Here is a 447,703-nt window from a genome sequence, read left to right as displayed (position 1 = left end):
CAAGGTCTCCGTGGTCGCCTCGACCGACGTGTGGGGCAGCGTGGTCAGCGCGGTCGGCGGTGACCGCGTCGAGGTGAAGTCGCTGATCGACGCCGCGGCCGGAGACCCGCACTCGTATGAGGCCACCGCCGAGGACGTCGCCGACGTCCAGTCCGCCGATCTGGTGCTCTACAACGGCGGTGGTTACGACGACTTCTTCAGCAAGCTCGCCGAGCAGGCCTCCGGCGTGCCCGCCATCGTCGCGGTCGAGGCGGCGGGGCACGAGGCCGCCGGGGAAGGCGGGCATGCCGAGGAGCCCGCCCACGCTGAGGAGTCCCACGCTGAGGAGTCGCACACCGAGGAGGGCCACGCCGAGGAGGGCCACGCCGAGGAGTCCCATGCCGAGGAGGACCCGCACGGGCACGGGCACGGCGGAGCCAACGAGCACATCTGGTACGACCTGCCCGCCGTGGCCGAGGTCGCCGAGGCGGTCGCCGATCGGCTCGGCGAGCTGGATTCCGGCGGCGCGCAGCAGTTCACGGCCAACGCCGAGGACTTCACGCAACGGATCGACGACCTCAGGGCCGAGGTGGAGCGGATCGGTACCGAGCACCCGGGCGCACAGGTGATCGCTACCGAGCCGGTCGCGCACTACCTGATGGAGGCGGCTGGGCTGGAGGACGTGACTCCGCCCGAGTTCTCGGAGGCCATCGAGGAGGAGACCGACGTGCCGGTCGCCGCGCAGGACGCCGTGCGCAGGCTGGTGGAGGGCGGTCAGCTCGCCGCGGTGATCAACAACGAGCAGACCGCGACGCCGGTCACCGAGAACCTCGTCACGACCGCGCGCGACGCCGGCGTGCCGGTGGTGAACGTGACCGAGACGCTTCCCGAGGGCGAGACCAGCTACATTGCGTGGATGACCGGCCAGGTGAACGCGCTTTCGGAAGCAGTGGGCAGCTAGATGGGCGATGCGGCAGTCGAGATCGAGGACGCCGGGCTCCGGTTCGGTGACCGCACCCTGTGGTCGGGCCTCGATCTCCAGGTCGCTCCCGGCGAGTTCCTGGCCGTGCTCGGTCCCAACGGCTCCGGCAAGACCAGCCTGCTGCGGGTGCTGCTCGGGTTGCAGCAGCTCAGCGCGGGCTCGGTACGCGTGGCAGGCAACCCGCCTGGCCGGGAGAACCGCAAGGTCGGCTACATCCCGCAGCAGCGCGCGCTCGACGAGTCGCTGACCCTGCGCGGCGTCGACCTGGTCGGCCTCGGCCTGGACGGCCACCGCTGGGGGCTGGGGGTGTCTGGCCTGCGCGAGCGCAGGCGGCGGATCGCGCGCGCGATCTCCTCGGTCGGCGCCGAGTCCTACGCGAGGTCGCCGGTCGGCAGGCTCTCCGGCGGGGAGCAGCAACGGCTGCGGGTCGCGCAGGCGCTGATCGGTGACCCCGACGTCCTGCTGTGCGACGAGCCGCTGGCGTCGCTCGATCTCACCCATCAGCGGGTGGTCAGCGAGCTCATCGACGAGCGGCGGCGCACCGCGGGCACCGCCGTGCTCTTCGTGACGCACGAGATCAACCCGATCCTGGAGTACGTGGACCGGGTGCTGTACCTGGTCAACGGCCACTTCGAGATCGGCGCGCCCGACGAGGTGATGAACTCCAGGGTGCTCTCCGAGCTGTACGGCACCCACGTGGAGGTGCTGCGGATCGGCGGCCAGATCCACGTCGCCGGCGCGCAGAGCGCGCTCTGCGAGGACGAGGTGCATCACCACGTGGACCAGCACGTTTCGTGAGTTCGCCGCGAGAAGGCAGGGCATGGAGAAGCTGTTCGATTTCGACCTGACCGCGCGGTTGCTCGCGCTCGACGTGGTGCAGACCGCGTTGCTGGCGGCGGCGGTGCTCGGTCTGGTGGCCGGCCTGCTCGGCCCGTTCATCGTGATGCGGCGGATGTCCTTCGCCGTGCACGGCACCGCCGAACTGGCGTTCACCGGTGCGGCCGCCGCGTTGTTGCTGGGCGTCGGGGTGGGGATCGGCGCGCTCGCCGGTGCCGTCGTGGCCGCCCTGCTGCTGGGCCTGCTCAGCAGGCGGGAGTCCGAGCGGGACTCGGTGATCGGGGTGATCCTCTCCTTCGGGCTCGGCCTCGGGGTGCTGCTGCTGTGGTTCTACCCCGGGCGCGCCTCGCAGAAGTTCGGCATCCTCGTCGGCCAGATCGTCGCGGTGGACAGCACCGACCTGACCGCGCTCCTCGTGTCCGCGGTGGTGGTGCTGGCGGTGCTCGCGGTGATCTACCGGCCGCTGCTGTTCTCCAGCGTGGATCCCGCCGTGGCGGTGGCGCGAGGGGTGCCGGTGCACGTGCTCGGACCGTTGTTCGCGGTACTGGTCGGCATCGCCACGGCGCTCGGCGTACAGATCGTCGGCGCGTTGCTCGTCGTGGCGCTCATGGTCACCCCGGCCGCGGCGGCGGCGCGGATCACCGCCAGTCCCTGGCGGGCGACCGTGCTCGCGATCGTGTTCGCCGAGGTCGCGGCCGTCGGCGGGATCGTGCTGTCGCTCGCGCCCGGCGCGCCGGTGAGTTTCTTCGTCACCGCGATCTCGTTCGCCATCTACGTCGGCTGCCGCGTGGTGGCCTTCGTGCGGGGCCGCAGCGCCCGGTCGCTCACCGAACCGGCCGCTCCGCCAGCGCCCGTCCCACCTGGTCGATGAAGTCTCCCTCGAGGAACGGCAGGTTGCCCGCCGCGACCGACCGTTCCACCACCTCCAGCACGATCACGTCGGACTTCACGAACGCGGCGATGGTGGCGTCCGGGTTGTCGCCCATCGAGGGGTAGGCGAGCATCGTCAGGTCGCTGAACCCCGCGGGCAGGTAGCGGGACGAGGCGAGGGTGAACGAGTCGCCGAACACCAGCGTCGGTTCGTTCACCGTGGACTCCAGCGGGGGCGCCACCCGCCGCTGTGGTGTCGTGAGCTTGTCCGGAGGCGGACTGGTGCGGTCGGTCTCGCCGTCCGGTCGCAACGCGAACCGCATGCTGGTCTTCTCCCCGCCGCGGCCGATCATCGGCGGCAGGTCGGCCGGGTTCGAGTACTCACCGAGCGGTTCCGTGCGCCACGACCAGGTGATCCCCGGCCGCACCGCCTCGGCCAGCGCCCGGGTCAGCACGACGGAGCCCGCGTCGGTCCAGTGGGTGTCCTGCGCCGGGTACATCGCCGTGCCGAGTCGCCGCGCCCCGTCCACCAGCTGCTGCCGCAGGTCGATCGCACCCGCCTGGCCGGGAACCAGCCGCCAGAACTCGGCGGTGGCCGCGCGGGCGCAGTCCCGGTCCGGGTAGTCGGCGGGCAGGTGTTCCGGCACCATCGTCGTCTTGTCCGGGGCCACGACGAACACGAACCGCCTGCCGGAGGCCTCCACCGCCCTGCGCAGCTCGTTGATGCCGGTGAGGGTCTCGGCCAGCGGGCGCTGCGGCGAGCACTTCGCGTAGTTGTCGTAGCCGTAGTAGAGCCAGCCGTTCTCGCCCTCGATGACCCGGCGGTAGCCGCTCTCGTTCGTCGACGGCGCCTCCGCGCGCTGGTCCGGTGCGGGCCCGGTGCCCGGCAGCGGTCCGGTGCGGGGCGAGCTGCCCTGGTCGAACGGGGGCGGCTCGCCGAAGAGGCCGCGGCTGATCGCGTCGGCGGCCTGGATGGCGCCGGGCCGGAATGCCAGCTGGTCGGTGGCCCACTGGGGCATCCCGGTGAAGAAGCCCCAGCCGTCGCCGACGCTCGGGAAGCCCGCCAGCTCGTGGTTCTCGATCTTCCCCGGCCGGACCCCGACCGTCCAGAGCAGGGTGGGCGTCGCGAAGAACACGAGCGCGCTGATCAGCGCCAGCAGCTGCCTGCCGCCGTGGCGCGGCCGGTGGAGCGGGTGCTCCCTCGGCAGCCACGCCTCGTGCACGGAAGGCAGCTGGGTCGGCTGATCGGTCACGCGCCAACGGTAGCGAGCGTGGCGGCACGGGATGTCCGGAAGCCCGGAAACTGTCAGTGCAGCATGAGCAGGACCTGCAGTTCGCCGACGATGCCGCCGATGATCCCGCCGACCACGATGAGCTTCCACTCGTCCTGGCGGAACGCGGGCCGCAGCAGCCCCTCGTACTCGATCGGCGTCAGCTGGAGCATCCGTTTCTCGACCATGTTCGCCACGTCCATCGCCTCGGTGAGGTACCCCTCGGCGTGCCGGACCGTGTCCGGCAACCTGCGCATGGCCCGCTGCGCCGCCGCCCGTTTCAGCTCGGCCAGGCGCGCCTCGCCGATGGTCACGCGGACGAACGGCCGGGTGGCGCCGGACTGCTCGTCGACGGCGGACGCGACCAGGCGCTGGATCATCGCCATCAGCCGGTCGGACCTCGGGCCGCGCAGGATCGACTCCATGAGGTTGGGCACGGTGAGCACGTCGTGCGCGATCAGCTCGCCGTACTGGCGGGCGACCTCGGCCCGCCTGCGCTGGAACTTGCCCTGCAGGGTGAACCGGTGGAACAGCCGGATCGGCTCCCTCGGCACGAAGATCAGCTTGATGGCGAGCCAGTCGGTGAAGAACCCGATGGACGCGCCGAAGATCGGCATGATCAGGGGCTCCTTGGTGAGCGCCCACACGATCGACTGGATCACCCCGAGGACGAAGCCGAAGTAGATCCCGGAGCGGGCGATGAACGCCATCTCCGGCCGGGAGGTCTCGCGGATGAGCCGGACCAGCAGCGCCCGGTCGCGGGTGAGGTTCTGCACGGTCATGTGCTTGACGTCGAGGACCTCGTCGAGGTTCTCGCGCAGGTCGTCGACGAACTGGCGCACCAGCCGCGGCGTCGAGGCCTGCACCTGTTTGATGACGAGTTCCTGCGCCATCGCGGGGAGCATCTCCCACATGCGGGGGTGGTACTCGGCGAGCACGTCCCTGGCGATGTCGTCGACCGCGCGCAGCAGCGGCTGCTCGATCTCCCTGGTGATCCGGTCAGGGTCGATCCGGGCGAAGACCTCCTTGAGGTCCAGCAGGTTGGCGGTGAGCAGGTCGGTGGCGATCGCCGCCATCCGGCCACCGTGCCTCGGCACCACGCCCTGCCAGCCGATCCACGTGCCCTTGATGCCGACGAACTCGAGCGGGCGGAACATCATCTCGATGGCCACCCGCTTGGTCACATAGCCGATCAGGGCCGCGACAAACGGGATCGCGGCGTAGAGCGCCCAGTTGCGGGCGAGGTCGTCGAGGACCGCGTCCACTACGGACCTCCCTCCCGCTCGTGGTTGGTACGGTAACTCGCGCTCGGTGCAGTGGTAGCAGCACCCGCGACTCGTCGCCGCTGGAGCTTCGCCCACGCCGCGGGCGCGGCACCGGCGCCCGCTCGTTCCCCTCCCGGGGCCTTCGGAGGCCGGTGGCCATCGCCCCGGAAGACCGTATCCGTCGGTCGTCGAATGCGACCGTTTGGAGGTATGGGATTGGGCGGGTTGACTCATTAAGGTTGCCGGATGGCAGAAGCCGAAGAATCTCCGAACCCCACCAGGAACACGCAGTTCGCGACCGCTTTCCGTGGTTACGACCAGATCCAGGTCGACGAGCACGTGAAGAAGCTCGCCGACGACCTCGCCAAGGCCGCGAGGCACCGTGACGAGGCCACCGCGTCCGTCGCCGAGCTCACCAAGGCGCTGAGTTACGCGCAGAAGGAGCTGGCGGACGCGAAGGCCGCGCTCACCCGCATGGTCGAGGACCCGGCCGGTCCCGCGGCGATGACCGAACGCGTCAAGACCATGATGCAGCTCGCCGAGGAGGAGATCGCCGAGCTGCGGGAGAAGGCCGAACAGGACGCCGACTCGACGCGGCAGGCGGCCGACTCCTACGCCGACAAGACCAGGAAGAAGGCCGAGGCCGAGGCCGAACGGCTGGCCAAGGAGGCCGAGGACCGCCGTGACCAGCTCGACCGCGAGGCCGACGAGCGGCGCACCGCGGCGGAGAAGAAGACCGAGGAGGAGATCGCCGCCAAGCGCGCCGAGGCGGAGCGCAAGGTCGCCGAGCTGGAGTCCAGCGCCAAGGAGCGGACCGACGCGATGATCGCCGACGCCGAGGCTCGGCTCGCCGAGGCCAAGGCGGCGCGTACGGAGGCCCTCGAGCTGCGCAAGACCGTCGCCGAGCGTCTCGCGGCCAGCCACACCGCCCTGCAGCAGGCGATCGAGCAGCTCGGCTCGGCCCCCGACGCCGAGGCCGAGCCGAAAGCCGCCGCGGCGAAGAACGCGAAAGCCGAGCCCGCGAAGCAGCCGGCCTGAGCCGGCTGCGCCCGCCACGCCAGCGCGACGGCGTACCGCGTGCCGTCGGTCCATTCCCGTTCGTGGAGCCGGGTGCGGAACCGGAGGTAGGACGTGACCAGCGCGTCCGCTCCGGTCCCCCATCCGGCTCCACCAGAGCGCGGTCGCTCCTGGTGCGTGGCCGGTCTCCGCGTCCGCGGCGCCCGCGGGCCGAGCCGCCGTGGCCGGCCGGGCGCCGCCGCTCGCCGAATGCGCCGTTTCCCGCCGTGCCACGCGCCCCGGCCCGGCACCCGTTCGTCCTCGGCGCCGGACACGCGCCCGTTCGACTCGTGCCGCGCTCGCCGCCGGGGAGTCTTACGATCGGGGTGATGAGGGGTACCAGGCCTCGCTGACCGCGGCACGCGAACTCTGGAGCCGGTGAATGCTGTTGGCGGAACAACGGTCGGCCGTCTGCGCCTACGCGCGCCGGATGGTCGCCGACGGGCTGGTCGTGGGGACGTCGGGCAACGTCTCGGCGCGGGAGGGCGACCTGGTCGCCGTGACCCCGACCGGTGTGGCATACGAGTCGCTGACCGCGGAGGACGTTCCCGTCGTGGATCTCCAGGGCTCCGTTGTGGACGGCGAACTGAGGCCGACGAGCGAGCTGCCGATGCACCTCAGCGTCTACCGGGAGGCGCGGGACCCGGACGACGTTCCGATCGGCGCCGTGGTGCACACGCACTCGGTGCATGCGACGGCGGTGTCCACAGTGGCCGAGGAGGTGCCGCCGATCCACTACATCATGGCGACCATCGGCCCGTCCGTGCGAGTGGCCACCTACGCCACCTACGGCACCACCGAGCTGGCCGAGGCGATGCTGACCGCGTTGGAGGGCAGGCGTGGCTGCCTGCTGGCCAACCACGGCACCGTGACCTACGGCGCGGATCTCGCGGGGGCCTACGACCGTGCCCAGCAACTGGAGTGGGCGTGCCAGCTCTGGTTGCTCGCGCGGTCGGCGGGCAACCCGAGGCTGCTGCCGCCCGCGGAGATCGAGCACGTCGTCGACAAACTGCGCGGCTACGGCCAGCGCCCACGCTCGTGAGTGAAAAACGTGGTTAGAACAACGGAACGCACTCACGACGCGTCCACTCCGGACTGTGCTTGCCGATATCACCCTCCGTCGCGAAATACTTCGGCTTGATAACGCTCGAGCTGCCACACGGTGGTTCGCGGTGCAGTATTTGTGCCATGAACCCAGCGACGGAACAGGTGTCGCCGCCGGTGGACTTCGCGGTCTACGGGCTCGACCGGACGTTCCAGGGCCCGCGGTGGCTCGACTTCTTCGAAAGCCCGCCAGGGGAACCGGCGTGGGCGCTGTGGCTCGGTCACCGGCTGCGGGACACCGAGCACGGCGTACGTGTCGGTACGTTCCCGCGGAAGCGGTACGAGCAGGCGATGTGCCCCAACGGCGGCGACCCGCTCGCCAAGGTCGCGTTCAGTGGCGCGTTCGGCCTGGTCAACCTCACGCTGCCGGACAGCTCGGTGCCCCGCCCTGACGGCCTGATCCTCGCGCTGGTCGAGCACGCCGAGAACCAGGCGAGCCGGCACGCCGAGTGGCGGCCGAAGATGTGGGAGGCGGACGGCGAACCGGTGCCGGCGAAGGTGCTGTACTTCGCGGGCGCGTGGGCCGGGTTCACCGACGCGCTCGACGAGGTCTACGTCGTCGCCATCGGGATCGGGATCCCGCCGGAGGGCCTGCGCCTGACCCGGGTCACCGACGGCACGCCGTACGGCGCCGACCTCACCGCCCCGCTCAGCCTCGCCGAGCTGGGCCGGAAGAAGAGCCTCCGCCCGGAGGCCTGGCTGCCGCCGCCGCGGCGGGACGCCTTCCACCCCGATCAACTCGCCCTGGCCCCCACCGAAGCCTGACGGCGAGTCCCCCGCTCAAGCCCGCGAGTGCTGCGTTCAGGCCCGCGAGTTCCGCACTCGGAGGCCTCCCCGTCAGAGCAAAGGGGAGGCCCCCGCGCGCCGGCCGATTCAGTTGCCGAAGTTGTCGCACGACGCGGTGGCGAACGGCCCGCTCGCGGTGCTGGTCTTGGCCTCCTGACCGTCGACCACGACGGCGCACGTCACCTCGCCGCCCTCGGGTCCGGCCGTCACGGTCAGCGAGCCGCCCTTGACGAGTCCCTTCGTCTGCAACTCCTTCTGCCAGGGCAGGCTGGTCACCTGCTCCTGGTTGGTCGTGCTGTTCTCGTCCCCGAACGTCGAGTAGGTGACGGTGACGTCGCTGGCGTCGCCCGTCACCTCGTACCGCACGGTGACGGCGCGGTTGGCCTCCTCGTGGAGGTCGCTGGCCGCCTTACCGAGCACGCTGACCCACGCGATGCAGATGAGCAGGCCGATCGCAGACAGGGCGATGCCGGCGATCGCGAGACCGCGGTTGCTCGCCTGTCCCTTGCGGACACGCAGGAACCCGAGGATGCCGAAGATCAGCCCGAGAATGACCAGGGGCCATGCGATCACGCCGACGATCGGGATCAGCGCGAAGACGGCACCGACCAGGCCGAGTACGAAGCCGGCGGTACCGAGCCCGTTGCGCATGGCCGGGGACTGCTGCGCGGGCGGTGCCGGTGGCTGCGGGACCTGGGACGGGTTGGGGCTGGACATTCAGCTGGTTCCTCTCGTCTGTTCGAACACGGGGGCACGGTCGCCGGTTGCCCGGCGCACTCGGACCCGTCCCTGTGTGTCGTTGCCCGGCGTCTCGGTGCTAGCCGCCGACGTCGTGCCGCCGCAAGATCGTGACTGCGTTGTGACAGTGAGGGGCAAAGTGTCAACGACTGTGCCGGTCGAGCCGGGCGGTCATCGCCCACCCGCTTGCCGGTGTAGCCGATCAGCGAAGGCCAGCAGCCGGTCGGCCGGCTCGCGCGGGTCGCCGTGCGGCGCGGACCACGGCGTGGCCTCGACCTCGTGCGGGAGGTGATCGTCGGCGACGGTTGCCGGTCCATACCCAGCGGGGCGGCAACGCACCATCCTCAACAGCATTGCCAGCTCGACACCACCAACGGGCCTGATTGTTCTCGGAGGTCAATCAGGACATGCCGATGCTGCTGCGTAAGCCGGTCGTGAGATCAGCGACATGTCCGGTGACAGCGGCATTACCGGCGAGAAGATTGTCGCCGGCGGCGACTTCACCGGCATTCGCTGTCTTCGACTGGTCGGCCCCGGTGGTGACGTTGTAGGCGACCAGCACGGCGAGCGCGAAGCAGACGACCAGCAGCCCGACGATCAGCCAGTCGGCGCGGCTGCGGCGGCGCATCACCGCGGAACCTCCCGCCTCGTCGTCGCCGTGACGACCTGCCCGTCGAGGGCATCGAGCTCGTCGGCTCGCGCGACGAGCTCGTGGCCGAGCGCGGTGAGGTGTTCGCCGAGTGCGCGGCATCCGTCGGCGGGTAGCTCGCCGCCGTCCTGGCAAGCCATCAGCGCGAGCACCACGTCCCCGAGGTGCTGGTTCACGTGGCGAAGCCGGGCGAGTAGCGCACGGTCGCGAGCGATCATGTGACGGATGGTAGGAACCACAGCGCGCGCGAAGGATCAAAGCAGGAACAATCCTGCTGGGTACGCTGGACAGTGGACGCGCCCCAGGAGCAGGGAGCCCACCATGACCACCGACGATGACGCGCGCGAGGGTATCGGCGGCCACGTTCGCGCCGCACGGATGCTGGCCGGCCTGACGCAACGGCAGCTCGCCGAGCGAGCACACGTGTCCCTGAGCCTGGTCAAGCAGGTCGAGCAGGGCCGCGTGCCCGCGTCCCCGGCGTTCGTCGCCGCGGTCGCCCGTGCGCTCGGCGTGGCCGCGCCCGAGCTGATGGGCCAGCCGTACCAGCCGAGGACGGTCGACGACCAGCGTGTGCACGCGATCATCCCCGCGCTACGCCGCGAGCTGGCCGCCTACCGCCTACCACCCGCCGTGAGCGCCCCGCCGCGCCCGCTGAACGCGCTGGCCGCCGCCGTCGCCCACGCCTCCCGGCTCCGGCACTCGGCGACGCTGGACACGCTCGGCGCTGAGCTGCCGGGCCTGCTCGCCGAGCTACGCGCCGCGGCCCACGCCCACAACGGGCACGACCGGGAACGCGTGTACGGCCTGCTTGCCGAGGCCTACGCGGCGGCCGGGCAGGTGTGCTGGAAGCTTGGACACTCCGATCTGTCGTCGCTGTGCACCGATCGCATCGAGTGGGCCGCCGGGCAGTCGAACGACCCGCTCGCGATGGCCGCCGGGGACTTCTACCGGGCGGGAGAGCTGATCGCCGCCGCCGAGTGGACCGGCGCCTTGACCTTCCTGGAACAGGCGCGAGGGCGGATTACCGGCTTGCTGCGTCGCGTCGACGAGGCCGCCGTCGCGATGCACGGCGTGCTGCACCTCAAGTCCGGGCTCGCCGCCGCCCGCGCGGGCGATGCCCCCGCCAGCGATGCGCACCTCGCCGAGGCCGCCGACGCCGCCCGGCACGTCACCCCCGGCAGCGACCACTACCGGCTCGCGTTCGACGCCGATTCGGTGCGTATCTGGTCGGTCGGGCTGGCCGTCGAGCGTCGCGACGGGACCGAGGCCGTCAAGCGGGCCGCCGACTTCACGCCGGGCCGGACCACGCCGCGCGAACGCGCCGGACACCACTGGATCGACCTCGCCCGCGGCTTCCAACTGCACGGCCAGCGAGACAAGGCGTTGCACTCGCTGCTGCTCGCGCGCCAGACCTCACCCCAGCAGACCCGCTACCACCCGCAGGTGCGCGAGACCGTGGTCACGCTCGCTGAGCAGGAACGGCGCCGCTCCGACACCATCGCCGGGTTCGCCCGGTGGGCAGGCATCCGCGTGTAGGCCAGTCCTCGCGGACTCGTCGGACGACAGCGGGCCGGCCGGTGCTGCGATCACCGTGCCCGGGGCCGTCTCATGTGCACGATGAAGATCACCTCTCGGCCCGTACTGGGGCCGTACGAGGGTGTAATCAGTTGGAAACCGTTGAGACGGCTTATTGCCTGGCCAGGCCGTAGATTCGTGCTCGCGCGCAGGTCGTCGTTTCGCGGAGATCAGAACTGGTAGTACAGGAACGGGCTGAAGGTGCCGGTGGCGACGAGGATCGCGGCGTAGGCGAGGCCCACCGTCATGACGCCGACCCGCAGTACCGTCGCCGACCGGCTGCGCGCCGACTCGAGCAGCGGGCCAGCCACCGGGTGGGCCGGGAGGAAGAAGATGACGAGGGCGGCCAGCAGGATGACCAGCCGCTGGTTGGTCAGCGCCGCCTCGACCACGTTGGTCAGCCCGGCGAAGTCGGGCAGCAGCATGTGGCCGATCATGTTGAGCGCCTGGCCGAGGTCGGCCGCGCGGAAGAACACCCAGCCGAACACCGCGAGCGCCAGCGTCAGCGCGCGCCGCGCCACGCGGGGCCCGGTCGCCTCGGGGGCCCGGTCCCAGCCGAACGCCCGCTCGATGATGAGCAACGCCCCGTGGTACAGACCCCAGACGACGAACGTCCACGCGGCCCCGTGCCAGAACCCGGTCAGCACGAACACGATGGACAGGTTCCGGTAGGTCTTGCCCACGCCGTGCCGGTTGCCGCCGAGTGGGATGTAGACGTAGTCCCGGAACCAGCGGGACAGCGACATGTGCCAGCGGCGCCAGAACTCCGTGATCGTCACCGACGCGTACGGCCGCGCGAAGTTCTCCGGCAGCCGGAAGCCCAGCATCCGGCCGAGCCCGATCGCCATGTCCGAGTAGCCGGAGAAGTCGAAGTACAGCTGCAGCGTGTATCCGATCGCGCCGAGCCAGGCGATCGCGAACGTCATCTGGTCCGACGGCGTCGAGAAGCAGGCGTCGACCATCGGCGCCAGCGAGTCCGCGACGATCGCCTTCTTGCACAGCCCCAGGGCGAAGCGAGGGAAGCCGGCCGCGATGTCGTCGAGCCGGTGCGAACGCAGTTGCGGCAGCTGGTCGGCGATCTCCCGGTACCGCACGATCGGACCCGCCGCGAGCTGCGGGAACATCGAGATGTACGTCGCGAACGACACCGGGTCGCGCAGTGCCTTGCGTTCGCCCCGGTAGATGTCCACGACGTAGGAGATGTGGTGGAACGTAAAGAAGGAGATCCCGATCGGCAGCGCCAGCTGCACGATGGGGAAGTCACCGCCGAGCAGCTGCGTGAACGCGGCGACCTGTTCCGTCGCGAACCCGGCGTACTTCCAGATCACCAGGATCGACAGGTCGAACGCCACCACGCTGATGAGCAGCCTGCGCCGCCACGTCGGCGGCCGCATGTCCCATTCGTCCGGTTCGAGGGAGGGTCCGGCGGCGAAGTTGACCACCATGCACGCCAGCAGCAGCAGTGTGAACGAGCCCGCGCCGGTGGCGTAGAAGACCAGGCTGCCGATCGCGACGATGCCGTTGCGCCAGCTCCGCGGGCACACCAGCACGGCGAGCAGCACCGCCGGCATGAAGTACCACAGGAACAGTGGCGAGACGAACGACATCCGGCGATCCCCCTGGTCACGACTGGCATCGTGACCCTAGCCGAGCGCTCGCCGTGGTGGGGCGGGAACCGTCCGCGTCGGACCTAGGTGCGGCCCGTGATCCTCCTCAGCCGGGCGACCTCGGCCAGCAGCACCGACGCGGCCACCGAGGCGTTCAGCGACTCCACGCCCGCCGCCATCGGGATCGAGACGGTCACGTCACACGTCTCACGGACCAGCCGGGACAGCCCTCGGCCCTCGGAGCCGACCACCACGACCAGCGGCTCGACGGCGAGATCCATCGAGTCGATGTCCACCGAGCCGTCCGCGTCGAGGCCGACCACCATCAGCCCTTCCTCGGCGTACGACCGCAGCTGCCGGGTCAGGTTCGTCGCCATCGCCACCGGCAGGCGCGCCGCGGCGCCCGCGCTGGTCCGCCACGCCACCGCCGTCATCCCCGCGCTCCGCCTGCTCGGCAGCAGCACGCCGTGGGCGCCGAACGCGGCCGCTGACCGGATCACCGCGCCCAGGTTCCTCGGGTCGGTCACGCCGTCCAGCGCGACGAGCAGCGGCGCGTCACCCGAGTTCCGCGCCGTCGTCAGCAGATCGTCCGGATGCGCGTACTCGAACTGGGGGACCTGCAGACCGAGCCCCTGGTGCAGGGCACCACCCGTCCTGCGGTCCAGCTCCTCGCGCGGCACCTCGAGGATCGAGATCCCGCGGTCGGCGGCCATCCGCACCGCCTCGGTCACCCGGTCGTCGGCGTCCACGTTCAGCGCCACGTACATCGCCGTGGCCGGCACCTCGGCCCGCAGCGCCTCCACCACCGGGTTGCGCCCGGCGATGACCTCGGGACCGCCTTCCGGCTTCCTCGTCCGGCTCTTCTCCGCCTTCGCGGCCGCGGCGGCACGGCGCTGCTTGGGGTGCCCCGGCCGCATCTCGGCGGGCGGCGTGGGGCCCTTGCCCTGCAGGCTCTTGCGACGCTGGCCGCCGGAACCGACGACCTGGCCCTTCTTCGTGCCGGTCTTGCGCACGGCGCCGCGGCGCCGGGAATTGCCTGCCATCGATCAGTCTCTCACTGTCCACATGGGACCACTAGGGGTGTCTTCCACCGCGATCCCCGCCTGGGTCAGCTGGTCACGGATGGTGTCGGCGGTCGCGAAGTCCCGCTCCGCGCGGGCGCGCTGCCGCGCGGCGAGCAGTTCGTGCACGAGCTCGCCCAGCGCCTGCGCCTCGGCGCCACCGTGCTCGGCCCACCGCGCGGACAGCGGGTCGACCCCGAGCACGTCGGTCATCGCCCGCACGCTCTCCGCGAGGGCGATCGCCTGGGCGGAGTCGCCCGCGTCCAGTGCCGCATTGCCGTCGCGAACGGTGTTGTGCAGCACGGCGAAGGCCTGCGGCGTGCCCAGATCGTCGTCGAGCGCCTCGGCGAACTCCATGGGCACCTTGCCGGTCCGCACCTCGCCCGCGCTGCCCGCCACCCGCCGGAGGAACTGCTCGATCCGCCGGTAGCCCTGCGCCGCCTCGGACAGCGCGGCGTCGGAGTACTCGATGGTGGACCGGTAGTGCGGCTGGATGAGGTAGTAGCGCAGCTCCACCGCGCGATGGCGGCGCAGCATCTCCGGGATGGAGACGACGTTGCCCAGCGACTTCGACATCTTCTCGCCGGAAAGCGTCACCCACGCGTTGTGCAGCCAGAACCGGGCGAATCCGTCACCGGCGGCCCGCGACTGTGCGCGCTCGTTCTCGTGGTGCGGGAAGACCAGGTCGACCCCGCCGCCGTGGATGTCGAACTCCGAACCGAGGTAGGTGGTCGCCATCGCCGAGCACTCCAGATGCCAGCCCGGCCTGCCCGGCCCCCACGGGGTCGGCCACGACGGCTCGCCGGGCTTGCTGCGCTTCCAGAGCGTGAAGTCACGCGGGTCGCGCTTGCCCTCGGACTGCGTCTCCCCCTGCTGCATCTCGTCCAGCCGCTGCCCGGACAGCCTGCCGTAGTCGGGGAACGACGTCACGGAGAAGTAGACGTTCCCCTCGGCCGCGTACGCGTGGCCGGAGTCGATCAGCCGCCGCATCAGCTCGATCATCTGCGTGACGTGCCCGGTGGCGCGGGGCGCGATCGACGGCGGCAGGCACCCGAGCGCGGTGTAGGCGTCCTCGAAGGCGCGCTCGTGCGTGGCCGCCCACTCCCACCACGGCCTGCCCGCGTCGGCGGCCTTGGTGAGGATCTTGTCGTCGATGTCGGTGACGTTGCGCACCATCAGCACGTCGAGTCCACTGTGGACGAGCCAGCGGCGCAGCACGTCGTAGTTCAGGGCGCCGCGGACGTGACCGATGTGCGGAATGCCCTGTACCGTGGCCCCGCACACGTACATGGACGCCGTTCCACTGCGTGCGGGGGCGAACTCCCGCACTTCCCGGGTCGCGGTGTCGTAAAGGTGTAGGGCCACGCCCGAAATGGTACGGGTCAGAGCACGGAGTGCTCGCGCAGGGCGGTCAGCAGCCCGTCGGTGCGCTCGGCCGTCGGCAGCGGTTCCACCAGTGCGAACGCGCAGCCCAGAGCGCGGGCGCCGCCGTCGGCCTCCTCGCTGTCGCCCACCATGAGCGCGTGCTCCGGGGCCACGTCGAGCCGGTCCAGCAGTACCCGGAAGAGTGCCGGGTCCGGCTTGATCGCGCCCTCCTCGAAGGAGAGCACGAAATCGTCCACGTACGCGTCCAGGCCGCGCTCGGTGAAGGCGGGCCGGATGTCGAAGGCGATGTTGCTGAGCACGCCGACCCGCAGGCCCTTGCCCGCGGCGGCCTTCAGGACGGCCTCCGTGTCCGGGTACGGCGTCCACTCGGCGGGGTCGACCAGCCGGCTGTACAGCGCCTTGGCCTGCTCCGCGCGCGGCACGCCCGACCGCCGGAGTACCTCGAGGTAGACCTTGCTGTGCAGGGCCGGGTCGAGGTCACGGTGCTCCCAGGCGTGCCGGTGCTCCTCGTCGAGGTCGACCAGGAGCGTGGTGGGGGCCGTCATCCGGCGCATGAGCTCGGCCTGCGCCTCGATGTCCAGCGGGTCGCCGCCGTGGTCGGTCAGGTCGGCCAGCCAGGTGTCGTCCTGTTCGAGCCGGAAGAGGGTGCCGGAGAAGTCGAACATCACCGCCTGAATCGTCACAGAACCAGGCTACCGGCTCTCGGCGGGAAGCAGGAGGGCACTGGCGATGGCGGCGATGCCCTCGCCGCGGCCGGTCAGGCCAAGACCGTCGGTGGTGGTGCCGGACACGTTGACCGGCGCGCCGAGCGCCTCCCCGAGTACGCGCTGCGCCTCCTCCCGGCGCTTGCCGATGCGGGGCGCGTTGCCGATCACCTGCACGGCCGCGTTGCCCACGCGCAGGCCCTCGGCCTCGATCCGCCTGCGCGCCTCAGCCAGCAGTTCCGCCCCGTGCGCGCCGGCCCAGCGCGGGTCGCCGGTGCCGAACACCGCGCCCAGGTCGCCGAGGCCCGCGGCGGAGAGCACCGCGTCACACAGCGCGTGCGCGGCGACGTCGCCGTCGGAATGCCCCGCGCAGCCGTCCACACCCTCCCAGCGCAGCCCCGCGATCCAGCAGTCCCGGCCGGCCTCGACGGGATGGACGTCGACGCCCTGCCCGATCCTCACGTGGTCCCCTCGCCGGTCAGCAGAGCCTCCATCACGGTCACGTCGAACGGGGTGGCGAGCCGCCTGCCCAGCGGGTCCCCCTCCACGAGGCGGACCTCGTGGCGGAGTTCGGTGAGCGGGTCGGTCCCGGCCGCCTCGAGCAGCACGTCGGCCCGGAAACCGCGCGGGCTCTGCGCCGATCTGAGCCGGGAGCGGTCGCGGGTGCCCTGGACCACGTCGTCGGACCCGATCACCTTGATGGTGTCGGTGACCGGTTCGACGGGAATCGCGGCGGGTGCGCCCGCGCGGATCGCCTCCACCACGGCGGCGATGGTGGAGGCCGGAGTGAACGGCCGCTCCGGATCGTGCACGAGCACGACATCGGACGGCCCGATCTCACCGGTGAGCGCCGACCGCACGGTTCCGGTGCGGTCGGCACCCGCGGTGATGATCTTCATGCGCGCGTCGTCCACCGGTTCGAGCGCGGTGGTGCACGCGTCGAGTTGCGCAGGCGGCACGGCCACGATCACCTGATCGACGCAACCCGCCCGCAGCAGACCACGCACGGCATGCCGCACCAGGGGCTCGTCTCGAGCCAGGAGCAGTGCCCCCGGTGAATTCGCGTCCCCGGCGTCGAGCGGGACCAGTGCGACGACGTTCAGAGTGATCGCAGACCGTATCCGTCGGAGCGCCGCTAGACCACCGCGGTCTCGAGGACCTCGTCGAGCAGGACCTCGGCCTTGCCCTCGTCCGTCCCCTCGGCCAGGGCCAGCTCGCTCACCAGGATCTGTCGCGCCTTCGCCAGCATGCGCTTCTCGCCCGCGGACAGGCCGCGGTCCTTCTCACGCCGCCAGAGGTCGCGCACCACTTCGGCCACCTTGTTCACATCGCCCGAGGCGAGCTTCTCGAGGTTGGCCTTGTACCGCCGAGACCAGTTCGTCGGCTCGTCGGTGTGGGGAGCACGCAGCACGTCGAAGACGCGGTTGAGCCCGTCCTGTCCCACGACGTCACGCACGCCGACGATCTCGGCGTTGTCTGCGGGTACGCGAACGGTCAGATCCCCCTGCGCGACCTTGAGGACGAGGTACTGCTTCTCCTCGCCCTTGATCACTCGGGTCTCGATCGCTTCGATGAGTGCGGCACCGTGGTGCGGGTAGACGACGGTCTCTCCGACCTTGAAAACCATGTGTCCTCTGCCCCTTTCGCTGTGTCCATCCTAGCACGGAGGCTCGGCGGGGAACCAGCCACCCGAGATCGTCCTCGCAGGTCAATGGCCTGATCACGGCGCGGACGGGGGTTGACAAACCGGCGTTGGGCATACTCACGCAGGTGGGCGGGACGGGCTCCGCATGATCCACGAATTTCCATTGTGGACAATTGATCTTGGGTCGCGGGGGTGGCCCCGAGGTGGCGGCCGCCACTGATCCGCTACCACGTGACGCCGCTCGCCAAGGCGCCGGATAGTCTGCGCCCAGGGTCGGACCCAGCTAGGAGGGACTCGCAGAGATGACACAGCGCCGGAGGGTGGGTGCCGCCGCGTTCGGCTGCGCTGCCGCCGTGGTCCTCGCGGGGTGCAGTGCCGGGCAGATCACCCAGACCGACACCATGGAGGCGGCGGTCAACGGCGCGATGGCCACCGCCGACAGCATCACGGTCCGGGACGCTGAGCTGCTGTACCCCGAGGACGCCAGCCAGGAGGGTGCCTCCTACTACCCGGCGGGCTCCGACGCCGAGGCCGAGATGGTGATCACCAACCAGGGGCTGACCGACGACCAGCTGGTGTCGGCCAGGTCGCAGTTCGCGCAGCAGGTCGTGATCGACGGCGAGCGCACCATCCCCGGCCAGGGCGCGCTGACGATCAGCCCCGTCGAGACCGAGCTGGACAGCCACCTGCACGCCGAGATGACGCTGCAGGGGCTGACCTACGGCCTGCGGCCCGGCGAGACCATCCAGGTCACCCTCGTCTTCCGCGAGGCGGGGTCCGTCACGCTCGACATGCCGATCGCCGCGCCGGCGCACCCCCGCGAGGAAGAGCACGGCGGCGGGGCGGAGGAGCACTGACTGTCGGCCCCTGCCGATAACGTCGGGCCGTGGCGAAGAAAGCGATCAGCTACCGCTGTGCGGAGTGCGGCCTCGAGGTCGCGAAGTGGGTCGGCCGCTGCCCGGAGTGCCACGCCTGGGGCACCATCGAGGAACGCGGGGACACCCGTCCGGCCATCGCCCGCGTGGCGGCCGGCGCGCCGAGCGCGCCCGCGCGGCCCATCGGCGAGGTGGACGTCGAGGCGTCTCGCGCCCGGCCCACCGGGGTGTCCGAACTCGACCGCGTGCTCGGCGGCGGGCTCGTGCCCGGCGCGGTGGTGCTGCTCGCCGGTGAGCCCGGAGTCGGCAAGTCGACCCTCCTGCTCGAGGTGGCCTACCGCTGGGCGGCGGGGGAGACCGCGGGCCCGGCGCTCTACGTCACGGGTGAGGAGTCGGCGGGCCAGGTGCGGCTCCGCGCGGAGCGCACCGGCAACGTCCACGACCGCATGTACCTGGCCGCGGAGAGCGACCTGTCCGCGCTGCTCGGGCACGTCGACGACGTCAAGCCCGGCGTGCTGATCGTCGACTCGGTGCAGACCATGGCCTCCCCGCAGGCCGAGGGCGCTCCCGGCGGGGTCACGCAGGTGCGTGCGGTGGCGGCGGGACTGGTGGCGCTGGCCAAGGAACGCGGGCTGCCCGTCGTGCTGGTCGGGCACGTCACGAAGGAGGGCTCGGTCGCCGGCCCGCGCCTGCTGGAACACCTCGTCGACGTCGTACTGCACTTCGAGGGCGACCGGCACTCGACCCTGCGGATGGTGCGCGGAGTGAAGAACCGCTTCGGCGCCGCCGACGAGATCGGCTGCTTCGAACTGCGCGACGACGGCATCGTCGGCGTGCCCGATCCGTCGGGGCTGTTCCTCAACCGGCACGCCGAGGCCGTGCCCGGCACCGCCGTCACCGTCACCGTCGAGGGCAAGCGCCCACTGCTCGGCGAGGTGCAGGCCCTCGTCGCGGACACCACGCTCGCGCAGCCGCGGCGAGCGGTGAGTGGCCTGGACTCCGCGCGGGTGGGCATGGTGCTCGCGGTGCTCGACAAACGCGGCGGCATGGTCTTCGGGAAGAAGGACGTCTACACCGCGACGGTCGGCGGCATGAAGGTCACCGAACCCGCCGTCGACCTCGCGATCGCGCTCGCGCTGTGGTCGGGCTTCCGGGACGAGGCCCTGTCGCCTCGGCTGGTCGCCATCGGCGAGGTCGGGCTGGCCGGGGAGGTGCGCCGGGTCACCGGCGTGGGCAGGAGACTCGCGGAGGCCGTGCGGCTGGGCTTCACGCACGCGCTCGTCCCGCCCGATCCGGGGCCGCTGCCCGACGGCATCCGGGTGCTGGAGGTCGGCGACGTCGGCAGCGCGCTGAACGCGGTCCGGCACGTGCCGGTGCGATGAGGGGCCGGGCCGCCCCCCGACGAGCGACCCGGCCCTCACCTGGTATTTCCCTCGCCGTGGCCCGCATCACGGCTTGTCACCCAGTTGGCCTACCACCGCGTACCGGACGGTGCTCTCGGCGACGACGGTGCCCGCGCGCACCAGGTGCCCGTCCGCGGCTGAGCGCGCGTCGACCAGCTGGACCAGCCTGCTGCCGATCGGCAACCCCGTCTCCGGGCCGACCAGCAGCACACGCCGGTGCAGTGGGCGTTCGTCGATACGGACCCCGACGGCGGGGCGGCCGTCGGCCGTCCTCGCGCCGCGCTCGACCGTGACGTCCGGCAGGTAGCCGAGTGCCCCGTACAGCGCCCGGCGCAGGTCGGCGGGCACGGCTTCGGCGAGCAGCCCGGTGATCTTGTGGAAGGCCTCGGCCTGCGCGTCCACGCGCGGCCACTGGTCGGCCGCCAGCTGCCGGTAAAGCGCTCGCGCGTCGCGCGGCAGCCCGGCGGCGAACGCGGCGTCCGGGTGCCGCCAGCCCACGTTCTTCGTATCGAACCGCCCACCAGGACCGCGCACGGTGCCGTCCCCGGTCGTGCGCTGCCACGTGCCGGAACGGTCGGCGGGGATCCACGTCCGGGTCACCTCGTCGCGGTGAAGTCCCGTCGTCCGCTCCTCGATGTACAGGTAGTCGCCGGGTGGCACCGGCAGGTCCGAGATGTCCGTGCCGAGCGTCCCGGCCTCGTTGCGCGGGGTGTCGGAAAGGGGCGGCAGTGGGCGGGCGTGCGGTGGGGCCTCGGCGGTGCCCGGCGGGCTCGCGGGCGGTGCGGTCGCCGGTGCGCCGGACAGCGCCACCACCCCGGCGGCCAGGACGGCGATCGAGGCCGCGGTGGCCACCGGCAGCAGGCGCCGCCGGGCGCGGCGGGGCGCCCGCTCGCTCGCCATCGCGTCGAGCAGGCGTTCGCGGCCCGAGGCGAACGCCCGCTCGGACATGGCCGGGCCGCCGGAGCGGAGTCGCCGGATCAGCTCGTCGACGTCAGTCACGGTCGGCCTCCTCGGTCATCAGCCGGTTCCGGAGCCTGGTGCGGGCCCGGTGCAGCCTGGTGCGGGCCGTCCGGGGCGGGATGCCGAGGGCGTCGGCCGCCTCCGCCGGGGTGAGCTCGGCCCAGGCCACGAGCAGCAGCACGTCCCGTTCCTCGCGGCGCAGCCCGGCGAGCGTGCCCGCGACGGTGCCGAGCACCTCCTCGGCGTCGACCCTGCTGGCCGCGGCCGTGTCGAGCGGTTCGGTGATCGCCGCCCTCCCGTTCGCCCGCGCCAGCGCGCGCAGGCCGCGCACCTCCTGGCGGGCGTGCCTGCGGAGCAGGTTCGTGGCGATGCCGTACAGCCACGCCCGCGCGGTACCCCGAGCCGGGTCGTAGTCGGCGCGGCCCGCCCATGCGGCGAGGAAGGTCTCCGCCACCAGGTCGTCCGCCGTGGCCGGAGCCAGCCTGCGGGACAGGTACCGGTGCAGGCCCCTGGCGTGCGCGTCGTACAGCCCGGCCAGTAACTCGGCGGCGTCGGCACCCCCGAGATCGGGCCGTTCGAGCGCGGGCTGGCCGGTCGTCGGCACGGTCGTCACGCCCCAGTCTTGCCCTCGGGGCGCTCGGGCGTTCCGGAATGTCGGTGCCCGGGCGTACGGTGCGTTGTGACTCTGCTCACAAGCGCTCACCAGGGGAGACGATGATGGAGACGCTGCTGGCGATCGGCACCCGCAAGGGGCTCTGGCTCGCGCGGAGCCGCGACAGACGTACGTGGGACCTGAGCGGTCCGCTGTTCCCGGTGGCGGACGTGAAGGCGATCGGTATCGACCTGCGGCGGGGCACGCCGCGGCTGTCCGCGGGGGTGCTCAACAGTCACTTCGGACCCACGGTCGTGACGAGCGACGACCTCGGGGCCACGTGGAGCGAGCCCGACGACGCGCCGGTGGCGTTCCCGGCCGACACCGGCGCCGCGCTGGAGGGCGTGTGGCAGTTCGCGTACGGCCCGGAGCCGGACGTCGTCCACGTGGGAGTGGAGCCCTCGGCGCTGTTCCGGTCCGAGGACGGTGGCCGCTCGTACCAGCTCGTGCGCGCGCTGTGGGAGCACCCGCACCGGGAGCGCTGGGAGCCGGGCGGCGCCGGAAAGGTCCTGCACACGATCCTGCCGCACCCGTCCGACCCACGGCGGATGAGCGTGGCGATGTCCACCGGCGGCGTGTACCGCACCGAGGACGGCGGCCACACCTGGCACCCGTCCAACAGCGGGATCAAGGCGGACTTCATGCCGGAGGACCAGCAGTACCCGGAATACGGGCAGTGCGTGCACAAGGTCGCCGTCGACGCCACCGACCCCGACCGGCAGTACCTGCAGAACCACGGCGGTGTCTACCGCAGCGACGACGGCGGGGCGTCGTGGCGGTCGATCGCGGGCGGGTTGCCGGTGGACTTCGGATTCCCGATCGTCGCGCACCCGCACCGGCCCGAGGTCGTGTACAACTTCCCGATCGACTCCTCGATGATGCGGTTCCCGCCGGACGGCCGGTGCCGCGTGTACCGCAGCGAGGACGCGGGGGCCACGTGGACCGGCCTGGCGAAGGGGCTGCCGGAGGCCGGTTTCTGGTCGGCGGTGATGCGGGACGCCATGTGCGCGGACGACGCCGACCCGGCTGGCATCTACTTCGGCTCCCGGTCGGGCGAGGTGTGGGGAAGCCCGGACGAAGGCGAGACGTGGAGCCTCGTCGCGGCGCACCTGCCCGATGTGTTCTGCGTGCGGGCCGCGGTGATCTGAGTGGACGCCGCCGTTTCGACCGTCTCGGTGGGCCTGCCGTCGGTGCTGCGCGGGCTCGCGGAGGGGAAGGCGAGGGTCGAGGTCACCGCCGCGACGCTGGGGGAGGCGCTCGACGCCCTCGCGCGCCGGTACCCCGGGCTGGAGCGCCGGTTGCGGGACGAGCGGGGCACCCTGCGCCGGTACGTGAACTTCTACGTCGACGGCGAGGAGTGCCGCCGCCTCGACGGCCCGGCCACCCACCTGCGCCCCGGCACCGAGATCGTCATCATCCCCTCCGTAGCCGGCGGCTAACCCCCTGTTGTCCCCGGGCAGTGAATGGCACATTCCTTGCGTTGAGCGCAGGCAATGTGCCATTCACTGCCCGGCTGAACTATCCACAGGGTGAGGGTTGTCCACAGGTTGGCGAAGCCGGGATTCTGCGAGTACCCCTGTCGGCCGAGTATTCGGTGCGTGAAAAGGGGAAGATGGGCCGACCGGCCGGAAACTCTCGTGGAACGAAGCTGGCTTGGCGTTATCAGGGCAGCCGAGCTCGAGGCGATGGGCATGTCGAGCAGCACCGTGTATCGGAGGTGCCTGCCGGACGGGCCTTGGCAGCGGCTGTTGCCCGGCGTCGTCGTGTTACAGAAGTCCTCGCCCACCGCGGACCAGAAGGCTGTCGCAGCGATGTTGTATTGCGGTTCGCGTGGGGTACTCACCGGAGCCGAGGCATGTCGTCGCCATGGCTTGCGGGCGGCCAGGCTACCGCTCGACGGCCGAGTTCACGTACTCCTGCCACAGAGATACAAGGCCATCAGCAGCGAGTTCCTCACCGTCGAGCGAACGTGGCGAATGCCGGCCCCGGTGTTCCGGGCCGATCTCCCCCTGGCACCACTCATACGGTCGGTCACCGACGCCGCCCGACAGTTGAGAGCGTTCGAACCGGTGGTGACGCTCCTTGTCGAAGCCGTGCAGCGTGGACGATGCGCACCGCGTGCATTGTCATACGAACTCGACCGCGGAACCAAGCGGGGGACGGCCATTCCGCGGCGAGTGCTCGCGGAGATCAACCATGTCCGATCCGTCGCAGAGTTCCATGCGCGCCGTGTCGCCGCCGGTTTGGAAGTTCAGCCGACGCATTGGAACCGGGACATCTTCGATCGGAGCGGCCGGTACATCGCCTGCCCTGACGCGTGGTGGGACGACGTCGGCCTCGGCTGGGAGATCGATTCTGTGGAGTTCCACTTCTACGGCGCGGACTATGCCAGAACTCTCGCGCGGAACACGCGCTACGCGGAGGCTGGTGTCAGCGTCGTGCAAACCCTGCCTTCGCGGCTGTTGAACGACACCGCAGCGGTGCTTCGCGAGTTGCGAACCGCATATCGCGCTGCGTCAGCCCGGCCGCGCCCACCCGTCAGACTGGGCGATGCGGCGTGAAACTACAGCAGTGAATGGCACATTGCCTGCCTTCAACGCAGGCAATGTGCCATTCACTGCCAACAGGGTTACTGGGACAGGAGGCGGGCGCAGCGGATCAGGCCGATGTGCGAGTAGGCCTGCGGGTGGTTGCCCAGCGACCGCTCCGCGATCGGGTCGTACTGCTCCGGCAGCAGGCCCGTCGGCCCGGCCGCGTCCACCAGCTGCTCGAACAGTTCCTCCGCCTCGGTGCGCCTGCCCGTCAGCAGGTACGCCTCGATCATCCAGGCCGCGCACAGGTGGAAGCCGCCCTCGTCGCCGGGCAGCCCGTCGTCCCGCCGGTAGCGGTACACCGTCGACCCGCTGCGCAACTCCGCCTCGATCGCGGTCACCGTGGACTGGAAGCGCTCGTCCTGCGGGTCGAGCAGCCCGGCGAGACCGACGAACAGCGAGGCCGCGTCGAGGTCGGTGCCGTCGTAGGCGGTGGTGTACGCCCGCACCTCGTCGTTCCACCCGTTGGTGAGGACGTCGTGCGCGATCTCGTCACGCAGCTCGGGCCAGCCTGCCGGGACCTCCCGGTGGTAGACCTCGGCAAGCTTGATGGCGCGGTCGATCGTCACCCAGCACATGACCCGCGAGTACACCCGGTGCCGCGGGATGTGCCGCTCCTCCCAGATGCCGTGGTCGGGCTCCGCCCAGCGCCGCTTCACCGCCTCGGCCATCGCGCGCACCATCTGCCAGTCCTCGTCCCGCAGCTCGCCCCGTGCCTCGGCCAGCGTCACCACGAGCTCCACCACCGGGCCGAACACGTCGAGCTGCACCTGGTGGTTGGCCAGGTTGCCGACGCGCACCGGCCGGGAGCCCTTGTAACCCGGCAGCGAGTCGATCACGGCCTCGGCGCCGAGCTGCGTCCCGGAGAGCGTGTACAGCGGGTGCAGCCGCTCGGGCCCGGCGAGCGTGGACAGCACCCCGTGCAGCCAGCGCAGGAAACCCTCGGCCTCCTCGATCGAGCCGAGCTCGACCAGCTCGCGCGCGGTCATCGCGCCGTCGCGGACCCAGCAGTACCGGTAATCCCAGTTGCGGACGCCGCCGATCTCCTCCGGCAGCGACGTGGTGGCCGCGGCCATGATGCCGCCGGTCTCCGCGTCGACCAGCCCGCGCAGGGTCAGCGCCGAGCGCGTCACCAGCTCCGGCTCCACGCTGGGGAGCTTCAAGGAGGTCGCCCACTTGCTCCAGTGCGCGCCCGCCCTGGCCCGCCGGTCCAGCTCGGGCAGCTCGTGCGGGCCGAGGTCGGTGGTGCCGCAGCGCAGCTCGAGCACCACCGGAGCGTCCGGGGTGGGCTGCACCAGCGCGGTCGCCGTGTCGTGCAGCCCGTCGCTCGTGATCTCCCACTGCACGCCGGGTGCCCGCAGGACGAACGGCTCGGACGTGCCCAGCACACGCAGGCCGTCTTCCTCCTGCAGCAACCGGACGGGCACACCGCCGAACTCCGGCCTCGGCGCGAACACGACCGAAGCCGTGGCCTCGCCGGAGATGACGCGCACGAGGTCGGTGCGGTGCGGCGGGCTCTCCGGCTCCAGGTAGTCGGTGACCAGCAGCCGCGACCACCGCGTCTCCACGGTCATCGTGTTCGGCAGGTAGCGCTGCCCCAGCGGGAGCCCGTTGCGGTGCGGGTTGATCGTGAAGTGCCCCGCCGCGGGCCCGCCGAGCAGGTCGGCGAACACCGCGGGCGCGTCCGGGCCGGGGTGGCACAGCCACGTCAGCTTGGCGTCGGGCGTCAGCAGGGCCACCGAGCGCTCGCACGCCAGCATCGTGAGCCGCTCGATGGGTGGCGACTGCTCGCCGTACAGCCAGTTCCGCCGCTCCTCGAGCAGGAAGGCGAGGATCGTCGCCACGTCGACCGTGTCGGCGACGCGGTACTGCGCCAGGCTCTCCCCGTCGCCGACCTTCACGCCGAGGTCCGGCCCGGTCAGCCGCGCGAACGCCTTCTCGTCGGTGACGTCGTCGCCGAGGAACATCGCCGCGGTGGCGCCGACCTGGTGACGGAGGGTGTCCAGTGCGTTGCCCTTGTCGGTCTGCACGACCGAGAGCTCCACGACCTCCTTGCCGTCGGTCGTCGAGACGCCCTCCCACGTGGACGGACCATTGTGGACTTCCTGGAGGATCCGGTGCGCGGCGTCCCGTTCCGCCCTGCGGACGTGCACCGCGATGCTGGCTGGCTTGGCCTCAAGCGACGCTCCGGGCACCCCCTCGGTGATCCGCTCCAGCTCCTGCTCGAGTCTGCGGTGCAGCCGCCGCGCCTCGGGGTCGAGCTCGTGCACGAAGCCGATGTCGAACTCGGAGCCGTGGCTGCCGACGAGGTGGACCTCGGCGGGCAGGCGGGACAGCGTGGCGAGGTCACGCAGGGCACGGCCCGAGATCACCGCGGTGGTGGTCTCGTGCAGTCCGGCGAGCGATCGCAGCGCGAACACCGATTCCGGCCGGGGACGGGCCTCGTCGGGGTTGGCCGTGATCGGAGCCAGCGTGCCGTCGTAGTCGCAGGCGACCAGCAGGCGCGGCGTGCGGGCGATCTGCACGATCGCACGCCGCAGCTCAGCGGGCAGGGCCTCGGCGGTCAACACTCCTCCTCGGGAGCTTCCAGGGTGGTCGAAGCGGGGTCAGGCGGCCGGCTCGGACCCGAGAGCTTCGAGGAACGAACGCGCCCACCTGTCGACGTCGTGCGTGAGGACCTGACGACGCAAGGCGCGCATCCTACGCCGACCCTCAGCGGGGTCGAGCGTAATAGCCGCCTCCAGGGCGTTCTTCACCCCGTCAAGGTCGTGCGGGTTCACCAGAAAAGCGCTGCTCAGCTCCGCCGCCGCGCCGGCGAACTCGGACAAGACGAGCGAACCGCCCAGGTCGTGCCTGCATGCGACGTACTCCTTGCACACGAGGTTCATCCCATCGCGCAGCGGGGTGACCACCATGACGTCGGCGGCGGAGAAGAACGCGGCGAGCTCCGTCCGGTTCACCGACTGGTGCAGGTAGTGCACGACCGGGTGACCGACACGGGCGAACTCGCCATTGATGCGCCCGACCATCTGCTCGATCTCGCCGCGCATGCGCTGGTAGTGCTCCACCCGCTCCCGGCTCGGCGTGGCCAGCTGGACGAACGTGACCTCGTCCGGCTTGATCCGGCCCTCCTGCAGGAGCTCGTGCATGGCCTGCAGGCGCAGGTCGATGCCCTTGGTGTAGTCGAGCCGGTCGACGCCGAGCAGGACCTTCTTCGGGTCGCCGAGGTCGGCGCGGATCTGCGCGGCGCGCTCACCGACGGCCTTGGTCCGGGACAGCGAGTCGAGACCGGCCGCGTCGATGGAAATCGGGAACGCGCCCACGCGGACCGTCCGGTCACCGACCTGCACCATGCCGGGCCTGGACCGCACGCCGACGGCACCCCGGCTGGGCTCGAGGCCGATGAGCTGGCGGGCCAGCCACAGGAAGTTCTGCGCACCGCCGGGCCGGTGGAAGCCCACCAGGTCGGCGCCGATCAGGCCGCGCACGATCTCGGCCCGCCACGGCAGCTGCATGAACAGCTCCACCGGCGGGAACGGGATGTGCAGGAAGAAGCCGATGCGCAGGTCGGGCCGCAGCTCCCGGAGCATGGTGGGGACCAGCTGCAGCTGGTAGTCCTGCACCCACACCGTGGCCCGCTCGCCCGCGACCGCCGCCGCGGCCTCGGCGAAGCGGCGGTTGACGCGGACGTAGCTCTCCCACCAGCTCCGGTCGAAGATCGGCCTGGCCACGACGTCGTGATAGAGCGGCCACAGCGTGGCGTTGGAGAACCCCTCGTAGTAGTCGCGTACTTCGGCGGAGCTCAGGGAGACCGGGTGGAGCACCAGCCCTTCGTCGGTGAACTCGTCCACGTCCACGTCGGGCACACCGGGCCAGCCGACCCAGGCGCCCTTGCGGGACCGGAGGAAGGGCTCGAGCGCCGAGACGAGTCCGCCGGGGCTCTGCGTCCAGCGTTGGGTGCCGTCCGCGGAGCGCTCCAGGTCGACGGGTAGCCGGTTGGCGACTACCACGAACTCGGCCCGTGCGTGCGAATGCTCCGTCGTTTCCGCTGCTGGCATACCTAGAACACTATCGCGATCCGGTCAGTCGAGACGCCGTCCAGGATCCAGCGGACCGGCCATGCGGGGGCCGGCGAGCTTGCGTTCCAGGCGGCCCAGACCGGTGCGCAACGGCTGCGCGAGGAACTCGCCGAGAACCACTCCCGCGGCCAGTGCCAGCCCAATCGCGACCGCCGACATCAACGTCACCAGACTGCCGCCACTGGCGAGCTGCGACAGGCCGCTGTAGGTGGAGAAGCCGGGAAGCAGCGGGGTGATACCGGACACAGCGACGACCAGCGGCGTGACCCGCAGCCTGCGGGACATCACGCCGCCGCCGAGACCGACGAGGGTGGCGGCCACGCCGGACGCGGTGATCTGGTCGACCTCGAACACCCGCAGGATGCCGAAGGTGGCGGCGCCCACGGCCCCCGCCACGCCGGCGACCAGCAGCGGACGCAACCGGGAGTAGGACGCGAGCGCGAAGCAGGCGGCGGCGCCCGAGCCCGCCAGCATCACGACGTAGACGTCGGGTGGGTCGAGCACCGACGTCGAGGGCGGTGGCGTGCGCTCGGCGCCGAGCGAGGACGCCAGCTCGAGGCCGAACGCGACACCGGTGATGAGTCCGGCACTCATCAGCATCACTTCGAGGCTGCGTCCCGCGGCCGTCACGTAGTAGCCGGTGATGGCGTCCTGCACCGCGGACACCGTGGACAGCCCGGACAGCAGCACCGTCAGGGCCGCACCGACGACCAGGGTCGGTCTCTCCAGCGGGACCAGCTCGACGTTGACGACGAGGATGGCCGTCAGCGTGGCGGCCAGGCCGCCGATGACCTGCTGGAAGAAGAACGGCAGCCGGGTCTTGTTGACCAGCCTGCCGACGCGGTCGACGAGCGCGCTGATACCGAACGCGATGAGCGCCGTCCAATGGTCACCGCCCAGCAGGATCGCGATGCAGGCGGCCATGCCACCCCACGCCAGCGTGGACACCCAGCGCGGGTAGGGATGCTTGGCGTCCGTGATGTAGTGCAGTTCGGTGTAGGCGTCCTCGGGGCTGATCTGCCGCCGGATGAGCCGCTGGACGAGGCGCTCGGTGTTCGAGAGGCGGGTGTAGTCGAGGCTGCGGGAACGCACCACGCGCAGGGCGGTGACCGGAGGCAGGTCGCTGCCGCGGTGGCAGCTGACCGTGATCGAGGTGAAGATGACGTCCACCTCGCAGTGCGGCAGGCCGAGCGCGCCGGTGATGGCGAGGATCGTGGCGGTCGCGTCGGAGGCGCCCGCACCGTTGGCCATCTGCACCTCGCCGATGCGGAGCGCCAGGTCGAGGACGAAGTGCACGGTGGCCTCGTCGACCACCTCCGGGCCCATGGCCGTGGTGGTCTCGACGGCGGGCAGCTCGCCGGTGGGAGCCTCGAGGATGTGCCAGGCGCGCTCGCGCGTCTCACGCCCGCGCCGACGGCGGGCGCTCTGCTTGTCGTGGTGGTCCTCGGCCGGTGCCTCCAGGATCTGCCACGCGTGCCGGCGGTTGGCCGCCGCCCGCCCGCGCGAGCCGATCTTCATTCCCTACCTCCTCGCAGTTCCCGGGAGACCATCGACCAGCCCACCCCGCCCGTTGCAGATTCAGCGGAGTGGCGTTCACCACGTTCGATCTTCACCGGGGCCGCCGCCAATGTAGCTCGCTGCCAGGGCGTTCGGCATCGCCGAGTGGCGCGGTCTATATAGTGGGCGCGGGCCCGTCGGACCGCGGGCCAGGCCGGCATAGCTCAGTTGGTAGAGCAACTGTCTTGTAAACAGTAGGTCAGGGGTTCGAGTCCCCTTGCCGGCTCGCCTGTGACCTGGGGATTCTCTGAGCTCCCGCGGCCGGGGCGACGGCCCGTGGCCAACCAGTAGCGCGGAGTCAGCCGGTGGTCGGCCTCGCGGCTCGTCGGCTGCCACAGCCGTGCCTCGGCTCAGCGGACCCAGCGTGTCGCGGTGGGGATTCCGTCGGCCACTTCCGTCAGCCGAAGGGATGGCCAAGAACGGCACCCGGCCGGTTGCCGGGATTTCGGCGCTCCGGCCCGCGGATTCATCTCATCGAAGGTGCTCGACGCCTGGTGATGCTCGACTACCGTTTCTCGGTCCGGGCCCAGCCGTCCAGCAGGATGTCGACGTCCCGGCGGATTCGCTTGTGCAGGCTGCCCTTCGGCTGAAGTGCCCAGTCGACCTGAGCGCCGTGCACGAGCGCGGCCAGCATGGCGCCGGCCTGCCGGGGAGGGGGCGCCGACGGTAGCCCGGCGGTCGCCACCAACTCGGTCAGCACCGTCCGGATGACCTGCCGATGTGCGGCCAGTCGGCGTCGCAGGTCGGGGTCGGCGAGGTCCGCACCCAGCTGTGCGAGGTGGTTCGCCGTGGTGGCGGGGTCGTCGATGCCGTCGGATGTCGCCAGGACGGCGGCTTTCACCGCATCGACCGGGTTCGCCGCCTTCTCGCCCGCGGCACGCATCCGCTGCCCCAGCGTCGCGGTCTCCGTCTCCATGAGCGTGACGAGCAGCTGGTGCTTGGAGCCGAAGCGCCCGACGACGGTCCCGACGGAGACGTCGGCGGCGGCAGCGACGTGCGCCAGCGTGAATCCGGGCCCGTGCAGGCCGATCGCGCTCGCGCAGGCGGCGAGCAGCTCGGCGTCGGAGACCTTCCGCGGGCGTGCCATGGAGTCAGTGAACCAGCCGTCGGCGGCGTGTTCGAGCGCAGGGGCGCGGAGCACTGTGGACAGCGCAACGGGAGATATTGAGTCTCGATTCAGTACAGGTTGAATTGCTGAGTGGCAATACGGAAACCGAGGGGGCCGGGGATGGTCGCCACGGCGGGGTGGACGCGTGCCGGTGTGGTGCTGTTGTCGTTGCTGTGTGCTGCTCAGTTCGTCCTGCCGGGACTGGCGCTGCTCGCATTGGCAACGGGCTGTTTTACGCCCCCACCTGCTCGCTGGCCACGGCCGTGCCCGAAAGCGACCACGGCCGCGCAACCGGCCTGGTCAACACCGCCCAGGAACTCGGGTCGGCCACCGGACTCGCCGTTCTGGCCACGGTCGCCACCACCCTTACCCTCGGCCAACTCGGCACCTTCTCCGCCGGCTACCTCGCCGCCGCGGCCACTGCGGCCACCGCCTGCCTCGCAGCCGCCGCCGCACCCCGGCATCGCAGCGGGCTCAGCGGTAGGAGCTGACATCGATTTCCGAGGGATCGGTACCCGTGGCCACGACCTCACGCATCCACCGCGGCCAGTCCGGCCGCGAACCGTCGACATCGGTGAGGTCGTAGCAGTCAGCCAGGGCGTGTGACGTGACGACCTGGCCGTTCCAGCGGGAACGGTCCGGGTCCGCGGCCAGCGCGGTGACTCCCCGGCCGAGGTAACGTGGCGTCTCCGACAGGACGAAATGCGGATCGGTCCGGATCGCGTCGCGCCAGCCGTTCTCGGCGACCCCGAAGTGGTCGAGCATGGCTTCGGAACGCAGGAAACCCGGTGTCACGGCGACCGACGTGGCCGCGTGGGCCGGAAGCTGCTCCGCCAGTCCGCTGGCGAGCCTGCGCACGCCACACTTGACCTGGTCATAGACCAGCGATCCCGAGTTGCCGTCCGCGACGCCGTCGGTGACCTCGACCAGGAGGCCGCCCGCGCGGGAGACCAGCAGCGGCAGCAACGTGTGCACGGTGCGCAGATGGGTCTCGAGACCGTTGCGCCACACGTGCACGGCGCGTTCGAGGTCCTGCTCCCAGAACGGTCCGTCCCATTCGATGAGGGGGTCACCGCCCCAGACGTCGTCGACCAGCACGTCCAGGTGTCCACCGGTCCGCGCAGCGACCTCGTCACGCAGCGCGGTGATGTCTTCCTGTCGGAGAAAATCGCACCGGACTGGGATACCTCGACCGCCGGCGGAACTGACGCGTTCGGCGGTCCCCTCGATCGTCTCCGGCCTGTCCAGCGCGCTGCGCCGCTCCCGTGTGGAGCGTCCTGCCGCGAACACGGTGGCACCGAGAGCGCCCAGCTCCACGGCGATGGCACGGCCACAGCCGCGGGTCGCTCCGGCGACAACGGCGACGTGGTCTCGGAGTGGGAGGTCCATGGTTCCCGCCTCTCCTCGTCGGGGCCTCGCCCTGTTATTGAATCATAACTCAAAAACTGGATCCGTCGGCCAGTGACGTTCTCCGTCTCCGCGCACCAATGTGCGGGCCCTGACCGGGCAGGTACTCGTCGTGGACGGTGGGCTGAGTGCCTGAGGGATGGCCCGGGCGACGGCGCCCGGGCCATCCGTCAACGCTCCGCGTGGAAGTTGCCGAACCGCTCGCCCACTTGGCCCCAGTGGATACGGCTGATCATCCCGCCGTCCACCACCAGGTCAGCTCCCGTGACGAACTCCGCGTCGGGTCCCGCGAGGAAGGCGACCGCCCCGGCGATGTCTCCCGGGTCGCCGAGCCGGCCCACCGGGATGTTGCCGAGCGTGGCGTCCCGGATTGTCTGCTGCGACAGCGTGTCCCGGTTGAGTCCGGTCCGCACGACTCCCGGGCTGACCGAGTTGATCCGGATCCGGTCGGGCGCCAGTTCGCCGGCAAGCTGGCGAGTCATCGCGAGCACTCCGCCCTTCGCCGCCGTGTACGACGGGTACCCGTAGCCGATGTGGCCTGCGATCGATGCGATCTGCACGATCGACCCGCCACCACTGTCCCGCATCGGGGGGACGACGTGGCGGAGCAGGATGAAGTAGCCCGTGAGGTTGACGTCGACCACCCTGCGCCATTCCGCCACGCTCGTGCCCAGCAGGTCCTTGCGCACACCCATACCCGCGCAGTTGACCAGCACGCGGGGCGGTCCGAACGCGGCCACGGTGTCGCGGACAGCGCCCGCGACGGCATCGTCGTCGGTGACGTCGAGCGCGAACGCCAGCCCCGCGCCGCCGTCCTTCTCGATCTCCGCGAGCGTCTCGCCGCCCGTGTCGCCGTCCTGGTCGAGGACGGCGACCGGCAGGCAGGATCCGGCGAGGCGCAGCGCGCAGGCTCGGCCGATGCCCGAACCGCCTCCGGTGACGACCACGCAGCCCTGGTCGTTCATCGGACGTTCCCTTCTACGGACCGCAGCCGTGCCGTGGCATCGGCGTCGATACGTACACCTTCCGGGTCGGTTTCGGGATCGCCGGTCACGACCACCCCGTAGTGGTGTGCGGCACCCTCGATGGTGACGTAGCCGTCCCGGACGTCGCGGCGGACGGCCTCCGGATCCCGTTCGCGGGGATCACCCCAGCCGCCGCCTCCGTTGGTGAGGTAACGGAAGATCGCGCCTGGCTCGGTGCGCCAGTGCGGCGTGCTGGCGAAGTAGAAGTACCGGCCGTGTTCGAGATCGCGCACATGTGTTTCCGGGTCGAGCACGCCGGCCACCGGTACGGCGTTCGCGTAGACGGCGTCCTCGGTGCCGAGGAGCCTGCCCTCGCCTCCCACATCACAGGCGTCCTTGCCGAACAGCCAGACCGCACCGGCCGCTCCGGACCGTCCACCGTGCACTCCGAAACCACTGGACCGCTTGGTGTGCAGCGGACTCGACCAGTGCTCGGCCGGGGCCAGCCACAACGTGTCCTTCAGCACCGCCGCACCACCGCGGTGGGTGCCGGCGCCCGCGGTGTCCGCCGTGTACTCCTTGCGCAGCACCACGACCGGCACGTCGGACTCGATCGCCTCCGTCGCGGGGTCGAGGTTGTTCGCGAGGTAGGGGACCGAGTAGTTGTCCGCGTCACCGTGCCTGGTGGCTCCCCACGGCCCGTGCTCGCCGCCGCACTGTGCGGTGGTGACCCAGGGCATCCCGTTGGGCAGCATTCCGTTGGCGTTGTGAATGGACAGCGAGCCGAAGTCGCCCGCGACCGCGCGCTCCCCCAGTGCGCTCGCCAGCGCACGGAAGATCGCCAGCAGCACCGGGCCCGACCCCTCCCAGAACAGGAACACCGCGCCGTCGGGTGGCACCGCGCTCGCCACGGTTCCCGGTGGCAGCACGATGTCCACCGGCCGGTAGGTGCCGGACGTGAACGGTGTCGACGGGTCGAGCAGGAGTTTCAAGGCCATGCCCACGGCGGTCTTGGTGTCGAGGACGCTGGCGTTGATACTGGTCCGTGCCTGCGGGGAGGTGCCGCTGAGGTCGATCTCGATGTCGCGGCCGACCTTGCTGATCCGGACCTGCACCCGGTACTCGACGCTATCGTCGGCGCCGTCGCAGTCGATGTGCTCCTCGCCTTCGTAAACGCCGTCGGGGACGGTGCCGAGCGCATCGGCCATCGACTCGGCCGAGACGTCGCACCGGTACCGGATCGCACCGAGAAAGGCGGGCAACCCGTACCGTTCGATGCTCTCGGTGATGAGCCGTTCGCCCAGCTTGAGGTTCTGGTGGATCGTCTTGATGTCGGGCAGCAGCAGCGCGCCGAAGCGGGCGTTGTCGAAGATCAGGTTGAATGTCGAGCGCACCGGCTTGTCGTTGCGGTAGAGCAGTTGGGGCGCGAGCACCAGTCCGGTCTCGTAGACGTCACGCTTGGTGGCGCTGAACCCGGCCGGCACCACTCCGCCCATGTCCAGCTGGTGTGCGCGCAGGGAGACGAACGCCGCCAGCCTGCCCTCGTGGAACACCGGCCGGATGAAGAGCACGTCGTTGACGTGGGTGCCCGTGCGGTAGGGATCGTTGCAGATGAGCAGGTCGCCGGGGGCCAGCTCGTCCGGTCCGAACTCCTCGACGGTGTTGCGCAGGCCGTCGGCCATTGTGCCGAAGAACACCGCGAGGCTGTTGCTCACCGAGCTCATCGGGTAGCCCTCTCCTGGTGGTCCGGACACGGTCGCGGCGAAGTCGTACCAGTCGCGCAGGATGAGGGAGAAGGCGTTGGTGAGCAGGCCGCTGCACATGTGTTCGACCACGTACTGCAGCCGGTTCGCCAGTACGGAGACGGTGAAGCGGTCGGCGCCGTAGCGCAGTCCGAAGGCCTCGTCGTCCAGGTCACGGAGCCGCTGCACCGCGGCCACGTCGTCGGTCATGGGTGGAACTCCTCTCAGGCCTTGGTGATGTGCAGCTCGCCGTACCGGCCGACCTCGGCGGTCTGGCCGGGGAGTACGAACGTCGTCGACGTCGGTTCGCGGACGACCGCGGGCCCGGGGAGCCGGTCGCCCGCACGTAGCGCCTCCCGGTCGTACTCCGCCGCGGGCACCTCGTCGTCGAACAGGTGACGCAGCACGACCTTGCCGGTCGGCTGCGGGGCCCTGCCGCTCGTCACCGGCGCTTCCGGGTAGGACACCTTCGGCGAGGGCACGACCGCGTGCACCCGGTAGGTCACGCCCTGGACGGGCAGTGCCTCGAACGCGTGTCCCCAGCGTTCGGCGTAGGACTTGTGGAAGTTCGCGATCATCGAGTCGACCGAGTCCGGGGTGATGCGCCCGGCCGGTACCTCGACGAACGGGGTCTCCCAGGTCTGGCCGTGCAACCTGCCGTCGAAAGTCCGCACGAAGACCGCGCGTTCGCGGTCGGCAGGGGCGAGCCGGTCGCGCACCGCCTCCTCCATCTGCCGGTAAACTGTGTCGATGCTCGCTGCGGTGTCGCTGGTGAGCATCTGGTATGCGCTGCGGCTGTCGGAGTAGACGCGGTCGGAGCTGACCAGCCCCAGTGCGGAGAACAGGCCCGGATAGGGCGGGATGATCAGCTCGCGTGCCCGCATTTGCTCGAGGACGGCGGGCAGCAGCATGGGGCCCGCGGCGCCGTAGGCGATGAGGCTGTAGTCGCGCGGGTCGATGCCGCGTTTGATGGCCACGTTGAACAGCCCTTCGGCGATGTTGTGCACGCCGATGTCAAACGCGTAGCGGACCCGCTGCGCCAGCGTCAGTCCACAGTCGAGGGACTCGAACGCCGCCCTGGCGCCATCCGGGTCCAGCCGCATGCGCCCACCCGCGAACCCGCCGGGGTCGAGGATGCCGGCGAGCAAGCACGCGTCGGTGATGGTGGGCTGTGTCCCGCCGAGCCCATAGCACGCCGGACCGGGTTCCGCACCCGCGCTGCCGGGACCGACCCGCAGCTCGCCGACGGAGTCGATGCGGACGAGGCTGCCGCCACCCGCTCCGATGCTGGACACATCGTTGGACAGCGTGTTCACCACCAGGTCGTGTTCCAGCTCGAAGGTGGTGTCGACGAAAGGCTCGCCGTCCGTGACCAGGCTGATGTCGCACGACGTGCCGCCGACGTCGCAACACAGCAGGTTGCGGGCGCCGACCACACGCCCGAAGTGCGCGCTGGACATCGTCCCGGCCGCTGGCCCGGCGAACACGATCCGGAACGGGTGTTCCATGGCGATCTCGGCTGGGATCAGGCGGGCCGCGCAGTCGGCGAAGTTGAGCGAACCGGCGAAGCCGAGCCGGCGCAGCCCCTCGTCGAGCCGCTTCGTGTACTCGCCGTAGATGATCTTCATGAGGACGTCGACGACAGTCGTCGATGCCCGCGCGAACTCCTTGGCCAGCGGGGACACCTCACTCGACACCGAGACCGGGATGTCACCGAGCTCCGCGCGGACCAGTTCGCGCAACCGCAGCTCGTGCCTGCCGTCCACATAGGAATTGAGCAGGCAGATCGCCACTCCCTCCACCGCGCATCTCCGCAGCACGGCCAGCTGTTCCCTGGCGTGTTCCTCGTCCAACGGGATCAGCTCCTCGCCGGTGGCCGTCAGGCGTTCCCGCACGCCCCGGCGCAGGTACCGGGGAACCAGCGGCCTGGCCGCGTCACCGAACGAGCGGCGCCACCCGGGATTCGTCAGCCCCTCCGGCGGGCGCCATGTCCGGCCCATGTCCAGGATGTCGCGGTGCCCGAGGGTGGTCAGGAACGCGACCTTCGGCAGTTGCCGGGTGATCACCGCGTTGAGACCGTGCGTGCTCGCGTGGTTGAACACCGATGCGTCGCCCACGCCGATCTCGTCGGCTCCACGGAGCACACCGCGGGCCGTGTCGTGCAGGTCGGTCGGCACCTTCGCCGTCCGGATCGCACCGTCGTTCACGGCCACGACGTCCGTGAACGTGCCTCCTACGTCAACACCAAACACTGGATGTCCTCGCTTTCTCGCTGGTCGGCGGCTGGGGCGGGATGATCACTCGAGTTCGAGCCCGGTCGAGGTGAGCTGGACCGGGCCGAGCAACGCCCACGGCGTCCGCCGCACGGACATCAGGCACCGGTCGCACTTCACGGCCTGGAACCAGCCGCCTTCGCTGAGTACCGGATAGGCGCGGAGCTCGTGGGCTCCGCAGCGGGGACAGGCGCCTTCCACCTGCTCTCGGTGGACGGCGGGTGCCGGCGAGTCGATGGCGCCGGAAATCTCGGCCATGACGACCTCCTTGTCGCGTGGCGATGTTCGGTAGTCGATCGACTAGTCGGTCGATCGAGATGAGACGGCAGTTTAAGGATGACCGTCACTGCCGGCAAGCTCTTACCAGCAAATACTCTACGTCGAAGCAGCAGCGCTCACTGCGGTCGGTTGACTCCACCCTGTCGCCTGTGTCATTGTCTCGACCGACCGGTCGGGCGGCTTACCCGACGTGCCGGATGGTCCCCGTCTTCAGGGCGAAAGGAATCGGCGTGGATTTCTCTGTCCCGGACGAACTCTCCCTGTTCGTCGAATCAGTGCGGCGGTTCCGCGAGAAGGAACTGATGCCGCTCGAGCAGGACTTCCTGCGGGCAGGCCGGCTGGATCCGGTCGTGCGGACGGCGCTGGAGGAGACCGCGCGGAAGCAGGGGTTCTGGGCGCTCGAGGTACCCGAGGAGCACGGCGGGCAGGGACTGGGCGCGCTGGCCGCATGCCTGGTGGCCGAGGAGTTGTTCAAGCACCCGGCCATGTTCGAGTTCGGCGGCAGTCCGGAGCCGGTGCTCTACCACGCCGGACCGGAGCAGCGGGAGCGCTACCTGCAACCGATCGTCGAGGGCGCGAAGCGTTGCTGTTACGCGTTCACCGAGCCCGGTGGCGGATCCGATCTGGCGGCTATCCGTACGACGGCGACCCGTGACGGGAACAGCTGGGTGATCAACGGTACGAAAACGTTCATCTCCGGCGCCGAGCGTGCCGATTTCGTGATCGTGTTCGCGACGACCGATCGGGAACTGGGAGCTCGCGGCGTCACGTGCTTTCTCGTGGACAAGGGCACACCGGGCTTCCAGCTGTCCAGGCCCATTCCGACCATGGGAGACGACTGGGAACCCTACGAGCTGTCGTTCGAGCACTGCGTGGTACCCGATGGTCAGCGCCTCGGCGACGTCGGCAAGGGCTGGTCGCTGGCCGAGGACCAGCTCACCCACGGCCGGTTGAAGATCGCCGCGTACCAATTGGGCATCGCGCAGCGCTGTATCGACATCGCAGTCGAGTGGGCCAAGAACCGGGTCACCTGGGGTAAGCCGCTGGCGACGCGGCAGGCCGTGCAGTGGATGCTCGCCGATTCGGTGACCGAGCTCGAGGCCGCGCGCATGATGGTCTATCGCGCCGCGTGGCTCTACGACGAACGCGGCTCGGTGGGCCGGGAGGCGTTCATGGCCAAGCTGTTCGCCACGGAGATGGCCCAGCGGGTCACCGACCGATGCCTCCAGATCCTCGGGGGCCTCGGCTACAGCAGGGAGTTGCCGATCCAGAGCTTCTACCGGCAGGTCCGGTTGTGGCGAATCGGGCACGGCACGGCGGAGATTCATCGCTGGATGATCGCTCGCGACCTTCTCGGCGTCTCCGCGCGGGATTGAGCGGAAGGACAACGACATGGACATCGTGGGACACCGCAGTCTGCGCGACCTGCTCCTCGAACGGGAGGCCCGGTGCGCTGACAAGACGTTCCTGACCTTCGTCGCAGCCGACGGCACGCACATCAGCCTCAGCTATGCGGAGTTCGGCGCCGGGGTGCGGGGCGTGGCGGCCGGGTTGGCTCGCCTTGGGGTGGGCAAGGGTGACAAGGTGGTGGTGCATCTCGGGAATTGCCCGGAGTTCCTGCTCTGCTGGTTCGGCGTCGCCTGGCTGGGAGCCGTCCTCGTACCCTCGAACACCGCCAACACCGAGCGAGAGCTGCGGCACGTGGCTGAGCACGCGGAGGCGGTCGCGGTGGTCACCGCGGCCGGATACCGCGAACTGGTGGAGCGGGCACTGCCGCCGGAGGCGTGCCATCGGATCCTCGTTGGCGGTCAGCACCCGGGATGGGTGGACTTCGCCGAACTGACCACCGCCACCGATCCGCCCATGCCGCCACTCGCCTCTGCGGACCTCGCCGAGCTGCTGTTCACCTCGGGAACGACAGCCGCGCCGAAGGCGACCATGCTGACGCACGCCAACTGTCTGTTCGCCGGAGAGCGGGAATGGCGCACGATCGGCATCGACAGCTCCGACCGTTCGCTGACCGCGTTGCCGGTATTCCACGTCAACGCGCAGACGGTCACGATCCTGTCGGCGCTCACCGCGGGCGCGACGGTGGTCCTGCTGGAGGAGTACAGCGCGAGCCGGTTCTGGGAACAGGTGCGGGACACTGGTGCCACGGTCCTGGCGCTCGTGGCCATGCAACTGCGGACCCTGCTCGCGCAGCCGCCCGCACCCACTGACCGCGAACACGGTGTCCGCAGGGTGATGTACGCGCTCAACGTTCCGGAGCGGGAGAAAACCGAGTTCGAGCGTCGTTTCGGGGTCGAGCTGATCAACGGGTACGGGCTGTCGGAGGCGATGACGATCGTGACGGCCGCTCCGGTACACGGAGAGAAGCGGTGGCCCTCGATCGGGTTGCCCGCGATCGACCGACGGGTACGCGTGGTCCTGCCGGACGGGACCGACGCGGCGCCGGGTGAGGTCGGCGAGATCGTCGTCGGTGGCGAACCGGGCCGAAACCTCATGCTCGGCTACTACCGCGATCCCGCGGCGACAGAGGCGGTGTTGCGCGAAGGTTGGCTGTACACAGGGGACAACGGCTACCTCGACGAGCACGGATACCTCTACTTCTTCGACCGGCGCAAGGACGTCATCAAGGTGGCGGGCGAGAACGTCTCCGCCACCGAGGTCGAGCAGGTGCTCTGCACTCATCCGGCTGTCGCCGAGGCCGCGGTGATCGGCGTGCCGGATTCCGTTCGCGACGAGGCCGTCAAGGCCTTCGTTGTCCCGAAACCGGACTGCCGCCTCACCGAAGAGTCCGTTGTGGAGCACTGCGCGGAGAGGCTGGCCCGGTTCAAGGTGCCGACGCTGGTGGAGATCAGGGAGAACCTGCCCAAGACCTCGATCGGCAAGATCGAAAAGAAGCTCCTGCGTGCGGAGCAGGCGGCGGAGGCGGTCCGATGACGAGCCCGATTCGCCAGTGCTACGACGCCGTGCGGGAAACCATCGGCCAGGAACGCGCGGAGCGGCTCGGCCGGATCGATTCGCGCGACGTGCGGCGGTTCACCGTGGCCGTGCGCGGCGAGGAACCACGGCCGGAAGACCCCGTCCACCCGCTCTTCCTGACCTCGATCCTGCACTGGGGTACCGGTCCTGGCGGTAGCGGGCTACGTCCCGACGGGCTCGGTCCCGACGACACACACGGCCTTCCGGTGGACGAGGTCCGGGTGATGGGCGCGGGGCAGGAGATCGTCGTGCACCGGCGGCCGGAGCCCGGCACCGTTGTCACCATCCACACCAGCGTGACCGACGCGGATTACCGGCACGGCCGCACCGGCGAGTTGCTGATCGTCCGGGTGCGGCGGCGCTTCGGCGACGACTCCGGCGCCGACCTGGTCACCTGCCATGAAACCTTCCTCGCCCGGTGAGCCCCGATGACCACGAACATCACTCCCGACCCGGCGGCGATCGTGCCCGGAACCGTGCTGCCGGAATGGCGTGTTCGCCCCACGAACCTGCAGCTCTTCCGGTTCAGCGCGGTCACGTGGAACGCCCATCGGATCCACTACGACCAGGAGTACGCGCGCGTCGAGGGCTACCCCAACGTGCTCGTGCAATCCCATCTGCACGGCGCGTTTCTCGCCGAGGCACTCGTCGCCTGGCTCGGCCAGGACCTTCTGTTCCGCGAACTCTCCTGGCGCAACAAGCACTACGCCGTGCCGGGCGACGAGCTGACCGTCTCGGGCACGGTCGTCGCTGTCGAGCGGGAAGCCGGTGAGCACGTGTTCGAGATCGACCTCGCCGAACACAACCAGGGCGGCACGCTGTGCGCACCTGGCCGAGCCGTTGTCGTGACCGGAGGTGCGCGGCGATGACCCGCACTTCCAGCCATCCCCGTCCGGCCCCGGCCGATGACCTCGGCGTCGATCTGTACCGGACGATGGCCCGCATCCGGCACTTCGAAACCGCTGCATCGCGGTTGCTCGCCAGCGGGGAGCTGCCCGGGTTCCTGCACCTCTCGATCGGTCAGGAAGCCGTCGCCGCGGGGGTGTGCCGCGCGCTCACCGACGACGACTACCTGACCACCACGCACCGGGGGCACGGGCACTGCATAGCCAAGGGCGCCCGGATCGATCTGATGCTCGCCGAGCTGTTCGGCCGTGCGCCGGGGTACTGCGGCGGACGCTCCGGCTCGATGCACCTGGCCGACCCCGGTCTGGGAATCCTGGGGGCCAACGCGATCGTGGCCGCCGGTGTTCCGATCGCCGTGGGCGGAGGGCTGGCCGCTGCCACCCGCGGGCGGGGACAGGTCGCCGTGGCGTTCTTCGGCGACGGTGCCGTTGCCGAAGGCGTGGTCCACGAGTCGCTGAACCTCGCCGCGCTGTGGCGGCTGCCGGTGTTGTTCGTCTGTGAGGACAACCAGTACGCGGAGATGACACCCACCGAGACGCACCTGAACAATCGCGACATCACCGCGTACGCGTCGGCGCACCAGGTCCCGGCTGAGACCGTCGACGGGAACGACGCGCTCGCCGTGTTCAGTGCCGCGGAGCGCATGGTGCGCCGTGCGCGCGACGGTGACGGGCCGTCCTTCCTGCACTGTCGTACCTACCGTTGGCACGGACATTTCGAGGGGGACGCGCAGAACTACCGGGAGGCTGCGGAGGTCGAGGCTTGGCGTGGCCGCGATCCACTCCGGGTGCTGCGGCTGCGGATGGCTGATGAGTCCGTACCGACCGCCATAGACGCCGAGTGCGAACGTGAGATCGCTCTGGCCGTGGAGTGGGCGCGCGCACAGCCGTCCCCCGATCCGGGTTCCGTCACAGCCCACGTCTACCAGCCGGACGGTGCGTCATGCGGAAGCTGAAGTATTGGCAGGCCATCAATTCCGGCCTCGCCGAGGAGCTGCGGCGGGATCCGGCCGTCATGCTCCTCGGCGAGGATGTCGGCAGGCCGGGTGGCGCCTTCGGTGCCACCCAGGGTCTCCACGCCGAGTTCGGCGAGCACCGGGTGCGCGACACCCCGATCAGCGAGGCGGCGCTCACCGGCACCGCGGTCGGCGCCGCGCTCGCGGGACTGCGGCCCGTCGTGGAGATCATGTTCTTCGACTTCGTCACCCTCGCCATGGACCAGTTGGTCAACCAGGCGGCCAAGATGGGTTACCTGTCCATGGGCCGGTTTCCCGTGCCGCTCACCGTGCGGACGATGTGCGGGGCAGGGCTCGGTTCGGGGCCCCAACACGCGCAGGGTCTCGAAGGCTGGCTCGCTGCGGTACCCGGGCTGAAGGTGGTGTGGTCGAGCACGCCGGCGGACGCCAAGGCCCTGCTCAAGGCCGCGATCCGGGACCCTGATCCGGTCGTGGTGATTGAAAGTGCCGCCCTGTGGTCCGTCCGGGGAGAGGTGCCCGACGATCCCGAAGCGACCGTGTCGATCGGCCGTGCGGTGATCCGCCGGTCCGGCCGGGACGCCACACTCGTCGCCTGGGGCGCGGCTGTCACCCGCTGCCTGACGGCGGCCGACATCCTCGCCGCAGAGGGCATCGACGCGGAGGTTCTCGACCTGAGGACGCTGAGCCCACTGGACACCGAGGAGGTACTGGCTTCGCTCCACCGGACCGGCCGGCTGGTCGTGGTGCAGGACGCGACCGGGCCGTGCAGCGTCGGCGCCGAGGTCATCCGGCTCGCCGCAACGGAGGGGTTCGCGGCCCTGCGTGCTCCCGCCGAGCTGGTGAGCGCGCCGTTCGCCCCCGTGCCGTTTCCACCCGGGCTGGAACGGGCCTACTTCCCGCAGGACGACGACGTGGTCGCGGCCGTGCGCCGCAGCGTCGGCAAGGAGATGTGATGAGCGAGATCGTGGCCCCGAAATGGGGCCTGACGACCGAAGAGATGGTGCTGCTCGAATGGCTCAAGCAGCCGGGGGACACCGTGCGGGTGGACGAGGCGGTGGCCGAGGTCGAAACGGACAAGACGACCGCGGAAGTGCTCAGCACGGTGGCCGGCACCATCACCGAGTTGCTTGTGTCGGAGGGTGACGAGATCAAGACGGGACAGCCGATCGCCCGGGTGACGCCGTGACGACTATCGTGGCTCGCAGTAGCACGCAGGGGACCCGGGAGTGGCGATGACCAGCCAGAACGTCGACGAACGACGGGCGCAGATCGTGCGTACCGCCGCCCAGCTGTTCGAGCGGAAGGGCTACCACAACACGAACGTCGGCGACATCGCGGAAGCCGTCGGGCTGCGTAAACCGACGCTCTACCACTACGTGCGCAGCAAGGCGCAGATTCTGGTCTGGATTCACGACGACACCACCGGCCCGTTGCTGGAGCGGCTCGAGAAGGATGTCGCCAACGGCATCGAGCCACGGGAAGGCCTGCGGCACGTCGTCGCCGACATCCTCGAACTCATGGAGACCAAGCCCGGGTACCTGCGTGTCTACTTCGAACACCACCGCGAGATTCCCGAAGAGCTGCAGGCCGAGGCGAGAAAGAAGCGGGACCGCTATCTCCGCCTCGTCGAGATGCTCATCGAGGACGGCGTCGACAAGGGCATGTTCCGGCCCGACCTCGACGTCCGCCTCACCGCGTTGTCCCTGTTCGGGATGACCAACTGGTCCTACCAGTGGTACATACCGGGCGGGAAGCTCAGCTATCACCGGGTTGCCGACGAGCTGCTCGGCATCTTCTTCAGGGGGGTCGAGCCTCGCTGACCGGCGGCGCGGGAGGTTCCGGGGAGATGCGGAACACCGGAATCCGGGACGCGATCCGCTCGAAGTCCGCCACCGCCGCCGTGGTGTGCACCGGCAGGCGTGGCCGGGTGCCCGGTGCGACAGCCAGGTAGCGGTGCAGGATGGGCGCGCGGTCGTCGGCCTCCACCTCCGTGAGGAACACGTCCTCTCGGTCTCCGTGCCGGAGCGCGACCCGGCCTGCGAAATCACGGCCCGTCCTGCACCATCGGGGTAGGCGAACCGTGCTCCGGGCGTGTCCGGCGTCCGGGCCGAGAGGGTGAGCGCGATGGCACGGATCACGACGCACCAGCACGTCCAGGCCCCGCTCGAGCAGGTGTTCGAGTACTTCGTCGACTTCGAGCGGTACCCCGAGTTCATGAAGGGCATCCGGTGGGCACGCCGGGACGAGAGCCACGAGGGCGCGGTCCGGTTCCGGTACGGCCTTGTCGGCATCGAGCGCGAGTGTTCCGTCGTCGCCGAGGTCGACCGGGAACGGCACAGCGTCAGCTGGTACGGCGTCGAAGGCCCGCGGCACACGGGTACCGCGGTGTGGCGCGAGGTCCACGCGAACCGCTGCGCGGTGGCGCTCGACGTGCAGGTCCATCCCAGCGACCTGGTCGGGGTGACCGGCTCCGTGCTGGGCCTGCTCCGCACCCGCATCGAGCACGACCTGCACCGCTTCGCCAGCTACGTCGAGCGCGAGACCGGCAACCGGCCACCCGAGGGCGCCGACTACCGGGCTCCCTCCGAGCGGCTGTTCGAGAAGGTCTTCCCCATCGACGACACCCAGCGGCACTCCTGACCCGCGGGCCCGAGCGCCCCGGGGACGGCGTTCAGCCCGGATGCGGGGAGTGGGTCTTCGCCACCCGTCCATGACGGGAGTGCGGACCCAGCCTGGGCCCGCACTCCCGCCACCCGCGGCGAACGCGAGACCGGCGACTAGCCTGCCGCGGGATGGATGACGATGTCGTCGAGGCGCGTGCGGGCGTAGACCTCGACCTCGTCGTCGAACCCGCCCGGGCCGTCCTGCGCGGGCAGGGAGTCGCGCACCCGCCCCTTGGTGCTCTCGGCGTCCACCCGGGCAGCGGTGCCCTCGCTGATGCCGATCTCGATACCCCCGGAAGCGTTCGCCAGGTCCGCCTTGCCGCGCGACATCCGGCCGACCCGGATGGGACAGGCGCCCGCCTTGGCGGTGACGCTGCCGTCGGCGCGGTCGATGTCGAAACCGCCGCTTGCGCCGCCGAGATCGACGTCGGACCAGGCGTGGCCGATCCAGACCTTTCCGGTCGAGCCCGTGTACCTGACGATGCCCTCGGCCTCGCCGATCCGCACCCCGGCCGCGCCGCCGTCGATCCTGGCGCTGCCGGCGAGGCGCCCGACCGTGACCTCACCGGCCCTGAGACGTCCCCGCAGCGCGGTGACGTGGTCGAGCCGGACCTGTCCCGATGCCATGTCCAGCGCACAGTCGCCGAACCGGCCCTCGGCGTGCACCTCCGTCCAGGCCGTGTTGAGGACCAGCCCGGACCCAGCGGGCAGTTCGATGGTGATGGCGACAGAACCGTTCCTGTCACCCGGCTTGTTCGTCTTGATCGACAGTTCGCCTGCCGAGAAGCCGACCTCGGTCTTCTCGGCGACCTTCGAGTCGGTTCTGTTCGCGCTGTCGATGGGCTCGACCAGCACCACCGTGTCGGGCCGTTCGCTCGCGGCGATCCGCACCCGCGCACCCGCGGTGACCAGCGTGACCCGGATCGGCTCTGGCGTGGTGAAAGTAGGCATGTGGAGTCTCCCCTTGTGGTGTGCGTGGTGGGCGGCGGGCTAGGCGTGCGCCGCCCAGGTCCACCACGTCGCGGATCGCCTGGACGACGGCATCCGCGTGGTCGCTGATGAGGAAGGTGTGACCGGCGTCGGAGAGGATGCGCTGCTCCCCGTGCGAGACCCGGCTCACCACGGTCGCGTCCAGCCGCACCCTGCCCGCACGCGCCTTGCGCACCAGCTCGAGGTGCTCCGTCAACATGGCCTCGTCGGCGGCATCGACGCCACCCGCGGTGAGCGCGATCAGCGGGACGTCGGGAAGGTCCGGTCCGGCCCGCAGCTCATCGGCGAGCATCGCCATGTTGCCGCGTTCGACGAAGCCGACCCGGATCCATTCGTCACTCACGTGGGCATCGACCAGCGCCTGCCGCACGTGCCCGGGGTGCTCCGCGAACAACTTCTCGCCCATCTCGCGCAGGGCCGGGCGCAGCTGCCGGATCTGCTCCAGCTCGGGTGCCATCTGCTCGCCCGCGGCCAGGCTCAGCTCGGAAGGCAGGAACTCGTCCCAGTCGCGGTGGAAGGCGTCCACCCAGACCAGACCGGCCACCTCCCGCGGGTACAGCTGGGCGAACCGGTGCGCGTAGGCGCCGCCGAGGGAGTGCGCCACCAGGACGTACGGGGCGGCGATGTCCTGGGCGTGCAGCAGGTCGTGCAGTTCCGTGGCGACCGCGGCGGCGCTGCGCGGCAGCGGGAGCGGGTCGCTGTAGCCGGTGCCGCCGCGGTCGTAGACCACGGCGGTGGTGGACCGCGCGACCTGCTGCTGGAGGTGGAAGTAGTCCAGGCCGACCGCGCTGGCGCCCGGCAGGAAGACGACGGCGGGCCCGCCGCTGCCCGACCGGTGCACGAAGAGACGGCGGCCGTCGATCTCCTGGAACTCGCCGACCGGCGGAGTGAGCCGGCCCGGGGGTGTGGTGTCGTTTGTCATGTGACCACCCTCGGCGCCCGGCCTGCCACGCCGCTGACACGAGCCTGACACGACCGCTGACGTGGCCCGGTTCGCGGCCGGGCCGGACCTCAGGCCGGGACGCTCATGGCCAGCAGTGCCACATCGTCGGTGGGTGCCGGGTCGAATCCCGCGATGAGGTCGGTGAGGTCGTCGACCAGCTGCTGCGCGCCCCCGTGCCCGCGGCTGTCGAGGAAGGCGGTGAGCCCGTCCTCGCCGAAGAACGTGCCGCCGGGCCGCGCCTCGGTGAGCCCGTCGGTGTAGAGCAGCAGGGACTCGCCCGGCTCCAGGCGCGTCTGGCAGGCGGCGAACCGGGCGTCGGGCAGGGCGCCGACCAGCATCCCGCCCTCGGGATGCACCTCCCGTACGGCGCCGTCGCCGAGGCGCAGCGCGGGCGGGTGCCCGCCACTGGCGAGGGTGACGTCGAAGCCGCCGTCGCGGCCGGGGGTGAGGACGCCGAACAACACCGTGCAGAACTCGGAGACGTGCCGGTCCATCAGCAGCGCGGTGTTGAGCTCGGCGAGCCCGGCCGTCGGGTCCGGGTGATGCAGGGCCGCGGCCCGCAGCGTGTACCGCGTGAGCGAGGTGACCGCCGCGGCCGCGGCCCCGTGCCCGGTGACATCCCCGACGAAAACGCCCCACCTGCCGTCGCCGAGGGCGAACACGTCGTAGAAGTCGCCGGTCACGTGCCGTGCCGAGGCGGCGTGGTAGTGGCACGCCAGCTCAAGGCCGGGCACGTCCGGCAGCCGGGGCGGCAGCAGCGTGCTCCGCAGCGTCGTGGCGAACGACTCGATCGTCTCGGCGTCCCGCTGGGCCCGTTCCCGCAGCCGCCGCTCCTCGCGCAGGGTGGTCAGCGCGGACAGGCGCAGCTCCAGCTCGTCCATGACCACCGCGGCCAGGTCCCGCAGGATGGCCGCGCCCGCCGGGTCCAGCTCACGCGGGCGCGTGTCGAGCACGTTCACGGTGCCCAGCCGGTGCCCTTCCGAGGTGACGATTGGCGCGGCCGCGTAGAACCGGATCCCCAGCTCGCCGCGGACCAGCGGGTTCCGCATGGTGCGCGGGTCGGTCAGGGCGTCGGCCACCACATACGGCGCGTCCTGCAGTACCGCCGAGGCGCACAGCCCCGGATCGCGCCCGACCTGGGTGACCCCGCTGAGCCCGTGGGTGGCCTTGAACCAGATCCGGTCGCTGTCGACGATGCTGACCGTGGCGATCGGGGCGTCGAGCAGGCGAGCCGCCATCGCGGCAATGCGGTCGAACGCTCCGTCGGGTGGCGTGTCGAGAATGTCGTAGCGGTCGACCGCGGCCAGTCTCGCCCGCTCCACTGTTTCGGCACTGGCCGTGGTGGTCGTCATGCTGCTCCCGTCGCTCCGCCGAGGTTCCGAGTGAAGGCTGACGGCTCAACCACGGTTCACTGTAGTCGTGCGGGTCAGCGGGCGCCGTGCGGCTTTCCCTTGCGCCGCGCGTAGTGCGCGCGGGCCTTCGCCCGGTTGCCGCAGCGGGCCATCGAGCACCACTGCCGGCTGCGTTTGGGGGACGCGTCGACGAACCGGAGACCGCAGTCGTCGGCGGCGCAGATCCGGATCTCCGGCTCGGCCGTGACCAGTTCGATCGCGTCCACGGCCAGTGCGGCGAGCAGCGGGGTCGCCAGCACCCGCCGGGGACGGCCGTGCCGGCCGACCTCCAGCCGGGGCGGTGGGGCCGCGGCGGCCTCGGTGTTGAGCAACTCGACGTCGGCGGCGTCGGGTGCCGTGCCGGCCGTGACGGCGCGCGTGACGCGGTCGATCGCCTCGCGCAACCGGATGGCCCTGTCCGGATCCGGTTCGCCGGGACCGCTGTGCCCGGCCAGCCTGGCCCACTCGGCCAGCGCGGCGGGCGAGGTGAGCAGTTCCCGGCCGCCACGATGCCGGTCGCGGCAGGTGTTGACGAAGTCGACGCACAGCCTGCCCGCGTCGAACACCCAGTCCGACTCTGTCATATAACCATCTTATACGGTTAGAATCAGGTCATGGAATCGGGAATGAAGACCGTGAACGGCATCCGCATGCACTACCGGATCGCGGGAGACGGCCCGCCGCTCGTGCTGTTGCACGGGTGGCCGCAGACGGGGTACTGCTGGCGCAAGCTGATCGAGCCACTCGCGCGCGAGCACACGGTGGTCGTTCCCGATCTGCGCGGTTACGGCCTTTCCGACAAGCCACGCACCGGCTACGACAAGCGCACGATGGCCGCCGACGTCGCCGAACTGGTGTCCACCCTGGGTTTCGAGCGGGCCGGCGTGGTGGGCCACGACCGGGGCGGCCGGGTCGCCCACCGCTGGGCGCTGGACCGGCCCCGCCAGGTCGAGCGGCTCGCCGTGCTCGACATCCTGCCGACCAGGGAGATGTGGCGGCGGCTCGACGCGGAGCTCGGCCGCGGCTACTGGCACTGGCTGTTCCACCTGCAGCCCGACCTGCCGGAACGGCTCGCGGGCCAGGACGTCGAGGGTTACCTGGGGTACTTCTTCGAACGCTGGACGTACCAGCGTGCCGGCCTGGAACCAGAGGCGGTGGCCGAGTACGTGCGCGCGTTCTCCGCGCCGGGCGCGCTGCGCGCCGGCTTCGACGACTACCGCGCATCCTTCCCGGACGATGCCGAACACGACGAAGCGGACTTCGCCGCCGGGCGGCGGCTGGCGATGCCGGTGCTCGCGCTGTGGGGCGAGCAGGGTCTCCTCGGTACCCTGCCCGCCCTCGACATCTGGCGGGAGTACGCCCACGATGTCACCGGTGCCGCGATACCCGAGTGTGGCCACTTCCTGCCCGAGGAGCGGCCGGAGGCGGTGCTGTCGCGGTTGCGCGCGTTTCTCTCGTGAGGCGGGCGCTCAGCGCTCGTAGCGGAGCAGCACCACCTTGTCGTCGAACGTCCTCGACTCGGCGAGACGCAGGTCGAACCTGGCTGCCGGGGTGAGGAACGTCGGCCTGCCACCGCCGAGCACGACGGGGTGCACGAAAACCTGGTACTCGTCGATCAGTCCGTGCTCGGTGAGGGACGCCGCGAGGTCGGAACCTCCGAACAGGACCATGTCGTTGCCCGGCTGTTCCTTCAGTTTCCCCAGTTCCTCCGGGCCGGGTACCACCGTGGTGTTCCAGTCGGCGCGCTCCAGCGTCCGCGACACCACGAACTTGCGCTTCTCCCGCCAGCGGGGCGCGAACTTCAAGTCGTGCTCGTCTGTGGAGATCTCCTCGGCCTTCGGCCAGTAGCTCGCCATGAAGCTCCACACCACGCGCCCGTAGAGGAACGCGTCGACCTCGTCGCTCAGCCCCCGTGAGTACGTCCCCAGCTCCGATCCCATCATCGGCCAGTCGAACTCGCCGTTCGGGCCCTCGATGAAGCCGTCGACGGACTGGTGCACGAAGTGGATGATCTTGCTCATGGTGCTCGCCTCTCCCTTGTCGATCCGATCGACTGCACAGACCAGCGTCGTCGCGAAAACTCATCGCGCGGCTACGCTGCGGTTGCCCAGCCCACACCGATCCGGCCGAGAGGACTCGCGATGCTCGACCTGCTCCTGCGTGACGTACGCGCCCTGACGATGACCGAGGAGCGGCCCCGCGCCCGCACTGTCGGGGTGCTGCACGGGCACATCGTGGGGGTGGACGAGCAGGTCGAGGATCTGCCCGCGCGCACGGTGGTCGACGGGGACGGTGCGGTGCTGACCCCCGGCTTCACCGACGCGCACAACCACATGGTCTGGTACGGCCTCTCCCTGGCCGAGATCGACCTCTCCGCGTGCCGGACGCTGGACGAGGTCTACGACGCGGTCGCCGAGCGCGCCGCCGCGCTGCCGTCGGACGCCTGGGTGGTCGGATCCGGCTACGACGACTACGTGCTGGGCGGCCACCCCGAGCGGGCCGCGATCGACCGGGCCGGCGGCGGCCGCCCGGTCTGGCTGAAGCACCGCTCGGCGCACATGTGCGTGGTCAGCAGCGCGATCCTGGCCAAGGCCGGGGTGCTGGACGGCTCGGCCACGGTGCCCGAGGGCGGGGTCGTGGGCCGGGACGCCGAGGGGGAGGCCACCGGCCTGCTCGCCGAGCAGGCACAGCAGCTGGCGGACGCGCTGGTCAAGCCGTACCCGGTGGAGGAACTGGCCGCCGCCATCGCGCGGGCGGCCCGCGTGTACGTGGCCGAGGGGCTCACCCACGTCACCGAGGCGGGCATCGGCGGCGGGTGGATCGGCCACAGCCCGGCCGAGGCCGCCGCGTACCAGCTCGCCCGGCAGCGCGGTGACCTGCCGTTACGAGTGGAGCTGATGCCCGCGGCCGAGGTGCTGCACCCGTTGCCGGGCGAACCCGCGTGCCTCGACCTCGGCCTGCGCACCGGGTTCGGCGACGACTTCCTGCGCATCGGACCGATGAAGATCTTCACCGACGGCGCGCTCAGCAGCCGCACGGCCGCGCTGACCGAGCCGTACAGCGGCGAGGGCGGGCTCGGCGTGCTCGGCGACGACCCGGACGTGCTGCGCGATCGCATGCTCGCCGCGCACCGAGGTGGCTGGCGGATCGCCGCGCACGCCATCGGTGACCGTGCGGTCGACCTCACCCTCGACGCGCTGGAGCGGGCCCAGCGCGAGTTGCCGAGGCCGGGAGTACGGCACCGGATCGAGCACGCCGGGATGGTCCGGCCGGACCAACTGTCCAGGATGGCCGCTCTCGGCGTGGTTCCGGTGCCGCAGGCACGGTTCCTGTACGAGATCGGCGACACCATGGCCGCCGCGGTCGGGCCGGACCGGGTGCCGTGGCTGTACCGGCACAGGTCCTTTTTGGACGCCGGGCTGCGGGTGCCCGCGAGTTCCGACCGGCCGTGTGTCGGTACCGGCGCCCCGCTCGCCGGGATGCGCTCGATGGTGGAGCGCACCAGCAAGGCGGGCGTCGTGCTGAGCCCGGACGAGCGCGTCGACGCCACCGAGGCCCTGCGGGCGTACACCGCACACGCCGCGTACGCGGCCTACCAGGAGGACCGGCGCGGCCGCATCGCGGAGGGCATGGTGGCGGACCTGGTGCTGCTCGACGACGATCCGACGACGGTGCCCAGCTCGGCAATCGCGGACATCGGGGTGCTCGCCACCTACGTCGCGGGGCGGGCCGTGCACGGCGGGCAGCGCTGACCCGTACGCCGTGTCCGCCGCCTGTGCACGCGTGTCCGCCACCTGCGCACGCGTGTCCGCGGCGCCCGGCGCGAACACCTGTGCACAGGTCGCGGACACGGCCGCGGCGGCTTGACGCGGGGGGCCGGAGCGCGCAAGCTCAGCGCTGATCGTCTCCGCGGGGGAGGGTGCATGACACGGCATCGCGACCACGGTCTCACCAGGGTCCTCGGCAGGCTCGACGTCATCGCGATCGCCTTCGGGGCCATGATCGGTTTCGGGTGGATCGTCCTGACCGGCGGGTTCCTCGAGGACGCGGGCAGCGGCGGTGCCGCGCTCGCGTTCGTCATCGGCGGCATCGTCGTCGGGCTGGTCGGCCTGACGTACGCCGAGCTGGTGTCCGCGATGCCCGCCGCGGGTGGCGAGCACAACTACACGCTGCGCGCGCTCGGCGCACGGCCCGCGTTCGTCACGTCTTGGACGCTCGTGCTCGGCTACGTCTCCGTGGTCGCGTTCGAGGCGGTCGCCCTCCCGCAGACCCTGCTCTACCTGGTGCCCGACCTGCCGGCGGGCAGGCTGTGGTCGGTCGCGGGCTACGACGTGTACGCCAGCTGGGCCGCCGTCGGCATCGCGGGCGCGGTCGTCGTCACGGCGCTGAACTACGTCGGTGTGCGGCCCGCGGCGGTGTTCCAGACCATCGCCGTGTTGTTCCTGCTCGTCGTCGGCGTGCTGCTGACGGCGGGCGCGGTCGTCGGCGGCTCGGGGGAGAACCTGGAACCGCTGTTCTCCGGCGGCACGTCCGGCATCCTCCTCGTCCTGGTCGCCACGCCGTTCCTGTTCGTCGGGTTCGACGTGATCCCGCAGTCGGCGGGTGAGATCAACCTGCCGCCGCGCCGGATCGGCACGCTGTTGCTCATCTCGGTGGGCCTGGCGGTCACCTGGTACGTGATGATCATGCTGACGGTCGGTTCCGGGCTGGCCCACGACCAGCGCACCGACTCCGAACTGCCCACGGCGGAGGCGATGTCGGCGCTGTGGGGCAGCTCGGCGATGGGCACCGTCCTCGTCGTCGGCGGCATCGCGGGCATCCTCACCAGCTGGAACGGCTTCCTGCTCGGCGCGAGCAGGCTCGTGTTCGCGATGGCGTCGTCCGGGATGCTGCCGCGCTGGTTCGCCCGCGTCCATCCACGGTTCGGCACGCCGGGCAACGCGATCCTGTTCATCGGCGCGCTGTCGGTCGTCGCGCCGCTGTTCGGCAGGCAGATGCTCGTCTGGCTCGTCGACGCGGGCAGCCTGAGCATCATCGTCGCGTACCTGATGGTCGCGCTGAGTTTCCTCGTGCTGCGGCGCAGGGAGCCGGAGATGCCCCGCCCGTTCCGGCTGCCGCTCGGCCGGACGGTGGGTGTGCTCGCGGTGCTGCTGAGCTTCGGCACCGCCGTGCTCTTCCTGCCGGGCATGCCGGCCGAGCTGATCTGGCCGGCCGAATGGATCATCGTCGGTGCCTGGTGGCTGGCGGGGATCGTGCTCGTCCTGCGCCTGCCCCGGGTCCGGCCGAGTGTGGACGCCGAGGAGCGGCTGCTGCGGGCCGTCCGCCGCTGAAGCCCCCCGAGGTGGCACCGGGGGACTTCAGCGGCGGTGGTCAGGCGGGGTCGAACACGCCCAGCGCGTCGTAGGCGTGCCAGGAGCCCTCACCCTTGTGCAGGGTGAGCACGTTCCGCCCGGTCACCAGCGCGGACGCCGGGACCGGCAGCTCCACGACCGACGGCTTCAGTGGCGAGCCGGGGGCGGTCGCGTCGCCCTCCAGCGAGCCCCTTGTCGCGCCGTTCTCCAGCGCCACGTCGGCGATCGCGGTGCCGTTGCAGGAGATCTCCACCCTGCCTGGGATGCTGGCGTGGGTGTCGATCAGCCACATCGCGAGGACCAGGTCCGCTTCCGGCGCCGACGGCAGGTCGAACCGGAACCGGAACGTGTGTGCCCTGCTGCCCGCCCACCGGTCGGCCGGGCCGGGGTGCAGGTACGGCCAGTCGGCACCGGGCGTGCTCACCCCGTGCAGGTAGTCGGCGCCGTCCGGGAACCGCGCCGGGTACTGGGCGTACCCGTTCGGGGACAGTGCCAGCTCGAGGCCCTTCCGGTCGAACTCGCCGACCACCGCCACCGGCCTGCCCGACACGGTCACCGACTCCGCCGACGAGGCCCGCAGCGGGCCCGCGGGCCTGCTCCACCGGCCCGCCGCGTCGACGGTCACCACGCGGTAGTACCACGTCCGGCGCTCCGGGCCGAGCCCTTCGTGCCGCAGGCGCGTGTCGATCGTCTTGCCGATCAGGGTCTCCGGCGAAGGCCGGAAACGCGGGTCGGGGGAGCCGTACACGGCGAAGTGGTCGACCAGCGGCCGGTACGGGCGCCGTGCCCGCCAGCGGATGTCGATCCGCCCGATGCCGCCCTCGAACGTGAGGTCGCCGACCTCGGGGACGATGCCGCTCATCACGCCTCCCGCTTCAGTCCCGGCCGGCCGGCCTCGGTGACGAATCTGGCCACTGTGGACACTGGTGCCGCGTCGTCGCGCTGCACGTAGTCGACGATCTTGAACTCGGAGGTCAGCCGCTCCGGCGTCATGGTGCCGAGCACGTATCCCCTGCGGCCGTCGTAGAACTTCACGTGCGGGTTGGCGAGCCACAGCTCGGTGTAGCGGTCGGTCGGCGCACCGTCGCCGTCCGACCCGACGGACGTGGTGACCAGCTCGGTGCCGATCGTCGCCGAGTCCGGGTCGTCGAAGTCGGCCTTCAGCTCCGCCGCGACGTGCCGGTGGATGTCGCCGGTGAGCGCCACGAGATTGCCGATTCCGTACCGCCGGACCGCCGCGAACAGCCGGTCGCGGTTGGCGGTGAACCCGTCCCACTGGTCCATGCTGAACGTCCGGCCCGGACCGGTGTCCCGGTCGATCTGCGCCAGCACGACCTGCTGCGCGAGCACGTTCCAGGTCGCCCTGGAGTGCCGCAGCCCCTGGTCCAGCCAGCGTTCCTGCCGTTCGCCGAGGATCGACCGGCCGGGATCGGTGTGCTCGCCGCCCGCCGTGGAGTCGGTGGGGAAGTCGTCGCGGTACTGCCGGGTGTCGAGCACGTGCACGTCCGCCAGTGACCCCCAGCTCAACCTCCGGTACAGGCGCATGTCGGGACCGTCCGGAAGGGACGACCGGCGCAGCGGCATGTTCTCGTAGTAGGCCCGGTAGGCGACAGCGCGCTGCCGTTCGAAGTCCTCGATCGAGATGCCGTACTGGGAGTGCGCGTCGGCGTAGTTGTTCTGCACCTCGTGGTCGTCCCACGTGCCCACCCACGGCACCCTGGCGTGCACCCGTTGCAGGTGCGGGTCGGTCTTGAACAGCGCGTACCGCAGCCGGTACTGCTCCAGCGTGCGCACCGTGGCGTCGTGCGCCGGACCGACGCTCACCCCCTGCCGCCAGAGGTTGCCGGAGTTGATCGCGTACTCGTAGACGTAGTCGCCGAGGAAGAAGACCAGGTCCACGTCCTCCTCGGCGAGGTGCCGGTAGGCGGTGAAGTGGCCGTGGTACCAGGCCTGGCACGAGGCCATCGCGAACGACAGCCTGCCCACCCCGCTGCCCGGCGCGGGCGCGGTGCGGGTCCGGCCGACCGGGCTGATCTCCCCGCCCGCCCGGAAGCGGTAGAAGTACTCGCGGCCGGGCCGCAGGCCCTCCACCTCGGGGTGCACCGAGTGCGCCAGCTCGGGTGACGCCACGGCCCGGCCACGCCGCACGACGCGGGCGAACCGCTCGTCCTCGGCCACCTCGTAGTGCACGTCGACCGGATGCGCGGGCATCCCGCCGTGGCCGTCCTCGGCCAGCGGGTCCGGCGCCAGGCGGGTCCACAGCACGACACTGGTGGGTTCCGGGTCGCCCGAAGCGACACCGAGCCGGAACGGGTCTGCGGGCACCCGGTCCCCGCCCGGCGTCGCGCCGGCCGGTGCCCCGCTGCCGAGGGCGACGGCCGTGGCGCTCAGCCCGGCGAGGGCGAGGAAGTCACGTCTGTTCGGTGTCCATTGGCTGGGTTCGTTCACGCGCGTGCTCCGATCTTCGTGGTCATTTGAGACCCCCCGACGTGAGTCCGGCGACGATGCGCCGCTGGAACAACAGGACGGCGATCACCAGCGGGATCGTCGCCACCACACCCGCGGCCATCCGGGTGCCGAACGGGCTGTCGTGCGCGGCGACGCCCACGAACTGCGAGATCCGCACCGTGACCGTCTGCATCGCGGGCTCGTTCACCATCGTCAGCGCGATGATGAACTCGTTCCACGCCACGACGAACACGATGATCGCCGTGGTGAACACCCCGGGGACGGCGAGCGGCAGGATCACCTTCCGGAACGCCTGCCCCGGTGTGCAACCGTCCACTCTGGCCGCTTCCTCCAGCTCGAACGGCAGCTGGCGGAAGAACATCGTGAGGTACCAGATCGCCAGCGGTAGCGCGAAGGACAGGTTCGGGACGATCATCGACTGGTAAGTGTTGATCCAGCCGATGTCCGTGAACAGCTTCAGCAGCGGTACGAGCAGTGAAATCCCGGGAAACATCGAGGTCGCGATCACCACCGCGAGCACCGCGTTCTTGAACCGGAAGTCCAGCCGGGCCAGTGCGAACCCGGCCAGTGTGGCGATCACCACCGTGGCCGCTGTGGTCACGCCGGCCACGACGAGGCTGTTCACCAGCGCGCGGCCGAAGTCGTTGCTCCCGCTGAACACCGCACGATAGTTCTCCAGCGACCACGGCGACGGCAGCGCCGACAGGTCGAAGATGTCACTGCTGCGCCGGAAGCTCGACACCACCATCCAGTAGAAGGGCGCCAGGCAGTACAGGACGATGACGGCGATGCCGAGGTTCGGGCCCCATCGGCGGACGAGCGCGCTCATGCCCGAGCCCCCGCCCGCCGGGCCCTGCGGTCACCGAGCAGATCGGCACCGAGCAGCCGGACGAACACGAACGCCACCACCGCCACGTAGAGGAACAGGAGCACCGCGTACGCGGCGGCCGGGCCGTACCGCACCTGGTTGGCCTCGTCCCACGCGAGCATGGACAGCGTCTCCACCGCCCCCTTCTGCGCGCCGACCAGGACGAACGGCAGGTCGAACATGCGCAGGGCGTCCAGCAGGCGGAACAGCACCGCCACGAGCAGGGCGGGTTTCACCAGCGGCAGCGTGACCCGCCAGAACTGCTGCCAGGCGCCCGCGCCGTCGAGCCGGGCGGCCTCGTGGACGTCCTGCGGGATCAGCTGCAGCCCGGCGAGCACCAGCAACCCGACGAACGGGGCCGTCTTCCAGGTATCGGCGATGATCACCGCCAGCTTCGCGGGCCACCCGTCCGCCGTCCACAGCAGTTCCGTGCCCAGCAGGGAGTTCGCCACCCCGTCGGCCTGGAAGATCCACCGCCACAGCAGGCCTGCCACGGCCGTCGGGATCGCCCACGGCACCAGGATCGAGGCCCTGACCAGGCCACGACCGCGCATGGCGCGATGCATCACCACCGCCATCGCCGTGCCGATCACCACCTCGGCGGCCACGGTGGTGACGGTGAACAGCGTCGTGTTGGCGAACGCGTTCCAGAACCGCGCGCTCGCCTCGCCGAACACGGCCGTGTAGTTGTCCAGGCCGACGAACCGCTCTCCGGTGACGATGAAACCGGATTCGTCGAGCTCGTCACCGCCGCGGAACAGCGACTCCCGCAGTGCGGCGAGCAGCGGATAGCCGACCACCAGCGCGAGCACGAGGAACGTCGGGGACAGCAGCAGGGCCGCCTTCCGGCCCGGCCGGTCGGCACGCCCGCGGCGTGCCCGGTCCGGCCCCCGCGTGGGGGTGGTCCGTTCCGTGAGCAGCACTCAGGACCCCTCGGCGATCTCGCTCAGCGCGCGCTGCATCTCGGCCAGTGCCGCGTCCACGGTCCGTTCGCCCTTCAGCGCGGCGTAGACGCTCTCCTGGATGGCGGTGCTGGCGTCGCCGTAGCGCACGATCGAGGGGCGCGGGCGAGCCTGCTCGATGCCGTCCTTCAGCACCGGCAGGTACGGATACTGCTCGCGCAGCCCGGGGTCGGTGTACACCTCGGTCCTCGTCATGGGGTACGCCGAGCCCTTCGCGTGCTCCAGCTGGGTGTCGAGGCTGGTCAGGTACGCGATGAAGTCCCTGGCCGTGGCCTGCTTGGTGGAGAACGCCGACACCGCGAGGTTGTTGCCGCCCAGCGACGACACGCCGGGGCCGTCCGCGCCGGGGATCACGGTCACGCCGAACTTGCCCGCGACCTCGGACGAGCCGTCGTCGGCGTTGGCGAGCGCGTAGATGTAGGCCCAGTTCCGGTGGAACACCAGGTCACCCTGCTGGAAGGCGCGCCTGCCCTCCTCTTCCTTGTAGGTGATGGCCTCGGCGGGGATCATGCCGTCGCGGAAACCGTCCACAAGGAACTCGAGGCCCGCCTTGGCCTCCGGGGTGTCGAGGTGCGGATTGCCCTGCTCGTCGATGACCTCCCCGCCCGCGGAGCCGACCGCCTCGAGGAAGTTGACCGTGAGCCCCTCGTACTTGTCGTGCTGCCCCGCGTAGCAGGACATACCCTCGGCCGCGGGCAGCGCGAGCACCTTGGCGCAGGCCGCTCGCAGCTCGGTCCATGTCGACGGTGGCTCGACGCCTGCCCTGTCCAGCAGGTCCTCGCGGTAGTACAGCATCGCCGAGCCGGTGAAGTGCGGGATCGAGTAGAGCTTGCCCCGGTACTCGGAGCCGCGCAGCGGCGCGTCGAAGAAACCGTCCACGGCGAACTGTTCTCGCGGCAGCTCGGTGATCCAGCGGCGGGCGGCGAACTCGGCGTTCCACGGGATGTCGATCGTGATGACGTCGTACACATCGGACTTGGTCTGGGCCTGCTGGACCAGCTTCTGCCGCTGGCCGTCCGCTCCCTCCGGAAGTTCGACGATCGTGACCTTCTCGTCGGGGTGGTCGGCGTTCCACCGCTGTACGAGCTCGGGCACGGTGCCCGTGCCGTCCTTGAGCGTCGCGAACGTGATGGGACCGCGCCCGTCCGCGTCGCCGGGCGTGCGGCTCCCGGTGTCCGAACCGCATCCCACCGCGGCGAGCGCGCTCGCCATGAGCACCGCGATCGCTGCCTTCCTCATCGTGTTACCTCCGTGTTCGGTGCCGCCGCTTCGCGCAGGCTGACGACTTCTCCGGTGCGGCGCGCACGCTCCGCCGCCCAGACCAGCTGGTGTGTCGCGAGACTTTCGTTGCCGTTGCTGAGGATCAGGCTGTCGTTCCCGGAGGCGATCGCCGCGACGAACGCGTCCACGAGACCCTGGTCGCCTCCGCCGTGCCCGTCTCCTGCCGTGGCGCCGTCCCCCGTGCCGACATCGATCACCTCGGTGCCGTGCAGGAAGTCGTGCACGGTGATCGTGTCGCCGTCCCCCTCGATCGACCCGCGCGTGCCGAAGATCCGGGTCCTGCGGTGGCCGACCGGTGCGAACGCGGTCATGGTGAAGGACGCGGTGACGCCGTCGGTGTACTCGATGTCCACCACCTGGTGGTCCACGACGTCGTTGTCGCAGGCGTAGACGCAGCGCCCGTACGGGCCCTCGCGCAGTGCCGTCCACAGTGCCTCTTCGGTGCGGTCCTCGGTGACCACCGAAAGCGGCCATTCGCGCTCCGGCTGGTCGAGCAGCGGCACGTAGATCCGCGGCGCCGAGTACGGGCAGGACGGTTCGACCGCGCAGTCGACGCAGCGGTCGGCGGCGCCCGCGGGCCTGCGCTCGGGCCGGAACTCGTAGAGGCCACCGAACGAGGACACCCGCACGGCCTGCCTGCCGATGACGTGGGCGAGCCAGTCGAGATCGTGGCACGACTTGGCCATCAGCATGAACGTCGACTCGTCCTCGCGCCGCCAGTTGCCGCGGACGTAGGAGTGGGCGTGGTGCCACCAGCCGACCGGTTCGAGGTGTTCGACGCTGACGATGTCGCCGATGCGGCCGTCGTCGACGAGCCGTTTGAGCGTGCGGGTGTAGGGCGTGTAGCGGAGCACGTGGCAGACGGCGAGCCGCACGCCGGAGTCGGCGACGGCGCGCACGATCCGCTCGCAGTCCGCCTCGGTCGTGGCCATCGGCTTCTCGAGCAGCAGGTGGTAGCCGCGCCGGGCCAGTTCGACCGCGGGTTCGGCGTGCTCCCGGTCCTGGGTGGCGATCACCGCGACGTCGGCGAGGCGGGGACGGGCGAGCAGCTCGCGCCAGTCCGCGAACGTCGTGTCGGCGGGTATGCCGTGCTCGTCGGCGAGCGCCTGGCGAGCGCGTGGTCGCGGTTCGGCGACCGCGACCACGCGCGCCCGGCCCGTCCGGGCGGCGCACGCGGCGTAGGCCCGTCCCCGGGCGCCTGCCCCGACGATGGCGATGGTGACCGGCTTCGGCAAGCGTCCTCCCGGTGACGGTTTGTTATTAATGAAACTTCCTTTAATTAATGAGGCATGGTCTATCATTCGGCGGGTCGCCGGTCAAGGGAGAGTCGTTGTCCAGTTCACGTCCGGAGGGCGGCGGGCAGTCGCTGCTGCGGTTGATCAACTCGGTGGCGGTGCTGTCCGCGCTGCGGGAGTCGAGTCCCGCCACCCTCAGCAACCTGGCGAGTCGCACGGGGCTGTCCCGGCCGACGGTCGAGGCCGCCATGGACGACCTCGTGGAGCAGGGGTGGGCGACCGAGCAGCGGGCGGGCGCGGAGGGGCGGGTGGGCCGGCCGGCCCGGCGGTACGCCTTCCGCGCCGACAGCGGCTACGTGCTCGGGTTCGACGTCGGCGCGCACCGCGTGCTCGGCGTGCTCGCCGATCTCAACGGCCGCACCGTGCACACCTCGGAGACGCAGGTGGACCCGCAGCTGGACGCCGACAGCAGGGTCGCGGTGCTCCGCACCGTCGCCGGCCGCTGCCTCGCCGGTGGTGGCGTCGAACGCGCGCGGCTGATGGCGGTGGCGATCGGCTGCCCCGGCATCATCGCCCCGGACGGCACCGTCACGGTGTCCACGGTGATCCCGGGCTGGGTGGACCTGCCGCTCGCGCGGCGGCTGTCCCGCTCGTTCGCCTGCCCGGTGCTGGTCGACAACGACGCGAACCTGGCCGCGCTCGCCGAGCGGTCGCACGGCGTGGCGCGCGACGTCGACGAGCTGATCTACCTGCTGATCGGGCGGCGAATCGGCGCGGGGCTCATCCTCGGCGGGAACGTGCACCGCGGTTTCGGCGGCGCCGCGGGCGAGATCGGCCTGCTGGACCCACCGAGGTGGGAACGCGTCCGGGAGCTGCTCCTCGGCCCGGCCACCACGGAGTCCATTTCGGATCGTGATCACCAGGTCACCCAGGATCTGCTCGAGGGAGCCAGGGCGGGCGAAAGCGAAGCGCTGTCTATAGTGGACGACTTCTGTGCGGTGCTCGCCCGGCACGCGGTCGCGATGACGTTGACCGTGGATCCGGAGATGATCGTCATCGGCGGTGGCCTCGCCAGTGCGGGCGACCTGCTGCTGCCCCGGCTGCGGGAGCACGTCGACCGCGTGTGCATCCGGCCGCCCCGGCTGGCCACGTCGACGGTTGGCGAGGAGGCCGTGGTGCTCGGTGCGGTTCAGCTGGCACTGCGCGCGGCCGACGAGTCACTGCGGCACGGGGTCGCCACCCGAGCCTGACACCGTGTCCGCGAACTGTGCACGCGTGCCCGCGTCGTGCGGCGCGATCACGCGTGCACAGGTGGCGGACACGGCATCAGGCGAAGCGGGTGACGAACCGGCGCTGCCACGGGGTCTCCACGGCTCCCCGCGTGTAGTGCTCCCGGACATAGCCGACCGCGTCGCGGCGGGGCATGCCGTCCAGGACGGCGAGACACGCCAGCGCGGTGCCGGTGCGGCCGCGGCCGCCCCCGCAGGCGACCTCCACACGCTCGGTGCGCGCCCGTTCCCAGGCTTCCCGCAGCGCTGCCCGCGCGGCCTCGCGATCGGCGGGGAGCCGGAAGTCCGGCCAGCGCAGCCACCGCGACTCCCACGGCATCGCGGGTGGTTCGTGACCGAGGAGGTACAGCCCGAACTCGGGCTCCGGCCCCTCCGGCAGGGGACGCCGGAGGCCGCGTCCCCGGACCAGCCTGCCCGAGGGGAGCCGCAACACCCCTGCCGCCGACGGGGCCCAGGTATCCGTCACGAGCGCGAGTGTATCCCGGTCGCGATTCGGTAGATTCGGGTTCATGACCGGCGAAGGTCCTCCCGATGCCCTGGACGGCGCGCTCGACCGGCCCAGTGCCGCGCGGGTCTACGACTACCTGCTTGGCGGCGACCACAACTACGCCATCGACCGGGAGTTCGCCGAGCGGCAGCTACGCCTCGCGCCGGAGATCAGGGAGCTCGCCAGGGCCAACCGCGCGTTCCTGCGTCGCGCGGTCACCTACGCGGTTCGGCAGGGCGTCCACCAGTTCGTCGACATCGGCAGCGGGCTGCCCACGCAGGGCAACGTCCACGAGGTCGCCGATCGGCACGCACCGGGCCGGTCGCGGGTGGTCTACGTCGACAACGACCCGATCTGCCGCGCGCACTCCGCGATCCTGCTCGCCGACACCGCGGATCCCGAGCGGCACTTCGCGCTCTGCGCGGACTTCCACGACGGCGCCGAGCTGTGGAGCCGGATACTGGAGACCACACCGATCGATCCCGGCGAACCCATCGCGCTGCTGTTCGTCACGACGCTGCACTTCCTCGCGCGGCCGGAGCCCACGCTCTCCTACTACCGCGACCGGCTGCCGCCGGGCAGCCTGCTCGTCCTCAGCCACGGTGCCACGGGCGACGACGTCGAGGCAGGACTGCGGGAGGTCACCGAGAACTACAACCGGCAGACGACCAACCAGGTGCACGTCCGGACGCGCACCCAGATCGAGCGGCTGTTCGGGGACTTCCGGCTGGCCGACCCCGGGCTCGTGCCCGTGCAGCACTGGCGGCCCGAAGGCGCACCGGACGCACTCGGTGCCGGTGACGGCCAGGTGCTCGGAGGGGTGGCCCACAAGGCCTGATCGATCGTGTCCGCCTCCCAGGCACACGTGCCCGCGCCGTACGACGCGGGCACGTGTGCGGGGAGCGCGGACACGTTGTCAGCTCTCGGTGGAGTCCGTCCCTCCGGAGACCGGCTCGGTGCGCCGGTCCGCCGGGTAGCGGAGGTTCTCCACCATCTCTTCCAGGTGCTTCGGCGGTGGTGTCGTCAGCTTTGACACGATGATCGCGACGATGAAGTTGACCGCCGCGCCGATGACGCCGATCGCCTCCGGGCTGATGTCCAGGATCGGCTCGTTCTCCGAGGTCCCGAACACCTCCAGGGTGTAGATCATGTACGTGATCGTCACCGCGAGACCGGCGATCATGCCCGCCGCGGCGCCCTTGTCGTTACACCGTTTCCAGAAGATCCCCATCACGATCGCGGGGAAGAAGCTGGACGCGGCGAGTCCGAACGCGAACGCCACCACCTGTGCCACGAACGCGGGCGGGTTGATGCCCGCGATCACGGCCACGATCACCGCACCGGCCATCGCGACCCGGCCGACGAGCAGCCGCTCGCGGTCGTCGGCGTGCTTGCGGAACCGGCGGAAGTAGAAGTCGTGCGACACCGACGACGAGATGACCAGCAGCAGGCCGGCCGCCGTCGACATCGCCGCCGCCATGCCGCCCGCCGCGACGAGCCCGACGATCGGTGCGGGCAGCCCCGCGATCTCCGGGGACGCGAGCACCAGGATGTCGTTGTTGACGGTGAGGTCGGCACCGGCGTCGGCGCTGTTGCTCACCGACTCGATCGTGGTGGCGTTGGGGTCGACCGAGACAAGCCCGGTCGCCCGCCAGTTCTCGATCCACTGTGGAAGCTGGTCCACCGACCTGCCCTGCACGCCCTCCAGGAGGTTGAACTTGGTGAAGGCGCCCACCGCCGGAGCGGTCGTGTACAGCAGGGCGATGAACAGCAGCGCCCAGAACGCCGAATACCGCGAGCCACGCACGGTCTTCGTGGTGTAGAACCGGATGATCACGTGCGGCAGGCCGGCCGTACCGACCATCAGGGTCAGCGTCACCAGGAAGATGTCGATCATCGGCCGGGCGGTGAACGCCTCGGTGTACCGGTCGAGCCCGAACTCGGCGCTCAACGCGTTGAGCTCGTTCAGGATCTGCCCGAAGGACACCTGCGGGATCGGGATGCCCGTGATCGCCTGCGCCACCGCGAACGCCGGGATCAGGTACGCGATGATCAGCACCGTGTACTGGGCCACCTGGGTCCAGGTGATGCCCTTCATGCCACCGAGGACGGCGTAGGTGAAGATGATCGCCGCCGCGATGAGCACGCCGCCGTTGATGTTGATGTTCAGGAAGCGGCTGAACACGATGCCGCCGCCGTTCATCTGCCCCACCACGTAGGTGAACGAGATGATGATCGCCGCACCGGCGGCGACCGTGCGCACGAGCTCCGAGTACCGGTCCCCGACGAACTCAGGGACGGTGAACTTGCCCCACTTGCGCAGGTACGGCGCGATCAGCATGGCCAGCAGCACGTAACCGCCGGTCCAGCCCATCAGGTAGATGGAACCGTCCGAGCCGAGGAAGGCGATGAGGCCGGCCATCGAGATGAACGACGCCGCCGACATCCAGTCGGCCGCGATGGCCGCACCGTTGGCGACCGTGGGGATGCCCTGCCCCGCGACGTAGAAGCCCTTGGTCTCCGCGACCCGGCTCCGCCACGCGATGGTGATGTAGACGCCGAACGACAGGATGATGAAGACCAGCGTCCAGATCTGGATGTTGCTCATTGCCGCCGGCCCTCCCCGTCACGCTCGCTGACGCCGAACTTGTCGTCGAGGCGGTCCATGCGCACCGCGTAGATGAGGATGAGCAGCAGGAACGTGTAGATCGATCCCTGCTGGGCGATCCAGAACCCCAGCGGATACCCGCCGAAGCTGACCTGGTTCAGCTGCTCGACGAACAGGATGCCGCCGCAGAACGGCACGATGAACCAGACGCTCAGCAGCGTGAGCATCAGCCGGAGATTGCGCCGCCAGTATTCTCGACGCCAGTCGCCCTGTGACGGCGACTGGCTTTCTTCTCCTGTGTGAGCCACCGTTGGCTCCCTTCGGTCCTAAACCGCGTTACGGGTGCGGAAAGGATCGACGGGGCGAATCGGACCGGGCAACAACTCGTCCCCCAGCGTCGTGAACCGGGCCGTGAACGGTCCCGGGTCCCGCCTCGACGTGCGCCCGGCGGCGCACGCGACCGTTCGGGCACGTGATCCGGCCGTTCGACCCGGTCCGGTGACCTCTCACGGACGCGCGACTTGGTGACGTGGGTCACGACCCGCCTAGACTCCTCGGCATGTCCTCGGTGACCAGCACGGGTGGAGCGACGGGTCGTCGCCGCATCATGCACGTTGGCAGTGTCGGCATGATCTTCGGCGGGCTGCTGATCCTCGTCGGTTCGCTCCTGCCGTGGGTGTCGACCCCGGTGGGGCATCTCTCCGGGGTAGCCGGTGCCGGGCTGTGGACACTGTGCGCGGGCACCATCGCCGTGGCGGGCGCGCTGCTGCCGTACCGGCGCGTCGCTTTCGCGCATGCCTTGTTGCCGGGCATCGCCGTTGCGGTGTTGGTGGCGTGGCAGCTGCTCCGGATCGCGCAACTGAGCGCGAGCACCGACAGCTGGGGCAGCCTGCTGCCCGGCATCGGCCTCGTCGTCGCGGGTGGCGGCGCGTTCGTCCTGGTGCGAACGGCACTGCGGATCCGCGCCGCCGAGTAGCGCATGGTGACACCCTTCCGGGTGGCGGCGCGGGCGAGCCGCCTGCCTCACCGCAGGCGGCTGCCGCCGCTGCCGGAACACCCGGTTCTCGTGGCCCCACCTGCGCAGTAGGGTGCGCGATGTGGCTTCGTCCGGTGCGGATACGCCCTGGACCGACCCCGACGAAGGGGATCGGCGGGTCCCCGACGTCGGGGACGAGTACGACATGCCCGCCGACGTCGACGCGGCGTTCCGGACGGTGCGCCGGGTGGCGGTGGGTCACTTCGTGGTGTTCCTCGGCGTGGTCGTCGCGGTCCCGATCCTCACGCTGACGGTCGACTGGTGGTCGGAAGGCCGCCTGATCGGGGGCATGACGCCCAGCTTCGTGATGGCGGCGGTCGGGCTCTACGTCTTCTTCTTCCTCATCGCGGCCGGTGCCGCCACGCTGTCGAACGCGGTCGAGGACCGCATGCTCGGCTCCCCGGAGCAGGAGCCGCCCGATCGGGACGGTGCGGAACCGTGATCGCGGCGAGCCTCGCGGTGCTGGCCGGTCTGCTCGTGGCGGTGCTGGTCGCCGGGCTGGTGCTGCGCCCCCGCGGCGCCTCCACGCTGGAGTTCTACCTCGCGGGCAGGCGGGTCGGCGTCGTCACCAACGCCTGCGCGATCTGCGGCGACTACTTCTCGGCCGCGTCCTTCCTCGGCGTGGCCGCTGCCGTCTACGTGTCCGGGCTCGACGGCGTCTGGTACGCGACCGGCTTCGCCGCGGGCTTCGTGCCCGTGCTGCTCTTCGTGGCCGCGCCGCTGCGCCGCTTCGGCGAGTTCTCCATCCCGGACTTCCTCGGCCGCAGGCTGGGGTCCGAGGGCGTGCGGCTGGCCGCGGTCACCGTCGTCCAGCTCGTCATCCTGTCCTACCTCGTGCCGCAGGCCGTCGGCAGCGGGCTCACCTGGGAACTGCTGGTCGGCGAGGGCGTTGCGGGCCTCTCGCCGTACGCCACCGGGGTCGTGGTGTCCACAGTGGCCATCGCGGCACTGGTCGTCGTCGGCGGGATGCGCGGTACCACGTGGACGCAGGCGGTGCAGTTCCTGCTGCTGCTCGCCGTGTTCATCTGGTTGGCCATCGTCGTGCTCGGCTCCGGGTTCAGCTACCCGGACGCGGTCGCCCGGCTGACGGAGAACCCGCTCACCAACCCGGCCGAGGTGAACGGAAACTGGCAGCTGGAGGTGGAGGAGAACCGGCTGGACAGCGGCGAGCCCGCGTTCTTCGGCCACCCGGGTGGCCGGTACGGCCCGCTCGGGCAGATCACGCTCGTCGTCACGCTGGTGCTCGGCACGGCGGGTCTGCCGCATGTCATGAACCGCTACTTCACCAGCCCGACGGGCACCGCCGCCCGGATGACCACGGTGTGGGTGCTCGGCTTCGCCGGGGTCTTCTACGCGCTGGCCGTGCTGCTCGGCACCGCGGCGCGGTCGCTCGTCTCGGAGGCGGTGGCCGACCGGCCGTGGCTGGCGGACCTCACCGTCGACGGCGTGCTGCGCGTGCCCGAGCACGCCCCGCTCGTGCTCGGCCGGATCTACGGCGGCGAGGCCGGGCTGGCCGTGGTGGCGATCGGCGCGCTGGTCGCGGTGCTGTCCACCATCGCCGGGCTCCTGCTGGCCTCGGCCGCCTCGTGGGGACACGACGTGTACGAGCGGCACATCAACCCGGGCGCGAGCCAGCGGCAGGCGGTGTGGGCGGGCCGCTCCGCCGTCCTCGTGGTCGCGGCGCTGTCGGCCACGCTGGCGCTCCTGCTGCGGCCGCAGACGCTGACCGCCCTGTTCCCCTCGATCGTGGCGACGATGGTGACCTGGGCGTTCGCCCTCGCGGGGTCGGCGCTCGCCCCGGTGTTCGTCCTCGCCATCTGGTGGCGGCGGACGACCGCGCCGGGGGCGGTGGCGGGCATGGTGACCGGTGCCCTGACGGCGATCGGCCTGGTGGCCCTCGCCCCTTCGGTCGGGGACCGAGGCATCGGGGAGATCCTGCTCGCGCCCACGATCGTCGCCGCGCCCCTGGCTACGGTGGTCACGGTGCTCGTCTCGCTGCGCACGACGCCGCCCGCCGACGTCGAGCGGTTGTGGCTGAAACTGCACGGGACCGCCGCCGACCGGCGGGCCGTGCGGCTGGCGCGGCTGACGATCGCGGGAGTCGACGGGAAGAAGCGATGAGGAACGGCAGCCTGCCACTGGCGTTCGCGGTGGTGCTCACCTGGGGTTTCGTGTACCTGGTCACGCAGATCTTCCCGGACCCGCCGCTGGAGGTGGAGGCCACCGTGCTGATCGGCGTCGGGATCACGCTGGTGCTCACCGTCGGCTACCCGTCGGCCCTGCGCGGTCCTCGCCAGGCGGGGCCGGTGCGGCGCTCGCCGGGGCGCCAGGGCCGCACGATCGCCGCGGTCGGCAGGTCCATGCCGCTGCGGTCGGGGTTGACGACCGAGGCCGCGCACCGTGCCGTGCGGCTGCTGCACCCCGTGCTCGGCGGTGACTCCGTGGCCATCACCGACCGCGAACAGGTGCTCGCGTTCCTCGGTCCCGGCTCCGACCATCACACCGTGGGCGACCGCCCGCAGACGGAGTCCTCGGCCAGGGTGCTCGCCAAGGGGAAGACGGTCGTGGTGCGCGACCGGAGCAAGCTCGGCTGCCCGGATCCGGACTGCCCGCTGCACAGTGCCGTGATCGCCCCGCTGGCCATCGGCAAGCGGGTGGTCGGGACGCTCAAGGTGTACCGGGTGGACGAGATCCCGCCGCCGAGGGACGTTGTCGAGGGCCTGGCCGGGATCATGTCGCTGCACCTGGAGCTCGCCGAACTGGACCACGAGCGGAAGCTGGCCGTCGACGCCAAGCTCGACGCCCTGCGCGCCCAGATCAACCCGCACTTCCTGTTCAACACGCTCAACACCATCGCGTCGAAGGCGCGCACCGACCCGGAGGAGGCCCGCAGGCTGCTGCTGCGGCTTTCCGACTTCTTCCGGTACGCCGTCCGGCAGGACGGGCACCTTGTCGAGTTCGGACAGGAGTACTTCTTCGTCCGCACCTACCTCTCCCTGGAGCAGGCCCGCTACGGCGACCGGCTGCGCGTGCGTTACGACGTCGATCCGCAGGTGCTGACCGCGCACGTGCCGGTGCTGACCATTCAGCCGCTCGTCGAGAACGCGGTGAAGCACGGCCTTTCCGACAAGGTCGACGGCGGCACGGTGACCCTGAAGGCCCGCGTCGACCCGCTGACGAGGACCACCTCGATCCGCGTCACCGACGACGGGATCGGCATGTCGGCGGAGCTGCTGGAGCAGCTGACGTCCGGTGACGGCGCCGCGGACGGCGGTGTGGGCCTGCGCAACATCTCGCAGCGGCTGCAGGCCCTGTACGGCGAGCGTTATCGTCTCGACATCCAGTCCGACTACGGTAACGGCACCGTCGTCGACCTGCGCATTCCCTTGGGGTGATCGGCATGCGAGCTCGTTGCCTCATCGTCGACGATGAGGCGCCCGCTCGGGAGGAGCTGCGGTACCTGCTGGGGACGTTCGACCACGTCCAGGTGGTGGGCGAGGCGACCAACGCCGAGGAGGCGCTGGTGCTGCTGCGCTCGCTCGATTACGACCTGGTGCTGCTGGACATCAAGATGCCGGGCGGCACGGGGCTCGAGGTGGCCGAGGCCGTCCGCGACGCGCCGCACGCGCCCAAGGTCATCTTCACCACCGCCTACCCGGGCTACGCGGTGGACGCGTTCGACGTCGACGCCGTCGACTACCTGGTGAAACCGTTCGACGCCGAGCGGCTCGGCCGGGCACTCGACCGGGCGCTGTCGGGTGGCGCGGCCGACGAGGCCGAGCCGCCACCGGCCCCGCGCGGCCCCGCGCCCGACCCGCTCGGGCGCATCCCGGTGCAGCAGGGTGACCGCACCGTGCTCGTCGACGAGTCGGCGATCCTGTACGCCAGCGCCGCGCGCGGCTACTCGTACCTGCAGCTCGCCGGGGAGCGGGTCCTGGTCAGCCTGTCGCTGAACGAGCTGGAGCGCAGGCTCGGCGGCCACTTCTTCCGCACGCACCGTTCGTACCTGGTGAACCTGAACCACGTCCGGGAACTGCGCCCCGACTTCAACGGCGCACTCGTGCTGGTGATGGACGACCACCGGCGCAGCCGGGTCGAGGTGTCCCGCAGGCACGCTCGTGAGCTGCGCCGCCTGCTCGGCCTGTGACCCGCTCTCAGCGCAGGGTGCCGACCACGACTTCCGCGGCCCTGGCCACCAGCGCGTCGTCGTGGCTCGCATCGGGACTGTCGCGATCGGACAGCACGGCGAGCACGATCGGGTCGCGACCTGGCGGCCAGACGACCGCGATGTCGTTGCGCGTGCCGTAGCCGCCCGCGCCCGTCTTGTCCCCGACCGGCCAGCCCGCGGGCACGCCCGCGCGGATCAGCGTGTCACCGGTGGTGTTGGTGCGCAGCAGTTCCGTGAGGAACGCACGTTCGCCCGGAGGCAGCGCGTCGCCGAGCACGAAGACACGCAGGCTGGTCGCCATGGCCCTCGGGGTGCTGGTGTCACGGACGTCGCCGGGTACGGCGGTGTTGAGCTCCGTCTCGTAGCGGTCCGAGCGCGTGGTGTCGTCACCGATCTCGCGCAGGGCCGCGGTCAGTGCCTCCGGTCCGCCCAGGTCGTCGAGGAGGACGTTCGCCGCGGTGTTGTCGCTGTAGCGCACCGCGGCGTCGAGCAGGGCCCGCACCGGCATGCCCGCACCGGCGTGCCGCTCGGTCACCGGCGAGTGGCTGACCAGGTCGTCCGCGGTGTAGGTGAGCACCTCGCCGAGCCCGCCGAGGGAACGCTGCCGCAGCACGGCGCCCGCCAGGAGCGCCTTGATCGTGGAGGCGAACGCGAACCGCTCGCCGGCGCGGTGGGTGACCTCCCGCCCGCTGCCGGTGTCGACGGCGTACACCCCGAGCCGCGCGGAGAACTCGCGCTCCAGCTCCGCGAACTCCTCGTGCGGCACGGATGCGGTGCTGGGGAGCGGAGGGCCGGTCTTGACGGGGGTGACGGGGGCCTGCGCCGCCCCGCAGCCCGCGAGGGCGACGAGGGTGGCGGCGGCGACCGCGCGGGTCAGGGATCGAGCGAGACGCACCCGTCAAGGATGCATGACCGCGCCCTTGAGGATCTTGTCGACCGCGTTGCGGGCACCGTGGACGGCGATCCCGGCCAGGTCGAGCCGGTCGCCGGGCACGGCACGCACGGCCGCGCGGTTGTCCTCGTCGTTGCCGGTGCCGAACAGCTCCGTGGTGAACACCGACAGGTCCACCTCCCGAATGACGGCCCGCCGGTGGGCGGCCGTCAGCACCTCGGCCGGTCCGGCGAACACCAGCACGGGCTGGCCGAACATGGGCAGGTACGGGGTGCCGTCGGCATCGGCGTACGGCTCGCCGACCAGCTCCGTGCGGGTCGCCGCGATCCCGCTGACCAGGAAGGCGGTGGCGTTGAGCCGCTGCCAGGCCGGCAGGTCGTCCCGCAACAGCACGGCGATCTTGGTGGGAAAGCGCACGGGGCGATCGTGCCGCCGCCGAGTGCCCTCGGGCTTGTACGTTCTTGGCATGGGCAGGCCACCGGAGATCCGCGCGTGGCGACCGCCCGTGCCCGGGATCCGCGAGGTGCTCCACGCCCGGTTCACCGAGCACGCCTACCCGTCGCACACCCACGACTCGTGGACGTTGCTGATCATCGACGACGGCGCCGTGCGCTACGGCCTGCACCGGCACGAGCACGACGCGCTGCGCTCGCAGGTGACGCTGCTGCCGCCCGGCGTGGCCCACGACGGCAGGTCGGTGCGCCCCGAGGGGTTCCGCAAGCGGGTGCTCTACCTCGACGGCGAGCTGCTGGCCGAGGACCTGGTCGGCGCCGCCGTCGACACCCCGGCGTTGCGGGACGGCGTGCTGCGGCTGCGGGTGCACCAGCTGCACGAGGCACTGGCCGCACGGACCGAGGAGTTCGAGGCGCAGAGCAGGCTCACGCTGATCCGGGAGCGGTTGCGGCAGCACCTGGGTTCCGCGGTCCACCCGCCGCGGCCGGTGCGGGATCCGCGGCTCGCCCGCGACCTGCGGGACCTGCTCGACGCGCGGGTGCGTGCGGGGGTGACCCTGGCGGAGGCCGCCCGGCTGCTGCACGCGCACCCCACGCATCTCGTGCGGGCGTTCGGCAGGGAGTTCGGGTTGCCGCCGCACCGCTACCTGACGGGGCGGCGGCTCGACCTCGCCCGGCGACACCTGCTGGCGGGCTGCCCGCCCGCACGGGCCGCGGTGCTCGCGGGCTTCTACGACCAGGCGCACCTGACCCGGCACTTCACCCGGCTGCTCGGCACCACGCCCGCCGCCTACGCCCGCGCCGGGCAGTGAATGGCACATCGCCCGCGTCCAGCGCAGGCACTGTGCCATTCACTGCCCGTCACTGGAGGGTGTCCAGGAACCGCTTCGTGACGGCGAGGGCCTGGGCCACGTCGTTGCCGCCGTCCTCGACGAACGTGGCGAACGCGATGTCGCCCTGCCATCCGGTGAACCAGCTGTGGCTGCGTGGCGGCTGCTCGGTGCCGTACTCGGCGGTGCCGGTCTTACCGTGCACCGGCCCGCCCGCGACCGACGCGAGCTCGCGTCCCGAGCCGTGGGTGACGACCTCGCGCATGGCCGTGCGCAGCGCGCCCACCGCGGCCTGGTCGAGTTTCGGCCCCTCGGCGGCGGGGGAGGTGGGCGCGGGCTCGGTGACGAGGGACGGCTGCTGCCACTGCCCCCGCGCGATGCCCGCGGTCGCGGCGGCGATCGCGATGGGGCTGACCGTGGTGCGGCCCTGGCCGAACGCGGCCGCGGCCTGCTCGACCGGGTCCGCCCCGGTCGCGACCGACCCGGTGTAGGCGGTGGCGCCGAGGTCCCACTGTTTCCCGATGCCCAGCCGCCCGGCCGCCTCGGCCAGCCCTTCGGCGCCGAGCTTCGGTGCGAGCAGCGCGAACGCGGTGTTGCAGGACTCGGCGAACGCCTCGCGGAACGTGGCGTCGGGGATACCGCCGTCCCAGGCGTTCTTGAAGCTGCGGCCGCCGACCGTCATCGTGGGCGGGCACTGGACCGGGGAGTCGAGGGTCACGGCGCCGGACTCCAGCAGGCCCAGCGCGGTCACGGCCTTGAACGTGGAGCCCGGCGGCACCTTCGCGGTGAGGGCGAGGTTGTGCGCGCCCGGTGAGTTGGCCACGGCGAGCACGGCGCCGTCGGAGACGCGGACGGCCACGACGGCGGCGTTCTTCTCACCCGCGGCGACCGCCGCGTCGGCGGCGTTCTGCACCTCGCGGTCCAGCGTGGTCCGCACGGCCGCGCCGCTCTCGGCTTCCTTCTGGAACAGCACCCGGCTGGCGCCGCTCGGACGCTCGACGGTCACCTTGACCCCGGGGGTGCCGCGCAGCCGGTCGTCGTACTGTTCCTGCAGGCCACCGTGCCCGACCTGGTCACCGATCGCGAACCGGCCCGGCTGTGCCGCCATGTCCTCCTTGGTGACCGGGCCGACGGAGCCCAGCAGCGCGCGGGCGAAGTCGCGGGTGGGCGCCAGCACGCGGGACTCCTCGCGGAACACCGTGCCGGGCAGGTCGTAGATCACCGGCTTGAGCTGGAGATACCGTTCCTTGCGCAACGTCACGACCGGGACGAACGCGTCGGGATCCGCCTCGCGGATGCGGTCGGGCAGGTCGCCGGTGTCAACGCCCTCGGGCGTGAGCGCGCGGCCGAGCGCGGTGGCCAGCTTCTCCGCCGACTCCACCCGGCTCGGCTGGACGCCGACCGTCACGACGGAGCGCTCCCGGGTGATCGGCTCGCCCGCACCGTCGAGGATCGGGCCCCGGCTGTCGCCGCCCCGGTCCAGCGTCAGCCGCTCGCCGTCGCGCAGGCTGGGCTCGACCGTGGCCGGTGACCAGTCCACGCGCCAGGCGTCCCCGTCCTTGGCGAGCGCCACCGTCGTCTCGTACTCCCAGCGCACGTCGGGCGCGAGGGTCCAGCCGACCCGCACCGGCGCGGTCGCGCGGTCTCCGTCGACCTCCACCTCCCCGGGCTCCAGCTCCGGGGTGCGGTCGCCGAGCCCCGAGGTCACCTCCTGGTACTCCTTCTCGTGGCCGGGCACGGAGCCTCGCTCCCACGCGGTGACGAACGACTCGAGCGACCGGGTCGCGGCCTCCTCCGCACCGGAGCAGGCGGTGACCAGGGCACCCGCGGTGAGCACGGTGAGCCCCACCAGCACGGCTTTTCGCATGCGGCCGAACCTATCAAGGTCACCGGGCGCGCCCGGCTCGTTTCGGTCAGAAGTCAGGGGCCGCAGAGCCAGTCGAGTACGACGGCGGCGGTCCAGGACTGGCGGGTGCTGCCGAGCGGCTCGCCGGTGAACGGCTCGTAGTACTCGCCGAACGAACCATCGGAGACCAGCCGCAGCCCCTGCTCACGCAACCCGGCCGCCCGCTGGGACCAGCCCCGCCGTTCGAACGCCCAGCCGAGGAGCCACGCCAGCACCGGCCACTGCGGTCCCCGCCAGTAGCGGCGCGCGTCGAAGTCCGGCGAGTGCGGCGACACGGAGGGCGGCACGGCGGCGAGCAGGGCCGGATGGCCCGCCCAGCGCGGCCCGTCGAGCAGGTCCAGCAGGCGTGCCTCCACCCGGGTCCCGGCCCCGCCGCAGAGCAGGGGCGCGAATCCGGCCAGGGTCTCCGCGTCGAGCCACCGGTCTGCCCGCACGTCGCGGTCGCGCGCCAGCCCCGTGCCGGGCCGGCAGCTGGCCGCCACGGCCGCGCGGGCGCGGGCCGACCAGGCCCGCAGCGCGGCGATCTCCGCCCGGTTCTGCCCGAGGTCGTCGCCGAGCTTGGCCAGCACGTCGCAGGCCAGCGCGAACAGTGCGGTGCCGAACACGTCGCCGACCAGGAAGTCCGACGTGCGCACCACCTCGTCCGGCCGGTATCCGGCGCGGCGCATCTGCTCGACCAGCCACAGGTAGCGGTCGTACTCGTCGTCGCTCGGCCGCTCGCCGGGATGGCCGACGCCGGCGAGGTCGAGGCGGACGTACGGTGGCAGGTCGGGACCCGGCCGCACCGCCGCGTAGGGCAGGTCCCACCGCGGCGAGTTGTCCATTCCGGACTCCCAGCCGTGCACGATGGTGACCAGCCCGCTCGGGTCGGGCAAGCGGTGCCGGACGAGCCAGCGGTGCCACCGGTACAGCCCCGGCCACGCCCGCTCCGCGAACCGTCTGGCCAGCTCGGCGTCGGCGGCGGAGGTACGGCGGGCCACGTTGACGATCCGGTGCACCGCGATCGCATGCACGGCGGGCTGGCAGATGCCCGACGTCCGCACGTGCCGCGGCCGTTGCGGTGCGGCGTCGGTGCCCCACCGGTCCGGGCCGGGGAAGTAGTCGGTGGCCCCGGTGAAGACGATGTGCGGGATCATCCCGTCCCGCCACTGGGCGTCCAGCAGCGTGTCGAGCTCGGCGACGGCCCTGCCGACGTCGAGGTGGGCCAGGCCGACCGCGATGAACGCCGCGTCCCAGCTCCACATGTGCGGGTACAGCCGGGGCGACGCGGTGACCAGCGTTCCGGTGTCGTTGTCGCGCAGCACGACGGCGGCGCGTGCGGCGAGTCCGGTGGACGAGATCCGGGGCGGGGTTCGGGCGGCGGTCACCGGACTTCCAGCAGCAGGCTCGTCTCCGGGTCGTACCACCGGCACTGATCCACCGGAAGGCGCAGGGCGAGCCGCCTGCCCGGCTCGGCGCGGAACGTCGCCGGCGCCTGCACCTTGATCGTCTGCCCGCAGACGTCCGTGGTGAGCAGTGCCGAGGCGCCGAGTGGCTCCAGCACCTGAAGCTCACCCCGGAGGCCTCCGCCGTCACCGAGCTGGATGGCTTCCGGGCGGATACCGAGCCGCAGCCGCTTGCCGTGGTAGCTGGACAGCGCGGCGGGCACCGGCACCGACTGGCCACCGAAGTCCACGCGGGGCCGTCCCTCGTCGGTGCACACGGTGCCGGTGAGGAAGTTCATCGGCGGGCTGCCGAGAAAGCCGCCGACGAACTCGTCGGCCGGTTCGTCGTACACCGCGCCCGGCGGGCCGCACTGGACCAGCACGCCGTCGCGGAGCACGGCGACGCGGTCGCCGAGGGACAATGCCTCGACCTGGTCGTGCGTCACGTACAGCGTCGTGGTGCCCAGCTCCGCGACCAGCTTCTTCAGTTCCGCGCGGAAGTTCAGCCGCAGCAGGGCATCCAGGTTGGACAGCGGCTCGTCCATCAGCAGGATGTCGGCGTCCATCACGATCGCCCTGGCGACCGCGACCCGCTGCCGTTGACCACCGGAGAGCCTGCTCGGGTAGCGGTCGAGGTACGGGCGCAGTTGCAGCAGGTCGGCCGCCCACTCGACCTTGCGCCGCACCCCGTCGGCGGGTACGCCGCGCATGCGCAGCCCGAAGCCGATGTTGTCGGCGACCTTCTTGTTCGGGAAGACCGCGTAGGACTGGAAGACCATGGACAGGTTGCGGCGGCGCGGTTCGAGGTAGGTGACGTCCTTCCCGCCGATCACGATCTGCCCGGCGTCCGGCAGCTCCAGCCCGGCGACCATCCGGAGCAGTGTCGTCTTGCCGCAGCCGGAAGGGCCGAGCAGGACCATGAACTCGCCGTCGGCGACGTCGAGTGACACGTCGTCGGTCGCCCTGGTGGACGCGCCGGGGTAGGTCTTGGCGAGGTCGCGCAGGATCAGCTCAGCCACGGTCGGCCTCCTTCGTCCGCACCGGTCGGTTCCAGCGGTTCATCGCAGCGTCGTCCCCCACAGGTTCAGCAGGTACCTGCGCATCACGAAGATGAACAGCAGCGCGGGCAGGATCAGTGCGAACCCGCCCGCGAAGCGGTAGGCCACCGAGGCTTCGGCCAGCGACGTGAGGACCTGTGCGGGCAACGTGCGGTGGCCGAGGGTGACGACCGTGGCGCCGAGCAGTTCGTTCCAGGACAGGACGAACGTGAAGATCGACGAGGCGGCGAGGCCGGGTAGCGCGAGTGGCACGACCACGCGGCGCGCTGCCTGCCAGCGGGTGCAGCCGAACACCTGGGCCGCCTCCTCCAGGTCCGCGGGCACGGACACGAAGATGCTGGCGGTGATCAGGACGGTCGTCGGCAGGGCGAGCGCGGTGTGCACGAGCGTCACCGCGAGGACGGTGTCGTAGACGTCCAGCCGCAGGAACATCGTCGCGAGCGGTACCGACAGCACCACGATCGGCAGGGCGCGCACCAGGAGGATGAACATCTGGTAGGCATCCTTGCCGCGAAAGGCGTGCCGGGCCAGTGCGTATCCGGCAGGCGCGCCGACCACCAGCGACCAGAACACGGCATAGAGACCGGCCAGTACCGAGTTGCCGAGCGCGGGTAGCGTGCCGGTCGCCCGGAGGAACGACAGCAGGCTGTCCAGGGCGAACTCGCTGGGCACGAGCGGCTTCGGGAACTCGGCGAGCGCGGCGCGGGAGGACACCGCGGCGAGTCCGATGAGGACGATCGGCAGCGCCATGAACAGGCTCACGGCCACGCAGGCGGCCTGGACTCCGGTGGCCCTCAGCCGGGCGCGGCGCAGCGGAGCGACGTCGACCGGTGGCAGCATCGGGGCCGGGCGGACCGGGTCGCGCACGTCGATGGTCATCGGGCTCCCTCCGGCTGGCGAACGGTGCGCAGGTACAGCAGCGCCGTGCCGAGCGAGAGGGCGAGCACGACGAGGGCGACGGCGCTGGAGACCGCGGGGTTGCGCAGGTTGACGTACCACTCGTAGGTCTCGCCGACCAGCAGCGGGAAGTCGCGGCCGGTCAGCGCCTGTGCCACGGCGAAGGCCTGCAGTGCGAGGATCGTGCGCAGGATCAGGGCGACCTGCAGGCTGGGCATCAGCAGCGGGAGCGTGACATGCCGCAGCCGCTGGCCGAGGCTCGCGCCGAACACCTGCGCGGCCTCGTCGTAGTCGCGCGGGATGACCTGCATCCCGGCGACGACGATGACGAACACGAGCGAGGTGGCCCGCCAGATCTCCGCGATCACGACCGTGAGCAGCATCGTGGTCGTGTTCTCGTAGCTCAGCCACTGCACACCGTTCTCGGACAGCCCCAGCGACACGAGCAGCGAGTTGAGGTAACCGCGGTTGTCGAACACGGACAACCAGACCAGGCCCGCGGCGAGCTCCGAGATCGCCAGCGGAACGCACCACAGGTAGAAGTGCCCGCCGATGAACCGGGGCCTGGCCTGGACGAGTAGTGCCATCCCGATCGCCAGCGCCAGTTGCACCGGTAGGACGATGACGATGAGCAGGACCGTGTTGCGCAGCGCGGGGAGGAAGTACGGGTCGGTGAGCAGCCGCTGCCAGTGCGCGAGCGTGAACCCGCCCTCGTCGCGGAACGCGGCGAGCACCGCCTGTACGAGCGGCCAGCCGAACAGCGCGGCCATGAGGACCAGGGACGGCAGCAGGAGCAGCCAGGGGGAGCGCGACCGCATCGTCACGACACCTCACAACGTCCGGCGGGTGGGTCGGGTGCCCAGCAGGGGACCCGCAACTCGTCGAGGATGCCCTGCAGCACACGGGCCTGGCCGTCCAGTGTGGACCGGATCGGCGCGCCGTCGAGCACGATCGACCGGAAGGTGTCCTGGAAGACCTTGCTCACCTCCCCTTCGCGTTCGCCGAGCCCGACCGGCGGCAGCGAGAGGATCGCGTCCTCGGCGTCCTGCTGGCGGCGCACGGCTTGGGCCTCCATCGCGATCGCCGGGGAGAGGTCGTCCGGCAGGTCGGCGGCGACGGCGGGGAAGAAGCTGTTGGAACGCAGCAGCTCCACCTGGGTGCGCGGCAGGCTGAGCGCCTCGATGGTGCGCCGGGCGAGCTCCGGGTCGGTGCTGCCCTTCGGAATCGCCATACCGGCGAGCACGGCCATGTACCCGAGCCCACGCGGGCCCCGTGGGCTGGGCAGCATCCGCCAGCTGTCCGGTCGCTGCCGCGGTGCCGAGACGAGCCGGACGACGTGGTCCCAGGCCAGCCGGACCTCCCCGCTCTCCATGGGTTCCTGCATGAAGTCGTACGTCGTGCTCGACGGGACGCAGTTCGCCCACAGCTCCCGCAGGTACTCCCACGCGGTGACGGCCTCGGCGGAGCGGAACGTGGTGATCTGTCCTCCGGTGAAGGAGGGCAGCAGGTAGCCCTGCGTGAAGCGGTGCAGCAATCCCTTGGGCCCCGCGGGGAGGCCGAGCACCGGGCGGCCCTCGGCGCGCCGCGCGGCGACGGCCCAGTCGAGAAGATCGTCGTAGCTCAGTGCGGCCGGGTCCACTCCGGACGGCAGGTTTTCCAGCGCGTCCTGGTGCGCCGCGAGGATGTAGCTCGCCGTGGCCCACGGGACGTACCACGTGCGGTCGGAGCCCGCCCTCGCCAGTTCCAGGTAGTCGGCGGGCCAGCGGTGGTCGCCGAGCCGAGCCAGCACGTCGGTGACGTCCTCGAGGTAGCCGTCCGCGAGCGGCGCGAGATCGCCGTGCAGCCCACCGAGCAGCCCGATCCGCGTGGCGCCCGCGTCGACCTGACTGCGTACCTGGCCTGCGAACGGGCCCTCCTCGATCGTCACGTAGCTGACCCCGGAGATCGTGCGGGCGAGCAGGTCGCGGAAGCGCTGCGCCTCGTCGACCGGGCGGAACTGCGTGGAGAGGAACACCATGCCGCCGCCACCCGTCGTGGCGAAACCCGTGCAACCCGCGGCCAGCGCGGCGGCGCCGAGCCCGGCCGTGCGCAGCACCGCCCTGCGGGAGACGGTGATTCGCGGCATCCGGACCCCCATTGTGGTGAATTCACTTCTGTCAAGGCGCTTAACGTAAGTGGAGGTGCGGCATCCTGTCAACATGCCCGACCCAGGTCCGTCGTCTGCCGGACACGTGCTCGCGGTCCTCCGCGCCGAGGGCCCGCTGACCCGGCACGAGTTGCAGGAGCGCGTCGGGCTCTCCCGCGTGACGCTCGTGGAGCGGCTCGACGCCCTGCGCAGGGCGGGACTGCTGAGCCAGGCCGGGTACCGGGAATCGAGCGGCGGGCGGCGCGCCGAGGTGCTGGCGGTCAACGACAGCGGCCGCACCGCGCTCGTCGCCGACCTCGGCCAGAGCCACGCGACGCTCGCGGTCGTGGATCTGCGTGGCACCGTGTTCGCCCGGCGGGACCTGCGGCTGCCCGCGCGGCACGAGCCCGCCGAGGTCGTGCCGCTGCTGATCGGGACAGGCCGCGACCTGCTGGCCGAGGTGGGACGTGCCGGATCACTGTGCGCGATCGCGTTCTCCGTGCCCGGGCAGATCGATCACGTGCGCGGGGTCACCGTCGCGCCACCGACGATGCCCGGCTGGAACGGCAGCCCGTTGCGGGACCCGTTCACCGAGGAGTTCGGGGTGCCGGTCCTGCTGGAGAACGACGCCAACGCCCTCGCGCTCGGTGACTACTACGCGATGGGCAGACCGGCCGCGACGCTCGTCGGGGTGAAGGTGGGCACGGGCATCGGGTCGGGCGTGGTGATCGGGGGGCGGGTGCACCGAGGCGAGACCGGAGCCGCGGGCGAGATCGGGCATATGCGCATCGAGGGCAGCGAGCAGCGCTGCACGTGCGGGCGACGGGGCTGCGTCGCGGCGAGCGCGAGCGGCCAGGCACTGGTCCGGCAGCTGAGGGAGACCGGGGTGCGCTCCGTCGACGACGTGGTCCGCAGGGTCGGCCAGGGCAGGCCCGAGGCGGTGCGGGCGGTGCGGTCGGCGGGCCGCCTGGTCGGTGTCGTGCTGGCGACCCTGGTGACCATCGTCAACCCGAAGTACGTACGCCTCGGCGGCGCCGTCGGGGTGCTCCCGCCGTTCCTCGACAGCCTGCGCCGGACCGTGGAGACGCACGCGCAGGAGAGTGCGCTGCGCAAGCTGGACATCGCCGCCTCCGGACTCGGGGAGAACGGGGTCATCGTGGGGCTGGCGGGACTGGTCGCCGACGAGATGCTCGCCGCCGCCACCGTGGACGCCCTTGTCAGCGGGCAGCGTTCCTGACGCCCGCCCGCCACCCCGGCCGGGAGGCGCGCTCCGCGCCGCGGCGTTGTCCGCTCACGAGTCGGCGAGGGTCACGGTGCGGCAGGCGAGGTGCAGGGCGAGCCGCTCGTCGCGGTGCCGGAGGTCGACCCCGAGCTCCCGCTCGACCCGTTCGATGCGCGCGGCCACCGTGTTCCGGTGCACGCCGAGCACCGCGGCCGTCTCGGTGATCGACGACTCGGCGTCGAGGTAGGTCGCCAGCGTGCGGACCAGGTCGCCGGGCTGCCCGCGCAGCGGCGCGAGCAGTGCCCGCGCGGCGGGCTCGAACGTGTCCGTGCGCGTCCACTCCAGCAGCAGCTGCGCCATGCCGAGCTGGTCGACGTGCAGGAACGTGCCGGACTCCGGCCGGGTCGCGGCCAGCCGGGCCGCGTCGCTCGCCTCCGCCACGGTCGCCGCGAGCCCGTCCGGCCCGGCATGCGGCCTGCCGACGCCCATGTGCGCGCCCATCGTCGCGCGCAGCTCGTGGTGCGCGGCGCGCAAACGCTTGCCCAGTGCCCGGACCCGCGTCGCGGTGGGCTCCTCGTCCACCGTGATCCAGGCGGTCCAGCCGTCCCCGTGCTCGACCACGATCGCGTCGATGTCCACCGCGCGCAGCGCCCGCGTCACCTCGGCGCCCCTGGCCACGTTGTCCACGGCGGACGTGGTGCCGATGCGGATGCCCACGTGCCAGCCGCCGAGCCGCCAGCCCGCGTCGGCCGCCCGGCGGCGCAGGTCGTCACCGGGCTCGCCGTCGATCCGCAGCAGGTCCCCGAGCAGCGCCGACCGGGCCCGCGCGTCGCGCTCCAGCTCCAGCCGGTGGGTCAGCAGCCAGCGTTGCGCCGCGCCTGCCGCGACGGCGAGCGCCTGCGGCACCGACTCGGCCCGTTCCGCGGCGGCGCCGCGCAGCTCGGTGGCCAGCCACAGGGCGGGGCGCGGGGCCGAGGGCAGCGGGACGGGATGGGCGAGCAGCACGCCGTCGTCGAGTGCGACGCGTTGCGGCACCGGTTCGGCGACCCGCACCAGGCCGGGGTCGCGGAGCTCACCCGCCACCGGTGTGCCGCCGTCGTCGAGCAGTGCCACCGGGGCCCGCAGCACCGTCGCCAGCGCGGTCACCACCTCCTCCGGCGGGCGCGGGCGCTCGCCGAGCGCCCGGTGCGTGGCCAGCACGAGCTCCGCCCGGTCCAGCTCCGGCTCCGCCAGCAGCAGCCGCGCGGCCACGAGCAGGTCGAGCGGTTCGCTCGTCGCGGTGAGCAGCGGCACGGCGAGCCGGTCGGCGAGGCGGCGGGTGCCCTCCAGCAAGGCGGTGGCGGGCAGGAGAACGCCCGCGCCCGCCGCGTCGGCCACCCGACGCAGCAGCGCGTCGATCCGCCAGTCGCCCTGCGGCATCGGGCCGGTGGCCACGACCAGTTCGCCCGCGCCGACGGTGTGCTCGGGGGAGAGGTCGCTCACCGGCCGGGGCAGCGCCACCGTCCGGTCCAGCCCCTCGGCACCCGCCATCACGCGCACGGTCCCGGCCCATTCGGGCAGCGCGAGCAGCCTGCGCACCGGGACGCTCATCGCAGCAGCACCGGGTCGGAGTCGATGCCGTAGGCGCGGGGCCGCAGGGCGGGCGCGTGCCGCGGGTCGGTCCAGAACCCGGCGGCGGGCAGCTGGAGCACCGCCACCTCGGTCCCGTGGCGCAGCACCTCGGTGGAGATCGGCACGCACGTCCTGCGGTCCAGCACCGCGAGCACGTCCGGAGTGGACGCCACGACCTCGCCGTCCCGCAGGGCGAGCAGGTACTCGTTCTCCATCTCCAGGCGCAGCAGCGAGCGGGTGGCGTGGTCGGTCACCGTGACGCTGCCCCGGCCGAACCCGGGCCTGCCGTGCTCGCCCGGCCCCATCCGGTGCGCCACCTCCAGCACCCGGCCCAGCGTCAGCACCCGGCCGCCGGTGGCGGCGGCCAGCCGGTCCGCGCCGGGACTCTCCCCCGCCGCGAGCACCCGGCGGCCCAGGTCCAGCGCCCCGCTCGTCGTGCCCAGCACCGAGCAGCCGGGCAGGTCCCCGGCCAGGATCGGGGCGAGCGCCAGCACCGCCCAGCCGCCGGAGCCGGTGAGGAACGACCGCACCGTGCGCTCGATCTCGGCGGGAGTGCCGTCGGCGAGCACCAGCACCTGCCCGCCCGGCTCGGCGAGCGCCACCGGGGCCAGTCCCCGCCCCGCGGCCGCCACCGAGAGCTGGTCGAGCCGGGGCAGCCCCCGCCCCGACAGGTCGGCATCCACATAGGACAAGCGGAGGTCGGCGGCCGCGGCGAGCGGGAGCACCCCGTTCAGCCCGCCCACCTCGATGGACATCAGCGCGTCCGCCCGTTCGCCCGTCCAGCGCTCGATCGCGGCGACGGCCGCCCGGAACTCGCCCCCGCCGGGCAGCTTCTCGGTGAACACGGCCGTCGCCCCCACCAGACCGAGCGGCACCACCCGCGTGCCCGGCGGCAGGTCTCTCGCGGCGGTGAGCCGGACCGCGCCGCCCGCCGCGTCCGCCAGCCATCGGCGCAGCAGTGCGGCCGCGGTCACGGTGTCCCCGCCGCCGCCCGAGCCGAGCAGCGAGACCCCCCGTTCGAGGGCGGGCACGTCGGCGAGGTCGATGCGCATGCGGACAGTCTGCCCAGCTCAGCCGTCCGGCGGGAAGTCCGCGAGGTACTCGACCGGGCGGAACTCGTACGGCAGGCCGAACGCGCCGGGCCCGAACACGGCCAGCGCCTCCGGGGTGCGCATCAGGCCGGGGGTCGAGATCCCGACCACGGTGACCCGCTGGCCGTAGCGCAGGGTCTCGGTGGTGATGGGCTCCGCGCGCTCGGCGTCGAGGACGCACACCAGGTCGGGCACCACGCAGCGCGGCTCGCCATCGACGAGCGCCACCAGGTTCTCGTTCTGGAACTCCAGCTCCAGCTTGTGCTCCCCGGTGAACGACGTCGCCGCCGCCCGGCCCCGGGCGAACCCGGCCTCGGTGCGCCGTTCCACGTCGGTCAGCTTGCCCCGGAACAGCACCCTGAGGTGGGGGTAGAGGGTGCCGCCCAGCGCCGAGGCGAGGTGGGCGATCGGGTCCGCGGCCCGCTCGCGGGCCTCCCGGATGGCCCGGCCGACGGTGAGCGCCAGCGTCAGGGTGCGCGGGATCGCGGTGCGCCGCACGTCGCTGCCGCGCATCGCGTACTCGGCGATGTGCGCCACCCCGCCCAGCCGGATGGTCACGCCCCTGGCCAGCCACTCCATGTGCCGGTTGTCCGGCCCCGTGTCGATCACCGTGGTCTCGCCACGCTCCCCGGCCACCGCCATCGGCGAGCCCGGCACGCCGTACACGCCGAACGTCTCCATCTGCAGCTCGGGAAACGCGCGGCCCATGCCGTCGGCGTCCACCACGGGCAGGCCCGTCCGCGCGGCCACGACGAGCGGGATCATCGAGTTGATGCCGCCGCACTCGATCGGCATGGTGGCCGTGGCCCTGCGGCCGAGGTGCGTCTCCAGCGCGTGCAGGGCCGCCACCGCCTCGGTACCGCGCGGCAGCTTCTCGAACACCACCGTCGGCGCGCCCATCTGCGCGGTCGGGATCACCAGCGCGTCGTCGGCCAGCTCGTCCGGGTCGAGCACCGTCACCGGGCCGTACTCGCGGATCGCCTCCCGGACGAGGAGCCTGCCGACGTAGGGGTCGCCGCCACCGCCGGTGCCCAGCACGGCGGCTCCCCGTGCGAGGTCGGTGAGGTGCGCCTCGGTTAGCAGCCAGCTCATCGGGCGACCTCGTACCCGAAGTACGCGGGGCCGGCGAGCGCCAGCCCTTCCGGCGAGTGCCAGCGCGGGTCGGCCGGTGCGGCGATCACGGTGAGCCGCTGGCCGTACCGCAGGCTCTCGGTGGTGACCGCCTCGCCGGACTCGCGGTCGAGCGTGCAGACGAGGTCCGGCACGGCCGCGACGGTCGTGCCGTCGCGCTCGGCGACCAGGTGCTCGTTCTGGAACCGCAGCACCAGCTCGGCACCGGTGTCGCCGTCCATCCCGGCCAGCGTCGCCTCGCCGCGTGCGAAGCCGGTGACGGTGCGGCGCACCACGTCGGTGACCTTGCCGGTGAACAGCCGCCTGCCGCCGAGCCGGGCGACCACCGCGTCCACCGGGTCGCGGAACCCGGCTCGGGCGGACCGGACGAGCGCCCCCAGTTCGGCGCACAGGGACAGCGTGCCGGGGACGAGCGAGTCGCGGGCCTGCGCACCCGTCATGGCGTAGGTGCTGATCATCGCCGAGCAGCCCATGTCGATCGTGGCGCTGCGGGCCAGCCGTTCCGCCCAGTGGTTGTCCACCGTGTCGAGGACGCCGCGGTTGCCTTTCTCGTCGGCGATCGCCATCGGCGTGGCCCGGATGCCGTACAGCGTGGGCAGCACCATCTGGATCTCGGGGAACGCGCGGCCCATGCCGTCGGCGTCCACGAGCGGGAGGCCCAGCTGCGCCGCCGCGGCCACCGGGATCAGCGAGTTGACGCCCCCGGCCTCCGCGCAGGCGACGTGGGTGAGCTCGCGGCCGAGGTAGGTGGCCAGGGTGGTGGCGGCGAGGCCGATCTGGTCGACCGAGGGCAGCTTCTCCACCATGACCGTCGGCGCGCCCATCATCGCGACCGGTAGCACCGCGGCGCCGGGCTCCAGCTCGCCGAGGTCCACCAGCGGGACCGGGCCGTGCTCGCGCAGCGCGGCGGTGGCGAGCAGCCGTCCGATGTAGGGGTCGCCTCCGCCACCCGTGCCCAGTATCGCCGCGCCCCGGCTGATGTCGTCCAGATCGGACAGTGTGATCTCGCGTGTCGTGCCCATCTTCAGCCCCCCAGCTGCAGGTCGCCGACGGCCTTGACCCTGATCCGGGTGGCGTTGCCCGGCAGGTAGGGAATCGGTACCTCGTCGAAGTCGACGATCTCCACAGTGGACGGGCTCGCTCCCGCGGCGACGGCGCGGTCGACGGCCTCCTGCTTCGCCTCGTCCACCACCGAGTCGCGGTGCCCCGGCTCGATCGCGTACACGCGGTCGACCTCGCCGCCGATCTGCGCGATGGCGGCGCCGATCGCGTTCGCCACCGCGTAGTGCTCGGGACGGTGCACCTCGCCGGTCCCGGCCAGCTCGTCGGGCAGCAGGATCGACCCGCCGCCCACCGCGACCACCGGCAGCGGCTCGGCGGACGTGCGCATCCGGTCCACGGCGTCGGCCGCGTCGGCGGCAATGCGGCCGAGCGCGGCCCGCACCAGGTCCGGGTCGAGGTGCGCGACCCGCTCCGGATCCCCGATCGCGACGCGCCCCGCGGCCACGGCGATGTCGGTCGCGGTGAGGGTGTCGCCGCCGAACACGAGCGCCTTCGCCGTCAGCTCGTAACCCACCGACCGCGGGCCGACGGCGACATCGGCGGGCTCGCCGGTGACCAGGCTGCCACCGCCGATGCCGATGGAGAGCACGTCGGGCATCCGGAAGTTGGTGCGGATACCGGCGACGCTGACGTCGGTCGTCGCCTCCCTCGGGAACCCGCCCGCGAGCACGCCGATGTCGCTCGTGGTCCCCCCGACGTCCACCACCGCGCACGTGTCCAGTCCGGACAGCACGGCGGCACCGCGCATCGAGTTGGTCGGTCCCGAGGCGAACGTGGCGACGGGGTAGCGGCGGGCGAAGTCGACGTCCATCAGGGTGCCGTCGTTCTGGCTGAGGTAGAGCGGCGCGGTGATGCCCGCGCCGCTCACCGAGGACGCCAGCCCGTCGACGATGTGGGCCGCCAGCTCGCGCAGCGCGGCGTTGACGACGGTCGCGTTCTCCCGTTCGAGCAACCCGATGCGGCCGATCTCGTGGGACAGCGAGATCGCGACGCCGGGCAGCTCGGCGGCGACGATCTCCGCAGCCCTGGTCTCGAACTCGGCGTTGACCGGCGAGAACACCGAGCTGATGGCCACGCTGCGCACTCCGGCCCTGCCCATGTCCTCGGCGGCCTTGCGCAACTCGCCCTCGTCCAGCTCGGCGATGTGCCTTCCGTCGAACTCGTGCCCGCCGTGGCAGAGGTAGGCGCGTCCGGAGATCGCGTCGACGAGGCGCCGCGGCCAGTCCACCATCGGGGGCAGCGAGGCCCCGGCGGGCAGGCTCAGCCGCAGGGCCGCCGTCGGGGCGAGCCTGCGTGCCTCGACGAGGGCGTTGATGAAGTGGGTGGTGCCGATCATCACGGCCCGCACCGCGGCCGGGTCGAACGCGTGCTGCCGCTGCAGCTCGCCGATCGCGGTCACGATGCCGGACGTGACGTCCTCGGTGGTGCTCGTCTTGACCGCCGCGAGCACACGGCGGCCGTCGAGCAGGACCGCGTCGGTGTTCGTGCCGCCGACGTCAATGCCGATACGCACTGGAATCCAATCTCCTTCACCGCTCGTGAGTGTTCCGCGTGGTTCTAACCACGTTTTTCACTCACGAGTGTTGACCTGCGGGAACGGGTTCGGCGTCGGAGGTACGCCTGGTACCGACCCCGCGGACGAGACCGAGCTTGCCCGCGACGACGTAGAGCGCGAACGCGACGACGAGCGAGTTGACGCTCGGCAGGCCCCATTCCACGAACCTGCCGACGAGCGCGGCCGCCAGCCAGATCGCGATGGTGGCCGGGACCCAGTTCGGCGCGGACTCCGGGACCGTGCCCGCCGCCCGTGCCGAGTCCAGCGCGTCCCGCCAGCGGCGCACGACGAAGTACTCCGCGACCATGATCCCGGCGATCGGCGGGAACGCCACGCCGAGCAGGATCAGGAAGTCGGTGAACCTGTCGAGGATGCCCACGGCGGCCAGCACGCTGCCCACCACACCGATGACGGCGGTCGCGACGCCGCGATGGACGTGCTTGCCGAACACCGTGCCCACGAAGTTGACCACGCCGAGGCCCGACGAGTAGAGGTTCCAGTCGTTGATCTTCACGGTGCCCGCGATGATCACGAGGATGCCGACCCAGCCGACCGAGGACGTGACGATCGTCGTGATGTCGGCGGTGCGTACCGCGTGCGCCAGCAGGACGCCGGAGAGGCCGATGACGTACTCGCCGACCGTGATGCCCACCAGGGTTTGCTTGACCACGTCGCCGACCGAGCGGTTGAAGCGGGTCATGTCGGGCGTGATGACGGCGCCGACGATGAACCCGCCGGCGACGAGGGTCGTCCCCTGCAGCAGCGACAGCTGTGGCCCGGCCGGCGCCGACGACACCAGGCCGCCGAGGTCGTGCCTGGCCAGCTCGGACGTGATCGACCAGCCGACGAGGATCAGGAACGCGGGCACGGTGACGTAGGCCGTCCAGGCCATCGAATGGAAGCCGCGCAGCACGATCGCGGTGACGATCAGGCCGAACACGAGCGCCCACGCCCACTCGGGCAGCCCGCCGACGAGCGCGACCAGGCCCTGCGCGGACACCGCGGACTGGATGCCGAACCAGCCGATCAGGCTGATGCCGATGACCAGCCCGATGAGCGCCGAGCCGGCGCGCCCGAAGCCGGTCCAGCGGGCGAGCATCGACGTGGACAGGCCCTCGCGCACGCCGATCACGCCGACGAAGATGGCGACGATCTCGAGGATCACGGCGCCGAGCGTGAGGGCGAGGAAGGCGTCCCAGAAGTCCATGCCGAAGCCCAGCGTGGCGCCGAGCAGGAACTGGCTGAGTGCGGAGACCTGCCCGAACCGCTGCACGGCCACCGACCACCAGGAGTACCTGGCGGTGGCGGGAACGCGGGTGAGGGCGTAGTCGTCGACACCGACGGACGAGGCCATACCGACCTCCTTTGCGACGGGGCGGAAAGGGTTAGCCGGTACCGTAAGCACCGGCCCCCCGCCCGTCAGTGTGCGAACCGCACAGTCGATGGCCGTCCGGAGTGCATCATGCCCGGTTGGCGGTCTCCCTCGGCGGCTCGGGCAGTGTCTCACCGGTCTCCAGCAGCGTCTTCAGGCCGGAGAGCAGGTGCGGCCAGCCCTCGCCGACCATCCCGCGCAGCGCGCTGTCCCCGCCGAACCCGTCGTGCACGACGGTGAGTTTGACCTGATCGCCGAGCGGTTCGAGCTCAAAGGTCACGCGCGACCTCGGTTCCGCCTGGAGCCGGGCGAGCAGGTCCGCGCTCACGCCCGCGCCCTCGGCCCACTCGGGGGTGAACGTGTGCCAGGTGTAGGAGAGGCGACGCGGCGGGTCGGACTCGAGCACGACCTGTTCCGGGTCGGTGATCCGGTGACCGTTCTCCTCCCACGTCATCGGGGATCCGGCCGCCCACCCGCTCTCGAAGGACACACCCCAGTAGCGGCGGGTGAACGCGGGATCGGTCAGTGCCTGCCAGAGCCGCTCCGGGCCGGTCCTGATGTAGGTCGTGTAGACGAAGGCGTCGTCGTTCATGGCTGTGTTCTCCAATGCCAGCTTCAGGTCGGCGAGCGCACTGGCCCGCTCGCGGTCGTACCGGCCGATCCAGCGTTCGGCGATGGCGTTGATCGGTCCGGCGTCGAGGTAGTGCAGCTTCTCCCGCCCCCGCTTGCGGGTCGTGACGAGTCCCGCGGCCTCCAGTACCGCCAGGTGCTTGCTGACGGACTGCCGGGCCATGTCCAGTCCCGCACAGAGCTCACGCAGGCTCTGGCCGTTGCGCTCGTTCAGCCGGTCCAGCAGCTTGCGCCTGCTGGTGTCGGCCAGCGCCTTGAACACCGCGTCCATCTCGCCATCCAAACATGCAGCCGTTTGGCTGCGTTTCAAGATAGGCAGCCAGACGGCTGCATGTCAACGGGACCTCAGAGCTCGATCGGCTCCGCCGCGCCGTGCGTGAGCACCCGCGTGCCGTGCTCGGTCACGACGAACGTCTGGCTGAGTCCCACCCCCGACCGGCCGAACACGCGGAACGACGCGGGCACGTGGAACACCATGCCCGCGCGCAGCGGCTCGTCGTTGCCCTCCGCCAGGTGGAACGGGGCGCCATCCATCCAGTGCGGCTTGTGCGCGAGCCCGACCGGATAGCCGAACAGGTGGTGGAACACGACGTCTCCGGGCAACTCGCCGAGTGCGCGTTCCGCCGTGGCGGCGACCTCCGAGCAGCGGACCCCGGCGCGTGCGGTGTCCAGCACGGCCGCCAGTGCCGTCCGGGCGAGGTCGGCGAGCAGGCGTTCGCGGGCACCGGGGCGGCCCCGGCAGAGCGTGCGCATGACCGGGGCGTGGTAGCGGTGACACGTGCCCGCGAACTCGAGGAACGTCGTGCCGGCGAGCGGGTGCCCGGCCCAGGTGGAGTGCGGGATGCCACCGCGGCGGCCGGTGGCGACCACGGGGCCCCAGGCCGAGGCGGAGTCGGCCGCGCCGTACAGCGCGCAGGCGATCGCCGCGGCCACCGACGAGTCCGTGGCCCCCGGCTCGCGCGCGGCCGTGACCGCCGCGTCGACGCCCGCCCGCGTGTGCTCGGCCGCTCGCTCGACACAGGCGAGCTCGGCGTCCGAGAGCACCAGCCGCTGTCGTTCCACCAGGTGCTCGGTGTCGACGGGTTCCGCGCCGGACTCGCGCAGCAGCCGGACCGCGACCGGTGGGGTCGAGGCGTGCCGGAGTTCGAGCCCGACCCGGGCGCCACCGCGGAGCCCGCGCACGGCGTGCGTCAGCCAGGCACCAAGGCCGCGCAACGCGTCGGTATATCCACAGTAGACGATCTGGTTGACGCGGGAACTGGCCAGCGCCCGGCCCAGTTCGAGGTCGGGAACGTAGAGCGTGGTGTCCGAACCGGTCACCAGCAACGGTTGGGGAGTGGTTTCCGCCGTGTGGTAACCGCACAGGTACTCGATGCTCGACGGCCGGAACACGAACAGGGCGTCCACGCCCGCCTCCGCCATCCGGTCGCGCACACCGCGAAGACGACGCTCGTACTCGGCGTCGGCGAACGGGCGTTGCTCAGCCGCCGCGACGGCCGCGGCGGCGTCCTCGGTCAGCCAGCGGGGGCCGGGCCCGTCCCCGAGCCCGGCGATGGTCGGCACATCCACGGCGTTCAACGCGGGCAATGTCCCATCGTCCGCGTGCCGGGCGCAAGGCGGGCCGGGACCCGCTAGTCGTGGCGTTCGGTCGGCTCCGCGGTCGCGCCGGCGCAGGCCAGCCGGAAGCCGAGCGCCATCCGGGACGTGGTGCCGTAGCGGCGATGCAACTGTGACACCACCGTGCGCACGGTCCGGCTGCTCACGCCGATGCGGTCCGCCACCTGGTGGTCGGTGGCCCCCTGCAGCAGAAGGCGAATCACGTCGAGCTGCCTTCCGGACAGCGCGTCGCCGACGGCCGGCTCGACCGTGACCGGGCGGGCCGCCGACCACTTGAGGTCGAACAGCTCGCCACACGGTCCGGCCAGCGGTGCCCGCAGCAGCAACGCTCCCGCACTCCAGTCCGCCTGGTCGAGCGAGAGCACCGCATACCGGTCGTCGAAGACCAGCATCGGCCGGACCGGCCCCGGGCAGATCCGGACTTCCAGCTGCCGCGCGATCGCCGTGCTCGCCAGCGACTCGGGGTCGGTCAGCTGCGGCCCGATGAGCACGCGGCGGTGCTTGCCGGCATCGGCGAGCAGATCGAGCATCGACAGATCGACGTGGTTGCGGGGGCCGCCGCGACCCGAGAGTGCCCCGCCGACCGAGGTCACCGTGCAGGCGATCTGCTGGACCCGGCGCAGGACCGCGGAATGGTCGGGAAGCAGGCCGACGAATTCCTTGTTCGGCGCGAAACCGGTCTTTCCGGATGAGGGGTTCAACAAGTTGAATTCGCCTCGCATCTTCTCGTGGTCCCATGGAAGGTTCCCCCGCGACTTTTCTAACATTGCGCTGGCGGGGGACCTAGGTCCATCCAGGCGAAATTTCCCTTTGGCAACTTGCCAGTTTCACTGGGTCGAGAGCCGGTTCCGGGTGAGTCTTCTACATTGTCCGGCGAATTGTGGGCAAGTTCGCCGAGTACCAAACCGCGATAATGTGAACTGCTTTCCAATAGTGTCTCGTGGCTGCCCTCGGCCACCACTTCGCCCGCGTCGAGTACCACGATTCTGTCCGCCTGGCACACGGTCGAGATCCGGTGTGCGATCACCAGCAAAGCGCATTCCTCCGAGATCCGGTCGATCGCGCGGACGAGCGCCGCCTCGTTGACCGTGTCCAGATGCGCCGTGGGCTCGTCGAGCAGCAGCAGCGAAGGCCGGCCGAGCAGGGCACGCGCGATCGCGATGCGCTGGCACTCACCGCCGGAGAGCCGGTTTCCCCTTTCCCCGACGGGGGAGTCGAGGCCGGACGGCAGCCGGTCGACCAGCTCCGTGAGGTTGACCAGTCGCACGACCCGCTCCAGATCCGCCTCCTCGGCGTGCGGGGCGGTGTAGCAGAGGTTCTCGCGCAGTGAGCCGTGCAGCACCGGGGTGTTCTGGTCGACGAGCGCGATCCGCGAGCGGTAGTCCGTCCTGCCGAGCTCGCGGATGTCCTCGCCCCGGAACAGGATCGTGCCGGAGCCGGGTTCGTAGAAACGCTCCACGAGGGAGAACACGGTGGACTTCCCGGCGCCGGACCTGCCGACCAGCGCCACGTGCGCACGCGGCGGCACGGTCAGCGAGACACCCCGCAACACGGGCCGGTCCCCGTACCCGAACCGGACGTCGCGCAGCTCCAGCACCGGGGCGCCGTTGCCGGCGGGCGCCGGCCGTGCCCTGCCGTCGGCGTCCTCCACCGGCAGCGCACCTGCCTCCTGCACCCGTTGCAGCGCGCCCATTCCGCGCTGCACCGATCCGATTCCCTGCAGTACCGAGGCCAGCGGCACGACCAGGTACGTCGCGTACAGCAGGAAGGCGGTCAGCTCGCCGAGCGACGTGGCGTCGCGGGCGACCCGGGTGCCGCCGATCAGCAGCACCAGCAACAGCGAACCGCGCAGGGCCAGCTCCACCGCCGGGCTCATCACCGAGGTGATGCGGGCGGCCTGAACTCCCGCGGCGTAGGCGGCCCGGGCACGCGAACCGACGTGCTGGGCCTCGCGTTCCTCGGCGCGGCTGGCCCGGACCGTCCGGATGGCACCGAGCGCACGCTCCAGGTCGGCGGTCATCGCACCGACGCTGTGCTGGGCGCGCTCGCTCGCCGCGCGCAGCCTGCCGAGCAGGCTGCCCACGACGGCGGCCGCCACCGCGACGGTGCTGATCACGACGAGGAACAGGAATGGGTCGAGCCACACCATCAGCACGACGGTGCCGATTCCGGTGAGGGCACCGGTGATGAGCTGCACCGAGGCCTGCGTGGTCACCTCGCGCAGGACGGTCGTGTCCGCGCTGACGCGCGAGATCAGGTCGCCGATCCGGTGCTCGTCGTACACCCGCATCCGCAGCCGCAGCAGCCGGGCGATGAGCCTGCGGCGCAGCCCCAGCACCACTCCCTCTCCGGTGCGTTCCAGCAGGAACAGGCCCACCGCGTCCGCGAGTGCCTGCGCGGCGAACAGCACCACCAGCCCGGTCAGGAGATGCCAGGGCAGGGAGCTGTGCCCCGCGGAGTCGATCGCCTGCCGCACCAGCAGTGGCTGGAGCATGCCGAGGGCGGAGGCCACCAGCGTCAGCAGGATCGCCAGTGACAGCACACCCCGGTGACCGGAGGCGAGCCGTGCCAGGTCGCGCATGCGCGCTCGGCCCGGCGGCCTCATCGGGACGATTGCCCACGGGCGCCGACGGTGAGCAGCGGCCGGAAGTACCCGTCGGGCACGCCCTCGTCGACCAGGTGGCCATCGGCCTCGACCCAGGCGTGCGCGCCGAACGGTGGCAGCGTCCGCACCCCCGCGCACCAGGTGGGCCAGGTTCCGCCCGCCCGGCACAGCAGGACGACGGCGAGCGACCGGGGCAGGCAGCCCTTCGGGCCGAGGCAGGCGAGGCTGACCGAGAGCACCGCGTCGCGTGCCCGCTTCGCCTCCGCGTAGCTCGCGGGACGGGCGCCGCGGCTGAGCACGGTGAGCACCGACCGCAGGCGGCGCGGCGGCAGCGGGGTGAGCGAGCGCGCGAGCGCCACGGCCACCCTGGCGGCGAGCCTGCGGCGCGCCGGAACGGCGGGACGGTTCAGTGCGCTCGGCGTGGTCACGAGCTCACCAGCCCGGCCGAGCGCAGGCCGTCGAGCAGGACGTCCACGTCCTGCCTCGCCTGGCTCTCGGCGATGTCGTACTCGGCGGTCAGCGCTGTCGCCGCCTGCTCGGGATCGTCGCCCGCCATGAGGGCGCGCACCACGAGGACCCCCGTCGGGTTGAGCTGCCAGTACCGGCCGCTGCGCTCGTCGAGCAGGACCGCGCCGTACTCGGTGTCGGCGAGTGAGACGTCGTCACGAAACCGCAGGTACATCGGTGCTCCCCAAGAAGTCGCGGAGTGGGTCGGGAGTTCTTTCGAGCGTGCGCAGCCAGATCTCGCATCCGATCGTGGAGTAGAGGATCGCGTTGGCGAGTGCCGGTGTGGCCGGCCGCAGGGCCAGTTCCCGCAGCCTGCCGGGATCGACGAGGCCGAGGTCGGCCAGTCGCGAGTCCTCCCACAGCGCGAGGAGGTCGCCGCGGTGCGCGCGCAGGCCGCTCGCCGCGTCCAGTGCCGCCTGTGCCTTGCTGGTGCGGGAAAGGCACTCGTCGGGCACCGTGCCGCGCATCGCCTCCGTCAGCACCGGTTTGTAGCGCCACGGCGTCACACGTTCCTCCGGCCGCACCGAGAGGAAGGCCTCGATCACCCGGTCGTCGAAGTACGGCGACTGCACGGGGAGACCGGCACGCGTGCTCATGTGCTCCCACTGCCGGATGATCCTCGTGCAGGACAGGATCTGTTCCAGGTCGGCGTGCTCGCCGCGGGTGCGGCCGAGCGGTTCCGCGGTGGTGGCGGCCTCGCGCAACGCGTCCCCGGCCGCCCGCGCCGCGTCCTCGGTGATCCAGTCGAACAGCCGGGGCGGGGCGCTCCACCCGAGCGCCGCGGTGACCGGAGGCGCGGCCGGACGGCGGAGGTGGTGCGCGGTCGCGGCGAGCCACTCCGGGTAGGAACGGGCATCCGCCAGCGCCCGGACCAGCGCGCCGAGCGGCCAGTGGAAGAGCGCGCGGAAGCCGCGGAGCCTGGGCAGCGCCTGCCACGGGCGGGTGCGCAGCAGTGTGTGGTAGTGCGCCTCGGAACACCAGGCCACGTGGTCGCCGCCGATGCCGGTCAGCCGGACCCGGCAGCCCTTGGCGATGAGCGGAGCCAGGTCGCTCAGCAGCCGCGCGCGGTCCAGCATGCCGATGGTCGGTTCGTCCAGCGGGTCGTCGATCCGCAGCAGATCGGCGTAGACCAGCGGGGACCGCTCCGCGGGCCACACGGCGTGCTCGACGCCCGGCAGGTGGGCGATGGCCCTGCGCGCCCATTCGAGGTCGTCGTCCGCCGGGTCGAGACCGGGCCACGTGCTCGCGACGACCTTCGCCGGCCCGCGCGCGGCGAGGAAACACACCGAGGTCGAGTCGAGCCCGCCCGACAGGTCACAGCCGACCACCCCGCCGGGTGCGGTCCGCGCGGCGACGGCGTCGGCCAGTGCGGAGTGGACGTCCGCGGTCGCCTCGGCGAGCCGCCGGTCCGGCACCGGTGGCGACCACCAGCGCGAGATCCCGCTGCCGCGGCCGTCCCGGTGCAGCAGGAGTGCGTGACCAGCGGGGACCCCGTGCACTTCTCGCCACACCGGCCGGTCGGGCAGCGGGTGCGGAACCGGGAACAGGAGGCGGGTGGCAAGAGCCCGCTCGTCGATGCCGGATCCGGTCAGCGCCGCGAGGACGTCGGCCCGGTCAGCGGCCACCGGAACACCGTCCACTGTGGTGTGGAAGACCAGGCGAAGCCCGGACGCGGTCCCCTGTACCCGGCAGCGGCCGTCGACGGAGGCGACGAGGTGACTGCTGCCCCGCAACCGGTGCGCGAAGTCGTCGATCCGGGACGGCTCGCGCAACCGTGCCGCCGCACCGGCCAGTTCGGACGGTCCGGCCGGGCAGCAACCCAGCACGGCGAGCCGGTCGGTGCCCGCCGTGGCGACCTTGAGTTCGTGGTCTCGCCAGCGGCCCACCAGCCAGGGGCGGCCCGAGGCGTGGTGCAGAACTCGCGTGTTCCCGCGCAGCCGCGAGGCCACGGCGAGGGCGTCCGGATGGTCGGGCAGGACCACGAAGAACGCCTCGCCGCGGCCCGCGGTGCCCACTGAGTCAGTCATCGACTTCAGTCGGATACGCGGATTCTCAGTTCTTGCTGAGGATCAGGCGGTCGTTGCCGTTGCGGGCCAGCAGCCCGGTGATCTCGCGGAACGTGCCGAGCTCGACGAGCATCGGTGCCTCGTAGACCTTCATCGTGAAATCCTTTCTTCCGAGATGACCGTGATTCGTGCGCGCACGCAACCGAACGTAACAAGGTCATCACGCCACCGGCAGGGACGGAGGACTGCCGGAAGCGGAAGATTCGTTGGTGTGCCGACGTTTTCAGCGGCCGTGGGGGACAGGGGCCAGCTGCCGGCCGAGCACGACGGTCGCGTGTTCCTCGGCCGAGCTCAGCACGGCCGGGACGAGGCCGACGGCGGCGAGTGCCTCGGCCGCTCGGGATGCCTGGCGCTCGCTCGTCTCGAACAGCAGGTGCCCGCCGGGCGCGAGCCAGCGGGGTGCCTCGGCGGCGACCCGCCGCAGCACGCCGAGCCCGTCGGAGCCACCGTCGAGCGCCACCCGCGGCTCGTGCAGCCGGGCCTCCGCGGGCAACAGCGGCAGCTCGCCGGTCGGGACGTAGGGGACGTTGGCGAGCAGCAGGTCGATCCGGCCGCACAGGCTCGCGGGCAGGGGCTCGAACAGGTCGCCCTCGTACACCCGGGCTCCGGCGGGCACGTTGCGGCGGGCGCAGCGCACCGCGGCCGGGTCGACGTCGGCCGCGTGCAGCTCGATGTCACCGAGCGCGGCCGCCACGGCGCGGCCCAGCGCCGCCGAGCCGCAGCACAGGTCGAGCACGACGGCCCCGGGATTGGCGAGCGCGGCGGCACGCCGGACGAGGAACTCGGTGCGGCGGCGGGGTACGAAGACACCCGGTTCGACGGCGATCCGCGACCCGGCGAACTCGGCCCAGCCCAGCACCTGTTCGAGCGGGACACCGGAAGCCCGGCGCCGGACCATGGCGGCGAGGTCGGCGTCGTCCGCGGCGGTTGAGATCAGCAGGTCCGCCTCGTCCTCGGCGAAGACGCAGCCCGCGGCGCGCAGGGCCGCGACGATCGCGGTCGGCGAGGTGGGCGTGGACGACGTGGACATGATCCCTTCCCCGGCGCGGTGGGGGCCGCCCGGCGGGGAAACGGTACCAGCGCGGCGGGTGCTCACCGGTGGCGGCGAACGGGACCCGCACGCAGCTCCGGGTCCGGCGCCGGATGGTGCCGCCGCACCGGGATCCGCACCCCGGACCGCTGTTCGCCGGGTTCAGTGCGGCGTGCGGCGCGCAGCGTCCGGTAGGCGTCGACGACGGCGGTCAGGCGCTCGCGTTCACCGGGGCCGACGTCCGGGTGGAGTTCCCGGACCAGCCTCCGGTAGGCCTCGGTGATCTCCTTCTCAGTCGCATGTGGATCGACGCCGAGGACGGCGTACGGGTCCGGTTCGCCCGCGGCGACATGCCGGTCGCGCACTGCTCGCCACCTCCTTCCGTGGACGGGCGTGTCGCCACGGGCACGGTTGTCCGGTCAGGTGCTGATCTTCTTCGGCTCGGAGCCTCCGGTGACGGCGATCTTCCGGGGCTTCGCCTGCTCGGCCACGGGGATCCGCAGCGTGAGGACCCCGGCCTCGTAGCTGGCCGCGATGTTCTCGGTGTCGAGGGTCTCGCCGAGGAACAGCTGCCTGCTGAACACCCCGCGCGGGCGCTCGGCGACGTGGAGATCGGTGTCCTCCCCGTACTCCGGCTTCCGCTCCGCCTGCACCGTCAGCACATTGCGCTCCACGCCGAGATCGATCGACTCGGGCGAGACGCCGGGCAGGTCGAAGTGCACGACGTACTCCTCACCGGAGCGGTAGGCGTCCATCGGCATGACGGCGGGCCGCGTGCGGGTGCCGTTGGCGCCGAGGAGCTGCTGGCTGAGCCGGTCGAGCTCGCGGAACGGATCCGTGCGCATCAGCATCGCCACTACCTCCTTTCTGCTCGCGGTCACCTCGGGTGGCGAAGGGTGCGTGGCGCAGGAGGGGGCGGGGACCGCTGCCGCGGCCAGTGATCGCCTGCCGCGGCGGTGCGGACCCCGCCGGTGGCGCGCGGTCCCGGCCCGGCTCGGCCGGAGCGGGGAGCGCGGACGGTCGCGGTGCCCGCTCCGGGAAGCGGCACGTGCTCGTGTGCCGCACCCCACGCGAAGTTGGCGGTGACGATCGCGTCGAACTCGGCACGCACCCACTCGTCGTCCGCGCAGAGCAGGTCGACGAAGCGTTCGTCCGTGCGTTCGGCGTCGTTGCGCATCCGCGATCACCCCGGCATGGGATCCGGTAACACCAGGTATTCACGGCTACATATTTCTTATATCCACGACTGCAGGAATCTGTCAAGTACCAGGTCAGGTCCTGTCGTTCCGCCCGCAGCGAACCGCGCCCCCGGCACGCCGCCCCGGCCGTAGGTTGCCGGTATGGACACCGTCGAGGTGGCGCCCGGCCTGCACCAGGTCCGGCTCGGCACCAGCACCCACCTGCTCAACGCCTACCTCGCGCTCGAAGACGACGGCGTGACCGTGATCGACACCGGCGCCGTCGGCAGCGCCGCGGACATCCGGGCCGCGCTGCGGCGGCTCGGCCGCGCGCCCGGCGACGTGCGCCGGATCGTGCTGACCCACTTTCACGCCGACCACGCGGGGTCCGCGGCGGAGATCGCCGGGTGGGCGGACGCGGTCGTCGTCGCCGGGGAGGCCGACGCGCCGTACGTCCGCGGTGAGCGGCCGGGGCCCGGCCCCGTGTTCACCGAGGCGGAGCGGCGGCTGCACGAGGTGGTCGCGGCGGGCCTGCCGCCCGCGCCGCCGTGCCGGGTCGACCAGCCGGTGTCCGAGGGCGACGTGCTCGACTTCGCGGGTGGTGCCGAGGTGCTGTCCGTGCCAGGGCACACGCCGGGCAGCATCGCGCTGTGGCTGCCCCGGCACCGCGTGCTGGTCACGGGGGACACCGTCGCCGAGAGCGAGGGCGGTCTCGTCCTCGGCCCGTTCAACACCGACCGCGAGCTGGCGTGGCACTCGCTGCGCCGGCTGTCCGCCTACGACGCCGAGATCGCCTGCGTCGGGCACGGCAACCCCGTGCTGCGCGAGGCGGCTGCCGCACTCCGTGCGGCCACCGACCCGTTCGGCTGAGGCCCTTCACCGCCCGAGGTGGAAGCGGCGGTACAGGGCGCGGACCTCCCCGGCCAGCTCCGGTAACGGCCCGTCCACCACGGCCGAGGGCACCACCTCCCGGATGGGGAAGGCGCGGACCGGGGGCGCCGGGAGACCGAGCTCACCGCGCCACGCGGCGAACTGCTCGGACGAGGCCACGTACACGATCCGGCCCAGCCCGACCCAGCCGTGCGCGGCCGCGCACATGGGGCAGTGCTCGCCCGAGGTGTAGACGGTCGCCGCGGCCCGCTCGTCCGGAGTGAGGTGGGTGGCCGCCCAGCGGGCGATCGCGAACTCCGGATGCCGGGTCTGGTCGCCGCCCGAAACGCGGTTGTGATCCTCCAGCAGCACGGTCCCCTCCGCGGACACGAGCACCGAGCCGAACGGCTCGTCGCCCGCGTCGAGCGCCTGCGCCGCCAGCTCGACACAGCGCCGCAGATACGGAAGCTCTTCCTTGTCGACCATGCCGACCCCTTCCTGACCGGACCAACCGCGGGCAGTGAATGGCACAGTACCCGCGCTGGGCGCAGGCGATGTGCCATTCACTGCCGCGCGGGGGCGGGGCCGGTGGAGTCGCGGATCACCAGGTGCGACGGCAGCACCACCTGGGAGGCGGACCGGGAGCGGCGGTGGCCGTCCCGGCTGCCCAGCAGCAGGTCCACGGCGAGCCGCCCGGCCTCCTCGAACTGCCCGGCGAGTGTGGTCAGCGGGGGCGAGCAGAAGTCGGCGCCGAAGATGTCGTCGTAGCCCACGACGCTGATGTCGTCGGGCACCCGCAGGCCCCGCGCGGCGAACCGGCGCAGCATGCCGATGGCGAGCAGGTCGTTGTGGGCGATCGCGGCGGTCGCGCCGTGCCCGAACGCGGCGTCGGCTGCCGCGGCGCCGCCCCGCACCGCGGGCGGGAACGGGCCGAGCCGCGTCGCGCTCATGCCGAACTGGCGGGCGGTCGTCCGGATCACCTGCCAGCGCTTGGCCGCCAGCCAGGACCGTCGCGGACCGGCGAGGTAGACCACCGAGGTGTGCCCGAGCGAGGCCAGGTGCTCGATGATCTGCCGCGTGCCGTCCTCGTGGTCGACGATCGCGCTCGGCACCCCCTCCACCTGGCGGCTGATCAGCGTCAGCCGGTGCCTGCCCGCGAGCTCCCGGATCTCCCGGTCCGACATCCGGCTCGCCGCGATCACGAACCCGTCGACCGAGCCGCTCAGCCGCTCGACGTTCCCGGACTCGAGATCGGGTGACTCCTCCGTGTCACCGAGGATCAGCGTGCAGCCCGCAGCCCTGGTCTGCTGCTCCGCGCCCCGGATGATGCCGAAGAAGTGCGGGTTGGTCACGTCGGACACGAACAGCGCGACGGTCTGCGTGCGCCCGGACGGCAACGCCCGCGCGAGCGGGTTCGTCCGGTACCCGAGCCGCTTCGCCACTTCGAGCACGTGTTCCCGCGTCCGCGCGTTGACCCGGTCCGGTTTCGCCAGCGCCCGGGACACCGTGGACGTCGCGACACCCGCCTCGCGCGCGACGTCGTAAATGGTCGGTCGCTTCCCGTGATCGCCGTTCACGGTGGCAACGCTAGCCGGTTGTGGCAACTTTTGGCAACCGCTTGTCATCCGTTTCGCCACCCGCTTATGGTCGGCCGCCAGAAACGCTCAGCGGCGAGAGGGAACCGATCGATGAGGGCAATCGTCCTGACCGGACCCCACCGGGTGGAGGTCGTCCACGACTGGCCGGAACCGCGGCCTGCCGAGGGCGAAGTCCTCGTGGGGATCCGTTCGGTCGGCCTCTGCGGGTCCGACCTCGGTGTCCACGAAGGACACCGGGTGACACCGCGGCTGCCGTGGGTGATGGGGCACGAGGGCGGCGGCGAGATCGTCGCCGTCGGTGCGGGCGTCACCGGCCGCCACGTCGGTCAGCGGGTGGTCGTCGAGCCGAACTACAGCTGCTTCGCCTGCCGTCCCTGCCGCGACGGTCTCACCTCGGCGTGCACCGGCCGCGGGATCGTGGGCATGAACATTCCAGGCCTGCTGGCCGAGCGGGTCGCCGTCCCCGCGCGGTTCGCCTGGCCGGTCCCGGACACCGTTTCCGACGAGACCCTGGCGTGCATCGAACCGCTCGCGGTGGCCAGGGCGGCCGTTCGCAGGGCCGGCGTCCGCGCCGGTGACGAGTGCCTCGTGGTGGGCGCGGGATCGCAGGGCCTGTTCGTGTGCCAGGCGCTGCTGGCGCTCGGCGCGCGACCGTACGTGGTGGAGCCCATCCCCGGCAGGCTGTCTCTCGCCGAACGCATCGGCGCCAAGCGGGCGGACGCGGGCACCGGGGACTTCCGCCTCGTGTTCGACACGGCGGGCACTCCTGCCACGTGGGACATCTCGCTGCGGTCCGCCGCCGCGGCCGGTGTCGTCGTGATGATCGGTATGGGCGACGAGCCGGTCCAGCTGTCCACTATGGAGCTGGCAAGGCGGCAGCTCGTGCTCCGCGGGTCGTTGATCTACGACCACCCGCACGACTTCGCCGAGACGGTGGCCGCGGTCGTCGACGGTGCCGTGCGGCCGGCCCAGGTGCTGCACGCCGGAGCTGCGCCCGCCGCCGCGGCCGACGCCTTCGCGCGGGCCAGGTCCGCGCCGGGCAAGTCCTGGATCGACCTCTCCGGCTGGCAGGAGGACCGCGATGCGTGAACCCGGCGAGTCCGGTGCCCCGGACCACGAGCGTCCCGGTGCGACCACCGGGGAGCGGTCACCGTCCCGCCGCGAGCCCACCCCGCTGCGCTGGCTTTCCCGCGCCGAGGCGGTCGTCGGCGGACTGCTGCTCGCCACGATCCTCGGGCTGATGCTGCTGCAGGCGGCGCAACGGTACCTGCCCGCGAGCGGCTGGGTGTGGACCGGCGAGCTCGCCCGGTTCAGCCTCGTCTGGCTGACCTTCGCGATGTCGGGCTATCTCCTCGGCCGGGACGGGCACGTGACGCTCAAGCTCGTCGACCAGGTCACCGGAGGGGTGGTTCGCCGCCTGGTCCACATCTTCGCCGACGGCATGGTCGCCGTCGTCTGCCTGAACCTCGCGTACGAGGCGTTCGAGCTGGTCGCCTCGCCGTCGCGGCAGACCACGCCCGCGCTCGGCATGCCCGTCGGCTACTTCTACGTCATCCCCCTCGCCGGGCTGGTCCTGACCACGGTGCGCTCGGTCGTCGCCGTGTTCCGGCCCCGGCCGGTCTCCGGAGAGGAACGGTCCGCATGAACATGGTCCTCCTGGCCGCCGGGATCATCGCCCTGCTCGCGCTGCGCGTGCCCGTCGCCTTCGCGCTGCTGGGTCCGTGCATCGCCTACGTGACCCTGAACGGGCAGTCGCTGGGGCTGTCCATGCGCGAGGTCACCGGCGCGATCGACAGCTTCCCGCTGCTGGCCGTGCCGCTGTTCATCCTCGTCGGCGTCATCGCCAACCACGCGGGTATCGCGGACCGGCTGTTCGACTTCGCGCTGTCGGTCATCGGCCGGATCAGGGGCAGTCTCGGGTACGTCAACATCGGCGTCAGCCTCGGCTTCTCGTGGATGAGCGGATCCGCGCTCGCCGATGCCGCGGGCCTGGGCAAGGTCGAGGTGCCCGCGATGGTCCGCAAGGGCTACTCCAGGCGGTTCTCGGTGGGCATCACCGCCGCGTCCAGCCTCATCGGCCCGGTCATGCCGCCGAGCATCCCCGCGGTGATCTACGCGTCGATCGCGGCGGTATCCACCGGCGCACTGTTCGCCGCCTCCGTGGTGCCCGCGTTCCTGATGGCCGCCGGGCTGGCGGTGGCGGTGTTCCTCTGGGTCCGCCGCCAGGCCGACCTGCAGGCGCAGCCGTTCGACTGGGGCCGCCTGCGCGCGGCGACCGTGCGCGTGCTCGGCCCGCTGCTCACCCCGGTGATCATCCTCGGCGGCATTCTCGGCGGGTTCTTCACGCCGACGGAGGCCGCCGCCGTCGGCGCCGCGTACGTGCTGCTGCTCGGGTTCTGCTACCGCAAGGTCCGGATCCGCGACCTCGGTGGGATCCTGCGCGACACGGCGGCCACGACCGCGTCGATCACGCTCATCCTCGGCGCCTCCGGCCTGCTGGGCTGGATCCTCGCCCGGGAACAGGTGCCCGCCGCGGTGGCCGAGCTGATGCTCGGCTTCACCGACAGCCAGGTCGTGTTCCTCCTGCTGGTCAACGCGTTGCTGATCTTCCTCGGCGCGGTGCTCGAGGGCACGTCGGTACTGGTGATCACGGTGCCGATCCTGTTGCCGATCGCCGTCCAGTTCGGCGTCGACCCGCTGCACCTCGGCGTCATCGCGATCATCAACCTGATGATCGGCCTGCTCACCCCGCCGATCGGTGCCGTGCTCTACGTGCTGAGCCCGGTCACCGGACTGCCCGTGCACGAGGTGTTCCGGGGCACCGCCCCGTTCCTGATCCCGCTGCTCGCGGTGCTGATGCTGGTGACGTTCGTTCCCGCGGTCGTCACGTTCCTGCCGTCGGTGCTCGGGCTCTAGACCCAACCACAACCCTTCGAGGAGGCAACGATGCCCACACCGAAGACGTACCGGATGCTCGCGCTGGTGCCCGCGGCCGCGCTGCTCGCCGCGGGCTGCACCGCGATGGGCGGCAACGACGACGGCGGGGGAGACGGCACGGTCACGCTCTCGTTCGCCAACAGCTACACGACCGGGCACCCGCACACCCGGTGCGGCATCCAGGCCGTGGCCGACACGATCAACGGGCAGGACCTGGGCGTGGAGATCGAGACCTTCCCGAACAGCCAGCTCGGCGGCGACACCGAGCGGTTCACCTCGCTCATGGCCGGTGACGTCGACATGGACGTGCAGGGCTCCTCGGCGCTCGCGTCGAGCTACGCCCCGATCGGCGTGCTCGACATGGCCTACGCCTTCGACGGTCCCGACCAGCTGTTCGAGTTCTTCGACAGCGACGCGGCCGAGCGGCTGCGGAACGAGTTCGCCAAGGAGACCGGCGCGCGCATCCTCGACGTCTGGTTCTTCGGCATGCGCCACTTCACCGCCAACAAGGCCATCCGCAAGCCCGCCGACCTCGAAGGCCTGCGGATGCGGTACCCCGACTCGCCGATCTATCTGGAGAACGCCAAGGCGGTCGGCGCCAGCGCCACGGCGGTCGCGTTCGAGGAGGTCTACCTCGCCCTGCAACAGGGCATCATCGACGGCCAGGAGAATCCGGTCCCGACCATCGCGGAGAAGAGCTTCGACGAGGTGCAGAGCCACGTCAGCCTCTCCGGGCACCAGACCGGTTCGCAGCTGATCGTGATCAACGAGGACAGCTGGCGCCAGCTCTCCGGCGAGCAGCAGGACGCCCTGCGGCAGGCCGTGCACGAGACCCGTGCCCAGAACCGGCAGTGCATCGAGGACGAGGAACGGAAGATCCTCGACGAGTGGCGGCGGAACGGGACGATGACGGTCGTCGAGGACGTCGACCGGCAGGCGTTCGCCCAGCGCGCCGAGGACTACTTCAAGCGCACGCTCTCCGGTGAGCAGCTCGAGCTGTACCGCAGCGTGCGCGGCTCGGCCGGGTGAGAGCGCGGTGCGGGTCCACGTGCTCAACGGCCCCAACCTCGGCAGGCTGGGGCGCAGGGAGCCGGCCAGGTACGGCAGCACCACCCACGCCGAGCTGGCCGGCTCGTGCCGGGCGCTGGGCGAGGAGCTCGGTCTCGCCGTGGACGTGCGGCAGACCGACGCCGAGCACGAGCTCCTGCGCTGGCTGCACGGGGCGGCCGACGACGGCGCCGCGGTGGTGCTGAACCCGGCGGCGTGGACGCACACGTCGGTGGCACTGCGGGACGCGTGCGCGATGCTCACCGCCCCGCTCGTCGAGGTGCACCTCACCAACGTGCACGCGCGGGAGCCGTTCCGGGTGCACTCCTTCGTCTCCCCGGTCGCGACGGCCTCGATCGTCGGCTGCGGGGTCGAAGGGTACGCGCTGGCGCTGCGCTGGCTGGCGATGCGGGGCGGCTCGTGAGCCGGGTGCGGATCGCGGTGGTGGGCGCGGGGCTCATCGGGCGCAGGCACGTCGAGCTGGTGCGCGCGCATCGCGGTTGCGAACTCGTGTCCGTTGTGGACCTCGATCCGGCGGCGCGGGCGGCCGTGGGAGTGCCGGGGCACGCGGAGCTCGGCGATGTGCTCGCCGGGCTCCGCCCCGACGGCGTCATCGTCGCCTCGCCGAACCGGCTCCACGCCGAGCACGGGCTGCGGTGCGTCGAGGCGGGCGTGCCGGTGCTGGTGGAGAAGCCGGTCGCGGACTCGGTCGCCGAGGCCGAGCCGATGGTCCTGGCGGCCGAGTCCGCGGGCGTGCCGCTGCTGGTCGGCCATCACCGCAGGCACAGCCCGCTGCTCGCGGCGGCGGGCGACATCGTGCGCGACGGCGTCCTCGGCAGGCTGGTGGCGGTGCAGGGCTGCGCACTGTTCCGCAAGCCGGACGACTACTTCACGGCCGCGCCGTGGCGCCGGGAGGCCGGTGGCGGGCCGATCCTCATCAACCTGATCCACGAGATCGACAGCCTGCGTGCGCTGTGCGGCGACATCGTGGGGGTGCAGGCGGTCGCGTCGAGCGAGGTCCGCGGCTTCCCGGTGGAGGACACGGCCGCGATCGCCCTGCGGTTCGCGGGCGGTGCGCTGGGCACCTTCCTGCTCTCGGACACCGCCGCCTCGGCGCGGAGCTGGGAACAGACGTCGCGGGAGAACCCCGGGTACCCGCACTACGCCGACGAGGACTGCTACGTGCTCGCGGGCACGGAAGGATCGCTGGCCGTGCCGACCATGCGGCTGCGGGTGTTCGCGGGCACACCGTCGTGGTGGGAGCCGTTTCGCACCTCGGTCGTGGCGGTGGACCGGCGGGATCCGCTGGCGCGGCAGCTGGAGCACTTCGTGGCGGTCGTCCGCGGCGAGGTCGCACCGCTGGTCGACGGCCGGGAGGGGCTGCGGAGCCTGCGCGTGACGGAGGCGGTCGCGGAGGCGGCGCGGACCGGCGTGCCGGTGGCCGTCGGCTGAGCCGGACGAGGAAGGAGTACGGATGCGCAGGACGATCGCGACGGTGTGCCTTTCCGGCACGCTGGCGGACAAGCTCGACGCGGCGGCGGCCGCGGGCTTCGCGGGTGTCGAGATCTTCGAGAACGATCTCATCGCCTCGCCGTGGTCACCGGAACGCGTGCGCGAGCGCTGCGCGGAGCTCGGCCTTTCCCTCGATCTCTACCAGCCGTTCCGCGACTTCGAAGCGGTCGGCCCCGACCAGCTGCGGCGCAACCTCAGGCGGGCCGAGCACAAGTTCGACCTGATGGAGCGGCTGGGCACCGACACGATCCTCGTCTGCTCCTCGGTGTCGGCCGACGCGGTCGACGACGACGAGCTCGCGGCCGCGCAACTGCGCGCGCTGGCGGAACGCGCGGAGCGGCGCGGCCTGCGTGTCGCCTACGAGGCGCTGGCCTGGGGTCGACATGTCGACACGTGGGAGCACGCGTGGGACATCGTGCGGCGCGGCGACCACCCGGCGCTCGGGCTGTGCCTGGACAGCTTCCACGTGCTGTCGCGCGCGGGTGACGGCTCGGGCGTGACCAGCATGTCCGGGATTTCCGGCATCGACGGCGACAAGCTGTTCTTCCTGCAGCTCGCCGACGCGCCGAGGCTGCACATGGACGTGCTGCAGTGGAGCAGGCACCACCGCCTCTTCCCCGGTCAGGGCGCGTTCGACCTCGTCACGTTCACCGGGCACGTGCTGGCCGCCGGATACCGGGGACCGCTGTCGCTCGAGGTGTTCAACGACGTGTTCCGGCAGTCCGAGCCGCGCCGTGCGGCGGTGGACGCGATGCGCTCGCTCGTCGCGCTGGAGGAGGCGGTCGGGCGGCGGAGCCCGCGGGCACGGGAACGGATCGAGCTGGCGGCTCCGCCGCCCGCCCCGGAACCGACCGGCTACGCGTTCACCGAGCTCGCGGTGGACGGCGAATCGGGTACCGAAGTGGCTCGCGCGCTGGCCGCCATGGGTTTCGCCCACGTCGGCCAGCACCGGTCGAAGCCCGTTCAGCTCTGGCAGCAGGGACAGGCCAGGGTGCTGCTCAACTCCGGTGACGCCACGGCCACGGCGGTGAGCGCGCTCGCGGTGGAGACGCCGGATCCGGTGACCTCGGCCCGGCGGGCGGAGGCACTGCTCGCGCCGCCGGTGCCGCGCACCAGGGGGCCCGCCGAGGCGGACCTGAACGCCGTCGCGGCGCCGGACGGGACCGCGGTGTTCTTCTGCCGCACCGGCGCGGACCGCGCCGGGTGGTGGGCCGACTTCATCCTCACCGGCAGCGCGCCCGACACCGGCACCGCGCTCACCGGCGTCGACCACGTCGCACTGGCGCAGCCGTTCGACCACTTCGACGAGGCCACCCTGTTCTACCGGGCGGTGCTCGGCCTCGACCCAAGGCACGACAGCGAGTTCGCGGCCCCGTTCGGACTCGTCCGCAACCGGGTGGTGAGCGACCCGCACGGGCGGGTCCGGATCGCACTGCACGGCACGGTGCTGCGCAGGGGAGAGTGGGCGCCCGGCGTTCCCGATCCCCAGCACATCGCCTTCGCCAGCACGGACATCTTCACCAGCGCACGCGTGATGCGGGACCGCGGCGCACCACTGCTGTCCATTCCGGACAACTACTACGACGATCTCGAAGCGCGGCTGGACCTCGACCCCACGCTGCTGGCCCGGCTGCGCGAGTGCCGCGTGCTCTACGACCGGGACGCCGACGGCGAGTTCTTCCATTTCCACACGGAGGTGCTCGGCTCGCGGGTGTTCTTCGAGGTCGTGCAGCGGATCGGCGGGTACGCCGGATACGGCGCCGCGAACGCCCCGGTCCGGATGGCCGCCCACCGCGAGGCCCGCCGCCACCCCTCGTGAGCGCGAAACGTTGTTTTCACGACGTTTCCCACTCACGAGCGGTGTTCGTCGCGTGGTTCCCGGGTTCCGGTCGCTCCGGCCAGGAGCCCTAGCGCGGCGAGGGCGAGCGCGGTAAGTGCTGCTGGCACGTCGTCGCCGTGGCGTACGGGCCAGTCCCAGGGTAGGCCGGTGTGGGCGGGGTCGCCGAGGGTGAGTGCGGTGAATGCCCATGCGGAGGGCAGCAGCCACGCCAGCCGTCCGGCGATGAGGCGTCCGGTGAGGAGCGTGACGCCGAGGAAGCCGGCCAGGTTGCGCAGGGCCGCCGTGCTGCCGAAGGGGCCGGTCAGGTCCGCGGTGATCAGGACGAGACCGGCGGCGGAGAGCACGGCCAGCGCGACGATCTGACCCAGGCGCCAGCAGGCCAGCGCGCGGGCCGAGGTGGCGTCGAGGTCGTGCATGGACGATCGGATCGAGAGGCCGATCGCGGCGGCGAGGACCAGCGGAAGCAGCATCAGCCAGGGGATCGAGCTTTCCGACGCTGTGTTGAGCTGATGCTGTGCCGGGCCGATCGTCGCGCCGAGCACGACGGCCGCCACGATGGCGCCCACGGTGGTGGCCAGCCGCCGGCTGCGGGCGTAGAGGATGAGGCCGCTCACGCGGTTCGCCCGCGGAAGTCGGCGGGGTCCAACTGGCAGGTGGCGAACCGCTGGAAGTGCTCGGCCAGCCAGGTTCGCTTCTCGGACTCCGAGAGGGTGCCGAACCAGTCGGCGCTGCGGGCGACAGCGGGGATTCCCAGGGCGCCGGTGCGGGTCTCGGTCAGCCAGGAGACCACCACCTGGTTGAGCTGGACGCTCGTCAGCCAGTCTCGTTTGGCGGCTTGCTCGTTGTCGCCGCCAGGCGGTGGTGACTGGCAGCGGGGACTCCGGGAGTCCAGTTGGTGACTCACGTAGCTGGTCAAGGCTCGGGTGACGTATCCCGCGCCCAGGTCATCGACGGCGAACACCCGCGCCTCGGACGGGAAGCGGGACAGCAGGCGATAGGGGCGTTGCTCGACCCGGTCGAACTCCAGCGGCGTACCTCGCGTCCGTCGGTCCAGCCGAGCGAAGGCCGCGGCCAACTCCGGCAACCCTGGCCGGAACACCGGATGCACGCAGACGGTCGGCTGTGCTGGTGTGCAGCGGTACTCTACGGGGGTTCGCTTGTCGATGAGCGCCCGGGTTTCGCTCCCGTAGACGCTGCTCGCTCCGGTCGCCGTCACCGCCACGGCGAGACCGCTGGCGGCGAGCAGGTGACCGCGGCCTCGCGCCGTGAGGCCAGCCGCCCAGAGCAGGACCAGGCTGGCGGCGAGGCCGACGTACCACGCGAGCTGACCGGCGAACAGCGCCGAGTTCAGGGTGTGAAACGCGTCGGCCGGGCGGGTGGTGACAGTCGACAGGAAGTAGTACCCCGCATTCGGCTGTCCCTGGATCGCCGTGGCCAGCAGGTAGGTGAGCACTGCGATCGCCGGCGCCACCCACACGCGCGGCCACAGGCGGCCAACCAGGTAGCCGAGCACCGCGTGCAGAGCGAGACCGCCGGCCCCGGTCGCCAACCACAGCAGGTGGGGACTTCCCCATCCGGAGTTCGACGCCGTGGTCACCAGTACAGCGGCGGTCACGATCGCGTACCCCACCAGTGCCCAGAGCACCACGGCTGTCAGTTCTGCCGCGGGACCGGCCGCGGGGTGCCGGGCGGAGAGAACGCGCAGATACTCCAGCTTGCGGCGCCGCTCACGGGTGGCGGTGAAGGCTCCGATTCCGGCCACGAGAGGACCGGACAGCAGCACTCCGATGTGGAGGGACGCCACGGCGTTGTTCCAGTCCGCGACCCCGGGAGTGAGGTTGTCGAACGCCGCGAACCCGTGGAGCAAGAGCAGCAGGGGCAAAGCAGGCAAGGCGGGGCTGTGCCGGAGCTCGACTCGTAGTCCGGTCAATCTGGCCCCGTCCCCGCTTCGGCCAGCACAGTGCTGTACCCCCGTTCGAGCAAGGTGTCCCCCGCGGCGTCCGCGGTGGCGCGGCTTTCCAGCTCTTGTGCGGTGCCGCGGAAGCGAATCCGGCCCGCGTCGAGAACGACGATCTCGTCGGCGATGACACGTGCGTCGTCGACCAGATGGGTGCTGACGACGACTGCGGCCTCGGTGGCCAGGTCCTGCAGCGTCCGGCGGAACCGCATCCGTTGTCCCGGGTCCAGACCGACCGACGGCTCATCGAGGACAACCAGTGCCGGTTGGTGGACGATTGCCTGCGCGATTCCGGCCCGGCGCAGCATTCCCCCCGACAACTTCTTCATCGGCTTGTCGGCCTGCTCGGTCAGCTCGACCCTGGCCAAGGCGCCCCGCGCCGCCTCGCGGATCCGGGCACCTGGCACCTTCTTCAACCAGGCGACGTACCGCACGAACTCGAATGCGGTGAAACCGCCGGGGTAGCCGAACTGCTGGGGAAGATAGCCGGTCCGTTGCCGAATCCGGGAGACGTCCCGCAGGCGGGTCGCGTCCAGCCCGAGGACCTTCAACGACCCGCCTGCGGGACGGCGGCGAGTCACGACCGTGTCCAGCAGGGTCGTCTTTCCGGCCCCGTTCGGCCCCAGGAGTACCGTCACCCCATTGGAGATCGAAACGTTCAGCTCGCGGAACACCCAATGGTTGCGATAGCGCTGACCTATGGCGGAGCCCTCGACGACGAACCGCATACGCTCCACAGATCCTCTCACCGCCGACGGATCTTCGGGAACGCTAACATACCGTCAACGTCCGGTGCCCTGAGTCCGCGTAGTCGGTGTGCCCGTTGAAGAAGCCCCGAACGTAGTAGGTACTCGTCCGCGGTCCCGCGTCGCAGGATTGCAGCGCGACGACGAACGTGTAGGGTCCGGGATCCGACCCGCTCGTCACAACGGGATCGGGGCGGAAGCTGAGGTCCTGTTTGATCTCCCCAGCGAGCACCTGCCCTGACGGGGTTTCGCAGTTGCCGTATGCCTGCCCCTGCAACTGTCCCGCGCTGTTGGTGCTGATCGAGCTCACCGACTTGCTGCAGCCAGCTGGGTCGGCATGTGCTGCGGTGGCCAGGGCAACACCGGCTGAAAGGCCCATCGCTGAACTCGCCAGCAAAACAACAGCTCTTCGCCTCAATGCCATTTGTGAACATCTCCATGATCGTCATTGCTGATTACACAAAGGTATCCGCACGGCGACCTCTATTGCGCAGGATCGTCGTGCTGGAACTCCCCTCAGTACGAGGGTCAACTGGCTGTCTATGATGGGTCAAGGGGCCGCTATCGCAGCTGTCGCCTTGCTGAGTCGGGCATGGCGTATCTACGGCGAAAGAACGCGGGATGATGGAAGCGTCGTATGCTGCAAATGGGTTACGCACAAGCCTCCCCGCAAGATCAAGGACCACGTTTTGTGTGTAGAGGCATCCAAACTGGTGACCGCAGTTGAATAGTTGCGTCAGTCGAGTATGCCGAGAACCGTTCGCCAAAGTAACGCGGCGTGACAGGCTCCGTGGTCTCGTATCGCACCATCCTCGATCCTGTGCACTAGCGCGAGCTTGGCGCACATCCTTGCCTTGTCTACGTCGACCACCTGACACATCCAGGCGGCCGGATGGTCAGGCATGTCCATCTCGGTCACGCAGACTTCTCCCTCGGTTGCCGTCGGCTCACTATCGCGATCGAATGTCCGCGAGGACGCCCGTTCACATTGCGAGCGCTAGTGCGTCAGGAGTAATGACGTGCGACAGAAAGTCGAGAATCAAACCACTGCGTTGATCGATGCTACTTCCGTGTTAGATGAGCACGTCAACTGTGAAGGCGGGGGCCTTACATCGCGGCTACCAGTCTCCTGGTCAAGAGGGCCGATTGGAAGGCTCCACTCGAATGTTGGAGTGTGGCCACCTTGACCCGGTGCCGTGGTAGCTGACTCTCTTGATCGAGTCGTTGCCTTGAAATCCGCGTTGAGGATTCATCATTTCGGGCGAGGATGACGTGACCTTGGATGCATCACATTTAATGCGGATATCCACGCGCTCGCCGCTGCCCGCCTGAGGTGACGACTACAGTTTCTGGGGATTGGGAAGAAGGACTAAGGATGAGATTTGTCAATCGCCAAGTCGGAGCCATTGGAAGCGTGGCCACGATGGTGATTGGGGCGCTGGCGGTCACGGCAGTCCCCTCATGGGCTGAGGCCGAGGAACTCGCACCGGCTGCGTGCTACGTACAAGGACACGGCGTGTTCCAACGCGGCGATTACGTTGAAGGAGGGGTTGGGCGGTACGACTGTGGTGAATACGTCACACTTACCGCTGAGATATTCAAGCACTTGCCAGCGTGGCCCGACCCACAAATCGCCTGGAACGAGAGACGGCTCCGTAACGGCGATGTGAACGCGCGGGGCCTGTGTGATGGTTCCGGGAACTACTATATTGCGGCGACGTCCTCAACAGGTCAGTACGACGAGTCAACACGGTATGATCTCTGCTAACCTGCCGCCAGTTTGGCTCCAGCGGGAGGAGCGGGCGTGGACATCCGGGTGGAGGACGTCAGTTACGCGTACGGGTCGCGGCAGGCCCTTTCGGGTTTGACCTGGCATGTGCGCCCGGGTATCACCGGCCTGCTGGGGCCGAACGGGGCTGGCAAGACGACCCTGCTGTCGTTGCTGGTGACGCTGAACCGGGTGCGCACGGGGACGGTGCTGGTGGGCGACCACGATGTCAGCGACCCGGCGGGGCGCCGGGCGGCGCGCCGGGTCATCGGTTATCTGCCCGAGCGGTTCTCGTTGGTCGCCGGTATGCGGGTGGGAGACGCGGTGGCCTACGCGGCCTGGCTCAACGGCGTGTCCTACGGCGAGTGCTTTCCTGCCGCGCGCCGTGCGCTCGCCCGCATCGGGCTCGCCGAACGGGAACGCTCGAGAGTGCGCGAGTTGTCCGGTGGCATGCGGCAGCGGCTCGGGATCGCGGCGGCGCTCGCGCACGATCCGGCGGTCGTCATCATGGACGAGCCGACGGTCGGTCTCGATCCGAGCCAGCGCCTCCGGCTGCGGGAGGTGATCCACGAGATCGGCCGTGACCGTACCGTCGTACTGTCGACGCATCTGGTCGAGGACGTGGCGCACCTGTGCGACGAGGTGGCGATCATCGACGAAGGACGGATGCGGTTCTCCGGTCCGGCGCACGCGTTGACGGCGATGATCGACGACGCTTCCGGTGGCGGCGGTCGCGGGTCGAAGCTGGAACGTGCCTACGACCACTTCCTCCGGTACGGGTGGCCAGGAGGATGAAACCGAGCCGCGGAGTCACGGCGTGGCCGATGCCGCTGCTGAGCGTGGTGTTACCGGCGGCCGCGATCATGGCGGTGGTCGCGTCCGGACTGGTCGGCCTGTTCGACAGGCCTGTCGGGTGGCCACGTGTGTCGGCGGCGGTGCACGACCAGCTTCTCCTCGCCGGGCCGATCGCCACCATGGCGTCCTTTTTCTACTGCGCGAACCTGGCCGGACGCAGGGCGTTGCTGGCGCTGCCCACCGCGACCCGCGTGGGACACGTGTCGGTACTGCGCAGCTTCAGGCTCCTGTGGACCTGGATGCTCTCGGCGTACCTGCTGCCGTTCGTTCCGCTGTTCGGGTACCTGACGGCGAGAGCGACCTACGGAGGCATCGACGTCCTCGCCGCGCTCGCCGGCCCGGTGGGCATGGGGCTGGCGGTCGCGCTGGGTTGTGCCCTGGGAACGGCGCTGCCCAATCCGGTGCTGGCGCCGGCGGCGGCCGTGCTGGTGTTCCTGCTCTTCCAACTGCCGAACGTGGCCGAGCCCGCGGCCGCGGCGTTCGTGCCGACGCTCGGTCACAGCCCGGTGACGTTGGGGGAAGCGGAGAATCCGCTCTTCGTCGCGTACCGGCTGGTGGCCATGCTGGTACTCACCGCGTCCGCCCTTGGTGTCGCGGGTCTGGTGGCGCGCAGAGTGCCACCGCGTGAGTTCGTCAGCTGGCGCACCGCGGGTGCGCTGAGTGCTGTCGTGGTCCTGCTCGCGGTGCCGTTGACCAACCCACCTCGTGCCGTGATCGCCGAGGACGCCCCACCGCGAGCATGCCGGTCGGTGGAGGGCGTCGAAGTCTGCCTGCACGAAGGTCACCGGGGAATGCTGGATACCGCCGTGCCCGTGGTGCGCGCGCTCGTCGACGCCTACGGCGGACGTCCCGATCACCTGACCGCCGTTCACGGGACCGGTCTGAACACACCGGACCACGCGACGGTCGCGGAGTTCACGCCGTACACGACGGGTCCGCTGGAGAGCTCGATCGCGTTGAGTGTGTCGGTTCACCTCGCCGGGCTCGGTTCGTGCCATCGGGCGTTGCGGTCCGGCCGGATCAGCTATCCCCAGTACCAGGCGAGGTCCGCCGAGCGCTACCCGCTGGCGTCCTGGCTGCGCCGGCAGGCCGGCGTGTCCGGGGAACGGGTTCCGGCATCGGCCGGCGGGTTCCTCGACGGTGCGGAGGCCGCCCAGGTGCGGTCCTGGCTCGCCGCCCAGGAACGGCGACTCGCACACTGCGAGCCGCTGCCGGGGGTCGCGTAGTGGGCGGCTTGCGCCTCTTCCTCACGGCGCGGGCCGCGCTGCCGATCAGCACCCTGTGGGTGCCGGCGACCCTCGTCTCGCTGCTGTTCGCGCGGCACGCGATTCCCGTTGACTATGCCCGGTTCCACGAGGCTCGGGATATTCCGATCATCGAGTTCGTCCCCATCGTCACCGCGTGCGTCGTGGCGGGCCTGCTCCGGCCGCGCATGGCCGAATGGGAACGTCTGGCCGTCCGCCGGGTGGGCCTGCTGTGCGGGATGCTGACCGTGGCCACCACGGCCATGGCGGTGCTCCCCGTCCTCGTCGCCGCGACCCGGCTGCCCGATCACGTGTCCTGGGAGTTCGTGCCCGCCAACGTCATGACCGTCACGGCGGTCGCCTGCGCGCTCGCCGCGCTGCTGGGCGCCACCACGGGCGCGGTGCTCACGCTGCTGGTGTTCCTCGGCGCCTGCCTCGTTCAGAACCTCGCGCCCGCGGCCGCGCATGTCCTCGTCCCCCTTGGCCGGATCGAGGACCCCGATCCGCATTGGCTGGCCGCCGGTACGGCATGCCTGCTCAGCGTCGTCATCACGGCGCACACCCGGGGAGCCGGCGCGTGGTCGCGAAGCCGCTCGTGAGCGTGAAACGTTGTTCTCACGACGCTTCCCACTCACGAGGGCAGGAGGGTGCGGACGACCCGGGCGAGGGGGTCCGGGTCGGTGAAGTTCACCGCGTGCGGCGCGCCGGGCACCTCCACCAGTGCGCCGTGCGGCAGGCCCTCGGCGACCTCCCGCGCCCACCGGCGCGGCACGATCGGGTCGCGCGCGCCCCACACCACCACGGCGGGCCCGCGGACCTGGCCGAGCTTGTCCTCCACCGGGTCGGCCAGCAGGTGCCGCAGGGTGGCCAGCGCCCGCAGCGGACCCCCGCGCAGGTAATCCCAGGCCAGCACCGCCCACAGCGTGGGCCGTTCCCGGGGCGCGTCGGCGAGCAGCCTGCCGAGCTGGCGAGGCATCGTGCGCGCGCACCGGTCGATCGTGGGCCCGTTGAGCACGACCGGGCCGAGCAGGCCGGGCGCGTGGACGGCGAGGTCGACGATCACCTGGCAGCCCGCCGAGTTGCCCACCAGCACCGAGCCGCCCCGGCCGGTCGCGCGCAGCCACCCGGCCAGCGCGAGCGACATCCCGCGCACGTCGAGGGCGCTGCCCGGCCCCGGTGTCCCGCCGAAACCGGGCAGGTCGGGGGCGCTGACCCTGGCCGTGGTCGCGAGCCGCCGCATGAGGGGCCGGAAGTAGCGGTGCGAGCAGCCGAGCCCGTGCACGCACACCACGCCGGGGCCGTCCGGCGGACCCGCCACCTCGGCGTGCACACGGGTACCGCAGGCCCAGGTGTACTCGCTGCGCATGCCGCCATGGCTACCCGGACCCGGTCGCGGCCACGCCGCGGGGTTGAGGCGACCTCACGCGGGGTATGCGCCGGGACCACCACCAGAAAGTCGTCCCGGGAGGGAACGGTCGATGGACGCGATCGAGTTGCTGCGCAAGGATCATCAGCTGGTGCTCGGCCTGCTGGAACGCCTGGAGGACGGGCGGGCGCCCGCCGATCGGGGTAGCGAGGAGGCTCAGCGAGCACGCAAGGAACTGGTCACCGAACTGGTGGTCGCCGAGTCGCAGCACGAGGCCGTCGAGGAGCAGTTCTTCTGGCCCGCCGTGCGCGAGGACGTACCGGGCGGCGAGGACCTGGCCGCGCAGGCGCTGGAGCAGGAGGAAGGGGCGAAGCAACTGCTCGACGCGCTGGACAAGGCGCAGCCCGCGCAGGCCGACTTCGAGGACCTGCTCCAGCGGGTCATCCACGAAGGCCGCCAGCACATCGCCTACGAGCAGGATGTCGTGTGGCCCCGGGTGCAGGAGTCGCTGTCGAAGGACCAGCTCGCGGACATGGGCAACAAGATGGCGAAGGCGAAGAAGAACGCGCCGACCCGTCCGCATCCGGCGGCTCCGTCCACGCCCGCCGCGCAGAAGACGGCCGGACCGCTCGCGGCACTGCTGGACAAGGCGAGGGACGCGATGAGCGGGCGGCGCAAGCGCTGACGGTTTCCCGCCACTCCAGCCAGGTCGGTCACGTCGCCCGGTCGGCAGTGGACGTTCGCTATGCTCGCCCCAGGTAGCGACGCCGCGCACGCGGCGCGAGGCGCGACGGGGGTGCGCCGCGCCGCGGGCGATCATCCGAGGTCTGCGTGGAGGACTGGACGTGACCGCCCTGAACTCGGGGGACACTGCCTGGAAGGCGGAAACGCTGTTCGCCGGGCCCGGTGACACGCTCGCGCGGCTGCGGGCGTTCGACTGGGCCTCGTCCCCGCTCGGTCCGGTGGAGCGGTGGCCCGCGGAGCTGCGTGCCGCGGTGCGCACCGTGCTCCCTTCGCGGGTGCCCATGCTGCTGTGGTGGGGCCCACAGCTCACCCAGATCTTCAACGAGGCCTTCACACCGCTGCTCGGGGAGAAGTACCCCGATGCGATCGGGCAGCCCGCCGCGGAGTGCTGGGCCGAGGTCTGGCCCGAGGTGGGCCCGCTCGCCGAGCAGGTCCTGCGCGGCGACGGCGCCACCTACTCGGAGAACCTGCGGCTGTTCATGCGCAGGCACGGCTACCTCGAGGAGACGTACTGGACGTTCTCCTACAGCCCGATCCACGACGAGCGGGGCGAGGTCGCCGGTGTGTTCGTCGCCACCACCGACATGACGCCCCGGGTGGTCGGCGACCGCAGGCTGGACACGCTGCGCAGGCTCGGCAGCCTTTCCCTGGCCGGGCCGACCACGGGGGGCGGCGCCGCGGCCGCCTGCACCGAGGCGATCCGGGTGCTCGGTGACAACCGGGCGGACCTGCCGCTCGTCGCCGCGTATCTCTGGGGCGAGGGTGACGAGTCCGACGGACTCCGGCTGGTCGCCTCCGCCGGGATCACGGAGGGTGGCGGGCTTGGCGGCGACGGGCTCCGGTCCGTGTTGCGGCGGGTGGCACGTGGCGGTGCCGCCGAGCACGTCACGGACCTGGCGAACCGGTTGCCCGGTTCCGCGGAGGTGGACGAGGCGCTGGTGCTGCCGCTGCGCCCGGGCGGCCAGGAGCGGCCCGCGGGAGCGCTGCTCCTCGGTCTCAGCCCGTACCGGGAACTGGACGGCTCCTACCGCGGGTTCGCCGAGCTGGTGACCGACCGGGTGTCGACCGTGCTCGCGGACGCGGGCGTGCTCGCGTCCGAGGGGCGGAGGGTGGCCGCGCTCGCCGAGCTCGACGCGGCCAAGACGCGGTTCTTCCAGAACGTCAGCCACGAGTTCCGCACGCCGCTGACCCTGCTGCTGAGCCCGCTGCGGGAGCTGCTCGACGAGCACGCCGGGGTGTTGCCCGCCGCGCAGCGGGAGTCGATGGAGGCGGCGTACCGGGCCGCGCAGCGGCTACGCAGGCTGGTGGACACGCTGCTCGACGTGGCACGGGCCGAGTCGGCGCAGTTGCGGCCGCGGCCGAGCCCCACGGACGTCGCGGCACTGACGGCCGACTGCGCCGCGATGTTCCACTCCGTCGCCGAGGAGGCCGGGCTGGAACTGCGGGTGCACGTGCCCGCGACGGCAGGCGGCCTCGCACTCCTCGACCAGGACATGTGGGCACGGATCGTGTTCAACCTGCTGTCGAACGCGGTCAAGTTCACCCCGGCCGGTTCCGTGACCCTGACGCTGCGTGTCGAGGGCGACCGGATCGTGCTCTCGGTGGCGGACACCGGGACCGGGATCGCCCGGGAACAGCAGGAGCGGATCTTCGACCGGTTCCACCAGGTGCCGGAGGTGCGGAGTCGCAGCAGGGAGGGATCGGGCATCGGCCTCTCGCTGGTCGCCGACCTCGTCGGCGCGCTGGGCGGCGAGGTCGGGGTCGACAGCGAGCCGGGCCGGGGCAGCACCTTCACCGTCACTGTCCCGCTCGTGCCCGCGCACGGCCCGGACGGCGGCGACCCGTCCGGGCGGGCGACCGTCGAGGACGTGGCCCCCGGGTTCGTCAGCGAGTCCCGGCAGTGGGAACCCGCGGCCGGGGAGGACGGTGCCGGTTCCCCGGCGCGCCCGGACCGGACGATCCTTCTCGTCGAGGACAACGCGGACATGCGGCGCTATCTGGTCCGGTTGCTGCGGGAACAGCACTGGGCCGTGGAGGTGGCCGCGGACGCGGAGACGGCGCTGGCCCGCGCCGAAACCGCCAGCCCCGACCTCGTGCTCAGCGACGTGATGCTGCCCGGCGACGACGGCATCGCACTGCTCAAGGACATCCGCTCGCACCCGCGGCTGGCCAGGGTCCCGGTCGTGCTGCTGACCGCCCGCGCCGGTCCCGAGTCGGCGGCCGAGGGCCTGCGGCACGGGGCGGACGACTACGTGGTGAAGCCGTTCGAGCCCGGCGAGCTGGTCGGACGGGTCCGGGTGCACCTCGAGCTGTCCGCGTTCCGGGAGGAGCTGCTGGCGGCCAAGGAGAGCGAGGCCGACAACCTGCGCACCGCCCTCGACACCCGGACCGTCATCAGCCAGGCCATCGGGCTGGTGATGGCGTCCCGGGCGTGTCCCGCCGAGGAGGCGTTCCGCCACCTCAGGGAGCTGTCGCAGGAGCGCAACGTGAAGGTCCGCCAGGTGGCGCAGGAGATCATCGACGACTTCCTGGACGAGCTGGCGTCCGCCGACCTCGAACGCCGAGAACGCTGAGCGCCTAGCGAGGACGGGGGATGGGCCGGACGGCGTCGTCGACGGTCTCGAACGCGGGTAGCGCGTCGTCGAGGCCGCAGAGCCGGAGCAACCGGCGAATCTGCCGCTGACCGCCGACGACGACACGCAACGGCGTGCCGAGCTCCGCCGCGTCCCGGGCCGCGTCGGCGAGGACGTTGAGCCCCGCGGCCCCGAGGAAGGCGACCTGGGACAGGTCGACCACCAGGTACGCGGGTGGCGGTGCGAGCTGCTCGGCCAGGCGTGCGGCCAGCTGGGGCGCGGTGCCGAGATCGACCTCACCGTCGACGGAGACGACCGCGATCGAGGGGTGCGGCTGGTAGGTGTCCAGACGCAGCACCGAGTCCGGATTGGGCAGCGTTACGGCGGAAACTGCCATGACCTGCTCCTTCCTTCCTCTTGCGGGTGAGGAAGGGCGGTCCGGCGCTCCGGCCGCCCCTCACCCGTGTGTGAGGTGCGGCTGGCTGGCTGAACCGCGTGACTCCGATGTTACGTGATCGACGCGGATCCGTGGTACTCGGTCACTGCCCGTGCACCATCGGGTGAGCTTCAGCGGTCCGCGCCGACCGTGGCGAGCAGTTCGGGGCCCTGCCGGGCGAGCCGCCGCACGGCGAGTCCGCCCCACCACCATGCGAGCGCCGACCCGGTCGCCAGGCCGATCGGCACGGCGAGCCAGGTCAGCACCGGTGAACCGAGCAGGCCCCCCGCGACCAGCGCGGCGACCGCGGGCGCCGCGGCCAGCACCAGGAGCAGGGTCAGGGCGAGGATCAGCAGGATCCGGGCGCAGCCGGGCCTGCCGCCGGAGCTGAACGGGTTGGCGTGGTGCCGCGGGTCCGGCAGCGGGTAGGCGGCGAACACCGACTGCAGCAGCACGATGCCGGAACCGGCGCCCGCCACGGCGGGAACGAGCGCCAGCACCCTCGGATACGCCTCCGGATGGCCGGTGACACCGGGCAGCACCAGTGCGAACAGCAGGCTCGGCCCGCCCACGAGCAGTGCCCACGCCAGCTGGCGGCCACGCACGTCGGGCCGCTCGGCGCCGGGCACGAGCAGCGTGTGCCACAGCGCACTGCCGTCGAAGCCGTACAGGTTGCCCGTCTGCACGCAGGCCAGCGCGACCACGAACACCCCGAGGTAGGCCAGCACTGAGGACGCGTCGCCGCCCTCGCCGAGCGTGGGCACCACCGCGACCACGAGCCCGAGTACCGGCGTGGTCAACAGGGCCACCCGGCGCCGGGCATCCCGCCACCACGTGCGCAGCTCCTTGCCGACCACCGCGCCCACCGGCGTCGCGGGCAGCAGGGACCGGCCTGCCCGGCGTTCGCCCGCGCGCCGCCGGGCGGAGCCGCGGTAGCCGGTGGCCGTCACCTGCCGGGTGAGCAGCGCGCCCCACCCCAGCACCAGCGCGGCCAGCATCGCGACCATGGCCAGTGACAGCCCCGCCGCGAGTCCCCACTCGCCGGTGCCCGCGGCCCGGACCGCGACGGGTCCCCAGCCGGTGGGCAACGCGGTCATCACGGCCGCGAACTCGCCTGCCCGCCCTTCGACCAGCGTCGGAATGACCGTGCCGAGGGCGTAGTTCACCCCCACACCGGCCAGTCCGAGCACACCGACCAGCAGGATGCCGAGTTCCTTGCCCCTGCGGGAGCCGAGCAACCCGGCCAGCGCCGTCATCACGACGCGGTAGACCAGCACGACGAGCCCGAGCAGCGCCACCGCGAAGCCGAGGCCGAGCAGGGCCGGACCGGCGCCGAACCGCGCGCCGTAGAGCGGCAGTGAGCCGAACGCCACCAGGGTCACCACGGCGGGCACCCCGGCGAATCCGGCGACGAGCAGACCCGTGGCCAGCCGCGCGCGGCCGATCGGCAGCAGCGAGAAGTGCTCGGGGCGCAGCGTGTCGTCACCGCCGCCGGTGGCGATCGGGGCGAGCACCCAGCCCACCAGCCACGCGGCGTATCCGGTGGCCAGTATCTCGACCGAGGCTTCCGGGCGGTCGAAGGTGACGGTGCCGAGCAGCAGCGTGAGAAGCGCGAACAGCAGGCCGAGAACCCCGCCGCCCAGTACCGCCGCGAGCCGCGCGCCACGCAACGAGTTGCGCAGCACGCGCAGCTTCATCCGGACGAGGACGCCAACCACGACAACCCTTCCGCTCCGCCGGCCCGCCCGCCAACGATGTGCACGAACGCCTCCTCCAGCGACGTGCCGCCCCGGACCTCGGCCACCCGTCCCGCGGCGACGAGCCGTCCGTCGCTGAGCACCGCGACGTGGTCGCACAGCTGCTCGACGAGCGCCATCACGTGGCTGGACAGCACCACCGCACCGCCGGACTCGACGAACCGCCGCAGGATCGTGCGGATCGTCGCGGCGGACACCGGGTCGACGGCCTCGAACGGCTCGTCCAGCACGAGCAGCCGGGGCGCGTGCAGCAGCGCCATGGCGAGCCCGATCTTCTTGCGCATGCCCGCCGAGTAGTCGATGACCAGCGTTCGTTCGGCCTCGGTCAGCTCCAGCACGCCGAGCAGCTCGGCGGCCCGTTCGGTCACGGTGGCGGGATCGAGGCCACGCAACCGGCCCAGGTACGTCAGCAGCTCGCGCCCGGTCAGCCGTTCCGGGAACGACAGCCCGTCGGGGAGCACGCCGACGAGAGACTTCGCCCGCACCGGGTCGTGCCACACGTCGGACTCGAAGATGTGCGCGCTGCCGCCGTCCGGGCGCAACAGGCCTACCGCCATCGACAGCAATGTCGTCTTGCCCGCGCCGTTCGGGCCGACCAGCCCGAAAAAGGAACCCGCGGGCACGTCGAGGCTCACCCGATCGACCGCCACCGTGCTGCCGAAAGCCTTGCGCAGCGCGGACAACCGCATCGCGGGTGGCTCGCTCTCCCCAGTCTGTGCCATGACACCTCCGCGCCGCGATGGTAGGGGATCGTCCGGGTAGCATCCCCGGGCGACGTCGAGGGCAAGACGGTGATCCATGCGGCGACCGGTACGCCAGGCACGTTCCGCGGGTTCGCCGTGCCGGGTGGCGTTACCGTTCGTGGCCGCGCTGATCCTCGTCGGTCACCTCCTCGGGCCGCACCCGGCCGCGTTCGCGCCCTCGCCCGTCGCCTCCCACGGTCACCACGCGCCGCACGAACCGGGGGAGCCGCCCGGTCACCACGGCTCCGGGGGCGAGGACCACTGCGGCTACCTCTGTCCGCGCGGCGGCGACGACGGCACGGCCGGGTCCGCCACCGGCTGGGCCGAGGCCGTGCCCGTGCCGGGAGCGCCGGGCCTGCCGATCGTGGCCGCCCGCGCCAACGGGGCGCGGGCGCCGCCCGACCTCGTGCGCGAACTCCAGGTGATGCGGGTCTAGTCCACGCCGTGTTCCGGCGAGCGATACCCGTGTGACCAAAGGAGTTTCTACCTCATGCGACACCAGACCGACCTCCGGCTCGCCGCCGTCGTCGCGGCCCTCGCGTCGATGGGTGCGGCGTTCATCCATGCCGCCGTGATCCCCGACCACTGGCGCGAGTGGCCCGCGTCTGGCTTGTTCTTCGCCTGCCTGGCGCTGTTCCAGTTCGGCTGGGCGGTGGCGGTGCTGCGCACCTCGCACCGCGGCGTCCTGCTCGCCGGCCTCGCCGCGAACGTCGCGGCACTCGGCTTGTGGGCGCTGACGCGCACCAGCGGGCTGCCGTTCGGCCCGCACGCGGGGGAGCCCGAGAGCATCGGCACCGCGGGCCTGCTCACCGTGGTGCTGGAAGCCGTGGCGGTCCTGACGGCGGGCTGGGCGATGCTGCCGAGAGCGCACGCCGCGGAGTTCTCCCCGTGGCGGTACCGCTTCGCGCTGGCGGGAGCGGCGCTGCTCGTCGCGGCGGTGATGGGCCCCGGCGTGGTGGCCGGGCTCAGCCACTCGCACGGCGGTTCCGGCGGGCACGACCACACCGGTGAGCATGGTGAACCCGGCGGCACGGAACCCGCGCCACCGCCCGGCTCTGGCGCGGGCTCGCCGCCGCCCGACGGACCGGCGACCCCGGCGACCACGTCATCCCCGCACGGCACGGCTCCGCACGGGCACTCGGAAGGGCACTCGCACTGATCGGCTGACCCGAACCGGTCATCCGGGCCCTGTTCCCCTTGCCGCTCGGTACCCCTTGGGGGTATGTTCGGCACACGGTATACCCGATGGGGGTATATGAGTGATGAGGAGCCACGTGATGAACACGCAGGACGCCACGGTGGCCACGCACGAGGGGCACGCGCACCCCGGCAGCCACGGCGATCACGGCGGCCATGGGGGACACAGGGGACAGGGAGGACACGACAAGCACGCGGGGCACTCGCCCGCGATGTTCCGCGACCGGTTCTGGCTGTCCCTGGTGCTGACCCTGCCGGTGGTCGCCTACGCCGACATGATCCAGATGTGGCTGGGCTACACCGCGCCGCGGTTCCCCGGTGCGGAACTGATCGCCCCGGTGCTCGGCACCGTGATCTTCGCCTACGGCGGCAGGCCGTTCCTGGCCGGTGCGGTCACCGAGATCCGGGACCGCGCGCCCGGCATGATGCTGCTGATCGGCATGGCGATCTCGGTCGCCTACGTCGCCAGCCTGGCGGCGAGCCTCGGGTTCTTCGAGGTGGAGGTCTGGTGGGAGCTGTCCCTCCTGATCGTCATCATGCTGCTCGGCCACTGGATGGAGATGCGGGCGATCGGGCAGGCGCAGGGTGCCCTCGCGGCGCTGGCGGAACTGCTGCCGGACGACGCCGAACGGGTCCGCGCGGACGGCTCGGTCGAGACCGTCCGGATCGGCGACCTCGGGGTCGGGGACGTCGTGCTCGTCCGGCCGGGCGGCCGGGTGCCCGCCGACGGCACGATCGTGGAGGGCGCGGCGGACGTCGACGAGTCCATGCTGACCGGCGAATCCAACCCGGTGCCCCGCGGTGCGGGTGAGCGGGTGATCGCGGCGAGCGTCGCCACCGACGGATCGCTGCGCGTGCGCGTCGACGCGGTGGGCGACGACACCGCACTCGCCGGGATCCAGCGGCTGGTCGCGCAGGCGCAGGAGTCGCGGTCGCGGACCCAGCTGCTGGCGGACCGGGCGGCCGCACTGCTGTTCTACGTCGCGATGGCGGTGGCGGCGGTGACCGTGCTGGTGTGGGTCGTGCTCGGTGACCCCGACGCGGCGCTCGTGCGATCGGTGACCGTGCTGATCATCGCCTGCCCGCACGCCCTCGGGCTGGCGATTCCCCTGGTGACGTCCATCTCGACGGCCAAGTCGGCACGCAGCGGCATCCTCGTGAAGGACCGGCTGGCGCTGGAGCGGATGCGGGAGGTCGACGCCGTCCTGTTCGACAAGACGGGCACCCTCACCAGGGGCGAGCACGTGGTGACCGGGGTGGCGGCCGCCGAGGAGGGCGCCGAGGACCGCGTGCTGGCGCTGGCCGCCGCCGTCGAGTCCGACAGCGAGCACCCGCTCGCGAGGGCGATCGTCGCGGCGGCGCGGGACCGCGCGGTGCCCGCGTTCCCGGCCACCGGTTTCCGCTCGATGACCGGGCGCGGTGTCGAGGCCACAGTGGACGGTACTCCGATCGCGGTGGGTGGTCCCGCGCTGCTGCGCGAGCGGGAGGCGGAGGTCCCCGGCGCGCTGCGGGAGCCGATCGCACGCTGGACGTCCCGTGGCTCGGCGGTGCTCCACGTGCTCAGCGGCTCCACCGTGCTCGGCGCGCTCGCGCTGGCGGACCAGGTGCGGCCGGAGTCCAGGGCCGCCGTGGCCGCGCTGCATCGGCTCGGGATCACGGTCGCCATGATCACCGGCGACGCCCGGCAGGTGGCCGAGGCCGTGGCGGCCGACCTCGGCATCGACGAGGTGTTCGCCGAGGTGCTGCCGGAGGACAAGGACCAGGCCGTGGCGGACCTGCGGCGGCGCGGCCACACCGTCGCGATGGTCGGGGACGGGGTCAATGACGCCCCGGCGCTGGCCAGGGCGGACGTCGGCATCGCGATCGGCGCGGGCACCGACGTCGCGATCGAGTCGGCGGGCATCGTGCTGGCGTCCGACGACCCGAGGGCGGTGGTCGCCGCACGGACGCTGTCGGCGGCGAGCTACCGCAAGATGGTGCAGAACCTGTGGTGGGCGGCCGGGTACAACCTCGCGGCGATCCCGCTGGCCGCCGGGGTGCTCGCGTGGGCAGGGTTCGTCCTGCCGATGGCCGTCGGTGCGGTGCTGATGAGCCTGTCCACGGTGGTGGTCGCGCTCAACGCGCAACTGCTGCGGCGCGTGGACCTCAAGCCGCGGGCCGTGGCCGAGTGACGTGGGGTCGTGAGTGGCAACCGTGGTTAGAACAACGGTTGCCACTCACGACCCCGATGACTTCCGGCTCCCTCGCCGGTCTGTACCGCTAGACGGAGGGAGTGTCATGACGAGGTCTGCGGGGCTGGACCTGCTCGAACGCGCGATCAGCTACGCCCTCGGCAGCCTGCGCCTCGTCCCGGCCGGGGCGCTGGAGTGGCCCACCCCGTGCCGGGACTGGGATCTCGGGTCGTTGCTCGGCCACCTCGACGACTCCCTGCTCGCGCTCACCGAGGCGGTGGACCTCGGCCGGGTGCCGCTCGCCCGCGCGCCCGAGGAGCCCGCGGGCCCGGCACACCCGGTGGTGGTGGTGCGCAGGCGGGCGCGGTCGTTGCTCGGCGCGTGGGCCGGTGCCGCCGGGCCGGATCCCGTGGAGATCGGTGGTACCCGGCTGGCGGCGGCCGTCGTCTCGGCCGCCGGGGCGGTCGAGATCGCCGTGCACGGCTGGGACGTGGCCACGGCCTGTGGCGAGGACCGCTCGCTGCCGCCCGCGCTCGCCGCCGACCTGCTCGGCTTCGCCCGTCTGCTCGTCAGCGAGGACGACCGGCCGGTCCGCTTCGCGGCGCCGGTGGACCCTCCGCCGCGCGCGAGTCCGGCCGACCTGCTGCTGGCCTACCTCGGCCGCGACCCCCGCCGCCCGGTCGCCGGGCCGGCGGGAGGTGGGCGGCCACGCGGTCGCGGAGCGGGCGGCGGCGCAGGGCCTCGAGGGTCTCGTCGACGAGCCTGCTGAGCGGGTACGGCAGTTCCGCCTCGAGCTCCTCGGCCGCCGCCGCCGTCGCGGTCCACTCCGCCCGCAGCGCCGGCAGCAGCTCCTCCGCCTTCGGGGTGAGCCGCACGATCCGCTGCCGAGCGTCCGCCCCGGGCTCCAGTGTCACCAGCCCTTCCCTGACCAGCTGCGCGACGGTCTGGCTGGCGGCGGAGTGGGTGACGCCGATCCCGCGGGCCACGTCGCCGATGGACGCGGGCCCCGACGTGGCCAGCCGGACGATGACCGGGACGAACCGGGGGCGGAACCCGGCCAGGCCCAGGCCGGCGTAGACGGCCGCGATCTCCCCGTCCAGCAGGTCGAGCAGGTGCCGCAGGCGCGTCCCCAGCAGGGCTGGGCCGAACTCGGTGGCGTCTCCAGATGTCACAGCGCTAATATAACAGTGCTGTCATAAATTGCTGCCCAGGGAGCCGCACCCATGGACGTTCTGTACCCGCCGATCGAGCCCTACGACCACGGCCTGCTGGACGTGGGCGAAGGCAACCACGTGTACTGGGAGGTCAGCGGCAACCCGAGGGGCAAACCCGCGCTGATCGTGCACGGCGGGCCCGGCGCGCCGAACTGGCTCGCCGCGCCGCGGTACTTCGACCCGGCGCGGTACCGGATCGTCCACTTCCACCAGCGCGGCTGCGGTCGCAGCACCCCGCACGCGGGCGACCACCGCACCGGCCTCGCCGCCAACACCACCCACCACCTCCTCGCCGACATGGAACGGCTGCGCACCCATCTCGGCATCGAGCGCTGGCTGCTGATCGGCGGCTCGTGGGGCTCCACGCTCGCCCTCGCCTACGCCGAGCGGCACCCCGAGCGCGTGACCGAACTCGTGCTCGTCGCGGTGACGAGCACCCGCCGCAGCGAGATCGACTGGCTCTACCGGGGCGCGGGCCGGTTCTTCCCCGCCGAGTGGGACCGCTTCCGCGCCGGAGTGCCCGAGGCCGACCGCGACGGCGACCTGGTGGCCGCCTACGCGCGGCTGATCGAGGACCCGGACCCCGCCGTCCGCGAGCGCGCGATCCTGAACTGGTGCGCGTGGGAGGACGCCGTCGTCTCCCTGGAGGAGAACGCGCCCGCCACCGCCATGAGCTCGCTGCCGCCCGCCGAGCGCACCGCGCTGGTGCGCATCTGCGCGCACTACTTCGCTCACGGCGCCTGGCTGGCGGAGGACCAGCTCATCAGGGAGGCGCACCGGCTCGCGGGCATCCCCGGCGTGCTGGTGCACGGCCGTCTCGACCTCGGCGCGCCGCTCCGCACCGCGTGGGAGCTGTCCAGAGCGTGGCCGGACGCGGAGCTGGTGGTGATCGGCGACTCCGGGCACAAGGGCAACGACGCCATGCGCGCGCGGCTGCGGCGCACGATGGACGAATTCGCCGCGAACGGGGAGGAAAACGTCGCGCCGAGGGGCTAGTTTCGTCCCATGGCCAACGATGCGGCGGTCGAGCTGGAGGTCGGGGAACGGACCGTGCGCCTGTCCAACCCCGATCGGGTGTACTTCCCGGCCCGGGGCGAGACGAAGCTGGACCTCGCCAACTACTACCTGTCGGTCGGCGACGGCATCGTGCGGGCGCTGCGGGAACGGCCGTGCATGATGCACCGCTTCCCGTCCGGAGTGGCCGGTGAGAAGGTGCACCAGAAACGGGTGCCGCGCGGCGCGCCGCCGTGGCTGCAGACCGTGCGCGTGCACTTCCCGCGTTACGACCGGTACGCCGACGAGCTCTGCGTCACCGAACTGGCCAGCGTCATCTGGGCGGTGCAGATGTCCACCGTGGAATTCCACCCGTGGAACTCGCGGCGGGCCGACACCGAGCGCCCCGACGAGTGGCGCATCGACCTCGACCCGATGCCGCGCTGCGGCTTCGACCGGGTCCGCCGGGTCGCCGGGGTGGCGCACGAGGTGCTGGACGAACTCGGCGTCACCGGCTGGCCGAAGACCTCCGGGGGCAACGGGCTGCACATCTACGTGCGGATCGAGCCGAACTGGGGCTTCGCCGACGTGCGCCGGGCCGCGCTCGCGTTCGCCAGGGAGGTCGAGCGGAGGGCGCCGGAGGACGCGACCACGGTGTGGTGGCGCAAGGATCGCGATCCCGCCAAGTGCTTCGTCGACTTCAACCAGAACGCCAGGGACCACACCATCGCCAGCGCGTACTCGGTGCGGGGCGTCCCCGAGGCGACGGTGTCCACCCCGATCACCTGGCCGGAACTCGCCGACGTCGACCCCAGGGAGTGCACGATCGCCACCGTGCCGGCCCGGTTCGCCGCGCACGGCGATCTGCACGCGGGCATCGACGACGTCGCCTTCTCCCTCGAACCGCTGCTCGAGTGGGCCGACCGCGACGGTCTGGAGGTGAACCGGTGAGCGCGGAGGAGGAGCGGGCCGGGGTCCGGCTCACCAACCTCGACCAGCCGCTGTTCGCGGACGCCGGGGCCACCAAGCGGGACCTGGTGGACTACCTCGACGCCGTGCGGGACCGGATCCTGCCCGGCCTGCGGGACCGGCCGCTCTCGGTCGTGCGGGTGCTGCGCGGGCAGCGGCCGTTCATGCAGAAGAACGTCCCGAAGTACACCCCGGACTGGGTGCCCACCGTGCGGATGTGGGCGGAGAGCTCGCAGCGGGAGGTGTCCTACGCCGTCTGCGGGGACCGGCGCACGCTGCTCTGGTTCGCCAACCAGCGCGCCGTCGAGTACCACCCCGCCCTGCTGCGCGTCGGCGCGCCGCCGGTGCCGACGCATCTCGTCCTCGACCTCGACCCGCCCGAGGGTGGTGACTTCCGGATCGTCGTCGCGGCGGCCCTGCTGGTGCGGCAGGCGCTCACCGACGCGGGGCTGGCTGGCGTGGTCAAGACCAGCGGGGCGAAGGGCGTGCACGTGTTCGTGCCGATCGAGGAGAGCACCCCGATCGACGACGCGGCCGCCGCCACCCGCGCGCTGGCCGCGCGGGCGGAACGGCTGGACCCGGCGCTCGCCACCACCGCCTACCTCCGCGAGGACCGGGGCGGCAAGGTCTTCCTCGACTCGACCAGGGCCGCGGGAGCGACGGTCGTGGCCGCCTACAGCCCGCGGATCCGGCCGGGCGCGCCGGTGTCGTTCCCGGTGGACTGGACGGAGCTGGACCGCGTGTCCCCTGCGGACTTCACGCTGCGGACGGCCGCCGGGCTGGTCGCGGGGCGGGATCCGTGGGCGGAGGCGATGCCCGCACCGCAGCGGCTGCCCGGTGACCTGCTGGCGGAGGGCAGGGCGATCCCGGTCGCCAGGGTGGCCGCCATGCACGAGGGCAAGCGGCGTGCCCGTGCCCGCCGGGACGCGGCGGGCTAGCCTGCCGGCTCCCGCGTCAACGGCAGGCCGAACAGCTCGAACGCGGAGTCGCCCATGAAGTTGGCGACGTGGCTGATGCCCGCGCTGGTGAGCGTCAGCACCTGCACCGTGAACGCGCGGTACCGGCCGTCGGCCGGATCGCGCAGGTACATCGCGAACCCGTGCTGGCCGTTGGCCGACACGGGCACCATGCGGACCCCGCCCGGCCGCGCGGGGCAGCGGTTGGCCAGGTGCCACGCCACGTCCCGCGTGCCCTGGTACCACTCGGCGTACGGCGGCATCTCCCACACGACCTCGTCGGTGAACAGTCGCACGAGCGCGTCGACGTCCTTGCGCTCGAACGCGTCGACGTAGCGTTCGAGCAGCTCTCGCTGCTCGGCCCCGGTCGGTTCGCCGACGTCCTCCTGCCGGGGCGCCACCCGCTCCAGCTGCGCCCGCGCGCGCTGCAGGGTGCTGTTGACGGCGGCGGTCGAGATGCCCACCGCCTCGGCGACCTCGGCCGCCTTCCACCTGAGCACGTCGCGCAGGATCAGCACGGCCCGCTGGCGGGGCGGCAGGTGCTGCAGGGCGGCCACGAACGCCAGCCGCACGCTTTCCTTCGTGGTGACGACGGAAGCCGGGTCGTCGTCGGCGGTCTCCGGCGCGGTACCGGGCAGCGGCTGCAGCCACGGGACCTCGGCCTGGTGGGTCAGCTCGTCGGAGGGGTCGGACATGGGGCCGCCGAGCCCGGTGGGCATCGGCCGCCGGTTGCGGCTCTCCAGCGCCGTCAGGCAGGCCGTGGTGGCGATGCGGTGCAGCCACGTCCGCAGCGAAGAGCGGCCCTCGAACCTGTCGTAGGCACGCCACGCCCGCAGGTACGTCTCCTGCACCAGGTCCTCGGCCTCGTGCGGTGAGCCGAGCATGCGGTAGCAGTGCGCCAGCAGCTCCCGCCGGTACGGATCGGCCTGGCGCAGGAAGTCCTCGTCGCCCGGGCTCTCCGCCAGTCCCGGTGTCCCTGCCTGTGTCATGCGGCGCCTCCCAGTCCTCCCCGTGGTCCGACCCTATGTCATCGCGTGCGGTCACGGGAGCCTCCGCCAGTACAGACCGCCGCCCCCAGCGAAACTCATCGCCCCAGTTCACATGGCGCACAAGTGGGGGCGACTGCTCAGAGGATCTCCAGGGGGACGGGCGCTGATGGTGGGGGGAACTCGGCGTCGAGCTCGGCGAGGTCGTCCGGCGTCAGCTCGAGGTCGAGGGCCGCGGCGTTCTCCGCCACGTGCGCCGGGTTCGCGGCCTTCGGGATGGCGCACACGCCCGGCTGGTGCAGCACCCACGCCACCGCGAGCTGCGCCGGGGTCACACCGTGCCGCCCGGCGACCCGGCTGAGCACCGCGCTGCCCAGCAGCCTGCCCTGCTCGATCGGGGAGTACGCCATGACGGGGACGCCGTGCTCCCGGCACCACGGCAGCAGGTCGAACTCCGGGCCGCGCCGCGACAGGTTGTACAGCACCTGGTCGGTGCCGATCTCGTCGCCGCCGTCCTGTGCCCAGAACTCGGCCAGGTCGCCCGCGTCGAGGTTGCTGACGCCGAAGTCGCGGATCTTGCCCTCGGCCCGCAACCGCGTGAAGGCCTCCAGTGTCTCGGCGAACGGGACGTTCCCGCGCCAGTGCAGCAGGTACAGGTCGATCCGGTCGGTGCCCAGCCGGGACAGGCTGCGCTCGCACGCCGCGATCGCGTCCCGTTCGCCCGCGTTGTGCGGAAAGACCTTGCTGACCAGGAAGACCTCGTCGCGGCGACCCTCGATCGCGGCGCCGATCACTTCCTCGGCACCTCCGTCGCCGTACATCTCGGCCGTGTCGATCAGCCCGAGCCCGAGGTCGAGCCCGTGCCGGAGGGCGGCGATCTCGGTGTCCCGCTCGGCCCGTCGCTCGCCCATGCCCCACGTGCCCTGGCCCAGCACCGGAATCCGGTTTCCCGACCGCATCGTCAGCTCCCGCATCGCACCAGCTCCATCGTCTACAGAAGACTCACCGGGTCCGCGAGACGTCACGAGAGATGGACGTCCACCAGTGAGGCCAGGCCGGACAGCTCGATGACCCGCTGGATCGGGGAACCCGCGGGGGCGCTCAGCCTGCACCGTGTCTGGAGCAGGCGGAGCCGGTCGGCGAGCGCGAACAGGATGCGCAGGCCCGCGCTGTCGATGTAGGTCAGTTTGGAGAGATCGATGTGCACCGCCACGAGATGGTTGGTGATCGCCGCGAAGATGTCGTCCTGCACGGACTCCGCGTTGGACAGGTCGATCTCACCGCTGACGACGATGTCGATCTCGCCGTCGTGTGCCGCTACCTCTACGTTCGCCGTCGTCATGGGACTTCATCGCCTGTGAGGCGCCTGCGGATGCGTACGCTCGTTCCCTCCGCGCCGTGATCGATTCGTACGTCGTCACTCAGGTGTCGCATGAGACGGGTACCCCGGCCCCGATGCTGGCCTCGCGGGTGTCGCCAGTTTCCCCTGTCGGTGATCGTGGCGTGCACCTCCCGTTCATCGGCCTCGAGCCGTATCTCGACGGTACCGCCGAGTGGCCCGTAAGCGTGCTCGATCGCGTTCGCGCTGGCTTCGCCAACTGTTACCAGTAGATCGGCGAGGTCGTCATCCGAGGCCCCCACCGCGGGCAGCCACCGGCGGAGGGCCGCCCGGATCTCGGCGAGCGACTCGGGCTCGGCCGGGAACTCCAGGTGCATGCTGCGAAGCTCGTCCGGGTGCTGTCTGCGCATCGCGAGCACCGCGATGTCGTCTCCCGTCGCGCCCGCGTCGATGAGCGAGGCCATCACGGCGGCGCACACGGCCTCGGGGGACTCCGTCCGCACGGTTTCCCGCAGTAGTTCGAGGCCGACCTCGATCGGGCGGTGCCTGCGTTCGACGAGGCCGTCGGTGTAGAAGAGCACCACCGAGTCCGGCGGCACCTCGATCGTGCTGGTCTTGCGCGGCACGGGGGCCGAGCTGGCGCCGATGGGCGGATCCACCGGCGTGTCGGCGATCGCCGGCTCCGCGTCGGGCGTGGCGACGACCGGAGCGAGGTGCCCGGCGAGCGAGAGGTGCATGCGGTCGAGCGCCGGTTCCCACATGCCGTAGGCGATGGTGGCCATGCTGTCCGGCTCGAAATGCCGGATGTGCCGGTCGAGTTTGCTCAGCACCTCACCCGGGTCGTTCGAATCGAGCGCGTACGCCCGGGTCGCCGTGCGCATGCGGCTCATCACCGTCGCGGCACCGAGGCCGCGGCCGACGACGTCGCCGATCGCGACACACAGCCAGCCCGACGGCAGCGTGAAGACGTCGTACCAGTCGCCGCTGACCCCCGCCTCCTCGGCGGGCACGTAGCGCGAGGCCAGTTCCATGCCCGTGACGTGGGGCAGCCGGGACGGCAGCAGGTCTCGCTGGAGCGCCTCGGCGGCCGTGCGCTCGGCGCGCGACTGCCGGGTGCGTGTGGCGAGTGCGACGCGCTCGCCCGCCAGCTCGAGCAAGTGGAGGTCCTGCTCGCCGAACGTCCTCGGGTGCAGCGACCCGACGTGGAGCACGCCGAGCAGTTCACCTCCAGCCAGCAGGGGGACTCCGGCGAGTGAGCAGATCCCCTTGCGCCACAGCAGTGGGTTCCGCACCGTGTCCGGGCCGACACGGTCGATCACCAGCGGTTGTTGTCGCGCCGCGATCTGCCCGGCGAAGCCCTCGCCCACCGGGATGCGCACCCCCTGCCGCACCTCTTCCTCGAGGCCGGAGGACGCCGTGGCGACGAGGTGGTGACCGCCCTTGGCCAGCAGAAGGACCGTGGCCGTGTCGACGCCGAGGATCTCGCGGATGCGGCGGAGCAGTTCACGCAACAGTTGCTCGACACCCAGGTGGGCCAGCGTGGTGTCGGTGACCGCTTCGATCCGGCGGAGGCGAGCTTCGGCGTTTTCGGACGAGTGGACCGTCGCCATATCCCGCAGCATAACCGCCATGGCCGATTGGCTCAGTGTGTGTCTTCGCGGCTTGCCCTGCAGGCGGAGTAGGGCCAAGCCCATATTCACCCGTCCTTCTCAATCGCGGCCCCGAAGATGTTGCCATCTGCACATTGCATCCCCAGCGTGTCCGCGCTCTGTGCACAGATGTCCGCGTCGTGCGGCGCGGACACGTGTTCCTGGATGGCGGACACGGCTCAGAGGCGGGGGCGGTGCCCGGCGAGCAGGGGTTCCAGCAGGTCACCGTGTTCCTCGAGGCGGTCGAGCACGTCGTCGGCGGTGTAGACTAGGTCTCCGGGGCGGCGGCACGCGGCCACCTCGTCCCAGGTCACCGGCGTCGATACGGTGGGCGCGGGCCGGGCCCGCAGGGAGTACGGCGCCACGGTGGTCTTCTTGGGATTGTTCTGGCTCCAGTCGATGAGCACCTTGCCCGGCCGCAGGCGTTTCGCCATCCGCGACACGACCAGCTCGGGGAGTTCGCGCTCCAGCCGTTCGGCGAGCCGCTTCGCGTACTCGCTCGTTCGCTCGGACGAACGAGTGCGCACCGGCGAGTACAGTTGCAGTCCCTTGGACCCGCTGGTCTTCGGGTAGGCGGCGTACCCGTCCTCCGCCAGCACGTCGCGCAGCCGTAGCGCCACCCGGCAGCACTCGACGATCGTCGCGGGAGAGCCGGGGTCGAGGTCGAACACCAGCAGGTCGGGTGCCCGCTCGCCCCCGCGTGGACCCACCGTCCACTGTGGTACGTGCAGCTCCAGGCTCGCCAGGTTGGCCGCCCACACCAACGTCGGCAGATCCTGCACCAGCGCGAAATCCGCCTTCTCCGCGCCACGCGAACTCCCCGGCGTCTCGATGCACACCGTGCGCACCCAGTCGGGCGCGTGCCGTGACACGTCCTTCTCGAAGAAGGAGTTGCCTTCGACGCCGTTCGGGTAGCGCTTGAGCGTCAATGGCCGGTCCCGCACATGTGGCAGGAGGACGGGCGCCACGCGCACGTAGTAGTCGATCACCTCCCCCTTGGTGAAGCCGTCCTCCGGGTACAACACCTTGTCCAGGTTGGACACGCGGAGCCTGCGCCCCTCGACTTCGACGAGTTGCCCCTCAGCCACGGTCCAGCTCCTCCGGATCGAGATCGGGCCGCAGCCCGCGCCACGCGGGCGCGCGCAGCCGCCCGTCGGGCGTCCAGTCCTTGAACACGACCTCACCGACGAGCTTCGGGCTCACCCACCTGGCGCCCCGTGCCCTGTCCCTCGGCACCTCCGTCGTGAACGGCGATGTCCTGCGCTCCAGCCTGCGCAGCTTGGCGAGCAGCGTGCGCAGCATGTCCTCGGTGAATCCGGTACCGACCTGCCCGATGTACCGCAGCCCGCCGTCCTCGGGCAGGCCGAGCATGAGCGAGCCGAACGTGTTCGCGCGCCTGCCCTCGCCGGGCCGCCAGCCGCCGATCACCGCGTCGAGCGTGTGCAGGTCCGTGATCTTGAGCCAGTCGGGGCTGCGCCGTCCCGGCGAGTACGGTGAGTCCAGGCGCTTGGCGATCACGCCTTCGAGCCGCTGCTCGGCGGCCGCCTCGACCACCGCGGCCCCCTCCCCGGCGAAGCTGGGGGACAGCTGCCAGTGTGGGCCGCCCAGGTCCAGGCCCTCCAGCAGGCTCCGGCGCTGCGCGTAGGGCACCGAGAGGCACGGCCTGCCGTCCAGGTGCAGCAGGTCGAACACGAGGTAGGTGACCGGCTGGTGCCTGGCGAGCTGCCGGGCCCGCTGCTCGCCCGCGTGCATCCGGGTCTGCAGCGCCTTGAAGCTGGGCCTGCCCTCGCGCAGGGCCACGATCTCCCCGTCCAGCCACGCCTGGGTGAGCCCCAGTTGCTCGCCGATTCCGCGCAGCTCGGGATAGGTGGCCGTGATGTCGTTTCCCTTGCGGGAGAACAGCGTCGCCCGGCCACCCTCCACTCTGGCCAGCGCGCGCACCCCGTCCCACTTGAACTCGTACGCCCACTCGTCGTCCTCGGCGACCGGCGGCAGTGTCCCGGCCGTGGCGAGCATGGGTTCGAGCACCTCGGGCAGGGAGACCCAGTTCTCGTCCTGCGGCGGGTCCGAGCGGATCACCTGCCAGTCCTCACCGGCGCGGAAGAACACGTACTTGCCCCGCACCCGCTCGCCGTGCAGGACGATCGCGACCTCCCGGTCGGTCCACTTCAGCGTGTCGTACCGGCCGCGGTCCCAGATCGTCATGCGGCCCGCGCCGTACTCGCCCTCGGGGATCTCGCCCTCGAAGGTGGCGTACTCCAGCGGGTGGTCCTCGGTGTGCACGGCGAGCCGCAGCGTGCCGGGCTCGGGTGGCAGGCCCTTCGGCACCGCCCAGGACACGAGCACCCCACCGCGTTCCAGCCGGACGTCCCAGTGCAGCCGCCGTGCGTGGTGTTCCTGGATGACGAAGGTGTCGTCGTCGCCACGCGGGGTGGCGTCACCCTCGGGCACCGGCTCCGGGGTGCGATCCGCGTGCCGCTTGCGGCGGTACTCGGCGAGCTTCGACGTGGCCATGGCACCGGTCTACCCCAATCCGGGGGATCATGTACGCATGGACGCGCACAGCCGGCGGCTGCTGGCCGAGGCCCGCCGCTCGGGAAGGCCCACCGTGCCCGTGCTGGTGCTCGCCGGACCGGAGGTGATCGGCGAGCTCAGGGCACTCGGCGGGCGGATCGGCTCGGCCGATCGGCGGACCGGGCACGTCCGCGCGGACGTGCCCGTCGCCGCGGTCGACCGCATCCCCGACCTGCCCGGCGTGTCGGCCGTGCAGGTGCTGGAGGACGTCGAACGCGACGACCCCGCGCCCTGAGCGCGGGGATCCTGATCACGAGTGACCCGTTACTGGCGAAAATGCCAGTAACGGGTCACTCATGACATTCCGTGGACCGGATCAGCCGGTGACCGACTCGACGATCACCGTGCCGCTGCCGATCCGCTGGTTCTCCGCCGTGCGCACGGTGACGAGCCCGCGCAGCACGCGACCGTCACCCGGCTGGGCCTGCGCCGTGACGGTGCCCGGCACCGTCCAGGTCGCGCCCTCCGGGCGTACCTGGTCGGCGTCGTCCACCGCGATCGTGCCGAGGCCGGGCGCGGCGAACAGGTCCAGGTAGTCGAACTCCGTGCTGCCCGAGGGCACCGCGTAGCCGTCGATCACGATCCGCCACTCGCCCGCCGCCGGGTCCGGCACGGTCACCGACTCCTCGGAGTCGCCGTCCGCGTCGTAGTCCGCCAGCGCGCACGACCCGCTCGTGCAGTCGTAGACGAGCAGGTCGAGGTCCGCGCCGACGTCGGAGGTGTTGCCGATCGTCGCCGTCAGCGCGGTCGAGCCCGCGGGCACCGGGACGGTGAACTCCGTGGTCCCGCCGTCGGCGATGGTCGGCCGCTCGATGCGCGCGCTGTCGAGCGGGCCGCCGGTGAGCCTGCCGGTGAACTCGCCGAGCTCGTTGGTGACCGTGTACTCACGGTCCACCGGCTCGCCGAGCGGGGCCTCGGCGATCACGTCCGGGTCCGGGCTGACCGTCGTGCCCTGCACCGACGCCGTGATCGACCACGGCGCCACCGGCACGTCCGAGGTCCGGCGTGCCTCGATCACGATCTCCCACACGCCGGGCATCGGGTCGGTGACCACCCTGCTCGTCGGGGTGCCACCGGCGCAGCCGCCGCCCGCGTCCGGGTTGAAGCAGTTCAGCGACGAGTTCGAGTCGATCGGCACGCCGGTCGGGTCGTACCGGAGGAACCGCACCTGGCCCTCGCCCGGCGGGCCGCCCGCCGCCATCTCGACCTTCAGCGAGCTGGCGTCCTCGGGAACGCGGACGAACACGCTGGTCGCCTGGTTGCGGCCGATCTCGCCGGAGGCCCGCACGCGGAACTTGTTGTCCGAACCGAACTCCATCGGGGCGAACACCGAGTTCATCGTCTGCACGTCCACGCCGACCGTGCGCGGGTCGTCGAGACGCAGCAGCGCCGAGTGCGTGCCCGCCGCCTTCGGGTGCACCCGCACGTCGAAGGTCACCGGCTGGTTCAGTGGCAGCCGCACGGACCTGGCGCTGGAGAACGTGCCGTCGTTGCCCACCCAGCGCGCCAGGTAGGTCACCGGACGGTCGGAGCCGCTGGTCCGCGTGAGCGTGTAGGTGCGGGTGTACGCCTTGCCGACCGTGACGCCCTCCCGGTCGTGGATGCCGACGCCCGTGTTCGGCGGCTCCAGCTGGTCGGACAGCACCGTGTGCACCGGTACCGATGTCGTCACGGCCGCCCGCTCGCCGCGGTTGACCTGCAACGCCAGCAACGCGGTGAACGTGTTGATCAGGCCGGCGCCCTGCGCGTTGGCCTCGATGCCGTCCACGAAGCGCGCCGTGGAGGCCAGCGCGTTGCGCAGCGCGGTCACCTTGGGCCGTTCGCCGCGGTGGGTGGCCTTGAACGCGCTCACCAGCAGCGCCGCCGCGCCGGTGGCCTGCGGTGCGGCCATCGACGTGCCGTTGAACATGGCGTAGCCCGGCGGCAGCTCGTACGTGCCGGGCACCGGGCCGCCCGCCTGCCACGGCGGGATCGTGGAGATCGCGGCACCGGGGGCGACGAGCGTCGGCTTGAAGCCGCCGTCCTCGCGCGGGCCCCGCGACGAGAACGGGTGCAGGGACTCGGCGACCGGCGACTCCGATCCGTAGTTCGACAGCCAGGTGTCGTCGGTGATGTAGGAGCCGACGCTGACCGAGTCGGTCGCCACCGAGGGGTCGCCGACGGAGTTGGCGCCCGCGCCGCTGTTGCCGGCGGAGATGAACAGCTGCACGTTGTAGGTGTCGATGATCCGGTTGTACAGCTCGGCCCTGGCGTTGTTGCCGTCGTTGAGCGCGGGCAGGCCGCCGATCGAGATGTTGACGACGTCCGCGCCGTGCGTGGCCGCGTACACCACGCCGTCGATGAGGCCGCTGGCCGTGCAGGACGGCGTGGAAAGGCACGCCTTCACCGACATCAGCTTCGCCCCGGGTGCCGCGCCGTCCATCCGGCCGCCGAACAGGTCGTTGCCCGCGGCGATGCCCGCCACGTGCGACCCGTGCGCGCCGCCGGCGAGGCCGAGGTTGACGAAGCCCTCGCGGTCGGTCTGCACGACGAACGCCATCCGCTCGGCGATCGCGGTGTCCGGGTCGTCCGTGCCGAAGTGGCCGACGTCCTGGTTCACCCGGTAGTCGATCATGGCCTGCTCGTCGGTGAAGTCACCGTTGCCGTTCAGGTCGACGCGCACCTGCTTGGACGCGGTGTCCTGGAGGACGCCCCACGTGTCGGTGCGGTCGCCGTCCCGGTTGACGTCGCCGCCGGTCTCGCTGGCGGCCGAGCCGAGGTCGCCCGCGGTCTCGGCGAACATGCCGAAGACGAACTCGCCCTCGCCGGGGGCGGTCCACTCGCGGCCCGCCGCGGTGAACGTGCCGGAGTAGGTCTCGCCGGACATCGGGACCCACGTGCCGTCGCCCGAGTTCGGGGCGTTCGCGGTGTACCAGTCGACGATCTTGCGCTCACCGGTGCTGGTCTTCGCCAGCGCGGGGTGATCGAGGTCGACGCCGGTGTCGAGGATGGCGATGGTGGTCCCCCGGCCGTCCCAGAACGGGAACACGCCGCCGAACTGCGCCGCCTTCGTGTCGCCCGTGGGCAGGTACGGGTTGACGCGCGGGGTGTCCGCGCCGGGGGCGGGCTGCGGCAGCGGGTCGATCGCGCCGACCGGTGCCGGTTCGTCCCGCTTCACCAGGCCGTCGATGTCCACGGCGTCCACCGAGCGGAGCTTCGGCGCCCGCTCGGCCTGGTCGATCGGCACGGTGACCTTGAGGTAGTCCAGCTTCTTGTCCGTGGACTGCACCTCACCGCCAATCGACCGGAGCTCGCCGGCCGCGGCCGCGGCGCGCCCTCGCTGCGCCGCGACGAGCAGGGTGACCTCGCGCTTGCCCTGGTTCTCCGCCTGGGTGAGGCGGGCCCGGTCCTCCTGGTCGAGCTGGCGCTCGTCACCGGGTTGCGGTGGCGGTTCCTCCTGGGCCGCCGCGTGGGGCGCGGCGAACCCGAGTACTCCGACCGTTCCGGCGAGTGCCGCCGCACCCGCTCGTCTCAGCCATCGTGTTCGTTGCTCTGTCACTACTTTCGACCTCCCGGTTGGGTGCAGGGAGCATCTCAAGAGACTTCACAGATGTTTCACTTTCGGGTGAAACCCCAGGAAATTCCCTACTTTCGTAGGGGCCCGGCGGGCGCTGTGCCTTCGCCACGCACCCAATGCCACATTCGGCGCCCGGGCGCGCCCGATGTGGCGTTCGGTGCGCCCGCCCGTCTCCCGCCGCCCGGCCGGAGGCGCTGGGCGGCGCTGTGCCTCCTCCACGCACCCAATGCGGCGTCCGGTGCACTGAACGCACCCAATGCCACATTGGGTGCACTGGGCGCACCCAATGCCACATTGGGGAGCCCCCGGCGCGTCGTTGATGATCTTGAGCGTGGGTCGGGGAGACTGCGGCGCATGATGGGTCGCACGCACGCGCTCACCGGCTGGTGCGCCGGGCTGGCGCTCGCCCCCGCGGTCGGCATCGCCTCGCTCTCCCAGGCGGTCGTGTTCGCGGCGACCACCGCGGGTTTCGCGCTGCTGCCGGATCTGGACCATCCGGGCGCCCGGGCGTCGAAGCTGCTCGGGCCGGTCACGGGAGCGCTGTCGTGGCTGCTGCGGAAGGCGTCGTCCGGCTTGTACGCCGTGACGAAGGGGCCGCGGGACGAGCGGCACTCGGGCACCCACCGGCACCTGTCCCATACCGTGCTGTTCGCGGCCGCGCTCGGCGGGGCCACCGCCGCCGGGACCGCGGCCGGTGGTCCGTGGGCGGTCGCCGCGGTCGTGCTGTTCGGCCTGCTGCTCGCGGAGGACGCGCTCGGCGACTGGCTGCTGCCCCTCGGCGGCGCCGCGGTGGTGTGGTGGGTCTACCAGAACAGTCCCGGTGCGCTGGCGGAACTCGACGCCGTCTCGGGGCTGCTCGGCATCGCGGTCGCGGCGGGCTGCGTGACGCACTGCCTCGGCGACGCGCTCACCGAGTCCGGCTGCCCGTTCCTGTTCCCGCTGCCGATCGCGGGCGAGACGTGGTACGAGCTGCGCCCGCCCTCGTGGCTGCGGTTCCGCACCGGCAAGGGGGTCGAGAACGGGCTCGTCTTCCCCGTCTTCACCGTCCTCGGGGTGGTGCTGGTGCCCGGCGTGTGGCCCGCGCTGGTGGCCCTGGCCGAGACCGTGGCGGGCACGCCCGCCCCGCAGGCCGGGGACTGAGCCGGAATCAGCGCAGCCGGGCGAGGACGTCCGGGGCCTGGTTGTACAGCCGGAGGACCCCGCCGACGGTGAACTCGGTGAGCAGGTCGATGAGCGCGTCCCGGTCGGCCGGATCGCCGGTCCGGTGCAGGTCGACCAGCGCCTCGGTCATGGCGAAGTACAGGGTCACCAGCGCGGTGTCGGCGCGCCCCGGTTCGACGCCGTGTGCGGCCCACCGCTCGCGGCTGGCCGCCGTGTAGACCTCGGCCAGCCGCGAGCGCAGCCGGGTGAGCGCGGGGATGCCCGTCCGTTCGGCCTCCTGGAGCACGGGCAGCGCGTCCGGGTGCGCGGCGACGAAGTCGAACATCGTCGCGTAGTTGCGGTGTGCCCAGGACCTCAGGTCGAGGTCGGCGTCGCCGGACGCGCGGGCCGCGATCGTGCGGTACGCCTGCTCCTCGACGTCGGCGACCGCCTCGCGGAACAGTGCGGCCTTGTCGCCGAACTGCTCGTAGACGGACTGCCGGGTGAGCCCGGCCCGGCGGGCGACGTGCTCGATCGTGGCGCCCTGGACGCCCTGCTCGGCGAACAGCGCACGCGCGGCGCGCAGCACGAGCGCCCGCTGCTCGGCCACGGGCAGCCTGCGGGGCCGTCCCGGACCCCGCGATCGGAGGGTTGACATGTGTGTCGCCTCACCTCGATTCTTTTTCCGACAATGATGTCGGAAATATGCGGAGCGGATATGCGTCTGGCGCGCCGGCGGCTCACGGCCGTGCTCACGTCGATCCTCGGTCTCGTCGCACTCACGGTCGGCGCGGCACCCGCCGGTGCGGCTGACTTCTACGATCCGCCGTCACCGCTGCCGCCCGGCGACGACGGCGCCATCATCCGGCACGAGCCCGCCCGGTTCTTCCTCGACCCGGTCAGGCTCGTCCCGGCACCTGCCCGCGTGCAGCGGATCATGTACCGCAGCACCGACACCCACGGCGAGCCGGTCGCCGTGACCGGCACCGTGCTCACCCCGCACACGCCCTGGAGCGGACCCGGCGAGCGCCCGGTCATCGGCTACGCCCCGGGCACGCAGGGCCTCGGCGACCAGTGCGCGCCGTCGAAGGCGATGGCGATGGGCACCGAGTACGAGGGCCCGTTCCTCGCCGGGCTGCTCACCCGCGGCTACGGGGTCGTGGTCACCGACTACGAGGGCCTCGGAACGCCGGGCGTGCACACCTACGTCAACCGCCGGGCCCAGGCCCACGCCCTGCTCGACGGGGTGCGGGCCGCCCAGCGGCTGCCCGAGGCGGACCTGCCCGACGCGGGCCCGGTCGCCCTCGCGGGGTACTCGCAGGGCGGCGGCGCGTCGGCCGCGGCGGCGGAGCTGCAGCCCGCCTACGCACCCGAACTCGACCTGGTGGGCGCCTACGCGGGTGCCCCGCCCGCCGACCTTGCGGCCGTCGCCGCCGCCCTCGACGGGCAGTACGCCGTCGGGTTCCTCATGTTCGCGGTGGCGAGCATGAACTACGCCTACCCGGAGCTGGACATCCCGGCCGTGCTCAACGACAAGGGGACCCGGGTGCGCGAGCAGGTGGAGCGGGAGTGCACAGCGGACGCGCTGCTCCACCACGCCTTCACCCGCACCGCGGACCTCACCCGGGACGGCAGGCCGATCACCGCCTACCTCGATGCGGAGCCGTTCGCGCCGGTGGTCGAGGAGCAGCGGATCGGCACCACCGCCCCTGGGGTGCCGGTGCTGGTCACGCACAGCGCGACCGACGACATCGTGCCCTACGCCCAGGGCCGCGCGATGGCCCGCGCGTGGTGCGCCGACGGCGGGACCGTCCGGTTCCGGACCCTTTTGACGCCCACCCACGTCGGTGGGTACGTCGCGTCGATGCCGCTGGCGTTCGCGTGGCTGGAGGGGCGCCTGCACGGCAGGCCGGCCCCGGACAACTGCGGAGCCTTCTGACGCCTCGTGAGTGAGAAACGTCGTTCTCACCACGTTTCTCACTCACGAGGTGAAGTGGTGCTCCGGGTGCGGGTGGCTGAGGAAGTCGTGGTGCGAGATCTCCCAGCCGTACGCACCGGCGTAGCGGAACTCCAGCAGGTCACCAGGGCGCACCCGGGGCACCACCACGTCGCGGGCGAGCACGTCCTTGGGGGTGCACAGCTCGCCGACCACCGTGACCGGCTCGTCCGCGAGCTCCGGCCGGGGACCGGGCAGGTCCCATTCCGCCCGCGGCAGCACCCGGAACGGGTGGCTGTGCCGCCACGAAGCGGGCAGCCTGAAATGGTGGGTGCCGCCGCGCACCAGCACGAACGCCGTGCCGCGGGTGCGTTTCACGTCGAGCACCTCGGTGAAGTACGAGCCGCACGCGGCGACGAGGAACCGCCCGCACTCGAAGTCGATCTCGCCCCAGTGCGCCGGAAACGTCGCCAGGAGCCCGGCGAGCCCGCGCGTGAACCCGGTCCAGTCGAACTGCGCGCCGAGATCGGCGTAGTTCACACCGATGCCGCCGCCGACGTTGACGACCTCGCAGCGCAGGCCGTACTCCGCCTCCCAGGCCAGCACCCGGTCCCGGTACAGCTCCAGCATCGCCAGGTGGGCCGGAGGAGACAGGTTGTTCGACAGCGAGTGCAGGTGGAACCCGGCGAGGCGGAGCCCCGGCAGCTCGGTGGCCGCGCGCACCGCCTCGGGCAGGGCCTCCTCGTCGATGCCGAACTGCGTGGGCGCTCCCGCCATCGCGATCGTCGCCTCGGGGAACGGGCCCGCGAGGTTCACCCGCAGCAGGACGTCCGCCGTCCGGCCGAGCCGCCGCGCCACGGCGGAGACCCGACGCAGTTCCAGCACGCTCTCCACGTGCAGCCGGGTGACGTCCGCCCGCAACGCGGCGGCGATCTCGCTCTCGGTCTTGGCCGGTCCCCCGAACAGCACGGACACGTCCGCGCCGACCGCCCTCGCCTTCGCCAGCTCGCCGCCCGAGGCGACCTCGAACCCGGCGACGTGCGGCGCCAGCGTGCGCAGGATCGGGGCCGCGCTGTTGGCCTTCATCGCGTAGTACATCCGGCACCGCCCGGGCAGCGCGGCGACCACCGCGGCCGCGTGCGCGGCCAGGCCGTCGAGGTCGTAGACGTACCGGCAGACCGGTTCACGCATGGCAGGACAGCGGGTTCGGCACGGAGTGCAGCCGCAGCTCGGTGTCCGGCAGCAGCCTGCGTGTCGTCAGCTTCTCCACGGCGACCGTCGGCTTGCCGATGTCGAACACGGGCTCGGGAATCCGCCGCAGGTGGCGCCGGATCGGCTCCCGCACCACCGCCCAGAAGTCCCGTTCGGGAAAGCCGTAGTGATCGGCGAGGCTGTTGCCCAGCTCGCCGACGTTGACGAAGAACAGGGCGTCGAGGAGGAAGTCGGTCACCAGTTCGGGGTCGTCGGTCTCGACGAACGAGTTCCGGTTGCCGTGCCGCGCCGGGGTGGCCCGCAGCGGCGGGCAGCGGTCCGGGTCCGCGAGGTGCGCCCGGGAGAACCGCACCCCGTCGTGGAAGTCCCGCAACGCCACCCGTGCCGGCATACCGCCGCGGTGCACGAGCACCACGTTCTGGGCGTGCGCCTCCAGCGCGATCCCGTGCGCGCACAGCAGGTGCACCAGCGGCACGAGCGTCGCCTCGGTGAGCGCCCGCAGCCACGGCACGATCCCGTGCGCCCGCAGCCAGTCGTCGATCAGCGGCGTGCCGTCCGGCCGGACCGAGGTGAGCCCGGTGAACGGCATCGCGCGCTCGTCCCGGCCCAGCCGGGGCGGCAGGCTCTCCCGCCAGATGCACGCGAGGGTGCCGTAGGTGTCCTCGTGCAGCAGGTCCGTTCCGGAAGGGGGCACCACCGCGGTGCCGAGTACCTCGGTGAGCAGGAGCACGCGGTGCTCGTCGCGCAGCACCGGATCCTCAGCCACGACGGCGCGCAGCCAGTCGGAGATGAGCGGTGCGTTGTGGACGGTGTGCGGTGCGAGCACCCGGCTGGTCGAGGTGTTCACCATGGACAGTGCGAGTTTGAGGTAGGGCCGGGCCGGGTCGTCCGCGCACGACAGGGTGCGAACCGACTGCTGCGCCCGGAACGTGTGCCGGTCCTCGCCGAGCACCCGCAGGCTGCCGTCGTGCAGCTCACCGGCGAACGCGCGGGCGACGTGCTCGCGCCACTGCCACGGGTGGACCGGTACGGGGGTGAACCCCTCGGGCACGGGGCCGCACTGGTCGCGCAGGAACGCGGCCTCGTCGATCGAGCCGGAGGCGGTGACCTCGGCGATGTCCCGGCGCACGGCGAGCCACAGCGGCCGCACGGGCCGGGCGAACTCGGGGCCGAACGCGAGGTGGTCGGCGAGGTCGAAGCCGATCCGCGACTTGTACGCCGGGTGGTAGCGGTGCCCCTCGGTGATCGCGCTCTCCAGCTCGTCGTAGTCCGCGTCGGCGGCCGTGCGGGTACGGCCGTGCTCGGCCACCGCGTCCTTGACGACCGTCTCCTCGAGCTCCCTGGCGAACCGGGCGAGCAGAGCGGGCTCGGCGTCGAGCCGGTCGCGCACCTCCTCCAGGAACCGCGTGACCGACGTGGCCGCGACGCCGTCGCGCAGGACGGGTTCCGGCCCGAGCGCCACCCGGTCGAAGCCGTACCTTCGGCTTGCGGTGAAGGTGTACCGAACCCCGCCCGATCCGTCTACTGTGTACTCTCCGGATCCGGTGGCGCGGGCCCGCAGCGATCCCTCGTACAGCAGGGACTCCACCAGCTGGCGGAACACCCGGTGGCGTACCCGGGACAGGCCGGGCGAGGTGAGCGCGCGCTGGACGAGATCGTGGTTCATGGGCGCTCCCGCAGCGGGTTGGGGACATCGACGTAGCATGGCGTCTCGCCGCGCTCGGTGAACCTGCTCACCAGGTTGGCCTTCGCGGGCAGCACGGAGTAGGCGAGCAGGCCGGCGGCGGCAGGGCAGTCCGCGAGCGTGTCCCGCGCCACCGCCCACAGCCGCCGCTCACCGGCCCCCGTGTGGTCGCCGAGCACGTGCACGAGGTGCCCGAGGTGGTTGGTCACCGCGTGGTAGCGCAGCCGTTGCCACGCCTCGGCCTCCTCGTACAGCGCCGGGCTGTCCGGCGGCACGACGTGGTGGCGCAGCCGCTTCCGGCTGACCGCCGCGCCCTCCAGATCCCGCACCCAGAACCGCACCGGCCAGCCGTCCTCGGTGCACAGCAGGGAGTTCTGCACGTGTGCCTCGAACGCGAAGCCGTCGGTGGCGAACACCGACAGCAGCGGAACGAGGGAGATGCGCAGGTACCGGCGCAGCCACTCGGCGACGTCACCCGCGCGCCGCACCAGTCGGCCCAGCCGGTCCGGGTGCTCCAGCAGGCTCGCCAGCACTTCCGGCGCCTGCCCGTTGTGCGCGAACGGGTTCTCCCGGTACAGCACGGCGAAGTCCGCGGCGAGCCCGGCGCCGACCCGGTCCGGGTCGAGCGTGCGGAACCCGGTCTCCCGCAGGACCCCGAAGCCGGGATGGCGGGGGAGCAGCTCCGCCAGCCGGGCGGCGTCCGTGGCCCGGCGCACCTGCTCGACCGGGTTGTTCCGGACGAAGTTCGTGATGCGCACGCCCAGCGGGAGCTTCCAGCACGTGGGGAAGGCCGGGTCGCACACGGTGCGGACCGACGAGGTGGGGTGCACCGGGCCGCCGAGCGGGCCGAGTGGCCGCAGCGTCCCGGAACGCACGAGGTCCGCCACGCCGGGCCGGGCGAGCAGGTGCCGCGCCTGCCACGGGTGCGCGGGCAGCGGCAGGAAGCCCGGCGGCACGCGGGCCGCGACATCGTCCGGCACCCACGGGCCCGGTGCCACCCGCACGTCGAGCAGCAACTCGGGGGCCACCGCGAAGTAGTGGAGCACGAACTCGGCCCCCAGTTCCGGGGCGTACCGGGCGAGATCGTCCGGCGTGAAGCCCTCGCTGCTCTTCGGGGTGGGGTGGAACGGGTGTCCGAACAGGACGGACTGCTCGGCGTGCCTGGTCCGGGCGTGCGGGTCCGCGGGCGCCCGCGCGGGGCGGCAGGCCAGGTAACGCGCGGTGTGCGCGATGCTGCTCGCCACCGCGCCGGCGAGCCGTTGCGCGCCTGGGAAGCCGGTCAGCGCCTCGACCTCGGCGAGCAGGGCGGTGACGAACCCGGTGTGGCCCGGCTCGGTGTCCTCCGCGTACTCGTGATGGCCGAACGCGCAACGGTGCCGCACCTCGACGGTGAGCGCACGGCCCGTGCACGGCAGGGTGAGCCGCCAGCGGCCCTCCGGCACGTCGTGGACGCCGGTCTCCCGCAGGTAGGCGTTGAGCAGCCGCTGCCTGGCGGCGCGCCGGGCGGTGCGCAGCGCGCCGGTCATACCGCGCGCAGCGGGTTGGGCACCCGGCCGGTGGCCGCGGGCATGCTGACCCCCGCCGAAGGGCCCTGCCGCAGCAGCGGGCCGAGCACGTCGCGACCAGGCCACTCCGGTTCCCGCAGCAGCAGCCGTTCCACGTCCGGCGGTAGCGGGATCCGGCCGAGGTTCGTCCGCAGGGCCTCGCGCAGCCGCTGCCAGAACACCCGCTCGGCGAGGCCATGGTGGCGGGCCAGCGCGTCGGCGACACCGTGCAGGTTCACCTGGAGGCCGAGCGTCTGCAGGTAGCCGACCAGCTCGGTGCCGGAGTCGAGGGACAGCGACTGCGGTGCGCCCGGCCGGACCCGGTAGCCGGGGTCGGGCACGCCGGCCGAAGCCATCCACCGTGGACAGAGGCGCACGGTGTCGTGGTCCCGCAGCACGAACCGGACGGGCGCGCCGTCGCGCAGGGTCACCAGCACGTTCTGGCCGTGCAGCTCGGGCAGCACCCCGTGCCGCAGGAAGCCCAGGGCCATGGCCGTGAAGCCGAGGGCGAGGTCGTGGAAGAACGCCAGCGGCCCGCGTGGCGCCAGTACCCCGAGGCTGTCCCACTCGTGCGCGGCCAGCGCCGCCATCGGGACGGTCACGGTGCCCGGCGGGGTGCGGGGGTAGCCGCGCAGCTGCGCGGCCAGCTGCCCTGGCCGGTCGGCGAACTCGTCGCCGTCGATGGCGCACCATGAGCGCTCGTCGCAGATGGCGACCAGCTCGCGCAGCGGCCGGTCGCGGTCGAGCAGGCCGCGCAGCAGGTGTTCGGCGCGCTCGCCGTTGCCGAGGTAGCGGGGCGGCAGCAGACGCGCGGAGCCGAGCGTGGCGATGCCGAGCGGAAGCTTCACGTGCCTGGCCGGATCCGGGGTGGCGAGCGTGCGCAGCGACGCGGTCGGCGTGCACGAGCCCGCCGCCTCGGGAAGCGGTGTGACGATCCCCGCGTCCAGCTCCGCGGCGAACTCACCGGGCAGCACGTGCTCGAACTGCCACGGGTGCACCGGGATCAGCACGCGGCCATCCGGGGCGGCGGGACGTTCGCCGCGGAGCAGGACGTCCGCGAGCCGTCGCGAGTCGGCGCCACCACCGAAGCGCACGTGCGCCGGGTCGACGGCGACCCAGCGCAGCGGCAGGGGTTCCCGGCGCAGCGGCCCGTACTCGGCCAGGTCGGCACGCGTCCAGCCCGCGGCCGCCCGCGCGGTGGGGTGGAACGGCCGGTTCCGGGTGGCGGCGAGCCGTTCACCCGCGAGCAGCCCGACCGGCGTGAGGCCGTGCCGGGCATCCAGCACGACCTTGGCGTGCTCGACGGCCGTGCGGACATCGGCGGCGACCCGCTCCACGTGCGGTTCGCCCGCGGCGACGAGCCGGAGCAGCTCGTCCGGTGCGACCTCCCGGTCGCCGTACCACACGGGACCGCCCGCGTACCGGACCGGCTGCAGCCCGTCGCCCTCGCGGACCCGGAAGGCGACCTGGCCGACCCGGTAGCCTTCCCCGGCCCGCACCCCGTCGGCGAACCCGAACAGCCGCTCCCGGACCAGCGTGTCCACCAGGTCCCGCATCACCAGCTCCGAGGGGCAGTGAAGGCCACCTTCACTGCGTTCAACGCACTGAAGGTGGCCTTCACTGCTGAGGCCGCTGCCCACCACTAGTAGAGGTCCAGCCAGGTGCCGACGTGGTGCAGGCGGGCGCGGCGGTAGACCTCCCCGGCGCACGCGATGTCCTCCACCGCCATGCCCATCGGGTTCAGCAGCACGATCTCGTCGTCGGTCTCCCTGCCGGGCCTGGTGCCCGCCAGTACCTCGCCCAGCTCGGCGTGCAGTTGCTCGCGGGAGAACCGCCCCTCCAGCACGAGCTGGTTGATGACCTTCTTCTCCCGGTTGCTCTGCTCCCAGTCGTCGACGAGCACCTTGTCCGCGCGCAGGAACACGTCCTTGTGAACGTCCATGATGGACACGTTCGCGAGAAAGGCACCCGGCTTGAGCCAGTCGAACTCCAGGTAGGGCCGGTCGGTCACCGTGCACGGCACCACGACGTCACCGGAGCGCACCGCGTCCTCGGCGCTCCCGGCGACGCGGGCGGTCACCCGTTCGCCGAACCGGTCGGCGAGGGTGGCGGCCGCCTCGGGCCGGGTGTCGAAGAGGTGGACGGTGGTGATGGCGGGGAACTGTTCCAGCAGGGCCGCGAGCTGGGTGCCGCCGATGAGCCCGCAGCCGATCAGCGCCACGTCGGTGAACCCGTCCCGCGCGAGGTGCCGCGCGGCCAGGCAGGTGACGCCCGCGGTGCGCCACGCGCTGATCAGCGCGCCCTCCATGATGGCGACCGGGTAGTTCGTCTCCGGGTCGTTGAGCACGATCACCGCGCTGGCCCGTTCCCGCCCGGACGCCGGGTTGTCGTGCTTGCTGCCGATCCACTTCAGACCGGAGATGCCGGGCTCGCCGACGTGCGCCGGCATCGCGATGATCCGGTCGGCGATGTGCCCTTCCTTGCCGCGCGTGCGCAGGTACGGCTTCAGCGGCTGCACGGTGGCGCCCTCGGCGTGCGCGACCAGCGCGTCACGCAGTGCCGTGACGTACAGCTCGGAGTGGGCACCGCCGACCGCGGTGATGTCGCCGCGCGTCAGGTAGAGCAGTCGGGGATTGTCGGAGGCCACGGCCGGTTCAGTCTCCTCGGTGTTCGGTGCGGCGCGCCCGCGCGGCGGCCAGCCAGTCGTCGTCGTACACGAGATCCAGGTAGCGGTCGCCGCGATCGGGCAGGATCGCCACGACGCGGCAGGGTTTCGGCAGCCGGGGCAGCGTCCGCGCGACGGCGGCGACCACCGACCCGGACGAGCCGCCCGCGAAGATGCCCTCCGTCGCGAGCAGCTCGCGGCAGCCGAGGGCGGCGTCGACGTCGTCGACGTGCACCACCTCGTCCACCTCGTCGGGACGGCACAGCTCGGGCACGCGGCTGGAGCCGATCCCGGGCAGTTCGCGGTGTCCCGGGGCGCCGCCGAACACCACCGATCCCGCGGCGTCGACCGCGACCACGCGCAGCCCGGGAAAGCGTTCCCGCAGGCGGCGCGCGCAGCCGAGGATGCTGCCGGTGGTGCTCACCGCCGCGAAGAGGTAGCCGGGTGGGTGCGCCAGCTGCTCGGCCAGCTCGGCGCCGGTGCCGTGGTAGTAGGCCTGCCAGTTGCGGTCGTTGGCGTACTGGTTCACCCACACCGAGCCGGGCACGGCCGCCAGCAGCTCCCGCACCCGGCGCAGCCGGGTCCCGAGATATCCGCCCGACTCGTCCGGTTCGGACACGGTCTCGACGTCCGCGCCGAGGCGGCGCAGGATCGCGACGTTGGCCTTCGTGGTCTTCGGGTCGACGACGCAGGTGAACTCCAGGCCGTGCACCCTGGCCGCCATCGCCAGCGCGATGCCGAAGTTGCCCGAGCTGCTCTCGACGAGCCGGCAGCCGGGCGGGATGGTGCCGTCCCGCAGCCCGCTCTCCACGATGTAGCGCGCCGAGCGGTCCTTCATGCTCCCGCCCGGGTTCATCAGCTCCAGCTTGGCGAGGACCTCGACATCCGGTCCGGGGAACAGCCTGCGCAGTGCGACGACGGGGGTTCCACCGACGCAGTCGAGCACGGACTCGCCGACGGACTCGGCCACGGTCGAAGCGGCAGTCACGGGTCTCCTCGGTCCGACAGGCGGCAAGCAGGTGAGGCAAGTCTTACCTTACTCACGCCTTCACTGTCGATGAAAGAGGCGACACGCCCCGTGACATTCGCCCTTACGGGGCGCGCACGCGGATCCCGTCGAAGGCGATCTTGACCACGGCGTCGGCGATGTCCGTTCCGGCCGACCGGCGCGGCCGGTACCACTCGATGAGGGAGTTGACCATGCCGAACAGGAGGCGGGAGGTGACGGCGGGGTCGACGTCCGGCCGGATGTCGCCGTCCTGCTCGGCCTGCGCCACGAGATCGGCGACGATCCGGTCGAACTCCCGCCTGCGGGTGAGCGCGGCCCGCTCCACCTTCGTGTTGCCCCGCACCCGCAGCAGCAGCGTGACGAACGGCAGCCGGTCGACCAGCACCCCGACACTGCCGCGCACCAGGTACTCCAGGCGCTCGACGGCGGGTCCCGGCACCGCCTCGGCCTCGGCGACGATGCCGAACAGGCCGTCGAGCGCCCGGTCCACGGCGAGCCGCAGCAGCTCCTCCTTGCTGGAGACGTGGTGGTAGATCGCCGACTTGGTGATGCCGAGCTTGCGGGAGAGGTCCTCCATGCTGGTGCCGTCGTAGCCGCGCTCGTTGAACAGCTCGACCGCGACCAGCAGCAGCGACTCCAGGTCGTATCCCGGCCTGCCCCGGCGGCGTGGGTGGACCTGCGGTTCCGCGGTCATGGGGCGCAGTATCTCAACCGGCGCGCTCGTCGATCACCCGGCGCATCTTGCCCATCGACCGCTCCAGCGTGTCGGGATCCACGACGGCGACGTCCACGGTGACGCCGATGCCGTCCTTGACCCGCGTGACGATCTCCTGCGCGGCGCTCTCCCTGCGCTCGGCTGGCGTGTCCGCGGTGGCCTCCACCCGCACGGTGAGATGGTCGAGGTGCCCCTGCTTCGAGAGCACGAGCTGGAAGTGCGGGGAAAGCCCGTCGGTGCGCAGGACGATCTCCTCGATCTGTGTCGGGAAGAGGTTGACGCCCCGCAGGATGATCATGTCGTCACTGCGGCCGGTCACCTTCTCCATCCGCCGGAACGCGGGCCGCGCCGTGCCGGGCAGCAGGCGCGTCAGGTCCCTCGTCCGGTAGCGGATGATCGGCAGCGCCTCCTTGGTGAGCGAGGTGAACAGCAGTTCGCCGTGCTCGCCCTCGCCCAGCACGTGCTCGTCGACCGGGTCGATCACCTCGGGGTAGAAGTGGTCCTCCCAGACGTGCAGGCCGTCCTTGGTCTCCACGCACTCCTGCGCCACCCCGGGGCCCATCACCTCGGACAACCCGTAGATGTCCACGGCGTCGATGCCCGCGCGCTCCTCGATCTCGGCGCGCATCCGCTCGGTCCACGGCTCGGCGCCGAAGATGCCCACCCGCAGGGAACTGCCGCGCGCGTCGATGCCCTGGCGCTCGAACTCGTCGAGCAGCGTGAGCATGTACGACGGCGTGACCATGATGATCTCGGGCCGGAAGTCGTTGATCAGCTGCACCTGCCGCGCCGTCATTCCGCCGGACGCCGGGATCACCGTGCAGCCCAGCCGCTCGGCGCCGTAGTGCGCGCCGAGGCCGCCGGTGAACAGGCCGTAGCCGTACGCGACGTGCACCTTGTGCCCCGGCCGCCCGCCCGCGGCGCGGATCGAGCGCGCCATCACGTCCGCCCAGTGGCCGAGGTCGTTCTCCGTGTAGCCCACGACCGTCGGCTTGCCGGTGGTGCCGCTGGAGGCGTGGATCCGGCGCACCTTCTCCTGCGGTACCGCGAACATGCCGAACGGGTAGGCCTCGCGCAGGTCCTGCTTCGTGGTGAAGGGGAACCGGGCGAGATCGGCGAGCGACCGGCAGTCCTCGGGGTGGACCCCGGCGTCGTCGAACTTCTTCCGGTAGAGCGGAACGTTGGCGTAGGCGTGCCTCAGTGTCCACTGCAGACGCTCCAGCTGCAGTGCGCGCAGCTCCTCGGTGTGGAGCCGCTCGGTGGGGTCGAGATCGGTCACGTGACTCCCTTGTCCGTGTTTCCGGCGTTTCCGGTTCCGCCGATCACGCGGCTGCGGCCGCGGAACTCGGCGATCACCGTGCGCCCGGCCGCGTCCGCACGGTGCACGGTGACGTCGTAGATGCCGTTGCGCCCGTAGCGGGTGCGTTCCTCGGCCGTCGCGACCAGCCGGTCGCCGAGGCGGGCCGAGGTCACGAACGAGATCTCGGCTCCCGAGGCGACGGTGACGGGGCCGTGGCTGTTGCATGCGCAGGCGAACGTGGTGTCGGCGAGGAGGAAGACGTAACCGCCGTGCACGATGTCGTGGCCGTTGACCATCGTCGCGGTGACCGTCATCGCGCACACCGCGCGCCCCTCGCCCGCGTCGACGAGCTCGATGCCCAGCGCGCGCGAAGCCTCGTCGACGGCGAACATGTCGTAAGCGGCGTTGCCCACGAGTCGTGACCTCCACGAGCCGACCTTGCCTCTGTGGGCTCGAACTGTATCATGAATTACCGAACGAATGGTTGGTTATTCCGGCTCGACGAGGAGGTCGGCCCTGATGGGTTCGCTGCGCAGTTTCGTCTCGGGCGCCTGGCGCGCACCGGCGGACGAGGGCACCCCGCTGCACGACGCCGCGACGGGGGAGGAGGTCGCGCGGATCTCCGCGAAGGGCCTCGACCTGGGCGCGGCGCTCGCCTACGGCCGCGAGGTGGGCGGGCCCGCCCTCCGCGAGCTGACGTTCCACCAGCGTGCCGCCCTGCTCAAGGCGCTGGCCTCCCACCTGCGGGAGCACCGCGAGGAGCTGTACCGGCTCTCGGCGCGCACCGGCGCCACCCTCGGCGACTCGAAGTTCGACATCGACGGCGGCATCGGCGTGCTGTTCGCCTACTCGAGCAAGGGCCGCAGGGAGCTGCCGAACGACACCTACCTCGTCGAGGGGCCGCCCGAGCCGCTCGGCAAGGGTGGCACGTTCACCGGGCAGCACGTGTGCACGCCGCTGCGGGGCGTCGCGGTGCAGATCAACGCCTTCAACTTCCCGGTGTGGGGGCCGCTGGAGAAGTTCGCTCCCGCGTTCCTCGCCGGGGTGCCGAGCCTGGTCAAGCCCGCGAGCCAGACCGCGTACCTCACCCACCGCCTGGTCGAGCTGATCGTGGCGTCCGGGCTGCTGCCCGAGGGCTCACTGCAGCTGGTCTGCGGCGGCGCGGGCGACCTGCTCGACCACGTGACAGCGCAGGACCTGGTGTCGTTCACCGGGTCGGCCAGCACCGCGCAGCGGCTGCGGGCGCATCCGGCGATCGTGCGGAACTCCGTGCGGTTCAACGCCGAGGCCGACTCGCTGAACTGCTCGATCCTCGGCCCGGACGCCACGCCGGGCACCGCGGAGTTCGACCTGTTCGTCAAGCAGCTGGTCACCGAGATGACCGTCAAGGCGGGGCAGAAGTGCACCGCCATCCGGCGCGCGCTGGTGCCCGCCGAGCTGATGGACGACGTCGCGGCGGCCGCGACCGAGCGGCTCGGGAAGGTCACCGTCGGCAACCCCGCGAACGAGAACGTGCGCATGGGCGCGCTGGCGAGCCTGGAGCAGCGCGAGGAGGTGCGCCGCTCGCTGAAGGCGCTGCTGGACGCGAGCTCGATCGTGTTCGGCGACCCGGAGCGGGTCGACGCGGTCGACGCCGACCCCGAGCGTGGTGCGTTCGTCTCGCCGGTGCTGCTGCGCTGCGACGACCCCGAACGCGCCGAACCGCACGAGGTGGAGGCGTTCGGGCCGGTGTCCACGCTCATCCCCTACCGGTCCACCGACCACGCGATCCAGCTCGCCGCGCGCGGTCTCGGCAGCCTCGCCGGCTCGGTCGTCACCGGGGACGCCGGGTTCGCGCGGGACGTGGTGCTCGGCGCGGCGCCGTGGCACGGCAGGCTGCTCGTCCTCGACGCCGACAACGCCAAGGAATCCACCGGGCACGGCTCCCCGCTGCCGAACCTGGTCCACGGCGGCCCCGGCCGCGCGGGCGGCGGCGAGGAGCTCGGCGGCATCCGCGCCGTGCTGCACCACATGCAGCGCACGGCCGTGCAGGCCAGCCCCAAGGTGCTGACCGCCGTCACCGGCCGCTGGGTGCCCGGCGCCCCGCGCAACACCGAGGACGTGCACCCGTTCCGCAAGTCGCTGGCCGAGCTGCGGGTCGGGGACAGCGTGGTGGCCGGGCCGCGCCGGGTCACCGAGGAGGACGTCGCCCACTTCGCCGAGTTCACCGGCGACACCTTCTACGCCCACACCGACGAGGCGGCGGCGCGGGAGAATCCGCTGTTCGGCGGCATCGTGGCGCACGGCTACCTGGTGGTGTCGTTCGCCGCGGGGCTGTTCGTCTCGCCCGAGCCGGGACCGGTGCTGGCCAACTACGGGCTGGAGAACCTGCGCTTCCTCACCCCGGTGAAGCCGGGCGACGAGCTGACCGTGACGTTGACGTGCAAGCAGATCACCCCGAGGGAGAACGCCGACTACGGCGAGGTGCGCTGGGACACCGACGTCACCAACGCCGATGGTGAGTCGGTGGCGAAGTACGACGTGCTGACGCTCGTCGCGAAGGAGGACACCCGATGACCGCCACGTTGTCCGAGCCCGACCTGGAGCGGCACTTCGAGGGCACGATCGCCCGCGATGCGCGGATCGAGCCGAGGGACTGGGTGCCGGAGGGCTACCGGAAGACGATGATCCGGCAGATCGCGCAGCACGCGCACTCGGAGATCATCGGCATGCAGCCGGAGGGCAACTGGATCACCCGGGCGCCTTCGTTGCGGCGCAAGGCGATCCTGCTGGCGAAGGTGCAGGACGAGGCCGGGCACGGGCTCTACCTGTACTCCGCGGCCGAGACGCTGGGCGCCGACCGCGCCGAGTTGACCGAGAAGCTCGTCACCGGCAGGCAGAAGTACTCGTCGATCTTCAACTACCCGACACTGAACTTCGCGGACGTCGGCGTGATCGGGTGGCTGGTCGACGGCGCCGCGATCTGCAACCAGGTCCCGCTGTGCCGTTCCAGCTACGGGCCGTACGCGCGGGCCATGATCCGGATCTGCAAGGAGGAATCCTTCCACCAGCGGCAGGGCTACGAGCTGCTGATGACGATGATGAAGGGCACCGAACAGCAGCGGCGGATGGTGCAGGACGCCACGGACCGCTGGTGGTGGCCTTCATTGATGATGTTCGGGCCGCCGGACGCCGACTCGCCCAACACCGCGCAGTCAATGGCGTGGAAGATCAAGCGGCACACCAACGACGAGCTGCGGCAGCGGTTCGTCGACATGACGGTGCCGCAAGCCGAGGCGCTCGGTGTCACGCTGCCCGACCCCGAGCTGAGGTGGAACCCGGAGCGCGGGCACTACGACTTCGGCGAGATCGACTGGACCGAGTTCAAGCGGGTGCTCTCCGGCGCGGGCCCGTGCAACGCGGAACGCGTCGCCCACCGCCGCGCCGCGCACGAGAACGGCGCCTGGGTGCGCGAGGCGGCGGCCGCGCATGCCGCGAAGTCCCGCCGGGGCAGGGAGAAGGCGGCATGAGCAGCGAGTGGCCGCTGTACGAGGTGTTCGTGCGGGGCAAGCGGGGGCTCAACCACGTGCACGTCGGCTCACTGCACGCCGCCGACGACGAGATGGCGCTGCACCACGCGCGTGACCTCTACACCCGGCGTAACGAGGGCGTCAGCATCTGGGTGGTGAAGGCCGCCGACATCACGGCGTCCAGCCCGGACGAGAAGGACCCGTTCTTCGCGCCCAGCGGCGACAAGGTGTACCGGCACCCCACCTTCTACGACATCCCCGACGATGTCCCCCACATGTGAAAGGGGGTCCTGCTGTGTCTTTTGACAACGCCTACGAGGCGATCACCGAGGAGAACAGCTCCCGGTGGGCGTTCGGCACGGGTTTCGAGGACCCGCTGTCCGGAGTGGACACCACGATCCCGGACGGGGTGGACGCCGCGGAGCTGGCCGCGTACTGCCTGATGCTGGGCGACGACGCGCTGGTGTTCTCGCACCGGCTGCAGCAGTGGTGCACGAACGCGCCGGAGCTGGAGGACGAGGTCGCGCTCGCCAATATCGGACTCGACCTGCTCGGCCAGGCGCGGCTGCTGCTGGCCCGCGCGGGCCGGGCCGAGGGTGGTGAGCACGGCGAGGACTACTACGCGTTCTTCCGCGACGAGCACGAGTTCCGCAACGTCCGGCTCGCCGAGCTGGAGCGCGGCGACTTCGGCGAGCTGACCGCCAGGCTGCTCGTGCTGTCCACGTGGCGGCTGGCGCTGCTGCACCGGTTGACCGGCTCCCGCGACCCGGTGCTGTCCGCGATCGCGGCGAAGGGCGTCAAGGAGGTCACCTATCACCGCGACTACGCGGCACAGTGGACGGTGCGACTCGGGGACGGGACCGACTACTCGCACGAGCGCATGACCGAGGGGCTGGCGACCGTGTGGCCCTATGTGGACGAGCTGTTCACCCCGCACCCGGTGGAGCTGAGCCTGGCGCGGGCCGGAGTGGGCGTCGACCCCTCGCGCACTCGCGGTGAGTTCGACGACGTCATCGGGCAGGTGCTCGGTGCGGCCACGCTGACCCTGCCCGAGGTGCCGAGCGTGCCGGGCGTGTCCGGCCGGGCAGGCCGCGACGGTGTGCACACCGAGGCGATGGGCTACCTGCTGGCCGAACTGCAGAGCGTGGCCAGGGCACATCCGGAGGCGACGTGGTGACGGCACTGCGGGACGCGCGGGCGGTCGCCGAGACGGTGACCGACCCCGAGCTGCCCATGCTGACGCTGGCCGACCTCGGCGTGCTCCGCGACGTGTCCGAAATCGACGGCAAGGTCGTCGTCTCCATCACGCCGACCTACACCGGGTGCCCCGCGATGGACACCATGCGCGACGACCTGGTGCACGAGCTCCAGCGCGCGGGATACCCCGACGTCGAGGTCCGCACGGTGCTGCACCCGCCGTGGAGCACCGACTGGATCTCCGAGGAGGGGCGCCGCAAGCTCGCCGAGGCCGGTATCGCCCCGCCCGGTGCCGCGCCGCGCGCGGGCACCGGCCCGGTGCCGCTGACCCTCGGCCCCACCGTCCGCGCGGTGCGCTGCCCCCGATGCGGCTCCGCGGACACCGAGGAGGTGTCCCGGTTCAGCGCCACGGCCTGCAAGGCGCTGCGCCGCTGCCGGGCGTGCGCGGAGCCGTTCGAGCACGTCAAGGAGATCTAGTGTCCGCACCCGCCAAGCCACGCGCGCGCACGGCGTTCCACACCCTGACCGTCGCCGAGGTGACCCGCCTGTGCGACGACGCCGTCGCGGTGACGTTCGACGTGCCGCCCGAGCTCGCCGCCGAGTACGACTTCGCGCCAGGCCAGTCGCTGACCCTGCGGCGCACGATCGACGGCCAGGAACAGCGCCGGAACTACTCGATCTGCGCTCCGGCCGGGGCGAAGCCGCGCATCGGCGTACGGGAGGTGCCGGGCGGCCTGTTCTCCGGCTGGCTGGTGCACGAGGTGCGGCCCGGTGACCGGATCGAGGTGGGCACACCGACGGGCGGCTTCACGCCCGACGTCGACGTGCCCGCGCACCACGTGCTGATCGCCGCGGGTTCCGGCATCACGCCGGTGCTGTCCATCGCGGCGTCGGTGCTGCGCAACCCGGCGACCACGGTCACCCTGCTGTACGGCAACCGGCGCACCGACACCGTGATGTTCGCCGACGAGCTGGCCGACCTGAAGGACCGCTATCCCGCGCGGCTGGAGCTGGTGCACGTGCTCTCCCGCGAACCGCGCGAGGCCGAGCTGTTCACCGGCCGGCTCGACGCGGAGAAGCTGACCTCGCTGCTGCGGTTGCTGCCCGAACCGCACCGCGTCGGCCACTGGTGGCTGTGCGGACCGTACGGCATGGTCACCGACGCGCAGGACGTGCTGGAGGCGCACGGGGTGCCGGGCGAGCGGGTGCACCAGGAGCTGTTCTTCGTGGACGACCTGCCGCCAGAGCCGGTGCGCCACGAGGAGGCGGCGCTCACCGGGGAGACGGCCGAGCTGACCGTGCAGCTCGACGGGCGGCTCACCACGGTCGTGGTCGCCAAGGACACCCCGGTGCTGGACGGTGCGCAACGGTCGCGGCCCGACCTGCCGTTCGCCTGCAAGGGCGGGGTGTGCGGGACCTGCCGCGCGCGGGTGACCGAGGGCGAGGTGGCGATGCGCCGGAACTTCGCGCTGGAGAAGGACGAGGTCGCCGCCGGGTTCGTGCTGACCTGCCAGTCGCTGCCGGTCACCGACCAGGTGATGGTCGACTACGACGCCTGAGCCCCGGCCCCTCGTGAGTGAGAAACGTGGTAAGAACAACGTTTCTCACTCACGAGCGCTCGTGGGCGCCTGGCTACCAGCCTGGGGTCCCGCGCCGGAGCCGGCCTCTCAGCTCCCCAGCGCTGCCGCCTGGTCCGTGAAGTGCGCCCGCTGCGCCGGGTAGTAGTCGGCGAAGTCGGGCGGCGGCGTGCCCGTCCTGGCGGCGACGAGCCGGTCGAGGTAGTACTCCCAGCCCGGCCCGCTTTCGCCGACGCCGTCCGTGCTGTCGAGGTGCTGGACCAGCCGCAGCTCGGTGGTGCCGTCGCGGGCGGTGAGCAGCAGTTCCAGGTGCCAGGTCCCGGCTTCGTCGGTCATCGACACCGCGAGGCGGTGGGGTGGCTCGCAGGCCTCGACCCGCATGTCGCACCATGGTGTGCCCTCCTCGGCCGCCATCTGCACCTTGATGGTCCGGCCGGGTGCGGCGTCACCCTGCCACGGCCCGAACCACCGTGCGGTGCGGTCGGATTCGGTGACGCTCGCCCAGACGTCGTCGGCCGGGGCGCGGAACGTCCTGCTGAACACGAGGTCGTAGCCGCCCGTCGTGCGGAGCAGCCTGCCGGTGGGAGTCATGCCGTGTTCTCCTCGCTGTCGTCACGCCGCTCGGGGCGACGCTGCCGGGCGCGGTCGCGCCGGGCGCGGTGGACCTCGGTCTCCAGTGCGTCGAGTCGCTGGTCCCAGGTGTTCGAGGACTCGAACTGGGCCAGCCAGGCCGCGAGCTCGCGGAGCGGGCCGGGGTCGAGCGTGTAGACCCGCTGCCGCCCGGTCAGTTCGGCGTGCACCAGCCCGCTTTCCCGGAGCACCCGCAGGTGCCTGCTGATCGCGGGCCTGCTGACCGGAAAGCGCTCGGCGATCTCGCCCGCCGCGCGGGGTCCCTCGCGCAGCAGGACCAGGATGTCCCTCCGGACGGGATCGGCGACGGCAGCGGCGGCTCGCATGGAAGAAGCGTAACCGATGTGTTACGCATTTGGCCAGCGCCGTCCGCGTCGCGGCTCCGCGGTTCCGTCAGGAGGGTTCGCGGCCGTTCACCGCGCGCAAAACGCGCATCGCCTCGGCGAGGCTCTCCGACGCGGCGGGACCCAGCGGTTCCAGCACAGCGCGCCGCAGGATCTCGGCACACGCCTTGCGGGCCTCCTCGGCGACCTGCCTGCCGTGCTCGGTCAGGCAGGCGTAGGTGACCCGCCTGTCCTCGGGGCTGGGCAGCCGCTGGATCAGGTCGGCGGCGGCGAGCCGGTCGGCGACCTTGGTGAACCCGCCGCTGGACAGGGCGGCCTCCCTGGCGAGCCGGGTCATCGGCATCCGGTGGCCGGGCGAGCGGATGAGCCGGACCAGGATGTCGAACGACGCGGGCGCCAGTCCGAACCGCTCGGCGATCTCGCCCATCAGCCGGTCCTGGGTGGCGACGTAGCCCTCGATCACCAGCCCCCACCACGTGACGATCTCGTCGTCGTCAGGTTCCTTCGGCACGCGGGCGAGTGTAGCGCAGTCCTCTCGCGGGAATATATCTTGCGAGGAAGAGGTTTGCGGATTAGCGTGAACACATCCGCTCCGAAGGAGAGAGCCATGCCGTTCCAGACCAGCGGGCTGCACCACGTCACCGCCATCGGCGGGGACCCGCAGCGCAACGCGGACTTCTACCTGCGCACACTCGGGCTGCGGCTGGTGAAGACCACCGTGAACTTCGACGACCCGGGCACGTACCACCTCTACTACGGCGACACGTCCGGCAGGCCGGGCACGCTGATGACGTTCTTCCCGTGGCGCGACGTGCCGGGCGGCCGGATCGGCACCGGGCAGGCGACCACCACGTCCTTCTCCGTGCCGGAGCACTCGATCGGCTGGTGGCGGGACCACCTCGAGGCGCAGGGCGTGGCGACCGGCAGGGTCACCAACCGCGACGAGGAGGACGTGCTGACCTTCCGCGACCCGGACGGGCTCCAGCTCGCCCTGGTGGCCCACCCGCAGGGCGACCCCCGCGACCCGTGGGACACCCCGCTGGTCCCCGGTGAGCACGCCATCCGTGGTCTGCACTCGGTGACGCTGTCGGTGCACCGGGAGGACGCCACCGCGGGCATGCTGACCGAGGGCCTCGGCCTCACCCTCGCCGGCGAGGACGGCAACCGCTTCCGGTTCCAGGCGGGCGATGGCGGCCCCGGCGCGCTGGTCGACGTGCTGGTGACCCCGGACGCCCCGCGCGGTCTGGTCGCGGGCGGCACCGTGCACCACGTCGCCTGGCGCGCCCCGGACGAGGAGACGCAGGCGGCCTGGCGAGAGGAGCTGGTCGGCCGGGGCGTCGGCGTCACGTCGATCATGGACCGGCAGTACTTCCGCTCCATCTACTTCCGGGAGCCGGGTGGCACCCTCCTGGAGATCGCCACCGACGCGCCGGGCTTCTCGATCGACGAGCCGCTGCTGGAGCTGGGCCGAGCGCTCAAGCTGCCGCCGTGGCTGGAGCCCAACCGCGCGCAGATCGAGGCCGCGCTGCCGGAGCTGGACCTGCCTGCCGAGAACAACCCGGTGCGCGCGTGAGCACCATGGACACACTTCCGCTGGAGCACACGTTCCACGAGGGCGACCAGGACGCGCCGGTGCTGTTGCTGCTGCACGGTACCGGCGGCGGTCCGGACGATCTGGTGGACCTCGGCAAGGAGCTCAGCCCGGGCTCGCCGTTGCTCGCCCCCGCGGGGCCGGTGTCCGAGCACGGGGCCAGGCGGTGGTTTCGCCGCCTGGCCGAGGGCGTGTTCGACTACGCCGACGTCGTCGTGCGGGCGGGCCAGCTCGCCGACTTCGTCGTCGCGGCCCGGGAACACTACGGGCTGGCCGGGCGGCGGCTGGTCGCCGTCGGCTTCTCGAACGGGGCCAACATCGCGGGCGCGGTGACGTTGCTGCGGCCGGACGTGCTGCGGGAGGCCGCGCTGTTCGCGGCGATGCTGCCGGCGCCGGATCCGCCCGCGCACTACCTGAGCGGCACGCGGGTTTTCCTGGCCAACGGTGAACGGGATCCCATGGCCCCCCTCGATTCGACCGAACAGTTCATCGCGCTGCTCCGAAAGCGTTCCGCCGAGGTGACAACCCACCGCCATTCGGGTGGTCACCAGATCACCGTCGACGGTTTCGCGGCCGCGAAGGCCTGGCTGCGGGGCTGAGCCGCCCCTGGTCACGAATTCGCCGTGGATGCGGAAAATCGTCCGCCGAAATGCCAGAATGAGCGCGGTCGGTTCGATGTTCGGCGTTCTCGGTGGGGCTGGGGAGTGTGGCGATGAACTTCGGCGACATGGTGGACTGCCCGAGATGCCATGGCTCGGGGCTCGCACCCAACCGGAAGGACCCCTGTGGCAACTGCGGAGGGCTCGGCCAGGTCCCCAAGCGATGACTGCTCGCTGTGCGCGGGCACCGGAACCCTGTCCTGGCAGCAACCGCAGGGCCCGAACACCCTGCGCACCATCGAGATGCCCTGCCCGAACGGCTGTTCCGGGCACTGGAAGCACCCGCACGCGGAGCGCGACCGGGTGGTGACGGAACCCGACGACGCGCCCAGCCGGGTGAAGGGCAACGCCGACGAGGCCAACAGCATCGGTGCGGAGTTCATCCGTGGTGCGCTGGAGAAGTGGGGATTCCTCGACGACGAGCGCGACGGCGGGCGATAGATACCCGCGGGTAGCATCAGCGCGGTACGTCGAGGAGGAAGCCGTGGATTCCGAGGACCTGGTGCGGCGGGCGGGCAGGGTCGCGGGCTGGGCGGCCCGTACGGGGCGCACGCTGGGCAGGCGGCTGCCCGGTGCGGACACCGCCGAACGCGGACTCCGGTCGCTGGAGAAGGCGGCGCTGGCCGAGCTGCGCAGGCGGCTCGATGCCGCCGACGACCCGTACCTCGTCGCGCTCGGACAGGCCGCGGCGGCGAACGTGCCCGGAGCGCCGCACCCGGCCAACGCCCAGGTCGGCGCGGAGGGTGTCCTCGCGGTGACGCCGCGTGGGCGGCCGGAGCCGCTGCGTTCCGCGATGGCGGAGCTGCTCAACCGCTCGGTCGAGTTCGATCGCGCGCAGGCCCGCGACTATCTCTACGCGCTCATCCTCCGGCAGCTCACCCCCGACGAAGCGCGGATCGTGTCGGCGCTCGCGGACGGCGCGCCGTTCCCGTTGCTGCACGTGGCGGAGCGCACCAGTCTGGGCGGCGCGGGCCGGATCGTGCTCCGCAACGCCTCGACGGTCGGCAAGGTCGCCGGGGTCTCGCTGCCGGACCACGTGCCCGCCTACGTCACCCGGCTGCTCGCGCTCGGGCTGGCCGACGCGGACGAGGAGCTGCCCGCCCTGGACACCCAGTACGAGATCCTCATGACCGACGAGGTCGTGCGCGCGGCCGAGCAGCTCGTGCGACGGCCCAAGCACATCAGGGCGACCGTCCGCGTCTCTCCGCTCGGCGTCGGCTTCTGGCAGGCCTGCGACCCCACCCGATAACGCCGCTAGCTGGGCAAATGCCGCAGCAAGCAGGTGCGTGAGCCGCCCCGCCGTGTGATCATGTCACCCCTCGGTGTGGCCCCCTACAGGACGACGGGTGGTGGCGGATGGGCGAGTACCTGCGTGCCGTCGTGGCCGACTTCGCCCGGTTCTGGCCGGTCTACTGCGCCATTCCGGTGGCCGCCGCGCTGATCGGCTACGTGACGAAGCTGGTCGCCATCCGCATGATGTTCCGGCCGCTGGAGTTCGTCGGCGTCAAGCCGTTCCTCGGCTGGCAGGGCATCGTGCCGAAGCGCGCGGCACGCATGGCCGGGATCGCGTGCGACACCATGACCCGCCAGCTCGTCCGGCCCCGCGACGTGGTGAACCGGCTCGACCCGGAGCGCATCGCCAAGGAGATCGAGAAGCCGCTGCTCGCCGCCACCGAGGAGATCGTGCGCGAGACCGCCGCGCGCTATCAGCCGGGGCTGTGGGAGTCACTGCCGGGCAGGGTCCAGCGGCTGATCGTGCACCGGGTCCAGGCGGAGGCCCCGCGGATGGTGGCCACGGTGCTGGACGCCATCAAGCGCGACGTGGACAGCGTGTTCGACCTCAAGGACATGGTCGTCACCAGCCTGGTCAAGGACAAGGAACTGCTCAACCGGATCTTCCTGGAGGCGGGCCGCAAGGAGTTCCGGTTCATCTCCAGGTCGGGTCTGTACTTCGGCGCGGTGATCGGCGTTGTGCAGATGGTCGTCTGGGTGCTGTTCAAGATCCCGATCATCATGCCGCTGTTCGGCCTGTTCATCGGCTGGTTCACCGACTGGCTCGCGCTGAAGATGATCTTCCATCCGAAGCGGCCGGTGCGGTACCTCGGGCTGTTCGAGTGGCAGGGCCTCTTTCTCCGACGGCGGGCCGAGGTGTCCGAGGCCTACGCCGAGCTCATCGCCAGGGAGATCATCACCCCCCGCAACGTGATCGAGGCGGTGCTGCGCGGGCCGCTGTCCGACAAGGTCGTCGCACTCATCCAGCGGCAGGTCGACGCCGAGCTGGCCAAGCAGACGAGCATCGCCAAGCCGCTCGTGGTGCTGGCGGTCGGCAGCAGGCGGTACCAGGAGATGAAGGTCCGCATCACCGAGCAGATCATGGCGCGGCTGCCCGACACGATGCGCTACATCGAGGACTACGCCGAGGACGCGATGGACATCCGCAACGTCCTCGTCACGAAGATGCGGGAGCTCGACGACGAGGAGTTCGAGGGGCTGCTGCGGCCGGCGTTCCAGCAGGACGAGTGGATCCTCATCGCCACCGGTGCGCTGCTTGGGGCGCTGTTCGGCGAGCTGCAGGTGCAGCTGGTGCTACTGCTGACCTGACCCCGGCCTCGTGCGTGGGAAACGTGGTTCTCACGACGTTTCCCACTCACGAGCGTGCGCGGTCGGGTAGGCCGGTCCAGTAGCCGTGCAGCAGGTCGGCCAGCTCGACCGGCCGGGCGAGCGCGGGCAGGTGCCCGCAGTCCAGCTCGTCGGGGACGATCCCCAGCCGTTCGGCCACGACGCGGCGCTGGAACGCGGCGGGGAAGAACCGGTCGGCACGGCAGAGCACGAACCGGGTGGGGACCGAAGGCCACGCGTCGAGCGGCCACGGTCGCTCGAACGGCGTGCCCGACTGGTCCCGCACGTGCGCGCCGCTCTCGGCGAGCACGTCCTCGGGGACGTCGTGCAGGAATGTGACGAACGGGTCGAACGGCGCGTCCGGGTCGCGGCCCTGCCGCTCGGCGAGCTCCCGCTCGGCCTGCGGCTGTCCGGTGTTGGCCCACCATTCGCCCGGCGCCTCGCCCGGCGCGGGGACCATGGCCGCCACGAGGACGATCAGCTCCACCGGCACGCGGTGCGCCACCAGCGGCGCGGTGAACCCCGCCATGGACTGCGCCACGAGCACGACGTCCTTGCGGTCGCCGATGGCGTCCACCACGACGTCGGTGTACTCGGCGAGGCCGGCGGAGTCGTCGTCGCAGGGCAGGTCGGGGGCCACCACGTCGTGTCCGCGCGAGCGCAGCTCGGGCAGCACGCGGTGCCAGTACCAGGAGTCGGAGCCGGCTCCGTGCAGCAGGACGAACGTGGCCATGGGGACCTCCTCACGTCACCAGGTCGGTCCTAAATTAACACCAGTTGCTCTATATTCGAAAGTATGCGTACGTACGACGATCCGTGCGGGCTCGCGCGGGCGCTCGACCTCGTCGGTGAGCGGTGGGCACTGCTGGTGGTCCGCGAGCTGCTGCTCGGCCCGAAACGGTTCGCCGACCTGCGCCGCGGGCTGCCCGGACTGAGCCAGAACGTGCTCTCCCAGCGCCTGCGGGAGCTGGGGGACGCGGGTGTGGTCCGCCGGGCCGGGCTCGGCCCGCCGTCCGGTGCGCAGGTGTACGAGCTGACCGAACGCGGTCGCGGCCTCCAACCGGTTCTGGTGGAGCTCGCCCGCTGGGGCAGCAGGACCGAGCTCCGGTCGTCCGCCGAGCTCAGCACCGACGCCCTGCTGCTCGCGTTGCGCACCACCTTCGACCCGGCGGCCGCGGCGGGACGGCGCGCGGTCGTCGAGTTGCGGCTCGACGGCGACGCCTACCGCGCCGAGGTCGCCGACGGCGATTTCGCCGTGCGGCGGGAGGCGGCCGGAGATCCCGCTGCCGTCGTGGACACCGACGCGCCGACGTTGCGCTCCCTGGTCTTCGGCCGCCGCCGGCCTGCCGACGCCGAGCGGGACGGGACCGTGCGGGTGCGCGGGGACCGCGACACGGCGATCTGGTTCCTCACCCTTTTCCCTCGCCCTCGTGAGTGAGAAACGTGGTTCTAACAACGTTTCCCACTCACGAGCGCACGCGGTCGGGTAGCCCGTCGCGCCGGTGGGTAGGCCTGCGAACGGAGGCAGTCGACACGCGGAAGGAGTCGCGCGATGAGCCACCGCGAGCAGGTGATCAACTGGCTGAACGACGCCTACGCCATGGAGCAGGCGCTCGAGGAGACCCTCCAGCGGCACGCCCAGGACGCGCAGGGTGAGAACGAGGAGGTCCAGACCCGCATCGAGCGGCACATCGAGGAGACCAGGGGCCAGGCGCAGATCGTGCGCGAGTGCATCGAGGCGCTCGGCGGCCAGGTCTCCGGGGTCAAGAGCGCGTTCGCGACCATGTTCGGCGCGATGCAGGGCCAGGCGAGCCGTCCCGCGGGCGACACGATGGTGAAGAACGCCATCGCCGACTACGCGGCCGAGCACTTCGAGATCGCGACCTACCGCGCGCTGATCGACGCCGCCGAGCGGATCGGCGAGCGGGAGATCGCCGACCGGCTGCGCGGCATCCTCCAGCAGGAGGAGGAGATGGCGCGGTTTCTCGAGCAGAAGCTGCCCGGAGCCGTCGAGGAGAAGCTCGCGGCGTCCGCCCGCTGACGGGCCGTTTCCCGAACGTGGCATTCGGGCGAGCCGCCCGAATGCCGCCTTGGGGCCTTGGGGCCTTGGGGCGGCGGCCGTGGCGTCAGCCGCTCTTCTTCGCGGCCTTGGCGGCCTTCTTGAAGCTGCGCACCTCGTTCAGCGTCCGCTCGTCCACGACGTCGGCGATCGACCGGCGCGCGCCGTCCTCACCGTAGGCGCCCGCGGCCTCCCGCCAGCCCTCGGGCCGCACGCCGTACTGCTTGCCGAGCAGCGCGAGGAAGATCCTGGCCTTCTGGTCGCCGTAGCCGGGCAGGGCTTTCAGCCTGCGCAGCACCTCCCGCCCGTCCGGGTCGCCGTCGGTCCACAGCGCCGTGGCGTCACCGTCGTAGTGCTGGACGACGTACTCGCACAGCGCCTGGATCCGCCTGGCCATCGACCCGGGGAAGCGGTGCACGGCGGGCGGCGTGGCACAGAGCGCGGCGAACTTCTCCGGATCATGGGACGCGATGCGGTGCGCGTCGAAGCCGCCGAGCCGGTCGGCGATCTTCTTCGGCCCCGCGAAGGCGACCTCCATCGCCACCTGCTGGTCGAGCAGCATCCCCACGAGGAGGGCGAGGGGATCGTCGGACAGCAGCCGGTCGGCGTCCGGGTCGCCGGTGAGGTGCAGGGTTCGCGACATGAGGTCATCGTCGCACGTCCACCGGGGATTGCTCCCGGTCACAGAGCAGTTGCCTGACGATGCCCACGACCCAGACGAACGTGAAGGCGATGATCGTCGGGTTCTTCACGAACAGCAGGGCGCTCAGATAGGCGTCGCGAGCCGAGGCCGGCAGCAGCTTCAGCACCAGCTCTTCGGCCACGACGCCGAAGACCAGGTAGACCGCGCCGAGGAACGCGGTCTGGATGACGAGGCTCGGCCAGTGGGCCGTGACGAAGCGGTTGACGTTCGCCCAGGACGTCGGCACGCCGCGCAGTGCCCAGCGGGTGATCAGCGCGAGCAGGGCCAGCCGCACCACGACGACGAGGGCCTCCGACAGCCCCGCGGCCAGTGCCGGAACGTGCTCGCCGAAGCCGACCACGACCACCCGCTGCACGGACGCGACGAGGGACAACCCGGCGATGACCGGCAGGTGACGCCGGTAACACCGCCACGCCCATCTGGGTACCTCGGCCGCCACCCGGAGCTCTTCGCGCCAGCCGTATCGCCTCATCCCGGACACCCCCAGTCAGTTGATTTATTTCACTAAAATAAACTAAATCGCGAGGTGGGTAAAGTGCGCGGAGTGACGGGAGAGGGGCACCGGGGCGCGGAACTCGGCCGCGAGCTCAGTACCGCGGTCGTCATGTTCCACGAGGCGGTGGGAGCACGGCTCGGAGTCAGCGCGGGTGACCAGCGGGCGCTGGCTCTCCTCGACCGGCGCGGGCCGATGTCCGCGGGGGAGCTGGCGGAGGCGACGGGGCTCACCCCGGGCGCGATCACCGGCATGATCGACCGGCTGGAGCGGGCGGGCCTCGTGCGCCGGGAGACCGATCCGGCGGACCGCAGGCGGGTCCGTGTCTCCGGCACGGGCGACGGCGCGCGGTCCGAGGTGTTCCAGGGGCTCGCCGCGGCCATGGAAGCGGTCGTCTCGCGCTATGACGAAGCGGAGCAGCGGGTCATCGCCGACTACGTCGGCCGCGTCGTCGAGGTGCTGCGGGAGCAGACCCGGAAGCTGACCGCCACCCACACTCGGTGACGCTCCGTGTTCGCTCGCTCGCCCTCTTACGAAACCGGGCCGCTGCCACTACCTTGTGAAGTCCCTGCCGCCGTACAGTCGGCGGTCGTACCGTGCTGCGCGGGTAGCACATTCGTGTCGATGATCGGTACATTCGTGTAGGGATTGTCACAGGTGTTTCGTCGTCGTTGCAGGTAGGTCGCCTGCCGGCGCTGCGCGCGGGCTGAACCGGCCAAAATATTCTGTTAGGTTATGCAGATATGTCCGGAAAGCACACGGAGCGTGCCAACGGCGACAAACAGGCGGCCGGTGACGTGGTGATCGAAAGCCCGTCCAAGTCCGACGGCGCCGCTCTCTGGCGGATAGCGCGTGATTCACAAAAGCTTGATCTCAACTCGTCGTACGCGTACCTGTTGTGGTGTAACGATTTCGCGGACACTTCGGTCGTCGCGCGCGTCGACGGTGAGGTGGTCGGCTTCGTGCTCGGTTACCGCAGGCCGTCCCGGCCCGAGTCGGGTCTTGTGTGGCAGGTGGCGGTCGACGCTTCCCAGCGTGGTCGCGGACTCGCGGGTAAGCTGCTCGACGCCCTGTTCGCCCGCCTCGTCGAGGAGGGGGTGCGGTATCTGGACACCACCATCACGCCGGACAACGAAGCGTCGATCCGGCTGTTCGAGTCTTTCGCGAAGCGGTGGGACGCCACGCTCGAACGGTCGCGACTGTTCGCCGCCGGTGACTTTCCGGACGAGCACGAACCGGAGGACCTGTTCCGTATCGGCCCGCTCGTTCGTGCGCACGCGACAACCGAGAAAAGCACGTGACCACGGCGGCCGCACGAAGGCCGCCCGGGTGAAGGAACACACCGAGAATTCGCCCGCGATGCAGGAGACGGAGCAAGGGTGAGCATCTTCGAAAAGCTCGAATCCGAGGTGCGCAGCTACAGCCGGGGCTGGCCGGTCGTGTTCGACCGGGCTCAGGGCAGCTGGATCTACTCCGAGGACGGCAAGGCATACCTTGACTTCTTCGCCGGCGCCGGGGCGCTCAACTACGGGCACAACAACCCGGTCCTGAAGAAAGCGCTGATCGACTACATTTCCCGCGACGGGGTGACCCACGGGCTCGACATGTTCACCGTCGCGAAGCGTGAGTTCCTGGAGACCCTCAACGAGGTGATTCTCCAGCCGCGCGATCTCGACTACAAGGTGATCTTCCCGGGTCCCGGTGGCGCGAACGCGGTCGAGGCCGCGCTGAAGCTGGCGCGCAAGGTCACCGGCAAGGAGTCGGTGATCAACTTCACCAACGCGTTCCACGGCATGACGCTGGGGGCGCTGTCGGTCACCGGCAACTCGATGAAGCGAGGCGGCGCGGGCATTCCGCTCGTCCACGCCACCCCGATGCCGTACGACCGGTACTTCGACGGCACCTATCCCGACTTCCTCTACTTCGAGCGGCTGCTGGAGGACTCCGGCAGCGGGCTCAACGAGCCCGCCGCGGTGATCGTGGAGACCGTCCAGGGCGAGGGCGGCATCAACGCCGCGCGCCTGGAGTGGCTGCAGGGCCTGTCCGAGCTGTGCAAGCGGCACAACATCCTGCTGATCCTCGACGACGTCCAGATGGGCTGCGGCCGCACCGGCCCGTTCTTCAGCTTCGAGGAGGCCGGCATCGAGCCGGACATGGTGTGCCTCTCGAAGTCGATCGGCGGCTACGGGCTGCCGCTGGCCCTGACGCTGATCCGGCCGGAGCTGGACGTGTGGTCGCCGGGAGAGCACAACGGCACCTTCCGCGGCATCAACCCGGCCTTCGTCACGGCCACCGAGGCGCTGCGGACGTACTGGGCCGACGACGAGCTCGAGAAGTCCACCAAGGCCAAGGGCGAGCGCGTCGGCGCCGTGCTGGAGGAGATCGCGCGGGAGTACCCGGACGCGCAGCTGACCGCCAAGGGCCGCGGGCTCGCCAGGGGCCTGGAGTTCCCGAACGGGGAGCTGGCGGGCAAGGTCTGCGCGGCGGCGTTCGACCGCGGCCTGCTGATGGAGACCTCCGGCCCCGACGGCGAGGTGATGAAGCTGCTGCCCGCGCTGACGACGACCGACGCCGAGTTCACGCAGGGCCTTGAGATCATCACGGAGTCCGTCAAGGCCGTGCTGTCTCACTGAGCCCGGCCGCCGAAATACCGAAGGAGAGTGCTTTGATCGTCCGGACCCTCGACGAGATCACCGACACCGACGCCGACATCAAAACCCCGAACTGGCGTAGCAAGCGGATCATTCTCGCGAAGGAGAAGGCCGGGTTCTCGGTGCACGAGACGACGTTGTACGCCGGCACCGTGAACGATTTCTGGTACGCGAACCACATTGAAGCGGTGTTCGTCTACGAGGGTGAAGGCGAGATCACCAACAAGGAGACCGGCGAGACGTTCCAGCTGAAGCCGGGCTCCCTGTACCTGCTCGACAAGCACGACAAGCACCAGGTGCGGCCGAAGACGGACATGAAGACCGTCTGCGTGTTCAACCCGCCGGTGACCGGGCGAGAGGTCCACGACGAGAACGGTGTGTACCCCTTGATCAGGGAGGATGAGGACACGGCGGCGAGCTAGTAGCCGCACACCCGGCTGCGGAGAGCCGCAGCCGGGTGGTGAGTGGTTATCGGTCGTTAAAACGGGTAACCACTCACGACCCGGCTGAGTTCCCCACCACCACGACTGAATGGGGCGCTGGAAGAAAGAAAATCCAAGTACAAAGTGGCACTCATAGGAGGCGAGTAATTTGACTCTCACTGAGAGCCGTGTTGAGGACAGTTATCCGACCCGGATCGTCGCGACCGAGGGAGACCTTCTCGAGCGCACTGATCCCACTGTCTGGGGCAGTGAACACGACGGGCCGATCGACGCGGCCACCCTCGCTTCGCACGACGCGAAGGGGTACTCCATCGTCGAGGGACTCCTTTCCCCCGCCGAGGTCCAGGGCTACTGGCAGGAACTCGTGCGGCTCTCCTCGGACGAGCAGCTCAAGGCCGACGAGCGAGTGATCACCGAGAAGGCCTCGGGCGAGGTCCGTTCGATCTTCGAGGTCCACAAGGTCAGTGAGTTGATCAGCGAGCTGGCGCGGGATCCGCGGATCCTGGATCGCGCGCGCCAGATCCTCGGATCGGACGTCTACATCCACCAGAGCCGGGTGAACTACATGCCCGGGTTCAAGGGGTCCGGGTTCTACTGGCACTCGGACTTCGAGACCTGGCACGCCGAGGACGGCATGCCGCGCCCGCGCTGCGTGAGCTGCTCGATCGCGCTCACCGACAACTACCCGTTCAACGGTGGGCTCATGGTGATGCCGGGCTCGCAGCGGACGTTCGTGCAGTGCGTCGGCGAGACCCCGGAGGACTACTACAAGACCTCGCTCAAGGAGCAGAAGATCGGCGTGCCGAGCGAGGACAACATCACCCGGCTGGCCGCCGAGCACGGTATCGACCAGTTCACCGGGCCCGCGGGCTCCGCGCTGTTCTTCGACTCCAACATCATGCACGGGTCCGGCAACAACATCACGCCCTACCCGCGCTCGAACATTTTCCTGGTGTTCAACAGCGTCGAGAACGCGCTCGTGGAGCCGTTCGCGGCGGGCAAGCCGCGGCCGACGTTCATCGCCAGCCGCGAGTTCACCCCGGTGACCCGCTGACGTTCCGGTAACGAACTGATCGCAGGCCGTGTGGGGGTGCTTGTAGCCACCCCCACACGGCCTGTTAACGTGTCGCCACCTCATTGGCGCGACCAATGAGGTAGTCGTTGCCGGGCGGTCCGGGATCTTCCTTGCTCGGGGTGAACCCCGGGCCGCCGTCGGCAGCGATGACCGCTTCACCGAGTGCGGCCCCGTGCCATCAGATCGGGACTGATGGCACGGGGCCGCACTCGTTCGGGAGTCCGATCAGGACATCGATCAGGACACCGTCGCGTGGTCAGTCGAACAGGCTCGTCTCCGAGTGGATGTTCAGCAGCTCGTAGACGGGCCTGCCGCGCCTGCCGTCGATCGTGGTGGCCCGGACGACGCGGAGCCGGGCCGTGACCGGCCGGTCCAGGTTGACCTTGATCTCGTCGAGCAGGTCCGGCGCCACGGCGCCCTGGATGGTGCCGCCCGTGTCGCGCTCGAGGTAGAAGATCCGCCGCCGCGTCCGCACCCCGTCGAGCCGGCCGGTCACCGTCTCGTACCCGACGTCCTCCCTGGACTCCCGCAGGCTGCTGTGCAGCACCCGCGCCTGCTCGGTCGTCATGCTGCGGGTGAGCTCGTCCCCGGCGGTCGGGATGAGCGAAAGGCCGATGCCGGACGTCTTCATCACCGCGTTCACGATGTCGCTCACCGCGTTGCGCACGGTGTCGCGCTGCAACAGCACCGCGTCCAGCGCGCCGTCGTCGGAGCCGTTCGCGGGCAGGAAGTCGCACAGCTCCTTGACCGCCCGCTCCGACAGCGTCTCGATGCCGTCGTGGATCAGCGCGTCCGGCTCCGAGGTCTCCGGGAAGCCGAAGAACATGGCGTTGCCCGCCTGCCCGCGCTGGATCAGCGGCGCCTTCTCGCGATCCGCGGGCTGCACGTACGTGATCTCGCCCTGCGGGTTGCGCACGATGTGGCCGATCTTGGCCGTGGCGTCCTGCAGCGCCTTGCCGATGTCGGAGAACGTGTACGCGTCCAGCTGCGAGGTGCCGAGCACCGACACGCGCAGCAGCGGCGAGCGGCACGTGCGCTCGAACTTCGCGTGCGCCGCCATCGCGGACGCCCGTGCCAGGTCGTCGAGCCAGGTGCCGCCGGGGATGCCCTCGGCGATCTTTCGGAAGCTCACCACGTCATCTCCGCGAAGCCTTTGACCATGCCATCGATCGGACCGTACGGCCCCCGGACGGACGACCAGGCCTCGGCCCACGCCTCCTCGTCACCTGGGTGGCACAGGTAGCCGTCGAGCAGGCCGCCGACCGGTTGCACCTGCTCCAGGTACATCACGGGCTGCTCCGCGATCACCCCGCGCAGCGTCAGCAGCCCGTAGAGCGCGGCGCGCGCGGGGCCGCCGAGCCGCTTCAGGCTGCCCCAGTCGTCCGGGATCAGCACCACGTCGACATCCTGGGGCACGCCCTCCATCCGGGTGGTGATCCCGCCGCCGATCCAGGCGCGGCCCGAAGGGATCAGCCTGCCGACGACACCGAGGTAACCGCTCAGCGCGCTGAAGAGGATCTCCCGCTCGTTGCGGTGCGGGGCATCCCACACGAACCGCTCGTAGATGTCGGAGAGATCGGCGGGATGCCGGCCCGGTGGGAGAACGTTCTCCGAAGTCCAGTGCGGTAGCGGCATTCCCGTGAACTTATCAGCCGCCGCTCAGCCGCCCTGGCGCGGCTGCCACTGCCGCTCGGCCTCCGGGACGTCGTGCTCGTCGGGCCATTCGTTGCGGGCGTGCCATTCCTCGCGCCCGGGCAGGGTGCCCTCCCGGTGGCCGTGGTCGGGCGGTTCGGTGGGTTCGTCTTCGGGATAGCCCGCGGGCGACTCCGGGGGACCGGGCGGCGGGCTGATCGGGACCAGCAGCTCGGTCCGTTCCGTCGAGGCGCCGAACCCCTCGGCTTCGGCGAAGTCGGACTCACCGGCAGGCTCCCGGCTCAGCCTGCGCCGCCACGGGGCGAGCACCAGCACGGTGAGCGCCACGCCGAGCGCGAACGCGAGCAGCAGCCAGAGCCAGATCTGACCGAACAACCACAGCATGGCCCCTCCCTCGTCGCCGCCTCAGCGCACCGTGATCTCCACCCGCCGGTCGAGGTCCGTGGTGCCGCTCTCGGAACGCGGCCGGGTGTCGCCGTAGCCGACCGCACGCACGCGGTCCTCGGCGATGCCCGCCTCGACGAGCTTGTTCGCCACCACCCGCGCGCGCTCCTCCGACAGCGTGCGGGCCCCCTCGGGGTCGCCGCCGGGGACACGCGCGACGTGCCCGCCCACCTCGAAGGTCACGTTCGCCGGAGCGGCGGTGAGCATGTCGGCGACCCGGGAGACGGACCGGGTGCCCTGCACCGTCAGCTCGGCGGTGTCCGGCTGGAAGGTGATCGGCTCGGCGGCGAGCAGCTGATCGAGGCGGACCTGCAGGTCGCGCTTGACGTGACCGCCCGCCTCGGGCGCCTGCTCGGCGGGTTGCCCGGTCACCTCCGCCGTGCGCACGCCCGCGACGCCGAGGACGACGCTCCTGGCCCGGCCGCGCTGGTCCGCGGGCACGTTGCCGATGCTGGCGTCGCGGCCGTCGAACGCGACCGTCGCCGAGGGCAGCTCCGCCGCGACGAGGGCGTCCCTGGTGCGGGCGGTCAGGTCCGACTCGATGCGGTCGGCGCCGAGGAACGTCGCACCAGCCGCCAGGCCGCCCGTCACCACCAGTGCGAGCGGGATCAGCCACAACAGTCGGCGTGCGCCCGGCATGCGTCGACTGTAATCGGACAAACCCGTCCGTGCAGCTCAACGCATCCCCGGGCGCCGAAGGGCACCGCGGCAGGCACGCGGTGGTGCGGACGCAGTGAAGGCCACCTTCAGTGCGTTGGGCGCACGCAAGGTGGCCTTCACTGCACCAGGGCGCACCGGGGAGTCAGTCGCGGGCCTGCCCGCAGGCCGCGTCGAGCATGGCCTCCTGCTGGCTGGGCAGGAGCGGCGACAGCTGGGGCCGCTTCGGGGTGACCCCGTCGCCCATCGACTCGCCGCGGAGGTGGCGGCGGATCCACGGCAACAGGTGGGTCTTGGTCCATTCGAGGTCGGAGCGGCGCAGGGTGAGCCAGTTGGCGTGCTCGTCGGCCGCGGGCCACGGTTCGCGCCAGTCCTGCCCGGTTGGCACCCCCAGCACCTCCGCCGCCCGCAGTGCGATCCTGCGGTGCCCCTCCGGCGTGAAGTGCAGCCGGTCGTCGCTCCAGGCGCGGACGTCGTGCAGCACGTCCATCGCCCACAGGTCGACCACCCTGGCGCCGTGCCGCTCGGCGATGGCCCACAGGTGCGCGTTGTAGATACCGACCTTGCCGCGCAGGACGCTCATCACCGACATCTGCTTGGTGTCGGGACCGGTGAACATGAGCACCTCGATGCCCGCCCTGCGCAGCTCGGCGACGCCTTCCTCGAACCGCTCGGCCACCACGTCCACGTCGGCTCCGGGCACGATGATGTCGTTGCCGCCCGCGCACACCGTGACCAGACCGGGCTTGATGTCGAGCGCGATCGGCAGCTGCTCGTCCCAGATCTCGGCCAGCATCTTGCCGCGCACGGCGAGGTTGGCGTACCGGAATCCCGGCCTGCCCTCGGCGAGGATCTCCGCCAGCCGGTCCGCCCATCCCCGGAAGCTCCCGTCCGGGAGCGGGTCGTTCAGGCCTTCGGTGAAGCTGTCGCCGATCGCAACGTAGCTGTGAAAGCCGTCCACGGGTTCCTCCTCCGCCCAGCGCCCTGTGGTGATCGTTCCCCTCCGATCGACTCCCGAGGATGCACGGGTGATCCACACCTACGCCACCGTCGGTTGATCGGATGTCCTAGCTTCCTCCTCCATCGGATCCGGGCGCAGCCGTATTTCACGACGCTGTGGGCAACCTCTCCCCGGTAGCTGACCCGCGGTCCGTTTTCAGGCAGGCTAGACGGTGTGACCGACAGTTCCGCGACCGAATCCGCGTCCCGGCGCGAGTCGCTGGCAAGCCTCCTCGGCGGCAGGCGCGGGGCGATCGACGCGAGCCTGCCACCGGTGGCCTTCGTGGTGGGTTGGCTGCTCGCGGACCACTCGATCGGCTGGGGCGCTGCCGCCGCGATCGGCGGCAGCGTCCTCATCGGCGTGTTCCGGCTCGCGCGGGGACACCGGGTCCGCGCCGTGGTGGTCAGCCTGGCCGCCGTTGTGGCCGCCGCCCTCATCGCCCTCCACACGGGCCGCGCCCAGGACTTCTTCCTCATCCAGCTGCTGTCCAATGTGGCCAGCGCACTGATCTGGGCCGCCAGCGTCGTGGTGCGCTGGCCGCTGCTGGGCGTCGTGGTCGGGTTCGCCCTCGGTCAGCGCACCCGCTGGCGGCGCGACCCCGCCCTCCTGCGCGCGTACTCGCTCGCGAGCTGGGTGTGGGTGCTCCAGTACGTGCTGCGAGTGGTCGTGTTCGGACCGTTGTGGTGGGCCGGTGAGGTGGTCGCGCTCGGCGTGGCCCGCACGGTGCTGTCGTGGCCGCTGGTCGCGCTCGTCGTCGCCGTGAGTGGTGGGGTGCTCTACCGTGCGTTGCCGAAGGACCATCCCGGCCTGCGGCACCCGAGGCAACCGGATGTCTCCGAGCGGCCGGAGGCACGCGCGTAGGGCGACCCCCGGCGAGGGGGGAGGTCCGGGGGCCGCGCGACCTACGGTACTCCCGCGCCCGACCCCGCCACGGGTCGCGGCGCGTGCTCGCCGAACGCGTCGACGGCCGCCAGCCACGCGGCGCCGAGCACGCCGTCGCGGCTTTCCAGCACCTCCGGCCCGGCCAGGCTCTCCCGCACGAGTGTTCCGACGGGGCTGTCCCGCCCCAGCACGCTGCCCACGAGCACGACGGGGGTGCGCTCGCCCGGCTCCCGGGTGGCCATCGCCGTCTCGGTCAGCCACCGCGCCGCGGTCCGCACGATCTCCTGTGCGGCCGGGTCTCCCGCCACCGAGGCCGTGCTCACCAGCGGCGCGAACCGGGAAAGGCGCACCGGCGGCGCGGCGTTGGCGGCCGTGATCAGCCGGTAGGCGAGTTGCCGCCGGCCGGTGGTGTCCCCGGCGTTCTCGGTGCCCACTTCCCCGAGCGCTTCGACGAGCACCGCCCGTGCCAGCGCCCCGAGCGGGGCGTGACCGGCCAGCGCGTCGAGCGCCGACCGGACGGCCTCCCTGCCGATCCAGAAGCCCGAGCCCTCGTCGCCGAGCAGCCAGCCGTAGCCCCCCGCGGTGGAGACCATGCGTCGCGCGCGGATCCGGCCCGCGATCGAGCCCGTGCCCGCGATGAGCACGGTGCCGTCCGGAGCGGAGGTCGCGGACGCGAACGCCGCCTCCGCGTCGGAGGCCACCCGCGGCGGCGCGGGCAGGCCGAGGTCGTCCCACGCCCGCCGGAACAGGTCCGCGACGGCCGGGTCGGTGAGCTTGCTCGCTCCCGCCATGCCGATCACGCAGGCGCGGACGGCGGCCGCGTCGAGACCCGCGAGTGCGGCCGTCATCGCCTCGGCGATGGCCTCCGCCGCGTGCTCCGGCCGGTGCGAGTTCGGGTTGCCGCCCCCGGCGAGCCCGCTGCCGAGCACGGACCCGTCCGGACCGAGGGCCAGCGCCCGGGTGGCGGTACCGCCGGCGTCCACGCCGAGCACGATCCCGGTGCCCGAGGTCATCGGGTCCTCGTCACCTTCCGCAGCCCGCGCGGGCGGTCCGGATCGCCACCGCGGGCCAGCGCCAGCCCCAGCGCGATCCGCTGCACCGGCAGCACCTCGAGGATCGGCGCGACCTCCTCGGCCGTCTCCGGCAGGCCGATCCGCAGCGCGGCGGGCACCGACTCGGCCGCGGAGCCGATCGCGAGCACGTCCGCGCCCCGGTCGGCGACCGCCCCGAGCACGTCGTGCATCGCCCTTCCACCCTTGCCCGCGCTCGTCACCGCGAGCACGGCGGTGTCCTCGTCGACGGCGGCGACGGGGCCGTGCAGCAGGTCGGCGCCGCTGTAGGCGCGGGCGGCGAGGTAGCTGGTCTCGGCCAGCTTCAGCGACGCCTCCAGTGCCGTGGCGTAGGAGTAGCCGCGCCCGGAAGTGATGATCCGGTCAACGAAACGATAACGATCGATGGCGCGGGACACGTCGCCGTCGGACCGCTCCAGGGCCTGCTCGGCGAGCTTGCCGATGTCGTGCACGTGTTCGCCGGTGCCGCCGCGGATCGCGTCCACGAGCAGGTACAGCGTCAGCAGGGTGGCCGTGTAGGTCTTCGTCGCGGCGACGGCCTGCTCCGGCCCCGCGCCGATGTCGACGGCGAGTTCGGCCACGCCGTGCAGGGGCGAGTCCGCCGTGTTGCTGACGGCGACGGTGCGCGCGCCGCGCTCCCTCGCGGCGGCGGTGACCTCCACCAGATCGGGTGAACCGCCGCTCTGGCTCACCGAGACCAGCAGGACTTCCCGCAGGTCAGGCCGTGCCTCGTAGAGTGTGGTGGTGGATGGTGACACGAGTCCGGCCGGCAGTCCGAGCAGCACCTCGATGAGGTACTTCGCGTACAGCGCGGCGTGGTCGCTGGAACCGCGCGCGGCGAGCAACGCGAACCGGGGTGGCCGGTCGGCGATGGCGCGGGCGACCTCCACGACGCCGTCGCGGGCCTCGGCGATCCGGGCCAGCCTGCCGGGCTGCTCGGCGATCTCGGCGGCCATGTACTCGCCAGGGCCGGGCTTGCGCTCGCTCACGATGGTCCTCTCCGTCACCCATTGAGGTCTAGACCAATAGTAGCCGCGATGCAACGTACCCTCCGAAGGGTACTTTTCACAGTGAGGGATTCGCGCGCAGCAGTGGAGGAGTCGTCATGTTGGAGGCGGTTGCCGGTGGCTCGCCGGACTCGGTGTCCGGCACGCGGGGCCAGCGCGAACCGAAGTACTGGGCACTGAAGCAGCATCTGCTCGACCTGCTCGAGGCGATGCCGCCCGGCTCGCCCATCCCCACCGAGCGGGCGCTCGCGAGCGACTTCAACGTCTCCCGCACGACCGTCCGCCAGGCCCTGGCCGACCTGACCGCCGAGGGGCGCTTGCACCGGGTGCAGGGCAAGGGCACGTTCGCCGCCGAGCCGAAGGTGGCGCAGCGGCTGCAGCTGTCCTCGTACACGGAGGACATGCGGGCGCAGGGCCGCGAACCGTCCTCCCAGCTGCTCGAGGTCGAGGAACTGCACGCCGAGGGGGAGCTGCCGAAGCTGCTCGGGATCCGCACCGGGGCCAAGGTGCTGCGCCTGCACCGGCTGCGGCTCGCCGACGGTGAGCCGATGGCGCTCGAGACCACGCACCTGCCGCTGGCCCGGTTCCGCGGTCTGCGCAAGTACGTGTCGGAGGGCGGCTCCCTCTACGCCGTGTTGCGGGAGCGCTACGGGGTGGAGTTCGACCGCGCGGAGGAGACCATCGAGACCTCGCTGGCGGGCCCGCAGGAGGCGGAGCTGCTCGGCGCCGACGTCGGCATGCCGGTGCTCCTGCTCTCCCGGCACTCGTTCGCCACCGACGGCAAGCCGGTGGAGTACGTGCGCTCGATCTACCGCGGCGACCGGTACAAGTTCGTCACGACCCTGCGCCGCCCGTGAGGTGAGCACGCCCGGGGGAACCGTCACCTGGGGTAGCGCGGCCGCACGCGGCGTGCTGGCCACGACCATCCTCGGCTCGGGGATGGCCATGCTCGACAGCACGGTCGTCAACGTGGCGCTGCCCCGGATCGGCGCGGAGCTGGGCGCCTCGGTCTCCGGCCTGCAGTGGATCCTCGACGGCTACCTGCTCTCGCTGGCCTCGCTCATCCTCATCGCGGGCGCGCTCGCCGACCGCTACGGCAGGCGCAGGGTGTTCGTCGTCGGCGTCGTGTGGTTCGGGATGGCCTCCGTGTTGTGCGCCGCGGCGCCGACGCCTGGGCTGCTGATCGCCGCGCGGATCGTCCAGGGCATCGGCGGCGCGCTGCTCACCCCCGGCTCCCTGGCGATCCTGCAGGCGACGTTCGAGCGCTCGCAGCGGGCGCGGGCGATCGGCGTGTGGTCCGGGCTGGGCGGGATCGCGGCCGCGATCGGCCCGCTCGTGGGCGGGCTGCTGGTGCAGGCGTGGTCGTGGCGGCTCGCGTTTCTCGTCAACGTGCCCGTCGCCGTCGGCTGTGTCTGGCTCGCGCGCCGCTACGTGCCGGAATCACGCGACGAGCGGGGGCAGCGCAGGCCCGGCGTGCTGTCCTCGGTGCTCGCGGCGGCGGGACTCGCGGGCATCACCGCGGCGCTCGTCGAGGGCCCGGTGCGCGGCGCGGGTGACGTGCTCGTCGTCGGTGCGGCGGTCGCCGGGGTGCTGGCCTTCGGCGCCTTCGTCCACCGCCAGCTCCGCTCCCGGAATCCGCTCGTGCCGCCCGTGCTGTTCACCGAGCGCACGTTCGTGCTGGCCAACGGGCTGACGCTCGCCGTCTACGCGGGGCTCGGCGGCGTCCTGATGCTGCTGGTCCTGCAACTGCAGGTGTCGCTCGGGTACTCGCCGACGGCGGCGGGCGCGGCGGGGCTGCCGATCACCCTGCTGATGCTCGCCCTCTCCGGCCGGTCCGGGGCACTCGCCCAGCGGATCGGGCCGAAGGCGCAGCTGGTACTCGGCCCGCTGCTCATCGCGACCGGGATGCTCCTGCTGCGCAGGGTGGAGCCAGGTGCTTCCTACGTCGGCGCCGTGCTGCCCGCGGTCGCGGTGTTCGGCCTCGGCCTGGCCACGGTGGTGGCGCCCGTGACGTCCACCGTGCTCGCCGCAGCGCCCGACCGGTACGCGGGCGTGGCCTCCGGCGTCAACAACGCCATCGCCAGGACCGGGAGCCTGCTCGCGGTCGCCCTGCTGCCTGCCGTCGCCGGGCTCACCGGCACCGCGTACGCCGACCCGGAGGCCCTGACGGCGGGGTGGCGCACCGCGTTGCTCGCCGCCGCCGGGCTGGCCGTGCTGGGCGCGCTGCTCGCCACCGGAATTCGCAATGACGTCCTTTCCAGGCAATCCGCCGCGCCCCCGGCCGAACGCATGCACTGTGGCGTGGACGGTCCTCCGAACATTCCCCGGAACGCGGATTCCGATGTCAAGGGAAGCTGAAATTTCAGCGTCTATTGTGGACATAGTGTTCGTGCTCACTCCGTGGCAACATCGGGAGCGAAAACGGCGATACAACCGTTGAGGGTGGGGAACGACGGGGAGTGCGAGCAGATCGGAATCATGGCCGACCAGAACTCGAGAAAGCCGAGCACCGAGGAAGCAGCCGGCGCGCCGGACAAGACGGAGGCGGAATCCTCCGAATCGTCGGGGCGGTCGTCCGGTATCCGGCTGGCACAGGTGGCCGCGGCCGCCCTCGCGGCCATCCTGGCCGCCTTCCTCGCGTCGTCGCTCGGGGTGTACGGGACCGTGGTGGGCGCGGGCGTGCTCAGCGTGGTGACCACCGTCGGCAGCGAGCTGCTGCTGCGGTCGATGGAGCGCACCAAACACGCGGCGCGGCGAACCAAGGAGATGGCGCTGCGCGTGCTGCCCGCCGAGACCCAGCGTCAGGTGCCGGGACACCACACCTTCACCTACAAGCAGGTGCCGGGGACCCGGCGGACCCGCGCCTTCGAGCGAGCCGGAGCGCCGTGGGCCAGCACGGAGGCGACCCGGTACCTGCCGCTGCCGGGGCAGGACCCGCCCGGCTCCGACGAACCGACGGTGTTCCTGCCCAAGCCCGAGGACGCGGGGGAGGCGCCCGCCGGGCGCAACGGCGTCCTCGGCTGGCTGCGCCGGCGCTGGCCGCTGCTGCTTGCCACGAGCGCGCTGGCGTTCGTCATCGGGATGGGCGCGGTAACCGCCTTCGAGCAGGTCAGCGGGCGCGCCCTCGACGGAGGATCGGGCAGCACGGTGAGCAGGCTGGTCAGCGGCGGCGGCTCGGGCGGCTCCGGCGACTCGGGTGGCACGGAGCGGGCGCCCGGCGACGACCAGCGCCAGGAGCAGCCGGTCGCGCCGACCACCTCCGACAGCCCCACCGAGACGCAGGAGAGCGAGCCGACGGAGACCTCCGAGCCGACGGAGCCGAGCACGCCCGCGGAGGAGGAGCAGGAGCCGACCGGCGAGCCGGGCGAGCAGACCGCCACGGAGCCGCAGACCGAACCCTCGCCCTGAGCGGGAGAGCGAGGGAGCTTTACTGCCGTCTGACGGTAGTAAAGCTCCCTCGCTTCGCATCAGTGGGGCGGGAGAGGCGCGTGTGGGTGATGTTCCTGGTCACGTGGGCGGGGCGGTGAGGCCTGCCTTCAGCGCCGCGGCGGCGGCCCGGGGGTCGGCGGCCTCGGTGATGGCCCGCACCACCACCGCCCGGTCCGCGCCCGCGGCCAGTACCTCCGGCAGCCGCTGCCGGTCGATCCCGCCGATCGCGAACCACGGCCGGTCGGTGCCGACCCGCCCCACCACGTCCCTGACCAGACCGAGGCCGGGTGCGGTGCGGCCCTCCTTGGTGGGCGTCGGCCAGCACGGGCCCACGCAGAAGTAGTCGGCGCCGGGCTCCGCCGCGGCCGCCCGCGCCTGGTCGAGCGAGTGCGTCGAGCGGCCGATCACCGGCTCGTCGCCCAGGATCCGGCGAGCCAGCGGCACCGGGAGGTCGTCCTGGCCGAGATGCAGCACGTCCGCGCCGACGGCGAGCGCGATGTCCGCACGGTCGTTCACCGACAGCAGCGCTCCGTGCTCGGCGCACGCCTGCGCCAGCACCTCCAGCGCGGCCAGCTCCTGCTTCGCCTCCAGCGGGGCGCCGCCGGACTTGTCGCGCAACTGGACGATGTCGACGCCACCGGCGAGGGCGGCGCGGACGAACTCGGCGAGGTCGCCGCGCTCACGCCGGGCGTCGGTGCACAGGTACAACCTGGCACCGGCGAGTCGCTGCCTGATCTGGTCACCGTTGAGGCCGGGCATGGCGCCACAGTAGTACCGCCCTGTACCGTGGGAGGGGTCCGCACGGGAGCCCGAGGCACGGGCTGAGAGGGAGCCGCCGCTCCGACCGTGGAACCTGATCCGGGTCATGCCGGCGCAGGGAGCGTGATTTTCGATGAGTGACAAGACCAACCTCGCGATCGTCGGTGCCGGTGTGATCGGCCTCGCCGTGGCGTGGCGGGCCGTCGCCGCGGGACACCGGGTGACCGTGGTCGATCCCGCACCAGGCAGGGGCGCCTCGTGGGTCGCGGGCGGCATGCTTGCCCCCGTCACGGAGGCCTGGCCCGGCGAGGAGGCGGTGCTCGAACTCGGCGAGGAGTCCCTGCGCCGCTGGCCCGCCTTCGCCGAGGAGCTGAAGGCCGAGGGCGTCGACCCCGGCCTTTCGCTCGCCGGAACCGTCGTCGCCGCGTTCGACCGGGCCGACGCCGACCAGCTCGACGTGCTCGCGCGGTACCTGCGCGGCCTCGGCCGCGAGGTGACGTGGGTGAACGGCCGGGAACTGCGGCGTACCGAGCAGGGGCTCAGCGGCGCCGTCCGCGGCGGCCTGCTCGTGCCCGGTGACCTGGCCGTCGACAACCGCATGCTGCTCGACGCGCTGGCGGCGGCGGCGCGGCGGCACGGCGCGCGGTTCCTGGCCGAGCAGGCCGTCGGCGTTTCCGCCACCAGCGTGCGCACCCACGCCGCCGAGCACGCGTTCGACGTCGTGCTGCTCGCCGCGGGCGCGTGGAGCGCGCGGCTGCATCCGGAGCTCGCCGACCGGGTACGCCCGTTGAAGGGAGAGATCCTGCGGTTGCGTGCCCGCCGGGGCACCCTGCCCCCACCGCGGCGCACCGTCCGGGCGGTCGTCGAGGGCAGGCCGGTGTACCTCGTGCCGCGCGAGCACGGCGAGCTGGTGCTCGGTGCGACGCAGTACGAGTCCGGGTTCGACTCGACGGTGACCGCACGGGGCGCGCGCGAGCTGCTGGAGGGCGCCGAACGCGTCTTCCCCGCGATCGCCGAGTACGAGCTCGTCGAGACGGCGGCGGGGCTGCGCGCGGCCAGCGCCGACAACCTGCCGTACATCGGTGCGCTGGGGGACGGGGTCCTCGCGGCCACCGGGCACCACCGCAACGGGCTGCTGCTGGCGCCCGTCACCGCGGACGCCGTGCTCGCGCTGCTCGACGGCGGGCGGCCACCGGCCCCGGTGACGGCGGCGCGGCCCGATCGGGACGGAACCAGGGAGCGGGTGTGATGCGAGTACACGTCAACGGGGACGCCAGGGAGTTCCCCGAGGGCACCACGGTCGCCGACGTGCTGGAGGCGCTGGGAACCGCACGGCAGGGTGTCGCGGTCGCGCTCGACGGGCAGGTCGTGCGCCGGGGCGACTGGGCAGGTGCCGTGGTGCCGGACGGCGCCCGGCTGGAGATCCTCACCGCGGTGCAGGGAGGCTGACGATGACCGACGAAGTCCTGACCGACGGCGACCAGCTGGTGATCGGCGAGCACAAGCTGGGCTCGCGGCTCATCATCGGCACCGGCGGCGCGAGCAACCTGACCGTGCTGGAGCGTGCGCTCGTCGCCTCGGGCACGGAGCTCACCACGGTCGCGATGCGCCGAGCCGACACCGAGGGCGGGTCGGGTGTGCTGGAACTGCTGCGGCGGCTCGGCATCACGCTGCTGCCCAACACCGCGGGCTGCCGCAGCGCCGCCGAGGCGGTGCTCACGGCCAGGCTCGCGCGCGAGGCGCTCGACACCGACCTGGTGAAGCTGGAGGTGCACGCCGACGACCGCACCCTGCTGCCCGACCCGGTCGAGACGCTGGACGCGGCGGAGCAGCTCGTGGCCGACGGCTTCACCGTGCTCGTCTACACCAACGACGACCCGGTGCTCGCCCTGCGGCTGGAGGAGGCGGGCTGCGCCGCGGTGATGCCGCTCGGCGCGCCGATCGGGACCGGCCTCGGCATCCGCAACCCGCACAACATCGAGCTGATCGTGGCCCGCGCCGGGGTGCCGATCATCCTCGACGCCGGGATTGGCACCGCCTCCGACGCGACACTGGCGATGGAGCTCGGCTGCGACGCGGTGCTGCTGTCCACCGCGGTCACCAGGGCGCAGGACCCGGAGCGGATGGCGTACGCGATGCGGTCCGCGGTCACCGCGGGCAGGCTCGCCAGGGCAGCCGGGCGCGTCCCCCAGCGATTCTGGGCGCAGGCGTCCAGCCCACCTCGGTGAGGACGCCGCCGACGGCCACGTATGGTGTACGGCACTTCAGGCCGAGCGCGGACGGAGGAGCGCCCAGGTGACCACCTCGTCATCGCAGGACATCCCGAACAGGTTGTTCCTCGCCATCGGTCGGCTCTCCCGGTCGTTGCGGCAGGCCGGCACGCCGGGGCCGGGACACGGCGCGATCTCGGCGCTCGCCACGCTGTCCCGGTGCGGCCAGCTGCGGCTGGGTGACCTCGCCGCCAAGGAAGGGGTCGCTGCGGCGACGATGTCGCGCATCGTGGCGGCCCTCGTCGAGGCCGGTTACGTGCGCAGGGAGTCGGACCCGGTGGACCGCAGGGCCTGGCTGGCGACCGTCACCGAGGAGGGGGAGCGGCTGCTCTCGGGTGTGCGCTCCACACGCGTGCACGAGCTGGGCAAGCGGATCGAACGGCTCTCGCCCGAGCACCGGGAGGCGCTCACCGCCGCACTGCCCGCGCTGGAAGCCCTGCTCGACGACGAGTGACGCTTCAGCTCGGGTCGAGTTCGCGGTGGGCCCGCAGCTCGGCCACCTCGGCCCGCAGGGCCCGCAGCTCGGCCAGGATCTCCTGGTTCGCGGACTGCTGCAGCGCGGTCTGCTTGTCCTCCTCCTCCCGGATCTCGTCGCGCAGCTGGTCCTCCATCGCGCTGACGATCACCGCGATGAACAGGTTCAGCACCGCGAAGCTGGACACCAGGATGTAGACGACGAAGAAGATCCACGCCAGCGGCGCCTCCGCCATCACCGCGTCGGCGATGTCCGGCCACGACTCCCCGGTCATCACCTGGAACAGCGTGAACAGCGACGTGCCGAGGTCGCCGAAGTCGCCGGGCGCGATACCGCCGAACAGCTTGGTCGCCATGACCCCGGCGACGAAGATCACCAGGCCGAGCAGCGCGGCGATCGAGGCCATCCCGGGCACGGCCGCGAGCAGCCCGGCCACGACCTTCCGCATGGACGGCACCAACGACACCAGCCGCAGCACCCGGAGGATCCGCAGCGCCCGCAGCACGGCGAACGGTCCGGTGGCCGGTACGAGCGCGATCCCGACCACGACGAGGTCGAAGATGTTCCAGGCGTCGCGGAAGAACGCCCCGCGGTAGGCGTAGCAGCGGGCACTCAGCTCCGCGACGAAGATCCCGAGCGCGAGGTAGTCGAGCGTGTGCAGCAGTCCGCCGTGACTGTCCAGAATCGACGGGAATGTCTCCAGTGCGAGGGTCGCCGCGTTCGCGATGATCACCGCGATGATGAAGTTGCCGAACCTTCGGTCGTCGACGAGCCGCCGTACCCGTTCCCGCCACCTCACGCGGCGCATCGTAACGGGCTATTCCGGGGCGAGGCGCCAGAACGCGGAAACGGGGCCGACCTTCGCGCCCATCGGATAGGCGTGCTCGACGGCGTTGCCGACGTACCACTTCGCGAACCGGGCGGCCTCGGGCACCGGCATGCCCCGGGCGAGGCCCGCCGTGAGCGCCGATGCCATCGCGTCGCCCGCGCCGTGCGTGTGCGGGGTCGCCACCCGCGGCCCGGGCAGTTCGACAAAGGTCTCGCCGTCGTAGAGCACGTCGACGCACTCCGGGTCGGCGACCAGGTGCCCGCCCTTGACGAGCACGGTCCGCGGCCCGAGCGCGTGCAGGGCGACCGCGGCCTCCCGCAGTTGCTCGCGCCCGGTGACGCGGATCCCGGTGAGCAGCCGCACCTCGTCCAGGTTCGGGGTGAGCACGGTCGCCCTCGGCAGCAGCTCGTCCCGCAGGGCCGCCAGGCCCGCCTCGTCGAACAGCGGATGCCCGTGCATGGACGCGGCCACCGGGTCCACCACGAACGGCACCGTGCCGTCGCCGCCGATGCCGTTCTCCTCGCATGCGCGTGCCACCGCGCGGATGATGTCGGCGGACGCCAGCATCCCGGTCTTGGCCGCCTCCAGGCCCATGTCGCCGGCGACGGCGTCGATCTGCGCGGCGACGACGGGCGCGGGGATGTCGGCGCGGTCGTGCACCCCGAGCGTGTTCTGCACGGTGACCGCGGTGACGGCGACGAGGCCGTGCACCCCGCAGGTCAGGAACGTTCGCAGGTCGGCCTGCAGCCCCGCGGCACCGCCGGAGTCCGAGCCCGCGATCGTCAGCGCGGCCGGTGGGCGTGGTGTCTGGCTCATCCGCCCAGTGTGGCCGGTGGGTGCGCTCAGCCGCGGCAGAGGTGGTGCACCCGGCCGTCCCGGCGCACACACGGCACGTACCCGGCGTCCTGCAGCGCGGCGCGGGCGGTGCCGCTGCGCAGGTAGTCGATGAAGTAACGCAGCAGCGATCCGTTCTCCGGCACACCGAGGGTGTAGAGGTACTCGATCGTCCAGAACGGGTAGCCGTTGGGGATGTCGCTGACGTCCGGGTAGTTCTCGTCCAGCTCCACGACCGTGATCGGGAGTCCACCGGTGCGGGCCGCCCTCGCGGACGGCAGGTCGGCGTATCCGATCGCGCCCTCGGTGTCCGCGACCTCGGCGAGGACGTCGGCCTCGCTGCCACGCTCGCAGCGGATCACGGGCGCCGAGGCGCCACGGTCGCGCCGCTCGCACGAGTCGGACGAGAGGCCGCCCTCCGGGCCGTCGAGCACGGTCCGCTCGAACGTGCGCCGGGAACCGGACTCCTGGCCGCGTCCGACGATGCGGATGGGCAGCGAGGGGCCGCGGCGGATCTGGTTCCAATCCCGGTACCGGCCGGAGTGGATGCCCCTGACCTGTTCCAGGGTGAGCCGATCCACGCCCACCGAGTCGTTCACGACGACCGTGTACACGATCACCGCGACCGCCTGGGCAACGAGCTGCCGCCCCGGCTCGCCCGCCCGGCCGTCGGACAGCGCGGCCAGCGTGCCCCGCTCCGCCTGGTCGAGGTTCGCCAGCAGCCGGACGCCGTCGATGCTGCCGGTCGCCTCGGTGGTCACGTCGGCGCCGCACACGCGGGAGTACTCACCGGCGATGTCACTCACCGCGGGCGTGAACGCGCTGGAGCCGACGATGCGCAGGGTGCCGTCCGCGCATTGCAGTGTCGGGTCGGTGACCTGCCGGGAGGCGCTGGTCAGCACGGTGGCGAGCAACGCCCCGGTCAGCAGCACGCCGAACGTGGCCGTGACCACCGGCCAGGTGATCCGGCGCAGCTTGCGGTCGTCCTTGATCCGGCCGCCCGGCAGGTGCCCGGACCGCTCGACGACCTTCGTGATCTCGCCGTGCCGGTTGCCGTCGGGTTCCCGCAGGACCACGACGAGCTTGAACTTCTCCTTGCGTTCCAGGGACAACCGGCTCAGCCGGACCCCGTGCCACTGCGGTGGCGGAGCGGGTGGCGGCTCGCCGGAGGCGGAGTTGCCGAGCCACGCGGACAGTCGCTGGCCGAGCGAGGTCCGCACCTTCGTGAGCTTGCCCGTCTCGCCGGGATCACCGGCGTCACCGTCGACCGAGAAGAACTCGAGCGCGTCGGTCAGCTCACCGCGATGCTCCTCGACGGACGGCTCGGAGATGCGCGCGTCCCAGATCACCCTGCGGCCGAAGGTGAACTCCAGCGGCCTGCCGAAGTCCTTCGGCTCGATGTCGAAACTCCCGGTGTTGCGCACCCGGATGACCACGATGCTCATCCGGTCCAGCAACTCCGCGATGTGCAGCAGGCGCGGGTCGGCGTGGCGGGCCGCGCCATTGCCGTCGTGCAGGTCGACCGGGCTCAGCCCGATCTTCGAGTTGTACTGGACGCGGTAGTGCACGCGTTTGCGCCGGATGACGTAGCGGTCGACGATCGGCGAGGCGATGGCGAGCAGCGCCGCGACGCCCAGGACCACGCTGCCCTGTCCCGAGCCGAGTAGCTCGGCGAGTGCCTGCAGTGTCTGACCCGGCCCCATGCGCGCTCTCTCGTCGATCCCCGTGGATCGAACAGCCTACGAGCGCGGCCGCGCCTGATCACGGGGAAGCACCGTTCGTTCATCCCCGGTTCACGATCTCGACGTGGCGGGTGGCGCACGTCGATCGTCGTAGGCCGTCCGGTTGCTTCCGCTTCACCGGTGGGCAAACCGCGCCGACCATGATCGGCGACCGGGTGAGCGAAAGGGGCGGGCGGTGCGGTTGTTCTCGAGGGTTCTGGGCACGGCAACGGCGATCGTGCTGTTCGGCGGCACGGTGGTGGCGGCCGATCCGGTGCGGGTGTCGGGCACGACGACGGTCGGTGTGCACAACACCTACGAGCGTGGTGCGTACACCTACCTGGCGCAGGCGCTCGACGCGGGCGCGGCGCTGATCGAGCTGGACGTGTGGCCCAACATCATCACCAGGGAGTGGAAGGTCAGCCACGGCGACCCGCTCGGCAACGACAACAACTGCGTGGTCGCCGACTCGCCGGACGACCTGTACACCGGCACCCGGAACAAGAACCTCGAACACTGCCTCGACGACATCCGGGTGTGGCTCGACGCGCATCCCGGAAGCGGGCCGATCCTGCTGAAACTGGAGATGAAGACCGGTTTCGCGAACAACCGGGGACTGGGTCCCGACGAGCTGGACTCCGTGCTCCGCGACCGGCTCGGCGACGCCGTGTTCCGGCCGGCCGACCTGCTCGGTGGACACTCCACACTGGACGCCGCGGCCAGGGCGGACAACTGGCCGTCGCGGGAGTCCCTGCGGGGCAAGGTGATCGTCGAGGCCATTCCGGGCACCGTCGAGGAGCGGAACCCGACCGACACCCTGCGCACCGACGTCGAGATCGCGCAGCGCCTGCGGTCCCTGCACGCGGCGGGCAGGCTCGCCGAGGCGCAGGTGTTTCCCGCCGTGCACAACGCCGCGTCCGGCGACCCCCGCACGCGGTACGCCGACGCCGGGCTGCGGCCCTGGTTCGTCGTGTTCGACGGCGACGCCGCGACCTACGTCGAACACGTGGACACCGCCTGGTACGACGACAACCACTACCTGCTGGTGATGACCGACGCGCACGCCGTCGCCCCGGGGATCGACGCGCGGACGCCGACCGAGGCGGAGGCACTGCGGCGGGTCGCCGAACTCGCCGCGGCGCACGCGTCCGTGGTCACGTCCGACTGGACCGGCCTGCCGAATGTGCTCTCCCAGGTCCTCCCGCGCGGTTGAGCGCTGTTCAGTCGTCGTGGGCCAGGCGCCAGAACGGGGACACCGGCCCGACGCCGCCGCCGAGTGGGTACGACTCGGCGACGGACCGCTCGATGAACCGCTTGCCGGCCGCGACGGCGTCCGGCACGCCGAGACCCTTGGCCAGGGACGCCGTGATCGCCGCCGCCAGCGTGTCACCGCCGCCGTGGGTGTGCTCGGTGTCGTACCTGGTCCCGGACAGCTCGACGAACTGCACCCCGTCGGAGAGCAGGTCGACGCAGCGCGGGTCGCCGTGCATGTGCCCGCCCTTCACCAGCACCCACTGCGGGCCGAGATCGATCAGCGCCTTCGCCGCCTCCCGCTGGCTGCCGCCGTCGGTCACGGTGATCCCGGTGAGCAGCCGCACCTCGTCCAGGTTCGGTGTCACCAGCGTGGCGCGCGGGAACAGCTCGGAGCGGATGGCCTCGAGCGCCTCCTCTCTGAGCAACGCGTCCCCGTGCATCGAAGCCGCGACCGGATCCACGACGAGCGGCTTCTCCGCGTGCCGTCCGATGTGGACCTCCTCGAAGGTCTTCGCGACCTCCTCGATGATCTCGGCGGTGGCGAGCATCCCCGTCTTCGCCGCGTCGACGCCCATGTCGCCGGAGACGGCCTTGATCTGGGCGGTCACCGTGTCGACCGGGATCTCGGTGAATCCCTGCACGCCGAGGGAGTTCTGCACGGTCACCGCCGTGATCGCCGTCATCCCGTGCACACCGCACGCGAAGAACGTGCGCAGGTCGGCCTGGATCCCCGCACCACCGCCGGAGTCGGATCCGGCGATGGTGAGGGCGGTCCGTGGGGTCGGGCTCATGCCTTGTCGACCACCGGCAGGTACACCTGGTTGCCGTGGGCCTCGAATTCCTCGGCCTTCTCCCGCATGCCTGCCTCGATCGCCTCGACCGAGGTCAGACCGTGTTCCTCGGCGTACTTGCGGACATCCTGCGTGATCCGCATCGAGCAGAACTTCGGGCCGCACATCGAGCAGAAGTGCGCGGTCTTCGCCGGCTCGGCGGGCAGCGTCTCGTCGTGGAACGACCGCGCGGTGTCCGGGTCGAGCGCCAGGTTGAACTGGTCGTTCCAGCGGAACTCGAAGCGTGCCTTGGACAGCTCGTCGTCCCACTCCTGCGCGTACGGGTGCCCCTTGGCGAGGTCGGCGCTGTGCGCGGCGATCTTGTACGTGATCACGCCGGTCTTCACGTCGTCCCGGTTCGGCAGGCCGAGGTGCTCCTTCGGCGTGACGTAGCACAGCATCGCCGTGCCGTACCAGCCGATCTGCGCGGCTCCGATGGCCGAGGTGATGTGGTCGTACGCCGGGGCGATGTCCGTCGCCAGTGGACCGAGCGTGTAGAACGGCGCCTCGCCGCAGAGCTTCTCCTCCAGCTCCACGTTCTCCTTGATCTTGTGCATGGGCACGTGGCCGGGGCCCTCGATCATCACCTGCACATCGTGCTCCCGCGCGATGTGGGTCAGCTCGCCGAGCGTCTCCAGCTCGGCGAACTGCGCACGGTCGTTGGCGTCGGCGATCGAGCCGGGGCGCAGCCCGTCACCGAGGGAGAACGTGACGTCGTACGAGCGCAGGATCTCGCACAGCTCGGAGAAGTGCGTGTAGAGGAACGACTCCTGATGATGGGCGAGGCACCAGGCGGCCATGATGGAGCCGCCCCTGGAGACGATCCCGGTCGTCCGGTTGGCCGTCAGCGGCACGTACCGCAGCAGGACGCCCGCGTGCACGGTCATGTAGTCGACACCCTGCTCGCACTGCTCGATCACCGTGTCCCGGTAGATCTCCCAGCTGAGCTTCTCGGGCTCGCCGTCCACCTTCTCCAGTGCCTGGTAGATGGGCACGGTGCCCACCGGCACCGGTGAGTTGCGGATGATCCATTCCCGCGTCTCGTGGATCCGCTTGCCGGTGGAGAGGTCCATGATCGTGTCGGCGCCCCAGCGGGTCGCCCACACCATCTTCTCGACCTCTTCCTCGACCGAAGACCACACGGCGGAGTTGCCCATGTTGGCATTGACCTTCACCAGGAAGTTCTTCCCGATGATCATGGGTTCGGACTCGGGATGCCTGCGGTTGGCGGGGATCACCGCCCGCCCGCGCGCCACCTCGGCGCGCACGAACTCCGGGTCGACCCGCTCGCGGGCCGCGATGAACTCCATCTCCCTGGTGATGACGCCCGCCTTCGCCCAGCCGAGCTGGGTGTTGTGCTCGCGGCCGTCGGTCCAGCCCGCACGCAGCGGGTGAAGTCCCTTGTGGACGTCGATGCCGGCTTCCGGGTCCGTGTAGGGGCCCGAGGTGTCGTAGACGTCGAAGTGCTCGCCGTTGCTGAGGTCCACCCTGCGGGCCGGTACCCGCAGCCCGGACTCGGTCTGGTGGTAGACCTTGCGCGAACCGGTGATCGGTCCGGTGGTGACAGTGGGCTGAAAGTCGGTGCCGCGGTTTTCCAGGGTCGTCAAGAAGATCACTCCCTACGCCGGCATTACCCGGTCAGGTTCATGCGGTCGGCGGCACCGGGTTCGACGGAACACCAGCCGCCCTCTCAGCCCGCCAAGGCGCGAGCTCCCGCGAGGTGTGTGGTTGTCCTTCCGACCATGCCATGCGGCACCGCAGACCTCAACCCGCAAGTTCGGTCGGCTTCGCGAGCACGTCCACCATCGCCCCGTTGCGCAGCACCGTCACCGGCAGCGTCAGGCCGATGACCTCGCCGAAGAGCTGCCGCTGGATGCCCTGCGCGTCGGCGACCCGCTCGCGGCCGACGGTCAGCACGAGGTCGCCTGCCCGCAGCCCGGCCCGCTCGGCCGGCCCGCCCCGGACGACCTCGACCACGCGCAGCCCCGCGCGCTGGCCGGTGCGCTCCGCGACGTCGTCCGGCAGGGGCGCGGGCACGCCGACCAGCCCGAGGTAGGCCCGCCGTACCCGGCCCTCCACGAGCAGCGTGTCGACGATCCGGCGGGTCGTCGGGTTGATCGGGACGGCGAGGCCGAGGCCGAAACCGGCGACGGCCGTGTTGATGCCCACGACGCGGCCTGCCGGGTCGGCCAGCGCGCCACCGGAGTTGCCCGGGTTGAGCGCGGCGTCCGTCTGGATCACGTCCTCGATGACCCGGGCCGCGCGGCCCTGGCGCACCGGCAGTGCCCGGCCGAGCCCGCTCACGACCCCCGCGGTGATCGACCCGGCGAAGCCGAGCGGGCTGCCGACGGCCACCACGAGCTGGCCGACGACGAGCGTGTCCGCGTTCCCGAGCACGGCGGCGGGCGGGGTCCCGGCGCGGGCGCGCAGCACGGCGAGGTCGGACAGCGGGTCGGCGCCGACCACGTCGAACTCCGCCTCGCCGCCGTCGGCGAAGGTGGCCGTACCGTGCCGGGCACCGCCCACCACGTGGGCGTTGGTGAGCAGGTGCCGGTCGTCGGTGAACACCACGGCGGAACCGCTGCCCCGGGCGAGACGCACGCTGGCGACGTGCGGCGCGACGGAGCGGGCGACGGACGTCACCGCGCGGGAGTAGGCGTCGAGCGCCTCGTCGTCGGCCACCCGCATCACCACCCTGATTACACCGTTACACCGGTAACCAGTGTGCGCTCACCAAGCGGAACCGTGCCGCGTGTTCGCGGACGGCGGAGCGGGACGGTGCGTACCGCCGGGGCTCAGACCGCCGACTTGCGGGCCACGCAGAGTACCGACTGGCCGAACGGGACGCGGACGCGGTTCTCGATCGCCCTGGTCACCGGTACGACGAACCGGTCGTAGGCGGCGACCAGCCTGCGGTCGGGGGCGCCGACCCCGCCCTTGCGTACCGCGGCCCACCACGCGAAGGCGCCGAGGAAGTTCACCGGCCTGGCCACCTCGACGGTGAGCCCGGCGTCCCGCGCCGCCCCGGCGACCGTGGCCGGGGTGTACCGGCGCCAGTGACCGACCTTGCGGTCGAAGTCACCGTAGAGCTGCTCGTAGCCGGGCACGAACAGCACGATGTTCCCGGTGCCGGTCACCGACTTGGCGAGACAGCGCAGGGCGTCGACGTCGTCGGCGATGTGTTCGAGCACGTTGATGGCGATGAGCGTCTCGACCGGTGTGCCGAGCGTGCTGTGCCCGTCGATGTCGAACTGCTGGACCTCGACCTCCGTGCGGTCCGCGAAGCGGGACTTCAGCTGCTGCACCGCGTCGGGGTCCACGTCGGTGACCACGAAGCGGTCGAGGCCGGTGAACCCCTCCGCGAACTCCCCGAGACCCGCGCCCACCTCCAGCACCGAACGCCCGCAGTGGGGGCGGATGAGTTCCCGCTGATAAGCCAGGTAACGAGGTTTGCCGTGGTCGCTCTCCAGCGAGCGGCCCGTTGCCGAGTTGAACGCGCCCCTGCCCTGGCCCTCTTCGGTCATGCCCGCCTCTCCGGGCGAACAGCCCTCGCGACCGCGTGGGTGGGCAGCGGACCAGTGGCGGCCGGCCGACCGGTCCGAGGGCGATTCGCGCACTACGCTGGTGTTCGTTGCCTCGCGGTGACCCTATCGTGATCCTTTTGTGTCCGGCAATGGCGGTCAGGCGTCGGCGGGTTCGGGCAGCCAGCTGTGGCCCGGAACGCCCCACTTGTTCGCCTTGAGCATCTTCTTGGCGGCGCGGGCGTGCCTGCCGACGAGCCGGTCGAGGTAGAGGTAACCGTCCAGGTGGTCGGTCTCGTGCTGCAGGCACCGCGCGAAGTAGCCGGTGCCCTCCACCTCGACGGGGTTGCCCTCGAGATCGAATCCGGTCACCTTCGCCCATGAGGCCCTGCCGGTCGGGAACGACTCACCCGGGACGGAGAGGCAGCCCTCCCAGTCGTCGTCGGGGTCGGGCATCGTCTCCGGGACCTCCGAGGTCTCCAGCTTCGGGTTGACCACGAGGCCCTTGTGCCGGACGCCCTGGTCGTCGGGGCAGTCGTAGACGAAGACGCGGAGATCGACGCCGATCTGGTTGGCGGCGAGGCCGACCCCTTCCGCGGCGTACATCGTCTCGAACATGTCGTCGGTGAGCCTGCGCAACCCGTCGTCGAACTTCTCCACCTCGCGGGTGGGATGGTGCAGCACGGGGTCACCGGCGATGCGGATGGCGTGGACGGTCACGACCGTTCATGCTACCGAGATCACGGACCTCCGGACGCGCCGGGCGTGGTATCGGCACACGCCCCCGCGACCGTGATCTAATGGCGGCGGCGGACGACAGCCGTGTGATTTGCCAGATTGCGAGGAGCCAGATGGACGCCGCGGAGTCGACGGCCCGGGAGGGCCAGCCGTCCCCGCCCGCCCCTGCCGGTCAACCGGCGGAGGGCCTCTCGCAACGGGAGCAGGAGGTGCTCGCCTTCGAGCGCCAGTGGTGGAAGTACGCCGGTGCGAAGGAACGGGCCATCCGCGAGCTGTTCGCCATGTCGCCCACGCGCTACTACCAGATCCTGAATCAGCTCATCGACAAGCCGGAAGCCATGCGCTCGGATCCCATGCTGGTCAAGCGCCTCCGGAAGTCGCGCGCCGCGAGGCAGCGCACCCGGGCGGCACGGCGGTTGGGGATTGAACTTCCATGAGCATCTTCGACGGACTGTCCCGGCCGGCCCGTGCGGCCGGGCTGGGCCTGCTCGCCGTGGCCGTCGTCGCCGCCGTCCTGGGTGGGGTGACGCTGCTGACCGGCGACGGTGAGGACACGGCGGCGCCGTCGCCGTCACCGTCGGAGACGACCCAGCCGGGCAGCCCCGGCCCGACCCAGCCGGGCCAGCCCACGACCACGGGACCCGGCACCGCGACGGAGCGGAGCCCCGCGCCCACGTCCCCGGCCGAGCCCGGCGGCACCGGCACCACGCGGCCCGGCCAGCCCGGTGAGGGAGACGGCGGCGACGGCGACGGCGACGGCGGAGCCGACGACCAGCAGGTCGTCGCGCAGTCCGTCGAGGTCAGGGTCTACAACAACAGCACCACCCGCGGGCTCGCCGCCCGCGCCTCGGACGAGTTCCGGGCCGCGGGCTGGAAGGTCGTGGAGACGTCGAACTACTCCTCGGGCATCATCCCCACGTCGACGGCGTACTACCGGCCCGGCACCAGCGAGATGAAGGCGGCCAAGCTGCTCGCCGCGGAGTTCGGCCTGCGCGTCGAACCCAGGTTCGAGGGCATCGCCGACTCCAGCCCCGGCGTCATCGTGATCGTCACCAACGACTACACCGGCGCGCCCAAGAGCAAGTAGCGCGCGCCCTCAGGGCCGGTCGGCTCGCCATTCCAGGTCGGCGTCCTCGACCGGAACGGCGTGCCCCGCGGCGGGCTCGGCACGCTCGGCGAACCACTCCGCCCGCCCGCCCCGGCCACGGCGGACACCGACCGCGGTGGCGTGGTTGCGGCCGTCGGCATCCACTGAGGTCAGCTCCTCCTCGATGTGTATTTCCACAAGCGACAGTGCGTCGACCGGCGGATCCGGCTCGTCGCGCAGGTCCTCGGCCATCGCCGTGACGTACTCGGTGAGCTCGTCGGCGGGCAGGCTCAGTGTCGGCCGAAGGAACAGGTCGAGCGATCCGGCGCGGACCACCGTGTGGTCGCCCGGCCGGGCCCCGGGTTCGAAGGAGAATCCGCGTGCCTCGAGGCGGCGGACGAGCGTCGCCTCGAGGTCACCGTGTACGTCGTTCATTCGTTCCTTTCGCCGCGCGTCGGCCCCCAGTCGAACGGGTTGTCCCGGGAGCGGGACGTCGCGAACGTATAGCGGCTCCCGGGAGCCAGGTCAACCGTCCGGCCTCGCGTCACGCGAGCAGGTGATACGGAGCCCGATGCGGCACTCGCGCCCCCGAACGCGGCATTCGGGTGCCCGAACGCAGCACTCGCGGGACTGAGCGAGGGACTCGCGGTCAGCGGTTCGCGGCGAACGACTCCAGCGCGGCGAGCTGCGCGCGGTCGAGGGAGGGGCGCACGGCGTCGCGTGCTTTCGCCAGGTGTGCCGCCGTGACCTCGCTGGCCTCCAGCGACTCGCGCATCGCCGTCAGCGCCCCCTCCCTGATCAGCGCGGCACAGTCGGCGGCCGAATAACCCTCCAGAGTGGACGCCAGCTCGTCGATGTCCACATCGGATGCCAAGGGCGTGTTCCTCGCGCTGGCACGCAGGATGTCCGCCCTGGCGGCGGCGTCCGGCGGCGGCACGTAGACGACCCGCTCCAGCCTGCCCGGACGCAGCAGCGCGGGATCCACCAGATCGGGCCGGTTCGTCGCGCCCAGCACCACGACGTCGCGCATCGGTTCCACCCCGTCCAGCTCGGTGAGCAGGGCGGCCACCACGCGGTCGGCGACGCCCGAGTCGCTGGACTGGCCGCGCCGGGGCGCGAGCGCGTCGATCTCGTCCAGGAACACCAGCGCGGGCGCGGCCTCGGCAGCCCTGCGGAACAGCTCCCGCACGGCACGCTCCGACTCGCCGACCCACTTGTCCATCAACTCGGCGCCCTTGACGGCGAAGACGTTCAGCGCTCCGGTTCCGGCGAGCGCGCGCACCAGGAACGTCTTGCCACCGCCGGGTGGACCGTACAGCAGCACGCCACGCGGCGGGTCGACACCGAGCCGGGAGAACGAGTCCGGGTACCGCAATGGCCACAGCACGGCCTCGGTCAGCGACTGCTTGACCTCGGTCATGTCGCCGATGTCGGCGAGCGTGAGCCCGCCGGTCGCCAGCGTGTCCGAGGTCGACATGGAGATGGGCCGCACCGACTCCACCGCGCCGAGCAGGTCGCGCTGGGCGATCCGGGGCTCCACGTCCCGGTCGGCGCCGTCGCGCTGCCGCAGCGCGGCCCGCAACGCGGCCTCCCGGCGCAGCGCCACCAGGTCGGCCGCGACGAACCCGGGAGTCCGCTCGGCGATGGCCCCCAGGTCGATGCCGTGCTCCAGCGGGGCCTCCCGCAACAGCACGCGCAGCAGCTCCGTGCGGATTTCGGTGTCGGGCAGCCCCAGCCGCAGCTCGCGGTCGAGCAGATCGGCTCCGCGCAGCCGGGGGTCGACGGACTCCGGGTGCGCCGAGGTCGCCACCACCGCGAACCCGTGGCGATCCAGCGCCGCGTGCAACCGGTCGAGCACCACGGTCGCCACCGGCGGGGGCTGCGACGCGGGCAGCAGCGCGTCGACGTCGGTGATCAGCAGGATGCCCGGCCCGGCGGCGGTCGCCTGCTCGACGGCGGTGTCGAGACGCGCGAGCACGGCGTCCGGCTCCAGGACGGCGATGCTCGGCGCGGCGACGCTCACCACCCGGACACCCTCGGCATGCGCCACCGACCGGACGAGCGTGGCCTTCCCGGCGCCCTCCGGCCCGGAGAGCAGCACCCCGAGCCTGCCCGACGTGCCGAGCCGGGCCAGCAGTTCGGGACGGTGGAAGGCCAGGTCGAGCCATTCGGCGAAGCGGCGGGCGGCGGCGCGGGAGCCCGCGAGGTCGGCCAGCGGCGGCGGCTCCTCCTCCGGTGCCGTTCCGGCCGGTTGCGCGGGGGCCGTTGCTCCCAGCGCAGCCGGAGCCGGAGCCGGTGGCGGCGCCGGGTCGCCGGTGGTTGCCCCGCCCCGCCAGCCGACCACAGTGGACTGTCCGACGGCGACCGGGCCCGAGGGCTCGGTCGCGGTGACGGTGAGCAGTTCGGTGGTCCATGCCGTGCCGATCGTGCGGGAGAGACTGCCGCGCACCGCGCCGACGTCCGAGCCGGGCGGCGGCGCGAGGTCCTGCGGGAGCAGCGACACGGCGTCGCCGACGGTCAGCACCTTGCCGAGCAGGGCCAGGCGCAGCGTGGCGGGGTCGACGGACGCGCTCGCCAGCCGGGAGCCCGAGACCGTCACCGTGCGGGCGGCGGACACCGCGACGGGAGCCACGACGATCTCGGCTCCCTCGGTCACCCCGAGGTTGGACATCGTGATGTCGTCGGCGAGGACGACCCCGGGCACGTGGCCGGACGAGGGCGCGGCGAGCGCGGCGCTGACGCGGGCGCCCGTCAGCCGCACGGCGTCCCACTCGCGTAGCCCGAGCGCGTCGAGCACCTCGGGGTGCAGCCGGACGATCCCGCGCCGGGAGTCGAGTGCGGACGGGGTGTGCCGGACGGTCAGGGTGATCTGTGGCTCGCGCACCTGACCACCCTATGCCGCACCGGGCGTCAGTCGCCGCGGTGCCGCAGGCCGAGCCTGCGCCAGTTGCGCCTGCCGGGGCCGCGGTCCCCCATCCGGGCAGGCGACTCGGCCGGGTACACGCGGCCCGTGCCCCGCGCGACGTGGGGTTCCGGCCTCGGCCGCCGGACGGCGCGCCTGGCCACGCCCGGCACGCGCCGGAACTGCGGCCTGCGCAGGCCCAGCCGTCGCTGGCTGCGTGCCCTGCGGATGGCCCTGCGCTCGCGTGGCGGCACCGCCCAGGCCTCGGGGTGCCTGGCCAGCCAGCGGTAGCGGCGCACCGAGTACGGGATGTGCAGCAGGTAGAGCACCAGTGCGCCGGCGAGCGCGATGAGCGGGTACTGGATGACCGCGGCGGCCGCGAGTCCCACGGCCACCAGCAGCGGCGCGACCGCCTTGGCCGGTGCGCGGACGGTCTTGAGCGACAGCGTGGGGATCCGGCTGATCAGCAGCGCGGAGATCCCGACCGTCCACACCCACACGACCGCCTCGGCGGACCACCACCCCTCGCCGAACTGCAGCGTGACCGTCAGTGGCAGCAACGCCAGCAGCCCGCCGGCCGGTGCGGGGACCCCCACGAAGAACTCGCCCGCGTACGGCGGCTGGTCGGTGTCGTCCAGCAGCGTGTTGAACCGGGCCAGCCGCAGCACCATGCACACGGCGAAGACCAGCGCGGCGACCCAGCCGAGCCTGCTGCCCTCGGCGAGCCACACGTAGAGCACCAGCGCGGGCGCCACGCCGAAGGAGATGGCGTCCGAAAGGGAGTCGAGTTCGGCGCCGATGCGGGAGGTCGCGTCCAGCAGGCGGGCAATCCGGCCGTCGAGGCTGTCGAGCACGGCGGCGATGCCGATCGCGCCGATCGCGAGCGAGTGCTGGTCGTTCAGCGCGAACTGCACGGCGGAAAGGCCGGCGCACAGCGCGAGAACCGTGATGGCGTTCGGGAGCAACCGGACGCCGGGTGCGTTCCGGGCCATGGCTCAGCCTTTCCGGGAACCGATCTCGGCGAGGACCGTCTCCCCGCCGATCGTGCGCTGTCCCTTCCGTACCAGAACACGGCTGCCTGGGGGAAGGTACACGTCGACGCGGGAGCCGAACCGGATCAGACCATACGTGGTGCCGACCTCGACCCGCTCTCCCTGCCGGATCTGGCACAGGATGCGGCGTGCCACCAGGCCCGCGATCTGCACGACGGCGAGCTGGTGGCCCTCGTCGGTGCGCAGCAGCACGGAGTTGCGCTCGTTGACGTCGCTGGCCTTGTCGAAGTCGGCGGAGAGGAACTTGCCCGGCCGGTAGGCCACCCGCTCGGCGGTACCGCTCACCGGCACCCGCTGCACGTGCACGTCGAACACCGAGAGGAACACGCTCACGCGCGTGCGCGGTTCGTCCGGCAGCCCCAGCTCGGGTGGCGGCGACGCCTCCTCGATCAGCGACACGATGCCGTCGGCCGCGGCGACCGCGAGACCGGGTTCGGCCGGCGGCACGCGCTTCGGCTCGCGGAAGAAGGCGGCGGTCGCCGCGGTGCCGAGCCCGGCCAGCAGGCCGAGCGGCTTCGACACCTTGCGGAGGACGAGGGCCGCGGCGAGGCCGCCGAGCACGAACGGCCTCCCCGCCGGGTGCATGGGCGGGAGGGTCTCGCGGGCGAGCTGCAGGGCGTGGCCGAGGGAGTTGCCGGATTCCGGCGCGGGGGCGGCGGCGCTCATTCTGGTGAGGATTCCCGTGGTTTCTGCGTGGGACGGATGGCCCCACGCTACGCCAGCCGCCGGAGTTGGACGGACCGGGTGGCGTGCGCCCCCCGACGCCGTACGCCACCCGGCCACGGACCAGCGATCTTAAAGGCCGAGGCCAGCCCTGATAACCCCCAGTGGGGAAAAAGTTACCAAGCGTCGCCCCTTTCGTGTGGCGCTAGAGCAGCAGGACGTCGACCTCGGAGCCCTCTTCGGCCTCGGCGACGTCCTCCGGAAGCACGATGAGGCAGTTGGCCTGCGTGAACGCGGCCAGCAGGTGGGAGCCAGGGCCGCCGCGCGGGCCCACCACGCCGGTCACCTGGCCTTCGCGCTGCGTGTAGTAGCCGCGGCGGAACTGCCGCTTCCCCCTGGGTGAGGTCAGGGTCTCGGTGAGCCGGGCCCGCACCCGCCTGCGCTCGACGTCGGAGTGCCCGAGCGCCGAGAGCAGCGCCGGGCGCAGGAAGGCCTCGAACGACACGAGCACGCTCACCGGGTTGCCCGGCAGCGTCACCACGGGCACGCCGTTCCACCTGCCGCACCCCTGCGGTCCGCCGGGCTGCATCGCGACCTTGGCGAACCGCACGCCCGCGCCGGTCAGCGCGTCCTTGACCACCTCGTACGCGCCCGCGCTCACCCCGCCTGAGGTGACCACGAGATCCGAATCGGCCAGCTTCGGCTCGATCGCGGCGCGGAACGCGTCGACGTCGTCGGCCACGCTGCGGAGCGACTCCACGCGGCAGCCCATCGCCCGCAGCGCGGCGACGAGCATGACGCTGTTGGACTCGTAGATCTGGCCGTGCCGCAGCTCGGCAGGCGGCAGCACGAGCTCGGTGCCGGTCGAGACCACGAGCACACGAGGCGGCTCGTGCACGGTGAGCCGGTCGAGCCCCACCGCGGAGGCGAGGCCCAGCTGCGCGGGGCCGAGCACCGTGCCCGCGGCGAGCGCGACCGAGCCCGCCGCCACGTCCTCGCCGGTGCGCCGGATGTGCGCGCCGGGCGGGGCGGCCTCGTGCACCCGGACCGTCTCGGTGCCGCCGTCGGTGCGCTCGACCATGACCACGGTGTCCGCGCCGGTCGGCAGCGGCGCGCCGGTCATGATGCGGTGCGCGGTGCCAGGGAGCAGGGCGGGCAGGTCGGTGCGGCCCGCGGGGATGTCCTCGGTCACGGGCAGCTCCACGGGCCGCTCCGGACCGGCCTCGACGACGTCGACCGAGCGCACGGCGTACCCGTCCATCGCGGAGTTGTCGAACGGCGGCAGCGAGACACCCGCCCGTACGTCCTCGGCGAGCACGAGCCCGGTGCAGTCCGCGAGCGGCAGCTCGATGGTGGGCCGGGTGCCGAGCAACTCGATCACCTCGGCCCGGTGCTCGTCGACGGTCCTGGCGCGTTCGGTCCCGTTGATCGCGATCACGCGGACCATCCTCCCGTGCGGCGGCGCTCATGCAAGACTCTCCCCGCCGAGCGCGAGTGACAGGGGAGGGTCCATGCAGGTACAGATTCGCCACCAGCCGTCGTTCGCGGTGGCCAGACTCGTGCTGGCACCGGGGGAGCCCGCCCAGGTCGAGTCGGGCGCGATGGCCGCCATGAGCTACGGCATGCACGTGCAGTCGCAGTCGCAGGGTGGCGTCATGAAAGGGCTGGGACGGGCGTTCCTGGCCGGGGAGTCGTTCTTCGTCAGCACCTACACCGCGCCGCAGAACGGCGGCTGGGTGGACGTCGCGGCCAGCCTGCCGGGGGACATCCAGGTGCTCAACCTCGACGGCCGCACCGGCTGGTGCGTCACCCGCGGCTCGTGGCTGGCCTCGTCGTACGGGGTGCAGACCGAGACGAGGTGGGGCGGCTTCGGCAAGCTCTTCGGCGGTGAAGGCGGGTTCCTCACGCACGTCACCGGGCAGGGCCAGGTGATCGTGGGGTGCTACGGCGCGCTCGACGTGGTCACGCTGCAGCCCGGCGAGCTGGTGACGATCGACTCCGGGCACGTGGTCGCCTACGCCGACACCGTGCAGTCGCAGACCCGCAAGATCGCGGCAGGCGTGATCCAGTCGCTCAAGAGCGGCGAGGGCCTGGTGTTCGACTTCGCGGGTCCCGGGCAGATCCTGACGCAGACGCGCAACCCCTCGGCGCTCGCCGCATGGGTGGTCGCGCAGGTGCCGCAGCGGTAGGCGCCGGATGCGGGTGAGTACTCGGCACACCCCGGCCTTCGGCGTGGCCAGGTTGCTGCTCTCCGCCGGTGAGGCCGTGGAGGCCGACGCGCGGGCCATGGTCGCGTCCAGCTTCGGCGTCGTCGAGACCAGGGCGGGCAGGCGCGGTGGCCGGACCGGGTCCGTGTTCACGGCCCCCCAGACCGGTGGCTGGATCGACCTCGCTCCGGACGACGCGGGTGACGTGCATCCGGTCGAGCTTGACGGCAGGGTCGGCTGGTCGGTCGCCAGGGCCGCGGTGCTGGCCCGCCCCGCCACGGTGCGCAGGGACCACCCGTGGCCCGCGCACCAGGCGCTGTTCGGCAGCGACGCCGGCTTCCTGGAGCACTACAGCGGAACCGGACCGCTCGTGCTCGCCGCGCGTGGCCCGGTGGACGCGTTCGCGCTCGAGGCGGGTGAGGTCATCACGGTCAGCCCGGCCTACGTGCTCGGCTACCCGGACCCGGTGCAGTGCCGGTTGCGGGCCGTCGATCCGGCCGGTCCGCAGTCGGTCCGGACGGGTGAGGGACTCGCGCTGGACTTCGCCGGGCCGGGCACCGTCCTCCTGCAAACCCGTGCCCGGCGGTGACGCCGGGATCGGAAATTCGCCGCGAATTGACCATTGCTCGGCGGCGTTATTCCGGTAGCGTGATCGAAGCTTCCGGCGTGGCGGCTGCTCAACTGCCACGTTTCGTTTTGGTACAAGGAGGACGCCGTGGCTGTCGGCACGGTCAAGTGGTTCAACGCGGAGAAGGGCTACGGGTTCATCGAGTCCCCGGACGGACCTGATGTCTTCGTACACTACTCCGCCATCCAGGCGGACGGTTTCAAGACCCTCGATGAGGGCGACCGCGTCGAGTTCGAGGTGCAGGCCGGCCGGGACGGCCGCAGCCAGGCCGCGGACGTCCGCAAGGTCTCGTAACAGCCGTGATCGGCCCGTCACCGGGGTCCCCGCCGGTGACGGGCCGCGGCACCCGGTGGCGACACTTCGCGTCGCCGGGAACACCCGGGCGTTAGGCTGCGCTCCGTGACAGGCGATGTGTCGGGGGACCTCACCGGGAAGCGGCTGGGTCACTACCGCATCGAGGGCGTGCTGGGCCGCGGTGGCATGAGCGTGATGTACAGGGCCACCGATGTCCGGCTCGGGCGGAAGGTGGCCCTCAAGGTCATCGGGGAACACCTCGGTGCCGACGCCGAATTCCGGGAGCGGTTCGTCGACGAGGCCCGCAACACCTCGGCCATCGACCACGCGAACATCGTCCCGCTGTACGACTTCGGTGAGCTCGACGGCCTGCTCTACATCGCCATGCGACTGGTCGACGGGTCCGACCTGGCCAGCCTGATCGGCGGCGAGCCGATGCGGCCCGAGCGCGCGATCGGCCTGCTCGACCAGGTCGCGGACGCGCTCGACACGCTGCACGCGCGCGGGCTGGTGCACCTCGACGTGAAGCCGGCCAACGTCCTGGTGACGAGCCGGGAGTCGGCGCGGGAGCACGTCTACGTGGCCGACTTCGGCCTGACCCGCCGTGGTGCGACCGGGCACCGGACGCGGGGCGGCGACTTCCTCGGCTCGCCCACCTACGCGGCTCCTGAGCACCTGCGCGGCGAGCCGCTGGACGGGCGGACCGACCAGTACGCGCTCGCGTGCATGCTGTACGCCTGCCTGACCGGCCACCCGCCGTTCCACGGCGAGGTCTCCGCGGTGATCAAGGGCCACCTGAGCGGGGAGCCGGAGCCGGTGTCGCGCGCGGTGGGCACGCTGCCCCGCGGGCTCGACGACGTGGTCCGCAAGGGCATGGCGAAAAGCCCCCAGGACCGCTACGGCGGCTGTGTCGAGCTGATCGCGGCGGCGCGCAAGGCACTGCTTCCGGAGCCGGTCGCTCCGGCGGCGCTGTCCGGGACGCCGGCGACGGGGGGCAGGCGCCCGGTCGCCGTCGGCAACGGGGAAGAGGGGAGTCCCGCGGGACAGCGGCCGTTCGGTGGGCAGGCGGGGCAGCAACCGGCACCGCAGGCGCACCGGCAACCGCAGGCGCAGCCCCCGCCGGGCCACCATCCCGGCCGCTACCCGTCCGGCTACGGCCCCGCTCCCGGTCATCCGTCCGGGTACGGACCGCCGCCGCCCGGTTTCGCGGGTCCCCCGCCGGGCACCCCGCCGCACGGAGCGCCCGGGTTCGGCCCGCGGCCGCACCAGGCACCGCCCCCCGGGGGTGGTTTCCCGAACCCGGCGCAGCCGCCGCCCCGGGGTGGCGGCAAGGGCTGGGTGCTGTGGGTCGTGCTCGCGGTCGTGCTGGTCGGCGTGGGCGTCGCGGTCGTCGTCGCGCTGTCCGGCTCCGGTGACGAAAGCCGGCCGCCCGCGCCGCAGACGAGTTCCAGGGCGCCGGACATCCCCGTCGGGCCCGACGACGGGGCGGGCACGCCGACCGGCTCGGGAGACCGGCCCCCGCCCACGTCCATCCCGATCGTTCCGGGCACGGGTGGGTGACCTGCCTTTCTTGCACTCTCCCCCGGAGAGTGCTAAACACGGGATTGGCACTCGGCGCCGTCGAGTGCCAGGTGGCTGGTGAACGACCAGTCACCTGAAGGTCGGGACGGTGAGGCCATGTTCGGGGCAACCGAGCTGGTCGTCCGTCGCGGGCACCGAGCCTGGCCGAGGACGTGTCCTGCTGCGAGGGTCCGGCATCACGAGAGACCGGACCGTCGATAGCGCCGAATACCGGAGGACCACACCGCAATGGCCAAACTCATCGCGTTCGACGAGGACGCCCGCCGCGGTCTCGAGCGCGGCCTGAACACCCTCGCCGAAGCCGTCAAGGTGACGCTCGGCCCTCGGGGCCGCAACGTCGTGCTCGAGAAGAAGTGGGGCGCGCCGACGATCACCAACGACGGTGTCTCCATCGCCAAGGAGATCGAGCTCGAGGACCCGTGGGAGAAGATCGGGGCCGAGCTCGTCAAGGAAGTCGCCAAGAAGACCGACGACGTCGCGGGTGACGGCACCACCACCGCCACCGTGCTCGCCCAGGCCCTCGTGAAGGAGGGTCTGCGCAACGTCGCGGCCGGCGCCGACCCGATCGCCCTCAAGCGGGGCATCGAGCAGGCTGTCGAGGCTGTCACCGAGCAGCTGCACAAGATGGCCAAGGAGGTCGAGACCAAGGAGCAGATCGCGGCCACGGCCTCGATCTCCGCCGCCGACCGCACCATCGGTGAGCTGATCGCCGAGGCGCTGGACAAGGTCGGCAAGGAAGGCGTCGTCACCGTCGAGGAGTCCAACACCTTCGGGCTCGAGCTCGAGCTCACCGAGGGTATGCGCTTCGACAAGGGCTTCATCTCCGGCTACTTCGTGACCGACGCGGAGCGCCAGGAGGCCGTCCTGGAGGACCCGTACGTCCTGCTGTTCGGATCCAAGATCTCGAACGTCAAGGACATGCTCCCGGTGCTCGAGAAGGTCATGCAGTCGGGCAAGCCGCTGCTGATCATCGCCGAGGACGTCGAGGGCGAGGCGCTCGCCACCCTGGTCGTCAACAAGATCCGCGGCACCTTCAAGTCCGTCGCCGTCAAGGCTCCGGGCTTCGGTGACCGCCGCAAGGCGATGCTGCAGGACATGGCCATCCTCACCGGTGGCCAGGTCATCAGCGAGGACGTCGGTCTCAAGCTGGAGAACGCCGACATCTCCCTGCTGGGTCGCGCCCGCAAGGCCGTCATCACCAAGGACGAGACCACCATCGTCGAGGGTGCCGGCGACGCGGACCAGATCCAGGGCCGGGTCAACCAGATCCGTGCCGAGATCGAGAACAGCGACTCCGACTACGACCGGGAGAAGCTGCAGGAGCGCCTGGCGAAGCTGGCCGGCGGCGTTGCCGTCATCAAGGCCGGTGCCGCCACCGAGGTGGAGCTCAAGGAGCGCAAGCACCGCATCGAGGACGCCGTGCGCAACGCCAAGGCTGCCGTCGAGGAGGGCATCGTCGCCGGTGGCGGCGTCGCCCTGCTGCAGGCGTCCAAGGCCGCGTTCGACGGTCTCAAGCTGGTCGGTGACGAGGCGACCGGCGCGAACATCGTGAAGGTCGCCGTCGAGGCCCCGCTCAAGCAGATCGCGGTCAACAGCGGTCTCGAGGGCGGCGTCGTGGCGGAGAAGGTCAAGGGCCTGCCGCAGGGCCACGGCCTCAACGCCGCGACCGGCGACTACGAGGACCTGGTCGCCGCCGGCGTCATCGACCCGGCGAAGGTGACGCGTTCCGCGCTGCAGAACGCCGCCTCCATCGCGGCTCTGTTCCTCACGACGGAGGCCGTCGTGGCGGACAAGCCGGAGAAGGAGAAGGCCGGTGCGGGCGCCGACCCGACCGGTGGCATGGGCGGCATGGACTTCTGATCGAGTCCGGCACAGCCGAGAAGGGGCCCGGTCCGCGGCAGCGGGCCGGGCCCTTTTCGTGTCAGCCGGTCGCGGTGTCCTCGGGCATGAGGATCCAGCAGGCGGCGTAGAGCAGCACCGGGGTGCCGATGCCGAAGATCGTCGCGGCCACGAACAGGATGCGCACCACGGCCGCGTCCACCCCCAGCAGGGCCGCCCAGCCGCCGCAGACGCCGGCGAGCATCCGGTCCGACGAGCTACGCCGGAGCTTCTTGGTGGTCACGTTGTTCGTCATGCTTCGATCATCGGCCGTGCACGGCACAGGGACATCGGGGAAGCTCCCTGGCCGTACCCGGATTCGCGACCCCGAGGTTAGGGTTCGGCCATGGCGGGATCACTGCTCGGGACCGAAGTCAGGAGGGTCGAGGACCCGGAGTTGCTCCGGGGGCGCGGCACCTACGTCGACAACCTCACGCTGGACGGCGTGCTGCACCTGGCGTTCGTCAGATCGCCGTTCGCCCACGCGGAGCTGACCGCGATCGACGTGCGTGCCGCTGAGGCGGCCCCCGGCGTCGTCGCCGTGTACACCGCCGCCGACCTCGACCTGCCTCCGGTGAAGCAGTTCATGGAGGTCAACCCGAGCTGTGCGCGGCTCCCGCTGGCCACCGACCGCGTCCGGTTCGTCGGCGAGCCGGTGGCGGTCGTCGCCGCCGAGAGCGCCGTCGCCGCGGCGGACGCGCTGGAGCTGGTGGACATCGACTACGAGCCCCTGCCGGTGGTCGTGGACCCCGAGGCCGCGCTCGCTCCGGACGCGCCACGCCAGTTCCCGCACCTCGGGTCCAACATCGCGGCGGGCGAACGGGACGCCGAGGGCGCGGCCGTGCTGGACGACGCCGAGGTCGTGGTGCGGGCGCGGCTGGAGAACCAGCGGGTCGCCGTCGTCCCGTTGGAGGGCAACGCGATCGCCGTCGTGCCCGGCGGGCCGGACGAGGACTTCGACGTGACCATCCACGTCTCCACGCAGGCCCCGCACGCACTGCGCACCGTCGCCGCGAAGGCCTTCGGCTGGGAACGGGACCGGGTCCGGGTGATCGCACCGCACGTGGGCGGCGCCTTCGGCGGCAAGTTCGGGCTCTCGGCGGAACACGCGGTGACCGTCGGGGTCGCGCTCCGGCACGGCCGCCCGGCCAAGTGGGTGGAGACCCGTTCGGAGAACCTGCAGTCGATGCCCCACGGCAGGGCGCAGGTGCAGTACGCCGAGCTCGGCCTGCGGCGGGACGGCACGATCACCGGCCTGCGTTGCCGCGTGCTCGGCGACTGCGGTGCCTACGCCGGGTTCGGCGGGGGCTTCGCGCTGGGCCCGACCCGGGTGATGGCACAGGGCGTGTACCGGATCCCCCGGCTCTCCTACGCCGGGATCGCCGCGCTCACCAACACCACGCCGACCGGCGCGTTCCGCGGCGCCGGGCGCCCTGAGGCCGCCGCGATGCTGGAACGGCTGATCGACCTCGCGGCCGCCGAGCTGGACATGGACCCGGTGGACATCCGGCGCCGTAACTTCCTGCGGCCCGGCGAGTTCCCCTACACCACGCTGACCGGCGCCCACTACGACTCCGGGGACTACGACCTGCCGCTCACCGAGGCCCTGCGGCTCGCGGGCTACGAGGACCTGCGTGCCGAGCAGGCACGCCGGATCGCCGAGGAAAGCCCGGTGCTGCTCGGCATCGGCGTCAGCACCTACGTCGAGATCACCGGGGGCGGTGGCGGCGGCGAGTACGCGTCCGTGACGATCGACCAGGACGGCACGGCGACGATCGCGGTGGGGACGTCCGGGCACGGCCAGGGGCACGCCACGTCGTTCTCCATGATCGTGGCCGACGAACTGGGCATCCCGCTCGAGTCCGTCCGGTTCGTACAGTCCGACACCGGGCGGGTGCCGCGCGGCGGGGGCACCGGTGGCTCCCGCTCACTGCAGCTGGGCGGCAGCGCCGTGCGGCGGGCGAGTGAGGAGCTGTTGCGGCGGGCGAGGGAGCTCGCCGCGGACCGGCTCGAAGCGTCCGCCGACGACATCGAGTTGACCGCCGAGGGCAGGTTGGGCGTCAGCGGTGTTCCACACGCGAGCCTGAGCTGGGCCGAACTGGCCCGCGCGGTGGCGGAGGACGGCGGCCGGCTGGGCGCGGACACCGACTTCCGGCCCGAGGGTGCCACCTTCCCGTTCGGCGCGCACGTGTCGGTCGTCGAGGTGGACACCGAAACGGGGTTCGTCCGTCCGCTCCGGCACATCGCGGTCGACGACTGCGGCCGCGTGCTGAACCCGATGATCGTCCGCGGGCAGCAGCACGGCGGTGCGGCGCAGGGCATCTCCCAGGCGTTGTGGGAGCACATGAGCTTCGACGAGGACGGCAACCCGGTGACCGCCACGCTCGCCGACTACCTGGTGCCCTCGGCCACGGAGATGCCCACGCTGGAGACCGCGAACACCGAGACGGAGACACCGCGCAACCCGCTCGGCGCCAAGGGAATCGGCGAGTCGGCCACGATCGGTTCGACCCCGGCCGTGCAGAACGCCGTCCTCGACGCGCTACGGCACCTCGGGGTGCGGCACCTCGACCTGCCGCTGACCCCGCAACGGGTGTGGCGGGCCGTCCGCGACGCGGCGGAAGGCAACCCGCAGGCACCGTGGCGGGAGCCGCCGGGTGCGTTCGACGAGCTTCCCGTCCGTGGCGAGGGCCCCTCGCCGGCCGCCGAGGAGGCAGCGGTCTGACTCGCCGGGCCACCCGGTCAGTGGCCGGGCGGCCCGCCCGCCAGCGACCGCACCCTGGCCAGCCGGCCGAGCCAGCGGGCGGCCGTGTCCGGTCCCGCGGCCACGTCCGCCGCGAGATCGGGCTCCGGCGCCCGCGGCGGCACGGGCAGGTAACCGTCCACGGCGGACAACGAGCCGGTGGTGACATCGCCGGACAGCAGGGAGATCGTGCCCAGTCCGCACGCGAAGTCGAGCGAGGGCAGGGCTCCCGCGAGCGCGAGCCCCGCCGCGAGGCCGACACTGCTCTCGACGGCGGACGACACCACGCACGGCAGGCCCGCCGCCTCGGCGACCGCCAGCGCGCGCCGCACCCCGCCGAGGGGCGCGACCTTCAGCACGGCGACGTCGGCCGCTCCGGCGACCGCGACCCGCAGCGGGTCCTCGGCACGGCGGATCGACTCGTCCGCCGCGATGCGGACGTCCACCTTGCGGCGCACGGCGGCCAGGTCCGCCACCGAGGGACACGGCTGCTCCACGTATTCGAGCCCGCCCGCGGCTCGGTCGAGTTCGGCGATGGCCGTCACCGCCGTGTCGACGTCCCACGCCGCGTTGGCGTCGACCCGGACGGCCCCCGAGGGGCCGAGCGCGTCCCGCACCGCGGCGACCCGCTCGCAGTCGTCCCGCAGCGACGAGCGCGGGTCGGCGACCTTCACCTTGGCGGTGCGGCAGCCCGAGGCCGCGACCATGGCCCGCGCCCGGTCCGGCGGCACCACCGGGACGGTGGTGTTGACCTCCACCCGGTCCCGGACCGGGGCAGGCCAGCCGTGCTCGCTCGCCTCCAGGGCGGCGGCGAGCCACGGGACACACTCGGCGTCGGAGTAGTCGGCGAACGGGCAGAACTCGCCCCAGCCCGCCGCTCCGCGCAGCAGTACACCCTCGCGGACCGTGACCCCCCGGAACCGCGTGCGGAGCGGGAGGGCGTAGACGTGGTGGTCGGTCACTCCGCGATTGTGCCTCCGGCGGGCCTCAACCCGCCGCTCCGGCCAGGTCACGCTCGATCAGGCCGACCGTTCGCAGGATCTCCGGGACGTACTCGGCGGCCACGGTGTCGGGTGCGATCCGGTCGGCGTGCACGGACACGTTGACCGCGGCCACCACCTCCCCGGAGCGGTCCCGGACCGGCGCGGCCGCACCACGCAGCTCGGTCTCCAGCTCGCCGTCCACGAGCGCCCAGCCCTGCTCCCGGATCCGGTACAGCTCGGCCCGCAGCTCCTCGGGGGTGCGCACCGTGCGCTCGGTGCGCGGCTCCAGGCGCAGGTTCGCGACGCGCTTCTCGAGCTCGTCGTCCGGCAGCCCGGCGAGCAGCACGCGGCCCATCGAGGTGGCGTAGGCCGCGAACCGGGTTCCGAGGCTGATCTGGACCGCCGCGAGCCGCGTGCTGGCGACCAGTCCTACGTAGACGATCTCGTCGCCATCGAGCACCGTCAGCGTCGCGGTCTCGTTCAGCCGTCGCGAGAGCTCCCGCAGGTGCGGTCGCGCGATCTCGGGTAGCGACAGGCTGGACAGGTACGCATAGCCGAGCTCGAGCGTCCGCGGGGTGAGCTCGAAGTGCCGCCCGTCGGTGCGCACGTAACCGAGATCGGCCAGGGTCAGCAGCAGCCGCCGCGCCGTGGCGCGGTCGAGCCCGGTCTCCTGCGCGGCCTCGCTGAGGGTGAGCGTGGGCCGTCGGTCGCTGAACGAGCGGATCACCGCCAGCGCCCGGGCCACCGACTGCACGAAATGCGGGCCGAAGGCCTGCCTGCCGTTGGTGGTCGCTTCCGGCATTCCCGTCCTGCCCTCCCCTGGCGACGCGGCACCGCGTGAACCGCACATGCTAGCGGTGCGCCCGTGCCGGATGTGCCGCAGGTTTCGATGCGGTCACTGTCCGGGTACACGCAAGCAGAAGCCTTGTGTGAGAGGAGTGATGAACGTGGCCGACAAGCTCGCTGGTCGCCGGGTCGCCTTCGTGGTCGCGCCGGAGGGAACGGAGCAGGTCGAGCTGACTCGGCCGTGGCAGGCCGTGCAGGAGGCCGGGGGTCAGCCGGAGCTGATTTCCACCAAGCCGGGGAGCATCCAGGCGTTCAACCACCTGGACAAGGGTGACACGTTCACCGTCGACAAGGTGGTCACCGACGCGTCGGTGGACGACTACGACGGGCTCGTGCTGCCCGGCGGTGTGGCCAATCCGGACTTTCTGCGCCAGGACCCCAACGCGGTGCGTTTCGTCGGCGAGTTCTTCTCCAAGCAGAAGCCGGTGGCCGTGATCTGCCACGGTCCGTGGACGCTCATCGAGGCCGACGTGGTGCGGGGGCGCAGGATCACCTCCTTCCCGAGCCTGCAGACGGACCTCCGCAACGCCGGTGCCGAGTGGGTCGACGAGGAGGTCGTGGTGGACAGCGGTCTGGTCTCCAGCCGTAACCCGAACGACCTGCCCGCCTTCTGCGACAAGCTGGTCGAGGAGATCAGCGAGGGCAGGCACGCCAAGCAGGCCGCCAGCGCCTGATCGGAGCCGATCCGGCGCGGCCGGTTCAGCCGAGCGGCCCGGCGTCCGGTGATGCCGTGCGCAGGCCGAGCATCCCGGCCAGCGTCATGGCGTCGCCGGGCGCCTTCACCTTTATGTCGTTGTCGAAGTAGACGAGCACGTCGCGCCGCCGGTGTTCGGCCGGACCCGCGACCGTGTGCTCGGTGCGGGGGCTCTCTCCCGCGTGCCACGCGCTGATCCGCGAGGCCCACGTGTGCAGCGCCGACCGGGTGTACCCGCTCGCGTACAGCTCGATGTCGCCGTGGAGCCGCACGTAGACCAGGTCGGAGGTCACGTCCTCCAGATACGGCCAGGTACCCGCGGTGTCCGCCACGACGAGCGCGACGTCGTGTTCCCGCAGGAGTTCGACGAACTCGGGAACCGCGAAGCTCGGGTGCCGCACTTCCAGAGCGTGCCGCAGCGGCCGGTCCTCGGCCACGTCCAGGTACGCCTCGCATTTCAGCTTCTCGTCGTGCTTGGCCGCGAGCGTGGCCGCGGCCCCGGTGCTGCGCGGCAACAGCCGGAAGAAGTCGCTCAGCCGGCCCGGGTCGTAGGCCAGCCTCGGCGGCAGCTGCCACAGCAGCGGCCCGAGTTTGTGGCCCAGCGCGAGCACCCCGGAGGCGAGGAAGTTCGCCAGCGCCGTCTCGACGTCGCGCAACTGCTTCATGTGCGTGATGAAGCGGCCACCCTTCACCGAGAACAGGAAGTCGTCGGGCGTCTGCTCGAACCAGCGGGCGTAGCGTTCCGGCCGTTGCAGCGAGTAGAAGGATCCGTTGATCTCCACGGTGCCTACGCGCTGGGCAAGGTAGGCCAGCTCCAGGCGATGCGGGAGGCCCTTCGGGTAGAAGGTGCCGCGCCACGGCGGGTACAACCAGCCCGACGTGCCGATCCGGATCTCGCGTGCCACGGGCGGAACACGCCTCCTTCCCCACGGTCAGTCCCACCAGAACTGCCACAGCCGCCTCCCCGTCAATCCTGCGGCGAACTCGCGCATCGTGCCCGGTTGGCCGACGAAGTTGGCGAGGCAGAACGCGCGGTGCTCCGCCGCGACCGCCAGCGACCGTTCCCGGGTCTTGGGTGGTGCGGCGACCGACAGCTCCAGCGTGTCGAACCCGAGCGAGATCAGTACCGCGCCGAACCGGTCCTCCCAGCTGCGCAGCACGGCGGAGACGGCGGCGGGCTGGCCGGTCACGCGCGCCATGCCGTGCCAGCCGAGTACCGCGGGCACGTCGGCGGGCCGTGCCGCCTCCGCCAGAGCGAGCCTGCTCTCACCGTGCGAGGCGATGATCGAGCCGGTGTTGCCCGCCTCCGCGAGCGGATCGGCACGGCCGTTCGACTTCCGCGCCAACCCGGGGAACTCCGCGCCGAACGGGTGCAGGCACGAACCGTCGCAGCACGGCCGCTCCCACCAGCTCGCGAGGACCGCCGCCGGGTCGAACGCGCCCACGGTCTCCGCCGCGGGCGGCAGCCAGCCCCGGTCGTCGATCCAGTCCTCGCCCCGGGCTTCGAAGCGCACGTCGCGATGGACCAGCAACGGCCACATGCCGGTCCGGTCGTGGGCGGCCACGCAGGCGAGGTAGAGCTCGGGACGCGTCAGCGGCTCGTCGGACACCCACAGCCTGCCGTGCCAGCGCCCGGGCGGCAGCGTGAGCTCGGGCGCCGGCTGGTGGGGGTGGAGCGGGACGACGGTCATCGGGGGTACCCCTTTCCGTACGGACCTGGACTGGTGGATTCGAACACTAGTTCGAAGGTCCGACAGTTCGGGGCGCCCGAGAGATCGCCGCGGCGGAATCACCCGGGTGAGTGAGGCAGGGGAGGGAAGTCGCCGCCGCACTACGGCGGCGTGCGCAGGCCGGGCCCGGGACGGCCGGGCGGGCACGCGGTCCGGGGTGCTGGGCTCAGCGGAACGCGTCGGCGTCCACGATCCGGTACGCGTAGCCCTGCTCGGCGAGGAACCGCTGCCGGTGCGCCGCGTACTCCGTGTCCACCGTGTCGCGCGAGACCACGGAGTAGAAGTGCGCCTGCCGCCCGTCGCCCTTCGGGCGCAGCAACCGGCCCAGCCGCTGCGCCTCCTCCTGCCGCGAGCCGAACGTGCCCGACACCTGGATCGCCACGGACGCCTCCGGTAGGTCGATCGAGAAGTTGGCGACCTTGGAGACCACCAGGGTGCTCACCTCGCCCCGGCGGAACGCGTCGAACAGGGCCTCCCGCTCCTTGTTCCGCGTGGAACCCTGGATCACCGGGGCGTCCAGCTCCGCCCCGAGCTCGTCGAGCTGTTCCAGGTAGGCGCCGATGATCAGCGTGGGCTCGCCCGCGTGCTTCTCGACGATCGACTTGATGACCGGGGTCTTGGTCCCGGCCGTGGCGGCGATCCGGTAGCGCTCCTCGGCCTCGGCGGTGGCGTAGGTGATCCGCTCGTTGTCCGTCAGCGTCACCCGCACCTCCACGCACTCGGCCGGCGCGATCCAGCCCTGCGCCTCGATGTCCCGCCATGGCACGTCGTAGCGCTTCGGGCCGATCAACGAGAACACGTCACCCTCGCGGCCGTCCTCGCGCACCAGCGTCGCGGTGAGGCCGAGCCTGCGCCGGGACTGCAGGTCGGCGGTCATCCGGAACACGGGCGCGGGCAGCAGGTGCACCTCGTCGTAGACGACGAGACCCCAGTCCCGCGAGTCGAACAGTTCCAGGTGCTTGTACTCGCCCTTGCTCTTGCGGGTGATGACCTGGTAGGTCGCGATCGTGACCGGGCGGATCTCCTTCTTCTCCCCGGAGTACTCGCCGATCTCGTCCTCGGTCAGCGACGTGCGCGCGACCAGCTCGCGCTTCCACTGCCTGCCCGCGACCGTGTTGGTCACCAGGATCAGCGTGGTGGCCTGCGCCCGGGCCATCGCGGCCGCGCCGACCAGCGTCTTGCCCGCGCCGCAGGGCAGCACGACGACACCGGAGCCGCCCGCCCAGAACGCGTCCGCCGCCTGCCGCTGGTACTCCCGCAGTGCCCAGCCGTCCTCGTGCAGCGACATCGGGTGGGCCTCGCCGTCGACGTAACCGGCCAGGTCCTCGGCCGGCCAGCCGACCTTGAGCAGGGCCTGCTTGAGCCTGCCGCGCTCGGACGGGTGCACCCCCACGGTGTCGTCGTCGATGCGCGCGCCGAGCATCGGGGCGATCTTCTTGCTGCGCAGCACCTCCTCGAGCACCGCGCGATCGGTGGTGGACATGACCAGGCCGTGTGCCGGGTGGTTGTGGATCTGCAGCCTGCCGAACCGGCTCATCGTGTCGACGACGTCGATGAGCAGCGGCTGCGGAACCGGGAACCGCGAGTGGCTGGTGAGCGCGTCGACCACCTGCTCGGCGTCGTGCCCTGCGGCGCGCGCGTTCCACAGCGCCAGCGGGGTCACGCGGTAGGTGTGCACGTGCTCGGGCGCGCGCTCCAGCTCGGCGAACGGCGCGATCGCGATCCGCGCCTCCTCCGCCTGCTCGTGGTCGACCTCGAGCAGCACGGTCTTGTCGGACTGGACGATCAACGGGCCATGGGTCACGCCCTCCTTTATACGTGCCCCGCCCCGGTGGGTTCCCGGACCGGGGCGGGGCCCGGCGTCGTGCCGGGGCACGCCCTCAGGACAGTTGCGGCTTCGGGAGGAGCGACTGCACGTCCAGCCGGTTGCGCAGCAGCCCGGAGCTGTGCATCAGGTCGGCCACCCGCTGTAGCCGGACACCGTTGAGCGAGGTGGGGTACGTGCCGAGCGACACGAGCGAGGCCGTGGTCGGGTCGATGTCGGCGAAGCGGGGCAGCGCCTCGCGGATCACGGTGGGTTCGGCCGCCCGCTGCTGCGCCGCGCTGAGCACGTCGCGGAACACGGCGAGCGTGCGGGGGTTCGCCTCGGCGAACGACGCGTTCGCGGCGTACGCGGACATCGGGAAATCCTGCGTCGCGCCCCGGGCGCAGTCGGCGAGCACGCGGGCTCCGAAGTCCTTCTGGGCCAGCGTGACGTACGGCTCGACCAGCCACGCCGCATCGGCCTCTCCCCGCCGGAGCGCCGCCACCATGTCCGGCATCGGCCACTGCCGGAACTCGATCGACTCCCGCTCGAACCCGGCCGTCTCCAGCACCGAACCGGCGGTCAGGGTGCCCAGCCCGTCGACGCTGTCCACCGCGATCGTGGGGAAGCTGAGGTCGAGCAGCGAGGTGTACCCCGACTCGGGCAGCGCGACCAGCGCCATCGTGTTCCGGCCCGCGGTGTGCGCCTCGCCCTGCAGCTGCATGGCCGTACCCGCCGCGGCCGCCGTGAACAGGGCGACGTCGCTGGCGAACGTGACGTCGAGTTCGCCTGCGGCCAGCTGCTCGATGCCGCGCTCCTCACTGTCCAGGTCCACCAGGTCGACCCGGAGTCCGGCCGCGCGGAACATCCCCCGCTCCACCGCGAGCCGCAGGGGCGTGGTGGCTATGGCGTTGCCCACTCCGACCCGGATCGAATCCTGTTCGGGAGCCGGAGTGGGGTCCCGCGCGTCGGAGGCGAAGAGCGAGCAGGCGCTCACCGTGAGCAGCGCGACGAACAGGGAGAGGAGCCGGGTGGCCGTGCGCGGGGTCGGCGATGTCCACGAAATGCGCGGAATTCCGGGTGTTTCCGGTGTTTTTCGGGTTTTCCGTGGTCTCACTGTCACCACCTCCCCAGGATGCCGACCAGGACGCCGAGGTCTCGCGTTCTCGGTGGAGCTTAGGGCTTCCCCGTCCATATCATCGGAGACGTCCCCGCCCCCGGCGGTGGGCGGCTTTCGATCGGGGTCCGTTGTCGCTAGTCTCCAGTGGTTTCCCGGGGACGGTGCCCCTGACCGCGGTTTGACGAAGTGTGACAAGGAAGCCAGGTGACCCGTCGCAGTGAACGTCCCGGCCGGGATGGCGCGGCGGAGGCGGGACGGACCGGGGGCCGGTGGCGGCTGCGCAACTGGCGGCTCCGGACCAAGTTGCTGGCGATCCTGCTGATTCCCGCGGTCGCCGTCGTCGTGCTGGTCGGTTTGCGTGTCGGAGCGGAACTCGGTCGCGCCGATCGGTTCGCGGAGAGTGCCGAGCGGGTCCGGGTCGACGCCAAGGTCGCCGAGCTCGTCCACCGGCTGCAGCGTGAGCGCGACCTCACGGTGCGTTATGTCGCCGGGGGGCGGCAGGGCGACCTCGCCGAGGTGCGGGAGCAGCGCGGGCGCGTGGACGACGCGATCGGCGCGTTCAGCAGGGAGCTGGTCAGCGCGACGCCACGGCTGTCGGCGGGAGCGCTCGACGCGTTCCGCCGGTCCGAGGACCGGCTCGGCGTACTCACCGGCCTGCGGTACGCGGGTGAGCACTCGCGGTTCCCGTCCGACGCCGTGCTGCGCTCCTACAGCGAGCTGATCTCCGGCCTGCTGGACATCGGCGACCAGGCCGTGTCGAACGTGCCGGACGGAGAGCTCGCGCGCACCCGGTTCGCGGTCAACGCACTCGGGCGGATCAAGGAGCAGATGTCGGTCCGGCGCGCGATCGTGGCGGAGACGCTGGCGCGCGGAAGCCTGCCCGAGGACCGCAAACGCGCGCTCGTCGCCGCGGAGTCGGAGCTCGCCGCGGCGCGTGAGGACTTCGTGAAGTTCGCGTCGCCCGCGCAGCAACGGATGTACGACGACACGGTGATCGGCCTGATCGTCGACATCGGCAACGGGATCGTCGAGTCGGTACTCACCAGCGGGGAGAGCGGCGAGGACCTCGGCGCGCTGGACGCCGAGCGCTGGGACACGGCGGCGACGTACACGGTCAACCTCGCCAACCGCGTGCAGGACGCGCTGCTGGTGCAGCTGCAGCAGCGCGCGGACCGGTTCGCGGCCGACGCCCGCCGCTCGGCGCTCGTCGACGCCGGACTGGTGCTCGGCGTGCTGGTGGTCGCGGCGGTGCTCGCCGTGATCGTCACCCGCTCGCTGCTGCGCCCGTTGCGCATCCTGCGGCACAGCGCGCTGGAGACGGCGGAGCACCGGCTGCCCGCGGCTGTCGACGACATCCTGGCCGATCCGGATCCCGGGCCGGAACGCGTGCAGCGGCACGCCGTCGAACCGGTGCCGGTGTTCACCCGCGAGGAACTCGGTCAGGTCGCGAGGGCGTTCGACGCGGTGCACGGCGAGGCGGTGCGGCTCGCGGGCGACCAGGCCATGCTGCGCGAGAACGTCAACTCGATGTTCGTCAACCTCTCGCGGCGCAGCAAGGACCTGGTCGAGCGGCAGCTCTCCGTGCTGGACCGGATGGAGGCCGACGAGCAGGACCCGGACACGCTCGGCGGTCTGTTCGAACTGGACCACCTGGCCACGCGGATGCGGCGCAACAGCGAGAACCTGCTCGTGCTCGCCGGTCAGGACGCCGGGCCACCCCTACCGGGGCCGGTCTCGGCCGACGAGATCATGGGCGCCGCACTGTCCGAAGTGGAGCACTATCAGCGCATCCGGATCGGGGCGATGCCGAACATCGCCGTGGCCGGGGACGCGGTCGGTGACCTGGTCCACGTGATCTCGGAGCTGTTCGAGAACGCGACCGAGTACTCGGGGCCGGACGCGCCCGTGACGGTGGCCAGCTCGGCGACCGAGCGCGGGGACTGGCGGATCGACATCACCGACCGCGGTGCCGGGATGCCCGCCGCGGAGATCGAGCGGGTCAACGCCCGGCTCGCCGACCCGCCCGAGGTGGACGTGGAGGTGTCCCGCCGGATGGGGCTCTACGTCGTCGCGCGGCTCGCCCAGCGGCACCGGATCCAGGTGCGGCTGCGCACGGCCGAGACCGGTGGCCTCACCGCGACCGTGGTCGTGCCCGTCGGGCTGATCACCGCCGCCGGCCCGCCGCCCGTTCCACCCCCACCGCCCCCGCCGCAGCAGCGGACGGCGCCCGAACCGGCCCCGCAGTGGGACACGCGGTCGACGCCGCTGGAGTCGATCAGCGAGCATGGCCCGCCGCGGCGCGCGCCGGTGGAGTGGGAGGAACCCCCCGAGTGGCCGACCGAGGAGGACACGCGGGCGTCCGCGCTCGACGACGACACCCCCACCGAGCGGCTGCCCGCCTATCAGGAGGTGCTGTCGCAGTGGTTCCAGGCGGTGGTCGAGGAGGACCGGCCCGCACGGCACGCCGCGGAGTCGACCGGGCCGATCGAGGCCGTGCCCGCCGAGCACGTCGCCTGGCCGACGGAGGACGACGAGCGGCCCCCGATCGTGAGCCGCTCGCCGGAGGCGGTGCGGTCCCGGATGAGCAGCCTGCAGGACGCGGTACGGCGGGGCAGGCACGAGCGGCTGGACTGAACCGAAAGGCCGGACCGGGGAAAGGAAGGTATGCCGGGGCAGTCCGCGGACGAGGCAGGCACACCAGCGCCACGGCCGCTGCTCGCCAGAGCCGATCTGCTGGTGGCCGCGGCCGGGCTGGCGTCCGGAGCCTTCGGGGCGGTGGCCTACTAGTCCACCCCGCTGAGGTCGCTCGCGCACGCGTTCGTCGTCTGGGTGGCGCTGGCCGTCGTGGTCGCGCTGCGGCAGCCGCTCCGCAGGGCGGTCGTGCGGACGGTCATCGCGTTCGCGACCACGGTGCTCGCCTTCTTCGTCGGCAAGGACGTGGTGTACGGCATCGAGTATCCCGGCATGCCGTACGGGGTGGATCCCTTCTCGCTCGGGACGTGGCTGGTGCTCGCGCTGATGGCGGGCGCCGCCCTGGGTCCGGTGTTCCGGCTGGTGGGGCGGGCGACTGGTGGGGCGGGCGCGCGACGGCCGCGGTGGTGGGCCTGCTGGTGGGTGACGTCGTCCGCCGCAACGGGTTCGATCCCGGCCGGGAGCCGGTGCTGCTGACCGCCACCGTGCTCGCCGTGGTGCTCGTGCTGTGGCTCGGCGCGCGGTCGCCGCGACGGCTCGGCGGGGTGGTGCTGCTCGCCGTGCCGTTCTCGACGCTCGGCTTCGCCGCCACCTCCGCCCCCGACCTGCTGGAGCGGATGCTCCTGCCGCTCGGGTTCTGATCGGCGCGGCCGCACGCGAGAGGGGGAGCGAGGGAGCTTTACTACCGCCAGGCGGTAGTAAAGCTCCCTCGCTCCCCCGGGAGGCGTGGGTCAGGCGAGGGTGGAGGGCTCGGTGGTGTCCGCCGGTTCCCCGGTGGGCGCCTGCTCGGGCGCGTCGCCGCCGCCGTGCAACAGCCGGGCCACCTCGCCCCGCAGCGACACGAAGTTCTTCGACTCGCGGGTGGTGATCTGGTCCCGCTCCGGGGGCAGGTCCACCGGCAGGTCGGCGACGATCCGCGCGGGCGACTTGGACAGCACCAGGACCCGGTCACCCAGGTACACGCTCTCGTCGATGTCGTGGGTGACCAGCAGGATCGTGCTGCCGTGCGCCACCTGCACGCTGCGCAGCAGGTCCTCCAGCTCGAACCGGGTCTGCGCGTCCACCGACGCGAACGGTTCGTCCATCAGCAGCAGGGCGGGCCGCCGGGCCAGCGCCCGCGCGATCGACACCCGCTGCTGCATACCGCCGGAGAGCTGCCACGGGTACTTCCCGCCCACGCCGGGCAGGTTGACCCACGACAGCGCCTCCTCGGCCCGCTCCCGCCGCTCGGCCCGGCTCAGGTTCCGCTTCCAGCGCAGCGGGAACTCCACGTTCTGCCGCACGGTGAGCCAGGGGAACAGCGAGCGGCTGTAGTCCTGGAACACCACGGCCAGGTCCTCGGGCACGCCCGTGACCCGGTCACCGTGCAGGGTCACCTCGCCGCCGGTCGGCTCGATCAGGCCCGAGATGCACCGCAGCAGCGTGGACTTGCCGCAGCCCGAAGGGCCCACGATGCAGGCGAGTTCGCCGGTCTCCACGACGAACGTCAGGTCGTTGACCGCGACGTGCGCGTTCTCGCCGCTGCCGTACCGGTGGCTGAGTCCGGTCACGTTCAGCATGGTCGACATGTCAGGCTCCCGAGGTCTTTGCGGTCGTGGCCCCACTGGTCTGCTGCCAGCCGAGCATCCGTCTCTCGACGGCCAGTAGCAAGGCGTTGAGGCCGTATCCGAGCGCACCGAGCAGCACGATCCACGACCACATCGCGGGGAAGTCGAACCGCTGCTGCGAGAAGATGAGCTCGAAGCCGATCCCGTCGGTGACGCCGACCATCTCGGACACCACCATGAGGATCAGCGCGATCGACAGGCTCAGCCGCAGGCCGGCGAAGATCTTCGGCAGCGCCGCGGGCAGCACCACCAGCGTGATCCAGTACCGCTGCGGGGTCCGGAACGAGCGGGCGGTGTCGCGTTGCGTCGCGTTCACCGACCGCACCCCGTCCACCGTGTTCAGCAGGATCGGCCACACCGAGCCGAAGACGATCGTGGTCAGCTTCATGGTGGTGCCGATGCTGAGCAGCACCAGGAAGACGGGGATCAGCGTGGGCGGCGGGATGGCACGCATGAAGGCGAACAGGGGGCCGACGTAGTCCATGCCGGTCCGCGACCGCCCCAGCGCCGTGCCGAGCCCCACCCCGAGGACGACCGCGATGCTCCAGCCGCCGAGCACCCGGCCCAGGCTGGGCAGGATGTCGACGTAGACGTCGTCGGTGAGGAACAGCCTGCTGACCGGACCGGAGAACCACAGCTCGCCGATCTTCTGCAGGATCGTGGTCGGCGGGGGGAAGAACGGGTCGTTCGCCAGCCGGGTCGCCAGTTCCCAGAGCACCACCAGCCCGAGGAACAGCGACCACCGGCGCAGGAAGCCAAGGACAGTGCTCACATCGCCTCCGGTGTTGTGCGGGACACCCGCGCCCGGTCGGCGATCGTGATCGGGGCTTCGCGATTGTCGCTCACATCGCCTCCGCCGTGCTCACGGTGTGCCAGCGGAACATTCGCCTGCCCAGCCGTTCGAGGCCCTCGTTGATCAGATACCCGAGCAGCCCGGCGACGATCGTGCCCGCCAGCACGAGATCCATCCGGCCCGCCCCCGAGGTCGCCTCCAGGATGAACTGCCCGATCCCGCTCGCCGCACCGGCGATGAACTCGACGCTGACCACCACGATCAGGCCGATCGCCGCGGACATCCGGATTCCGGTGAACACGAACGGCGCCGCGTGCGGCAGGGCGACCGAGGCCAGGATCCGGGCCCGGCTCACCCCGCACGACCGCGCGGTGTCGATGAGCAGGGGGTCGATCTCGTCGAAGGCGTAGATCGCGTTGTAGAGGATCGGCCAGACCGCGGCGTAGGTGGCCAGGGCGATCTTCGACTCCGGGCCTCCGCCGACCACCAGGATCACCAGCGGGATCAGCGCCACGGAGGGGATCGGCCGGAGGAACTCGACGACCGCCCTGGTCGCCACCCGCAGCCCCGGCAGGCTGCCGAGAAGCAGTCCGCTCGGCACCGCGATGACGATCGCGAGACCGAGCGCGATCGCCCACGCCAGCACGCTCGCGATGACGTCACGCAGGAACGACTCGTTGCCGAGCAGCCCGAACGTCTGCTCCAGCACGACGGACGCGGGCGGCAGGTCTTCCTGGCGGACCAGGCCGAGCCTGGCCACCCCCTCCCAGAGCACGAGGAAGGCGGCCAGGCCGACGAGGTTTCTGACTACCGGTCGCACGGGGGTCAGGCCGCCTCCGACTTCGCGATCATGCCGCCGGCGTCGATCTTCTTCGGGATGATGCCGAACTCGACCATCAGGTCCACGACGCGCTGGAGCCGGGTGGCCTCCAGGGTGGTGTGGAACTGCGGCAGCGTCACCAGCTTGGCCGTCGACTGCTCGATGTGGGCGTAGTCGATGAGCAGCGGCTCGATCACGCTCCGGTCCTGCGCCTCCTCGGTGGCCCGCTGCATCGCGCGCTGGAACGCGGCGATCGTCTTCGGGTTCTCCTGGGCGAACTTCGCCAGCGAACCGTATCCGGCGAGCGGGAAGTCCTTGGTCGGACCGGTCGCGACGTCGACGAGCGGAACGGTGCCCTGCTCCTTGGCGGAGTTGGTCAGGAACGGCTCGATCAGCAGGCCGGCGTCGATGTCGCCCCTGGCGAGGGCGGGCGCGATGTCCGGGAACGAGATCGGCGTCCACTTCACCGACTTGTGGTCCACGTCGTTGGTCTTCATGACCGACTTGACGAGCGCGTCCGAGATCGTGTTGAGCGCGGAGACGCCGATCTGCTTCCCGGCGAGATCCTTGACGTCCTTCACCCCGGAATCGGGCATTGTGACAAGAACCACACTGTTCGGCGCGGTCGAGACCGCGTCGGCGACGAACCTGATGTCCGCGACTCCCTGGCTCTGCGCCACGAAGAACGGCACGTAGCTGGAGAAGGCGATCTCGGCGTCCCCGCCGATCAGCTTGGAGAGCGCGGCCTGGCCGCTCGCGGCCTGGTCGATCTTGACCTCGAGGCCCTCCTCCTTGAAGTACCCGTTCTTGACCGCCAGGTGCAGCGGTGCGACGTCGATGGCGGGCAGGGTCGCGACCGTGATGTTGCTCTTCTCGAGCGGGCCGTCCCCGCCCTCCGATTCCGAGTCGCCGCCGCCGAGCAGGCCGCACCCGCTGACTGAGGCGAGGACCGCGAAGGTCGCGATGACGGAGGCCAGCCGAGCCCGTCTGCGTGGGCGGCCGACCCTGGTGATGCCGTGTCGAAGCACTGCCACTCCTGGTTCACGTGGTGTTACGGATGGTCTGATTGGGTGCCGCGGAGCGAGCGCGATGGCGCCGGCTCAGCGAGCCACGGTCACTCTAGAGATCCGGCACGATCATCACAATGCGTACTGGAGCCAGACCAGTCAGTACGCCAAACCACCCGAATGAGTGGCACTAAGTGTGATGAAGTTTACTCACAGTTCAATCTAGGGCGGTAAAACCAGGAGAACCGGACGCGACCCGTGGCTGTGTTGGGTGGTATCTAACCTGCAAGGGTTACATCTGGCGGCCAGGTTCGCTACCTTCTGTATCTCCCGCGCAGTGCAAGCCACCGATGAGTGACGAGAGAGTGACTGAATGGCGGAGTGGGCCTCTACCATGCCGATGTCTCCGGACATCTACCGGGGTGGCTCGGACCAATCCGCAGCGTGGTACCGCTCTGGGTTGACCTGCGCGGCCCTACAACGCAATGCTTCGGTCGCGTGTCGTCCGCTGGAGTGACGAAGGGCGTCCTGACAGGCACGGAGCGTGCTGAGTACTCCCGGCGGCGGTGCCGGGTTCGTGACTGGCTCGGAGAACGATGGTGGTAGAGCGGTGCCGACGACAGAGACCGCGGCGGTAGACGGTCCTCCCGCGTCCCCTCAGGGTGCGCGCGGTGAGGAAACAGCATCCACGGGCTCGCGGTGGAAGCTGAGCAACTGGCCCCTCCGCACCAAGCTCGCCGCCGTCCTGATCATCCCCTTGGTCACGGCGCTCGCCTTCGGCGGCCTGCGTGCGATCAGCGAGGTGAACAGGGCGGACGAGCTTCACCGTACCGTCGATCAGGTCGATGTGGCCGCCCATGTGACAAATGTGATCCAGGCGTTGCAGGCCGAGCGGACGCTCGCCGTCGCCCGGATCGCGGGCGGCGTGGGAGACGGGCGCGACCTCGACGCGCAGATCGCCGAGACCGACGCGGCCGTCCGCGACCTGCGAGCGGCGGCCGACCAGCTCGACCTCCCCACCCTGGAGGCCGCGGAGCGGTACGACCGCGGCCTCGACCGGCTGGAGGCACTCGAGCCGCTGCGCGCCGCGATCACCAACAGCGCCTACCCCGACCTCTTCGCGTTCAACACCTACACCTCGGTGCTCGAGGCGCTCGTGCAGCTCGGCCGCGAGGTGACCACCACGGCCTCCGACCGCGAGCTGCTCCGCCTCGGTACCACGCTGCAGGCGCTCAGCGAGGTCAAGGAGTTCGTCACCAGGGAGAACGCCGCCCTGCAGATCGCGGCGGGCCGCAACGAGTTCCCCGCCGACCTGCTGGAGCGGACCCAGGCCGCACAGGCCAGCTCACGCGCCTCGCTCGACATCTTCATGGCCAACGCCACGACGGCGCAGCAGCAGCTCTACACGGACACGGTCACCGGCGCGGACGTGGACCGCAGGGAGCGCCTGAAGACGGAGGCGTTCGTCCGCGCGGCCGAGGGCAACGACCTGGCCATCGACGTGCAGCGGCTCACCATCGACGGCGCGTCCACCTCGGAGAAGCTGCGCGCCGTGGAGAGCGCGCTGCTCGACGACCTCCGCGCGCAGGCCGCCGCGCTGGCCTCCGACGCCACCAGGGCGGCGTGGGTCTTCTTCGGGCTCATGCTGGCCGCGCTGGTCGCGGCGCTGGCGCTGATGCTGGTCATCGCGCGAGCGCTGATCAAGCCGCTGCGCACCCTCCGGACGAGCGCGCTGGAGACCGCGTACGTCCGGCTGCCGGAGACCGTGCGGCGGATCCTCGCCGACCCGAACCCGATCGAGGCGTCCCAGGGCGCGATCGCTCCGGTGCCCGTGCACAGCCGGGAGGAGATCGGCGAAGTCGCGCGGTCGTTCGACGTCGTGCACGAGCGGGCGATCCGGATGGCGGCCGAGCAGGCGCTGTTGCGCGAGAACGTCAACGGCATCTTCGTCAACCTCTCCCGCCGCAGCCAGCGGCTGGTGGAACGCCAGCTCGCCGTGATCGACCGGCTGGAGGCCGAGGAGCAGGACCCGGACCAGCTGGCCAGCCTCTTCGAGCTCGACCACCTCTCCACGCGGCTGCGCCGCAACGGCGAGAGCCTGCTGGTGCTCTCGGGTGCCGGGCTGTCGAAGTCGGTGCCCAAGCCGGTGCCCGCAGCGGACGTCATCGGCGCCGCCGTCTCGGAGATCGAGCAGTACGCCAGGGTCGAGGTCGGCTCGGTGCCGGACGTCGCGGTGCGCGGCCCCGCCGTGCACGACCTGGTGCACCTGCTCGCCGAGCTGTTCGACAACGCGACGTACTTCTCCGAGCCGGAGACGAAGATCAGTGTCCGCGCCGTCGTCACCCGCAGGCACGCGCTGGCCATCCAGATCACCGACCGCGGCGTCGGCATGACCGAGGAACAGCTCGCCGAGGCCAACGAGCGGCTTGCCGACCCGCCCGACCTGGACGTGTCGGTGACCCGGCGGATGGGGCTGTACGTGGTGGCGCGGCTGGCCCAGCGGCACGGCATCGAGGTCCGCCTGCGCGAGAACGAGGACATCGAGGGCGGTGTCATCGCCAGGGTCGTGGTGCCGACCGAGCTGCTGACCAGCGTGACCCCGGGTGGACTCGCCCCGCCGCCGTCGCCGGAGGAGCTCTCGCACCCGTCGCTGCCGTCCCTGCCCCCGGCGACCGGCCAGACGGCGCAGGTGCCACCCGCCCAGCGCAAGCCGCTGGAGCCGAAGGAAAGCTCCCGGCCGCCCGCACCGGTTCCCAGCAACCGGCCCGCCGAGCCCGTGCCGGCCAAGGCGCAGTCCAACGGCGAACTCAAGCCCCTCGACCAGCCGATCAGCCTGGACGACCTGGTCGCGGGCGGTTCGTGGGCCGCGGGACCGTTCTTCAGCGACGACCCGGAGCCGGAACCGCCCGAGCTCGCCACGGCGCCGCAGGCGTCGATCGGGGCCGGTGCGGATGGCGGGCCCGCCGAACCCCAGTGGCCGGTCGAGTCGCCCGACGGCGACCGGGCGGATCAGTCTCCCGATCTCGAACACACACTGGCCCTGCCGAAGCGGCAGCCGCGCTACGTGCCGGTCACCCCTGACCGGCAGCAGGCGCCGGAACCCGCGGGCGGCGACGGCAGCGCGCTCGAGGACGACGTGCCGACCCGGCGACTGCCCATCTACCAGTCCGTACTGTCGCGCTGGTTCAGCGAGGAGAACGAGCTGGAGCCGGTGGACACCGAACCGGAGCAGTCGGCGATGGACGAACCGCGCGAGCAGGCACCCGAGGACGAGGTCGAGGGCTGGCGCAGTGTTTCCGACAGCGGCTGGGAGGCGGCGCACGCCCTGCTGGAGCCCAAGGGGGAGGAACTGACCCCGGCCGGTCTGCCCAAGCGCGTCCCCAACGCATACTTGGTGCCGGGATCAGTCAACCGGAGCGACGGCGACGCCTTCCGGGACACCACGGTCGGTGCGCCCGGTCAGGGCGCCATCGCCAGGTCGGCGGAGGCCGCGCGCAACCGGATGGCGAGTTTCCAGCGTGGCTATCAGAGCGGTCGCCACGCTCTCAGGGAGACGCCGGCGGAGAACGAGAGCCACGGCGGTTCGGCGAGGCCGGACGTGCCCGGCGATCGGGCCGCCGACTCTGCTTACAACGGGGCGAAGGAGTAAGAGTTGACACGGGCGGGTTCAGCGCAGCCGGATGGGTCGCAGTCGAAGGGCTCCGCCGCGCAGAAGGGCAACTTCGCGTGGCTCATCACGGATTTCGTGCACCGTGTGCCGGGGGCGGCGCACGCCGTCGTGGTCTCGGCCGACGGTCTGCTGCTCGCGTCGTCCCGGGGACTGCCCAAGGACCGGGCCGACCAGCTCGCGGCGGTCGCGTCGGGCCTGACCAGCCTCGCGCGGGGCGCCGCGCAGGTTTTCGAGGGCGGCACCGTCGCGCAGACCGTGGTCGAGATGGCGAACGGCTTCCTCTTCCTGATGTCCGTCTCGGACGGTTCCTGTCTCGCCGTGCTCGGTGCACCGGACAGTGACATCGGCCTGGTCGTGTACGAGATGACGCTGCTGGTCGACCGCGTCGGCCAGCAGATGACCCCTGAGCTCCGCGCCCAGCTGCAGGGCTCGGCGCGCCGCTAGGAAAGCACTGAGGAGACTGCCGTGGATTCCGGGCGCTCACGAGGTGATCGTCGATTCGGTGAAGACCGCAGGGGCAGGCGCGATCCACTGGACCGCGACCGCCGCACCTGGGGCGAGCTCTCCGCCGAACCCGCGGCGGAGACGCCCGACTGGCTGCACACGGACGCCGGGACGCCGGGGCCCTCCGACTTCAGCGTCTCCGACTACCGGCAGCGCTTGCTCGGCGGACCCGGCGCCGAGCTCTACGGCATGGGTGGCGGGGGCATGACCGGCCGCGGCCCCGACGAGGCGGCGTTCTCGGCGTTCGCCGAGCGCTCGCTCGACAGCGGCCCGCCCTCCCAGCCGGTGCAGGACTACCTGCCCTCGCCACTGCCGAGGCAGGCCGACGCCGAACCGGAAAGCCCGGCGGAGACGTCCGGGCTCGTACGGCCCTACTTCCGGACGAAGGGCCGTACGAAACCGACCTACGACCTCGCCATCGAGGCGCTCGTGTCCACCAGCGAGCGGGGCAGGCGGCTGGAGAAGGTGCGTGTGCCCGAGCACCGCTCGATCTGCGGCCTGTGCCTGGACACCCGGTCGGTGGCCGAGGTGGCGGCCCTGCTGCGGCTCCCGCTCGGGGTCGTGCGGGTTCTCGTCGGTGACGTTGCCGGACTCGGGCTGGTGCTCGTGCACACCGCGGGCTCCACGGTGGGAGACCGGCCCAGTATCGAATTCATGGAAAGGGTTCTCAGTGGGCTTCGGAGAATTTGACTCCGACGCGACAACGTCGGCAGCGGCGGGTCCGACCTCCTCGGCCAAGATCGTGGTCGCGGGTGGTTTCGGGGTGGGCAAGACGACGCTGGTCGGTGCCGTGTCCGAGATCGCTCCGCTCACCACGGAGGCTGCCATGACCGAGGCCAGCGTCTCGGTCGACGACATCTCGGCCACCCCGAACAAGATGACGACGACGGTCGCCATGGACTTCGGCCGGATCACCCTCGATTCGGACCTGGTCCTCTATGTCTTCGGCACGCCGGGGCAGCACCGCTTCTGGTTCATGTGGGACGACCTCGCGCTCGGCGCGATCGGCGCCGTCGTCCTCGTGGACACCCGCAGGCTGGCCGACGCGTTCCCCTCGATCGATTTCTTCGAGAATCGCAAGCTGCCGTACATCGTCGCGATCAACTGCTTCGACCGGCTGCTGCACCACCAGATCGAGGACGTGCGGCACGCGCTGACGATCTCGTCGTCGGTGCCGATCATGGCGTGCGACGCGCGGGACCGTGAGTCGGCGAAGCAGGTCCTCATCTCGGTCGTGCAGCACGCGATCGAGCGGGACACCGCACTGCAGGCCGGGTGATCGGTGCCGCCGTTGGGGTGAACTCCGCACCGGGTGCGGGTACGGGCCTCGACAGGTCCGGCTTGGCTAATAGTCTGACCCTTCGGCGGGTGGACACTGCGGAAGGCGAGGAGGGACAGTGACGGGTTCAGCCCAGGGAAGCTTCGGCTGGCTCATCACCGACTTCGTCCGCCGCGTCCCCGGAGCCGCGCACGCGGTCGTCGTCTCGGCCGACGGCCTGCTGCTCGCGGGGTCGGAAGGCCTGCCGAGGGAGCGCGCTGAGCAGCTCTCCGCCATCGCCTCCGGCCTGGTGTCGCTGACGCTCGGGGCGGCGCGGTGCTTCGAGGCGGGCAACGTCAACCAGACGGTCGTGGAGATGGAGCTGGGCTTCCTGTTCCTCATGACGATCAGCGACGGCTCCTCGCTCGCCGTGCTCGCCGCGCCGACCGCCGATATCGGCACGGTCGCCTACGAGATGACGCTGCTCGTCGAGCGCGTCGGGCAGCAGCTGACCCCCGAGATGCGGGCGCAGCTCCAGGGCGGTGTGCGCGGCTAGTGCGGATGCGGATTCACGGGCACGACGAGCCCGAGACGTCGGACGAGTGGGTCACCCTGCACCAGGGCACCGGACGGGAGGAGTTCGACGCTCCCGAACGGTTCGATCTCCACCGCCTGCCCAGGATGGTGCGCACCGAGCCCAGGACGGTGCGCACCGAGCCGGTGAGAACGACGCCCAAGCGCTCGCTGGTGCGGCCCTACGCGCGCACCGGCGGCCGGACCCGGCCACTGCAGGAACTCACCCTGGAGTCGCTGGTGTGGACGACCGAAGCCGGGCGCCGGTATCAGGGCGCGGTGTCGGGCGACCAGCGGTTCATCTGCGACCTGTGTGTCGAGTCCCGGTCGATCGCGGAGGTCGCCGCCTACGTCCACCTGCCGCTGGGCGTGGTGAAGGTGATGGTCGACGACCTCGCGAGCGCGGGCGCCGTCGAGATCCACAACCCCGGCCTGCTCGCGGCGGACCGGTCGTCGATCGACTTCATGTCGCGGATCCTGGAGGGCCTGCGCGCGCTCTGACCGCGGGCGCGCGGGTCAGTCCTCGACCAGCGCCGCCGAGGTGATGCGGTGCAGCGGGTACCGTTCGTTGCCCGCGCCCTCCAGCATGCCGCCGCCGACCCGGACCGGCGTGACCACCCGCTGGCTGGCCGTGCCGTGCGCGTCGACGAAGCCGATCCACACCTCCCGGCGTTCCCGGGTCGCCTCGGCCAGCAGCGCCAGCGTCGCCGACGTGTCCGAGCCGCCGCCCGCGGGCAGCCGCACCGACTTCCCCTTCCGGGTGGTGGCGGCCCGGTCGCCCGCCCTGATGTGCTTGCGGATCGCGTCCACCTGCTCCTCGCTCAGCCCGGCAGGTTCGGCGAGCGTGCGCCGCGCCTGCCTCGGCCGGGCGGGAATGCGCCGCCCGCTGGGTCGCAGGTCGACGATGCGGCCGTCCGGGCCCTCCGCGGCAGGGGCGAACCCCGCCCGCCGCAGCCCGTCCAGCACCTCGGCCAGCGGCACCGGGCTGACCAGGACCGTCGGCGCGATGCGGCGCAGCTCGTACTCGGTCGCGACCTGGTTGCCGAGCACCTCCGCGAGCAGCACCTCGTCGTCACAGCGCAGGAACGAGGCGGCCACGCCACCGCGCAGCCTGCCGTGCCTGCGGGCCACGTCGTCGATGAGGTAGGTGAGCGACTGCGGTACCGGGGTGGCGGAGCGGGAGCCGAACAGCTCGTGCAACTCGGTGGCGGTGCGCCCGGTGTCCAGCGCCCGCCGCACGGACGCCTCCGTGATCCGGTAGACCGTGGCATGCCCGGCCGACTCCACGTCGGCGACCGCGGCGATCTCCCTGGCCAGGTCCGGCTCCAGCGGGCCGGGCGCGACGACGGTCAGATCCGCCTGGACGAGGACGTGGTCGACGGGTTTCGGCATGGCGTCGGCCATCGCGCTCGCGGCGCCGTGCCGGTCCCCCGCGAGCAGCGCCGCCCCCGCCGACGTGAGCGCGCCCAGCGCGACCACACCCAGTGCCGCCGCTTCGGCCACCGTCCAGCGCACCGTCTGGTCGCGGAGCCTGCCGCCCCGGCGCGGCGCCCGCCACGCCAGGACGGCCACCAGCTCCTCGACACCGTGCACGCCCGCACCGGAGGGCAGCTCGCCCATCGTGTCCAGCACGCGCCGCCTGCTCGCGGGCGCGAGCGGGCGGCGCAGGTCCTCGGACAGGGTGAGCAGCGGCTTGTCCTTCGCATCCCTGGCACCGGCGAGCCCCGGCAGCCGGGGGAGGTCGAGCCAGGCCGCGGCCAGCGACACCCAGCGCTCCGGTGGGGCGGAGGCCAGCCACGAGTCGGTGAGCGTCGTCGGGACCCACTCCGGCGTGCTCTCCTGCGAGTCGGCGACCAGGCCCGCACCCACGACGAGCTCGGCGAGCAGCGTCGCACGGGCCTCGTCCACGTCCAGGTCCCTGGCGAGCCTGCGCAGCTCGCGGACCCCGAGACCGCCTGCCTTCAACACCGGCGGCGGCTGCTCCGACCAGGTGCGCAGCAGTGCCTCGGCGTGCCGGAGGAACTCCATCGCCTCGCCCGCCGCGGTGGCGTCCACGCTCTCCTGGCTGTGCGCGTCGACCGGCAGCTCGGGCTCGGCAAGCGTCTCCGGAGGGAACGCGAGCCCGCCGCGGAGGGCGAGACCCAGCTCCCTGGGCAGTTCCACCGTCGCCTCGTCGCGGCGCAGCAGCAGGCCGCGGGCCAGCAGTTTCTGCACCGGCGTCGTGGCCCGTTCCAGCGGGACCCGCGTCGCGGCGTCCCGCGTGCGGCCGATCGGCGGGCCGGCCGCGAGCTTGTCGAGCAGGGCGCGCTCGTCCTCGCCGAGCTCGGCGAGGACGGTGTCGCTGTCGATGTCCGCGAGCGCGGGCGCCGGGCCGCCCAGCCCGGCCGGGTAGGGGCCGAAGACCTCGCGCGCACCGGGCGCGACGCTGATCGCCTCGTCGTCGCCCCAGGCCAGCGCCCTGGCGCGGAGCCGGTCCAGCGCTCCGCCCACGTCGGTTCGCACGAGGGCCGCGACCCGCTCGCGCGGGACCGGCTCGGTGTCGGCGCCCGTGACCAGCAGCGTCTCCAGCACCGACAGCGTCGCGGTGTCGAGGTCCTCGCACGCCCGCGCCACCGAGCCTGCCGTGGCCGCGCGCGTCGCGAGCACGGTGGAGTCGGCGGGTGGTGGTGTCGCCAGGTCGCGCCGGACGCGCAGGAGGGCGGCCAGCGTGTCGTCGGACGCCGAGCGCAGCCAGTCCGCAAGAGTGGTCGCGGGCATCGCCGACCACGATATCCCCTGCGAGCGGGCGTCGGGCACACTGTCTGCGGACGTAGCGAGTGTGTGTGGAGGGACGACGTGGCGAAGGCCGACAAGCGGAAGCGGAAGCGGATCGACCCCAGCTGGCCGGAGACCCGCGAGGGCGAGCACCCGGTCTCGGAGCTGGCGGCCGACCGGCAGGGCGCGCTGTCCCCGTTCGGTGACGTGACGTTCCCGCTCGAGCAGGTGCCCTACGAGCACCCGGAGACCGAGATCAACAAGTCCTCCTGACCCGGAGCGCCCGCCCGGCAAAGTTACTGGTCAGTCACCGATCCTGGCGGTCGGTGGCGCCCGTCACGGGGATAATGTCTCCTCCCGTATCCAGCCCAATCTCGATGCGGGGGTAGTGCAATGCCGGTTCCCGGTCCCGGTTACTCGATCACCGTGCGGCTCGACGCCCCGGCGTCGGCCAGTGCGGCCGGAGACCTCACCAGCGCCGTCGGCCGGGTGGGCGGTGTGCTCACCGCGTTCGACGTCGTCGAGTCGCACGGCGACGCGATCGTCGTGGACATCACGGTCAACGTGCTGTCCGCCGACCACGCGGACGACATCACCAAGGCACTCGACACGCTGCCCGGCGTGCACGTGCGGAAGGTGTCCGACCGGACGTTCCTGATGCACCTCGGCGGCAAGCTCGAGGTGAGCCCCAAGGTCGCGCTGCGCAACCGCGACGATCTCTCCCGCGCCTACACGCCGGGTGTGGCCCGGGTCTGCCAGGCGATCGCGGCCAACCCGGAGGATGCGCGCAGGCTGACCATCAAGCGGAACACCGTCGCCGTGGTCACCGACGGCTCCGCCGTGCTCGGGCTCGGCAACATCGGCCCCGCCGCCGCGCTGCCCGTGATGGAGGGCAAGGCGGCGCTGTTCAAGAAGTTCGCGGGCGTCGACGCGTGGCCGGTGTGCCTGGACACCCAGGACACCGACGAGATCATCAGGACCGTGCGCGCGCTCGCGCCCGTCTACGCCGGGATCAACCTGGAGGACATCGCGGCGCCCCGCTGCTTCGAGATCGAGGCCCGGCTGCGCGAGCAGCTCGACATCCCCGTGTTCCACGACGACCAGCACGGCACCGCGATCGTGGTGGTGGCGGCGCTGCGGAACGCCCTGCGCGTGGTGGGCAAGCCCATCGAGAAGTGCAAGATCGTGGTCAGCGGGGTCGGCGCCGCGGGTTCGGCGATCATCCGGCTGCTCCTGCGCAAGGCGCCGGGCGACATCATCGCCGCCGACATCAACGGGATCGTGCACCCCGGTCGCGACGGGATGGACGGCAACCTGCGGTGGGTCGCCGAGCACACCAACAAGGACGGCCTCACCGGCACCCTGCACGACGCCCTCGTCGGGGCGGACGTGTTCATCGGCGTCTCGGCGCCCGACCTGTTCGGCGCCGAGCAGGTCGAGACCATGGCCGACGACGCGGTCGTGTTCGCCCTCGCCAACCCTGACCCGGAGATCGACCCGCTGGAGGCGCAGCGGCACGCGGCGGTGGTGGCGACCGGGCGCAGCGACTACCCGAACCAGATCAACAACGTGCTGGCGTTCCCCGGTGTGTTCCGGGGGCTGCTCGACGCGCAGGCGCACCACATCGACGACGAGATGTTGCTCGCGGCGGCCAACGCCATCGCGGACGTGGTGGACGACCGGCTCAACGCCTCGTTCATCGTGCCCAGCGTGTTCGACGCGGCCGTCGCGCCCGCGGTGGCCGAAGCCGTGCGGGCGGCCGCGCGCGGTGAGGAAGTAGCCTCGGCGGTGTGAGTGAACTCAGCCACGTCGGCGCCGACGGTGCCGCCCGGATGGTCGACGTCTCCGGCAAGGCGGTCACGGCGCGCACCGCGGTGGCCAGCGGCAGGGTGCGGACGACCGCCGAGGTCATCGGGTTGCTGTCGACGGATGGCCTGCCGAAGGGCGACGCCCTCGCCACGGCGCGGATCGCCGGGATCATGGGTGCCAAGCGCACGTCCGAGCTGATCCCGCTGTGCCACCAGATCGCACTGTCGAAGGTGGACGTCGCTTTCGAACTGGAAGCCGACAGTGTGCGCATCGAGGCGACCGCGCGCACCAGCGACCGCACGGGCGTGGAGATGGAGGCGCTCACGGCGGTGGCGGTGGCCGGGCTGACGGTGCACGACATGATCAAGGCCGTGGATCCGGCCGCGAGCCTGGACGAGGTGCGGCTGGAGCGCAAGGACGGTGGCAAGGCGGGCAGCTGGCGCCGGGAGGAGAACCGATGAAGCGCACCGCGAGGGTCATCGTCGCGTCCAACCGCGCCGCGAACGGCGTCTACCCCGACCGCACCGGGCCGGTGATCACGGCGTGGCTCGCCGAGCGTGGCTACGAGGTGCCGGAGCCGATCGTGGTGGAGGACGGCGACCCGGTAGGGCGGGCGCTGCGGCGGTGCGTCGGCGAGGAGGTGCACGTCGTCGTCACCACCGGCGGCACCGGCGTCTCGCCGACGGACCGCACGCCGGAGGCCACCGCGCCGGTGCTGGACTACGAGCTGCCGGGGCTGGCGGACGCGGTGCGGGCCGCGGGAAGCGACAAGGTGCCGACGGCGATCCTGTCGCGGGGCCTCGCCGGGGTCGCCGGCCGGACGCTCGTGGTCAACCTGCCGGGGTCGCGCGGCGGTGTCAGCGACGGCCTCGCCGTGCTCGACGGCGTGCTCGACCACGCGGTGAGCCAGCTGGCGGGGGAGGACCACCCGCGCCACGGGGAAGGAGAGCCCGACGGTGCCGCGGGCACGCCGGTGCGGATCGCGCTCGCACAGGTGACCGAGGCGGAGCTGTCGGTGGACGAGCACGCGCGGCTCGTCGACGACCGGGGTGCGGGCGCGGTGGTGACGTTCAGCGGGGTCGTCCGGGACCACGACGGCGGGCGCACGGTGAGCACGCTGTTCTACGAGGGGCACCCGACGGCCGGGGACGTGCTGGCCAGGGTCGTTTCCGAGGTCGCGGGCCACCGCGCGGGCGTGCGCGCGGTGGCCGTGAGCCACCGGCTCGGGGCGCTCGAGATCGGCGACGTGGCGCTGGCCTGCGCGGTCGCGGCGGACCACCGCGCCGAGGCGTTCGCGACGTGCGCGGACCTGGTGGACGAGGTGAAGGCCCGGCTGCCGGTGTGGAAGCACCAGAAGTTCGCCGACGGCACCGACGAGTGGGTCAACTCCCCCTGACCCGCCCGCGAGTCCCCCGCTCCCCCTCGCGAGTCCTGCGTCCAGACCCGCGAGTGCCGCGTTCGGGTCCGCGAGTGCTGCGCTCAGGCAGGCGAGTGTCCCGCTCCAGCGCGTGGGTGCCACGCTTCGGTGCCTGAATGCCGCGTAGCGAGCCGGGCGTACCGCGCCACGGGTCCGTGTCGCTGTGACTCGTAGCGGTGAGGCGGCAGCGTGTGCCGACGGCTGTGCTGTCGTCTGAGTGCCTCTCACCCTCGGTACGACGGTGGCCGCCGTGTCGACATGTCGATCGCCCAGTGCGGCGTTCAGCGCTTGAGTGGGGCATTCGCACGCCGGGCCGGGACACTCGCGCTGGAGCGCGGAACTCGGCGTCGCTCCGTCGCGGGTGGGCGGCTCGTGGGCACGGATGGCGGACACGGCGACGCAGATGGCGGACACGCGTGCACGAGCGGCGGACACGGCGACGCAGGTGGCGGACACGCGCGCAAGGGCCCCACCGCCCGGGGGATATGCGGTGGGGCCCTTGGTTACCCGCGATCGGCCGATCTTGTGTCGATCGCCAGCGGTGACCTTCGGTCAGGTCACTGGGTGGCGATCTTCTGGCCGACGACGATGTAGTCGGGGTTGGAGATGAACTCCTTGTTGAGCTCGTGGAGCTTCTTCCAGCCGCCCTTGACGTCCTCCGCCTCGGCGATCTTGGTGAGCGTGTCACCCGCCTTGACGGTGTAGTCGCCCTCCGGGTTCGACTTCGCGGTGCCGGTCAGGACCGGGGCCTGCGGAGCCGGGGCGGACGTCTCGACGCTCTGCTGCGACGAGCTGGAGCTGGAGCTCGAGCTGGAGCTCGAGCTGGACTGCGAGGAGCCCTGCGTGTTGGTGCCCTGGTAGCTCGCGCTCGAGCCGGCACGGGCACCGCAGACCGGCCAGGCACCGATGCCCTGGCCCTGCAGGACGCGCTCGGCGACGGCGATCTGCTCCGAACGGGAGGCGTTGTGGGGCATGCCCTGACCGCCGTAGGCCCGCCAGGTGCTCTCCTTGAACTGGAGACCGCCGTAGTAGCCGTTGCCGGTGTTGATGCTCCAGTTGCCACCGCTCTCGCACTGCGCGATCGCGTCCCAGTTGACGCTGTCCGCCTGCGCGGGGGTCGCGGCGATCGTCAGCGGGGCGCCCACCGCGAGACCCGCGGCAGCGACGCGAGCGAGGTGACGGGACGCAGCGGAGCTCTTTCGGTGCTTGCCTCGATAAGCCATTTTCGACTCGGTCTCACCTTCCGCGCCTCCGAACAACGAGGCAGGCCGCACGGACCTGACCGGCCGTGCTGGCCGGCTGACGTAGCCATGTGGCTGTCGTCCCCTCTCGTCCCAGTCCGGAAGTTTTCTTTCGCTCGGGGTTCGGGTCCGGGACTCCGCGGACTGGGCTCGGCGCTACGGAATCCCGGTCTTGCTGTGGTCGGTCGGGGCCAACCGAGAAGCGACGGTACGTAACGACGAGCGTGATCGGAAATTTTTGCGAGCGTGAGCTAGATCACAGTAACGGCACGCAACCTGTCGCGATTCCAGTGTTTTCGCAGGTCAGCGTGCCGTTACCGAGCCGTTTCCTACTCGAGATAATTCACGCAAAGTGAGGTCTGAGTCACGTGGGTTTCGGGCGTGTTGCTCCGTTGGTGACGGCCGCACGCACCCCTCTCAGGCGACTTTCCTGGCCCCCCGGAAGCCCCTCAGGAACTCCTCGAGACCCGCCAGGTCATCGGTGTTGATGTGATCGACGCCCGCCTCCAGCAACGCGGTCCAGAGGGCCTCCCGCGCCGGTCCCGGAGTGTCGGGCGTGGCCCAGAACCGTACCCGCTGACGCGCCGCGTGCGCGATCCGCACGATCTCCGCGAGCCGCGCCCGCTCCTCGGCCGGGAAGGGGCCGACGCCGGTCCACGTGAACAGCCGCGTCCAGTTGTCCGACACCAGCGGTGTGAGCCGGGCGTCGGAGCCGGGTCCGAGGTCGCTCTGGTCGACGATCCGGCCGTCGTAGAACGCCAGCCTGCTGCGCTGGGCGGCGAGGATGTCCCTCGGGCGGTTCCCGGACAGCACCACCGTGACGGCCCGCTCCCTGACCTTGCCCGCGGTGTAGGAGGTGAACAGGAACGAGTACCTCGGGTCACGCAGGCGCTGTTCCAGCGCCGCGTACGTCGGTCCGGCCGCGCTCTTGATGTCCACGAGCAACTGCAGCTCCGCGTGCCTGCGGTAGACGTGGCCGTGGTTGGCGAGCACCCGCCGCCGCAGCGGCTCCAGGTACAGCGCCTCCAGCGTGCGCTCCGGGGTGAGGTCCACGAGGTCGTGCCCGACGAGCAGTTCGCCGTCCACCAGGTAGATGTCCGCCTCGACGCTGGTGAACCCGTGGTCGAGCGCGTCGAGGAGGGGCCGGTCGTGCTCGTAGTCGTTGTGCGCGTGGGCCTGGGCCAGTGGCCGGACGTGCCAGTCGGGTCGGCCTGTCGCCGACGCGGGGGCGCTGACCAGGCCGAGGACGGCGAGGAACCCGAGTAGGACGGTGAGAACGCGGCGCGAGTTCGGCATGCGGCAAGCCTGCGCATGCCGGGCGGCCCCCAGGTGAAGAACGCCTCACCGGCCGGCCACCAGAAGGAGAAGTTCAGCCTCCCGCGAACGGGGGCAGCACGTCGAGCTCGGAGCCGTCCGGCAGCTCCCGCGCGGTGTCCCGCACGGCCAGCCCGTCCAGCAGGAAGCTCGCCGCCTCGAGGATGCGTGGCAGGTCACCGGGGTGCAGGCGCCGCAGCTCGGCCACGGCGTCGGCCACGGAGGCGCCGCCGGGGAGCCGCACCAGCTCCTCGTCGACCCCGCTCGCCGCGCGCGCGGACGCGAAGTACCGCACGAGCACGGTGGTCGAATGCTGCTCGCCCGGCCCGGCCGCCACGGGTCCAGAACTCACCGAGCCCACCGTCTCAGCCTCCGATCGCGCTCATCGGCCGGATCGGCTGGGCGAAACCGGCCTCGTTGATCTCGTGGCCCGCGAGCTTGCCCCACATCGTGTCGCGCCACACGTCCGCGATCTCCTCGTCACTGCCGCCGCCGCGGAGCAGCCCCCTCAGGTCGGTCTCGTCGGTGCTGAACAGGCACGACCGGATCGCGCCGTCCGCCGTCAGCCGCGTCCGCTCGCACGCGGCGCAGAACGGCCGGGTCACCGACGCGATCACGCCGACTTCGTGCGGTCCACCGTCCACCAGCCACCGCTCCGCAGGCGCGCCGCCCCGCTCGGCCGGGCTGGGAGACAGCGTGAACTCCCTGCCGAGCAGGTCGAGGATCTCGTCGGCGGTGATCATCTCCTTGCGGTTCCACCCGTGCTGCGCGTCGAGCGGCATTTGCTCGATGAACCGGAGGTGGTAGCCGTGCTCCAGGGCGAACCGGAGCAGCGGGGCCGCCTCGTGCTCGTTGACCCCGCGCACCAGCACCGCGTTGATCTTGACCGGGTCGAGGCCGGCCTCCCTGGCGGCGGCGAGCCCCGCCAGCACGTGGCCGAGCCGGTCGCGGCGGGTCATCCGGACGAACGTCTCGGGGTCGATGGAGTCGAGCGAGACGTTGATGCGGTCCAGCCCGGCCTCGGCGAACGCCCTGGCGCGCTTGGCGAAGCCGATGGCGTTGGTGGTCATCGAGAGCCGGGGCCGGGGGCGCAGTGCGGCGATCCTGGCCACCAGGTCCTCGAGGCGGGGACGCAGCAACGGCTCGCCGCCGGTCAGCCGGATGTCGGTGACGCCGAGGCGTTCGACGGCGATGCGCATGAGCCGCACCAGCTCGTCGTCACTGAGCACCTGCTCGTCCGGCATCCAGTCCAGGCCTTCGGCGGGCATGCAGTACGTACATCGGAGGTTGCACCGGTCCGTCAGCGACACGCGCAGGTCGGTGGCAACCCGGCCGAACGTGTCGATCAGGGCGGGGTTGTCCGGGCGTGGCTCGCGGGGCGCTCCGCCGGGCACCCGCGGCATGCCGAGCTGTACGGCTGTCATCGGTCCCAGCCTAATGCGGAAGGCGACAGATGTGAGCCTCGTCCCAAGCCGGACGCGGCCCGCGTTCTGGGGCCGGAGCTCCCTTCTTGCCTGGCGTTTCCGCAGATGCGGAGTTAGCCTCCGCATCATGCCGCAGTTTCGGTTTTCGGAAGCCGCCCGGTTGCTCGGGGTCAGTGACGACACGATCCGGCGCTGGGTCAGGGGCGGTCAGCTGGCCGCCGGAGAGGACGCCTCGGGCCGCAAGATCGTCGACGGTGCCGAGCTCGCCGCCTTCGCGCGGGCACAGGCCGAGGAGGCTCCCGACCCGTCCGGTGTCGGCCGCTCCGCGCGCAACCGTTTCGTGGGGCTGGTCACCGACGTGGTGGCCGACCGGGTGATGGCCAAGGTGGAGCTGCAGTGCGGGCCGAACCGGATCGTGTCGCTGATGAGCACCGAAGCCGTCGAGGAGCTCGACCTGCGGCCCGGCGTGCTCGCGGTCGCCGTCGTGAAGGCGACCCAGGTGGTGGTGGAGATCCCCGGGGCGACGCGATGAGGCGGCCGCTCGCCGCCTGCCTCGCCGCCGTGCTGCTCACCACGGCCTGCGGTGGCGGCGGCGAACGGACGGTCACCGTCTTCGCCGCCTCCTCGCTCACCGGCGTGTTCGGCGCGCTCGAGCAGCGGTTCGAGGCCGATCATCCCGGGGTGGACGTCCGGCTGAACCTCGCGGGCTCCACCAGGCTGGCGCAGCAGATCCGCGAGGGCGCCCCCGCCGACGTGTTCGCCTCGGCGAACGCGGCCACGATGGCCGACGTGGCGGATGCCGGGCTGGTCGACGGGGAACCGGCGACGTTCGCCACCAACGAGCTGACCATCGCGGTCGCCCCCGGCAACCCGCGAGGGATCTCCTCCTTCGCCGACCTCGCCGATCGCGGGCTGACCCTCGTCACGTGCGCGCCGCAGGTGCCCTGCGGCGCGGCGACGCGCGAGGTCGAGCGGGCGACCGGCGTGGACCTCCGGCCGGACAGCGAGGAGCCGAACGTCCGGGCCGTGCTCACCAAGGTCGAGACCGGCGAGGCCGATGCCGGTGTGGTGTATGTCACGGACGTGCGGTCGGCCGGGCAGCGGGTCACCGGGGTGCCGTTCGCCGAGGCGCGGGAGGCCGTCAACGACTACCCGATCGCCGTGCTCCGGAACGCGGCCGACACCTCGCTCGCGCGCCGGTTCCGGGACCTGGTGCTCGGCGCGGCCGGGCAGCGGGAACTCGCCGAGGCCGGTTTCGGTGCGCCCTGACCGGGGAGTGCCGCGCGCGCTCTGGATTCCCGCGGGGCTCGCGCTGGCCCTCGTCGTCCTGCCCGTGGCCGGCCTGCTCGCCCGCGCCGACTGGGCCCGGCTGCCCGAACTGCTGACCTCCGCCGCCGCGCTGAACGCCCTGCGGCTCTCCCTCGTCACGGCGGCCTTGTCCACAGTGGCCTGCGTGCTGCTCGGGACACCGCTCGCGGTGGTGCTGGCGCGCTCGGCCGGACGCGGCGTGCGGGTGCTGCGGGCGGTGGTGCTGCTGCCGCTCGTGCTGCCGCCCGTCGTCGGCGGGCTGGCGCTGCTGTTCCTGCTCGGCCGCAACGGCTTCCTCGGCTACCTGCTCGACGTGGTCGCCGGGGTCAGAGTCCCGTTCACCACCGCGGCCGTCGTGATCGCGCAGACGTTCGTCGCGATGCCGTTCCTCGTCGTCAGCCTGGAAGGCGCGCTGCGTGGCTCGGGGGACCGGTTCGAGCGCGTGGCCGCCACGCTCGGCGCGCGGCCGTGGACCGTGTTCCGCCGGGTCACCGTCCCGCTGCTGCTGCCCGCGCTCGGCTCGGGCGCGGTGCTGAGCTTCGCGCGGGCGCTCGGCGAGTTCGGCGCCACCATCACGTTCGCGGGCAGCTTGCAGGACGTCACCCGCACCCTGCCGCTGGCGGTCTACAACCAGGCGGAGACCGACGTGGACAGTGCGATCGCGCTCGCGCTGCTGCTGGTGGTGGTCGCCGTGCTGGTGATCGTCGTGGCGCGGCCGAGGGCGCTGGAGGGGATCCGGTGACGAGCCTGCACGCCGATCTGACCGCGCGGCGCGGCGAGTTCGCCCTCGACGTGCGCTTCGACGTGCCCGCGGGGTCGGTCCTGGCGGTGCTCGGCCCCAACGGTTCCGGCAAGTCCACGTTGCTCGGCTGCCTCGCCGGCCTGCATCTTCCCGACCGGGGCACGATCACGCTGCGCGGCCGCACCCTGACCTCCGCCCCCCGCGTGCACGTGCCGCCGCACGCCAGGAGCGTGGGCCTGCTCGCCCAGGACGCGCTGCTGTTCCCGCACCTGTCCGTGCTGGACAACGTGGCGTTCTCGCCCCGTGCGCGCGGTGCCTCGAAGGCGGCCGCGCGGGAGGTCGCGCTGCGCTGGCTGACCGAAGTGGACGCCGTGGGGCTCGCCGGGCGCAGGCCGGGCCAGCTTTCCGGAGGGCAGGCGCAGCGCGTCGCCGTGGCCAGGGCGCTCGCCGGGGACCCCGCGCTGCTGCTGCTCGACGAGCCGCTCGCGGCGCTCGACGTCGACGCCGCTCCCGCCGTCCGCGGCCTGTTGCGCAGGGTGCTCGGGGCGCGGGAGCCGGAGCGGGCGACCGTGCTCGTCACGCACGACCCGCTGGACGCGCTCGCGCTGGCCGACCACGTCGTGGTGCTCGCGCGGGGCCGGGTGGTCGAGCGCGGGCCGACGCGGCAGGTGCTCGGTGCGCCGCGCAACCCGTTCACCGCCCGGATCGCCGGGCTCAACCTGGTGCCGGGCACGGCGACCGCGGACGGTCTGCGCACCCGGGGCGGTGGGCACGTCAGCGGGCTGCCCGCGCCGGACGTGGTGCCGGGGGAGCCCGCCGTCGCCGTCTTCGCGCCCGGCGCGGTCGCCGTGCACCCGGCGGGCGCGCCGCCGAAAGGCAGTCCCCGCAACACGGTCGGCGCCGTGGTGGGCGGGCTGGAGCCGCACGGGGCCGTCGTGCGGCTGCGGGCCGTCGACGGCGAGGACTGGGCCGAGGGGGTCACCGCGGACCTCACGCCGTCGGCCGTCGCGGAGCTGGGGCTGGAACCGGGGACGCCGGTCCGGCTCGCGGTGAAGGCGACCGCGGTGGCCATCCACCCGGCTCCGAGCCAATAGGCTCTGCCCCATGAGCGATCAGCGGTGGAGCTACCTGACCGACATGGACGGCGTGCTCGTGCAGGAAGAGCACATGATTCCGGGCGCGGACGAGTTCCTCGCCGAGCTGAGGTCGAACGGCACCAGCTTCCTCGTGCTGACCAACAACTCCATCTACACCCCTCGCGACCTGCGGGCCAGGCTGCTCGCGAGCGGCCTGGACGTGCCGGAGGAGGCCATCTGGACCTCCGCGCTGGCCACCGCGAAGTTCCTCGACTCCCAGCGCCCGAACGGCTCGGCGTTCGTGATCGGGGAGGCCGGGCTGACCACGGCGCTGCACGAGGCCGGTTACGTCCTCACCGACCGTGACCCGGACTACGTCGTGCTCGGTGAGACCCGGACGTACAGCTTCACCGCGATCACCAGGGCCATCCGGCTCATCCAGGGCGGTGCCCGGTTCATCGCGACCAACCCCGACGCGACCGGCCCGAGCCGCGAGGGCGTGCTGCCCGCGACCGGCTCGATCGCGGCCCTGATCGAGAAGGCGACCGGTCGGGCGCCGTACTTCGTCGGCAAGCCGAACCCGTTGATGATGCGCTCGGCGCTGCGGGCGCTGGGCGCGCACTCGGAGCACACGCTGATGATCGGCGACCGGATGGACACCGACGTGCACTCCGGGATCGAGGCCGGGTTGCAGACGATTCTCGTGCTCAGCGGGATCTCCACCAGGGACTCCGCGGAGCGTTACCCGTACCGGCCCACGCTCGTCCTGGACTCCATCGCGGACCTGGTGGGGCGCACGAAGGACCCGTTCGGGGCAGCCTGACCAGGTCGCCCGCCGCGTGGGGGCCTATCGTCGGGGCGTGATGGAGGAACCGACGTTCGTGGTCGGCGACGTGCACGGCTACCGCGACGAGCTCGCCGACGCCCTGCACGAACGCGGTCTCGTCGACGACTCCGACGACTGGGCGGGTGGTGGCGCCCGCCTGTGGTTCCTCGGTGACTTCGTGGACCGGGGCCCCGACGGCATCGGTGCGATCGACCTCGTCCGGAAGCTGCAGCGGCAGGCGCGGGACGCGGGCGGTTCGGTGGAGACCCTGCTCGGCAACCACGAGATCCTGCTGCTCGGGATGTACCGCTTCGGCGACACCCCGGTGCCCTCGGACTTCGGGCCGCGCAGCTTCGCGCGGAGCTGGGAGATCAACGGCGGCCAGCTCGCCGACCAGGACGAGCTGACCGAGGAGCATGTGGAGTGGCTGGTGTCGCGACCGCTCGTCGCGCACGCCGCGAACCACCTGCTCGTGCACTCCGACACGCTCGAGTACCTGGAATGGGGAGCCACCGCGGAGGAGATCAACACGACCGTCCAGGACGTGCTCCGCGGCGACGACCTCGAGTCGTGGTGGGAAGTGTGGCGGCGGATGACCACGCGATACGCCTTCCGCGGTCCGCGCGGCCAGGACGCCGCCGAGACGCTGCTGGAGCGCCTCGGCGGCGAGCGCGTGGTGCACGGGCACAGCGTGATCGCCGACCAGCTCGGCATCCACCCCACGCAGATCGAGGCGCCCTACCTGTACGCGGGCGGCAAGGCGCTCGGTGTCGACGGTGGCCTGTTCGTCGGCGGTCCCTGCCTGGTGGTTCCGCTGCCGTGGGAGCCGGAGGACTGAGCCGTCAGCCGCGCGCGAGGATCTCGCGCACGGAGTCGGCCAGCGGCGTGGTCGGGCGGCCGAGCAGCGCCTTCAGCTCGCCCGTTGTCCCGGCGAGCAGGCCCTGCCTGGTGTCCGCGTCGAGCCCGACCACGAGGTCGACGACGGCGTCCGGCAGCCCGGCCGACGCCAGCGCGGCGCGGTGCTCCTCGGGGCTGACGTCCCGGTACCCGACCTCCCGGCCGGCCGCCGCGGAGATCTCCGCGGCCAGGTCCGCGTAACTCCAGGCCGTGTCGCCGGAGAGCTCGTAGACCCGGCCCTCGTGGCCGGCGCTGGTCAGGACGACGGCCGCCGCCTCCGCGTAGTCGGCGCGCGGGGCGCTGGCGACCCGCCCTTCGCCCGCGCTGCCCAGGTAGACACCCGTCTCGGCGGCCTGCCGGATGTTCTGCTCGTAGTTCTCCGTGTACCAGTTGTTCCGCAGGAACGTGAACGGCAGGCCGGACTCGCGGATGATCCGCTCGGTCTCGCGGTGTTCCGGGGCCAGGATCAGCGGCGACGTGTCGGCCTTCGGCGCGCTGGTGTAGACGAGGTGCCCGGCTCCGGCCTCCTTGGCGGCCACCACCACGGCGGCGTGCTGCGGGACCCGCCTGCCGACCTCGCTGCCGGAGATGAACAGCACGCGGTCGGCTCCCGCGAACGCCGACGGCAGCGTCTCCGGCCGGTCGTAGTCCGCCTCGCGGACCTCGACGCCCAGGTCCGCGGCCTTGGCGGGATTCCGCACCGCGGCGACGACCTCCGTGTCGGGTACCCGCTCCCGCAGTGCCGCGAGCGCGAGCCTGCCCAGCTGGCCGGTGGCTCCGGTGACGACGATCATCCGTTCTCTCCTCGGTTCGCAACGACTAGTTCAAGGTTCAACTTAGTACTAACTATTCGAAAGTGCCAACTGGAAGTTAGTACAGTCACCTGCGGGTATCCTGGGTGGTGTGGAGGACGACATCGACCGGCTCGTGCCGGACGTGTTCTCCCGCCGGTGCGACTCACGCACCGCGCTGGAGCACGTCACGGGCAGATGGGGCATCCTCGCGATGGCCGCGTTGCTGGAGGGCACGTTCCGGTTCAACGCCCTGCGCAGGCGGGTCGACGGCGTGAGCGAGAAGATGCTGGCGCAGACCCTGCAACAGCTGGAGCGGGACGGGTTCGTGCACCGCGAGGCGCGGCCGACCATCCCGCCGCACGTGGAGTACAGCCTCACCGCGCTGGGCCGGGCTGTGGCCGAGCGGCTGCACGACCTGATCGAACTCGTGGAGGGCAGGCTGCCCGAGGTGCTGGCCGCGCGGGCGGCCTACGACGCGGCGGTCACCGGGGTGCCGGGACGATCTCGCGCCCCAGCGGGAGGAGCGACACCGGGACCAGCTTGAAGTTGGCCACCCCGAGCGGGATGCCGATGACCGTCAGGCACAGCAACACGCCGGTGACGACGTGCTCGAGGGCCAGCCACCAGCCGGCGAACACGATCCACACGATGTTCCCGAGCAGCGAGGGCGCTCCCGCGCCGGGCCGGTCGGCCAGCGTGCGGCCGAACGGCCAGAGCGCGTAGTTGGCGATGCGGAACGACGCGATGCCGAACGGGATCGTGACGATCAGCAGGCAGCAGATGATGCCGGCGACGGCGTACCCGACCGCCAGCCAGAAGCCGGCCAGCACCAGCCAGATCACGTTCAGCAACAGCCGCATGGCGCCATCGTTCCAGCGGAGCCGCACCGCCCGCCACTCGCGCCGGCCGGCAGTGAAGGCCACCTTGACTGCGTTCAACGCACTCGAGGTGGCCTTCACTGCCCGTGGGCGGCTCAGCCGAGCAGTTGGCCCGCCGTGACTGTGACGGCCTGCCCGGAGATCGTCACCCGGTCACCGCGCAGGGCCATGCGCACGACACCGCCGCGCGGCGAAGCCTGCTCCCCGGCCAGCTCCGTGCGGCCGAGCCGCCGCAACTCGCCGCTGCGGGTGGCGAACACCTGCCGCCCGCCGAGCACGTGGGTGGCGGCGAGCGTGGCGTGCCCGCACAGGCTCACCTCGGTGACGGGGGTGAACCAGCGCAGCGGCTTGGGCTCCTCGCTCACGACGACGAACGCGGTGTCGGCGTGTCCCAGCTCGTTCGCGACCGCCTGCATCCACGCCGGGTCGGCGGGGGAGTCCAGCAACACCACGCCCGCCGGGTTGCCCCGGAACGGTTCCGCGGCGAACGCGTCGACGGTGTGCAGCCGCACGCCGGTCTTCTGCCCGGTCACGGAGATTCCCTCCATCTGCAGATGTGCCGACGGTCACACCCGTTTCTACACTCCGGGGTGCCGTCAGTCGCGACGTCGAGGGAGGCACCATGCCAGGCGCACCAGCCGTGCCGAGTTACTCGTCGGGTACATCCGACGTCCCGCTGCTCGGGGACACGATCGGTGACAACCTGGACCGGACCGTGCAGACGTTCGGCGACCGGGACGCGCTCGTGGACCGCCCGTCCGGCCGCCGGTGGAGCTACCGGGAGCTGGCCGCCGAGGTCGACGCGCTGGCGCTCGGCCTGCTGGAGCGCGGCATCGGCAAGGGTGACCGCGTCGGCATCTGGGCACCGAACTGTGCGGAGTGGACGCTCACCCAGTACGCGACGGCCAAGATCGGCGCGATCCTGGTGAACATCAACCCGGCCTACCGCTCGCACGAGCTGGAGTACGTGCTCAACCAGGCCGGGATCACGATGCTCGTCGCGGCCGAGAGCTTCAAGACCTCCGACTACCAGGGCATGATCGCCGAGGTCCGGCCCCGCTGCCCGGAGCTGGCGGACGTCGTGCTGCTCGGTGGCGACGACTGGAACGCGCTGCTGGAGAGCGGGCGGAACGCCGACCCCGAGCGGCTCGCCCGGGTCCGCGACACGCTGAGCGCCGACGACCCGATCAACATCCAGTACACCTCGGGCACGACGGGCTTCCCCAAGGGCGCCACGCTGTCCCACCACAACATCCTCAACAACGGCTTCTTCGTCGGCGAGCTGTGCAACTACACCGAGGCCGATCGCGTGTGCATCCCGGTGCCCTTCTACCACTGCTTCGGCATGGTCATGGGCAACCTGGCGTGCACAAGCCACGGGGCCTGCATGGTGATCCCCGCGCCCTCGTTCGAGCCCAGGGCCACCCTGCAGGCGGTCGAGGCCGAGCGGTGCACCTCCCTGTACGGCGTGCCGACGATGTTCATCGCGGAGCTGGCCGAGCCGGGCTTCGACGAGTTCGAGCTCTCCTCGCTGCGGACCGGCATCATGGCGGGCTCGCCGTGCCCGGTGGAGGTGATGAAGCAGGTCATCGAGCGGATGGGGATGGCAGAGGTGTCCATCTGTTACGGCATGACGGAGACGTCCCCGGTGTCCACGCAGACCAGGGCGGACGACTCGATCGAGCGCCGGGTGTCGACGGTCGGCCGGGTCGGGCCGCATCTGGAGGTCAAGATCGTGGACCCGGAGACCGGGCTGACCGTGCCGCGCGGCACGCCCGGCGAGTTCTGCACGCGTGGCTACTCGGTGATGCTCGGCTACTGGGAGCAGCCGGACAAGACCGCGGAGGCCATCGACCGGGCGCGCTGGATGCACACCGGGGACCTCGCCGTGATGGACGACGAGGGCTACGTCAACATCACCGGCCGGATCAAGGACATGGTGATCCGCGGCGGGGAGAACATCTACCCGAGGGAGATCGAGGAGTTCCTCTACACCCACCCGGACATCCTCGACGCGCAGGTGATCGGCGTGCCGGACGCCAAGTACGGCGAGGAGCTGATGGCGTGGGTGCGCATGCGGGAGGGCGCGCGGCCGCTGACCGCGGACACGCTGCGCGAGTTCTGCTCGGGCAAGCTCGCGCACTACAAGATCCCGCGCTACGTCCACGTGGTCGAGGACTTCCCGATGACCGTCACCGGGAAGGTCCGCAAGGTCGAGATGCGCGAGCGGGCCATCGAGCTGCTCGGCCTGCAGAACCTGGCCAAGGCCCGGCACGCGTGACGAGCCGCCACGACTTCGCCGGTTTCCCGCCGCACGGGGGAACGTGACGGCGCACCGCGCCCGCCGTCGCCGTCCTCCGGGATTTCCCCAATGTGGCATCGGGTGCGTTCAACGCACCGGATGCCACATTGGGTGCGTTCAGCGCAACCGATGCCACATTGGGGGCGTGCTCAGGAGACGGGCTGGCGCAGGGCCGCGGTGATCTGCTCGGTGGTGAGCCGCCGCTCGCTGACGTAGTAGAGCGTGGAGCCCGCGGGAAGTTCGGTCCGCCAGTTCGGGTTGACGATCAGCTCCGAATCGGTCCGCGCCGCGAGCAGTGTCGCACCGTGGCCCCTGCCCAGCGCCGTCCGGCAGTGGTCGACCAGCACGGGACCGAGGGACTCCGGCAGCGGCACCGAGTAGGTGTTGGCCCCGCCGTGGGTCATCAGCTCCGCGTACACCTCGGCGATGCCCGGCGAGGTGAGTTCCTCGGTGATCATGCGCGGGGTGTGCCACTGCACGCAGCGGATGCCCGCGTCGACGTAGTGGATCAGCGACGTCTGCGCCATGTCGCGCAGGGTCACCACGATGTGCGCCGACTCGACCACGTGGTCGACGATCACCGCGATCGCCAGCGCCTCGTTGTCGTCCCGCGCGTCGACCAGGACCGTGCGGGCGCGGTGCACCCCGGCGCGCCGCAGCGTTTCCGGATCGTTGAGCTCGCCCCGCACGAACTCGACCGGTTCCTCCGGCATCGGGTGCGTGGCCACGTCGTCCCACGCGCACAGCACCACTGTGGACGTGCCGTCGGCGAGCAGCTCGTGCACGATCCGTTCGGTGCGGCCCGCGGTGTAACCGATCAGCACCACGTGGCCGGACGCGTCCACGGTGATGGCTCCTTGCATTCGTCGCCCCCTCGCCTGTTCGAGTATCGAGGCCATCTTCGTGAACACGGTGGTCAGCGTCACGATGCCGCCGACGATCACGTAGGCGCCCACGACGTGCCCCGCGCCGGTCTCGGGGTAGTAGTCGCCGTAGCCGACGGTCGCCGCGGTCACGACGAAGTACCACCAGAAGTTCTCCGGCCGCACCAGCGCGCTGCCGTCCGGCTCGGCCAGCGCCATCAGCGGCCAGCTCGTCACGAAGACGAAGACGATCACCACGATCGGCGTCGCCCAGCTGCGCAGTACCAGCAGCCGGGCGAGCAACCTGGACAGGAAGAACGGCACGGGCCCAACCTAAACCGTCGTGAGTGAAAAAGGCACAGTGGCCCGGAGCGTCTCCGCCGGGGGTGGTGGCCGGGCGACGGGTGGGCGTTCTTACCACGGTTACCACTCACGAGCGCTACCGAGCCGATGCCTCCGCGAAAGCCTTCGCGTCCTCCTGGCCGAAGGTCTCCTCCAGTTGCTCCGGCGTGTAGTCGAGGTCGATGTCGGCCACGTTCGCGCCCCGGGCCGACTCGATCGCACCGAGCCTGCGCTGCGCGCGGTCGGCCGCGTACTGCACGAACTCCTGGTTGTCGATGCCGAACGGGGGCTCGTCGAACTGCTGGTTGACCCACTCGATCATGTTCAGCGCGTGCGGCAGGAGCTCGGCCATCCGCTGCTGGACGACCTCCCACAGAGAGTCGTCCGCGGCGACGTGCCTGCGGCAGGTGAACGTGCCCCACGCCATGTGCCTGCGCTCGTCGTCGCCGATGCGCCGCACCAGCTCCTGCATGCCGGGCAGGATGTTCCGCGAGGTGCACACCTTCTGCCACGCGTAGTACCCGGTGAGTGCCAGGCTGCCCTCGATGACGTGGTTGTACGTCACGCTCGCGCGGATCTGGTTGGCCGGGCTGGGGTCGTTGTCCAGCGCGTGCAGCGACTCCGGCAGCTCCTCGTAGAAGAGCTTGCGGTAGTGCGGGTTCTCGGCGACGAACGGGTGCAGGTCCTCGGTCAGCCCGACCGCGTCCATCCAGCGCCGGAACACCTCGGTGTGCTTGGCCTCCTCGAAGCAGAACTGGGTGAGGTACATCTCGTCGCCGAGCCTGCCCTCGGCCGCCATGGCCTTCATGAACGGCTGGATGTCCTCGGTCACCGCCTCCTCACCGGCGATGAACTGCGCGCACAGGTACGTCGCCGAGCGGCGCTCCTCGTCGGTGAGGGTCAGCCAGTCGTCGTGGTCGGCGCCGAAGTCGATGTCCGCGGGATTCCAGAACTTCTTGTTGCCCTTGACGAACAGGCGCAGTGGGAACGCGTCCCAGTTGAGTCCGCCCCGGCGCAGCGAGTGGAAACCCTCGCGGCGCGGCGTGGTCGTTGCGGTCATCGTCGCCTCCAGTCACTCCGTTGTGGACGAATAGTGCTCGACGAGTGGTGCGATCACCCCGCACACCACGTCGGCGGCCTCGGCGGGCGAGTGTGTGGGCAGCATGAGATGGCTCAGCGTCAGCCGGACCATGGTCTCGGCGACCAGTGCGGGCCTGCTCAGCCCGGGCGCCCGCTCCCGCAGGTGGGCCTCGGCGACCTCGGCGGCGGCCCGCAGGATCGGCTCGCCCCTGGTCGTCAGCAGGGGCAGCAGGTCCTCCGCGACCTCGGTGCCGAGCGCGGCAGCCACCAACGGGTTCTCCCTGGCGTGCTCGATGGTGAACACCGTGGCGGCGTGGATGCCGTCGCGCAGCTCGACCTCGGCACTCAGCCGGCGCTGGATGCCGTCGAGGAACTCGGCCGCGGTCCGCAGCGCCACGGCCTGCACGAGCGCGGACTTGCTGCCGAACTCGTTGTAGACGGTCTGCCTGCTGACGCCGACGTTCGTCGCGACGTCCGCCATGCGCAGCCCCGCGTAGCCACGCTCGGGCAGGAGCGCGGTCGCGGCGTCGAGCAACTCCTCGCGCAGGGATGCCCTGGCTCGCGCCGTGAAGCTGGTGATCTGCGACACGTCTGACACGAACCTAGCTTGACACCAGAAGTCTGTGTGTCAAGTCAGTGGACATCATCCGTATGTGTGTACACGCAGGGCGGGCGGCTACCGTGTCCGACCGTGGGGATGTGCGTCGGCTTCGACCTGGACATGACACTGATCGATCCGCGCGAGGGCATGGTGCCCGCGATGCGGCGGCTCGCTGAGGAGACCGGCCTTGACCTCGACGGTGAGCGGTTCGCGGCCAACCTCGGCCCGCCCCTGCACCAGGTGCTGCGCGACTTCGGGGCGCCGGAGGACCGGATTCCCGGGCTGGTGACCCGGTTCCGGGACTTCTACCCGGACGTCGTGGTGCCGCGCACCGTCGCCCTGCCCGGCGCGCTGGCGGCGCTGCGGGCGGTGCGCGACGGCGGCGGGCGCACGCTGGTGGTCACGGGCAAGTACGCGCCCAACGCGGCGCTGCACGTCGCGGAGCTCGGGCTGCCCGTCGACACGCTCGTCGGCGACCTCTGGTCCACCGGCAAGGCGGCCGCGCTCACGCGGCACGGAGCCGTGGCCTACGTCGGTGACCACGTCGGCGACATGCGGGGCGCGCTCGCGGCGGGCGCCGTGCCGATCGGGGTGGCCACCGGGCCGTGCCCGCGGGAGGAACTGCTGGCGGCAGGTGCCCAGGTGGTGTTCGACTCGCTCGAGGAGTTCCCCGGGTGGCTGCGCCTCGGCGGGCTCAGCGGCTCCGGTGCTCCCGCACCAGGGCCACCAGCCCCAGTCCCAGACCGAGCGGGGTGATCACGCCCGCGGCGGCGCTGAGCCAGACCGGCAGGTCGCGCATGCCCGCCGCGAAGAGGACGAACACCGCGACGACCGCCACCATCCCGATGGCGAACAACCCGATGCCCACACGCATCAACCAGGGCTTGCGGGTACGGGAACCGGAATTGTCGTGGACGGCGGCCTGCATGGGAGCCATCCTAAGGTCGCCCGCTTCTTCTCCCTACGGTGTGTGGCGAGATAGGCTTGGTGGACACGCGTCCTGGGTACGCACCTGGGGCGCGTTCGTCGTGCGGGGCCGGCGAACGCCGTCGGACTCGTTGCAGCTTCAGTGAAGGAACGGTGAGGGCAGTGCCGACCGGCAAGGTCAAGTGGTACGACGCGGAGAAGGGGTTCGGCTTCGTCACGCAGGACGGCGGCGAGGACGTCTACATTCGCAAGTCCGCGCTACCGCAAGGGGTGGAGTCCCTGAAGGCCGGCCAGCGGCTGGAGTTCGGCGTGGCCGACGGCCGCCGTGGGCCGCAGGCGCTGTCCGTACGGCTGCTCGACCCGCCGCCCTCGGTCGCCGAGGCGCGCCGCCGCCCCGCGGAGGAGCTGCACGGCCTCATCGAGGACATGTTCAAGTTGCTGGAAATGCGGGTCCAGCCGGAGCTGCGCCGAGGGCGCTACCCGGACCGCAAGTACACCAAGCGCATCGCCGAGGTGATGCGTGCGGTGGCGCGCGACCTGGACCCGTGAGCTCACGAGGGCTCGACCTGCAACGACCACACCCCGCGGACGACGAGCTGCGGCTGGCCTGCCTCGTCCAGAATCGGCTCACCCCGCTCGTTCGCGGCGTAGGCGGCGCCCAGCTGCTGGATCTCCACCACCACCAGCTGGCCTTCCGGTGAGTCCGGCCGGGCGGTGTAGGCATGCTGCTCGCCGTCGGTGAACACCTCCTGCCGCACCGGCCGTGGGGAGCCGTCCGGGCCGAGGTACTGCACGTTCACCGCCCACGGCGTCTCGGCGACGTCGGCGGGCACCGAGACCTGGACCGGCTCGCCGGGGCGCGCCTTCAGCGTCGCCGCGGTGCCGCCGCGCTCGCAGTCGCGCACGAGCGCGTCGCAGTAGATCAGCGGCTGCGCCCGTACGGTGTCTCCGTCGGCGTAGAAGCTGACCTCGGGGGCGCCGGGTGCGGAACACCCCGCCGTCACCAGTGCGCCCCCGGTCAGGAGCGCCACCAGAACACGTCGCATACCGCGAAGACTACGAGCCGGTGCGGAAGGGTCGCCCGGCCGGTCCCCGCTGGGCACCGGCCGGGCCGGGGGGCCGGGGCCGGGTGCCGCCGAGGCGGGGCACCAGCGACGAACCCCGGCGCACCAGCCACGTCTGCCCGAGGCCGAGCGCCAGCAGCAGGGAGACGGTGAGGAAACCGATCCAGTAGGTGGGCGGCAGCAGCAACCCGACCGCGCCACCGAACACCCACGACAGTTGCAGCACCGTCTCGGAGCGGCCGAACGCCGAGGCGCGCGACTCCTCGGGCATGTCGTGCTGGATCACCGCGTCGAGGCTGTTCTTCGCCAGCGCGCTCGCCGTCGCGCCGACCAGGCCGACGACGGCGGCCGTCGGAATCCCGGCCAGCAGGGCGGCGAGCACGGTCGAGGCGAGCGCGGCGGAAAGACAGCCGAGGATGACCTGATCCGGTTTGCCGAAGTGCATCCGGGAACCGAGTGCGTTGCCGACGAACCCGCCCGCGCCGGCGGCCGCGCCGATGACGCCGAGCAGCAGCAACTGGACGAACGGGCTCTGCCCGTCCTGCTCGGCCTGCGCCTTCACGGCGAACGCCGCGAACATCATCAGGAACCCGGTGAGCACGCGGATGGAACCGTTGCCCCAGAGGGCCACGACGACGTGCCCGCCCATCGGCTGCCGCTTCTTCCGTTCCGGGCGGGCCGTGAGCGACGCGGGGACCTCACCCTCCGTGACCTCGACCCACGACGGGATCCGCATGGCCTGCACCGCGCCGACCAGGCAGATGGCGGCGGTGAACCACAGCGCCCCCGCCGGGCCGACAGCCCAGTTCACCCCGCTGGCCAGCGCCCCGAACACGCCCGCGGACGCCAGCCCGAACACGGCGAGCCGCGCGTTGGTCTTGGACAGCGTGATGTCCGGCGGCACCACTCTCGGCGTGACCGCCGCCTTCAGCACCATGAAGGACTTGGACAGCACCATCTTGCCGAGCGCGGCAGGGTAGAGGCCCCAGTCGTTGAAGTGCAGCGCCATCAGCACGCACATGAGTGCCTGGCCCGCCGAGACCAGGCTCATCGCGAGCCTGCGTCCCCGCTGCACCCGGTCGAGGGCCGGCCCGATCACCGGCGCGACGAGCGCGAACGGCGCGATCGTGATCAGCAGGTACAGCGCGACCCGGCCGCGGCTCTCGCCGCTGCTCGCGGCGAAGAACAGCGTGTTGGCCAGCGCGATGGCCATCGCGGCGTCGCTGGCGTAGTTCAGCATCACCGCGTACGTCAGCGAGGTCAGCCCGGACTTGTCGGCGCCGTCGGCCCTGGTGGCGCGGTGGAAGGCGTCGACGGCCTGGCCGGTGAGCTGCCTGCCCCGCATCGCCGCGACCCGGGTCACCGTGATCTTCTTCGGCAGTTTCGGCCGTGCGGACCCCGCGCCGTCGAACCGGTGCTCGGCCTGCGTCGGCTCGCCGTCGCCCTCCGGTTCGGGGCGTGGCTGGCCCGGTGCGTAGCCGCCCGTGTCGTAGCGCTCGTAGCCGCCCTGCCGGTCGCGCCACGGGGGCGGTGGTACGCGGTCGCGGCGCAGTGGTTCGGTGCGCCACCGGCCGGGGTCACCCGGCGGGTACGGCCGGGCGCCCCGCCCCTGCGGTGGCGGCCCGCCCGCCGCCGACGGATGAGGTGCCGCACCGGTCGGCGCCTCGTCCGCCGTCGGGACGGACTGCGCGCCACCGGGATAGGCGCGGGTGGGTGGTGGCGGGTGCTCGGCGCGGGTGCGTTCCCCCCGCGGAGACGCGGGCCCCTGCTCGGGGGCCCACTTCCGCCTGGCCTTGCGACCGGCACGCCCGATACCCAGGCGGCCGAACCGGGGGCCGTCTGGTTCGGAACGCATGCCTCAATCCTGCCGTAGTCGGGAAGCGGGTGCCTGTGAATCAGTGTGCCGGGACGAGATTCACCCGGAACATCTTGGGCCACAGCTTCCCGGTGACGAGGAACTGGCCGGTCCCCGGCACCGCGGCGATCCCGTTGAGCACGTCCGCCCGCTCGCGTTCCTCGGCGGTGAGCAGGCCCGAAGCGTCGATCCGGGCGGTGACCGCGCCGCTCGTGGCGTCGATCCGCACGATCTCGTCGGTCTGCCAGACGTTCGCGTACACGGTGTCGCCGACACACTCCAGCTCGTTGAGCCGGTCGACCGGCTCACCGTCCTCGGTGACCGGCACCGACCCGGTCTCGGCGAAGGTGGCGGGGTCGCGGAAGGCGAGCCGCGCCGAGCCGTCGCTCATCACCAGCCGGTCCCGCTCCGGCTGGTGGCACAGGCCCCAGCCCTCGCCCGCGTACTCGACCCGGCGCCGCTCGGCCAGCGTCGCCGGGTCGCGCTCGAACGCCACCCCGCTGCGCCACGTCAGCTGCCACACGCGGGACCCGGCGACGGTGACGCCCTCCCCGAAGAACGGCTCGGGCAGCGGGACCACGACCTCCGGTTCGCCCTCGACCGGACCCGCGCGCAGGGAGGACCGGCCGACCAGGCCGGTGCCCTCGTACAGCCGGCCGCGCGCGATCTCCAGTCCCTGCGTGAACGCCTCGGGGTCGTGCGGGAGGACCTCGACGACCTCGACGCGGAGCTGTTCCACCCCGTTTGCCGGCGCGGGAGCCGGTGCCGCCCCGCACCCGGCCATGGCCGTCACCGCAAGGAGCCCGCTGAGTACTCGTCGCACCCCTCCAGCCTGGCACGAAGCCGCGCGGCGCGGTGCTGCACAATGGGGGCTTATGACCCTCCTGCTCACCCTCGACGACGGCGCGCTCCGCCAGAAGCTGGTCGATGCGGTCGAGCTGGCCCGTGCGGCCGCCGAGCTCGACGCCGGTGCGGACTACGTCGGGGAGCACGTCGGGATCGAACCCGAGGACGCCGTCTCGGTGTCCCACCTGTTCGACTCCAAGGTTCCCGGCTACCGGGGCTGGCGCTGGTCGGTCACGGTGGCCACCGCCGACGCCGAGGCGCCGGTGACGGTGAGCGAGGTCGCGCTGCGACCCGGTCCGGACGCGCTGGTCGCGCCGCCGTGGGTGCCGTGGGACCGGCGGGTCCGCCCCGGTGACCTCGGGGTCGGCGACCTCTTCCCGACCGACGAGGACGACCTCCGGCTCGCGCCCGCCTACCTGGCTTCCGACGACCCGCAGGTGGAGCAGGTCGCCCGGGAGCTCGGTCTCGGCCGGGTGCACGTGCTGTCCCGGTACGGCCGGGAGGAGGCCGCGGCCCGCTGGCGCGGAGGCGAGTTCGGCCCCAGGTCCGACATGGCCCGCAGCGCCCCGGACGTGTGCGGCACCTGCGGGTTCTACCTGCAGCTCGGCGGCTCGCTCGGTGCGGCGTTCGGGGCGTGCGGCAACGAGATCTCGCCCGCGGACGGGCATGTGGTGCACGCCGAGTACGGCTGCGGAGCGCACTCCGAGATCCAGGTCGAGGTGACCTCGTCGGTGCCCGTCGCCGAGCTGGTGTACGACGACTCGCTGCTGGACATGGAGCCGGCACCGGAGGAGCGGGCCGAGGCCGGCGAGCCGCAGGGTGAACGCTCCGAGGCCTGAGCCCGGCGCGGACTTCCGGATCGGGGAGCTGCGCTCGGGAGTCCTGCGTGCCTGGCGCGACTCGCCCACCCGCCTCACCGAGGACACCAACGCCGAACGCGACCTGCGCGTGGGCGGCTACCGGGACCGGCTGTTCGTCGAGCTCGCGCAGAACGCCGCCGACGCGGCCGCGCTGGCGGGCGTCCCGGGGCGGCTCCGCGTCCGGCTCGCCGGGGGCGAGCTGCGGGTGGCGAACACCGGTGCGCCGCTCGATGCCGCCGGGGTCGCGGCGCTGGCCTCGCTGCGGGCGTCCGCCAAGCGCGAGGGCACCGTGGGCCGGTTCGGGGTCGGCTTCGCGGCCGTGCTCGCGGTGACCTCCGAGCCGCGCGTGGTGTCCCGGACCGGCGGCGTCGCCTTCTCCGCGGACCGCACCCGGGCCGAGCTCGGATCGGAGGGTGAGGTGCCGGTGCTGCGGCTGCCGTGGCCGCTGCCCGCGGGCGAGCCGGACGTGCCCGCCGGCTTCGACACCGAGGTGCGGCTGCCCCTGCGGTCCGGGGTGGACGGTGCGGCACTACTCGGTCTCGTCGCCGGTGAGGTTCCCGACCTGCTGCTGGCCCTGCCGTGGCTGGCCGAGGTGGACGTGGCGGGCGACCGCTGGACGCGAACCACCACGGGCGCCACGGTCGTGCTGACGGCGCCGGACGGCACGTCCGGCCGGTGGCTGACCCACCGCGGCGAAGGTGGGACGTGGGCGGTGCCCGTGGACACCGGCGGGGTGCCGCGACCGGTCGGCGAGGACGTGCTGCACGTTCCGACGCCGACCGACGAGCGGCTCTCGCTGCCCGCGCGGCTGCTCGCCCCCGTGCCCGTCGAGCCCTCCCGCCGTCGCGTACTCCCGGGTGGACGGACCCGCGCGGCGCTGGCGGCGGCGGCGAACGACTACCCGGCGTTGCTGCGCCTGCTCCCCGCCGAGCACCGGCTCGCGCTGGTGCCCGGCGCGGGGTTCCCGCTGTCCGAGGTGGACAGCACGCTGCGCGAGCTGGTGCTGCGGCGGCTCGCCACGGCCGAGTGGCTGCCCGCCGCCGCAGGCGGAGAGCTCGGCGTCGCCCACGCCCGCGTGCTCGGCATCGACTCGCCCGCGCTCGTCGAGTCGCTCGCGGAGGTGGTTCCGGGGCTGGTCGCCGCCCCGCTGTGCGGGCAGTCGCCTGCCCGCGTGCTGGCGACCGCCGGCGCGGGCACCGTGGGCGCGGCCGGGATCGTCGACGCCGTCACCGGGCTGGAACGTCCCCCGTCCTGGTGGTGCGTGCTCTACGACGGGCTGCTCGCCGCCGTCGAGGAGCGGGTGGTGGCGACCGACGAGCTCGGTGCGCTCCCGGTGCCGCTGGTCGACGGCCGCACCGTGCCCGGACCGCGCGGCGCGCTGCTGCTGGACGACCCCGAACCGCTCGCCGGGCTCGACGTGGTCGGGCTGCACGTGGTGCATCCCGACGCGGCGCATCCGCTGCTGGAGCGGCTCGGCGCGACCAGGGCCGGACCCGGCGACCTGCTGGAGGCACCCGCGCTGCGTGACGCGGTCGAGCGCAGCGTCGCCGACGCACGGTCCGGAGTGGACGTGCTGCCGCTGGTCGACACGGTACTGCGGCTGGTCTCCGCCGCGGGCGCCGGGGAGCTGGGCGCGCTGGCGCTGCCCGCCCGCTCCGGCTGGCGGCGGGCGGACGAGCTGGTGCTGCCCGGCGCGCCGCTGCTCGACGTGCTCGACCCCGAGGCGGTCGGCGACGACGCGCCGCTCGACGTGCTGGACACGGACTTCGCCGCGCGGTGGCCCGAGCACGTGCTGACCGCCGTCGGCGTGCTCGACACGTTCGCCGTGGTGTCCGACGACGAGCCCGGGGAACCCGGCCACGACCTGCCGGAGGAGGCCGAGTGGTGGGACTCGCTGCCGGAGCCGCCCGGCCGGCTGCTCGCGGTGCGCGATCTCGACCTCGTCGCCGACGACGCGTGGCCGGCCGCCGTGCGGCTGCTCGCCGCGCGGCCGGAGACCCATCGCGCGCTCACCCTGCCCGGCGGGCACACGCGCTGGTGGCTCGCCCGGTTCGCCGTGCTCGGCGGCGGTCTTCCCGCCGAGTGGCGGCTGCCGTCGGCGGAGCACCTCGCCGGGTTGTTCGACCCCGTGCCCGCCACCGGCCTGCCGGAGGAACTGCTCGCCGCGATCGGGGTCAGGACGGACCTGACGCCCGCCGACGCCGAGGACGCCGCCGACCTGTGCGCGCGGTTGGCCGACCCAGGGCGGGATGTGCCGCCCGGGCTGGCGCTGCGCGCGCACGAGGCGCTCGCCGGGGCGCGGTTCGCCGGCCTGGAGCCGCCGGACGCCGTCCGCGCGCTCGACGGGTCCGTGACCGACGCCGCGTCCGCGGTGGTGCTGGACGCGCCGTGGCTGCTCGCCGTGTGGCCCGCCGACCGGCTGGTCGCCCTGCCGGGGTTCGCCGACGCCGCCGCGCTCGCCGACGTGCTGGACCTGCCGCTGGCCGGTGACGTGACCACCGGCCGGGTGACCAGCGAGGGCGAGTTCGCGCGCTGGCGCGACCTGCCCGCGATCCGCGAGGTCGCCGGGCTGCTCGGCGCCGACCTGCCCGACGGCGGCGTGCTGGTGCACGAGGAGCTGACGGTGGGGGACACGGCGGTGCCGTGGTGGTTCGACGGGACGCCGCACGCCGCCGACACCGCGGACGGGCTGGCCAGGGCGTTCGCCTGGGTGGCGGGCCGCTGGGCCGACCGGTTGCTGATCACGGCACTGCTCGACGAGCCCGACGCGCGCACCTTGCTAGCCTGAGGCCCCCCGGCCCCCCGGGGCTCTCGCCCGGCCGCTGTCAGAGGCCGCGCTGGGCCCCCCGGGAGCCACGGCGGGACGCCGCGCGCTGCCACGCCATGATCGCCATACCGACGAAGCCGAGCCCGCCCCCGGCGAGCGTCGTCCACAGCCACACGCCGCGGATGCCGGCGAGCAGGAGCACGAGAGACGCGAGGAACCAGAGCACTGTGCCGACGATCACCACCGGCCACAGGTCGACCAGCGGCTTCGGCAGGTCGGGCGGAGGCCGAAACCGGCCCGTCACGCCCGGGGAGTTGCTCGGTTCTTCCACGTGGGGAAGGCTACCGCTGCCCTATCCGACGCGAGGCAGGTGACGATGGCACGAACGACCGAACAGACCCGGTCGGCCGGAGACCGGCTCGACCGGTTCTTCAAGATCAGCGAGCGCGGCTCGACGCCGGGCCGGGAAGTCCGCGGCGGGCTGGTCACGTTCGTGACGATGGCCTACATCGTCGTGCTCAACCCGCTGATCCTCGGCAGTTTCTCGGCGGAGGGTCCCGGTGCGAAGACCGACGTCACCGGGGCGATCCTGCCGGTGCCGCAGGTGGCGGCGGTGACCGCGCTGGTCGCGGGCGTGATGACCATCCTGATGGGCCTGGTCGCGAACTACCCGTTCGCGCTCGCGGCGGGGCTCGGCATCAACGCACTCGTCGCCGTCAACATCGCCCCGCTGATGACCTGGCCCGCCGCGATGGGGCTGGTCCTGGTCAACGGCCTGGTCGTGCTGCTGCTCGTGGTGACGGGCGTGCGCACGATGGTGTTCAACGCCGTCCCGCAGCAGCTGAAGGCGGGCATCGCGGTCGGGATCGGGCTGTTCATCAGCCTGATCGGGCTCGTGGACGCCGGGTTCGTGCGGCGCGTCCCGGACGCGGCGGGCACCACGGTGCCGGTGGAGCTCGGCATCGGCGGCTCGATCGCCTCGTGGCCGACCGCGGTCTTCGTCGTCGGCCTCATCATCATGGGCATCCTGGTCGCGAAGAACGTCAAGGGCGCCATCCTCATCGGCGTGCTCGCCGCCACCGTGATCTCGATCGTGGTGGAGGCGATCGTCGGGGTCGGCCCTTCGGGCGGGACCAACCCGAAGGGCTGGAACCTCGGCTACCCGGCGCTGCCGGAGGACGTGTTCGGGGTGCCCGACCTCTCCCTGCTCGGGGAGGTGTCGTTCGGCGCCTGGGCACAGGTGCCCGCGATCACCGCGGCGCTGTTCGTGTTCACGCTGGTGCTCACCGACTTCTTCGACACGATCGGCACGATGACCGGGCTCGGCCGCGAGGCCGGGCTCGTCGACCGCGACGGCAAGCTGCCGAACGTCGGCAAGACGCTGTTCGCCGACTCGCTCGGGGCGGTCGCGGGTGGTGCGGCCTCGGCCAGTTCGAACACCGTCTACATCGAGTCGGCCTCCGGCATCGCGGAGGGCGCGCGCACCGGGCTCGCCAACATCGTGACCGGGTTGCTGTTCATCGCGGCGATGTTCTTCACCCCGCTCTACGAGGTGGTGCCGATCGAGGCCGCGGCTCCCGCGCTCGTGGTGGTGGGCGCGCTGATGATCCGGCAGATCACCGAGATCGACTTCCGGGACTTCGGCATCGCGCTGCCCGCGTTCCTGACGATCGTCGTCATGCCGTTCACCTACTCCATCGCGAACGGCATCGGCGTCGGCTTCGTCAGCTACGTGCTGATCCAGGCGTTCACCGGCCGTGCCCGCCGGGTGCACCCGCTGATGTGGGTGGTCTCGGCCGCCTTCGCCGTGTACTTCGTGATCGGCCCGCTGCAGAGCCTGTTCACGTAGTGGCCGTGCCGCCCGCGCGCGGGTTGCGTGCCTCACGCTCCGGGCGCCCCGGCTCTGATCGTAAGGTATGCTAAGGATGTGTCCGAGTCTGCCGAGCCTGCCGGAAATTCCGGGGAGAGAACGCTGGCGAGCCGGCTGCGGCTCGCCGTCGTTCGGCTGAACCGCAGGCTGCGGGCACAACGCACCAGCCAGGACCTGTCGCTGACCCAGGTGTCGGCGCTGTCGACACTGCACAAGTGCGGCGCGATGACGCCGGGCAAGCTCGCGGCCAAGGAGGGCGTCCAGCCGCCGTCGATGACCCGCGTCATCGCCGCGCTGGAGGACGTCGGCTACGTCGAGCGCAACCCGCACCCGACGGACGGCAGGCAGGCCATCGTGTCGATCACCCAGGCGGGGCTCGACTACGTGCACGCCACGATCTCGGCGCGGGAGGCCTGGCTGGACAAGCGGCTGGCGGAGCTCGGCGCCGAGGAACGCGCGATCCTCTGCCGGGCCGCCGACATCATCGACCGGATGGCGGAGAACGACTGAGGCTGGAGGCGACAGCACCGCGTGAGTCTGACGGGCAGCGAAACTCGGGTCCCCTGGAAGTCCCTCGCTACCCCGAACTCACCTCCGGCCACCGCCGGTCACCCGCGCAAGGAGTCGCGGCGCGGCATGTTCGCCTCGCTGCGGGTGCGCAACTACCGCCTGTTCTTCTCGGGCCAGGTCGTGTCGAACATCGGCACCTGGATGCAGCGCATCGCGCAGGACTGGCTCGTCTTCACGCTGAGCGGTTTCGACCCGGTGGCGCTGGGGATCGCGGTCGCGCTGCAGTTCACGCCGACGTTGCTGCTCTCGCTGTGGGCCGGAGTGCTCGCCGACCGGATCGACAAGCGCAAGCTGCTGGTCGCCATCCAGACGGGCACGCTGCTGCAGGCCGCGGCCCTCGGCGTGCTCGACGTCCTCGGCATCGTCACGTTGTGGCAGGTCTACCTGCTGTGCTTCGTGCTGGGCACGCTGTCGGCGCTGGAGGTGCCGACGCGGCAGTCGTTCGTCGCGGAGATGGTGGGCCGGGACCAGGTGGCCAACGCCGTCGCGCTGAACTCGTCGGTCTTCAACATGGCCCGCATCGTGGGTCCGGCTATCGCCGGTTTCGCGATCACCGTCGTGGGCACCGGCTGGCTGTTCCTCGGTAACGCGCTGAGCACGCTCGCCGTGCTCGCGGGCCTGTTGCTGATGCGGCCGGAGGAGCTGTTCCGCGGGCCCGCGGTGGCCAGGGCGAAGGGCCAGCTGCGGGAGGGGCTGCGCTACGTCCGGGGCAGGCCCGATCTGGTGACCGTCATGGTGCTGGTGTTCTTCGTGAGCACCTTCGGCATCACGTTCTTCACGTCGCTGGCGATCGTCGCGGGCAACGTGTTCGAGACGCGCGCCGACGGCTACGGCCTGCTCTCGACGCTGCTGGCGGTGGGCACGTTCACCGGCGCGCTGCTGGCGGCGCGCCGGGGCACCCGGGGACGGCCCAGGGTGCGGTTGCTGCTCGGCTCGGCGATCGCGCTGGGCGCGCTCGAGATCGGCACCGCGCTCATGCCGACCTACCTGGCGTTCGGGCTGGCGCTCGTCCCGCTCGGCTTCGCCACGATCACGTTCCTCAACACGGCCAACGCGCTGGTGCAGACGTCGGTCAGCCCGGACATGCGGGGCCGGGTGATGGGGCTGTACGTGCTGGTGCTGATCGGGGGCAACCCCGTCGGCGGGCCGATGACCGGCTGGCTGGCCGACCTGTTCGGCGGGCGCTCGCCGTTCTACATCGGCGGCGCCGTGTCCGTGGTCGCCGCCGTGGTGTGCGCGCTGATCCTGGCGCGCCGGTCCCGCGATCGGGTGAGCCCGGTCACCGGCCCCCTTGCCGAGCGCGTGAGGTTAGGCTAACCTCATAAACGTCCGCTTCGTGGTGGGAGCGGCAGTCAGTTCGGGAACGGACGAGGCCCCGATCCGGAGGAATCCGGGTCGGGGCCTCGTTCGTGTGCGGCCTCCGGCAGTGAATGGCACATCGCGTGCGCTCAATGCAGGCGATGTGCCATTCACTGGCTCGGTGCCGGTCAGGAGAGGAGCAGGCCGTTGCGGCCGGCCTTGGCGTCCTCGAAGCGCTTGCCGATCTCCGCCCAGTCGTAGACGTTCCACAGCGCCTTGACGTAGTCCGGCTTCACGTTCTTGTACTGCAGGTAGAACGCGTGCTCCCAGACGTCCGTCATGAGGATCGGCACCGTCGGCAGGACCATGTTGTTGTGGTGGTCGCGCAGCTGCTGGATGATCAGCTTCTTGCCGATCGGGTCCCAGGACAGCGCCGCCCAGCCGTTGCCCTGGATCGTCGTGGCGGCGGCCTCGTAGTGCGCCTGGAACTTGTCGAAGGAGCCGAAGCTGTCGTCGATCGCCGCGGCCAGCTCGCCGGTCGGCTTGTCGCCCCCGTTCGGGGAGAGGATCTTCCACCACACGACGTGGTTGGCGTGTCCCGCCAGGTTGAACGCCAGCGTGGTCTCCAGGCCCACGATGCTGCCGAAGTCGCCGGAGTCCCGCGCCGCCTCGAGCTTCTCCATCGTCTGGTTCGCACCGTTGACGTACGTCTGGTGGTGCTTGGAGTGGTGCAGCTCGTTGATCTCACCCGAGATGTGCGGCTCGAGGGCGCCGTAGTCGTAGTCGAGATCAGGGAGCTCGTAGATGGCCATTAGCTCTCCTTCTGCGATGACACAAGTTCTTACGCTGCCAAACCTAGTAGCAGAGGCGAGGCCGGGCGAACCGGGTCGCTCCGAAGTCGACCTTGGTTTCTCCACCTAAGTCGAGGTCAAGGCAGATGTAAGGACGGCCACAGTGCCGCGGGGGGAGCTACGCCGCGGCCAGTTCCTCGCTGCTCTCGGCGAGGTCGGCGAGGACCGCGATGTTCAGCTCGAACGCGTGCAGCGTCTCGGCCACGATCCGCTGCCGCTCCGCCTCGCCCCACGGTGCCGCGTCGAGGTTCGCCTTGTAGTGCCTGCGGAACGCCGAGGGGCTGCCGAGGGCGCCGAAGTCGTAGAACCGCGCTCCCGCCCCGGTGATGCCGTACGTGCGCCGGAGCAGGGCGCCCACCACCTGCCCGCCGGCCAGGTCGCCGAGGTAACGCGTGTAGTGGTGGGCCACGAAGCCGCCCGGCCAGTCGAACGCGACCTCCCGCAGCCTGTCCACGTACCGCTCGGTGGCGGGCACCGGCCGGATCGTCCGCTCCCAGTCCGGCCCGGCGAGGAAGGCGAGGTCCTCGGCGAGCGCCGGGACGCGGCGCAACTCGTCGACCACGAACGGCGCGCCGACCGGGTCGCCTGCCATCGCCTCGCCCGCCGCCTCCAGCTCGCGGTAGACGAACCAGTACTGCGCGGCCAGGCGGGTGTAGCCGGCCAGGCTCAGCGCGCCGTCGAGGAGTGCGCTCATGTAGCGGGAGTGGTGTGCCCGGTCGTGCACCTGCCTGGTCGAGTGCCGCAGGGCCTCCGAGAACGCACCGGAAAGCACGGTCATCACGCTCCTCGATCCGACAGGATCTGACAACCTGTCAGAATGAGCGTAGGGGAGAACCCGGGGTTAGGCTACCCTAATTCGCCGCGCCCGTCCGTTTTTAGCCCGACTGCGCGCAGAACGAACCGAACGGCCGAACCGATCACCCCGTCGAGCCGGTCGGCCGGGACGTCCACCACCTGCGTGGTCGCGAGCGCGGCCGAGATCATCGGCACCACGACGTCGAGGTCCTGCTGCGGCAGGGCCCCGGTGCGGATGCCCTCGGCGAGGATGTCCCGCAGCAGACCCGCGATCGGATCGGCGTGCGCCGCCACCCGCCGGTACGCCGACGGGCCCAGCGCCGAGGCGAGCGTCCCCCCGGGCGGCAGGTGGTAGTCCGCCAGCGCGCGCAGCTGCAGCCGGGTGAACGTCGCCAGGCGCTGCACGGGGTCCGCGGCCGCCGCCAGCGCCTCCCGCAGGCGCTCCACATACCGCGCCGCCTCGTGTTCGACGAACGCGACCAGCAGGTGCTCCTTGTCCGGGAAGTGGTTGTACATCGCCGTGCGTCCCACCCCGGCCTCGGCGGCCACGCCCGCCAGCGTGACGCCGTCGAAGCCATGCTCGTAGAGCTGGTGCCGCAGGGCGTCGAACACCCGCAGCCGCACCTGGGCGCGGTGCTCGCGCAGCGATCCGCCGATGATCTTGGGCATGGCCACCTCCCGGCGCACCCAGGGTAGAGCGTGCCGGGAACCGCCTCAGCTCAGCGGCCAGGAATGCACCGGTTCGCCCGCCCTGGAGAACTCCAGGTACTTCGCGAGCATCGCCGCCAGCGCGGAGTCCCGGTCGAGGCCGCGTTCCTCGGCCAGCGCCACCGTGGCGCGCTGCCAGCTGCTCCCGGTGCGCCGGGTCAGGCAGCGCTGCTCGATGACGCCGAGGTAGCGCTGCGCCGCCGTCTCGGACACCTCGGAGGCCCGCAACCCCTCGTGCGCGAGCGGGAGCAGTACGCGCAGCACCAGCTCGTCCGGCGGGATCCAGCCGATGCCGGGCCAGTACAGCTGGGCGTCGAACCCGTTGCGGGCACCCGCGTACAGGTTCTCCTCGGCCGCCTGGAACGACATCTGCGTCCAGATCGGCCGCTCCTGCTCGGCCAGCGCCCGCTGGGCGCCGTAGAAGAACGCCGCGTTGGCCATCATGTCCAGCACGGTCGGGCCCGCCGGGAGCACCCGGTTCTCCACCCGCAGGTGCGGCTTACCGTCCACCACGTCGTACACGGGCCGGTTCCAGCGCCACACGGTGCCGTTGTGCAGGCGCAGCTCCGACATTTTCGGCACCTGCCCCGACTCCAGCGTCTCCACCGGATCCTCGTCGTCGGTCTCCGGCAGCAGCCCGGGGAAGTACCGTACGTTCTCCTCGAACAGGTCGAAGATGGACGTGATCCAGCGTTCGCCGAACCACACCCTCGGCCGCACGCCCTGGTTCTTCAGCTCCTCCGGACGGGTGTCGGTGGCCTGCAGGAACAGCGGGATCCGCGTTTCGTGCCACAGCGCCTTGCCGAGCAGGAACGGCGAGTTCGAACCGAGGGCGACCTGGACCCCCGCGAGGCACTGCGCGGCGTTCCAGTGCGCGGCGAACTCCTCGGGGGCCACCTGGAGGTGCAGCTGCACCGACGTGCACGCCGCCTCGGGCAGGATCGACTCCGCGTGCGCCCGCAGCCGCTCCGGCCGCTGCCCCGCCAGCGCGACCCCCTCCAGCGAGAGCACGGTCTGCTCGCCCCGCGCGGCGAAGATCTGGTCGTTGAGCAGCGAGTAGCGGGCGCTGTTGGTGAGCCACTTCTGGTCGAAGTGCTCGTGGGTCAGCGTCGGCAGGATGCCGATGAGGGCGAGGTGCGCGCCCGTCTCCTCCGCCTTGGCGCCCGCGTTGTCGAGGTACCCGCGCAGGTCGTCCTCCAGCTGCAGGGCCGAGTCGCCGTCGAGCGGCCGGGGCGGCACGTTCAGCTCCAGGTTGTGCTGCGAGAGCTCGGTGGTGAACGAGGGGTCGTCGAGTGCCTCGAGAACGGCCATGTTGGACATCGAGGGCCGCATCTCGGGATCGACGAGGTTCAGCTCCACCTCGAGCCCGATGTGCTTGCGCGGGAACGAGAAGCTGCCGTCGGAGAGCATCCGGGCGAGCGTGTCGAGACACCGCTGGACCTTCCGGCGGTAGCGCCCCCTGTCCTGTGGCTTGAAGGTGTCCGGCGATACGTCCTTACCCATGGCGCATCCCTGTTCTCTTCCGCCACGGCTCCCCGAACGCCTTGGCGACGACCCTGCCGGGCGAAACGGTGGCACATGCGGGGGGCCCGGGCTAGCGGCCAAACTGGTGCTGTCGGTCACCTCCCTCTCACCGTGAGCGAGAATCAGCCGTTCGCTACACCTGGATACCCTCCTTCGGCGCACGGACAACCGTCGAGTGGCGGATGGCAGACTCGGCGCGTGGCGCTGATCTACACCGACGACGAGGCCGACGAGCGGCTCGACGACTTCCGCGACCTCACCACCGCCGACCGGCGGCCCGACCGGCCCGGCGGGCGCGGACTGGTGATCGCCGAGGGCACCGTGGTCGTCCGCAGGCTGCTCGCCTCGCCGTACCCGGTGCGGGCGCTACTGGGAGTAGAGCGCAGGCTGCGGGAACTGGAGGGCGATCTCGCCGGCCTGGCCGTGCCCGCGTACGTCACCTCCGCCGACGTGATGGCGCGCGTCGTCGGCTTCCACCTCAACCGGGGTGTGCTCGCGGTCGCCGACCGCGCGCCGCGGTCCACGCCGGAGCAGGTGCTCGAAGGGGCCAGGGTGGTGGCCGTACTGGAGGGAGTCGGCGACCACGAGAACCTCGGCGCCCTGTTCCGCAACGCCGCCGCGCTCGGCGTGGACGGGGTGCTGCTCGGACCTGGGTGCGCCGACCCGCTCTACCGGCGCAGCGTGCGGGTGTCGATGGGCAACGTGCTGCGGGTGCCGTTCGCGCCGCTGCCGGACTGGCCCGCCGGGCTGGACCTGCTGCGGTCGGGCGGATTCCGGGTCGCGGCCCTCACTCCCCGGCCGGACGCCGTGGACCTGTGCGAGCTGAGCGGACCGGCCGAGGCCGAGGGGGACCGGGTTGCGTTGCTGTTCGGCTCGGAGGGCCACGGGCTCTCCGACGGCGCGCTCGCGGCGGCGGACCTCGCCGTCCGGATCCCCATGGCGGGCGGCGTCGACTCGCTCAACGTCGCCACCGCCGCGGCTGTCGCGTTCTACGAGATGGGGCGACGCGGATGAACCAGGCGGAGGGCGGCGCGGTGGTCGAGCTGGGGTTGCGCGGCGAGCGGCCGGTGCTGGCGGAGCCGTCGGGCGGCAGGTGGGCCGACCCGCGTCAGCTCCCGCTCGGCGAGGACCTGACCGACGCGCTGTACGAGTGGGCGAAGGTGGCGGGCGCCGTCCGGCGCACGGGCGGGGAGACGCCCCGGGCGGAGGCGGCCGCGGTGGTGTCGCGCCGGGGCAGGCAGCTCGCCGGCCGTGTCGCCGCGGCGCTGGGCGTCCGCGTGAGCTACCGGGATCCGGTGACGGGACGCACCGTCGTGGTCGCCCCGCCGGAGCGCCCGCCCCGTCCGTCGGTGGGCAGGCGGCTGCTCGGGGAGGAGCCGAGCCGGAGCACCCCGACGCCGTGGGGCACCGGGCTGGTGGTCGCCGCGTTCATCGGCGCGGTGGTCGCCATCGCGATGCTCGCACTGGCCAGGACGCTCGCCGAGGAGACCACCGGCTGGCTCGCGTTCGGCGCCACGGTGGTGGTCACCGCGGGCCTCGCGCCGTCACTGTGGCTCGCGCGGAAGCTGCCGATCGTGCGCTGGGTGGTGCTCGGCGCGGCGGGCGGGCTGGTGTTCGCCTGGATCGGCGTGCTGGCGATCCTGTGGTGAGCGCCCGGCCCCGGCGCGGGTACCGGCACCGTGCCTGGTCACCTCTCGTGAGTGCATGGCGTTGTTCTAGCCACGTTTCTCACTCACGAGAGAGGTGGATGCTGTTGGCGATCCGCACCGTCTCCTCGGTGATCGTCGTCCAGCCAGCCTCGCGCTCGGTCGTGACGTCCACCAGGACCACGTGCCTGCCGTCGGGCGCGGGGATCTGCACCTCGACGCGATACACCGGCCGCACCTCCTCGAACGGGTGGCCGCGCATCTCGGGCGGCAGCCGGTACTCACCCGCCGTCGTCGCCGCCAGCGCGGGGCCGATCGCCAGCTGGACGACGCGCGCGTCCGCGTTCGGCCTGCGGCTGCGGTATCGCATGCGCAGTGCCTCCGCGACGACCCGCGGATCGCTCGCCCGCTCGCCGTCGTCCACGAGTTCCTGCGGCACCAGCTCCACGACCGCGAGCGAGAAGGTGGCCGGCACCCGTTCGGCACCGACCTCGAACCGCCCGAAGAGCCGCACCGAGTTCTCCACGTCCGGACCGCCCACCACCGGTTCCTCGGCGAAACCGGGAGGAAGGTCGATCCGGACGTCGGGTATGGCGTCGGGGCTGGACCCCTTGATGAGTTCTGTCATAACCGTTCTTCCGCGCCGTCGAGCTCCCCGTGTGACCGCCCCTGCCCGGTCGACAGAACTGTAAACGGATCAACCCCGCCCCGGGTGCGGAACCTCGGGAATCGTGCTCGTCACATCCGCCCGCGCGGGAGAGAATGCGACATGGCCGACGATCCGCTCGACCGGCTGCGGCAGCTCTGCCTCGCCCTCCCGGAGACCACCGAACGGCTCAGCCACGGGGAACCGACGTGGTTCGTCCGGGGCAGGAAGACGTTCGTCATGTACGCCGACCACCACCACGACGACCGGCTCGCGTTCTGGTGCGCGGCGCCGCCCGGGGTGCAGGAGGAACTGGTGGCGCAGGACCCCGGACGGTTCTTCCGGCCGCCCTACGTGGGGCACCGGGGCTGGCTGGGCGTCCGGCTCGACGTGGACGTCGACTGGACCGAGGTCGCCGAGATCGTGGCGGACGCGTACCGGACCGTGGCGCCGAGGTCACTCGCCGAGCGGTTGCCCTGAACCTGCGGTTCCGGTACCGCGATGCGGGGCCGGCGGGCGGCTTAGGTAGGTTGACCCCATGGTTGCGCCGACTGACTCGGACACGCCCCACGTCGTCGTCACCGGCGGTTGTGGCTTCATCGGCCGCGCCGTGGTCAGGGCGTTCCGAGATAGAGGGGCTCGGGTCACGGTCGTCGACCGCGAACCGCTCACCGTGCGCGACGAGGGTGTCACGGGCATCCAGGGCGACCTGGCCGACCCCCGCGTGCGGGAGGCCGCCGTCCGGCCCGGCACCGATGGCATCGTGCACCTGGCCGCCGTGACGTCCGTGCTCCGGTCGGTGGAGATGCCCGCGACGACCTATGCGGAGAACGTCGCCATCACCCACGAGCTGCTGGAGCTCGCCCGTACCCGCGGGGTGCCCCGGTTCGTGTTCGCCTCCACCAACGCCGTCGTCGGCGACGTCGGTGGGTCGACGATCTCCGAGAGCCTGCCGCTGCAGCCGCTCACCCCGTACGGTGCGACGAAGGCCGCGTGCGAGATGCTGCTCTCGGGCTACGCGGGCTCGTACGGGCTCGCCGCGTGCGCGCTGCGGTTCACCAACGTCTACGGGCCCGGCATGTCGCACAAGGACAGCTTCATCCCCCGGCTCATGCGGGCCGCGCTGCACGGCACCGGTGTCCGGGTCTACGGCGACGGCAGGCAGCGCCGCGACCTCGTGAACCTCGCCGACATCGTGCGGGGCATCCTGCTGGCGTGGGACCGCGAGTACACCGGGCGCGCCATCCTCGGCTCCGGTCACTCGGTCTCGGTGCTCGACATGATCGACGCGGTCCGCGAGGTCACGGGCAGGCCGCTGGAGGTCGAGCACGTGCCCGCGCCGGAGGGCGAGATGCCGGCCGTCGTCGTCGACCTGTCCCGCAGCGAGCGGGTCCTCGGCTACCGGCCGCAGGTCAGCCTCACCGAGGGACTCGCGGAGGTGTGGGAGTACTTCGTCGAGCACGATCGCGAGAAAGTGCCGGAGTGAAGGACTTCCTTCGCCGGCACTGGCTCCTGCTGATCTTCCTGGTCGCAGGTGTCACGCTGCGAGTGCTCGCCTGGCTGGCCTACCGGCCCGCGCTGCTCTACATCGACTCCTACCGCTACCTCGACAACCTCGACGCGCTGCATCCGGTGGCGCTGAACCCGCTCGGCTACACCTTCGTCCTCAAGGGCCTCCTGCAGTTCGGGGGCCTGGCCTGGGTGGAGGCGGTGCAGCACGCGGTCGGCGTGGGGATCGCCGTGGCGCTCTACGCCCTCGCCCGGCGTAACGGCGTATGGAACTGGCTGGCCGCCCTGGTGGCCGGGGTCGTGCTGCTCGACGCCTACCAGCTGCAGATCGAGACCATGATCATGTCGGAGGTCTGGTTCCAGGCCCTGCTCGTCGGCATGCTCTGGGTCCTGCTGTACCGCGGCGGGACGACGTGGCGGCAGGCGCTGCTCGCCGGGCTGTTGGTGGGCGCGGCGATGATCACCCGCACGATCGGTGTCGTCGTGGTGGTGCCGCTCGTGCTGTACCTGCTCGTCGCGGGCGGCGCGCTGCGCGGCCGGGTGAACTGGAAGCAGGTGGCCACCCGCTGCGTCGCGGGCCTCGCCGGCGTGGCGATCGTCGCCGGTCCGTACATGACCTACGCGTTCGCGGTCACCGGCAGCCCCCGGCTGTCGGGCGCGTCCACACACGTGGCCTACGGCCGTGCCGCCACGATCGCCGACTGCTCCCAGCTCCAGCTCGAAGGCAACCTGCGGCTGTTCTGCCCGGCCGAGCCGCTCGGCGAGCGGCGGGGCGTCGACTGGTACACGCACTACGTCTATGGCAACCCGTACTGGCCACCGGGACTTCCGGCGGGCGCGGACAAGCAGGCTCTGGCCGACGAGTTCGCCGGCCGCGTGTTCACGAACCAGCCGCTCGACCTCGCCGGGGCCGTGCTCACCGACTTCATGAAGCATTTCGGACCGGTGAAGGTGACGTCTCCCGGCGACGTGCCCGCGGATCGCTGGTACTTCAAGACCAGCTACCCGCCGTACTCCGAACCGCCCGATCCCGGGCTGCGCATGGCCAATGCGGCCGCGATGTTCTTCGACGGCGTGCCGGTCGGCGTGAACGAGGACATCGCGAGCTTCCTGCGGACCTACCAGCGGGGTGGATATCTCTGGGGCCCCGCGCTCGCCGTGTGCGGACTCCTCGGGGCCGCCGCGGTGGTGGGAGCCGGTCGCGCCCGGCGGTCCGGGCTACGCTCTGCCGCTTTCCTGCCCACCGCATCAGGCCTGCTCCTGCTGCTGGGGTCGTCCGCTTTCGAATTCTCCTGGAGGTACCAGTTGCCCGCTTTGGTGCTGTTGCCGATCGGTGGCGCGATCGGATTGGCTGCGTTGTTCGGGCGTAACAAATCCCCCGAACCGGCTAGGCGCAGGGAGAAGCTGGCTCCATTTCCGGACGAAACAGACAGCGCCGCGATCGCGGATTTTCGCGCCAAATACGGTAACGCTCCGCTCGCCCCGCTGACGGTGGTGATCGCCGCGTACAACGAGGCGAAGGGCATCGGCTCGGTGCTGCGGGACATGCCGGGCGAGTGCGCCGGTCACGACGTCTCCGTCCTCGTCGTGGTGGACGGCGCCACCGACGACACCGCCGAGGTCGCCGAGCGGAACGGGGCGTTCGTGTGCGTGGCGGAGCGCAACCGTGGTCAGGGCGCGGCGTTGCGGCTCGGCTATCACCTCGCCGCCGAGTGCGGCGCGCGGTACATCGTCACCACCGACGCCGACGGCCAGTACGACAACGGCGAACTTCCGATGCTGGTCAAGCCACTGCTGGACGGTTCGGCGGACTTCGTGACGGGCTCGCGCAGGCTGGGCAGCGAACAGGCCGACAGCAAGATCCGCTGGCTCGGCGTGCGCGTGTTCGCCGCACTCGCCACCGTGCTGACCCTGCGCAAGATCACCGACACCTCGTTCGGCTTCCGTGCGATGGGAGCCGACCTGGCGACGTCGGTGACCCTGCGGGAGCCGCAGTACCAGTCGTCGGAGCTGCTGCTGGGAGTGATGGCGCGCGGGGCACGCGTGCTCGAGGTGCCGCTGTCCATGCGGCTGCGCAACAACGGCGCGAGCAAGAAGGGGCGCAGCCTGTACTACGGGGCGAACTACGCCCGGGTCATGACTGGGACGTGGCTGCGCGAGTTCGTACTGCGCCGGCGAACACGAGACGGTCGAGCAGTGCGAACTTCATGAGGAACACGAGCGCGTAGCTGCTGATGTAGGCGGCGTCGAGCACCAGGACGCGCGCGACGTGCGGCAGGTCGAGCGGGGCGATGAGCAGGGCGCCGAGCTTCGTCGCCCCGACCGCGGTGAGCCCGCCGGTCGCGATGACCGCGAGGTAGGGCAGCAGTTCGCCGCGCACCCTCGGCTTGCCGCGGCGGCCCCACGCCCACTTGCGGGCGACGAGGTAGTTGGGCACGGCGCCCGCGACGAAGGCCAGCGCCGCGGCCATCCCCGCGCCCGTGGCCTGCGTCGACAGCAGGACCAGCAGCGTCAGCTGGCTGATGCCGGTGGCCAGCAGGGAGCTCGTGGCGGCCCTCGCCAGCCGGACGATGCCCCGGGGCCGGTTTCCCCGCGGGTCCTCGGGGGTAGCACTGCCTGTGGTCACATCCGCCATTGTGCACGTCGTGATTTCGGGGGAGTGGCCGCACCGCCACAACCGTCCGCGATGTCACGCCTGGTCGACGTTCGAATGCGGTCGGTAAAAGGGTACCGCGCTGCGGCACCCCCGTTACCGACCCTTTATTCTACCGTCTGCACACCGGCAAATTTTTGGAACTGGAGGCATCCAACTCGTGCGAGTCCTCGTTCTCGGTGGTGACGGATATTTGGGGTGGCCCACGGCCCTGCACCTTTCGGACTGCGGGCACGAGACCGCCGTGCTCGACAACTTCGCGCGCAGAAAGTACGACGAGGAACTCGGCGTCCAGAGCCTGGTGGCCATCGAGGACCTCGAGACTCGCGTCGCCGCGTGGGAGGAAGTCTCCGGTAAGAAGATGCCGGCCTACGTCGGCGATCTGCTGGACGCCGACTTCGTCTACGACACGCTGCGGGAGTTCCAGCCCGACGCCGTCGTCCACTTCGGTGAGCAGCGCGCCGCGCCGTACTCCATGATCGACCGCGAGCACGCCGTCTACACCCAGCACAACAACGTCATCGGGACGCTGAACCTCCTGTACGCCATCCAGGAGATCAACCCCGAGATCCACCTGGTCAAGCTCGGCACCATGGGCGAGTACGGCACGCCCAACATCGACATCGAGGAGGGCTGGCTCGAGGTCGAGCACAACGGTCGCAAGGACCGCATGCTCTACCCGAAGAAGCCGGGCTCCTTCTACCACCTCAGCAAGGTGCACGACTCGCACAACATGGAGTTCGCGTGCCGTATCTGGGGCATGCGGGCGACCGACCTCAACCAGGGCATCGTGTACGGCCAGCAGACCCCGCAGACCGTGCGGGACCCGCGGCTGGTGACCCGGTTCGACTACGACGCGGTGTTCGGCACCGTGCTGAACCGCTTCGTGATCCAGGCCGTCCTCGGCCAGCCGCTCACCGTGTACGGCACCGGCGGCCAGACGCGCGGCATGCTGGACATCCGGGACACGGTCGAGTGTGTCCGGCTCGCGGTGGAGCACCCGGCCGACCGCGGTGAGTTCCGCGTGTTCAACCAGATGACCGAGAGCTTCTCGGTCAAGCAGCTGGCCGAGCTGGTCTCCGAGTGCTTCCCCGGCCCCGTGCAGATCGACCACCTGGAGAACCCCAGGGTCGAGCAGCCGGAGCACTACTACAACGTGAAGCACACCGGGCTCGTGGAGCTGGGCCTGAAGCCGCACCTGCTCTCGGACACGCTGATCGAGTCGATGTTCCCCATCGTCGAGGACAACAAGCACCGCGTGGACATCGAGAAGATGCTGCCCACGGTGCGCTGGAAGAACCCGAAGAACTGAACCGGGTCCGTCCGCGGAGCAGTGAAGGCCACCTTCAGTGCGTTCAACGCACTGAAGGTGGCCTTCACTGCCCGAGGCTGGCAGGAGGCTGGTCGTTCAGCCGCGCTGGGAGCGGACGCCGAGCAGCACGTCCTCCCACGCGGGCACCGCGGGGTGGTTCCGCTTCTTGCTCTTCGGGCGCGCGGGCGGCTCCGGCTGGGCCGGTTCGTCGCCGGACACGCGTGGCAGTTCGGCGTCCGCACCCTCGGCCTGCTCGCCGAGCGGTGCCTCGATGACGGTGCCGCCTGGCTCGCCGTAGTCGAACGTCGCCTGCTCCGCGGTCTCGCGGTCGGCGCCGGGGTGCTCCACCGCACGCGGCGTGCGGTACGAGTTCGGGTCGAGCAGCGCCTCGGCGTGCTCGTTCAGCGCCGCCACCGTGCCGCCGTGGGCGCCGGGGGAGAACGACCAGAGCGCGCGGTTGTCCGAGCGGCCCGCCTGCCAGCGCAGGCCGACGATCCACCTGCCGTCGTCCCCGCGCCAGGAGTCCCACGTCGCCTGCGAGTAGTCCTGGCCGCGTGCCCCGAACGAGTACGCGACGATCTCGCCGAGCGTCTGCACGTCGGGGCCGTCCTCCCGCACCGGGTGCGCCTGCTGGGCCAGTTCCGCCGTGCGCGAGCGTTCGAGCAGGACGGGATAGGCGAACCGCTCCACCCGGGCGACCGGCACGCCCGCCGCCGTGGCCACCTGCTCGACCGACTCGCCGGCCCGGATTCGTGCCTGGATCTCTCGTGGGCGCATCTGGCTCTCCAGCTCCATCTCGATCTGGCCGAGGCGGGTGGCATCGCCACGGGCGGCCGCACGGAGTCGCTCGTCGGCGGGCAGCAGGAAACGCTCCTGGCGAGCCGGGTCTTCGCACACGATGGACTTACCGTCCTCGTGCAACCCGACTACCCGCAGCGTTCGCATTCCGCCTCCCCGCGACTTCACCGTTGTGGGTGCCTACGGTAGAACGGCGCGTCGCCTTGACGGCCGAGGCGCGCCGAGTTCTCGTACTGTCCATTATTGATCTTGAAGGAAGCCTTCCCATCGAGCATGGCTGACGCGCCGGGCGTTCCGCATCTCGATAAGGGGAATTTTGTGCCGCGAGTCCCCCGCTCCGGCGCGCGAGTTCCGCACTCGGGTTCCGGAATGTCCGCGTTCCGGCACCGGAGGCCGGTGGGCGAACGCAGCACTCGCGTGCCTGGGCGGGGGACTCGAAGGAGGGGGCGGCGGGTCGTGTTGGATGGGGCGCGTGTTGCGCGAGATCCCCGCCGCGGACGCGCCGAGGAGGACGCTGGCCTGGCTCGTCGTGGCCGAGGTCGCGATGCTCGCCGTGCTCCTGGTGTGGAAGCGGCTCGACGGACTGGACCTGGAGATCTACCGGCTCGGCGCGCAGGCCTTCCTGGGCGGCGGCGACCTCTACGGTCCCCTGCCCCCGACCACCGACGGCACCATGCTGCCGTTCCTGTACCCGCCGTTCGCGGCGGTCGCGTTCGCACCGCTGCTGGCCGTGCCGGTGGAGGTGGGGCTGGTCGCGGTCACGGTCGTCGGCGCGGTGGGGCTCGGCGCCGTCCTCGCGCTCTCGGCGGGCCGGATTGTCATGAGTGGCGCGTTACTGACGAAAAGTGCCAGTAACGAGCCACTCATGACACGCGGTGGGCTGGCGGTCGCCGGGGTGGTCACGCTCGTGGCACAGGCGCTGGCTCTGCTCAGCGAACCGGTGCGGGCCACGCTCGGCTTCGGCCAGGTCAACCTGCTCCTGATGCTGCTGGCAGGCGTCGACACGCTGGCGACAGAGCGGCACCGGATGCGCGGCGTGCTGGTCGGCGTCGCGGCGGCCGTCAAGCTCACGCCCGCGGTGTTCGTCCTGTTCTTCCTGCTGCGCAGGGACTTCCGCGCCACGGCCAACGCGGTGGCCGCGTTCGTCGTGTGCGGGGCCGTCGCCTGGGTGCTGTCGCCGGAGACGTCGGCGCGGTACTGGACCGACATCGTCACCGGCCACCGGATCGACGACCCCGGCTACATCGCCAACCAGTCGCTGCGCGGCCTGCTCGCCCGGCTCGACCAGCCGGCGTGGGTGTGGCCGCTCGCGTGCGCGCTCGTGCTCGCCGGGACGGTGCTCGTGATGCGCCGGGCCCTCGCCGCCCGCCAGCCCGCGCTCGCCGTGCTCGCCTGCGCGGTGGGGGCGCTGCTGGTCTCGCCGCTGTCGTGGACCCACCACTGGGTGTGGAGCGGTCCGGCCGTCGCGGTGGTGTGCGTGCTGACCCTGCGCAAGGGGCGAGCCCGAGCAGCCGTCCTGCTCGGGCTCGCCGCCGTGCTCGCCTGGGTCTTCGTCGCCAGCCCGCTGTGGGACCACCGGGACGTCTGGCCGCTCAGGGAGAGCTACGTCCTCGCCGGCGGGCTGTTGCTCGTGCTGTTCTGGCTACTGGCGCTCGACGACCCACTCGATGCACCGGGTGAGCGCGGTGATGTCGTCGGGCTCGATGGCCGGGAACATCCCGACCCGTAGCTGGTTGCGGCCCAGCTTGCGGTACGGCTCCACGTCCACGATCCCGTTCGCCCGCAGGGTCTTGGCCACCGCCGCGGCGTCGATGTCGTCGGTGAAGTCGACCGTGCCGACGACCTGCGAGCGCAGCGCGGGGTCGCTCACGAACGGGGTCGTGTAGCTCGTCTTCTCCGCCCACTCGTACAGCCGCGTCGACGACTCCTTGGTCCGGGCCGTCGTCCACTCGAGGCCGCCGTTGCCGAGCATCCACTCGATCTGGTCGGCCAGCAGGAACAGGGTCGCCACGGCGGGCGTGTTGTAGGTCTGGTCCTTGCGCGAGTTGTCCAGCGCGGTGGTCAGCGAGAGGAACTCGGGGATCCAGCGCTCACCGGAGCCCAGCTCGCCGACCCGCTCGATCGCCGCGGGGGACATGAGCGCGAGCCAAAGCCCGCCGTCGGAGGCGAACGACTTCTGCGGGGCGAAGTAGTAGACGTCGAAGTCCTCGGCGCGAACGGGCAGCCCGCCCGCCCCGGAGGTCGCGTCGATCGCCACCAGCGCGCCTTCGCTGCCCTCGGGCCTGCGCACCGGCACCGCGACCCCGGTGGAGGTCTCGTTGTGCGCCCACGCGACGAGGTCGGCGCCTTGCTGGTAGGCGATCTCCGGCGCGCTGCCGGGCTCCCCCTTGACGACGACGGAGTCGGCGAGGAACGGCGCCTTGCTGGTGACGGTGGCGAACTTCGAGGAGAACTCGCCGTAGGTGAAGTGCTGCGCGCGCTCCCGCACGAGGCCGAACGCGGCCGCGTCCCAGAACGCCGTGGTGCCTCCGTTGCCGAGCACGACCTCGTAGCCGTCGGGCAGGCCGAACAGCTCGGACAGTCCCGCGCGCACCCGGCCCACCAGCGACTTGACGGGCTTCTGCCGGTGGGAGGTGCCGAGGACGTTGGCACCGTCCTTCGCGAGGCTGGCGAGCTGCTCCTGCCGGACCTTGGAGGGCCCGCACCCGAATCGGCCGTCGGAGGGCTTGAGCTCGGCGGGAATGGTCAACTCAGCGGCTTCGGTCATGCGTGCAGTCTGTCACGGGGATCCGAGCCGGTGAATGGCGTGGGTCACCGCCAGCCGCCCTCGTCCACGCCGCCCGGGATGGGTGCGGAGGGGTCGTACGGCGCCCGCGTGAAGACGAACGTCGCCAGGTCGAGGTGGTGCGGCTCGCCCTCGGCGTCGCGGTGCACGCGCAGCGTCTCGCCCGCGTAGTAGCCGTCGAGGCCGAGCCACTCGTCGTCGCCGGTCGGGCGGAACCGCGAGGCCCGGCCGGGTCCGGTCGCCGGAGTGAGGTCGAGCCAGCCGTTGGCCAGTACGCGCAGGTGGAACGGCGCGGGGCCCCAGTGCCAGAGCCCGGTGAGGGGGAGCAGTGCCGGGTCGATGTCGGCGGGCCGCCACTCTCTCGGCAGCGCGGGCTCCTGCTCGTCGGCGATCGCGATCAGGTCCAGCACCAGCGTGAGGATCGCGACGCCCGAGGTGGTGTTGGCGAACGCCAGCGCGCCGGTGCCGGTCGCCGGGTCGATCATGGAGCAGGCGAGGAAACCGGGCATGGAACCGGTGTGCCCCGCGAGCCTGCGCCCGCCGGTGCGCACGAGCTGCAGCCCGAGCCCGTATCCCGCGGTCCACGCGTCTCCGTCGTCGACGGTCGCCACCTCGCGCATCTCGGCCACCGTGTCCGGATGCAGCACCTCACCGGTGTCTCCGCCGACGAACGCCGTCCAGCGAGCCAGGTCGTCGGCACACGACCACAGCTGGCCCGCGGGAGCCATCGCCCCCGCGTCCGGGGCGGGTTCGGGCAGGACCACGTCGGCGAACGGGTGCACGGCCCACCCTCGTGCGTGCCTGCCGTCGGGGTGGTCGGTGGTGCGGGTCATGCCGAGCGGGCCGAGGACCTCGGTGCGCAGCGCGTCCAGCCAGCCGGTGCCGCGGGCGCGGGCCACCAGCTCCCCCAGCACCCCGTAGCCGACGTTGGAGTAGTGGAACCGCCTGCCGGGGCGGTGCTTCGCGGCGCCGGTGGCGAGGCTCGCCTCCAGGTCGGCCCACGGGCCGCCCTCGCTGCGTTCCCACCACGAGCCGGGTGACTCCGACGTCAGGCCGCTCGTGTGGGCGAGCAGCTGGGCGATCGTGACACCGCCGAACGCGGTGCCCGGCACGTGCTTGTCGATCGGGTCGTTGAGGTCGAGCCTGCCCTCGTCCCGCAGTCGCAGCACGACCGCGGCGACCAGCGACTTGGTGATCGAGCCGAGCCGGTACTGGGTGCCGGTGTCGGGCGGCGTGCCGTCCACGAGCCCCCTGGCTCCCGACCACACGATCGCGCCGTCGCGCACCACGGCGGCGACGAGTGAGGGCGCGCGGTTGACCGACTGTTCCGTGGCGATCCGGCGGAGCAGCGCGAACTCGGTGGTAGGCAGCATGGCGCCATTCTGCCGACCGCGCCCCGCGCCCGTGCCCAGGACCTTTCGTTCAGCGCGGCGCGAGCAGGTCGGTGAGCGCGAGGTCGAGCGTGTCCAGCAGCCGTTCGTGCGCGGGCGAACCCGGCGGCGTGTGCAGCATGCGCGCGGAGAATCCGTCGGCCAGCACGATGACGAGGTCGGCCAGCCGGTCGGCGGGCACGTCGGTGCGCACGTCGCCCGAGTCCTGCCCGGCCTCCAGGAACGCCGTCGTGGTGACCTGCGCGGCGTCGTAGGAGTCGCGCAGCTGTGCCGCCCAGTCCGGGAGGGTCGCCGCGCGGGCGGTGAACGCGAAGACGACGATCAGCTCGGCTCGCCGCTGCTCGTCGAGCGGCAGTGCCTCCAGCAGGTGCCTGCGCAGTACGTCGAGGAACGGCCCGGACCCCTCGACGCGCTCCCAGCGCTGCAGCAGGTACTCGCCGGTGAGCGTGAAGGCGAACCGGAGCAGGTCCTCCTTGGTGGCGAAGTACTTCTGCACGGCACCGGCCGAGATCCCCGCCTCCGCGGCGACGGACCGCACGCTGACGGCCTCGATGCCCGCGTTCGCGATCACCCGCAGCAGCGCTTCCGCGATCTCCCTGCGGCGCTCGTCCCGGTTCACGATCTTGGGCACGGTGCCAGCGTAACCTTGACGGCGCGGATAAGATACAGATGTATTCCGAAGTCGAGGGTGGCTGATGTCGTGCGTGCGGCGCTGAGGGGGCAGGGTGGACGCGGGAACGCGGGTGGGGGCAGGCGGGCGCAACCGGCTCGCGGCGGCGCTGACCAGGGGGCCGGTCGAGGTCCTCGACTTCGTGCTGCCGCTGTGGGCGGGCGGCGTTCTCGGCGCGTCGGCGGCGCAGGTCGGCCTGCTGGTGGCGCTCGAGACCCTGGTCTCTCTCCTCGCCCGGCCGATCGCGGGACACCTCGCCGACCGCACTGACCGCGCCGGGCTCGCCGCCGTGGGCGCCGCCGGGTACGGCCTGTCGTTCGCGGGCTACGCCGTGGCGCCCGGGCTGGGGCTGGCGTTCGCGGCCGCCGCGGTCGGCGGTGCGGGTGGCGCGCTGTTCTGGGTCGCGTTGCGGGCCAGGGTGGGGGAAGGCCTGGCCGGGGACAGCGGGGCCTACAGCGCGCTGTTCGCGGCGGAGGGCGTCGGTACCTGGATCGCCTTCGCCGCCGGGCTGTCGCTCGTGCCGATCATCGATTACCGGGGCGTCTTCGCCCTCGGCGCGGTGGCTTGCGCGGTCGCGGCCGCGGTGCTGCTCCGGGAGCGGGGCGCCACACCGGTGCCGGACGGCGGGCCAGTATCGGCCGGGGGACTCGGTCGCCGGCTCCGGCCGATGCTGGCCCTCGTCGCCGTCACGGCGCTCGCCGAGTCCGGTGTCGCGCTGCTGTTGCTGTTGCACCTGCAGCGCGGGCACGACCTGGAGCTCGGCGAGATCGCCGCCGTCTTCCTGCCCGGGTTCATCGTCTACAGCACCCTGCCCGACTTCCTGCACCGGTTCGTCGTGCGCTGGGGACGGACGCGCGTGCTCGTGCTGGCGTTGCTGTGCAGCGCGGGCTTCGCGGCCGGGCTGTCGTTCGCGCCGAACCCGTGGGTGATCGGCGGCATGTGGATCCTTTCCGCGGTCGCCTTCGCCGCGGCGATCCCGGTCGAGCAGGCGGTGATCGCCGAGGCCGCGGGCGGCAGCCTCGGCCGGGGGATGGGGATCTACGAGACCGCGATGCTGCTCGGCGCGACCGTCGGCACCGCGACGGCCGGGGCGCTCTACTCGGCGGGCGACGGCTGGCGGTACGCGTGCCTCGGCGCGGCCGCGCTCCTGCTCGGCGGCACGGTGGCGGTGCGGCCCGCGCTGCGCGCGCTCGGTGTGGTGGAGCGTCCCGCGCCGCCCGGTCCGGGACCGGGGCGGCCGGAGTCCGGGCCGGGCCGGCAACCGAAGGCGAGGCCGGGGCGGAAGCCGCCGCGGCCCCGGATCGGTGGCTGGTTCCGGCACGTGGGCATCTACGTCGTCGTGCAGGCCGCGCTGGCGGTGGCGGGGTACAGCTGGCCGGTCGAGACGGTGTTCGGCGGCCCGCACGACCCCGGATGGTTCTGGAACTCCAGCGGTCACTGGCTGCTCAACGCGGGCCGCCTCTGGACCGCGGTGCTGGTCGTGGACACCGTCTGGACGTGGGGTGCCGTGCTCCTGCGGCGGTACTCTTATTGACAAGTTGTCTAACATGACGGAATGTCTCACAGTTGGGTGACCGCGAGCGACGGCGTCCGGCTCTCGGTGCGGGTGCGGGGGGCCGAGCGTGGCCCCACGGTGGTGTGCGTGCACGGCTACCCGGACGACTCCTCCCTCTGGGACGGGGTGGCCGCCGAGCTCACCGGACGGTTTCGCGTCGTCACCTACGACGTGCGCGGCGCGGGCGAGTCGGACCGGCCCTCCGGCCGCGCCGCCTACCGCCTCGACCAGCTCGCTGACGACCTCGCCACGGTCGTCGACGCCGTCGCCCCGGAGGGGCGGGTGCACCTGCTCGCCCACGACTGGGGCGCGATCCAGACGTGGCACGCCGTCACCGGGGAGGCCCTGCGCGGCCGGATCGCGTCGTACACGTCGATCTCCGGCCCCTGCCTGGACCACGCGGGGTACTTCTTCCGGGACCGGCTGCGCGTGCCCACCCCGCGCCGCCTGCGCGAGGCGCTGCACCAGCTGCTGCACTCGACTTACATCGCGTTCTTCCACCTGCCGCTGATCCCGGAGCTGGCGTGGCGGACCGGCCTGATGCGGCGCGCGATCCGGCGGCTCGACCCGGCCGCGGGCAGGCCGCGGATCGCCGACGGCCTGCACGGTATGAAGCTCTACCGGGCCAACATGCTGCCGCGCCTGTCGCGGCCCGCGCAGCGGCACGCCGACGTGCCGGTGCAGATCCTCGCGCCACGGTCCGACGCGTTCGTGTCGGTACCACTGCAGACGGACATCGGGCGGTGGGTGCCGGACCTGCGGGTGCGGCGCGTGCCGGGCACGCACTGGATGCCGCGCGCCGATCCGGCGCGCGTCGCCCGTGCCGCCGCCGAGCTGGTCGACCACGTGGAGGGCGGCCCCGAACCGAGGGCGCTGCGCGCGGCCCGGGTCACCCCGCGCCCGGCGGGACGCTTCCCTGGCAGGCTGGTCGTGGTCACCGGAGGGGGCGGCGGCATCGGGCGGGCCACCGCGCTCGCGTTCGCCGCCGAGGGAGCCGACGTGGTGGTCACCGACATCGATCCGGACGCGGCCGCGGAGACCGCGAAACTCGCCCGCGAACACGGACCCACCGCCAGTTCATACACAGTGGACTCCGCGGATGGTGCCGCGGTCGCCGCGTTCGCCGAACGGGTTCGCGTGGAGCACGGGGTACCCGACATCGTGGTGAACAACGCGGGCATCGGCATGGCGGGCTCCTTCCTCGACACCACCGAGGCCGACTGGCAGCGCGTGCTCGACGTCAACCTGTGGGGCGTGATCCACGGTTGCCGCGCGTTCGCCGGGCAGCTGGTGGAGCGGGGTGCGGGCGGGCACCTCGTCAACGTCGCCTCAATGGCCGCCTACCTGCCGACGAAGGTGCTCCCCGCCTACTCGACGACGAAGGCGGCGGTGCTGACGCTGAGCGAGTGCCTGCGGGCCGAGCTGGCGGGTCACGGCATCGGTGTGACGGCGGTGTGCCCCGGCGTCGTGCACACGGGCATCACCGGCAGCACCCGGTTCGTCGGCCTCGACGCCGCGGCGCAGGCGAGCAGGCGGCAGACCAGCACGCGGCTCTATGCGCGGCGCGGGTTCGGTCCCGAGCGGGTGGCCGCGGACATCCTCCGTGCGGTGGAGCGGAACGTCGCACTGGCACCGTCCACTCCGGAGGCGAAGGCCGCGCTGCTGCTGTCGCGGCTCACCCCGGGGCTGCTGCGGGCCGCCGCGCGCCGGGACCTGCTGCCGCGGTGAGCGCACGCAAGCCGCGCCGGATGACGCCGCAGGCGCGGCGGGAGGACCTGATCTCGGCCGCGCTGGAGCTGTTCGGCTCGCGGCCGCCGGAGGACGTGTCGGTGGACGACGTGGTGGCCCGTGCGGACGTGTCGCGGCCGCTGTTCTACCGGTACTTCGCGAGCATCCGGGAGCTGCGCGTCGCGGCGCTGCGCTCGGTCACCGACGGCCTGATCGACCGGCTGGCCCAGCGGGCGGAGGGCACGCGGACCGAACGGCTGCGCTCGGCCGTGCGGGCCTTCCTCGACGTGGCCGCCGAGCACCGGGCGGGATACGTCGCCCTGTTGCGCAGCGGGTCGGTGGTCGCCACCTCGGAGACCAACGCGATCGTCGACGAGGTGCGCAACCGGGCGGTCGAGGTGATCCTCGCCGACGCGGGCATCACCGACCCCGCACCGTTGCTGCTGGCGACGCTGCGGTGCTGGACCGCCGTCGTGGAGGGCACCCTGCTGACCTGGCTGCAGGACGGTGACCTGCCCGCGGTGGAGCTGGACGCCTGGCTGGTCGACCAGCTCCTCGCGATGCTGGAGGTCACCGCCCGCCACGAGCCTCGCGGGGGCGAGTCGTGAGTGAGAAACGTGGTAAGAACGACGTTTCTCACTCACGAGAGGCGGGGCACCTGGTCCCAGCCCTCGACCTCGCCGGGGTCACGCGGCCCGGGGCCGACGTACTTCGCGGACGGCCGGACGAGCCGCCCGGTCTTCTTCTGTTCCAGGATGTGGGCGGCCCAGCCCGCCGTACGGGCCGAGGTGAACATCGCGGGCATCATGTGCGGCGGCACCTCGGCGAAGTCGAGGATGACCGCGGCCCAGAACTCGACGTTCGTCTCGATCGGACGGTCCGGGCGCCGTTCCCGCAGCTCGGCGAGCGCGGCCTGCTCCAGCGCGGCCGCCACCTCGTAGCGTTCGGCGCCGAGCTCCTGGCACGTGCGGCGGAGCACCCTGGCCCTCGGGTCCTCCGCGCGGTACACGCGATGGCCGAAGCCCATGAGCCGCTCCTTGCGGTCCAGCAGGCCCTTGACGTACTTGCGGGCGTCGCCGGTGCGCTCGACCTCCTCGATCATCGGCAGCACGCGAGCCGGCGCGCCGCCGTGCAGGGGGCCGGACATGGCGCCGATCGCGCCGGACATCGCCGCGGCGACGTCCGCGCCGGTGGAGGCGATGACCCGCGCGGTGAACGTGGAGGCGTTCAGCCCGTGCTCCGCGGCGGACACCCAGTACGCGTCCACCGCCCTGACGTGCGCGGGGTCCGGCTCGCCGCGCCAGCGGACCATGAACCGCTCCGTGATGGACGACGCCTCGTCCACTCGTGACTGCGGTACCGCGGGGATGCCGATGCCGCGGGCCGACTGCGCCACGTAGGACAGTGCCATGACCGACGCGCGGGCCAGGTTGTCCCTGGCCTCCTCGTCGCTGATGTCGAGCAGGGGCCGGTAGCCCCAGATCGGCGCGAGCATGGCGAGCGCGGCCTGGACGTCGACCCGGACGTCGCCGGTGTGCACCGGGATGGGGAAGGCCTCGGCCGGTGGCAGGCCGCGGCCGAACCGGCCGTCGACGAGCAACCCCCAGACGTCGCCGAAGCCGACCTTGCCCGCCAGGTCCTCGATGTCGACGCCCCGGTACCGCAGCGCCCCGCCGTCCCGGTCGGGCTCGGCGATCTCGGTGCGGAAGGCGACGACACCCTCCAGACCCGGACGGAAGCCGTCGTCCGGCTGCTCGGACTGCGTCTGGCCCTGACTGATGGTGGATGTCACTGGAGTGGCCTTTCGCTGCGCGTGTCCCCGACAGGTGAGGTGTCCGTGCGGGGGACACGGGCGCGCCCCATCGCACGGTTGGACAAACCTTGCTCCTCTGACCGGCTGGTATCAATCGAAAGAAGCGGTGGTTTCGGTCACGATTACGAGAACGATTCAGCCGAGGCGGTGCCGACCGCGGAAATCCTTGCGCGGGCTGGTGCGTGGAGAACCGGGGTGAGAACCACGGAAAACGCTCACGAGCCGGTCAGCACGCCGACCGGACCGCCTTGCCCGCGAACCGGTCGCCCAGCCAGCGCATCCCCGCAGGGCCGACCGCCGACACCGCCGTGATGTGCCCGGCCAGCGGCACCGGGCGCCACCGCACCGCGGCGCCCAGCGCGCAGTACCGCGTCCGGAGCTCGCTGCCGACCGGGTACGGGATCAGCTCGTCGAGGATGCCGTGGTAGAGGTACACCGGCGCGCCGGGCCGCCGCTCGCCCGCACGGTTCTCCCGGAGCCTGGCCTGCCAGCGGGGATCGGCCAGCGGGTCGGGGACGGTCACGAAGTCGGCCAGCCGCGCGAACGGTGCCGCGGCGCCCAGTTCGGCCACGCAGGCGTCCTCGATCCGTGCCACCGTCCGGCGGCCGCGCTCGTTGAGGATCTCCGCGAACGGCACGTCCGGGTACGCGGTCGCGAGGCCGGCCGCGGCACCGAGCACCAGGCCGAGGAAGGGCCCGCCGTCGTTGAACCGGGCCACGTCCGTCAGGTCGGCGGGCACCCCGCCCGCGGCGACCCCGGCCAGCCGCACGTCCGGCGCGTACGTGGGTTGCAGCTCGCCCGCGAACGCGGCGGCCTGGCCGCCCTGCGAGTAGCCGAAGACACCCACCCGGCCGTCCGGGCGCAGCCCCGCGCCGGGCACCCGGGTGGCGGCCCGTGCGGCGTCCAGCACGGCCCTGCCCTCCGACTGGCCGGTCGCGTACGTGTGCCTGCCGGGGGTGCCGAGCCCTTCGTAGTCGGTGACGACGACGGCCCAGCCCTGGAACAGGGCCTGGGAGATCAGGGCGATCTCGTTCTCCGTGCCCGTCCGCAGCCGGTAGGAGGGCGCGCAGGAGTCGCCGAGGCCGTGCGTGCCGACGGCATAGCTGACCAGCGGCCGGGGCTCTTCGGGCCACGGTGAGCGCGGGACGAGCAGCGTCGCCGAGACGGCGTTCGGCTCGCCGGTCGCCGACGTCGAGCGGTACAGCAGCTGCCAGGCGCGCACCGGAACGGGCAGGGCGCGCAGCGGTTCGGCGTACACGTCGACCGCCCGGTGCCGGAGGAGCGCGCCGGGTTCGCCCGGCAGCGCCGCCGGTGGCGTGTAGAACGGGTCCGCGGAGGGCACGGGCGGGGTGGGCGCCGGGGTCCGCGCGGCCACCGTCGGCGCGCTCGTGGCCACCAGGGCGGTGAGCAGCAACAACGGCACCATCAACCGACCAACCATGGTGGCCTCCGGGTGATCCGCACTACATTGGTAATCGAGATTTTCGAAATGTATACCCGGGAGTAGGCAGTGGCAAGTTCGGGCCGGACCTATCGCGGCGTGGACGTCGCCTCGCGCAGGGCGCACCGTCGTGCGGCCCTGCTCGACGCCGCGCTCGAGGAGTTCACGACCACCGGCTACCGCGCCAGCCGCATCGCCGACATCTGCACGCGGGCGCGGGTGTCCACCCGCACCTTCTACGAGGAGTTCGAGGGCAAGCAGGACGTGCTGCTCGTGCTGCACGACCGCGTCAACGACCTCGCCCTGAGCCACGTGCGCCACGCGCTCGGCACGGTGCTCGAGACCGACGCCGTGACCCGCATCGGCACCTTGCTGGACGCCTTCGTCGCCGCCGTGACCGCCGATCCCCGGCTGCCCCGGCTGGCCTACGTCGAGGCCGTCGGGGTCAGTCCCGCGCTGGAGGCGCAGCACCAGCGGTGGGTGACCCGGTGGGCCGAGTTCATCGCGGCGGAGGCTGCCAGGGCTGCCGAGCACGGGCTCGCGCCACGCCGCGACTACCGGCTGACGGGGATCGCTCTCGTCGGGGCCGTCACCGGGCTGCTGCGCGCGTGGCAGGCGGGCAATCCGCCCGAACCGGTCGCGGTGATCGCCGACGAGATCAAGTCCCTCATGTCTGCGGCGATAACGCGGCAGGCGTAGTGACCGATCCAGTGGTGGGCGTCACCGGTCGGGAGGTTTCGCGGTCCCGGCCCAGGCCCTAACGTCGGCCGGAGAGACGGGGCGATCCCCCACGGGTGCGGAGGTTGTGGCATGTCGGAACTCGGCGGCAAGGGCGGCGGTGCCGTGGCGGAGGCGAACGGTTCGGAGGCGGACGCGGCCGTGCGCCTGCCGCAGATGCGGGTCGCCTACGACGGTGGTGCGCTCGACGAGTCCGCGCTCGCTCCCACGTGGACCGAACAGCTCCGGGCGTGGCTCGACCAGGCGGTCGCCGCGGGACTCGCGGAGCCCAACGCGATGGTGCTCGCCACCGCCGACGCCGAAGGGCTGCCCTCCTCGCGGACGGTCCTGTGCAAGGGGCTGGACGAGCGCGGCATCGTCTTCTACACCAACTACACCTCGGCGAAGAGCCACGACCTCACCGTCACCCGGTACGCGTCGGCCACGTTCCCGTGGTTCCCGCTGCACCGGCAGGTGACCGTGCGCGGCGAGGTGGAGAAGGTCTCGCCCGACGAGACGGCGGCCTACTGGCGGTCGCGGCCACGCGGCTCGCAGCTGGGCGCGTGGGCTTCGCCGCAGTCCCGCGTCGTCGAGGGCAGGCGGGCGCTGGACAACGCGCTGCACGCCATCGAGCGCCGGTTCGCCGACGTCGACGAGGTGCCGGTGCCGCCGCACTGGGGTGGCTGGCGCATCCGCCCCGACCTGGTCGAGTTCTGGCAGGGCAGGGAGGACCGGCTGCACGACCGGCTGCGCTACGTGCGGAACGAGGACGGCTGGCGGATTCACCGCGTCGCCCCCTGACGTCACCGACAGTTAGCTGCGTAGGCTAACTATCCGTGGGTGGGCGTAGCGGAGCGCGGAGAGTACTCGGATCACTCGTCGTCGACCGGAGGCCACTGCGGATCCCGGCGTTCCGCAGGCTCTGGATCAGCTCTGTCGTCACCGCGATCGGCAGCCAGCTGACCGCCGTCGCGGTGCCGAAGCAGGTCTTCGACCTCACCGGGTCGTCCGGTTACGTGGGGCTCACCGGGGCGGTCGCGCTCGTGCCACTGCTCGTCTTCGGGCTGTGGGGCGGGGCGATCGCCGACACCGTGGACCGGCGGCGGCTGCTGCTCGTCTCCAACATCGGGATCGCCGGCACCGCCGCGCTGCTGTGGGCGCAGGCGTTCCTCGCCGTGGACTCGGTGTGGGTGGTGCTCGCGCTGCTCGGCGTCAACCAGGCCTTCTTCGCGATCAACATGCCGACGCGCAACGCCGTGGTCGCCCGGCTCGTCCCCGAGCACCTGCTGCCCTCGGCGGCCGCGCTGACCGGCACGATGATGACCTTCGGCGCGGTGTTCGGCCCGCTCGCGGCGGGCGCGCTGCTTCCGGTGGTCGGTTTGTCCACTTTGTACCTGGTGGACACCGCCGCGCTCGTCGTGGTGCTGTGGGCGGTGTGGCGGTTGCCTGCCCTGCCGCCGACGTCCGGGCTCGTCCGCAGGGCCGGGCTGCGGGACGTGGTCGACGGATTCCGGTACATGGCGACGCAGAAGGTGCTGCTCGCGTCGTTCGTCGTGGACATCGTCGCGATGGTCGCCGGCATGCCGCGCGCGCTGTTCCCCGAGATGGCCGAACGCACCTTCGGCGACCCTCCCGGCGGCGGGCTCGCGCTGGGCTGGCTGTTCGCGGCGATCCCGCTCGGCGCGATGCTGATCGGCCTGATGTCCGGCTGGGTGAGCCGGGTGCGCAGGCAGGGTGCTGCCGTCGTGGTCGCCATCTGCGTCTGGGGCCTCGCCGTCGCGGGCTTCGGGCTGGCGAACTCGCTGTGGCTGGCGGTCGTCTTCCTGGCCATCGGCGGTGCGGCCGACATGGTGAGCGCGATCTACCGGATGGCGATCCTGCAGTCCGCGGCCACCGACGAGATGCGCGGTCGCACCCAGGGCGCGTTCACGGTGGTCGTGGCCGGTGGGCCGAGGGTCGCGGACCTGACGCACGGCTGGGCGGCCGCGGGTGTCGGCACGGCCGCGGCCGCCACCGGGGGTGGTGTGCTGGTGATCGTGCTCGTCGTCCTCGCCGTCCTGCTGCTGCCCGCCTTCTGGCGCTACCGCGCGCCCACGGCGGAGGAGCGGCCCGCGCCGACGGCCTGATCGCTCACTCGCACGGCGGCTGCGCGGCCCCGGCCCGCCCGGGCACCCTGTTGCGGGTGGCGGCGGGCGAGCGGCAGAAACACCTCAACCATGCCCTGATGCGCATCCCGCGCCGGGCCGAGAGCAGCGACCGGCACGTGCTGGCCGGAACCTATGTCGCGGCGGGCTCCTTCTCCGCGATGCTCAACTCCAGCGACCACCAGATCCTCTACGGCCGCAGGGGGACGGGGAAGACGCACGCGCTGCTGCACCTCGCCGCCCTCGCCGAGCACTCCGGTGACGTCCCGGTCTACCTGGACCTGCGGACGATCGGCTCGGCGGGCGGACTGTCCGCCGACGGCACCCAGAGTGTGGCGCTGCGCGGGACCCACCTGCTCGTGGACACGCTCGAAGCCGTGCACGACGAGCTGCTCGCGGCGGCTGTCGACGGAGGCACCGCGGACCGCGACGGTGTGCTGCGGGCACTGGACGACCTCGCCGAGGTCGCGACCACCGTCGAGGTGGTCGGCGAGGTCGAGCGGGAGACGACACTGGGGACGGTGGCCGAGTCGGCGGGTTCGCTCGGCCTCTCGGTGTCCGCGGCACCGTCGGCCACGGCGTCGGCGGAGCACCGGCGGACCGTCAGCGCCGAGAGCAGGCTGCGCCGCACCGGGGTGGAGCGGCACCACGTGCTGTTCGGTCCGCTCGGCAGGGCGCTGCGGGAGCTGACGCGGTCGCTCGCGCCCGCCCGGCTGTGGCTGTTGCTCGACGAGTGGAGCAGCGTGCCGCTGGACCTGCAGCCGATCCTCGCCGACCTGCTCCGGCGCAGCGTCCTGCCGGTCGGCGGCGTCACCGTCAAGATCGCCGCCATCGAGCGGCGATCCCGGTTCTCCGTGCCCGGACGCCGTGGCGACTACGTCGGCATCGAGGTGGGCGCGGACGCCGCGTCGGCCGTGAGCCTCGACGACTACCTGTTGTTCGAACACTCGCGAGACCGGGCCACGGAGTTCTTCCGGCAGCTGTTCCACAACCACGCGGGCTCCCGGCTGGCCACGATGATCCGGAACCCGCCGCCCGACGCGGAGAGCCTCGTGGCGGAGCTGTTCCGGCGCGACGCCTTTCCCGAGCTCGTCCGGGCCGCCGAGGGCGTGCCGCGCGACGCCATCAACATCGCGGCGCTGGCCGCCCAGCATGCCCACGACCAGCCCATCGGCCTGGCCGACGTGCGGCGTGCCGCGCGGGACTGGTACCTGCGCGACAAGCAGAGCGTGGTGAGCGCCGACGAGCCGATGCGCAGGGCCCTGCGGTACCTGATCGACGAGGTCGTCGGCCGTCGCCGGTCCCGCACGTTCCTGGTGGACCACCTGGCGTGCGCGCACCGCGACGTCATCGACGAGCTGTTCGACGCCCGCCTGCTGCACCTGCTGCGCCGGGGCGTGGTCGACCCGCACCACCCGGGGGTGCTCTACGACGGGTTCGCCCTCGACTACGGCTGTTACGTGTCGCTGCTGCTCGACGGCGGCTCGCACCTGCGCCCGAGGGACCGGGGCGGCTGGCTGACCTCGGCGAAGGGCGTTCCGCCGGAGCGGTTCGACTTCGCCGCCGCGACGATCGACCTCGCCGTGCTCGATCAACCCTCGGAGCCCTGACACCTGCCGCCCCGCGGTACTCCACGGCGCCGCGCAAGCCTGCGCCTGGCCGCGATCTCACTGTCAACAGTGGACAGTCCGCGATCGTGATGTGGTGATGAGCAGGCGGGCCGGCGCAGGGACGGCCGGCCCCCGCGACCAGTCGTTTCCGGGGCGATAGGTTCGGCGCATGGCGAATCCGACCGGCGAACAGTTCGAACTCACCCGGGGCAGCGCCCGCGCGGTGGTCACCGAGATCGGCGCGGGACTGCGCGCCTTCGAGATCGGCGGCGTGCCCTACCTCGAGACGTTCGACGTGGAGGAGGAACCGCCGAAGGCCGCCGGGCAGGTGCTGCTGCCGTGGCCCAACCGCACGAGGAACGCGGAATGGACCTACCGGGGCGAGGTGCAGCGCCTCGACGTCACCGAAGCCAGGCGGGGCAACGCGATCCACGGGCTCACCCGGCACCGGGAGTGGCAGCTGCTGGAACACGCCGAGTCCGCCATCACGCTCGCGGTGGACGTGGCCGACGAACCGGGTTGGCCGGTGCCGTTGCACACCGTGATCCGGTACGACCTCGCGCCGCGCGAGCTGACGGTCACGCACGAGATCCGCAACGAGGGCGAGACCCCGATCGGCGTCGGCGTGGGCGCCCACCCTTACCTCCGGATCGGAGACGTCCCGACGGACGAGCTGACGCTCACGCTGCCCGCCACGCGCGTGCGGCCCTACGTCGCCGACCGGCAGCTGCCGTTCGGCGACGAGCGGGACGTCGAGGGCACCGAGTACGACCTGCGCGGCGGCAGGCGGGTGGGCGACCTCGACCTGGACACGGCGTTCGGCGCGCTGCGGCCCGGCGAGGACGGCCGGTTCCACCACCTGCTCACGCACGGCGACACCGCACTCGACCTCTGGGCCGAGAGCGACTTCGGCTGGGTCCAGGTGTTCACCCCGCGGGACCTCGTCGGCAGGGGAAGGGCGATCGCGATCGAGCCGATGACCTGTCCGGCGGACGCGCTGAACAGCGGCACCGACCTCATCGAGCTGGAGCCGGGCGCGTCGTGGCGGGGTAGCTGGGGTATCCGCGTGCGGTGAGCGACGTCGTGGTGTTCCGCGGTCTTCCCGGCAGCGGGAAGACCGTGCGCGCCCGTGCGCTGCAACGCGCGGAGGGCGGCTGGCTCGTCGGCCGTGACCATCTGCGCGACCTGCTGTTCGGGCTCGCGGAGTACCGGTTCTCCACCTGGCGTGAGCTGCGGGTCGGCGAGGTGCAGGAGCAGCTGATCCGCACGGGGCTGCGGGCGGGCAGCAACGTGCTCGTCGACGACCTGAACCTGCGCAACTCCTACGTCAGGCGGCCCGCGGAACTCGCCGCCGAGGAGGGCGCCGGGCTCCGCGTGATCGACCTGACCGACGTGGACCCCGCCGTGTGCCGGGAGAACGACCGCGCCCGCGACCGGACGGTCGGAGCCGCGCTGATCGACGACCTCTACGAGCGGTACGTGCGCGGCAGGCCGTACCCGCTGCCGCTGCCGCCGTCGGCGGCGGGGGTGGTCAGCTCAGCGTGGTGAGGTCCAGCCGGGCCGGGAACGGTTCCGTGGTGGTGTAGGTGCCGGTGGCGGCGGGTGCGTCTTGGTAGCCGAGTTCTCCGGCGAGGTGGCAGGCGACCAGTGACAGTGGGTCGGCGAGGTCGACGATCCAGTAGTGCGGGATGCCGGCGTCGGCGTATTCGCCGTGTTTGATCACGTAGTCGGTGCGGCGGGAGCCGGGGGAGACGATCTCGACGACGATCACCACGTCGGAGGCGCGGAGCAGCCCGCCTTCCTTCCGCACCCGGTCCCGGCCCTCGCGTCGGACCACGACCAGGTCGGGGCGTCGGACGAAGCCCGGTTCGTCCGGTCCGGCCAGCTCCAGGTCGACATCGATGTCCGGGACCACCCGGAGGTCGGCCGGGACCTGCGGGTAGAGCTGCATGGCGAGTGCCAGTGCCGCCTCGTTGTGCTCCGGTGCCGGGCTCGGCGACATGACCAGACGGCCCTCCTGTAGCTCCGTGTAGCCGGGTTCGGTCTCGCCGAGAGCCGCGTAGTCGGTGATGGTCAGCAGTCCGTTCGACTCGTGGGGGTGCTCGGGCAGCGCGGTCACGGGTCCTCCTCGGGTCACGGACGGTGTCCCACGGCGTCTCGATGTGGTTTCCGTCGGCGGCGGGGGTGGTCAGCTCAGCGTGGTGAGGTCCAGCCGGGCCGGGAACGGTTCCGTGGTGGTGTAGGTGCCGGTGGCGGCGGGTGCGTCTTGGTAGCCGAGTTCTCCGGCGAGGTGGCAGGCGACCAGTGACAGTGGGTCGGCGAGGTCGACGATCCAGTAGTGCGGGATGCCGGCGTCGGCGTATTCGCCGTGTTTGATCACGTAGTCGGTGCGGCGGGAGCCGGGGGAGACGATCTCGACGACGATCACCACGTCGGAGGCGCGGAGCAGGCCGCCCTCGTCGTGTGCGCGGTCGACCGCCTTGCTCTCGGACCACGACCAGGTCGGGCCGTCGGACGAAGCCCGGTTCGTCCGGTCCGGCCAGCTCCAGGTCGACATCGATGTCCGGGACCACCCGGAGGTCGGCCGGGACCTGCGGGTAGAGCTGCATGGCGAGTGCCAGTGCCGCCTCGTTGTGCTGCGGTGCCGGGCTCGGCGACATGACCAGACGGCCCTCCTGTAGCTCCGTGTAGCCGGGTTCGGTCTCGCCGAGAGCCGCGTAGTCGGTGATGGTCAGCAGTCCGTTCGACTCGTGGGGGTGCTCGGGCAGCGCGGTCACGGGTCCTCCTCGGGTCACGGGCAGTATCCCACGACCGTTTCGATGTGGTTGCCATCGCTGCGGGGCGGTTTCCCTCGTGCGGGGCAAGTTCGTTAGCGTGTCGAACTATGGTGAGCGCGATCATTGGTGGCTACGTGGTGCCCGTCGACGGCGATCCGATCGAGGGCGGCACCGTGCTGATCGACGGCGGGCGGATCGTCGCCGTCGGCCGGGCTGCGGACGTGGACGTCCCCGAGGACGCGGAACTGATCGACGCGTCGGGAACGTGGGTGCTGCCCGGCTTCCTCGACGCACACGCCCATCTCGGCGTGCACGAGGACGGCGAGGGCTGGTCGGGGGACGACACCAACGAGATGACCGACCCCAACGGCGCCCGGTTCCGCGCGATCGACGGCATCGACCCGTACGAGGTCGGCTTCGACGACGCCCTCGCGGGCGGGGTCACGAGCGTCGTGATCAAGCCTGGCTCCGGCAACCCCATCGGCGGCCAGACCGTCGGCGTCAAGACGTGGGGCCGCACCGTGGTCGACATGCTGTTCGCCGAGTCGGTCAGCGTGAAGAGCGCGCTGGGCGAGAACCCGAAACGCGTCTACGGCGAGAAGAAGCAGACGCCGAGCACGCGGCTCGGTGTGGCGGCGATCCTGCGCGAGGCGTTCACGAAGGCGCGCAACTACGCGGCGCAGCGTGACCACGCGCGGCAGGAGGGCAAGCCGTTCGACGTGGACCTGACGCTGGAGACGCTGGCGAAGGTGCTGGACGGCGAGCTGTACTGGGACCAGCACACGCACCGCGCCGACGACATCGTCACCGCCGTGCGGCTGGCCGAGGAGTTCGGCTACAAGCTCGTCGTCAACCACGGCACCGAGGGGCACCTGATCGCGGACTTCCTCGCCGAGCATGACGTGCCGGTGATCCTCGGCCCGCTGTTCACGTCGCGGGCCAAGGTGGAGCTGCGCCACCGGACGATGCGCTCGGCTGGCATCCTCGCGCGGGCGGGAGTGCGGCTGGCGATCACCACCGACCACCCGGTGATCCCGATCAACTTCCTCGTCTACCAGGCCGCGCTCGCGGTCAAGGAAGGCCTGGACCCGGACACCGCCCTGCGGGCGCTGACCATCAACCCGGCGCGCATGCTCGGGCTGGACGACCGTGTCGGCGCGCTCCGGCCGGGGCTCGACGCGGACGTGGTGTTGTGGTCGGGTGACCCGCTGGACGTGATGAACCGCGCGCTGCGCGTGTTCGTCCGGGGTCGCGAGGTGTACCACTTCGACGAGTCCAGCGGCGAGGGTGTCGTCACCGACCGCCGCTACCGCGAGTGACAGCGGTTCAGGCCTTGCGGAGCTCGCGGGCGATGACGATCCGCTGGATCTGGTTGGTGCCCTCGAAGATCTGCGGCACCTTCGCCTCGCGCATGTACCGCTCGACGGGGAAGTCGCGCGTGTAGCCCGCGCCGCCGAGCACCTGCACCGCGTCGGTGGTCACCTTCATCGCCGCGTCGGTGGCCACCAGTTTCGCGATCGACGCCTGCCGGTGGAACGGCAGTCCGCGGTCGCGGCGCCGTGCGGCGTCGAGGTACATCGCCCGCGCCGACTCGATCGCGGCCGCCATGTCGGCGAGCAGGAACTCGATCCCCTGGAACTGGATGATCGGCTGGCCGAACTGCCTGCGCTCCCTGGCGTAGGCGAGCGCCTCGTCGAGCGCGGCCTGCGCGAGACCCACCGAGCACGCGGCGATGCCGAGCCTGCCCGAGCTCAGCGAGGCCAGCGCGATGCGCAGCCCGTCGCCCTCCGCGCCGATCAGCCGGTCGGCGGCCACCCGGGCGTCCTCGAAGATCATCTGCGCGGTCGTGGAGCCGGTGAGGCCCATCTTCCGCTCGGGCGCGGCCGCGGAGAGGCCCGGCGTGTCCGCGTCGACCAGCAGGCAGCTGATGCCGCCGGTGTCGTCGGTGGTCCGGTCCGAGGTCCGCACCATCGTCGTGTAGAAATCCGCCTCGCCACCGTGTGTGGTCCAGGCCTTCGTGCCGGTCACGACATAGCTGTCGCCGTCCCGCCTCGCCCTGGTCGACAGCGCCGCCGCGTCGGATCCGGCGTGCGTCTCCGACAGCGCGTACGCGCCCAGCAGGTCGCCCTCGAGCATGGCAGGCAGCCAGCGCTCCCGCTGCTCGTCCGTGCCGTGGTGCGCCAGCGCGAAACACGACATCGTGTGCACCGAGAGGCCGACGCCCACCGTCATCCACGCGCTCGCGATCTCCTCGAGCACCTGCAGGTAGACCTCGTACGGCACCTCGCCGCCGCCCCAGCGCTCGGAGTACGGCAGGCCGAGCAGGCCGGACTTGCCCAGCAGGCGGAACTTCTCCCGGGGGAAGCGACCCGCCTCCTCGTACTCGGCCGCGTGCGGGGCGAGCTCCTCGCGCGCGATCTCGCGGGCGAGTGCGATCAGGTCCTCCGCCTCGGTGGTGGGCAGCAGTCTTTCGGCCGGCATGGAAGCTGTCTCCGCGTCGAGTGGCTGTACTGAAATTGATACTGTAGTCGCGTTCAGAGTACTATATACGGATGCCTGATGTCGACGAGTACGCTCGGCGCGTGCTGTCGAGTTCGCCCCGCGCCCGCAAGCAGCCCACGGCCAGGCAGCGAGCCCTGCTCGCCGAGCTGGAGGAGCTCTTCCTCGCCGAGGGCTTCGCGAGGTTCACCCTGGACGATCTCGCCGCGCGGATGCACTGCTCCAAGACCACGCTCTACGCGCTGGCCCCCAGCAAGGAGCAGCTCGCGGTGGAGGTGGTCGGCAGGTTCTTCAAGGGCGCGGCGCGGCGGATCGAACGGCGGATCGAGGGTGTCGACGACGCCCGCAAGATCATCGAGGTGTATCTCGCCGGGGTGTCGGACGAGCTCAACCGTGCGTCCGCGACCTTCATGGACGACGTCGCCTCGTTCCCGCCCGCGCAGGCGGTCTACGAGGTCAACTCGCAGGCCGCGGCCGCGCGGATCCGCACCTTCATCGCCAAGGGCGTGGCCGACGGGGTGTTCCGGAAGGTGCACGCCACGCTGATCGCGGAGATGGCCGGGCTGCTCGTCGAGGCCATCCAGACCGGCGTCCTCGGCAGGAGGGCCGGGGTCTCGGACGCGGAGGCGTTCACGGCGCTCGCGGAGCTGCTGCTCGGCGGGGTCGAGGCGGGGTAGAATCCCGCGCCGTGATCGTTTCCGGAGGCGAGGCGCTCGTCGATCTCGTGCCCAGCGGGTCCACTATGGACGCATTGGTACCCAGGCTCGGTGGTGGCCCGTACAACGTGGCGCTCGCCGCCGGGCGGCTCGGTGTGCCCACCGCGTTCCTCTCCCGGGTGTCCACCGACCGCTTCGGGGAGGCGCTGCTGCGGCGCCTCGTGGAGTCCGGTGTGGACGTATCGCTCGTCCAGCGCGGGCCCGAGCCCACCACGCTCGCCGTCGTCGCACTGGACGCGGACTCCAGTGCCTCCTACAGCTTCTACACCGAGGGAACCGCCGACCGGCTCGTCACCGACCCCGGCCCGCTCCCCGCGTCGGCGAGCGCGCTCTGCCTCGGCACCCTCGGCATGGTGCTGGAGCCCGGTGCGGGTGTGTACGAGACCGTGTTGCGCAGGGAGGCGGAGCGCGGAGTGCTCACCGCGCTCGACCCGAACATCCGTGCGGACCTGATCGCGGACGCAGCTGCCTACCGGGCGCGGTTCGCCTCGTGGTTGCCGCACGTCCGGTTGCTCAAGGTGTCGGTCGACGACGCGCGGTGGCTCGCCGCCGGAGGCGACGTGACGGACTCGGTGAAGGCGTGGCTCGACGCCGGTGTGCAGGCGGTCGTCCTCACCAAGGGCGCCGAGGGACTTTCGGTCCGCACGGCGGCGGGCGAGGTGGCCTCGGTCCCGACGGTGCCCACCCGGGTCGCCGACACGATCGGCGCCGGGGACACGGTGCAGGGCGCGCTGCTGGCGTGGCTGGTGCGGCGGAGCGTGACCGACCTGACCTCGCTGCGTGAGGCCGACTGGCGGGAGGCGCTGCGCTACGCGGCGCGGGCGGCGGCCGTGACGGTCTCCCGGATCGGGGCCGAGCCACCCACCGAGGCGGAGCTGGAGCGCGGCCACTGAGGTCTGTATCACGTGGACGGACCGCCGCACGTGTGAACCTGATCGCAAACCGTTAGCTGTGGGTAACGCCACGGCTGCGAAGAAGGCGCTCTCTGGACTAGCGTAAGGGGGAATTCATACCCCAGCGGGGCGGTGTGCGGCGAGGTCGAATCCTCCTCGTGTACGAACCCGGTGGCCTGCGGAACCTGCGGCCACCACCGGCCCGTGTGACCGTGAGAGGCATGTGCATGTCCGACGCGACTGCGGCGCAGACCGGGGGCGAGAAAGTCGTACTCCGCCTGCCGAGCGGCGAGCATGATCTGAACGTCGTGCGCGCCGTCGAGGGCGCCCCCGGAATCGAGCTCGGGAAGTTGCTGGCCCAGACGGGCTACATCACCTACGACCCCGGCTTCGTGAACACCGGGGCGGCGTCTTCGGCCATCACCTACATCGATGGCGCGGAGGGCATTCTGCGGTACCGGGGTTACCCGATCGAGCAGCTCGCGCAGAACTCGACCTTCATCGAGGTCTCCTACCTGTTGATCTACGGCGAGCTGCCGACACGGCAGCAGCTGGACGACTTCACGTCGCGGATCAACCGCCACACGCTGCTGCACGAGGACCTCAAGCGCTTCTTCGACGGTTTCCCGCGGGACGCCCACCCGATGCCGGTGCTGTCGAGCGCGGTGTCGGCGCTGTCGACCTTCTACCAGGACTCCCTCAACCCGTTCGACGAGCCGAACGTGGAGCTGTCCACCATCCGCCTGCTGGCGAAGGTGCCGACGATCGCCGCGTACGCGTACAAGAAGTCGACCGGCCAGCCGTTCCTCTATCCGGACAACTCGCTGGGTCTGGTCGAGAACTTCCTGCGGATGACGTTCGGCCTGCCCGCCGAGCCGTACGAGGTCGACCCGGACGTCGCCAAGGCGCTCGACCTGCTGTTCATCCTGCACGCCGACCACGAGCAGAACTGCTCGACGTCCACGGTGCGGCTCGTCGGCTCGTCCGAGGCCAACCTGTTCGCCAGCATCTCGGCGGGCATCATGGCGCTGTTCGGCCCGCTGCACGGCGGCGCGAACAGCGCGGTGCTGGAGATGCTGGAGGGCATCAAGGCGAACGGCGGCGACGTCAACGACTTCGTCAACCGGGTGAAGAACCGGGAAGAGGGTGTCCGCCTGATGGGCTTCGGGCACCGGGTCTACAAGAACTACGACCCGCGCGCGAAGATCATCAAGCAGACCGCCGACAAGATCCTCGCCAAGATCTCCGGTGGTGACGAGCTGCTGGACATCGCGAAGGCGCTGGAGGAGCGCGCGCTGTCCGACGACTACTTCGTCGAGCGCAAGCTCTACCCGAACGTCGACTTCTACACCGGGCTCATCTACCGGGCGCTCGGCTTCCCGACGAAGTACTTCACGGTGCTGTTCGCGCTCGGCCGCCTGCCCGGCTGGATCGCGCACTGGCGCGAGATGATCCAGGACCCGGCCACCAAGATCGGCAGGCCGCGGCAGATCTACACCGGCGAGAAGGAGCGGGACTACAAGCCCATCTCCGAGCGCTGACCCAGCCGGCTCGGCCACGGGCAGTGAATGGCACATTTCCTGCGTTGAGCGCAGGGAATGTGCCATTCACTGTTCGAGGACCTCCCCGTCCACCTCGACGGACACCTGGGCGGGATCGAAGCAGACGTGGCCCGCGACCTTGACGGCGTCCTCCAGCGGGTGCTCGTAGACCCACGCGACGTCACGGTCTCCGCGACCGAAGTACGCTGCCGTGCCCTTGTACGGGCACACCGTCTCGGTGCTGCTCGGCCGCAGCGCGTCCTGCCGCACGTCGTCGCGGGGCAGGTAGAACCGGTTGGGCAGGCCGGTCTCGGACAGCAGGACGGGCCGGTCGCTGTCGGCGAGCAGCCGGTCGCCGTCGTAGACCCGCACCCGCCTGCTGGTGGCGCGGGCGTCCACCCGGTGGTAGGGGTCGCGCAGGTGGCCGCGCACCTGCTCGTCCTCGTCCCACCAGGCGTCCATGCTGTCCCAGTAGACGGCCGCGTAGCCCGCGAGCCACGACGCGTCCGGCATCGGCTCCGGGTAGCTCCACACCGCGTTCTCCGCGAACCGGTCGCCTGCCCGCACCGAGTGGTAGCGCGCGTCCCCCTTGAACGGGCAGTGCGTGGTGTGGCCGGACGGCTCCAGCAGGCCGGACGCGAGGTCCGCCTCCGGGATGTACAGCTGCGGCAGGAGACCGGTCTCGTGCAGCAGCATCCCGCGCCTCGTGTCGGCGACGGTGTGGCCGCCGAACTCCGCCCGCACACGGCGGGGGAACGGATGCATGAGCAGCTTGTGCGCGGGGCCGTCGACTTCGTAGTTCCTGGTCTTCGGCGGGCGTGCGGACAGTGGCCCGGCGGGCAGCGTGAGGCTCATCGCATCACCTCCGTCTCCCTCGCCAGGCTAGTGCGATCCGGCCGGGTTCGCCGTCTACCGTGACCGGTGTGGACATGCGCGCGGAAGACCTCGCCCGGGACCTCGAACAGGCGGCACTGGACGAGCCCGAGGACCACGCCCAGTGCATGCTGGAGGCCGCCGGGTACTGGCACCTGGCCGGGCGCGACGACCGCGCCCGCGAGATCTTCGAGCAGTACCTCGACACGGACCAGGCCGTGGTTCCGGATCCCCGGCTCGCCTACGCCGATTTCCTCCTCGACGTCGGCGAGGAGGACCGGGCACGGGAACTCGCGGACGAGGCGTGGCGCGACGCGGCCCTCTCCGTGGCGGACCACGAGTTCGGCGGGGAGATCTTCGAGGTCGCGCTCGGGGAGCCGGAGACCGCGCTGCACTGGTACAACCGGGGCGTCGCGCTCGCCGTCGATCCGACCACGCCACCCACCGCGGCCGAACTGGCCCGCGATGTCGCGCTGCTCGGGCTGTTCGCGGGCCGCAGGCGGGTCCGGGAACAGCTGGGGCACGTTGCCGACGACTGGGACGCACTCGCCGCCGCGGCGGCGGAGGCGGCGAGGACCGAGTTCGCCGGAAGGGAACTCCCGCCGCCTCCGCAGCGCGTCGCGGTCCTGTACTTCCCGCGGGCCGAGCTGGCGGAGTACCTGCGCCGGTGGCCGGGCGGATACCCGGGATTCACCGACGCCGCCGATCCGCACACCGACCACCGGCGCGAGGTCGAGAGGGCGCTCCGGAACGACGTGTCAGGGGTCACCCTCGCGGTGGCGACCGGTGCCGTGGCGCGGTTCGCCGAGTTCGCCGAGCGGCACGGTCTCGATCCCACCGAGGCCGCCACCCGGGCGCGGTACGCCGCGCACCTCGGCAACGAGGGGGCGGTGGTGCCCTGGCCGCCGGGGCGCAACGACCGGTGCTGGTGCGGGTCCGGCCGCAAGTACAAGAAGTGCTGCGGCAGTCCCGGATTCCTGGACTGAGTCCGTGGCGCCGGCCGCCGCGCCGAACGCGGCACTCGCGCGCGGGAGCGGGGACTCGCGGGCGTCAGCCGCGCAGGGCGTCCCGCAGCCGGATCCGGCTGCCGGTGCGCAGTACGGCGGCCCGGTAGACGCGCGCCCCGAGCCACGTCAGCACCGCGATGGCCGCCACCGTGAGCGCCAGCGACAGCGCGATCTCCAGCCAGCCCGCCGCGCCGGCCGCGATCCGGCCGGGCATCAGGATCGGAGCCAGGAACGGGATCATCGAGAGCACCACCGCCGCGGTCCCCTCGGGTTCCTGGATGACCGCGAACCCGGCGAGGAAGCCCACGAGCAGCACGATCGTCACCGGTGTCAGCACCGCCTGCATGTCCTCCTGCCGGGACACCAGCGACCCGGCGCCCGCGAACACCGTGGCGTACAGGAAGAACCCGAGCAGGTACCACAGCAGGCCCCACAGCAGGGTCTGCGTGGCCACACCCGAGATCGTCAGCACCCCGGTCGAGGTGGCCATCACCAGCCCGCTCACGCCGAGGACGGCCAGTTGCACCAGGCCGACCAGACCCAGGCCGATCACCTTGCCCAGCAACAGGTGCCACGGCCGGACCGTGGACAGCAGGATCTCCACCACCCGGCTGGCCTTCTCCTCGACGATGCCCTGCGCCACGAGCGAGCCGTACGTCGTGATGCTCATGTACAGCAACCCCAGCATCACGAGTGCCACCACGAGCCGCTGACCCCGCTCGGGGTCCGGCGTCTCCAGCGTGCTGACCTGCACCCGCACCGAGTTGACCTCGCTCATGACCTCGGCCGGATCCAGGCCCGCCTCGATCAGCTTCGCGTCGAGCACCTCCTGCTGCGAGATGCCGCTGAGCAACGCCCGTACCTGCGGATCCAGCTCCGTCTTCACGAGCGCGCGCAGGTTGGCCGGGCTGCCCGAGACGAGCACGTCCAGCTCGCCCGCACGCACCTGTTCGCGACCCGCTTCCACGTCCGGCACGCGCTGCGTCCGGATGTCCTCGTCGAGTTGGCGCGCCCCCTGCTCCAGCGGCTCCGCGATGGCCGCGGCCTGCCCGGTGAGCCCGACCGTCGTCCGGTCCGCGTCGCTGAACAGGCTCGCCTGCAGCGCCAGGTAACCGACCAGGACGGCCAGGATCAGCAGGGTTCCGGCGACGAACCCGCGCGTGCGCAGCCGCGTGTTGAGCTCGCGCAACGCCACGAGCCGGACGGCGGTGAGCGGAGTCACCGAACGCCGGTCGGTCGGCTGGGTCACCTGATCGCTCCTTCCGCGACGGCGGTGCGGAACAGCTCGCTGAGCGAGGCCTTCCGCCGCGTGAACTCGTGCACGGGCCCGGTCGCCAGCGCGGCGGCCAGCACGGACTGGTCGTCCGCGTCCGGCGCCAGCTCGAGCACGGTGGACCCGCCGCTCTCGGACACCACCCTGACCCCGGGAAGGGCGGCCGCCCAGCCCGGGGGCGCGGCCGGAGCCGACACGACGAGCTGCGACGCCGCGCTCGAGGTCAGCTCGGCCACCGAGTCGCACGCCACGATCCGCCCGCTGCGGATGATGCCGACGCGGTCGCACAGCCGCTCGACGAGTTCCAGCTGGTGGCTGGAGAAGATCACCGGCACCCCGGACGCGGCCTGCTCCCTGAGCACGTCGCTCATCACGTCCACGGCGATCGGGTCGAGGCCGGAGAACGGCTCGTCGAGCACGAGCACCGCGGGGTCGTGCACGAGTGCCGCGGCCAGCTGCACGCGCTGCTGGTTGCCGAGGCTGAGCTTCTGCACCTCGTCGGCGCGCCGGTCGGTGAGACCGAGCCTGCCGATCCACGTCTCCGCGTTGCGGTGCGCTTCGTTGGGCGGCATCCCGTGCAGCTGCGCGAGGTAGACGAGCTGGTCGAGCACCTTCATCTTCGGGTACAGCCCGCGTTCCTCCGGCATGTAACCGATGCGGGTGCGGATCTCGTGCGTCACCGGCCTGCCGTCGAAGCGGACCTCGCCCGCGTCGGCCGACACGACGCCCAGCACGATCCGCATCGCCGTCGTCTTGCCCGCTCCGTTGCTGCCCACGAACCCGAACAGCTCGCCGGGCCGCACGTCAAAGCTGACCGAGTCGAGGGCGACGACGTCCCCGAAACGTTTGGACACGCTGTCGATTTCCAGCGTTCGCTGTGGCACGAATCCCCTCCGTGGTGCCTTCGACGCCGACCGTACGCCGACGATCGCACACATGATCGCAAGTTTTACCAGGAACGGGGAAATCCGGTGCCCAGTCCGTGCAGCGCGCGCTCGACCAGGTCCCGGACCCGCTGCTCGGCGGCTCGTGCCTCGGCGGGAACGAGACCGAGGCGGGTCCGCCGGTGGAGCACGTCCTCGGTGTCGAGCGCTCCTTCGTGCCGTACCGCCCAGACGACCTCCGCCCCCGTGACGGGGCACCCTTCGAACAGCGGGCGGCCGAGCTCGGCGTCCACCTCGGCCAGCGCGGCCACGCGCGGAGCCTCGGTGCCGTACTTGGCCACCAACCGGGCAGGGGCATCCACTGCGGACAGTGCGGCGCGCGATGTCGCACCCAGCAACGGGAGTCTCGCCGTGCGTACCGGACCCGCCCGCAGTCCCGTGGCCGCCACGGCGGCGTCCACCGCGTCGGCTGCCATCCGCCGGTACGTCGTGAGCTTGCCGCCGACCACCGTGATGACGCCGCCGGGGTCGGTCAGCACCGCGTGCGCCCTGGACAGGTCCGCGGTCTCGCCCGCGGACTCGATCAGTGGCCGCAGCCCGGCGAAGGAGCCGAGCACGTCACCCCGTCCGAGCCGCCTGCCGAGCGCCGAGGAGGCCACGTCGAGCAGAAAGTCCACATCGGACTCCGGGACGTCAGCGACGTCTGGCGGCTCCCCGGTGACCGGCTCGTCGGTGAGGCCGAGGTAGAGCTTGCCGCCCGGTTGCGGGAGCAGGAGGACGAACCGGTTCCGGGTGCCGGGGACGGGCACCATCACCGAGGTCTCCCGCAGGCCCGTGCGCTCGGCGTCCAGCACGAGGTGCGAACCACGCGAGGGCCGCAGCCGCACCGAGGGCACGATCGAGCCCGCCCAGACGCCCGCGGCGTTGACCACCTGGCGCGCCCGCAGCTCCGCCCGCTCCCCGGTGAGCTCGTCGCGGGCCACGACCCGGTCGCCGGACGCCGCCAGCGCCCGCAGCCGGGTCAGGATCCGGGCTCCGTGGGCCGCGGCCGTCCGCGCGAGCGCAACGACGAGCCGCGCGTCGTCGGTCAGCGCGCCGTCGAACGAGAGCAGGCCTCCCCGCAGCCCGGCGGGGGAGAGTCCGGGAGCCAGCGCGAGCGCCTCGGGCGCCGGGACGGTGCGGGGGCGCGGCAGCACGTGCGACGGTGTGCCCGCGGCCCGCCGCAGGGCGTCGCCCGCGTGCAGGCCCGCGGTCACGAGTGCCTGCTGCGCTCGTGACGTGCGGCGATGCAGCGGGACCAGCTGCGGCAGCGACCGGGTCAGGTGCGGCGCGGTCCGCGTCATGAGCAGGTGCCGTTCCACCGCGCTCTCCCAGGCGATCCCCACGTCGCCGTGGGCGAGGTAACGCAGCCCCCCGTGCACCAGCTTGCTGGACCAGCGGGACGTGCCGAACGCCAGGTCGTGCGCTTCCACCAGCGCCACCGAAAGGCCCCTGGACGCGGCGTCGAGCGCGATTCCCGCGCCGGTCACCCCGCCGCCGATCACGAGCAGGTCCACCTGCTCGCCCGAGGCGAGGGCGTCCAGCTCGGCGGCCCGGCGGCGGGCGGTGAGCGACGCGGTGATCACGGGGCGAGGGCGGCGTCGAGGAGGTGGCGCAGCTCGGCGAGCAGCGCCTCCTCCGGCACGTCGACGGTCGCCGGGCGCAGCGACAGCACGAACGACTGGACCACGAGCAGGACGGCGCGCACCTGCGCCGCGACGTCCCCGCGCCGGATGGAGCCATCCTCGTGCCCCGCGCCGATCACCACGCGCAACCCGTCCTCGGCGAGACGCTGCGTCGCGCCGAGCCGCTCGGTGATGTAGGGCAGCAGCAGGTCGGCGTCCACGTCGAGGACGGTGCGCATGAGCGGGTCGGTCACCAGTGCCCGCACCCCGGCCACGGCGCTGTCGACAAGTCGCTCCCGCGCGGTGCGCGCGGTCGCCGCCTCCTCGCTCGTCCGGCGCAGCAGGGCGCCGAATTCCCTCGTCATCAGTGCCGCGAGGATGCTCCGCACGTCGGGGAAGCGCCGGTAGAGCGTCATCCGGCTGACCTTCGCGGTCCGGGCGATCTCCGCCAGCGTCGTGCGCCGGACCCCGCTGGCCAGTACGCAATCCCGGGCGGCGTCGAGCAGCGCGTCGTCGGGCATCCGGCTGGTCGCCGAACGGGTCCGGGCGTCCGCGAGGCCGCTCGGCGCGGACAGGGTGTGACGTTCAGCTGCCATATGTCACACTCTAGCGGTGACCGACACCGTTGACCACCGTTTGCGAAGCGCCTGGACACCGCGGGGAGCGGCCGCGGCCGACGTGACTCCGAAAGTCTTGCGCTGGCTCGCCGAGCGTATCGGTACGCCGGGCGCCTCCGCATCCGTCGTGCCCGACGCCGCGCTCGAGGTGCCGTCGTCGAGCCTGCCGCGGCGGACGCGTGCCGGGCTGGCCGCCGTCGTCGGCGCCGAGCACGTGCTGGTCGACCCCGCTGAGCGGCTCGGCCGCTGCGGCGGCCTGTCGTACCTGGACCTGCTGCGGCGCAGGAGGCCGGAGCTGGGACTCACGGTGCCCGACGCCGTCGTGCTGCCCGCCGACCCCGACCAGGTGCAGCGGGTGCTCGACGTGTGCGTCGAGGGGGACATCGGGGTGGTGCCCTTCGGCGGCGGCACGTCCGTGGTCGGCGGGGTCACGGCACTGCGCGGCGACAAGGAGGCGGTGATCGTGCTCGACCTGGCCCGCCTCGACCGGCTGGTGTCGCTCGATCCGGACTCGCGCGTCGCGGTGCTGCAGGCCGGCGTGCGGGGACCCGAGGCCGAGCGCATGCTCGGCGACCGGGGCTTCACGCTCGGGCATGTGCCGCAGTCGTTCGAGCGGGCGACGATCGGGGGCTTCGCGGCCACCCGCTCGGCCGGGCAGGCCTCCTCCGGGTACGGCCGGTTCGAGGACATGGTGGTCGGGGTGCGTCTCGCGACCCCGCGTGGTGAGTGGCGGCTCGGCGTCGCGCCCGCGTCGGCGGCGGGACCCGACCTGCGTCAGCTCGCGGTGGGCAGCGAGGGCACGCTCGGCGTCCTCACCGAGGTCGCGGTGCGGGTGCGGCCCGCACCCGCCGCCGAGCGGTACGAGGCGTTCGCCCTCGACGGCTGGCAGCGCGGCACCTCCGCCGTCCGGGAGCTGGCCCAGCGCGGGCTCCTCGCCGACGTCACCCGGCTCTCCGATCCGGACGAGACCGACTCCTCGCTCGCGCTGGCCGGTGGCTGGAAGACGGCGCTGCTGCGCCGGTACCTGCGCGGGCGCGGGATCGGGGAACCGTGCCTGCTCGTGCTCGGCTGGCACGGCGCGTCGGCGCGCGAGATCGCGCGGCGGCGGAGGGCGGCGATCCGGGTGCTGCGCCCGGAGGGCGCGGTCGCGCTCGGCGCCGCGGTCGGCGAGGCGTGGCGGCGCGGGCGGTTCGCCGGGCCCCGGCAGCGGGACGCGCTGCTGGACCTCGGTGTCTGCGTCGAGACGCTGGAGACCGCGACGTACTGGTCCCGGCTCGATGAGTTGCGGGACCGGGTCCGGGCGGCGCTGCGGGACTCACTCGACCACCCGCTGGTGCTCTGCCACGTGTCGCACGCCTACGAGACGGGCGCGTCGCTGTACTTCACGGTGCTCGCCGTCCGCGACGAGGCGGATCCGGCCGGGCAGTGGGAGCGGGCCAAGCGGGCGGCCAGCGAAGCCATCGCCGACGGTTCGCTCGGCACGATCACGCACCACCACGCCGTCGGTACCGACCACGCGCCCTACCTGCGGGCGGAGATCGGGGACCTCGGCGCCGACGTGCTCGCCGCGGCCCGGCGAGCGGTGGACCCGACCGGCATCCTCAATCCGGGCAAGCTGGTCTGAGCCGCCGGCTCCAGGACCGAGACGTCCAGGCCGTGCGTGTCCGCGGGGATGCCGGTCAGCCGCAGCGCCTCCGCCTGTGGCGACTCGGCCATCCGGACCGGCCGGCCGTTCACCAGCAGCGGCATCCGCTGCGGTCCCGCGCCGACGTAGGCGAGCACCTCGTCGAGCACCGTGCCGTCCTCGAGCGTGACCGTGCCGGTGCGCAGGCGCGCGAGGTGGTAGCTGGTGCCGCGCGCCTCGCACACGTCCAGCACGGCCACCTGCTCTGGCGTGGCGAACCACACCGCGTGCCACTCGGTCACCCCCGGCGCGGCGGTCAGGGTCGCCGGGCGCTGACCGTCCCGCTGCCGCAGACCCGCCGACCACACGGCGGCCAGTCCCCGGCACTCCGCCCTGACCACCACCGCGGGCCCGGCGAGCCCGAGCGTCTCCCGCAACCACGTGATCTTGGCGGGGCAGACGTTCGAGCCGTAGGCCAGCACGGGAATCCGCTCCCGCCAGCCCGCGGGTGCCGTGCTCAGCGGACGGCCCGCGCCGTCGAGATGCACGTACGAGCACTCCGGGCGCGCACCGGGGTAGGGATCGCCGGGGAAGTCGTCATCGGTGAAGAGAATCGTCGATCACCACCAAACGCACGCCACCGTACCGGCGGGACGCCCGGTGATCGAGCCGATGCGCTCACCGTGTGACGAGGTACACGATCCCTCCCGGACCGCCGGCCACGTTCCCCTCGGCGTCGTGGCGCAGGGTGCGCTGCCAGATGGTCTCGAACTGCGCGCGCGGGTAGACGTTGCGCACGCCCGCGCTGGAGTCGGCGGCCGGATCGTTGACGATCACGTCACCGTCCTGAGTGAAACCGATCACCACCATGAGGTGGCCCGCGGTGCCGTACCCCGCTCCGTCCAGCTCCCGTTCCAGAAAGGACTGTGACGTGATCACCGGAACGCCCCTGGCGATGTAGCGCTCGAGCTCGGCCAGCGAGTGCAGCCGGGTGACGTGGGCCCGCAGGCCGTACCGCGCGGCGTAGGCGGTGTTGAACGGCCAGTTCCCGGTGCCCTCGTAGGCGTGGTCGTAGGTGTGCCTCGCCGCGTGCGCGACCGCCGGGTCGGGGTAGCCGGACGGCAGCCAGGACAGCTCGTGCTCGTCCGGTCCCGCGTTCCAGTAGTCGAGCACCATCGCCGTCGACGTGGGGCTGCACCAGTTCTGCCCGCCGCCGCCGTATTCCGGATACCGTCCCTTGTGGATGTTCTGGGCGTACCTCGGCACGGGGAGCTCGATCCCGCGCGCCACCCCGGGGGCGGAGATGGGCACGGTGAACCGGTCGGGCACCCGGGAGGTCATGGCGCTCGCCGCCCGGAGGACGGGGGTCGCGGAGCCGCCCCGCGCGCGGTAGAGCGTCACGCGGAGCTGGAAGGCGCGGAAGCGGACGCCCGGCTTGGCCACGAGCGTGTCCACGCTGACGCGGGCGTGCTCGTCGCTCTGCCCGGGCACGGACGTGCGGCGGATGTCGGTGTCGCCGTGGGCCCAGCGGCCGAGCTCGTACCAGGCCGTCCGGTCGCCACCCGCGGTCCGGGTGCGGGCTTCGATCCGCAGCCAGGTGCGTTCGGGTGTGCCCGCGTTCCACGACGCGATCAGTTCGGTGGCGTCGAAGCCGGGGGCGTGCACGGGCGAGGTCCACCGGCCGTACTCGTACGTCCGCTCGCCGTCGTCGAAGGTCCCCGCGGGCTCGCCGATCCGCAGGCCGTCGCGGGTCGCGACCACGCCGTCCAGCCTGCCGCTGGCCAGGCCTGCGCCGCTCCAGCCGTGGTGGTCGATCTTCTCGTGTCCCCCTCCCTCGGCCGCTGCCTGCCCCGTGATCGTGCTGGCGGCGAGCACCGCCAGCACGATGATGACCACCCGTCCGCGCATGGACACTCCAACCCTCGACCCGACGCTGGCCAAGAATTTTCGCGCCCTACCGAATCCTTGTAAACCTTTCGCGCCGCGCACTCCCCGGAGGGAGCAAGGGAGCTTTACTACCGTCAGACGGGAGTAAAGCTCCCTCGCTCCCCTTCCGGCGGGGCGGTGGCGGGCGCGGTGGCGAGGTCGTGGGGTCAGCGGACGGCCTGGGACTGGGTGACCTTGGCGGCGAGGCGGCCCTCGTCGTCGTGGATCTCGGTCTCCACCACGATCACCCGGCGCCCGGCCTGCAGCGGGCGGGCCGACGCGGTGGCGTGACCGGCGCGGACCGCGCGCAGGAAGCTGGTGCGCGACTCGATCGTCGTCGTACCCTGGGCGCCTTCGGGCAGGTTGAGGTGGGCGCACACGGCGGCCGCGGAGTCCGCCAGCGCCATGAGGACGCCGCCGTGCAGGGTGCCGCCCAGCGTGCACAGCGTCGGGTCGTGGGCGATGCGGGCACGCACCAGCCCGGCCGAGTGGGACAGCACCTCGATGCCGAGGCGCTCGGTGAACGGCATGGTCCGGTGGAACAGCGTGGTGCCGTCGACGTCCAGGTCAGAATCCATGCCGGAACCCTGCCCGACCCGCCGCGCGGAGTCGATTACCTCCGGAGTAACGAGCGCAGTGAAGGCCACCTTCAGTGCGTTGGACGCACTGAAGGTGGCCTTCACTGCGCGCAGGGTGGCGCTAGAAGTGGCTGATGTCGAGCTTGCCCTCCGCGTGCGCGGAGCGGAGGCGCTTCTTGTCGAACTTGCCGACGCTGGTCTTCGGCACCTCGTCGATGAAGGTCCAGTGCTCCGGCAGCTGCCACTTGGCGACCTTGTCCTTCAGGTGCTCACGCAGCTCCTCGGCCGTCACCTGCTGGCCCTCGCGGACCACGACCGCGACCAGCGGGCGTTCGTCCCACTTCTCGTCCGGCACGCCGATCACCGCGGCCTCGGCGACCGCGGGGTGCGACATGACGTGGTTCTCCAGGTCGACCGACGAGATCCACTCACCACCCGACTTGATGACGTCCTTGGCGCGGTCGGTGAGCGTCAGGAAGCCGTCCGGGGTGATCTTGCCGACGTCACCGGTCCGCAGCCACCCGTCGTGGAACTTGTCCGGGTCCACGTCCTGGCCGCCGTAGTACGACGCGGCGATCCACGGCCCCTTGACCTCCAGCTCACCGACGCTGTCGCCGTCCCACGGCACCTCCTCGCCGTTGTCGTCGATGAGCCGCGCGCGCACCGACGCCGGGAACCGGCCCTGCGTGTAGCGGTACTCCCACGCCTGCTGCCCGGTGGCCCACGCGGGCGGCCGGGCGACGCTGCCGAGCGGCGACGTCTCGGTCATGCCCCACGCGTGCAGGATCGGCACGCCGTACTTCTCCTCGAACGTGTGCATCATGGCCGGCGGCGCGGCCGAGCCGCCGACGACGACCTCGCGCAGGTGCGAGATGTCCTGCGGGTTGGCCTCGAGGTACTGCAGCAGGCCCTGCCAGATCGTCGGTACCGCGCCCGCGAACGTCGGCCGCTCGGCGGCGAGGATCTTCGCGATCGGCTCCGGCTGGAGGAAGCGGTCGGGCATGATCATCGACGTGCCCACCATCATCGCGGCGTAGGGCATGCCCCACGACATCGCGTGGAACATCGGCACGATCACCAGCGCCTTGTCCGACTGGTCCAGCCGCATGCTGTCGGTCATGCACACCTGCATCGAGTGCAGCCAGATCGAGCGGTGCGAGTAGACGACGCCCTTCGGGTCGCCCGTCGTGCCGGACGTGTAGCACATGGCCGCCGCCGAACGCTCGTCGAGCACCGGCCAGTCGAACGTCTCCGGCTGCCCGGCGAGCAGGTCGTCGTAGCCGTGGACCTGCACGCCGTCCGGGGCCTGCAGGGTCGCCGGGTCGCCGTTGGCGACGATGACGTGGCGCACCGTCCTCATCTCGGGCAGCTGCTTGGCGAACAGCGGCACGAGCGTGCCGTCCACGATCACCACGTGGTCCTCGGCGTGGTTCACCACGAACACGAGCTGCTCAGGGAACAGCCGGATGTTCAGGGTGTGCAGAACCGCGCCCATGGCGGGGATGGCGAGGTAGGCGTGCAGGTGCTCGGCGTTGTTCCACATGAACGTGCCGACCCGCTGGTCGCCGGTGACGCCAAGACCACGCAGCGCGTTCGCCAGCTGCGCCGCCCGCTTGCCGACCTCGCCGTAGGTCTGCCGCTTCGCGCCCGCGTCCGTCCAGGTGATGACCTCGCTGTCCGCATAGAGCGTCGAGCCGTGCCGCAGGAGATGGGCGAGGGAAAGCTGGTCGTCCTGCATCGTGCTCAACATCGTGGCTCCCGCAATTGATCGTTCTTTTGTGAACTGGGTTACGCGCGAGCCTAGTGCCGTGCGGGCCCGCCGCCCATGTGCGGAATGCACAACCGTTACGCAGTGCCGCTGGGCCGATTGCCGCGCGTTGAATTCTCGCCCCGGAAGATGGCCCGGATGGGGGGCAAGTGCGTGTCGATTTCGCACTATCGGCCCAGGTGGCGTTTACTGGGGCCGTGGTAGGAGACGGCCTGGCCAGCGCTTGCCTGTGCAAGCACCTGGGGATCCGGGTTGTCGCCGCGAAAAATGCGGACACCCGAATAAGGAAGGATTAGTACGTTGGCTCTGCCTACGTTGACTCCGGAGCAGCGGGCGGAGGCCCTGGCCAAGGCGGCCGAGGCCCGCAAGGCGCGCTCCGAGCTGCTTGCGTCGATCAAGTCCGGCAACACGAGCATCGAGAGCGTGCTCAAGAAGGCCAAGGAAGACAAGACCATCGGCAAGACCAAGGTCACCCAGTTGCTGAAGGCGGTGCCCGGGCTCGGCGCGGTGAAGGTCGCGGCCCTGCTGGAGCAGACGGGCATCGACCCCGACCGCCGTGCGGCCGGGCTCGGCGAGCGCCAGCGCGAGGCTCTGATCCAGGCCCTGAAGTGACTTCCGTGAGTGGCTAGCCGCGTTCGGTACCGATCCGGCTAGCCACTCACCGAGTCGAGGCCCATGGCCCGTAACAGGGTCGCGAACTTGGCCGAGGTCTCGTCCAGCTCCGCCCGCGGCTCGGAGTCCGGCACGATGCCGCCACCCGCGTAGAGCCGCAGGGACCGTTCGGCCACCTCCGCGCAGCGGATCGACACCGCCCACTCGCCGTCGCCCTCGGCGTTCACCCAGCCGACGGCGCCCGCGTAGTACCCGCGTTCGAACGGCTCCAGCTCGGCCACCAGTCCACGGGCCGACTCGGTCGGAGTACCGCAGATGGCGGGCGTGGGGTGCAGTGCCGCGGCCAGCCGCAGCGCGGTCACGTCGCGGTCGACCAGCTCGCCGGTCACGGTCGTGCCCAGATGCCACATGGTCGGCGTCGACACCAGGTCCGGCACGGTCGGTGCGTCCAGCTTCCGGCAGAACGGCCGCAACGTCTCCACGACCGCCTCCGTCAGCACCGCGTGCTCGATGTGGTCCTTGCGCGACGACAGCAGCGCCTTGCCGTTCTCGGCGTCGGTCACCGGGTCGGCCGACCTCGGCATGGACCCGGCGTGCGGGTGCGACACGACGTGTCCCCCGGTGCGCGAGAGCAGCAGCTCGGGGCTCGCCCCCACCAGCGTCCGCCCGGAAGGCAGGTCCGCCGCGAACGTGTAACCGCGCGGGTTGTCCAGCACCAGGTTGTGCAGTATCGGCTCCGGCCCGACCTCCCCGTCGAACTCCAGGTCGAGGGCGCGCGCCAGCACCACCTTCCGCAGCCCGCGGTCCCGCAGCGCGGCGACCGCCCTGGCGACCGCGTCGAGGTGGCGCTCGGGTGCCGGGACGGGCGTCATCCGCACCGGCTGGGCCAGGTTCCTGCGTGGTGCGCCCGCCACGGCTGGATGCGGCGGCCCCGCGAACCGGGCCCGCTCCGGCAGGACCAGGTGACCCGGCGTGCCGCCCGCGGCCTCGCTGTCGAACGGCAGGACGCCGACGGCGATCGGCACGTCCGCCCCGGCGAGCGCGGCGTCCACCCGAGCGCTCAGGCCCACCTCGTCGGTGTCGGTGAGGGCCGCGGCGACGCCCGACGTGTGCAGGGTGCGCTCAGCGGTCGCGAGGAAGAAGTCGCCCCGCGCGTAGTCGTCGAGCAGCCGCACCACGTCCATTGGGACCATTGTCGGCCCTGCCCGACTCGTGAGTGGGAAACGTGGTTAGAACCACGTTCCCCGCTCACGACCACCAGCGTTCGGTGACCGTGATCTCCTGGCTGGTCAGCACCGCGACGGCCGCGCGGTAGTCCGCTCCGGGGGCCAGGTCGGCGAGCCGGGTTCTCGCCGGGGACGGCTCGCCCGCCTCGGCGGCCACCAGCCGGGCGGGTTCGGCATGGCCGGACACCGTGATGCCGCGCAGCGGGAGGCGCAGACCGCGCCCGGTCGCCTTCAGTATCGCCTCCTTGCGCGACCAGTACGTGAAAAACGCCGCGCCGCGCTCGGTGGCGGTCAGGCTCGCGACCGCGGACCGCTCCGCATCGCTCAGCGCGTACTCGATCAGCCCGTCGTCGGCCTTCCTGGTCACCGCCTCGACGTCGAGCCCCACCGGGGCGCCCCCGGTCAGCGCGATGCCGACCCGGTCGCCGGAATGGGAGATCGACAGGGCCAGCGGCATGCCGGGCAGTCTCGGCGGTCCGTGGTGTTTGCCACAGTCCGCGCACGTGGCGTCGAAACGCACGGCACCGGGGTCGAGGCCGAGCCGCTCGCCGGCCAGCGTCTTCGCGAGCACCCTTCCGGTGAGGAAGCGGCGCTGGTCGGCCTCCCTGCGGTAGGCGCCGTACCGCTGCCGCTCGACGTCGTCCAGGAGGGCGAGGAACTCGCCGGCCGGGGGCACCGGGGTCGCCCACCACACGGCGCAGTCGATCACCAGAGGAACCTACCGCCACGGGCGGGGATGCCGCCAGCGGCGGAGTTGGGCTACCGTGCTCACTAAGCAACCGCTTAGTAGTGAAGGAGCCGTGCGGCGATGGATTTCAGCCTCAGCGTCGAAGAACGCGAGATCCGCGACTGGGTGCGGACGTTCGTCCAGCGCGAGCTGATGCCCCGCGAGCAGGAGGTACTGCGCAGGGAGCGGGCCGGGCAGCCGGGGATCACCTCCGACGAGCTGGCCGAGTTGCAGCTGAAGGCGAAGGAGTCGGGCTTCTGGGGTGTGCAGACCCCCGAGGAGTACGGGGGCATGGGGCTGTCCGCGGTGATGACCGCGCTGCTGGAAGCCGAGCTGGGCAGGACGTTCGTGCCGTTCCGCTTCGGCGGCTCCGCGGACAACATTCTCTTCTACGCCAACGAGGAACAGAAGCGCGAGTACCTGATCCCGACGATCGAGGGCAAGCGCAGGTCCTGCTTCGCCATCACCGAGCCGGGTGCGGGCTCCGACGCCAAGGCCATCCGGACCACCGCCCGCAAGGACGGCTCGGACTGGGTCATCAACGGCGAGAAGACGTTCATCACCGGCGGCAACGAGGCCGACTTCTGCATGGTGTTCGCCATCACCGACCCGGAGAAGGGCGCCAACGGCGGCGTGACGTGCTTCCTCGTCGACCGCGACATGGGCTGGCGGTCCGAGTACATCGACACGATGGGCGAGTGGGGGCCCGCCGCGCTGGTCTTCGACAACGTGCGGGTGCCCGAGCGGCAGATCCTCGGTGAGCTGGGCCAGGGCTTCGCGCTCGCCATGCAGTGGATCGGCCGGGGGCGGTACCTGCTGCCCGCGCACGCCATCGGCTCGTGCGAGCGGCTGCTGTCGATGGCCATCGAGCACGCGAACACCCGCGAGACGTTCGGCGCACCGATCGCCGAGCGGCAGGCGATCCAGTGGATGATCGCCGACTCGGGGGTGGAGATCGAGGCGCTGCGCTGGCTGGTGCTGCACGCCGCGTGGCAGGTGGACCAGGGCATGGACTCCCGGCACGCGCAGTCGATCGCCAAGCTGTACGGCGGGCAGAAGGCCAACGAGATCGTGGATCGCGTGCTGCAGATCCACGGCGGCATGGGCTACACGCGGGAGCTGCCGATCGAACGCTGGTACCGCGAGCTGCGGCTGTTGCGCATCTACGAGGGCACCGACGAGATCCAGCGCCGGACGATCGCGCGCAACCTGCTCAAGGGTCACGTCAAAGTCGGCGGGACCCTGGGCTGAGAACTGCCATGAGTGGCTCGTTACTGACGGAATCCGCCAGTAACGAGCCACTCATGAAGGGTGTTCAGGACTTCTTTGACTGTCGGTGCTCGCGCAGGGCGACGGGGACTCCGGCGAGGTCCTCCTCGTTGCACAGCAGTTTGAGGTCGTAGTACGGGGAGCCGTCCCGCTCGTCGTAGTCGAGGTGAACGGCGAGCACGTCGAGGGGCTCGCCGAGCCACTGCTGTGCCTGGCGGAGCCAGCCGGCGCAGCGCTCCAACGCGGCCGGGAGATCGTCGTCGCGGAACTCCACCGGGCGGTACGGCACGTCCTGTACCTGATCCCGCGGATCGGACGGCACCGGCAGCCCCGGCGCGACACCCGCTTCGTTGAGTTCCAGTTGGATCGTTTGCTCACTCACCCTTCGAGCGTCCCTCAGTGAGGCCGCCGGGGCAAGCGTTGCCCCCGTAACATCCCTGGCCGGTCGATGTCACGCGGGACCCCAGACGGACGCGACGACGGCCCGGCAGACGTCCAGGTCGGGCGCGGCCAGCGGCTCCCGCGCGCCCAGCGCACGCAGGGCGAGCACGGCGTAGTGGCCGGCGAGCTCGTCCAGCGAAAGGGCACCTCGCGCCGAGTACCACCGGGCCACCCCGCCGCACATCTCCAGCAGCGCCTTGCGCGTGACCTCCGGCCGGGGGGTGTGGAACGCGCCCGCGCGCAGCCCGGCCTCGATCGTCTCGCCCCACAGCCGTTCGTAGGCGTCCCGCAGTTCCACCACCGCCCGGCGTGCCCCGGAGGAGAGCACGCGCACCTCGTCGTCCACCACCTTGGTCTCCTCCGGTCGCCGGGCGTGGGTGATGACGTGCAACGCGACCAGCCTGCCCATGCGCTCGGCCGGGTCGGTGACGCCGGCCACGGCCCGCTCGGCGCCGGTGAGCAGGCGGCCGAGGCTGTCGCGCATGATGCCGGCGAGCAGGTCCTCCTTGGTGCCCATGTAGTGGTACAGGCTGGCCGACGACAGCTGCGCCTCCTGGGCGAGGTCGCGGATGCCGGTGCCGTGGAACCCCTTGGCCGCGAACAGCTTCACGGCCGCCCGGCGCACGCGTTCCCCGCTGGTCACCGCCACGTGCCCGCCACGCGGTCGTAGGTGCCGGAGCGCAGGTCCTCGCTCGCCGCGCGCAGCTCGCCCTTGGCCACCCGTTCGGAAGGGGTCATCGGCAGCGAGCCGGCGTACGCCCAGTACCGCGGCACCTTGAAGTAGGCGAGCTTCTCCGCGCAGAACTCCGCCAGCTCCTCGGGGGGCACGTCGGCGGCCGAGTGACCGTCGGCGAGCACGACGTAGGCCTTGATCTCCTCGCCGCGCAACGGGTCCGGCACCGGCAGCACGGCCGCGGTGGCCACGGCCGGGTGCAGCAGCAGCGCGCGTTCCACCTCGTCGGCGGACACGTTCTCGCCGCTGCGCCGGATCATGTCCTTGGTGCGGCCCACGTAGTACACGCGGCCCTCGTCGTCCATCCTCGCCAGGTCACCGGTGTGGAACCAGCCGCCGCGGAACGCGCGCGCGGTCGCCTCCGGATCGTCGTGGTAGCCGTGCATGAGCCCGACGCCGCGCAACAGCAGCTCGCCGGTCCGTCCCCTGGGCACCGGCGCGCCGGTCTCGTCGGCGACCATCGCCTCGCGGAAGCGCGACGGCCTGCCGATGCAGCCGGTGCCCACCGTGTCGTCGTGGTCCTCCGGCAGCACCCGGATGTCCCCGCCGGTCTCCGTCATGCCGAACGCCTCGTACCACGGCACCCCCCACCGCCGCTCCAGCTCGGCGTGCAGCTCGCGAGGGATCGCCGAGGCGGTGATCGCGCGCACCCGGTGGTCGCGGTCCTCCGGCGACTCCGGCGCGCGCAGCAGCACCGTCGGCATGAGCCCGAGACAGTAGAACCACGTCACCCCGTACTCCCGGACCTTCGCCCAGAACGTCGAAGGGTGGAAGCGGTCGAGCACCACGAGTGTCGCGCCGGAGGCGAGTCCCAGTGCCACATTCCACTGTGGATCGATGTAGTGGAACGGCTGCGCGGTCAGCATGACGTCGTCGGCGCCGATCGCGGGGAACTCCGTCGCGAGGTCGCGGGCCAGCGTGGTCCAGTACCGGTGCGGCAGCACACAGCCCTTCGGCGCTCCCGTGGTCCCCGACGTGTACTGGATGTTGGCAGGCCGCTCGGGGACGGCCCGGAACGGCGGCGGTGTCCCGCGCGCGGCCAGCTCGCCGACACGCAGCACGCGCTCCACCGACGTCCGGGGCGCGATGGTCTCCAGCAGCGCGGTGAACTCCTCCGTGGTGACGGCGAAGCGGGCCCCGGAGTGGGTGAGCACGTGTTCCCCGTCGAGTTCCCGGTAGTTCGTGTTGACGGGCACCAGCACGGCGCCGAGCTTGGCCAGTGCCAGCCACAGCAGCGGGAACTCGGGCTGGTTCCGCAGCATCACCGCCACGCGGTCGCCCTCGCCCGTGCCGAGCTCGTGCAGCGCGGTGGCGAGCTCGGTGCTGCGCCGGTCGACCTCGGCGAAGGTGAGCCGCTCACCGGTGGCGTCGAAGATCCACGCCACCGCGTCCGGCCACGTGCGGGCGGCCCTGCGCAGCAGCCCGACCAGGTCCTCGATCCGCTCCAGCTCGCTCACCGGGACCGGAACTCCTCGGCCGAGCGGGCGACCTCGGGGGTGTGCTCGGTGATCAGCGCGTGGCTGACCTCCAGCTCCAGCGCGGCGTCCAGCGTCCCGTCGAGGCCCCGGTCGACGGCCCGTTTGGCCAGTGCCGCGGCGGTGGCGGGCTGCCCGGCGAGCCTGCTCGCCCACTCCGTCGCCCGCTCCAGCAGCTCGCCGGCGGGAACGACCCGGTTGACCAGGCCGATCCGCTCGGCCTCCCGGGCGTCCACCCGGTCGCCGAACAGCAGCAGCTCCCTCGCCCTGAACGGCCCGACGAGCAGCGGCAGCAGGCGGGAGGCGGCACCCGTGACGCTGAGCCCGAGGCCGACCTCGGGAAACGCGAAGACGGCGTCGTCGGCGGCGAGCACGAGGTCGCAGCCGAGGGCGAACTCGGCGCCCGCGCCGATGGCGTAGCCGTGCACGGCGGCGAGCACCGGCTGGGGCAGCGCGCGCAGCCGCCTGGTCACGTCCTGCAGGCGTTCCAGGCGCTGCCGTGAGTCACCCTCGGGGGCGGGCGCCTTGAGATCGTGTCCCGCGCAGAACGCGCGCCCGCGCCCGGCGAGCACCACGGCCCGGACGGTGCTGTCCGCGGCCGCCGTGTCGAGCGCGCCGACCAGGTCCTCCACGAGTTCCGGGGCGACGGCGTTGAGCCGGTCGGGGCGGTTCAGCCGGACGAGTGCGACGCCGTCGTCGATCGCGAGCTCCACGGTCTCCATGCGAGGCAGCCTAGACCACCCGATCGATCGATCGATAGAGTGCGGACGACGAGCACGCCGAGGCGAGAGGAGGGCCGGTGGCGGTACGCGACGCCGAGCCGGGCGACATCGGGGAGATCTGCGCCCTCATCGAGGAGCACGCCCGCTACGAGGGCAACGACGAGCTGCGCCTGGACCGCGCGGACATGGCCAGGCACCTCTTCGGGCCGGATCCCAAGGCCTGGGTGCTGATGGCCGAGCACGGTGGCCAGGTCGCCGGCATGGCGTTCTGCAACTGGAACTTCTCCACCTGGGAGGCCAGGCCCGGGATCTGGCTCGACGACATCTTCGTCCGGCCGGAGTTCCGGCGGCACGGGCTCGGCGGTGAGCTGCTGGCCGAGCTGCGCAAGCGCACCGCGGGCCGCATCGAGTGGGACATGCAGGAGGGCAACGACCGCGCGGCGGCCTTCTACACCCAGCTCGGTGCCGAACCGGTGCCCGGCTGGATCCGCTACCGCTGGCGGCCCTGATCTGGTTCCCCGGTGGCCGGTGCGCCCGGCGGAGCCGGGCAAGCACGTGGAGCACTGCCACCGACGTCGAGCGCAGACCGCCGGTCCGAGCACGTTCGAGGAGATCTCCGTGCCGGGCCGCACGGCTTCGCGGATCGCCGCGAGTTCCGCGGTGGCGGCACGGGATCGGCCCTTCGGTGTCCACAAGGGACGCCGCTGGCCGCTCGGGTCACCGGGGTGCTGCCTGCGTCCTATGCGGCATAGGGCGGCGGGCCGGCCGGACGGTAGTCATAGCAGGCGATGCGTCCGTCGAGGACGGAGTGATCGACGAGTTCGAGGGCCAGGTCGGGCGCGGCCGCGAACGCCGGTTGCTGACCCGACTGACCTAGCACCACGGGAAAGACGAGAAGCCGCAGGTGGTCCACCAGTTCCGCGTCGAGGAACTGCCGGGCCAGTGACATGCTGCCGATGGTGCGCAAGTCCGTGCCGCCGTCCTGCTTGAGGGTGCGCACCTCGTCGACGGCGTCGTTCGCGCACAGCGTCGCGCCGGGCCAGCCCACCGAGGTCAGTGTCCGGGAGAACACGACGGTCGGGGTGGTGACCATGCGGTGCCAGCCGGCATCCCGGGCCTCGGCCGGAAGCTCGTCGAGGACCGTGTAGGTGCGCCGCCCCATCAGCGCGCGGTGTGGCCTGCCGGCGTGTTCGTCGATCCACGACGCGAGGTCCGGGCCGGAGAAGCCGAAATAGGCCGGGGACCGCGATCCGAACGCGTACCCGTCCACGCTCACGAAGATGTCGATGCTGAGTTCGGCCATGGGCCCTCCTTCTCCTGCTGCCTTGCTGGCAATAGACAATCATGCTTGTTTTTATGAAGTCAACGAGCATGGTGCCATGCGAACGCGCGCCGCCGCACAGTCCTGCGAGAAACCGGACGGGGCAGGCCGGGTGGGGCCGGTATGCGGGTGCCCCGAGAAGGCGAGGTCGTCACCGGAGCGGTTCTGGTCAGCGCCTTGCGCAGCGGGGTCCGGACGGACGCGGCCCGCCCGCCGGAGTTCCGTACAGCGGCCACGCCGGCGCGGCCGAGCGGGGCCGTCGTTGCTGAACAGGCAGAGCGTGTCGGCGGAGGGTGACGAAGCAGGCCGGTCGAACTCGCCGACCCCGCCGCTGCGGGGCGGGATGACCCGGCGCGGCACGTCGGGGTGCGCGGCAGCGCAGGTCCGCGCCGTATCGTGGAAGGCATGGTGGAGAGCTCGAACCGGCGATCGGCGTCCATCGAGGACTACGTGCGGGCGATCTACGGCCTCGCGGAGCGTGGCGAGCCGGTCACCAACACGACACTGGCCGCCCGGCTGGAGGTCAGCCCGTCCTCGGCCTCGGGGATGGTGACGAAGCTGTCGCAGCAGGGGCTCGTGGCCCACGTGCCGTACCGGGGGATCGAGCTCACCGGGGAGGGCAGGCAGCTCGCCAGGTCGGTGCTGCGCAGGCACCGGCTGATCGAGTCGTACCTGGTGTCCGAGCTCGGCTACACCTGGGACGAGGTGCACGCCGAGGCCGACCGGCTGGAGCACGTCGTGTCCGACCTGCTCGTCGACCGGATCGCGGCGAAGCTCGGCAACCCCGTGCGCGACCCGCACGGCGACCCGATCCCCGCCATCGACGGCAGCATCGAGGAGCTGTCCACCCGGCTGCTGGACGACCTTCCCCCGGGCACCGTGGGCGAGATCGTGCGTGTGTGGGACACCGACCCGGAGCTGTTGCGGTACCTCTCCGACCACCGCATCGCGCTCGGCGAGCGGATCGAGGTCGTGGAGCGGCAGCCGTTCGGCGGGCCCATCGTGGTGAAGGTCGGTGCGCCAGCCGACGCGTCCGTGCACGCGCTCGGCAAGGAGATCGCCCAGGCGCTCTCGGTCGCCGTCCGTTAGCGGTCGCCCGCGCTCCGTTGTCCATTGTGGATCGGGACCTTCGGCCCCTTCCGATCACCGCGGGGATTTTCTAGGCTTCTTCGGTTCCCTTCCGGAGAGTGGAGCGGCCATGACCGGTCAACGGACACCTCAGCTGAGTCGTCAGACGATCACCGCGGACGAGCTGCGCGCCGTCCTGGCCACGGGCCCGTTCGCCGACGCGCTGCGCGCCGCGATCCGGGCCCGCGGCCTCGGGCTCGAACGGATCCAGTACCGGCTCCGGCTGGAGGGGGCGACAGTCAGCATGGCGACGTTGAGCCACTGGCAGTCGGGCCGGCGCCGGCCCGAACGCAGGCAGTCCCTCGTCGTCCTGCGCCACCTCGAGGACGTGCTCGAACTGCCGCGTGGCTCGCTGTTCCGCCTCGTGAGCGAGAAACGTGGTTAGAACGACGGACAACACTCACGAGGTGCGCGGCTTCACGGAATGACCCGTCGCTTGCGGAGGTCGTCGAAGATCCGGAGGAACATCTCCTCCGTGTCGACGTACTCGTGGAAGCCGAAGCGGCGTGCCTTGGACCCGTCGGCGATCACGTCGTAGTCCCACGCGAAGACGAAGTCCCCGAAGCGCCAGGACGACACGTCGCGGTAGGAGTTCCGCTCCAGCCCGTGCCGCTGCACCATCGCGTCCCACAACGGTTCCTTGTCCGCCATGACGTCGGCGAGCGACATCGGCAGTGGCGGGGCGACGTCGAGCTCGAAGTGCCGGGCGATCGCGGGCCAGAGGTCGCGCCAGCGGAACAGGTCGCCGTTGTTGATGTTGAACGCCTGGTTGCCGCACCGCTCGTCCGTCGCCGCCCACACGGTGGCCTTCGCGAGCAGACCGGCGTCGGTCATCTCGAGCAGGCTGTCGTAGGCGCCGGGCCTGCCGGGGAAGCGCAGCGGCAGGCCGAGCTCCCTGGAGATCGCGGCGTAGACCGCGAGGACAAGCGCCAGGTTCATCGGGTTGCCGAGCGCGAACCCGCAGACCACCGACGGCCGCAGCGCCGACCACGTCCAGGACTTGCCGTGCTGGCGCTGCTCGAGGAAGTCCTGCTGGTCGATGTTGAACTCCGGGGGCATGTGCCCGGCGTCGGTCTCCTTGGCCGGCGTCTTGAACGGGCCGAGGTGCGCGCCGTAGACCTTGTAGCCCTGCATGAGGCTCACGTGCCGCAGGTTCGTGGCCACCGGTTCCACGGCGTCGACCAGGTTGACCAGCATCGCCAGGTTGGGCGGCACCAGCTCCGCCCACGTGGGCCGGTCCTGGTACGCCGCGTAGAAGATGTGCGTCACCTCGCCGAGCCCGCCGAGCCGGTCCCGGCAGTCGGCCGGGTCGAGCAGGTCGACCGCGAGGTGCCGGATCCTGCCCCCGGCGGGCCCGCCGCGACGGGACAGGCCGATGACCTCCCAGTCGCCCAGTGTCGCGAGGTGGTCCACGAGGTTGCGGCCGATGACTCCGTTCGCCCCGGCGACCAGGGCGACCTTGCGTTCCGTACTCATGACCTCGATGGTTCGCCGCGCCCTGCGATAAGTCCAAGTGCTGTTTTCTACATCTTCCATAAACTGTGCTCATGACAAGCCTCCGCCAGCTGGAGTATCTGGTCACCGTGGTCGACCAGCGATCGTTCACCCGCGCCGCCGAGCTTCTGCACGTCACGCAGCCCGCGCTGTCCCACCAGATCCGGGCACTGGAGCGGGCGGCGGGCGGAGCGCTGCTCGAACGGCTGCCGAGGTCGGTCCGGCTGACGCCGATGGGCCGCGCGATGCTGCCGCACGCCAGGGCAGCGCTGGCGGAGGCCGCGCGGGCGCGTTCGGCCGCGCGGCGGGCGTCCGGCCTCGAACGGGGTGAGCTGGAGGTGGCCACGGTGTTCTCGATCAGCCTCGGGCTGCTGCCGCCGGTGCTGCGGGCGTGGCGGCGCGCGTACCCGGACGTGCACATCAGGCTCTTCGAGCACCGGCACGCCGACGAGCTGCGCGAGGCCACGGCGGGCGGGCAGGCGGACCTCGCGGTGGGTCCGCTCCCGGAAGGCTGGGCCGGCCCGGTGCGCGCGCTCGGTGCGGAGGAGTTCGTCGTGGTGGTACCCGCGGACGACCCGGCCGCCGACGGCACCGAGGTCGATCTCGCCACGCTCGCCGGCCGGCGGTGGGTGCACTACGCCCCGGGCAACGGGCTGGCGGACGTGGTGGACCGGGCGTGTGCCGCGGCGGGCTTCCAGCCGCATGCGGGGGTGCGCACGGAGCAGACGGCGGCGGCCCCGGTGCTGGCCGCGGCGGGCCTCGGCCCGGCGCTCGTGCCCGCGACCGTGGTCCCGCCCCACTTCGAGGGGCACGTGCTGCGGCCCCGCCCCGCGGTGACCCGTCCGCTCGCCGCCTACACCCGGCACGAGCCGGACCCGCTGACGGCCGCCTTCGTCGAGGTCCTGGCCCTTCGGTGAGACCCCGGTGCCGCCCGGTCAGGCGTGCACGAGGCCGGTGAAGCGTTCGGTCACCTCTTCCGGCGTGAGGCCGAAGTCGGCGAGGTGGTAGCGGTGGGCAGGCCGCGTGGCGCCGCGCGTGCTCTCCGCGTGCAGCGCCCGCATGGCCGTCCCGGCGGCGTCGGTGAGCGGTAGCCGGAAGTGGGCGTAGATCGACTCGACCGTGCCGACGGGGTCGGCCACGAAGTCGGCGTAGTCGACGTCGAGGAACCGCGCCGGGTCGTGCCGGGCGCGTTCGGCGACGAAGCGTTCCAGCCCGCGGGCCCACAGGTCCAGCTGGTCGCGGCCGATCACCTCGCCCCGGAACGTCTCCGACCAGCCCTCGGTGGCCTGCGCGTTGAGGCTGCACACCGACGCGATCGCGGTGCACGGGTCGCGGTGGGTCTGGATCACCAGCGCGTCCGGGTAGACCTCCAGCAGCGCGTCGAGGGCGAACAGGTGGCTCGGGTTCTTCAGCACCCACCGCCGGTCGCGGTCGGGCAGGCCGATCAGCTGGAGGTTGCGCCGGTGCCTGCGGTAGGCGCCGGTCCAGTCCTGCTCGGCGAGCCAGCGCGAGTACGCCGGCACGTGGGCGAGGCATTCGTAGGACACCGACCGCATCGACTGGCGCAGCAGCTGCCAGCACTCCTCGACCATCTCGGCCGACATCGCGTGCACGCCCATGAACTCGGGGCGCTCGACGTGGTGCTGCTCGTAGCCCGCCTGGATGCGCTGGAAGACGGGGTTGTCCGCCCAGGTCTCCCGGGGCGGGCGGGGCTGCGGCACCTCGGTCAGCCACACCTCGAGGCCCTGGTGCGCGGGGTCGGCGGTGAGCAGCCGGTGCAGCGCCGTGGTGCCGGTGCGCGGCAGCCCGGTCACGAAGATCGGCCGCTCGATCGGGACGTCCGCGTGTTCGGGGTGGCGCTGCCAGGCCGCCTCGCTGAGCAGCCGTGCGGTGAGCGCGCCGCGCAGGAAGGCCCGCTTGATCTTGTTGCCCAGCGGCGTCAGTCCCGCCTCGCGGGCGTAGGACTCCAGCAGTACCTCGAGCCCGTCGCGGTAGGCGTCCGTGCCGAAGTCGGTCAGCCCGGTGAGCCGGCTCGCCGAGGCGTGCAGGTCCTCGACGGTGCCGACGCTGTCCCTTCCCGCACTCACCTGCTCTCCTCCCGTGCGCCGAAAGCTCCCCAATGTGGCATTGGGTGCGTTGGACGCACCGAATGCCGCATTGGGTGCGGTGGGTGCACCGGATGCCGCATTGGGTGCGGTGAACGCCACGAATGCGGCATTGGGTGCATCGGGCGGGCACAGCGGCGCGCAGCGTCTCCTTCTGGGTGGTGGGAGACGGGCGGGTGCCACGAAAGCCGCATTGGGTGCGATGGGTGCACCGGATGCGGCATTGGGTGCATTGGGCGCAACGAAAGCCGCATTGGGTGCGTGGAGGCAGGGCAGCGGCGCGTGGGGTTTCCGTGTGGGTGGTGGGAGGCGGGCGGGTGCAACGAATGCCACATTGGGGAACTCCCTTTCAGTGGTGGTACTCGCCGCCGTTGACGTCGAGGCACTGCCCGGTGACGGCCCTGGCGAGGCCGGAGGCGAGGAACACGACGGCGTCGGCGATCTCGTCCGGTTCCGGCAGCTTCCGCAGGTCGATCGTGGCGGCCGTCTCGTCGTAGACCTGTTGCGGATCGACGCCGCGCTGCCCGGCCAGGTACTCGAAGTACCACTGGAGCGAGTCCGCCCAGATGTAGCCCGGGGCGACCGAGTTGACGCGGATGCCGCGCGGCCCGAGCTCGGTCGCGAGACTCTGTGCCAGCGCCAGCAGGCTCGCCTTTGCCATCTTGTACGCGCCGAACGTGCGCCGGGAGTGGCGCAGCACGGCCGAGTTGATCATCACGACCGAGCCGCGGCTCTGCTCGAGGCCCGGCGTGAACAGCCGGGTCAGCCGCAGCGCGGCGAGCACGTTGGTCTCGAAACCCTTCCGCACCTGGTCGAGGTCCACGTCGAGCAGGTCGGTGATCGGCGGCACGGCGAACGCGTTGTGCACGAGGGCGTCGACGCGGCCGAAGGTGCCGAGCGCGGTGTCCACGAGCCGCCGCGCGGCCTCGTCGTCCCTGATGTCGGTCGGCACCGGCACCGCCTTGCGGCCGAGCCGGGTCACCTGCTCGGCCACCTCGTCCAGCCGCGCCTCGGTCCGCGCGGCGAGCACCACGTCCGCTCCCGCCCGTGCCGAGCGCACCGCGATCGCCTGCCCCAGCCCCGGGCCGACGCCGGAGACCACGACGACCTTCCCGTCGAGCCCTTCGAGCGGCATCAGCCGAGCATCCTCGCCGCGACGGCGTCCTGGCGCAGGGCGATCCGCTCGGCCCATTCGGCCGGGGTCACCCTGGCCCGCTCGTAGTAGGGCAGCCGGCCGGGCAGCTCGTCCACCGGCACGATCTCCACCGTGGGCCCGTCCTCGGCGGTCAGCTCCCGGGACAGCCGCTGCCAGCGGATCTGCACGTACCCACGGGAGTGCCCGGTGCGCTCCAGCCAGTTCGCGACGCCGGGGTCGCGTTCGCTGATGACGAACCGCATCCGGCCGTCCGGGTCGATCCTGGCCTGGTCGGCGGTGAGGCTCGTCTGGTGGTTGACGTAGTCGAGCGAGACGTACCACATGCTGCCGAGCTGGATGCCCTGGTACGGCGCGTCGGAGGCGGGCACGGTGACGATCATGGCCTGGTCGTCGGCGAGGTCGTAGTGCCCGGCCGAGGAGAACTGCGTGGCCAGCCCGCCCGGTGTCGGTCTCGGCTCGGTCATCGTGTTCACCGGCAGCTTCAGGTAGAACCACTCCGGGAACGCGAGGAACGTGCGCAGCCTGCTGAGCAGGATCTTCCCGGCGACGCCGTAGCGCTTCTCCAGCGTGCCGCGGTCCTTCGGCGGCGGGGCGGCACCGGCGTGGTCGGCGCGCCGGATGCGGATCATGCCGGGCCGCTCGCGGGTCCAGTCGCTGAACACCTCGCGCACCACCAGCATCGCCGAGCCCTCGCCCAGGACGAAGCGGTTCGGCCCGCCCCCGTCCCGGTCCGGGCCGAACCGCAGCTCGAAGGAGCCGTCGTCGGCGATCTCGATCTCGCGGTCGTCGAACGCGGCCAGGCTGTCCGGCACGTCGACGGGGGAGTAGTCCCCGTTCAGCACCTGGAAGCTCAGGTCCCTGGTGGTCCCGCGTTCGCCGGTGACGACGTACTCGGCGTCATCCCGCAGGTAGGAGTGAAAGTACAGCGCGTCGGGGTTGTCCAGCCCCATCTTCGTGTACGGCCCGGTGGAGCGGACGAAGTACGGGAAGTCGCGCTCGTAGGCCCAGGCCAGCTGCAGTGCGGCACGGATGCTGCCGGCCAGGTAGTCGTAGCCCTCGACGAGGTCCTGCTCGGTCCGGATGTGCGGGGCCTCGGCGATGACCTTCTCCGCCTCGACCACCGCGTCCGCGAACGCCTGTGTCAGCACCGAGCCAGACTAGAACGTGTTCTACCCGCCGGTCAACGGAGCGTCCCGCGCCGCCCAGCGGTTGGCGGTGAGCCGGAAGCTCGGCACGTCGTCCAGCGAGAGCATCGCCTCGTACGTCCGGACGTATCCGGTGTGCCCGATCCGCCACCGCCCGTCCGATCCGCGGACGTAGCGGTCCTCGTAGAAGGCCGCGCCCTTGATCAGGACACGGTGCTCGGTGGCGATCACCGTGTCCTCGAAGCACCACGTGCCGGTGGCGGTGTCGCCCTCGACGTCGATCTCGGGCTGGCCCGCCTGGTGCACGGTGATGATCTCCGGCCCCAGCTTGTCCCGCAGGAAGCCCACGATCTCGTCGCGGCCGGACAGCCGCAGCGGCTCGCCATAGGTGGGGGTCCCGTAGTCGGCGGTGGCGTCCGGCGCGAGCGTGCCGGCCAGTTCGTCCCACTGCTTGAGGTCGACACAGCGCAGGTAGCGGTACTTGACTCGTTTGATGTCCTCGACGGTCCGGATGGCCTCGATGGCGGCGATTTCCATGCCAGGTAAGCTTGCGCCGTTGTGTGACCGTTTTCAAGAACCTGTTCTAGTCTTCGGTGGGTGGACGCCACGTACGAGCTGACTCATCTCCGCGCACTCGAGGCCGAGGCCGTGCACGTCTTCCGTGAGGTGGCCGCGACCTTCGAGCGTCCTGTCCTGCTGTTCTCGGCGGGCAAGGACTCCGTGCTCATGCTGCATCTCGCGGTCCGCGCCTTCTGGCCAGCGCCGCTGCCGTTCCCGGTCCTGCACATCGACACCGGGCACAACTTCGACGAGGTCATCTCCTTCCGTGACCGGGTGGCCGAGGAACTCGGTGTCCGGCTGCTGGTGGCGAGCGTGCAGGACGACATCGACGCAGGCCGGGTGGTCGAGGAGACCGGCCCTCGAGCGAGTCGTAACCGGCTGCAGACCACCACGCTGCTGCGCGCGATCAACGAGAACTCGTTCGACGCCGTGTTCGGCGGGGCCCGGCGCGACGAGGAGAAGGCCCGCGCCAAGGAGCGCGTGTTCAGCTTCCGCGACGAGTTCGGCCGCTGGGATCCGCGCAGGCAGCGGCCCGAGCTGTGGAACATCTACAACGGGCGCTGCCGCAAGGGCGAGCACATCCGGGTCTTCCCGCTGTCCAACTGGACCGAGCTGGACGTGTGGGAATACGTGCTGAACGAGAACATCGAGCTGCCGCCGATCTACTACGCGCACCGCCGCGAGGTCGTGCAGCGCGACGGGATGCTGCTCGCGCACACCCGGCACCTGACGCTGCTCGACGGCGAGGAGCCGTACGAGGCGCAGGTCAGGTTCCGTACGGTCGGCGACGCCACCTGCACCGGCTGCGTCGAGTCGACGGCGGCCAGCCCCGCCGAGGTGGTCGCCGAGGTGGCCGCCACGCGCGTGTCCGAGCGGGGCGCGACGCGCGCGGACGACCGGATCTCCGAGTCCGGCATGGAAGACCGTAAGCGAGAAGGGTATTTCTAGTGCCCCAACTGTTGCGGCTGGCCACCGCCGGAAGCGTCGACGACGGCAAGTCCACGCTCATCGGCAGGTTGCTCTACGACTCGAAGTCGCTGTTCACCGACCACCTCGCGGCCATCGAGCGCGGTGCGGCGCCCGACCTCGCGCTGCTCACCGACGGTCTGCGTGCCGAGCGCGAGCAGGGCATCACGATCGACGTCGCGCACCGCTACTTCGCCACGCCCCGGCGCAAGTTCATCATCGCGGACACGCCCGGCCACGTGCAGTACACGCGCAACATGGTCACCGGCGCGTCCACGTCGGACCTCGCGCTGGTGCTCATCGACGCGCGCAAGGGCGTGCTCGAACAGTCGCGCAGGCACGCCTTCCTGGCCAGCCTCCTCGGCATCCCGCACCTCGTGCTCTGCGTGAACAAGATGGACCTCGTCGACTGGTCGCAGGAGCGGTTCGACGAGATCCGCGAGGAGTTCCGGCAGTTCGCGATGAAGCTGGACGTGCCGGACCTGACGTTCGTCCCGATCTCCGCGCTGCACGGGGACAACATCGTCCACCGCAGCGCCAACATGCCGTGGTACGAGGGCACGTCGCTGCTGCACCACCTGGAGGAGGTGCACATCGCCTCCGACCGCAACCTCATCGACGCGCGGCTGCCGGTGCAGTACGTCATCCGCAGCCAGGGTGAGCGGGACTTCCGCGGGTACGCGGGATCGGTCGCGGGCGGCGTGTTCAAGCCGGGCGACGAGGTGACCGTGCTGCCGTCCGGCTTCACCACCACGGTCAGGGCCATCTGGGGACCCGGCGGCACCGAGCTGGCCGAGGCGTTCCCCCCGCAGGCCGTCACCGTGCAGCTCGCCGACGAGCTCGACGTCGCACGCGGCGACGTGCTGTGCCGTCCCGGCAACCGGCCGCACATCGCTTCGGACGTCGACGCGATGGTGTGCTGGTTCAGCGAGACCGGCACGCTGACCCCCGGCTCGCGGTACCTGGTGCAGCACACCACCCGATCGGTCAAGGCGCAGGTGTCCGAGCTGGACTACCGGCTCGATGTCAACACCCTGCACCGCGACGAGAACGCCGCGGCGCTGACGCTCAACGAGATCGGCCGCATCCGGCTGCGCACCCACGAGCCGCTGCTGTTCGACCCGTACAAGCGCAACCGGCACACCGGCAGCTTCATCCTCGTCGACGAGGCCAGCGGCCACACCGTCGCGGCGGGCATGATCACCGGCGCGCACCGGCCCGCCACCAACGTGGTCTGGCACCGCACGTCGGTCACCAGGGAGCAGCGCGCCACCGAGGGCGCCACCGTGTGGATCACCGGGCTGTCCGCCTCCGGCAAGTCGACGATCGCCGCCGAACTGGAACGCAGGCTGGTGGCCGAGGGCAGGCCGGCGTACCTGCTCGACGGGGACAACCTGCGGCACGGACTCAACTCCGACCTCGGTTTCAGCTCGGCCGACCGGGCGGAGAACGTGCGGCGCACGGGCGAGGTCGCCCGCCTGTTCGCGGACTCCGGCGTGATCGCGATCGTGTCGCTGATCAGCCCCTACCGGGCCGACCGCGACCGCGTGCGCGCGGCGCACGCCGACGCCGGGCTGCCGTTCGTCGAGGTCTTCGTGGACACCCCGCTGGAGCTGTGCGAGAGCCGTGACCCCAAGGGCCTCTACGCCCGTGCCCGGCGTGGCGAGATCACCGGCTTCACCGGGATCGACGACCCGTACGAGGCGCCGTCCTCGCCGGACGTGGTGCTGCGGCCCGCGGAGAGCGACCCCGCCGCGATGGTCTCCGAGATCCTTGCTTTCCTGGACCGGTGACCACAGACACGCGACTCGCCGCCCGGCTCGCCGACGAGGCCGGGCAACTGCTGCTGCGCATCCGGGCCGAGGACGGCCCGAACGGTGATCCCCGGGCGCTCGGCAGGCGGGGTGACGCCGAGTCCAACGCGCTGCTGCTCGACCGGCTCGCGCGGGAGCGGCCGGGGGACGCCGTGCTGTCCGAGGAGTCGGCCGACGACCGGGCCCGCCTCGACGCCGACCGGGTGTGGATCGTCGACCCGCTCGACGGCACCCGCGAGTACGGCATGCCCGGCAGGCACGACTGGGCGGTGCACGTCGCGCTGTGGGAGCGCGGCCGGGGGGTCACCGGCATCACCGCGGCCGCGGTCGCGCAGCCGTCCCGCCAGGCCGTGTACGCCTCCGACGACGTCACGCCGCCGCCCGCGCGCACGGGGCGGCCCCGCGTCGTCGTGAGCGACACCCGGCCGCCCGGCTTCGCGGCGCCGGTGGCCGAAGCCGTCGGCGCCGAGCTGGTGCCCATGGGGTCGGCCGGGGCCAAGGCCATGGCGGTTCTGCGCGGGGAGGCCGACGCGTACCTGCACGCGGGTGGCCAGTACGAATGGGACTCCGCCGCGCCGGTCGGCGTCGTGCTGGCCGCGGGCCTGCACGCCTCCCGCGTCGACGGCTCCCCGCTGCGCTACAACGAGCCGCACCCGTACCTGCCCGACCTGCTGATCTGCGGGCCGGAGCTGGCCGAAAAGCTGCTCGCCGCGATCGCGACCGAGAGGAGCCGCAGTGGGAGTGAACCAGCGGGCGCAGATCCGGATGACCGATGAGGAGATCGCCTCGTTCGTCGAGCGCAGCCGCACGGCGACCCTGTCGACGCTCGGTCCGCGCGGGTTCCCGCACTCCGTCGCCATGTGGTACGCCGTGGTGGACGGGCTGATCTGGTTCGAGACCAAGGCCAAGTCGCAGAAGGTGCGGAACCTGCGCCGCGACGACCGGCTGACCTGCCTCATCGAGGACGGCCGCACCTACGACGAGCTGCGTGGCGTCTCGATCGAGGGGCGCGGGGTGATCAGCGAGGACCCCGACGACGTCTGGCGCGTCGGGGTCAGCGTGTGGGAGCGCTACAACGGCCCCTACACCGACGAGGTCAAGCCCATGGTCGAGTTCATGATGCGGAAGCGGGTCGTGGTGCGCGTCGAGCCGGAGCGGGTCCGGTCGTGGGATCACCGCAAGCTCGGCCTCGACCCGATGCCCCTCGCCGGCACGACCGCGCAGTACCTCGCGTGAGCGGACCGCGACGCGGCGGCGCGAACCGCCTCGATCAGGGGTGGTGGCCGGGCGACGGCCGGGCCTGACAACGTTTCTCACGCACGAGCGTTTCCGTAGCGGGTGGCGATCGCGGTGGCGCGGTCACGCAGCGCGGTGCGCAGCGGCTCCGGGCTCAAGGCTTCCGCATCCGTGCCGAGCTGCCACAGCGCCCACTCGGCGTGTCGGAGGTCTTGGAACGTCGCCTCGAGCCGCAGCCAGCCGGCCGTGTCGGGTTCCGCGGCGCGGACGGCGACCGCGGTGCCCAGCAGCTCCTCCCGCCGCTCCGGGTTCACCCGGATCAGCGTGGCGACGTGGTCGCTGGACAGAAACCGCGCGCAGCGTTCCCGCCATATCCGGTCCAGGTCGACCTGGTGCGGTCGCTGTGCCGGTTCGGGGAGTCCCTCGGCGGCCGAGACCCGCGACAGCCGGTAGGTGCGGTCCGCGCCGGATCTCGTGGCCAGCAGGTATCCCCGGTCGCGTACGGTGACCAGTCCGATCGGGTCCACCGTGCGCCACTGTGGCCGCTGGCCCGTGGCCGCGTAGTGGATGCGCAGCCGGTGTCCGCCGAGCACCGCGCGCCGGATCTCGGTCATCGTCGTGCCGGGGACCTCTTCGGTGACCAGTCGGCGGGAGAGCAGGTCGGTCTCCGGCTCGACGAGGATTCGCTGAGCCGCGTCACGCACGGTGGCCCGGTGACTCTCGGGCAGCGCGTCAACCACCTTGCGCATGGCCGACGCCAGCGCCGAGCCGAGGCCGAACACCTGCTCGCCGCGCCCCGATCCGGCGGTCAGCAAGGCAAGCGCCTCGTCGTGGTTCAGTCCGGTGAGCTCGGTCCGGAAACCGGGCAACAACGCGAACCCGCCGTGGCGGCCGCGTTCGGCGTAGACCGGGACGCCTGCCGCGGACAACGCCTCGATGTCGCGCAGCACGGTACGGGTCGACACCTCCAGCTCGCGGGCCAGCGCGTCCGCGGTCAGCCGACCGCGCTGACGCAGCAGCAGCACCAGCGAGACCAACCGGTCTGCGCGCATTCGGGAACCTTATCCGAATACATGACCGAGGATGTCGTGATTCGTCGCGAGGCTCGTCGGCACGCCGTCAGAGATGACGACTACCGAGCCGACGGGCGTACGCACCGTCAACGAATCGAATGGACCTGATGTGGCGATGGAACGAACGGCAGTCAACCCGGTGACGTGGTCGGTGGAGAGGGGATTCAACCAGGGGGAGCTCGTCGCCGGGCACACCCGTACCCTGTACTGCTCCGGACAGACCGCGATGAGCGGCGAGGGGGAGCCCCGGCATGACGGCGACATGGCCGCACAGCTGGAGCTGAGCCTCGACAACCTGGAGGCCGTGCTCGGCGAGGCCGGCATGTCGCTGGCGAACCTCGTCCGGCTCAACGTCTACACCACCGACATCGACCTGCTGTTCCCGCACTACGGTGTGCTGGCATCGCGGTTGGGCGCCGCGGGGGTGGCACCAGCCACCACGATGCTCGGGGTGACCCGGCTGGCGATCCCCGGCCAGATGGTCGAACTCGAGGGAACCGCGGTCGCGTGACCAGGCGCGGATCGCCTGCGAGATCTCGTGGCCTGCGACCGCTCGTTGATCGCTCAGCGAGGGACGAACTGGATACCGGGCCGAACCGGATCGCATCCGGTGGCCGCTGAGAAAGCGGGTGGGGCGCCCGGAAGGGTGCCCCACCCGCTTTCGTCGCCCGGATCGCTCAGTGCCCGGATTCGACGACACACACGTCCGGTGCCTTGTTGGCCGCCGACGTCGGAGCGCCAGGGGACAGCAGCGGCAGGCCGATGCCGTTGAGGGCGTCCGTGGCCTGCACGCCGAGCACGTTCACCTTGTTGTCGCACACGCCGACGTTGTTGTCGTTGAGGACGTCGTTCACGTTGACCAGCCCGATCTGACCGGTGCCGGGGTGGCCGCCATGGCCCCACTTGTCGCCGTCGTGGTGGCCACCACCCGCGAAGGCCGGCGAACCGATCATGAGCACTCCGGCGGAAGCTGCGGCAACGAAAGCGGCTTTCTTGAGCACGATGTCTTTCCAATCGAGCGTCGGTTCCGGTTTGTTTTGGCGGCGGAGTCCGTGTCCGCCGACGAATCAAAAGCTAGCAACGGAAAAGCCGTCCCGGCGAATGCGCGCATCGCGCGTTGACGGTCACCCGAGTCGGGGATTGGTTCGCGCCGCCTGCCGTGAGCGGATCGCTGGAGTGGGGTTGTGTACAGGAAGAAAGCGGAATGTCCGGATCGGTCGCGGTTCGGGACGGCGCACCGAGAGTCCGCACCGTTCCCCGCTGGATTCCCTTTTCAAACCACCTGCCCCGGTGTCGTGAAAAATACGTTCTGTAATTGACCGCAACCATCTGAATTGGCACGATGGAATGAATGCCGCCGACCCCGGCGTCGACCGAAAGGTGAGCTATGGCCCTGGTGTCCGATGTGCTCGACTGGCTGCGCTCGCTGCCGCCCGCGGCCCTGCTGGCGGGCGCGGGAGCGCTCGTCTTCGGCGAGACGACGCTCGGGCTCGGCTTCGTCGCGCCCGGTGAGACCGGCCTGTTCATCCTCGGCACCACAGCCACCTCCGCGTGGCGGTTCCTGCTCATGTGGCTGGTCACCACGCTGTGCGCGGTCGCCGGTTACTCGGTCGGCTACCTGATCGGCCGGAAGCTGGGTCCGCGGCTACGCCGCACGAAGGTCGTCCGGCGGCACGGCGACGGGTGGGACCGCGCACTGGACCAGCTGCGCAGGCGTGGCGCGTGGGCGGTGTTCGTCGGCATCTTCCTGCCGGTGCTGCGCACGCTCATGCCCGCCGCCGCGGGCGCCTCGCGCCTGCCGTACCGCAAGTTCCTGCCCGTCGCGTTCCTCGGCGGGGCCGCGTGGTGCGCGCTGCACATCGGGATCGGCGCGGCCGCGGGCGAGGCGGCGCGCCAGCTCGAGAACGCGGTGGGGGTCGGCAGCTGGATCGTGCTCGCGCTGGTCGTGCTCGTGGCAGGCTCCGTTTACCTGGTCAGGCGGCGGCGGGCGCGGCACTGACCACGTTCGTCGTTCACGAGCCGGACACGGCGTCCAGCACCTGCCTGCCGTACTTGGCGAGTTTGTTCTCCCCGACGCCGCTCACCGTGCCCAGCTGCGTCAGGCTGGTTGGCGACTCGGCCGCGATCTGCCGCAGGGTGGCGTCGTGGAAGATCACGTACGCGGGCACGCCCTGCTCCTTCGCGGTCGCCGCGCGCCAGGCCCGTAGCCGCTCGAAGACGGGGGCCGCGTGCTCCGGCAGTTCGGTGGCCGCCGCACGTTTCGGCTTGGCCGCCCGGATGGTGCGTTCCGGCTCGCGGCGGAGCATCACCTTGCGGCCCTGGTACAGCACCTCGTCGCTGGCTTCCGTGGTGACCAGCGTGCCGTAGTCGCCCTCGACGGCGAGCAGACCCTGGGCGAGCAACTGCCGCACGACGCCGCGCCACTCGCCGTCCCGCAGGTCCGCACCCACCCCGAACACCGAGAGCTCATCGTGCCGGTGCTGGGTCACCTTGGTCGTCCGCTTGCCGAGCAGGATGTCGACGATCTGGCCGGTGCCGAACTTCTGCCCCCGCTCGCGGCGCAGCCGTACCACGGTCGACAGGAGCTTCTGGGCGGCCACGGTGCCGTCCCACGACTCGGGCGGGGCCAGGCACGTGTCGCAGTTGCCGCACGGCGACGCGCTCTGTCCGAAGTAGGCGAGCAGCTGCACGCGGCGGCATTCGACGGTCTCGCACAGCGCGAGCATCGCGTCGAGGTGCGCGCCGAGCTTCCGCCGGTGCGCGGTGTCGCCCTCGGAGGCGTCGATGAGCTTGCGCTGCTGCACGACGTCCTGCAGCCCGTACGCCAGCCAGGCCGTGGACGGGAGCCCGTCCCGGCCCGCGCGGCCGGTCTCCTGGTAGTAGCCCTCGACGGACTTCGGCAGGTCCAGGTGAGCCACGAACCGGACGTCCGGCTTGTCGATCCCCATACCGAACGCGATCGTGGCGACCACGATCAGCCCGTCCTCGCGGAGGAACCGCGCCTGGTGTGCCGAGCGGGTGGCCGCATCGAGCCCGGCGTGGTACGGCACGGCGTCGAACCCGCTGCGCACCAGGAACTCCGCGGTCTCCTCGACCGACTTGCGCGACAGGCAGTACACGATGCCCGCGTCGCCGGAGTGTTCGGTGCGCAGCAGCTCCAGCAGCTGCTTGCGTGGTTCGTTCTTCGGGACGATCCGGTACTGGATGTTCGGCCGGTCGAAGCTGGCGACGAAGTGGCGGGCGTCCTCGAGGCCCAGCCGCGCGGCGATCTCGGCGTGGGTGGCCTTGGTGGCCGTGGCCGTCAGCGCGATGCGCGGTACGTCCGGCCAGCGCTCGTGCAGCTCCGACAGCGCGAGGTAGTCGGGCCGGAAGTCGTGCCCCCACTGCGCCACGCAGTGCGCCTCGTCGATCGCGAACAGCGCCACCGTGCCCCGGTCGAGCAGCCGCAGCGCCGACTCCGAGCGCAGCCGTTCCGGCGCCAGGTACAGCAGGTCCAGCTCACCCGCCAGGAACTCGGCCTCCACGAGCCTGCGCTCGTCGGGGTCCTGTGTCGAGTTGAGGAACCCGGCGCGGACTCCGAGCGCCCGCAGCGCGTCGACCTGGTCCTGCATCAGCGCGATGAGGGGGGAGATGACGACGCCCACGCCGTCGCGGACCAGGGCGGGGATCTGGTAGCACAGCGACTTGCCACCGCCGGTCGGCATCAGCACCAGCGCGTCGCCGCCCGCGGAGACGTGGTCGACGATCTCCCGCTGCCCCTCGCGGAAGGAGTCGTATCCGAAGACCCGGTTCAGCACGCCCAGCGTTTCGGCCGAAGTCATCGGGCGATCCTACGAGAAGCCGCGCCCGGACCGGTCAACTCGGGTTCGCGAGCGCCCGTGCCTGCCGCAACCAGCCGGTGAACAGCTCCCCGTCGATGTCGGCGACGTCGGCGAGCTTGACGCCGGCCATCTCGCGGGCGCCGGGCTCCAGCCTGCCGGAGGGGTCCGCGACGGCCTGGCCGTGCCACAACCCGAACGTCACGGACGAGGAGTAGGCCTTGAGCAGGCAGATCGGGGCGGCCCCCGGCTTCGGCCCGGTGCCCCACACGGGATGCCCGTGCCAGAGGGCGCCCGGTGCGTCCGGCAGCGCGGCCTCGATGATCGGCACCAGCTTCCCGGCGACCTCCCGCAGCGGGCTGTCGAGGGCGGTGACGTACTCGGCGACGGTGGTGTGCCTGGGCATGGCGGTGTCCTCTCAGTGGGCGCCGAAGAACTCGGCGAGGGCGGGGGCGAGCGCGGTGGGCTTCACCATGTGGGTCTGGCCGGGCAGGGTGTCGTAGCGGGCGGTGGGCAGCACGTCGGCGAGCGCCCTGGTGCCGTTGCGGATCCAGGTGGGGCTCTTCCCGCCGTCCAGGACGAGCGTGGTTGCGGTCAGCGACGTCCAGCGGTCGGCCGGCAGCGGCCTGCCGGACTGCAGGTCGCCGATCACCTCGAAGTCGTACGGCAGCGTGTGCGCGACACCGGTGATCTTCCGCCAGGCGGGCAGGAACCGCATGAGAAAGATCGCGACCGCGGGTACCTGCACCACCCGCATGAACCGGCGTACGGCGTCCCCGCGCCGGCCTTCCGCGACCTCCCGGCGCAGCTCGGTGACCCACTCCGGGGGAACCGGGTCCCGCGTGTCGTCCACGATGAGCGGCGGCTCGTACAGCGCCAGCCCGCGGACCGGCAGCCCGGCGTTGGCGGCTTCCAGCGCGAGCACCGCACCCGACGAGATGCCGAACAGGTGCGCGGAGCCGCCCGCATCCTTGACGAGCGCCTCAATGTCCTCGATCTCGCGTCGCGGCGAGTAGGGCGCGGTGTCGCCGCTCTCCCCGCGACCCCGCCGGTCGTAGAGGTAGACCGTGAAGTCCTTCGCCAGCTGCTCGGCGAGTGGCCGCATCGGTCCCGAGTCGCGGTAGCACATGGCGCCGTCCACGAGGATCACCGGCTGGCCGTTGCCGGTGCGCTCGAACGCGATCCTGGTGCCGTCGGCCGAGGTGACGCTGCTCATGTCCGCTGTTCCCTTCCGTCGTGCCGCTCGAGCCAGGCCAGCCAGGCGCGTTCGGCCTCCTGTGTGTCTACAGTGGAGAAGTAGTGGTGTGCCGCGATCAGCGGGCCGCGGAAGCCCTTGAGGAAGCGGTACAGCGCGTCGGTGGTGCGGACGCCGAGCGTGTCCTCGTTGGCGAAGTACACGACGCCCTTCACCGGTGCGCCGCCGTCCGGGGAGAACCGCACGCGGTCGCCCTCGGTCACGGAGTCTTCGAGCCCGAGTCCCTGCCGTACCGCGGCCCAGGTGCGGGCCCAGTTCGTGACCGGTGGACCGAACACCGTCACCGGCACCGCGGTCCGGCCAGGGAAGTGGGTCAGGCAGGCGACGAGGGTGTGGAAGAACAGCGCGGTCCCGCGGGTCATGGCCTCGTACTCGTCCGCCCAGTCGTCCCCCGGCAGGAACCCGCTCGTCACCATGCGGAGCACGGTGCTGCCGCCCGCCCGGCCCTCGATGAGGAACTCGTAGGCGGCGAACCGGCCGTCCGGGGCGGGTACCGAGCCGTAGGCCAGCCTGCGCTCCGGCTCCCACGCGGTGACGGGCTGCTCCGGGGCGTAGCCACCGAAGACCGTGCGCACCGCGCCGCCCTCGCCGGGCTCGACCTCGGTGCGGCCCATGAACCAGGAGTCGATGCCCGGTCCCGTGGCGATCGCCTGCCACACCTGATCCGGGCTCGCCGGAAGCTCCGCTTCCGTTCTGATCTCGAACTCGTGCCCCATCGGCTCGCTCCCTTCCTCGACCGGAACGATGCCACCGAAAAACAAAGTTGTCAAGACAATCGGAGTCGTCGGTGTTCCCCGCCAGGGGGATCTCCGGGTTCCTCCCGATGCGCTCCGGCCGCGACGGCGGCATTGTGGAGGTATGACGACGAAGACACTGGCCAGGCCGAAGCGGAACCGCATGATCGCGGGCGTCTGCGCGGGGCTGGCCGAGCGCTGGGGCTGGAAGCCGAACACGGTCCGGCTGCTGTTCGTGCTCTCCTGCCTGCTGCCCGGCCCGCAGTTCATCCTCTACATCGCGCTCTGGCTGATCATGCCCGACCGCGACTACTGAGCCAGGGGGCCGGAAACTGTCCGGTTGCGGTCATGACCGGACAGGATCCGCCCTGGCTGTTGTCAGCGTGGTCCAGACCACTGGACACTGGTTCCCGCTTCGCCGTACGGCTGAGAAGGGAGCACGATGTCCAGACCAGCCCGCGCCCTCGTCGCCGGCCTCGCCGCGCTCGCGGCTGCCGTCGTCCCGGGGCCCGCCACCGCGGAACCCACGCCCGGCGGGGGGATGAACGCCGCCGCCACCACCTTCTTCGACGACTTCGAAGGACCGGCCGGCGCTCCGGTCGACAGTGCCAAGTGGCGGCACGAGATCGGCAACGGCAACGAAGGCTGGGGAAACCTCGAGCGCCAGTACTACACCGACGGCACGGACAACGCCGCGCTCGACGGCGACGGCAACCTCGTGATCACCGCGCGGGAGGAGAACCCCGCCGGTTACCAGTGCTGGTACGGCAGCTGCTGGTACACGTCGGCGAAGTTCAGCACGGCGCAGACGTTCACGCAGGCGTACGGTCACTTCGAGGCCCGGATGAAGCTGCCGGAGGGGCGCGGTATATGGCCCGCCTTCTGGATGCTCGGAGCCGACTTCGGCGACGTGGGGTGGCCGGACAGCGGCGAGATCGACATCATGGAGAACGTGGGCCACGAGCCGGGCACGGTCCACGGCACCCTGCACGGTCCCGGCTACTCGGGCCCGGACGGCATCGGCGCCGCGTACACGCTGCCCGGCGGCGAGCGGTTCTCCGACGGCTTCCACACGTTCGCGGTCGACTGGTCCCCGCAGCGCATCCAGTGGTCGGTCGACGGCAACGTCTACCAGGTCCGGACGCCTGCCGACCTCGGCGGGGACGAGTGGGTCTTCGACCACCCCTTCTACCTCATCCTGAACCTCGCCGTCGGCGGGCGGTGGCCGGGCGACCCGGACGGCAGCACGTCCTTCCCGCAACAGCTCGTGATCGACTACGTCCGCGTCACGGACGGCGCCACCTCGGGCGGGGGACAGCCGATCGTCGGACTGGCCGACAAGTGTGTCGACGTGGCGGGAGCGAGCACCGACAACGGCACCCCCGTGCAGCTGTACGAGTGCAACGGGACGGCCGCGCAGCGGTGGACGTTCGCCGCGGACGGCAGTGTGCGGGCGCTCGGCAAGTGCCTCGACGTCGCCGGTGCAGGCACCGCCGACGGCACTCCCGTGCAGCTGTACGAGTGCAACGGGACGGCCGCGCAACAGTGGGTGCACACCGCGGCGGGGGACATCGTCAACCCCCACGCCGACAAGTGCCTCGACGTCACGGGCGCCGATTCCGCCGACGGCACCCGGTTGCAGATCTGGACGTGCGCGGGCACGGCCAACCAGAAGTGGCGGGTGTGACGCCGGGGCCGGTCAGCTCAGCGCGGCCGGGTCGAGCAGCGCCTGGACGGTGACGAAGCCGGCCACGGCGAGCACGAACCAGGCGAACCAGCGGCGCAGGCGGGCGGCGTCCAGCCGCCCGCCGAACCGCGCCGCGAGCACGGCGGTGACCAGCGCCGTGCCGGTGAACGCCGCCACCACGCGCGGGTCCAGCTCCGGCACCGCGCTCGCGTGGGCGACCAGGCCGCCCGCCGCGTTGAGGGCGACGATGACCAGCGACGTCGCCACGGCCGCGGGCATCTCGAGGCCGAGCAGCAGCGCGAGGGCGGGCACGACGAGGAAGCCTCCGCCGACGCCGAACATCCCGGTGAGAAACCCGACCACGGCGCCGATCGCGAGGGACTTGGGCAGGCAGGCGCGCCAGTTCACCCGGCCGCCGGTGACCGTGCACGCACCCCGTGGCGTCGTGTCGCCGGTCAGCATGCGCACGGCGGCGGCGACCATCACGGCCGCGAACGCGAGCAGCAGGACCTGCGGGGAGAGCAGCCGGCCGAGCGCCGCGCCGCCGAACGACGCCGCGATGCCCGCCGCGCCGAACACCCCGGCCACCGGCCAGCGGATGACCCGCTGCCGCAGCCGGGGCAGCACGCTCACCGCCGCCGTGCTGCCGACGACGACCAGGGAGATCGGGATCGCCTGGTGGACCGGCTCGCCGAGGCCGTAGACCAGCGCCGGAACCGCGAGGATGGAACCGCCCGCGCCGAGCAGGCCGACCACGAAGCCGAGAAGGAGCCCGAGTCCGGCGGCGATCAGCATGCGTCGATGATACCCCCACGGGTATAGTTCAATCGTGTTCCGTGGGCGGGTGATCCGTGTTAGTGTCACCTCGTGACTGCCGGGTCGGCCGAGTGCCATGAGCGAGTGAGGTTCCCGGCCACGGCGTGATCGCCGGGCGGGGCAGGGGCCCGCCTTCCCGTTCTTCTCCAGCACCGAATCCGTTTTCGTCATGCCACTTTCCCGGAGAAGAACCTGATCATGCCTGTTGACTTCAACCAGCACGTCATCGCGGAGTTCCGCGCCAACAAGGGACGGGTCGGCGGCCCGTTCGAGGGCGCGCGACTGCTTCTGCTGACCACCACGGGGGCCAGGTCCGGCGCGCCGCACACGGTGCCGCTCGGTTACCTGCCCGACGGCGAAGGGCGGACCGTCGTCATCGGATCCGCGGGCGGGGCTCCGGCCCATCCCGCGTGGTTCCACAACATCCGCGCCAACCCGCGCGTCACCGTCGAGACCGGAGTGTTCACCTTCGAGGCGGATGCGGTGGTCCTGCGGGGAGCGGAACGCGACCAGGTCTTCGCGAGGGCGGCCGAGGCCGACTCCGGCTGGGCGGACTACGAGCGCAAGGCGGGGCGGCGGCTGCCCGTGGTGGTCCTGCGACCGGTGTCGGGGGTGCCGAACGCGAGTGCGTGGGGCGATGCGCTGAAGCTCGTCCACGACGCGTTCCGCCGCGAGCTCGCCCTGATCCGCGAGGAGATCGCGCGGTCCGGCCCCGGGCTGGGTTCCCAGCTGCGGATCAACTGCCTCACCGTGTGCCAGGGCCTGCATCACCACCACGCCAGCGAGGATGGGCAACTGCTGCCGTTTCTCGACGAACACCATCCCGAGCTCGCCGGAACCGTCGCGCGGCTGCGCCGGGAGCACGAGGCCATCGCGCTGCTGCTCGACGAGCTGGAGCGCGTCGTCTCGGCGGACGGTGCGGACCCGGCCGCCGTGCTGTCCGAAGTGGATCGCCTGGTCGCGGAACTGGAGGCCCACCTGGACTACGAGGAGCGGCTGGTCCCGGTGCTGAACGCGGTCCAGCCGTAGCCCTCAGTCGGTCTCGTCGGCGAAGTCGAAGCTCACCCACCGGTCCGGCCGCGCCCGGAACAGGACGAAGGTCGGCGAGCCGCCGGTCGCCTCGGCGACGGCCACGTCCCGCGCGACGTCGTCGGGCAGGTACCGGGACGTGATCGCGTGCACGTCCTCGACGCTGGGCGAGCGGTCCAGTGCGCGCAGGGTGCATTCCGCGGTCACGTACCGGTACGGCGGTTCCGGTCGCTGCACGCAGAAGCTCAGCCTGCGCTTGCGCTCCAGCAGCGCGGTCTTGCGCGCGGTGCGGCCCTGCGTGCCGGTGAAGAACGTCAGGTCCCCGCCGGGCCGGTAGTGATACCAGACGGGGACGGCGAGCGGTGGACGTTCGCCGTCGCGCTCGACGCAGAGCACGCCGATGTGGGGTTCGGCGAGGAACCGCTGGCTCTCCGCGACGGTGAGGGTCCTGGCCATGGTGGCCTCCGGCTCAGTAGGTTTCTTCAGGGAACTAGCGGAACGGTAACACGATGAGTTCCTTGAGGGAACCTTTGAGCTAGGCTGGGAGCATGCAGCGCACGCGGTTCGGAGACATGGCCTGCTCGATCGCGCGCACCCTGGACGTGATCGGGGAGCCGTGGTCGCCGTTGATCCTGCGGGACGTCTACGTGGGGCTCACCCGGTTCGACCAGCTGCAGCAGGATCTCGGGATCTCCCGCAAGGTGCTTGCCGAACGCCTCAAGTGGCTGGTCGAGAGCGGGGTGCTGGCGCGGCGGCAGTACTCGGAGCGGCCGCCCCGCTTCGAGTACACGCTCACCGACAAGGGCACCGAGCTGTGTGACCTGCTGCTCGTGATGGTCCGCTGGGGCGACCGGTGGCTGGCCGGCGAGGCGGGGCCACCGGTGCTGTACCGCCACCACGCCTGCGGGGAGATCGCGCACGTCGAGCCTTCGTGTTCCGCCTGCGGCGAGCCGATGCGCGCCACCGACGTCGACGTGCTGCCGGGGCCCGGCCACGCAGGCTGAGCGAGCCCCGACACGGCGCCCGTGCGGCGTGCTAGCGTCGAAGGGCCGGCGCTCGCCGGCCCGGACGAGCGCGTCGTACCCGGTCAGGACAAGACGACGCAGTGATGATCAGGCATCGGACATTGCTGCGGAGGGCCGGCGTGAACTGGATCGTGCTCGTGATTTCGGGATTCCTGGAGACCGTGTGGGCGGCGTCGCTGTCCGCCTCGCGTGGCTTCTCCCGCCCGGTGCCGAGCGTGGTGTTCGCCGGTTCCCTCGCGCTGAGCATGATCGGTCTCGCCTACGCCCTGCGCACGATTCCGGTCGGCACCGGATACGCCGTCTGGGTGGGCATCGGTGCGGTCGGCACCGCGCTGTACGGAATCGCGGCCGCCGGTGAGCCGGCGACGGTCGCCCGGATCACCTGCCTCGTCCTCATCGTCGCCGGTGTGGCCGGGCTCAAGGTGTTCTCCTGACCGGCGCGGAACGGCACCGGTGTTTCACTTGTCACCTGCGTTTTCGTCGAGATCTGTCCGTGATCTGTGACGCTGGGTATCTACGCTGCGTGTGTTCTTCCCGGCTTTGGCCTTGGCATTTTCATCCAGACAGGTAGTATCTGCCGCCAACGTCAGACAGTCCGTAGTCGCGCGAGGCGCGTGCGCTGGCGAAACGAGAGGTTCGGAGTGGCGACGAACGTGGCGGACAGCGCGAGGAGTTCGACCCGGCGGTATACGACCGTCGCCGAGCTGCTGGCCCGAGAGGGGGCCACGGCGCGGCGGCCCATGCCCAGACCGGACCTCGACGAGACGCCGCGCCAGTATCTTCCCGTCGCGGAACTGCTGCGCCGCGAGGGCATCGAGTTCGAGGGCGACGACAGCCCCACCGAGACGTTCGCGGCTGTCCCGGCCGGGCCGCCCGCGCCGCGCTCCCGTGCCGAGGCGCCCGTCCGTGCGGAGCCGCCGGAGCCCGCGGACAGGGGCCGGACCTCCGCGAAGGCCGCCACCTGGGGACGCGTCGTCCTGTTCGGGCTCACCGTCGCGGGCCTGGTCGCCTTCAAACCCGGGGTGGCTTCCACCCCGGTCGAGGAGGGACCGCGCGAGGCCGACCAGGCGCTCAGCGCGCCGCAGGGTGCGCAGCCGGGTCTGTCCGCGCAGCGCGACCGCAGCGGTGGCGGGTCGGCGCCGACCACCGCCGCGGGCAGCGTGCTGCTCAGCGAGACGACGGACCTGCAGGCGCCGCCCGCCGACTCCCGCGGCGGCACCGGCGGTGACTCCGGTGACTCCGGTGGCACAGGTGGCACCGGCACCTCGACCGGCAGCACGGGCCGGGCTGGCGGCACGGGCGGCGGCGACGGCGCGGACAGCGGCGCGCCCGCACCCACGACCGCGCCCCAGCCCACCACGACGCGTTCCCAGGAACCCGCGCCGACCACGCCTCCGGCGACCAGCCAGCCTTCGCCGACCACCACCAGCGAGCCCCGGAACGGCGGCGTCCTCGACCCGGTCCTCGACCCGGTGAACGGAGTGGTCAGCGGCGTTCTCGATCTCGGCGGCGGCCTCCTCGGCGGGTGACGGCCGGGCAGACCCGGGCTCAGGGAGTGGCGCGCAGCAGGGCACGGTAGCCGATCCCGGCGAGCAGTGCCGCCAGCACGAGCGGATACGTGGCGAACAGGTGTACCGCCGGCTCTTGGGCGAAGAACCGCCCGATGGCGGCCCACCAGTCCTGCCACGTGGCGAGCAGGACGAGGAGTACCGCGAGCACCCCGACGCCGATGCCCAGCGTGTACAAGCCCAGCTGGCCCCAGCGCTTGAACACGATCCCCACCAGCAGACCCAAGAACGACATGGCGATGAACGGCACCGTGTACACGGCGACCTGGGTGAGCGCGTTGCTCGTCGTGAGGAACGGCAGGGCGAAGAATCCCATGTCCAGCCCCCAGCCGCCGGTCGCGTCCTCCAGCAGGCGCAGCAGGAAGAGCAGCAGCCCGTAGCCGACCGACTGTCCGAGCACGACCAGGCACGTCGCCGCGAAGAAGATGCGCCGGGTGACACTCAGGCTCAGCGCGAACGGGAAGAACTGCGTGATCGTCTGCAGGTGCGCCACGAGCAGTACGATGTAGATGGAGATCATGCCCCCGGTCATGCGGTTCTCCGGCGACGCGCTGGTATCGATCACGCCGAAGATGGCAAGATTGGCCAGCAGCACCAGGGCGAGGATGACCAGCGGCATGCCGAGTACCATGGGACCGTTGGCGAGCTGGATCCTCACCACTCTCCACACGCGATTCATCACCGTTCTCCCTTTCCGTTCGTGGTGCCGACGAGCTCTCTTTCGCGTGCCTGCTGGGTGGTCCGGACGACGAGTTCCTGGAGCGAGACCGGCTCGACCTGTAGACCATCCACATCAGACTCAGGTCGCGGTCCCTCCAGTGTCACGCGCAGGAGCCCGCCGAGCTGCTCGCGATGCAGCTCGCGGTGGTGCCGGGCGAACGCCTCCACTGCGGACACCGGTCCGGTGACGGTGACGGCGCGCGAGCGCAACGTTTCGGCGTCCTCGTCCAGCAGGAGCTTGCCGCGGTCGATGAGCACGACGTCCTCGATCAGGTCGCTGACCTCGTCGATGAGGTGTGTCGAGAGCACGATCGTGCGCGGGTGTTCGGCGAAGTCGGTGAGCAGCCGGTCGTAGAACAGGCGCCGGGCCACGGCGTCGAGGCCGAGATACGGCTCGTCGAAGAACGTCAGCGGTGCCCGCGCCGCGAGCCCGATGATCACGCCGACCGCGGAGAGCTGGCCACGGGAGAGCTTCTTGATCCGGCGGTTGAGCGGGAGCGCGAACTCGTCGGCGAGTTCCGCGGCGAAGTCGGTGTCCCAGTTCGGGTACAGCAACTCGGCCGCGGCGAAGGCGTGCCGCGCCGCGAAGATGTCCGGGTACTTCTGCGACTCCCTGATGAAGCAGACCTTCCCGAGAACGTCGGTGTTCTCGTACGGGTGCTGACCGAACACCTCGACCTCGCCTGAGGTCTCGAAGTTCTGCCCGGTGAGGATCTGCATGATCGTGGTCTTGCCCGCGCCGTTGCGGCCGAGCAGTCCGTGGATCCGGTGCTCCGCCAGGTCGAGCGTGATCCCCGACAGCGCCGCCGTCCTGCCGTAGTGCTTGGTCACGTTCCGCATGCGCACCACGCTCATGGCTGGTCCTCCCGCCAGAAGTCGATCATCTTCTTCAGGTCCTCGGCGTCCATGCCCAGCTTGTGCGCCTCGGTGAGCAACGGGGCGATGTAGGTTCGCCCGAACGACTCCCTGCGGCGCTCCAGGAGCAGGTCGCGGGCACCGCGTGCCACGAACATCCCGATCCCCCTTCGCTTGTAGAGCAACCCGTCGGCGACGAGCCGGCTGATGCCGTTCGCCGCGGTCGCGGGATTGATCCGGTGGAACGCGGCCAGCTCGTTCGTCGACGGCACCCGGGTCTCCTCCGGCAGCGAGCCGTCGATGATCGCGTTCTCGATCTGTTCGGCGATCTGCAGGAACAGCGGCCTGCCGTCGTCCTTCATGACGGCCGGTTCCCCGGTTCATTAGTCATGTAGGTAACCATGGAGGTAGCGCGACCGCGCTGTCAAGTGCTGTTCCCGCGCGGGCAGGGAGCCGATAATGGGCGGCGGGAGGCGTGATGGCCGGCTGCACCGCGGAGGGCGAGGTGCGGATCGAGCTCCGCTGCCGGTTCCGGGTGCGAGTCGGCGACCGTGCGGTGGCGCCGGACCAGTGGCCGGGGCGCCGGTCGGCGGAGCTGGTGCAACTGCTCGCGCTCCAGCCTGGTCGTCAACTGCTGCGCGACCTGGTGATCGAGGCGCTGTGGCCGCACCTGAACGGCGCCGCGGGCGCGGCGAACCTGCGCAAGGCCGCCCACCACGCACGGCGGGCCCTCGGTGACGGCGACGCCGTCGTGCTGCGTGGCGGCCGGCCGAGGTAGCGGCCGAAGTGGACAGTGGGGATGCTGCTGCTGGACGTGCGGGAGACCGCCGAGGCGGTGAACGGGGTGATCCCGGCGGCGGTGTTGTTGCCGAGAGGCCTGCGGGAGCTGGTCGCCGACCCCGGGTCGCGGTGGCACCGGGATTGGTTCGACACCGGGCGCAGGGCGATCGTCTACCGCACCACCGGCTGCCGGTCGGCGCTGGCGGCGGCGAGCCTGCAGCGGCTCGGGGTGCTGCCTGCCGACTCCAGGGCGAACGGTGGCGCGCCCCCGAGGGGCACGGCAGGCGGGCCCGCGTCGAGCTGGTCCTGCCGGACGACAAGAGGCGGCTGGTGGTACGGGTCCTCGTCGGCGGGAGGTGGGCGGGAGACCTGCTCTTCGCGGTTCCCGGCGAGCGGGACGCGTTGCTCGGCGCGCTCGCCAGGGGAGCCCTCGACGTCGTCAGCCGCGCGCTGCCGCCCGCCGACTACGCGGGCCTGGAGCCTGCCCAGGCGCCGTGCTGATCCTGGCCGTGTCGGCGAACGCCCGGATCCGCCCGGTCTCCGCCGCGGTGCGCCACACCAGCGCCCACTCCGCATCCGGCGTGCCGCGAAACGGCACGTACGCGACGCCGGGCCGGGAGAAGTACTCCGCGCCGTGCGCGGCGAGCGGGCAGATGCCCTCGCCTGCGGCGATCGCCAGGAGGAGTTCCTGGAAGGTGCCGAACGTGCGGCCGCGGGCGATCGGCGTTCCGCCCGGGGTGTGCCACGGCGCGGAAGGGGGCTGCCAGTAGGCGGGTGCGGGACGGGCCGCGCGGAACACCGTGTCGCGGCCCAGGTCCTCCAGCGTGACGAAGTCCGCGCGCGCGAGGGGATGATGCGTGGCGACCGCGAGCACCATCCGTTCACTGTGGACTGTGGGGCCGACGGTCAGCTCGGGGTCCGAGACCGGGAGCAGCGTGACCAGCACGTCGGCGTCGCCGGTTCGCAGGGTTGAGAGGGGATCGGCGAATGGCGCCTCGTGGATACGGAGCTCACAGCCCCGATGGCGGCCGCGGAACGTGCCGAGCAGCTCGGAGAGCAACTCCGCGAGCGCGGGTGCCTCGAAGGCGATCCGGAGCGGGCCGTCGACGCCGCGACCCGCCGAGACGGCCCGTTCGATTCCGGTGCGGATCCGCTCGTAGGCGGGCCGGATGTCCGCCTCCAGCTGCCTGCCGATCGCGGTGAGGGCGACCCGGCGGCTGGTGCGGTCGAACAGCGGCGCGCCGATGCGGCGCTCCATCGACTTCACCGACTGGCTGACCCTGGCCTGGGAGACGTGCAGCCGCTCGGCGGTGCGGCCGAAGTGCAGCTCCTCGGCGAGGGCCAGGAAGATCTCGATGTCGCGCCGTTCCACGCTCTGCCCCCGATCGATAAGTCCGCGGTTATCGATTGTGCCACTTTCCCGCGTTGTTCCGGGTGTGCCCGCGGAGGAAGGTCGAGGTGTCAGCTCCGTTTCCCGAGTCTATGGGAGTACCCATGTCCGACACCGTGCTCGTCCGCGCGGCGGCAGCCGAGGTTCGCTCCGACGCGCCCGGCAGCCTCATCACGCTGCTGGCCGAGTCACCGGCGTTCACCGCCAACCGCGCCACGCTCGACGCGGGCGTGGTCGGCACGCCCGCGCACTTCCACACCCGCGCGACCGAGCTCTTCCTGGTCCTCGGCGGCTCGCTGCAGGTGCTGACCGGAGACGAGCTGCACACGCTGGACGAGGGCGACTTCCTCGCCGTGCCACCGCACGTGCCACACGCCTTCGGCCCCGCGGCGGGATCCTCCGCCGACGTGCTGGTGGCGTTCACGCCCGGGATGGACCGGTTCGGTTACTACCGGCTGCTGGACCGGGTCGCCCGCGGGGAGGCCGACCCGAAGGAGATCGGCGAGTCCGGGGCTCGCTACGACAACCACTACGTGGACAGCCCGGTCTGGTCGCGCGCCCGGGCCACGAGCGCGAGCCGCTGACCGGGCGCGGGGGTCACGAACCGGACTGGCCGGTGCCGCGGCCGGTGCGCTGTTTCAGCTCGTCGATCAGCTCGGAGGCCTGCGCCTTGGTGAGCTCGTCCGGCACCTCCTCGCCGGCTTCCTGGGCGAGTGTGTGCAGGTAGGAACGCTGGGGGCCGGTCATCGGCTCGTCCGCGGTGACCCAGTCGCCGCGGTCCTTCTCCGGGTTCTGGAAGCCCTGTTCCTCGCTCATGGCACACCTTTCGTCGAGCGTGTGTTCGATTCCGTGGTACCCCGTGCGGCGGACGGTTATACGTGGCGCGCACACAGCCGGGCGGACCGGAAAGTGGGGTCGCGGACCACAGTCACGGACGGTTCTCCGCTTCTAACCTTGGCCCGCCGGAATGACCGTCGTCGCCTCAGCGTGGAGGTATCGTCATGTCCGTTCGCCGCCTGACCGTCGCCGTCCCCGCCGCGCTGGTCGCTCTCCTCGCCACCGTGCTGTCCCTGGTTCTGGTTCCGCGCAGCGCCGGTGCCGCCACGATCGAGGAGGTGACCGGCTTCGGTTCGAACCCCGGCAACCTGCGGATGTTCCGCTACGTGCCGGACGGGCTGGCCAGCGGCCGCCCGGTCGTCGTCGCGATGCACGGCTGTACCCAGAACGCGTCCGGCTACGCCGCCGGAACCGGCTGGCCCGAGCTGGCCGACCGGTGGCGGTTCGCGGTCGTGTTCCCGCAGCAGCGGTCCGCCAACAACGCCAACGGCTGCTTCAACTGGTTCGAGCCAGGCGATACGCGCCGGGGCGGCGGGGAGGCGTTGTCCCTCACGCAGATGGTGGACCGGACCAGGCAGGACATCGGCTCCACCGAGGCGTTCGCCACGGGGCTGTCCGCGGGTGGTGCGATGACCGCCGTCCTGCTGGCCACCTACCCCGACGTGTTCGCCGGCGGTGGCGTGGTGGCCGGGTTGCCCTACGGGTGCGCCGACTCGGTGGTGTCGGCCTACAACTGCATGAGCCCGGGCGTCGACCGGACCCCGCGGCAGTGGGGAGATCTGGTCCGGGCCGCCGCGTCCCACGGCGGGTCCCCGCCCAGGGTCTCGATCTGGCACGGCAGCGCCGACACGACCGTGCGCCCGGGGAACGCGACCGAGTTGGTCGAGCAGTGGACCGACGTCGCGGGCACCGACCAGACACCCGAGGTCAGCGACACCGTCGCAGGCCACCCGCACCGGGTCTACGGCGGCACGGTGGAGTACTTCGAGATCACCGGCATGAACCATGGCCAGCCGGTCGACCCGGGATCGGGGGCGGACCAGTGCGGCACCGCGGGTGCGTACCTGCTCGATGTCGACGTCTGCTCGGCCTATCACATCGCCCGGTTCTGGGGTCTCGACGACGGGCAGGCCCCGCCGTCGACGACCACGCCGGGTGACCCGCCGCCATACCGCGACACCGCGGAGGGCACCCCGACCGAGCACTACCTGGCGCAGCGCGTGGACGTCGGCGAGTACAACACCCTGGGCGCCCGGTACGGCTACAACACCCTCGTCACGCTCTACCTGTGCGGGGCCGACTGGACCGACAAACCCGACTGCGCGCCGATCTGACCCCGCCGCGGGAGCGGCCGTGCAGAATCGGTTCGACGGAGACGCGGGGTTCATGGGCACGTGCCGGTGCGCGCCGGGGTCGCGCCAGGCGGGGCGCGGGGTCTGCTCGGCCGGATCACCCTGCTCGGCACCGACGAAAGCGACGGGACGACACGGGTGATCGGCTAACCGCGCCGCGCCATCGCCTCGATGCCCGCGAGCAGCAGGTCGAGGCCGAACGCGAAGTAGCCCTCCGGGTCCTCGCACTCGCTCAGCGGCTCCGCCGCCTCCACCAGGCGCGGGTAGCGGTCCGGCGGCAGCGATCCCAGGAAGACCCGGGCCTGCCGCCGGGTCTCCCGCTGCTCCGCGGTCTCCTCGGGCAGTCCAGGGCCAGCGACCTCGGCGACGAGGTGGGTGAGGGTGCTCAGCGCGTGCCGGGCGACCTGTGTCGCCTCGGCAGGGGAGAACCCTCCGCGCCGCAGGATCTCCAGCAGGGTCTCGGTCGTGCGGAGGCTGCTCGCGGAGGCCGTGCTGCGGGTCGAGACCAGGGGGGCGACCGCGGGATGGGCGCGGAGCACGTCGACGATCGACGTCAGGAGCGCCCGCAGCTGCTCGGGCCACGGGGCGGCGCCGGGCACCGCCGGGTCGATCTCGTCGTGGAGGCGGTCGACCATGCCGTCCAGCAGTTCGTCCTTGGTGCGGAAGTGCCAGTAGAGCGCCATCGGCGTCACGCGCAGTTCCCTGGCCAGCCGCCGGATCGTGACGGCCGGGAGTCCTTCCGAATCCGCGAGGGCGAGCGCCGCCTCGACCACCGCGCGGGGCGTGAGGGGTGTCCGCTCGGGGTCCGCCGCGGCTCGGCGTCGATCGGGAGCCATGCCTGCGGATTGTACGCCGTACAGGAACGAATGTACGGTGTACATGTACGTTGTACAGTCCAGCTGTGGGAGGTGGCGATGGGCCTGAAGACGTGGTTCTACCGTGGCGGGCGGCCCAACCGGGTGGCGCGCGTTCTCGACCGGGCGACGGCCGCGCTCTACGGCCGCGGGATCGCCCCGGATCGCCTCGTCCAGCTCGAGGTGCCCGGCAGGCGGTCCGGCCGGACCGTCGCCGTGCCGCTGGTCATGGCCGTCGTCGAGAACGAGCGCTACCTCGTCGCCATGCTGGGCGAGCGGGCGAACTGGGTGCGCAACGTGCGAGCCGCGGCCGGTGACGTCACGATCCGGCACGGCCGGCGAGAGGACGTCCACCTGGACGAGGTGGCGCCCGCGGACCGGGCCCGCGTGCTCAAGGCCTACCTGCGGCGAGCGCCCAACGCCAGGGCGCACCTGCCCGTGGACAAGGACGCGCCGATCGCCGAGTTCGAGCGCGTGGCGCCCGCGTACCCCGTGTTCCGGGTCAGGTCGAGGCACGTGGCCGCCGAGGATCCTCGACCGTGAGTGAGCAACGTGGTTGTCACCACGAAGCACGCTCACGAGCGGTGGCTCGCACGGTGCCGCGGAGGGTCAGTGGACGCTCTTCTCCTTCCGCCGCTTCTCCTCCAGTGCGATCACCTCGTCGAGGTCCGGCTGGGGCATCGCCTCGGCGGGGGCGCCGAGTTGCCGGGAGATGCGGGCGCCTGTCCGCAGCATCTGGGTGAGCACGACCGGGCACCTGTCGGGGGACAACCGGCCCCGCGGCGCGGAGATGTGCACGGCCGCGACCACAGCTCCGTTCGCGTCCATGATCGGGGTGGCCAGTCCGATGATGCCCTCGACGCTTTCTCCATCGCTCACGCTGTAGGCGCGAGACTGGATGGCGACGTACTCCTCCCTGAGGAACTCCCGGTTCGTCAGCGTGTACGGGGTCAACGGTTCGAGTCGGGGGGCGGTCAGCGTCGCGCTCTGGAGCTCGGGATCGAACGCGGCGATCAGCTTGCCGACCGCGGAGGCGTGCAGCGGCCGCCCCCCGCCGAGCTGGATCACGACCGACAGCAGCTGGGAAGCCTCGTATCGATCCGCGTACACGACCTCGTCGCCGCTGCGCACGGCGAGGTAGGTGTTCTCGTTGACCTCCTCGCAGAGCTCGATCAGGTACGGACGTGCGACCTGACGCAGCTTCACCGAATCCACAATCGACAATGCCAGCCCGATCGATCTCGGGCCCAGCGCGTAGCTGCGCTGGCCGACAAGCCGGACGGCGCCCAGTTCGAGGAGTGCCTGGAGCAGGTCGTGTGTGCTGCTCATCGGCAGCCCCAGATCGTCGCTGAGGTGTTTGACGCTGCGGCCATCGTGGTGGTTGGCGAGGTAGCCGAGCACAGCGAAGGCCCGATCAAGCCGTGCGGGGTTCACGAGGGTCAGGGTAGTCCAGCCGGGCGGAGGATTCCCCGACCAGGCCTGGCCTTCCACATCGAAAACACGTAGCATAATCCGCATGTACGAATCCTTGTCGGCAGTGGGTCAGGCTGGCCGGTCGGCCCGTGAAGAGCTACCGCTCGCTGATATCCACGTCCTCGACGCGACGAACTGGCTGGGAGCGTACGCGGGCAGGTTGCTCTCGGATCTCGGAGCGATCGTCACCCGGATCGAGAACCCGGAAGGGGTTCCGGAGCGAACGGCCGGCCCGCTTCTGCCGGGCGGCACCAGCGCCACGTTCGCCTTCACCGAGGCGGGGAAGCGGAGCGTGGTCCTGGATCCGGCCGACCCGGACTACCGGAACCGGCTCCTCGCCATGCTCGGCGGCACTGACATTCTGCTGACCAGCGAGGGACCCGAGGCGCTGGCCGAGCGAGGGCTGGGGCCGGAGGTGCTGCGCGGGCAGCCGCGGTTGATCCACCTCGCCATGAGCCCGTTCGGCCTGGACGGACCGTATGCGAACCGGCCGGCGACGGACCTCACCGTGCTGGCGGCCGGTGGTCTGCTCTCGCTCGCGGGAGACCCCGATCGGGAGCCGGTGCGGCCGGCCCCACCGCAGAGTTCCGTGGCGACCTCACTGCATGCCGTGGTCGGTGTGCTCCTCGCCCTGCTCGTCCGGGATGAGACCGGCCTCGGCCAGGTGGTCGACGTATCCGCGCAGGAATCGGTGGCGCATTCGCTCGAGAACGCCGTTCAGTACGTCGATCTCGAAGGCGTGGTGCGCCGCCGGGTTGGCAACGCGCCCACGGAGGCGGGTACCGGTCTGTTCACCTGCCGGGACGGTTGGGTGTACCTGGTATGCGGACTCGGCGGCCGGCCACTCGGCTGGGATGGCCTCGTCACGTGGCTCGAGGCCGAGGGAGTCACGGCCGCGAGCGAGCTGCGTGACCCGCGATGGTCCGATTTCCGGTGGCGGCGGACCGCGCAGGCCGTGGCGGTGTTCCGCGAGCTGTTCGAGGGGTTCGCCGCCGGCCTGGGCAAGCGGGAACTCTACGAGGCGGGGCAGCGGTACGGGGTGAGCATCGCCCCGGTGTCCACTCCGGAGGATCTGCTGGACAATCCTCAGCTCACCGAACGTGGCTTCTTCCGGCCGATCGAGGTGGACGGCGATTCCATCCTCTTTCCCGGGCCGCCCTACCGCTTCGCCGGACTCGACGTCGGTCCCCGAGGCGGGCCGCCCCGCCTCGGGGACCTCGGCTAGCTCACCGGGCGGGGCGGGCGTAGAGGCTCTTCCCTCCGCACACGTAGAGCACCTGTCCGGTCACCGCCGCACTGGCGGGAGAGGCGAAGAAGCGGGCCGCCCACGCGACGTCGTCCGGTGACCCCAAGGTTCCGGTGGGCTGTGCGGCCATCAGCCGCTGCATGACTTCGGGCGGTTCCGCGCGGAGCAGCGGAGTGTCGATCAGACCCGGCGCCAGGCAGTTGACGGTGACGCCGTACCTGGCCAGCTCGATCGCGAGGGATCGGGTCGCCGACACGACGCCACCCTTCGACGAGGCGTAGGCCAACTGCCCGAACCAGCCCAGCCACGCCCGGGACGCGATGTTGATGATGCGTCCTTGGCGCCGGGGCACCATCGACCGTGCCGCGGCCTGCGCGCACAGGAAGACACCGGTGAGGTTGATGTCCAGCGTCCGCTGCCATTCCTCGTCGGTGATCCGGCGGACTCCGCGATCGATGCTGATTCCCGCGTTGTTGACCAGTACGTCGACCGGACCGAGCGCCGACTCGGTCTCGGCGAACAGATCGTCCACAGCCGAGCGGGAAGCGACATCGACCGGCAGTGCGACAGCGGTCCCTCCCCGCGCCGCGATGCTCTTGGCGGCCTGTTCGGCTCGCTCCAGTACGAGATCGCTCACGACCACGCTCGCACCGCTGTTCGCGAGTTCCCCGGCGATCGCGAGCCCGATTCCGCTACCCGCTCCGGTCACGACACAGACCTTGCCGTCCAGATGATGCATGACTGGCCCCTTCTCACACGGAGAGACTGGAGAGCAGGCTCGTGCCGCCACAGCAGTAGAGAACCTGTCCGGTGATGTAGTGACTGCGCGGGTGCAGGAAGAACGCCACGACGTTCGCGACGTCCTCGGCGGTGACGGGCTCCGGCGTGAGTTCGGACGGTTCGGCGGACGCGTCCGAGGTGCGCTCATCCCGCAACGCGCTGGATCTCGGCGGGAAGGCCGCGACCACGTTCACGGTTGTTCCCTTCGGCGCGAGCCGGAGAGCCAGGCTGCGGGCGGCGGAAACGAGCGCGCCGCCCGCAGCGGCGAGCTCCGGCCTCGTCGACCAGCCGAGTTGGTCGCGTGTGCTCACGACGACGATGCGCGACATGTGGTGCCGCTGAGACTCCGCCAGGAACTCGTCCACCACCCGGTTCGGTGGGACCACCGGTGGGTCGTCGAGGAGCCCGGGGTCGAAGACGAGCGCGTCCGGGTCACGGCTGGCCGCTGCTTCCACCGCCCACCCCTGGGCCCGCAGACGAGCGCGGATGGCCGCCCCCGTGACACTGCCCTCCGGGGTCACGACGACCCGCCCTACCGCATCTGCCATGTGTCGGTCCTTCAGTCTGAGGTGAGAATGTGGACGGCGCAGGCACCGTTGTCGACGCCGTAGATGCCCCCGCCGGTGACGTGCGTCAAGCCGACCGATGCGGCCGGTACCTGCAGCCGGCCCGCTTGCCCGGTGAGCTGCCAGTAGGTCTCGCACACCTGGACGACACCCGTCGCCCCGACCGGATGGCCCCGGGAGAGCAGCCCACCGCTGGGGCTGACGGCGACCCTGCCGTCCCGATCGAACTCCCCGTCGGCGATGGCGCGGTGGGCCTTGCCCCTGGCGGCGATGCCGAGCGCCTCGGCGTGGAGCAGCTCGGCGATGCTGAACGCGTCGTGGAGTTCGACGAGGTCGAGATCGCTGGGACGTACGCCCGCCATCTCGTAGGCGGCTTCCGCGGTGCGAGCCGTGATGTCCGGCCATGTCATGTCGCGGTACGACGTGTGGAACCGGCCGGACCGGACAACGCTGGCACGTATCCGCACGGTGGGCGTGCCGATCTCCCTCGCCAGGTCGCTGGAGCAGACCAACACCGCCGCGGCACCGTCGCTGTTGGGGCAGCAGTGCAGAAGGCGGAGCGGATCCGCCACCGGCCGCGAGTTCTCGACCTGGTCGGCACTGACCTCCGCCTGGAAGTGCGCCCGCGGATTCGCCGCGCCGTTGCGCCGGTTCTTGATCGACACCATCGTGAGGTCCGCCTCGGTCGCGCCGAAATCGTGCAGGTGCCGTTGCGCTCGCATCGCGTAGGCGGCAGGCATGACGAGGCCAAGTTCGATCTCGATGTCGTTCGTGGTCAGCGGCAGGGCGCCACCGCCGAACCCCGACAGGTTCTCGGTGCCGAACGCGACAGCGCAGTCGGCGGCTCCGGAGGCGACCGCCTGCCATGCCAGGTGCAGGGCGGACGCGCCGCTCGCACAGGCGTTCTCGACGGTGTACACGGGTTGACCGGAGACACCCACGCGTTGCAGCACGCGCTGCGCGAGGAGGGAGCCGCCGTAGCTGGAGCCGCAGTAGCCGACGTCGATCAGGTCGGGCCCGATGCTGGTTGTCGTCAGGAGCCGTGTGACGGCGTCGTACCCGAGGTCGGCCGCGGTCTTCCCGCGGCTCTTGCCGAACGGGTGTACCGCGGCACCGGCGATATGGACCTCTCTCATGCGACTTCTCCATCGGTACGGGGCACCGCGACGTACGACCACAACGCGCCGGTGCCGTCCGCGCCGACCTCACCGAGTACGAGGACGACCGGAGTACCTGGGGCGAGTGGCCGAACGGAACGCGTGTGGGCGAGCAGACGTATGTCTTCGACGTCGACATAGGACAGCGCGTACGGCGTGGGAAACGCACCGGCGCCGATGTGGACAGTTGTCGATGCGTAGACCGTTCCCTGCCCGCTGATCCGGTCTCCATCGACTCTCGTGCCGCCACACCGCGAGCACTGTTCCCGAGCGGGGAACCAGCTGCTCGCACAGTCCAGGCACCGGGTGATCAGCAAGGACACCTGGTCGCCCTCGATGTCGACCCGGTCTGCGCCGATCACGCGTAGTGGGCTGGTCATGGTTGTCTCCGTCCGTTCTCATCGGCCGTGGTAGTGGGGTGTCCGCCGGTCCGTGAACGCGGCCCTGCCCTCGATCCGGTCCTCGGTGTCCCTGAGCACACCCCACAGCAGTTGCTCCATGGCGATGGACTGACTCAGCGGGAGGTCACCGGTGCGCATCGCGAGTGTCTTGAGGCTCATGACGGCGAGCGGACCGTTGGCGCACAGGCGCCGGGCGAGGGCGAGCGCTGTTTCCACGAGCTCGCCGGGTGGCACGACGTCACTCACCAGGCCGACTCGGTGTGCCTCCCGCGCGTCGATGCGGTCTCCGGTCAGGATCATCTTCATCGCGACCGCACGCGGGATGGATCGCAGCAGGTTCGAAACCCCGCCCACGGCGGGCACGCTCGCCCAGCGGGCCTCCGGAAGGCCGAAGGTCGCGTTCCGGCTGGCGATCCGCAGATCGCAGTCGAGCGCGAGTTCCAGGCCCGCGCCGAGTGCGTGGCCGTTCACCGCCGCGATGAGGGGCTTGGGAATACGCAGCTCACTGAGAGTGATGGCCCGGACGTACATGCCGTCGCCGATGCTCTCCTCGTGCGGCGCGAAATAGGAACTGGCGAACGATCCCGAGGCCGGCGTCGTGCGCTTCAGGTCGGCGCCGGTGCAGAACGCGCGGTCCCCACTGCCGGTCAGCACGGCCACGAGCAGGTGGGGATCATCCCGGAAGCGCCGCAGGGCCTCGTTGAGCCCACGCATGGAGGCGACGTCGAGTGCGTTGAGCGCTTCGGGACGGTTGATCCGAATGAGCAACGTGCGGTCGTCGATCTCGCAGTCGATGGTCATGTCAGCCTACGACTCCCTGTTCGGCGAGGCGGTCGTACTCGGTGTCGGCCACGCCGAGCAGTTCCGTGCAGACGGCGCGGGTGTCGGCCCCGAGCAGCGGGGCCGGCGAGCGAAGCGACCCGGGAGTGCGTGAGAGGCGATACGGGATGCCGTCGTAGACGCACGCACCCATCTCCGGGTGCCGCAAGGAAACCCAGTGACCGCGTGCGGCCAGTTGGGGATCGCTGTACAAGAGGTATGCGGCATCGGCGACGAGCGCAGCGGGAACGCCGGCCTCGGCGAGCGTGTCGGCGAGCTTCTCGGCGTCCCAGTCGAGCACCGTCTGCCGCAGTGATTCGCTGAGTCGCGCGGACGCGGCTCGTCGGCCTCCGGCTGAGGTGAGGGCGGGGTCGTCGGCCCAGCTCGGTCGGCCCAGTGCGGTGACCAGTCCGTGCCAGTGCTCGTCGGTGACCACGGCGATGGCACACCATCGGTCCTCGCCTGCGCAGGGGAACACGCCGTGCGGAGCGGCCAGGTCGTCATCGTTCCCGCGTCTGCCGACGGGACGGCCGGCGGATGCGGCGACCAGGTCGGGACCGATGGCGTTGAGAGTCGACTCGAGCTGGGACAGCTCGATGTGCTGGCCGTGCCCGGTACGGCGCCGTCGTCGCAACGCCACGAGCACCGCGATCGCCGCATGCAGCGGGTTGGGAACGTGGTCCGGGTAGTTCGTGCCCGTGCCGACGGGCGGCCGGTCGGGATAACCGCTCTGGGCCAGCAGTCCGCCGGCGGCGCCGATGGAGAGCCCGAAGCCACGGTGGTCCCGGTGCGGTCCCGTGTTGCCCTGCATGGGCATGTCGAGGTAGACGATGTCGGGCCGGACGGCCCTGGCCGACTCGTAACCCAGGCCCAGCCGGTCCATGGTTCCCGGTGTGAAGTTGTTGGCGACGACGTCGCTGACGCTGATGAGGCGCAGGGCGAGCTCGCGGCCCTCGGGGCTCCGGAGGTCAAGACAGACGGAGCGTTTGCTCGAGTTGCGGTTCGCGAAGTAGCCGCTGCGGTTGACGCCGGGCTCACCTTCCGCGAACGGCGCCATGCCGCGGATCACGTCCGTCTTCACCCGTGACTCGATCTTGATCACGTCCGCACCGTGGTCCGCCAACGGCTTTGTCATGAACGGCCCGGCACCGACCCAGGTGAAGTCGGCAACGCGGACGCCTCGCAAGGGCAGGAAGTCGCCTGACAACGGTCCTCCTAGCTTCGTGTACTCGAAACATACTACGTATATACGAAGCTTGGCTAGCGGTTGACAACTCAGGGGGCCACGCAGATGCTTAAACGATCCGTAACAGCGGATGGTTATTCGAACACTCGGAGATCCGCTCGTAGGCGGATGCGCAAGGCGAGGAGGCGGTACCAACGATGTGGACTGCGCTGGGCATGCGAACCGGAGGTCGGTGATGGGTCGCGACTGGCCGAGGATGCTCATTCTCGATGACTGGGAGGGGCAGATACGCAAAGCCGCGGGGACCGACCGGCTGCGAGAGCTCGCCGACGTCACCGTGCTCGACGGCCCGCTCGCGGACGTCCCGGACCGGGAACTGGCCGACGTCCGGATAGTGCTGGCCGTCCGCGAGCGGACTCGCTTCGACGCCGCGACGCTGGATCGCCTGCCGAAACTGGAGCTCATCCTGCAGACCGGAGGCCACGCCTATCACATCGACGCCGACGAGGCCGCCAGGCGAGGGATCGTGGTTCCGCTGTGGCGGAGTCACGACGCGTGCGAGGCCGCGATGCGGGAGCTGACGTTCGGACTGATGATCGCCGCGTTGCGGAACTTCCCGCTCGCCGGGCAGGCCATGCGGGACGGTCAGTGGCCGGGAATCCTCGGCGGGACGCTCCGCGGCCGCAGACTGGGGATACTCGGGATGGGTCTGCAGGGTGCGGCGGTCGCACGCCTGGCCAAGGCCTTCGACATGGACGTGGTCGCCTGGGCTCGCTCCGGCGCGCGGGCGGAGCCCGCTGACGGCGTGCCGAGACTGCCCATGGACGAATTGCTGGCCACCTCGGACATCGTGAGCGTCCATCTGAGGCTCTCGGAGGAGTCTCGCGGACTGCTCGACGGGGCGAAGCTCAAGGCGATGAAGCCCGGATCGGTGCTGGTGAACACCGCACGCGGCGCGATCGTCGATCAGGACGCGCTCGTCGACGCCCTCCGGCACGGCCCGCTGCGTGCGGCGGGGCTGGACGTGTTCGCCGAGGAGCCGCTGCCCGCGGACTCACCGTTGCGCACGTTGCCGAACGTCGTGCTGACTCCGCACATCGGCTGGACGGTGCGCGAAGCGTTCGCCGAGTTCGCGGAGGGTGCTGCCGGCCAGCTCGAGGACTACCTCGAGTTCCGGTTGAGCCCCGGCGAGCTCGCGTTCCCACCGGGACCGCGAGGATCCCGAGACGTCGTTGGCGGGGTGGACATGGCATGAGGCTGGAACGACACGACCACTGGATCCGCGGAGCCCTGGTGGCTCCGTCTTCCGGCGAGTACCTTCCCACGATCGATCCGATGACCGCCGAGCCGTGGGCGGAGATCGCGCGCGGCGGCGCGGACGACGTCGACCGTGCCGTCACCGCCGCGCATGAGGCGTTCGGCGCGTGGCGGCGTGTCGGCCCGAGTGCCAGAGCCGAAGTGCTGTGGAAACTCGGCGATCTGATCGCCGAGCACGCCGACGAGCTGGCCGGGCTCGAGTCACGTGATGCGGGCAAGGTGATTCGCGAGGTGCGTGGCCAGCAGGTGGCCTTGCGGAACTGGTACCACTACTACGCGACCCTGGCCCATCACCGGGAAGGCAGGCAGGTTCCGCACGACAGTGAGTCGATGCTGGCGGTGACCGTTCGGGAGCCCTACGGCGTCATCGGCGTCATCCCGGCTTTCAACTCGCCCATGATGCTCGGCGCGATGGGACTGGCCCCGGCGCTGGCCGCGGGAAACACCGTCGTGGTGAAGCCACCGGAAGTGAACGCGCTGTCGCTTCTCCTGCTCGGTCGGCTCGCGAAGGAGGCCGGTCTTCCGGATGGCTGCCTCAACATCGTGCACGGTTACGGTCACGAGGCGGGCGACGCGCTCGTCGGTCACCCGCTGGCGCGCAAGATCTTCTTCACCGGTGGTCCGGAGTCCGCCCGCGCCGTCACGAAGCGGGCCGCGTCCGGACTCAAGCCGACCGTGCTGGAGCTCGGCGGCAAGTCGGCCAACATCTTCTTCGAGGACGTCGACGTGGACAAGGTCGTCAACGGCGTTCTCGCCGGCATCTTCGCCGCGGCCGGGCAGACCTGCGTGGCCGGTTCCCGCCTCCTCGCGCACCACCGCATCGCCGATCAGCTGGTGAAGGCGATAGCCGAGCGGGCCAGGCAGATCCGGCTCGGTGATCCCACCTCGGCGGCCACCGAGATGGGGCCACTGTCGCAGGAGAAGATCCTCACCGGTGTGCGAAGCCGTGTCGACGAGGCGATCGGTGAGGGTGCCGAACTGGTGGTGGGCGGGCCCGGCGCGCGGATTCCGGACCGGGGGTGGTTCTACGCGCCCACCGTCCTGGACCACGTCACCAACGACATGTCGGTGGCGCGCAACGAGCTGTTCGGGCCGGTTCTCTCGGTGATCCGGTTCGGCGACGAGGAGGAGGCAGTCTCCATCGCGAACGACTCGCCGTTCGGTCTGGCGGGCGGGGTGTGGACGGCGGACCTGCGGCGTGCCCACCGGGTCGCACGCAGTCTCGAAGCGGGAACCGTGTGGGTCAACACCTACCGGGCACTGCACTACGGCACTCCGTTCGGCGGCACCAAGAACAGCGGTTACGGCCGGGAGAACGGAATCGACGGCTTCGCGGAGTTCACCCAGCCCAAGTCCATCTGGTTCGAGTCCAGTGCGGAACCGATGGCCGATCCCTTCGTCCTGCGCTGACACGCCAACTCGTCCCCACCTTGCCCTTGTCAATGGCGACAAAGGAGACAGCCATGCAACCCACGCAAAACTACGACCTCGTCGTGATCGGTTCCGGCGCCGCGGGGCTTGCCGCGGCTCTGAGCTTCGCAGAGGCCACCGCCGAACGCCCGAGCCCGGCCCGCGTCGCCCTGCTCGAGCGATCGCCGGAATCCGAACGCGGCGGGGCGACCCGGTGGACCGGCGCATTCCTGCGCATCACCGAGGAGCGCAAGCTCGACCCGGACTGGCCCGACCACGTCAAACGAGTGTCGGGCGGCCTTTCCGACTACGACTACTGCAAAACGCTGGAACGCGAGGTTCCCGCGACCCTGAAGTTCATCGAGGAACACGGCGTCGAACTGGTGTTCAACGAGTTTCCCATCGCTCACACCTTCGACGGTGGGACCGCGCGGATGACGCCACCCGGAAACCCGAAGGGCGGCGGTGCGGCGATCGTCTCCACGCTGTCGGCGGCACTCGATCGGCACAACAACGTCGACGTGTACTTCGAGACGGAGGCCGTGCGGCTGGCGACCACGGACGACGGAGCGGTGAACGGCGTCGTGGTCCGAGGCAACGACGGTCGGCTGAAGCTGCTCGGTAGTCAGGCGGTGGTGCTCGCCTGTGGCGGCTTCGAGGGGAACCCGGAGATGCTCACGCGCTACCTCGGGAACCAGGCGTGCGACCTGCCGCTCATCGCGCCGGGCATCGCGTACAACCGGGGTGACGGAATCCGGATGGCGACCGAGGTGGGTGCGGACACCGCGGGACAGTTCGACATGATCCACGCCGAGCCGGTCGACCGGCGTACGACGTCCGCCGACGCCGTGTTGTACGGCTACATCGGCGGGATCTTCGTCAACGGCAAGGCGGAGCGCTTCTTCGACGAGGGCAAGGACACCTGGGACAACACGTTCGAGCTGGTCGGATACGAGATCTGGCGGCACCAGAACCAGGAGGCGTACTGGATCGCGGACGCCAAGACACTGGCGATTCCCGGGATCGAAAACGCCCTGCTCAGTGACGTTCCGCCGGAACAGGCGGATTCGCTGAGCGAGCTCGCCCGGAAGCTCGGCCTGGAACCGGAGGCGGTCGAGAAGACGGTCGCCGAGTTCAACGCCGCGACCGGGCCCGGCGAGTTCGACCACACCCGCATGGACGGCAAGAGCACGATCGGGCTCGTGCCGCCGAAGAGCAACTGGGCCGTTCCGCTGGACACTCCACCGTTCATCGGCATTCCGCTGACCGCGGCGATCTGCTTCACCTACGGCGGAGTCCGCACCGATGTCGACGCCAGGGTGGTGACCCCTGCGGGCATCCCGGTTCCCGGGTTGTACGCGGCTGGGGAGATCACCGGGCTCTTCTACCACGAGTATCCGCCGGCCACGTCAGTGCTCCGCTCACTCACGTTCGGCCGCATCGCCGGAAGCCACGCGGCGGCGCAGCTGTCGTAACGAATCCGCCTGCCGGAGGGGCCGGGCACCGTTGACGGTGCCCGGCCCCTTTCCGTTCTGCCATAGGGCGATCCGATGGCTGCCACGAGACCTACGTCTTGGACTCGGCCGGGAGTGCCGCCCTAATCTAATGAAGTGACCTTGTTGACCAAGGTTCACCATCCGGTCAGCGAATGTCGAAAGAAGCCGCCTTACGCATTCTGCGGCTGTTTCCGCGATGGCGCGGTCCATTCGCCCACTCAACTCGCGAACATCCGATCGAGGAGCATGCGTGATCAGGACGAGACTGACCGAATTGCTTGGGATCCAGTATCCAGTCGTCTCCGCTCCCATGGGCGCCGTCGCCGGGGGCCGCCTGGCCTCGGCCGTCACGGCCGCGGGCGGGCTGGGGCTCGTTGGCGTCAGCTACGGCGATCCGGCTTTCGTCGAACGTGAGATGCCTTTGGCAGCCGAGGGTGGAGGTGTCTGGGGAGCGGGCTGCGTGATGTTCACCTTCGATGATCGGCCGGGTCTGTGGGACAGGGTGCTCGATTTCGCACCTCCGGTCGTCGCATTGTCGTTCGGCGACGACAGCCAGGTTCGGCGCTATGTCCGCCAGGCAAGGGACGCGGGCTCGCACGTCGCGGTGCAGGTACATGACCTCGGTCAGGCGGTGACGGCGGTCGACGCGGGTGCCACCATGGTGATAGCCCAGGGTGCCGAAGCCGGCGGCCATCACAAGGAACGTGCTTCGCTGCCGCTGATTCCGGCTGTAGTCGACCGAGTGGGCGATGCGGTGCCCGTCATCGCGGCAGGCGGTGTCTGCGACGGGCGAGGTCTCGCGGCGTGTCTCGCGCTGGGGGCCGACGGGGTCATGCTCGGCACGAGGTTCGTGGCGACGGACGAGTCCCTCGCCAGTCCTGGTACGGTGCGCGTTCTCTTGCGCGCCGGTGCCGCGGACACCGTGGTGACCAGGGTGTTCGACATCGTGCGTGGTATCCCGTGGGACCACCGTTATCGGGCACGCGCGGTGGCGAATGACTTCACCCGTCGCTGGACGGGACGCGAGGCGGAATTGTCGGCCAGACGTGCCGAACTCGAATCGTCGTGGTCGAGGGCGGTCGAAGAAGACGACGTGACACAGCGTCAGATGCTCGCGGGTGAGGTCGTCGATCTGGTTTCCGACGTGCGGCCCGCGGGTGCCGTCGTGCGAGACATCGTCGGCGAAGCGATGGCCGTACTGCACAGGCTGAGCAGTGGCGAGACGGCGACAAACCTGATCCACGCGGGGGAATCGTGATCCACATCCTGCGTGTCGAGTACCGCGCTCCGCGTGTCGTGCTGGAGGATCGGCTGGCCGATCACCGGGAATGGCTACGAAAGAATTTTGACAACGGCAATTTCCTCGTAGCGGGTCCTACGCGAGACGGACAGGGTGCGGTCATCGTCACGGCCGACCTCGCGGAGGAAACGATCGGGGAGCTCATTTCTGCGGATCCTTGGCAGGCGGCGGGTCTGGTCGACTACCAGACCACCGCGTTCGCAGCTGCTCACATCAGTCCCGGTGTGGTCACGTGCGGTAACGCGCCCGATCCCGTCCTACTCATCAACGTGGCGACCACGCAGGACGCCCCCCGAACACTGAGCTTTCTGGGGGACGCCGTCCAGTACGTCGCGGAAACGGCGGACGGGTTCCGTGGGTCGCGGCTACTCGCTAGCGTGGAACAGGACACCGTGGTCAATTTCGCCGCGTGGGACAGCGAGAAACAGTTTGCCGCGATCTTCGAAGACGAGGAATTCGTGCGGCGCTACCGCGAATTCGCGCAAACCACGGACAGTGCCCGCTACCGGCTGTACCGAACGAAGAAGATTTTCAGTCCGCGCAGATAGTTACCAGACCGAGCGCAACGACGAGCTCGACAGCATTCTACTTACCGAAAGAATGGTATCGATGAATATCGTCAATATTGATGTTACGCTTCGTGACGGTGGATATCGAAATGGCTTCGAATTTCCGCTCGACTATGCCATCGAGCACGCCAAACTCAGTGTCGAGTCGGGATTCGATTGGATCGAGATCGCTTACCGAAAAGGTTCGTTCGCGCCGATACCCACCTTGGGGCTGACGGGGCGCGGTGATGACGACTACATCTCGGCGGTCGCGAATGAGATCGGTGCGGACCGCGTCTGCGTGATTCTCCATCCGAAGAACATCGACCGCGACGATCTGCCGGCGATGCACCGAGCCGGGGCGCGTCTCGTGCGGGTCTGTCTTCCCTCGGATGATCCCGATCCCGGCCTGGCTTGCATTCGCCAGGCGAAGGATCTCGGTTTCACGGTGTCGGCCAACCTGACCAGAGTCAGTCGGTTGCCCGCGCGACGTGTGGTGGAACTGGCCGCGGCCAGCTCGGACGCCGGATGTGACGTCGTCTACCTCGCGGACTCGAATGGAAGCCTGGCACCCTCCGAGATCGCCGAACTCGTCGCTGCCACGAAGGCAGTGGTCGAAGGCGGTGTTGGGCTGCATGCACACAACAATCTCGGACTGGCTCTGGCGAACGCGATCAGTGCCATCGACGCCGGAGCGACCTGGATCGACTCGGCGGTCCAAGGTATGGGCAAAGGTCCAGGCAACCTCATCGCCGAGCAGTGGCTGGCCTACCTCGATCGCTCGGGTGTCGCCGGACCACGTGTTCAACTCGGTCCGGCCCTCGAGCTGGCTGATCTGCTCCTGTGCTCGATCCCGGAGTCCAAGCCGTCGCTGCCGTTGCCCGATCTCGTACTCGGGCAGTTCGACCTCTCGGTGGAGCATCGCAAGAGCGTCGCTCGAAATCACCGGACGAGTCTCGCCACCGCTCGGGAGCTCGCGAGCCGGGGTGGAGGAACGTCGCACGCCGGGTCTGGCACACGCGACCTGGCCGGGGCCGGTTTCCGGTGAACAGAGTCCTCGAGCTGAGGTCCGCGGCCTTCCTGCCGGAGGCCGCTGGACCTCAGCGGCTGGCGTTGGTCTTGTCCCCGGTGCTTCCGGAATGGGACGGTGGTGCGTTCTTCCGGCCCATAGTCCGGCTGCTGACGAAGTCTGGATTCAGTGTGTTCGTCGTTGACGCGTTGGCCCCGTGGGACGAGTCCGTTTCGGGCTTTCCCGAAATGGTGGCACGGTGGCGGACGCTGCTCAGCGCCTTCCGGCCGTTCAACTTGCTCTGTGGGAACGCGTTCGGAGGCGCGTTGGCTCAGGCCTTGCTCCCCTCCGTCGCGCCTTCCACCGCCGCCCTGCTGGTCTCAGGTCCCGGGCGTACGGACCCGGATCTGGATCGGCGGCTGGAGGCGATCGCCAGCGCGACGGAGTCACACGGCCTGCATCGTGGCCTTTCGTTGCTGGCGGAGTACGTCGGCCCGGATGGTGTTTCTACGCAGCCGCCGGAAACCACAGGGTTCACCGGTGACCGTGGACACGATTGTGCGGCACGCCGGCTGAGCGCGGGGATGCGGCTCTTGCGGCACGTCGATGTCACCGACTGCGTCGGCAACCATCCGGGGCCCGTGCTGAACGTGGTCGGGGCACGATCGCTGCTCGTCGGTCCGCGCCATGTCGCGGCATCCGCATCCGCCCGGCATCGGGTGTTCGTGGAACCGGACAGCGGTATGCGACCGCACCTGCATCGTTCCGAAACTGTGGCGGCCGCCGTGCGTCGCTTCCTCCGAGAGGAGGGTCTGCTGTGAAAAGCGTCGCGGTTCTGCCTGGTGACGGTATCGGTCCGGAAGTCGTCTCCGCAGCCCTTTCCGTGCTGGACCGACTTGATCTCCCGTTGCTTCTTCGTTTCGGCGACATCGGGTGGGAATGCTGGAAGCAGGAGGGAAACCCGGTTCCCGAGCGGACCTGGCGCCTCCTCGAGGAGACGGACACGTGTCTCCTCGGAGCGGTCACGAGCAAGCCGCTGCGGGAGGCCGAGGTCGAACTCGCGGGTCGGCTCCGCGGCCAGGGACTGGAATTCATCTCACCGGTGGTGCAGCTGCGCCAGCGGTTACGCCTGTTCGCCAACATTCGACCCGTCACGGACCTGAAACATGGGCGATTCAATTTCGTGGTGATCCGGGAGAACACGGAAGGCCTCTACGCCGGGCTCGATTTCCATGGGATTCAAGATCCTCTGTGGAAAGAGGTGCGCGATCATCCCAACGCTGCGGAATCGGGTCCGGCCTCGACAAGTGTGACACTGCGATTGCAGACGTCAACCGGAATGGACAGGATCCTGCGCTTCGGCTTCGAGTACGCACGGCGCCACGGATACTCCTCGCTGACCGTTGCGGACAAACCCAATGTGTTGCGGCAGAGCGGTAACCATCTCCGGGAGCGGCTGGAGCGGGTCGGGGCAGACTATCCCGATATCGGCGCGGAGATTCTCAATGTCGACGCCGTCGCGCTCTGGATGGTGCGACGTCCGGAGCGATTCGGGGTCATCGTCGCCGAGAACATGTTCGGTGACATTCTTTCCGATCTCGGAGCCGGTGTGATGGGAGGACTCGGCCTGGCGCCGAGCGGCAACGTAGGGGACCACGGAAGCTACTTCGAGCCGGTGCATGGCAGCGCACCGGGCATGGCAGGGCAGGGTAGGGCGAACCCGGTCGCCACATTGCTGACGGTCGCGCTCCTCCTCGACCATCTTGAGCTCGCCGTGCCGGCTCGACAGTTGCGGGATGCCGTGCACGCCGTCGTGCTGCGGCGCACCGCGGTCACCTACGACCTGGGTGGAAACGCCAGCACATCACAAGCGGCCGAGTCGGTCGCGGACCAGCTGTCGTCGATTCAGGCGGTGAAGGGGTGAAGTCAGTGGGTTCGTCCGTTCCGCAGACGGATGTGGTGCGGCTCGTCGAGTCGTTCGCGCGGCTGGACACCGCATCTGTGTCGGATGCGCTCGACAGCATCGGCGTGGCCGGCAGGCTGCGGGGGATCGCGGCGCGGGTACCGGGAGCACGAGCGGCGGGTACTGCATACACGGTCAGGTACGAACCGGTCGACGAGAGCGGACCACGGTTCCGCAATGCGGCGAACTATCTCGACGACGTCCCGGCCGGCTCCATCGTGGTGATCGACAACGGCGGCAGCGCCGAGTGCACGAACTGGGGATCGCTGCTGACAGTCGCCGCCCAGCGGTTCGGTGTTCGCGGAACGGTGCTGCACGGATCCGCTCGGGATGTCGCAGAGATCAGGAATGCTGGTTATCCGCTGTTCAGCACGCACGTGACGATGGTCAGCGGGAAGAACCGTGTTCAGCTCGCCGCGATCGGAGACCCCATACGGATCGGAGACGTCGACCTCCGGACCGGTGACATTGTCGTCGGGGATGACAACGGAGTACTGGCAGTGCCGAGTGAGCTTGCCGACGAGGTGCTGATCCGCGCGCAACGGGTCGAGCTGACCGAACAGTCGATTGCTCGTGCGGTGGCCTGCGGTGCGCGCCTGGACGAAGCCCGGGAGCGATTCGGGTACGCGACCCCTTGGTACGACGCCGGATCTGCTGCCGATGAGTGACCACGGCGGCTTCATCGATATCCACTACCACGCCGGACCTGATCTCTACCGGCGTCGGTTCACGGTTGCGCAGGCGGGGCGGGCGTATGCCGAAGTCGGTGGATGGGTGGTCGCCAAGAGTCATCTGGGCTCGACGGCGGCGCAGGCGTGGGAGGCAAGGCAGGAGGGCCTACCCGTCTCCGGGTCCGTCGTGCTGAACGACATCGCGGGCGGAGTCCGGCCACGGGTGATTGAGCATGCGGTGTACCAGCACGGACCGGATGCCGCCGTCCGGTTGGTCGTATACCTGCCGACGCTGGTACGCCGACATCGCACCGCCGGGGGCACGAAGCGACTCTTCCATCCCAAGCTCGACGTCAGTCGGTGGCTCAGTCAGGGCGTGCTGGACGAGGAAGGCGGCCTTTTGCCGGAGGTTCGAGAGGTGCTGCGGGCAGCCGTGGACCTCCCGGTCGTGGTGGCAACCGGGCATTGCTCTCGGGACGAGTCACTACGGCTTGTCGACGAAGCCGTTCGGCTCGGCGTACCCCGGCTCCTGCTCACCCATCCCGCGCATCCGATGTCGGGTTTCGATAACGATGACCTCCTGCGAATGTCGAGTGAACCCAGCGTCTATGTGGAATACACCTTCCTGACCCTGTCGATGGGGCATCGGGACGAGCGGCACTTCGCCGAACTCGCGTCAGCACATCCGCGCCTGGTCTACAGCTCCGATCTAGGCCAACCCGATCAACCCGATCTCGCAGATTGGCTCGAGGCCAGCGCTGCGATGTCGCGCAGAGCCGGATTGACCGATGCGCACCGGCGCCGAATGACCTTCACCAATCCCGCAGAGTTGCTCCGGTTGTGAACTCGGCTCCGTTCACTCGACGATCGGCCACCCGTTTCTCCGGGCCATACGCAATAGCCGCTCTGCGTGGTCGGTCCCTTCACGAGCGGCGAGTGCGAGCTGTTCCCGTGGCACCGCGTCGTCGGCGATCTCTTTCCAGACCAGGTGGCGGTCGCCCTGCACAGCGGACCGCGGTCGCAGTGCCACCAGATCCCGAGCGGACCGCAGGGAGTGGATGAACAGCGAATGCCTGCGGTTGTCGATGACGTTCAGGGAGGGCCGCCAGCCCACGGCGTCGAGTTCTCGCAGCACGCTCTCCGCGTAGCCGGGCGCATGCTCCGTGTCGAACCACAGCAGGCGCTGACCCCGGAGGTCCGCCCAGGCGAGCACATCGCGGTCGCACAACGGATGGCTTTCGTGCAACACGACACCCAGCCGTTCGTCCGCGACCACGGCGAGAAACAGGCGGGTAGTGGTCACCGGCAGCCGCATGAGCCCCATGGCGATCTCGCCGTGCCGCAGGAGATCCGGTTGCTCCCGGGAGTGCGCGGGCACGAACTGCAGCGACGGCATTTCCTCGCCCGCGCACATTTCGGACCAGTCTGCCACGATCTCGCTGTCAATACCGGCGATCAGTGATGCCGGAGTTCCCGAACAGACCCCGACCGGCCAAGCCGCTGTTCGCGGTACGGCGGCCTCGATGGCCGAGCGGAGTTGCTCCGGTATCTCCTCGACTCCCCGGAGGAAGGCGTGGCCGCCGGAGGTCAGCTCGACACCACGGGACGTGCGCCGGAACAGCGTGGTGCCGACGGTTCGCTCCAGTCGAAGAATCTGCTGACTGAGACTCGGCTGCGAGATGCGCAGCGACTGTGCCGCACCGGAGACGGTCTTCGCTCGCACCACCGCGAGGAAGTACCGCAGTTGGCGTATACCGATGTCGTCTCCGCCGGTCTGCTTCAGTTCCAGTCTTCGACCGGTCTCGGTCGAACCCGGATGGGCGCAGAACCGATGGCCGGCTCTCATGCGTTTACCGTTCACGCAATCCTCCCCTTGGCGCCGGGGCGGTGCGGATGTCGACGATCGCACTCTGAACCCGGCAAGCGACAGCGTAGGAACGGCGACGCCGCCAAGGACACGGCCGATCGGGTGCATAAGGTAAATTGCATACTGCAATACCCTTGCCTGCGAATGACGTCGGTGAGCACAGCCATGGCGAGCCCGGCTTCCCGGCACACGGTTCGGTGATCGTCGATATGGCGCGCCTCACGACGGCGAGCTGTCACGGACAGTCGGCTGGTCGCGGCTCAGCACCTGTCACTGCTGCCACCGGCCGAGTTCGAGCGCGTGGCGGCCGTGTACCCCGTACCCCGTGTTCCGGGTCAGGCCGAGGCGCGATGCCCGAGGAAGGCGACCTCGGTGAGGTCGCCCACGACCTCGACGTTGCGTTCGCCGAAGGCCTTCGAGTTCACCACGCCGAGGACAAGGCAGAAACGCCCCGTGACCCCGTACTCACGGATCAGCCGACGGTAGCCCCGGGCGAGGTACCGGGCCGCCGCGTGGTTGGAGACCGCCGTCTGCCCACACAGCACGAAGATCGGGTAGTCCTCCGTGGTCACCTTCGCCAGCGCGACGTACTCCCGCCTGCCGGGGTTCGGGCCGAACGCGTGGCCATCGGCGCTAATCGTGAGCCGGTCCGGCGAGTCCTCGTGCGGCCCGATCGTCAGGCCCGGCACGAACGTCTCCAGGAGCGCGCCGGTCCGCGGGTTGGCGACGGGGCTCCCGACCGAGAACTCGGTCCTGCCCCCGAGCGTCCTCGACAGGTGCTCGCTGGCGTCCGGCACCAGCTCGACCTCCGCGCCGCAGTCCCGTGCGGCGGCGGCGAGCTCGACGATCGCGGCGGCGTCGCTGCGGTGCACGCTCAGCACCGAGTCGGATCGCGCGTGCCGGGGGACGAAAACCGCACAGGTTGACCTGGTGGCCAGCCCGAAGAACGCCCTCTTGCGAGCTTCGCCACGCCTGCGGCGCAGGAACTGCGCCAGCAGCACCGAGACCCCGGCGATCACGCTCGCCAGCAGGTTGACCGCGAGATCCCCGACCTGCGGCATAGGGCTCCTCTCCGGAACGACGGACACGGCAGTGTCTAGCAGAGACGGCACCGCGCCGGGACCCGGGAAATTCGAATGAGATTCACCCGCCGATGAGGAAGACTCCGGAGCACCGATGAGTTCTTCCAGGCGTACCGGTCTGTACCGGTGTCACCAACCGGGTCCGTGCCGGCGACCTTGCCGCGTGGCGACCCCGACCAGGAAACCAGTGAGGTGCTGCCATGTCCGATGTGATCCAGGACCACCCCGGCGAGCGGGTGCGCCGCACGCCGGTCGTGGTGCGGCTGCTGGTGCTGGCCACGTTCGTGGTGATCCTCAACGAGACCATCATGATCAACGCCATCCCCCGGCTGATGGACTCGCTGAACGTGACCGAGCAGTCGGCGCAGTGGGTCTCCACCGCGTTCATGCTGACGATGGCCGCCGTGATTCCGATCACGGGCTGGTTCCTGCAGCGGGTCACCACGCGCCAGGCCTATGCGACCGCGATGGGCGTGTTCCTCACGGGCACGGTCCTGTCCGCCGTCGCGCCGGTCTTCGAGCTGCTGCTGCTTGGGCGGATCGTGCAGGCAGCGGGCACGGCGGTGATGATGCCGCTGCTGATGACCACCCTGATGATGGTGGTGCCCGAGTACGACCGGGGCAGGGTGATGGGCAACGTCACGCTGGCGATCTCGGTGGCGCCCGCACTCGGGCCGACCGTGTCCGGGCTGATCCTGCAGTTCGGGTCCTGGCGACTGCTGTTCGTGGTCGTCCTGCCGATCGCGGCGGTGGTGGGCTGGTTCGGCCTGCGCAAGCTGGACAACGTCAGTGAGCCGCAGGTGAGCACGATCGACTGGTTCAGCGTGACCCTGGCCGCACTCGGCTTCGGTGGCCTGGTGTTCGGGCTGAGCCGGTTCGGCGAGGCCGGCGGGAGCGTCGGGCCCGGCATCGCCATCGTCGCCGCCGGGCTCGCGGCGATCGCGGTGTTCGCGATCCGCCAGCGCGCGCTGCAGCGCGACGGTGTGCCGCTGATGGACCTGCGCACCCTCGGGCACCGCACCTACGCCCTCGCGCTGACCCTCATGGCCGTCGCGTTCATGGCGATGCTCGGGTCGATGATCCTGCTGCCGCTGTACCTGCAGAACCTCCGCGGGCTCAGCCCGCTCGAGACGGGGCTGCTGGTCATGCCGGGCGGCCTGGCCATGGGCCTGCTGGGCCCGACCGTCGGCAAGTTGTTCGACCGGTTCGGCAGCAGGCCGCTCGTGCTCCCCGGGTCGATCGGTGTGGTGCTGGCACTGGGCGGGTTCACCCAGGTCTCCACGACGATGCCGTACTGGCAGGTGCTGGGACTGTACGTGCTGCTCATGGTGAGCCTGGCGGCGACGTTCACCCCTGTGTTCACCCTGGGCATGGGCGCGCTGCCGCAGCATCTGTACTCGCATGGGAGCTCGATGCTGGGGACGTTGCAGCAGCTCTCCGCGGCGTTCGGGACGGCGCTGGTGGTGACGGTGATGTCGCTGCGGACGAGCGACCTGGTCGGCGACGGTGTCGCCGCCCTGCCTGCGCAGCTGGGCGGGATGAAGCTGGCCTTCGCCGTCGGGGCGGCACTGTCCCTGGCGATCGTCGCGGTCGCCGTCCTGCTGCCCCGCAGGCCCCCCGAGCCCGAGGCCGGGGACACAGCCGCAGGCCAGGAGGGGATGGTCGCCGCCACCGAGGCCTGACCCGGGGACACCCGCCACGGAACTTGTCGTCCGTCCGGGACGTGGTCCACCCGACCCCCGCCGATGACGATCCGGAAGCAGACGTCGTCGAGCCCGTAGCCGGCTCCGGCGGCGGTGGAAGAGGCCGCCACCGCCAACCGGCTGCTGGTCGGCGAAGCCGATGCTCCCCGTCGCCATGACATTCGAAGAGCGCGACTACGGCTGCCGTCGTCGGTTCTGGTCCTGGCGCATTCGCCAGATTCGGAGGGCCAGCTGGACGTCGAGTGCGCGATCAGGCCGACGCCATTCGTCGCCGAGCAGCGCGCTGACGCGCTCCAGCCGTTGGGCGACTGTGTTGGCGTGGACGTGCAGCCGTGAGCCCACAGCGCCGAGGCTGCCGCCGACGGCGAACCACGCGTCGAGGGTGGCGGTGAGCTTCGTGCCCCTCCGGGCGTCGTAGGCAAGCACCGGACCCAGTACCCGGCTCAGGTAGTCGTCGACCTCGGTTTCCTCGGTACGGCCCAGCAGGAATCGCGCGAACCCGAGAGCGCGCGCGTCCGCGATCTCGCCGGGCCGGTCGAGAGAGAGCAACGCACCAAGGCATTGCTGGGCCTCGCGATAGCATTCGGCGATGGACTGCGGTCCGACGGCTGGGCCTGCCACCCCGGCTGTGACGTCGTTACCGACGGCATTTCGAAGTCTGCTGATGATGCCGCCCGCCGTGCCGAGCGGGTCATTCCCGGGGACGACAAGCACCACGTCGTCGCCGCGGAGTCCCGCGAGCCCGTGATGCTCGGTGACCAGTTCGGCCGCGGCGCCGGCACCACGGTGCCGTTCGACTCCGTGCGCCCGCGCGACGATAACGATGTGCGGTGCGTCGAGGTCGGCCCGGTAGCGCCGGGCCCGTTCGCGGAAGGTGTCCGGATCGCGGTGAGGATCGGACAGCAGGTCGTCGAGAAGCTCACCCCGGACGCGCTCCTCGGCCTCCGCCACGGTCCGCTGGAACATCAGCAGCAGGCCGGTGACCACCACCGTGCGTTCTAGGATGCGGCGATCGAGCTCGCGCAGCGGGGTGCCGCGGCCGAGCACCACCGTTGCCAGGTGCTGGGAACCGGCCCTCGCGACGGCGACCGCGCGGACATCGTTCGGGGCCATGGTGATCTCTGTCGCGTGCCCGGTCTGCAGCGCTTCTTCGATGGCGGAGTCTGGCGGAATACCCGGTCCGCAGGCTCCGCCCGCGACGGCGAGCTCGTGCCCGTCTGGGTCGAGCACCCACACCTGGCCGGTAAGCACGTCGGCGAGCACTCGAGCCACGTCCGCCACACCACCGCCCTGCAGGAGCACGTCGGCGAGCCGGTCATGTGCGCTCGCAGCGAGCTCGAGCGACTCCGTATACGCTCGGACCTCGGCGTTGACTTCGTTCAGATCCCGCACCGCGGAACGGGCTTCCTCGAATAGGCGCGCATTCTCCAATGCGACGGCAGCGTGCGCACCGAGCGAGCCCAGTAACGCCACCTCGTCGTGTGAGAAGGTCCGCGGGCTACGGTTGGCGACCAGGAGAGCGCCCATCACGGATCCGTTGAGCAGCAGCGGGACGCCGAGCACGGCGAGGATTCCCTCCTCGGTGGTGGCGGTGTCGACGTGACCGAGGTGCACGATTCCCGTGTCGGCCAAGTAGTTGTCGGTGGCGTAGGGGGTCGCGTTGTCCATCACCATGCCGAGAACCCCAGTGCCCAGCGGCAGTCGAAGTGCCGGGAATGCCGCGGACTGCGAGCCGTCAGTGGTGCGGATGTAGCAGTCGCCCCGCTCGTCGTCGATCAGGCTCAGATACCCCACGTCAGCGGCAAGCAGCTGCCGGGCCCTGCGCACGATCGCCGAGAGCACCGCGTCAACGTCGCGTAGTGCGGTGAGATCGTTTGCGGTCTCGTAGAGCGCGCGCAACTCTGACTCATGCTGCCGTTGCCACGCCATTCTTGACCGCACACGCATCGCAACGGCGAACTCTTGCCGGAGCACCTCCAGCTCGCCCTCATCGGCGCAGTCTCGCTCGGCCAGCCGCAGTCGTTCGTAGAACTCGTCGGCCGGGGCCTCGTCATCGAGCAGCTCGATGAACGACCGTCGTGTCATGACAAATGTTATGACTCACACCTGTGGCCCCGTGCAACCCGTGTTCCAATCGGCTGCGTTGTCGAGCCGTGCCGTCCGTCGCCTCTGCTCTGACCTTCAACCGGTTGTGTGGTCCGTGCTGAAGTACGCAGCGCCGAGCGCCTCGCCGGACAGGTCGGTGTCCGGATCGAGGTAGCCGAGGGTACCCCCGCCTACGATCGCCACGCGGTCGCAGAGCCCGCGCACGACGTCCGGCCTCTGTTCGGCGACGATCATGCACAGGCGACGCCTCCTCAGCTCGTTGAGCGTGGAGTGGACATCGGCGAGCACGATGGGCGCCAGGCCGGCCGAGGGCTCATCCAGCAGTAGACAGCGCGGCTCGAGCGCCAGCGCCATGGCCAGCGCCAGCATCTGCAGTTCCCCGCCGGAGAGCGTGCCCGCCTGTTGACGGCGTCGTTCTCCCAGGCGGGGGAACACCGTGAACGCGTCGAAGTCACCTCGCCTGTGGTGGGCCGAGGCCAGAGCGAGGTTCTCGGTGACGGTCAGGCTCCGTAGCACGTTGGCCCGGTGCTCACCGACGAGGACGAGTCCGCGGCGGGCGTGGACGTAGACTGCCGACGCCGCGACCGGTTTGGCCGCAAAGGTGAGTTCGCCGGACAGCGGAGGGAGAACCCCGCACAAGGTCTTCAGCAGTGTGCTCTTGCCGACCCCGTTCGGACCGACCAGAGCCAGCGTGCCGGTACTGCCGAGCGCGAGATCGAGCGGTCCGAGCACCGGCCGTCCCCGGTACCCGGCGACCAGGCCACGCGCCTCGATCAGCGCGGAATCCGTTGAATCGGTCATACGAGTGCCTCCGCTGAACCCAGATAAGCTTTGACGAACACGGAGTCGGAGAAGACCGCTCCGGGAGAGCCCTGTGCGATGATCCGGCCGGCGTCGAGCGCGACGACCCGGTGTGCCACCCACCGGATGAACGCCGTGTCGTGATCGACGAGCATGATCGCCAGTCCATCGCGTGCCAGCGCGCGCAACGTACCGGCCAGTTGCCGACGCTCGTCCGGCGTGAGCCCGACCGTGGGTTCGTCCAGGAGCAGCACCTGGCCAGGCACTGCCAGTGCCATCCCGATCTCGACGAGCCTGGCGGTACCCGCAGCCAACCCGCCTACGGGGGCCGCGAGGTCGGCCTGCGTGAGCCCGAGTTGTCGGGCGACCCGGTCGGCGACCTCCCCGCGCGACGTACTCCGCTGCACATGCGTGCCGAGGCGCAGATGCTCGAAGCCTGGTTCCGCTGGCATATGACCACCCACCTGGAACGTGCGACGCAACCCGAGAGCGGCCCTGCGATGCGTCGGTGTGTGGGTGATCTCCTGCCCGGTCAGCCAGATCTTGCCAGTATCCGGGCGGCGGTGTCCGGACAGTGCGTTGAGCAGTGTGGTCTTGCCGGCTCCGTTGGGGCCGACTAGTGCTAGCACCTCGCCCACGTGCACCTCGATGCCGACCGCGCTGACAGCTGCTAGTCCGCCAAAGGTGACGTCCACGTCCGTGCAACGTAACGCGATCGGTGCGTCTGCCGACGGCGGTGGCACATCCGGCGTGAACCCGTTGCCGGCGCCCTTGGCGGCGGACCCGGCACGTTCCACCACTGCGCCGGCCTCCTCGGCCGGTGGCCCTGCGTCGCGGTGTCGGCGGCGGAGCTTCGCCCCCAGCAGTCGCAGGCCGTGTGCCGCCATCGTGATTTGCTCGTTGAGCCCGCCCGGATGTTTGATGAGCACGAAGAGCAGCGCCACTGGTGCAGCGAAGGACACGACGATGCCATAGCCGCCAAGCAACCCCGTCAGCACGCCCATGCCGATGGCTGCCGCCATCGGTCCCGCGACGCTGCCCCTGCCGCCGAGCAATGCCAGGGTGAGCAGGAGTAGCGACGAGGCATCTGTGAATGCTGAGGGCGCCACCCCGTGGTGGAGGATCGCCCACATCGCGCCAGCGACCCCCGCGGTTCCGCCAGCCACCGTATACGCGGCCGTCCGGTACCACTGAACGGCCACCCCGGCTGAGCGGGCAAGCGCCTCGTTGGCGCGAATCGCCCGCAGCCCGAGCCCGAACCGGCTGCGGCGCAGGGTCTGCACGGCGAGCACCACGGCGATGGTGAGCACCGTCAGCCAGCCGACCGCGTCGGCGTCGGAACGGGGCAACCAATCGGCGGGGCGCAGCCGCAGGCCTCCCGAGCCGCCGACGAAGTCGGGAAACCGCAGCACGAAATGGAAGATTGCCGCGTTGAGCAGTAGCGTCACGACGGCGACTGCGAGTCCTCGGAGCTTGAGCATGGGAAGCGAGACGACTGCCCCTGCCAGCGCCCCTGCGAGTATTGAGCCCGCCACGAGCACGATCGGTCCGAGCGGCCCGGGAACCAGCGGGAACAGCTGGGCACCGACGAAGGCGCCCAGCGCCACCTGGCCGCCCTGCGCCAGCGAGATGTCCCCACAGTCATTGACGAGCAAGTGCAGCCCGAGCGTGGCCGTGGCGTAGACCAGCCCGATGCCGTACAGGTAGACGACATAGGTGTTGCCCTGAGCGGCGAGCAGCCAGCAGGCTGCGAACAGCAAACCGAGTATCGCGACCGGCGCGACGACGTTGCGGGATCTGAGGCTGTCGATCATGTCACCGTCCTGAGCGCGGCGGGGGGTTTGACGAGGAGGACCGCGATCGCGAAGGCCAGCAGCAGGACCTCGTCGACCCCGGCGGTACTGAACTGGAAACCGACCACGTTTCTGAGCACGCCGATCAACACGGCGGCGCCCATGGCTACCGGGAAGGACTTGAACCCCGCGAGCAGTGCGGCGACCAGCGCGCTGGTCATCACCGCGAACATGAAATGAGGGTCGAACCTGGTGAGCGGGGCGATGAGCAGCGCGGCCGCCGCGCTCATCACACCGCCGAGCAGCCAGGCGTAGCCGCTGATCCGCTTGACGTGCACCCCGAGCGTGGCCGCCGCCTGGCGGCTCTCGGACACGGCACGTAGCCGCAGTCCCAGCCGTGAACGCTGGTAGAGAACCGATCCCCCGAGCACGAACAGCAGGCTCACGCCGAGTGCGAGCACCTCGGGTCCGCGCAGGGTGAGGCCGGCGATCGTCACGCCGGCCCAGTCACCGAACCACGGGGGGAAATGGTAGGCGGAGCCGCCCCAGATCTGCAGCGCCGCAAGTTGCAGGATTGACGCCAGCGCGAGCGTCACAACGAGCCCGGTCCCCTGATCGCGTTCGCCGAGGGGGCTGATGACCAGGCGGTTCATCAGCCATCCCACCAGGCCGCCGCACGCGAGCGCAGCTGCCACGCCGAGAGCCACGGGAAGATCACCGCGGACGCTCAGCGACAGGAAGACGAATGCGGCTACCATACCGATGTCACCCTGTGCCAGGTTGACTGTTCTGCTCGCACGGTAGACGAACACGATGGCGCAGGCGACGAGCCCGTAGACGAGGCCCGCGATAGCGCCGCTCAGAATCAAGGTGCTCATGCGCCGCCGCCGTCACTCGAACCGGCTGGCGGGGTCACCCGTGATGACCCAGTGTCCATTGCGGACGGTACTGGGCACCGCGGCATCGCTGCCGTACCGGCGGTCTGGTCCATACCAGATCGGCGGCAGCGAGTCCAGCCGGATCGGATTGGCCTTGGATGTTCCTGATTCGAGTTCCTCCAGCAGGCGTTGCTGCGTGAGGTCGCCGTCGAGACGTCGCAGCAGCTGCTCGATGAACTTCGCGCCGGCCCATCCGGAGTAGCCGAGCTCGTCGGTGGGGGAGGGATCGCGTGTACTGTGCAGCCTCGCCAGGAACTCCTCGTAGTCCGGTGCGTCGGCCGCGGGTCCTGCCCGCAGCGCCCTGATTCCTTCCATCAGCCCGCCCGACGCCGCGTTGATCATGTCGTAGGTCCAGGCTCCGGCGCCGGTCCACATCGGGTCGTAGCCGATCGTCTCGGACGCCTTGAGCACCTCCGGCACCGCCACGCCACCGAGTAGGACTACGAGATCGGCTCCGGCGTCGCGGACTCGTTTGACGTTCTGCACGTACGATGTGGCGTCGCGGTCAAAGCTTTCCGTCACCACGATGTCCAGCCCGGCTTCCTTGGCCACGGCGGTGAAGCGATCGCGCATCTCGCGCATCAGATCCTGGTTCTCCCACATGACGCCCACGGTCCTGGTGCCTTGCGGGTCCAGCTCGGTCTGGATGAACGACGGTACTGCTTCGGCCAGCAGCTCGAGTGGTGTCGGAAAGATGAACGCCACATCGCTGTCCTGCGCGAGCTCAAGTGGTGCGGCGATGGTGAGGTAGGGGGTGCCTTGCCGCTCGAACTCCGGAAGAGCGCCGATGGCAGGGTCAGCGCCGATGATGTTGTAAGCGAGGAAGACCTTGTCAGCCATCTGACGGGCCGCCGCGGCTCCACCCGAGACGGTGTACTGGTCGTCCGCCTCCAGGATCTCGATCTTCCGGCCGGTGATGCCACCCCGGGCGTTGATGTCGTCGACATAGAGCCGGAACCCAGCGGTGGCACCCTCGGTGAAGGCCGCGGCCGGACCCGACTTCGGCCCGTGGACCCCGATGACGATGCGGTCGGCGTCGACGCCGGTGCCGGAGCCCGGACCGCCAGTACCGCAGGCTGCCAGCGTGGCCGAGGCCCCGAGCGTCGTGGCCAGCCACGCCAGTGCCGTGCGCCGGGTGATTCGAATGGTCGTCATCGAGTGACCTCCTCGATCGCGCGGGCGACGGCGCGGGCAGCCGACTCCCAGCAGGATGGTTAGTGGTTTGTGCAGAAACGTCGATGACGAGGCTCTGGATACCTTCGCTGTGAGGACATTCCTGCATGTGGTCGGTGGTCGCTTCGTCACCGACCGCGGTCAGTGCGCCAGGGCCTGAATGAGCAGCGATGGCACGGTGACGGTGCCCAGTCTTGTGCTGACAGTCTCCGCGTCGAGCAGATCCACACAGTCGGCGCGCGTGGCGTCCTCGCCGATGCCGCCCTCCAGTGGCGACTCGTCTTCCGCGAGGTCGTAGGCGAACGGGTACACCGGCATCTGTTCGTCGTGGTTGAGGTGCTGGTCAAGATCCGCCCGTCGCACGAGGCTCGTCCACTTCAGAGGAAACCCGGTGAGGTAGAACCGAGTGAGGAGTCGAGCACCGCGTCGGTCGGAACCACGCACGGCCCTTCCTGCGGGCGAACCACCTTCGACGAAGGCGAGCCACCTGACCGGTCGGAATGGTGCGCGGCGAACGTGCCCGCGACATGGGCGGCCCATGGAGTGGCGGATCGAGTGGTTCATTCGAGCTGATGGCGGATCATTCCGAACGCGAGATCGTCGGCGTGCTCGCCACGCCGAAGAGCGCTTGCGCGGTCGACTGCCCACGGGCTCGGCAGTCGACCGCGAGAACGCGATGCACACGGACTTCCATGGTGAACCGCACGGAGTGCGGGACGGTGACATCAGCCCGCGTACGCCCACGTGCGAGCCTGGCAGCCCGCGACGGTGGTCGCGGCTTCGTCCGCGCCCCAGCACCACATGCTGATCGAGAGATCGAACTTCTGTCACACCAAACGCCTTCTTCGAGGGAGGGTCGCCTGGGCGGCCTGGCCGCCGACTGTTGTCGACGACCATAGGCAAGCGGGCGAGCGGCAAGCTATGTGTTCGCGAGGCACAGAAATGGCAGTTCTGTGTGCCAGCACCATCGAATGTCTCGGTGTCGCCGCACATGACGCGAACGGACGGGGCTGTACTGGTCCGACTCCGTCGCAGCTGAGCACCGTCGGCCGGTTCAGCTCCGTTCGCCGCCCGCACAGGTTCTCGTCATTGAGTCCTCAGCGCCCGGTGTTCCTGTGCAGTTCTGGCCAGGCTGTCCATGCGCGCTATCGCGCGACGCGCGGCTGCTCGTATCCGGCACTGACGTTCGCCCCCGGCCCGTGGCTGACGATTGCGTGGCGATGGTGACCACCGCAGGCGTGGTCGAAGCATCGCTCAGTCGTCTGCCGCGGTCGCACATCACCCTGCTGGAACAGCCGGTTTACCGACGGTGACCCGGCTACCTTGAGGAATGGCGTGAACCGCCGATGTGGCCAGCTGTTGTAGGCCGGGACGTCCGTATGAGTGATCATTGCGCCGCCGGTCACATCGACGCCGCCATGCCCGGCATGCGGATGCCGACGTAGGCATGAGTTGACTGATGAGCAGCGGCGGGTGATCGGCCTTTGGCGTCGGCATCGGGCCGGCGAGAGGCCGGCGAGGTGTCCATCGACTCCCATTGAGCGGCCACACCAGCATGCGGTCGGAGCTCGTCGTGGTAACGCGGTGTACACGTGGAGCGAGCGGATCGGGCAGGAGGCCGATGTCAGTGCTGCTGACCGGTGGAATGCCGGCCTGCCACCCACTCAATCCTTAGGTTGGTCGACGTCCCCAGGCCGAGACGAGTGCCAGGGGCCAGTCGATGTACTCGGGATCATCAAGAGACCGTAGAAACCTTTCGACTGATTCTGAGACCTCGGCATTCTCGAGTTGATTCAGCGTGCTACCGAAGGTGGTGCTGAGAAAGCGAGCGAATGGGCCTGCACCTCGCACAACCGGAACGTCGACCGCAACGTCGGTGTCGACCAGACCGTGTTCGGAAAGAGGATCTGGCAGAGCTCGTCCCCAGTCGGCATCCGTTCCGATCGCCCGGCCGAGACTGTTCCACAGCCAGGCCATACCTTCCGTTGTAAGGGGAGACCGCGCAGGCAAGTCCGTGAGGTCTTCGATGAGCAGCCAACCGCCGGGACGGAGAGACTTGATCATGTTGCCCAAAGCCTGCCTACGTTCGTTCAGATGCATCAGCACAAAGCGTGCGTATACGAGGTCGAAGCTACCCAGCCGAGCCATTGCTGCGCCGTCGGTGACGTCAGCGATCGTCACTGTGAGATTGGATCTGGGCGGGCTCTCGAACGCAGTCGTGTCGCGATCCGCAGCTATCACGTCGCCCGGGTAAACACGTTCGGCCAACCACGATGCCATCGTGCCCGCGCCGGGCCCGATTTCGAGGCATCGCCAGCCTGGCGCGACGCCAATCGCCCGAAGACAGTCGATCGTCGTGGAGTCGAATATAGAAGCCAGTGAAACCAGTCGATCGCGTTCGAGCTCGCTCGAGGTGAAGACGATTTCCCCGTATTGGCTGATCGTTCTCGATCCTTTGTTCATGAAAAGCATGTCCCATCACTGTCAGATACGTGTTTATTGTGTCCGAATTGGGAGGGGGGCAGCATTGAAACCATGTATTGGAGCCGGGTGCCCAGCTCACTGCGCTGTCTGAATCAGGAAATCGATCGTACGGATGTTGCAGGGCGAACCAGGGAGCTTCGACCTCAAGCACGGAGCGTGTCGGACGGACTCTCGCCGAAGCGCTGCTTGTATATTTGGGAAAATCTTCCTGCGTGGACAAACCCCCAACGCTTGGCGATTTCCGCAACGGTGCAGACGTCGAGCTGTGAGACGAGAAGGTCATTGCGGGCCCGCTGTAGCCGCGCGTCCCGCAGGTAAGAGTTTGGTGTGACGTCAATGTGCCGTCTGAATGCCTTCTGGAGCGTCCTCGGAGTGACTCCGACTTGCCGTGCCAGACTGGTAACCGTATGTTTAGCCATAGGCTGGGCATCGATGATCTCGATCGCCATTTCGACTGTGCGCGAGGACACTGCCGCATCGCGCGCACCGAGCAGGACTGCCGAATAATTGTGTGGTTGAGCAAGGAGAAGGCCGGTTACTAGTTCGTCTTCCCATCTTCGAGCGAATGCCGGGTTGTGGATCATACTGTCTTCCCAGTCGAGCTCCTCGACCAGGTTTCGTAGGCTCCAGTACCATGTACGGCAATACCCGGAGACGAGACTCATTCGCGGGTTGAATGCAATCGCGTCGTGTAGCTTCGCGTTGGACATTTGTGCCAAGCATGCGCCAAGTGCAGTCTTCTCGATCCTTAGCAGCAACTGAGTGCAGTCGGAAGAGAACGTTGCAGTGATGGCGTGGTCTGCGGACAACACGGCCGCGTGTCCAGGATGTACCTCGAGCTCATTTTCGCGACATCTGATTGTACCTTTGCCCGTCATGGGCACGACGACTAGATAGAAGGAACCTGGTTCCGCAAGGGAAACCGTTACTCCCGTTCCGTAGCGTACATAGCTGACCGATGAGTGATGGAGGCGGCGAGTGTGGAATCGCGCGTCAAGCTTCGAAGCCGGATCTGTCAATCTGACGCTCGCTTCGCGAAACGCGCGCCCTATCACTTCCTCCACCAGTTTGATGTCGCTTGATCTGAATAGTGCGAATCTCTGAAGCGGCAAATGTCCCGTTTGCGCGGAGCGCGATCGTTGCGCGGGGATCCTTTGCTCGGTTGACGCCTGTTCTCCTGTTGGATGATCTGCGCTGAGCTCCTTGAGCTCTACGCCCATTGACACTTTGCCGGACCTCCGCCCCTGGATCGGCAAACTCACAACAAGGTGCATGTTGCAACTTGCACCTTACTGAACTCCTTCATGTGCCGCAAGAGTGATGCGGGAGCGGTTGCTGGCGGTGGGTCTGATCTAGGTACCGGCACCATGCTGTTCGGGCTGGTGCAGCCAGAGAAGGTGATGGCGAACGCGTTCGGCACCGGCATCCACCGCATGGCCTATCGCTCCGTGCCGCGGCCGGTGAGGCCCAGGGAACGGGCGCTGCGGTGGAGACACGTGCATCCTGGGTAAGCGGCCGCGGGCGCTGACTGCGCGGCGATGGCGGGCACCTGACGACGACTTGAGCGTGCTTGTCGAGATCACGCCACCCGCCTGATCTCGACATCGTAGTCCAGTAACGGCACGAACTTGGCCAGCCGTTGCCCGACGTTCGCACTATCGCCGGATACGGCTACCTTGCGGTTGTTGATCTCGGGCGATGCGGCGGCCGAAGCTCGGTGCCGTCGCCGCCGTCGCCAGGCCAGAGGCTGTCTGCGACCACCTTGCGCGGCCTACTTCGCCGCCGACGGACCAAACCGGCTGTGGCGGGCCGACCCTTCACGGTGCATACCACTGGCGGCGGGCAAGCTCCAAGTCCAGCTCTCACCAGCCTGGCCCCGTCGGTACCTAGCGAGGCTTGGTGCCCCCGGCGAACTACGTCGGTGCGCAGGGGGCTCCGGGAGTGGCGCTAAGCGATCAGCCGTTCTCGCAGCGGCCGGCTCCGCCTCCTCGTTGTATGGGACGCTCGGCCGCATGCCCTTCGATGCGCCCGTACGTGCCAGGCCTAGACCGTTGTGTGCTCATGAGCACATCTCGGGCGACATCGGGCACCGGCTGGCTTGCTTCGACCAGATCCATCACCGCGTGAAGGAAAGGGCGGGAGATCTCAACCCTCGTTCAATCCTTCCCCACTGTTCATGGCACGTTGTTGATGATGTGTCGACCTTCTTCGGCGGTATGCAGAACGTAAGCACGGTTCCACCGCAGCACAGACAGCGGGTGTCACCATTTTTCTGTATCTGAATGTTCAATGCATCCATTAGCGGAGACTCGAGCCGATGCCGATGCCACCGTCCACATCAAGGACGATTCCGGTGATGTATCCGGCTGTCTTTGAGCAGAGGAACGCGACCGTTTCGGCGATCTCCTCCGGTCGGCCTACTCGTCTCTGCGGTACTCGGGATACGAGTTTGTCGCGTGCGCGTGCGTCCATCGAGGCCAGCATCGGCGTGTCGATAAGACCTGGTGCGACTGCGTTCGCAGTGATGCCGTGCGCCGCGCCTTCGAGCGCTATCGTTCGAGCGAGCGCGACCACACCTGCTTTGGCTGCCGAGTAGTTGGCTTGGCCGAAGTTGCCGCGCCAGCACATGGAGGTGAGGCCGACAATGCGGCCGTAGTTTTGCTCTTTCATGTGCGGGAACACTGCTCGGCAGCAATGGAACATGCCACGGAGATTGGTGTCCAGTACGACGTCCCAGTCGGTGTCGCCCATGTTCTCGAGCCGGTTGTCACGAATGACGCCGGCGTTGCTGACAAGTATGTCGACCTTGCCGAATCGGCTGAGCGTAAGCGCGAACCATTCCTTCACCTGCTGGTCGTCAGTGACATCGGCCGGACAGGTAACGGTCCTTGCTGGGTCGAGTTTCGCTGCTGCTTCTTTCAATGCGACCGAGTTGATATCGCACAGGGAGACGGACGCGCCTTCGATGCTAAGCCGTTCTGCGATGGCGCGGCCGAGGCCTTGCGCCGCGCCTGTGATCATCGCGACGTGGTTGTCGTACCTGCGCACTCGCTCACTCTCCTCGTCGTCCGTAGACGAATCGCTCCAATGTTGGCCGGATGTCGGAATTGCGCCAGTGTCGTGCGAACGCCTTGAGCTCCCGTTGCTGCGAGTCGTGCTCGTCGTTCCACTGGTGGAGAAGGCCTTTGACTCCAGCCTGCGCTTGGCGGGCCGGCGGGTGTATTAGCTGCCCCGCGAGGTGCGCGGCACGTTGCGACAGTCGTCCCGGTGGTGCGATGTCGTGGACGAGCCCATGTGTGGCCAGCTTTTCCGCTGGCATCAGTGTCCCCGACAACATCAGCCACCGTGCCAGTGGTTCACCAGCCTTGCGAGGTAGACGGGTGCTCGCCCCGCCACCCGGGAGAAGCCCGTTGCGAACGTGGCCGTCACCGATCAGTGTTCCGGCCTCGGCGATCACGATGTCGCAGGCAAGCGCCAGTTCCAGACCGCCTGCGACGACGTGGCCGTGAACGGCGGCGATGACAGGCTTCGGGCACTGCTCGATACGGTCGAAGCATCGTGAGACTTCGGTCAGGAAGGGCACCGGATCGCCCCCGGCGTGGGCATGACCCAGCAAGTATCGCAGGTCGGCACCCGCACAGAAGCTCCGACCGTTGCCTGCAATCACCACGACGGCGATGTCCTGGTCGTCGATCGCGTGCGAGATCTCCTCGTTGAGCCGGGCGATCAGCTGTGGCTCCAGGGCATTGCGCCGATGTGGACGGTTGAGCCGCAACCAGCAAACCCCTTCGTGTTGCTCCACTGCCAAGGGGGTGGCCGGCACGACTGAGGCAGCTTTTCGGTGCTGGGTGTGAAGGGTCACGACACGACGCCTTCCGTCTGCTCGACCCGCCTCTTACGGAGTACGTAGCGTTGGATCTTGCCACTGGGAGTCTTGGGAAGTTCTGAGACGAAATGGACCTGTCTGGGATAGGCGTGAGCGGCGTACTTGGTCTTGACCAACTGCTGCAGATCGCGGGTCAGCTGTGCGGGATCGCGGAGATCGTCCCGGGGAACCACGTAGGCCTCGAGAACCTCGCCTTTGAGGGGGTCGGGTGCCGCGATCACGGCAGCCTCGGCCACCGCCGGATGCGTTACGAGCACGGATTCGATGTCGAAGGGGCCGATACGGTACCCGGCCATGATGATGACGTCGTCGTCACGTGATTGGAAATGGAAATAGCCATCGCCGTCGACGTAGCCGGTGTCGCCGGTCAGGTACCACCTGCCGTCCGCCGAGTGCTTCTCTGCGGTCTTCTCCGGAGCGCGCTCGTAACCGGTGAACCATGCCAGCGGGCTACGCTGGAGGTCGAAGGCGATCCGGCCCAATGTGCCCGGCGGTGCAACGGTGTCGCCGTCCATTTCGAGAATGGCGGCTGTCCACCCGGGCATAGGGTGACCCATCGACCCTTTCCGCAACGGTTTGCGCAGTTCCGGATGGTGGTGGTTGTTGATGACCATGCCAAGCTCGGTCTGGCCGTAATGATCGTGGACTGCAACGCCCAAGGCACGAACGGCCCACTGGTTGACTTCGGGGGTCAGCGGCTCGCCGGCGGCGGAGGCAGCTCGGATCGCCAGGTCCCTGGGGATAGGCGCGGTTGAAGAGCGGAGCGCCCGGTAGACGGTGGGCGCGGCGGCGAAGTTGGTGACACGAAGCCGGGAGAGGACCTCGTACGTCCGTTCCACGGAGAAGCCGCCTTGCACGAGCACGCTCGGCACCCGGCTACAGAATGAACCGATGATCCCGAAGTAGAGCCCGTATCCCCAGCCCGGGTCGGCGGCATTCCAGAACACGTCGTCGCGACGGACGTCGAGCCCGAACTCCATGTAGGCATGGAAGGCCGCCAATGCCCGCTTCGGCACGAGTACACCCTTCGGCGTGCCCGTGGTGCCGGAGGTGAAGATCTGAATGAGCGGATCATCGGGCTTGTCCCGGTAGGACGTCGCAAGAGGCTGTGTCGAGTCAATGAGGTCGGTAAACGATACGTCGTCGGGATGGGTCGGATCGCCGGCGACTACCACAGTGGTGTTGTCGGGCAGCGCTTCGGTGGTCAGCTTGCGTCGCTGTGTGTCGTCGCAGATGAGCACCTTCGTACCGCTGTCCCGCAGACGAGTGCGAACAGCCGGCGCTGCAAAGGCAGTGAACAGCGGGACGTACACCGCCCCCAGCCGCCACGTCGCCAGCACTGCGACTAGCAGCTCACTGCTCTTACCGAGCCATGTAGCCACCCGGTCCCCGGGACCGATCCCCAGATCACGCAGGGCTGCGGCCAGCCTGCGTGAAGAAGCTTCCAGCTCACCGTAGGTGAGTATACGAGCGTCTAGGTCGTGATCGATCACCGTGTAGGCGACGTCCTCATCATGCCGGGAATCACAGAGAAGCTCACTGGTGGGAGTGTTTCCCGCGCTGTACCGCTGGAGAAGTTCATCGACCCGTTGATCGCATGGTCCAGGCGGGAATGGTGGCGCATCCATGGTCATCACCTCGTCGTTTGGTACTGATTGACGTACGATAGTACCCGCATCAGTTCGCGACAAGGTCTGTGGCAGGGTATGCCGATAGGCGGCTCAGGTTGCCTGTTGCCCAGGCTGGTTGGTGAGCGCGGTTACCACGAGGTCGCTGAGCTCCATGAAGGCGTCGCCGTTCGACAGCCCCGTCCGGTCCAGCAGTTCGCCGTTCTGAATGCCTTCGATGAGCAGGCCGACAGCCTCGGCAACGAACTCGGCATGGACTGGGCGGAAGTGTCCCGCGTCAACGCCCTGGTGGACGAGTTCGCGGACGCGGCGGGCGGCTGCGGCCGAGTTGATCACATAGATCTCACGTGTGGCGTCATCCTCGAGCATGTCCTGGTAACAGGTGGAGGACATCCGGCGCATCTGCGTTCCGACGGCAGCAAGGTAGGTGGAGATGCGCGCTGCCGGATCTTCGATCGCCGCTACCTCCTTCTCTACGTTCTCCGCCGCCTCCCTGAAGAAGTGCTTGAGCACGGTGGCCACCAGGTGATGTTTGCTGGAGGCGATGGCATACAGCGTCGACTTTGAGCATTGAAGCCGTGCAGACAGCTCGTCGCTCGTCGTCCGGGCGAAGCCCTCGGAGAGGATGATCTCGCGCAGTTGCACGACAATCGCCTCCCGACGGCCGTCGTCAATCTTGCGTCGCTTGCGGGCGAGGCCGCTTGCCGCCCCCGGTGTGCCTGGGAAGACCCGGGCCATGACGTCACCTCCATGCGATACCGACTACGGAACGATCGGACCCTCCATCGTACCGCGATGGCGAGACATCATCCCGAGGTGGAGCGTGGCCCCCAGATGGGTGAGACCCCTATCGATGTACGAATCTGGGTACTAGCGTGTTCGAAACCGTACGCACTCACGGTGACGATTCGGCTGATCGGTTGACGGTGATGGGCGTACGTCCGTGCAGGCGTTGAGGGGTGGTGTCTGCTGCGAGCACTGTCTCGGCGATGCATCTGAGGAAGGGTCAACGATGACAGAAATCCAGATTCGACCATGGAAGAACCTGATGGTCTCCGCGTCGGACGGCGCAATCATTGCGGGCGCCGAGTGGTCCGGTTCGCGGGGGCCTCTTGTTTGCATCCACGGAATTACGTCTCAATCACGTGCATTCGTCGGACTCGCCAGTGAGTTGGCGGACTATAAGATCCTGGCGATCGACTGCCGTGGGCGCGGGGACTCGTCCAAGCGATCGCCTTTTGGCTTACGTCAGCATGCGGCTGATGTGGTAGCAGCCATGGACTCGGTCGGAGTTGACCGAGCCGTTCTGGTTGGCCATTCTATGGGTGCCTACGTCGCCAGTGCGGTGACTTCCGAGTATCCGGAACGGGTCGAGAGCGTGATCTTCATCGATGGTGGATTCTGGCGCGATTATCCGCTCACAATGAGTCCCGACGAGCTTCTCGATCTCCGTCTCGGTCCTTTTCTGGCCAAGTTTAGGCGGCGATGGAACAGCATCGACGAGTACCTGGATTACTATCGTAACACGCCGGTGTACCCGACTGGAATCGACGCGTATGGGCGCGTCCACTTCGAATATGACCTTGCGAAACTGGACAACAAACTGGTGGCCAAGATCTCTGAGGAATGCGTTCGAACGGATTGGCGTGATGTGGTGGACCACGACACCGTCGGCAAGCGCTTGGAGCAGGTCCGCGTTCCTGCGTTGCTGTTAACGGCACCACAGGGACTCACCGGCACCGGGGACGAGGTTATCACGCCGCGAGTGCGCGCCGAACTCGAACTGCGAATCCCGCAGTTGCGTACGGTCGAGATCCCGGACAGCAACCACCACACAATTCTGCTCTCCAAGGCGGGCGCTAGCACCGTCGCCAACGAAATAGCCGCATTTGCCGGCTGATCGGTAATCGGCTACACCGTCAACGCCAGCCAGATGCATGACAAAGGAGTCTGCATGCGCCGCCCGTGGATTTTTGTGCTTACCACTATAACAGCAACACTGTTAGCCTCGACGATTCCGGCCAACGCCGAAAGTGTAGAGTCACCACCTGCGCCTACGGGCGGAATATACGAAACGTTGTCAAATATCCAGTTCCCCGACGAACTGCTCCGGAACCCTGCTGGCAGGTCAAATGTACCGCATCGAGATTTCGGCACTCCCACGTCCGCCAAGGACAAGGTGTGCCCGTTTGTAGGCGGTATTCCGGTGTCCCTTCCCGTTGCCACCTTGCCCGCTGCGACCACCCTGATGACTCCGGGCGCGGAGAGTGGGGTGGACACACACGTTTACGGTGAGTTGTGCATGAGCCGCGATGCGCTCGCGGAGTCCCGGAGGGGTAACCCGCCAGCGGTACTAGTCCTCGTCCATGGCCTCAGCTACGGAACCTGGTACTGGGACTTCCCGTATCAACCTGAACGTTACTCAACAGTCAATTACCTCAACCAGCACGGCTACGCGACCCTCAACATCGATCGCATTGGAATCGGCCGTAGCGGACATCCCCTGAGTGCACTGGCCACTGTCCCCGCACAAGCCGCAGTCGTCCACCAGCTCATCCAAAAACTCAAGGACGGTACGATCGCGGGGATCCGGTTCCCGCACACCGGTCTGGTGGGGCACTCGCTGGGTAGCATCATCACCTATACGGAAACGGCCCTGTACAACGACACCGAAGTCAACATTGGCACCGGTTACAGCACTCGGCTGAATCTTCTTACCGCGGGGTCCTTCGCGGCGCTGGCGACGCCGGCTGCTCTGTCGCCGGTCACCAGCATGCAGCCGTGGGCCATCGATCCGGGCTACCTGCAGGCGCTGCCCGCCGGCCGGGAAGTACCTCAACTCTACTACCAGCCCAACACTGATCCGGGCGTGGTCCAGAAGGACAAAGAGCTGGCGAACGGAGCATCCGTCGGAGAGTGGTTAACCTTCTTCGAAGGCGCCTACGACGGGACCTACAAACACATCAAGGTGCCCACATTCGTCATTAATGGCGAATTTGATACCTTGGCGTGCGGCGACAACGCGATCTACTGCGCGACCGACGCAACATCCGACGCTGGCCCCGCTGACCTCGAGCTGTCAGGGCAACGCTTCGCAGCCTGGGAAGCTCCGGCGCTGAATCCAGGTGCCTGCCTGCGCGCGGCGGTGGTACCCGATGCGGCTCATGACGTCGCGCTACACCGCAATGCTCGGCAGTTTCAACGACTGGTTGCCTACTTCGCCGACCAAGCCATGGGAGTTCGCGGTCAACAAGCTGCTGACTACCGGAGGTCCTGCGTCAGCACGGCGACCTCGGAGACCGCAAGCATGCTGCCTGAACTAGACCGTCCTTTACCACCGCTAACACCCCCTCCGCCTGAGGCGGTCATCACACCGTTGGCCGAGACCATCGACTCTTGATCCCACGGTTTGCCGCCTCGGGTACTCAACTGCCCGAGGCGGCTTCCGGCGGGCCAGAGAGTGCGTGATAACGCTCATGGGAGAGCAGTACCACCGTGGCGGCCGCCTGTGCCGCGATAGTGCCGTCTGGCGCGTTCAGGCGTGCCTCGCCCACAAGATGGGCCTTGTGTCCGTCGACCTGCTTAAGCCTGGCCATTGCGTAGACCAAGGCGCCGACGGGCGTCGGCTTCCGATACCAGACTTGCAGGTGCTCCGTGACCAGCATTCGCCCAAGTCCTTGATATGCCGCCGTGCCGAGCAACTCGTCGAGGGCGAGCGCGAGGATTCCCCCGTGAGCGACCCGAGGCGGGCCTTGATGCTCGGCCGACACCCTGAACAGGGTGCGGCAAAGCCCGTCCGAGCCTTGATGGATCTGCAGCTTCAAGCCGCCGCTGTTCTTCGGGCCACACCCCACGCACTCGTCGAAGTGGGGGTGCACAACGACTTCCGCGTCAGGATCTCCGTAGGTGCTCATTGACTTAAGCTCCACGTGCGTTCCGCCATTAGGCATTGATCTACACGTGTGGAGACGGTGAGGCGAGCGTAGTCTGTGCCCATTTCGATGCGCGATGTTACTTCGATTGCCGAGCCCGTTTCGGTTTCGGCCCAGTCGGTGCCGCTCGCGATGAGGCTCGGCTGGTCCTGCGTCGGGCTGCCTGTCGCTACAGATACGGCCATATGTCGCTTCCAGAGTTTCGCGCTCCCACGAATGTGGTGGCCCGACATCGTGGTATCGAACCCGACTCGTACAGTCCCTCGCTCCAGATCCCGCGCCACCTCCCAGTGCTCAGGAGGGGATCTACGAGGTCGGACACTCGCCGGCCGGTCCGGAGCTGCGAAGTCGACGTCCTCCCACTGTGTGGGATCGGCTAGTGGAAGGCGCAGTGACGTCACTTGCTTTCCATCCGTGAGTGAGCTGGTCCGGCCGGCAGTCGGGCCCCGTCTATGAGTGATGACAGCGACAGTGGTTTCCTCGCCGCTCGGCCAGAGCCGGGGAAAATCGGAATCGGTTACGATTAGTCGGAGGCGATGGCGGGCCGGGAGTGTGTAGCACGTGGGATCGAGTTCGACGCGTACCGTGCACGATTGTTCCGATCCGCGACGAAGGCTTCGCAGGTCGTGATAGCCTTTGGAAATAAGCAGCGACCTGCCTTTGTCGTCGACGTCAGACAACTTGACCACGCAGCGATCTGCCGTAGTCGCCTCGGTCAGGGCGACCGTGACCACAGGTCGGCCCGCGATGTGGATGGCGTGGTCCAGCGGTGAGCTGGTGAAGGCCAGCGACCGCATGTCGTCATCATGCTGATCCATCGGGTACCCGAAGTTCAGCGCGCTGTGCACAGACAGGCCGCTGAGCACGCCGACGGTCGGATCAAGGCTCTTGGAGAGCACAGCGGTGGTGGCATTCGCCGACGTGGAACGCTCGCTTGCCGGCTCTCGTTGGAACAGGCCGCCCTCGGTCGTAGCCACGTAAGTTGTTTCGGATGTCGGCGGTGGCCACGACGCTGCCTGCACCCATCTCGGCTCGTGACCTTGGACGTAGAATGTCACCGGCTCGCTTTTGGAATCGTGGACTGTTCCATGGTGAAGCCAACGATCCCACCATTGGCATACGATTGCCGCGGCATTGGCGCGGCCGACCTTTGCCGCCTCTGGAAAGGTGTGCGTCCATGGCCCGGCGAGAAGCATCTTTGGCGCAGTGATATTTTCGTAGGCGCGAATCATCGCATCGCAGAACAAGTCGCGCCACCCCGCGACGCAGAATGTGGGCGCTGTGATGGCCGACACATCGATGGCTCTTTGCCGCCACTCTGCGGAACCTGGTGGGAGCTGCCAGGCATCGACGAACCACGGCGTGAACTCTTCGATCCGTTGTTTCCACGCCTGCATCCGGTTCTGGTAATCGTGACTGCGCAGCGGAAGCTGAAAGCCGCTGAGCAAGTCATAGGTGCTGAGATGTCCGAACATGACCATACCGCCGCGCAGTCCCGCAGGATGCACCAGATCGGTTTCGATGTCGGTAAGCCCCATGATCGGGCATATGGCCTTGAGCGCCGGAGGCCTGCGTGCTGCGACCCCGAGGGTGATCATGCCGGCGTGCGACAGCCCCCATAGCCCCACACTGCCGTCGCACCATGGCTGGCGCGCGACCCAGTCGATCACGTGCTCGCCGTCAGCTATCTCTTCCGGACTCACCATTGGCTGAGGGACCCCATCCGAACTGCCGTAGCCGCGGCAATCGACGTAGACGGCAGCAAAGCCGCGCTCCGCGAAGTAGCGGAGATAACGGCGATGCCGCAGTCCGCCGAAACCGTCTTTCGGTGAGCTGTACAACGTCACGACCGCGGGAACGGGCCGGTCGGCGTCAGGCAAGTACGCGTCGGCGCCCAGGGTTTGATCGGGGACGGCCGACGGAATTCGGATGTTCGTGATTTCTCGTGCGGTGAACTCCTGCGGACGTGAGCGGCCCAGCAGAGGCCGGAAATGATGCGGCATAGTGTTTTGCTCCAACTGTATGTTTTCGGATCAGGCTCGTCCGTATCCGCCATCGATTCCAAGTGTCTGGCCTGTGAGGTAGCCGCTCGCAGAGCTCACGAGAAAACTTGCCAACATCGCGAGCTCGCGTGGTTCGCCGAACCTGCCCAGTAAAGTTCGCCGGTGAACCGCGTCGCGTAACCGTTCGGAGTTCTTGAATGCTGTGCCCAGCCCCGCGTCGAAGAACCCAGGGGCAATCGCGTTCACACAGATGCTGTCACGGGCCCAGTCAACGGCCAGTGCGCGGGTCAGTCCCTCGATTCCGGCCTTCGTTGCCGCGTAGGCGGCGAGGCCCGGCCGCGGGATAGCCGCCATAACCGACGACATCAGGACCAACCGACCGTGCCCCGTTCGGGCGAGGTACGGATACGCGGCCTGTGCGGTGAGAAACGATCCGGTCAGGTTGACGTCAAGAGCCCTGGTCCATTCTGTCACCGACAAGTTCTGTGCCTTTGAGCTCGGAGCTGCGATACCGGCGTTGGCGATCACAGCATCCACTCGCCCCATCGTGGCGTTCACTTTCGCAAAGGCATCCTCGAGGGACCTCGGAGTCGCGATATCGCAGGGGACGGCGATGCTGGGATTGGCCAGTTGGCTGGACACCTCCTCGAGTGCTGCGATGTCGCGTGCGAGAAGGCCAACATGAGCGCCTTGATCTGAGAACGTCAGAGAAAGTTCACGTCCCAGGCCGCGGCTCGCGCCTGTAATGATAACGACGCGGCCTTCGAGAATCCTGTGGTCGCACATGGGTCATGCCGCATCGAGGTTTGCAGTACGACTCCACCTGAGGGCTACGCCACCCCAAGTCATTCCTCCCCCAATCGCCAGCAGCAGGACGAGATCGTCACTGTGCAGCTTTCCGTGCCGAACCGCTTCGTCCAAGGTAATCGGAACAGACGCGGCGCCGGTGTTGCCGTACCGCTCAACTGTTCGGTGCATGCGTTCTCCGTCCATGTCGAGAGCCTGAGAAAGCTCATCCAGCAGCACGCCATTAGCCTGGTGAGGTACGAGGAGATCGATGTCCGTGACGTTGACGCCGATTGCCGCACTTACCTCGTCAGCGGTCCTCGGCAATACCTTTGTGGCCAGTTCACGAACCTCGCGGCCTCGCATTGTGAAATAGTGCTGTCGGCTTTTGACGGTCGTGACGCTGGTCGGCGTCCGGCTTCCGCCCGCCGGAATCTGGACGTAATCGGCCATCGTGCCGTCCGATGCGAGCACGCTCGACAGTAAACCGCTACCCGGATTGACCGGACCGAGCACGACAGCGCCTGCGCCGTCCCCGAACAGTACGCACGTTCGCCGATCATCGTAGTCCAGAATGCGCGAGTAGATGTCGGCGCCGATCACGAGCGCGCGGGCGGGGGTGGGACGCGCCTGCAGCAGGGCGTGAGTCGAGACGAGTGCATAGAGGAAGCCGGTACACACGGCGTCGACGTCGTAAGCAGCCGCCTGGAAAGCGCCCAACTGTGCTTGGACCATGCTGGCGGTCGCTGGTATCGGCTGGTCAGGCGTCGATGTCGCGACGACGATCAGATCGATATCGAGCGGACAAAGACCTGCTGACGCGAGCGCGAATTCGGCCGCGCGAGCCGCGAGGTCGGAGGTGGCTTCGTCGGGTCCCGCGACACGTCTTTCACGGATCTTCGTTCTGCGAACTATCCATTCCTCCCCCACGCCGAGCCGCTCGCCGAGCTCGATACTGCTCAGGACGGCTGGTGGTAGGTACGAACCAGTTCCAAGAATTCCGATGCTCATGGCCGGTGTAATCCTCCTGTCGAACCGCTGATACCGGGACGGGACGTCTTTCGCGCATGAAATTTGTGCAGACCTTGTTCGACATCAGGGGTGGCGCTGTGGGCGAGAAAGATTTCGCGTTCGAGCCTCAGTGATACCTCAAGGGGATGCTCCGATACGTAGCGCATCATGTCCTTGATGGCGGCGAGCGCGTCCGGGCTCCTCGTCACGAGCCGGTCGATGATACGACCGAGATGCTCGTGTAGATGTGACGGTGGTGCGACGTGCGATACCAAGCCCCACTCTGCGGCGGCCTGGGCCGAAAGCAGATCTCCGGTAAGCAGCAGGTAGTGAGCGCGAGCTTTCGACAGTGCCCGTGTGAGGCGGACGGAACCGCCGGCGGCGGGGACGAGAGCGTTTTCCACATGTCGGTCACCGATCTTCGCCGTGGAGGACGCGATCGCCAGATCGCACGCCAGCAGGAGCTCGCAACCTCCCGCGACGGCGTACCCTTCGACGACCGCAATGGTCGCAAGCGGCGCATTTTCCCATGCGGTGAGAAGGTCACCCAGACGTGTCATGAACCGGCTGAGCGCCGGTGGTCGACGACGGAGTCGTAGTAGTAGTGTCAGATCGGCGCCTGAGCAGAAGCACCCTTCCGCGCCGCGTACGACAAGCACTTTGGCAGTGCGCGATACCGCCAGGTTTAGGGCTGCCCACAAACCATCGATGACGTCCTCGTTTATCGCATTACGCACGGTCGGCCGGTTGATCATGGCGGTGATCACATCCGGCTGCTCGGTGATCAGCACATCTCCGACATGCGTCTCCCCCGTCACAAACCCTCCAGGCAAATTCTGGCTACCGAGTGATAGTATTGAGGAGTTGTTCCTCTGTTATCACGCTCACGTTTCCAATGAATGGCAATGTAACGATGTAAATTGTCGTGTCCAGTAATTGACGGTGTCGGTGCCGGACGTCGTGTTCAATACGGAGTGAATGACAAAGTCGAGAAGTGTCTCTACTCGTTTGGACGCGATCACCGGATCATGCTCACTGAGTGGTCGCGATCCCGGATCCGCGACCAGCCTGACTACTGCGGTGGCCGCGAAGGTGGGATGCACAGAGCGGAACGTTCCCTCGGAGATTCCGGCCGCGAACACCTTCTCCAGGTACATGGTGGCGTGGCGCAAGCCGGCTTCATAGATCCTGGCGGTCGCAGCGGTGCTTGCGAGTTGCTCGCGGAAGGTGGTGCTGGTGCGCTGCCAGTGTAGGATCGATATCACGACGAATTCCGCCAGCCGTTCAGTCGGTCCAAGTTTTTCCGCAAATGTCGACGTAAGGTGCTGGCGAATTTTTCTGAACAGTAGCCTCGAGACGATAGGTCCGAGCAGTTGCTTGCTAGGAATGTGCGAGTACAGTGTCGACTTGGAGCAGCGGAGTTGCCGACTCAGGTCGTCCATTGTCAAGTGCAAGAATCCCTGCTCTTGCACAATCTCAGCTATGCGAGGCAATGGATCGTTTTCGTCGCTGCGCCTACAGTATGGCGGTCGATAGTCGCCCAAGGCGCACGGACTCTTCTTCGTGAGCATACTCGTCGCGGCCCCCAGGAGTTTCATATCCAGGCTTGTTATGAATCTACTTCACGAACACGTTCCAGGGTATTCCAGATTGCGAACGATTCTGTCCTATATGCGAACACGTAATCAGAACTCGTGGCGATACTTTGAGAGCGCAGTTTCGACTAACGATCCGTGAGGCTGAGCGGCGTCGATGCTCGACTCAAGTCGAGCTCTCATAGTGGATCTCCTTCACCGTAGGTCCCATCGGCCGTCTCAGGTCTACATCACGAGGCCATACGGACTTCAAAGTCAGTACGGCACCGCAGCGCGGATCACTGGTCTCCTCGGGACGTACTTCACTCGTCCGGGCTACGGCTCACCCGATGCGGTTCCAATCGGGCTCGGGCCGGGAGCCGTCGCGGGCGTGTGCTCACAGCCAGGAGGGGCCTTTCAAGAACCTGCTGCACCATGGCCCAGGTGTGCGTCCGCGGCGCGACTGGGAATCGTCAAAGTGCGAGTAGGCGGACAACGTGTTGATCTTCCGCACCAGAAGGTCCTGCCGTTGTGCGGCGTCGCTCAGAGTCGGCTGCGCCACGTTGCGGCGCGGCGGCGCGCGGCGGGTGGTGTTGATGGCGGCCGAGGTTTGCGGTACGCGGGCAGACGTTGACCGGAGCTGACGCTCTGGTGGGGCCGTTCGCAAGGAACGTGCTGAAGGTCGCGCTCGACGTAAGTTCATCAGCAGCAGGGTGTTCTCGATGGTTGGCCGACACGTGCGCCAGCGCCCAATCCGCACGATGCTGAGCGGCTGCTGCTGAGCTGGCGCGGCATCATGCGCCCACGGGGACGCGCCCCGGGCAGTTCAAAGCCATCCTGTGGCCACCGGCCGTGCCCGTCACCACGTGGCCGGGCCCGCCGCCGAGTGCGTCGACACGGCGAACGGAAACAGGTCGCAACCGATCCCCACGTGCACGCGAGAACACTATCCACGATGCTGAATCGGGTGGCCGACTCGTACCAGCGTTGCGTATTCGTGGTCGGGCGTCGTCACGCGGGGGCCGCCACTTCCTACGCGAGGCGAGGGCTAGGGTCTGGTGAATCAGCACCCACCCCGCCCGACTGGTCAGCATCGCCATGTTCAGTCTGCCGTCGGTGTGCCTTCGCCCGTGCCAGCAGATCAGCGTGACGGCGAGCCCACGCTGCCGCGGGCTCGACAACGGTCAGGAACTCCTCCATTTCCGGACTCAACGAGTAGTAGACCTCCGCGGGAAAAGATCTGAGGTCCTCCTGTGTGCGCACCAAGAGGCCTTCTTCTGTCATCCTCTTCAATGTTCTGGACAGGATGCTGTCCTGCAATTGTTTCGGTTGAACCGTCCATTCTTCTCCATATGTGAAAGAGTTGATGGTGGTGAGAATGTCAGCGCGGCGCATTTTGCCATGGGCAAGTGTTACAATGATCGCTGGTGCCCATTTGTCGATAAGTAGCTGCCTTAGGTCGTAGAAGTGATGCAGGAGCTCCTGATCCACGTGCACACGTACCCCCTGAATAGCGGACGGCTCTGCCGTGCCGCCCCTTCGGGGTCGCCTCGAAGGCCTTCTCGGGCGACCCGTTCGCTTTCGCTGCTGTGACTGGCCCTCTGTGCCGATCGGCCGCACAAGGCCTGTACGGATGAACCCACATCGCGTCAAGGAACAACGCCAACACTACTGTAGTCCTACTCGTTGCCCGGTGACCGCTCAGAGCGACAGCGGTGGTTGACGGCGCTGACGGCCACTTCTGACCGAGTCAGCCCGAAGAGAGTGCCCACTGCCGGCGAGGACAGCAGTCAGCGGGTCTGCGGAGCCCGTCGGCATTCAGGCTCGGGCTGCGCTCCCAGTCTTGCCTCTCTACGTCTTCAGTCGCCCAAACTCGCTCGCTCCTTCCTTGCAGTATGTCCGCCTTCGGTTTGGCGATGGAAGAGTCCCTGAGGGGCACTCTGTGAAAGTCCGGTGGAGAACAGGAGGATCCGAAAGGAAGCCCCGAATAGTCTCGAAGAGCGGGGGCAGCGACCTCCCCTCCACGCGACATCGCGCACACACTGAATCGATCCTTCGAATCGGTGGGCAACGCCTGCTTGGTGTTGGTGGGCCGGGGTGAGGCGGATACTGCCTTGATCATCCGCTGGCCTACCGAGCGAGCGCGACCGCGTCCAGGGGCTCGTTTGCCGGACACGCATGACGTCGATGGTGGAAGCGGTCTTCCTGGAACGCATCACGGTGCAGGGCGACTCATGGTCGCCGCCGACCTCGTGTGCGACGCCGCCGGACTCGGACAGCGTGTTCGTGCAGGGTGTGCTGGTGCTCGCCGTGCGTGAGGGCGTTGCCGCTGTTCATCGACGTCGCTGCCCTGACCCCGCCTGCGGTACTGACCGTCGTTTACCTCGCGATGGACGGATGTCACCAAGTCGTGATCACGTCCGGCGGGATTCGCATCGTCGACGCCTGCGCCGGGCCCTCCGCGGTCGCCGGGCACGCTCCTGGTCTTCGCCGTGGGTGGCATTGTCGCTGGCGACCGTCGCGGTCGTGGCCCTGCTGTCCGGCAACGTGGTCACGAGGAGACCTTCGCGTACGGCTCGGCGGGGCCTGAGCCGAAACGGGTTCGAAGAAAACGTGGCGGGCTTCGAACTTTCCGCGTCGCGCTCGCATCTTGTGGGCATGCAACCTTCACCACACGTTGTCGACTCGGTTCACGACCTGATGCCGCAACTGGCCAACAGCCGTGCCTACTGGCTCGGCTGGGGCAGCACCGATCCGGTCGACGCCGACCTGCCCCTGTACCGCAGTGACCTGCCGCATCCTCTCCTCAACGGGGTGCTGCGGCTGCGTCGTCGTCGGCTCGACGATGCCGTCGCCGAGGCCAGACGCCGGCTGAACGGCACGCGCTGGCTCTGGTGGGTCGGTGCCGACAGCGATCCCGGCGTCGCCGAGGGCCTGCTGTCGCTGGGTGCGACGGAGGTCCAGACCATGCCGGTCCTGGCCGTGCGGTTGGACCGGACGTGGGAGGCGACCGGGCCCGCCGGTCTGGTCATCGAGCCGGTCGAGGACACGAGGGGGATCGCCGAGTTCGTCGAGGCCTACTCGTCTCCCATGGGTGTCCCGGATACCGCGGTGGTGGCCACGATCGAGCGGGAGGTCAACCGGACCAGGCGGAACGACGAGATCATCCGCTTCGTCGGCCGTCTCGACGGCCGCGTCGTCGGCACCGCCGCCACCTCGATCAGCAACCGCGTCGCGGGCGTCTACGTCGTCACCACCGGCTCCGGCCACCGCCGCCGCGGGATCGGCACGGCCCTCACCGCGGCGGCGCTGCGCGCCGGGCGCGAGCGCGGCCTGAGCGTCGCGACGCTGCAGGCCAGCAGGGATGGTGAGCCCGTGTACCTGCGGATGGGCTTCCAGCCGGTGACGCGCTATCGCCTGTTCAGTTTCCGAGTATCCCGGCGGATGCGACAGCACGGTGAGACCTGGCCGGTTTCGATCACGACCGCGGACGGTCGGCGCCGTAGCGTAGTCCGTCGATGAGGAGCGCGACCATGCGCTGGCTGTACTCGGCTCCCTGGCCGGCCACGGGGACGCACAGGTTGGCGACGGCGTACAGCAGGTCCTTGGCGCTGATGTCGGCACGAATCGCGCCGCTGGCCGCCGCGGCTTCGAGCAGGGTGGCGAGGGTGGGGCCGAGCCGCTGCATGAAGTAGCCGGGCAGGGCGTCGAACGCCGGATCTCCCGAGTGCAGCGCCGACGCGAGTCCTCGTTTGGTGCCGAGGAACTCGGTGTACCGGTGAAGCCACCTCGCGAGTGCCTCGGCTGGTTCGTGTGCGGCGCTCAGTGCCGGTCCCGCATCGGCGCAGGCGTCGATCTCGCTCTGGACGATGGCCTTGACCAGGTCCGAGCGCTGCGGGAAGTGCCGGTACAGCGTTCCGACTCCGACGCCAGCCCGGCCGGCGATCTCCTTCGCGGGCGCGTCCACGCCTGAGGCGGCGAAGACGGTCTTCGCCGCCTCAAGCAGGGAGTCGATGTTGCGCTGCGCGTCGGCGCGCAGCCGACGCGGCGCGTCACCCCTGGTCGGCGCAGTGTTCTCCGCCACGACCCTCCTTAGCTTGCATAACCGGAACGTTGTTCCGTATAGTTCCGGAAAAGCTTTCCGTTTCGGTCCAGGGTACGGCACCGACAGACCGGCTACTACACCTCGACCACCACCCTCTGGAGACGACACATGCGGTACCGCACCCTCGGCCGGACCGGCATCAAGGTCAGCCCCTACGCACTCGGCGCGATGATGTTCGGCGCGTCCATCGGCAACCCCGACCACGACGACTCCGTCCGCATCATCCACCGGGCCCTGGATGCGGGGATCAACTTCATCGACACCGCGGACGCGTACTCCCGCGGCGAGTCCGAAGAGATCGTGGGAAAGGCGCTCGAAGGGCGTCGCGACGACGTCGTCCTGGCGACCAAGGTGCATCTCCCGATGGGGGACGACCCCAATCACCGGGGGAACTCGCGGCGCTGGATCATGACCGCCGTCGAGAACTCGCTGCGCCGCCTGCGGACCGACCACATCGACCTCTACCAGATCCACCGGCCGGACCCCGACACCGACATCGAGGAGACGCTGTCGGCGATGTCGGACCTGATCCACAGCGGCAAGGTCCGGGTGATCGGGTCGTCCACGATGCCCGCCTCCGAGATCGTCGAGGCCCAGTGGGTGGCCGAGCGGCGCGGTCTGGCACGGTTCCGCACCGAGCAGCCGACGTACTCGATCCTCAACCGCGGCATCGAGGCCGAGGTGCTGCCCACCGCCCAGCGCTACGGGATGGGCACGCTGGTGTGGAGCCCGCTCGCGAAGGGCATGCTCACCGGGCGCGTCCGCAAGGGCCGGCAGACCGACCTTCGCCGCGCTGCCATGTTCACGAGCCTCAACGACGAGCGCCGACTCGACGCCGTGGAGAAGCTCGTTCCGCTCGCCGCGGAGGCAGGCTTGCCGATGACCCACCTCGCGATGGCGTTCGTGATCGCTCATCCGGGCGTGACCAGCGCACTACTGGGGCCGCGCACGATGGCACATCTCGACGACCTGCTCGCCGGCGTCGACGTCACACTCACCGACGAGATTCTCGACCGGATCGACGAGATCGTGCCGCCCGGCACCGACATCGGCGCCCCCGACCAGTCCGCCTACCTTCCCCCGGCCGTCCAGCGCCCGGCCCTCCGCCGCCGGCCCGCCGGTGAGCGCTCCGCCGCCTGACCGCCGACCGGGGCGGGTGCTACCGAGCGGGATGGAAAACCCGCAGGTGCCGGACCCGGCCTTCCTCCAGGAACTCGACCCAGACCGCGTTCGGCGGACAGTGGAAGGGATCGCCGGGTGGGTTGACCAGGTCGGTTTCCAGGATGGTCACGGCGCTGCTCGCCACGACGTTGGTCAGCCGGTAACGCACGCCGTCCGCCACGTCGCCGTACATCGTCCGGACGAGATGGTCCTGGCCCCGGGTGCGGTCGCCCCTCGGCCAGGTCGTCTCGACCTCCGGTGACCAGGTCGCCGCCAGCACCTCGGCGTAGGAACCGCGCTCCGCGGCGCGGAGCATCTCCTCCGCCTCGGCCCGGCGCGTCCCGGTCACCGCCGCGGCGTCGCCGTGCACGGCGTCGGCCGTCGCCAGCAGCGCGTCGGCCAGCTTGGTGCGGGCCTGGCTGAGCCTGCTGCGCACCGTGCCCACCGGTACCCCGCACAGCGCCGCGATCTGGTCGTAGGCGGTGACCTCGGTGAAGTACCGCAGCATCATCACCAGGCGCAGGTTCGGCGACAGCTCCTCCAGCGCGCGCCACACCCAGTCCCGGGCGGCGTGCTGGTCCAGCAGCTCCGCCGGATCGGCCCCGAGCGCGGGCCGCGCCCGCAGCTCGATCTGGTCGGCGGGCAGCTCCGTCCTGCCACGCAGCTGCGTCCGGCAGACGTTCCGCACCACCATGCGCAACCACGGCCCGGCCGCCGTGGCATCCCGGACGTCGCCGATCCGCCGCACGGCGGTCAGCGCCGCCTCCTGCAGCGCGTCGTCGGCTTCCGGCCGGTGCCCCAGAATGCTCAACGCGACCGCCCGCATGGCCGCCCAATGCCGGGCCAGCAGCAGCCCCAGACACCGCCCATCACCGGACTGCGCGGCACGAACCAACTCAGCGTCGCACGGCGCCCCCACCGTCCCCCAGCTCACGTCTCGAGCCTACCGGCGCGCCGGGCCGAACAGCGTCTCCGGACGGTGTCCGAGGCGTGACGGTTCGAGCAGGCCGGAGATGTCGGGCATAGTGGAGCCGTGAAATACGTGTTGCTGATCTGTGACGACGAGAAGGCGTCGCCGTCCATGGAGGAGATCGCGGCGGACCCGGCGTACCAGGCGTACGAGGCGGAGGTGAATCGGCGCGGAGGCACCCTCGGTGGCGCGCGGCTGCGTCCGGTGGCGGACGCGACGACGGTCCGGGTCCGCGACGGCGAGACGCTGGTGTCGGATGGTCCCTTCGCGGAGACGAAGGACTTCATCGGCGGTATCGACATCGTCGAGTGCGCCGATCTGGACGAGGCGATCGCGCTCGCGGCACGGCATCCCTACGCGAGCCAGGGGTGTGTCGAGGTGCGCCCCGTGTGGGAATGACCGCGCCGCAAGACGTTCGGGCCGCGGTCGATGCGGCGTACCGGGACGAGTGGGGCCAGGTGGTGGCCACGCTGATCGGGCTGACCGGGGACTGGGACCTGGCCGAGGACTGCGCGCAGGACGCGTTCGCCGCCGCGCTGGAGACCTGGGCGCGCGACGGGGTTCCCGACCGTCCGGGCGCCTGGCTCACCACGGCGGCCCGGAACCGGGCGACCGACCGGCTGCGGCGGGACACGGTGGGCGCGGCGAAGCTGCGCCAGCTCGCGGTGCTGGAGCGTGCGTCGATCGAGCCGCCGGTGGAGGAGGTGCCGGACGAGCGGTTGCGGTTGATCTTCACCTGCTGCCATCCCGCGCTGCCGTTCCCTGCCAGGGTCGCGCTCACGCTGCGCACGCTGACCGGGCTGAGCACGGGCGAGATCGCCAAGGCGTTCCTGACCGGCGAAACGACGATGGCGCAACGTCTGGTGCGTGCCAAGCGCAAGATCGTCGAGGCGGGCATCCCGTACCGCGTGCCGCCCGCGGAGCTGCTGCCCCCGCGGCTGACCGCTGTGCTCGCGGTGCTGTACCTGATCTTCAACGAGGGCTACGACGAAGCAGCGGATGGGCGCAGGGCCCTTGCCGCTGAGGGGATCCACCTCGCCCGGATGCTCGTCCGGCTGATGCCGGCCGAGCCCGAGGCGCGCGGCCTGCTGGCGTTGATGTTGCTGCTCGAAGCCCGCCGCGCGAGCCGCACCGACAACGGCGTGCTGGTCACCCTGGAGAACCAGGACCGGTCCCGGTGGGATCGCGCACTGATCGCCGAAGGTGTTGCCACGCTTGACGAAGCGCTGGCCATGCGGCACTCCGGGCCGTATCAGGTGCAGGCCGCGATCGCCGCCTGCCACGCCACCGCGCCGGACGCCGCGGCTACCGACTGGCCACAGATCGCCGCTCTCTACGGCGAGCTCGCGCGGTTGGCGCCGTCCCCGGTGGTGGAGCTCAACCGCGCCGTCGCGGTCGCCATGGCCGAGGGAATCTCCGCGGGACTCGCTCTCGTCGATGAGCTCGCCGGGTCCGGCAAGCTCGATGGCTACCACCTGCTGCCCGCGACGCGGGCCGACCTGCTCCGCCGGGACGGCCGCCTCGCCGAGGCCGCCTCCTTCTACGAAGAGGCGCTGAAACTGGCGCCGACCGAAGCCGAACGCCGTTACCTGACCGCACGGCTCCGTAGCCTCTGACCAGCGCCGTCGAACTTTCTCGAACTTTTTCCGCACCGATGTCGATCCCGCGCGGCCTCCTTCGTCGGTGGGCAAAACCCACCAAGGAGAGAGGCAACGAGGATGTCGAACACCGAGTACCTGACCGCCACCATGACCGTGGACCAGTCCCCGGAGGAGGTCTTCGCCGCCATCACCGACGTGCGTGGATGGTGGAACGAGAACATCATCGGTGACACGGTCGCCCTGCACGACGAGTTCGTCTTCACCGACGACTACGCCCATGCCGGTGAGGTCGCCCAGGGCAAGAGGGGCATCCGCTTCGCCCGGTTCCAGCTCACCGAGGTCGAGCCGGGCGTGCGGGTCGTCTGGCACGTCCTCGACGCGGACCTCACCTTCGTCGCCGACAGCGACGAGTGGACCGGCACCGACGTCATCTTCGACATCACAGCCGACGCGCGGGCTACGACACTGCATTTCACCCACAAAGGACTCACTGCGGCGGAGTCCGAGTGCTTCGAGGCGTGCTCGAGCGGCTGGACCTTCTACATCAGCACCAGCCTGCCGCAGCTGATCGCGACCGGCACCGGCCAGCCCATCCCGAGCTACCGCCGCTGAGCCGGCAGCGAGCGGAAGGTTGTCGAACCATGGCCGTCGTCGAGAGTTCCGGGAACAGCGCCGCCGCACCGGCAGCGCACCAGAAGTCGGCACACCCGCGCCAGGGGCTCGTACTGGGGCTGGCCTGTGCCGCGCAGGCGATGGTGGGCCTGGATATCGCGATCGTGAACGTGGCCCTGCCCTCGATCCAGCACGACCTCGGCGTCAGCCAGAGCAGCGTGCAGTGGGTTGTCGTGGCCTACGGCCTGTTACTGGGCGGCTTCCTGCTTGCCGGTGGCCGGATGACCGATCTGCTGGGGCGGCGCCGCGTCCTGCTCGCCGGCCTTGGCCTGTTCACCACCGCATCGCTGCTGGCGGGTCTGGCGCAGGACGGTGGCGTGCTGATCGCGGCGCGCGGACTGCAGGGGCTGGGTGGTGCGCTCATCGCACCGGCGGCGTTGTCACTGCTGGCCGTGGCCTTCAGGGAGGGCCGGGAACGCAATCGGGCCCTCGGCATCTTCGGGGCCGTGGCCGGAGCGGCCGGAACGGTGGGCGTGGTCGCGAGCGGTCTCATTGCCGCCGGTCCGGGCTGGCGGTGGGCGTTCTTCATCAACCTTCCGGTGGGTCTGGTGCTCATCGCACTGGCCATCACCGGTCTTGCGGCCGACGAGCGCGGCGCCCGTTCCGGGCGGCTCGACGTCGCCGGGGCGAGCACGGTGACCGGCGGGCTCCTGGCCTTCGTCTACGCACTCCATCACGCTTCGACCGGTGGCTGGACCTCGCCCGCCACGCTGGCGTGGTTCGGCGTGGCCGGCGCGCTGATCGCGGTGTTCGTCAGGGTCGAGAAACGCTCCCCGGCCCCGCTCGTGCCCGGCAAAGTCCTGCGGAACCGCACGCTCGTCGCGGCGAACGTCACCGCGCTGCTGGCGTTCGGTACGTTCTTCTCGTTCATCTTCCTCGGATCGCTGCTGATGCAGCACGAGCTCGGCTACTCGCCGACGCAAACCGGCCTGGCATGGCTGGCCACGACGACGACCGAGTTCGCGATATCGGTGGTCGCCGGCCGCCTCGCCACGACCGTGAGCGTCCGCCGCCTGCTGGCCACTGGCCTGACCCTGATGGCCGCCGCGATGGTGTGGCTGACGCGGGTCCCCGGGGACGGCGATTACCTCACCGACCTGCTGCCGGCGTTCCTGCTCGCGGGGCTCGGCTTCGGCCTCTGTGGACCGTCGCTCCAGATCGGGGCGCTGTCCGGCGTCACCGAATCCGAATCCGGACTCGCCTCCGGCCTGATCGAGACGATGCGCGAGATCGGCGGTGCGGCGGGCGTCGCCGCGGTCTCAACGGTCCTTGTGGCCGGAACCGGCCTCGGCGGCTTTCACACCGCATTCGCCGCGATCGGCATCCTCGCCGGCCTCGGTGCCATCACCGCCGTGGCCGGTTTCCGGCGCGGTGCTGGCCCGCGGAATCACGAGACCGGCACACCAGGCGGGCAACCGCCACCCGGTAAGAGCCCGATCGGTTCGGAAACCCGCCGCTGACCTGCGCGCCCCCGGCGGGAGCACCAACGGGTGGGACCACGGGTGACCAGCGGCCTCACCCCAAGAGCGGGTAGCTGATCGGACCTTACGGCGTGGTGGCGTGGATCCCGGCGAGGACGATGTCGACGATTTTCTCGGCTACCTCCCGGGTGAAGGGGTGGCGTCGCCGGTTGATGTAGAGGTACACCGGGCCGGACAGCAGTTCGGTGACGAAGTAGCTGTCGACAGGGGGGATCTCGCCCTTCTCGACGGCGCTGTCGAATCGCCTTCGGGCGATGGCGAGTCGTCGGTCGTAGGCAGCTCGGACCGCCTTGTCGAGATCTGTGTTCCCGGGTGCCGCGATGGTGGCCTGCAGGATGGCCCGGTCGATCGAGCTCGACAGGCGTTCGGAGAACACGATCAAGAAGTTGACCAGGTCGCGGCGGAGGTTGCCGGTGTCGTGGAGGGGTGCGGAGTCCTCCGCGTACTGCAGTAGCGCGTCGCTGACGAGTTCGGTGCGGTCCGGCCAGTTGCGGTAGACGCTGTTCTTGTTGACGCCGGCGAGTTCGGCGATCTCTTCGTAACGCAGGCCGGCCACGCCGTTTCGGGCGACGAGCTCCGTCGTCGCCGCGAGGATCTGCGACCGCACCCGAGCGTTGCGGCCGCCCGGTCGCGCTGCGGGTCGTGCGCCGGCGTCGGCCGTCTCCGAGGTCTCCACGTTCTCCGGCACGCCTCTGATTTTCCCATCTACCCCTCGGTGGACACCTCGGTGGATCAAGGCTACCTTAAAGAGACGATCAGTCTCTTTAAGGATGTGAGCGTTGTGGGACCCACCTATCCGAGCACCCCGGGCGACACCCTGGTGTTCGAGAACGACCGGGTGCGCGTCTGGTCGATGACGCTGGAGCCGGGCGGCATGTTCGACTTCCACCAGCACCACTACGACCACCTGGTCCTGTGGCCGGACAGCGGGCAGGCCGTGGGGCAGAACCTCGGCGACCTCGACTGGGGGATCTCGCTGGCGGCTGAGCCGGGCTTCGTGCTGTTCCAGACGGTCGGCACCGCGGAGCCCCTCACCCCGCACCGCATCCGCAACGTGGGTGACAAGACGGTCACGCACTACATCATCGAGTTGATCAGCGAACGATCGCCGAGTGCGCAGCGCCTGCCCGGGCAGACCAACGGCCGCGGGACGTTCACCGGAGGAAACCCGGAGGAGCAGGCGTGAGCACGTCACTGGGCACGGTGAAGGCCGGCCAGATCGAGATCGCCTACGCGGAGTCCGGCTCCGGCGAGCCGGTGATCCTGCTGCACGGCGGCGAAAGCACCCACATCCAGTGGGACACGTTCCGGCCCCTGCTCGGTGCCGGCATCCGTGCGATCGCCTACGACCAGCGCGATTCCGGAGCGTCGGTCAACCCGCCCGACCCCTACGGCATCCCCGACCTGGCCGGGGACTGCGCCGCGCTCATCAGGGGACTCGGGTACGAACGGGCGCACATCTTCGGATCCTCGTTCGGCGGCTTCATCGCCCTGCAGGTCGCGGTATCGGTGCCCGACGTCGTGCAGTCGCTGACGGTCGGCGCCACCTACTCCAACGCCTCGGCGCTGCACACACCCGCGGTCTCCGAGATCGTCGAGCTGTCGCCGTCGCAGCGCGATGCGCGGATGCTCGCTCTCGCCCTGTCCGAACGCGGGCAAGCGGACGAGAAGGTGGTGGCCGAGCTCAGGTCGATACTGGTCCACCGCTCACCGGAGGCGGATGCGCGGCGACTGGCCGCGATCCCGGGCTTCGACGTCACCGATCGCCTACCCGAGATCACGGCGCCCACCCTGCTCATCTACGGCGAGGACGATCCCGCGGCCCCTCCCGACATCGGACAGAAGATCGCCGACGCGATCCCCGGGGCGAGGCTGGAGGTGATGCCGGGGGCGCGCCACGGATTCATGGTGGAGTTCGCGCAGGAAACCGCCCGGTTGCTCCGCGATTTCGTGCTCGCCCACCCGTCGCAGTCGGCGCGCTAAGAGTCCCATCGTCGCTTTTAAGGAGAACGCATGAAAATTCTTGTCTCCGGCGCGGGTGTCGCCGGTCTCTCACTCGGATACGACCTCGGGATTCGAGGTCATCACGTCACGATCGTCGAGCGGGCCGATCATCTTCGGGGCAACGGTTCGCCCATCGACATCCGCGGCGACGCGATCGAGATCGCCGAGAAGATGGGCCTCCTGCCCGCGATCCACGACGCGCGGATCCGCATGACCGAGCAGGTGCATTTCGTCGACGAGAACGGCACGGCCATCGGCCGGTTGCCCGACGACATCGGCGATTCGCCCGACGACATCGAGATCGACCGCGAGGACCTGTACTGGATCCTGGCCAACGCGCTGCCCGAAACCGTGGACCTGCGGCTGAGCCAGTCGGTGAACTCGATCGCCGAGCACGACGACCGGGTGGATGTCGGGTTCGCCTCCGGCGACCCGGAGAGCTACGATCTCGTCCTCGGCGCCGACGGTATGCACTCGACGGTGCGGCGGCTGGTGTTCGGTCCGGAGCGGAACTGGATCCGGCATCTCGGTCTCTACGTCGCCAGCATCGACATGCCCGGCGAGGCCGATGCCGAAGCCGAGCGGATCAACCCCATGTTCAACTATCCCGGGCACCTGGCCGGCATCGGCCGGTTCAAGGACAAGGCAATCGCAGTCATGATGTTCGCGTCGGATCTCATCGACTACGACTACCGCGACGTCGAAGCGAAGAAGAAAATCCTGTTCGACCAGTTCGCCGAGTGTCGTTCGTGGAAGGTCCCGGCGATCCTCGACGCGGTGCGCGACGACCCCGACATCTACTTCGATTCGGTCAGCCAGATTCACATGCCCACCTGGCACCGGGGCCGGGTCGCGCTCGTGGGCGATGCCGGCTATTGTGCGTCCCCGCTCGCGGGCCGGGGCACGTCCCTGGCGATGATCGGGGCCCAGTTCCTCGCCGAGGAGCTCGACCGATCGGATGGCGACCACGTCACGGCGTTCCCGCGCTACGAGGCCCGCATGCGGCCTTATGTCGAGTTCGCCCAGGGCACGGTCGAGGGTGGCGCCGCGCTCATCGTGCCGCCCACACAGGAAGCGATCATCGAGCGGAACCAGATGCTCCAGCCGGTCGAGGCCGGTCAGTAGCGCGCCGATGGGGCCCGATACCGAATACACTCGGCCGCCGACACGTGTGTGTGACGCCGCCGACGAGTTCGCCGGATCGACGATTCCAGACCCTTACCGCTGGCTGGAGGACGACAGCGACGAGACCCGCCAGTGGCAGGCGGAACAAGCAGCGCTGGCGGCCCGCTACGTGCGGGGCAGAGGACAGCTGGACGCGGTGCGCGAGTCGGTGCTGCGGCATCGGGCCCCACGGTTCGCCGACGTTCCGGTTCAGACGAGGTCCGGCTGGTTCCGGTCCGAGGTCGTGGCGGGCGTGACCCGCGTCGTGGTCGGGCGCGAGCCGTACCGGGACGAGCGGATCGTCGTCGAGTTTCCGGCAGCGGAACCTGGCTCCGAGCCGCCCTCCCTGCCGTGGTTCGCTCCGTCCCCGGACGGCGAGGTCCTGGCCGTCGGCATCTGCCGGGACGGGAGCGAACACAACCAGATCGCGTTGTACGACGTGCGCACCGGGGCACAGCTCCCGGACATGATTGAACGTGTCCTGCACGACGGCTGGGTCGGTGGTGTCGTGTGGCTTCCCGACTGCACGGCGTTCTTCTACCTGGCCCTCGTCGGTCCGCTGTCCGATTTTCGGCAGAGGGTCTTCTACCACCGGCTCGGCGAACCTGCCGCCACGGAACCCGAGAACATCCCGCTGCCGGAGGGATTCCGGGAGTACGTCCTCGTCCAGACTTCCGACGACGGACGCTGGGCAACCGCCGTGGGAGGCCGCCGCGCACCCGTTGCCCTCGCTCGCTGCCGGCTGACCGCCACGGAACGGGAGTGGGAACCGTTCGTCACGGTGGCGGACAATGCGTTCTACGGGAACATCGTCGGCGACGACTACGTAGCGGTGACGACGATCGGCGCCGACCGAGGACGAATAGTCTCCGTCGCGATGGATTCCGTCGCCCCGGCCGATCCTGGAACGTGGCGCGAGATCGTCGGAGAGTCGGATGCGGTCATTCGCGGCACGACCCGCGTGGGCAACGAGCTTTACGTGTCGGAATGGGTCGACACCTACTCACGTGTCCGGGTGATCTCGCCGGACGGCGCCGAGGTGTGCCGTCTGGACCTCCCCGGCAAGGGTGCGATCGGTGAGCAGGCGCAACCGTTGATGCAACTGGTGGCTCGCGCCGGCCAGGAGCACTTCGTTTTCCCGTTCGCGACCTTCACGGCGTCCTGGGGTGTCTATCGGCACGACCGCTCCACCAACCAGCTCGACGTGCTGCGCGAACCCGAGGTGCGACTCGACGGCGTCACCGTGCGGGACAGGTGGGCCACGTCGGCGGACGGGACTCGCGTCCCGTACCACGTCATCTCGCGGTCCGACATGGCCGAACGGCCGGACCGGCCGACGCTGGTCTACGCACACGGTGGCTTCAACGTTGGCCTCTCGCCGGTCTACCAGATGCAGGCGGGAGTGATCGTCGACGCAGGCGGGACCTACGTGCACGCACACCTGCGCGGCGGAGGAGAATTCGGTCTCGCCTGGTGGAACGGAGGGCGCCGCGACCGCAAGCAGAACACGTACGACGATCTCTACGCGGTCGCCGAGGACCTCACCGCGAGCGGTGTCGCGTCGAGTTCCGCGCTCGGGTTGACGGGCTTCTCCAACGGAGGACTTACCGCGTGCGTCGCGGTGACCCAGCGACCGTCGCTGTGGCGGGTAGTAGTTCCCCGAGTGCCGATCACCGATCTCCTCGGCGCGTTCCGGTCGTCGTATCTCAGCGTCACGGCACGGGAGTTCGGCGAGACGTCCGACACGGACGGCGTCGTGCACCTCATGTCGATATCGCCGTACCACCTCGTCCGAGATGGCACCGACTATCCCGCCGTGTACGTCGACGCCGGCGCCAACAATCCGCGATGCCCGCCGTGGCAGGCCCGGAAATGGGCCGCCCGGATGCAGGCGGCGCAGGCAGGGACCGCGCCGATCCTGCTCCACATCTGGGAACACGCGGGCCATGGCTGGGCGACACCCGTCGAGGTCGAGATCGCGCAAGAGACCGAATGGCTGGCATTCGCACTGAACGAACTCGGTGTCCGCCTTTGAGGCGCACCCAGAGAGGTCCGCGATGGCCGACGAAGACGTGCAAGCACTCGTTGACGAACTCGCCGAGCAGTTGCACCGCTCGGTGGCGATCGACGATCCGTCCGTCAGGCTGCTCGCGGCCAGCCGCCACTTCGGTGACGAGGATCCGCTCAGAGTGACCGCGGTGCTGAACCGCTCGCTCCCCGACGAGCTCACCCGCCCGGTGCTCGAACTCGGCATCTCGACGTGGACCGAGCCTGGCCGGGTGGAACTCGATGTTCCCGGCGCCAAGGCTCGGCTGTGCACGCCGGTCCGGTCCGCCGGCCGTCTCCTCGGATTCCTGTGGCTGATCGACGACGGACCCGTCCGCCTCACCGAACACGAGATCGAGATGGCGGCACGGACCGCGGCCCGTGCCGGGGTCCTGCTGCACCGCGACCTGCTCGTGCGCGAACGCTCCAGAGCCCGCCGCAGGTCGATCCTGCGCGAGTTGGTGTCCGCCGACGAGGCGGCCAGGGCAGCGGCCGCGGAGGAACTGGCCGCCGACCAGCTGTTCGGTGAACAGCCGATGCACTACCAGGTTGTCGCTGCGCACCACTGCCCGGCCACGAGCGCCGAGGCAGCGCACGACATAGCCGTGGAGGTGGCTGTCGAGGACGGGTTGCGCGCCCAGCCGGAATGCGCCGGGCTGGTCTTCGCGCACCGATCGCGGGCCTGGCTGTTGCTCGCCCGGCCGCAAGAGCCGACAACGCGGTTTCTCCACGCCGTCGCGCAACGCATGACGGCGCGATTCCGCGCTCTCAGTGGTCCAGACGCCCGGTTGGCCGTCGGTATCGGCGCACCGGTGACGGATCTCGGGCTGGTGGTCAACTCCTACCGCCAGGCGCTGCTCGCCGTGCGCGCGGCGCGGCTCGTCCCGGCCCTCGGCGAGGTGGCTCGATGGGGATCTCTCGGCCCGTACGACATCCTGCTACGCATACCGACCGACGAGTTGGTGCGGGCGGCCGACGTGCCGCCGTTGGCGAGGCTCCAGGCCGCGGACAACGACCAGCAAGTACTGATGGGGACGCTGGAAACCTTTCTCGACAACGCCGGCGACGTCAAGCGCACGGCGGACCTGCTCTGCGTGCACCGCGGCACGCTCTATTACCGGATCCGGCGCATCGAGCAGCTGACCGGCTGCGACCTCCGCGATGGCGACGATCGTCTGATGTTGCACATGGGGCTCAAACTGCGCGGGCTCGCGGCCGCCGGCCGCTGTCAGAGCTAGTGGTGGCGTCACCCCATGACGGTTCCGGAGCTGGCCGCGTTGATGGGCCGGCGCCGGGAGAACGCGCCGAGGTCGATCGTGGCGCCGGTGTGCTTGGCGACGAACCGCACGGGAGTGGCGTCATGGTCGGCGCCGTTCTCGACCTGATTGATGATCTCGCTCATGAACTGGCCGATGACCGGCGCGTTCTTGAACTGGTTGCCGCTGGTGCCCACGGCGACGTAGTAACCGTCGAGCTCGGTGCGGTCGTAGATCGGGGTCCAGTCGTCCGCGACGTCGTAGACGCCGACGACCCCGCGGGCGCGATTCGGCACCGTCAGTTCAGGCAGTCGCCGGGCGGCACGGGTCACCTGTGCCTCGAACACCGCCGTCGTCGGAGCCGGATTCGCCGCTTCGGGCGACTCGAGCCAGTGGAACGGATCGCATTCCGGCTCGGTGCCGCCGACGAGCAGGGCGCCGCCGGTCTCGCCGCGCATGTAGGTACCAAGGTCCATGTCGGCGATGGTGATCCCGTCCTCGGGGAAACCTCGGGGAGCGGCCACGTGCGCAACCTCTTGCCGCATCGGGCGGACGTGCACGGTGAAGTCGGAACCCACGCCGGCCAACGCGTTGACGTGTCCCGACCACGGGCCGGCCGCATTCACCACGATGCCGCAGTCGATGCGGGTGCCGTCGTCCAGTCCGACCGTGCTGACCCGGTCGTGCCGGCGCTCAATGCTGGTGACCGCACGGCGCAGGAGGAACTCGGCGCCGCGCTGCCGTGCCGCTGTGGCCAGATTCTGGGCCGCCAGTTGCGGATCGTTGACGTATCCGGCGTCGGGCGTGAACACGGCGCCGAGGCGATCGTCGGCATCCTCCCAGAACCGGTCGTCCGCGATCGGCTTCGGCGGCCAGTACCGGCCGACATCGATTCCGGGAACGCTGGCGGCGAGCCGCGACGCGTCCCACTCCTCGTAGGGAACGGCCGCTCGGTCGAACAGCGGCAGGTAGAGGTGTCGCGGTGCGGTGGCAACGTCCAGCATGGCCAGGCCGGTGCGGATGTAGCGAGCGAAGCCGGCCGGATCATCGACCTCGAGGTGGTCTCGCCAGCTCTCCCATGCGAATCGCGACTCCCAGGACGCCGCTACGCCCGCCCAGGTGGAGAAGTTGAACCGGACGACCGCACTGGACGAGCTGGTCGATCCGTGCCCGACACCGCCGGCCTTGTCCACGACGAGCACACTGCGGCCGCTGCGGGCAAGCTCCAAGGCGATCGACGAGCCCACCACTCCGGCTCCGATGACCACGACGTCGGATCGCATGACACTTCCCTCCCGCGGACTTTCTCGGAACTCTGCCGGATACCGGCGAGGCGTACATCGGACAGCGGTAACGAATTCCCGTCCGATCGTGCGACAGATGGCGAAGATCGACGCATTCGAACATCTGTCGAACCATCGCCGGTCGGCGTCGAACACTTGCTTCTGGAGCTGCTGCGCGCAAGAAGCGATCATGACCTGGACAGTGGTTCACGGATAGGAGGTCGAGTCGATGGTCCGTTCGCTGCGCCTCGGTCGCCTGTATGACGCCACGCTCGCCGATCCGGCCGAGAACGTCACCGTGACGATCGACGGGGACCGATTCGGTACGGTCACTCGATCGAAGGATCGGCCGCCACTCGGTGATCAGGACCTCGACCTCGGCTCGTACTTCGGCCTGCCCGGTCTTATCGACGCGCACACCCACCTGGGGCAGGCACTTCCCGTCAACGCGATCAGAGACGAGGGATTGATCTCCATCGCGAGTGTGGCGGCCGGCATTTTCCAGAACTGCGAGCTCGCACTGGAAGCCGGGGTGACCACGGCCCGTGACCTGGCGGGCCTGGACGGCGGAATAGTGCAGGCCATCGATTCCGGTCTGGTCCGTGGGCCACGAATGTATCCGTCCGGACCTGCCCTCGCGCAGACCGGCGGGCACGGTAGCGGCCACACTCCCTACCGGATGACCGACGCTGCGCTGTGCATTCCCGGTCTGTTCCAGCGTGCGCTGGTCTGCGATGGCCCCGACGGCGTACGGCTCGCCGCCCGGACCGCGCTGCGTCGAGGAGCGACACAGCTCAAGGTGTACGGAAGCGGCGGCGTCGTCTCGTTCGCGGACGGACCCCGAGATGTCCACTTCACCATCGAGGAGTTGAAGGCGGCCGTCGAAGAGGCCACCGCCCGCCACACCTACGTGACCTCTCACGCGCACAACTCCGAAGCCATCCGGCGCGGTATCGCCGCCGGCGTCACCTGCTTCGAGCACGGCACCTACCTCGACGAGCCGACAGCCGAACTCATGGCGAATGCGGGAGCATCCCTGGTACCGACGTTCATGGTTCTCGAGGTAATGCGCCAGCGCAGCGAGAGTTGGGGCATCGGGCCCGAACTTCTCGACAGAATGGCTGGGGTCAGCGAGGCGATGCAGAAGGCCCTGTCCCTCGCGACGGACGCCGGAGTACGAATCGGTTCGGGGTCGGACTTGCTCGGACCACAGCAAGCCGGCCGGGCCTTCGAGGTCGAACTCAAGGCTCGGATCATCGGATTCCGGGACGCACTGTCCGCGGCCACCATCGGGAACGCCGAGATCATGGGCCTCGACGCCGACCTCGGTACCGTTGAATCAGGAAAGATCGCGGATCTCATCGTCGTGGATGGCAACCCATTCGACGATCCGGCCGTATTGTCCGATCCTGAGAATGTCAAGGTCGTGATCAAGTCCGGCGTGGTAGTGAAGGACATTCGGTAGTGGTGGGCGGACCGCGCCGCCCGCTCGTAGCGCCTCCTGATCGGGAGCGATCCTGGCGCGTGGGAGGGTTCCTCTCCGCGCTCAACGGCTCTCATCAGGTCTGTCATGACGTGCGAAATGGCGTGTCCGCAGGTCAGGCATCTTGTTGTCGTACGTGGACACGGTAGGGGTCCGACGAATGTCGGGTGGGATCCAGGCGGCGATGCATGCGGGAATGCGGAACACCTCGGTGATCTTCTGCGGTCAGCTTTCTCCGCACCGATTGACGATCAGCCCTTCTCCGGCCGTTCGAGGTTGTGGGCAGCCCGGTGCAGCAAATCGATCAGCTGTGCGGGTGCGTCGTCCGGCAGGCCCTCGAACGCCGCTTCGTTGATGCTCCGCGCGAGCCCCTCCACCCTGGGCACGAGTTCCTCGGCTTTCGGGGTGAGACGAACGATGGCCCGCCGCTGGTCGGCCTTGTCCGGAACCCGCATGACCAGGCCGTCACGTTCCATTCGGCGAAGGGTGAGCGCCATCGTCGGCTGCTGGATCGCCACTGCCTTCGCCAGCTCACCCTGCGTCGCGCCGCCCGTTGCGGCCAGGGTGAGCAGCGGGGGCAGGTAGGCGGGGGCGAGCCCGAGGGGACGGAGGGCCTCGGCCATACGGCGCTCGAACACCCGCGCACACCAATTGATCACGAAACCGGCGGAGTCGAAACGGTTGAAGTTCATCGCCCTCCTAACGCTTCCGCCACTGGTACAGCTCCCGGTGTACCCGCGCGTCCGGTACGTGCTGGAGTCTGCGCTCGACCATAGCCGTGAGCCCGACCGGCCCGCACAGGTACCACTCGGTCCCCTCGGGTTTGCCCGCCACGAGGCGGTCGACGGCATCGTCGTCGAGCCGGCCGCCCCGCGCGCTGAACGCCGGCGTGAGGGTCAGCCACGACCTCGTGCTGGCCAGAGTGGACAGCTCGTCCCAGCATGGCACATCACCCGCGTGCCGCGCCGCGATGACCAACTCGACCTGTCCGCCCGACACCTCGGGCGAGCCGCGCAGGACGGACAGGAACGGGGTGATCCCCGCACCACCGGCGATCCACACCTGGTGTGGTGGGGCGTCAACACCGACCGAGGGCGTGAACGCTCCGAACGGCCCGTCAACCCGCACCCGGTCGGCGACCGCGAGGCCAGTCTGCGCGCGGTCCGTCCAGTCGCCGGACGATCGGATCAGAACGCTGAGCTGCTCAACGCCTGCCGCGCTCGTCACCGTGAACGGATGTGTCTCGTCGTTCGCGGTCAGGAACACGAACTGGCCGGCACGATGCGGGGCGATGCCACGGGCCTCTTCCGGTCGCAACACGACCTCCAGCCCACGCTCTCGTTTCAGCGTCTCGACAACCGTGTAGCGGGCGCCGCCACGTGCCTTGTCCACCAGTCGAACGACGAAGCTCCCGAGGCCCAGCAACGCGAAACCACCGAGCAGGCCGCCCATGGGACTCGCCAGGGAGAACCAGCCGCTCGCCGCGATGACCATGTGCAGCGTCAACACGAGAAACGCGCCACCAGTGGCCATGTGCACCCGCTGCCACCGGTCATAGGGCACTTTCCTGCTGTGTGCCAACATGATGGACCCGACGAGAAGAAACGTGCCCAACACGCCGAGCGGAATCGCCACGCTCAGGTTGTCCAGGAGGCTCTCGCCCCGCTCAACCGCCGAAGCGATCGGGATGAGCACCACGTGCACACCCAGCACGCCGACGATGCTCGTGCCGATCACCCGGTGGGCGGCGTACACGCGATCGAGCGGGCCGAACAGCTTCTCCAGTATCGGCCGCCGGATCGCGAGGAACAGGTTCGTCGCCATCATCGCGTACGCGACCGCGCCCGCGAGAACGGCCAGACCGGTCAACCATCCCGACGCGGGGACGGCGAGGAACAGCACGCTCGCCGCCAATCCCACGAACGCACTGACGAGGACGAACGGTCCCCAACGCACTCTGAGCAGCATATATAGCATGCTATATAGTTCCGAGGCGAGACGTCACTGTGACGCTCCTCACAGAGCAGGGGAGGCCGGACTCGAGTACGTGGGCGGCCGATCTGTGCGTGCCGACGAGAGCCCAGCCCGTGACGGTCGTAGCGCACGGAGGGCATCGACACCGCCGGCCCGGCGACAGCCGTGCCGTCGGCGTCGCGGACCGGCGCACCGACGGCGAGGAGACCACGTTCGGAACGTTCCTTGCCGACCACGAAGTCACTGCGGCGGATCCGGGCGAGTTCGGCGCGCAGTGCGAGAGGGGCCGGGCGTTCGTTCGGGTGCTCCCGGTACCGCTCTTCGGTATGGATATCGTCCATTTCGGACGAATCCGGTTCGGCCAGCGGCAGGAGCCCGGCCGCGCCTGCGTACCTTCTACGCGCGCGACGAACCGGAGTGCGGACGGTCAAGCTGGCGGTTTCGTCGAGAAGAGCAGCCAGCCGGCGCAGGTGAGGGAGCGCGGCGGCACGCAGGGCCGCCACGCGGGACTGGGAGTGCACGCCGAGTTCGCGCACCGGACCGGCGCGGTGGATGCGGTCGGCGTCCTGCACGGCGAAACAGGCCGTGGCGGCGAGCGACGCGTCCGGGGTCGCGGCCGCCTCCACGGCGAAGCGGTCGAGGGTCGGGCCCGTCGCCGCGGTCGCCGACGGGCCCTCCAGCGCGGCGGAGCAGCGTAAACCGAGTGATCATCGGGCTGCGCTGTCGGCAACCGTGTTGCCGACTCCCTCGGACCTGCCCGTCGTCGGTGCCGGGCAGGTCCGACCCTGTGGCGAGCGCTTGCGACCCTTCGCCGGGTGCGTTGCCGGGCTTGAGCCGTTGTGTTCGGAGCCGGTCACCATGGGAGGCCCGTGCCTTCCCAGCGGGTGAAGGTGCCGGAGGGTGCGTCGGGTCCGAGGCGGGCGACGCGCACCACCTCGCGGGCGGCGTCCTCGACCGACTCTGTTCCCTCGAAGTTGACCAGGGCGGTTTTCGCGAACCCAGGCGAGACCAGGTTGACCTTGATGTCGCTGTGTTCCAGCTCGATCATCATCGACAGGGTCACAGCGTTGAGCGCCGTCTTCGACGCGGCGTAGGCGGGTCCGAAGGTGGAACGGTACGCGAAGGCCGGGTCTGCGACAGTTGTCAGCGATCCGAGTGCGCTCGTGACGTTGACGATGCGCGCATCCGATGATCTGCGAAGCAACGGCAGCGTGGCTTGGTACATCGCCAGGGCGCCGAAGACGTTCACCTCCCACACGGCCCGTACCTCGTCGAGGGGAGCCATACTCGCCTTTGAGGTCGCACGGAACTCGGCCAGGTCGATGTCAGTGCGGGTGGTGGAGATGGCGGCGTTGTTCACGAGAAGGTCGAGCCGGCCGGTCTCGTCGCGGATCCGTTCGGCGGCCGAAGCGATCGAGGCGGTGTCGGTCACGTCGAGCTGGAGCGCGATGGCGCCCTCGCCGATCTCTGCGGCTGCCGCCTCGCCGCGGGCGAGGTCACGAGACCCGACGAACACGGTCATGCCATCGGCGACCAGCTCTTTGGCGACCTGCTTGCCCATGCCTTGATTGGCTCCGGTGACGAGAGCGATACGTTTCGTGGGCACGAGGCTCCTCCCTGTCTGTTGTGGCTCTGCTAGACGAGCGGTGGTACCGGTAGCGGACCGCGCTCCCATGGACTGTGCGGTACCTCCGGCCGATGAGGAAGGCCACCTCAACCCTGGGAGTGGCAGGACCAGGCAACGCCACCCCAGGTGAACTACTCTCGATGACAATGGCGAATGAGACCGGCAGGAGCCGCGAGAACAGGCTCGGCGATTACCTGCGCGCCCGGCGGGAGCTTGTCTCCCCGGCGGATGTCGGTCTGCCCGAGGACGGCCGCCGTCGGGTACAGGGGCTGCGCCGCGAAGAGGTGGCCATGCTCGCGGGCATCAGCGCCGACTACTATCTGCGCCTCGAGCAAGGGCGCGACCGAAATCCCTCCGTGCAGGTCCTCGAAGCCATCGCCCGGGTGCTGAAACTCGACGATCCCTCCCTCGAGTACGTTCTCGAACTGAGTGCCACAAAGACACGAACGCGTCGTGCACCCCGGAGCCGCGAGACGGTGACGCCCCGGATCGCAGAGCTGGTCCACTCGATCAATATGCCCGCGTTCGTTTCTGGGCGATACTTTGACGTGCTCGCAAGCAATCCGCTGGCGCTGGCCCTTTCCCCGGACCTCCGGGTCGGTGAGAACCTGCTCCGTGCGGTGTTTCTCAACCCGGACGAGCGAATGCTCTTCGACCCGCGCGAGATGGTCGCGATGTTCCGCAAGCACGTGGGATCCGGTCTCGACGATCCGCGGATCGTGCGACTGGTCGGTGAGCTGTCGCTGGCCAGCGATGCGTTCCGGCAGGCTTGGGCTCGGCACGATGTGCGTCCAGCCCGGGGCGGCCCCGTCCTCATCGATCACCCGCAGGTCGGTCCGATGGAGATGAACCTCTCCAAACTCACCGTGGACGAAGCCAACGACCAGCTGCTCGTCATCTACCACCCCACCGATGCGCGTCCGGAGGGCAGGGACCAGCTCGCCCTGCTCGCATCTTTGACCGCGCAGACGCGGCCCGTCCAGCAAGAGCTAGGACAGTCGAGCTGAGAATTTCCGTGGCGCGCTGAGCGTGCTCGGCCACTACGGCCTGCCCGTGTTGGAGCGGCTGAGCGACGTGCTCGGTGGCGCGATCACGGTGGGTGGCGTGGTCGGCTCGCCGGTCCTGCGGTCGCACCGGTGGCAAAGCCCGCACGCCCGTCTCGCGGGCGGATGTCAGTCGAAGTGGCGGTCGAACCACTGCAACATCGGTTCTGGGCGGCGTTGGAACTCCAGGTAGCCGTCCCAGCGGGCGGTGGTGCCGTGTACCCAGGCCAGCTCCTTGTCCTCGACGTCTATCGCTTCGATCATCTGTTCGAGGTCGGCGGGCACGGTCAGGGAGTCGTCGTGGACGCCGTAGAGGTAGGTCGGGAGGCGTACGTGGCGGGCCCATGCCGCGTCGGGCCGCTGGTCGAAGCCGATCGAGGTGCTGAGCCTGATCCGCCGGTCCAGCTCGTCCAGGCGATCCGCGCCCACGCCGAGGATGTCGAGCATGCGGCTCATGATGACGCGGTCGGAGACGGGCTGGCAGGCCACCAGGCAGCGGATGTCCTCGAACGCGCTGGCGTCCTGGCGCATCGCCGCGAAGGTCGAGTTCGCGCCGAGGCACCGGCTGAACAGAGCCACTTTCATGCCCGCCGTGCTCGCACGGCGAGCCACGTACCTGATCGAGCCGAGCACATCACGGGCCTCGTAGCGGCCGCTGGTGACGGCGCCGCCATTCGCCGCGCCGCTGAGGCCCATGTTGCGCAGGTCGTAGGCCAGGACGTTGTAGCCCGCGTCGTGCAGGATCCGGTAGTCCGGGATGAAGTTGACCTCGAAGTCGTTGCCGCTCGGCCCCCAGATCGACGCCCACGGCTCCAGGTGGGTGGGCAGTCCTGCGCGGTTGAAGCCCATCGGGTGGTTGGCGACGATCAGCCGGTCGGAGCCGGCGGGCAGGAACCATCCCTCCAGCGGCACCCCGTCGGCGGACGGGAAGGTCACCTCCTCGAACTCGAGGTTCTCCTCCGCCGGTGTGTGCAGGATCGGCGATCGGAGGGGATTGACGAACGCGTGCGAGAGTCGGTCGAGCGCGGCTTCCGTCTGTTCGTTCATCGTCTTACTCACCGAACGGCTTTTCCGGTGTGAGGTGCGTCAGCGGCCGGCCGGTGGCGAAGTCGAGCGGCACTGAGACGTGGTCGTGGATCATCAACCATCGGCCGTCGATGCGGCGGAAGCAGTTCGTCGTCCGAACCCACATGTCGGTGTCCTGGCCGTTCATCACACCGACGAGTCGCACGAACACGCGGGCGACGGCGAGCTCGTCCGCCGCGTGCACCTCCATGCTCGAGAATTCGAGGTTTAGTGGTCCCTGAAAGGCGGTGAAGAACGACACCCAGTTCTCGCGCCACATGTCACCGCCGCGGAACTCGATGGGTGGCATGAGGTCGAAGGCGCTGAAGGCGTCACCGTCGGCGTAGAAGGACATCATGGCGTCGACGTCCTTGGCCGCAAAGGACGCCTTCCAATCCTGCATACGCTGTCGAATTTCCTGCTCGATGGGGCTTGGATGTGCCGTGGCCATTGACGTTCCTTTCCGAGGAAGCTTGCCCTGCTCATGCTTCCTCGGAGCCGCACGGCCAGCCACGCCACGCTTATCCGGGTATGACCAGTACCCCTCAGCCGTTCAACAGGTGCCGGATCCGGCGCGTGTCGACCTCGCTGTCGGGTGTGTACAGCACCAGCCCGAGTCCAGGCTCGTCGTCGATCGCGAACGACGAGTACCACATCGAAAGCTCACCGGCGACGGGATGAGCCAGGTGCTTGACGCCCTCGCCCAGCGCACCGACGTCGTGGGCTTCCCACATGCGGGCGAAGTCCGTGCTGCGGGCCCGGAGTTCCTCGACAAGACCGGCCGCCTGGCCGGTGACGCCCCAGCGGGTGAGCTCGCCCCGGAAGGTCGACACGGCGAGCGCGGCTTCGTGTTCCCAGCGCGGCAGCAGTGTCCGGGTGGCCGGATCGAGGAACAGGATCTTCAGCACGTTGCGGTCCGGTGCGGGCAGGGTCTCGTAATCGCACAGGACCAGGCGGGCGGCCCGGTTCCAGGCGATGATGTCCCAGGCCGCGTTCTTGATGTAGGCAGGCCCGTACGGGAATCCGTCGAGCACCTTGCGAAAACGGGAGTCGAGATCAGTCGCACCTGCGTGCGGCCCATCGGCCCCTTGTCCGTGGACGAGCTGGAAAACGTGCGCTCGTTCGGCACGGTTCAACAGCAGTGCATCGGCCACTCGGTCGAGCACCTGTGCCGACGGCGGCCCGCCGCGGCCCTGCTCCAGGCGTGTGTACCACTCGACGCTGAGGTCCGCCCGCCGGGCGACCTCCTCGCGCCGCAAGCCGGGAGTGCGCCGACGAGTGGAACCCGGCAGGCCCACCTCGGCGGGATCGAGCCGTTCGCGCCGGGACCTGAGGAAGGCGCCGAGTGAGTTCTCCGGCAATGTCGCCACCCCGGCACCCTACGTGATCGGCTGTAGCCTTCGCCCGATCTCACCGAGAGAGGGTTGGCTCTACACCGCCCCGACCGAGGCCGCGGCACGGGAGCCGCTTCGCCGAGTTCGCCGACGCCTGGGGCATCCGCTATCCGGCCATCGTCCGGCTCTGGGACGACGCCTGGGCAGAGTTCGTGCCCATCCTTGCCTTCGACGTCGAGATCCGGCGGGTGATCTGCTCGACCAAACGCCATCGAGAGCGTCAACGCCCGCCTCCGCCGCGCGGTCAAGGCCCGCGGTTTTCCCCAACGAGCCCCGCGCTCAAGGGTGTCTCCCTCGGGGTGATGCTCGGAGGGTTGGTTACCTGGATTCGGTTGGGGACGCGGGGATGATGTGCTGGTGTGTTGTACCAGCTGCCGATGTAGCTGAAGATCACGTTCTCGGCCCCGTCGCGGGTGCGCCAGGAGTCCCGGGACACGAGCTCGATCTTCAGCGTGGAGAAGAAGTTCTCCATCAGCGCGTTGTCGTAGGAGTCGCCGACCGAGCCCATTGACGGCAGGATTCCGTTGTCCGCCAGTCGTTGCGCGAAGCGGCTGGCCGGGTTCGGCGACGACCTGGCCGGCGAAACCACCCACATCAGCAACCGCAGCCGCGTGCGCTGCGGTGGGGCAGCGGCTCTAGCTGCGGATGTGGTCGAGTTGTACGGCTGCGAGCGCCTTGTCGTCGTGGCGCTTGGCGCGGGGTAGCTGGCGGCCGTCGGGATCAGCATCGCGCTCCCAGATCTGGCAGCGGTCGAGCGGCGCGGCGAGGTCTGTCTCGTCGGCCCGGGCGATGCGGGGCCAGTCGTCGAGGTGCAGCCGCGTCATCGTGTTGTATGCCCCGTCCGTCGCCAAGACTGCCCACGGAGTGGCTGAGACGGAGCGCATCAGCACGACCCAGGAGGACTACATGGGACGCGGCGTGGTGGGCGACGACGTGGCACCCGCGCTGGGGGAGCGGCCGACGATCACGCCACCGAAAGACGGGAGTCAACCGTGGGAAGGCTCGGCGTAGCTCCCCTGGTCAGGCTCTGACCAGGGGATTGCGCCCCCGGAAGGATTCGAACCTTCGACACCGGCTTTAGGAGAGCCGTGCTCTATCCCCTGAGCTACGAGGGCAGGTTGCTACTGCCTGACAGCTTAGCTGGTCGCCGGACGCGTGGGTGAGGGGCATCTTGACTCCGAGCGGATTGCTCACTGTAATACCCCCACTACCAGTGGGTAACCAAACCCTCGACCCGGAGTGGCGATCCCGCTCCACCGGCTGCCGGAGGCTTCCGTTGATCAAGGTGATGTTCGCCGACGACGAGGAAATGGTCCGCTCCGGGCTGCGCGCGATGATGTCCGGCGCGCCTGACATCGAGGTCGTCGGCGAGGCCACCGACGGCAGATCAGCCGTCGAGGCCGCCCGGAGATACCACCCCGACGTCGCTCTGCTCGACATCCGGATGCGTGCCGCCGACGACGGCATCCGCGCGCTGCGGGCCATCCAGAGCCTGCCGGAGCCTCCGACCGTCGCGATGCTGACCACCTTCGACATCGACGAGTACGTCAGCCTCGCCCTGCGGTTCGGCGCGAACGGGTTCCTGCTGAAGGACATCGACCCCACCGCGCTCGTCCGCGCGATCCGCGACCTGCACCGCGGCGGCGCCGTCCTCGATCCCGGGGTCGCCGCCCGGATGGTCCACGCGCACCGCGACGAGCAGCGTGCCGCGGCACCCGCCCGCAAGATGCTGGCCTCCCTCTCCGAACGCGAGCGCGAGGTGGTCGGGCTGATCGGGCAGGGCCTCTCGAACGCCGAGATCGGCTCCCGCCTGCACCTTTCGGAGGCCACCGTCAAGGGCTACGTCTCCGCGGTGCTGTCCAAGATCGGCGCGGCCAACCGGGTCCAGGCCGCGCTGCTGGCCTACCGCGGCGGATTGATCCACTGAGTGTTCGTCGCGCTGGAGATCCTCGGCCTCGTGGCGTTCGCGGCGTCCGGCGCGCTCGCGGCGGTCCGCGCGCGGCTGGACATCTTCGGCGTGACCGTCCTCGGCATCACCACCGCGCTGGGTGGCGGCATCATCCGCGACGTCCTGCTCGGCATCCAGCCGCCGACCACGCTGCGCACCTGGCCGTACCTCGCCGCGTGCGCGGCGACCGCCCTGCTGGTGTTCGCGTTCCACCCGCAGCTCGCCCGGCTGCGCAGGGCGGTCCTGCTGGCCGACGCCGTCGGCCTCGGCATGTTCGCCACGGCGGGCACGGCGATCGCGCTCGACGCCGGCGTGCCCGCCTACACCGCCTGCCTCATCGGCATGACCACCGGCATCGGCGGCGGCGCGCTGCGCGACGTGCTGCTCCGCGAGATCCCGCTGGTCCTGCGCAAGGACATCTACGCGCTCGCCGCACTGGCCGGGGCGGTGCTGGTCGCCGCGGGCGACGCGCTGCGCCTGCCGCAGGCGCCCGTCACGCTCGGCGCCGCCGCGTTCGTGGTCGCGCTCCGGGTGGTGGCCCTCTGGCGACGCTGGAACGCGCCCGTCCCGCGCGGCACGGGCTGAGCCGGGCCGCGCGGGACAGGGTGCGTCACATCTTCTTCGCGCCGTCCTTGATCGCCTCGCGGATCCTGGCGTAGGTGCCGCAGCGGCAGATGTTGCGGATCTCGTCGATGTCCGCGTCACCGATCTCGCGGCCGGCCGCCCTGGCCTGCCGCACCTTCGCCACCGCGGCCATGATCTGTCCCGGCTGGCAGTAGCCGCACTGTGCCACGTCGCGTTCCAGCCACGCCTCCTGCATCGGATGCAGATCGGCGCCGACCGTGCCCGGCAGGCCCTCGATCGTGGTGATCTCGTCGTCCGGCTCGACGTCGGCCACCCGCACCGAGCACGGGTTGAACGCCTTGCCGTTGATGTGGCAGGTGCAGGCCTTGCAGACGTTGATGCCGCAGCCGTACTTCGGGCCGTTGATCCCGAGCACGTCGCGCAGCACCCACAGCAGCCGGACATCGTCCTCGATGTCCACCGTGACCTGCTTGCCGTTGACCTTGAAGGTGTGTGTGGGCACCGGATGCTCCTCAGTACGCGAACTCGAGGCCGTTGGTCGGCGAAGGGGGCAGGGGCGGCACGGTCGCCTTCGGCTTGAAGCTCAGCGTGCCGTGGTTGATCGGGAAGCTGGTCGGGATGGTCCCGGTGGCCCTGGCGTAGGCGCACGCGACCGCCGCCATCGCCGAGGGGACGCCGAACTCGCCCGCGCCGCCCGGCTCGCCCGTGGTCGGCGGCATGACGATGATCTTGGTCTCGAGTGGCGCGTTCCAGTGCCGGGTGTAGAAGTAGTCGTCCCAGCTGCCCTCGAGCAGCGTGCCGTCCCGCAGGTGCAGGCTCGACGTCAGCGCCTGGGCGATCCCGTCCATGATGCCGCCCTGCATCTGCGCCTCCAGCCCGCGCGGGTTGATGGGCAGGCCGGTGTCGACCGCCATCACGGCCTTGGTGACGCGGGGCCCGGTGACCGCGTTGCGGATCTTCCGGTTCACCGTCTCCGGCCTGCAGTCGATCTCCACCAGCGTGGCGGTGGCCCCCTTGTACTCCTTGTGCACGGTGATCGCCTGCGCGGTGCCCGGCTCCATCTCGCGGCCCCACTCGCCGACCTCGGCCGCCTTGTCGAGCACGGCCCGGACGCGGTCGTCGTCGACGAACTGCCTGCGGAAGGTGTACGGGTCCTTGCCCATCTTGGCGGCGAGCTGGTCGACGATCAGCTCCTGCGCCGTGCGCACGTCCGGGTTGACCAGGTTGCGCACGCTGCTGGTCGGGAACGTGTCGTAGGTGTAGACCTCGTTGAGCAGCTGCGTGACCGCGCCGAAGTTGTACGGCACGTTGACGGTGAGGTGGAAGACCGGCACCGAGAAGCCGAGCTCGTTGCCCTGGCCCAGCGGCGGGATCTTCGCGCCGAGCGCGGTGATGATCTCGCCGAACCCCTGCGTGTAGTCGGTGGCGACGCTGGTGTGCCGCTGCTCGAAGGTGAGCACGTTGCCGCCGGAGTACGTCGCGCGGATCCGCGACGTGCACATCGGGTGCATGCGGCCCTGCCGGCACTCGTCGGTGCGGTGCCACATCAGCTTGACCGGCTTGCCCATCTTCTTCGAGGCCTCCGTGGCCTCCAGCACGACGTCGTTGAACATCCGCCTGCCGAACGCGCCGCCCGCCTGCACGACGTGCACCGTGACGGCGTTCAGCGGCAGGCCAAGCTGGGCCGCGACCTGCTCCTGGCACAGGATGGGCGACTGCAGTGGCGCCCAGATCTCCGCCCGGTCGGCCCGCACGTCGGCGACCGCGGTGTTCGGCTCCAGCGCGGCGTTGTTGCGCCAGTAGAACGTGAACTCGCCCTCGACCACGCCCGTCAGCGGCTTCAGTGCGGGCACCGTCAGCGGGATCTCGGCCTTCTTCAGCCTGGCCAGCACGGTGTCGTCCGACTCGCCGTCCACCGTGCCCGGGTTCCACGCCACGTCGAGCGCGTTGACCGCGTCGATGCACTGGCCGAACGTCTTCGCCCGCACGGCGACGCCCGTGGCGATGGGCACCACGTCGGTGACGCCAGGCAGCCGCCGCACCGCGTCGAGGTTCGCGACCGACGCGGGCGTGCCCTTGATCGTCGGCGGGCGGCAGATCATCGTCGGCAGCGCGTCCGGCACGTCGAGGTCCATCGCGAACTTCTTCCGCCCGGTCACCGCGTCCAGCGCGTCGATCCGGTTCTGCGGGGTGCCGATGATCTTGAACTCGGAACGTTCCTTAATCCGCACCTCGACCTGCTCGGTCTTCTGCGCGGCGGCCAGCTCGGCCAGGTCGCCGTAGCTGATCCGGCGGCCGTCCGCGGCCTCGATGAAGCCGAGGTGCGGGGTGAGCGCCGTGACCGTGTCGCCGAGCTGGATCGCCGCGGCCTTGAGCAGCTGCTCGCGGGCGATCGCGGCGGCCACGCGGATCGGGTTGTACATCGAGATCGTGGTGTTCGAACCGGCCGTGAACTGGTTGAACATCAGCTCCGGGCGAGCATCGGCCAGGGTCACGTTGATCTTGTCGAGGGGGAGCTCCAGCTCCTCCGCGATCAACATGGCGGCCATCGTGGTGACGCCCTGCCCGCTCTCGGCGCGCGGCATGTCGAACGACGCCGTGCCGTCGGGGTTGAGCACCACCGCGATCAGGTTCGCGGTGGGTTTCGTGGCGAGGGTCAGCAGGTCGTTGAGGTCGAAGACCTCCTGCACCTCGGGCAGGGACGGGATGACGGCGCCGGCTTCCCGCGGCGCGGCGAGCGACCCGCCCAGGTGCGCGGCCGCGGCGAGGGTGGGCGCCGCGACCAGGTAGCCGAGGAAACGGCGGCGGCCGAGGTCGGGGCCGGGGGATTCCGGTGGGGTGTCCGGTCCGGGCGGCCCGGACCGGGGTGAACGACGCTGTTCCATCAACTGTCCTCTCCAGCGACCCGGGAGGGAGCGGCCCGGGCGTCGCGATCGACTCCCGCCGACGGCCGTGTCCAGCGGGCGATACCCGGCCCATGATGGTGCTGGTCAACCCCCATATCGAGGGCAGAACGCCCAGATATCGCGGGGGCCGGTTGTGCACCCTGTCACACTCATCACTCGGTCGAGCGTTCTACGCTTTCTCGCTGTGCCGCTCGATCGCTGTGGTGCTAAATTTCTGTGGTTCTGTGTGCCTCGTCCCTTTTGGGCGGGGAACCGCGCACGTTAAGCGCTGTCTCAGCCGGGCGGGTAAGACTGGGCCCATGCGCATTCTCGTCGTCGACGACGACCGGGCCGTTCGTGAGTCGCTGCGGCGTTCCCTGGAGTTCAACGGCTACCAGGTGGAGCTGGCCAGCGACGGTGCCCAGGCCCTGGAGATGGTGGTCGCCAACCGGCCGGACGCCATGGTGCTCGACGTGATGATGCCCAGGCTCGACGGCCTGGAGGTCGCCCGCCGTCTCCGCAGCACCGGGGACGACCTGCCGATCCTCGTCCTCACCGCGCGGGACACCGTCTCCGACCGCGTGTCCGGGCTGGACGCCGGTGCCGACGACTACCTGCCCAAGCCGTTCGCGCTCGAGGAGCTCCTCGCCCGCCTGCGTGCGCTGCTGCGCAGGGCGAACTCCGAGACGCAGGCGGCGGGGGACTCACCCGCGCTGAGCTTCGCCGACCTCACGCTCGACCCCGGCACGCGCGAGGTGCGCCGCGGTGACCGGCAGATCAGCCTGACCAGGACCGAGTTCGCCCTGCTCGAACTGTTCATGACGTACCCGAAGCACGTGCTCACCCGCAGCCGGATCCTGGAGGAGGTCTGGGGATACGACTTCCCCACCTCCGGCAACGCGCTCGAGGTCTACGTGGGTTACCTGCGGCGCAAGACGGAGGCGGGCGGCGAGCCGCGCCTGATCCACACGGTGCGCGGGGTCGGGTACGTGCTCCGGGAGACGCCACCGTGATGCAGCGGGTCCAGGAGCGCCGGGGCAGGCGCTTCTCGCTGCGCAGGCGGGTCACCCTGCTCGCGGCGATGTGCGTGGCCGGCGCCGTCGCGCTGGTCTCGCTCGGCGCGTACCTGACCGTGCGCGAGAACCTGTACCAGCAGCTCGACGACAGCCTGACCGAGCGGGCCATGGCGGCCGTCCGCAGCCCGACCGTGCAGGACCGGCTGCAGGAGATCCCGGGCGCGTTCCTGGTCAGCAGCGACATCCAGATCGGCGTGCTCCTCGCCAATGGCAACCTGGTCTACCCCAAGGACGGCACACCGCCCCCGACGGGACCGGCCGAGCTCGAGGTCGCGAAGGGGGCCGTGGAATCGCGGCTGCGCACCGACCCCGCCACCGACACCCGCGTGATCGCGGTGAACACCGGCAACGGCGAGGCGATGGTGCTGGCGCAATCGCTTGCGCCGACGAAACAGGCGCTCGCGGAGCTGTCGCTCGTGCTGTTCCTGTTCGGCGGCGCGGGCATCGTGGTCGCCGCCGCGGCGGGCACCGCGGTGGCGCGGGCGGGACTCGGTCCGGTGGAACGGCTGACGTCGGCGACCGAGCGGGTGGCGAGGACGGGTGACCTGCGTCCCATCCCGGTCAGCGGGGACGACGAGCTCGCCCGCCTGACGCACAGCTTCAACACGATGCTCGGCGCGGTGGCGGAGTCGCAGGACCGGCAGCGCAGGCTGGTCGCCGACGCGGGGCATGAGCTGCGGACGCCGCTGACCTCACTGCGGACGAACCTGGAGCTGCTGCTGTCGGCGGGCCGCCGCGGTGCGCCGGAGCTGCCCGAGCACGACCGGGCGGAGATCGAGACAGACATCCGCGCCCAGCTCGACGAGCTGACCCAGCTCATCGGGGACCTCGTGGAGCTGGCGCGGGAGGACCAGTCGCAGGCGGAGGCCGAGCGTGTCGACCTGGTCGACGTCGTGGAACGCGCACTGGACCGGGCCAAGCGCAGGGCGGGCGAGATCCAGTTCGACTCCGAGCTGGAACCGTGGGTGCTCACCGGCGACTCCAGCGCGCTCGAGCGGGCGGTGCTCAACCTGCTCGACAACGCGGTCAAGTTCTCGCCGCCCGGCTCGACGGTGCGGGTGCGGTTGCGCGACCTGGCCGACGGCAGTGCGGTGATCGAGGTCGCGGACTCGGGGCCCGGGATCGCGCCGGAGGACCTGCCGAGGGTGTTCGACCGCTTCTACCGCTCGTCGGAGGCGCGCACGCTGCCCGGTTCCGGGCTGGGACTGGCGATCGTCAAGCAGGCCGCCGAGCGGCACGGCGGCACCGTCTACGCGGGCCGGGCGCCCGAGGGTGGCGCCCTCATGACGATCCGGCTCCCCGGCGTTCCCGGCTGACCGCCCCTCCCGATCCGCGCCGAAGCGAGGGAGCCGGAGAGGGAGCGAGGGAGCTTTACTCTCGTTTGACGGTAGTAAAGCTCCCTCGCTCCCCCGGCGGGGAGGGGTGGATGTTTGTTCGTGTAGGATTTTGTGTAGTTCAGGTGGTGTGCGCGGGACGGAGTGGAACAGCCGAGTGAGGAAGACCGTTCGGCATCTCGCCGACAAGCGGGAGATCGTCTACTACGACGACACTCCGGGAGCACCCCCGCGCGACGCCGTCGACACCCGTGACCTTCCCGCCGTCTCGGCGGCTTCCGAGATCCGCCGCGACCCGCTGACCGGTGAGTGGGTCGCGATGGCCGCCCACCGGCAGACCCGCACCTACAAGCCGCCCGCCGACCTGTGCCCGCTGTGCCCCAGCAGGCCCGGCATGCCGAGCGAGGTGCCCGAGGCCGACTACGACGTGGTGGTGTTCGAGAACCGGTTCCCCTCGTTCGCGCAGGGGGTGCCCGGCGGGGGAGCGTCCGTCGACGGCGCCGGTCTCGTCCCCGCCGCGCCCGGCCGCGGCCGGTGCGAGGTCGTCTGCTTCACCAGCGACCACGAGCGCTCCTTCTCCGAGCTCAGCCGTTCCCGGGTCCGCACGGTCGTCGACGTGTGGGCCGACCGGACCGCGGAGCTCTCCGGACTCGACGGCGTGGCGCAGGTCTTCCCGTTCGAGAACCGCGGCGAGGAGATCGGCGTCACCCTGCACCACCCGCACGGGCAGATCTACGCCTACCCGTTCGTCACCCCGCGGACCGAACGGATGCTCCAGACCGCTCGCGCCTACCACGCCGAGCACGGGCGCCACGTGCTCGGCGACGTCCTCGCCGCCGAGCACGCGTCCGGCCGCAGGGTCGTCGCCCGTGGCGAACACTGGACCGCCTTCGTGCCGCCCGCCGCCCGCTGGCCGGTCGAGGTCCACGTGGTGCCGCACCGCCAGGTCGCCGACCTCACCGCGCTCACCGATGCCGAACGCGACGACTTCGCCCGCGTCTACCTCGACGTCCTGCGGCGCTGCGACCACCTCTACGACCGGCCCCTGCCCTACGTCGCCGGATGGCACCAGGCGCCCGTCCACCGCGACCGGGACCTCGCCTGGCTGCACCTGGAACTGTTCTCGGTGCTTCGCGCGCCGGACAAACTCAAGTACCTTGCCGGATCGGAGTCCGGCATGGCGGTGTGGGTGAACGACGTGACCCCGGAACAGATCGCGGAGCGGCTTCGTTCCGCCGTGTGAGCGGTCACGAACCTGGGAACTCATGCCTTGGCCACAGGTTCGGCTCAGCCGGCTCTCAGGACCAGGACGCATGGTGAGGACATGACCGAGAACGACCCCTCTGCTCAGGACAAGCCCTCAGCCCCGGAGCAAGGCGGTTGGCCCGCCCCGGACGAGAACAACCCGCCCACGCCGCCCAACCCCTGGTCCGCACAGGGTCAGGCGCACGCCGGTTACCCGCAGTACCCGCAGTTCGGCGGGGCCGGGAACAACCCGTTCGCCTCGCCTGCCCCGGACGCCAGGGCGGCCTCCTTCGGCACCGCCACCGCCACGTACCCGGCACCGCACGACCAGCCCGAGCGGCGGAAGGGCTCCACCCGGCTGATCGTCGGCGTCGCCGTGCTCGCCCTGCTCGTCGGCGGCGGTGCGGGCACGGTCGGCGGGTACCTCGCCGCGGGCAGCGCGGGCGGGGGCACCTCGGTCAACGCCCTCGACCAGCCGCAGCCCGCGAAGCAGACCGGCAACGTCCCCGACGGCAGCGTCGAGGCCGTCGCGCAGAAGCTCCTGCCGAGCGTCGTCCAGCTCCAGGTCCAGGGCCGGGGCGGCAGCGGAGAGGGCTCCGGGTTCGTGCTGAGCAACGACGGCTACATCCTCACCAACAACCACGTCGTCGAGTCGGCCGCAGGCGGGGGCGACATCACGGCCGTCTTCCAGGACGGGAAGGAAGCCTCCGCCGAGGTCGTCGGGCGCGATCCGACGACGGACATCGCCGTGGTCAAGGCCCAGAACGTCAGCGGGCTCACGCCCGTCGAGCTGGGCCGGTCGGACGACCTGAACGTGGGCGAGTCCGTGGTCGCCATCGGCTCGCCGTTCGAGCTCGCGGGCACGGTGACCTCCGGCATCATCAGCTCGTTGCACCGCCCGGTCACCGCGGGCGGGCAGGGCGACCAGACGACGGTCATGGACGCCATCCAGACCGACGCCGCGATCAATCCGGGCAACTCCGGCGGCCCGCTGGTGAACATGTCGGGCCAGGTCATCGGCATCAACTCGGCGATCTACAGCCCGCAGGGCGGCGGCGGTCTGCCCGGCCAGTCCAGCGGCGGCAACGTCGGTATCGGCTTCGCCATCCCGATCGACCAGGCACGTCGCACCGCCGACCAGATCATCGAGAACGGCTACGCCACGCAGACCTACATCGGCGCGTCGGTCACCAACGCCGGGTCGGGCGGCGCGCTGATCCGTGGAGTCGAGCCGGGCAGCCCCGCGGAGAAGGCGGGTCTCAAGCAGGGCGACATCATCACGAAGATGGGCGATCGCGCCATCGATGACGCCAACGAACTGGTGGCGGCGGTCCGCACGCGGGCGCCTGGCGAGGAGGTCACCTTCACGCTGCAGGGCAACCGCACCCTCGACATCACCCTCGGCGGGCAGCGGGTGAACTAGACGCTCGGCCGCGGTGCGGCCGAGACCAGCCACCGGGTCGTGAGTGGAAACCGTGGTGAGAACGACGGTTTCCGCTCACGACCCGGTTCGCGTCAGCTCGGTCACCCAGCGGCCGTCCCGGTGGCCGGTCCAGCGCACCCGCAGGCCCGCGGGCGCTGCCGCGGCCGCCACGGCGTCCACGCCGAGCCACGCCCACCGGAACCAGTGCCCGGAACGCGTTCCCTGGCCACCGATGCGCACGCGCTCGCGGCGCAGGCCCCGGCCCGGCGGCTCCACCTCGACCAGCGCGGTTCCGCTCTCGGCGAGCAGGTCCGCGACCCGGCACAGCAGGATGACCGGGTCACCTCCGATGCCGATGTTGCCGTCGGCCAGCAGCACATGCCGCCACCTGCCCTCGGCCGGCAGGCGGCCGAACACGTCGCGGCGCAGCGCGGTCGCCCCGCGCCGCCGGGCGAGCCGCACGGCCACCGCCGAACGGTCGATCCCGAGAGTCGCCACCCCGCGCTCGCCGAGCGCGGCCACCAGCCTGCCGGGACCGCAGCCGACGTCCAGTGTCGGCCCCGTACAGCGCCCGAGCAGCAACTCGTCGGCGACCCCCGGCGGGCGGCGCCAGCGCCGCACGGGCAGCCCGATCCGCTCCCCGCCGGACAGCTCGAACCAGCACGTCCCGCCGAGCAGGCCGGGGTCGAACTCGGTGGTCACGCCGAGCCGGCCCGGGGTGCGACGGCGCGGAGCGCCGCCGCGAACCGCCCGTCCGGAGCCGCGTCGGCGACGGCGCCCGCATCCGCCATGGTGTCCACATCGGACATCTCGATCGTCTCGCCCGCCCGCAGGCCCGCCGCCTCCAGCGCCTTCCGCGTGAGCCGCCCGGTGTCCGGCCGCGACATCGGCACGTTCGCGAGGACGGCGGCACCGCGGGGATCCCGCAGCCCGAGCGCCCACCAGCCTCCGTCGGTGGCGGGGCCGAGGACGGCGTCCTCGCCGCCACGCAGCCGACGCGCGATCGTCCCGAGCAGGGCGGGGCGCACCTGCGGCGTGTCCATCCCGATCTGCACGACCGGCAGCCCGGGCGCGGCACGCGCGGTGTCGGCGTGCGCGTGCGCCAGGCGTTCCCCGAAGTGCCTGCCGCGCTGGGTCAGCACCGTGCAGCGGCGCAGTGCGGCCGCGAGCTCGGTGCCGCGCGCCGCGGTGGAAAGGTCACCGGTGAGCGCGACGAACGGAGCGGCCTCGTCGGTCGCCAGCACGGTGTCGAGCGTGTCCAGCAGGGCGGCCGCCGCCAGGTCGGCTGCCTGGGCCGGGGTCGCGGGAGGGCACAGGCGGGTCTTCGCCAGACCCGGCACGGGAGCCTTGGCCACCACGAGCACGCAACAGCGGGCGTTCATGCGCGCCACACCCTCGCCATGTCCCGTGCGGCCCGCAGCGTGCCCCGCACCGAGCCCGACACCTTCGACGTGGTGCCGTCGGCCCTCGGCCCGTACGGCACGGCGAACTCGCGAACCCGCCAGCCCGCTCGGCTCGCCTTGATCAGCAACTCGAGCGGATAACCGAACGCCCGGTCGGCGACGCCGAGTGCGAGCAGCTCCGTCCTGCGGGCCGCGCGCACGGGCGCGATGTCGTGCACGTCGAGGCCCCGGGCCCGCAGCAACGCCGACAGCAGCGCGTTGGCGCCTCTCGCATGCCACGGCCACACCCCGCGCGCGGCGGGCACTCGCCGGCCCACGGCGAGCTGGACGCCGCCCCCGTCGAGCGCCGCCACCAGCGTGGGCAGTGTTCCGGCGTCGAGCGAGCCGTCCGCGTCCATGAAGCAGACGACGTCGGCGGTGGCCGTCTCGAGACCGGTGTGCACGGCGGCGCCGTATCCCCGCCGGTGCTCGGTCACCACCCGGGCGCCGTGCTCGGCCGCGATCTCGGGTGAGCCGTCGGTGGAACCGTTGTCCACCACGATGGCGCGGTAACCGGGTGGCAGCCGGGCGAGCACGCCGGGCAGCGCGCCGGCCTCGTCGAGGCAGGGCAGGATCACATCGACCGGTTCGCGCACCACGCATTCCAGGCTAGGTCCGCGGTGGACAGTGCGAAACCCGTGCGGTGCTTACGAAAGCCTGACGGCGGCTGGACATCTTACCAGTTCATGACGAATGCCGCGCCCGTGCTGCCCGGCCGTGGGCGGCGGGTTATCGTGCCCTGGTGGCCGAGTCCCGAGTCGCACCGCCTCCTGCCCGGAAAACCCCCGGTGTGCGCGGCGATCTCGTGGCGGTCGGACTGGCCCTGCTCCTGGTCGCCGCGGCGTTCGCGGTCGGCTGCTACCTCAACCGGCCCGGCTCCGGCGTGGTGCTGTGGGCCAAGGCGGCACCACTCTACGGCGGCTGGCAGGAGCACACCGGCCCGGGAACCGTGCCTGCCATCCTGCTCGCGGCCGCGGTCGTCGGCTACGGGCCCGCGCTGGCGCAGCGGCTGCGCTGGCGCACCCTGCTGCCGCTGGGTTACCTGGCCGCGCTCGCGTGGATGTTCTCGCTCGCGCTGATCGACGGCTGGCGACGCGGCTTCGCCCGGCGACTGGCGACCCCGTACGAGTACCTGCACGAGGTGCCGCGCATCACCGACATCTCCGAGATGCTGCGGGAGTTCGCCGACCGCATCGTCGCGCACCCGCAGGCCTGGACCACGCACGTGGCCGGTCATCCACCCGGCGCCACCCTGGTGTTCGTCTGGCTCGACCGGCTCGGGCTGTCGGGCAGCACATGGGCCGCGGTCGTGTGCGTGCTGGCGGGGGCCCTCGTCGCGGTGGCCGTTCCGGTGACGCTGTGGGCGCTCGGGCGGGCGGACGCGGCGCGGGCGAGCCTGCCGTTCGTGGTGCTCTTCCCCGGCGCGGTGTGGATGGCCGTGTCCGCGGACGGGCTGTTCGCCGGCGTGACGGCGATGGGCGTCGCCCTGCTGGCCTGCGCCGTGCGGTGGTTCGGCGAGGGCAGGAGAGTGGCGGTCGCCGCCGCGCTCGGCGCAGGTGTCGTCCTGGGGTTCGGCATCTTCCTGTCCTACGGGCTGTTGCTGCTCGGTACCGTCGCGCTCGCCGTCGTCCTGGCAGGCCGCAGCGGAAGGGCGTTCGGGCTCGCGGTGGCCGGGGCGCTCGCCGTCGTCGCCGTGTTCGCGGTCGCCGGGTTCTGGTGGCTCGACGGCTACGAGAACGTGGTGCGGCGCTACTACCAGGGGGTCGGCGGCGAGCGCCCGTACGCGTACTGGGTGTGGGCGAACCTCGCCTGTCTCGTGCTCGCCGCGGGACCCGCCGTGGTGGCGGGCGTGCGGCGACTGCGTGGCTGGGGTGCGGTCACCGCACTCACCGGAGCCGCGCTGCTGGCGATCCTCGTCGCCGACCTTTCCGGGCTGTCCAAGGCCGAGGTCGAGCGGATCTGGCTACCGTTCACGGTGTGGCTGCTGCCCGCCACGGCCCTGCTGCCCGCCGGATCCCGCCGATGGTGGCTCGCCGGGCAGGCGGTGACCGCGCTGGCGGTGAACCATCTGGTGCTGACGATCTGGTGAGGTCGGTATGGACGAGCAGTCGGGCCGTGTGCTCGTGGTGGACGACGACGAGACGGTCCGGGACGTGGTGCGGCGTTATCTGGAGATCGCCGGGTTCACGGTGGACGTTGCCGGTGACGGCGCCGAGGGGTTGTCCAGGTTCGCGGTGTCCCGGCCCGACCTCGTGGTCCTCGACGTGATGATGCCCGGCCTGGACGGCCTCGAGGTGTGCCGCAGGCTGCGCGAGTCGAGCCAGGTCCCGGTGGTGCTGCTGACCGCGCTCGGTGAGGAGGAGAACCGGATCGCCGGGTTGCAGCTCGGCGCCGATGACTACGTCACCAAACCGTTCAGCCCGCGCGAGCTGGCGCTGCGCGTGTCGTCGGTGCTGCGCCGCGCGCGGATGCCGCGGCCGGAGCGCGCCGAGACCGAGCTCGTGGACGGAGGTCTGCGGCTGCTGCCCGGGGCTCGGCACGCCACCCTGGACGGTGCGGAGCTCCCGCTGACGGCCAGGGAGTTCGACCTGCTCGCGTTCTTCCTCACCCACCCCGGCACCGCGTTCTCCCGGACCGACCTGCTCGAGAAGGTGTGGGGCTGGGACTTCGGCGACCAGTCGACGGTCACCGTCCACGTGCGACGGTTGCGGGAGAAGATCGAGCCGGACCCGGCCAGCCCGCGCCGGGTGGTCACCGTGTGGGGCGTCGGCTACCGCTACGACCGGACCCAGCCGTGATCGAGTCGGACGAGTCCCTCTCGGACATGCTGCTGCACGCCTGGCACATCCTGCCGGTGGCCCTGGCGTTCGCGATGCCGGTCGCGGTGCTCGGCGGGCTGCTCCTGTACTGGTTGCGCCAGGGGTCGCTGGCCAGCACCCTGACCGTGCTCGTGCTCACGCCCGTCACCGCGACACTGTCCGGCGTGCTCGGCGTGAGCGGGTTCATGTTCAGCACGACCCTCACCACGCTCCTGCTCGTGTGCCTGCTGGTCGCGCTGGTCACCGTGCCCGCGGCGATCGTGCTCGGCAGGGCGATCGCGCGCCGGAGCGTGTGGGAGCGCGAGGCCAGGGAGCGGGAGCGGGCCGCGGAGGCGGCGCGCCGGGAACTGGTCGCCTGGATCAGCCACGACCTGCGCAGTCCGCTGTCCGGCATCCGCGCGATGGCCGAGGCGCTGGCCGACGGCGTGGTGGCCGAGCCAGGCGAGGTGGCCGGGTACGCCCAGCGCATCAACGGCGAGGCCACGCGCCTTTCGACGATGGTCGACGACCTTTTCGAGCTGTCCCGCATCACGGCGGGGGCGCTGCGGCTGGAGCTCACCGCCGTGCCGCTGCGCGACGTCGTGAGCGACGCGCTGGCCGCGCAGACGCCGCTCGCGCAGCGCAAGCGGGTGACGGTGCGGTCCAGTGCCGTCGAGTGGCCGGTCGTGCTGGGCAGCGACCCGGAGCTGGCCCGCATCGTGCGGAACCTGGTGGCCAACGCGATCCGGCACACCCCGCCCGACGGAACGGTCGCGGTGGAGATCGGGGTGGACGGCCGCGACGCGGTGCTCGCGGTCGGTGACGGCTGCGGCGGCATCCCCGAGGAGGAGATCGGCCGCGTGTTCGACGTCGCCTTCCGCGGAACCCACGCGCGCACGCCCGAGCCGGCGAGCACCACCGCGGGCGGCGGGCTCGGCCTGGCGATCACCAAGGGGCTCGTCGAGGCGCACCGGGGCCGCATCGGCGTGCGCAACCACGGCGACGGCTGCCGGTTCGAGGTGCGGCTCCCGCTCGCCCAGGGACGGTGAACGTCACCTCACCGCGGCGGCTCACGCGACGGGTGCGCGCAGTGGTGCCGTGGCGAACGCGGCGATGCCCTCGGCGAACCCGGTCCGGGCGGTGAACCCGAGCAGGCGCTCGGCGCGGGCGGGGTCGGCGACGACGTGCCGCACGTCCGAGGGCCGGGCACCCCCCACGACGCGCGGCCGCGGGCCCCCGCAGGCGCGGGACAGCTCCTCGGCCAGCTCACCGACGGTGTGCGGCTCGCCGGAGCAGATGTTCACCGGCTCCAGCTCGCCCGGCTCGCCCTCGGCGCGCAGCGCCAGCACGTTCGCCCGCGCCACGTCGTGCACGTGCACGAAGTCGCGCCTCTGTTCGCCGTCCTCCAGCACGGTCGGCGCCTCGCCGCGGTGCAGCGCGGAGCGGAACAGCGAGGCCACCCCCGCGTACGGGGTGTTCCGCGGCATTCGCGGCCCGTAGACGTTGTGGTAGCGCAGCGCCCACCCGGTGCCGCCGGTCTGGCGGGCCCACGCCGCGGCGAGGTGCTCCTGCGCCAGCTTGGTCGCCGCGTAGGTGCTCCGGGGCCGCAGCGGCGCGTCCTCGGGGACCAGCAGCGGCCGCAGCGGCACACCGCAAACAGCGCAGCCCGGCTCGAACCGGCCCGCCGCCACGTCGGCCTCGCGGCGCGGCGCGGGCGGGCGCACACCGTGTTCGGCGCACTCGTACCGGCCCTCGCCGTACACCACCATCGACGACGCGAGGACCAGCCGGTGCACCCCGGCCTTGTGCATCTCGGCGAGCAGCACGGCCGTGCCGTAGTCGTTGTGCAGCGCGTACGACGGCGCGTCGGACGGGTCGACACCGTGCCCGACCACCGCGGCCTGGTGGCACACGGCATCGACCGTGGGCAGGATCCCCGCCAGTACGGCGGCGTCGGTGACGCTGCCCCGGACGAACTCGTGCCGATCGGTGTAGTCCGGCGGGTCACCCGCGCCGTGGGCGGTCGGCAGCAGCTCGTCGAGCACCACCGGTGTCCAGCCCGATCCGGCCAGCTGGTCCGCTACGTGGGAGCCGATGAATCCGGCCCCTCCGGTGACGAGAACACGCACGTCGGTGACGGTAGACGTCCGGCGGCCGGCACGCAGCCCGAACGGGTGACTCGTCAGCGTTCGGTCACATCTCCCTTCGATGATCGGGTCGCGGCCCGACCCACTACGGTGGGGCGTATGGAACGGAGTGCACAGCGGCTGGGCCGCGCTCTCGTGGTGATCGTCGACGACCGCGCGGCTCACGGTGAGACCGAGGACAGCACCGGTCCGCTGGTGACCGAGCTGCTGGAGGAGGCCGGGTTCATCGTGGACGGCACGGTGGTCGTCCACGCCGACACGGTCGCCATCCGCAACGCGCTCAACACCGCCGTGATCGGTGGCGTCGACCTCGTGATCACGGTCGGCGCGACCGGGGTTTCCCCCAGGGACGTCACCCCGGACGCGACCGCGGGTGTCCTCGACCGGCCCATTCCCGGCATCGCCGAGGCGCTCCGCTCCTCCGGCCTCGCCGCGGGCGCCATCGACGCGGGCATCTCCCGCGGCCTCGTCGGCGTCTCCGGCAGCACGCTCGTCGTCAACCTCGCCGGCTCGCGGGCGGCGGTCCGCGACGGCATGGCCACCCTGTCGTCCCTCGTGCGGCACGTCATCGACGAGCTGTCCGGGCTCGACGAGAGCTGACCGGGCGGGACGGCCGTGTCCAGCGACGACCGCGAGCGCCCGCCGCGCCAGGACCCGCCTGGTCCCGACCGGCGGAGGCTCGACGACGTCTTCGGCGACGTGCTGCCCGAGACGACCTCGGACGAGCGCGAGCAGGCGGCACGGCCTGCCGAGGCCGACGACTGGTTCCTGGAGAACCGGCCGCCGCACCACGGCTGACCCGCCCGGCGTGCCGTCAGTCGCCGACGCGCTCGCCCCTCCGCTGCTCGCGCAGCAGGTCCCGGATCTCGGTGAGCAGCTCCACATCGGTCGGCTGTGCGGGCCCTGCCTCCTCGCCCCGCTTGCGGCGTTCCTGGACCTTGCGCAACGGGAGGACGAACAGGAAGTAGACGACGGCCGCGATCAGCACGAAGTTGATCGCCGCGTTGATCACGTTGCCGATGTCGACGAACGTCGACTCGTTGTCCGCGAGGATCCGGAAGCCCAGGCCCGCCGCCGCGTCCGAGCCACCCAGCGCGTTGATCAGCGGCTGGATCAGGCTCTCCGTGAACGCGGTCACGATCGCCGTGAACGCGGTGCCGATGACGACCGCCACCGCGAGGTCGATGACGTTGCCGCGCATCAGGAAGTCCTTGAAGCCCTTGAGCACGGGCACTCCTCTCCACAAAGGACAACTACGAGCGCAGCGTAACGGTGACCTCCCTCCCGAGCGTGGCCGCCGCCAGTTCCGAGGCGGTCTCCTGCGGCGCGGCCACCAGCACCAGCGGGCCCTCGCCGCCGGGGCCGTCGCGGGCCTGCTCCCCGAGCACGGCGAGCACGGTGGCGCCGATCGCCAGCACCCCATCCGCCCGGCCACTGTCGCCGAGCGCGACCACGTCGACGCGCGTGCCAGGACGCAGCAGGCCGGTCACACCCGGATCGGCCAGCCGCACGGGCACGGTCGCGGTACCCGGCGGGGTGGAGCGGGCCCCGACGAGCCGGACGTCGGTGATCGGTTCGCCCGCCCGCGCGAGCCCGGCGAGCACCCGGCCCTGCGCGGCCGCAGGCCCGGTGAGCACCCCGGCGGGGCGGACGGACTCCGGCACCTGGACCACCCGCACGTCGGAGGGTCCGAGGGTGGTCCCGAGCGGCAGGTCGCGGGCGGAGACCAGCATGGGCGCGCTCGGCTCCCCGCCGCCGGGACGGACGGCCAGCACCGCGGCGAGCACGAACAGCGCGGCCGCGAACGCACGCCGCAGCAGCGTCAGCGGACGACCGCGCAACGGCGGCGGCAGCCGGTCGTACCAGCGGCGTGAGCGAACAGCGGTGTGCATCGGCATCCCCGTCGGCCGTGCGGGGCGGCCGGTCCGCCCCGGGTACCCGGACGACGCTAGGCGCGCGGGCACCCGCGGCGACACCGGCGGATCCCGGACCTGTGGACAACCGGGGTCCTGTGGACAACCGCCGGACCGGTGACGGGGCCGGAGACAGCGACGCCGCGGTACCGGGGGTGGTGGTCCCGGTACCGCGGCGTACGGATCAGGGGGCGGTCAGGAGGCCGCCGACGCGGTCTTCGCCGTGCTCGACGACGAGGAGGAGGAGCCGGACGAGGAGCCGGAGTCGGACTTCGCCGAGCCGTTGCTCCCCGGCTTCGCGCTGCCGTTGGTGTCGGTCGAGCCGTTCTTCGCGGACCCGTTCGCGCTCGACGACTTCGAGTCGGACCGCGAGTCGGTACGGTAGAACCCGCTGCCCTTGAAGATCACGCCCACCGATCCGTACAGCTTGCGCAGCGAACCGGAGCATTGCGGGCACTCGGTCAGGCTGGGGTCGGAGAAGGACTGGACCGCCTCGAAGTGGTGGTCACACTCCTTGCAGGCGTACTGGTAGGTCGGCACGGGCGCTCCTTCAGGCATTGGCACTCAATCCCTACGAGTGCTAACCCCGATTGTGCGTGATGACATTCCCCGAGCGCAAACGAGGTGCGGATCACACCGGCGGGGTGTACGGCAGCGCCAGCACGCCCCTGCCGGGCGTGAGCACGGCCGTCATCCGCACGTCGTGCGGCTCCGCGGGCAGTCGCTCGACGAACTCTGTGTCGCGGATCACGGCCACCAGCTCGGCGCCGGGAGAGGCGAACGGCAGCGACCGGTCGTAGTAGCCGGCTCCCCGGCCCAGCCGGACCCCCGTGTGGTCCACGCCGAGTGCGGGCAGCAGCACGCGGTCGGCCTCGCCGATGCCCTCCGGGCCCAGACGTGGTCCTCCCGGCTCCAATATGCCCCGGTACCTGCCCGGGACCAGGGCCGATGTGCCCTCGTACACGGCCCAGTCGAGCGGCCCGGCGGCGGGCGGCACCACCGGCAGCAGGACACGCGCACCCCGGTCGCGCAGGACGTCGAGCAGTGCCAGCGACCCCGGCTCCGCGCCGAACGGGACGTAGCAGCACACCGTGCCGCCCGCCAGTCCGGCGACGGCGTCGGCGAGGGCTCGCGCCTCGCCGACGCGCTGCTGTGCCGAGATCGCCGCCCGCCCCGCGATCAGCCGGGCGCGCCAGTCCGCCTTGCCGAGGTGCTCGTTGTCAGTGGGATGCACCAGTCCAGGCTAGGCTTTGCGCCCATGACGGGCGCCGCGATTGACAAGACGTTCCGAACCGCCATCGTGCCTGCCGCGGGTCTGGGCACGAGATTCCTCCCGACCACCAAGGCCGTTCCCAAGGAGCTGCTGCCGGTCGTGGACACACCGGGCATCGAACTCGTCGCGGGCGAGGCGGCGCAGGCCGGAGCCGACCGGCTCGTCGTGGTCACCTCGCCCGGCAAGGAGTCGGTCGTCAGCTACTTCGAACGGCAGCCGGAGCTGGAGGAGACGCTCGAGCGCAAGGGCAAGACCGCGCTCCTGGAGAAGGTGCGCAGGGCCCCCGCCCTGCTGGACGTCGAGGTGGCCATCCAGAAGGAGGCGCTGGGCCTCGGGCACGCGGTGGCCCAGGCCGAGCCGAACCTCCGCGAGGACGACGACGCCGTCGCCGTGCTGTTGCCGGACGACCTCGTGCTGCCGGTCGGCGTGCTCGAGCGGATGTCCGCCGTGCGGGCGAGGTACGGCGGCAGCGTGCTGTGCGCCTTCGACATCCCCAAGGACCAGATTTCACCCTATGGTGTGTTCGACGTGTCCGACACGGATGACCCGGATGTCAAGCGGGTTCATGGCATGGTGGAGAAGCCCGCTCCCGAGGACGCACCCTCGACGTACGCCGCGGCCGGCAGGTACCTGCTGGACCGGGCGATCTTCGACGCGCTGCGCCGGATCACCCCGGGCTCGGGCGGCGAGCTGCAGCTGACCGACGCGGTGGCGCTGCTGATCGAGGAGGGCCACCCCGTGCACGTCGTGGTCCACCGGGGCGGCAGGCACGATCTCGGCAACCCCGGCGGCTTCCTCAAGGCGGCCGTGGACTTCGCGCTCGACGACCCGGACCTCGGGCCGGAGCTGCGCACGTGGCTGGCCCAACGAATCGAGACCGACCGCTCATGACCGAATCCGAGCCGATCACCGTCGCGACACCGGACGCTCCCGAGTCCGCGGCCGAGTTCCGGTCGGTGGACGCGCAGCTCGCGCTCGTCCTCGATGCCGCCGTGCGGCCGAGGCCGGTGCGGGTCGCGATCTCGGAGGCGCAGGGCCTGCTGTGCGCGGAGGAGGTCGTCGCGGAGCACGCGCTGCCCGGGTTCGACCAGGCCGCGGTCGACGGCTACGCGGTGCGCAGCGTCGACGTGCGGGCGGCCTCGCAGGAGCCGGTGCAGCTGCCGGTGGTCGGCGAGATCCCGGCAGGCTCCCGCCAGCCGAGGCGGCTGCAGCCGGGACAGGCGGTGCGCGTGGCCACCGGGGCCCCGCTGCCGACGCTGGCCGACGCCGTGGTGCCCACGGCGTTCACCGACGACCACCACGCGAACGTCACCGTCCACCGGGCCGTGCCCTCGGCCGGGTACGTCCGGCGGACCGGTGAGGACGTGCAGATCGGTGACGTGGCCGTGCGCAAGGGCGACACGATCGGTTCGGCGCAGGTCGGCCTGCTCGCCGCGGTCGGCAGGGCGAAGGTCCTGGTCTACCCGCGGCCGAGG

453 protein-coding genes, 2 tRNA genes, 4 pseudogenes and 3 riboswitches (2 of these 462 only partly in view) are annotated in these 447,703 nt (G+C 70.9%); of the genes and pseudogenes, 211 read left to right on the top strand and 248 right to left on the bottom strand.

Annotated features, from left to right (window positions below):
* The 3 genes in view from B0I33_RS06330 to B0I33_RS06320 are tightly spaced (at most 22 nt apart) and all read left to right on the top strand, a layout consistent with a single transcriptional unit that may run on beyond the window.
* Positions 1–940 carry the 3' portion of a metal ABC transporter solute-binding protein, Zn/Mn family gene (locus B0I33_RS06330; protein WP_106177574.1) on the top strand. Its footprint begins 122 nt before the window's first position, so only the last 940 of its 1,062 coding nucleotides appear in the window; its start codon lies off the left edge, out of view; it ends in the stop codon at positions 938–940.
* Complete coding sequence (locus B0I33_RS06325; protein WP_106177573.1) at positions 941–1,759, top strand: metal ABC transporter ATP-binding protein; 819 nt, start codon at positions 941–943, stop codon at positions 1,757–1,759.
* Between the two features lie 22 nt (positions 1,760–1,781).
* Positions 1,782–2,669 carry a metal ABC transporter permease gene (locus tag B0I33_RS06320; RefSeq protein ID WP_106177572.1) on the top strand — a complete coding sequence of 296 codons (888 nt, stop codon included), beginning with the start codon at positions 1,782–1,784 and terminating at the stop codon, positions 2,667–2,669.
* Here B0I33_RS06320 and B0I33_RS06315 read toward each other — a convergent pair.
* Both B0I33_RS06315 and B0I33_RS06310 read right to left on the bottom strand, forming a co-directional pair.
* Positions 2,623–3,921, bottom strand: coding sequence for an alginate O-acetyltransferase AlgX-related protein (locus B0I33_RS06315; RefSeq protein ID WP_106177571.1), 1,299 nt, complete (start codon positions 3,919–3,921; stop codon positions 2,623–2,625). The two genes, B0I33_RS06320 and B0I33_RS06315, sit on opposite strands and share 47 nt — an antisense overlap.
* A 53-nt stretch (positions 3,922–3,974) precedes the next feature.
* The gene (locus tag B0I33_RS06310) at positions 3,975–5,204 is read right to left on the bottom strand and encodes a DUF445 domain-containing protein (RefSeq protein WP_106177570.1); all 1,230 of its coding nucleotides are present in this window, start codon (positions 5,202–5,204) and stop codon (positions 3,975–3,977) included.
* Between the two features lie 246 nt (positions 5,205–5,450).
* Between B0I33_RS06310 and B0I33_RS06305 the strand changes: the two genes are divergently transcribed.
* The 3 genes from B0I33_RS06305 (at position 5,451) to B0I33_RS06295 (ending at position 8,129) form a co-directional block, all read left to right on the top strand.
* Positions 5,451–6,242, top strand: a complete 792-nt coding sequence (locus B0I33_RS06305; protein WP_106177569.1) for a DivIVA domain-containing protein — start codon at positions 5,451–5,453, stop codon at positions 6,240–6,242.
* Between the two features lie 400 nt (positions 6,243–6,642).
* The gene (locus B0I33_RS06300) at positions 6,643–7,302 is read left to right on the top strand and encodes a class II aldolase/adducin family protein (protein ID WP_106177568.1); all 660 of its coding nucleotides are present in this window, start codon (positions 6,643–6,645) and stop codon (positions 7,300–7,302) included.
* A gap of 146 nt (positions 7,303–7,448) precedes the next feature.
* On the top strand, positions 7,449–8,129 hold the full coding sequence (locus tag B0I33_RS06295) for a hypothetical protein (protein ID WP_106177567.1): 681 nt from the start codon (positions 7,449–7,451) through the stop codon (positions 8,127–8,129).
* A 108-nt stretch (positions 8,130–8,237) separates the two neighbouring features.
* Here B0I33_RS06295 and B0I33_RS06290 read toward each other — a convergent pair whose 3' ends face one another.
* From B0I33_RS06290 to B0I33_RS06280, 3 genes are all read right to left on the bottom strand, one after another.
* Positions 8,238–8,867: a DUF4190 domain-containing protein gene (locus tag B0I33_RS06290; RefSeq protein ID WP_181193189.1), complete on the bottom strand. Its 630-nt coding sequence runs from the start codon at positions 8,865–8,867 to the stop codon at positions 8,238–8,240.
* A 421-nt stretch (positions 8,868–9,288) separates the two neighbouring features.
* On the bottom strand, positions 9,289–9,516 hold the full coding sequence (locus tag B0I33_RS06285; RefSeq protein ID WP_106177566.1) for a hypothetical protein: 228 nt from the start codon (positions 9,514–9,516) through the stop codon (positions 9,289–9,291).
* Complete coding sequence (locus B0I33_RS06280) at positions 9,516–9,755, bottom strand: hypothetical protein (protein ID WP_106177693.1); 240 nt, start codon at positions 9,753–9,755, stop codon at positions 9,516–9,518. Before B0I33_RS06280 ends, B0I33_RS06285 begins: the two co-directional genes overlap by 1 nt.
* Positions 9,756–9,858: 103 nt before the next feature.
* Between B0I33_RS06280 and B0I33_RS06275 the strand changes: the two genes are divergently transcribed.
* Entirely contained in the window at positions 9,859–11,073 is a 1,215-nt protein-coding gene (locus tag B0I33_RS06275) for a helix-turn-helix domain-containing protein (protein WP_106177565.1), read from the top strand.
* 209 nt (positions 11,074–11,282) lie between these two features.
* Here B0I33_RS06275 and B0I33_RS06270 read toward each other — a convergent pair whose 3' ends face one another.
* From B0I33_RS06270 to B0I33_RS06240, 7 genes are all read right to left on the bottom strand, one after another.
* The gene (locus B0I33_RS06270; protein ID WP_106177564.1) at positions 11,283–12,719 is read right to left on the bottom strand and encodes an MBOAT family O-acyltransferase; all 1,437 of its coding nucleotides are present in this window, start codon (positions 12,717–12,719) and stop codon (positions 11,283–11,285) included.
* A gap of 83 nt (positions 12,720–12,802) precedes the next feature.
* Positions 12,803–13,762: a 23S rRNA (guanosine(2251)-2'-O)-methyltransferase RlmB gene (gene rlmB, locus B0I33_RS06265; RefSeq protein WP_106177563.1), complete on the bottom strand. Its 960-nt coding sequence runs from the start codon at positions 13,760–13,762 to the stop codon at positions 12,803–12,805.
* 3 nt (positions 13,763–13,765) lie between these two features.
* Entirely contained in the window at positions 13,766–15,145 is a 1,380-nt protein-coding gene (gene cysS / locus B0I33_RS06260; RefSeq protein ID WP_106177562.1) for a cysteine--tRNA ligase, read from the bottom strand.
* A gap of 17 nt (positions 15,146–15,162) precedes the next feature.
* Entirely contained in the window at positions 15,163–15,849 is a 687-nt protein-coding gene (locus B0I33_RS06255; RefSeq protein ID WP_106177561.1) for an HAD family hydrolase, read from the bottom strand.
* Positions 15,850–15,858: 9 nt separating this feature from the next.
* Positions 15,859–16,332, bottom strand: coding sequence for a 2-C-methyl-D-erythritol 2,4-cyclodiphosphate synthase (ispF, locus tag B0I33_RS06250; RefSeq protein ID WP_106177560.1), 474 nt, complete (start codon positions 16,330–16,332; stop codon positions 15,859–15,861).
* Complete coding sequence (locus tag B0I33_RS06245) at positions 16,329–16,916, bottom strand: IspD/TarI family cytidylyltransferase (RefSeq protein WP_281259346.1); 588 nt, start codon at positions 16,914–16,916, stop codon at positions 16,329–16,331. Before B0I33_RS06245 ends, ispF begins: the two co-directional genes overlap by 4 nt.
* An 89-nt stretch (positions 16,917–17,005) precedes the next feature.
* A complete protein-coding gene (locus B0I33_RS06240) occupies positions 17,006–17,497 on the bottom strand; it encodes a CarD family transcriptional regulator (RefSeq protein ID WP_106177558.1) in 492 nt (163 codons plus the stop codon).
* 320 nt (positions 17,498–17,817) lie between these two features.
* On the opposite strand from B0I33_RS06240, the gene B0I33_RS06235 reads away from it, so the two are divergent.
* Together B0I33_RS06235 and radA are read left to right on the top strand one after the other, a co-directional pair.
* On the top strand, positions 17,818–18,372 hold the full coding sequence (locus tag B0I33_RS06235; RefSeq protein WP_106177557.1) for a copper chaperone PCu(A)C: 555 nt from the start codon (positions 17,818–17,820) through the stop codon (positions 18,370–18,372).
* Between the two features lie 29 nt (positions 18,373–18,401).
* Positions 18,402–19,772, top strand: a complete 1,371-nt coding sequence (gene radA / locus B0I33_RS06230; RefSeq protein ID WP_106177556.1) for a DNA repair protein RadA — start codon at positions 18,402–18,404, stop codon at positions 19,770–19,772.
* Positions 19,773–19,838: 66 nt separating this feature from the next.
* On the opposite strand, the gene B0I33_RS06225 is transcribed toward radA, so the two are convergent.
* Positions 19,839–20,792, bottom strand: coding sequence for a CU044_5270 family protein (locus tag B0I33_RS06225; RefSeq protein WP_106177555.1), 954 nt, complete (start codon positions 20,790–20,792; stop codon positions 19,839–19,841).
* Complete coding sequence (locus B0I33_RS06220; protein WP_106177554.1) at positions 20,785–21,366, bottom strand: RNA polymerase sigma factor; 582 nt, start codon at positions 21,364–21,366, stop codon at positions 20,785–20,787. Before B0I33_RS06220 ends, B0I33_RS06225 begins: the two co-directional genes overlap by 8 nt.
* 104 nt (positions 21,367–21,470) lie before the next feature.
* On the opposite strand from B0I33_RS06220, the gene B0I33_RS06215 reads away from it, so the two are divergent.
* The 3 genes from B0I33_RS06215 to B0I33_RS06205 all read left to right on the top strand — a co-directional run bounded on the left by B0I33_RS06215 (position 21,471) and on the right by B0I33_RS06205 (position 23,966).
* The gene (locus B0I33_RS06215) at positions 21,471–22,553 is read left to right on the top strand and encodes a WD40/YVTN/BNR-like repeat-containing protein (protein WP_106177553.1); all 1,083 of its coding nucleotides are present in this window, start codon (positions 21,471–21,473) and stop codon (positions 22,551–22,553) included.
* Positions 22,554–22,844: a MoaD/ThiS family protein gene (locus B0I33_RS06210; RefSeq protein WP_219927137.1), complete on the top strand. Its 291-nt coding sequence runs from the start codon at positions 22,554–22,556 to the stop codon at positions 22,842–22,844.
* Positions 22,845–23,042: 198 nt separating this feature from the next.
* Positions 23,043–23,966, top strand: a complete 924-nt coding sequence (locus tag B0I33_RS06205) for a hypothetical protein (protein ID WP_245900466.1) — start codon at positions 23,043–23,045, stop codon at positions 23,964–23,966.
* 68 nt (positions 23,967–24,034) lie between these two features.
* Here B0I33_RS06205 and otsB read toward each other — a convergent pair whose 3' ends face one another.
* The 3 genes from otsB to B0I33_RS06190 are packed head-to-tail and all read right to left on the bottom strand — an operon-like array spanning position 24,035 to position 29,593.
* The gene (otsB, locus tag B0I33_RS06200; RefSeq protein ID WP_106177552.1) at positions 24,035–26,563 is read right to left on the bottom strand and encodes a trehalose-phosphatase; all 2,529 of its coding nucleotides are present in this window, start codon (positions 26,561–26,563) and stop codon (positions 24,035–24,037) included.
* Between the two features lie 39 nt (positions 26,564–26,602).
* Complete coding sequence (locus tag B0I33_RS06195) at positions 26,603–28,054, bottom strand: alpha,alpha-trehalose-phosphate synthase (UDP-forming) (protein WP_106177551.1); 1,452 nt, start codon at positions 28,052–28,054, stop codon at positions 26,603–26,605.
* Between the two features lie 24 nt (positions 28,055–28,078).
* Positions 28,079–29,593, bottom strand: a complete 1,515-nt coding sequence (locus tag B0I33_RS06190; protein WP_106177550.1) for a threonine/serine exporter family protein — start codon at positions 29,591–29,593, stop codon at positions 28,079–28,081.
* Between the two features lie 192 nt (positions 29,594–29,785).
* Here B0I33_RS06190 and B0I33_RS06185 point away from each other — a divergent pair.
* Positions 29,786–29,858, top strand: a tRNA-Thr gene (locus B0I33_RS06185).
* A gap of 279 nt (positions 29,859–30,137) precedes the next feature.
* Here B0I33_RS06185 and B0I33_RS06180 read toward each other — a convergent pair.
* The gene (locus B0I33_RS06180; RefSeq protein ID WP_146147462.1) at positions 30,138–30,719 is read right to left on the bottom strand and encodes a TetR/AcrR family transcriptional regulator; all 582 of its coding nucleotides are present in this window, start codon (positions 30,717–30,719) and stop codon (positions 30,138–30,140) included.
* 284 nt (positions 30,720–31,003) lie between these two features.
* Between B0I33_RS06180 and B0I33_RS06175 the strand changes: the two genes are divergently transcribed.
* Positions 31,004–31,231, top strand: a complete 228-nt coding sequence (locus tag B0I33_RS06175; protein ID WP_106177548.1) for a hypothetical protein — start codon at positions 31,004–31,006, stop codon at positions 31,229–31,231.
* Here the strand turns inward: B0I33_RS06175 and B0I33_RS06170 are convergent.
* From B0I33_RS06170 to B0I33_RS06150, 5 genes are all read right to left on the bottom strand, one after another.
* Positions 31,215–32,129, bottom strand: a complete 915-nt coding sequence (locus tag B0I33_RS06170; RefSeq protein WP_106177547.1) for an SDR family oxidoreductase — start codon at positions 32,127–32,129, stop codon at positions 31,215–31,217. The genes B0I33_RS06175 and B0I33_RS06170 overlap by 17 nt on opposite strands.
* 188 nt (positions 32,130–32,317) lie before the next feature.
* Positions 32,318–33,112 (bottom strand): SDR family NAD(P)-dependent oxidoreductase, encoded by a 795-nt coding sequence (locus B0I33_RS06165; RefSeq protein WP_106177546.1) that lies wholly within the window; start codon positions 33,110–33,112, stop codon positions 32,318–32,320.
* On the bottom strand, positions 33,109–35,064 hold the full coding sequence (locus tag B0I33_RS06160; protein WP_106177545.1) for a hydantoinase B/oxoprolinase family protein: 1,956 nt from the start codon (positions 35,062–35,064) through the stop codon (positions 33,109–33,111). The genes B0I33_RS06165 and B0I33_RS06160 overlap by 4 nt, the downstream gene beginning before the upstream one ends.
* Before the next feature lie 14 nt (positions 35,065–35,078).
* On the bottom strand, positions 35,079–37,106 hold the full coding sequence (locus B0I33_RS06155; protein ID WP_106177544.1) for a hydantoinase/oxoprolinase family protein: 2,028 nt from the start codon (positions 37,104–37,106) through the stop codon (positions 35,079–35,081).
* Positions 37,107–37,151: 45 nt separating this feature from the next.
* A complete protein-coding gene (locus B0I33_RS06150) occupies positions 37,152–37,385 on the bottom strand; it encodes a hypothetical protein (protein WP_106177543.1) in 234 nt (77 codons plus the stop codon).
* 251 nt (positions 37,386–37,636) lie between these two features.
* Here B0I33_RS06150 and B0I33_RS06145 point away from each other — a divergent pair, with 251 nt between their 5' ends.
* The 8 genes from B0I33_RS06145 (at position 37,637) to B0I33_RS06110 (ending at position 44,093) form a co-directional block, all read left to right on the top strand.
* On the top strand, positions 37,637–38,782 hold the full coding sequence (locus B0I33_RS06145; RefSeq protein WP_106177542.1) for an acyl-CoA dehydrogenase family protein: 1,146 nt from the start codon (positions 37,637–37,639) through the stop codon (positions 38,780–38,782).
* 16 nt (positions 38,783–38,798) lie between these two features.
* The gene (locus tag B0I33_RS06140; RefSeq protein ID WP_106177541.1) at positions 38,799–40,349 is read left to right on the top strand and encodes an AMP-binding protein; all 1,551 of its coding nucleotides are present in this window, start codon (positions 38,799–38,801) and stop codon (positions 40,347–40,349) included.
* Positions 40,346–40,813, top strand: a complete 468-nt coding sequence (locus B0I33_RS06135; protein ID WP_106177540.1) for an FAS1-like dehydratase domain-containing protein — start codon at positions 40,346–40,348, stop codon at positions 40,811–40,813. The genes B0I33_RS06140 and B0I33_RS06135 overlap by 4 nt, the downstream gene beginning before the upstream one ends.
* 6 nt (positions 40,814–40,819) lie before the next feature.
* Positions 40,820–41,260 carry an FAS1-like dehydratase domain-containing protein gene (locus tag B0I33_RS06130; protein WP_106177539.1) on the top strand — a complete coding sequence of 147 codons (441 nt, stop codon included), beginning with the start codon at positions 40,820–40,822 and terminating at the stop codon, positions 41,258–41,260.
* 65 nt (positions 41,261–41,325) lie between these two features.
* Positions 41,326–42,252: a thiamine pyrophosphate-dependent dehydrogenase E1 component subunit alpha gene (locus tag B0I33_RS06125; RefSeq protein ID WP_245900464.1), complete on the top strand. Its 927-nt coding sequence runs from the start codon at positions 41,326–41,328 to the stop codon at positions 42,250–42,252.
* On the top strand, positions 42,240–43,226 hold the full coding sequence (locus B0I33_RS06120; protein ID WP_106177537.1) for an alpha-ketoacid dehydrogenase subunit beta: 987 nt from the start codon (positions 42,240–42,242) through the stop codon (positions 43,224–43,226). The genes B0I33_RS06125 and B0I33_RS06120 overlap by 13 nt, the downstream gene beginning before the upstream one ends.
* The gene (locus tag B0I33_RS06115; protein ID WP_106177536.1) at positions 43,226–43,459 is read left to right on the top strand and encodes a biotin/lipoyl-containing protein; all 234 of its coding nucleotides are present in this window, start codon (positions 43,226–43,228) and stop codon (positions 43,457–43,459) included. The genes B0I33_RS06120 and B0I33_RS06115 overlap by 1 nt, the downstream gene beginning before the upstream one ends.
* Before the next feature lie 46 nt (positions 43,460–43,505).
* Entirely contained in the window at positions 43,506–44,093 is a 588-nt protein-coding gene (locus tag B0I33_RS06110; protein ID WP_106177535.1) for a TetR/AcrR family transcriptional regulator, read from the top strand.
* On the opposite strand, the gene B0I33_RS06105 is transcribed toward B0I33_RS06110, so the two are convergent.
* Positions 44,071–44,274 carry a hypothetical protein gene (locus B0I33_RS06105; protein WP_106177534.1) on the bottom strand — a complete coding sequence of 68 codons (204 nt, stop codon included), beginning with the start codon at positions 44,272–44,274 and terminating at the stop codon, positions 44,071–44,073. The genes B0I33_RS06110 and B0I33_RS06105 overlap by 23 nt on opposite strands.
* Before the next feature lie 123 nt (positions 44,275–44,397).
* On the opposite strand from B0I33_RS06105, the gene B0I33_RS06100 reads away from it, so the two are divergent.
* Positions 44,398–44,913, top strand: coding sequence for an SRPBCC family protein (locus tag B0I33_RS06100; protein WP_146147461.1), 516 nt, complete (start codon positions 44,398–44,400; stop codon positions 44,911–44,913).
* Positions 44,914–45,050: 137 nt separating this feature from the next.
* Here B0I33_RS06100 and B0I33_RS06095 read toward each other — a convergent pair whose 3' ends face one another.
* The 4 genes from B0I33_RS06095 to B0I33_RS06080 all read right to left on the bottom strand — a co-directional run bounded on the left by B0I33_RS06095 (position 45,051) and on the right by B0I33_RS06080 (position 48,844).
* Complete coding sequence (locus B0I33_RS06095) at positions 45,051–45,791, bottom strand: DUF4097 family beta strand repeat-containing protein (RefSeq protein ID WP_245900463.1); 741 nt, start codon at positions 45,789–45,791, stop codon at positions 45,051–45,053.
* Positions 45,679–46,848 (bottom strand): alpha/beta hydrolase, encoded by a 1,170-nt coding sequence (locus tag B0I33_RS06090; RefSeq protein WP_245900462.1) that lies wholly within the window; start codon positions 46,846–46,848, stop codon positions 45,679–45,681. Before B0I33_RS06090 ends, B0I33_RS06095 begins: the two co-directional genes overlap by 113 nt.
* Before the next feature lie 89 nt (positions 46,849–46,937).
* Positions 46,938–48,221: a PP2C family protein-serine/threonine phosphatase gene (locus B0I33_RS06085; protein ID WP_106177531.1), complete on the bottom strand. Its 1,284-nt coding sequence runs from the start codon at positions 48,219–48,221 to the stop codon at positions 46,938–46,940.
* A gap of 74 nt (positions 48,222–48,295) precedes the next feature.
* Positions 48,296–48,844: a CGNR zinc finger domain-containing protein gene (locus B0I33_RS06080; protein WP_106177530.1), complete on the bottom strand. Its 549-nt coding sequence runs from the start codon at positions 48,842–48,844 to the stop codon at positions 48,296–48,298.
* A gap of 30 nt (positions 48,845–48,874) precedes the next feature.
* On the opposite strand from B0I33_RS06080, the gene B0I33_RS06075 reads away from it, so the two are divergent.
* Complete coding sequence (locus tag B0I33_RS06075) at positions 48,875–49,720, top strand: alpha/beta fold hydrolase (protein ID WP_106177529.1); 846 nt, start codon at positions 48,875–48,877, stop codon at positions 49,718–49,720.
* Between the two features lie 9 nt (positions 49,721–49,729).
* Here B0I33_RS06075 and B0I33_RS06070 read toward each other — a convergent pair whose 3' ends face one another.
* A complete protein-coding gene (locus tag B0I33_RS06070) occupies positions 49,730–50,281 on the bottom strand; it encodes a dihydrofolate reductase family protein (protein WP_106177528.1) in 552 nt (183 codons plus the stop codon).
* Positions 50,282–50,401: 120 nt separating this feature from the next.
* On the opposite strand from B0I33_RS06070, the gene B0I33_RS06065 reads away from it, so the two are divergent.
* Both B0I33_RS06065 and B0I33_RS06060 read left to right on the top strand, forming a co-directional pair.
* The gene (locus B0I33_RS06065) at positions 50,402–52,012 is read left to right on the top strand and encodes an amidohydrolase (RefSeq protein WP_106177527.1); all 1,611 of its coding nucleotides are present in this window, start codon (positions 50,402–50,404) and stop codon (positions 52,010–52,012) included.
* A gap of 171 nt (positions 52,013–52,183) precedes the next feature.
* Positions 52,184–53,590, top strand: coding sequence for an APC family permease (locus B0I33_RS06060; protein ID WP_106177526.1), 1,407 nt, complete (start codon positions 52,184–52,186; stop codon positions 53,588–53,590).
* Between the two features lie 40 nt (positions 53,591–53,630).
* Here B0I33_RS06060 and B0I33_RS06055 read toward each other — a convergent pair whose 3' ends face one another.
* The 6 genes from B0I33_RS06055 to B0I33_RS06030 are packed head-to-tail and all read right to left on the bottom strand — an operon-like array spanning position 53,631 to position 60,426.
* On the bottom strand, positions 53,631–54,473 hold the full coding sequence (locus B0I33_RS06055; RefSeq protein ID WP_106177525.1) for a polysaccharide lyase family protein: 843 nt from the start codon (positions 54,471–54,473) through the stop codon (positions 53,631–53,633).
* Positions 54,473–56,059 carry an alkaline phosphatase D family protein gene (locus B0I33_RS06050; RefSeq protein ID WP_106177524.1) on the bottom strand — a complete coding sequence of 529 codons (1,587 nt, stop codon included), beginning with the start codon at positions 56,057–56,059 and terminating at the stop codon, positions 54,473–54,475. The genes B0I33_RS06055 and B0I33_RS06050 overlap by 1 nt, the downstream gene beginning before the upstream one ends.
* Before the next feature lie 22 nt (positions 56,060–56,081).
* Positions 56,082–56,909 (bottom strand): carbohydrate ABC transporter permease, encoded by an 828-nt coding sequence (locus B0I33_RS06045; RefSeq protein WP_106177523.1) that lies wholly within the window; start codon positions 56,907–56,909, stop codon positions 56,082–56,084.
* Entirely contained in the window at positions 56,906–57,871 is a 966-nt protein-coding gene (locus B0I33_RS06040; protein ID WP_181193188.1) for a carbohydrate ABC transporter permease, read from the bottom strand. The genes B0I33_RS06045 and B0I33_RS06040 overlap by 4 nt, the downstream gene beginning before the upstream one ends.
* On the bottom strand, positions 57,872–59,149 hold the full coding sequence (locus B0I33_RS06035; RefSeq protein ID WP_106177522.1) for an ABC transporter substrate-binding protein: 1,278 nt from the start codon (positions 59,147–59,149) through the stop codon (positions 57,872–57,874).
* A complete protein-coding gene (locus B0I33_RS06030; protein WP_106177521.1) occupies positions 59,146–60,426 on the bottom strand; it encodes a Gfo/Idh/MocA family protein in 1,281 nt (426 codons plus the stop codon). Before B0I33_RS06030 ends, B0I33_RS06035 begins: the two co-directional genes overlap by 4 nt.
* A gap of 95 nt (positions 60,427–60,521) precedes the next feature.
* Between B0I33_RS06030 and B0I33_RS06025 the strand changes: the two genes are divergently transcribed.
* The gene (locus tag B0I33_RS06025) at positions 60,522–61,676 is read left to right on the top strand and encodes an ROK family transcriptional regulator (RefSeq protein ID WP_245900461.1); all 1,155 of its coding nucleotides are present in this window, start codon (positions 60,522–60,524) and stop codon (positions 61,674–61,676) included.
* Between the two features lie 76 nt (positions 61,677–61,752).
* Here B0I33_RS06025 and B0I33_RS06020 read toward each other — a convergent pair whose 3' ends face one another.
* A complete protein-coding gene (locus B0I33_RS06020; protein ID WP_106177519.1) occupies positions 61,753–62,181 on the bottom strand; it encodes a phosphatase domain-containing protein in 429 nt (142 codons plus the stop codon).
* A 43-nt stretch (positions 62,182–62,224) separates the two neighbouring features.
* On the opposite strand from B0I33_RS06020, the gene B0I33_RS06015 reads away from it, so the two are divergent.
* Positions 62,225–63,040 carry an SAM-dependent methyltransferase gene (locus B0I33_RS06015; RefSeq protein ID WP_106177518.1) on the top strand — a complete coding sequence of 272 codons (816 nt, stop codon included), beginning with the start codon at positions 62,225–62,227 and terminating at the stop codon, positions 63,038–63,040.
* 78 nt (positions 63,041–63,118) lie between these two features.
* Here B0I33_RS06015 and B0I33_RS06010 read toward each other — a convergent pair whose 3' ends face one another.
* Positions 63,119–64,810 carry a sodium:solute symporter family protein gene (locus B0I33_RS06010; protein ID WP_106177517.1) on the bottom strand — a complete coding sequence of 564 codons (1,692 nt, stop codon included), beginning with the start codon at positions 64,808–64,810 and terminating at the stop codon, positions 63,119–63,121.
* Positions 64,807–65,118: a DUF4212 domain-containing protein gene (locus B0I33_RS06005; RefSeq protein ID WP_106177516.1), complete on the bottom strand. Its 312-nt coding sequence runs from the start codon at positions 65,116–65,118 to the stop codon at positions 64,807–64,809. The genes B0I33_RS06010 and B0I33_RS06005 overlap by 4 nt, the downstream gene beginning before the upstream one ends.
* A 251-nt stretch (positions 65,119–65,369) precedes the next feature.
* Here B0I33_RS06005 and B0I33_RS06000 point away from each other — a divergent pair, with 251 nt between their 5' ends.
* The 5 genes from B0I33_RS06000 to B0I33_RS05980 all read left to right on the top strand — a co-directional run bounded on the left by B0I33_RS06000 (position 65,370) and on the right by B0I33_RS05980 (position 69,993).
* Positions 65,370–65,786 carry a hypothetical protein gene (locus tag B0I33_RS06000; RefSeq protein ID WP_245900459.1) on the top strand — a complete coding sequence of 139 codons (417 nt, stop codon included), beginning with the start codon at positions 65,370–65,372 and terminating at the stop codon, positions 65,784–65,786.
* Between the two features lie 121 nt (positions 65,787–65,907).
* On the top strand, positions 65,908–66,288 hold the full coding sequence (locus B0I33_RS05995) for a hypothetical protein (RefSeq protein WP_245900458.1): 381 nt from the start codon (positions 65,908–65,910) through the stop codon (positions 66,286–66,288).
* Positions 66,285–67,967: a solute symporter family protein gene (locus B0I33_RS05990; protein ID WP_106177513.1), complete on the top strand. Its 1,683-nt coding sequence runs from the start codon at positions 66,285–66,287 to the stop codon at positions 67,965–67,967. Before B0I33_RS05995 ends, B0I33_RS05990 begins: the two co-directional genes overlap by 4 nt.
* Positions 67,964–69,241 carry a histidine kinase gene (locus tag B0I33_RS05985; protein WP_106177512.1) on the top strand — a complete coding sequence of 426 codons (1,278 nt, stop codon included), beginning with the start codon at positions 67,964–67,966 and terminating at the stop codon, positions 69,239–69,241. Before B0I33_RS05990 ends, B0I33_RS05985 begins: the two co-directional genes overlap by 4 nt.
* A 5-nt stretch (positions 69,242–69,246) precedes the next feature.
* The gene (locus B0I33_RS05980) at positions 69,247–69,993 is read left to right on the top strand and encodes a LytR/AlgR family response regulator transcription factor (RefSeq protein ID WP_106177689.1); all 747 of its coding nucleotides are present in this window, start codon (positions 69,247–69,249) and stop codon (positions 69,991–69,993) included.
* A 7-nt stretch (positions 69,994–70,000) separates the two neighbouring features.
* Here B0I33_RS05980 and bla read toward each other — a convergent pair whose 3' ends face one another.
* Positions 70,001–70,909: a class A beta-lactamase gene (bla, locus tag B0I33_RS05975; RefSeq protein ID WP_106177511.1), complete on the bottom strand. Its 909-nt coding sequence runs from the start codon at positions 70,907–70,909 to the stop codon at positions 70,001–70,003.
* Positions 70,910–70,912: 3 nt separating this feature from the next.
* The gene (locus B0I33_RS05970) at positions 70,913–71,374 is read right to left on the bottom strand and encodes a DUF2000 domain-containing protein (RefSeq protein WP_106177510.1); all 462 of its coding nucleotides are present in this window, start codon (positions 71,372–71,374) and stop codon (positions 70,913–70,915) included.
* Here B0I33_RS05970 and B0I33_RS05965 point away from each other — a divergent pair.
* Complete coding sequence (locus B0I33_RS05965) at positions 71,373–72,170, top strand: helix-turn-helix transcriptional regulator (protein ID WP_106177509.1); 798 nt, start codon at positions 71,373–71,375, stop codon at positions 72,168–72,170. The genes B0I33_RS05970 and B0I33_RS05965 overlap by 2 nt on opposite strands.
* A gap of 49 nt (positions 72,171–72,219) precedes the next feature.
* Here the strand turns inward: B0I33_RS05965 and B0I33_RS05960 are convergent, their stop codons facing one another.
* The 6 genes from B0I33_RS05960 to B0I33_RS05935 are packed head-to-tail and all read right to left on the bottom strand — an operon-like array spanning position 72,220 to position 79,598.
* Complete coding sequence (locus B0I33_RS05960; RefSeq protein WP_106177508.1) at positions 72,220–74,055, bottom strand: penicillin-binding transpeptidase domain-containing protein; 1,836 nt, start codon at positions 74,053–74,055, stop codon at positions 72,220–72,222.
* Between the two features lie 53 nt (positions 74,056–74,108).
* Positions 74,109–75,461: a glucosylglycerate hydrolase gene (gene ggh / locus B0I33_RS05955; protein WP_106177507.1), complete on the bottom strand. Its 1,353-nt coding sequence runs from the start codon at positions 75,459–75,461 to the stop codon at positions 74,109–74,111.
* Positions 75,458–76,537, bottom strand: a complete 1,080-nt coding sequence (locus B0I33_RS05950) for an ABC transporter ATP-binding protein (RefSeq protein ID WP_106177506.1) — start codon at positions 76,535–76,537, stop codon at positions 75,458–75,460. Before B0I33_RS05950 ends, ggh begins: the two co-directional genes overlap by 4 nt.
* Before the next feature lie 39 nt (positions 76,538–76,576).
* Positions 76,577–77,455: a carbohydrate ABC transporter permease gene (locus B0I33_RS05945; RefSeq protein WP_106177505.1), complete on the bottom strand. Its 879-nt coding sequence runs from the start codon at positions 77,453–77,455 to the stop codon at positions 76,577–76,579.
* Positions 77,452–78,291 carry a carbohydrate ABC transporter permease gene (locus tag B0I33_RS05940; RefSeq protein WP_106177504.1) on the bottom strand — a complete coding sequence of 280 codons (840 nt, stop codon included), beginning with the start codon at positions 78,289–78,291 and terminating at the stop codon, positions 77,452–77,454. The genes B0I33_RS05945 and B0I33_RS05940 overlap by 4 nt, the downstream gene beginning before the upstream one ends.
* A 2-nt stretch (positions 78,292–78,293) precedes the next feature.
* A complete protein-coding gene (locus B0I33_RS05935; RefSeq protein WP_106177688.1) occupies positions 78,294–79,598 on the bottom strand; it encodes an extracellular solute-binding protein in 1,305 nt (434 codons plus the stop codon).
* Between the two features lie 73 nt (positions 79,599–79,671).
* Here B0I33_RS05935 and B0I33_RS05930 point away from each other — a divergent pair, with 73 nt between their 5' ends.
* Positions 79,672–80,835: an ROK family transcriptional regulator gene (locus B0I33_RS05930; protein ID WP_106177503.1), complete on the top strand. Its 1,164-nt coding sequence runs from the start codon at positions 79,672–79,674 to the stop codon at positions 80,833–80,835.
* Between the two features lie 54 nt (positions 80,836–80,889).
* On the opposite strand, the gene B0I33_RS05925 is transcribed toward B0I33_RS05930, so the two are convergent.
* From B0I33_RS05925 to B0I33_RS05840, 18 genes are all read right to left on the bottom strand, one after another.
* The gene (locus B0I33_RS05925; protein WP_106177502.1) at positions 80,890–82,410 is read right to left on the bottom strand and encodes a helix-turn-helix domain-containing protein; all 1,521 of its coding nucleotides are present in this window, start codon (positions 82,408–82,410) and stop codon (positions 80,890–80,892) included.
* Positions 82,407–83,483 (bottom strand): S-methyl thiohydantoin desulfurase family protein, encoded by a 1,077-nt coding sequence (locus tag B0I33_RS05920; protein ID WP_106177501.1) that lies wholly within the window; start codon positions 83,481–83,483, stop codon positions 82,407–82,409. The genes B0I33_RS05925 and B0I33_RS05920 overlap by 4 nt, the downstream gene beginning before the upstream one ends.
* Positions 83,484–83,501: 18 nt before the next feature.
* Positions 83,502–84,614 (bottom strand): S-methyl thiohydantoin desulfurase family protein, encoded by a 1,113-nt coding sequence (locus B0I33_RS05915; RefSeq protein ID WP_106177500.1) that lies wholly within the window; start codon positions 84,612–84,614, stop codon positions 83,502–83,504.
* Positions 84,611–85,675, bottom strand: a complete 1,065-nt coding sequence (locus tag B0I33_RS05910) for an S-methyl thiohydantoin desulfurase family protein (RefSeq protein ID WP_106177499.1) — start codon at positions 85,673–85,675, stop codon at positions 84,611–84,613. The genes B0I33_RS05915 and B0I33_RS05910 overlap by 4 nt, the downstream gene beginning before the upstream one ends.
* A gap of 2 nt (positions 85,676–85,677) precedes the next feature.
* Positions 85,678–87,228, bottom strand: coding sequence for a hydantoinase/oxoprolinase N-terminal domain-containing protein (locus B0I33_RS05905; RefSeq protein ID WP_106177498.1), 1,551 nt, complete (start codon positions 87,226–87,228; stop codon positions 85,678–85,680).
* Positions 87,229–87,289: 61 nt separating this feature from the next.
* The gene (locus B0I33_RS05900) at positions 87,290–88,624 is read right to left on the bottom strand and encodes a purine-cytosine permease family protein (RefSeq protein ID WP_106177497.1); all 1,335 of its coding nucleotides are present in this window, start codon (positions 88,622–88,624) and stop codon (positions 87,290–87,292) included.
* Between the two features lie 106 nt (positions 88,625–88,730).
* Positions 88,731–89,543 (bottom strand): ArsR/SmtB family transcription factor, encoded by an 813-nt coding sequence (locus B0I33_RS05895; protein WP_106177496.1) that lies wholly within the window; start codon positions 89,541–89,543, stop codon positions 88,731–88,733.
* A 74-nt stretch (positions 89,544–89,617) separates the two neighbouring features.
* Positions 89,618–90,841, bottom strand: coding sequence for a M24 family metallopeptidase (locus B0I33_RS05890; protein ID WP_245900477.1), 1,224 nt, complete (start codon positions 90,839–90,841; stop codon positions 89,618–89,620).
* A 62-nt stretch (positions 90,842–90,903) separates the two neighbouring features.
* Positions 90,904–91,593: a helix-turn-helix transcriptional regulator gene (locus B0I33_RS05885; protein ID WP_181193187.1), complete on the bottom strand. Its 690-nt coding sequence runs from the start codon at positions 91,591–91,593 to the stop codon at positions 90,904–90,906.
* 56 nt (positions 91,594–91,649) lie between these two features.
* On the bottom strand, positions 91,650–93,470 hold the full coding sequence (locus B0I33_RS05880) for an ABC transporter ATP-binding protein (protein ID WP_245900457.1): 1,821 nt from the start codon (positions 93,468–93,470) through the stop codon (positions 91,650–91,652).
* A gap of 20 nt (positions 93,471–93,490) precedes the next feature.
* Entirely contained in the window at positions 93,491–93,922 is a 432-nt protein-coding gene (locus B0I33_RS05875; RefSeq protein ID WP_106177492.1) for a lasso peptide biosynthesis B2 protein, read from the bottom strand.
* A complete protein-coding gene (locus B0I33_RS05870; protein WP_106177491.1) occupies positions 93,919–94,176 on the bottom strand; it encodes a lasso peptide biosynthesis PqqD family chaperone in 258 nt (85 codons plus the stop codon). The genes B0I33_RS05875 and B0I33_RS05870 overlap by 4 nt, the downstream gene beginning before the upstream one ends.
* The gene (locus B0I33_RS05865) at positions 94,157–96,028 is read right to left on the bottom strand and encodes a lasso peptide isopeptide bond-forming cyclase (RefSeq protein ID WP_106177490.1); all 1,872 of its coding nucleotides are present in this window, start codon (positions 96,026–96,028) and stop codon (positions 94,157–94,159) included. The genes B0I33_RS05870 and B0I33_RS05865 overlap by 20 nt, the downstream gene beginning before the upstream one ends.
* A gap of 25 nt (positions 96,029–96,053) precedes the next feature.
* The gene (locus B0I33_RS05860) at positions 96,054–96,161 is read right to left on the bottom strand and encodes a keywimysin-related RiPP (protein ID WP_106177489.1); all 108 of its coding nucleotides are present in this window, start codon (positions 96,159–96,161) and stop codon (positions 96,054–96,056) included.
* 129 nt (positions 96,162–96,290) lie between these two features.
* Positions 96,291–97,097: a putative protein N(5)-glutamine methyltransferase gene (locus B0I33_RS05855; protein WP_106177488.1), complete on the bottom strand. Its 807-nt coding sequence runs from the start codon at positions 97,095–97,097 to the stop codon at positions 96,291–96,293.
* Positions 97,098–97,159: 62 nt separating this feature from the next.
* On the bottom strand, positions 97,160–97,462 hold the full coding sequence (locus B0I33_RS30670; RefSeq protein ID WP_106177487.1) for a J domain-containing protein: 303 nt from the start codon (positions 97,460–97,462) through the stop codon (positions 97,160–97,162).
* Positions 97,463–97,516: 54 nt separating this feature from the next.
* On the bottom strand, positions 97,517–97,948 hold the full coding sequence (locus B0I33_RS05845; RefSeq protein WP_106177687.1) for an Hsp20/alpha crystallin family protein: 432 nt from the start codon (positions 97,946–97,948) through the stop codon (positions 97,517–97,519).
* A 26-nt stretch (positions 97,949–97,974) separates the two neighbouring features.
* Positions 97,975–98,274: a hypothetical protein gene (locus B0I33_RS05840; protein WP_106177486.1), complete on the bottom strand. Its 300-nt coding sequence runs from the start codon at positions 98,272–98,274 to the stop codon at positions 97,975–97,977.
* Between the two features lie 163 nt (positions 98,275–98,437).
* Here B0I33_RS05840 and B0I33_RS05835 point away from each other — a divergent pair, with 163 nt between their 5' ends.
* On the top strand, positions 98,438–99,145 hold the full coding sequence (locus tag B0I33_RS05835) for an MBL fold metallo-hydrolase (protein WP_106177485.1): 708 nt from the start codon (positions 98,438–98,440) through the stop codon (positions 99,143–99,145).
* 6 nt (positions 99,146–99,151) lie between these two features.
* Here the strand turns inward: B0I33_RS05835 and B0I33_RS05830 are convergent, their stop codons facing one another.
* Together B0I33_RS05830 and B0I33_RS05825 are read right to left on the bottom strand one after the other, a co-directional pair.
* A complete protein-coding gene (locus tag B0I33_RS05830) occupies positions 99,152–99,631 on the bottom strand; it encodes a nucleoside deaminase (protein ID WP_106177484.1) in 480 nt (159 codons plus the stop codon).
* Between the two features lie 77 nt (positions 99,632–99,708).
* On the bottom strand, positions 99,709–100,722 hold the full coding sequence (locus B0I33_RS05825; RefSeq protein WP_106177483.1) for a LacI family DNA-binding transcriptional regulator: 1,014 nt from the start codon (positions 100,720–100,722) through the stop codon (positions 99,709–99,711).
* A 111-nt stretch (positions 100,723–100,833) separates the two neighbouring features.
* Between B0I33_RS05825 and B0I33_RS05820 the strand changes: the two genes are divergently transcribed.
* Genes B0I33_RS05820 through B0I33_RS05790 form a run of 7 tightly spaced genes read left to right on the top strand, consistent with a single transcriptional unit; the run spans position 100,834 to position 108,058 of the window.
* Entirely contained in the window at positions 100,834–101,832 is a 999-nt protein-coding gene (locus B0I33_RS05820) for a zinc-dependent alcohol dehydrogenase (protein WP_106177482.1), read from the top strand.
* Entirely contained in the window at positions 101,825–102,388 is a 564-nt protein-coding gene (locus tag B0I33_RS05815) for a TRAP transporter small permease (RefSeq protein WP_106177481.1), read from the top strand. Before B0I33_RS05820 ends, B0I33_RS05815 begins: the two co-directional genes overlap by 8 nt.
* Positions 102,385–103,659, top strand: coding sequence for a TRAP transporter large permease (locus B0I33_RS05810; RefSeq protein ID WP_106177480.1), 1,275 nt, complete (start codon positions 102,385–102,387; stop codon positions 103,657–103,659). Before B0I33_RS05815 ends, B0I33_RS05810 begins: the two co-directional genes overlap by 4 nt.
* Before the next feature lie 30 nt (positions 103,660–103,689).
* The gene (locus tag B0I33_RS05805) at positions 103,690–104,709 is read left to right on the top strand and encodes a DctP family TRAP transporter solute-binding subunit (protein WP_106177479.1); all 1,020 of its coding nucleotides are present in this window, start codon (positions 103,690–103,692) and stop codon (positions 104,707–104,709) included.
* Between the two features lie 7 nt (positions 104,710–104,716).
* Positions 104,717–105,151, top strand: coding sequence for a type II 3-dehydroquinate dehydratase (aroQ, locus tag B0I33_RS05800; RefSeq protein WP_106177478.1), 435 nt, complete (start codon positions 104,717–104,719; stop codon positions 105,149–105,151).
* Positions 105,148–106,179 (top strand): Gfo/Idh/MocA family protein, encoded by a 1,032-nt coding sequence (locus tag B0I33_RS05795; RefSeq protein ID WP_106177477.1) that lies wholly within the window; start codon positions 105,148–105,150, stop codon positions 106,177–106,179. The genes aroQ and B0I33_RS05795 overlap by 4 nt, the downstream gene beginning before the upstream one ends.
* Before the next feature lie 22 nt (positions 106,180–106,201).
* Positions 106,202–108,058 carry a bifunctional sugar phosphate isomerase/epimerase/4-hydroxyphenylpyruvate dioxygenase family protein gene (locus tag B0I33_RS05790; RefSeq protein ID WP_106177476.1) on the top strand — a complete coding sequence of 619 codons (1,857 nt, stop codon included), beginning with the start codon at positions 106,202–106,204 and terminating at the stop codon, positions 108,056–108,058.
* 32 nt (positions 108,059–108,090) lie between these two features.
* Here the strand turns inward: B0I33_RS05790 and B0I33_RS05785 are convergent, their stop codons facing one another.
* The 3 genes from B0I33_RS05785 to B0I33_RS05775 all read right to left on the bottom strand — a co-directional run bounded on the left by B0I33_RS05785 (position 108,091) and on the right by B0I33_RS05775 (position 110,764).
* Positions 108,091–108,693, bottom strand: coding sequence for a hypothetical protein (locus B0I33_RS05785; RefSeq protein WP_106177475.1), 603 nt, complete (start codon positions 108,691–108,693; stop codon positions 108,091–108,093).
* The gene (locus tag B0I33_RS05780; protein WP_146147459.1) at positions 108,690–109,862 is read right to left on the bottom strand and encodes a hypothetical protein; all 1,173 of its coding nucleotides are present in this window, start codon (positions 109,860–109,862) and stop codon (positions 108,690–108,692) included. Before B0I33_RS05780 ends, B0I33_RS05785 begins: the two co-directional genes overlap by 4 nt.
* A 143-nt stretch (positions 109,863–110,005) precedes the next feature.
* Entirely contained in the window at positions 110,006–110,764 is a 759-nt protein-coding gene (locus tag B0I33_RS05775) for an ATP-binding cassette domain-containing protein (protein WP_106177473.1), read from the bottom strand.
* A gap of 1,822 nt (positions 110,765–112,586) precedes the next feature.
* On the opposite strand from B0I33_RS05775, the gene B0I33_RS05760 reads away from it, so the two are divergent.
* The 3 genes from B0I33_RS05760 to B0I33_RS05750 are packed head-to-tail and all read left to right on the top strand — an operon-like array spanning position 112,587 to position 115,248.
* A complete protein-coding gene (locus tag B0I33_RS05760; protein ID WP_106177470.1) occupies positions 112,587–113,345 on the top strand; it encodes an ABC transporter ATP-binding protein in 759 nt (252 codons plus the stop codon).
* Complete coding sequence (locus tag B0I33_RS05755; protein ID WP_181193186.1) at positions 113,342–114,631, top strand: hypothetical protein; 1,290 nt, start codon at positions 113,342–113,344, stop codon at positions 114,629–114,631. Before B0I33_RS05760 ends, B0I33_RS05755 begins: the two co-directional genes overlap by 4 nt.
* Complete coding sequence (locus B0I33_RS05750) at positions 114,631–115,248, top strand: hypothetical protein (protein ID WP_106177468.1); 618 nt, start codon at positions 114,631–114,633, stop codon at positions 115,246–115,248. The genes B0I33_RS05755 and B0I33_RS05750 overlap by 1 nt, the downstream gene beginning before the upstream one ends.
* 32 nt (positions 115,249–115,280) lie before the next feature.
* Here the strand turns inward: B0I33_RS05750 and B0I33_RS05745 are convergent, their stop codons facing one another.
* The gene (locus tag B0I33_RS05745; protein ID WP_106177467.1) at positions 115,281–116,015 is read right to left on the bottom strand and encodes an alpha/beta fold hydrolase; all 735 of its coding nucleotides are present in this window, start codon (positions 116,013–116,015) and stop codon (positions 115,281–115,283) included.
* A 112-nt stretch (positions 116,016–116,127) separates the two neighbouring features.
* Between B0I33_RS05745 and B0I33_RS05740 the strand changes: the two genes are divergently transcribed.
* Positions 116,128–116,700: a hemerythrin domain-containing protein gene (locus tag B0I33_RS05740; protein ID WP_106177466.1), complete on the top strand. Its 573-nt coding sequence runs from the start codon at positions 116,128–116,130 to the stop codon at positions 116,698–116,700.
* Positions 116,701–116,860: 160 nt separating this feature from the next.
* Positions 116,861–119,332, top strand: coding sequence for an ATP-binding protein (locus B0I33_RS05735; RefSeq protein ID WP_219927135.1), 2,472 nt, complete (start codon positions 116,861–116,863; stop codon positions 119,330–119,332).
* 4 nt (positions 119,333–119,336) lie between these two features.
* Here the strand turns inward: B0I33_RS05735 and B0I33_RS05730 are convergent, their stop codons facing one another.
* The 3 genes from B0I33_RS05730 to B0I33_RS05720 all read right to left on the bottom strand — a co-directional run bounded on the left by B0I33_RS05730 (position 119,337) and on the right by B0I33_RS05720 (position 122,247).
* Positions 119,337–119,729, bottom strand: coding sequence for an STAS domain-containing protein (locus B0I33_RS05730; RefSeq protein ID WP_106177464.1), 393 nt, complete (start codon positions 119,727–119,729; stop codon positions 119,337–119,339).
* Positions 119,730–119,899: 170 nt separating this feature from the next.
* Entirely contained in the window at positions 119,900–121,486 is a 1,587-nt protein-coding gene (locus B0I33_RS05725; protein ID WP_106177463.1) for a hypothetical protein, read from the bottom strand.
* Positions 121,462–122,247: an ABC transporter ATP-binding protein gene (locus B0I33_RS05720; protein ID WP_106177462.1), complete on the bottom strand. Its 786-nt coding sequence runs from the start codon at positions 122,245–122,247 to the stop codon at positions 121,462–121,464. Before B0I33_RS05720 ends, B0I33_RS05725 begins: the two co-directional genes overlap by 25 nt.
* Positions 122,248–122,371: 124 nt before the next feature.
* Here B0I33_RS05720 and B0I33_RS05715 point away from each other — a divergent pair, with 124 nt between their 5' ends.
* The 4 genes from B0I33_RS05715 to B0I33_RS30335 all read left to right on the top strand — a co-directional run bounded on the left by B0I33_RS05715 (position 122,372) and on the right by B0I33_RS30335 (position 126,405).
* Positions 122,372–122,704 (top strand): hypothetical protein, encoded by a 333-nt coding sequence (locus B0I33_RS05715; protein WP_106177461.1) that lies wholly within the window; start codon positions 122,372–122,374, stop codon positions 122,702–122,704.
* Between the two features lie 54 nt (positions 122,705–122,758).
* The gene (locus B0I33_RS05710) at positions 122,759–123,427 is read left to right on the top strand and encodes a hypothetical protein (RefSeq protein ID WP_106177460.1); all 669 of its coding nucleotides are present in this window, start codon (positions 122,759–122,761) and stop codon (positions 123,425–123,427) included.
* 118 nt (positions 123,428–123,545) lie between these two features.
* Positions 123,546–125,636 (top strand): heavy metal translocating P-type ATPase, encoded by a 2,091-nt coding sequence (locus B0I33_RS05705; protein WP_106177459.1) that lies wholly within the window; start codon positions 123,546–123,548, stop codon positions 125,634–125,636.
* A gap of 106 nt (positions 125,637–125,742) precedes the next feature.
* Positions 125,743–126,405, top strand: a complete 663-nt coding sequence (locus B0I33_RS30335) for a TIGR03086 family metal-binding protein (protein ID WP_146147458.1) — start codon at positions 125,743–125,745, stop codon at positions 126,403–126,405.
* Between the two features lie 127 nt (positions 126,406–126,532).
* On the opposite strand, the pseudogene B0I33_RS30795 reads toward B0I33_RS30335, so the two are convergent.
* Positions 126,533–126,808, bottom strand: a pseudogene (locus B0I33_RS30795) (MarR family transcriptional regulator); the annotation flags it as partial.
* A gap of 51 nt (positions 126,809–126,859) precedes the next feature.
* On the opposite strand from B0I33_RS30795, the gene pip reads away from it, so the two are divergent.
* The 3 genes from pip to ligD (B0I33_RS05680) are packed head-to-tail and all read left to right on the top strand — an operon-like array spanning position 126,860 to position 129,750.
* Positions 126,860–127,846, top strand: a complete 987-nt coding sequence (pip, locus tag B0I33_RS05690; RefSeq protein ID WP_106177458.1) for a prolyl aminopeptidase — start codon at positions 126,860–126,862, stop codon at positions 127,844–127,846.
* 9 nt (positions 127,847–127,855) lie between these two features.
* Positions 127,856–128,794 (top strand): non-homologous end-joining DNA ligase, encoded by a 939-nt coding sequence (gene ligD / locus B0I33_RS05685; protein WP_106177457.1) that lies wholly within the window; start codon positions 127,856–127,858, stop codon positions 128,792–128,794.
* The gene (gene ligD, locus B0I33_RS05680; protein WP_106177456.1) at positions 128,791–129,750 is read left to right on the top strand and encodes a non-homologous end-joining DNA ligase; all 960 of its coding nucleotides are present in this window, start codon (positions 128,791–128,793) and stop codon (positions 129,748–129,750) included. Before ligD (B0I33_RS05685) ends, ligD (B0I33_RS05680) begins: the two co-directional genes overlap by 4 nt.
* On the opposite strand, the gene B0I33_RS05675 is transcribed toward ligD (B0I33_RS05680), so the two are convergent.
* The 6 genes from B0I33_RS05675 to ligD (B0I33_RS05650) all read right to left on the bottom strand — a co-directional run bounded on the left by B0I33_RS05675 (position 129,747) and on the right by ligD (B0I33_RS05650) (position 136,256).
* Positions 129,747–130,757, bottom strand: coding sequence for a sigma-70 family RNA polymerase sigma factor (locus B0I33_RS05675; protein WP_106177455.1), 1,011 nt, complete (start codon positions 130,755–130,757; stop codon positions 129,747–129,749). The genes ligD (B0I33_RS05680) and B0I33_RS05675 overlap by 4 nt on opposite strands.
* A gap of 137 nt (positions 130,758–130,894) precedes the next feature.
* Entirely contained in the window at positions 130,895–131,728 is an 834-nt protein-coding gene (locus B0I33_RS05670) for an aldo/keto reductase (protein ID WP_106177454.1), read from the bottom strand.
* A gap of 47 nt (positions 131,729–131,775) precedes the next feature.
* Entirely contained in the window at positions 131,776–132,096 is a 321-nt protein-coding gene (locus tag B0I33_RS05665; protein WP_106177453.1) for an STAS domain-containing protein, read from the bottom strand.
* Positions 132,093–133,703, bottom strand: a complete 1,611-nt coding sequence (locus B0I33_RS05660) for an ATP-binding SpoIIE family protein phosphatase (protein ID WP_106177452.1) — start codon at positions 133,701–133,703, stop codon at positions 132,093–132,095. Before B0I33_RS05660 ends, B0I33_RS05665 begins: the two co-directional genes overlap by 4 nt.
* A gap of 218 nt (positions 133,704–133,921) precedes the next feature.
* The gene (ligD, locus tag B0I33_RS05655; protein ID WP_106177451.1) at positions 133,922–134,830 is read right to left on the bottom strand and encodes a non-homologous end-joining DNA ligase; all 909 of its coding nucleotides are present in this window, start codon (positions 134,828–134,830) and stop codon (positions 133,922–133,924) included.
* A complete protein-coding gene (gene ligD, locus B0I33_RS05650) occupies positions 134,823–136,256 on the bottom strand; it encodes a non-homologous end-joining DNA ligase (RefSeq protein WP_106177450.1) in 1,434 nt (477 codons plus the stop codon). Before ligD (B0I33_RS05650) ends, ligD (B0I33_RS05655) begins: the two co-directional genes overlap by 8 nt.
* Positions 136,257–136,293: 37 nt before the next feature.
* Here ligD (B0I33_RS05650) and B0I33_RS05645 point away from each other — a divergent pair, with 37 nt between their 5' ends.
* Positions 136,294–136,551, top strand: coding sequence for a hypothetical protein (locus B0I33_RS05645; RefSeq protein ID WP_106177449.1), 258 nt, complete (start codon positions 136,294–136,296; stop codon positions 136,549–136,551).
* An 81-nt stretch (positions 136,552–136,632) separates the two neighbouring features.
* On the opposite strand, the gene B0I33_RS05640 is transcribed toward B0I33_RS05645, so the two are convergent.
* Positions 136,633–139,854, bottom strand: coding sequence for a S8 family serine peptidase (locus tag B0I33_RS05640; protein ID WP_106177448.1), 3,222 nt, complete (start codon positions 139,852–139,854; stop codon positions 136,633–136,635).
* A 372-nt stretch (positions 139,855–140,226) separates the two neighbouring features.
* Here B0I33_RS05640 and B0I33_RS05635 point away from each other — a divergent pair, with 372 nt between their 5' ends.
* Positions 140,227–141,012: a metal-dependent hydrolase gene (locus tag B0I33_RS05635; protein WP_106177447.1), complete on the top strand. Its 786-nt coding sequence runs from the start codon at positions 140,227–140,229 to the stop codon at positions 141,010–141,012.
* A gap of 7 nt (positions 141,013–141,019) precedes the next feature.
* Here B0I33_RS05635 and B0I33_RS05630 read toward each other — a convergent pair whose 3' ends face one another.
* On the bottom strand, positions 141,020–141,601 hold the full coding sequence (locus B0I33_RS05630) for a TetR/AcrR family transcriptional regulator (RefSeq protein WP_106177685.1): 582 nt from the start codon (positions 141,599–141,601) through the stop codon (positions 141,020–141,022).
* Positions 141,602–141,730: 129 nt separating this feature from the next.
* Here B0I33_RS05630 and B0I33_RS05625 point away from each other — a divergent pair, with 129 nt between their 5' ends.
* Positions 141,731–142,951: a lipase family protein gene (locus B0I33_RS05625; protein ID WP_106177446.1), complete on the top strand. Its 1,221-nt coding sequence runs from the start codon at positions 141,731–141,733 to the stop codon at positions 142,949–142,951.
* Between the two features lie 42 nt (positions 142,952–142,993).
* Here the strand turns inward: B0I33_RS05625 and B0I33_RS05620 are convergent, their stop codons facing one another.
* The 9 genes from B0I33_RS05620 to paaI all read right to left on the bottom strand — a co-directional run bounded on the left by B0I33_RS05620 (position 142,994) and on the right by paaI (position 153,469).
* The gene (locus B0I33_RS05620; RefSeq protein ID WP_106177445.1) at positions 142,994–144,139 is read right to left on the bottom strand and encodes a type III PLP-dependent enzyme; all 1,146 of its coding nucleotides are present in this window, start codon (positions 144,137–144,139) and stop codon (positions 142,994–142,996) included.
* Positions 144,132–145,826: an IucA/IucC family protein gene (locus B0I33_RS05615; RefSeq protein ID WP_106177444.1), complete on the bottom strand. Its 1,695-nt coding sequence runs from the start codon at positions 145,824–145,826 to the stop codon at positions 144,132–144,134. Before B0I33_RS05615 ends, B0I33_RS05620 begins: the two co-directional genes overlap by 8 nt.
* Entirely contained in the window at positions 145,823–147,370 is a 1,548-nt protein-coding gene (locus B0I33_RS05610) for an IucA/IucC family protein (protein WP_106177443.1), read from the bottom strand. The genes B0I33_RS05615 and B0I33_RS05610 overlap by 4 nt, the downstream gene beginning before the upstream one ends.
* Positions 147,367–148,944 carry an IucA/IucC family protein gene (locus tag B0I33_RS05605; RefSeq protein WP_106177442.1) on the bottom strand — a complete coding sequence of 526 codons (1,578 nt, stop codon included), beginning with the start codon at positions 148,942–148,944 and terminating at the stop codon, positions 147,367–147,369. Before B0I33_RS05605 ends, B0I33_RS05610 begins: the two co-directional genes overlap by 4 nt.
* 86 nt (positions 148,945–149,030) lie before the next feature.
* Positions 149,031–150,035: a 2,3-diaminopropionate biosynthesis protein SbnB gene (sbnB, locus tag B0I33_RS05600; RefSeq protein ID WP_245900456.1), complete on the bottom strand. Its 1,005-nt coding sequence runs from the start codon at positions 150,033–150,035 to the stop codon at positions 149,031–149,033.
* 7 nt (positions 150,036–150,042) lie between these two features.
* Positions 150,043–151,041, bottom strand: a complete 999-nt coding sequence (sbnA, locus tag B0I33_RS05595; protein ID WP_106177441.1) for a 2,3-diaminopropionate biosynthesis protein SbnA — start codon at positions 151,039–151,041, stop codon at positions 150,043–150,045.
* A gap of 103 nt (positions 151,042–151,144) precedes the next feature.
* Positions 151,145–151,756 (bottom strand): TetR/AcrR family transcriptional regulator, encoded by a 612-nt coding sequence (locus B0I33_RS05590; protein ID WP_106177440.1) that lies wholly within the window; start codon positions 151,754–151,756, stop codon positions 151,145–151,147.
* Between the two features lie 13 nt (positions 151,757–151,769).
* On the bottom strand, positions 151,770–153,056 hold the full coding sequence (gene paaK / locus B0I33_RS05585) for a phenylacetate--CoA ligase PaaK (RefSeq protein ID WP_106177439.1): 1,287 nt from the start codon (positions 153,054–153,056) through the stop codon (positions 151,770–151,772).
* On the bottom strand, positions 153,053–153,469 hold the full coding sequence (gene paaI, locus B0I33_RS05580; RefSeq protein WP_181193201.1) for a hydroxyphenylacetyl-CoA thioesterase PaaI: 417 nt from the start codon (positions 153,467–153,469) through the stop codon (positions 153,053–153,055). Before paaI ends, paaK begins: the two co-directional genes overlap by 4 nt.
* Positions 153,470–153,596: 127 nt before the next feature.
* Between paaI and paaZ the strand changes: the two genes are divergently transcribed.
* From paaZ to paaE, 6 genes are read left to right on the top strand one after another with little or no spacing between them, the layout of a single operon-like run.
* On the top strand, positions 153,597–155,633 hold the full coding sequence (paaZ, locus tag B0I33_RS05575; RefSeq protein ID WP_106177437.1) for a phenylacetic acid degradation bifunctional protein PaaZ: 2,037 nt from the start codon (positions 153,597–153,599) through the stop codon (positions 155,631–155,633).
* Positions 155,630–156,586: a 1,2-phenylacetyl-CoA epoxidase subunit PaaA gene (paaA, locus tag B0I33_RS05570; RefSeq protein WP_106177436.1), complete on the top strand. Its 957-nt coding sequence runs from the start codon at positions 155,630–155,632 to the stop codon at positions 156,584–156,586. Before paaZ ends, paaA begins: the two co-directional genes overlap by 4 nt.
* A complete protein-coding gene (paaB, locus tag B0I33_RS05565) occupies positions 156,583–156,867 on the top strand; it encodes a 1,2-phenylacetyl-CoA epoxidase subunit PaaB (protein ID WP_106177435.1) in 285 nt (94 codons plus the stop codon). The genes paaA and paaB overlap by 4 nt, the downstream gene beginning before the upstream one ends.
* A 14-nt stretch (positions 156,868–156,881) precedes the next feature.
* The gene (paaC, locus tag B0I33_RS05560) at positions 156,882–157,763 is read left to right on the top strand and encodes a 1,2-phenylacetyl-CoA epoxidase subunit PaaC (protein ID WP_106177434.1); all 882 of its coding nucleotides are present in this window, start codon (positions 156,882–156,884) and stop codon (positions 157,761–157,763) included.
* The gene (gene paaD / locus B0I33_RS05555; protein WP_106177433.1) at positions 157,757–158,260 is read left to right on the top strand and encodes a 1,2-phenylacetyl-CoA epoxidase subunit PaaD; all 504 of its coding nucleotides are present in this window, start codon (positions 157,757–157,759) and stop codon (positions 158,258–158,260) included. Before paaC ends, paaD begins: the two co-directional genes overlap by 7 nt.
* Positions 158,260–159,342, top strand: coding sequence for a 1,2-phenylacetyl-CoA epoxidase subunit PaaE (gene paaE / locus B0I33_RS05550; RefSeq protein WP_106177432.1), 1,083 nt, complete (start codon positions 158,260–158,262; stop codon positions 159,340–159,342). The genes paaD and paaE overlap by 1 nt, the downstream gene beginning before the upstream one ends.
* 108 nt (positions 159,343–159,450) lie before the next feature.
* Here paaE and B0I33_RS05545 read toward each other — a convergent pair whose 3' ends face one another.
* The 3 genes from B0I33_RS05545 to B0I33_RS05535 form a co-directional block, all read right to left on the bottom strand.
* Complete coding sequence (locus B0I33_RS05545) at positions 159,451–159,951, bottom strand: SRPBCC family protein (RefSeq protein ID WP_106177431.1); 501 nt, start codon at positions 159,949–159,951, stop codon at positions 159,451–159,453.
* Positions 159,948–160,316: a metalloregulator ArsR/SmtB family transcription factor gene (locus tag B0I33_RS05540; protein ID WP_106177430.1), complete on the bottom strand. Its 369-nt coding sequence runs from the start codon at positions 160,314–160,316 to the stop codon at positions 159,948–159,950. Before B0I33_RS05540 ends, B0I33_RS05545 begins: the two co-directional genes overlap by 4 nt.
* Positions 160,317–160,383: 67 nt before the next feature.
* Entirely contained in the window at positions 160,384–160,845 is a 462-nt protein-coding gene (locus B0I33_RS05535) for a MarR family winged helix-turn-helix transcriptional regulator (RefSeq protein ID WP_106177429.1), read from the bottom strand.
* Positions 160,846–160,941: 96 nt separating this feature from the next.
* Between B0I33_RS05535 and B0I33_RS05530 the strand changes: the two genes are divergently transcribed.
* The 5 genes from B0I33_RS05530 (at position 160,942) to B0I33_RS05510 (ending at position 165,185) form a co-directional block, all read left to right on the top strand.
* A complete protein-coding gene (locus B0I33_RS05530) occupies positions 160,942–161,907 on the top strand; it encodes a ring-cleaving dioxygenase (protein ID WP_106177428.1) in 966 nt (321 codons plus the stop codon).
* Between the two features lie 5 nt (positions 161,908–161,912).
* The gene (locus tag B0I33_RS05525; protein ID WP_106177683.1) at positions 161,913–162,524 is read left to right on the top strand and encodes an alpha/beta hydrolase; all 612 of its coding nucleotides are present in this window, start codon (positions 161,913–161,915) and stop codon (positions 162,522–162,524) included.
* 186 nt (positions 162,525–162,710) lie between these two features.
* A complete protein-coding gene (locus B0I33_RS05520) occupies positions 162,711–163,025 on the top strand; it encodes a hypothetical protein (protein ID WP_181193184.1) in 315 nt (104 codons plus the stop codon).
* A 43-nt stretch (positions 163,026–163,068) separates the two neighbouring features.
* Positions 163,069–163,833, top strand: coding sequence for an Abi-alpha family protein (locus tag B0I33_RS05515; protein ID WP_219927134.1), 765 nt, complete (start codon positions 163,069–163,071; stop codon positions 163,831–163,833).
* A 107-nt stretch (positions 163,834–163,940) separates the two neighbouring features.
* A complete protein-coding gene (locus B0I33_RS05510) occupies positions 163,941–165,185 on the top strand; it encodes a DUF445 domain-containing protein (RefSeq protein WP_106177427.1) in 1,245 nt (414 codons plus the stop codon).
* A 46-nt stretch (positions 165,186–165,231) separates the two neighbouring features.
* Here the strand turns inward: B0I33_RS05510 and B0I33_RS05505 are convergent, their stop codons facing one another.
* A complete protein-coding gene (locus B0I33_RS05505) occupies positions 165,232–165,936 on the bottom strand; it encodes an alpha/beta fold hydrolase (RefSeq protein WP_106177426.1) in 705 nt (234 codons plus the stop codon).
* Between the two features lie 63 nt (positions 165,937–165,999).
* On the opposite strand from B0I33_RS05505, the gene B0I33_RS05500 reads away from it, so the two are divergent.
* Entirely contained in the window at positions 166,000–166,641 is a 642-nt protein-coding gene (locus tag B0I33_RS05500; RefSeq protein ID WP_106177425.1) for a winged helix-turn-helix transcriptional regulator, read from the top strand.
* A gap of 114 nt (positions 166,642–166,755) precedes the next feature.
* Positions 166,756–167,244: a YciE/YciF ferroxidase family protein gene (locus B0I33_RS05495; RefSeq protein ID WP_106177424.1), complete on the top strand. Its 489-nt coding sequence runs from the start codon at positions 166,756–166,758 to the stop codon at positions 167,242–167,244.
* An 85-nt stretch (positions 167,245–167,329) separates the two neighbouring features.
* On the opposite strand, the gene B0I33_RS05490 is transcribed toward B0I33_RS05495, so the two are convergent.
* A complete protein-coding gene (locus B0I33_RS05490) occupies positions 167,330–167,905 on the bottom strand; it encodes an HhH-GPD-type base excision DNA repair protein (RefSeq protein ID WP_106177423.1) in 576 nt (191 codons plus the stop codon).
* 4 nt (positions 167,906–167,909) lie between these two features.
* The gene (locus B0I33_RS05485) at positions 167,910–168,437 is read right to left on the bottom strand and encodes a hypothetical protein (protein WP_106177422.1); all 528 of its coding nucleotides are present in this window, start codon (positions 168,435–168,437) and stop codon (positions 167,910–167,912) included.
* 72 nt (positions 168,438–168,509) lie between these two features.
* On the opposite strand from B0I33_RS05485, the gene B0I33_RS05480 reads away from it, so the two are divergent.
* The 5 genes from B0I33_RS05480 to thpD all read left to right on the top strand — a co-directional run bounded on the left by B0I33_RS05480 (position 168,510) and on the right by thpD (position 172,606).
* Complete coding sequence (locus B0I33_RS05480; protein ID WP_245900455.1) at positions 168,510–168,962, top strand: MarR family winged helix-turn-helix transcriptional regulator; 453 nt, start codon at positions 168,510–168,512, stop codon at positions 168,960–168,962.
* 239 nt (positions 168,963–169,201) lie between these two features.
* Positions 169,202–169,759 carry a diaminobutyrate acetyltransferase gene (ectA, locus tag B0I33_RS05475; RefSeq protein ID WP_106177421.1) on the top strand — a complete coding sequence of 186 codons (558 nt, stop codon included), beginning with the start codon at positions 169,202–169,204 and terminating at the stop codon, positions 169,757–169,759.
* Between the two features lie 78 nt (positions 169,760–169,837).
* Positions 169,838–171,091 (top strand): diaminobutyrate--2-oxoglutarate transaminase, encoded by a 1,254-nt coding sequence (gene ectB / locus B0I33_RS05470; protein WP_106177420.1) that lies wholly within the window; start codon positions 169,838–169,840, stop codon positions 171,089–171,091.
* Positions 171,092–171,123: 32 nt separating this feature from the next.
* Positions 171,124–171,531 carry an ectoine synthase gene (locus tag B0I33_RS05465; protein WP_106177419.1) on the top strand — a complete coding sequence of 136 codons (408 nt, stop codon included), beginning with the start codon at positions 171,124–171,126 and terminating at the stop codon, positions 171,529–171,531.
* A 169-nt stretch (positions 171,532–171,700) separates the two neighbouring features.
* On the top strand, positions 171,701–172,606 hold the full coding sequence (gene thpD / locus B0I33_RS05460) for an ectoine hydroxylase (protein WP_106177418.1): 906 nt from the start codon (positions 171,701–171,703) through the stop codon (positions 172,604–172,606).
* Between the two features lie 277 nt (positions 172,607–172,883).
* Here thpD and B0I33_RS05455 read toward each other — a convergent pair whose 3' ends face one another.
* From B0I33_RS05455 to B0I33_RS05435, 5 genes are all read right to left on the bottom strand, one after another.
* Positions 172,884–173,762, bottom strand: a complete 879-nt coding sequence (locus B0I33_RS05455; protein WP_106177417.1) for a hypothetical protein — start codon at positions 173,760–173,762, stop codon at positions 172,884–172,886.
* Positions 173,756–174,262 carry a DUF6932 family protein gene (locus tag B0I33_RS05450; RefSeq protein ID WP_106177416.1) on the bottom strand — a complete coding sequence of 169 codons (507 nt, stop codon included), beginning with the start codon at positions 174,260–174,262 and terminating at the stop codon, positions 173,756–173,758. Before B0I33_RS05450 ends, B0I33_RS05455 begins: the two co-directional genes overlap by 7 nt.
* 24 nt (positions 174,263–174,286) lie before the next feature.
* Positions 174,287–174,664, bottom strand: a complete 378-nt coding sequence (locus B0I33_RS05445; RefSeq protein ID WP_106177415.1) for a hypothetical protein — start codon at positions 174,662–174,664, stop codon at positions 174,287–174,289.
* A 21-nt stretch (positions 174,665–174,685) separates the two neighbouring features.
* Positions 174,686–175,363 (bottom strand): OmpA family protein, encoded by a 678-nt coding sequence (locus B0I33_RS05440; protein ID WP_106177414.1) that lies wholly within the window; start codon positions 175,361–175,363, stop codon positions 174,686–174,688.
* Positions 175,364–175,526: 163 nt separating this feature from the next.
* Positions 175,527–176,342: an SGNH/GDSL hydrolase family protein gene (locus B0I33_RS05435; RefSeq protein WP_106177413.1), complete on the bottom strand. Its 816-nt coding sequence runs from the start codon at positions 176,340–176,342 to the stop codon at positions 175,527–175,529.
* A gap of 213 nt (positions 176,343–176,555) precedes the next feature.
* On the opposite strand from B0I33_RS05435, the gene B0I33_RS05430 reads away from it, so the two are divergent.
* Positions 176,556–177,242 carry a DUF3159 domain-containing protein gene (locus B0I33_RS05430; protein WP_106177412.1) on the top strand — a complete coding sequence of 229 codons (687 nt, stop codon included), beginning with the start codon at positions 176,556–176,558 and terminating at the stop codon, positions 177,240–177,242.
* Between the two features lie 41 nt (positions 177,243–177,283).
* Here the strand turns inward: B0I33_RS05430 and B0I33_RS05425 are convergent, their stop codons facing one another.
* Together B0I33_RS05425 and B0I33_RS05420 are read right to left on the bottom strand one after the other, a co-directional pair.
* A complete protein-coding gene (locus tag B0I33_RS05425; protein WP_106177411.1) occupies positions 177,284–178,276 on the bottom strand; it encodes an N-acetylglucosamine kinase in 993 nt (330 codons plus the stop codon).
* Entirely contained in the window at positions 178,273–179,289 is a 1,017-nt protein-coding gene (locus tag B0I33_RS05420) for an SIS domain-containing protein (RefSeq protein WP_106177679.1), read from the bottom strand. Before B0I33_RS05420 ends, B0I33_RS05425 begins: the two co-directional genes overlap by 4 nt.
* A 149-nt stretch (positions 179,290–179,438) precedes the next feature.
* Between B0I33_RS05420 and B0I33_RS05415 the strand changes: the two genes are divergently transcribed.
* From B0I33_RS05415 to B0I33_RS05405, 3 genes are all read left to right on the top strand, one after another.
* On the top strand, positions 179,439–180,197 hold the full coding sequence (locus tag B0I33_RS05415; protein WP_106177410.1) for a GntR family transcriptional regulator: 759 nt from the start codon (positions 179,439–179,441) through the stop codon (positions 180,195–180,197).
* Positions 180,198–180,279: 82 nt separating this feature from the next.
* Positions 180,280–181,698, top strand: coding sequence for an MFS transporter (locus B0I33_RS05410; protein ID WP_245900476.1), 1,419 nt, complete (start codon positions 180,280–180,282; stop codon positions 181,696–181,698).
* A gap of 120 nt (positions 181,699–181,818) precedes the next feature.
* Positions 181,819–182,748, top strand: coding sequence for a hypothetical protein (locus tag B0I33_RS05405; RefSeq protein ID WP_245900454.1), 930 nt, complete (start codon positions 181,819–181,821; stop codon positions 182,746–182,748).
* 99 nt (positions 182,749–182,847) lie between these two features.
* Here B0I33_RS05405 and thiE read toward each other — a convergent pair whose 3' ends face one another.
* Complete coding sequence (thiE, locus tag B0I33_RS05400) at positions 182,848–183,528, bottom strand: thiamine phosphate synthase (RefSeq protein WP_106177409.1); 681 nt, start codon at positions 183,526–183,528, stop codon at positions 182,848–182,850.
* A gap of 32 nt (positions 183,529–183,560) precedes the next feature.
* A riboswitch (TPP riboswitch) is annotated at positions 183,561–183,666 on the top strand.
* Between thiE and thiO the strand changes: the two genes are divergently transcribed.
* The 4 genes from thiO (at position 183,662) to B0I33_RS05380 (ending at position 186,252) form a co-directional block, all read left to right on the top strand.
* On the top strand, positions 183,662–184,777 hold the full coding sequence (thiO, locus tag B0I33_RS05395) for a glycine oxidase ThiO (protein WP_106177408.1): 1,116 nt from the start codon (positions 183,662–183,664) through the stop codon (positions 184,775–184,777). It overlaps the preceding riboswitch by 5 nt.
* Positions 184,777–184,977 carry a sulfur carrier protein ThiS gene (gene thiS / locus B0I33_RS05390; RefSeq protein WP_106177407.1) on the top strand — a complete coding sequence of 67 codons (201 nt, stop codon included), beginning with the start codon at positions 184,777–184,779 and terminating at the stop codon, positions 184,975–184,977. The genes thiO and thiS overlap by 1 nt, the downstream gene beginning before the upstream one ends.
* A gap of 2 nt (positions 184,978–184,979) precedes the next feature.
* Entirely contained in the window at positions 184,980–185,756 is a 777-nt protein-coding gene (gene thiG, locus B0I33_RS05385) for a thiazole synthase (RefSeq protein ID WP_106177406.1), read from the top strand.
* A gap of 67 nt (positions 185,757–185,823) precedes the next feature.
* Positions 185,824–186,252 carry a MarR family winged helix-turn-helix transcriptional regulator gene (locus tag B0I33_RS05380; RefSeq protein ID WP_106177405.1) on the top strand — a complete coding sequence of 143 codons (429 nt, stop codon included), beginning with the start codon at positions 185,824–185,826 and terminating at the stop codon, positions 186,250–186,252.
* A 4-nt stretch (positions 186,253–186,256) separates the two neighbouring features.
* On the opposite strand, the gene B0I33_RS05375 is transcribed toward B0I33_RS05380, so the two are convergent.
* The 3 genes from B0I33_RS05375 to B0I33_RS05365 are packed head-to-tail and all read right to left on the bottom strand — an operon-like array spanning position 186,257 to position 189,639.
* On the bottom strand, positions 186,257–187,081 hold the full coding sequence (locus B0I33_RS05375) for an ion transporter (RefSeq protein WP_425440440.1): 825 nt from the start codon (positions 187,079–187,081) through the stop codon (positions 186,257–186,259).
* A gap of 9 nt (positions 187,082–187,090) precedes the next feature.
* On the bottom strand, positions 187,091–187,918 hold the full coding sequence (gene thiD / locus B0I33_RS05370) for a bifunctional hydroxymethylpyrimidine kinase/phosphomethylpyrimidine kinase (protein WP_106177404.1): 828 nt from the start codon (positions 187,916–187,918) through the stop codon (positions 187,091–187,093).
* Between the two features lie 26 nt (positions 187,919–187,944).
* Entirely contained in the window at positions 187,945–189,639 is a 1,695-nt protein-coding gene (locus B0I33_RS05365) for a PstS family phosphate ABC transporter substrate-binding protein (protein WP_106177403.1), read from the bottom strand.
* Positions 189,640–189,853: 214 nt separating this feature from the next.
* Between B0I33_RS05365 and B0I33_RS05360 the strand changes: the two genes are divergently transcribed.
* Complete coding sequence (locus B0I33_RS05360; protein ID WP_106177402.1) at positions 189,854–190,870, top strand: phosphatidylinositol-specific phospholipase C domain-containing protein; 1,017 nt, start codon at positions 189,854–189,856, stop codon at positions 190,868–190,870.
* Positions 190,871–190,877: 7 nt separating this feature from the next.
* Here B0I33_RS05360 and thiD (B0I33_RS05355) read toward each other — a convergent pair whose 3' ends face one another.
* From thiD (B0I33_RS05355) to B0I33_RS05335, 5 genes are all read right to left on the bottom strand, one after another.
* Entirely contained in the window at positions 190,878–191,702 is an 825-nt protein-coding gene (gene thiD, locus B0I33_RS05355; protein WP_106177401.1) for a bifunctional hydroxymethylpyrimidine kinase/phosphomethylpyrimidine kinase, read from the bottom strand.
* Positions 191,699–193,348: a phosphomethylpyrimidine synthase ThiC gene (gene thiC / locus B0I33_RS05350; RefSeq protein WP_181193183.1), complete on the bottom strand. Its 1,650-nt coding sequence runs from the start codon at positions 193,346–193,348 to the stop codon at positions 191,699–191,701. Before thiC ends, thiD (B0I33_RS05355) begins: the two co-directional genes overlap by 4 nt.
* A riboswitch (TPP riboswitch) is annotated at positions 193,341–193,468 on the bottom strand. Its footprint overlaps the gene before it by 8 nt.
* 37 nt (positions 193,469–193,505) lie before the next feature.
* Positions 193,506–194,429: a S1C family serine protease gene (locus B0I33_RS05345; protein ID WP_106177674.1), complete on the bottom strand. Its 924-nt coding sequence runs from the start codon at positions 194,427–194,429 to the stop codon at positions 193,506–193,508.
* 107 nt (positions 194,430–194,536) lie between these two features.
* Positions 194,537–195,265: a class I SAM-dependent methyltransferase gene (locus B0I33_RS05340; protein ID WP_106177400.1), complete on the bottom strand. Its 729-nt coding sequence runs from the start codon at positions 195,263–195,265 to the stop codon at positions 194,537–194,539.
* 156 nt (positions 195,266–195,421) lie between these two features.
* On the bottom strand, positions 195,422–195,982 hold the full coding sequence (locus tag B0I33_RS05335) for a peptide deformylase (RefSeq protein ID WP_106177399.1): 561 nt from the start codon (positions 195,980–195,982) through the stop codon (positions 195,422–195,424).
* Positions 195,983–196,113: 131 nt separating this feature from the next.
* Here B0I33_RS05335 and B0I33_RS05330 point away from each other — a divergent pair, with 131 nt between their 5' ends.
* Entirely contained in the window at positions 196,114–196,437 is a 324-nt protein-coding gene (locus B0I33_RS05330) for a DUF3263 domain-containing protein (RefSeq protein ID WP_106177673.1), read from the top strand.
* The gene (locus tag B0I33_RS05325) at positions 196,434–197,087 is read left to right on the top strand and encodes a LytR C-terminal domain-containing protein (RefSeq protein ID WP_106177398.1); all 654 of its coding nucleotides are present in this window, start codon (positions 196,434–196,436) and stop codon (positions 197,085–197,087) included. The genes B0I33_RS05330 and B0I33_RS05325 overlap by 4 nt, the downstream gene beginning before the upstream one ends.
* Positions 197,088–197,096: 9 nt before the next feature.
* Here B0I33_RS05325 and B0I33_RS05320 read toward each other — a convergent pair whose 3' ends face one another.
* From B0I33_RS05320 to moeA, 5 genes are all read right to left on the bottom strand, one after another.
* On the bottom strand, positions 197,097–197,522 hold the full coding sequence (locus B0I33_RS05320; RefSeq protein WP_106177397.1) for a hypothetical protein: 426 nt from the start codon (positions 197,520–197,522) through the stop codon (positions 197,097–197,099).
* 214 nt (positions 197,523–197,736) lie between these two features.
* Positions 197,737–199,971, bottom strand: a complete 2,235-nt coding sequence (locus tag B0I33_RS05315) for an AAA family ATPase (protein WP_106177396.1) — start codon at positions 199,969–199,971, stop codon at positions 197,737–197,739.
* A 26-nt stretch (positions 199,972–199,997) separates the two neighbouring features.
* The gene (locus B0I33_RS05310; protein ID WP_106177395.1) at positions 199,998–200,981 is read right to left on the bottom strand and encodes a CDP-alcohol phosphatidyltransferase family protein; all 984 of its coding nucleotides are present in this window, start codon (positions 200,979–200,981) and stop codon (positions 199,998–200,000) included.
* A 3-nt stretch (positions 200,982–200,984) separates the two neighbouring features.
* A complete protein-coding gene (locus B0I33_RS05305) occupies positions 200,985–201,707 on the bottom strand; it encodes a phosphatidylserine decarboxylase (protein WP_106177394.1) in 723 nt (240 codons plus the stop codon).
* Positions 201,708–201,909: 202 nt separating this feature from the next.
* The gene (gene moeA / locus B0I33_RS05300) at positions 201,910–203,151 is read right to left on the bottom strand and encodes a molybdopterin molybdotransferase MoeA (protein ID WP_106177393.1); all 1,242 of its coding nucleotides are present in this window, start codon (positions 203,149–203,151) and stop codon (positions 201,910–201,912) included.
* A gap of 64 nt (positions 203,152–203,215) precedes the next feature.
* Between moeA and B0I33_RS05295 the strand changes: the two genes are divergently transcribed.
* The 5 genes from B0I33_RS05295 to groL all read left to right on the top strand — a co-directional run bounded on the left by B0I33_RS05295 (position 203,216) and on the right by groL (position 208,274).
* Positions 203,216–203,893, top strand: a complete 678-nt coding sequence (locus B0I33_RS05295; RefSeq protein ID WP_106177392.1) for a TIGR00266 family protein — start codon at positions 203,216–203,218, stop codon at positions 203,891–203,893.
* Between the two features lie 7 nt (positions 203,894–203,900).
* Complete coding sequence (locus B0I33_RS05290) at positions 203,901–204,500, top strand: AIM24 family protein (RefSeq protein WP_106177391.1); 600 nt, start codon at positions 203,901–203,903, stop codon at positions 204,498–204,500.
* A 126-nt stretch (positions 204,501–204,626) separates the two neighbouring features.
* Positions 204,627–204,833 (top strand): cold-shock protein, encoded by a 207-nt coding sequence (locus B0I33_RS05285; protein ID WP_106177390.1) that lies wholly within the window; start codon positions 204,627–204,629, stop codon positions 204,831–204,833.
* Positions 204,834–204,938: 105 nt separating this feature from the next.
* Positions 204,939–206,393: a serine/threonine-protein kinase gene (locus B0I33_RS05280; RefSeq protein WP_106177389.1), complete on the top strand. Its 1,455-nt coding sequence runs from the start codon at positions 204,939–204,941 to the stop codon at positions 206,391–206,393.
* Positions 206,394–206,642: 249 nt separating this feature from the next.
* Positions 206,643–208,274: a chaperonin GroEL gene (gene groL, locus B0I33_RS05275; protein ID WP_106177388.1), complete on the top strand. Its 1,632-nt coding sequence runs from the start codon at positions 206,643–206,645 to the stop codon at positions 208,272–208,274.
* 61 nt (positions 208,275–208,335) lie between these two features.
* On the opposite strand, the gene B0I33_RS05270 is transcribed toward groL, so the two are convergent.
* Entirely contained in the window at positions 208,336–208,548 is a 213-nt protein-coding gene (locus tag B0I33_RS05270) for a PspC domain-containing protein (protein ID WP_106177387.1), read from the bottom strand.
* A 90-nt stretch (positions 208,549–208,638) separates the two neighbouring features.
* Between B0I33_RS05270 and B0I33_RS05265 the strand changes: the two genes are divergently transcribed.
* The gene (locus tag B0I33_RS05265) at positions 208,639–211,017 is read left to right on the top strand and encodes a xanthine dehydrogenase family protein molybdopterin-binding subunit (protein ID WP_106177386.1); all 2,379 of its coding nucleotides are present in this window, start codon (positions 208,639–208,641) and stop codon (positions 211,015–211,017) included.
* 17 nt (positions 211,018–211,034) lie between these two features.
* On the opposite strand, the gene B0I33_RS05260 is transcribed toward B0I33_RS05265, so the two are convergent.
* Complete coding sequence (locus B0I33_RS05260; RefSeq protein ID WP_106177385.1) at positions 211,035–211,997, bottom strand: o-succinylbenzoate synthase; 963 nt, start codon at positions 211,995–211,997, stop codon at positions 211,035–211,037.
* A 25-nt stretch (positions 211,998–212,022) separates the two neighbouring features.
* Positions 212,023–212,820, bottom strand: a complete 798-nt coding sequence (locus B0I33_RS05255; protein WP_106177384.1) for an IclR family transcriptional regulator domain-containing protein — start codon at positions 212,818–212,820, stop codon at positions 212,023–212,025.
* Positions 212,821–212,959: 139 nt separating this feature from the next.
* Here B0I33_RS05255 and B0I33_RS05250 point away from each other — a divergent pair, with 139 nt between their 5' ends.
* Positions 212,960–213,538 carry a type 1 glutamine amidotransferase domain-containing protein gene (locus B0I33_RS05250; protein WP_106177383.1) on the top strand — a complete coding sequence of 193 codons (579 nt, stop codon included), beginning with the start codon at positions 212,960–212,962 and terminating at the stop codon, positions 213,536–213,538.
* Positions 213,539–213,563: 25 nt separating this feature from the next.
* On the opposite strand, the gene B0I33_RS05245 is transcribed toward B0I33_RS05250, so the two are convergent.
* The 4 genes from B0I33_RS05245 to B0I33_RS05230 all read right to left on the bottom strand — a co-directional run bounded on the left by B0I33_RS05245 (position 213,564) and on the right by B0I33_RS05230 (position 218,089).
* Positions 213,564–214,463 carry a DUF72 domain-containing protein gene (locus B0I33_RS05245; protein WP_245900452.1) on the bottom strand — a complete coding sequence of 300 codons (900 nt, stop codon included), beginning with the start codon at positions 214,461–214,463 and terminating at the stop codon, positions 213,564–213,566.
* Between the two features lie 27 nt (positions 214,464–214,490).
* The gene (locus tag B0I33_RS05240; protein WP_106177382.1) at positions 214,491–215,249 is read right to left on the bottom strand and encodes a DUF4253 domain-containing protein; all 759 of its coding nucleotides are present in this window, start codon (positions 215,247–215,249) and stop codon (positions 214,491–214,493) included.
* A 205-nt stretch (positions 215,250–215,454) separates the two neighbouring features.
* Positions 215,455–217,092 carry a DNA repair helicase XPB gene (locus tag B0I33_RS05235; RefSeq protein WP_106177381.1) on the bottom strand — a complete coding sequence of 546 codons (1,638 nt, stop codon included), beginning with the start codon at positions 217,090–217,092 and terminating at the stop codon, positions 215,455–215,457.
* A 76-nt stretch (positions 217,093–217,168) separates the two neighbouring features.
* Complete coding sequence (locus B0I33_RS05230; protein WP_245900451.1) at positions 217,169–218,089, bottom strand: ABC transporter substrate-binding protein; 921 nt, start codon at positions 218,087–218,089, stop codon at positions 217,169–217,171.
* A 327-nt stretch (positions 218,090–218,416) separates the two neighbouring features.
* On the opposite strand from B0I33_RS05230, the gene B0I33_RS05225 reads away from it, so the two are divergent.
* The 4 genes from B0I33_RS05225 to B0I33_RS29615 are packed head-to-tail and all read left to right on the top strand — an operon-like array spanning position 218,417 to position 221,544.
* Positions 218,417–220,846, top strand: a complete 2,430-nt coding sequence (locus B0I33_RS05225) for a sensor histidine kinase (protein ID WP_106177379.1) — start codon at positions 218,417–218,419, stop codon at positions 220,844–220,846.
* 30 nt (positions 220,847–220,876) lie between these two features.
* Entirely contained in the window at positions 220,877–220,999 is a 123-nt protein-coding gene (locus B0I33_RS30665) for a hypothetical protein (RefSeq protein ID WP_281259342.1), read from the top strand.
* A gap of 42 nt (positions 221,000–221,041) precedes the next feature.
* Positions 221,042–221,380, top strand: a complete 339-nt coding sequence (locus B0I33_RS05220) for a hypothetical protein (protein WP_106177378.1) — start codon at positions 221,042–221,044, stop codon at positions 221,378–221,380.
* A complete protein-coding gene (locus B0I33_RS29615; protein WP_181193182.1) occupies positions 221,371–221,544 on the top strand; it encodes a hypothetical protein in 174 nt (57 codons plus the stop codon). The genes B0I33_RS05220 and B0I33_RS29615 overlap by 10 nt, the downstream gene beginning before the upstream one ends.
* Positions 221,545–221,634: 90 nt before the next feature.
* Here the strand turns inward: B0I33_RS29615 and B0I33_RS05215 are convergent, their stop codons facing one another.
* From B0I33_RS05215 to B0I33_RS05200, 4 genes are all read right to left on the bottom strand, one after another.
* Entirely contained in the window at positions 221,635–222,471 is an 837-nt protein-coding gene (locus B0I33_RS05215; protein ID WP_106177377.1) for an ABC transporter ATP-binding protein, read from the bottom strand.
* A 1-nt stretch (position 222,472) separates the two neighbouring features.
* On the bottom strand, positions 222,473–223,282 hold the full coding sequence (locus B0I33_RS05210) for an ABC transporter permease (protein WP_106177376.1): 810 nt from the start codon (positions 223,280–223,282) through the stop codon (positions 222,473–222,475).
* A 70-nt stretch (positions 223,283–223,352) separates the two neighbouring features.
* Entirely contained in the window at positions 223,353–224,123 is a 771-nt protein-coding gene (locus B0I33_RS05205; RefSeq protein ID WP_106177375.1) for an ABC transporter permease, read from the bottom strand.
* Between the two features lie 5 nt (positions 224,124–224,128).
* On the bottom strand, positions 224,129–225,151 hold the full coding sequence (locus tag B0I33_RS05200; protein WP_106177374.1) for an ABC transporter substrate-binding protein: 1,023 nt from the start codon (positions 225,149–225,151) through the stop codon (positions 224,129–224,131).
* A 589-nt stretch (positions 225,152–225,740) separates the two neighbouring features.
* Here B0I33_RS05200 and B0I33_RS05195 point away from each other — a divergent pair.
* From B0I33_RS05195 to B0I33_RS05170, 6 genes are all read left to right on the top strand, one after another.
* Positions 225,741–228,779, top strand: coding sequence for a nitrate- and nitrite sensing domain-containing protein (locus B0I33_RS05195; RefSeq protein WP_106177373.1), 3,039 nt, complete (start codon positions 225,741–225,743; stop codon positions 228,777–228,779).
* Positions 228,780–228,782: 3 nt separating this feature from the next.
* On the top strand, positions 228,783–229,244 hold the full coding sequence (locus tag B0I33_RS05190; protein WP_106177372.1) for a roadblock/LC7 domain-containing protein: 462 nt from the start codon (positions 228,783–228,785) through the stop codon (positions 229,242–229,244).
* A 21-nt stretch (positions 229,245–229,265) separates the two neighbouring features.
* The gene (locus tag B0I33_RS05185; protein WP_106177371.1) at positions 229,266–229,994 is read left to right on the top strand and encodes a DUF742 domain-containing protein; all 729 of its coding nucleotides are present in this window, start codon (positions 229,266–229,268) and stop codon (positions 229,992–229,994) included.
* Positions 229,975–230,583 (top strand): GTP-binding protein, encoded by a 609-nt coding sequence (locus B0I33_RS05180; RefSeq protein ID WP_106177370.1) that lies wholly within the window; start codon positions 229,975–229,977, stop codon positions 230,581–230,583. The genes B0I33_RS05185 and B0I33_RS05180 overlap by 20 nt, the downstream gene beginning before the upstream one ends.
* 118 nt (positions 230,584–230,701) lie before the next feature.
* The gene (locus B0I33_RS05175; protein ID WP_106177369.1) at positions 230,702–231,118 is read left to right on the top strand and encodes a roadblock/LC7 domain-containing protein; all 417 of its coding nucleotides are present in this window, start codon (positions 230,702–230,704) and stop codon (positions 231,116–231,118) included.
* 5 nt (positions 231,119–231,123) lie between these two features.
* Positions 231,124–231,636 (top strand): DUF742 domain-containing protein, encoded by a 513-nt coding sequence (locus tag B0I33_RS05170; RefSeq protein WP_106177671.1) that lies wholly within the window; start codon positions 231,124–231,126, stop codon positions 231,634–231,636.
* Positions 231,637–231,651: 15 nt separating this feature from the next.
* Here B0I33_RS05170 and B0I33_RS05165 read toward each other — a convergent pair whose 3' ends face one another.
* A complete protein-coding gene (locus B0I33_RS05165; protein WP_106177368.1) occupies positions 231,652–233,892 on the bottom strand; it encodes a helicase-associated domain-containing protein in 2,241 nt (746 codons plus the stop codon).
* 78 nt (positions 233,893–233,970) lie between these two features.
* Here B0I33_RS05165 and B0I33_RS05160 point away from each other — a divergent pair, with 78 nt between their 5' ends.
* The 4 genes from B0I33_RS05160 to B0I33_RS05145 all read left to right on the top strand — a co-directional run bounded on the left by B0I33_RS05160 (position 233,971) and on the right by B0I33_RS05145 (position 237,094).
* A complete protein-coding gene (locus B0I33_RS05160) occupies positions 233,971–234,162 on the top strand; it encodes a hypothetical protein (RefSeq protein ID WP_106177670.1) in 192 nt (63 codons plus the stop codon).
* Between the two features lie 120 nt (positions 234,163–234,282).
* A complete protein-coding gene (locus tag B0I33_RS05155; RefSeq protein WP_106177367.1) occupies positions 234,283–235,683 on the top strand; it encodes an NAD-dependent malic enzyme in 1,401 nt (466 codons plus the stop codon).
* Complete coding sequence (gene moaC, locus B0I33_RS05150) at positions 235,680–236,159, top strand: cyclic pyranopterin monophosphate synthase MoaC (RefSeq protein ID WP_106177366.1); 480 nt, start codon at positions 235,680–235,682, stop codon at positions 236,157–236,159. The genes B0I33_RS05155 and moaC overlap by 4 nt, the downstream gene beginning before the upstream one ends.
* Positions 236,156–237,094: a molybdenum cofactor biosynthesis protein MoaE gene (locus B0I33_RS05145; RefSeq protein WP_106177365.1), complete on the top strand. Its 939-nt coding sequence runs from the start codon at positions 236,156–236,158 to the stop codon at positions 237,092–237,094. Before moaC ends, B0I33_RS05145 begins: the two co-directional genes overlap by 4 nt.
* 578 nt (positions 237,095–237,672) lie before the next feature.
* Here the strand turns inward: B0I33_RS05145 and B0I33_RS05140 are convergent.
* The 4 genes from B0I33_RS05140 to moaA form a co-directional block, all read right to left on the bottom strand.
* Positions 237,673–238,338, bottom strand: a complete 666-nt coding sequence (locus B0I33_RS05140; RefSeq protein ID WP_106177364.1) for a LysM peptidoglycan-binding domain-containing protein — start codon at positions 238,336–238,338, stop codon at positions 237,673–237,675.
* 435 nt (positions 238,339–238,773) lie between these two features.
* Complete coding sequence (locus B0I33_RS05135; protein ID WP_106177363.1) at positions 238,774–239,652, bottom strand: phosphatidylinositol-specific phospholipase C/glycerophosphodiester phosphodiesterase family protein; 879 nt, start codon at positions 239,650–239,652, stop codon at positions 238,774–238,776.
* A gap of 73 nt (positions 239,653–239,725) precedes the next feature.
* On the bottom strand, positions 239,726–240,031 hold the full coding sequence (locus tag B0I33_RS05130; RefSeq protein WP_106177362.1) for a MoaD/ThiS family protein: 306 nt from the start codon (positions 240,029–240,031) through the stop codon (positions 239,726–239,728).
* Between the two features lie 4 nt (positions 240,032–240,035).
* Positions 240,036–241,094, bottom strand: coding sequence for a GTP 3',8-cyclase MoaA (gene moaA / locus B0I33_RS05125; protein ID WP_106177361.1), 1,059 nt, complete (start codon positions 241,092–241,094; stop codon positions 240,036–240,038).
* 127 nt (positions 241,095–241,221) lie between these two features.
* On the opposite strand from moaA, the gene B0I33_RS05120 reads away from it, so the two are divergent.
* Genes B0I33_RS05120 through B0I33_RS05095 form a run of 6 tightly spaced genes read left to right on the top strand, consistent with a single transcriptional unit; the run spans position 241,222 to position 245,884 of the window.
* On the top strand, positions 241,222–241,626 hold the full coding sequence (locus B0I33_RS05120; RefSeq protein WP_106177360.1) for a TOBE domain-containing protein: 405 nt from the start codon (positions 241,222–241,224) through the stop codon (positions 241,624–241,626).
* Positions 241,623–242,363 carry a molybdate ABC transporter substrate-binding protein gene (gene modA, locus B0I33_RS05115; RefSeq protein WP_106177359.1) on the top strand — a complete coding sequence of 247 codons (741 nt, stop codon included), beginning with the start codon at positions 241,623–241,625 and terminating at the stop codon, positions 242,361–242,363. Before B0I33_RS05120 ends, modA begins: the two co-directional genes overlap by 4 nt.
* Before the next feature lie 7 nt (positions 242,364–242,370).
* On the top strand, positions 242,371–243,144 hold the full coding sequence (locus B0I33_RS05110; RefSeq protein WP_106177358.1) for an ABC transporter permease: 774 nt from the start codon (positions 242,371–242,373) through the stop codon (positions 243,142–243,144).
* A complete protein-coding gene (locus tag B0I33_RS05105; protein ID WP_106177357.1) occupies positions 243,141–244,238 on the top strand; it encodes a sulfate/molybdate ABC transporter ATP-binding protein in 1,098 nt (365 codons plus the stop codon). Before B0I33_RS05110 ends, B0I33_RS05105 begins: the two co-directional genes overlap by 4 nt.
* 10 nt (positions 244,239–244,248) lie before the next feature.
* Positions 244,249–245,043 carry an HAD-IIA family hydrolase gene (locus tag B0I33_RS05100; protein WP_106177356.1) on the top strand — a complete coding sequence of 265 codons (795 nt, stop codon included), beginning with the start codon at positions 244,249–244,251 and terminating at the stop codon, positions 245,041–245,043.
* A gap of 40 nt (positions 245,044–245,083) precedes the next feature.
* Positions 245,084–245,884, top strand: coding sequence for a metallophosphoesterase (locus tag B0I33_RS05095; RefSeq protein ID WP_106177355.1), 801 nt, complete (start codon positions 245,084–245,086; stop codon positions 245,882–245,884).
* Positions 245,885–245,888: 4 nt separating this feature from the next.
* On the opposite strand, the gene B0I33_RS05090 is transcribed toward B0I33_RS05095, so the two are convergent.
* Positions 245,889–246,737: an SDR family oxidoreductase gene (locus tag B0I33_RS05090; RefSeq protein WP_106177354.1), complete on the bottom strand. Its 849-nt coding sequence runs from the start codon at positions 246,735–246,737 to the stop codon at positions 245,889–245,891.
* 109 nt (positions 246,738–246,846) lie between these two features.
* Here B0I33_RS05090 and B0I33_RS05085 point away from each other — a divergent pair, with 109 nt between their 5' ends.
* Positions 246,847–247,281 (top strand): winged helix-turn-helix transcriptional regulator, encoded by a 435-nt coding sequence (locus B0I33_RS05085; protein WP_106177353.1) that lies wholly within the window; start codon positions 246,847–246,849, stop codon positions 247,279–247,281.
* On the opposite strand, the gene B0I33_RS05080 is transcribed toward B0I33_RS05085, so the two are convergent.
* On the bottom strand, positions 247,220–247,597 hold the full coding sequence (locus tag B0I33_RS05080; RefSeq protein ID WP_106177352.1) for a YccF domain-containing protein: 378 nt from the start codon (positions 247,595–247,597) through the stop codon (positions 247,220–247,222). The two genes, B0I33_RS05085 and B0I33_RS05080, sit on opposite strands and share 62 nt — an antisense overlap.
* Before the next feature lie 113 nt (positions 247,598–247,710).
* Positions 247,711–248,127 (bottom strand): PhzF family phenazine biosynthesis protein, encoded by a 417-nt coding sequence (locus B0I33_RS05075; protein WP_106177669.1) that lies wholly within the window; start codon positions 248,125–248,127, stop codon positions 247,711–247,713.
* A gap of 110 nt (positions 248,128–248,237) precedes the next feature.
* Between B0I33_RS05075 and B0I33_RS05070 the strand changes: the two genes are divergently transcribed.
* On the top strand, positions 248,238–249,896 hold the full coding sequence (locus B0I33_RS05070) for an AMP-binding protein (protein ID WP_106177351.1): 1,659 nt from the start codon (positions 248,238–248,240) through the stop codon (positions 249,894–249,896).
* Between the two features lie 170 nt (positions 249,897–250,066).
* On the opposite strand, the gene B0I33_RS05065 is transcribed toward B0I33_RS05070, so the two are convergent.
* From B0I33_RS05065 to B0I33_RS05055, 3 genes are all read right to left on the bottom strand, one after another.
* Positions 250,067–251,104 carry an ion channel gene (locus tag B0I33_RS05065; protein WP_106177350.1) on the bottom strand — a complete coding sequence of 346 codons (1,038 nt, stop codon included), beginning with the start codon at positions 251,102–251,104 and terminating at the stop codon, positions 250,067–250,069.
* A 115-nt stretch (positions 251,105–251,219) separates the two neighbouring features.
* Complete coding sequence (locus tag B0I33_RS05060; protein WP_106177349.1) at positions 251,220–252,182, bottom strand: R2-like ligand-binding oxidase; 963 nt, start codon at positions 252,180–252,182, stop codon at positions 251,220–251,222.
* Between the two features lie 12 nt (positions 252,183–252,194).
* Positions 252,195–252,791: a TetR/AcrR family transcriptional regulator gene (locus B0I33_RS05055; protein ID WP_106177348.1), complete on the bottom strand. Its 597-nt coding sequence runs from the start codon at positions 252,789–252,791 to the stop codon at positions 252,195–252,197.
* A 102-nt stretch (positions 252,792–252,893) separates the two neighbouring features.
* Between B0I33_RS05055 and B0I33_RS05050 the strand changes: the two genes are divergently transcribed.
* Positions 252,894–253,559 (top strand): HAD family hydrolase, encoded by a 666-nt coding sequence (locus B0I33_RS05050; RefSeq protein WP_106177347.1) that lies wholly within the window; start codon positions 252,894–252,896, stop codon positions 253,557–253,559.
* Here the strand turns inward: B0I33_RS05050 and B0I33_RS05045 are convergent.
* The gene (locus B0I33_RS05045) at positions 253,498–253,731 is read right to left on the bottom strand and encodes a hypothetical protein (RefSeq protein WP_106177346.1); all 234 of its coding nucleotides are present in this window, start codon (positions 253,729–253,731) and stop codon (positions 253,498–253,500) included. The genes B0I33_RS05050 and B0I33_RS05045 overlap by 62 nt on opposite strands.
* Positions 253,732–253,892: 161 nt before the next feature.
* Between B0I33_RS05045 and B0I33_RS05040 the strand changes: the two genes are divergently transcribed.
* Positions 253,893–254,279 (top strand): cold-shock protein, encoded by a 387-nt coding sequence (locus B0I33_RS05040; RefSeq protein WP_106177345.1) that lies wholly within the window; start codon positions 253,893–253,895, stop codon positions 254,277–254,279.
* 2 nt (positions 254,280–254,281) lie between these two features.
* Here B0I33_RS05040 and B0I33_RS05035 read toward each other — a convergent pair whose 3' ends face one another.
* The 3 genes from B0I33_RS05035 to B0I33_RS05025 are packed head-to-tail and all read right to left on the bottom strand — an operon-like array spanning position 254,282 to position 257,433.
* Entirely contained in the window at positions 254,282–254,776 is a 495-nt protein-coding gene (locus B0I33_RS05035; RefSeq protein WP_106177344.1) for a DUF2771 family protein, read from the bottom strand.
* 10 nt (positions 254,777–254,786) lie between these two features.
* A complete protein-coding gene (locus B0I33_RS05030; protein WP_106177343.1) occupies positions 254,787–256,649 on the bottom strand; it encodes an MFS transporter in 1,863 nt (620 codons plus the stop codon).
* Between the two features lie 40 nt (positions 256,650–256,689).
* The gene (locus tag B0I33_RS05025) at positions 256,690–257,433 is read right to left on the bottom strand and encodes a glutaminyl-peptide cyclotransferase (RefSeq protein WP_106177342.1); all 744 of its coding nucleotides are present in this window, start codon (positions 257,431–257,433) and stop codon (positions 256,690–256,692) included.
* A gap of 91 nt (positions 257,434–257,524) precedes the next feature.
* On the opposite strand from B0I33_RS05025, the gene B0I33_RS05020 reads away from it, so the two are divergent.
* On the top strand, positions 257,525–258,334 hold the full coding sequence (locus tag B0I33_RS05020; RefSeq protein WP_106177341.1) for a DUF3027 domain-containing protein: 810 nt from the start codon (positions 257,525–257,527) through the stop codon (positions 258,332–258,334).
* Complete coding sequence (locus B0I33_RS05015; protein ID WP_245900449.1) at positions 258,315–261,143, top strand: sacsin N-terminal ATP-binding-like domain-containing protein; 2,829 nt, start codon at positions 258,315–258,317, stop codon at positions 261,141–261,143. The genes B0I33_RS05020 and B0I33_RS05015 overlap by 20 nt, the downstream gene beginning before the upstream one ends.
* Before the next feature lie 37 nt (positions 261,144–261,180).
* Here the strand turns inward: B0I33_RS05015 and B0I33_RS05010 are convergent, their stop codons facing one another.
* Positions 261,181–261,453, bottom strand: a complete 273-nt coding sequence (locus B0I33_RS05010) for a DUF2530 domain-containing protein (RefSeq protein WP_106177340.1) — start codon at positions 261,451–261,453, stop codon at positions 261,181–261,183.
* A gap of 45 nt (positions 261,454–261,498) precedes the next feature.
* Here B0I33_RS05010 and B0I33_RS05005 point away from each other — a divergent pair, with 45 nt between their 5' ends.
* The 3 genes from B0I33_RS05005 (at position 261,499) to B0I33_RS04995 (ending at position 264,879) form a co-directional block, all read left to right on the top strand.
* Positions 261,499–262,971 carry an NCS2 family permease gene (locus B0I33_RS05005; RefSeq protein WP_106177339.1) on the top strand — a complete coding sequence of 491 codons (1,473 nt, stop codon included), beginning with the start codon at positions 261,499–261,501 and terminating at the stop codon, positions 262,969–262,971.
* A 78-nt stretch (positions 262,972–263,049) separates the two neighbouring features.
* Positions 263,050–263,502 carry a MarR family winged helix-turn-helix transcriptional regulator gene (locus B0I33_RS05000; protein ID WP_106177338.1) on the top strand — a complete coding sequence of 151 codons (453 nt, stop codon included), beginning with the start codon at positions 263,050–263,052 and terminating at the stop codon, positions 263,500–263,502.
* Between the two features lie 21 nt (positions 263,503–263,523).
* Positions 263,524–264,879: an MFS transporter gene (locus tag B0I33_RS04995; protein WP_425440439.1), complete on the top strand. Its 1,356-nt coding sequence runs from the start codon at positions 263,524–263,526 to the stop codon at positions 264,877–264,879.
* 170 nt (positions 264,880–265,049) lie between these two features.
* Here the strand turns inward: B0I33_RS04995 and B0I33_RS04990 are convergent, their stop codons facing one another.
* From B0I33_RS04990 to B0I33_RS04975, 4 genes are all read right to left on the bottom strand, one after another.
* Positions 265,050–265,673, bottom strand: coding sequence for a superoxide dismutase (locus B0I33_RS04990; protein ID WP_106177336.1), 624 nt, complete (start codon positions 265,671–265,673; stop codon positions 265,050–265,052).
* Between the two features lie 157 nt (positions 265,674–265,830).
* Positions 265,831–266,490 carry a biliverdin-producing heme oxygenase gene (locus tag B0I33_RS04985; RefSeq protein WP_106177335.1) on the bottom strand — a complete coding sequence of 220 codons (660 nt, stop codon included), beginning with the start codon at positions 266,488–266,490 and terminating at the stop codon, positions 265,831–265,833.
* 68 nt (positions 266,491–266,558) lie between these two features.
* Complete coding sequence (locus tag B0I33_RS04980) at positions 266,559–267,176, bottom strand: TetR/AcrR family transcriptional regulator (protein WP_106177334.1); 618 nt, start codon at positions 267,174–267,176, stop codon at positions 266,559–266,561.
* A 45-nt stretch (positions 267,177–267,221) separates the two neighbouring features.
* The gene (locus B0I33_RS04975; protein ID WP_106177333.1) at positions 267,222–268,718 is read right to left on the bottom strand and encodes a glutamate-cysteine ligase family protein; all 1,497 of its coding nucleotides are present in this window, start codon (positions 268,716–268,718) and stop codon (positions 267,222–267,224) included.
* 225 nt (positions 268,719–268,943) lie between these two features.
* On the opposite strand from B0I33_RS04975, the gene B0I33_RS04970 reads away from it, so the two are divergent.
* Both B0I33_RS04970 and B0I33_RS04965 read left to right on the top strand, forming a co-directional pair.
* On the top strand, positions 268,944–269,753 hold the full coding sequence (locus tag B0I33_RS04970; RefSeq protein WP_425440445.1) for a TrmH family RNA methyltransferase: 810 nt from the start codon (positions 268,944–268,946) through the stop codon (positions 269,751–269,753).
* A complete protein-coding gene (locus B0I33_RS04965) occupies positions 269,750–270,388 on the top strand; it encodes a DUF2537 domain-containing protein (RefSeq protein ID WP_106177331.1) in 639 nt (212 codons plus the stop codon). Before B0I33_RS04970 ends, B0I33_RS04965 begins: the two co-directional genes overlap by 4 nt.
* 79 nt (positions 270,389–270,467) lie before the next feature.
* Here B0I33_RS04965 and B0I33_RS04960 read toward each other — a convergent pair whose 3' ends face one another.
* Positions 270,468–271,013 (bottom strand): hypothetical protein, encoded by a 546-nt coding sequence (locus B0I33_RS04960; protein ID WP_106177330.1) that lies wholly within the window; start codon positions 271,011–271,013, stop codon positions 270,468–270,470.
* A 141-nt stretch (positions 271,014–271,154) separates the two neighbouring features.
* On the opposite strand from B0I33_RS04960, the gene B0I33_RS04955 reads away from it, so the two are divergent.
* From B0I33_RS04955 to B0I33_RS04945, 3 genes are read left to right on the top strand one after another with little or no spacing between them, the layout of a single operon-like run.
* Positions 271,155–271,511 carry an MmcQ/YjbR family DNA-binding protein gene (locus tag B0I33_RS04955; RefSeq protein ID WP_106177329.1) on the top strand — a complete coding sequence of 119 codons (357 nt, stop codon included), beginning with the start codon at positions 271,155–271,157 and terminating at the stop codon, positions 271,509–271,511.
* Between the two features lie 58 nt (positions 271,512–271,569).
* The gene (locus B0I33_RS04950) at positions 271,570–272,517 is read left to right on the top strand and encodes an NAD-dependent epimerase/dehydratase family protein (protein ID WP_106177328.1); all 948 of its coding nucleotides are present in this window, start codon (positions 271,570–271,572) and stop codon (positions 272,515–272,517) included.
* Positions 272,514–274,751, top strand: coding sequence for a glycosyltransferase family 2 protein (locus tag B0I33_RS04945; RefSeq protein ID WP_106177327.1), 2,238 nt, complete (start codon positions 272,514–272,516; stop codon positions 274,749–274,751). The genes B0I33_RS04950 and B0I33_RS04945 overlap by 4 nt, the downstream gene beginning before the upstream one ends.
* On the opposite strand, the gene B0I33_RS04940 is transcribed toward B0I33_RS04945, so the two are convergent.
* Complete coding sequence (locus B0I33_RS04940) at positions 274,675–275,175, bottom strand: GtrA family protein (protein WP_106177326.1); 501 nt, start codon at positions 275,173–275,175, stop codon at positions 274,675–274,677. The two genes, B0I33_RS04945 and B0I33_RS04940, sit on opposite strands and share 77 nt — an antisense overlap.
* Positions 275,176–275,353: 178 nt before the next feature.
* Here B0I33_RS04940 and B0I33_RS04935 point away from each other — a divergent pair, with 178 nt between their 5' ends.
* Positions 275,354–276,505: an NAD-dependent epimerase/dehydratase family protein gene (locus tag B0I33_RS04935; RefSeq protein ID WP_106177325.1), complete on the top strand. Its 1,152-nt coding sequence runs from the start codon at positions 275,354–275,356 to the stop codon at positions 276,503–276,505.
* A 96-nt stretch (positions 276,506–276,601) separates the two neighbouring features.
* On the opposite strand, the gene sepH is transcribed toward B0I33_RS04935, so the two are convergent.
* The gene (sepH, locus tag B0I33_RS04930; RefSeq protein ID WP_106177324.1) at positions 276,602–277,450 is read right to left on the bottom strand and encodes a septation protein SepH; all 849 of its coding nucleotides are present in this window, start codon (positions 277,448–277,450) and stop codon (positions 276,602–276,604) included.
* Between the two features lie 325 nt (positions 277,451–277,775).
* Here sepH and B0I33_RS04925 point away from each other — a divergent pair, with 325 nt between their 5' ends.
* Positions 277,776–279,032 (top strand): glycosyltransferase 87 family protein, encoded by a 1,257-nt coding sequence (locus tag B0I33_RS04925; protein ID WP_245900447.1) that lies wholly within the window; start codon positions 277,776–277,778, stop codon positions 279,030–279,032.
* Here B0I33_RS04925 and serC read toward each other — a convergent pair.
* Genes serC through B0I33_RS04910 form a run of 3 tightly spaced genes read right to left on the bottom strand, consistent with a single transcriptional unit; the run spans position 278,946 to position 282,110 of the window.
* Entirely contained in the window at positions 278,946–280,070 is a 1,125-nt protein-coding gene (serC, locus tag B0I33_RS04920; protein ID WP_106177322.1) for a phosphoserine transaminase, read from the bottom strand. The genes B0I33_RS04925 and serC overlap by 87 nt on opposite strands.
* A 44-nt stretch (positions 280,071–280,114) precedes the next feature.
* Positions 280,115–281,461 (bottom strand): serine hydrolase domain-containing protein, encoded by a 1,347-nt coding sequence (locus B0I33_RS04915; RefSeq protein ID WP_106177321.1) that lies wholly within the window; start codon positions 281,459–281,461, stop codon positions 280,115–280,117.
* Positions 281,462–281,510: 49 nt separating this feature from the next.
* On the bottom strand, positions 281,511–282,110 hold the full coding sequence (locus B0I33_RS04910; protein WP_106177320.1) for a TetR/AcrR family transcriptional regulator: 600 nt from the start codon (positions 282,108–282,110) through the stop codon (positions 281,511–281,513).
* A gap of 94 nt (positions 282,111–282,204) precedes the next feature.
* Between B0I33_RS04910 and B0I33_RS04905 the strand changes: the two genes are divergently transcribed.
* From B0I33_RS04905 to B0I33_RS04895, 3 genes are read left to right on the top strand one after another with little or no spacing between them, the layout of a single operon-like run.
* A complete protein-coding gene (locus B0I33_RS04905; protein ID WP_106177319.1) occupies positions 282,205–283,683 on the top strand; it encodes an MFS transporter in 1,479 nt (492 codons plus the stop codon).
* 21 nt (positions 283,684–283,704) lie between these two features.
* The gene (locus tag B0I33_RS04900; RefSeq protein WP_245900446.1) at positions 283,705–285,432 is read left to right on the top strand and encodes an SDR family oxidoreductase; all 1,728 of its coding nucleotides are present in this window, start codon (positions 283,705–283,707) and stop codon (positions 285,430–285,432) included.
* Positions 285,433–285,452: 20 nt separating this feature from the next.
* On the top strand, positions 285,453–286,040 hold the full coding sequence (locus B0I33_RS04895; RefSeq protein ID WP_106177317.1) for a TetR/AcrR family transcriptional regulator: 588 nt from the start codon (positions 285,453–285,455) through the stop codon (positions 286,038–286,040).
* A gap of 32 nt (positions 286,041–286,072) precedes the next feature.
* Here B0I33_RS04895 and B0I33_RS04890 read toward each other — a convergent pair whose 3' ends face one another.
* The gene (locus tag B0I33_RS04890) at positions 286,073–287,224 is read right to left on the bottom strand and encodes a citrate synthase 2 (RefSeq protein WP_106177316.1); all 1,152 of its coding nucleotides are present in this window, start codon (positions 287,222–287,224) and stop codon (positions 286,073–286,075) included.
* Between the two features lie 247 nt (positions 287,225–287,471).
* Entirely contained in the window at positions 287,472–288,686 is a 1,215-nt protein-coding gene (locus B0I33_RS04885; RefSeq protein ID WP_245900445.1) for a lipase family protein, read from the bottom strand.
* Between the two features lie 69 nt (positions 288,687–288,755).
* On the opposite strand from B0I33_RS04885, the gene B0I33_RS04880 reads away from it, so the two are divergent.
* The 6 genes from B0I33_RS04880 (at position 288,756) to B0I33_RS04855 (ending at position 294,705) form a co-directional block, all read left to right on the top strand.
* Positions 288,756–289,385: a TetR/AcrR family transcriptional regulator gene (locus tag B0I33_RS04880; protein ID WP_106177314.1), complete on the top strand. Its 630-nt coding sequence runs from the start codon at positions 288,756–288,758 to the stop codon at positions 289,383–289,385.
* 111 nt (positions 289,386–289,496) lie between these two features.
* On the top strand, positions 289,497–290,204 hold the full coding sequence (gene pdxH, locus B0I33_RS04875; RefSeq protein WP_106177313.1) for a pyridoxamine 5'-phosphate oxidase: 708 nt from the start codon (positions 289,497–289,499) through the stop codon (positions 290,202–290,204).
* A gap of 35 nt (positions 290,205–290,239) precedes the next feature.
* Positions 290,240–291,529: an MFS transporter gene (locus B0I33_RS04870; protein ID WP_106177312.1), complete on the top strand. Its 1,290-nt coding sequence runs from the start codon at positions 290,240–290,242 to the stop codon at positions 291,527–291,529.
* A 56-nt stretch (positions 291,530–291,585) separates the two neighbouring features.
* On the top strand, positions 291,586–293,157 hold the full coding sequence (locus B0I33_RS04865) for a hypothetical protein (protein ID WP_106177311.1): 1,572 nt from the start codon (positions 291,586–291,588) through the stop codon (positions 293,155–293,157).
* A 169-nt stretch (positions 293,158–293,326) separates the two neighbouring features.
* Positions 293,327–294,232, top strand: a complete 906-nt coding sequence (locus B0I33_RS04860; RefSeq protein ID WP_106177310.1) for an aldose 1-epimerase family protein — start codon at positions 293,327–293,329, stop codon at positions 294,230–294,232.
* Positions 294,229–294,705: an AAA family ATPase gene (locus B0I33_RS04855; protein ID WP_181193181.1), complete on the top strand. Its 477-nt coding sequence runs from the start codon at positions 294,229–294,231 to the stop codon at positions 294,703–294,705. Before B0I33_RS04860 ends, B0I33_RS04855 begins: the two co-directional genes overlap by 4 nt.
* Here B0I33_RS04855 and B0I33_RS04850 read toward each other — a convergent pair.
* From B0I33_RS04850 to B0I33_RS30785, 3 genes and pseudogenes are all read right to left on the bottom strand, one after another.
* On the bottom strand, positions 294,689–295,276 hold the full coding sequence (locus B0I33_RS04850; protein ID WP_106177308.1) for a Uma2 family endonuclease: 588 nt from the start codon (positions 295,274–295,276) through the stop codon (positions 294,689–294,691). The genes B0I33_RS04855 and B0I33_RS04850 overlap by 17 nt on opposite strands.
* Before the next feature lie 69 nt (positions 295,277–295,345).
* Positions 295,346–295,714: a Uma2 family endonuclease gene (locus B0I33_RS30790; protein ID WP_106177307.1), complete on the bottom strand. Its 369-nt coding sequence runs from the start codon at positions 295,712–295,714 to the stop codon at positions 295,346–295,348.
* A 25-nt stretch (positions 295,715–295,739) separates the two neighbouring features.
* Positions 295,740–295,934: pseudogene (locus B0I33_RS30785) on the bottom strand (Uma2 family endonuclease); the annotation flags it as partial.
* Positions 295,935–296,041: 107 nt separating this feature from the next.
* Between B0I33_RS30785 and B0I33_RS04835 the strand changes: the two are divergent.
* Positions 296,042–297,253, top strand: coding sequence for an amidohydrolase (locus tag B0I33_RS04835; protein WP_106177306.1), 1,212 nt, complete (start codon positions 296,042–296,044; stop codon positions 297,251–297,253).
* 7 nt (positions 297,254–297,260) lie between these two features.
* On the opposite strand, the gene B0I33_RS04830 is transcribed toward B0I33_RS04835, so the two are convergent.
* The gene (locus B0I33_RS04830) at positions 297,261–298,415 is read right to left on the bottom strand and encodes an acyl-CoA dehydrogenase family protein (protein WP_106177305.1); all 1,155 of its coding nucleotides are present in this window, start codon (positions 298,413–298,415) and stop codon (positions 297,261–297,263) included.
* 71 nt (positions 298,416–298,486) lie between these two features.
* Here B0I33_RS04830 and B0I33_RS04825 point away from each other — a divergent pair, with 71 nt between their 5' ends.
* From B0I33_RS04825 to B0I33_RS04815, 3 genes are all read left to right on the top strand, one after another.
* The gene (locus B0I33_RS04825) at positions 298,487–299,110 is read left to right on the top strand and encodes a TetR/AcrR family transcriptional regulator (RefSeq protein ID WP_106177304.1); all 624 of its coding nucleotides are present in this window, start codon (positions 298,487–298,489) and stop codon (positions 299,108–299,110) included.
* An 11-nt stretch (positions 299,111–299,121) separates the two neighbouring features.
* Positions 299,122–300,042, top strand: a complete 921-nt coding sequence (locus B0I33_RS04820; RefSeq protein WP_106177303.1) for a carbohydrate kinase family protein — start codon at positions 299,122–299,124, stop codon at positions 300,040–300,042.
* Positions 300,043–300,269: 227 nt separating this feature from the next.
* Positions 300,270–301,583 carry a citrate synthase gene (locus tag B0I33_RS04815; RefSeq protein ID WP_106177667.1) on the top strand — a complete coding sequence of 438 codons (1,314 nt, stop codon included), beginning with the start codon at positions 300,270–300,272 and terminating at the stop codon, positions 301,581–301,583.
* A gap of 66 nt (positions 301,584–301,649) precedes the next feature.
* On the opposite strand, the gene B0I33_RS04810 is transcribed toward B0I33_RS04815, so the two are convergent.
* Complete coding sequence (locus B0I33_RS04810; RefSeq protein ID WP_106177302.1) at positions 301,650–302,438, bottom strand: DUF427 domain-containing protein; 789 nt, start codon at positions 302,436–302,438, stop codon at positions 301,650–301,652.
* Between the two features lie 74 nt (positions 302,439–302,512).
* Between B0I33_RS04810 and B0I33_RS04805 the strand changes: the two genes are divergently transcribed.
* Entirely contained in the window at positions 302,513–303,442 is a 930-nt protein-coding gene (locus B0I33_RS04805; protein ID WP_146147456.1) for an SEC-C metal-binding domain-containing protein, read from the top strand.
* 64 nt (positions 303,443–303,506) lie between these two features.
* On the opposite strand, the gene B0I33_RS04800 is transcribed toward B0I33_RS04805, so the two are convergent.
* From B0I33_RS04800 to B0I33_RS04785, 4 genes are all read right to left on the bottom strand, one after another.
* Complete coding sequence (locus tag B0I33_RS04800) at positions 303,507–304,712, bottom strand: ABC transporter permease (protein ID WP_106177300.1); 1,206 nt, start codon at positions 304,710–304,712, stop codon at positions 303,507–303,509.
* The gene (locus B0I33_RS04795) at positions 304,709–305,620 is read right to left on the bottom strand and encodes an ABC transporter ATP-binding protein (protein WP_106177299.1); all 912 of its coding nucleotides are present in this window, start codon (positions 305,618–305,620) and stop codon (positions 304,709–304,711) included. Before B0I33_RS04795 ends, B0I33_RS04800 begins: the two co-directional genes overlap by 4 nt.
* A gap of 65 nt (positions 305,621–305,685) precedes the next feature.
* On the bottom strand, positions 305,686–307,245 hold the full coding sequence (locus B0I33_RS04790; RefSeq protein WP_106177298.1) for a glycerol-3-phosphate dehydrogenase/oxidase: 1,560 nt from the start codon (positions 307,243–307,245) through the stop codon (positions 305,686–305,688).
* A complete protein-coding gene (locus B0I33_RS04785) occupies positions 307,242–307,880 on the bottom strand; it encodes a TetR/AcrR family transcriptional regulator (RefSeq protein ID WP_106177297.1) in 639 nt (212 codons plus the stop codon). Before B0I33_RS04785 ends, B0I33_RS04790 begins: the two co-directional genes overlap by 4 nt.
* Before the next feature lie 16 nt (positions 307,881–307,896).
* Between B0I33_RS04785 and B0I33_RS04780 the strand changes: the two genes are divergently transcribed.
* Complete coding sequence (locus tag B0I33_RS04780; RefSeq protein ID WP_106177296.1) at positions 307,897–309,525, top strand: FAD-binding oxidoreductase; 1,629 nt, start codon at positions 307,897–307,899, stop codon at positions 309,523–309,525.
* Here B0I33_RS04780 and B0I33_RS04775 read toward each other — a convergent pair.
* The 4 genes from B0I33_RS04775 to B0I33_RS04760 form a co-directional block, all read right to left on the bottom strand.
* On the bottom strand, positions 309,423–310,073 hold the full coding sequence (locus tag B0I33_RS04775; protein WP_245900444.1) for a gamma-glutamylcyclotransferase family protein: 651 nt from the start codon (positions 310,071–310,073) through the stop codon (positions 309,423–309,425). The genes B0I33_RS04780 and B0I33_RS04775 overlap by 103 nt on opposite strands.
* Before the next feature lie 130 nt (positions 310,074–310,203).
* A complete protein-coding gene (locus B0I33_RS04770) occupies positions 310,204–311,433 on the bottom strand; it encodes a C39 family peptidase (protein WP_106177666.1) in 1,230 nt (409 codons plus the stop codon).
* Between the two features lie 185 nt (positions 311,434–311,618).
* Positions 311,619–312,029 carry a PaaI family thioesterase gene (locus B0I33_RS04765; RefSeq protein ID WP_106177295.1) on the bottom strand — a complete coding sequence of 137 codons (411 nt, stop codon included), beginning with the start codon at positions 312,027–312,029 and terminating at the stop codon, positions 311,619–311,621.
* Between the two features lie 121 nt (positions 312,030–312,150).
* Positions 312,151–313,779, bottom strand: coding sequence for a long-chain fatty acid--CoA ligase (locus B0I33_RS04760; RefSeq protein ID WP_106177294.1), 1,629 nt, complete (start codon positions 313,777–313,779; stop codon positions 312,151–312,153).
* Positions 313,780–314,097: 318 nt separating this feature from the next.
* On the opposite strand from B0I33_RS04760, the gene mihF reads away from it, so the two are divergent.
* Positions 314,098–314,409, top strand: coding sequence for an integration host factor, actinobacterial type (mihF, locus tag B0I33_RS04755; protein WP_106177293.1), 312 nt, complete (start codon positions 314,098–314,100; stop codon positions 314,407–314,409).
* Positions 314,410–314,447: 38 nt separating this feature from the next.
* Here mihF and B0I33_RS04750 read toward each other — a convergent pair whose 3' ends face one another.
* Entirely contained in the window at positions 314,448–315,593 is a 1,146-nt protein-coding gene (locus tag B0I33_RS04750; protein ID WP_106177292.1) for an isochorismate synthase, read from the bottom strand.
* Positions 315,594–315,657: 64 nt separating this feature from the next.
* Positions 315,658–316,344, bottom strand: a complete 687-nt coding sequence (locus tag B0I33_RS04745; RefSeq protein WP_106177291.1) for a 4'-phosphopantetheinyl transferase family protein — start codon at positions 316,342–316,344, stop codon at positions 315,658–315,660.
* A 99-nt stretch (positions 316,345–316,443) separates the two neighbouring features.
* Between B0I33_RS04745 and B0I33_RS04740 the strand changes: the two genes are divergently transcribed.
* Positions 316,444–317,613 carry an acyl-CoA dehydrogenase family protein gene (locus tag B0I33_RS04740; RefSeq protein ID WP_106177290.1) on the top strand — a complete coding sequence of 390 codons (1,170 nt, stop codon included), beginning with the start codon at positions 316,444–316,446 and terminating at the stop codon, positions 317,611–317,613.
* Between the two features lie 64 nt (positions 317,614–317,677).
* Here the strand turns inward: B0I33_RS04740 and B0I33_RS04735 are convergent, their stop codons facing one another.
* From B0I33_RS04735 to B0I33_RS04720, 4 genes are all read right to left on the bottom strand, one after another.
* Positions 317,678–318,013: a hypothetical protein gene (locus B0I33_RS04735; RefSeq protein WP_106177289.1), complete on the bottom strand. Its 336-nt coding sequence runs from the start codon at positions 318,011–318,013 to the stop codon at positions 317,678–317,680.
* 69 nt (positions 318,014–318,082) lie between these two features.
* The gene (locus B0I33_RS04730) at positions 318,083–318,715 is read right to left on the bottom strand and encodes a TetR/AcrR family transcriptional regulator (protein WP_106177665.1); all 633 of its coding nucleotides are present in this window, start codon (positions 318,713–318,715) and stop codon (positions 318,083–318,085) included.
* Positions 318,712–320,262 carry an ATP-dependent acyl-CoA ligase gene (locus B0I33_RS04725; protein WP_106177288.1) on the bottom strand — a complete coding sequence of 517 codons (1,551 nt, stop codon included), beginning with the start codon at positions 320,260–320,262 and terminating at the stop codon, positions 318,712–318,714. The genes B0I33_RS04730 and B0I33_RS04725 overlap by 4 nt, the downstream gene beginning before the upstream one ends.
* On the bottom strand, positions 320,259–321,002 hold the full coding sequence (locus B0I33_RS04720) for an enoyl-CoA hydratase/isomerase family protein (RefSeq protein WP_181193180.1): 744 nt from the start codon (positions 321,000–321,002) through the stop codon (positions 320,259–320,261). The genes B0I33_RS04725 and B0I33_RS04720 overlap by 4 nt, the downstream gene beginning before the upstream one ends.
* Before the next feature lie 77 nt (positions 321,003–321,079).
* Here B0I33_RS04720 and B0I33_RS04715 point away from each other — a divergent pair, with 77 nt between their 5' ends.
* Complete coding sequence (locus tag B0I33_RS04715) at positions 321,080–321,511, top strand: GNAT family N-acetyltransferase (RefSeq protein WP_106177286.1); 432 nt, start codon at positions 321,080–321,082, stop codon at positions 321,509–321,511.
* A gap of 230 nt (positions 321,512–321,741) precedes the next feature.
* On the opposite strand, the gene B0I33_RS04710 is transcribed toward B0I33_RS04715, so the two are convergent.
* Positions 321,742–322,305: a dihydrofolate reductase family protein gene (locus tag B0I33_RS04710; RefSeq protein ID WP_106177285.1), complete on the bottom strand. Its 564-nt coding sequence runs from the start codon at positions 322,303–322,305 to the stop codon at positions 321,742–321,744.
* Between the two features lie 423 nt (positions 322,306–322,728).
* On the opposite strand from B0I33_RS04710, the gene B0I33_RS04705 reads away from it, so the two are divergent.
* Positions 322,729–323,412 (top strand): metal-dependent transcriptional regulator, encoded by a 684-nt coding sequence (locus B0I33_RS04705; protein WP_106177284.1) that lies wholly within the window; start codon positions 322,729–322,731, stop codon positions 323,410–323,412.
* A 109-nt stretch (positions 323,413–323,521) separates the two neighbouring features.
* Positions 323,522–323,836, top strand: a complete 315-nt coding sequence (locus tag B0I33_RS04700; protein ID WP_106177283.1) for a transcriptional regulator — start codon at positions 323,522–323,524, stop codon at positions 323,834–323,836.
* A gap of 32 nt (positions 323,837–323,868) precedes the next feature.
* On the opposite strand, the gene B0I33_RS04695 is transcribed toward B0I33_RS04700, so the two are convergent.
* Positions 323,869–324,927, bottom strand: a complete 1,059-nt coding sequence (locus tag B0I33_RS04695; RefSeq protein ID WP_106177282.1) for an SDR family oxidoreductase — start codon at positions 324,925–324,927, stop codon at positions 323,869–323,871.
* Positions 324,928–324,998: 71 nt separating this feature from the next.
* Here B0I33_RS04695 and B0I33_RS04690 point away from each other — a divergent pair, with 71 nt between their 5' ends.
* Entirely contained in the window at positions 324,999–325,862 is an 864-nt protein-coding gene (locus tag B0I33_RS04690) for a LysR family transcriptional regulator (protein ID WP_106177281.1), read from the top strand.
* A gap of 18 nt (positions 325,863–325,880) precedes the next feature.
* Here B0I33_RS04690 and B0I33_RS04685 read toward each other — a convergent pair whose 3' ends face one another.
* The 4 genes from B0I33_RS04685 to B0I33_RS04670 form a co-directional block, all read right to left on the bottom strand.
* The gene (locus tag B0I33_RS04685) at positions 325,881–327,032 is read right to left on the bottom strand and encodes a sulfotransferase family protein (protein ID WP_106177280.1); all 1,152 of its coding nucleotides are present in this window, start codon (positions 327,030–327,032) and stop codon (positions 325,881–325,883) included.
* Positions 327,033–327,399: 367 nt separating this feature from the next.
* A complete protein-coding gene (locus B0I33_RS04680) occupies positions 327,400–328,185 on the bottom strand; it encodes an SDR family oxidoreductase (protein ID WP_106177279.1) in 786 nt (261 codons plus the stop codon).
* Entirely contained in the window at positions 328,185–329,354 is a 1,170-nt protein-coding gene (locus tag B0I33_RS04675) for a hypothetical protein (protein WP_106177278.1), read from the bottom strand. Before B0I33_RS04675 ends, B0I33_RS04680 begins: the two co-directional genes overlap by 1 nt.
* A gap of 21 nt (positions 329,355–329,375) precedes the next feature.
* Positions 329,376–329,888 (bottom strand): nuclear transport factor 2 family protein, encoded by a 513-nt coding sequence (locus B0I33_RS04670; protein ID WP_106177277.1) that lies wholly within the window; start codon positions 329,886–329,888, stop codon positions 329,376–329,378.
* 60 nt (positions 329,889–329,948) lie between these two features.
* Here B0I33_RS04670 and cysD point away from each other — a divergent pair, with 60 nt between their 5' ends.
* The 4 genes from cysD to B0I33_RS04650 are packed head-to-tail and all read left to right on the top strand — an operon-like array spanning position 329,949 to position 333,928.
* On the top strand, positions 329,949–330,860 hold the full coding sequence (gene cysD, locus B0I33_RS04665) for a sulfate adenylyltransferase subunit CysD (RefSeq protein WP_106177276.1): 912 nt from the start codon (positions 329,949–329,951) through the stop codon (positions 330,858–330,860).
* Positions 330,860–332,671, top strand: a complete 1,812-nt coding sequence (gene cysC, locus B0I33_RS04660; protein WP_106177275.1) for an adenylyl-sulfate kinase — start codon at positions 330,860–330,862, stop codon at positions 332,669–332,671. Before cysD ends, cysC begins: the two co-directional genes overlap by 1 nt.
* On the top strand, positions 332,668–333,468 hold the full coding sequence (locus B0I33_RS04655) for a 3'(2'),5'-bisphosphate nucleotidase CysQ (RefSeq protein WP_106177274.1): 801 nt from the start codon (positions 332,668–332,670) through the stop codon (positions 333,466–333,468). The genes cysC and B0I33_RS04655 overlap by 4 nt, the downstream gene beginning before the upstream one ends.
* Positions 333,458–333,928 (top strand): pyridoxamine 5'-phosphate oxidase family protein, encoded by a 471-nt coding sequence (locus tag B0I33_RS04650; protein ID WP_245900443.1) that lies wholly within the window; start codon positions 333,458–333,460, stop codon positions 333,926–333,928. The genes B0I33_RS04655 and B0I33_RS04650 overlap by 11 nt, the downstream gene beginning before the upstream one ends.
* Before the next feature lie 77 nt (positions 333,929–334,005).
* On the opposite strand, the gene B0I33_RS04645 is transcribed toward B0I33_RS04650, so the two are convergent.
* Positions 334,006–334,980 (bottom strand): helix-turn-helix transcriptional regulator, encoded by a 975-nt coding sequence (locus B0I33_RS04645; RefSeq protein WP_106177272.1) that lies wholly within the window; start codon positions 334,978–334,980, stop codon positions 334,006–334,008.
* Positions 334,981–335,116: 136 nt separating this feature from the next.
* Between B0I33_RS04645 and B0I33_RS04640 the strand changes: the two genes are divergently transcribed.
* Positions 335,117–335,512, top strand: coding sequence for a RidA family protein (locus B0I33_RS04640; RefSeq protein WP_106177271.1), 396 nt, complete (start codon positions 335,117–335,119; stop codon positions 335,510–335,512).
* A 166-nt stretch (positions 335,513–335,678) separates the two neighbouring features.
* On the opposite strand, the gene B0I33_RS04635 is transcribed toward B0I33_RS04640, so the two are convergent.
* Positions 335,679–335,954: a hypothetical protein gene (locus tag B0I33_RS04635; RefSeq protein WP_425440438.1), complete on the bottom strand. Its 276-nt coding sequence runs from the start codon at positions 335,952–335,954 to the stop codon at positions 335,679–335,681.
* Positions 335,955–336,388: 434 nt separating this feature from the next.
* Between B0I33_RS04635 and B0I33_RS04630 the strand changes: the two genes are divergently transcribed.
* Positions 336,389–337,000 (top strand): DedA family protein, encoded by a 612-nt coding sequence (locus B0I33_RS04630; protein WP_106177269.1) that lies wholly within the window; start codon positions 336,389–336,391, stop codon positions 336,998–337,000.
* Positions 337,001–337,013: 13 nt separating this feature from the next.
* Here the strand turns inward: B0I33_RS04630 and recQ are convergent, their stop codons facing one another.
* The 4 genes from recQ to B0I33_RS04610 are packed head-to-tail and all read right to left on the bottom strand — an operon-like array spanning position 337,014 to position 340,790.
* The gene (recQ, locus tag B0I33_RS04625; RefSeq protein WP_106177268.1) at positions 337,014–338,822 is read right to left on the bottom strand and encodes a DNA helicase RecQ; all 1,809 of its coding nucleotides are present in this window, start codon (positions 338,820–338,822) and stop codon (positions 337,014–337,016) included.
* 34 nt (positions 338,823–338,856) lie between these two features.
* Positions 338,857–339,225, bottom strand: coding sequence for a DUF1801 domain-containing protein (locus tag B0I33_RS04620; protein ID WP_106177267.1), 369 nt, complete (start codon positions 339,223–339,225; stop codon positions 338,857–338,859).
* A gap of 12 nt (positions 339,226–339,237) precedes the next feature.
* Positions 339,238–340,035 carry an alpha/beta fold hydrolase gene (locus B0I33_RS04615; protein ID WP_106177266.1) on the bottom strand — a complete coding sequence of 266 codons (798 nt, stop codon included), beginning with the start codon at positions 340,033–340,035 and terminating at the stop codon, positions 339,238–339,240.
* On the bottom strand, positions 340,032–340,790 hold the full coding sequence (locus B0I33_RS04610) for an SRPBCC family protein (protein ID WP_106177265.1): 759 nt from the start codon (positions 340,788–340,790) through the stop codon (positions 340,032–340,034). The genes B0I33_RS04615 and B0I33_RS04610 overlap by 4 nt, the downstream gene beginning before the upstream one ends.
* A 142-nt stretch (positions 340,791–340,932) precedes the next feature.
* Between B0I33_RS04610 and B0I33_RS04605 the strand changes: the two genes are divergently transcribed.
* Positions 340,933–341,124: a PspC domain-containing protein gene (locus tag B0I33_RS04605; protein ID WP_106177264.1), complete on the top strand. Its 192-nt coding sequence runs from the start codon at positions 340,933–340,935 to the stop codon at positions 341,122–341,124.
* A gap of 126 nt (positions 341,125–341,250) precedes the next feature.
* Positions 341,251–342,495 (top strand): glycoside hydrolase family 16 protein, encoded by a 1,245-nt coding sequence (locus tag B0I33_RS04600; protein ID WP_106177263.1) that lies wholly within the window; start codon positions 341,251–341,253, stop codon positions 342,493–342,495.
* 12 nt (positions 342,496–342,507) lie between these two features.
* Here B0I33_RS04600 and B0I33_RS04595 read toward each other — a convergent pair whose 3' ends face one another.
* Complete coding sequence (locus tag B0I33_RS04595; protein WP_106177262.1) at positions 342,508–343,290, bottom strand: sulfite exporter TauE/SafE family protein; 783 nt, start codon at positions 343,288–343,290, stop codon at positions 342,508–342,510.
* Positions 343,291–343,509: 219 nt separating this feature from the next.
* Here B0I33_RS04595 and B0I33_RS04590 point away from each other — a divergent pair, with 219 nt between their 5' ends.
* A complete protein-coding gene (locus B0I33_RS04590) occupies positions 343,510–344,340 on the top strand; it encodes a nitroreductase/quinone reductase family protein (RefSeq protein WP_106177261.1) in 831 nt (276 codons plus the stop codon).
* A 3-nt stretch (positions 344,341–344,343) separates the two neighbouring features.
* Here B0I33_RS04590 and B0I33_RS04585 read toward each other — a convergent pair whose 3' ends face one another.
* Positions 344,344–344,796 carry a pyridoxamine 5'-phosphate oxidase family protein gene (locus B0I33_RS04585; protein WP_106177260.1) on the bottom strand — a complete coding sequence of 151 codons (453 nt, stop codon included), beginning with the start codon at positions 344,794–344,796 and terminating at the stop codon, positions 344,344–344,346.
* A gap of 92 nt (positions 344,797–344,888) precedes the next feature.
* Between B0I33_RS04585 and B0I33_RS04580 the strand changes: the two genes are divergently transcribed.
* The 3 genes from B0I33_RS04580 (at position 344,889) to B0I33_RS04570 (ending at position 346,894) form a co-directional block, all read left to right on the top strand.
* Entirely contained in the window at positions 344,889–345,344 is a 456-nt protein-coding gene (locus B0I33_RS04580; protein ID WP_106177259.1) for a winged helix-turn-helix transcriptional regulator, read from the top strand.
* A gap of 39 nt (positions 345,345–345,383) precedes the next feature.
* Positions 345,384–345,447, top strand: a riboswitch (guanidine-III (ykkC-III) riboswitch).
* Positions 345,448–345,484: 37 nt separating this feature from the next.
* Positions 345,485–345,799, top strand: coding sequence for a DMT family transporter (locus tag B0I33_RS04575; RefSeq protein WP_106177258.1), 315 nt, complete (start codon positions 345,485–345,487; stop codon positions 345,797–345,799).
* Between the two features lie 306 nt (positions 345,800–346,105).
* Positions 346,106–346,894 (top strand): hypothetical protein, encoded by a 789-nt coding sequence (locus B0I33_RS04570; RefSeq protein WP_146147455.1) that lies wholly within the window; start codon positions 346,106–346,108, stop codon positions 346,892–346,894.
* Positions 346,895–346,913: 19 nt separating this feature from the next.
* Here B0I33_RS04570 and B0I33_RS04565 read toward each other — a convergent pair whose 3' ends face one another.
* The 3 genes from B0I33_RS04565 to B0I33_RS04555 are packed head-to-tail and all read right to left on the bottom strand — an operon-like array spanning position 346,914 to position 348,870.
* Complete coding sequence (locus B0I33_RS04565) at positions 346,914–347,591, bottom strand: hypothetical protein (protein ID WP_342750049.1); 678 nt, start codon at positions 347,589–347,591, stop codon at positions 346,914–346,916.
* Positions 347,592–347,611: 20 nt separating this feature from the next.
* Positions 347,612–348,508, bottom strand: a complete 897-nt coding sequence (locus tag B0I33_RS04560) for an ATP-binding cassette domain-containing protein (RefSeq protein WP_106177255.1) — start codon at positions 348,506–348,508, stop codon at positions 347,612–347,614.
* On the bottom strand, positions 348,505–348,870 hold the full coding sequence (locus tag B0I33_RS04555) for a GntR family transcriptional regulator (RefSeq protein WP_106177254.1): 366 nt from the start codon (positions 348,868–348,870) through the stop codon (positions 348,505–348,507). The genes B0I33_RS04560 and B0I33_RS04555 overlap by 4 nt, the downstream gene beginning before the upstream one ends.
* A gap of 116 nt (positions 348,871–348,986) precedes the next feature.
* Between B0I33_RS04555 and B0I33_RS04550 the strand changes: the two genes are divergently transcribed.
* The 3 genes and pseudogenes from B0I33_RS04550 (at position 348,987) to B0I33_RS29610 (ending at position 349,789) form a co-directional block, all read left to right on the top strand.
* Positions 348,987–349,286: an AfsR/SARP family transcriptional regulator gene (locus tag B0I33_RS04550; RefSeq protein WP_106177253.1), complete on the top strand. Its 300-nt coding sequence runs from the start codon at positions 348,987–348,989 to the stop codon at positions 349,284–349,286.
* A gap of 21 nt (positions 349,287–349,307) precedes the next feature.
* Positions 349,308–349,457: pseudogene (locus B0I33_RS30865) on the top strand (rhodanese-like domain-containing protein); the annotation flags it as partial.
* Complete coding sequence (locus B0I33_RS29610) at positions 349,430–349,789, top strand: hypothetical protein (protein ID WP_146147454.1); 360 nt, start codon at positions 349,430–349,432, stop codon at positions 349,787–349,789. The pseudogene B0I33_RS30865 and the gene B0I33_RS29610, both read left to right, overlap by 28 nt.
* On the opposite strand, the gene B0I33_RS04545 is transcribed toward B0I33_RS29610, so the two are convergent.
* Positions 349,728–350,660: a LysR family transcriptional regulator gene (locus B0I33_RS04545; RefSeq protein ID WP_106177252.1), complete on the bottom strand. Its 933-nt coding sequence runs from the start codon at positions 350,658–350,660 to the stop codon at positions 349,728–349,730. The two genes, B0I33_RS29610 and B0I33_RS04545, sit on opposite strands and share 62 nt — an antisense overlap.
* 122 nt (positions 350,661–350,782) lie before the next feature.
* Between B0I33_RS04545 and B0I33_RS04540 the strand changes: the two genes are divergently transcribed.
* The gene (locus B0I33_RS04540; protein WP_106177251.1) at positions 350,783–351,262 is read left to right on the top strand and encodes a cupin domain-containing protein; all 480 of its coding nucleotides are present in this window, start codon (positions 350,783–350,785) and stop codon (positions 351,260–351,262) included.
* A gap of 13 nt (positions 351,263–351,275) precedes the next feature.
* On the opposite strand, the gene B0I33_RS04535 is transcribed toward B0I33_RS04540, so the two are convergent.
* A complete protein-coding gene (locus B0I33_RS04535; protein ID WP_106177250.1) occupies positions 351,276–351,494 on the bottom strand; it encodes a DUF3072 domain-containing protein in 219 nt (72 codons plus the stop codon).
* Positions 351,495–351,679: 185 nt separating this feature from the next.
* Here B0I33_RS04535 and B0I33_RS04530 point away from each other — a divergent pair, with 185 nt between their 5' ends.
* The gene (locus B0I33_RS04530; protein WP_106177249.1) at positions 351,680–352,849 is read left to right on the top strand and encodes an extracellular catalytic domain type 1 short-chain-length polyhydroxyalkanoate depolymerase; all 1,170 of its coding nucleotides are present in this window, start codon (positions 351,680–351,682) and stop codon (positions 352,847–352,849) included.
* A gap of 164 nt (positions 352,850–353,013) precedes the next feature.
* Here B0I33_RS04530 and B0I33_RS04525 read toward each other — a convergent pair whose 3' ends face one another.
* Positions 353,014–353,703 carry a TetR/AcrR family transcriptional regulator gene (locus B0I33_RS04525; protein WP_106177248.1) on the bottom strand — a complete coding sequence of 230 codons (690 nt, stop codon included), beginning with the start codon at positions 353,701–353,703 and terminating at the stop codon, positions 353,014–353,016.
* 78 nt (positions 353,704–353,781) lie between these two features.
* Between B0I33_RS04525 and B0I33_RS04520 the strand changes: the two genes are divergently transcribed.
* A complete protein-coding gene (locus B0I33_RS04520) occupies positions 353,782–354,264 on the top strand; it encodes a nitroreductase/quinone reductase family protein (RefSeq protein ID WP_106177247.1) in 483 nt (160 codons plus the stop codon).
* A 66-nt stretch (positions 354,265–354,330) separates the two neighbouring features.
* Here the strand turns inward: B0I33_RS04520 and B0I33_RS04515 are convergent, their stop codons facing one another.
* Positions 354,331–355,155, bottom strand: a complete 825-nt coding sequence (locus B0I33_RS04515) for an IclR family transcriptional regulator (protein ID WP_181193179.1) — start codon at positions 355,153–355,155, stop codon at positions 354,331–354,333.
* A gap of 82 nt (positions 355,156–355,237) precedes the next feature.
* Between B0I33_RS04515 and B0I33_RS04510 the strand changes: the two genes are divergently transcribed.
* Positions 355,238–356,419, top strand: a complete 1,182-nt coding sequence (locus tag B0I33_RS04510) for a CaiB/BaiF CoA transferase family protein (protein WP_106177245.1) — start codon at positions 355,238–355,240, stop codon at positions 356,417–356,419.
* Position 356,420: 1 nt separating this feature from the next.
* On the opposite strand, the gene B0I33_RS04505 is transcribed toward B0I33_RS04510, so the two are convergent.
* From B0I33_RS04505 to B0I33_RS04480, 6 genes are read right to left on the bottom strand one after another with little or no spacing between them, the layout of a single operon-like run.
* A complete protein-coding gene (locus tag B0I33_RS04505; protein WP_106177244.1) occupies positions 356,421–357,179 on the bottom strand; it encodes an SDR family NAD(P)-dependent oxidoreductase in 759 nt (252 codons plus the stop codon).
* Between the two features lie 13 nt (positions 357,180–357,192).
* A complete protein-coding gene (locus tag B0I33_RS04500; protein WP_106177243.1) occupies positions 357,193–357,768 on the bottom strand; it encodes an SDR family oxidoreductase in 576 nt (191 codons plus the stop codon).
* An 11-nt stretch (positions 357,769–357,779) separates the two neighbouring features.
* The gene (locus B0I33_RS04495) at positions 357,780–358,922 is read right to left on the bottom strand and encodes a thiolase family protein (protein ID WP_106177242.1); all 1,143 of its coding nucleotides are present in this window, start codon (positions 358,920–358,922) and stop codon (positions 357,780–357,782) included.
* Positions 358,919–359,305 (bottom strand): Zn-ribbon domain-containing OB-fold protein, encoded by a 387-nt coding sequence (locus tag B0I33_RS04490; protein ID WP_181193178.1) that lies wholly within the window; start codon positions 359,303–359,305, stop codon positions 358,919–358,921. Before B0I33_RS04490 ends, B0I33_RS04495 begins: the two co-directional genes overlap by 4 nt.
* Before the next feature lie 36 nt (positions 359,306–359,341).
* Positions 359,342–360,145 (bottom strand): enoyl-CoA hydratase/isomerase family protein, encoded by an 804-nt coding sequence (locus B0I33_RS04485; protein ID WP_106177240.1) that lies wholly within the window; start codon positions 360,143–360,145, stop codon positions 359,342–359,344.
* Position 360,146: 1 nt separating this feature from the next.
* The gene (locus tag B0I33_RS04480) at positions 360,147–361,349 is read right to left on the bottom strand and encodes a CaiB/BaiF CoA transferase family protein (protein WP_281259345.1); all 1,203 of its coding nucleotides are present in this window, start codon (positions 361,347–361,349) and stop codon (positions 360,147–360,149) included.
* 256 nt (positions 361,350–361,605) lie between these two features.
* On the opposite strand from B0I33_RS04480, the gene B0I33_RS04475 reads away from it, so the two are divergent.
* The 10 genes from B0I33_RS04475 to B0I33_RS04430 all read left to right on the top strand — a co-directional run bounded on the left by B0I33_RS04475 (position 361,606) and on the right by B0I33_RS04430 (position 371,907).
* A complete protein-coding gene (locus tag B0I33_RS04475; RefSeq protein WP_181193177.1) occupies positions 361,606–362,604 on the top strand; it encodes an NAD(P)-dependent oxidoreductase in 999 nt (332 codons plus the stop codon).
* A gap of 38 nt (positions 362,605–362,642) precedes the next feature.
* Entirely contained in the window at positions 362,643–364,076 is a 1,434-nt protein-coding gene (locus tag B0I33_RS04470; RefSeq protein ID WP_219927133.1) for an aldehyde dehydrogenase, read from the top strand.
* A 53-nt stretch (positions 364,077–364,129) separates the two neighbouring features.
* Positions 364,130–365,551 carry an FAD-binding protein gene (locus tag B0I33_RS04465; protein WP_106177237.1) on the top strand — a complete coding sequence of 474 codons (1,422 nt, stop codon included), beginning with the start codon at positions 364,130–364,132 and terminating at the stop codon, positions 365,549–365,551.
* A 271-nt stretch (positions 365,552–365,822) separates the two neighbouring features.
* On the top strand, positions 365,823–366,830 hold the full coding sequence (locus B0I33_RS04460; RefSeq protein ID WP_219927132.1) for an NAD(P)H-dependent flavin oxidoreductase: 1,008 nt from the start codon (positions 365,823–365,825) through the stop codon (positions 366,828–366,830).
* Positions 366,827–367,420: a YciI family protein gene (locus tag B0I33_RS04455; protein WP_106177235.1), complete on the top strand. Its 594-nt coding sequence runs from the start codon at positions 366,827–366,829 to the stop codon at positions 367,418–367,420. Before B0I33_RS04460 ends, B0I33_RS04455 begins: the two co-directional genes overlap by 4 nt.
* Before the next feature lie 61 nt (positions 367,421–367,481).
* Positions 367,482–368,468, top strand: coding sequence for a beta/alpha barrel domain-containing protein (locus B0I33_RS04450; RefSeq protein ID WP_181193176.1), 987 nt, complete (start codon positions 367,482–367,484; stop codon positions 368,466–368,468).
* A gap of 80 nt (positions 368,469–368,548) precedes the next feature.
* The gene (locus B0I33_RS04445) at positions 368,549–369,250 is read left to right on the top strand and encodes an alpha/beta fold hydrolase (protein WP_146147453.1); all 702 of its coding nucleotides are present in this window, start codon (positions 368,549–368,551) and stop codon (positions 369,248–369,250) included.
* Positions 369,247–370,353, top strand: coding sequence for an isocitrate/isopropylmalate dehydrogenase family protein (locus B0I33_RS04440; RefSeq protein ID WP_106177232.1), 1,107 nt, complete (start codon positions 369,247–369,249; stop codon positions 370,351–370,353). Before B0I33_RS04445 ends, B0I33_RS04440 begins: the two co-directional genes overlap by 4 nt.
* Before the next feature lie 5 nt (positions 370,354–370,358).
* Positions 370,359–371,060, top strand: a complete 702-nt coding sequence (locus tag B0I33_RS04435; protein WP_106177663.1) for an RraA family protein — start codon at positions 370,359–370,361, stop codon at positions 371,058–371,060.
* A complete protein-coding gene (locus B0I33_RS04430) occupies positions 371,053–371,907 on the top strand; it encodes a DUF6282 family protein (RefSeq protein WP_106177231.1) in 855 nt (284 codons plus the stop codon). Before B0I33_RS04435 ends, B0I33_RS04430 begins: the two co-directional genes overlap by 8 nt.
* 12 nt (positions 371,908–371,919) lie before the next feature.
* On the opposite strand, the gene B0I33_RS04425 is transcribed toward B0I33_RS04430, so the two are convergent.
* Positions 371,920–372,924 carry a LysR family transcriptional regulator gene (locus tag B0I33_RS04425; RefSeq protein ID WP_219927131.1) on the bottom strand — a complete coding sequence of 335 codons (1,005 nt, stop codon included), beginning with the start codon at positions 372,922–372,924 and terminating at the stop codon, positions 371,920–371,922.
* Positions 372,925–373,265: 341 nt separating this feature from the next.
* Positions 373,266–373,991 carry a hypothetical protein gene (locus tag B0I33_RS04420; protein ID WP_106177229.1) on the bottom strand — a complete coding sequence of 242 codons (726 nt, stop codon included), beginning with the start codon at positions 373,989–373,991 and terminating at the stop codon, positions 373,266–373,268.
* A gap of 221 nt (positions 373,992–374,212) precedes the next feature.
* Here B0I33_RS04420 and B0I33_RS04415 point away from each other — a divergent pair, with 221 nt between their 5' ends.
* Positions 374,213–375,694, top strand: a complete 1,482-nt coding sequence (locus B0I33_RS04415; protein ID WP_106177228.1) for an MDR family MFS transporter — start codon at positions 374,213–374,215, stop codon at positions 375,692–375,694.
* Positions 375,695–375,889: 195 nt separating this feature from the next.
* On the opposite strand, the gene B0I33_RS04410 is transcribed toward B0I33_RS04415, so the two are convergent.
* The 12 genes from B0I33_RS04410 to B0I33_RS04355 all read right to left on the bottom strand — a co-directional run bounded on the left by B0I33_RS04410 (position 375,890) and on the right by B0I33_RS04355 (position 391,262).
* Positions 375,890–377,800, bottom strand: a complete 1,911-nt coding sequence (locus B0I33_RS04410) for a helix-turn-helix domain-containing protein (RefSeq protein ID WP_106177227.1) — start codon at positions 377,798–377,800, stop codon at positions 375,890–375,892.
* Positions 377,801–377,896: 96 nt separating this feature from the next.
* On the bottom strand, positions 377,897–378,622 hold the full coding sequence (locus B0I33_RS04405; protein WP_106177226.1) for an ATP-binding cassette domain-containing protein: 726 nt from the start codon (positions 378,620–378,622) through the stop codon (positions 377,897–377,899).
* Entirely contained in the window at positions 378,619–380,436 is a 1,818-nt protein-coding gene (locus tag B0I33_RS04400; RefSeq protein ID WP_106177225.1) for a branched-chain amino acid ABC transporter ATP-binding protein/permease, read from the bottom strand. Before B0I33_RS04400 ends, B0I33_RS04405 begins: the two co-directional genes overlap by 4 nt.
* Positions 380,433–381,293: a branched-chain amino acid ABC transporter permease gene (locus B0I33_RS04395; RefSeq protein ID WP_106177224.1), complete on the bottom strand. Its 861-nt coding sequence runs from the start codon at positions 381,291–381,293 to the stop codon at positions 380,433–380,435. The genes B0I33_RS04400 and B0I33_RS04395 overlap by 4 nt, the downstream gene beginning before the upstream one ends.
* Before the next feature lie 12 nt (positions 381,294–381,305).
* Positions 381,306–382,508, bottom strand: a complete 1,203-nt coding sequence (locus tag B0I33_RS04390) for an ABC transporter substrate-binding protein (protein ID WP_106177223.1) — start codon at positions 382,506–382,508, stop codon at positions 381,306–381,308.
* 159 nt (positions 382,509–382,667) lie between these two features.
* Complete coding sequence (locus tag B0I33_RS04385) at positions 382,668–382,970, bottom strand: hypothetical protein (RefSeq protein WP_146147452.1); 303 nt, start codon at positions 382,968–382,970, stop codon at positions 382,668–382,670.
* A gap of 1,227 nt (positions 382,971–384,197) precedes the next feature.
* Complete coding sequence (locus tag B0I33_RS04380) at positions 384,198–384,998, bottom strand: class I SAM-dependent methyltransferase (RefSeq protein WP_106177221.1); 801 nt, start codon at positions 384,996–384,998, stop codon at positions 384,198–384,200.
* Positions 384,999–385,153: 155 nt separating this feature from the next.
* On the bottom strand, positions 385,154–386,230 hold the full coding sequence (locus tag B0I33_RS04375; RefSeq protein WP_181193175.1) for an AraC family transcriptional regulator: 1,077 nt from the start codon (positions 386,228–386,230) through the stop codon (positions 385,154–385,156).
* A gap of 1,078 nt (positions 386,231–387,308) precedes the next feature.
* On the bottom strand, positions 387,309–388,058 hold the full coding sequence (locus B0I33_RS04370) for an SDR family NAD(P)-dependent oxidoreductase (RefSeq protein WP_245900441.1): 750 nt from the start codon (positions 388,056–388,058) through the stop codon (positions 387,309–387,311).
* A 4-nt stretch (positions 388,059–388,062) separates the two neighbouring features.
* Positions 388,063–388,833 (bottom strand): enoyl-CoA hydratase/isomerase family protein, encoded by a 771-nt coding sequence (locus B0I33_RS04365; RefSeq protein ID WP_106177219.1) that lies wholly within the window; start codon positions 388,831–388,833, stop codon positions 388,063–388,065.
* A 35-nt stretch (positions 388,834–388,868) separates the two neighbouring features.
* A complete protein-coding gene (locus B0I33_RS04360) occupies positions 388,869–390,389 on the bottom strand; it encodes an AMP-binding protein (protein WP_245900440.1) in 1,521 nt (506 codons plus the stop codon).
* 228 nt (positions 390,390–390,617) lie between these two features.
* Complete coding sequence (locus tag B0I33_RS04355) at positions 390,618–391,262, bottom strand: TetR/AcrR family transcriptional regulator (RefSeq protein WP_106177218.1); 645 nt, start codon at positions 391,260–391,262, stop codon at positions 390,618–390,620.
* A gap of 274 nt (positions 391,263–391,536) precedes the next feature.
* Here B0I33_RS04355 and B0I33_RS04350 point away from each other — a divergent pair, with 274 nt between their 5' ends.
* The gene (locus B0I33_RS04350) at positions 391,537–392,424 is read left to right on the top strand and encodes an alpha/beta fold hydrolase (protein ID WP_106177217.1); all 888 of its coding nucleotides are present in this window, start codon (positions 391,537–391,539) and stop codon (positions 392,422–392,424) included.
* Between the two features lie 402 nt (positions 392,425–392,826).
* Entirely contained in the window at positions 392,827–393,924 is a 1,098-nt protein-coding gene (locus B0I33_RS04345; protein WP_181193174.1) for an alpha/beta hydrolase, read from the top strand.
* Positions 393,925–393,949: 25 nt separating this feature from the next.
* Here the strand turns inward: B0I33_RS04345 and B0I33_RS04340 are convergent, their stop codons facing one another.
* From B0I33_RS04340 to B0I33_RS04315, 7 genes are all read right to left on the bottom strand, one after another.
* Positions 393,950–394,438 carry a PaaI family thioesterase gene (locus B0I33_RS04340; RefSeq protein ID WP_106177215.1) on the bottom strand — a complete coding sequence of 163 codons (489 nt, stop codon included), beginning with the start codon at positions 394,436–394,438 and terminating at the stop codon, positions 393,950–393,952.
* Positions 394,435–396,459: a CocE/NonD family hydrolase gene (locus tag B0I33_RS04335; protein WP_106177214.1), complete on the bottom strand. Its 2,025-nt coding sequence runs from the start codon at positions 396,457–396,459 to the stop codon at positions 394,435–394,437. Before B0I33_RS04335 ends, B0I33_RS04340 begins: the two co-directional genes overlap by 4 nt.
* Before the next feature lie 30 nt (positions 396,460–396,489).
* Positions 396,490–397,245, bottom strand: coding sequence for an SDR family NAD(P)-dependent oxidoreductase (locus tag B0I33_RS04330; protein ID WP_106177213.1), 756 nt, complete (start codon positions 397,243–397,245; stop codon positions 396,490–396,492).
* A gap of 3 nt (positions 397,246–397,248) precedes the next feature.
* Complete coding sequence (locus B0I33_RS04325; protein ID WP_106177212.1) at positions 397,249–398,256, bottom strand: 3-oxoacyl-ACP synthase III family protein; 1,008 nt, start codon at positions 398,254–398,256, stop codon at positions 397,249–397,251.
* Entirely contained in the window at positions 398,253–399,074 is an 822-nt protein-coding gene (locus B0I33_RS04320) for an enoyl-CoA hydratase/isomerase family protein (RefSeq protein ID WP_106177211.1), read from the bottom strand. Before B0I33_RS04320 ends, B0I33_RS04325 begins: the two co-directional genes overlap by 4 nt.
* 66 nt (positions 399,075–399,140) lie before the next feature.
* Entirely contained in the window at positions 399,141–399,698 is a 558-nt protein-coding gene (locus B0I33_RS29605; RefSeq protein ID WP_181193173.1) for a TetR/AcrR family transcriptional regulator, read from the bottom strand.
* A 1,164-nt stretch (positions 399,699–400,862) separates the two neighbouring features.
* Positions 400,863–401,321 (bottom strand): winged helix-turn-helix transcriptional regulator, encoded by a 459-nt coding sequence (locus B0I33_RS04315; RefSeq protein ID WP_245900439.1) that lies wholly within the window; start codon positions 401,319–401,321, stop codon positions 400,863–400,865.
* Positions 401,322–402,008: 687 nt separating this feature from the next.
* Between B0I33_RS04315 and B0I33_RS04310 the strand changes: the two genes are divergently transcribed.
* The gene (locus B0I33_RS04310) at positions 402,009–403,352 is read left to right on the top strand and encodes a GNAT family N-acetyltransferase (RefSeq protein WP_106177209.1); all 1,344 of its coding nucleotides are present in this window, start codon (positions 402,009–402,011) and stop codon (positions 403,350–403,352) included.
* Here the strand turns inward: B0I33_RS04310 and B0I33_RS04305 are convergent.
* Entirely contained in the window at positions 403,309–403,914 is a 606-nt protein-coding gene (locus tag B0I33_RS04305; RefSeq protein WP_219927130.1) for a TetR/AcrR family transcriptional regulator, read from the bottom strand. The genes B0I33_RS04310 and B0I33_RS04305 overlap by 44 nt on opposite strands.
* A gap of 129 nt (positions 403,915–404,043) precedes the next feature.
* On the opposite strand from B0I33_RS04305, the gene B0I33_RS04300 reads away from it, so the two are divergent.
* The gene (locus B0I33_RS04300; protein ID WP_106177208.1) at positions 404,044–405,075 is read left to right on the top strand and encodes an aldo/keto reductase; all 1,032 of its coding nucleotides are present in this window, start codon (positions 404,044–404,046) and stop codon (positions 405,073–405,075) included.
* Between the two features lie 19 nt (positions 405,076–405,094).
* On the opposite strand, the gene B0I33_RS04295 is transcribed toward B0I33_RS04300, so the two are convergent.
* On the bottom strand, positions 405,095–406,030 hold the full coding sequence (locus B0I33_RS04295; RefSeq protein WP_219927129.1) for an RNA polymerase sigma factor: 936 nt from the start codon (positions 406,028–406,030) through the stop codon (positions 405,095–405,097).
* A 99-nt stretch (positions 406,031–406,129) separates the two neighbouring features.
* Between B0I33_RS04295 and B0I33_RS04290 the strand changes: the two genes are divergently transcribed.
* The 4 genes from B0I33_RS04290 (at position 406,130) to B0I33_RS04275 (ending at position 409,799) form a co-directional block, all read left to right on the top strand.
* Positions 406,130–406,465 carry a YciI family protein gene (locus B0I33_RS04290; RefSeq protein WP_106177206.1) on the top strand — a complete coding sequence of 112 codons (336 nt, stop codon included), beginning with the start codon at positions 406,130–406,132 and terminating at the stop codon, positions 406,463–406,465.
* Entirely contained in the window at positions 406,462–407,682 is a 1,221-nt protein-coding gene (locus B0I33_RS04285; protein ID WP_106177205.1) for an RNA polymerase sigma factor, read from the top strand. Before B0I33_RS04290 ends, B0I33_RS04285 begins: the two co-directional genes overlap by 4 nt.
* A gap of 102 nt (positions 407,683–407,784) precedes the next feature.
* A complete protein-coding gene (locus B0I33_RS04280) occupies positions 407,785–408,279 on the top strand; it encodes an SRPBCC family protein (protein ID WP_106177204.1) in 495 nt (164 codons plus the stop codon).
* Positions 408,280–408,308: 29 nt separating this feature from the next.
* Entirely contained in the window at positions 408,309–409,799 is a 1,491-nt protein-coding gene (locus B0I33_RS04275) for an MFS transporter (RefSeq protein ID WP_106177203.1), read from the top strand.
* Between the two features lie 85 nt (positions 409,800–409,884).
* Here the strand turns inward: B0I33_RS04275 and B0I33_RS04270 are convergent, their stop codons facing one another.
* Positions 409,885–410,508 (bottom strand): TetR/AcrR family transcriptional regulator, encoded by a 624-nt coding sequence (locus tag B0I33_RS04270; RefSeq protein WP_245900438.1) that lies wholly within the window; start codon positions 410,506–410,508, stop codon positions 409,885–409,887.
* Between the two features lie 93 nt (positions 410,509–410,601).
* On the opposite strand from B0I33_RS04270, the gene B0I33_RS04265 reads away from it, so the two are divergent.
* The 5 genes from B0I33_RS04265 to B0I33_RS04245 are packed head-to-tail and all read left to right on the top strand — an operon-like array spanning position 410,602 to position 416,272.
* A complete protein-coding gene (locus B0I33_RS04265) occupies positions 410,602–411,006 on the top strand; it encodes a cupin domain-containing protein (protein WP_106177202.1) in 405 nt (134 codons plus the stop codon).
* Entirely contained in the window at positions 411,003–411,803 is an 801-nt protein-coding gene (locus B0I33_RS04260; protein ID WP_245900437.1) for an alpha/beta fold hydrolase, read from the top strand. Before B0I33_RS04265 ends, B0I33_RS04260 begins: the two co-directional genes overlap by 4 nt.
* 30 nt (positions 411,804–411,833) lie before the next feature.
* Positions 411,834–412,949, top strand: coding sequence for an FAD-dependent monooxygenase (locus B0I33_RS04255; protein ID WP_106177201.1), 1,116 nt, complete (start codon positions 411,834–411,836; stop codon positions 412,947–412,949).
* Positions 412,864–415,023: a prolyl oligopeptidase family serine peptidase gene (locus B0I33_RS04250; protein WP_181193172.1), complete on the top strand. Its 2,160-nt coding sequence runs from the start codon at positions 412,864–412,866 to the stop codon at positions 415,021–415,023. Before B0I33_RS04255 ends, B0I33_RS04250 begins: the two co-directional genes overlap by 86 nt.
* A gap of 22 nt (positions 415,024–415,045) precedes the next feature.
* A complete protein-coding gene (locus tag B0I33_RS04245; RefSeq protein WP_106177657.1) occupies positions 415,046–416,272 on the top strand; it encodes a helix-turn-helix domain-containing protein in 1,227 nt (408 codons plus the stop codon).
* Positions 416,273–416,280: 8 nt separating this feature from the next.
* Here B0I33_RS04245 and B0I33_RS04240 read toward each other — a convergent pair whose 3' ends face one another.
* Positions 416,281–417,573, bottom strand: coding sequence for an NAD(P)/FAD-dependent oxidoreductase (locus B0I33_RS04240; RefSeq protein ID WP_106177199.1), 1,293 nt, complete (start codon positions 417,571–417,573; stop codon positions 416,281–416,283).
* Between the two features lie 229 nt (positions 417,574–417,802).
* On the opposite strand from B0I33_RS04240, the gene B0I33_RS04235 reads away from it, so the two are divergent.
* Positions 417,803–419,038 (top strand): metal-dependent hydrolase family protein, encoded by a 1,236-nt coding sequence (locus B0I33_RS04235; RefSeq protein ID WP_106177198.1) that lies wholly within the window; start codon positions 417,803–417,805, stop codon positions 419,036–419,038.
* A gap of 269 nt (positions 419,039–419,307) precedes the next feature.
* On the opposite strand, the gene B0I33_RS04230 is transcribed toward B0I33_RS04235, so the two are convergent.
* The 4 genes from B0I33_RS04230 to B0I33_RS04215 form a co-directional block, all read right to left on the bottom strand.
* The gene (locus tag B0I33_RS04230) at positions 419,308–419,748 is read right to left on the bottom strand and encodes a MarR family winged helix-turn-helix transcriptional regulator (protein WP_181193171.1); all 441 of its coding nucleotides are present in this window, start codon (positions 419,746–419,748) and stop codon (positions 419,308–419,310) included.
* A 7-nt stretch (positions 419,749–419,755) separates the two neighbouring features.
* Positions 419,756–421,024, bottom strand: coding sequence for a ferric reductase-like transmembrane domain-containing protein (locus tag B0I33_RS04225; RefSeq protein ID WP_181193170.1), 1,269 nt, complete (start codon positions 421,022–421,024; stop codon positions 419,756–419,758).
* Positions 420,922–421,533: an IclR family transcriptional regulator domain-containing protein gene (locus B0I33_RS30860; protein WP_425440444.1), complete on the bottom strand. Its 612-nt coding sequence runs from the start codon at positions 421,531–421,533 to the stop codon at positions 420,922–420,924. The genes B0I33_RS04225 and B0I33_RS30860 overlap by 103 nt, the downstream gene beginning before the upstream one ends.
* Before the next feature lie 350 nt (positions 421,534–421,883).
* Positions 421,884–422,636, bottom strand: coding sequence for an SDR family NAD(P)-dependent oxidoreductase (locus tag B0I33_RS04215; RefSeq protein ID WP_106177194.1), 753 nt, complete (start codon positions 422,634–422,636; stop codon positions 421,884–421,886).
* Between the two features lie 167 nt (positions 422,637–422,803).
* Between B0I33_RS04215 and B0I33_RS04210 the strand changes: the two genes are divergently transcribed.
* Positions 422,804–423,664 (top strand): helix-turn-helix domain-containing protein, encoded by an 861-nt coding sequence (locus B0I33_RS04210; RefSeq protein ID WP_106177656.1) that lies wholly within the window; start codon positions 422,804–422,806, stop codon positions 423,662–423,664.
* 165 nt (positions 423,665–423,829) lie between these two features.
* Here the strand turns inward: B0I33_RS04210 and B0I33_RS04205 are convergent, their stop codons facing one another.
* The 3 genes from B0I33_RS04205 to B0I33_RS04195 all read right to left on the bottom strand — a co-directional run bounded on the left by B0I33_RS04205 (position 423,830) and on the right by B0I33_RS04195 (position 426,135).
* On the bottom strand, positions 423,830–424,747 hold the full coding sequence (locus B0I33_RS04205; protein ID WP_106177193.1) for an alpha/beta hydrolase: 918 nt from the start codon (positions 424,745–424,747) through the stop codon (positions 423,830–423,832).
* Positions 424,748–424,751: 4 nt separating this feature from the next.
* A complete protein-coding gene (locus B0I33_RS04200; RefSeq protein WP_106177192.1) occupies positions 424,752–425,216 on the bottom strand; it encodes a YybH family protein in 465 nt (154 codons plus the stop codon).
* 94 nt (positions 425,217–425,310) lie between these two features.
* Positions 425,311–426,135 carry a helix-turn-helix transcriptional regulator gene (locus B0I33_RS04195; protein WP_106177191.1) on the bottom strand — a complete coding sequence of 275 codons (825 nt, stop codon included), beginning with the start codon at positions 426,133–426,135 and terminating at the stop codon, positions 425,311–425,313.
* A 58-nt stretch (positions 426,136–426,193) separates the two neighbouring features.
* On the opposite strand from B0I33_RS04195, the pseudogene B0I33_RS04190 reads away from it, so the two are divergent.
* A pseudogene (locus B0I33_RS04190) lies at positions 426,194–426,417 on the top strand (transposase); the annotation flags it as partial.
* On the opposite strand, the gene B0I33_RS30330 reads toward B0I33_RS04190, so the two are convergent.
* Positions 426,404–426,631, bottom strand: coding sequence for an IS3 family transposase (locus tag B0I33_RS30330; RefSeq protein ID WP_425440443.1), 228 nt, complete (start codon positions 426,629–426,631; stop codon positions 426,404–426,406). The pseudogene B0I33_RS04190 and the gene B0I33_RS30330 overlap by 14 nt on opposite strands.
* A gap of 163 nt (positions 426,632–426,794) precedes the next feature.
* Positions 426,795–426,983 (bottom strand): hypothetical protein, encoded by a 189-nt coding sequence (locus B0I33_RS04185; protein WP_106177190.1) that lies wholly within the window; start codon positions 426,981–426,983, stop codon positions 426,795–426,797.
* 40 nt (positions 426,984–427,023) lie between these two features.
* Between B0I33_RS04185 and B0I33_RS29845 the strand changes: the two genes are divergently transcribed.
* Positions 427,024–427,170: a hypothetical protein gene (locus tag B0I33_RS29845; protein WP_181193168.1), complete on the top strand. Its 147-nt coding sequence runs from the start codon at positions 427,024–427,026 to the stop codon at positions 427,168–427,170.
* Positions 427,171–427,201: 31 nt separating this feature from the next.
* Here the strand turns inward: B0I33_RS29845 and B0I33_RS04175 are convergent.
* Positions 427,202–427,274: transfer RNA gene (locus B0I33_RS04175), tRNA-Arg, on the bottom strand.
* Positions 427,275–427,435: 161 nt separating this feature from the next.
* On the opposite strand from B0I33_RS04175, the gene B0I33_RS04170 reads away from it, so the two are divergent.
* The gene (locus B0I33_RS04170; protein WP_106177188.1) at positions 427,436–428,086 is read left to right on the top strand and encodes a response regulator; all 651 of its coding nucleotides are present in this window, start codon (positions 427,436–427,438) and stop codon (positions 428,084–428,086) included.
* The gene (locus B0I33_RS04165) at positions 428,087–428,692 is read left to right on the top strand and encodes a trimeric intracellular cation channel family protein (protein WP_106177187.1); all 606 of its coding nucleotides are present in this window, start codon (positions 428,087–428,089) and stop codon (positions 428,690–428,692) included.
* Positions 428,693–428,717: 25 nt separating this feature from the next.
* Here B0I33_RS04165 and B0I33_RS04160 read toward each other — a convergent pair whose 3' ends face one another.
* The gene (locus B0I33_RS04160) at positions 428,718–429,194 is read right to left on the bottom strand and encodes a (2Fe-2S)-binding protein (RefSeq protein WP_106177186.1); all 477 of its coding nucleotides are present in this window, start codon (positions 429,192–429,194) and stop codon (positions 428,718–428,720) included.
* A 10-nt stretch (positions 429,195–429,204) separates the two neighbouring features.
* On the bottom strand, positions 429,205–431,577 hold the full coding sequence (locus B0I33_RS04155; protein ID WP_106177185.1) for a molybdopterin cofactor-binding domain-containing protein: 2,373 nt from the start codon (positions 431,575–431,577) through the stop codon (positions 429,205–429,207).
* 320 nt (positions 431,578–431,897) lie between these two features.
* Between B0I33_RS04155 and B0I33_RS04150 the strand changes: the two genes are divergently transcribed.
* The 4 genes from B0I33_RS04150 to B0I33_RS04135 all read left to right on the top strand — a co-directional run bounded on the left by B0I33_RS04150 (position 431,898) and on the right by B0I33_RS04135 (position 436,655).
* Complete coding sequence (locus B0I33_RS04150) at positions 431,898–432,590, top strand: response regulator transcription factor (RefSeq protein WP_106177184.1); 693 nt, start codon at positions 431,898–431,900, stop codon at positions 432,588–432,590.
* Positions 432,590–433,969 carry a sensor histidine kinase gene (locus B0I33_RS04145; protein ID WP_106177655.1) on the top strand — a complete coding sequence of 460 codons (1,380 nt, stop codon included), beginning with the start codon at positions 432,590–432,592 and terminating at the stop codon, positions 433,967–433,969. Before B0I33_RS04150 ends, B0I33_RS04145 begins: the two co-directional genes overlap by 1 nt.
* Positions 433,970–434,144: 175 nt before the next feature.
* On the top strand, positions 434,145–435,230 hold the full coding sequence (galT, locus tag B0I33_RS04140) for a galactose-1-phosphate uridylyltransferase (protein WP_106177183.1): 1,086 nt from the start codon (positions 434,145–434,147) through the stop codon (positions 435,228–435,230).
* 81 nt (positions 435,231–435,311) lie between these two features.
* Positions 435,312–436,655, top strand: a complete 1,344-nt coding sequence (locus B0I33_RS04135; RefSeq protein WP_106177182.1) for a S1C family serine protease — start codon at positions 435,312–435,314, stop codon at positions 436,653–436,655.
* 75 nt (positions 436,656–436,730) lie between these two features.
* Here B0I33_RS04135 and B0I33_RS04130 read toward each other — a convergent pair whose 3' ends face one another.
* From B0I33_RS04130 to B0I33_RS04120, 3 genes are read right to left on the bottom strand one after another with little or no spacing between them, the layout of a single operon-like run.
* Positions 436,731–437,357: a methyltransferase domain-containing protein gene (locus B0I33_RS04130; protein WP_106177181.1), complete on the bottom strand. Its 627-nt coding sequence runs from the start codon at positions 437,355–437,357 to the stop codon at positions 436,731–436,733.
* The gene (locus B0I33_RS04125) at positions 437,354–438,037 is read right to left on the bottom strand and encodes a TIGR04282 family arsenosugar biosynthesis glycosyltransferase (RefSeq protein WP_106177180.1); all 684 of its coding nucleotides are present in this window, start codon (positions 438,035–438,037) and stop codon (positions 437,354–437,356) included. Before B0I33_RS04125 ends, B0I33_RS04130 begins: the two co-directional genes overlap by 4 nt.
* Positions 438,034–438,696 (bottom strand): glycosyltransferase family 2 protein, encoded by a 663-nt coding sequence (locus B0I33_RS04120; protein ID WP_106177179.1) that lies wholly within the window; start codon positions 438,694–438,696, stop codon positions 438,034–438,036. Before B0I33_RS04120 ends, B0I33_RS04125 begins: the two co-directional genes overlap by 4 nt.
* A gap of 140 nt (positions 438,697–438,836) precedes the next feature.
* On the opposite strand from B0I33_RS04120, the gene B0I33_RS04115 reads away from it, so the two are divergent.
* Genes B0I33_RS04115 through B0I33_RS04105 form a run of 3 tightly spaced genes read left to right on the top strand, consistent with a single transcriptional unit; the run spans position 438,837 to position 441,944 of the window.
* On the top strand, positions 438,837–440,186 hold the full coding sequence (locus B0I33_RS04115) for a hypothetical protein (protein ID WP_106177178.1): 1,350 nt from the start codon (positions 438,837–438,839) through the stop codon (positions 440,184–440,186).
* Between the two features lie 7 nt (positions 440,187–440,193).
* Positions 440,194–440,895 carry a response regulator transcription factor gene (locus B0I33_RS04110; RefSeq protein WP_106177177.1) on the top strand — a complete coding sequence of 234 codons (702 nt, stop codon included), beginning with the start codon at positions 440,194–440,196 and terminating at the stop codon, positions 440,893–440,895.
* Positions 440,892–441,944, top strand: a complete 1,053-nt coding sequence (locus B0I33_RS04105; protein ID WP_106177176.1) for a sensor histidine kinase — start codon at positions 440,892–440,894, stop codon at positions 441,942–441,944. Before B0I33_RS04110 ends, B0I33_RS04105 begins: the two co-directional genes overlap by 4 nt.
* A 21-nt stretch (positions 441,945–441,965) precedes the next feature.
* Here the strand turns inward: B0I33_RS04105 and B0I33_RS04100 are convergent, their stop codons facing one another.
* A complete protein-coding gene (locus B0I33_RS04100; RefSeq protein ID WP_106177175.1) occupies positions 441,966–443,024 on the bottom strand; it encodes an NAD-dependent epimerase/dehydratase family protein in 1,059 nt (352 codons plus the stop codon).
* A gap of 117 nt (positions 443,025–443,141) precedes the next feature.
* Between B0I33_RS04100 and B0I33_RS04095 the strand changes: the two genes are divergently transcribed.
* A complete protein-coding gene (locus tag B0I33_RS04095) occupies positions 443,142–443,642 on the top strand; it encodes a MogA/MoaB family molybdenum cofactor biosynthesis protein (protein ID WP_106177174.1) in 501 nt (166 codons plus the stop codon).
* 15 nt (positions 443,643–443,657) lie between these two features.
* Entirely contained in the window at positions 443,658–443,840 is a 183-nt protein-coding gene (locus B0I33_RS04090; RefSeq protein ID WP_106177173.1) for a hypothetical protein, read from the top strand.
* 16 nt (positions 443,841–443,856) lie between these two features.
* Here B0I33_RS04090 and mscL read toward each other — a convergent pair whose 3' ends face one another.
* From mscL to B0I33_RS04070, 4 genes are all read right to left on the bottom strand, one after another.
* Positions 443,857–444,270 carry a large-conductance mechanosensitive channel protein MscL gene (mscL, locus tag B0I33_RS04085; RefSeq protein WP_106177172.1) on the bottom strand — a complete coding sequence of 138 codons (414 nt, stop codon included), beginning with the start codon at positions 444,268–444,270 and terminating at the stop codon, positions 443,857–443,859.
* Positions 444,271–444,295: 25 nt separating this feature from the next.
* Complete coding sequence (locus tag B0I33_RS04080) at positions 444,296–444,934, bottom strand: SAF domain-containing protein (protein ID WP_106177654.1); 639 nt, start codon at positions 444,932–444,934, stop codon at positions 444,296–444,298.
* A 216-nt stretch (positions 444,935–445,150) separates the two neighbouring features.
* A complete protein-coding gene (locus B0I33_RS04075) occupies positions 445,151–445,495 on the bottom strand; it encodes an FmdB family zinc ribbon protein (RefSeq protein ID WP_106177171.1) in 345 nt (114 codons plus the stop codon).
* Positions 445,496–445,586: 91 nt separating this feature from the next.
* Entirely contained in the window at positions 445,587–446,189 is a 603-nt protein-coding gene (locus B0I33_RS04070; RefSeq protein WP_106177170.1) for a 5-formyltetrahydrofolate cyclo-ligase, read from the bottom strand.
* Between the two features lie 24 nt (positions 446,190–446,213).
* On the opposite strand from B0I33_RS04070, the gene B0I33_RS04065 reads away from it, so the two are divergent.
* The gene (locus tag B0I33_RS04065) at positions 446,214–447,119 is read left to right on the top strand and encodes a UTP--glucose-1-phosphate uridylyltransferase (protein WP_106177169.1); all 906 of its coding nucleotides are present in this window, start codon (positions 446,214–446,216) and stop codon (positions 447,117–447,119) included.
* Positions 447,116–447,703: the start of a molybdotransferase-like divisome protein Glp gene (gene glp / locus B0I33_RS04060; protein ID WP_106177168.1), read on the top strand. The gene runs 696 nt beyond the window's last position; 588 of the gene's 1,284 nt are visible here — the first part of the coding sequence; the start codon lies at positions 447,116–447,118; its stop codon lies off the right edge, out of view. The genes B0I33_RS04065 and glp overlap by 4 nt, the downstream gene beginning before the upstream one ends.

The sequence above is a fragment of the Prauserella shujinwangii genome (genome assembly GCF_003001955.1).
In the GTDB taxonomy this organism is placed as follows: domain Bacteria; phylum Actinomycetota; class Actinomycetes; order Mycobacteriales; family Pseudonocardiaceae; genus Qaidamihabitans; species Qaidamihabitans shujinwangii.
This window is presented reverse-complemented; position numbering and strand designations above follow the sequence as displayed.

What these genes read in the sequence shown, in the direction of transcription:
- sepH (WP_106177324.1), bottom strand. Translation starts at nt 277,450, where the DNA reads ATGCGAACGCTGCGGGTAGTCGGGTTGCACGAGGACGGTAAGTCCATC.
- B0I33_RS05660 (WP_106177452.1), bottom strand. Translation starts at nt 133,703, where the DNA reads ATGGCGACGGTCCACTCGTCCGAAAACGCCGAAGCTCGCCTCCGCCGG.
- B0I33_RS05730 (WP_106177464.1), bottom strand. Translation starts at nt 119,729, where the DNA reads ATGGCAGTTTCCGCCGTAACGCTGCCCAATCCGGACTCGGTGCTGCGT.
- B0I33_RS04330 (WP_106177213.1), bottom strand. Translation starts at nt 397,245, where the DNA reads ATGTGCGACCACAGGATTCTCGAAGGCCGCGTCGTTATCATTACAGGC.
- B0I33_RS04125 (WP_106177180.1), bottom strand. Translation starts at nt 438,037, where the DNA reads ATGAACGCCCGCTGTTGCGTGCTCGTGGTGGCCAAGGCTCCCGTGCCG.
- B0I33_RS04940 (WP_106177326.1), bottom strand. Translation starts at nt 275,175, where the DNA reads ATGGCGGATGTGACCACAGGCAGTGCTACCCCCGAGGACCCGCGGGGA.
- B0I33_RS04185 (WP_106177190.1), bottom strand. Translation starts at nt 426,983, where the DNA reads ATGACGCGGCTGCACCTCGACGACTGGCCCCGCATCGCCCGGGCCGAC.
- B0I33_RS05545 (WP_106177431.1), bottom strand. Translation starts at nt 159,951, where the DNA reads ATGACTCCCACCGGCAGGCTGCTCCGCACGACGGGCGGCTACGACCTC.
- B0I33_RS04690 (WP_106177281.1), top strand. Translation starts at nt 324,999, where the DNA reads ATGACAAGCCTCCGCCAGCTGGAGTATCTGGTCACCGTGGTCGACCAG.
- rlmB (WP_106177563.1), bottom strand. Translation starts at nt 13,762, where the DNA reads ATGGCAGGCAATTCCCGGCGCCGCGGCGCCGTGCGCAAGACCGGCACG.
- B0I33_RS06130 (WP_106177539.1), top strand. Translation starts at nt 40,820, where the DNA reads ATGACCACGAACATCACTCCCGACCCGGCGGCGATCGTGCCCGGAACC.
- B0I33_RS04155 (WP_106177185.1), bottom strand. Translation starts at nt 431,577, where the DNA reads ATGGAACAGCGTCGTTCACCCCGGTCCGGGCCGCCCGGACCGGACACC.
- B0I33_RS06060 (WP_106177526.1), top strand. Translation starts at nt 52,184, where the DNA reads ATGACACGGCATCGCGACCACGGTCTCACCAGGGTCCTCGGCAGGCTC.
- B0I33_RS05320 (WP_106177397.1), bottom strand. Translation starts at nt 197,522, where the DNA reads ATGAACGACGTACACGGTGACCTCGAGGCGACGCTCGTCCGCCGCCTC.
- B0I33_RS06085 (WP_106177531.1), bottom strand. Translation starts at nt 48,221, where the DNA reads ATGACGACCACCACGGCCAGTGCCGAAACAGTGGAGCGGGCGAGACTG.
- B0I33_RS05810 (WP_106177480.1), top strand. Translation starts at nt 102,385, where the DNA reads ATGAACATGGTCCTCCTGGCCGCCGGGATCATCGCCCTGCTCGCGCTG.
- B0I33_RS04960 (WP_106177330.1), bottom strand. Translation starts at nt 271,013, where the DNA reads ATGACAGAACTCATCAAGGGGTCCAGCCCCGACGCCATACCCGACGTC.
- B0I33_RS05095 (WP_106177355.1), top strand. Translation starts at nt 245,084, where the DNA reads ATGGAGGAACCGACGTTCGTGGTCGGCGACGTGCACGGCTACCGCGAC.
- B0I33_RS05915 (WP_106177500.1), bottom strand. Translation starts at nt 84,614, where the DNA reads ATGAGCTGGCTGCTAACCGAGGCGCACCTCACCGACCTCGCACGGGGA.
- B0I33_RS05490 (WP_106177423.1), bottom strand. Translation starts at nt 167,905, where the DNA reads ATGTCGCGAACCCTGCACCTCACCGGCGACCCGGACGCCGACCGGCTG.
- B0I33_RS04605 (WP_106177264.1), top strand. Translation starts at nt 340,933, where the DNA reads ATGACGACGAAGACACTGGCCAGGCCGAAGCGGAACCGCATGATCGCG.
- B0I33_RS04390 (WP_106177223.1), bottom strand. Translation starts at nt 382,508, where the DNA reads ATGACGACCATTCGAATCACCCGGCGCACGGCACTGGCGTGGCTGGCC.
- B0I33_RS04310 (WP_106177209.1), top strand. Translation starts at nt 402,009, where the DNA reads ATGACGTCGATGGTGGAAGCGGTCTTCCTGGAACGCATCACGGTGCAG.
- B0I33_RS05540 (WP_106177430.1), bottom strand. Translation starts at nt 160,316, where the DNA reads ATGCGAGCCGCCGCTGCCGTCGCCGATCCCGTCCGGAGGGACATCCTG.
- B0I33_RS05415 (WP_106177410.1), top strand. Translation starts at nt 179,439, where the DNA reads ATGTTGGAGGCGGTTGCCGGTGGCTCGCCGGACTCGGTGTCCGGCACG.
- B0I33_RS05755 (WP_181193186.1), top strand. Translation starts at nt 113,342, where the DNA reads ATGAAACCGAGCCGCGGAGTCACGGCGTGGCCGATGCCGCTGCTGAGC.
- B0I33_RS05610 (WP_106177443.1), bottom strand. Translation starts at nt 147,370, where the DNA reads ATGACCGGCGCGCTGCGCACCGCCCGGCGCGCCGCCAGGCAGCGGCTG.
- B0I33_RS04210 (WP_106177656.1), top strand. Translation starts at nt 422,804, where the DNA reads ATGGCGAATGAGACCGGCAGGAGCCGCGAGAACAGGCTCGGCGATTAC.
- B0I33_RS04230 (WP_181193171.1), bottom strand. Translation starts at nt 419,748, where the DNA reads ATGAACTTCAACCGTTTCGACTCCGCCGGTTTCGTGATCAATTGGTGT.
- B0I33_RS04540 (WP_106177251.1), top strand. Translation starts at nt 350,783, where the DNA reads ATGTCCGACACCGTGCTCGTCCGCGCGGCGGCAGCCGAGGTTCGCTCC.
- ligD (WP_106177457.1), top strand. Translation starts at nt 127,856, where the DNA reads ATGGCCAACGATGCGGCGGTCGAGCTGGAGGTCGGGGAACGGACCGTG.
- B0I33_RS04815 (WP_106177667.1), top strand. Translation starts at nt 300,270, where the DNA reads ATGTCCGACGCGACTGCGGCGCAGACCGGGGGCGAGAAAGTCGTACTC.
- B0I33_RS04080 (WP_106177654.1), bottom strand. Translation starts at nt 444,934, where the DNA reads ATGCACACCGCTGTTCGCTCACGCCGCTGGTACGACCGGCTGCCGCCG.
- thiS (WP_106177407.1), top strand. Translation starts at nt 184,777, where the DNA reads ATGCGAGTACACGTCAACGGGGACGCCAGGGAGTTCCCCGAGGGCACC.
- B0I33_RS04860 (WP_106177310.1), top strand. Translation starts at nt 293,327, where the DNA reads ATGGCGAATCCGACCGGCGAACAGTTCGAACTCACCCGGGGCAGCGCC.
- B0I33_RS04110 (WP_106177177.1), top strand. Translation starts at nt 440,194, where the DNA reads ATGGACGAGCAGTCGGGCCGTGTGCTCGTGGTGGACGACGACGAGACG.
- B0I33_RS04700 (WP_106177283.1), top strand. Translation starts at nt 323,522, where the DNA reads ATGACCGGTCAACGGACACCTCAGCTGAGTCGTCAGACGATCACCGCG.
- B0I33_RS05970 (WP_106177510.1), bottom strand. Translation starts at nt 71,374, where the DNA reads ATGCCAAGAACGTACAAGCCCGAGGGCACTCGGCGGCGGCACGATCGC.
- B0I33_RS06075 (WP_106177529.1), top strand. Translation starts at nt 48,875, where the DNA reads ATGGAATCGGGAATGAAGACCGTGAACGGCATCCGCATGCACTACCGG.
- B0I33_RS05255 (WP_106177384.1), bottom strand. Translation starts at nt 212,820, where the DNA reads ATGCCGGAAGCGACCACCAACGGCAGGCAGGCCTTCGGCCCGCATTTC.
- B0I33_RS04335 (WP_106177214.1), bottom strand. Translation starts at nt 396,459, where the DNA reads ATGCCGCATCATTTCCGGCCTCTGCTGGGCCGCTCACGTCCGCAGGAG.
- B0I33_RS06125 (WP_245900464.1), top strand. Translation starts at nt 41,326, where the DNA reads ATGGCCCGCATCCGGCACTTCGAAACCGCTGCATCGCGGTTGCTCGCC.
- B0I33_RS05820 (WP_106177482.1), top strand. Translation starts at nt 100,834, where the DNA reads ATGAGGGCAATCGTCCTGACCGGACCCCACCGGGTGGAGGTCGTCCAC.
- B0I33_RS05240 (WP_106177382.1), bottom strand. Translation starts at nt 215,249, where the DNA reads ATGACCGTCGTCCCGCTCCACCCCCACCAGCCGGCGCCCGAGCTCACG.
- pdxH (WP_106177313.1), top strand. Translation starts at nt 289,497, where the DNA reads ATGTCGGAACTCGGCGGCAAGGGCGGCGGTGCCGTGGCGGAGGCGAAC.
- B0I33_RS04475 (WP_181193177.1), top strand. Translation starts at nt 361,606, where the DNA reads ATGCTCATTCTCGATGACTGGGAGGGGCAGATACGCAAAGCCGCGGGG.
- B0I33_RS05855 (WP_106177488.1), bottom strand. Translation starts at nt 97,097, where the DNA reads ATGTCCACGTCGTCCACGCCCACCTCGCCGACCGCGATCGTCGCGGCC.
- serC (WP_106177322.1), bottom strand. Translation starts at nt 280,070, where the DNA reads ATGACCGAAGCCGCTGAGTTGACCATTCCCGCCGAGCTCAAGCCCTCC.
- B0I33_RS04500 (WP_106177243.1), bottom strand. Translation starts at nt 357,768, where the DNA reads ATGGCAGATGCGGTAGGGCGGGTCGTCGTGACCCCGGAGGGCAGTGTC.
- B0I33_RS05140 (WP_106177364.1), bottom strand. Translation starts at nt 238,338, where the DNA reads ATGGCTTATCGAGGCAAGCACCGAAAGAGCTCCGCTGCGTCCCGTCAC.
- B0I33_RS30335 (WP_146147458.1), top strand. Translation starts at nt 125,743, where the DNA reads ATGACGAGGTCTGCGGGGCTGGACCTGCTCGAACGCGCGATCAGCTAC.
- B0I33_RS05270 (WP_106177387.1), bottom strand. Translation starts at nt 208,548, where the DNA reads ATGACGAACAACGTGACCACCAAGAAGCTCCGGCGTAGCTCGTCGGAC.
- B0I33_RS04600 (WP_106177263.1), top strand. Translation starts at nt 341,251, where the DNA reads ATGTCCAGACCAGCCCGCGCCCTCGTCGCCGGCCTCGCCGCGCTCGCG.
- moaA (WP_106177361.1), bottom strand. Translation starts at nt 241,094, where the DNA reads ATGACAGCCGTACAGCTCGGCATGCCGCGGGTGCCCGGCGGAGCGCCC.
- B0I33_RS04355 (WP_106177218.1), bottom strand. Translation starts at nt 391,262, where the DNA reads ATGGCCCGGGTCTTCCCAGGCACACCGGGGGCGGCAAGCGGCCTCGCC.
- B0I33_RS04985 (WP_106177335.1), bottom strand. Translation starts at nt 266,490, where the DNA reads ATGACCGTGCTTTCCGGTGCGTTCTCGGAGGCCCTGCGGCACTCGACC.
- paaB (WP_106177435.1), top strand. Translation starts at nt 156,583, where the DNA reads ATGAGCAGCGAGTGGCCGCTGTACGAGGTGTTCGTGCGGGGCAAGCGG.
- B0I33_RS05930 (WP_106177503.1), top strand. Translation starts at nt 79,672, where the DNA reads ATGCCCGACCCAGGTCCGTCGTCTGCCGGACACGTGCTCGCGGTCCTC.
- B0I33_RS06300 (WP_106177568.1), top strand. Translation starts at nt 6,643, where the DNA reads ATGCTGTTGGCGGAACAACGGTCGGCCGTCTGCGCCTACGCGCGCCGG.
- B0I33_RS04955 (WP_106177329.1), top strand. Translation starts at nt 271,155, where the DNA reads ATGGCCGACGATCCGCTCGACCGGCTGCGGCAGCTCTGCCTCGCCCTC.
- B0I33_RS04200 (WP_106177192.1), bottom strand. Translation starts at nt 425,216, where the DNA reads ATGGCCACGGCACATCCAAGCCCCATCGAGCAGGAAATTCGACAGCGT.
- B0I33_RS04630 (WP_106177269.1), top strand. Translation starts at nt 336,389, where the DNA reads ATGGCCCTGGTGTCCGATGTGCTCGACTGGCTGCGCTCGCTGCCGCCC.
- B0I33_RS06215 (WP_106177553.1), top strand. Translation starts at nt 21,471, where the DNA reads ATGGAGACGCTGCTGGCGATCGGCACCCGCAAGGGGCTCTGGCTCGCG.
- B0I33_RS05900 (WP_106177497.1), bottom strand. Translation starts at nt 88,624, where the DNA reads ATGGCCTCGTCCGTCGGTGTCGACGACTACGCCCTCACCCGCGTTCCC.
- B0I33_RS04580 (WP_106177259.1), top strand. Translation starts at nt 344,889, where the DNA reads ATGCAGCGCACGCGGTTCGGAGACATGGCCTGCTCGATCGCGCGCACC.
- paaA (WP_106177436.1), top strand. Translation starts at nt 155,630, where the DNA reads ATGACCGCCACGTTGTCCGAGCCCGACCTGGAGCGGCACTTCGAGGGC.
- B0I33_RS04300 (WP_106177208.1), top strand. Translation starts at nt 404,044, where the DNA reads ATGCGGTACCGCACCCTCGGCCGGACCGGCATCAAGGTCAGCCCCTAC.
- B0I33_RS06110 (WP_106177535.1), top strand. Translation starts at nt 43,506, where the DNA reads ATGACCAGCCAGAACGTCGACGAACGACGGGCGCAGATCGTGCGTACC.
- B0I33_RS06280 (WP_106177693.1), bottom strand. Translation starts at nt 9,755, where the DNA reads ATGATCGCTCGCGACCGTGCGCTACTCGCCCGGCTTCGCCACGTGAAC.
- B0I33_RS05120 (WP_106177360.1), top strand. Translation starts at nt 241,222, where the DNA reads ATGCCGCAGTTTCGGTTTTCGGAAGCCGCCCGGTTGCTCGGGGTCAGT.
- B0I33_RS05830 (WP_106177484.1), bottom strand. Translation starts at nt 99,631, where the DNA reads ATGGTCGACAAGGAAGAGCTTCCGTATCTGCGGCGCTGTGTCGAGCTG.
- B0I33_RS06170 (WP_106177547.1), bottom strand. Translation starts at nt 32,129, where the DNA reads ATGGACCTCCCACTCCGAGACCACGTCGCCGTTGTCGCCGGAGCGACC.
- B0I33_RS06015 (WP_106177518.1), top strand. Translation starts at nt 62,225, where the DNA reads ATGACCGGCGAAGGTCCTCCCGATGCCCTGGACGGCGCGCTCGACCGG.
- B0I33_RS04530 (WP_106177249.1), top strand. Translation starts at nt 351,680, where the DNA reads ATGTCCGTTCGCCGCCTGACCGTCGCCGTCCCCGCCGCGCTGGTCGCT.
- B0I33_RS04255 (WP_106177201.1), top strand. Translation starts at nt 411,834, where the DNA reads ATGAAAATTCTTGTCTCCGGCGCGGGTGTCGCCGGTCTCTCACTCGGA.
- ligD (WP_106177450.1), bottom strand. Translation starts at nt 136,256, where the DNA reads ATGGCCACGTCGAAGCTCGCCGAGTACCGCCGCAAGCGGCACGCGGAT.
- B0I33_RS04620 (WP_106177267.1), bottom strand. Translation starts at nt 339,225, where the DNA reads ATGCCCAGGCACACCACCGTCGCCGAGTACGTCACCGCCCTCGACAGC.
- B0I33_RS05865 (WP_106177490.1), bottom strand. Translation starts at nt 96,028, where the DNA reads ATGACTGACTCAGTGGGCACCGCGGGCCGCGGCGAGGCGTTCTTCGTG.
- B0I33_RS05815 (WP_106177481.1), top strand. Translation starts at nt 101,825, where the DNA reads ATGCGTGAACCCGGCGAGTCCGGTGCCCCGGACCACGAGCGTCCCGGT.
- B0I33_RS04615 (WP_106177266.1), bottom strand. Translation starts at nt 340,035, where the DNA reads ATGAGCAGCGTCACCTCGGCCGACGGCACCAGGATCGCGTTCGAGCGC.
- B0I33_RS05505 (WP_106177426.1), bottom strand. Translation starts at nt 165,936, where the DNA reads ATGGCCACGTTCGTCCTGCTGCACGGAGCCGGCTCCGACTCCTGGTAC.
- B0I33_RS04520 (WP_106177247.1), top strand. Translation starts at nt 353,782, where the DNA reads ATGGGCCTGAAGACGTGGTTCTACCGTGGCGGGCGGCCCAACCGGGTG.
- groL (WP_106177388.1), top strand. Translation starts at nt 206,643, where the DNA reads ATGGCCAAACTCATCGCGTTCGACGAGGACGCCCGCCGCGGTCTCGAG.
- B0I33_RS04975 (WP_106177333.1), bottom strand. Translation starts at nt 268,718, where the DNA reads ATGGGTAAGGACGTATCGCCGGACACCTTCAAGCCACAGGACAGGGGG.
- B0I33_RS04895 (WP_106177317.1), top strand. Translation starts at nt 285,453, where the DNA reads ATGACGCCGCAGGCGCGGCGGGAGGACCTGATCTCGGCCGCGCTGGAG.
- B0I33_RS05675 (WP_106177455.1), bottom strand. Translation starts at nt 130,757, where the DNA reads ATGACACAGGCAGGGACACCGGGACTGGCGGAGAGCCCGGGCGACGAG.
- B0I33_RS05620 (WP_106177445.1), bottom strand. Translation starts at nt 144,139, where the DNA reads ATGCGTGAACCGGTCTGCCGGTACGTCTACGACCTCGACGGCCTGGCC.
- B0I33_RS05325 (WP_106177398.1), top strand. Translation starts at nt 196,434, where the DNA reads ATGAGCATCTTCGACGGACTGTCCCGGCCGGCCCGTGCGGCCGGGCTG.
- B0I33_RS05045 (WP_106177346.1), bottom strand. Translation starts at nt 253,731, where the DNA reads ATGCAGGCCGCCGTCCACGACAATTCCGGTTCCCGTACCCGCAAGCCC.
- ectA (WP_106177421.1), top strand. Translation starts at nt 169,202, where the DNA reads ATGTCCGGAAAGCACACGGAGCGTGCCAACGGCGACAAACAGGCGGCC.
- B0I33_RS05445 (WP_106177415.1), bottom strand. Translation starts at nt 174,664, where the DNA reads ATGCTGTGGTTGTTCGGTCAGATCTGGCTCTGGCTGCTGCTCGCGTTC.
- B0I33_RS04750 (WP_106177292.1), bottom strand. Translation starts at nt 315,593, where the DNA reads ATGGACGTGGTGCGGCTGCTCGACGACTACGCGCGGGGCGACTTCTTC.
- B0I33_RS05775 (WP_106177473.1), bottom strand. Translation starts at nt 110,764, where the DNA reads ATGCGGTTCGTCGTCGAGGGCTCCGCCATAGGTCAGCGCTATCGCAAC.
- B0I33_RS04400 (WP_106177225.1), bottom strand. Translation starts at nt 380,436, where the DNA reads ATGATCGACAGCCTCAGATCCCGCAACGTCGTCGCGCCGGTCGCGATA.
- B0I33_RS05290 (WP_106177391.1), top strand. Translation starts at nt 203,901, where the DNA reads ATGCGGGTGAGTACTCGGCACACCCCGGCCTTCGGCGTGGCCAGGTTG.
- B0I33_RS05165 (WP_106177368.1), bottom strand. Translation starts at nt 233,892, where the DNA reads ATGCCCGCGACCACTCTTGCGGACTGGCTGCGCTCGGCGTCCGACGAC.
- B0I33_RS05305 (WP_106177394.1), bottom strand. Translation starts at nt 201,707, where the DNA reads ATGAGCGCCGCCGCCCCCGCGCCGGAATCCGGCAACTCCCTCGGCCAC.
- B0I33_RS04915 (WP_106177321.1), bottom strand. Translation starts at nt 281,461, where the DNA reads ATGCTGCCTACCACCGAGTTCGCGCTGCTCCGCCGGATCGCCACGGAA.
- B0I33_RS05020 (WP_106177341.1), top strand. Translation starts at nt 257,525, where the DNA reads ATGACCCTCCTGCTCACCCTCGACGACGGCGCGCTCCGCCAGAAGCTG.
- B0I33_RS05405 (WP_245900454.1), top strand. Translation starts at nt 181,819, where the DNA reads ATGGCCGACCAGAACTCGAGAAAGCCGAGCACCGAGGAAGCAGCCGGC.
- B0I33_RS05980 (WP_106177689.1), top strand. Translation starts at nt 69,247, where the DNA reads ATGCGAGCTCGTTGCCTCATCGTCGACGATGAGGCGCCCGCTCGGGAG.
- B0I33_RS05530 (WP_106177428.1), top strand. Translation starts at nt 160,942, where the DNA reads ATGCCGTTCCAGACCAGCGGGCTGCACCACGTCACCGCCATCGGCGGG.
- B0I33_RS05805 (WP_106177479.1), top strand. Translation starts at nt 103,690, where the DNA reads ATGCCCACACCGAAGACGTACCGGATGCTCGCGCTGGTGCCCGCGGCC.
- B0I33_RS06275 (WP_106177565.1), top strand. Translation starts at nt 9,859, where the DNA reads ATGACCACCGACGATGACGCGCGCGAGGGTATCGGCGGCCACGTTCGC.
- B0I33_RS06070 (WP_106177528.1), bottom strand. Translation starts at nt 50,281, where the DNA reads ATGAGCAAGATCATCCACTTCGTGCACCAGTCCGTCGACGGCTTCATC.
- B0I33_RS05920 (WP_106177501.1), bottom strand. Translation starts at nt 83,483, where the DNA reads ATGCGCATCGACCTCGCCGACGTGCCCGCCCTCGAACGGGGGGTCTCG.
- B0I33_RS06290 (WP_181193189.1), bottom strand. Translation starts at nt 8,867, where the DNA reads ATGTCCAGCCCCAACCCGTCCCAGGTCCCGCAGCCACCGGCACCGCCC.
- B0I33_RS06120 (WP_106177537.1), top strand. Translation starts at nt 42,240, where the DNA reads ATGCGGAAGCTGAAGTATTGGCAGGCCATCAATTCCGGCCTCGCCGAG.
- pip (WP_106177458.1), top strand. Translation starts at nt 126,860, where the DNA reads ATGGACGTTCTGTACCCGCCGATCGAGCCCTACGACCACGGCCTGCTG.
- B0I33_RS05425 (WP_106177411.1), bottom strand. Translation starts at nt 178,276, where the DNA reads ATGACCTCGGGCACCGGGATCGTGCTCGGCGTGGACGCCGGCGGTACC.
- B0I33_RS05965 (WP_106177509.1), top strand. Translation starts at nt 71,373, where the DNA reads ATGGGCAGGCCACCGGAGATCCGCGCGTGGCGACCGCCCGTGCCCGGG.
- B0I33_RS04550 (WP_106177253.1), top strand. Translation starts at nt 348,987, where the DNA reads ATGGCCGGCTGCACCGCGGAGGGCGAGGTGCGGATCGAGCTCCGCTGC.
- B0I33_RS05945 (WP_106177505.1), bottom strand. Translation starts at nt 77,455, where the DNA reads ATGACCATCGACGTGCGCGACCCGGTCCGCCCGGCCCCGATGCTGCCA.
- B0I33_RS30330 (WP_425440443.1), bottom strand. Translation starts at nt 426,631, where the DNA reads ATGGAGAACTTCTTCTCCACGCTGAAGATCGAGCTCGTGTCCCGGGAC.
- B0I33_RS04650 (WP_245900443.1), top strand. Translation starts at nt 333,458, where the DNA reads ATGACCGATGAGGAGATCGCCTCGTTCGTCGAGCGCAGCCGCACGGCG.
- B0I33_RS04225 (WP_181193170.1), bottom strand. Translation starts at nt 421,024, where the DNA reads ATGCTGCTCAGAGTGCGTTGGGGACCGTTCGTCCTCGTCAGTGCGTTC.
- B0I33_RS06080 (WP_106177530.1), bottom strand. Translation starts at nt 48,844, where the DNA reads ATGACAGAGTCGGACTGGGTGTTCGACGCGGGCAGGCTGTGCGTCGAC.
- B0I33_RS05870 (WP_106177491.1), bottom strand. Translation starts at nt 94,176, where the DNA reads ATGTACCTGCGGTTTCGTGACGACGTCTCACTCGCCGACACCGAGTAC.
- B0I33_RS05265 (WP_106177386.1), top strand. Translation starts at nt 208,639, where the DNA reads ATGGCGGGATCACTGCTCGGGACCGAAGTCAGGAGGGTCGAGGACCCG.
- B0I33_RS05365 (WP_106177403.1), bottom strand. Translation starts at nt 189,639, where the DNA reads ATGGGGCCGGGTCAGACACTGCAGGCACTCGCCGAGCTACTCGGCTCG.
- B0I33_RS05705 (WP_106177459.1), top strand. Translation starts at nt 123,546, where the DNA reads ATGAACACGCAGGACGCCACGGTGGCCACGCACGAGGGGCACGCGCAC.
- B0I33_RS04510 (WP_106177245.1), top strand. Translation starts at nt 355,238, where the DNA reads ATGTACGAATCCTTGTCGGCAGTGGGTCAGGCTGGCCGGTCGGCCCGT.
- B0I33_RS06150 (WP_106177543.1), bottom strand. Translation starts at nt 37,385, where the DNA reads ATGGCCGAGATTTCCGGCGCCATCGACTCGCCGGCACCCGCCGTCCAC.
- B0I33_RS06035 (WP_106177522.1), bottom strand. Translation starts at nt 59,149, where the DNA reads ATGAGGAAGGCAGCGATCGCGGTGCTCATGGCGAGCGCGCTCGCCGCG.
- B0I33_RS05925 (WP_106177502.1), bottom strand. Translation starts at nt 82,410, where the DNA reads ATGAGCGTCCCGGTGCGCAGGCTGCTCGCGCTGCCCGAATGGGCCGGG.
- B0I33_RS04205 (WP_106177193.1), bottom strand. Translation starts at nt 424,747, where the DNA reads ATGAACGAACAGACGGAAGCCGCGCTCGACCGACTCTCGCACGCGTTC.
- B0I33_RS04570 (WP_146147455.1), top strand. Translation starts at nt 346,106, where the DNA reads ATGCCCAGACCGGACCTCGACGAGACGCCGCGCCAGTATCTTCCCGTC.
- B0I33_RS04535 (WP_106177250.1), bottom strand. Translation starts at nt 351,494, where the DNA reads ATGAGCGAGGAACAGGGCTTCCAGAACCCGGAGAAGGACCGCGGCGAC.
- B0I33_RS06180 (WP_146147462.1), bottom strand. Translation starts at nt 30,719, where the DNA reads ATGGCACGCCCGCGGAAGGTCTCCGACGCCGAGCTGCTCGCCGCCTGC.
- B0I33_RS06195 (WP_106177551.1), bottom strand. Translation starts at nt 28,054, where the DNA reads ATGCCAGCAGCGGAAACGACGGAGCATTCGCACGCACGGGCCGAGTTC.
- B0I33_RS05665 (WP_106177453.1), bottom strand. Translation starts at nt 132,096, where the DNA reads ATGACGACGGCGAACGTAGAGGTAGCGGCACACGACGGCGAGATCGAC.
- B0I33_RS06000 (WP_245900459.1), top strand. Translation starts at nt 65,370, where the DNA reads ATGTCCTCGGTGACCAGCACGGGTGGAGCGACGGGTCGTCGCCGCATC.
- B0I33_RS05845 (WP_106177687.1), bottom strand. Translation starts at nt 97,948, where the DNA reads ATGCTGATGCGCACGGATCCGTTCCGCGAGCTCGACCGGCTCAGCCAG.
- B0I33_RS06305 (WP_106177569.1), top strand. Translation starts at nt 5,451, where the DNA reads ATGGCAGAAGCCGAAGAATCTCCGAACCCCACCAGGAACACGCAGTTC.
- B0I33_RS04240 (WP_106177199.1), bottom strand. Translation starts at nt 417,573, where the DNA reads ATGCGATCCGACGTCGTGGTCATCGGAGCCGGAGTGGTGGGCTCGTCG.
- B0I33_RS04705 (WP_106177284.1), top strand. Translation starts at nt 322,729, where the DNA reads ATGGTGGAGAGCTCGAACCGGCGATCGGCGTCCATCGAGGACTACGTG.
- B0I33_RS04710 (WP_106177285.1), bottom strand. Translation starts at nt 322,305, where the DNA reads ATGGCCGAACTCAGCATCGACATCTTCGTGAGCGTGGACGGGTACGCG.
- thiG (WP_106177406.1), top strand. Translation starts at nt 184,980, where the DNA reads ATGACCGACGAAGTCCTGACCGACGGCGACCAGCTGGTGATCGGCGAG.
- B0I33_RS06100 (WP_146147461.1), top strand. Translation starts at nt 44,398, where the DNA reads ATGGCACGGATCACGACGCACCAGCACGTCCAGGCCCCGCTCGAGCAG.
- B0I33_RS06165 (WP_106177546.1), bottom strand. Translation starts at nt 33,112, where the DNA reads ATGAACGACCAGGGCTGCGTGGTCGTCACCGGAGGCGGTTCGGGCATC.
- B0I33_RS04280 (WP_106177204.1), top strand. Translation starts at nt 407,785, where the DNA reads ATGTCGAACACCGAGTACCTGACCGCCACCATGACCGTGGACCAGTCC.
- B0I33_RS05375 (WP_425440440.1), bottom strand. Translation starts at nt 187,081, where the DNA reads ATGCGCCGCGTGAGGTGGCGGGAACGGGTACGGCGGCTCGTCGACGAC.
- B0I33_RS04645 (WP_106177272.1), bottom strand. Translation starts at nt 334,980, where the DNA reads ATGCGCGCAGACCGGTTGGTCTCGCTGGTGCTGCTGCTGCGTCAGCGC.
- B0I33_RS04885 (WP_245900445.1), bottom strand. Translation starts at nt 288,686, where the DNA reads ATGGTTGGTCGGTTGATGGTGCCGTTGTTGCTGCTCACCGCCCTGGTG.
- B0I33_RS05615 (WP_106177444.1), bottom strand. Translation starts at nt 145,826, where the DNA reads ATGAACCACGATCTCGTCCAGCGCGCGCTCACCTCGCCCGGCCTGTCC.
- B0I33_RS05510 (WP_106177427.1), top strand. Translation starts at nt 163,941, where the DNA reads ATGGGCGAGTACCTGCGTGCCGTCGTGGCCGACTTCGCCCGGTTCTGG.
- B0I33_RS05295 (WP_106177392.1), top strand. Translation starts at nt 203,216, where the DNA reads ATGCAGGTACAGATTCGCCACCAGCCGTCGTTCGCGGTGGCCAGACTC.
- B0I33_RS04990 (WP_106177336.1), bottom strand. Translation starts at nt 265,673, where the DNA reads ATGGCCATCTACGAGCTCCCTGATCTCGACTACGACTACGGCGCCCTC.
- B0I33_RS30790 (WP_106177307.1), bottom strand. Translation starts at nt 295,714, where the DNA reads ATGTCGACCTGGAGCTGGCCGGACCGGACGAACCGGGCTTCGTCCGAC.
- B0I33_RS04595 (WP_106177262.1), bottom strand. Translation starts at nt 343,290, where the DNA reads ATGCTGATCGCCGCCGGACTCGGGCTCCTTCTCGGCTTCGTGGTCGGC.
- B0I33_RS04350 (WP_106177217.1), top strand. Translation starts at nt 391,537, where the DNA reads ATGACAGAAATCCAGATTCGACCATGGAAGAACCTGATGGTCTCCGCG.
- B0I33_RS05710 (WP_106177460.1), top strand. Translation starts at nt 122,759, where the DNA reads ATGCGACACCAGACCGACCTCCGGCTCGCCGCCGTCGTCGCGGCCCTC.
- B0I33_RS04505 (WP_106177244.1), bottom strand. Translation starts at nt 357,179, where the DNA reads ATGCATCATCTGGACGGCAAGGTCTGTGTCGTGACCGGAGCGGGTAGC.
- B0I33_RS04610 (WP_106177265.1), bottom strand. Translation starts at nt 340,790, where the DNA reads ATGGGGCACGAGTTCGAGATCAGAACGGAAGCGGAGCTTCCGGCGAGC.
- B0I33_RS04635 (WP_425440438.1), bottom strand. Translation starts at nt 335,954, where the DNA reads ATGATCGGTTCGCCGGCCTTCGCGGGTGGTGGCCACCACGACGGCGAC.
- B0I33_RS04410 (WP_106177227.1), bottom strand. Translation starts at nt 377,800, where the DNA reads ATGACACGACGGTCGTTCATCGAGCTGCTCGATGACGAGGCCCCGGCC.
- modA (WP_106177359.1), top strand. Translation starts at nt 241,623, where the DNA reads ATGAGGCGGCCGCTCGCCGCCTGCCTCGCCGCCGTGCTGCTCACCACG.
- B0I33_RS05895 (WP_106177496.1), bottom strand. Translation starts at nt 89,543, where the DNA reads ATGGACGCGGTGTTCAAGGCGCTGGCCGACACCAGCAGGCGCAAGCTG.
- B0I33_RS04765 (WP_106177295.1), bottom strand. Translation starts at nt 312,029, where the DNA reads ATGGATTCTGACCTGGACGTCGACGGCACCACGCTGTTCCACCGGACC.
- B0I33_RS04525 (WP_106177248.1), bottom strand. Translation starts at nt 353,703, where the DNA reads ATGGCTCCCGATCGACGCCGAGCCGCGGCGGACCCCGAGCGGACACCC.
- moeA (WP_106177393.1), bottom strand. Translation starts at nt 203,151, where the DNA reads ATGGTCCGCGTGATCGCGATCAACGGGACCGAACGCGCCAGGACCGTC.
- B0I33_RS05935 (WP_106177688.1), bottom strand. Translation starts at nt 79,598, where the DNA reads ATGCCGCGAATCACCGTCTCCCGCAGGGCGGTGCTGCGCACGGCCGGG.
- B0I33_RS05310 (WP_106177395.1), bottom strand. Translation starts at nt 200,981, where the DNA reads ATGGCCCGGAACGCACCCGGCGTCCGGTTGCTCCCGAACGCCATCACG.
- B0I33_RS05940 (WP_106177504.1), bottom strand. Translation starts at nt 78,291, where the DNA reads ATGCGGTCGCGCTCCCCCTGGCTGCTCCTGCTGCCGTCCCTGGTCCTC.
- B0I33_RS05500 (WP_106177425.1), top strand. Translation starts at nt 166,000, where the DNA reads ATGCGTACGTACGACGATCCGTGCGGGCTCGCGCGGGCGCTCGACCTC.
- B0I33_RS05035 (WP_106177344.1), bottom strand. Translation starts at nt 254,776, where the DNA reads ATGCGACGTGTTCTGGTGGCGCTCCTGACCGGGGGCGCACTGGTGACG.
- B0I33_RS06285 (WP_106177566.1), bottom strand. Translation starts at nt 9,516, where the DNA reads ATGCGCCGCCGCAGCCGCGCCGACTGGCTGATCGTCGGGCTGCTGGTC.
- B0I33_RS05135 (WP_106177363.1), bottom strand. Translation starts at nt 239,652, where the DNA reads ATGCCGAACTCGCGCCGCGTTCTCACCGTCCTACTCGGGTTCCTCGCC.
- B0I33_RS05605 (WP_106177442.1), bottom strand. Translation starts at nt 148,944, where the DNA reads ATGCGGGACCTGGTGGACACGCTGGTCCGGGAGCGGCTGTTCGGGTTC.
- B0I33_RS04345 (WP_181193174.1), top strand. Translation starts at nt 392,827, where the DNA reads ATGAGCCGCGATGCGCTCGCGGAGTCCCGGAGGGGTAACCCGCCAGCG.
- B0I33_RS05910 (WP_106177499.1), bottom strand. Translation starts at nt 85,675, where the DNA reads ATGGGCACGACACGCGAGATCACACTGTCCGATCTGGACGACATCAGC.
- B0I33_RS05485 (WP_106177422.1), bottom strand. Translation starts at nt 168,437, where the DNA reads ATGAGGCGATACGGCTGGCGCGAAGAGCTCCGGGTGGCGGCCGAGGTA.
- B0I33_RS04585 (WP_106177260.1), bottom strand. Translation starts at nt 344,796, where the DNA reads ATGGCCAGGACCCTCACCGTCGCGGAGAGCCAGCGGTTCCTCGCCGAA.
- B0I33_RS04965 (WP_106177331.1), top strand. Translation starts at nt 269,750, where the DNA reads ATGAACCAGGCGGAGGGCGGCGCGGTGGTCGAGCTGGGGTTGCGCGGC.
- B0I33_RS04405 (WP_106177226.1), bottom strand. Translation starts at nt 378,622, where the DNA reads ATGACCGATTCAACGGATTCCGCGCTGATCGAGGCGCGTGGCCTGGTC.
- B0I33_RS04760 (WP_106177294.1), bottom strand. Translation starts at nt 313,779, where the DNA reads ATGTTGAGCACGATGCAGGACGACCAGCTTTCCCTCGCCCATCTCCTG.
- B0I33_RS06240 (WP_106177558.1), bottom strand. Translation starts at nt 17,497, where the DNA reads ATGGTTTTCAAGGTCGGAGAGACCGTCGTCTACCCGCACCACGGTGCC.
- B0I33_RS05985 (WP_106177512.1), top strand. Translation starts at nt 67,964, where the DNA reads ATGAGGAACGGCAGCCTGCCACTGGCGTTCGCGGTGGTGCTCACCTGG.
- B0I33_RS04695 (WP_106177282.1), bottom strand. Translation starts at nt 324,927, where the DNA reads ATGAGTACGGAACGCAAGGTCGCCCTGGTCGCCGGGGCGAACGGAGTC.
- B0I33_RS05625 (WP_106177446.1), top strand. Translation starts at nt 141,731, where the DNA reads ATGCGTCTGGCGCGCCGGCGGCTCACGGCCGTGCTCACGTCGATCCTC.
- B0I33_RS04590 (WP_106177261.1), top strand. Translation starts at nt 343,510, where the DNA reads ATGCCTGTTGACTTCAACCAGCACGTCATCGCGGAGTTCCGCGCCAAC.
- B0I33_RS06045 (WP_106177523.1), bottom strand. Translation starts at nt 56,909, where the DNA reads ATGAGCGCGCTCGTCCGCCGATGGGGCCCGAACCTCGGCATCGCCGTC.
- B0I33_RS05740 (WP_106177466.1), top strand. Translation starts at nt 116,128, where the DNA reads ATGGACGCGATCGAGTTGCTGCGCAAGGATCATCAGCTGGTGCTCGGC.
- B0I33_RS04325 (WP_106177212.1), bottom strand. Translation starts at nt 398,256, where the DNA reads ATGAGCATCGGAATTCTTGGAACTGGTTCGTACCTACCACCAGCCGTC.
- thiD (WP_106177404.1), bottom strand. Translation starts at nt 187,918, where the DNA reads ATGAGCCAGACACCACGCCCACCGGCCGCGCTGACGATCGCGGGCTCG.
- B0I33_RS06160 (WP_106177545.1), bottom strand. Translation starts at nt 35,064, where the DNA reads ATGACCGACGACGTGGCCGCGGTGCAGCGGCTCCGTGACCTGGACGAC.
- B0I33_RS06140 (WP_106177541.1), top strand. Translation starts at nt 38,799, where the DNA reads ATGGACATCGTGGGACACCGCAGTCTGCGCGACCTGCTCCTCGAACGG.
- B0I33_RS04065 (WP_106177169.1), top strand. Translation starts at nt 446,214, where the DNA reads ATGACGGGCGCCGCGATTGACAAGACGTTCCGAACCGCCATCGTGCCT.
- B0I33_RS05440 (WP_106177414.1), bottom strand. Translation starts at nt 175,363, where the DNA reads ATGCCGGGCGCACGCCGACTGTTGTGGCTGATCCCGCTCGCACTGGTG.
- B0I33_RS06090 (WP_245900462.1), bottom strand. Translation starts at nt 46,848, where the DNA reads ATGACAAACGACACCACACCCCCGGGCCGGCTCACTCCGCCGGTCGGC.
- B0I33_RS29605 (WP_181193173.1), bottom strand. Translation starts at nt 399,698, where the DNA reads ATGGACGACCTGAGTCGGCAACTCCGCTGCTCCAAGTCGACACTGTAC.
- B0I33_RS06135 (WP_106177540.1), top strand. Translation starts at nt 40,346, where the DNA reads ATGACGAGCCCGATTCGCCAGTGCTACGACGCCGTGCGGGAAACCATC.
- B0I33_RS05745 (WP_106177467.1), bottom strand. Translation starts at nt 116,015, where the DNA reads ATGCGCAGCGAGTACACCTGGGCCTGCGGTACCCGTGTGCACGCCGAG.
- B0I33_RS06055 (WP_106177525.1), bottom strand. Translation starts at nt 54,473, where the DNA reads ATGAGCGGCATCGTCCCCGAGGTCGGCGACCTCACGTTCGAGGGCGGC.
- B0I33_RS04420 (WP_106177229.1), bottom strand. Translation starts at nt 373,991, where the DNA reads ATGCCGCAGGTCGGGGATCTCGCGGTCAACCTGCTGGCGAGCGTGATC.
- B0I33_RS06235 (WP_106177557.1), top strand. Translation starts at nt 17,818, where the DNA reads ATGACACAGCGCCGGAGGGTGGGTGCCGCCGCGTTCGGCTGCGCTGCC.
- B0I33_RS05790 (WP_106177476.1), top strand. Translation starts at nt 106,202, where the DNA reads ATGCGCAGGACGATCGCGACGGTGTGCCTTTCCGGCACGCTGGCGGAC.
- B0I33_RS06320 (WP_106177572.1), top strand. Translation starts at nt 1,782, where the DNA reads ATGGAGAAGCTGTTCGATTTCGACCTGACCGCGCGGTTGCTCGCGCTC.
- B0I33_RS05450 (WP_106177416.1), bottom strand. Translation starts at nt 174,262, where the DNA reads ATGCCGCTACCGCACTGGACTTCGGAGAACGTTCTCCCACCGGGCCGG.
- thiE (WP_106177409.1), bottom strand. Translation starts at nt 183,528, where the DNA reads ATGCCCGGCCTCAACGGTGACCAGATCAGGCAGCGACTCGCCGGTGCC.
- B0I33_RS05250 (WP_106177383.1), top strand. Translation starts at nt 212,960, where the DNA reads ATGAACGTGGCCGACAAGCTCGCTGGTCGCCGGGTCGCCTTCGTGGTC.
- B0I33_RS05590 (WP_106177440.1), bottom strand. Translation starts at nt 151,756, where the DNA reads ATGACCGCGGAACCGCAGGTCCACCCACGCCGCCGGGGCAGGCCGGGA.
- B0I33_RS05960 (WP_106177508.1), bottom strand. Translation starts at nt 74,055, where the DNA reads ATGCGAAAAGCCGTGCTGGTGGGGCTCACCGTGCTCACCGCGGGTGCC.
- B0I33_RS04245 (WP_106177657.1), top strand. Translation starts at nt 415,046, where the DNA reads ATGGCCGACGAAGACGTGCAAGCACTCGTTGACGAACTCGCCGAGCAG.
- B0I33_RS06010 (WP_106177517.1), bottom strand. Translation starts at nt 64,810, where the DNA reads ATGAGCAACATCCAGATCTGGACGCTGGTCTTCATCATCCTGTCGTTC.
- B0I33_RS04275 (WP_106177203.1), top strand. Translation starts at nt 408,309, where the DNA reads ATGGCCGTCGTCGAGAGTTCCGGGAACAGCGCCGCCGCACCGGCAGCG.
- B0I33_RS30665 (WP_281259342.1), top strand. Translation starts at nt 220,877, where the DNA reads ATGCCGGGGCAGTCCGCGGACGAGGCAGGCACACCAGCGCCACGGCCG.
- B0I33_RS04740 (WP_106177290.1), top strand. Translation starts at nt 316,444, where the DNA reads ATGGATTTCAGCCTCAGCGTCGAAGAACGCGAGATCCGCGACTGGGTG.
- thiO (WP_106177408.1), top strand. Translation starts at nt 183,662, where the DNA reads ATGAGTGACAAGACCAACCTCGCGATCGTCGGTGCCGGTGTGATCGGC.
- B0I33_RS04640 (WP_106177271.1), top strand. Translation starts at nt 335,117, where the DNA reads ATGGAACGAACGGCAGTCAACCCGGTGACGTGGTCGGTGGAGAGGGGA.
- B0I33_RS05330 (WP_106177673.1), top strand. Translation starts at nt 196,114, where the DNA reads ATGGACGCCGCGGAGTCGACGGCCCGGGAGGGCCAGCCGTCCCCGCCC.
- B0I33_RS04560 (WP_106177255.1), bottom strand. Translation starts at nt 348,508, where the DNA reads ATGAGCGTGGTGCGCATGCGGAACGTGACCAAGCACTACGGCAGGACG.
- B0I33_RS05080 (WP_106177352.1), bottom strand. Translation starts at nt 247,597, where the DNA reads ATGCGGCTGTTGCTGAACGTGATCTGGCTGGTGCTGGCCGGCTTCTGG.
- paaI (WP_181193201.1), bottom strand. Translation starts at nt 153,469, where the DNA reads ATGTTCGCCGTCGACGAGGCTTCGCGCGCGCTGGGCATCGAGCTCGTC.
- B0I33_RS04340 (WP_106177215.1), bottom strand. Translation starts at nt 394,438, where the DNA reads ATGAGCACCTACGGAGATCCTGACGCGGAAGTCGTTGTGCACCCCCAC.
- B0I33_RS06325 (WP_106177573.1), top strand. Translation starts at nt 941, where the DNA reads ATGGGCGATGCGGCAGTCGAGATCGAGGACGCCGGGCTCCGGTTCGGT.
- B0I33_RS05410 (WP_245900476.1), top strand. Translation starts at nt 180,280, where the DNA reads ATGGCCATGCTCGACAGCACGGTCGTCAACGTGGCGCTGCCCCGGATC.
- B0I33_RS05100 (WP_106177356.1), top strand. Translation starts at nt 244,249, where the DNA reads ATGAGCGATCAGCGGTGGAGCTACCTGACCGACATGGACGGCGTGCTC.
- B0I33_RS04235 (WP_106177198.1), top strand. Translation starts at nt 417,803, where the DNA reads ATGGTCCGTTCGCTGCGCCTCGGTCGCCTGTATGACGCCACGCTCGCC.
- B0I33_RS05340 (WP_106177400.1), bottom strand. Translation starts at nt 195,265, where the DNA reads ATGACCGAAGAGGGCCAGGGCAGGGGCGCGTTCAACTCGGCAACGGGC.
- B0I33_RS06190 (WP_106177550.1), bottom strand. Translation starts at nt 29,593, where the DNA reads ATGAAGATCGGCTCGCGCGGGCGGGCGGCGGCCAACCGCCGGCACGCG.
- B0I33_RS05070 (WP_106177351.1), top strand. Translation starts at nt 248,238, where the DNA reads ATGCCAGGCGCACCAGCCGTGCCGAGTTACTCGTCGGGTACATCCGAC.
- B0I33_RS04720 (WP_181193180.1), bottom strand. Translation starts at nt 321,002, where the DNA reads ATGGAGACCGTGGAGCTCGCGATCGACGACGGCGTCGCACTCGTCCGG.
- B0I33_RS04485 (WP_106177240.1), bottom strand. Translation starts at nt 360,145, where the DNA reads ATGACCATCGACTGCGAGATCGACGACCGCACGTTGCTCATTCGGATC.
- B0I33_RS05420 (WP_106177679.1), bottom strand. Translation starts at nt 179,289, where the DNA reads ATGGCCGCCGAGATCGCCGAGCAGCCCGGCAGGCTGGCCCGGATCGCC.
- B0I33_RS05090 (WP_106177354.1), bottom strand. Translation starts at nt 246,737, where the DNA reads ATGATCGTCGTCACCGGAGCCACCGGCCAGCTGGGCAGGCTCGCGCTC.
- B0I33_RS04900 (WP_245900446.1), top strand. Translation starts at nt 283,705, where the DNA reads ATGTCTCACAGTTGGGTGACCGCGAGCGACGGCGTCCGGCTCTCGGTG.
- B0I33_RS06270 (WP_106177564.1), bottom strand. Translation starts at nt 12,719, where the DNA reads ATGTCGTTCGTCTCGCCACTGTTCCTGTGGTACTTCATGCCGGCGGTG.
- B0I33_RS05860 (WP_106177489.1), bottom strand. Translation starts at nt 96,161, where the DNA reads ATGAAGGTCTACGAGGCACCGATGCTCGTCGAGCTCGGCACGTTCCGC.
- B0I33_RS04555 (WP_106177254.1), bottom strand. Translation starts at nt 348,870, where the DNA reads ATGAAGGACGACGGCAGGCCGCTGTTCCTGCAGATCGCCGAACAGATC.
- B0I33_RS05635 (WP_106177447.1), top strand. Translation starts at nt 140,227, where the DNA reads ATGATGGGTCGCACGCACGCGCTCACCGGCTGGTGCGCCGGGCTGGCG.
- B0I33_RS04135 (WP_106177182.1), top strand. Translation starts at nt 435,312, where the DNA reads ATGACCGAGAACGACCCCTCTGCTCAGGACAAGCCCTCAGCCCCGGAG.
- B0I33_RS06295 (WP_106177567.1), top strand. Translation starts at nt 7,449, where the DNA reads ATGAACCCAGCGACGGAACAGGTGTCGCCGCCGGTGGACTTCGCGGTC.
- B0I33_RS05215 (WP_106177377.1), bottom strand. Translation starts at nt 222,471, where the DNA reads ATGTCGACCATGCTGAACGTGACCGGACTCAGCCACCGGTACGGCAGC.
- B0I33_RS04430 (WP_106177231.1), top strand. Translation starts at nt 371,053, where the DNA reads ATGAGTGACCACGGCGGCTTCATCGATATCCACTACCACGCCGGACCT.
- B0I33_RS04095 (WP_106177174.1), top strand. Translation starts at nt 443,142, where the DNA reads ATGGAACGGAGTGCACAGCGGCTGGGCCGCGCTCTCGTGGTGATCGTC.
- recQ (WP_106177268.1), bottom strand. Translation starts at nt 338,822, where the DNA reads ATGACTTCGGCCGAAACGCTGGGCGTGCTGAACCGGGTCTTCGGATAC.
- B0I33_RS04145 (WP_106177655.1), top strand. Translation starts at nt 432,590, where the DNA reads ATGCAGCGGGTCCAGGAGCGCCGGGGCAGGCGCTTCTCGCTGCGCAGG.
- B0I33_RS04785 (WP_106177297.1), bottom strand. Translation starts at nt 307,880, where the DNA reads ATGGCAGCTGAACGTCACACCCTGTCCGCGCCGAGCGGCCTCGCGGAC.
- B0I33_RS06065 (WP_106177527.1), top strand. Translation starts at nt 50,402, where the DNA reads ATGCTCGACCTGCTCCTGCGTGACGTACGCGCCCTGACGATGACCGAG.
- B0I33_RS04375 (WP_181193175.1), bottom strand. Translation starts at nt 386,230, where the DNA reads ATGGGCGTAGAGCTCAAGGAGCTCAGCGCAGATCATCCAACAGGAGAA.
- B0I33_RS04680 (WP_106177279.1), bottom strand. Translation starts at nt 328,185, where the DNA reads ATGCCGCTCGAAGGGCTCGACGGGAAGGTCGTCGTGGTCTCCGGCGTC.
- B0I33_RS06115 (WP_106177536.1), top strand. Translation starts at nt 43,226, where the DNA reads ATGAGCGAGATCGTGGCCCCGAAATGGGGCCTGACGACCGAAGAGATG.
- B0I33_RS04285 (WP_106177205.1), top strand. Translation starts at nt 406,462, where the DNA reads ATGACCGCGCCGCAAGACGTTCGGGCCGCGGTCGATGCGGCGTACCGG.
- B0I33_RS05525 (WP_106177683.1), top strand. Translation starts at nt 161,913, where the DNA reads ATGGACACACTTCCGCTGGAGCACACGTTCCACGAGGGCGACCAGGAC.
- B0I33_RS04395 (WP_106177224.1), bottom strand. Translation starts at nt 381,293, where the DNA reads ATGAGCACCTTGATTCTGAGCGGCGCTATCGCGGGCCTCGTCTACGGG.
- B0I33_RS04450 (WP_181193176.1), top strand. Translation starts at nt 367,482, where the DNA reads ATGAATATCGTCAATATTGATGTTACGCTTCGTGACGGTGGATATCGA.
- B0I33_RS05840 (WP_106177486.1), bottom strand. Translation starts at nt 98,274, where the DNA reads ATGCGCAACGACGCCGAACGCACGGACGAACGCTTCGTCGACCTGCTC.
- B0I33_RS05025 (WP_106177342.1), bottom strand. Translation starts at nt 257,433, where the DNA reads ATGGCCGGGTGCGGGGCGGCACCGGCTCCCGCGCCGGCAAACGGGGTG.
- B0I33_RS04465 (WP_106177237.1), top strand. Translation starts at nt 364,130, where the DNA reads ATGCAACCCACGCAAAACTACGACCTCGTCGTGATCGGTTCCGGCGCC.
- B0I33_RS04415 (WP_106177228.1), top strand. Translation starts at nt 374,213, where the DNA reads ATGTCCGATGTGATCCAGGACCACCCCGGCGAGCGGGTGCGCCGCACG.
- B0I33_RS04380 (WP_106177221.1), bottom strand. Translation starts at nt 384,998, where the DNA reads ATGCTTTTCATGAACAAAGGATCGAGAACGATCAGCCAATACGGGGAA.
- B0I33_RS04805 (WP_146147456.1), top strand. Translation starts at nt 302,513, where the DNA reads ATGCGCGCGGAAGACCTCGCCCGGGACCTCGAACAGGCGGCACTGGAC.
- B0I33_RS05170 (WP_106177671.1), top strand. Translation starts at nt 231,124, where the DNA reads ATGCGGATTCACGGGCACGACGAGCCCGAGACGTCGGACGAGTGGGTC.
- thiD (WP_106177401.1), bottom strand. Translation starts at nt 191,702, where the DNA reads ATGAGCCCGACCCCACGGACCGCCCTCACCATCGCCGGATCCGACTCC.
- B0I33_RS05880 (WP_245900457.1), bottom strand. Translation starts at nt 93,470, where the DNA reads ATGCGCGACCTGGCACGGCTCGCCTCCGGTCACCGGGGTGTGCTGTCA.
- B0I33_RS05495 (WP_106177424.1), top strand. Translation starts at nt 166,756, where the DNA reads ATGAGCCACCGCGAGCAGGTGATCAACTGGCTGAACGACGCCTACGCC.
- B0I33_RS04150 (WP_106177184.1), top strand. Translation starts at nt 431,898, where the DNA reads ATGCGCATTCTCGTCGTCGACGACGACCGGGCCGTTCGTGAGTCGCTG.
- B0I33_RS05005 (WP_106177339.1), top strand. Translation starts at nt 261,499, where the DNA reads ATGGCACGAACGACCGAACAGACCCGGTCGGCCGGAGACCGGCTCGAC.
- B0I33_RS05030 (WP_106177343.1), bottom strand. Translation starts at nt 256,649, where the DNA reads ATGCGTTCCGAACCAGACGGCCCCCGGTTCGGCCGCCTGGGTATCGGG.
- B0I33_RS04980 (WP_106177334.1), bottom strand. Translation starts at nt 267,176, where the DNA reads ATGCCCAAGATCATCGGCGGATCGCTGCGCGAGCACCGCGCCCAGGTG.
- B0I33_RS04825 (WP_106177304.1), top strand. Translation starts at nt 298,487, where the DNA reads ATGCCTGATGTCGACGAGTACGCTCGGCGCGTGCTGTCGAGTTCGCCC.
- B0I33_RS04950 (WP_106177328.1), top strand. Translation starts at nt 271,570, where the DNA reads ATGGTTGCGCCGACTGACTCGGACACGCCCCACGTCGTCGTCACCGGC.
- B0I33_RS05645 (WP_106177449.1), top strand. Translation starts at nt 136,294, where the DNA reads ATGGACGCGCACAGCCGGCGGCTGCTGGCCGAGGCCCGCCGCTCGGGA.
- B0I33_RS05060 (WP_106177349.1), bottom strand. Translation starts at nt 252,182, where the DNA reads ATGACCGCAACGACCACGCCGCGCCGCGAGGGTTTCCACTCGCTGCGC.
- B0I33_RS05155 (WP_106177367.1), top strand. Translation starts at nt 234,283, where the DNA reads ATGCCGGTTCCCGGTCCCGGTTACTCGATCACCGTGCGGCTCGACGCC.
- B0I33_RS04770 (WP_106177666.1), bottom strand. Translation starts at nt 311,433, where the DNA reads ATGCGCGGACGGGTGGTCATCATCGTGCTGGCGGTGCTCGCCGCCAGC.
- B0I33_RS04810 (WP_106177302.1), bottom strand. Translation starts at nt 302,438, where the DNA reads ATGAGCCTCACGCTGCCCGCCGGGCCACTGTCCGCACGCCCGCCGAAG.
- B0I33_RS04495 (WP_106177242.1), bottom strand. Translation starts at nt 358,922, where the DNA reads ATGAGAGAGGTCCATATCGCCGGTGCCGCGGTACACCCGTTCGGCAAG.
- B0I33_RS05720 (WP_106177462.1), bottom strand. Translation starts at nt 122,247, where the DNA reads ATGGCACAGACTGGGGAGAGCGAGCCACCCGCGATGCGGTTGTCCGCG.
- paaZ (WP_106177437.1), top strand. Translation starts at nt 153,597, where the DNA reads ATGGGTTCGCTGCGCAGTTTCGTCTCGGGCGCCTGGCGCGCACCGGCG.
- B0I33_RS04835 (WP_106177306.1), top strand. Translation starts at nt 296,042, where the DNA reads ATGGTGAGCGCGATCATTGGTGGCTACGTGGTGCCCGTCGACGGCGAT.
- B0I33_RS05145 (WP_106177365.1), top strand. Translation starts at nt 236,156, where the DNA reads ATGAAGCGCACCGCGAGGGTCATCGTCGCGTCCAACCGCGCCGCGAAC.
- B0I33_RS05835 (WP_106177485.1), top strand. Translation starts at nt 98,438, where the DNA reads ATGGACACCGTCGAGGTGGCGCCCGGCCTGCACCAGGTCCGGCTCGGC.
- B0I33_RS05670 (WP_106177454.1), bottom strand. Translation starts at nt 131,728, where the DNA reads ATGCGGGAGCTGACGATGCGGTCGGGAAACCGGATTCCGGTGCTGGGC.
- B0I33_RS04670 (WP_106177277.1), bottom strand. Translation starts at nt 329,888, where the DNA reads ATGGAAATCGCCGCCATCGAGGCCATCCGGACCGTCGAGGACATCAAA.
- B0I33_RS05345 (WP_106177674.1), bottom strand. Translation starts at nt 194,429, where the DNA reads ATGCGGGTGGCCGACGACGAGGCGCTCGACGCCTACTCCCGCGCGGTG.
- B0I33_RS04830 (WP_106177305.1), bottom strand. Translation starts at nt 298,415, where the DNA reads ATGCCGGCCGAAAGACTGCTGCCCACCACCGAGGCGGAGGACCTGATC.